Raw genomic sequence first — 452680 nt, forward strand, 5'->3', positions numbered from 1 at the left:
CCGAGGCAAAGCCCAGCGTCAGCGCGTAGCACCAGAAGGCGCTGCTGCGAAACAGCACGAAGGCGCCGTCGACAATTGGCTGGAAGACTGCGCCGCTTTCACGCTGCGTGTTGGTTTCGTGGAGTGTCGCCAGCACGATGAGCAGCACCGGCAGCGCGACCACGACGACGGCGACAAAGCTGGCGTGCCAGCCGAAGCTTTCATCCAGCAGCCCGCCCGCCAGTGGTGACACCATCGGCCCCACAACCATACCCATGGTCACGTAGCCGATCATGCTGGCCGAGCGGCCGCGGCTGTAGCAGTCGCGAATGATGGCGCGCCCGATAGCCAAGCCAGCCGCACCGCCGAGCCCCTGGAAGAAGCGCGCGGCGATCAGCGTCTCGATTGTCGGCGCCAGCGCAGCGAACACCGATCCGACGATGAAGAGGGACAGCCCCGCGATGAGCAGCGGCCTGCGACCGAACCGGTCCGACAGCGGGCCGAAGACGATCTGCGAGATCGCCATGGCGATGAGGTAGAAGGTCAGCGAGAGCTGGACCATCGCGTAGGACGTATCGAACGCCTTCTGCATTCCCGGCATCGAGGGCATGCAGATGTTGAGCGCGATGGGTCCGAGCGCGGAAATGATGATGAGCACGATCAGCGGCGGAGCCAGCACCGGAGTCTCGGCGGGCTCTGTGGTGGACGTGATCGTCTGGCTCATGTGGATTCTTTCGGCGGGCGGGGTGTCGGCGGGTCGCGAGCTATATGGTGCGCGCCGCGCGTCTCAGCCATGCCGGCAGTGCAGGGCAGGGTTCCGGCCTGCCTGCCCGGCCAGCCGCAGGCCCGTCAATGGGGCCTCGCGGCAAGCCTGGATCGTCTCGGGGTCGGAAGCCCGTCAGCGGCTGGCGGACGCGATGCCGAGGTTGGTCTCGGAAGCGGGCGTTCCTGCCGGCTGGGCGAAAACGCGGCGCACGAAGTCGTGGATCGCCACAGAGCGCTGACGGCGGCCCTCGGCCACCAGCCGGTTCAGCTGGGTCACGTCGAGGCGGCTCACGTCGATATCATTCAGGTTGGTCATGTCGGTCTCCAGTCGGCCGGGAGGGATTTGATGCCGGCCGATGCTGGAGAAGCTAGGTACTATGCTGCACTGCCACAAACGCTTTGTTTTCATCCGTCAGTTGAGTTAAAATCATCTGATACGTTCCGGACAACTCATGGCTGCCATGCAAATTTTGAAGGTCTGCAATTTACCGTTTGTAAATGTAGTGCCTATGCATCTGGAAATATTGGGGAAATAGCGAAGAATGAAGCGTGACCTTCCGCCCCTTGCGTGGTTGCGTGCCTTCGAGGCCACCGGGCGTCATTTGAGTTTCACGAAGGCGGCGGAGGAATTGAACGTCACGCCATCGGCCTTGTCGCACCAGGTCCGGCAGCTTGAAGACATGCTTGGACAGAAGCTGTTCGTGCGTTTGAACCGGGCGATTGAGCTGACCGAGGCGGGGCAGCGCTGCCATCCGGGCCTGCGGTCCGGCTTCAACCTGCTGGCCGACGCGATGGCCCAGTTGCGCCCCGCCGTGCCGCCCAACCGGCTCGTGGTCGGCACCGGCCCGGCGTTTGCCGCCAAGTGGCTCGCGCCGCGTCTTTATAGATTCGTGGACGCCCATCCAGACCTCGACCTGCGCATTGCCGCGAGCCTTGCCGTCACTTCGCTCGGTGAACAGGGCCTGGACGTGGCGATCCGCTTCGGGCGCGGGAACTATCAGGACGTCACGGTCGAGAAGCTGCTGGACGAGGCCATCGCCCCGATGTGTTCACCGGCCTTCCTCGAACAGCATCCGATGGAAAGCCCGGCTGACCTTGAGAAAGTGCAGCTTCTGCACGACGATTCCATGCGCCCCTTTCCCGGTCTTCCCGGCTGGGAGGACTGGGCGCGCGCTGCAGGGGTGCCGAACCTGAACGTGGACCGGGGGCTTCGCTTCAACCACGCCGACCACGGGCTCGATGCGGCGATGGAAGGGGCGGGGATCGTTATGGGCCGGCGGACGCTGTCCGTGCGCGACCTCAATGCCGGACGGCTCGTCATGCCGTTCGACATCTCCGTGCCGGTGAGAAACGCCGCGTTCTGGCTGATCTATCCGACCGACGAGCAGGGCAATATGACTGCCAAGGTCAGCAGCTTCCGCGACTGGATCCACGAGGAGATTGCAGCCGAGCCGCTGCCGTTCTGAGTCGAACGAGCCGCTGGAGCGTGTGAGGCCTCAGCCGCCGGTGACGCTCATGTGGCGGCCGACGCTCGGCTGGTTCGTCGTGCGGTCGATGATAAAGTCGTGGCCCTTGGGCTTGCGCGAGATGGCTTCCTCGATCGCCTGGTAGAGCGGCTCGTTGCTCTCGCTGGCGCGCAGCGGCGCGCGCAGGTCGGCGGCGTCTTCCTGGCCCAGGCACATGTAAAGAGTGCCGGTGCAGGTGAGGCGCACGCGGTTGCAGCTTTCGCAGAAATTGTGGGTCATCGGCGTGATGAAGCCGAGACGGCCACCGGTCTCGGCGATGCGCACGTAGCGCGCCGGGCCGCCGGTCTTGTAGGGAATGTCTTCCAGCGTCCAGCGCTGGGAGAGATCAGCGCGAACCTGCGATAGCGGAAGGTACTGGTCGGTGCGGTCGCCGTCGATTTCGCCAAGCGGCATGGTCTCGATCAGCGTCAGGTCCATGTCGCGCTCGTGGCAGAACCGGATGAGCGTGTCGAACTCGTCCTCATTGACGCCCTTCAGCGCCACGGCATTGAGCTTGAGCTTGAGGCCTGCCGCCAGCGCGGCGTCGATGCCGTCCATCACCTTGCTGAAATTGCCCCAGCGCGTGATCGCCTTGAACTTGTCCTCGTCCAGCGTGTCGAGCGAGACGTTGACGCGCTTCACGCCGCACGCGGCCAGCTCCTTGGCGAAGCGGGCAAGCTGCGAGCCGTTGGTCGTGACGGTCAACTCTTCCAGCTGTCCGGACTCAAGGTGCCGGCCAAGCGACTGGAACAGCCACATGATGTTCCGGCGCACCAGCGGTTCGCCGCCGGTGATGCGCAGCTTGCGCACCCCGAGATCCACGAAGCCGGTGCACATCCGGTCGAGTTCTTCCAGCGTCAGCAGGTCCTTCTTGGGAAGAAACGTCATGTTCTCCGACATGCAGTAGACGCAGCGGAAGTCGCAGCGGTCCGTCACCGAGACGCGCAGGTAGGTGATCGCCCGCTGGAAGGGGTCGACAAGCTGGCGCGTGGCAGCATTGGGCTCTTGTGGCACGTTGATGTTCATGGCGCGTCCCCGAGTGTTCAGCGCCCGCGCGGCTCTCCATGAGCCGGGGCGGCCGATCTTGTTTCTTTGTGACGATATCTAGCAGCCCGCGTGGCTTCGGCAAAATGCCCTCGCGAAAGGCGGGCGATCTCTCTTCCTTCATATAGGCGAATCGAACCGCGATATCGCGGGGGCGGTTCACGACAAACAACAAAGTTCCGCCGACGGGCCATATCGGGCAATATTATTACCAACTCCACCGGTCAACTTTGATCGACCGGGCTTAATCGCGCGACATTCTGTCCCGGAACCGCGTAGATATAATTTAATGTCAAAAAGCGGTGTCTCAGCGAACGAATATTGCGAAATGATATTCGAGGTCAGTTGCGCACAGTGTATACGCTGTGCATGATGATGGCGGGAGGAGTCCAAATTTGATGCAAGCGCAGCACCAAGCTGCCCAAACGCTGAGCGAACCCGTCCAACTTAGTGACGAGGAACTCGGTCGTGGGCACCTGTACCGGCTGATTGGCCGGTTGCTCGCACGTGCGCCTTCCACCAAGGAACTCGGCAACGCATCGCTCCTGCAGGGCGACAACAGCGAGATCGGCCGCGCCATTGCCACGCTGGCCGCAGCCGCAGCCAAGGCGGACGCCGCCGCTGTTGCCCGGGAATATCAGGACCTCTTCATCGGCGTCGGCCGCGGGGAACTTGTCCCCTACGCATCCTATTACCTGACCGGCTTCCTGCACGAGAAGCCGCTGGCGCGCCTGCGCGACGACCTCGCGGGTCTCGGCATCGCGCGCGCCGACAACATCAAGGAACCCGAGGACCACGCCGGCGCGATCCTTGAGGTCATGTCCGGCCTCATCCTCGGCACGTTTTCGACCCCAGCTTCGCTGGACCAGCAGAAGGCCTTCTTCGAGGCCCATCTCGCGCCGTGGGTCGGACATTTCTTCAAGGACCTGGAAGCGGCGCGCAATGCCGACTTCTACGCACATGTCGGGCGGCTCGGCCGCGCGATGGTCGAGGTCGAGGACGCCGCGTTCTCGATGGTTTGACGAATTTCGCGCCCCTGTCAGGGCGCTGACGAAACAGGCCGCAAGGCTTGGGAGGAGGGCCCGGTAAAGGGCCAACAGGAGATGGAGCCCAACGAGGCTCCGGGGAACAGGGCCGGCAGGCCCCAAGAAAAAGGCCGAATGGCCGGTGGAGACAGGTCTTCGAAGAGCCCGCAACAGGGCCACACGGACCTGAAGAGGAGTAGCGCCGACGAGCCGGCAGGGAATTTCCCGCAGCGGCCAGACGGCAGATGATTGAACAGCTGGCCTGCGCCTTGAACGCTGGCGGGCTCCGAACATTGGAGAGAGGAAATGGCAGGCAAGAAAGAAGACGCCAAGACCGATCGCCGCAGCTTCCTGAAGCTGGCGGGTCTCGGTTCGGTCGCCGGCGGCGCCGCCCTGGTGACCGGGGCCGGCGAGGCCGAAGCGGCAGCGCTCGACACGCCCGGAAACGGCTATCGCGAAAGCGAGCACGTCAAGGCGTTCTATCAGTCGGCGCGGTTCTGACGATCCGCGCGGGGGCAACCTCGCCGCGGACCTTGGGGACACTCTTTGAGGAGATCGAAACATGTTGAGGAAGAAGACGGAAGGCGCGGCCAGAAGCGCGCGTCTCGCCCAGATCCTCTCCGACACGGCTGGGGCCACAATGGACCGACGCACGTTCCTGCGTCGTTCGGGTCTCACGGTCGGCGGGCTTGCTGCGGCATCCGCCATCAGCGGCACCATGGTGCAGCAGGCGCAGGCAGCCGAGGGCAGCGGCCCGGTTGAACTGAAGAAATCCGTTTGCACCCACTGCTCGGTGGGCTGCACGGTCATTGCCGAGGTGCAGGGCGGTGTGTGGACGGGCCAGGAGCCCGGCTACGACAGCCCCTTCAATCTGGGCTCGCACTGCGCCAAGGGCGCGTCGGTGCGTGAACATGCCCACGGCGAGCGTCGCCTCAAGTACCCCACAAAGCTCGTCGGCGGAAAGTGGACGCGCATCAGCTGGGAAGACGCGATCAACGAGATCGGCGACCAGATGCTCTCCATCCGCGAAGAGTCCGGTCCCGATTCGGTGTACTGGCTGGGTTCGGCGAAGCACTCCAACGAGCAGGCCTACCTGTTCCGCAAGTTCGCCGCCTTCTGGGGCACCAACAACGTCGATCACCAGGCGCGTATCTGTCACTCGACCACGGTCGCGGGTGTTGCAAACACCTGGGGCTACGGCGCGATGACGAACTCCTACAACGACATCCACAACTCGCGTGCGATGTTCCTCATCGGCGGCAACCCCGCCGAGGCGCACCCGGTGTCGCTGCTCCACCTGATGAAGGCCAAGGAGCAGAACGACAGCCAGCTCATCGTCTGCGACCCGCGCTTCACGCGCACCGCCGCACACGCCAGCGAGTATGTCCGCTTTCGTCCCGGTACGGACGTGGCGCTCGTTTGGGGCATTCTCTGGCACGTCTTCGACAACGGCTGGGAAGACAAGGAATTCATCCGGACCCGTGTCTACGGCATGGAAGACGTGAAGGCCGAAGTCGCCCGCTGGACGCCTGAGGAAACCGAACGTGTGACCGGCGTTCCCGGCGCGCAGCTTCGCCGCGTTGCCCGCACGCTCGCCAACAACCGACCCTTCACCATCATCTGGTGCATGGGCGGCACGCAGCACACGACCGGCAACAACAACACCCGCGCCTATTGCGCGCTGGGCCTTGCGCTCGGCACGATCGGCACCTCGGGTGGTGGCGCCAACATCTTCCGTGGCCACGACAACGTGCAGGGCGCAACCGACCTCGGCGTGCTCTGCCACACCCTGCCGGGCTACTACGGCCTCGCCGCCGGCTCGTGGAAGCACTGGGCCCGCGTCTGGGATGTTGACTACAACTACGTCGTCGATCGCTTTGCCAAGACCACCGACAAGGAAGGCAAGGAAAAGTCGATGATGAACATCGCCGGCATGCCGGTGAGCCGCTGGTTCGACGGTGTTCTGGAAGAAGGCGACAACCTGGAGCAGCAGGATTCGGTTCGCGCGATGGTGTTCTGGGGCCATGCCCCGAACTCCCAGAGCCGCCAGCAGGATGCGAAGAAGGCGATGGAGAAGCTCGATCTTCTCGTCGTCATCGATCCGTATCCCACGGTCACGGCCATCCTGCATGACCGCACCGACGGCGTGTACCTTCTGCCGGCCGCGACGCAGTTCGAGACCTACGGCTCGGTCACCGCGTCCAACCGGTCGATCCAGTGGCGTGAGAAGGTTGTGGAGCCGCTGTTTGAGTCGCTTCCCGACCAGACCATCATCTACAAGTTCGCTGCCAAGCTCGGCTTCGCCGACGAGATGTTCAAGAACATCGCGATCGAGAACGACGAGCCCAGCGTCGAGGACACGCTGCGCGAGATCAACCGCGGCATGTGGACCATCGGCTACACCGGCCAGTCGCCGGAACGCCTCAAGCTCCACATGGAAAACCAGCACACCTTCGACAAGACGACCCTGCGCGCCAACGGCGGTCCCGCCGACGGCGAGTACTACGGCCTTCCCTGGCCGTGCTGGGGCACCCCGGAGATGGCGCACACCGGTTCGCCGAACCTGTATGACCTCTCCAAGCCGGTTGCCGAGGGCGGCATGGGCTTCCGTGCCCGCTTCGGCGTCGAGCGCGAGGTGGACGGCGTCAAGCACAACCTGCTTGCCGAAGGCGTCTACCCAGTGGGTTCGGAGATCGAGGACGGTTATCCGGAGTTCAACTACGGCATTCTCCAGAAGCTCGGCTGGGACGGCGATCTCACCGACGAGGAGCGTGGCGTCATCGAACAGATCGGTGGCGACAAGCCGGAGGGTGTGAACTGGAAGGTCGACCTGTCGGGCGGCATCCAGCGCGTCGCCATCAAGCACGGTTGCGCGCCCTACGGTAACGCGAAGGCCCGCACGATCGTGTGGAACTTCCCCGATCCGGTTCCGGTCCACCGCGAGCCGCTCTACACCACGCGGCGCGACTTGGTGGTCGACTACCCGACCTACGCCGACAAGCGCATGAACCGCCTGCCGGTCCTCTACGAGTCGATCCAGAAGAACGACTACTCGAAGGACTTCCCGATCATCCTCACGTCCGGCCGACTGGTCGAATACGAGGGTGGCGGCGACGAGACACGTTCCAACCCGTGGCTCGCCGAGCTTCAGCAGGACATGTTCGTGGAAGTGAACCCGTTCGACGCCAACTCCGCCGGTCTTCGTGACGGCGAGATGGTCTGGGTGCACACGCCGGAAGGCGCCAAGGTCAAGGTTATGGCCATGGTCACCGAACGTGTCGGCCGGGGCGTTGCCTTCATGCCGTTCCACTTCGGCGGCTGGTACCAGGGCGAGGACCGCCGGTCCAAATACCCGGACGGTGCCGACCCCTACGTGCTGGGCGAAGCGGCAAACACCGCATGGACCTACGGCTATGACTCCGTGACCCAGATGCAGGAGACCAAGTGCTCCGTGTGTCGGATCGAAAAAGCGTAAAGCGCGAGAGGAGACTGACAAATGGCTAGAATGAAGTTCCTCTGTGACGCAGAACGTTGCATCGAGTGCAACGCCTGCGTCACCGCGTGCAAGAACGAGCACGAGATCCCGTGGGGCATCAACCGCCGCCGTGTCGTGACCATCAACGACGGCAAGGAAGGCGAGCGCTCCATCTCGGTGGCCTGCATGCACTGCTCAGATGCACCGTGCATGGCCGTGTGCCCGGTCGACTGCTTCTACCAGACCGACGAGGGCGTGGTTCTGCACTCCAAGGACCTGTGCATTGGTTGCGGCTACTGCTTCTACGCGTGCCCCTTTGGCGCGCCGCAGTATCCGCAGGTCGGCAACTTCGGCTCGCGCGGCAAGATGGACAAGTGCACCTTCTGCGCCGGCGGCCCGGAAGACGACAACTCCAATGCCGAGTTCCAGAAGTACGGCCGCAACCGCCTCGCCGAGGGCAAGCTTCCGCTGTGCGCGGAAATGTGCTCGACCAAGGCGCTGCTCGCCGGTGACGGTGACGTCGTCTCGAACATCTACCGCGAGCGTGTTGTCTCCCGCGGGTTCGGGTCCGGCGCCTGGGGCTGGGGCAAGGCCTATCCCGGCGGCGGTTCGTAAGCCGGGGACGCCGCAGCAAGATCAGCAAGGGCGGCCGGACGGCCGCCCTTCGCATATCGGCGAGGTTCGCCGGGGTTTATCTTTTTAATTCAACCATTTGCGTTATCGCATAACGCGTTTGTGGAATTGCCGATCCGTGCCTGTTTCGGCTATGCTTGGCCAACAGGTAACCGGTTCAGGGGCGAGGATTGCATGACAAGACCGATTGTCCGCAAAGCGGGACTTGCGCTGGTGGCAGCATCGCTGGCGCTCACGCTCCAGGCCTGCCGGGAGAACGAGCAGGAACGACCGCTCAGTTTTGAAAAGGGCGTCTATTCCGGCGAGCCCGATCAGAAGCTCAGCGCTGAGCAGACCGATGAACTGCGTCGCCGTGCCTCGCAGATTCAGCAGTTCTAGAAAGTCCGTCGACACCCGCAGGGGCCACGTCAACAGCGCCGCGCAAGCCGGTCGCAGGAATGAAAAGAGGGAGAGGGTCATGCATCGCACGCGCATATTCGGGCTGGCCGGGCTATTCGCCATGCTGGCGCTCGTCGTCGCCGTCACCATGTCCGGCGGCCAGGCATTTGCCCAGAGCGGTGGCGGGCTCGACCCCGAACTGCGCCAGCAGCTTGAAGGCGGCGCGGTCCCGGGCAATGCCCAGGGCACCAACGACATCTCCGAGCAGTGGCGAGATATCCGCCGCGGCGTGCAGGGCACCGTCTCCATCCCCGACAAGAAGGCCGGTGTGCTGGTCCAGTCGGAAGGTGAGAACTGGCGCAACGTGCGCAACGGACCGGTCTCGACCTACTCGGTCTGGGTCATCGCGGGCATGATCATCCTGCTCGCGGTCTTCTTCCTCATTCGCGGGCGCATCCGCATCGACGCCGGCAAGGCCGGGGTAACGATCAACCGCTTCGGCTTCATCGAGCGTTTCGGCCACTGGCTGCTGGCGGTGTCCTTCATCGTGCTGGCGCTGACGGGGCTGAACCTGCTATATGGCCGCTACTGGCTGCTGCCTGTCATCGGGCCGGATGCCTTCGGCGCGATCACGCTTGGCGGCAAGTACCTGCACAATTACCTCGCCTTTGCCTTCATGCTTGGTCTGGCGATGGTCACTGTCATGTGGATCGTCCACAACCTTCCTTCGCGCCATGACCTGATATGGCTCGCCAAGGGTGGCGGCATGTTCTCCAAGAAGTCCCACCCGCCTGCGAAGAAGTTCAATGCCGGGCAGAAGATCATCTTCTGGTCGGTGGTGCTGGGCGGGCTCTCGCTCTCGCTGTCAGGCTGGGCGCTGCTCTTCCCGTTCGAATATCCGATGTTCGCCAAGACCTTCGCGATCTTCAACATCTTTGGGACCGAGCTTCCCACCTCGCTGACGCCCATCGAGGAGCAGCAGCTTGCGCAGCTCTGGCACACCATCGTCGCGGTGGTCATGGTCGCCATAATTCTCGCCCATATCTATATCGGTACGATCGGTATGGAGGGGGCTTTCGACGCCATGGGGTCCGGCGATGTCGACCTCAACTGGGCGAAGGAGCACCACAGCATCTGGGTCGAGGAGAAGATGGAAGGCGATGGCGAGCATCCCGAGACACGGCCGGCTCCGGCCGAATAACCAGCGCAATCGCGGCGGGCGTCATCCGCGCCCGCTGCCACCCGGCGCAGCCGTTCCGCGCCAGCGCGTGTAAACGTCCATGATGCTCCCCCGCGCATTGCCCGGACTTGTGGCCTCCGCCGTGCTGGCGGTGCTTGCCGCCGTGCCCGCCTCGGCGGCGACGGACGGCGATTCCGCGTCGCTCTTTCCGCGCGCGCTTGAAGGCCACGGTGGCCCGGTGCGCTCCGTCGCGCTATCGCCGCAGGTCGACCGGGCTCTGACGTCATCCTTCGACTATTCCGCGATCCTCTGGGCTCTCGATGATGGCGAGGGCCGCGAACTGACGCGGCTGGAAGGCCACGAGGCCGCCGTCAACGATGCCCTCTTCGTGCCCGGCAGCGAGCGCGCCGTGACCGTCAGCGACGATGGCAGCCTCGCCATCTGGGATCTCTCCACCTCTGAAATGCTGAAGCGGTTCGAAGGTCCCGGCGACAAGGTGCTGGCAGCCGACGTGTCCGATGACGGGCGCTTTGCCGCGTCTGCCGGGTGGGATGGCACCGCGCGCCTTTACGACATTGCAGCGCTCACCGAGACGGCGGTCCTCGAAGGCCATCGCGGCAACGTCAACGACGTGGATTTCTCACCCGATTCCAGGACGCTCTATTCCGCCTCCTACGACGGCACGATCCGCGCTTGGGACGTGGAGACCGGCAGCTTCATCCGCCAGATCTACGGCCACGGCTGGGGCCTCAACATCGTGCGTGCGCTGCCGGACGGCGCGAACCTGCTCTACGGCTCGCTGGACGGGTCGGCCGGCATCATCGAGATCGAAAGCGGTCGCACGGTCGTCGACCTCGCGGTCCACCAGGGCCCGATCCTGTCGGCGGACATTTCCAGCCAGTCCGGCCTCGCGCTTATCGGCGGTGCGGACGGCACCGTGCGGGTGTACCGGACCGCAGACTGGATCCTGCTGCACACCTTCGAAAACCCGAACGGCCCCATCTGGGGTGCCGCACTGTCGCCGGACGGGACGGCTGCGATCCTCGCGGGCCTCGATGATTCAGCCTTTCTGTGGCAGATCACCCCGCGCAAGGCATTCGAGCCGCCGCTTGGCGATTATCCGCGCCGTTTTCAGGTCCAGAACGATGCCGACCCCGGCGAACTCCAGTTCGCGCGCAAGTGCTCGGTCTGCCATACTCTGACGCGCGATGGCGGCAACCGCGCCGGGCCGACGCTCTACGGTGTCTTCGGCCGCAAGGCTGGTACGCTGGAGGGTTACGTCTATTCCGACGCGCTGAAGCACAGCAGCATCGTGTGGACGGAGGAAACCATCGCGCAGCTGTTCGATGACGGTCCCGATGTGGTCACCCCTGGCTCCAAGATGCCGGTGCAGCGCCTCAAGACCGTCGAAGACCGTGACGCACTTATCGCGTTCCTGAAACGCGCAACCAAACCCGAGGCGCCCGCGCCGGGTCAGTGACCCGGCACCGCCCGACACAAAGAGGAAACGGCAGGAATGAAAGCCTTCGTCACCAGCATGGTCGCACTCGTCGTGATCAGTTTCGCCGCATGGGGCGTGCTGACGTCTCTCGACTACTCCGCGCAGGATGCCTATCGCAGCGGTCACGGTACCGTTCGCCTCTGACCCGATCGTGCGTGCCGTCTTGAGCATTCATCCGCGCGCGATCGTGTGCCTGTCGCTCGCGCTGTGCGTCCTCGCTATTCCGGCCTACGCGCAAAGTCCGGTCGAGGACGCAGCGCAATCCGTCGTCTCGGTTCTGCCGCTCTGGCAGGGTCGCGCGCCGGACCAGGAAGCACCCGAAGGCACCGGCATCGTCATCGGCGACGGGCAATGGATCGTCACCGCCGCGCATGTGCTCGGCAACGCAAAACGCGTCTTCGTGCGCGATGCCGATGGCATGGTGCTGGAAGCCTCGCCCGGCCCTGTGAGCGACGCGACAGACATCGCCCTGCTGCGTATCGAGGAACCGCGCAAGCCTGCCGAGTGGGCGGACGGTGATCTCGCCCCGGGAGACAAGGTCTGCGCTGTCGGCAACGCCTTCGGCCTTGACCACACGCTGACCTGCGGCGTCGTTTCGGCGATTAACCGCTCTGACGTCGGCTTCAATGCCATCGAGGATTTCGTCCAGACCGATGCCGCCGTGAACCCCGGCATGTCCGGTGGCGCGCTGGTTGACGGGGAGGGCAGGCTCGTCGGCCTGCTGTCGGCCATCTTCGCCAAGGATTCCGACGCCAATATCGGCGTCAACTTCGCCGTCTCCGCAAGCCTCGCCCGCGCCGTCACTTCCGGGCTGATGGAGCAGGGCACATTCCAGCCTGTCGCCATCGGGGCTGCCTACCGCCCGGTTCCGGGCTTCGGCGAGACAGGGCCGACCGGCGCGCTGGTCGTTTCCGTAGCGGCAGACAGTGCCGCTGCCCTTGCCGGGCTGGAGGAGGGCGATACCATCTTGCGTGCAGGCGCCCGCCGGGTGCACGGTCCCGGTGACATGCGCGCTGCACTGGCGCTTCTTGCTGCCGGCGAGACGCTGGCGCTGGACGTGCTGCGCGGCGACACCCGCAAGACCCTTCAAATCACGCCGCAATGAGCGGCGTCCACCACGGGAAACAGTTTCATGGATGAAGACAAGGCAAACATGGCCATTCGCAAGTTCCTCAAGCAGGTCGGCGTGACCTCGCAGCGCGAGATCGAGGAACTGCTGCGCAACAGCGACGGAAAGCCGGTGACGGTGAAGATGGTGCTGACGGCGGAAGGCACGGACCTGCACCACGAAGTCGAGCAGACGATCGCCGGGTGAGCGACTACCCGACATATGCGCCGCCATCTGCGGCCGAGCCTGCCGCCGAGACGGTTGAGCAGGCGCCGTCTCCGCTTGGCGAGCCGGAGTTTCCACCGCTTCTGACCGGTCACGAGATCGGTGCGGACGAGGATGCCTTTGTGCGCGCAACCGAAGGCGCGCGCGCTGGGCGCCTGGAAGCCGGTGATTTCCTCTGGAAGCGCACGCGCGATGCCTTCGACACGGCCATCGTGCTGGAACCGGACGTACCGCGTGCGCGCGCGGCCGAATTCGCCTTCGTCGCGCAGGTCGCCTTTGCCGACAGCTTCGGCGCGATCAGCCCGCCCGAAGTCGCGCTGACATTCGGGTGGCCGAACGCGCTGCGGCTCAATGGCGGGCGGATCGGCCACCTGCGGCTGGCCATTTCGCCGGAGGACGACGCGGACGGCGCGCCGCTGTGGATGGTGGCGGGGCTGAGCCTCGTGGTGCGTCACGAGCGCTACGATGTCGAACCGGGCAACATGCCCGACATCACCACCTTCGAGGAGGAGGGCTGCGGCGACGTCGACACGATTGAACTCATCTCGTCCTTCGCTCGCCATCTTCTCGTTTGGATTCACACCTGGAGCGAGGACGGCTTTGCCGCCGTCCACGAGACCTATCTCTTCCGCGCCGACGGCCACAAGGAAGACACCGAACTTGAAAGCGGCGGCCAGTCCGCATCCGGCACCTTCATGGGTCTGGACGAGAATGGCGGCGCGCTGATAAAGCGCGCGGACGGCTCGATGGTAGCGCTGCCAGCGCTGCCCGGCCTGCTCGCCGAACCCGGTATCGGAACCCGGTCGTGAAGCTTCTGCGCACGATCCGCTTCGACCAGTCCGACGACCACGTGTTTGAAACGGCGGCGGCCTCCGACGAATGGGCGGTTTCAGGCGCGTTCGAGTTCGCCGAACTGCCGCCCGACGAGATCAAGGGCAAGACCAAGCAGGCCTTCGCCAACGGCTTCATGTCGCTGGAGAGCTTCGGGCGGTCGACATTCGTGAGCGTCGCCACGATCGAGACCGACCAGCTCGCCCGGCTGACAGACGAACTCGCCGATCATTTCTGCAGGCACTACGGCGCGCCCGATATTGAAGCCGCGCGTCCCGTCGCAACCGAGGAAATCGCCTTCGCGACAAGTCTCGTCGCGGAAGTGCCGATCAACACCGTTTTCACCGTGCGCCGCACGCTGGACGATGACAACGCGATCCGCGAGGAATTCCGCACCGTCACGCCGCCTGCCGCGCCGGTCCACAGCAAGATCTGGGATGTCGTCGATGACAACGACACTTGAGCACCGCACCGTTGGACGCGACTTCTGGCGCTCCGCCGGAATTCACCTGCTGGACCGCGACGACAACGGCCGTCTGACTGTGACGGCAGACTTCCTGAGGGCCTATTTCACCCGGCCGGAAATTCACCCGGTCGAGGAATCCTGCGCCGCCGAGAACGCCCTGTTCGAAGCCCTGATGGAAGACCCGTTACGCGCCGTGGGCGATGCCGAGATTGCGGCAATCGCCGACGAGGACGCGCGCGAGAACTACCGCATCGTTGTCGATTTCCGCGACCATCTCGCCAGCAACAAGACGCTCGAAGCCGCCTATCTCGCGATCTTCACGTCAGCCGACGCACCACGCGTGCCGCCGGTCTTCGTCGACCAGATGGTGCACGTGATCCTCGCCAACATCCTCGCCGATGTGCGCGATCCGATGCGCCTGCGCGCGGCTGAACTGTTCTTCCGCGAGCAGAATGTCAGCCTCGACGATGGCCGCGTGATGCTGGCGGACGAGGAAATCGTCGAGATGTACGCCAAGACCGGCGGCATGGGCGGGCTCGGTCAGTTGCTGGTGGAATCCAACACCACCCGCAATGTCAGTCTCGACGTGATCGACGACGACAATTCCGGGATCTACTGGGAACGCTCCGACAGGTTCGACACGGTCGTCGACTTCCGCTTCACGCAGCCGGCCCTGGATGCCTTTGCCCGCGTGCTGGAGGCCTGGGTCGGGCACTTCTTCGGCGTGCGCACCCGCATCCAGCCGATGCAGTCCATCAAGGACGAGCGCTGGTCGTGGCACGTCGGGCTGGACGCCGAGGCGACCCGCATTCTCAACGGCCTCTACAATGGCGAGGACGTGGCGACCGCCGACCTCGACCAGGTCATTGCGCTGTTCCGCATGGAGTTTGCCGACGCCAAGGTGTTGAGCGCGTCCATGCAGGGCAAGCCGGTCTATCTCGGCCTGGCGATGACACGCGGCAACCGACTGCGCATGAAGCCGCAGAACCTGCTGACCAACCTGCCGCTGGCGAGCACATCATGAACGAGACAACCGAAGCCGGATTTGCTGATTCCGTTTGGGCGAAGGTCATCGCCCTCGTGCTGATCCTGGCCTGCGCCGCGATCATCGCGTGGCAGCACCGCGAGGCGTTCTTGCCATCGGCGCAGGATGCTGCGTCGGCCAATCCGCAGCTTGATGCCTGCATTGCCGAGCGCACGGGCCAGGTCGACAAGATGCGCGCCGATGGCGTGATCGATGACCGGCAGGCGGACAGCTTCCGCACCCGCGCGATCCAGTTCTGCCAGCAGCAGTTTCCGCCGCAGAACTGACCCCTCAGGAGTCCTTCAGGAAGTCTTCCAGCGACAGCTCGTCGTCCGCGATGCCTTCATCGCGCGCCTTGAGGTAGTCGTCGGTGGTGACGAGCCGTGGACGTGTGCCGCTGCGGAACGGATCGTCTGCACGCTCCGCCATCGCCTGGACCCGGCAATCCTCGCACATCTCGATGACGTTCTCGGAGCCTTCCTCGGCGAACATCGAATGCTTGCCGGCAAGCTGCGCGGAGATGCGCCGGATCGTTTTGGCGGAGCCGAACGGCTTGCCGCAGCGCACGCAGCAGAATGGCTCTTCCTCGTTGAGGACCACCTGTTCCAGCGCCGTGTTGGTGAAGTTGTAGCGCGGGTCCAGCGTGATGACCTTTTCCGGGCACGCCTTCGAACACAGCCCGCACTGCACGCAAGACTGCTCCTGGAAGCGAACCTGCGGTTTGTCGGGATTGTCGAACAGCGCGTTGGCCGGGCAGACAGATACGCAGGCGAGGCACAGCGTGCAGCCTTCGGTATCAATCTGGATACGCCCATACGGTGCCGCCTGGGGCAGGGCGATCAGCTCCGGCTTCTGGGGCGCCGTTTCGCGCAGTGCGCCGATGGTCGCGCGCGCGACTTCACGCTTGTTGCCAAGCGCGGCAAAGCTCTGCGGCTTAATGGCGGCATGGGCGGATTTTGCGAAAAGCTTCGCGTCCACCACATCCGGGTCGGCATCGTCGATGATCTCGATGCGGCCGGTGCCATGGCCGAGCCCGGCCAGCATCGCATCCGCGACCGCACGCTGCGGCAAGAGGCCGGCATGGTCGTCGGGCCGGTTCGGGTCAGCGAGAACGATGACGCGCGCGGCACCCGCCGCAAATGCTGCCAGCACCAGGTCATGCCCGATGGTACCTGACGAATAGACCGCCAGCGGCAGCACGTTGGCAGGCAGCCCGCGCCCGAAACGCGCCAGCGCGGAGATCATTTCCGCACCGTGGGTCTCGTCGTGGAAGAGCACGGCGGGCGCGCGGCCCCCGGCCTTCGCGTATGTGCCGACAAGCGTGCGCAGCCGCGCGATGGTGTCGGTGCGCGGCGGGAAGTCGTAGCTCGCAGCGCCCGTGGGACAGACCGCGCTGCAATTGCCGCAGCCCGCGCAGATGCCGTTATCGAATGCGACGATATCGCCTGCATCGGTGATGGCGCCGGCCGGGCAGACGTCGATGCAATTGTTGCAGCCGACCTGTCCGGAGCGGCCGTGGGCGCAGATGTCCGGGTCGTAGTCGACATAGATCGGCTTTTCGAACTCGCCGACATACTCGACGATTTCGAACAGCGCATCGGCGATGGCGACGGGGTTGTTCGGATCGACGCGGAAATAGCCGCTGCGCTTCTCCGCACCGGTGAAGAGCGGCGTGCCGCCCGACAAGTCGAGAATGAGGTCGCACTGGGCGCTCGCCCCGTCGCGCGCCATCAGGAACTGGGCCTGCGCGCGCGAGGAGGGCATCATCGGCGCGTAGCCGTCGACGATCACCTCGAACTGGCCGAGTGACCCGGCAGCGCGGTTGATGCGCCCGGTATAGATCGGCACTTCGCCGGTCGCCGGAGGAACGATCCCGCGCGGGTCGCTCAACAACACGCTGGGCGAAAGCCGGTGCGACATCTTCAGCGCCGCATCCAGCGCCACCTGTCCCGCACCGTAGACGAGGCAAACGCCGCCCGAGGAGATCGAGCGTTCGCGCGCCGGCGTCACCTCGACCGTGGCCGTTGCGAGCAGGGCGGCCATCTTTGCGTTGAGGTCGGCCCGGTCGCTGCGCGCCTGCGGCTTCATCCAGCCGGCGGCCTCGCGGATATTGGTGAAGTTGAGTGGTGTGGTTGAGCCAAGCTCCTCGGCAAATTCGCGAAACAGCGGGGCTTCCTGCGTGCAGGCAACCAGCACCGGAGCCTCGTCGCCAAGCGCTGCCTGGAAACGCTCGATCTCGGTGCGGCACAGGTTGGAATGCACGCTGCCCGGTTCGCAGCCCAGCGCATCGGCCAGCGCGGTCGCGTCGATCTCCATCGTGCGCTCGCAGTTGCACACGAGAACCTTCCGCCCGTCACGCTCCAGGTATGGTTTCAAGCCGCCGCTCCTCCATGTGCCGGGACCCTGTCTCAGGCCCTCTTTCGGTCTGGCGATCAAATACTATAATCATTCTAAAAATCATACGGCTTGCTGTACATCACACAAGCCCGCATCGTGCATTGCGCCGCTTTGGCGCACGCGCGCAGGGAGATGAAACAGACGTGTCGAATACGCCCGACGAGAGCGAACGGACCGCCGCAGACGATGCGCAACACGAATACGGGGCAGACCTGCCAGTAACTGTGTCGCAGCGGGTGTCGGTCGTCGTCGAACGGCGGCCTTCGGAAAACCGCTGGATCGACGAGACGTGGATGCCCGTCGGCATCGTGCCGGCGGCCGAGGACCGCGACACCTGGCGGCTGCTGCGCGAGGCAGACGGCGTCGAGACCTATCTGGCCGCGACGCTGACACTGTCCCTGCATCGCTCGGAAGTCGAGGCTTACAAGCTGAACCTGAGCAACGACGTGCCGACGGTGCTGATCGTGATGACGCCGTCCGAATCCGGCGACATGCCCTATGACGTGGTGCTTGCCACCTGCGCGGCCTACGAGGCGGAAGGCTACCTCATGGGTGGCGACGAGCTGGTCGAACCGGTGCCGATGCCGCCGGCCTTCATTGCGTGGGTGAAGGAATTTGCCGATGCGCGCTATGCACCCGCCGCGTTCGTGAAGCGCCACCGCGACAAGGCGCCCGCGCTCGTGGACCACAAGTTCGGCAAGGACCCGATCTTCGCGCGCACCGGGCGCTATGAAGCTGGCGAGGATGACGGCGATGGCCTCTGAAGACAATTTCCTGTCGCGCTGGTCGCGCCTGAAACGCGCGCCAGAACCGCTGCCCGAAGAGGTCGAGCCGGAGGCGGAAGCCGCCAGCGAGCCTGAAGAGGTTCCGCTGGACGAAGAGGCGAGCGAGATTGCCACACTCCACACCGATGATCCCGGCGCAATCGCCGATCACGGGGAGGCCGCGCCCGCTGCACCACATCCCGCCGAGCTGATCGACATCGATTCGCTCGACAACGCGTCCGACTTCAGCGCCTTCGTGAAGAAGGGCGTTCCCGCCGCCTTGCAGCGACAGGCGCTGCGCAAGCTGTGGACGCTCGATCCTGTCTACGGCCAGCTTGATGGCCTTAACGACTACGAGAACATGGTGGAGTGCTTTGGCATCGCCGACCTCGCGCCCGGCGGCAGCAGCTGGCAGGTCGGCCGCGGCTTCATGACCGACGAGGATTTCGCCCAGATCAATGAACGCGGCGGCTATGGCGCGCGTGAAGAGGAAGACGAGGACGCCGAGGATGCGGAGACCGGCGAAGAGGACGAAGACGCCGAAGAGGAGCTGATCGCAGCCGAGGACGGCGCGGAGGTCGAGGCGGACGACGAAGTGGACGGTGAAGACGGGGAGGGCGAAGGCGACGAAGACGGCGATGACGCCCGCCACGTCGCGCAGGCCGACGAATCGTCGGAATTCGACGTCGACGATGACGAGGATATCGTCTGACGAGCCAGCCCCCGCCTGCCTGCTCGCCTTAGTTCAGCGGTGTGTCCGGATCGGCGCCGGCACCGGCAAGATTCGGATCGGCGAGGTGCTGGCGCAGCATCTCCGAGTACTGCTTCACCATGTGCTCCACGAAGGGTTCGTGCTCGTCCACGCTGAGAACGATATTGGCGACATAGGCGCTGTAGCGCGCCGATGCGAACAGCATCGCGAGGTGCAGTTCGGTCGCCTTGTATTTCTCGTTTTCCTTGTTGGCGACGTCGATGAAGCGGTCCGCCACCTTCAGGAAGGCGGTCTCGTCCAGGTGCCCCTCCTTGCGCATCGCGCGCCGTTCGTTTCGTGACATGGTCTTCCCGCCCCTGTTGCCCGGTTGAACATCGATCTGTTGCCGGTGGCCCGGCCCGTGCTAGCTAACCCGCCAGTGACACAGGATCAATTGGCGCGAGACAGCATGACACAGACAGGGGCCTGGCCCACCGAAATCCGCGTATCGGCCGACAAGAAGCGGCTGGTCATCGCATTCGACAACGGCGAGCGCCACGAACTCGAAGCCGAGTACCTGCGCGTTCTCTCACCGAGCGCCGAGGTACAGGGCCATTCCGCCGCCCAGAAACAGACAGTGCCGGGCAAGCGCAATGTCGGGATCATGAAGGTCGAGCCGGTCGGCAACTACGCCGTGCGCATCACCTTCGACGACATGCACGATACCGGGATCTATTCGTGGGATTATTTCCGCAAGCTCGGAACGCGCCACGAGGAGCTGTGGCAGCAATATCTCGACGAGCTTGAGGAGAAGGGGCTGAGCCGCGAGCCGGCCCGGATGCACTGAGCATCGATCGCGGGCAACTCTGTCCGCCGTTTCCAGGTAAATCAGGCCCAGAAAAGCCGAAGGCCGGGTCGCTCCCCCAAGCGACCCGGCCCCGCCAGCTAAGTTGCCTCGAAGGCCTTAGCGGGTAACGATCACGCGAGCACCGACGCGCACGCGGTTGTAGAGGTCCTTCACATCCGGGTTCGTCATGCGGATGCAACCGGAAGAGACTTCGCGACCGATGGTCCAGGGCTCGTTGGAACCGTGGATGCGGTACAGGGTCGAGCCAATGTACATGGCGCGCGCACCAAGCGGGTTGCCCGGGCCACCCGGCATGTAGGCCGGAAGGTTCGGAACGCGCTTGCGCATGGCGGCAGGCGGCGTCCAGCCCGGCCACTCGGCCTTGCGGCTGATGCGGTGCGAACCGTGCCACTGGAAGCCCGGACGGCCGACGCCAACGCCGTAGCGCATGGCCTTTCCATCGCCAAGCACCAGGTACAGGCGCTTTTCGCTGGTCTTCACGATGATGGTACCCTTGGAGTACTTCGTGTCGAAGGGAACGACCTTGGAGCGCACCGGCGAATAACCGCCGCTGCCGCTGCCGTAGGCCTGGCCCGTCATCGGGTCGATATTGGCATAGGACGTAGACGGAACGGCCACCACCGCCGCCGTCACAAGGCCCAGAAGGGCAAGCAGGAAACGTTTCATGTCTAGCCTCGGTTCATTGGTCGGCCAGCCCCGCAGGACCAAAAACCGATCCACCCTGACCCGCCAGTTCAGGCGAGCCTCGATCTGAAGTCCGGGCCACACCAGAAGACTGGCTGCAGCCGCGAATGCTCTGATTCTGATCCCGACCCGCCCCGTCCGACCGGATTATCCGCATCCTCGACAGGGCATCGGTTCATGCCTTCAATCAACGCGCCGCGTCATCCGCAGCATGTCGAATTTCATCAGGCGTGGCGGCAGTGTTTCCGCAGCGGCGTCTCGAAATCAAGTCGCTGGAGGTGCCGTTTCGGCAATTCGCCGTGCTCGCGCACCCTTTACCGAAGTGGTGTGGCAATCAGGACACGGATCGCGCGGCGGGCACGCATGGCACGCTGCGCTGAAGGCAGCCGCCGAATGGAATCACTCGCCATCGCCGGCTGGCAGGGGAGGCCAGGCGATTCGACGTCAGATGAAACTGTCTTGGAGGATGGTGGGCGGTACTGGATTCGAACCAGTGACCCCTGCGATGTGAACACAGTGCTCTACCAACTGAGCTAACCGCCCGGGAAGGTCGCCGTATTAAGGTTGGGAGCGTGGTGAAGTCAAGCGTTTGCGCTTCCGCCCGCACCGTTATCCAGCAGGGCGACCACGGCGTCTTCCAGTTCGTCGAAATGCGCAATCAGCCGATCCGCACCAAGCTCGGCAGCCGGGCGGGTGGAATAGCCGAAGGAAACCGCGACGCTCGGGATGCCGGCAGCCTTTGCCGCGCCGATATCGGCGTCGCTGTCGCCGATCATCACTGCGGCCCCGCACTTTGCCGCCTGGATGGTGCCGGTCAGGTGCTGCGGGTTGGGCTTGGAAGCCGGGAAGGTGTCGCCGCCCGCGATGGCTGCAAACCGGTCCGCAAGCCCGAGATCGCCGAGCAGCCGGCGCGCCAGCGCCTCGTACTTGTTGGTGCATACCGCCAGGACGATGCCGCGCGCGGACAGCGCGTCCATAGCGGCAACAGCGCCGGGGAAGGGCACGCTGTCGACGGCGATGTTGGCGGTGTAGTGCTCCAGGAACGCGCCGTGCATCCGGTCGATGCGCTCGCGGTCGGGCGTCACGCCCCGGTCGGCGAGCGCATGTTCGATCATCCGACGCGCCCCGTGGCCGACACCGCGCCGCGCGTCTTCCTGCGACACGCGCGCCAGCCCTTCCTTCTCCAGCGCCACGTTCAGCGAGGCGGCAAGATCGGGCAGGGTATCGACAAGCGTGCCGTCGAGATCGAACACGGCGACGGGACTCAAGGTCGTGGACAAATCGGGCTCTCTTTCGGATTGCGCGGACCGGGCATATACGATGCCGCCGGGCTTTGATACACGAAGCCGCGGCCCGGCGGGCAGACTCGTTTGGCCGCACGCAGCCATAAAGGCAGACAGATAACAAGCGGAATGCGCGGCGAGATACTGGGCATCAACCACGCGACCGGCACAGGCGCACTGCGCGCCGAAGACGGCCGGCGCTACCGCTTTGCCTTGAGCGACTGGCAGGAAGACGATCTCCCGGTGAAGGGCCAGCGCGTCGACTTCGAACTGGAAGGCGACAGCGCCGTCGATATCTACGCCGTCAGCGAAAGCCGCCTGAAGGAACGCGCATCGACCTTTGCACACGGTTTCATCGCGTGGTTTCGCCAACACCCCGAAGCGATCTGCGCGCTGGCGCTGATGGCCGCCACCGTTCTGCCGGTCTACGGCTTCCTCGGCGTGCAGGAGCCGCTGTTGGCGGCGCCGCGCGTCGTCGACCGGCTGGAACTGGGCCTTGGGCGCATCCGGATGCTGGTGTCCGACATTCCCGAGGCCGCGACGGCGGCTGCCGGGTTGCGGGCATTCCTGAACGTCGTCTACCTGCTGTGGATCGTTCCGATTCTCTCGCTGGCGCTTCTGTATCGCTCGCTTTCGGAATTGCCCCGGCGCGCCTTCGCATTCTGGACAGGCGTGGCGGCCATTTTCGTTCCGGCGCTCGTGCCGCTGCTGATCGCGGTGCCGACGACCTTCTTCGTGCTGTCGCGGATGCCGTCCGACATGCGGGCGACGGTGGCGGGAACCGTGTTCGATGCCGTGAGCCTCGGCCCGTTCCGCGACATCGCCATCGGCGGCCTCGTCATCATGATCATCGGATTGGTGCTGGCGGTCTGGGGCATGCAGCCCGAACCCAAGCGCCGCCGCGCACCGCGCATGCGCAACCGCGACGACATGGCGCGTGCGCCCGTTCCGCCACCGCCGCTGCGCACGCCGCGGGTGCGTGACGACGACCGGGTCGAGGTGCCGTCGCCGCCGACCGCCGCGCCGGTCGCCAAGCCGCGCGTCCCCGCGCCGCCCAAGCCGCCCGCGCCGCCGCGCCCGCAAATCGAGGGCGAACAGCCGGTCGCCCCGCTGAAATCCTCCCCCAAGGTGCCGCCGCCGGTCCAGAAGTTCGCGCCGCCCCAGCGCAAGCAGCCCGTGCCGCCGCCGGCCCCGCCGGTGGACGAGGCGGATGATCCGCTGCCGCGCGTGCTGACCCGTGGCCGTCTGCCCGATGCTGCCGACGAGATGGACGCGCGCTCCGGTCCGGGCGTGCCGGCCGATGTGTCCGCGCGCGGCTGGGAGGTCGAGGCGACGGGGTCGTTCGATGCCGAGATGCCGCCGGCGCCCGCCGAAGGGCTTCGCGGCTCCCACGCTGACGACGACGAAGACCGGCCGCCGCCCCCGCCTGCTGCCCCGCAATCGCAGCCAGAACCGGAACCGCAGCCAGAGCCAGAGCCGGTCGCCGCCCCCGAGCCGCCGCGCCCGGAGGAGAGCGCATTGCTGCGCAAGGTTCGCGAACGCCGCGAGCGCGAACGCGCCGAACGCGAGGCTCAGGAGGCCGCAGGCCTGCCGCCCGAACCGCAGCCGACACGGCCCGCACCGCGCCCCTACGTCACGCCGCAGGTGGAACCCTCCCGCGTGGAAACCAAAAGCCCGACGCGGCAACCGGCACCGCGCCCTTATGTTGCGCCGCACATCGAGCAGGCACCGGTGGACGAGCCGCCGCGCCCGCGCAGCCCCGTCCCGCCACAGGAGCCGATTGCCGCAGAGCCGCCGGAACCGCTGGCCGAATTGCCCCCGCCGGAGCCGCAGGCACCGCCGGCACCTGAACCGGAGCCAGAGCCGGAGCCGGCCCCGGAGCCGCCGCCGCGCCAGCAGTTCGAGCTGGACCGTGGCCCGGATGCTGTCCTCAAGCTCTACGAGAAACTGCGCGCCGAACGTCTCGCCCGCGAAGAAAGCCGCCGCACCGACGACGACTGAGTCAGAGCTGCTCTGCGTATCGGTAAACCTTTCGCGGCTGGCGCCCTATATGGCCGCGTGATAATCGGTTTGACCAAGCGGGGGTGCTGCTAGGCGCCCGCCAGAACACGCGATCGGGAGGCGGCAAATGAAGCTCAAGGACAACACCCTTTTGAAGACCCAGGCCCTCATCAACGGCAAATGGGTCGGTGGCGAGGACCTCGAAGTCACGAATCCGGCGACGGGCGATGTGCTCGGCAAGGTGCCGGTCTTCGGCGAAAAGGAAGCGAACGAGGCCGTCGAGGCCGCCAAGGCCGCGTTCCCCGGCTGGTCGAAGAAGCTCGCCAAGGAACGCTCCAAGATCATGCGCGACTGGTTCAACCTGATCATGGAGAACGCCGACGACATCGCCATGATCATGACCAGCGAGCAGGGCAAGCCGCTGGCCGAGGCCAAGGGCGAGGTCGCCTACGCGGCATCATTCATCGAGTTCTACGCCGAGGAGGCCAAGCGCGTTTACGGCGAGACCATCCCGACCCACAAGGCCGATGCGCGCATCATCGTGCAGCGCCAGCCCGTCGGCGTTGTCTCCGCCATCACGCCGTGGAATTTCCCCGCCGCGATGATCACCCGCAAGGTGGCACCGGCGCTTGCGGTGGGTTGCACCGCCGTCATCAAGCCCGCCGGCGAAACGCCCCTGACCGCGCTGGCGCTCGGCGAACTCGCCATCCGTGCGGGCTTCCCGGAAGGCTGCATCAACATCATCACCGGCAAGTCCAGCGAGATCGGCAAGGTGCTGACCGGACACGAGGCCATCAAGGCGTTCTCGTTCACCGGCTCCACCGAGATCGGCAAGCTGCTGATGCGCCAGTGCGCCGACACCGTGAAGAAGGTCGGGCTTGAGCTTGGCGGCAACGCGCCCTTCATCGTGTTTGACGACGCCGACATCGAAAAGGCCGTCGAAGGCGCGATGATCTCCAAGTTCCGCAACGCCGGGCAGACCTGCGTCTGCGCCAACCGCATCTACGTGCAGGCCGGCGTCTATGACGAGTTTTCCGAGAAGCTGGCCAAGGCCGTGAACGGCCTGAAGGTCGGCGACGGTACGGGCGAGGGCGTCACCACCGGACCGCTCATCAACGAGGCCGCCGTCGAGAAGGTCGAGGAGCACATCGCCGATGCCAAGTCCAAGGGCGCGAGCGTCGTCACAGGCGGTGACCGCCACCAACTCGGCGGCACCTTCTTCCAGCCGACGGTGCTGCGCGACGTGACCAAGGACATGGTCGTCAGCCGCGACGAGACGTTCGGCCCGGTTGCGCCGCTGTTCAAGTTCGAGACCGAGGACGAAGCCATCCAGCGCGCCAACGACACCGAGTTCGGCCTCGCGGCCTATTTCTACAGCCGCGACGTGGGCCGCTGCTTCCGTGTCGGCGAGGCGCTGGAATACGGCATGATCGGCATCAACGAGGGCCTGATCTCCACCGAGGTCGCGCCCTTCGGCGGCGTCAAGGAATCGGGCATCGGCCGTGAAGGCTCCTCACACGGCATCGACGAGTATACCGAGCTGAAATACATGCTGATGGGTGGCCTGTAGAACATTGGCTGATCTCGACGCATTCAAGAAAGAGGTCGGCACACGTGCGGCCGGCCTCGTCACCTCCGGCATGAAGGTGGGGCTTGGAACCGGCTCCACGGCAGCGCATTTCGTGCGTGCGCTTGGCGAGCGGGTCCGCTCCGAAGGCCTCGAAATCGTCGGTGTGCCGACATCGCGGGCAACTGGCGATCTCGCCCGTGAATGCGGTATCGCGCTGACCACGCTGGACGAAACCCCGCGCCTCGACCTCACCATCGACGGGGCCGACGAGATCGACGCGGCCATGCGCCTCATCAAGGGCGGCGGCGGCGCGCACCTGCGCGAGAAGATCGTTGCAGCCGCCTCCGACCGCATGATCGTGATCGCCGACGAGACCAAGGTCGTCGAGACGCTCGGCAAGTTCCCGCTGCCGCTGGAAGTCCTCGACTTCGGCCTGACCGCGACGCTGCATCACGTTGAAGAAGCCGCCCGCGCCCATGGCTGCGGCGGTGCCATCGAGCAGCGCAAGAGGCCTGACGGCGGCACGTTCGTCACCGACGAAGGCAACGCGGTGCTGGACTGTCATTTCCGCCAGATCCCCGATCCCGAAGGCCTCGCCGCTGCGCTTAACACGGTGCCGGGTCTGGTCGAGCACGGGCTGTTCATCGGCATGGCGTCGGGCGCACTCATCGCCGGGTCCGGCGGCATCACGACCATGGGCGATCTATGAGCGAATACGACTACGATCTCTTCGTCATCGGCGGCGGTTCCGGTGGTGTGCGTGCAGCCCGCATCGCCTCCCAGCATGGCGCGCGCGTCGCGATCACCGAAGGCTTCCGCTACGGCGGCACCTGCGTGATCCGCGGCTGCGTCCCGAAAAAGCTGATGGTCTATGCGAGCCGATTTCCGGAAGAGTTCAAGGAATCCGCAGGCTTCGGCTGGAACCTCGGCGAGGCGAGCTTCGATTGGAAGCGCCTGATCGACAACAAGGACACGGAAATCGCGCGGCTGGAAAACGCCTACCAAGCGAACCTGAAGCGCGCCGGCGTCGACATCTATTCAAGCTTTGCGCACTTTGTTGATCCGCACACGGTCAAGCTGATCGAGGAAGACCGCACCTTCACCGCCCGCTACATCCTCATCGCGACCGGTGGATATCCCAACATCGACCAGACGCTGGAAGGCCGCGAGCACCTCATAACGTCCAACGATATCTTCCATCTCGATGAGATGCCCAAGCGCATCTGCATTGCGGGCGGTGGCTATATCGGCATGGAGTTCGCCTCGATCTTCAACGGGTTGGGCGCCGAGACAACGCTGATCTATCGCGGCCCGGAACCGCTGCGCGGCTTCGACGACGAAGTCCGCGCCCACGTGCGCCAGGAGATGATCGACAACGGCGTCAACTTCGTCTTCGGCGAGGTCTTCACGAAGATCGAGAAGACCGAGAACGGCCTTGTCGGCACCACGACGACCGGCCGGAAAATCGAGGCCGACCAGATCCTCTTCGCCATCGGCCGCTCGCCGCTGACCGACGGCCTCAATCTCGGTGCGGCGGGCGTGCAGGTCGGTGAACGAGGCGAGATCCCCGTCGACAGCGAGTCGCGCACGAGTGTCGGGCACATCTATGCCGTCGGCGACGTGACGGACCGGGTCGCGCTGACGCCGGTTGCCATTCGCGAGGGGCATGCCTTTGCAGACAGCGTCTTCGGCGAGATGAAAACCGTGGTTGACCACGAGAACATCGCCACCGCCGTCTTCACCACGCCGGAGATCGGCACCGTCGGGCTGACCGAGGAGCAGGCCGTCCAGCGCCTCGACGAGACCGTCGTCTATGCCGCCAATTTCAAACCGATGAAGGCAACCATCGGTGGCAGCAATGGCCGCATGCTGATGAAGCTGATCGTCGATGGGAGTTCCGACCGGGTTGTCGGCGCGCATATCGTCGGCCCGGATGCCGCCGAGATGGCGCAGCTCATCGGCGTGCTGATCAATTGCGGTGCGACGAAGGCGCATTTCGATACCACGATCCCGCTGCACCCCTCAGCGGCGGAAGAACTGGTCACGATGCGCGAGCCGACACGGCGTCACAAGAAGAGCTGATCGGCGCTCGCGGCACCCCTAGAAGTCCACCGTTTCGGCGATCAGGTGGTCGACCACGGCCTTCAGCGCGTCCTCATCATTCGCGCCCTGCTTGCGGGCATCCTCGTAGACCGCGATCTGGCGATCCGCGCTGGTGCCCTTGCTGGCGATAAGCCGGGCATGTTCAAGCGTGCCGAGGCAGTTGAAGTGCTCGGCATCCTCGCGCACCAGTTCAAGGATCTCTTCCAGCAGTTCGGAATAGTTCACTTGCTCGCCGCGCCCGAAATCGATCAGGCTGCCGCGCGCGCCGCTGCGCTGGGCAAGCCAGCGGTTCTCATCAATCAGGAAGCGCGTGTAGCTGCGCCACTTCTGGTTGGAGCGCCGCAGCCGCCACAGCATCCGCGCAAGGCAGCGGAACATGGCGGCAATGGCGATGGCGTCATCGAGCCGCGTGCAGATGTCGGTGACGCGCATCTCCAGCGTCGGGAAGCGGTGCGAGGGCCGCAGGTCCCACCAGACCTTCGTCGCGTCCTCCAGCACGCCCGCGCGCACCAGCACGTCGATGGTGCGCTCGTATTCCCCCGGTGAGGCAAACTCTTCCGGCAGCCCGGTTCGCGGCATCTCCTTGAAGACGCTGAGGCGGTAGCTGTTCAGCCCCGTCAGGTGGCCCTGCCAGAAGGGCGAGGAGGTCGACAGCGCCAGCAGGTGCGGCAGGAAGTAGGACAGCTGGTTGAAGAGGTCGATGCGAACCGCCTCGTCCTCGATGGCGACATGCACATGCATGCCGCAGATCAGCATGCGCCGCACGACGACCCGCATGTCGCGGGCCAGGTCGTTGTAGCGCTCCTTGTCGGTGTGCTGCTGTTCCTGCCAGTGCGCGAAGGGGTGCGTGGAGGCGGCAATCGGGGCGAGGCCTTCCTCGCCGCTGATCTCCGAAATCGTGCTGCGCAGGTGCGCCAGTTCCTCGCGCGCCTGCGCCGTCGTCTTGCAGACCGAGGTGCTGACTTCGATCTGGCAGCGCAGGAACTCCGGGCTGACCTGCTTCTCCAGCCGCTTCTCGCACTTCTCCATCACCGACTTGGGCGGGTCTGTCGCGAGGTTGCGGGTTTCCTTGTCGACGAGGAGATACTCCTCCTCGACGCCGATCGTGAATGACGGTTCGTTGGGCGCGCTCATGGGCAACAGGTTGGCACGGGAGTTTGCGCAGCGGCAATCGCTGACTTTCGCCTCAAGAGGAGGAAACCTGTTCTTCGGCGTCGTGCACGAGGGGCGACAGTTCCACTGCCAGCGGCGTCGTGCGCGGCGTCGCGACGAACGGCTCGCGGTTCTGCTCCTTGGCCGGTGCGCGCTGGAAGATGCGGTAGAGCGCGTAACCTGCCAGCACGGCGTGAACGCCCGCCGTCCAGCCGAACAGGGCAAGCGGCCCGGCAATGCCGATGAAGAACGCGGCCGCCAGCGGCCCGATGATGGCGCCCGTCGTGTAGATCAGCAGCAGGCCGGTGGAGAGCTCCACCAGTTGTTCGGGCTTGGCGTGGTCGTTGCCCTGTGCGCCGGCGATGGCATAGATCGGCATGGCCGACGCGCCGAAGGTCGCCGCGAGCGCCATGAGAATCCAGTATGAGTTAAGGCCGAGCAGGGGGGCCGCCATCAGGGCGGCACCGGAAATCGCCGCCACCACGCTCGCCCCGATCATTACGAAGCGCCGGTCGACCCGGTCCGAGTAGCGCCCCAAGGGAAACAGGGCGAGAACCGCGCCGATGATGGTGGCGGAGACGAAATCAGCCACGCCCGCAGGGCCAAGCCCCATCGTCTTCACCGTGATCGGCACCATCGACCAGAAGGCGCCGTTGGCAAATCCGACGAACAGCGCGCCGACGAAGGCCATGGGCGAGATCTTGAACAGCCACAGCGGTCGCAATTGCGGTGACTCGGGGATCGTCGGTGCGCTGGTGCGCGTCAGCGCGACCGGCACGGCGGCGATGGAAATGAGGATCGCCGTCAGCGCGAAGAGTTCGAAGCCGTTCACGTCATACAGCCGCATGAACTGCTGGCCGAACGCCATCGCGCCGTAGTTGATGATGTTGTAGAGGGCCAGCACCGTGCCGCGGATCTCGTTGGTCGCGCGTTCGTTGAGCCAACTCTCGATGATGGCGTAGATCGCGGCGAACGAAAAACCCGTCAGCACGCGCAGCACGATCCATGCGACCGGCTCCGGGAACATCGCCTGGGCCAGCGGCATGGCGGTCGCCAGTGCCGCGCAGGCGGCATAGACGCGGATGTGCCCGACCATGCGGATCAGCACCGGCACCGCGAAGCACCCGGCCAGCATCCCGGCGAAATAGGCCGAGCCGAGCAGGCCGATTGCACCATCGGAAAAGCCGTCGATCTGCGCGCGCTGGGGCAGCAGGCCGAACAGCAGTCCGGAGCCCGCAAGCATCAGGAATGCGGAAAACATCAGCGCCCCGGACGCCACGAAGAACACACGCATTGGAGCCTGTCCTGTGCTACCGGCGGACCGGTCGAATTCGATGCTTCCGCGCTACGCGTCTCAGATGAGTCGTGCAAGCCCTTCGCCGAGACCGTAGGCGACGAGCGCGGCACCCATGCCGATGCCGAAGGTCTCCAGGCCCGAACGCCACCACGGCGTCAATGACCAGTGCGCCTTCAACGATCCCACGGCGAAGAATGTAGCCGCTGTCATGATCGCGGCAATGGCCGCCTGATTTGCGACGGGCAGCAGGAAGGGAATGAGCGGCACTAGCCCGCAGGCAACGAAGGCCGCGAAGGTTGCGAGAGCCGCGCGGGTCGGGGAGCGCAGCAGGGAAGACAGGCCGTGTTCCTCGACCATCATCACGTCGAGCCAGTGCGACCGGTTCTCCATCACCAGTTCCACCATGCGCACCAGCCCGCGCCCCCGGTAGCCCTTCATGCGGTAGATCTCGATGAGCTCGCGCCGTTCGCCGCGCGGATCGTCGGCAAGGTGGCGCTTCTCCATTTCGCGCAGGCGAACGTAGTCGTCGATCTCGGCGCGCGTGCCGGTGTAGTTGGCCGCTGCCATCGAGAACCCGTCGGCCAGAAGGTTGGCCGATCCCATGATGAGCACGACCCGCCACGAAAGGTCCGCCCCGACCGCGCCCGCCACGATGGCGAAGGTGGTGACGGCACCGTCGATGCCGCCATAGACCCAGTCGCGCAGGTAGCTGACGCGCGGCCCCTCGGTCAGCCGTTCGCGGATGGCTTCGGCTTCATGCGTGTGCTCGGCTTCCACCCGGTCATCCCCGCTGGCATTGACGGTAGCCTGTTCAGGCCATTGCGTGTATAAACCCGGCTCTTCCGATCAAGCCGCAAGTCTCGACACCGTGCCGGATGCCGGGGCCAGACGGTTTGATGCGGCGCAAGTCTTTGCCGCCGCGTACCGAATTCACTGGTGTGAACCGTATTGGATCGAAGGTGTAGAGTCATGGCTGCGAAGTGGTCTCCGGAAAGCTGGCGCGACAAGCCGATCGTGCAGGTCCCCGAATATCTTGATGAAGATGCGCTGACGCGCGTCGAGGGTGAGCTGAAGCGCTTTCCCCCGCTTGTTTTTGCAGGCGAGGCACGCAGGCTGAAGCGCGACCTCGGACGCGTTGCAAAAGGCGAGGCATTCCTTCTTCAGGGCGGTGATTGCGCCGAAAGCTTCGCCGAGCATCACCCGGACATGATCCGCGACCTGTTTCGCGTTTTCCTGCAGATGTCGGTCGTCCTCACCTATGGCGCATCCCAGCCGGTGGTGAAGGTCGGGCGCATTGCCGGCCAGTTCGCAAAGCCGCGCTCCGCGCCGACCGAGACGCAGGGCGACCAGGAGCTGCCGAGCTATCGCGGCGACATCATCAACGGACCGGAGTTCACGCCCGAAGCGCGTATCCCGGACCCCGAGCGCATGCTCAAGGCCTACCGCCAGTCGGCCGCGACGCTGAACCTGCTGCGCGCCTTTGCCCAGGGCGGATATGCGAACCTGGAGCACGTCCACCAGTGGACGCTCGGCTTCCTGAAGGACAGCCCGCAGAGCCACCGCTACCAGGCGCTGGCCGACCGCATCGGCGAATGCCTTGCCTTCATGCGCGCCTGCGGCATCACGTCCGAGAGTGCCCACCAGCTTCGCTCGACCGATTTCTACACGAGTCACGAGGCGCTGCTGCTTGGCTACGAGCAGGCGATGACCCGCGTCGATTCAACGTCGGGCGAGTGGTACGACACGTCCGGCCACTTCCTGTGGATCGGCGACCGCACGCGCCAGCCCGACCATGCGCATGTCGAATACATGCGCGGCATCAAGAACCCGATCGGTCTGAAGTGCGGCCCCTCGCTCGACGGCGACGGGCTGATGAAGCTGATCGACGTCCTGAACCCCGAAGACGAGGCCGGTCGCCTGACGCTGATCTGCCGCTACGGTTCGGACAAGATCGGCGATCATCTCTCCAGTCTCATCCGTCGCGTGCAGGCCGAAGGCCGCACGGTGGTGTGGTCCTGTGACCCGATGCACGGCAACACGGTGAAGGCGGCATCCGGCTTCAAGACGCGGCCCTTCGACCGCATCCTGAGCGAGGTGCACACCTTCTTCGAGATCCACCGTGCCGAGGGCAGCCATCCGGGAGGCGTGCATTTCGAGATGACCGGTACCGACGTCACCGAATGCACCGGCGGTGCAGTGGCGATCACGGACGCCGACCTGTCCGACCGTTATCACACCTTCTGCGACCCGCGCCTCAACGGCACGCAGGCGCTGGAGCTTGCTTTCCTGATCGCCGAGGAGCTGTCGCGCGTGCGCAAGGGTGGTGAGCGGGTGCAGGCCGTCAGCGGATTGTAAGCAATCGCGCAACACTGCGTATCAAGTCAGCGCGTCGGCGGAACCCTGTTTCGCCGGCGCGTTTGCGTTAGATCACCGGTCACAAGCGTAAACACCGGGAGGCATCCATGCGCAAGATCCAGGTTCAGGGCATCCACCACATCACGCTCAACGGTGCAGACCGCCAGACGTCCATCGATTTCTGGGAGGGCGTGCTTGGCATGCCCTTCATCTTCGACCAGCCCAATCTCGACGACCCGGAGGAAGGCCACCTCTATTTCGATCCGGGCGACGGCAAGCTGCTGACGATCTTCACCAACGAGAGCCGCAAGCCGGACCCGCGCCGCGTGCCGATGGATATCGGCTCGCTGCACCACATCGCCTTCAACGTCAGCCAGGCAACCTTCAAGCAGGCCGCCCAGCGGCTGGAGGAGCGCGGCGTGCAGAATTCCGGTCCCGTCGATCGCGGGTTCATGGACTCGATCTACTTCACCGATCCGCTCGGCCTGCTGTGCGAACTGGCGTCCTACCGCTTCGAGCCGCCGCGCGGCTGCAGCCATGCCGACGTGATGATCGAGGCGCACCGCATCCGCGTGGCCAGCGGCGACTACAACATTCAGGAAGTCCACTTGTCGGATGCCATTGAATTGCTGGTCGAACGCACGCAACAATCGCTGTCGGACGACCGCACCCCGAAGAATCCTTACAAGGCTCGATGAACACGAAAGTCGGAACCGCTGAAGATCGGATCACCGGTCACTGTGCCTGTGGCGCGGTGCGCTTCACCGCCCACGGGCCGTTCCGTCCGTTCGTCGGCTGTCATTGCGAAAGCTGCCGCCGCCAGTCCGGCCATTTCATCATGGCCACGCGCTGCGCGGCGGATGCGCTGGAGATTTCCGGTGAGGAAAACCTCTCAGGCTGGCGCGCGAGCGAACAGTCCACGCGGCGCTTCTGCAAGACCTGCGGCGCGCACATGTTCTGGGTGCCCGATGACGGGTCGACGGTCTCGATCTTCGCTGGTTGCGTCGACCACCCGTCGATCATCCCGGCTGGCTGGCACATCCATGCCAGCGAGAAGGCCGACTATTACGACCTGAACGACGGTCTCGCCGTCTATCCACTGGGGTCCGGCCTGCCGTAAATCGCTTGGCGCGCTGGTGCGTGTGGCGCAACATATGCGGCCTGATCGCGGAAATTGTTCGCACTGGAGCAACACACCGTCACAAGGCCCCTCTCTCGTTGCGGGCCGCGCGAAGGCGCATATTTCCTGAAACAGGCGACACCCGCCGACAAGGAGATTTCAGATCATGTCCGCGTCCCCCATGCCCACCATGTTCGTGTCCCACGGTGCCCCGGATATCGTCATCCGGGACATGGCGGCGCGCGACTTCCTCAAGGCGTATGCCGGCAAGATCGAAAAGCCGAAGGCGATCCTCGTTGTCTCTGCGCATTTCGAAACGCACGGCGTCGCCATCGTCACCGACCCGAAGCCGGGCATGACCTACGATTTCGGCGGATTCGATCCGCGCCTTCGCGAGATCGTCTATGGCGCGCCGGGCGAACCCGACATCGCCGAGCGTGCGGCCGGTCTGCTGGAGGCCGCCGGCTTCAACGTCGACCGCATCGCATCGCGCGGCTTCGACCACGGCGTCTGGACGCCACTGGCGCTGCTGTTTCCCGATGCCGACATTCCCGTCGTGCAGATGTCGGTTTCACCGGATCGCGATGCCGGCTGGCACTTCGCGCTCGGTCAGGCCATCGAGCCGTTGCGGGACGAGGGCGTGCTGATCCTCGGCTCCGGTGCGATCACACATAATCTCGCGGCGTTCTTTGCCGGCGGCTTCACGGCGCAGTCCGAGCCGGAACACTGGGTGCGCGCCTTCGCCGACTGGCTGGCCGAACGCATCGCGGAAGGCGACACCAAGGCGCTGGTGCGCTACCGCGAAGAGGCACCGTTTGCCCGCGAGAACCACCCCACCGAAGAGCACCTGTTGCCGCTCTTCGTGGCGCTTGGCGCAGGCGGGGCAGGGGTTGCCGGCAAGCGCCTCCACGAAAGCGTGGACCACGGCGTCATCGCCATGGATGCCTACGCATTCGCCTGATTGTGAACCTTTGCCGGAAAACCGGTTTCGTTTCGCCGCGCCCCGAGCTAAATCTCGGCCATGACCGAGATTGACGATACCTTCCGGCTCGCCATCGCGCAGGCCAACCCGACTGTCGGCGCAGTCGGCAAGAACCTCGCCAAGGCCCGCCAGATGCGCGAGGAGGCCGCCCGCATGGGCGCCGACCTCATCGCGTTTCCCGAGCTCTTCATCGCCGGCTACCCGCCCGAGGACCTCGTCCTCAAGCCGGCCTTCCAGGCTGCCTGCATGGCCGCCGTCGAGGAATTCTCCAGGGAAACCGACGATGGCGGCCCGGCGGTGCTGATCGGCACGCCTTGGCGCGAGAAGGAAGCCCTCTTCAACAGCTACTGCATGCTGGACGAGGGGCGCATCACCGCGATCCGCCACAAGGTCGAACTGCCGAACTACGGCGTCTTCGACGAAAAGCGCGTCTTCCAGGTCGGCCCCATGCCGGGACCTCTCAATTTCCGCGGGCTTCGGCTGGGCGTGCCCATCTGCGAGGACATCTGGGAAGAGGAAGTCTGCGAGACGCTGGCCGAGACCGGTGCGGAATTCCTGATCTCGCCCAACGGCTCGCCCTACTGGACCGGCAAGCATGATGTTCGCGTCAACGTCGCCGTCTCGCGGGTCGTCGAAAGCGAATTGCCTCTCGTTTACGTCAACCAATATGGCGGGCAGGACGAACTTGTCTTCGACGGCGCGTCCTTCGGCCTCCATGCCGATCGCAGCCGTGCTTTCCAGATGGCGGCCTTCACGGAGGAAGTCGCGCTGACGGTCTGGTCGCGCGAGAGCGGCGAATGGCGCTGCACGGAAGGTCCGTCCGTCACCTTGGCCGATACGGAAGAGCTGACATGGCTCGCCTGCGTGCACGGGCTTCGCGACTACGTCGGCAAGATTGGCTTCCCCGGCGTGGTGCTGGGCCTGTCGGGCGGCATCGATTCCGCCATCTGCGCGGCCATGGCCGTCGATGCGCTGGGGGCCGACAAGGTCCACTGCGTGATGATGCCCTATCGCTACACGTCCGAGGAAAGCCTCAAGGACGCGGCGGGCTGCGCCAAGGCGCTCGGCGTGCCCTATGATATCGTGCCGATTGCCGAGCCGGTGGAAGGCTTCAACGCTGCGCTGAAGGACCTGTTTTCGGGCCGCGAGGCGGACGTGACGGAGGAGAACATCCAGTCGCGCGCCCGCGGCACGCTGCTGATGGCGATCTCCAACAAGTTCGGGCCGATGGTGGTGACGACCGGCAACAAGTCGGAAGTCTCGGTCGGCTACGCCACGCTCTACGGCGACATGAACGGCGGCTTCAACCCGATCAAGGACCTCTACAAGACCGAGGTCTTCAAGCTCGCCGCGTGGCGCAACGAGAACCGCCCGCAAGGCTGCCTTGGTCCGGACGGCGTCATCATCCCGCCCAACATCATCACCAAGCCGCCGACGGCGGAACTGCGCGAGAACCAGAAGGACCAGGATTCGCTGCCCGAGTACGACGTGCTGGACGCGATCCTGACGCGCCTGATCGAGGACGAGTGCGCGGTTCACGACATCGTCGCCGATGGCTTCGACGAGGCGACGGTTAAGAAGGTCGAGCGCCTGCTCTACATCGCCGAGTACAAGCGCCGGCAGGCGGCACCCGGCGTGAAGATCACCCGCCGCAGCTTCGGCAAGGACCGCCGCTACCCGATCATCAATGCCTTCCGCGACCCCGGTGACCCCATCCCAGACTTCCCGGAAGAAACCGAACGCCTCTACAGGTTCGAGGAATAGGCCAGTCATGTCGCGCCGCGAGCCGAGCCTTGAGGGTGTTCACTGGGTTCCGCGCAGCGAAGAACCGCCGTTCGAGCCGGATGCAGGTGCTTCGATCCGCGACGAGTACGACCTGGCAATTGTCGGCGCGGGCTACTCGGGCCTTTCCATCGCCTTCAACGCCGCGCTGCACGGCCTGTCGGTGCTGGTGCTGGAGGCGGGCAAGGTCGGCTGGGGTGCGTCGGGCCGCAACGGCGGGTTCGTGGTGCCGCATTTCGTCGGCCCGCTCAGCGCCGATACGGCTGCCGGTCTTGTCGGTGAAACACGCGGCGAGCGGCTGGCGCAGACCGTCGCCGATGGCCCCGACTATGTTTTCGGGCTGATCCGCGAACACCAGATCCGCTGCCATGCCGAGCAGAACGGCTGGATACAGCCCGGTCACTCGCAACGCTCGCTGGCCATCGTGCGCGCCAACTACGAGGCCTGGCGCAAGCGCGGGCGCGACGTCGAATGGCTGGATGCGGAAGAACTGAAGGTGCGCACCGGCGCGTCGAACTATCTGGGCGGCTGGTATGGCCCCACTGGCGGCACCGTGAACCCGTATGCACTGGCGCAGGGTCTGGCGCGCGTTGCCCGCGCTCGCGGCGTCGATATCCGAGAAGGCGCGGAAGTCTTCGCCATGCGCGGCGACGACACGGCGCGCGTGCTGGTGACCGAAGATGCCGAATTCCGCGCCCGGCAGGTCGTGTTCGCAACCAACGGCTACACGCCCGGCGGCGTGATGGAGGGCCTGTCTCGCACGGTCATCCCGATCCGGCTCTACCACTATTTCACCCGGCCCCTGACGCGCGATGAATTGGCGATCACGCTGCCGCAGCGCATCCCGATCACCGACATTCGCAAGTCCGGCGGCTTCGTGCGGCTGGATGCGGAAAACCGCGTCATCGCAGGCGGGCTGGTCTTCGGGTACGGCGACAACCGGCCATATGGCGAGCGTCACGCGCGGCTGAGGCTGTCGCAGATTTTCCCGCATCTGCGCGACGTCGCTTTCGAAAGCTACTGGGAGGGCAGTTGCTCGGTGAGCGACGACGGCCTGCCGGTCATCCAGCGGGCGGCTGGCAATGTCTACACGCTGGCGGGCTTCATGACGCGCGGGGTCGCCATGTCCCAGACGCTGGGGCGCGACCTCGGCGAATTCCTTGCGGGAAAACGCAGCGAAGCCGACATGCCGTTGCCGATTACGGAGCTTCGTCCTGTTCCGCTTCAGCCTTTGAAAACACTTATCGGGCGGTATGCCTTTCCCGCATTCAAGTTGCGCGACAGGCTGGGACTTTCGTAACGTAAGCCGCGTTGCGCCGTCCATGAGGTTCATTGCCATGTCATCCGTGTCTGCCCGCGTCCGGGCCGCGATCGCTGTCCTCCCTGCGCTGTTCCTGTCCGCCTGCGACGACCCCGTGGATACGACGGTGCTGGCCGAATACCTGCGCTCCAAGGTTCCGACCGAGCGGGCGCGCGCGGCAGGCCACCAGTTCTACTCCTGCGACCTGGATGAGGATCGGGGTGTCTGCGAGGACTGCGCCGTGACGATCCACGACCGCGAGTCCGGCGGACTCAACGGTTACGCAACGCACTGGTACCACGACATGAAGAAGGATGCGGACGGCTGGAAGCGAAGCTCGACCGGCGAGCGCGCCCACATCAAGCTGCAGAGCGAGGAGGCGACTGCGGATGCGGTTGCGACCATGCTCGACGACGCCAAGGACTGGTGCGGCCTGCGCGGCGAGAGTGAATTTCACGTCCTGAAGCAGGAGTAGGCGGGTTCAGGCCGCCTGCTGCCGGATCGAAGAGACCAGCGCCCGGAACAGGTTCATGTTGGGCTTGGAGAAGGGCAGCATTTCCGGGTGCCACTGCACGCCGATGGTGAAATCATGGTCCGGTGCCTCGATGGCCTGTACTATCTCGTATTCGTCGTGCGCGACGATGCGCAGGCCTTCGCCGGGCTTGTTCACAGCTTGGTGGTGCAGGGCGTTCACCTGGCACGGATTGCACTTCATGATGTCGGCGAGCCGGCTGTCTTCCACGAAAGTGATGCGCTTGCGCGGCATGAGCATCCGCCCCTTGGGCGCTTCCTTGTTTATCTCGACGATATCGCGCCACAGCGTGCCGCCGCGCACGAGATTGATCATCTGCGCGCCGCGACACACGCCGAGAACGGGGATGTTCTGCTCGAACGCGTGAACGAGCATTTCGCGCTCCAGCGCGTCACGCTCAGGGTCGTAGCGCACGTTGGGGTCGAGTTCGGTCCCGTCGAGCTGGAAGGAGATGTCGTCACCGCCGCCGACCACCAGCCCGTCGATGGCACCCATGTCGTAGTCGTCGCCGGGCGTCACCTTCATGGCCTTGCCGCCCGCCCGCCAGATGGCCAGCCGGTGCAGCAACCAGACCCAGTAACTGCGGCCTCGCGAAAGGGTCACGGCGATCGTCGGTCGTTTGCTCATGCGGTCAGTATTCGGCTTTCGGGAAACGGGATCAGGTCAGGCGGTGGCGAGCGTCTGGCGCTTGACGCGGATCGCGCCCATCAGCGCGTTGTTGTCGGCGGCGAGCCGCTCGACACTCAACCAGCGGTTCCAGTCCGGCGCAACATTCCAGCCCGGTTCCGAAATGCGGCAGTCGGGCAGGCGATAGTGGAAGGCGGGCCGTCCGCTTACCGTCTTCAGCGAACTCTTGGCCTTGATCGCGTTCGGGTCGAGATGGGCGAAGATCGGCAGCATGTCGAGGTCGTGGTTCCGGTTGGGTTGGATGCGAACGTAGTCGGCGATGAGCGTACTCGTATCGGGATTGTACGCCGGATCAAGGATGAGTGCCTGATACTCCGGCGTATAGGGCCGCGCCCAAGACATCATCTCGCGCGTCCAGTCCGGGTGAATGTCCTCCCGCAGCTTGGCGTTCAGCGCGCAGAAGGCCCGCATGATCGACAGCAGGTAGCTCGCTTGCAGGGATGCGGCCTGCGGGTTGAGATGCAGCCCGAAGGCATAGGCGAGATTGTCACCGGTGCCTTTCGCGCCCGCGTCCCGAAGCGCCTCGATGGCCTGGTCGATTTCCCCGATCCGGTCCATCGGGATCGGATCGGTCACAAGCTCCTGCGGCACCAGTGCCTGTGACAGCTTGCCGAGGATGTCGCGGCCCGTCTGCAGGATGGCCGGTTCCGACTGCGGGTTGTCGGAGTGCACGAAGCGGGTGTCCAGCTCGATGCGGATGTTGCCGATGGGCGTGTCGAGGATGTTCATCCGGTGCGGCGTCACCTCCTCGATTCGCCCGCCGAGCGCACGCTGGATGACCTGCGCGGCCTCGCGGCTCGTCAGGTCTGCGAACTCGATCTCGATGCCGACACTGCGGGTCTCGCCACTGGCGGTGGTCAGCGTATCGGGCTGTTCGTACTCGGTCATTGTTGCAACCTGCGGAAGCGAGGGCATGGGGTCAGTTCAACCACCATATGGAGGCATTGAGCACGCTGGCGAACATTACCCACGCCAGGTAGGGCACGAAGAGCAGGCCCGCGACCCGGTCGATGCGCCAGAACAGGACCATCGTCCCGGCGACGGCGACGAGCAGCAGCGCGATCTCGACCAGCGCCGCGCCGGGCTTCTGCATGCCGAAGAAGATGAACGACCACGCGAGGTTCAGCGCCAGCTGCGCAGCATAGGCAAACAGCGCCGGACCGCGGTTCGGGTGGTTGGTGCGCCACACGCGCCACGCCGCGAACGCCATGAGGATGTAGAGCGCGGTCCACACCGGACCGAATATCCAGTCCGGCGGGTTGAACGGCGGCTTGGACAGCGTCGGGTACCACGTGGCAACGCTGCCCGCGGTCACGCTGCCGCCAATGGCACCGACGCCGAGCGAGACCAGCAGGAAGGCGGCCAGTGTGAGATAGGTTTTCAGCGTGGTGCTCATGTCGTTTCCTGAACTTCCTCGAGGCGCAGCGCCGCCAGTATCGCAGCACCGCACATGGCCGCAAACAGGCCGAGCACGACAGTCTCGCCGAACATGTGCGCGATGACGCCGAAGACGCTGCCGACCAGCAGCAACGCGCCGATGGCCGAGTTGGATACGGCGGTGTAGGCAGCGCGTGTTTCCTGCGTCGCCATGTCCACCAGGTGCGTCGAACGCCCAAGCCGCACGCCCTGATACGCGATCATCAGTGCAAACAGCAGGGCCGGCGCGACATAGGGTTGCGCCAGCACGGCGGGCGAAAACACGCCAAGCACGGTTGCCAGCGCCAGCACGGCGGCACCAGCCGTTGCCGAGAGCGCCAGCACCTTGCGGCTGGAGCGGTCCGAAATCCTTCCCCATACATAGCCGCTGACGACTGCTGCCAGCGAGGAGGCGATGACGAAGGGGCCAAGCTGGCCGAGTGCGTTGTCGTTGTCCTGTCCGCTTGCGGTGACGAGGAATGGTGGCGCGAGCGCGGTGGCGATGAGCAGCCCGCGCGCGGTCACGAACCACGCAAGCTGCGGCTCGCGCCACAGCAGCGAGACCTGCGCAAGGGCGACCGAGGCCGCGTTGCCGCCGCCAGCCGTCGCGCCGGGCTCCTCGCGCAGGGTGGAGAATATCAGCGCGGCCGCGATCCAGCAGGCCGAAGCAATGGCCAGCGCGATGCAAATTGCCGGAACGCTCAACGGTATCAGCCCGGTCGCCAGCAGCACGCCGAACGCGAAGACGATGGCTGCTGCGATGGAGCCTGCCGTGCCGGTCGCCGTGCCGCGCGTCGACTTCGACACCGTCTTGCCGAGAACATCCTTGTAGCTGACCGAGCAGGCCGAGCGCGCCAGCGCGAAGACGGCGAGCAGCGCGACGATGACACCACCTGCCGTGGCCCCGTCCAGCAGCAGCGCGGACGCCGCCATGCCGGCAACGGAGATGCCCTGAACGAGACTGCCGCCCGCCCAGACCCACTTGCGCCGGGGCAGGGCGCGGATGCCGCCCGCGATGAACAGCTGCGGCAGCAGCGCACCGGCCTCGCGGATCGGCACCAGCAGCCCGACCATGTAGGCGGGCGCGCCCAGCGTGCCGAGCAGCCAGGACAGAACGAGCTTCGGGTCGACCAGTCCGTCACTGGTCTTGGTCGCGCCGAGGCTCGCGATATGGGTCAGGAAGTTTCGGGGCTGGTGGTTGCAGGCGGCGTCGGGAATGTCGCGGCACACCCGGCCATCATCTTCCCCGGTGAGCATCTCGTAGACGTATTGCCGGGTGTCGGAGGCAGTCATGGCGGGTCTCTGGCGATTTCACGAACGGCAAAACGGTGACGTTCACGTCATAGCCCGCAGCGCGAAGCTTGAACGCATCGACCATCGTATTGGTTCAGTGGAAAGGCACGCGCGCAAGAACGGGCTTACGCCGCCACGGCGCGGTGCGTCAGGCGGCTTGCGTGACGCCCGAATTGCCAAGCTCCGCCAGGCCGCGATTGAGCGCTGCCACGCAGTCCGCATCGAAGGCGGTGCCGCTGTCGCGTTCGAGGATATCCAGCGCCTTGCCCACGGGAAGGGCCGCGCGATAGGGCCGGTGTGCCGTCAGCGCGTCAAAGACGTCGGCAACCGTCAGGATGCGCATCTCGAGCGTGATCTCGTCGGCGTGACGCCCGTCCGGGTAGCCCTTGCCGTCGAGCCGCTCGTGGTGGGCACCGGCAACCGGCGCGAGGTCGGAAAAGATCGTGATGTGGGAGAGGATGTCGCGACTGTGAGCCGGGTGCGCGCGGACCGCCAGCCATTCCTCGTCGGTCAGCTTGCCGGGCTTGTCGAGAATCTGGTTCGAGACGGCGAGCTTGCCCACGTCATGCAGCAGGGCAGCGCGGCGCAGCCAGCGGCGATGATCCTTGGAGAAGCGCATCTGGGCGGCGATCATGTCGGCATAGTCGGTGACGCGATTGCTGTGGCCGGCCGTGTAGGGGCTCTTGGCGTCGACCACGTCGGCAAACCCACCAGCAATGTCGTCAAGATAGTCGTCGTCGGCCTCGATCGAGGACACGGCCGGGTCGAGCCTGGCGAGGTGCGCATCAATGTCGGCGTCCGAAAGCGGCGCCCAGAAGTCTTCCCGCTCGCTGAGCTTCAGGAAGATCGACACAAGATTTGGGTCAAACCACGTTCCCGAACGTGCCTTCGCCTCGGCAATGGCTCCCTCGCGCCCGCGCTGGGTGTGGAAGATGTCGATCACCTGCGAGAGCAGCGCGATACGCGCGCCGAGGTGAATCTGGTTCTTCTCCAGGCCAACGGGTTGGCCGCCGCCATTCCAGTGCTCGTCGAGGCCGCGGATCGCGTTCTGCACGTCATCGTCGAACCGCAACCGGCAGGCAATGTCGGCCCCGCGGTCACACCGCGTTTCCAGCATTTCGCGTATCAGCGTGTCGCCCTTGCTGGCGAGATTGACCAGCGCCCGGAACCGCTCTGTGAAACTTGCGCCCGCACCCGTCTTGCTGACGATGAAGCGCAGGGCCGCACCCATGCCGGTTTCGAGCGACTTGAAGTCCTGCTTGAAGGAGATGTCGTCGGTCAGGAACAACTCGCAGATGCGCGCAGAGGTGCTGGAACAGCCGAGATCCTTGAGCAGCAGCGTGTAGTAGAGATTTTCGAGGTCTTTCGGCGACAGGCCCGCGGCCATGCCGATATTCACGCCGATCCAGCAGCACCGCTTCAGATAGCCGTGCGGCTGGTCCTCGGTCAGTTCCAGCGCATGGCTCAAGCCGGCAATCAGCTCCGACAGCTTCATGGTGCGCCCTTCGGACATGGACGCGTGGTAGGACAGGTTCTGTGTCATGGTCAAACTCGAAAGCAAACGTTAAGTCACGCTACGCAATTTCCCTTAAGGAGGACTTGCCGGGTGCGCCGCCTTCATCGCTCGGCGTTAAGCAATGGTGAACGGGCGGCTGGGAAGATTCCCGACCGTCTGTTCAACGCGGGCGAACTGGCCTAGATGCCAGCGATGTTTCGTTTTCTCGCCGACAACGCCCGCTGGCTCGCCGCCGGCTTCCTGCTGACCTTGATGTCCGGTTTCGGGCAGACCTATTTCATCTCGCTGTTCTCCGGCGAGATACGCGGCGAACTGGGCCTTAGCCACGGCGGGTTCGGCACACTGTACGGGGCCGCCACCCTTTTGAGCGCAGTGACGATCGTGTGGGTCGGGCGGCTCGCGGACCTGCCCAACGCAGCTCTTGTCGGTGTCATCGTCTCGCTCATGATGGCGCTCGCCGCCGTGACCATGTCGTTTGCGACCGTGCCCATCGCGCTGTTCTTCGCGATCTACGGCCTGCGCCTGTTCGGGCAGGGGATGATGACCCACGTCTCGCAGACGCTGATGGGGCGCTGGTTCGTGGCAACGCGCGGACGCGCCATCGCCATCTCGGGCTTCGGCTTCCCGGTCTCGGAGGCGACCTTTCCGGTCACGGTCGTGCTTCTGCTCACCGTTCTGGGCTGGCGCGAGGTCTGGCTGATCGCGGCCTGCGTGCTGGTCTTCGTCTCCGCTCCGGTGCTGTGGTGGCTGCTGCGCGCCGACCGCACGCCCACGGCACGAAGCACGGCGTCAGGTGAGGCGGAAGCGCCCGTCCAGCGTCAGTGGACGCGCGGCGAGGTGTTGCGCGACCCGGTGTTCTTCTTCCTGCTGCCGGCCTTTCTCGCGCCGTCCTTCATCGGCACAGGCGTGTTCTTTCACCAGGTGCACCTGACCGAGGAGAAGGGCTGGGAGCTTGCGTGGTTTGCCAGCTTCTTTCCGGTCTACGCGGCTTCGCAGGTCGGGACTTCGCTTGTCACGGGATTCCTCGTCGACCGCTGGTCGGCCCGCCACGTGCTGCCCTTCGTTCTGGTGCCGCAGGGCATCGGCGCGGCGCTGCTCGGTTCGACCGGTGACCCGATGGTCGTGCCGCTGACCATGGCAACGTTCGGCATGACGGCGGGCATGATGTCGACCGTCTCCGGCTCGCTGTGGCCCGAGATCTACGGCGTGCTGCATCTCGGTGCTATCCGCGCCATGGCGATCTCCGCGATGGTGCTATCGACGGCGGCAGCCCCTTTCGTGCTCGGCTTGCTGATCGACGCGGGCGTGTCCTTCGACAGCCAGCTGTTCGGCATGGCCACCTACATGTTCTGCGCAAGCGTGCTGCTCGTCCCCGTGGCGCGCATGCTGCTCGCGCGCGACACGAGCGAGCCGGCACCGGTCACCTGACAGGCGATATCTCTCAGGTAAGGTGCACCGCGGCGATGTTCACCGGAGCATCGCCCGTCACCACCGTGCGGTGGCCCTTGCCGCTGAGGTCATCGAGCAGGATTGCATCGCCCGCACCGACGTCACGGATCTCGCCGCTCTCGACTTCGAAAGTACAAGTTCCCGACAGGATGATGAGCCACTGTCGAACGGGCGTCGGGTGCCATTCACCAATCCAGCCGATAGGTAATTGCAGGAACAGTGTCTTTGCCGCACCTTGCGCCTCGGAGGTAAAGAGCGGTTCCGCCGGGGGCGCATAGCGTGTTTCGACCACTTCGGTTGCAGTATCGTCAAAGCAGGTCCGCCCGGACCTGTCGTTGCAGATACGGATATAGCTGACGTCCGGCATGGCTTGGCTCTTCTCTGGCAGGTTTTGCAAAGCCTAGAACCGCGCAACACCGCTGGCAATCGCAGCTTTTCCCATTGCCGCCACGATTGTCCGCAACACATTGGCTCAAACCTTGCGTGGCCGCGCCGCGCGACTCGCATGAAAGGCTTTTCGCCAAATGGCTCAGTCACTTCGCCACGGGATCGACGAACTGTCGTGGACGACGCGCGCAACGCTCGCCGTGCTCGCGCTCGCATCCGGCGTCTATACCTATCTCGGCGTCCGCGACCTGCTCGACGGCACCGCGACGCTCACCTTCCTCGGTGCGATCATCTATTCCGCAGCCGTCTCGGTGGCCATCTACGCGTTCTGGTCCTACCTGATCCGCTTCCTGCCGCATGTCCGTGAAGGCCATATCCGCATCAAGCTCTACGGCGCGATGGCGCTCGGTGCGGTGATGATCATCGCCATGTCCTCGTGGCTGAACGCCGCCGCGCTCGCCGGTTCCGCCGCGCTGGAGCAGCATCTGGCCGAAGCAACCGAATCCTATTCCCGCAGTCTCGACCAGGCCCACAACAACGCGCTTGCCGCACAGTCCATCCTGCCCGACATCCAGCTTGCCTCCGACCGGTTTGCCCGCCTTGCCGACCAGGAGCGCAATTCCGGCGCGCTGACCGGCACATCCGGTTCCGGTACGGTCGTCCAGCTTCTGGGGCAGATGTCGGCGCAGCTGACCGCGCTGGCGCAGCAGGTGTCCGGCGACCGCGAGGAAGTCGCCACGCTCTACAGCCAGGGCGAGAAGCATCTCTCCGCCATGCGCCGCCTCGTGTCGGGTCACGGCCCGGTCGCGCCGCGCGGCGATGCCTTTGCCGATGAGGCCGTCGCGCTGTCGGGTGTCATCGCCTCCATGCAGCAGACGTCCATCGCGCCCGCCGTGCGCCGCGCCGCCGATGGCCTTGAGCGCGCCTTCATCGCGCCCGCCGCCGATGGCGGGACGGAAGACCTGCGCACCCGCCAGGACCTCGTTGTCGGCAATGTCGCCAACGCCATTTCGGAAGAAGCCCGCGCGCTGGCCCGCGCGGCGGACGAAATTCTCGCCCGTCCCAAGGCCGAGCCGGAGCGTTTCGTGCCGCTGTCCAAGCCCGAGGCGGTCCTGCGCTACGCGACCGACTTCCTGCCGAGTTGGGCAGGGGCCATCTCCATCGACCTGATGCCCGCCGTGCTGGTGGTGATCCTGTCCATCGTGCAGCTCTCCATCCGCAACACCGAGGACCCGGAAATCCCGGAAAACCGGATGACGGCGTCCGACATGATGGTGGCGCTGAAGCTCTACGAGCGGATGCGTGACCAGGTGGAGGAAGATGCGACACCGGCTTACACGCGCCGCACGGCGCGCGACGACGACCGGCCATTGCCGGTGTCACGCGACGACGACTCGGTGAACCCGCCGCCAGCGCCGAAGACGGCGAGCGATCCGGTGAACATCACGCCGCTGACCTCCAAGACAGGCCGCGGCGACAACGCCTGATCCGTCAGGGCGCGACCGCGCGGCGCCGCGCGGTCGTCATACCGATGGCGAAGGCGGCATTGCCGATGACGAGCACGGCGATGCAGATGGCAAGAAGCGCGGTGTACTTGTGCACGCCGCCGAACAGCGCCACGGCCCATGCCGCCTTCGCTTCCACGTAGAAATACATCGCGGCCCCGCCGATGGCGGGGAAGAACGCGGTCAGGTACGACCACACCGGAATGTCGCGCCGCCCGCCAAGCACCGAGAAGAACACGACCGGTGCAAGGAACATCGAAGCGGTACCGGACACGGCAACTGCCGCGTACAGGTCCTTCACGTCCGCCAGCAGAACCCCAACGCCGCCTAGCATGAACAGCGCCATGGCGATGCGCCCGTTGGTGACGGTCTGCGGTGCAATCTTCATGTCGCGAACGGTCAGCCGTGCCGCAGAGGATAGCGCGCTGTCGAGGGTCGACAGGGCAGAGACGACGAGCGCCGCGTTGAGGCAGAGCAGGATGGCCGGGTGAAACATCCGCCCCCACACCGCCTGCATGCTGTCGCCATCTGCCGCCAGAAGTCCGGCCTGGATGCCGAACAGCCCGAACCCGAAGATGCACAGCGCCGAAATCCAGAACGCGTGCAGGAAGCTGGCGCGCGTCGTCGCACGGTCGGCGAGGAAGCCGCGGTCGGTCATCACCGGGTCATGGGCCGGATACGAGAAGACCTGAAGTCCGGCAACGACGAGCAGGACCCACCCCGGCACCGGCCCGGCCACGCCGCCTGCCGTCAGGACCGCGCCCGCCGAGAAGCTCTCGTGCATGAAGAGCGCCACCAGCGCGACGGCAAAGACGATGAGGAAGACGATCATCTGCAGCACGTCGGTGCGCACCGAGGCGCGCAGGCCGCCCATCATGGAATAGGCGAGGCCGACCAGTGCAAGGCCGACGATCGCGTAGTTCTCCGCGCCCGGAATGGCCGGAAACAGTCCCGCAAAGATGGCGCCGACGACGAGCAGGTTGGCGAAGACCTCCGACAGCAGCCGCAGGGCAATGACGAAGTTGAAGCAGGCTTCGCCCGTGCGCCCGAACCGCTCGCGCAGGAAGTCCTGTATCGATGCCGAGCCGGCCCGGAAGCGAATGCGGTCGACGATCACCCAGCCGGTGAGGAAGCTCGCGTAGTAGGCGGTGTAGGCCAGCACCCCGGCGATGCCGTAGTAGAAACCGAGGATCGCGGCGTTCAGCAGGGAGCGGGCGAAGATCCAAGTTGTCACCTGGCTCAGCACCAGCGGCCACAGGCCCGGCGCGCGCCCTTGCGAGTCGGTGCCCTCGAAGAACCCGTCGGCGGCGCGCGTGCGCCCGGCAATCGCGAAGCTCGCGGCGATGATTGCGGCGGTGAGGCCCAGCAGCAGGTAGGCCTGCATCGTGTCGGTCATGGATACGTGGTCCCGGTTGGCAGGGCAGGCGGACGCAAGCCAAGCCGAATCCGGCCAGCGACACGTCCGCGAAGGTCAGGCATCGAAATCCGACGCACACCACACGTGCCAATCAAGTTTGCGTGCACGAAACTTGCAATGGGAGCAGGTGCCATTGTTTCGCCGCGCATGCGAACCAATCTGGCACAGGTAGGCCGCCGGACGATGCGGCGAACAACGGGAGATGTACCAGCATGGCGCGTTCGAGCGCACAGGTCTTGGACGAGGAACCGCGCCCCGCGCCGCAGCGCGACTGGTTTGCCATGTCCATGCTGGTCTTCGTCCTGGTGGCGACCGTCAGCCTGCTTGGCCTCGACATCTACGAAACGCTGGGGCTCGACCGGCAGGCGAACGAGATCTCGCGCCGCACCGGCCCCGTCGTCACCCGTCCGCCCGAGCAGGGCGACCAGGTGCGCCCCTATCTGGAGCGTGGTCGCCCGGTCGCGCCCGGCCGCACGGCGGCGCCCGGCGAACAGGGTCCGACAATCTCCGAAGCAGCCCCCATGACCTTCACCCGCGATGGCGAACGCCTCGTTGGCGAGGGCACGATCACACTCGGCACGACCGACGCATTCGACAGGGCGCTGGCGCAACTGCCTGAGGACGTGAAGCCCGGCTCGCTGGAGCTCAAGCTGCACTCGCCCGGCGGCGTGGTGCCGGAGGCGGTCGCGCTGGCGCGGCGCATCCGCGAAGAGGGCATCTCCACGCGCGTGGAGGCCGACGGCTACTGCGCGTCCTCCTGCCCGATCCTGTTTGCAGCCGGCGTCAAGCGCACGGCCAACAAGGATGGCTGGATCGGCGTGCACCGCGTCTACGTGGACGGCGGACTGTTCGGCAATCTCGATGACGGCGTCGGCGAGGCGCAGCGCATTGCCGCCGAAGTCCAGGACCTCATGGTCAATTTCGGCGTCGACCCCATGGTGTGGACCCACGCCATGCGCACGCCGAAGGAAAGCCTCTACTTCTTCACGCCGGCTGAACTTCGCGACCTGAAGCTGGCGACCAAGGTCGAATAGTCTTCTTGCATCTCAAGGGAGGGTTTCTCATGCGTTTTGTCCTGGCAATCGCAGTGCTTCTGGTTGCCCCGTTGGCCGCCGGCCAGCCGGCATCGGCACAGTCAAGCGGCTACATCGTCAAGGAAAGCTCGCTGAGCGTCGCCAAGGCCGTCGAGAAGATCGAGGCGGCAATCGAGGTCGCGCCCCCCACGCTCATGGCGAAGATCGACCACGGCGAAAATGCCCGCAAGGCCGGCATGGAAATCGGTGAGTCGGTGCTGCTGATCTTCGGCGCGCCGAAGGTCGGCACCCCGATCATGGACGCCAACCCGCTCGCCGGGCTGGACCTGCCGGTGAAGATCCTGGTCTGGAACCGTGAGGACCGAACCATGATCGGCTACCTGGACCCGATGGAACTCGGCAGGCGGCACGGCGTGAGCGATGCCGCCAGCGAGCAGCTGACCATGATGACCAAGGTGCTCGACAGGATTGCGTCTGCCGGCGTCGAGTGATCGCGCAGCGCGATCGGCACGGAGTTGCGAATTCCCGGCTGAGGCTTCTGCCGCTATCATGCGATCTGCGAAAGGGCAGGGCATGAGCTGGTATTTCGGAACGCCGCACCAACAATTGCTGCAGCAGCGCGTCGATGAACTGGCCGACTGGTATCGCACGGTGCCAGGCGCGGTGAACGGCGGCCGGATGCTCGGCGTCGACGATGTCGAGGCATTGGGTTGGGACACCATTTTCGACCGGCTCGAAAAGGACGGTGTCATCACCTTTCGCGTGATCCCGGTCGAACAGATCCCTGCCGTGGAGCAGACACTGTCGGAGCGTGGCTATCGCATCGACTGGTGGAACGTTTTCACGGGAACGGCATCGTCAATCCTGTCGCGTACGGCAGACGAGACGATGCGAACCCTGCCCGAGGACTATACGGTCGTGTCCGGCGATGACCTCACCAGCGACGTGGTGCAGGAGATGCAGGCCTGCATGGACCGCAACGGCGTGCGCCCGTTTTCAGGCCGGATCATCGCAGGGCTGAGCGAGGAGTCTGTCAGTCTCGCCGTGCGCGATGCCGACGGCACGATTGTCGCAACCGCCTGTGGCCACTTCCCCTACAATTCCGCAAGCGGCAACCACCGCACAGCATGGGCGGGGTTGGTCGCCGTGGATGATGCGCAGCGCGGCAAGCGGCTGGGCATCACCGTCAACGCGGAGATCGTCCGCCGATGCGTCACGGAACTCGGCGCGGAAAAGGTCCAGGAATTCGTCAACGCCTCCAACACCGTCTCGCGCCGCATGGTGGAGCGCTGCGGGCTGGCGCTCGATGCGTCCTGCATGTCCGGCATGGCCACGCGCGGCGGAGAGCGCTTCACGCGCTAGGCAGGGCGCGTTTCGCAATTGGCGGTTTCCATCTGTCAGGCCCGCCATGTATAGCGGGCGGCGAAAGGGAGCCGCATGTCCACCACCGTCCGCTTCGCACCGTCGCCCACCGGCAAGATCCATATCGGCAATGCCCGAACCGCGCTTCTCAACTGGCTTTACGCCAAGGCGACGGGCGGGCGCTTCATCCTGCGCTTCGACGACACGGATACCGAACGCTCGCGCGAGGAATATGTCGAGGCCATCCGTGCCGACCTCGAATGGCTCGGCATCGAGCCGGACATGGAAGTGCGCCAGTCGGACCGGCTGGAGATGTACGACGCCGCAGCCGAACGCCTGAAGGCCGAGGGCAAGCTCTACCCGGCTTACGAGACGGCGGATGAACTGGAAAAGAAGCGCAAGCGCCAGCGCGCGCGCCGCCTGCCGCCGCTCTATGACCGCGCAGCGCTGGACCTTGGCGACGACGAACGCGCCGCACTGGAGGCCGAAGGGCGCAAGCCGCACTGGCGTTTCCTGCTGGAGCGCGCGCAGGTGCGCTGGGAAGACGGCGTGCGCGGCGAGCAGATGATCGACACCGCCGCCATGTCCGATCCCGTGCTGATCCGCGCCGACGGGTCGTACCTCTACACGCTGACCAGCATTGTCGATGACATCGACCTTGGCGTGACCCACGTCATTCGCGGCGAGGACCACGTCGCCAATACCGGCATCCAGTACGAGATTTTCCGCGCGCTGGGCGCGGAGCCGCCGACCTTCGCCCACCACAACCTGTTGGTGGATGCCGACGGCAACGCCCTGTCGAAGCGACTTGGATCACTCTCCATCGAAGGCTTGCGGGAAGCGGGCTTCGAGCCGCAGGCGGTTGCGGCACTCGCACTGCTGATCGGCACGTCACTGCCGGTGGAGCCGGTGCGCGACCTTGCCGCGCTGGCGGGATCGTTCGACCTCTCGGTCATCTCCCGTAGCCCCGCGCGGTTCGACCCGGCTGAACTCGATGGCCTGAACGCGCGCCTGCTGCACGAGATGACGTTCGACGACATTGCCCCGCGCTTGCAGGCGGCGGGCATTGACACGGACGAAGCCCTTTGGGCAGCCGTTTCCTCGAACCTGTCGCGCTTTGAGGATATCGCCACCTGGCAGCAGATCGTCGCTGACGGCACGCCGCCCCTGGATGAGGGGCTGGAGCTGTCCGAGGACGATCGCGCCTACCTTGCGCAGGCCGCCGACGCGCTGCCGCCGGAGCCGTGGGACGGCGAGACGTGGAAGGCCTGGACTCAGGACCTGAAGGTGCAGACGGGGCGCAAGGGCAGGGGGCTGTTCCTGCCGCTGCGCGTGGCGCTGACGGGCCGGGCGAGCGGGCCGGAAATGGCGGCCCTGCTGCCGCTTATCGGGAGTAGTAGTACTGCGGCCCGACTACGCGAACGCGCCTGTTAGCGGTCGCGCTGGACTGGACCGCGTTCTCCGCGCTGGAAAGCTGCGGCGTGCTCTCGATGCCGACGGGAACCGAAGGGTTCTCGATGTCGCTGACCGCGTAGCGGCTCGGCTTCTGGCGCGGCATGGGCGGCGTATCGAATTCGGTGATTTGCTTGTCTTCCGACACGAGGCCCGGTGAGAACGTCATCCGGGCGCGGGACGCTTCGCCCGTTGCGCCTGCAACTTCTTCCGTCCGGCAGCTGCAATCGTCCACCACCTCGTTGCGGTAGCGGAAGGCGTTTTCCATCTCGGTGAGCGCAACACCCTGCGGGGTGCGGGCATTTTCCGGTGTCTCGCCCGGATTGCGATACACGAACAGGCCGACTTCCGCCCCCGGGCACAGCCGGCGGCAGGTCTGCTCGTCATTGTCAAAATAGCTCGGGATCGTCGAGAAGCTGATCGGGAAATAGTAGCCGTCGCACTTGCGTACGCACAGCGTCCGGTATCCGCCGCCGCGCGGAGCCATCGGCTCGTCCACGTAGGACTGCGGGCCGAGGAAGAACGAAAACACGTTGCGACGGTTGGAATTGGCGTAGCGCGCATATTGAGCACCGCAGCCATTCGCGGCCAGAGCGCGGATCACGCGATCCCGCTGGCCGCGGCTGGCGGTCGGCCGTCCACGACCGTTGCCTGCCTGCGCGGCGAGGTTGCGATAGGCGTCGTTGGCGCTGCGGTATTCCGCTTCAAGCTGGCGGCATGCGCGCGGCTTTTGCGGCTGGAAGATCAGGAACCCGCGCTCGAAGCACCCGGCGCGCGAGGCGCGCGATTCGGCCTGCCGCGCGGCGCGGCGGGCGCGCTCAAGCTGGGCTGCGCTGACATTGCTGCGGCTCGGTTGCGTGCCTTGCATGCGCGCAAGCTCGCTCTCTAGCTGGCGGCAGACTTCGCTGGACTGCGCCAGGGCGGGCTGGATCACGAAGACGACCAATGCCGCGCACGTCGCGACGATACCGGCAGCACGCAAGGCGGCACGGGCCATCGCGGCCCGGACAGTGCCAGCCGTCGCATGGATTATGCGTGGCGCAAGAAACAAGATTGCCGCTTTCTCCAGTTGCGTCGCCGAGGTGGCGACGCGGGGGCTTGTCGCAAGGTGCCGAATATCGCGAAAGCCTAGGTATGGTTTATGAACATTCCGTGGCCGGTTCAACTGCCCGGCGAGCCCGTGCGGGATTACGCGCGCATCATGGCCACCATGTGTCTGAACCCTTGCTGAACACGCTCGCCGAGCCTTGAATAGCACGTATGTTGCTGCCATTTACATTACCAGCCATCCTCTTGCCGGAGTTGCTCCATGAACCGCCTTGCCACCATCCTCGTGAGCGTTCTTGCTCTCGCCTGCCTGACAGGCGGTGCGAACGCGCAGGAACCTGACCTCATTTTCAAGAAATCGACCGTGTTCAAGCTGCTGACCCCGGATCACAAGCTTGCGACCTACGGGCTGGACGACCCGCTGATCGAGGGCGTCGCCTGCCACTTCACGGTTCCCGAGAAGGGCGGCCTGTCCGGCATGTTCGGCGTTGCGGAGGAATTGTCCAACGCGTCCATCGCCTGTCGCCAGGTCGGGCCGGTGGTCTTCAAGGAGAAGATGGACCAGGGCGACGAGATGTTCCGCAAGCGCCGTTCGATCTTCTTCAAGAAGATGCGAATCGTGCGCGGCTGCGACACCAAGCGCAACGTGCTGGTCTATCTCGCCTACACCGACAAGCTGATCGAGGGCAGCCCGCAAAATTCGACCTCAACGGTGCCAATCATGCCCTGGGGCGACCAGATGCCGCCGAAATGTTCGGAATTCTTCGACGATTAAGGCGAAATCGATCGCTCGGCTCGACGCGCTTCCATTAACAGGTGTTGCGCCGGATAAAGAAATGGCGGCGGTTCCGGTGATGGAGCCGCCGCCGAAGCGATTGGTTGGTTAGGTCGCCGTCGGGGCGCCCCGGGACCGCGGAATTTCGCGGGGAACAGGGCAGCGCCGAAGTCCCGATCTTTATGCCGTCTCCCGACTTTATTTGCAATCGTAGCCGGTGGTTAAGGTTAAATCCGGTGGCTGTCGCAGCCATCGGGAATGATACATATATTCATATTCGAATATAGTAATGTATCTTTGGGCTCAGGTTCACGTTTCCTGAAAGGAGCTCAGCCATGATCCGCATGACAGATTCAACCTGGTCGCCCTACGCGGCCGGCATCGTTATCGGGCTGTTGCAGATACCGGCCTTCGTGCTGGTCGATACCGCGCTCGGTGCGTCCTCCTCCTTCGTCACGGCCGCTGCCTGGCTCGCGTCCGTGTTCGATCCGGCAGCCAGCCAGATCGACTACTTCGCCAAGCACATGACCTCCGACAAGTACTACTGGCAGTCGGCGCTGGTGATCGGCATGGCGCTGGGCGCGTTTGTTTCCGCGCGCATGGCCGGCGTCACGCGCCCGTCCTTTGCCCGCGCCTGGACCGAGCTGACCGGCATCCGTTCGCTCGGCGGTCGCATCGTCATGGGCTTCGTCGGCGGCTTCGTGCTGCTGATGGGCGCGCGTATCGCGGGCGGGTGCACCTCCGGCCACGGTGTGTCCGGCATGGCGCAGCTTGCCGTCGGCTCGACTGTGGCGGTCGCCGCCATGTTCGCCGGTGGCGCGCTCACCGCGCTTGCCTTCAAGCGCAACTGACCTGAACCCACGCACGGGAGAAATTCGAAATGACCTTGTTCATGCTTGTCGTTCTCGGCCTGGTGATGGGCCTTGTCTTCGGAATCGCGCTGGAAAAGTCCCGCGTCATGGAGCCGGGCGTCCTCGTGCGCCAGTTCCAGTTCACCAACTTCATCATGCTGAAGATGTTCTTCGCAGCGGTTGCGACCGGTCTGGTCGTTCTCGTCGTGCTGACCGGTCTCGGCGTCGCCGAGCTGCACCCCAAGGCTGCGGTTATGGGCAGCACCATCGTCGGCGGGCTGCTGCTGGGTGCCGGCATCGTCATCGCCGGGGCCTGCCCGGGCACGGCGCTGGCGCAGATCGGCGCCGGCTACAAGGATGCCTGGGCAACCGTCGCCGGCGGCATCCTCGGCGCCATGGTCTACGGCTACAACATCGACGCCATCGAGGGCGCGCTGAAGATCGCGGACTTCGGAAAGATCACCTTCGACCAGGTCCTCGGCATGCCGTTCTGGCTGCTTGCGCTGGTGGTGGCCGCTGCCCTCGGCGGGGCCATGGTGGCGCTGGAGAAGTGGCGTCCATGGCGCTCAGAAATGGCCGGTCTTCCCGGCGCGGAAAAGATCACCGGGCCTGAAGGCCACGGCGCCCGCGCCATCCCGGCCGAATAAGGCACCTCACACCGGGCACCGTTGCCCCGCATCCCTCCCTCGGCGGGGCACACCGCACCCCGGCGCAACCCGCGCCGGGGTGTTTTCACATTCGCCCTTGGGCTACACACGGACTGGACTGAAATCCGCCCGGACCTGCCATGCCCGCAACCCCCGCAATCGTCTTCGATGTCGGCAACGTGCTGCTCGACTGGCAGCCGGAGCGCATCTACCACAAGACCTTTCCCGATGAGGCCGAGCGTGCCCGCTTCATGGCAGACGTGGTGCCGCTCTCCTGGCACGAGAAGCAGGATGCGGGCCGCACGCTTGCGGACGGAATCGCAGAACGCGTCGCGCTGTTTCCGCAGCACGAAGAGCCGATCCGCGATTTCTACCGACGCTGGCTCGACACCATCGTCGGCGAGATCCCCGGCACGGTGAAGGTGCTGGAGGACCTCATCGAGCAGGGTTACCCGGTCCACGCCATCACCAATTTCTCCGCCGAGCTCTGGCCGCTGACGGTCGAGGCATATCCCTTTCTCGGCTGGTTCGGGGTGACGGTGGTGTCGGGGCAGGAGCGGGTGCTGAAGCCCGATCCGGCAATCTTCAACCTGCTGCTGGATCGCACCGGGCTTGCCGCTAGCGACTGCATCTTCATCGACGACCGGTCGGACAATTGCGAAGCCGCGCGCGCGCTCGGTTTCCGGGCAATCGAGTTCACCCGCCCAGAGACCCTGAGCATGGACTTGGTGCGCGAAGGCGTGCGATTGCCCATCGAATTGGCCTGAGCGCCAATCCGCGCTTGATTTTTTAACTCCTCTCTGCGCAATCTCCGGCCCATGACGGCGACACGCAACATTTGCATTTGCGGGATCATTATCGGCTAGCGACACGCTGGCCCGGCCGTTTTCGTCTGCACGACAACTTCAGGAAACGAACGCTGGGCCAGCCGGCGGCGCTTGCGCGTTCTTGAAGGAAACGACGTGGACCTGAAATTCTACAATACCCTGACCCGCTCGAAGGAAACCTTCGAGCCGATCGACCCGGCAAACGTGCGCATGTATGTCTGCGGGCCGACGGTCTACGACTATGCCCATATCGGCAACGCGCGCCCCGCCATCGTCTTCGATGTGCTGTTCCGTCTGCTGCGCCACGTCTATGGCGAGAACCACGTCACATATGCGCGCAACATCACCGACGTGGATGACAAGATCATCGACCGCGCCGCCCGCGACGGCGTTTCCATCGACGAACTGACCAAGACCACCGCCAGCCAGTACCACGCAGACGTGGCAGCGCTCGGCTGCCTGCCGCCGACGCACGAACCGCGCGCCACAAAGCATATCGGCGACATGGTCGCGATGATCGGTCAGCTCATCGAGCGCGGCCATGCCTATGCAGCCGATGGCCACGTGCTGTTCGACACCGCCTCCATGCCGGACTACGGCAAGCTGGCGAAACGCTCGCTGGACGAGATGGTCGCCGGTGCCCGCGTCGAGGTCGCCAGCTACAAGAAAAACCCGACAGATTTCGTGCTTTGGAAGCCCTCCGACGAGGGCCAGCCGGGCTGGGGCAGCCCGTGGGGCCGGGGCCGTCCGGGCTGGCACATCGAGTGCTCGGCCATGTCGGCGGCGCTGCTGGGCGAGACGTTCGACATCCACGGCGGCGGCATCGATCTCGCCTTTCCCCACCATGAGAACGAAGTCGCCCAGTCGCGCTGCGCCCACGGCACGGCGGTGATGGCGAACGTGTGGATGCACAACGGCTTCCTGCAGGTGGAAGGGCAGAAGATGTCCAAGTCGCTGGGCAACTTCGTCACCATCAACGAGCTTCTCCGCACCAAGACGTTCGGCGGGCGCGAATGGCCCGGCGAAGTGCTGCGGTTGGCCATGCTGATGACCCACTACCGCCAGCCCATCGATTTCTCGATCAAGCGTCTGGAAGAGGCGGAAGCCAAGATCGCGCGCTGGCGCAACCTATTCGCCGAAGCAGGCGAGGGTGGCGATGCCGCCGACGCGCAGGCAGTGACCGAAGCACTTGCCGATGATCTCAACACGTGGGACGCGATCGGCGAACTCGACCGGTTCGCCAGCTCCCGCAACGGTTCGGCGCTGAAAGCCGGTGTCGAACTGCTGGGCCTAGAAGGCGCGCTCGCCGCGCAGTCTGCCGCCGATATTGATGTGGACGTCGATGCCTTCATCGCCGCCCGTCTTGCCGCGCGTGCCGAAAAGAACTGGGCCGAGGCCGACCGCATCCGCGATGAACTGCTGGAGCAGGGCATCCAGTTGAAGGACGGCAAGGACCCGGCGACCGGCGAGCCGGTGACGACATGGGAAGTGGTGCGATGAGCGCAAGTTTCACCCTGCGCCGGTATGTCGAAGCCGACCTCGACGCGGTGCTGCGCGTGTTTCGCGACAGTGTCGGCACGCTTGCCGCGGAGCATTACGACGCGGACCAGCGCGCGGCCTGGCAATCGGCGGCAGACGATGGCGCAGCCTTCGGCGCGCGGTTTGACGGCCTGTCGATGCTGGTTGCCGAACGGGACGGCGAGATCGTCGGCTTTGCCGGCCGCGCCGGCAACCTGATCGACTTTCTCTTCGTCGCGCCGCAGGCCGCACGTACCGGCATCGCCTCCGCGCTCTACGCAGCCCTTGAGGCCGAGGCGCTCGACGCGGGCGAGGACATGCTCACCACGGAAGCAAGCCACGCCGCGCGCTCGTTCTTCGAGGGTCAGGGCTTCACGTTCGTGCGCGAAAACCGGCGCGAGCGAAACGGCGTGGTGCTGACAAACAACACGATGACCAAGCCTCTCGCGCAGAAGGTGCCGGCATGAGCGATGATCTGAACAAGGGGCCGTTCACCGGCGGCTGCCAGTGCGGCGCGATCCGCTACCGGGTCGAAGGTCCGCTGACCCACGCCCATGTCTGCCATTGCCGCATGTGCCAGAAGGCGGCAGGCAATTACTTCATGCCGCTCGCCAATGCGCAGAAGGCGGACTTCTCGTTGACGCGCGGCACACTCTCGGTGTTCTCCTCGTCGCGCGATGTCGAGCGCGGCTTCTGCGCGAAGTGCGGCACGCCGCTGACCTTCGACACGGTCTCCGCGCCGCACCTCAACCTCGTGCTCGGCTCGCTGGACGATCCTGCGAGCGTCAAGCCGCAGATGCAGTACGGCACGGAATCGAAGATGCCGTGGCTCGCCGGTCTCGACACGCTCCCGGCCGAGGCGACCGAGGACAGCCCCGACCAGGACGGCGTCCCGCTGGAGGTCATCCAGCAGTCGAACAGCCAGCACCCCGACCACGACACGGACAACTGGCCGCCGGAGGACCGGACATGAGCGAACACGTCAGCGGCGGATGCCAGTGCGGCGCGGTGCGCTACCGCGCAACCTCCCTTGGCCGTGCGTCCATCTGTCATTGCCGCATGTGCCAGAAGGCGTTCGGCGCGTTCTACGGCCCGCTGGTGACGGCGCATGCGCTCGAATGGACCCGTGGCGCGCCGAAGTGGTTCCGCAGTTCCAATAAGGGTGCGCCGTGGCTTCTGCGAGGCCTGTGGCACGCCCCTGTCATTCGACTACGGCGGCGAGATGGAGGTTTCCATCGGTTCGCTCGATGACCCGACGCTTGCCGCCCCGGCCATACAGGTCAACGCCGAGCCGCGGCTGCCTTTCGTCGATGGCCTTGCCGACCTGCCGCACCGCAAGAGCGAGGACGAGCCGAAGATCGCCGAGTTCATGGCCGGCATCATCAGCTACCAGCACCCCGACCACGACACGAACGAATGGCCGCCGAAGGACGGGCGGCCGGAGGACGAGCTATGACGCGAGACCGCATCTACCTGTTCGACACGACGCTGCGCGACGGCGCGCAGACGCCGGGCATCGACTTCTCGCTGGAAGACAAGCTTCAGATCATCGCCATGCTGGAACGGCTCGGCGTGGACTACATCGAGGGCGGCTACCCAGGCGCGAACCCGCTAGACACGGCGCTGTTCTCCAAGAAGCGCACGGCGAAGGCGAAGCTGACCGCCTTTGGAATGACCAAGCGCGCGGGCCGCTCGCTCTCCAATGATCCCGGTCTTGCCGCGACGCTGGAGGCGGAAGCCGACGCGGTCTGCCTCGTCGCCAAGTCGTGGGACTTCCATGTCCGCGTGGCGCTGGGGACGACCAACGAGGAAAACCTCGTTTCCATCACCCAGTCGGTCGAGGCCGTCGTCGCGAAGGGCCGCGAGGCGATGATCGACTGCGAGCATTTCTTCGATGGCTACAAGGCCAATCCGGATTACGCCATCGCCTGCGCCAAGGCGGCCTACGACGCCGGTGCGCGCTGGGTCGTGCTGTGCGACACCAATGGCGGCACGCTGCCCGGCGAAGTGCGGGAGATCGTGACGGCGGTCGCGCAGCACGTCCCCGGCGACCACCTCGGCATTCACACCCACGACGACACCGGCCACGCCATCGCCAATTCGCTGGCGGCGGTGGAGGCCGGCGTGCGGCAGGTGCAGGGCACGCTGAACGGCATCGGCGAGCGCTGCGGCAACGCCAACCTCGTCTCGCTCATCCCCACGCTGATGTTGAAGGATGCCTATGCCGCGCGCTTCGAGACAGGCGTGAGCGAGAAACAACTCGCGCAGGTTTCCAACGTCAGCCACACCTTCGACGAGTTGCTCAACCGCGCGCCCAATCGGCAGGCGCCATATGTCGGCCAGAGCGCGTTCGCGACCAAGGCCGGCATTCATGCGTCTGCCATCGCGAAAGACCCGACGACATACGAGCATGTCGATCCGTCCGCAGTTGGCAACGCCCGCCGCCTGCTGGTGTCGGACCAGGCCGGCAAGTCGAACCTGCTGGTCGAACTGGACCGGCTCGGCATCCAGGTCGCCAAGGACGATCCGCGCCTGGCCTCGCTTCTGGAAACCGTGAAGGAGCGCGAGGCGGAGGGCTGGGCCTATGAAGCCGCCGACGCGTCGTTTGCACTGCTTGCGCGCCGCAGGCTCGGCCAGCTTCCCCGCTTCTTCGACGTGCAGTCTTTCCGGGTCATGGTCGAGCGCCGCCACAACGCGGTGGGCGAACTCATCACCGTGTCGGAAGCGGTCGTGAAGGTGGACGTGGACGGCGAACTGTTGATGTCGGTGGGCGAGGGCAACGGCCCGGTCAATGCCCTCGACATGGCGCTGCGCAAGGACCTTGGACGCTACCAGCGCTTCATCGAGGACCTCGAACTCACGGACTACAAGGTGCGCATCCTCGATGGCGGTACGGGTGCGACGACCCGGGTTCTCATCGAGAGCCGCGACAGCGACGGCACGCGCTGGACGACCGTCGGCGTGTCATCGAACATCGTCGACGCCTCGTTCCAGGCGCTGATCGATTCCGTCACCTACAAGCTGCTGCGCGATGGCGCGGCCCCGGCGGAAGAAGCCGCCGCCTGAGGCCGGGCCTGCGGTTGCTCACATCTTCTGCGGCACGATCCCGTTCGTCTCGCGGTCGGCGATCCGGTCGAGTTCGGCGTGGATCAGCGGCAGGATGTCGTCAGCCGTCGTTGCCACGAGATAGTGCGCCATCAGCCCGGGGCGGATGAAGGACTGCTCCTGCATGTGGTCCAGCAGGCGCAGCAGCGGGTCCCAGAACCCGTCGATGTTGGCGATGACGACCGGCTTGGTGTGCTGTCCGAGCTGGCCCCAGGTCAGCATCTCGATCAGTTCTTCCAGCGTGCCGATGCCGCCGGGCAGCGCGACGAACGCGTCGGCGTTTTCGAACATCAGGCGCTTTCTTTCGTGCATGTCGCTGGTGACGACGAGGTCCTGCACCTCGCGCAGCATCCGCTCGCGCGACTTGAGAAACTCCGGGATGATGCCGAGTACCTTGCCGCCATCGTCCAGCACCGCCTTGGCGACGATTCCCATCAGCCCAAGCCCGCCACCGCCATAGACGAGGCGGATGTCGTTGTCCGCCAGCATGGCACCGAATCGCTTCGCGGCATCGGCATAGGCAGCGTTTTCACCTGCTCCGGACCCGCAATAGACGCAAATACTGCTGATATCGCTCATAAAAAAGTCGGTTTCCCTCTCCATTACGCCACGGAATGCGTGACACGGCCCTGACCACCAAGTAGGACTTGAGCAGGGGTTTTGCCGCGATGTGACCATCAGCGACCTGTTTGCGCAACGCATTGCGCGGCAATCGTGGCCAGCGAAAGGTGAACGGACATGAACTCATCCCAACTGCGGGGCCTGTTTGGACTTCTCGGCGTCGTCGCGGTGATCGTCGCCGGCATTCTTCTGTACCAGCAGAAATCTGCCGGAACGAACGGTGACGAAGCCCAGCAGGCTGCAGTGCCCGCACAGGGTGACGCGTCCGGTTCAGGCGACGGCGCAAGCGCCGATGCCGGGTCTTCATCCGATGCCGCCGATGCACCATCCGGTGACACCGCCGAAGCCGCAAAGCCCGCGATGGCACCCGAACTCGACATCGTGCGCGTCGATCCCGACGGCAGCATGGTGGTGGCCGGCCGCGCAGGCCCCGGCGAGGAAATCGACGTTATCGTCGATGACGAGGTCGTCGAGACGCTGACCGCCGACGTGGCCGGCGAATTTGCAACCGTCCTGCCCGGTCCGCTCGATGCGGGCACCCACTCGCTGACGCTTCGTTCACGCACCGAAGGCAGCACGGTCGCCACCGCCGGCAAGGAAGAAGTCGCCATCGAGATCACCGGCGACGGCCAGCCGCCGCTCGTGGTGGTGCAGTCCGACGACGCGCCGCCGCAGGTGCTGCAGACGCCCGGTGGCGAAGAACAGCAGCTTGCCGCCGCTGGCGAGGCAACCGGCGAGGACAGCTCCGGTGATGCCGCCGAACCGGCTGCGTCCGCTGATGCCGGCGCTGATGCGGCCACCGACCCCGCCGCGACGGACACCGCGACCGGCGACACGGCCACCGGCGATACGTCAACCAGCGACACGGCGACCAGTGGCACCGCCGATCAGCAGCTCGCCGATGCTGGTGAGGCGACCGGCGAGGATCGCTCCGACGATGCGAGTGCTCCCGAAGCTTCCGGCGACGCCGCGTCAGGTTCCGACGCTGCCGCGCCTTCCGAAGAACAGCAGGTCGCATCAGCCGACGAGCCTGCCGATGCTGCGTCGGGTGATGCCAACGCCGGTGCCAGCGCAGATGCTGCCGCCAATGCGCAGGGTTCCGATGCCGCCGATCAGCAGCTTGCCGAGGCAGGCGAGGCGACCGGCGAAGACCGCGCCGCCGATGACGCGAACGCTGCACCCGCAACGGCGCAGGACGAGCCAAAGGTCTATATCCGCGCCTTCGAGGTTGCGCCCGCCGACGCCGATGGCGTCAACGAACTCGCGCTGGTGGGTGAAGCACCCCCCGACTCGGTGCTGCGCATCTACGTGGACGACGAGCACGCGGGCGATGCCCGTGCCGACGAGAACGGCCGCTGGGCGTTGAATGTGCGCCGTCCGCTGCCGCCCGGCCGCCACGCCGTGCGTGCCGACATGCTCGGCGAGGCCGATGCCACTGTCGTGGCGCGCGCACAGGTCCGCTTCGACCGCGTCGAACTGGTCGCCAGCGACGATACGCCGAAGGCGCCCGCGCTTCAGCCCGGCGGCGGCGCAGACGATCAAGCCGCGTCTGGTGATGCCCCGCAGTCCGGATCCGATGGCACCATGGACATGGCCGCAGCCGATGCCGGCGACAACGCCGCAGCAGGCGAAGGCGATGCCGCTCAGACCGCAGCACCGTCGGTTCCCGCAGGCGATGAAGCGCAGAGCCAGGACTCGCAGACGATGGCGCTGTCGTCCGGCGGCAATGGCGACACGTCGAGCGCCACGCGGGACGACAATACTGCTGCCGCACAGGGGGATGGCTCGGCCTCCGGGTCCGATGGCAACGCAGCCTCCGGCACCATGACGGCACCGCCCCCGGCACCGATTGCAGAGGGCACCGAGAACCTCGCGTCAGACGAAGCGATGCCCGGCACGACCCAGTCCGGTGATACCCAGTCCGGTGACGCGATGGCGAATGCCGATGCAGGCCGCGATTCAGCCGGGACTGCCGCCAGCGGTGATGCCAGCGGCACGATGGCCTCCGGCACGGAGCCCGCGACAGGCGACGCTGCTGCCGGCACCGATACGCAGGTGGCAGCAGCCGACAGCGGTGCAGACACCGACACGGCGCGGGTTGCCGTTGGCGATGCGCCCGGCTCCGGCACCGCAGACGTTCAGGCCGACGGCGTGCGCACGCGCGTTGCCATCGAGCGCGGCGATGCCCTGTGGCGGATCGCGCGGCGTGTCTACGGCCGTGGCGTCGAGTACACGCTGATCTTCGAGGCCAATCGCGGCCAGATCGATGATCCCGATCTCATCTTCCCCGGACAGGTCTTCACCATCCCGGTCATGGAAGACGAAAAGAACTGACCTATCTGGTCAGGTCGAGACCCGCAGTCCGGGCCGCGGTCGCTTGATGCGAGCCGCGGCCCGACGCTTTTGTCCCCCTGCTTGTCAGCCCCGATGAAGAACCGACTGTGAAACCCACCGATACCGAGCGTCAGTTTGACGGCAGCGGCAACGCGCTGCAGACCATCGTCCACCTGTGGCCGTACATCTGGCCGCAGAACCGCGCTGACCTGAAGAAGCGTGTGGCGCTGGCGCTTGTCCTGCTCGTCGTCTCCAAGATCCTGACCGTGCTGGTCCCCTATGCCTACAAGTGGGCGGTGGATGCGCTTGAGTCCGGCAACGCCGCGGTGCCGGATGCCAACTGGATTCCCGGCCTGTCGGTGCCGATCTTCTTCGTCATCGCGTATGGCGTCGGCCGCTTCTCGGCGTTCGGCTTCCAGCAGATACGCGATGCGGTGTTTGCCCGCGTCGGCCAGCACGCGGTTCGCACGCTCGGCTACAAAACCTTCGAGCACCTGCACCGGTTGTCGCTGCGCTACCACCTGGAGCGGCGCACCGGCGGGCTGAGCCGTGTCATCGAGCGCGGCGTGAAGGGCATCGAGGTGATTGTGCGCTTCACCTTGCTGCAGACCATCCCGACCTTCATCGAGTTCGCCCTCGTCGCCGTCATCATCGCGTTCCAGTTCGGCCCGCTCTACCTGCTGACGCTGGTGGTGATGATGGCCGCCTACCTCGTCTTCACCGTCAAGGCGACGGAGTGGCGGATCGCCATTCGCCGCGCCATGAACGACTCCGACACCGAGGCGAACTCCAAGGCGGTTGACAGCCTGCTGAACTACGAGACGGTGAAATACTTCAACAACGAAGCGATGGAGTCCCGCCGCTTCGACAAGTCGATGCAGCGCTACGAGACCGCCGCCATTAAGACCTACGTCTCGCTCGCCTTCCTCAACGCCGGCCAGATGCTGATCTTCTCGGTTGGCATGCTGATCTGCATGTGGATGTCCGCGCGCGAGGTGATGGCCGGCACCCAGACGCTCGGCGATTTCGTGATGATCAACGCGTTGCTGATCCAGCTCTATATCCCGCTGAACTTCATCGGCACGGTCTATCGCGAGATTAAGCAGGCGCTGGTCGACATCGAGCAGATGTTCCGCATTCTCGAGCAGAACCCTGAAGTCGCCGACAGGCCCGGCGCAAAGCCGCTGGTCGTCGAGAACGGCACCATCCGCTTCGAGGACGTTCGGTTTGCCTACAACCCGTCGCGGCAGATCCTGAAGGGCATCTCGTTCGAGGTGCCGGCCGGCAACACGGTCGCCATCGTCGGGCCGTCGGGCGCGGGCAAGTCGACAATCTCGCGCATCCTGTTCCGCTTCTACGACATCAACGGCGGGTCGGTGACGATCGACGGGCAGGACATCCGCGACGTGACGCAGGAGAGCCTGCGCCGCGCCATCGGCATGGTTCCGCAGGATACCGTCCTGTTCAACGACACCGTACGCTACAACATTCGCTACGGGCGCACCGACGCGAGCGACGAGCAGATCGAGGAAGCCGCGCGGCTGGCGCAGATCGACCACTTCATCGAGACATTGCCGGAAGGCTACGACACGATGGTTGGCGAGCGCGGGCTGAAGCTGTCGGGCGGCGAGAAGCAGCGCGTCGCAATCGCCCGCACGATCCTCAAGGCCCCGCCGATCCTGATGCTGGACGAGGCGACCTCCGCGCTCGACAGCCACACGGAAAAGGAAATCCAGGCCGCACTCGACCATGTCGCCGAAGGCCGCACGACCATCGTCATCGCGCACCGCCTCTCGACAGTCATCACCGCCGACGAGATCATCGTCCTGGAGAAGGGCGAGATCGTCGAACGCGGGACGCATGCCGACCTGATCGAGCGCGACGGCGTCTATGCCGGCATGTGGCGGCGCCAGCGCGAGGCGGACGAGGCGGCGGAGCGCCTGCGGCAGACCATGGAAGAGGACGCCGAAGGCTATCTCGCGCGGGATCGCATGGCAGCCCGCGACACACAGTGACGCGGCGCCTCCTATCGACATTTGCCCCCTGCTGGGCTTAATTCACGCCCCACGGCCAACCCCGCGAGTCTCAGGCAAGCATGTCTCTTCTCGATACCGTTCGCAGAACCATCGTTCCCGTCCACCGTGAAGGCTGGCGCTTCGTCGCCATCTTCGTCGTCATCGCATTCGTGGTGGGAATGCTGTGGGACCCGCTGTTCTGGATCGGCATGATCCTGGCCGCGTGGTGCGCCTATTTCTTCCGTGATCCAGCCCGCGTCACGCCGCTGGGCGAGGGGATCGTCGTCAGCCCAGCGGACGGTCGCGTCTCCTCCATCCGCGAGATCAAGCCGCCGAAGGAACTGAACCTCGGTGAAGAGCCGATGACGCGTATCTCGGTCTTCATGAACGTCTTCGATGTCCACGTGAACCGTGCGCCGGTCACCGGCAAGATCACCCGCATCGTCTACAAGCCAGGTGCCTTCGTGAACGCCGAACTCGACAAGGCCAGCGAAGACAACGAGCGCAACGGCTTCGTCATCGACACGGTGGCGGGCGGTCGCATCGGCATGGTGCAGATCGCGGGGCTTGTCGCTCGGCGTATTGTCACCTTTGTTGCCGAGCAGGAGCCAATCACCGTGGGCGACCGGGTGGGCCTCATCCGCTTCGGCAGCCGGGTGGATGTATTCCTGCCGCGCGGCACCCGTCCGCGTGTCGCCGTCGGCCAGCGCGCCGTGGCGGGCGAAACAGTCATGGCCTACCTGAACGAGACAGGCCCGGCGCACCCGGTCCGCATCAGTTGACGCTTTTCTAAGCCATGATGCGTATACTGCGCGCCCATGACATTCCTGTTTCCGCCTTTCGAACCTGATCGCAAGAACGGTCGCCGTCGGTTTTCCCGCCTGCGCCGCATTCCCGTCCGGCTGCTCGTGCCGAACATGGTCACGCTGCTGGCGCTCTGCGCCGGGCTCACCGCCATGCGGCTCGCCATCGAGCACCGCTTCGAACTCGCCATTGCCGCGATCGCATTCGCAGCCGTCCTCGACATGCTGGATGGACGAATCGCGCGCCTGCTGAAGTCCACGTCGCGCTTCGGTGCGGAGCTGGATTCGCTCGCCGACTTCGTCAATTTCGGCGTCGCGCCGGGCATTATTCTCTACGTGTTCGCGCTGGATGAACTGAAGTCGCTCGGCTGGATCGCGGTGCTGATCCTCGCGCTTGCAACCGTGCTGCGCCTTGCCCGCTTCAATGTATCGCTCGATGCGCCCAACAAGCCCGCATGGGCGCAGGGTTTCTTCGTCGGCGTGCCCGCGCCGGCCGGCGCCATGGTCGCGCTGCTGCCGATCTATCTCGAACTGATCGGCATTCCCCATTTCGACGGCACGGCTGTCACCTCGTGCTTCTATATCATGGGCGTGGCGTTCCTGATGGTCTCGCGCCTGCCGACCTTCTCGCTCAAGAAGACTGGCGAGCGCGTGCGCCGCGACCTCGTCCTGCCGATCATGCTTGCGGTCGTGCTGTTCTTCGCGCTGCTGTTTTCATATCCGTGGACGACGCTCGCCGTCGCCTCCGCGATCTACCTCGCGACCATCCCCATGGCGATCATCCGCTACCGCACGCTCGCGCGGCAGCATGGCGATCCGGGCAACGACCCAATCGACGAGACGCCCGCGCCCCCGCCTGAGCGCGAACCGATCGAGCTTGCCGAGGGCAAGCCCGATGAAAAGACCCCAGACTAGGCACGTCCGTGCGACTGGCCGTCTGGAACATCGAGTGGGCAGCGGCACGGTCACGTAGGCTCAAAGTTATCCGCGACACGCTTGCGGAGGCCGTTCCCGAAATCATCTGCCTTTGCGAGGGGCACGCGTCGGACTGGAACGCCGAAGGTCATCTGATCGAGGCGGCGGCCGACTACGGCTATCCGGTGAAGGCAGACCGCCGGAAGGTCATGCTCTGGTCCCGCAATCCTTGGCAATCCGTGGATGCGCGCGGTTCTGATGACCTGCCGCCGGGCAGGTTTGTCTCCGGCATCAGCGATACCACCATCGGCCCGATCCGCGTACTCGGACTTTGTGTGCCGTGGAGCCATGCTCATGTGTCCACCGGCACGCGCGACCGAAAACCGTGGAGCGATCACCTGGCTTATCTTTCGGGCCTTGAAGAGGTGCTCGCCTTTCTTGACGAAGATTTGCCAACCGTCCTGCTCGGCGACTTCAACCAGCGCATACCTGCCGAAAGAACGCCGGTTGCAGCACGGGCCGCGCTCAACGATGCGATTGCACCGCGCTTCGAAATCGTGACAGGGGGCAGCATAGACGGGCTGGCTGACCAGCCGGTCTGTCATATCGCGACGGATGCGAAGCTGCACTGCGATGCAGTGACCGGCTTGTCCCGCCATGCCGGCGGCAAGCGCCTGAGCGACCACGACGGTCTCGTCGCGGAGCTCAGCGCTGCCGGAGCCTGAGGCGTCCCGCTACTCGGCGGCGGCGGGAAGCTTGTCGTTGCCGCGGTCGCGGTCGTTGGCGGGGTTGCCCGGCGAACCGGCCTTCTCGGCCCGGCTGCCGCTCATGTCGGCACGGCGCTCGCCGAACCCGAACCACTGTCGCACGAACCCGACGAGACCTCTGATCTGCTGGCCGAACACGGTCGGTGCGGCGAGCATGGTCGGGATCACGATCAGCGTCAGCAGGGTCGAGAACCCGAGGCCGAAGATGATCGCCGTGGACAACTGAACCCACCAGGTGGACGTGATGCCGCCGACTTCCACTTCACGCGCGAAGAAGTTGACCGTGACCTGCGTCGCCATCGGAATCAGGCCCATCATGGTCGTGAAGGTCGTCAGGAAGATCGGCCGCAGGCGCTGTGCCGCTGTCTGCAAGATGGCATCGATCGGGTTGACGCCCAGTTCGCGGTGCATCCGGTTGTAGGTGTCCATCAAGACGATGGCGTTGTTCACGACGATGCCGGCAAGCGCGACGACGCCGGTGCCCGTCATGATGACAGAGAACCGCTGCCCGGTGACCAGCATGCCGATCAGCACGCCCGTGACGCCGAGGATGACGGTCATCAGCGTCAGGATCGTCTGGTAGAAACTGTTGAACTGCGTCACCAGGATCACGAACATCAGGAAGACGGCAGCCATCGCCGCCTTTCCGAGGAACGCCATGGATTCTTTCTGGTCCTCGTCGGCACCGCGGAAGCGGAACGCAACGCCGTTCTGCCACTCCTGGCCCTTCAGCCAAGCATCGACCTCATCGACCTTTTCCTGTGCGACGAGCCCTTCCTGAACATTGGCCTTCACCTGCATGGAGAAGGCGCCGTTCTGGCGGGTGATGGTCGTGACCTTCGGCTGCGCCTCGCGCGTCACGAAGTTCGACAGCGGCACGAGACCGCGCTCGGTCTGCACGCGCAGTCCGTCCATCTGCTCGAGCGAGCGCTCGTCCTCGGGCAGCCGCACGCGAATGTCGATTTCGTCGTCGCTGTCGTCCGGGCGGTAGGTGCCGACAAGCACGCCGTCGGTGACCAACTGGATGATGACGCCGATGGCCGTGATGTCCGCACCGAAACGCGCGGCCTGTTCTCGGTCAACGTTCAGGCGCCACTCGATGCCGGGCAGGGGACGGGAATCCTCGATGTCCCGTAGCCCTTCCATGCCGGTCTTGAAGTGGTCGGAGATGCGCGCCGTGGCCGCCAAAACCTTGTCGTAGCTCTGGGCGGTGACTTCCAGCCGGATATCCTTGCCGGTCGGCGGGCCGCCTTCGATCTTGCGGATTTCCACGCGCATGCCCGGCATGTCGGCGGTGCGGGCGCGAATGTCATCGAAGATCTCGCTGGCCATGCGGCGGCAGCAATAATCGTTGAGCTCGATGGTGACCTGACCGACGGAATCGACCGGCTTGTCCTCGGACTCGCCAAGCTTTGGCTGCCCGGCGGGCGCGGTGCCCGCAACGGTGATGGCGTGCTTGACGCCAGGCACCTGGACGACCTCGTTCTCGACGCGCACGACGATGTCGCGCATTTCCTGCGGCGACAGGTTGCCGCGTGCCGACACCATCACGACGGCGCGTTCCGGCTCTTCTTCCACGAAGAACTCGACACCGTTGTTGTACTGCCCGAACAGGTAGAAGACGGCGACAGTCGTGCCGAGCGCGAGCACGATCACCAGCGCCGGCCACCGGATTATATGGGCGAGCGAGCGCACGTAGACACCGGTAATGCCGGGAACCTTGGCGTAGTTGGTCTGCGAATTGCCGGCCAGCAGCTTGGCACGCTTCTGCGCTTCCAGGTCGGCTTCGCTCGGTCCGTGATCGGGGCGGCCGATCAGCCGCCTGTAGGTGTTGTGCGACGCCATGATGGCACCGGCCATCAGCCCGCCGGTGACCGGCAGGAAGACCATGGCCGTCACGATGGAGGCGGCCAGGACCACGATCACCATGAGGGGCAGGTAGCTCATGAACTCGCCGGCAACGCCCGGCCACAGCAGCATCGGGATGAAGGCGGCAAGCGTCGTGGCGGTGGACGAGAAGACCGGCCAGAACATGCGCTGGGCGGCGCGGATATAGGCCTCGCGGGGGTCTACGCCTTCCGCCATTTTCCGCTCGGCATATTCCACGATGACGATCGCGCCGTCGACGAGCATGCCGGTCGTCAGCACCAGCCCGAACAGCACCATGATGTTCACGGTCATGCCGGCGAGGTTGATGATGAGGAAGCCGAGCAGGAACGAGGTCGGGATCGCGAAGCCGACGAGGAGCGCCGAACGCGCGCCCAGCGCGGCGACGACGACGATCATCACCAGGCAGATGGCCGTGATGATCGACGACTGCAGCGAGCTGAGAACCTCGAAGATGTGGCTGGATTCATCCAGCGCGAAATCGACGTTGATGGCGTCCGGCCATTCCGCCGTCGCCTCCTTCACCATGTCGCGCACGGCGGCGTTGTTCTCGACGATGTTGGTGCCGAGGCGCTTCTTCACCTCCAGCGAGATCGAGGGCTTGCCGTCGAAGCGTGAATAGGTGGAGGCATCCTTGAAGGTGCGGCGGATCTCGGCCACGTCGCCAAGCGTTACCAGCGCGTCGCCGTTCTGGCTGATCGGGATCGAATAGATGTCGCTGGTCGTCTCGAACAGCCCCGGCACCTTCACGTTGAAGCTGCCCTGTCCGGTCTCGATGGAGCCGGCGGCGACCATGCGGTTGTTGTTGGTGACGGCGTTGTAGAGCTGCTGCTGGGAGATGTTGTAGCTCTCCAGCTTGGTCTGATCGACGATCACCTCGACAAGCTCGTCGCGCTGGCCCGAGAGGGTCGCTTCCAGCACCGTCGAAATGCTCTCGATCCGGTCCTGCAGGTTCTTGGCGTACTGGTAGAGCGTACGCTCCGGCACGTTGCCCGACAGGTTCACGACGATGGTGGGGATCAACGAGAAGTTCGTCTCGATGACCTGCGGTTCTTCCGCATCGGCGGGAAGTTCCGCCTGCGCCTGGTCCACCTTCTCGCGAACGTCGAGAAGAGCCTGGTCCTTGTCGAAGGAAATGTCGAATTCCAGCACGATGCCGGCATGGCCTTCACTGGCGATGCCGGTGATTTCCTTCAGGCCGTCCAGCCCGCGTAGTTCCGTTTCCATCGGCCGGATCAGCAGGCGCTCGGCGTCTTCCGGCGAGATGCCCTGCTGGGCGATGGAGACATAGAACACCGGAACGTCGATGTCCGGGTTGGCTTCCTTCGGGATCGTGACGTAGCTGAGGATGCCGCCGATCAGCATCGCGATCATCACCGTCACCACGGCGCGCGGATGCGACAGGATGGTGCCGATCGGCCCCATCTTCGGCTTGGCGTTGACGTCCTGACTGTCGTCGTCAGGGTCGAGAATTTCGTCGTTGAAGGACATTACTCACCGGCCTCCGCCGTCACGATGACAGGCTCCACCTTGGCGCCGTCCACCACGTATTCCTGGCCCTGGACAATCAGGTCGATGTTGTCGGGCAGGCCGCCGACCCACACGCCGCCTTCTTCGTCGGCAAGGATCGTCGCGGAATGAAACTTGACCACCTGGTCATCGCCCACCGTGCGCACGCCGATATCGCCGCTGTCGCGTAGCACCAGCGCCGAACCCGGAAGCAGGTGCGCCTTCTGGGTTGGGAGGGGGACTTCGATTTCCGCCGTCACGCCGTCGCGCAGGCCGCCCTGGCCGTTGTCGAGCGTGACCTCGATGCGGAAGGTGCGTGTGGCGGGATCGGAGGCCGCCGAGATGTATGTCAGCTTGCCATTGAACTCGCCGCCCGTGACGGGGCGAACGGTTGCGTCGATGCCAAGGCGCACGCCGGCAAGCTCGCGTTCGGAAACCTGTGCGAAGGCCAGCATCGGGTCGATGCTGACGATCCCGGCACACACGTCACCGGCACGCAGCAGCGAGCCGCGACGAACCTCCAGCGTCTCCACGATGCCGTCGATCGGGGCATGGATCGCGGTGCGCGCCATGTCCCACTTCACGGCTTCCACGGAGGCGAGCGCCGCGTCGCGCTGGGCCTTCAGCGTGCGAACCCGCGTCTTTGGCGTGTAGCCCTTCTTCGCAAGCTCCAATGCGCCGGAATAGTCTTCTTCGGCCTGCACGAGCTGGGCTTCGGCCTGCGCCAGCTGGGCTTCGCGCGTGCGCGTGTCGAGCCGGCACAGCAGGTCGCCGCGTGAGACGTCCTGGCCCTTGGAAACGGCCAGTTCCTCAATGGTGCCCTCGGTTTCTGCGCGCACATCGACACGGTCCTCCGCCTGCGTGCGCCCGCGCAGCAGGAGCGAGGACTGGCGCTCGCGCGCCTCCATCTTGCGAACGGATACGCGTTGCAACGTGTCGCCGGTGTCGGTTTCGGCCTGCTCGGCGATGGAGGGCTTGGTGTCTTCCTGGCCGCCCACGACAATGCTGCCGGAGTAGATCCAGGCACCGAGACCGATGACGATGGCAAGCGCCAGAAGGTAGGATTTGTTCATGGACCCGGGTCCCTATTCCGCTGCCAGCTGCGTGCTGGCGCGCCCCAGCGCGACGAGTTCATCGCGGGTGGCTTTCAGGTAATCGTGCTTGGCACGGTGCATGTGCGTGGCCATCTTCAGGACCCACTTGCTCGACGGGTGGTCACACTCGTCCCGCTTCGTGGCGAAATCCTGAGCGAGCGCGTCGATCTCGGCGATGCGCGTGTCGATGACCTCGGCCAGCCGGTCCTGCGGCAGGTGCTCGGCGCACAGCGCGAGAAGCAGGAATTCCGACTTCATCTTGTCGGGCGCAACCGGCTGCATGAGCTGATGCACCAGCGCCTCGCGGCCTTTGTCGGTGATGGCGTAGACGTTGCGGGAGGGGCGGCTTTCCTGGACCTCGACGCGGCGCGTCACCAGTCCTTCGGATTCCAGCCGGTCAAGCGCGGGGTAGATCGCACCGAAGCTGGCATCGACGAAATGGCTGAAATTACCTTCCGTGGAGGCCTTGCGGATGTCGTATCCGGAAGCCTCTCCGAAGGAGAGAAACGCCAGGCAAAGCGTACTTACATTCATGGATCGGCTGTCTTTCGCCCGTTCAATGTGTCCGGGCACCGCGCGGCTGCAGGACTGGCGGCCGGATGCCCTCCGGCCCACACCGGACCGGTCGTTGCGGCGCACCATGCCGCTACGATAACCGCGCATATAGCTATCCGATATATGCTGGTCAAGCATATGACAAAATGTCATATCCACCACCTGTCGCCCACCGGCACGTTTCGGGCTAGAATTTAGCGATGCTGCGTCGCAAAACGAGCGGAAAGGGTGAAAGATTGATGCGAATTCTGCCGCGAATCTTTCTGAATGATCCTTTATTCCGACTCTTAACTGTAAATTGCGGCATCGGCACAGTCGTTGCCGCAATGATCGTGACCCTGCTGCTTGTCGCCGATGTGCACGGGATCGGTTCGCTTGTGTTGAATACCCAGTCACCCGTGGTGGCTGTTGCGTTGCTCTTCGGCGGCTTCTTCATCACTTTCACCAGCGCGGACATGGGCTGGGCGATCATGCGGCTCGGCACGGTCGAGCGAGAGGCCGGTGGTGGTGGACACGCTGCAAGGGCAGGGCTGGTGCCATTGCCGGTGACAGTTCCGGTTCAGGCGCGACGGCAGCGCTGAGCGCTCGGGATAGGTCGGGACACGCGAAAAGCGCCCTGAAACGCGAAAAGCCCGGCTCGGTCGCCGGGCTTTCCTGGAATTCTCGGTGCGCGTGAGCGCCGTTCGGGCTTACTCCGACATTGACTTCAGGTAGGCGATGACGTCGTTGCGGTCCGATTCCTTCTTCAGCTTCAGCGACATCTTGGACTTGCCGTCGACGAAATCCTTCGGATCGTAGAGGTAGGCGAACAGGTGCTCTTCCGTCCAGGCGCCGAGTTCCTCGCCCTTCGTCTTGATATCGTCGCCGTACTTGTAATCCTCGACGCTGGCAATCTGGCGCCCGACAATGCCGTTGAGCTGCGGGCCGACCTTGTTCTTCGCACCCTCGCCAACTTCGTGGCAGGCCTTGCACTTGCGGAAAACCTTCTCGCCCTTGGCGGCATCACCCTCGGCATAGGTGCCCATGTCGGCGGCGTGGGCGAACGAGGTGGCCGCGAACAGGGCGGCGGCGGCAATCATGGTGCGTTTCATGGCTGTTTCCTCTGACGTCACGATTTTTCGTTGGGGGATTTTAGGGCGTTGCACACCCTGTGAAACAATGAGGCAGATCGTCACGCCCGCATGTCAGGCCTTGTCGTCGCGGGCGCAGAACACTTCATAGAGCACGCCGATCATCTTGGCGGCTTCTGGGCTTGCGAGCCGGTAATAGACCGATTTTCCGTCGCGCCGGGTTGCGACGAGACCTTCCGAACGCAGCCGTGCAAGCTGCTGGGAAACCGTGGGCTGGCGCAGCGACAGGAACGATTCCATCTCGCCGACAGATTTCTCGCCCTGGCTGAGGAAGCACAGGATCATCAGCCGGGTCTCATGGCTCAGCGTTCGCAGGAAGTCGGCAGCGCGCGCGGCGTTGTCGAACAGGACGTCGAAGTCGTCTTCGCTCAGCTGTTTTGTCGCGGTTGTGTTCGCGTTCTGGAGTTCAGTCATCCGGTTCTTTGTCCCAGTCGTCTTGTAGGCGGAAAGGAAGGCTCAGGTGTTTTCGGGTGTCTCGGACGTTGTGGGCTTTAGCTTGACCATCAACCGGCCCAGCAGGCCCCAGAAGAAATCTTCTCCGGGATAGCCCCGGATTCGGCCGATTTCGCGGCCCTCGTGCATCAGAACGAAGGTCGGCGTGAAGCGGCCGGGATTGATGCCGGCCAGGTCGTCCGGTAGCGGCTTGTGAATGTCGACGCGGCGCAGCGGTGCCAGCTTGCCCTCGGGCGACTTGGGGTAGATCGGCCCGATGACCCGGTGCCATTCGGCGCACCACTCGCACCGGTCCTGCTCGAACATGACGAGTTCCGTCTTGCCGGTCGCGGCAAGCGTCGAGCTGAGCGCAACGGCAACGAGTGCCAGTGCAGCAAGGATGTTGACGGCGAGTGCCCGCATGGTGTCCAGCGTGTTCCCTTGGATGTGCGATCAGACAGGCTGATCGCAAGCGCGAGTGGGGCGACTTTGCCGCACCCGGCATATTCGGGTTGACCTCATAGCATACTGAAATACGAATATGTAGTGCCGGATCGCATGATGCCAATCACGGCCAATTGACTTTCACCGGGCAAGCACGCGGTGACATTGAGAGCGCGCCACACGCGCCGGGCCGATGCCGGCCAGATAGGGAGTATTGCATGTTCGACGTCACCCTGACCGGGGCTTTTCTCGCCGGCCTGTTGTCCTTCGTCTCGCCCTGCGTGCTGCCGCTCGTTCCGCCATACCTGTGCTTCCTCGCCGGCGTCAGCCTCGATGAGTTGACCAGCGCCGACACGCTGAGCGCCGCGCGTAGCCGCGTCATCAAGTCGTCGCTCGCCTTCGTGCTTGGCTTCACCGCCGTCTTCGTGGCGCTCGGCGCGAGCGCATCGCTCATCGGGCAATGGGTCAGCGCCAACCTCGAACTCCTCGGCTACGTGGCCGGCGTCATCATCATCCTGATGGGCCTGCACTTCCTCGGCGTCTTCCGCATCGCGTTCCTGTACCGCGAGGCGCGCGTCCACGTGGAGCGCAAGCCGACAGGCGTTGTCGGGGCCTTCTTCGTCGGCGTCGCCTTTGCGTTCGGGTGGACGCCCTGCGTCGGTCCGGTGCTGGCGGCCATTCTCTTCGTCGCTGGCGCGGAGGACACCGTCGCGCGCGGGGCATTGCTGCTCGCTGTCTACGCACTCGGCATCGGCATCCCGTTCATGGTCGCGGCGCTGTTTGCCGGTCCGTTCCTGCGCCTGATGCAGCGCTTCAAGCGCCACATGGGCACGGTGGAAAAGATCATGGGTGCGCTGCTGGTCATCACCGGCATCCTGTTTCTCACCGGCCAAATGTCGGAATTCTCCTACTGGCTGCTGGAAACCTTCCCCTCGCTCGGCAAGGTCGAGGGGCTTGTCGGCGGACCGGGCGGCGACTGATCCGGCGTCCCGCCGAAAGATGTATTCAAATGTTCGAATATTGGAATTGATCTATTCGATTCCCGTTGGTAGGGTCTGCACGAATGGCATGGCAGGGCTTGCCATCCGGCGGCCGATGGATCGAGAATCCGGGCCGTTTGGACGTTTTGCCTGATATGCTATCGACAGCCCCGCCCGGACACGGGAAGAAGGGCTGGATAAACCCGGAGGGAACCAGGAAATGAAATCAATTCGTTCGGGCATCGCCCGTGGCGCGGCGCTTGCGGCAGGACTGGCATTCCTGTCGGTTCCCGCTCTCGCCAATGAATTCGTGAAATACGAAGTGACGGACGGCGAGATCGCCAAGTCCCTCACCGGTCAGGCCGGCGACCCGGAAGCGGGCAAGGCCGCGATGATCAACCGCCGAGGCGGCAACTGCCTGGCCTGCCACGAAGTTTCTGCGCTGTCCGACCAGCCGTTTCACGGTGAAGTCGGCCCGTCGCTCGATGGCGCCGGAAGCCGCTGGAGCGAGGGCGAGCTGCGCCTGATCGTGGCCAATTCCAAGGCTGTCTTCGAAGACACGATCATGCCGGCCTTCCATCGCACCGAAGGCCTCAACCGGGTTGCCGAGAAATTCCAGGGCAAGACCATCCTCTCGGCTCAGGAAGTCGAGGATGTCGTCGCCTATCTTATGACGCTGAAGGACGAGTAACCGGCGCTTGAGCTTGCGCAAGCAGCGCCCGGAACTTCGAAAAGGGAAAACGCAATGACTGCAATGATCACGCGCCGCACGGCCCTTGCCCTTGGCGGGGCAGCCATCGTGACCGGCATCGTCGGCCTTCCGGCCACGCCGGCATGGTCGGCCGAAACCGACGACCGCATCAATGAATTCGCCGGCGGCACCGCGCCGCAGGAGGGCCGCGTCTCCATCGACGCCCCGGAAATCGCCGAGAACGGCAACACCGTTCCCGTCGGGATTTCGGTGGAAAGCCCGATGACCTCCGAAGACTACGTGGAATCGGTGCTGATCCTCGCCGACGGCAACCCGCGCCCTGGCGTGGCGACGTTCCACTTCTCGCCGATGAGCGGCGAAGCCACCGCCCAGACCCGCATGCGCCTTGCGAAGACGCAGGACGTTGTCGCGCTCGCCAAGATGAGCGACGGCTCCGTCTACATGTCGCGGCGCACCGTGAAGGTCACGATCGGTGGTTGCGGCGGCTGATCAGCCGTTTCGCGAACTGATCGATCCCGCTTCACAGATTTTCTGGAGAGACCAAAATGGCCAATGCAAAGCCCCGCGTGAAAGTGCCGAAATCGGCCGACGCCGGTGAAGTCATCACCATCAAGACCCTGATCAGCCACAAGATGGAATCGGGTCAGCGCAAGGACAAGGACGGCAACGTCATTCCGCGTTCGATCATCAACAAGTTCACCTGCGAATTTAACGGCAACATGGTGTTCGGTTGCGATCTGGAACCGGCAATTTCGGCCAACCCCTTCTTCGAGTTCACGGCGAAGGTCGAGGAGTCCGGCACGTTCAAGTTCACCTGGAACGATGACGACGGCTCCGTCTACGAGACCTCGAACGAGATCGAGGTCGGCTGAGCCGCTGCGTGAGGCAACAATATAAAAGGCGCGGCGGCATCGCCGACCGCGTCACGGAGGGAACCTGACGATGAAGAAACTGACTTACGCAGCCGCAGGATTGGCGATCGCCGGGCTGGTGACCGCCGGTGCTGTTTCGGTCTCAGCAGATGACGAGCCGAAGCTGATCATCGAGGGTCAGGAAATGACCACGGTCGTGGCCGTTCCGGAGGATCATCCGCTTTCGCCGGAGATCAAGTCGGGCTGGGAGTACCGGTCCAAGGAAACCCAGGTGCTCGAAACCGACGACTTCCAGAACCCGGCCATGCTGACCGCTGAAGTGGGGCAGGACCTGTGGGCCTCGGTTGACGGCAGCGAAGGCAAGTCCTGCGAGAGCTGCCACGGCGACGCATCCGAGAGCATGAAGGGCGTTCGCGCCAACATGCCCAAGTGGAACGAGGCGGCGAACAAGCCGCTGACGCTGGAAGAAACCATCAACGACTGCCGCACCGAGCGTATGGGCGCGGAAGCCTGGAAGTGGGAATCCCAGCAGATGCTGGGCATGACGTCCTACGTGGGGCTTCAGTCCCGCGGCATGCCGATGCAGGTGCAGACCGACGGTCCGATGGCCTCATGGGTGGAGAAGGGCAAGGACCTCTACTACACCCGCGTCGGCCAGCTCGACCTGTCCTGTGCCAACTGCCACGAGAACAACTACGGCAACTACATCCGCGCCGACCGTCTCAGCCAGGGCATGATCAACGGCTTCCCGACTTACCGCCTGAAGTGGAGCGGTGTCGGTTCGATCCACCGCCGCTTCAAGGGCTGCATGGACCAGGTTCGTGCCACCCCCTACAAGCGCGGCTCTGACGAATTCGTCGCTCTCGAGGTGTATCTTGCCTCGCGCGGCGCAGGGCTCTCCATCGAAAGCCCGGCTGTCCGCAACTGACGAGCGGCTCGCAAGATTGTCCGGCGGCGGCGCGACTGCCGCCGGAATTTTGAACAAGACCAAGCAAGCCCGAACCTCGAACGGATCAGGCAGCCTTCGCGCTGCAACGGGGAAGGTGCGCGCTTTTTTCGCCCCGGCACGCCCGGCCCCTGGCACGCCCGGCCCACTGACACGAAAACCCGTTCGGAAAGTTTGAACCGTGAGCATTTTCTCCAGACGCGAATTCCTGCAGGTGGCGCTGGCCACCACCGCGATCGTCGGTGGCGGGTCACTCAGCATGAGCCGGCTGGCAGCCCAGCAGAGCCTGACCGAGGCAGACCTCCTCGGCTTCGAGCCGCTCGGCAACGTTTCCTTGATCCACATCACTGACTGCCACGCGCAGATCAAGCCGATCTATTTCCGCGAGCCGTCGATCAATCTCGGCGTCGGCGAAGCGGCCGGCCTGCCGCCGCACATCACCGGCGAGGCCTTCCTCAAGGCCTACGACATCGCGCCCGGCAGCTCGCACGCCTACGCGCTGACCAGCGTCGACTTCGTCGATCTGGCGCGCGAATACGGCAAGGTCGGCGGCATGGACCGCGTCGCGACGGTGGTGAAGTCCATCCGCGAGGAGCGCGGCGCCGACAACACGCTGCTGCTGGACGGCGGCGACACCTGGCACGGCAGCTACACGGCGCTGGAAACCAGGGGCGCGGACATGGTCGAGATCATGCAGGCGCTGCAGCCTGACGCCATGACCGGCCACTGGGAATTCACCCTCGGTCAGGACCGTGTCACAGAGTTGGTCGACCAGCTTGGCTTCGCGTTCCTCGGCGGCAACGTGCGCGACACCGAGTGGGACGAGCCGGCATTCGAATCCACCGCGTGGTTCGAGCGCGGCGGCGTGAAGATCGCCGTCATCGGCCAGGCCTTCCCCTACACGCCCATCGCCAACCCGCGCTGGATGATGCCGGACTGGTCCTTCGGCGTGCGCGAGGAAGACGTGCAGGCCAACGTCGATGCCGCTCGCGAGGAAGGGGCCGAACTCGTCGTCTTCCTGTCGCACAACGGTTTCGACGTGGACCGCAAGCTGGCCTCCCGCGTAAAGGGCATCGACGTCATCCTCACCGGCCACACCCACGACGCGCTGCCCGAGCCCGTTGTCGTCGAAAAGACGCTGCTGATCGCGTCCGGCTCCAACTCCAAGTTCATCTCGCGCATCGATCTCGACATCCGCGATGGCGAGATGAAGGGCTGGCGCCACAAGCTGATCCCGATCTTCTCCGACGTCATCACGCCGGATGCGGAGATGTCGGCGCTCATCGACAAGGTACGCGCGCCCTACGAGGAGAAGCTGAACACCGTCGTCGGCAAGACGGATTCGCTGCTCTACCGCCGTGGCAACTTCAACGGCACCTTCGATGACCTGATCTGCGCCGCCATGCTCGAGGAACGCGAGGCCGATATCGCGCTGTCGCCGGGGTTCCGCTGGGGCACGTCGCTGCTGCCGGGGCAGGACATCACCACCGACGACATCTTCAACGCCACCGGCATGACCTATCCGGCGACGTACAGGCTGCCGATGACGGGCCAGTTCCTGCACGAGATCCTGGAGGACGTGGCCGACAACCTGTTCAACCCCGACCCCTACTACCAACAGGGCGGCGACATGGTTCGCGTCGGCGGCATGGGCTACACGATCGACCCCACCAAGACCATCGGCAACCGCATCTCCGACATGACGCTGCTCGCCACCGGCGAGCCGATCGACCCGTCGCGCGAATACAACGTCGCGGGCTGGGCGAGCGTCAACGAGGGCACCGAGGGCCCGCCGATCTGGGATGTCGTCACCGACTGGGTCTCCAAGCAGGACACCGTGAAACTACCGGAAAATCGAGCCGTGAAGGTCGTCGGCATCTGACGGCTGGACGCACGCTGCATTTCGAGGAGTGCATGAGATGAGCAAGAAAACTGATGGAACGACGAGCGAGCTGGTGATGCCCGCGCGCCGCGCGTTTCTGAAGGCGGGCGCTGCGGCAGGCGGCGTCGCCGCAGCCGGTGCGCTGGGCGGCCATGCCTTCGCCGCAGGCGATCCCGAGAACCAGGCGCCGAATGTCGCCGACTGGTCGAAATATCTCGGCGAGGGCGTGGATGCGCGGCCCTACGGCATGCCGTCGGAGTTTGAATCCCACGTCGTGCGCCGCAACGTGGAATGGCTTACGGCTTCTCCGGAATCCTCGGTGAACTTCACCCCGCTGCATGAACTCGACGGCATCATCACGCCCAACGGGTTGTGCTTCGAGCGCCACCACGGCGGCATCGCGGAAGTGGACCCGGCCGACTACCAGCTGATGATCAACGGACTGGTCGACAAGCCGCTGATCCTCACCATGCAGGATCTCATGCGCCTGCCGCGCGAGAACAAGATCTACTTCCTGGAATGCGCCGCCAACTCCGGCATGGAGTGGCGCGGGGCCCAGCTCAATGGCTGCCAGTTCACCCACGGCATGGTCCATTGCGTGATGTACACAGGTGTGCCACTGCGCATCATCCTGGAAGAAGCCGGCATCAAGACCAACGCCAAGTGGATCATGCCCGAAGGCGGCGATGCGGCTGCCATGAACCGCTCCATCCCGATGGAAAAGGCGCTCGACGACTGCCTGATCGCCTTCAAGATGAACGGCGAAGCGCTGCGGCCCGAGCAGGGCTATCCCGCCCGCCTCGTGGTGCCGGGCTGGGAAGGCAACATGTGGGTCAAGTGGATCCGCCGCATCGAGGTTGGCGACGAGCCGTGGCATGCACGCGAGGAAACCTCGAAATACACGGACCTGCTGGAAAACGGCAAGGCGCGCCGCTTCACCTGGGAGATGGACTGCAAGTCTGTCGTCACGAATCCCAGCCCGCAGGCACCGCTTCAGGTGAAGGGCCACAACATCCTGACCGGCCTTGCGTGGTCGGGCCGTGGCACGGTCGACCGCGTCGATATCACGCTGGACGGCGGCAAGAACTGGCGCACCGCGCGCATCGACGGCCCAGTGCTGCCCAAGTCCCTGACGCGCTTCTATTACGAGTTCGAGTGGAACGGCGAAGACCTGCTGCTGCAGTCACGCGCCATCGATTCCACCGGCTATATCCAGCCGACCAAGGACCAGCTTCGCGCGGTCCGTGGCGAGAACTCGATCTACCACAACAACGGCATTCAGACCTGGCACGTCCAGGCGAGCGGCGAGGTTGAAAATGTTGAAGTCTCCTAAGTTCACCGCGCTTGCAGCTCTGGCGCTTGCCGGATCGGTCTCGCTCACCGCAGCGCTTGCCGAGGGCAAGTACGGCGTCGGCCGTGAAGCGACCGCCGAAGAGGTCGCCGGCTGGGATATCGACGTGCGACCCGATGGCGAGGGCCTGCCGGAAGGCGAGGGATCGGTTTCGTTCGGCGAGGAAGTCTTCATCGAGCGCTGCGCGGCCTGCCACGGCGACTTCGCCGAGGGCATCGACCGTTGGCCGGTGCTGGCGGGCGGGCGCGGCACGCTCGCCTCGCAGGACCCGGTGAAGACCGTCGGCTCCTACTGGCCGTATCTCTCCACCGTCTACGACTACATCTATCGCGCCATGCCCTTTGGCGATGCGCAGTCGCTGACACCGGACGAGACCTACGCGGTCACCGCCTACATCCTCTACATGAACGACATCGTGTCGGACGAGGAGTTCGTCCTGTCCAAGGCCAACTTCACCGACATTCACCTGCCCAACGAAGGCAACTTCATTGAGGACAATCGGCCCGACACGCCGACGCTCGCACAGGGCGAGCCCTGCATGAGCGACTGCAAGGAAAGCGTCGAGATCACCGGTCGCGCGCGCGTTCTGGACGTGACGCCCGACACGCCCGACGACAATGAAGGCGGCGGCGGTATCGACTGAGCGGCCGGACCGCCCCATTTAGACCAGAAGGGCCCGCGGCCAATCGCGGGTTCTGAGGGGACAAGGAGCCGCGTTGAAGCTCCGCCCCGCCGAGGGAACGCACACGCATGGGTTTGACGCGGATCGGCGCGCGCATACGCGCCAGTTGGGAGAGGCTGCCTGCTGTCGGCCTTGCCGTTGCGGCAGCGCTTGTCGCCCTGCCGGTTCTGGCCAGCGATGACGAGGCCCATGTCCGCGGTCGCGAACTCTTCGTGAAATGCGAGCGCTGCCACGAACTCAATCCTGAGCACGGCAACCGCATCGGCCCCAACCTGTTCGATGTCGTTGGCCGCAAGGCAGGCGCGCTGGACGATTTCCGCTACTCCCGGGGCATGAAGGCTGCCGCCGAGGACGGCCTCGTCTGGACAGTGGAAAACATCGACAGGTTTCTTCAAAGCCCGCGCTCGGTCGTGCGGCGCACGTCCATGAGCTTTCGCGGGCTGGATGACGCAGGCGAGCGCGCCGACATCATCGCGTTCCTGCAAACCATCACGCCGGAAGATTTCGCGAGCCTGCCTGCGACCAGCGACCCCGCGGGCGCCGAGATGGGTGCGTCGGCAATCGCGCTCGAAGGCGACATCGATTACGGCGAGTATCTCTCCACCGAATGCGTGACCTGCCACCAGACGAGCGGGGCCGATGACGGCATCCCGGCAATCGTCGGGTGGCCGAAGGAGGAGTTCATCCGCGCGCTGTTTGAATACAAGACGAACGTGCGCGACCACGACGTCATGAAGCTCGTGACCAGCAGCCTCGGCGATGAAGAGATCGCGGCCCTGGCTGCCTATTTCGGCCAAGTGGGGCAATGACCCCGACACCAAGGGAGGAACAAGGCCATGACGGGAATTTCGAGGCGCAGGTTTGCGCAGTTCACGCTGGGGACCGCAGCATTCACGCTGGCCGTGCCGCATGTACTGCGCGCGCAGGGCAAGCCGAAGGTCGTCATCATCGGCGGCGGTGCGGGCGGTGCCACGGCGGCGCGCTACATCGCGAAGGATTCTGAGGGCGCGATCGACGTCACGCTGATCGAGAACTCGAAGATGTTCACGACCTGCTTCTTCTCCAACCTCTATATCGGCGGCATGCGCACGTTTGAGTCGATCACGCATTCCTACGAGAAGCTCGCCTCCGACTACGGCATCACAGTCGTCCACCAGATGGCAAATTCCGTGGACCGCGACGCGAAGGAAGTGACGCTCGCCGACGGTAGCAAGGTCCCCTACGACCGGCTCATCGTGTCGCCGGGCATCGACCTGATCTACGACAGCGTCGAGGGATATTCGGAAGAAGGCGCGCAGATCGCTCCGCACGCGTGGAAGGCCGGTGAGCAGACGAAGATCCTGAAGGAGAAGCTCGACGCGGTGGAGAACGGCCAGCAGATCGTCATGCTCGCGCCGCCCAACCCGTATCGCTGCCCGCCCGGACCCTATGAGCGCGTGTCGATGATGGCGCATGTGCTGAAGGAAAAGGGCCATACGGATTCCCGCATCATCGTCCTCGACCCGAAAGAGAAATTCTCCAAGCAGGCGCTCTTCCAGGAAGGCTGGGCAAAATACTATCCCGGCATGGTCGAGTGGCTCGGCCCGGACGTGCATGGCGGCATCAAGGGCGTGGACGTGAATGCAGGCGCGGTGGAAACCGACTTCGACACCTTCTCCGGTGCGCTGCTCAACGTCATTCCGGCGCAAAAGGCAGGCTTCATCGCAACCGATGCCGGCCTTGCCAACGACAGCGGCTTCTGCCCCATCGACCCGTACTCGATGCGCTCGGCCATGGACGAGAATGTCTATGTCATCGGTGACGCCTCGATTGCCGGCGACATGCCGAAATCCGGCTTCTCTGCCAACAGCCAGGCCAAGGTCGCGGCCATGGCGGTGCGTGCCGACCTGACCGACTCCAAGATGTTCCCGGCCCGCTACGCCAACACGTGCTGGAGCCTGATCGAGAACGAGGATGCCGTGAAGGTCGGCGCCCAGTACCAAGCAACCGACGAGAAGATCGCCTCGACCTCAACCTTTGTCAGCCAGACCGGCGAGAGCGAGGAAGTGCGCGAGAAGACCGCCGAGGAGGCTGTCGGCTGGTATGCCGGCATCACCGCCGACATGTTCGGCACCTCGTCCTGACCAGCTTCAACGCCTGAACCGGTTCTCTCCGGGGCAGGACACCTCAGCCACCCGCCGCATTCGTGCGGCGGGTTTTTTGTTGGTTGAGTTTCAGTCGACGCCGATGCCGGCCATCCCGACGAGCCGGTCGATGGGGGCGTAATCGTCGCTCAGGACGCGTGCGTCGGAGGCGGCTGCCCGCCGGTCGATCTCGGCGGAATCGAGCGGATGCCATGTGCCGTTGGCACCCATCGTCGGCTCCGTGTCCGTCTTGCGGGCAACGAACAGGAAGGACCGGCGCGAGTCCGGGTAGATCGGCGAACCGTCGAGCCACATGTCGGTGCGTGTGAACGCCGTCTTCAGCGTCTTCTTCATGGCGTAGAGCGCCTCTGGGCGCGAGGACGGCGCGACAAAGTGCAGGATGTAGATGCCGTCGGGCTTCAGGCGCGAGGCAACGAGCGCGGCAAATTCCTTCGTCACCAGGTGCGGCGGCACGGCGACATCGGTGAAGGCATCTCCGACGATAACGTCGAAGCTTTCCGCAGGCTCGTCCTTGAGCGCGATGCGTGCGTCGCGATGGATGACGCGGGTTGTCGCAGGATCGAACCAGAACTCGCGTTCCGCCATCGCCGTCACTTCCGGGTCGATCTCGGCAACCGTGGTGTCGATGCCGCGCGCCGCCCATGCGCGCGGCAGCGAGAACGCGCCGCCGCCGATGAAGAAGGCGGAGAAGTCCTCCCCCTTTTCAGCGCGCGCGATGGCATCGCTCATGTAGGGGTAGGGCCACAGCAGGCTCTCGGGGTTGTCGCGCGAGGACATGGAGTGGGCGAGGTGGTCCAGCACCATCAGTTGCGCGCGTTCGCCGGCCTGCGCGGAAATGTCTATGGAGCGGATGCAGAAGTACCGGCTCTCCACGTCGCAGAACTTCGCAGCGCCCCGCAGGCCGTATCCCGCCGCGCCGAGCGCCAGCACGACAGCGAGGCTTGCGATGCCCGCCTTACGGCCTGCCTGTGCGCCGATGACCAGCGCCAGCAGCGCGTAAAGCCCGGCGCAGGCAATCAGCGTCTTGGTGCTGCCGAGCCACGAGATGAAGAGATAACCCGCCGACAGCGTGCCGACGATGGAGCCGATTGCGCCCGCCGCGAACAGCCCGCCCAACGCGCGCCCGCGTGTTTCCGGGTTGGCTTCCACGAAGGCGGCCGCCACCAGCGGCGAGGGGATGCCCGCAGCCACCGACGGGATGAAGAAGGCCGATAGCGTCAGCGCCGTGATGCCGGTCACCGCCGTGTCGAGCCGTGTCAGCACGAAGCCCGAGATGCCCGGCAGGATCGCGATTGCAGCAAGCGTGCTGGCGGATGCACCGAGCAGGATCGCTGCGAGGAAGATGCGCTTGGAGCCCTTGAGCCGGTCGGTTGCCCAGCCGCCGATCCAGTGGCCGAGCGACAGCCCCGCCAGCACCACGGCAATGACCGAGGTCCACGTGTAGAGCGACATGCCGACATAGGGTGCGAGCATTCGCCCTGCGACGATCTCGACGATGAGGGATGCAGCCGAGGTCAGGAAGACCGTGGCGGTCCCCTCGAAGCGTCCAAGAGCTGGCTCCGTGCTGGCAGACATCCCCCCGATGCCGCCGTCAGTTCGCTTGCGTGCGGATATAGGCGATCAGGTCCGCGATCTGGTTTTCATCCAGCTCGACCCCTTCCATCGGCCCGTGCGGCTGGCGCAGGAACGCGCGCAGGCGATTGTCGTCAAATCCCTCCTGCAACGTCAGCGCCGAGAAGGGCGGCACATCGGCAGACGCAACGCTCTCCTGGTCGGCGGAGACAACGTGGCATGCCGCGCACCAGGTCTCGGCAACCACCGCGCCGCGCTTGGGGTCGATCTTGCCCTGCGCATTGGCGGCAAGTACGGACGCCAGAAGTAACCCGGCAGCAGTCATGCAGGTGGTGGTGAAAATGGATTTCATGTGGCGCATCGTCTGACCTCGTCTTCCGGTTTCAGTGATCCCATACTAGGGCGTCGGTTGGAAGCGCGGTTTGATCTGTCCCGGTGCCGGTTCGGCTCAGGCAGCTGTTGCGGGCAGGCCGATCCGCCCGATGCCCGGCAGCTTCAGGGCAGGGCGCAGCACGTCGAACCCGGCCACGAGGCCGAACAGGTTCACCTCGAACCCGGCACGCCCGGCAAGCACGGAAACCAGCCCGCCTGCCGAGAGGCGATAGCCACCGGCGGTGCGCCCGATCATCCTGCCATCGACCGGAAAGTCCTTGCCGATCGCCGTCGGCGGCAGCTGCGCCTTCAGATCCGGCACGGCCGCCAGCACATGGGAAACGAAGGTGTTGGAGTTCGGCCCCGGCCAGACGCGGTACGTGCCACGGTGGCGGAACGGGTAGTTCTCGATTGCCGCAACCAGCTTCGGCACTGCGCGACGCGCGCGCTCGCCCGTCACCCGCTGGATCAGTTCCGGTTCGTTGGAGTACCAGCGAGCATCCGGCGCGTAGGCGTTCACCCGCACCGGGTTGCCCCAGCCGACCACCTCGTAGCGGTCGAAGGTGCGCTGCCCCTCGGGCTTCACCAGCAGCCATGTATGAACCGCAAGGATGCCCTTGTAGCGCCCGGCGCGTGCACCGTAGACACGGATTTCGGCACCTTCGCCGATGTCCGCGCCGATCTGCCCGCTGCTGCTCCAGTCGGCATCGCGATAGCTGAGCGGCTTTGTGTCTGAAAACCAGATGGCCGCAGAGACCGCGACGGGGATCAGGTAGAACACCAGCAGCCAGACGCCGGCGAAGGCGAAGAGATGACGAAGTTTCATGCGCAGCTCTTTTCCCGCCACAGCGTGGCGTCACTCAGGCTTTCCCAGCCGAAGGCCTTCTTGCCGGGACCACCGGCCTGCAACGTGGCGAGCCGCATCAGCCCCTCGTTGACCGTGGGGCGATGCCCCTCGGGCACCCACCACATGACGAGATGCGGCTTGCCATATGGCTCGAACCATGCGGCGCGCCGCGAATAGAACCGCTCGTGCACCGTCTTCCAGACGAAGTTTTCCAGCGACGGCGCGTCTTCCCAAACCGACATGTTGATGATGACGCGCGGGTTGTGGCTCACCTGCGTGGCTGTCGCGTTGCCGCTGTCGTCGGTGTAGCGCCACACGAAGCCCGGCATCCGCTCGGCCACGGCATTCATCTTGTCGAGTGCATCCATGAACACGTGCAGGCGCGGGTCGTCCGGATCATGTTTCAGCCGGCCGATATTCAACTGGGCGAGATGCATTCGAAGGCGGCGCTCCGCGAGTCAGGATTTCGAGGGCATTAGAGGTAGACATTGCGACGCCAGCAAGGCTGCCCATCGACGCAATTGCGGTTATGGTGGCCGGTGTCACACGGGCCATATGGCGCTGGCGTATCGCGATACCTAGATTGTGTGTGCGCCTGATTTCAAAGGCACAGGCCCGGCGACACGCCGGGTGCGGCAAATACGAGCGAGGGGCCAGACCGACCATGACTAACACCACCACAACGGCGCTCGATTCGCCGATGCAGTATCTCGACCGCGCCATGACCATGCTGCGCGACGTCGGCATCATCCCCGAGCCCGACAGCGCCGAGCAGCCCATCGTGCCGCTGCTGAACCAGATTTCCGATCTCGACGAGACCCGCGTCGTTGCCATCGCGCGCACGCTGACCCAGGCGTCGTTCTTCAACGAGGTCGTGCGCGAGCAGATCGCCGCCATGAACATTGGCCAGCGCTATGAGACGATCACCGAGGCTTTTGACTCCATCCGGGAGGATGCCAAGGGCATGGTCGACCAGCTCGCCGACGGCAAGATTTCCACTTGGGAGCGCTTCGGCAACGTGTGGATGAAGGCGACCCGCGGCGACATCGCCGACCGCTTCGACGAAATTCGCGGGACTTATCTGCAGGTGGCCTCCGACACCAAGGACCAGATCCGCCGCGAGCAGATCATCCTCGATGCCTACCGTGATTTCCGCGGCGCGCTGAAGCATGCCGAGGTGCTGGCGCTGGAGGTGCTGAAGACGGCGGAAGCCGAACTCCAGAAGCGCAAGGACGCGCTGACCAGTGCAGCCGAAGCCGTGGCCAATGCGGGCGACGCGGAAGCTGCCGACCGGGCGCGCCTCGAACTCGCCCGCGACGAGCGGATGCGCGAGATGCAGGACGAGGAGAAGCGATACCAGATCGCCAAGGACCTCTCCGACAACCTGACGATCAGCTACAACACGTCCGAGGTCATCATGGCCCGTCTGATGCAGACGACCTCCGCCAAGGAGCGGGTCTATGCGCAGGCCGTGTCCTTCTTCTCCACCAACGAGACGGTGCTGACCGCGCTCAAGGCGTCCTTCACCGGCATGTTCGGCCTGCACGAGGCGACAAAGACGCTGGATGCCATGAAGGAAGGCATGTCCAAGTCGCTGGAGAGCCTCGCGGAAGTCGGCGACCAGGTTCAGGAAGCGGCGATCCGCTCCGGCTACGGCCCCACGATACAGGCAGCTTCAGTGAAGATGCTGGTGGACTCGGTCGTGAACTTCCAGGAGCGCTCGCAGGAGATCATCGCCGAGATGCGCACGCTGGCGACCCGCAATTCCGAGGAAATCCGCGACGCGGTGGAGGACGGCAAGCGCCGCCTCGCCAAGCTCGCCGCCGATGGCAACGCACTCATCCTGAACCAGCCCGTCTGAGCAGGGCGACAGACACATGGCATCAACGGCTGCGGCTTCGGCCCCGCTCGACGACATCATGCTTGCGATGGATGTGGTGGACACGCTGCGCCACCGCAGGCACCTCGTCGCGCGCGAACTCTCCGAGGATGCGCGCGAGGCGGAACTGATCGACCGGCTGCGCGAGATCTATCGCGGGCAGGGGATCGAGGTCACCGACGACATTCTCCATGAAGGCGTGAAGGCGCTGAAGGAGAACCGCTTCGCCTACACGCCCCCGCAGCCGGGGCTGGGTGTCTCGCTGGCGCGGCTCTACGTCAATCGCGCCCGCTATGCGCGCATCGCGCTCATCGTCGTTCTGTGCGTGGTCTTCACGTGGGCTGGCTGGTTCTTCGGCTACCACCTGCCGCGCCAGAACGCGGCCGAAGCCATCCGCATCGAAATGAGCGAGACGCTGCCCAACCAGGTCATCGCGCTGGGTGAGGAAATCGCCAAGCTCGCCGAGACGCCGGACGCGCGCGAAAAGGCTGCGTCCTTCATGGCGGCAGCCGAACGCGCGCTCAGCGCGCAGGACCGTGACGCCGCCCGCGCCGCTGTCGGCGAACTGGCGCTGATCCGCGACGAACTGGCGCGCGAATACACCATCTCCATCGTCTCGCGCCCCGGCGAACTGTCGGGCGTGTGGCGCATCCCCGATGCCAACCCGGATGCGCAGAACTTCTACATCATCGTGGAAGCCCTCGACACGGCCGGAAACCCGGTCAGCGTCGGTATCCGCAATGAGGAAAACGGCGCCATCCAGCGCGTGACGAAGTGGGGCGTGCGCGTCTCCGAGAAGATTTTCGCCGGCGTGCGCGCCGACAAGCAGGACGACGGCATCATCCAGAACGCGCTGGTGGCGACGAAGCCGCTCGGCCACCTCGAACCCGAATACGCCATCCCCGTGATGGGCGGCACCATCACGGACTGGTAGGCCCATGCTTTCTGGAAGCGACGCGCTCAAATCCATCGACAACGCCATCGCCGGCATCCGCGCCGACGAGCAGGCCATGGCAAGCCGTGTCCGCGAGACGACGGATACGATTGCCAGGCTGCGCGCGCAGCAGGCGGCGGGTTTCGCGCGGCTGGCTGAACTGCGCCTCGATTCCATCCGGCAGGGTGAGTTCGGCGAGCGGTTGACCCAGGCCGAACGCCGCGCCGCCACGCTGATCGCCGGCCACACCAGCGATCTCGACGCCATCGAGGAGCGAATCGCGGCGGGCGAGGCCGAGCGCCAGCGCCTGACGGGTCAACGCGAGGCGGCAGCGAGCGCCGCCGAAGAGGCGGAATCCGCCTACGACTCAGAGCTTGCGACCTTCCAGCAGGCATTCCGCAAGACCAAGGCCTACAAGGACGCGCTGGCCGAGACCGAGGCCGCCGAGGCCGTACTTCTTGAGGCCGAGCGCAAGGCGCAGATCGCCGCCGATGACCGCACCGAGAAGGGCGAGCCCTACGAAGCCGACCCGCTGTTCATGTATCTGTGGGAGCGCAAGTTCGGCACACGCGACTACAAGACCGGTGCGCTGACCCGGATGCTCGACCGCTGGGTGGCGGGCATCGTCGGCTACATGGATGCCGCCGCCAATTACCGGATGCTGCTGGAAATCCCCAAGCGCCTGAACGAGCACGTCAACGCCCTGCGCAAGCGCCTCGACGAGACGCGCGATGCGCTGAAGCAGGCGGAAGAGACCGCCCGCGAGAAATCGGAAATGGCGGCCGTCGAAAAGGCGATGGACGAAGCCCACGAGAAGCTGAAGCTGATGGACGAGGCGATTGCGGCCGAAAGCGCGCGGCGCAGTGCGCTGGAAGCCGAGCGCGCCAAGCTGGTGCGCGGCGATGACGGTCCGTATCGCGAGGCAGTCGAGCTTCTCGGCTTCGAACTCTCCCGTAAGGACCTGCAGGCGCTGCTGCGCGAGGCGGCGCTGACGGCCACGCCGGAAGACGATCAGGTGGTGCAGGAGATCGAGGAAACCCGGCAGGATGCCAACGAGCTTGAGCGCGACCTCGACCGCCAGCGCGCCGGCCTTGCCGAACTGGACCAGCGCCGCGAGGAACTGGAAGCCCTGCGCCAGCGCTACGTCTCCAGCAGCTACGACGATGCCGGCTCCTATTTCGAGAACGACAACATGCTGCGCGACCTGCTCATCGGCATCGCGCAAGGGGTGCTCAGCAGCCGTGGCGTGTGGCGGCAGATCGAGCGCGCCCACAAGCGCACCCGCAAGGCCGATACCGATTTTGGCTGGCGGCAGTTTCCCTCACCGCGCTCCGGCGGGCCGATCCTGCGCCGTCCATCCGGTGGCGGGGTGTTCGGTGGCGGCTCGCGGCGCGGCGGCTTCGGCGGCGGGCGCGGCGGCGGCGGCTTCCGCACTGGCGGCGGGTTTTAGGCCCGTTGAGCAACCTGCGATGCCAGCACGCACGATGCTGATGAAGGGGTGTGCCGAGAAATTCATTGTCGCAGATGTCATTTTCTGCACGTTTTGACTGTCCTGACAATTGCTTCGCCGAAAGTCTCAAGGGCAGTCCCGATGAATGATGGAAAACCCGCCGGGACGATCAGTCTTAAGGACTGCACACTGGTCCGCAAAGCCAACATGCGGAACATTTACATTCTACCGTCCCGACCGGGCGTTGTCTTGAAGACGATTCGGCCGGAACGCGTGGATGGGAAGGGAAATCTCCCGGAATACGGGCGCATCAAGAATCTTCGGGGCTTCGGTGCGTATCATGTCTTCATTCGGGAAATTGAGGAATACATCCGTCTCAGGCGGATAACCTATGGCAACCGGTCGGCGCGACTTCCGATACCCGACATTTACGAGCTGACGGACACTGAAGAGGGACTTGGGCTGGTCGTTGAGAAGATGACGGATGGCAATGGCAAGTTGGCTCCCACGCTTGCGGAAATTATCGTATCGAAAAATCTCTCCCCAAAACACGAGCGGGCACTCGAGGCATTCGGCACCAAATGCAAGGCCCTGCACGTGGTGTTCGGCGATGTTCATTTGAATAATCTCGTCTATACCGAGACAAGAACAGGCGAGCCGGAGCTGGTTTGCATCGACGGTTTCGGGGAGAAGTCCTTGGTCCCGATCCACAGATGGTCGAAGACGGTGAATGCAAGAAAAATCGATCGCACGATTAGGCGCATGCAAAGGCTGATGGTGCCTGGGCAACTGAAATTGCGAACTCGGGAAAAGAGTTAGGCAGCCGGAACAGGCAATCATACCCTTCTCATGACGCGACTGACGCGGGCGCTTGAGTGAGATCGTGCATATGCCGAAGTGGTGGCTCTGGCCTTAACGCCAATCGCCCTTTTCCCGCCCCGGTTCAGACGGTACACATTCTGCCATGAAGCCTGATCCGAATCGTCATCTTCTCAGCCGCCGGACCATTCTCGCGGGCGCATCGTCGCTTGCTGGCGCCACCGCCCTGCAGGCACCGTTCGTGTCGCGGGCGCGGGCCGCAGACCCGGTGAAAATCGGTCTGCTGCACCCCACGAGCGGTTTCTACGCCAATGCCGGCAAGCAGTGCCGCGCGGGCGCGGAGCTTGCCATCGCAGACGTCAACGCGGCCGGCGGGATCGCTAGCCTCGACGGCGCCCTGGTGGAAGCGGTCAATGCCGATGTGGAGTCGGTGCCTGAAAGCGCCATGGAGCCGGTCGGCGACCTGGATGATGCCGGTGTGCTCGGCATCGTCGGTGCCTATGCAAGCGGGCTGGCACTTGCCGCCAGCGAGGCCGCAGCAGAGCGCAACCTTGCCTTCTGCGTCGATGTCGGCGTCTCCGACCAGTTGGTGCGGCGCGGGCTGAGCAATGTCTTCCGCCTCGGTCCGGGATACACCCAGGCCTCGCTGTCGCTGGCCGACCGCATCGTCGACCTCGGCAACGAGGGCAAGCGGGTGATGATCGTCCATGCCGATGCGCCCTATGGACGTGGCGTCGCGCTGCGCATGAAGGACGTGTTCGAGCAGGTCGGCATCGAGGTGATCGAGCAGGTGCCGACGACCGTCGGCATCGAGGACTTCCGCCCCATCGTGCGCCGTATCGAAGCCGCCGATCCGGACGTGCTGGTGCCGGCTGTCTTCTTCGAGGATTACGCGAACCTCGTGCGCGCGGTGAAGGGTGGCAAGACGGCGCCCCGTCTCATCGCGTCACTGTTCGGCGGCGCGGCATCGAGCCCGGTGTTCCTTGCCGAAAACGGCGACATTGCCGAGGGCATCGCGGATTCCTGCCACTGGTATGATCCCGGCAGCCCGCTCCAGCAAAAGCGCATCGAGGCGGTTCGCGCGCTCGACCTGCCATACGGGCACGAGGTCTTCATGGCCTACAACGCCACGCGCCTGCTGATCGACGCCATCGACAATGCAGGCTCGCACAGCCGCGAAGCGGTCATCGCCGCGCTGTCCCTGTCACGCTTTGCCGAGCACGGCATGCCCTACGGGCCGACGCAGTTCCAGGACGGCCAGAACATGGGCGCGGCTCCGGCCTTCACGCAGGTTCAGGACGGCGAGATCAAGCTGGTCGGCCCGAAGCAGTTTGCCGAAGCCGACCTCGAGCTTCAGCGCCCCGGCGACCCGCCGCCGCCGATTGCAGCTGATGGCGAACCGGTCGACGGGTCGCCCAGCGACACCGGCGCGGCTGCTGCCGAAGCGGCCCCGGCGGACGCGGCTCCCGCCGACTGATCGCTTCAGTCCTCGCTGACCCCGAACTCCGCCAGCACCTCGGCCTCGGTCTTGCGCGGCGCATCGTCGGCGAAGGCGTACCTGTCCGGCTGGTGATCCACGAAGATGTGCTGCGCCAGCGTGATGCCGGCGCTGTCGTCCATGGAGTCCACCGAGACGATCAGCATGGCGTCGTGGTTGTCGGCAAGCCGGTAGAACAGGCTCGTGCCGCAGGTCGCGCAGAAGCCGCGCTCGGCCCAGTCGCTTGAACGGTACCAGCGCAGGCCCGTATCGTTGAGCCATGTCACGTCATCGCCGCTGGCATGGACGCACATGAACGGCCCGCCCGACCACCTCCGGCACATGCTGCAATGGCAGGTGGTGTAGTGCTCGTCGGCCACGCTCACCTCGTAGTGCACGTTGCCGCACAGGCATTGGCCGCGCTTGCGCTCGCTCATCCCGGTTGTCTCCTCGCCGCTCGGGTCTACTCTACGCCGTAGCGCTGTTTCAGGGCCTTGGTGCGGGCCTCGGTCATGTCGAGCGCGCACGACATCGCGGCGTTGCCCGCGCCGGACCCGCCGTACCACTCGTAGGGCACGGCGCTGAAGCAGTCGTTCTCCTTGAACTGGACCCAGCCGCGCTGGGCATCCAGCAGAACCTTCTTCCACGTCTCGCGCTCTTCGGCGGGGACGTAGTCGCTGGCCTCGATGGACGACTGGACCAGCCCCCAGATGCGGTTCAGTTCCGAGTCGGCACGCTTGTATTCCTTCTCGAGGCAGGCCCCCATCTCGACGGTCGTGGTGGCATCCTCGCAGGTTGCCATCGCCGGCGTGGCGGTGAATCCCGCGCACAGCGCCAGCGCGTAAGTGATTCCGGCAATTGCGGTTTTCCCCTTTCGCGCAACAAGGTTCTGAATCGGCATGTGAAGTCCTTCATCCTGTTCCAGATGTGGGCGGTCTGGCCGTGCGGCAGCTTCCCATGCGGCAATGTTCTGCTCAAGAAGCCTTCTTCTGTCATGTGCGTCCGGCTAGAGGTTTTTGAACGCTTTCCAACAGGCCGATCGCGTATAAACATGGCCCCGAACGGGGAACACGCCTTGAGTCACTTGCGGAGAAGAACACATGCCCGCTGATCGCGCCGCCTGCCAGGCCTTCATGAAGCTTCACATTGAGGACGGGCTGTTCGTAATGCCCAACCCGTGGGACATCGGCACCGCGCGCATCCTCACAACCATGGGGTTTCGCGCGCTGGCGAGCGCAAGCTGGGCGCTGGCCTTCACGCAAGGGGTGCGCGACGGGGAGATGCTGGTCAGCCGCGAAAGCGCCATCGGCCATGCGGCACTGATCCGCGATGCGTCCGGGTTGCCGGTCAACGGCGACTTCGAGAACGGCTTTGGCCATGAACCCGGCAGCGTGCGCGAGACGGTGCTGGATGCCATCGACGCGGGGCTGGCCGGTTGCTCCATCGAGGACTCAACCGGCGACAGCCGCGAGCCCCTCTACGACGAGGGCCTCGCGCTGGAGCGCATCACGGCTGCCCGCACCGCGATCCAGGAGACCGGCGTGCCATTCGTTCTGACGGCGCGCTGCGAGGCGTATCTCACGGGGATGGAAAACCCGTTCCCCTTCGTGCTCGACCGCCTGCAGAAATACGTGAATGCCGGTGCCGACGTGATCTACGCGCCGGGCATCACCGATGCGCACGAGATCGCCACGCTGGTGCGCGAGGGCGGGGCTGCGGTCAATGTGCTCGGCGGCATCGGCAAATTTCCGCTCAGCCTTGTTGAGCTTGAATCCATGGGCGTGAAGCGCGTCAGCCTCGGTCCGCAATTGATGCGCGCCGCACTCGGCGGCTTCCTGCGTGCCGCCGACGAACTGGTCAACAAGGGTACCTTCGACTTCACCCGCACGAACGCGACCGGCGACCGGATCGACATCTATCTCGCATCGCGCGAGGACGACAGCGAGGACACGAGCGAATGACCCGACCAATTCCCGACCTGCCGCGCCCGCGCCCGCCAAGGACACCGCTGGAGGGGCGATATTGCCGCCTTGAACAGGTCACGCCGGGCCATTTCGCCGACCTCTGGCACGCCTATGGCAAGGACACCGAGGGCCGCATCTGGGACTATCTCCCCTACGGCCCGTTCGAAAGCCGGGATGATTTCTTCGCCTTCGCGCAAGCGACCTATCTCGGCGACGACCCGCTGTTTCATGCCATCATCGACGCGCGCACCGGCAAGGCGGTCGGCGTGGCGAGCCTCATGCGCATCACGCCAGAATTCGGCGTGATCGAGGTCGGCCACATCAACTACGGCCCGCCGCTGCAGAAGACGCCCGCCGGGACCGAGGCGCAATACTTGCTGATGCGCCGCGCCTTCGAGGAGTTGGGATATCGGCGCTACGAGTGGAAATGCGACAATGCCAATGCCGGCTCGAAGGCTGCCGCGAAGCGCTACGGCTTCACCTTCGAGGGCATCTTCCGCAAGCACCTCGTCGTGAAGTGCCGCAACCGCGACACGGCGTGGTTCTCCATCACCGACGATGAATGGCCGGCGATAAGGGCTGCCTTCGAAAGCTGGCTGGAGCCGGGTAATTTCGACGAAGCCGGTCGCCAGAAAATCAAACTCGGTGCCGACGGCACGCGGTTGCACCAGCAGCACCAGCAGCAACAATAAGCGGGAGGGGAGATGCGCATGGCGGGAAGGCTCAAGGGCAAGGTCGCGGTCGTCACGGCGGCAGGGCAGGGGATCGGACGCGCCATCGCGGAAAGCTTCGTCGCCGAGGGTGCAACGGTCTGGGCGACCGATCTCGACGTCTCCAAGCTGGACGGCATCAAGCGCGCCGAGCGCCGCAAGCTCGACGTCATGAAGACCAAGGCGGTGGATGCCTTTGCCGAAAAGGTCGGCGGGATCGACGTGCTGGTGAACGTCGCAGGCTTCGTCCATCACGGCTCGGTGCTGGAGTGCAGCGACGAGGACTGGGATTTCTCGTTCGACCTCAACGTGAAGTCCATGCACCGGATGATCCGCGCGTTCCTGCCCGGCATGGTGGCGCGCGGCGGTGGGGCGATCGTCAACATGTCGTCGGGCGCATCCTCGCTGAAGGGCACGCCGAAACGGCATGTCTACGGCGCGACGAAGGCCGCCGTGATCGGCCTCACGAAGGCGGTCGCCGCCGACTTCATCAAGGACAAGATCCGCTGCAATGCGATCTGCCCCGGCACGGTGCGCTCACCGAGCTGGGACGCACGCGTGCAGAAACTTGGCAAGGAGATGGGCGGCTACGAAAAGGCGCTGGAATGGTTCCTGTCCCGCCAGCCCTCCGGCCGCATCGCTGAAGCCGAAGAAGTGGCCGCGATGGCCGTCTACCTTGCCAGCGACGAGTCCGCCTTCGTGACCGGCGCGGAATTCAAGATCGACGGCGGGTGGACGCTCTGAGCCAATTCGGAAACAGTGGGTCATGAGTGCAAGACCGAAAAGCCTGGCTCAGAAGCGGGCAGGGCGCAGTGCGGGGGTAGTGACATGCAGGTCCTGATATTCGGTGCAGCCGGGATGATCGGCCGCAAGCTGACGGATCGTCTCGTCGAGGACGGCTCGCTCGCCGGGCGCAAAATCGAGAAGCTTTGGCTGCATGACGTGGTCGAGCCGCCCATGCCGCAGACGACCGATATCGAGATCGATGCGCGCTCCGGCGACATCTGCGAGCCTGGTGCGGTGGAGCGCCTCGTCGCCAAGAAGCCGGACGTGATCTATCACCTCGCGGCCATCGTCTCCGGCGAGGCGGAAACGGATTTCGAGAAGGGCTACCGCGTCAATCTCGACGCGACACGCAAGCTGTTCGAGGCGATCCGTGGCATCGAGAACTATCGCCCGCGCGTCATCTTCACCTCGTCGCTCGCCGTCTTCGGCGCGCCGTTTCCAAGCGTCATCCCCGACGAGTTTCACCTCACGCCGCTGACCTCCTACGGCGTGCAGAAGGCCTGCGGCGAGATGCTGCTGGCGGACTACTCGCGGCGCGGCATCCTTGACGGGATTGGCATCCGGCTGCCGACGATCTCCGTGCGGCCCGGCAAGCCCAACAAGGCTGCGTCGAGCTTCTTCTCAGGCATCATCCGCGAGCCGCTGGCCGGACAGGAGGCAATCCTGCCGGTCTCCGAGGACGTGGTGCACTGGGTCGCCAGTCCGCGCGCGGCCGTCGGCTATCTCGTCCATGCGGCTGGCGTTCCCGGCGAGAAGATCGGCCCGCGCCGCAACATGACGATGCCGGGGCTGGGGCTGAGCGTGGCGGAGATGATCGCCGCCCTGCGCGACGTGGCCGGCGACAAGGTCGCCGCGCGCATCCGTGAGGAACGCGACCCGTTCATCGAGGGGATCGTGGTCGGATGGCCGACGCGGTTCGATGCCGCGCGGGCGCGCGAGCTGGGCTTTGTCGGCGACAAGGACTTCCAGTCAGTCATCCGCGCCCATATCGAGGATGAGCTGGGCGGCGAGGTCGCCTGACCTCAGTTCCCGGTGCGGATCAGGAACAGCGGCCGCGAGCCGCCGGGATCGCGAATCCAGACCGGACCTTCACGTTGTGAAAAGGTTAGGCGCTGCTGGCCGGCGGAGTCGTGGACGCTGAGGTAGCGCTCGCCGATCTGCCATCCGGCGAGATCGAGAACCGTGATGTTGTCCATGCAGCCGTCCTGCATTTCCAGCGCGGGGAGGTCGGCGTCCCCGGTGTCGTCCGACATGCGGACCGTGCAAAGCTGGTCGCTGCCATCCGCGTCGCGCGCGAAGACCCAGGTGCCCGCGATGCCGAGACCACCGGTGCCGGTCGCAACGACCTCTGCCGGAGCGGTGGACGGTGCCGTGGCGGAGATGTCCTCGCTGTCGGGATCGAGCGCCAGGTAGGCGATGCCCCCCTGCGGGAAGCGTCCGACGCGAATGCCGTCACCGATCTCCTGGAATTCCACGACCTGCTCGCCAGCGCCGTTGAGGAACAGCAGCGGGGCGCGGTCGACGCCGCCGACCCATCCGGTCAGCTCAGCAAGGCTCGTGTAGCGCGACTGGCAGTCGGCTTCGGCGTTGATGGTGCCGGGCGCGGGAACCGGGTTTCCGTCCGCGTCGGTGCCGGGCTGGGCACCGGCTGCCGGCGGCTCCAGTGTCAGGGCGCACACCACGACGCCGTCGGCACCGGCCAGCGTATAGCGTGCTGCATCGGCGCGGCTTGGCCCCGCGAATGTGAGGGTGGTGGCTGCTGCCAGTACGAGGGCGGCGCAGGTCTTGAATGGCTCACGCATGATCGCTCCGTGGGCTTTGTCTGTTTGACAGCGGATCTGCTGTCCGCTTTGGCGCGCGCATTGAAACATATGCGAAGCGCGCCGTCGCGGCCAAATCGCTCGCCGCGCACTCCTCCATTTGGTCGATAACCTTGACTAAAATGCGACCCGGAGGTCAGCCGCGGATCGGCGTTTCCGCAACCGGCGTGATCGGGATGCCGGTGCGCTTCCAGTTCCGCAGGTTGTCCACCACCAGTTGGCCCATGGCCTTGCGGGTGTGTTCCGAGGCCGAGCCGACATGCGGCAGCAGCGCCAGCCGGTCCATGTTGATCAGCGCCTGCGGCACCTTCGGCTCTTCCTCGAAGACATCCAGCCCGGCGGAGCGGATCGTTCCGTTTTCGAGCGCCTCGATCAGCGCATGTTCGTCGATGACCGTGCCGCGCCCGATATTGACCACGATGCCGTCCGGCCCCAGTGCCTTCAGCACCTCGGCATTGACCGCGTGGTGGGTGCTGTCGCCGCCGGGCACCACGGCCACGAGCGTGTCGACGGCCTCGGCAAGTCCCGTCAGGCTGTCGTGATACTCGTAGGAGACGTCAGTGGCGCGGCTGCGATTGTGATAGGCGATGGGAAGCCCGAAGCCTTCCGCGCGCCGCGCGATGGCCTTGCCGATGCGCCCCAGCCCGAAGATGCCGAGCTTGCGCCCGCGCAGAGTCGTGGTGGTCAGCGGGTAGGCGCGCTCGGTCCACTTGCCGGCGCGCAGGTGCCGCTCGGCCGCGCCCAGTTCGCGCGCCGCCATCAGCAGCAGCGCCATCGCCGTGTCGGCGACTTCCTCGGTCAGCACGTCCGGCGTGTTGGTGACGTAGATGCCGTGCTCGCCGGCCCATGCCGCGTCCACCGTGTCGTAGCCGACACCGAAGCTCGATATGATCCGCAGGCTCGGGAAACGAGACATCATCGCCCCGTCGACGGGCGCGTGGGCACCGGTCGCGATGGCCATGATATCGGGCGCGACCTTCTCCAGAAGCGCCTCGCGGTCATCGGCCTCCCACAGCCGGTGCACCGTGAATTCCTCTTCGAGCTGCTCGATGACGTGAGCCATCATGCGCCCGGGCATCAGCAGGTGCGGTCTTCCCATTCCCGTCTCCTTCTTCGGGCGTCGCGCCCTTCTCAGGACTTCGGAACCGGTTTCACGGTCACGTCGCCCTTCACCTTGCGTTCGCGCCACAGCAGGTAGAGCCCGCTGGCGATCACCACGGACGCGCCAAGCAGCGTCCACGCCGTCGGCACGTCGCCGAACAGAATGAAACCGAGGCCGATCATCCAGATCAACTCCGTGTAGATGAACGGCGAGAGGATCGCGGCGGGCGCATAGCGGTGCGCGGTGATCATGAACTGGTGTCCGGCCCAGCCGATGACGCCGAGCAGCGCCAGCAGGAAGGCGAGCATCCATGTCTCCGGCTGCTGCCAGTAGCCCCACACGAAGGGAAGGTAGGCGAGCGTGCCGGTGAGTGCTGCGTAGAACTGAGCGGTCGAGGATTTCTCCGTCGGCGCGAGGATGCGTGTCGTGATGCCGTAGCAGGCGTAACTGAGCATCGCGAGAACCGAGTAGACCACCTGCCAGGGCAGGCCGCCAAGGCCGGGCCGCATGACGATGAGCACGCCCAGAAAGCCGACGCAGATCGCCGCCAGCCGGCGCGGGCCGACCCACTCGCCGAGCACCGGTCCGGAGAGCAGCGCCACGACGAAGGGCGTCGCGAAGAAGATCGACATCGTCTCCGAGAGCTGGAGGTGCCGCACGGCGATGAAGTTGAATGTCGTCGCGCCCAGCATGAACAGCGCGCGCAGGAACTGCATCCCGCGCCGGTTGGTGTGCCATAGCTGGTCTGCGTAATTGCTCGGACGGGTGGAGCCAACCACCAGCACGAGGTGGCTCAGGTAGCGGCAGAAAATGATCTGCACGGCGGCGAAATAGGCCGACAGGTACTTCGCGGTCGCATCGAGGCAGGCGAAGCAGAGCAGCGCCACCATCATCATGCCGATGGCGCGCAGCCGCTCCCGGCGCTCCGCATCGGTGCTGGCTTCGATGGAGGCGCGTTCGCTGGCCATCTAGTAGGTCGCCCGTCCGCCGGAAATGTCGAACACGCCGCCGGTCGTGAAGCTGTTCTCGCTGGAGGCGAGGAATGCGACGAGGTTGGCGATCTCCTCGACCTTCACGAAGCGATTGCGCGGGATCTTGGCCAGCATGTAGTCGATGTGCTCCTGCGTCATCTGGTCGAAAATGGCGGTCTTTGCCGCAGCCGGTGTGATGCAGTTCACCGCGATGTCGTAGCTGGCGAGTTCCTTGCCGAGCGACTTGGTCAGCGCGATCACGCCGGCCTTGGAGGCGGAATAGGCGACCGCGTTCGGGTTGCCTTCCTTGCCCGCGATGGAGGCGATATTGACGATCCGCCCATAGCCGCGTTCACGCATCACGCGGGCGACCGCTCGGCAGACGAGGAACGTGCCGGTGAGGTTGGTCGCCAGGACTCGGTTCCACTCCTCCACGGGGTAGTCGTGGGTGCCGGTGTTCAGCCCGGCGATGCCGGCATTGTTGACGACGATGTCGATGCCGCCGAGTGCTTCGCGGGTCTTCAGCACCGCCTCGTTGACGGAAGCCTCGTCGGTCACGTCGACGGTGATGGCGCTCGCACCGATCTCGCCCGCCGTCTGTTCGGCGAGCGTTGCATCCACGTCCCAGATGGCCACGTCAGCCCCGCTGGCGATGAACATCTCGCAGATGGCGCGGCCGATGCCCTGTGCGCCGCCGGTGACGATGGCCTTGCGGCCCTGAAGATCATATGCGTTCGGCATTCATGTCCTCTCTTTGAAATTCACTAGCCTGCGTGTGACTGAAGTGCCAGCGCGGCAAACGCGCGGGGCATCAGCGCCAGACGCGGGACCTGGGTTGTTTCAGCTCGGAAAGCGGCCGCGCAGTTCCGCAACCTCGTCGGCGGTCAGCGGGCGGGTGCGCAGCCCCTGGAGCATGAGGAACAGCTTGGCGGTTTCTTCAAGTTCCTCGGTCGCAAAAAGTGCCGCATCGATGTCGCGCCCGGCGACGATGGGGCCGTGATTGGCCAGCAGCACCGCGTGATGGTTTCCGGCAAGCTTCTCCACCGCTTTGGCGAGCGCCTTGTCGCCGGGGGGATAGTAGTCGACGAGCGGCAGTTTTCCGACCCGCATGATGTAGTAGGCCGTCAGCGCCGGCAGCACGTCGGAATGGTTGATGTCCTTCATGCAGGACACCGCGACCGAATGCGTCGAGTGCAGGTGCACGACAGCACCTGCGTCATCGCGCGTGTCGTACATGGTGGAATGCAGGAAGGCTTCCTTGGTTGCCGGATCACCGGAAATATGACGCGCGTGTATATCTGTCAGCGACAGTGATGCCGGGTCGAGCCGACCCAGCGAAACGCCGGTCGGCGTCATCAGCAGGCGGTCGTCGGAGAGACGGATCGAGAGGTTGCCCGCCGCGCCGAATGTCAGCCCGCGCGAATGGATGGAAAGCCCGGTCTGGCAGATGCGCTCGCGCGCTTCGCTCAGTTCGCGTGCGTGGGAGGGAACAACATGGCTCATTGCAGCAAACCCCACGCCTTGAGGAAGAAATCACGCGCGCCGAAATTACCTGATTTCAGCGCCAGCGCCACGTCCCGCCCGCCCGATGAGCGCGTCCACGGCACACCGGGATCGATCTCCGGCCCGATGGCGAGACCGGGGACATTGAGCGACTGGACCACGGCGCCGGATGTTTCGCCACCGGCGACCAGCAGCCGCGTGAAGCCCGCATCGGCCAGCATGGCGCCGAGCTTGGCAAACAGCGCTTCCACGGCTTCCCCCGCTTCCGCGCGGCCATGACGTTCCTGCACTTCGGCGATGATCTTCGGGTTGGCGCTCGAATAGATCAGGACCGGGCGGTTGGAATCCTGCTTCAGCGCCCAGTCGCGCAGGTCCTCGGCGCGCACGTTCCCCGCGATCAGCGCATTGGCGTCGATCTCGCGGGCGGGAACGCCCGCTTCCAGCGCAGCGCCGATCTGCGCGCGCGTTGCCTCCGAGCAGCTGCCAGACAGGATGGCGCGGCGCCCGCGCGGCGCATCGAGCTTGGACGAGGGCTTGGCCGGGTGAAGCAGCCCCGCACGGATGAAATTGGCCGGCAGCCCCATCGCCACGCCGGACCCGCCGGTGATCAGCGGCATGCCGTCGGCAGCCTGTCCGATGTCGAGCAGGTGTCGGTCGCTGAGCGCATCGACGATGACCTGCAGGTGGCCTGCTGCTGCGGCCTCCATCAGCGCCTTGCGAATGACGACCGGTCCGGCATCGATCGAAGTGTATGACACCAGCCCGACGCTGCCCTCGCTCTGGCGTTGCAGCACGCGCACGAGGTTTGAATCGCGCATCGGCGTCAGCGGGTGGTTGCGCATCGGGCTTTCCGCAAGCGGCGTGTCGCCGACGAACAGATGCCCCTGGTAGACGGACCGCCCGTTCGCCGGGAAGGCGGGGCAGGCGAGCGTCATCGAGGTCTGCAGGAATGCAAGGAGCGCTTCCGTCACCGGGCCGATATTGCCGTTGTCGGTGGAATCGAAGGTCGAGCAGTACTTGAAGAATAGCTGGTGCGCGCCGGCTTCGCGCAGCACGTCGGCGCTCGCAAGGCTCTGGGTCACGGCCTGCTGCGGCGGAGCGGTGCGCGACTTGAGCGCAACGACCACCGCGTCGTGCTGGCTCAGGACGTGGACATCCTCCGCGCGCGGCACGCCGATCACCTGGATGGTGCGCATGCCGCCGCGCGACAGCATCAGCGCAAGGTCCGTTGCGCCCGTTAGATCGTCTGCGATTGCCCCAAGAAGCATTCCGTCCCCGCCCGGTCTGCCTGTCCCGGCTCATCGCCGGCCCCCTGTTTCGTATAGACCCGAAACCGCCGAACACAATGGATTTTCCGCCTGCCGGGTAATTTCCCGCACCAACGTATACATTAAACAGCTTTTGCGGCATAATCCCTCCAAAGACAGCGGAGGTGTCATGAAACGCGGCGGTTTCAGGATTGCGGTCTTCGATGGGGACGGGATCGGGCCGGAGGTCATGGCCCCGACACTCGAGGTGCTTCGCGCAGCGGTGGCTGCCGCCGGTGCACCTGCCCTGGAACTCGAGCACTTGCCGGGCGGCGCCGGCAGCTATGCCCGCACCGGTATTGCGCTGCCTGATACGGCGCTCGCCGCCGCCAAGGCGGCCGATGCCATCCTCCTCGGCGCGATGGGCGACCCGGCCGTGCGCTATCCCGACGGCACCGAGATCGCGCCGCAGATCGACCTGCGCTTCGAACTGGAACTCTACGCGAGCGTGCGCCCGGTCAAGCCGATCGCCGGGCTGGGCACGCCGCTGTCGGACCCGCGCGCGCTGGATATCGACTTCGTGCTGGTGCGCGAATCGACGGAGGGGCTTTTTGCTGCGCGGGGCAGGGGCGTCATCACCGCAGATGCGACGGAAGCCCATGACACCATGGTCATATCGCGCGCCGGCACCCGCCGCCTGACGCGCTTCGGGCTGGACCTTGCGGCCCGCCGCAAGGCGCAGGGCCATCCCGGCAAGCTGACCCTCATCGACAAGGCCAACATCTTCACCTCGATGGCCTTCATGCGCTCGGTCTTCAACGACCATGCTGCCGAGCGGCGCGATATCGTGTCGGAGCGCATGTACGTCGATGCCGCCGCCCTCAATCTCGTCAAGAACCCGTGGAACTTCGACGTGATGATCACCGAGAACATGTATGGTGATATCCTGTCGGACCTTGGTGCCGCGCTGATGGGCGGGCTTGGCTGTGCACCGTCTGCCGACATTGGCGACAACTACGCCGTGTTCCAGCCATGCCACGGAACCGCACCGGACATTCGCGGCCTCGGAAGGGCCAATCCCGTCGCCATGATGCTGTCTGGCGCTATGATGCTGGAGTGGCTCGGCGAGCGGCACGGGGAGGCGTCGGCAAGCGAGGCGGGCGCGTTGGTTCGGCGCGGCATTGATGCAGCGTTCGGTTCCGGGGCGCTCCGCCCGTTCGAGATGGGGGGTGATGCGGGAACGGGCCGCATCGCGTCCGAAGTGCTCGAAGCCATTCAGGCGAGAAAAGCTGCTTAGCACGCGCTCTGGTTGCGACAGGTTGCAGTGGCAGCCATATAGGTCCGACCGCCTCAACCAGGCCAACAAAAATGAACCAGATGGACAGCACAGCTAACAGGCCAGCCAATCCCGACGCCGGGCAGCGTCAGGAACGCGCCTATCACGAGCTCAAGCGCCGCATCATGTACGGCGAACTGGCGCCTGGCGTGCGGATGCTGGAAAACGACGTCGCCGTACTTCTCGACATGAGCCGCACACCCGTGCGCGAAGCGATGATCCGCCTCGCCGACGAGGGGCTGATCGAGGTGCGCCCGCGCCGCGGCATGGAAGTGCTCGGCATCACCGTGGATGATCTGGAAGAGATCTACGCCGTCCGCCTGCCGCTGGAGGCTGCCGCCGTGGAGCTTGCGGCCACGCGCGGACTGGAACCGGAGGAACGCACCTGCCTGGAAGAGGCGCAGGCGCTGATGGACCAGGCGCTGTCAGCCGGTGACACGCGCACATGGAGCGAAGCCGACGACGCATTCCACGGCGGGTTGGTGAAGGCCTCGCGCAACCGGCGGCTGGCAACGATCCTCGACACCTTGCAGGTCCAGCTTCATCGCGGCCGCAGGGCAACGACGGTGATGCGCGAGAAGCCGCAACAGTCCAACCAGGAGCATCACGGCATTCTTGCAGCCATCATTGCCCGCGACCCCGAGCGGGCGCGCAGCCTGCACGAGGCGCATTTGCGGCGCACGAGCGGGCTGCTGGTCGACCTGCTGCGCAGCCGGGGAATGACCTCGATCTGACGGTCTAGCCCAATTGGTGGATCAGATCGCCTCGATGGTCTTGCGCAGGATGTCGACGATCAGGTCGATGTCTTCCTTCTCCGCCACGAAGGCCGGCGCGACGATGCCGCTGTCGCCGGTGAACTTCACGTGGCAGCCGTTCCAGAAAAGCTGCTTCTGCATTTCCTGCCCGCGAAGGCCCGGCTTTCCGGCTTCCGGGTGCAGTTCCACGCCCGCCATCAGCCCGTAGCCGCGCAGGTCCTTCACGAGATCGAGGTCCTTCAGCGACCAGATCGCGTCGAGGAAGTAGTCGCTCAAGGAGGCGGCGCGCTCGAACAGTCCTTCGCGCTCGTAGAGGTCGAGCGTGGCAAGGCCCGCCGCGCAGGCCACCGGGTGGCCGGAATACGTGTAGCCGTGGAAGAACTCGATGGCGTTGTCCGGCGCGGCATCGGTCACCGTCTCGTAGATTTCGTCCTTCACCGCGACCGCGCCCATCGGGATCGCGCCATTGGTCAGCGCCTTGGCCATGGTGATGATGTCGGGCTGAACGTTGAAGGCATCGGCGGCAAACGGCGCGCCAAGGCGGCCGAACCCGGTAATGACTTCATCGAACACCAGCAGGATGCCGTTGGCATCGCAGATCTGGCGCAGACGTTCCAGGTAGCCCTTCGGCGGCACCAGCGTGCCGGTGGAGCCTGCCACCGGCTCCACGAAGACGGCGGCAATCGTCGAGCCGCCATACATGTCGCAGAAGCGCTGCAGGTCGTCGGCAAGCTCCGCGCCCTTGGACGGCTGGCCGCGCTCGAACGTGCATTCATCACTCCACGTGTGCCGCATGGCGACGCAGTTCGGCATCGTGACGGGGAAGGTCTCGCGGTTCTTGACCATGCCGGCCAGCGACACGCCGCCCATGTTGACGCCGTGATAGGCCCGCTCGCGCGACACGAAGCGGATGCGTTGAGCATCACCGCGCGCGCGGTGATAGGCCATGGCGATCTTCAGCGCCGTGTCGATCGATTCAGACCCCGAGTTGGTGAAGAACACATGGTTCATCGGCTCGGGCAGGATGTTGGCAAGCTTGGCGGCCAGCGCGAACGAGCCGGGATGACCCATCTGGAAGCCCGGCGAATAATCGTTCTGCATCAACTGCGCGTGGACGGCCTCGGCGATCTCCGTGCGGCCATGGCCGGCGGCCACGTTGAACAGGCCCGAGGACCCGTCGATGATCTTCCCGCCGTTCTGGTCCCACAGGTACATGCCCTCGCTCTTCACCACGATGCGCGGCTTGGCCTTGAAGTCACGGTTGCCGGTAAACGGCATCCAGTGCTGTTCGAGCGAGTTGGTGGAGAATTTCTGCAGCGGCGCGGCGAGCGTGTTCATGGGCGGCCATCCAGTCTTGCGAGATGTCTGTCCCGGCCCGCTGTCGGGCTGGGCGGCTTGGGGCGAAGCCTAGCGCCGAACAGCAGCCTTTGCGATGAAATTCCACCGCGACATACCGGCCACCCCTTGAACAGATACTACAAATATGTTTGTAAGGTTGCATGATCGATACAGAAGCCGTTTCCGCGCTCTCCGCGCTCGCACACGAGGACCGTCTGCGCGCCTTCCGCCTGCTGGTGAAGGCCGGGCCGGACGGCATGGCATCGGGCGAGATTGCCGAGGCGCTCGACATCGCGCCGACGCGCATGTCCTTCCATCTGGCGGGGCTTGAGCGGGCTGACCTGCTGTCCACGCGGCGCGACGGGCGGCGCATCATCTACACCGTGAGCTTCGACCACATGCGTGCGGTGCTCGAATTTCTCACCCAGGATTGCTGCAACGGCCAGCCGGAAATCTGCGGCGGCCTCGGCAGCGTGACGGACACACTTCAAACGCGGGGGTGCTGACGATGTCCCAACAAAAGACGTCTGAAGACAAGAAGAACGTGCTGTTTCTTTGTACGGGCAACTCGGCCCGCTCCATCATCGCCGAGGCGATCCTCGCGCGTGAGGGGCTCGGCCGCTTCAATTCCTACTCCGCTGGTTCCCAGCCCAAGGACGCGCCGCATCCCTTCGCGCTCGATCTGCTGAAGAAGTCCGGTCACGACGTGTCCGGCCTGCGCTCCAAGAGCTGGGACGAGTTCGCCGGCGAGGATGCACCGGAGCTCGATTTCGTCTTCACGGTCTGTGACAACGCTGCCGGCGAGACATGCCCCTATTGGCCTGGCCAGCCGATGACCGCGCACTGGGGCGTGCCGGACCCGGCGGCAGCCGAAGGCACCGAGGCCGAGAAACGTCTCGCCTTCGCCGAAACCTACCGGATGATGTTCAACCGCATCTCCATCTTCCTCAACCTGCCCATGTCCAGCATCGACGCGATGACGCTGAAGCGGCAACTGGAAACCATTGGCGCGATGGACGATGGCGTCGTTGCCCAAAACGAAAGCGGGAGCGCCGCCTGATGAGCGACACGATTGCAGACGCCCCGCAGGGCGGCATTTCATTCTTCGAGCGCAACCTGACCATGTGGGTGGCGCTGTGCATCGCCATTGGCGTGGCGCTTGGCCAGTTCCTGCCGGGCCTGTTCGAAGTTCTGGCCGGTCTCGAGGTCGCCAAGGTGAACCTCGTCGTCGCCGTGCTGATCTGGGCGATGGTCTACCCGATGATGATCGCGGTGGACCTTTCCAGCCTGCACGAAGTGCGCCGCCAGCCGCGCGGCCTGCTCGTGACGCTGGTGGTCAACTGGCTGGTGAAGCCCTTCACCATGGCTTTCCTGGGTGTGATCTTCTTCAAGGGCCTGTTTGCCCAGTGGATCCCGCCGGCAGATGCCGACAGCTACATTGCGGGCCTGATCCTGCTCGGTGCCGCGCCGTGCACGGCGATGGTCTTTGTGTGGTCGCAACTCACCCGCGGCGATGCCAACTACACGCTGGTGCAGGTCAGCGTGAACGACCTCATCATGGTGTTTGCCTATGCACCCATCGTCGCCGTGCTGCTCGGCGTGACCGATATCGCGGTGCCGTGGGAAACCCTGATCCTGTCCGTCCTGCTCTATGTCGTGGTGCCGCTGATCGCTGGCATCTTCACGCGAAACCGCCTGATGGCGCGCGGCGGCAAGGAGGCTGTCGACAGCTTCACCGCAATGCTGAAGCCGTGGTCGATCGTCGGGCTGCTTGCCACCGTCATCCTGCTGTTCGGCTTCCAGGGACAGGTAATCCTCGGCCAGCCTCTGGTGATCCTGCTTATCGCCATACCGTTGATCGTGCAGTCCTACGGGATCTTCGCGGTGGGCTACGCGGCGGCCTGGGGGCTGAAGGTTCCCTTCAAGGTGGCGGCACCTTGCGCACTCATCGGAACCTCGAACTTCTTCGAACTGGCCGTGGCCGTTGCCATCAGCCTCTTCGGGTTGAATTCCGGTGCCGCGCTGGCCACCGTGGTCGGCGTTCTGGTGGAAGTGCCGGTCATGCTGTCACTGGTCGCCTTCGCCAACCGCACCCAGCACTGGTTCGCCCGCTAGCGGCGTTCCGGGTCTCGAAAGGTCGATCCATTGCGCCCTGTCATCTGGCACAACCCGGACTGCGGCACCTCGCGCAACGTGCTGCATATCCTGCGCGAGTCGGGCGAGGAACCCGACGTTGTGCTGTACCGCGAGACGCCGCCGCCGCGTGCGGAGATCGCCCGCGTGGTCGCGGCGTCTGGAATGGCGCTGAGGGATGCCATGCGACGCAAGGGCACGCCGTTCGAAGAACTTGGCCTCGACGACGCAGCGCTTGGCGACGAGGACCTGCTCGATGCCATCGAGAAACATCCGATCCTGCTCAACCGGCCCTTCGTGCAGACGGAGCAGGGCGTCGCCCTGTGCCGTCCGGCTGAGCGGGTGTTCGATCTCGTGACCAGAGACATTCCGGCGAACCTGACGCGCACCGATGGCAGTCCTCTGGTCATCGACCGCGAAATTGCCTCCGGCGAAACCGGCCTTGCCGAAGCGCTCGCCGCCGAGTTGCTCCCGACCGGCGACCTTGCCGACACCGGCACGCGGTTCTTCGCCTACGCCACGCCGGATGGCATCCATGTCGGCTATGGCGGGTTCGAAGGCCATGGGCGCGGTGCGCTGATCCGGTCCGTCGTGATTGACAAGGCGCGGCGCGGGCAGGGGCTGGGCAAACTCGCTGTGGCGATGCTGTTGCGCAGGGCCTTCGATGCCGGTGCCCGAACCGCCTGGCTTCTGACGGAAACCGCGGCGGATTCGTTCGCGTCTTGCGGCTTCACGCCCGCCGCGCGCGATGAGGCACCGGCTGCCATCAGCGAGACCCGGCAGTTTGTCGACCTATGCCCGCAGTCGGCAACACTCATGCGCAAGATCATATCGCTGTAGCGGCCAAACCGGCTATGGGTCAGACCCATGCGCCAGCCGAAACTGCTCACGACGATACGGGACTATTCTGGACGACTGTTCCTCGCCGACCTCGCGGCGGGGACCACGGTCGCCATGGTCGCGCTGCCGCTGAGCCTTGCCATCGCGATCGCCTCGGGCGCCGATCCGGGCAAGGGGCTGGTGACGGCAATCGTCGCCGGATTCCTCATCTCGCTGCTCGGCGGAAGTCGGGTGCAGATCGGCGGACCGACCGGCGCATTCATCGTCGTCGTCTTCGGCATCATCGCCGAGCACGGCTATGACGGGCTTGTTCTGACGACCCTGATGGCTGGTTTCATTCTGCTGGTCGCCGGCTTCGTCCGGGCCGGCCGCCTGATCGCCTACGTGCCGGAGGCCGTTGTCAACGGCTTCACCATCGGCATCGCCATCGTCATCGCGACCAGCCAGCTGCCGGATTTCTTCGGGCTTTCGGTCGAGCGCGTACCGGCGGACTTCCTGGAAAAGATCCCGGTCCTGTGGGGTGCGCGCGAAAGCCTGAGCGTCCCGGCATTGGCCATCTCCTTCGTCACGCTGGTGCTGATTGTCATGCTGCGCCGGCTCGCGCCGCGCTTTCCGGGCCTGATACTGGCGGTCGGATTCGGCTCCGCCGTGGTCGCGCTCGCAAGCCTGCCGGTCGACACGCTGTTCTCACGCTTCGGCGAACTGCCCAACCACCTGCCGTGGCCGCAGTTGCCGGATGTCACCTTCACGCGGATCGTCGAACTGCTGCCGTCGGCCTTCGTCGTGGCGTTTCTCGCAGGCGTTGAATCACTTCTCTCTGCGATGGTCGCCGACCGGATGATCGAGGGGCACCATCGCCCCAACGCCGAACTGCTGGCACAGGGCGCGGCCAATATCGGCTCGGCACTGTTCGCCGGATTGCCCGCGACCGGGGCCATCGCGCGCACCGCGACCAACGTGCGGGCAGGGGGCCGGACACCCGTCGCCGGCATCATCCACGCGCTGGTCATCGCGCTGGTGATGATCGTGGCGGCACCCCTCGCGGGGTATCTCGCCATGCCTGCGCTGGCGGCGCTGCTGCTCATCACCGCGTGGAACATGAGCGAGCCGCACAAGTGGGGCGAATACGCGCGCGGGGCCCTGGGCGACAAGGTGCTGCTGGTGCTGACCCTCGTCCTCACCGTGGTGGTCGACCTGACGGTCGCCATCGGGATCGGTGTGGCGCTCGGCCTTGCGTTGCGGCTTGCCAGGACGCAGCCGGAGGAAAGCGACTGGACGCCACCGGAGAGATAGGCTTTCGTGTCGCCGCTCTCACAAGGGACCACGCCCACAACATGTACCGCGACCCGCACAAGTGGAAGGAAATGGCCGTCAAGCGGATGCCGCCTCCCGGCTGGTTCGCGCTGGCGCTCATCGCCGTCGTGCTGTGCTGGAAGCTGCTGCCGCAGGCAAACGTGTTGCCGGACTGGCTGCGCGCAATCGGCTTTTTCGAGGTGTGTCTTGGCCTTGCGCTGATGGCCGACGTGGTCATCCGCTTCTTTCGCGCCCGCACGCCGGTCCACCCGTTCCAGACCGCGAAGGTGCTGGTGACGGAGGGGATGCTGCGCTTTTCCCGAAACCCGATCTATCTCGGCTTCGCGCTCATTCTCTTCGGCGTCGCGCTCTGGCTCGGCACGTTGCCCGGCCTGCTCGCAGTGCCTGCCTTCATGTGGGCGGTGACGAGCTTTGTCATACTTGATGAAGAAGCCATGCTGGAGCGCGAATTCGGGGACGCCTACCGCGACTACAAGTCCCGCGTCCGCCGCTGGATCTAGCGCGCCGTCGCGCCCATCACGAAGGTCGGCACGGGGATCGGCTGCGGCCGCCCGACGTGCCGGTGTTCCAGCATCGCGAGCAGGTCGGCATCGCTCTGGCCATCGGGCAATTCCTCCGACCAGACCCGGAACGAGTTCATCCTGTAGTTGCCGAACGAGGTCATCATCGCGACATCGGCTGCATCGGCTCCGCGAACCATGAGAACGCGCCCGATGCGCGGCGTGTTGTAGCGCGCGTCGAACGTGTGCCACTGGCCGCCGATATAGACCTCGAACCAGGCGCAGAAATCGTCGAACCCAGTGTCCGGAACGCCGATGTCGCCGAGATAGCCGCTGGCGTAGCGCGCGGGAATGTTCATCGCGCGGCACAGCGCCACCGAGAGGTGCGCGAAGTCACGGCAGACGCCGGTCTTCTCGCCGAGCACGTCGGTCGCGGTCTTGGTCGTGCGCGCGAACTTGTAGCCGAACGTCGTGTTGTTGTGCACGAAGTCGCAAATGGCCATGACGCGGGCGCAGCCATTCGTCAGGTGACCGAACTGCTGCCACGCGAAATTGATCAGTTCGTCTGAATCGCAGTACCGGCTGGCGACGAGGTAGCGCAGGGTTTCAGGCGGCAGGTCCTCGACTGCGTGCTGAACCGCGTTCCAGGGAACGTGGTCCGGTTCGCCATCGACTTCGGCGACGCAGTCCGACCACACAGTGGTGACGCCCGGCTGGGCCACGATGCGCGAAATCTTGTTGCCATACAGGTCGATATATTGCTCGACGGTCTGGTCGCGCGAGGTGCGCACGTTGTCGGACCCGATGATCCGCCCGGCGAACTCGGTGTGGGTGGACATCGCCAGCAACATGGGAATGGCGGCCTCGCAGGAGATCTCGATTTCGTAGCCGATCCTGATATGCAAGGAAGTACCTTCTGGGCTGAGGTGCAGGGTGCCGTTGGTCTGGCCCGTGCAACATGAAACGGGGGCGGGGAGACGCGGCTCGGACAACGCGCGCAGCGCCGCTTCGTTCCCGCTTGCCGAGCTCTGATCGCAAGGAAAGCGGGGCTTTCAGGCAACCATACCCGATTGCGGCCGCTCTGGCGATGAACACGGTCCGGTAAGCACTTTTCGCTCTCTTCGGGCCGGGTCGAGCGCACAAGGCTTATACTGGCACGCGACGTCCGCATTGTTGAGGAATAGACAAATGACGAGTGAAGACGACCAGCCGGGTTCGGCACCGTGTTTTGCACACGAACTGGAACAATCCGCCGACGGCTCGTTCCACATTGTCGATCCGCAGCAGCGCGCCGACGTCATGCGTTGGCGCAAGGGCGAGCGAAAGCGGCTGCTCGATCAGCGGCTTGAAGGCACCGCCGAACACCGCCGGGAGCTTGCCGGTCGCATTGCGGAGAACCTGGAAGCCGAGTTCGGCGATGTCTCGGGCAAAACCATCAGCTTCTACTGGCCGTTGAAGGGCGAACCGGACTTGCGCCCGCTCATGGCGCACGTCATCGCGTCCGGCGGCGCATGCGCGCTGCCTGTCGTCGTGGAGCGGAACACGCCGTTGCACTTCCATTCCTGGGCGCCCGGTGAATCATTGGAAAAAGGCTTTTGGAACATTCCGGTGCCCAGGGACGTTCATGAGGTCCAGCCGGATATCGTTCTCGCGCCTGTCGTGGGATTCGATGCCGGCTGTTTTCGGCTGGGCTACGGTGGTGGCTATTTCGACCGGACGCTGGCATCGCTCACCGAGCGGCCGCGCGTGGTCGGCGTGGGTTACGCCGCTGCCCGGATCGAAACCATCTATCCCTTGCCGCACGACATCGCACTGGATGTCGTCGTCACGGAAAACGGCATCAACCGCCCAGCAAAATCCGACTGAAAAGTCGCTTCAGGATTGGCACACCGCCATGAAACTTCGCATCCGTCATTTCACCGAATACACCTACACCGGTCCGGTCGAATTCGGCACGCACCGCCTGATGTTGCGCCCGCGCGACGGGCACGACCTGCGCGTCATCGAATCGTATCTGACGCTGTCGCCCCCCGCAAAGCTCGCCTGGCACTTCGACACCTTCGGCAACTCGGTCGCTGTTGCCCAGTTCGAGCAGGAAGCCGACAAGCTGACGATCCAGTCCGACCTGCTGATCCACCGCTACCCGCAGGACGCGATCCTGTTCGGCGACCGCGACCCGATCGTGCTGCCCGTCGCCTATTCGCCCGATGACGTGGCCGACCTTGCGCCCTTCATGGGGCTAGGCAACCCCATCGAACGCGAACAACTGGAAGGCTGGCTGAACGAGCATTTCGCCGACAGGCCCAAGGAAGCCGTCGGCTTCATGCAGGCGCTGAGCCGCGCCATCAACCAGAACTTCGAATATTCGCGCCGCGACGAACTGGGCACGCAGACGGTTGCCCAGACCATCGAAAACGGTGGCGGGACTTGCCGCGACTACGCGTTCTTCTTCATGGAGGCGGTGCGCAACTTCGGCTTCGCCGCGCGCTTCGTCACAGGCTACCTCTACGACGAGGCGAGCGACGAAGGCCTCGAAGGTGGCGGTGCGACCCACGCCTGGGCCGATGTGTTCCTGCCCGAGATCGGCTGGGTGGAATTCGATCCCACCAACCGCATCACCGGCGGTGCCGCGCTGATCCGAGTCGCCACCACGCGCACCCCCGAGCAGGCTTCCCCCATCACCGGGACCTTCCACAGCAAGACGGAAAGCTTCTCCGACATGCACGTGGCAGTCACCGTCAGCCGCGTTGACGATGACTAAGGGTGCGGCGCAGCAAAAAAGTGCCTGTTCAAGAGGCGTTTAGCGCGTTGACGTGATGTGACCGGCATTGCAATCTTCGCCCACAACAAAAAACGTGGGAGGGAAGATCCATGAAGTTTGCATCCATCATCAGCGCCGCTGCGCTTGCCGTCTCGCTCGGCGTCGGTTCGGCGTCCGCCGCCGACGTCACCATGCGCATTTCGCTGCAATTGCCGCTGAAGAGCCACCTCGGCCAGAACCTCGCTCTGTTCGAGAAGGAAGTCGAAGACAAGTCCAACGGCGCAATCGACGTCGAGATCTACGACTCAGCCCAGCTCTACAAGGACAAGGAAGTGCCCGCCGCCGTCGGCTCCGGTGCCATCGAGGCCGGTGTCGCGTCGCTGACCCGTTATGTCGGCGACATCCCGGCGGTCGACGTCTTCTACATGCCGTTCCTCTTCAACACCGAGGAGAAGGTGCGCGCGGCCGTGTCGCCGGGTTCGCCCGTTCGCAGTCCCATCGACGAGGCCATCAAGGACACCGGCGCGACCGTGCTGTGGTGGCAGGCCTATGGCGGCGCCGTGCTGCTTTCCAATGGCGGCCCGCTGAAGTCGCCGGAAGACATGAAGGGCAAGAAGGCCCGCGTGTTCGGCAAGACGCTGGGTGACTTCGTCACCGCGACCGGCGGCGCGCCGACGCTCATTTCCGGCTCCGAACAGTATCTCGCCTACCAGCGCGGCACCGTCGACATCGGCATGACCGGCGTCTCGGGCGTGAAGTCCCGCAAGCTCTGGGAAGTCATGGACACCATCACCGTGACCAACCACGCCGACATCGAGTTCATCGTCGTCGTCAACACCGACTGGTGGAACGGCCTTGCCGAGGAACACCAGAAGGTCATCAGCGAGGCGGCTGTCGTTGCCGAGAACAACGTGCGCGACCGCATGACCGAGATCGAGCAGGAAGCCTATGCCGCCGCCAAGGAAAACGGCATGACGGTGTACGAGCCGAGCGAAGAAGAAATCGCCGCCTGGAAGGAAGCCGCTGCTCCGGTCTACGACGGCTACAAGGAATCCGCCGGCGAACTCGGCACCAAGATCCTCGACGCCGCCAACAGCATGTAATCGGCGCGTACCCGGGGGGCGGAGCGTGTTCGAGGCCTTTCTGGCCGCATGGCTTGGAACCGTCGCGGCGCAAGCCGCGCCGGGACCCAACCTTGTGGCCGTCGCAGCCGCTGGTCTGGGGCAGGGCAGGCGTGCCGCCCTGTTCGTTGTCCTCGGCGTGGCATCCGGCGTGCTCGTCTGGGTCACGGCGGTCGCCTTCGGCCTCGGCGCGCTCATTTCCGCGTTCCCCGGTCTACTCGTCGCCATGAAACTGCTCGGCGGCGGGTACCTGCTGTTTCTCTCCATCAAGGCCCTGCGCGCTGCCGTTCGCGGCGGGCAGGGCACGTTGAAGGCCCAATCCGGCCAAATGTCGGATATCGGTGCATGGCGCCGCGGCGCGCTGGTCGTGCTGACCAACCCAAAGGCTGCGCTGATGTGGGCAGCCGTCGCCGCATTCCTGTTCGGTCATGGGCTTGATCCGCTGCAGGTGCTGGCTTTCGCACCGGTCGGTTCGCTGTCGGCGCTTGCGGTCTACGGTGCCTATGCGCTGCTGTTTTCATCCGGGCTGGCGACGCGGGCCTATGCGCGGGCGGCCCGCTGGTTCGAAGCGCTGTTCGGTGCCGTATTCGGGGCGCTCGGCGCAACGCTTCTCGCCGACGGAGTCAGGAGCTTGCGCACGTGATTGCCTTCAGCCGATTTTCCCTGGCTCTTGCATGGGGCGCCGCCGCGCTGTTCACGCTGGCCGGCGTGATGCTGACCTACGAGGTTGTGGCCCGCTACTTCTTCACCAAGCCGACGATCTGGGCTGCCGAACTTTCACAGCTCTGCCTCATCTGGGGCTCGCTCATCGCGATGGGTTGGGCGCTGTCGAACCGCCGGCACATCCGCGTGACGGCAATCACCTCGCTGCTCGGCCACGGTCCTCAGCGCGCGCTGGAACTCTTCGCCATGGTCGCGGTCGCGCTGTTCTCGGCCATCGTCGTATGGAAGGGCTTCGACATCTTCTACGACAGCTTCGAGCGCGGCCGCACGACCGGCAGCCTGCTCAACCTGCCGTCCTGGGTGGCGGAACTGTCCGTCCCCTTCGGCTTTGCGGTGCTTTTCGTCCAGTCGCTCGTCGAGTCCGTCCGTTTGCTGCGCGGTGACTTCATTCCAGCCGACAAGGTGCCAAACGAGTGACCATCGCGCTGATCCTGATCGTCCTGTTCACGCTGCTGCTGGCCGGCATCCCCGTGGCGTTCGCGCTCGGCGGCCTTGGCCTCGGCATGCTGATCTTTGGCGGCTTCTCGCCGCTCATGGCCCCGCAGGCGCTGCTGTCGACACTCGACGGGTTCATCCTGCTCGCCGTGCCGCTGTTCCTGTTGATGTCCAACATCCTGCTGAAGGGCGGGGTGGGGCGCGACCTCTACGAGGCCGTGCAGGCATGGGTCGGCCACTGGCCCGGCGGGCTCGCGGTTGCAACCATCATTTCCTGCGGCATCTTCGCGGCGATCTCCGGCAGCTCTGTCGCGACGGCGGCCACCATCGGTACCGTGGCGATCCCCGAAATGATCTCGCGCGGCTATGAAAAGCGCTTCGTCTACGGGTTGCTGGCAGCCGGCGGCACGCTCGGCATTCTCATCCCGCCGTCGATCCCGATGATCGTCTACGGCTTCGTGACCGAGGAATCGGTGATCGCGCTGTTCCTCGCCGGGATTGGTCCGGGGCTGATGCTGGTCGCGTTCTTCATCGTGTTCTCGATGATCCACGCTCGCTTCATCGGCGGGCAGGAGGCGATCCCCAAGGCGACCTGGGACCATCGCTGGAAGGCCTCGCGCCGCGCGCTCGCACCCTTCGCGCTGTCAGCGCTCATCATCGCCGGTCTGTATGGCGGCGCATTCACCCCGACGGAGGCCGCTGCCATCGGCTTTGCCGCAGCCCTCATCATCACCGGGCTGATCCTGCGCACGCTGACATGGGAAGGCTTCAAGGAAGCCGCCTTCGAGGCGATGGCGACGACGGTCGCGATCCTGCTCATCGTGGCGGGTGCCAAGATCTTCGGCAAGGCCATCGCGCTCTACCGCATCCCGCAGGAAGTCTCGATGTTCATCGGCCAGAACATCGACACCCCGCTGCTCTTCATCATCGTGGTCGCGATCGTGCTGCTCATCATGGGCCTCGTCTTCGAGGCGCTGTCGATGGTGCTCATCATGACGCCGGTGCTGTTGCCGGCAGCCCTGCTGATGGGCTTCGACCCGATCTGGTTCGGGGTGTTCATGGTCATCATGGTTGAGTGCGCGCTCATCACCCCGCCGGTGGGCCTGAACCTCTATGTCATCCAGTCGGTGGCGCGAACGACGCTCGGCAACGTGTCCCGTGGCGTCTTGCCATTCCTGGGGCTGATGCTGTTTACCGTGGTCGTCCTCTACGTGTGGCCCGATCTCGCGCTCTACATCCCGTTCAAGTGGTGACCCCGACATGACCTCCCAGCCAGACAAGCTTCGCGCGCTCCTCAACAAGGGCGAACTGCTGACGATGCCCTGCTGCTTCGATGCCCTGTCGGCGCTGCTGATCGAGCAGGAAGGCTTCCCGCTGACCTTCATGTCGGGTTTCGCGGCATCGGCCTCGCGCATCGGCGCACCGGATACGGGGCTCATGTCCTACGGCGAAGTTGTCGAGCAGGCGCGCAACATCTGTGACGCGATTTCCATCCCCGTCATCGGCGACGGCGACACCGGCTATGGCAATGCGATGAACGTTCGGCGCACGGTGGAGGGCTTCGCACGTGCCGGCTGCGCTTCGGTGATGATCGAGGACCAGCTTGCGCCCAAGCGCTGCGGCCACACCAAGGGCAAGGAAGTCGTCGGGCGCGATGAAGCCTTCGACCGCATCCGCGCTGCCGTCGACGCGCGCAACGAGGGCACCGACATCCTCATCCTCGCGCGTACCGACGCGCGCCACGAGCACGGACTGGGCGAGGCAATCGAACGCGCGCAGACCTTCAAGGAAATCGGCGCCGACATCATCTTCATCGAGGCCCCGAAGAGCGTCGAGGAAATGCGCACCATCTGCGCGGAAGTGCCGGCCTGGCACATGGCCAATATCGTGGAAGGCGGCGAGACGCCGGACCTTTCCCCGGCAGAGTTGCAGGATATCGGCTTCGCCATTGCGGCCTATCCGCTCTCGCTCATGGCAGCCGCGATGCAGGCCATGACCGGTGTGCTCGGCGCGCTGCGCGACGGTGACCGCCAGTTGCGCCAGTCCGCGCTGATGGACTTCGGCGAATTGCGCCGCCGCGTCGGGTTCGAGGATTACTACGAGCAGTCGGCCCGCTACCGCAGCTCCGCGCGAGACTAAGCGAAGACCACATACCCAAAAATTATTTCAATGTTGCCGGCTGACATGCCTCGCACGCTTCAGTCTGCAGGCGTCCAGTTGCGTCAATTTGGGCATCGAAACAGACGGTTGCAGGTGGCGGTTGCAAGCCGATCCGCGATAAACCGCGAATGCGGCAATCCGAAAAAGCCGTTCATGAGCGGATAAATAAAAATAGCATTCAATACATAAAAAAGACGTATACAAATGGCGGTTTCTAGAAAAATAACTGATCTGTTGAATAACAGGGAAATAGATATTATAGACAAGTGCGGCCTGATTGTTTGAGCACGCTCTTCCCGTTGGCCATTTCGAAAGATTCCCTGTTATTCGCTGTTACAGGAATATTTCAGAACCATGCTGGCGTAGCGGAGTAAATTTACCTCGCCGAGAATGTTAGCATCGGTCCACTAGCAATCCAATCGGCGAATTGGTTGACGCGCAGGAGGTACGGCAAAATGAGCAGTCGTGGTTCAGGGCGAGCACCGAACGGTGACACCGACGCTGTCGGTTATGGCAAGCCCCCAAAGCACGCCCAGTTTCGCAAGGGTCAGTCAGGCAATCCGAAGGGGCGGCCGCGGAAACGACGCACGCCGCTCGAGCCGTTGGCCAATTCCCTTCAAGAAGCGATCTTGCGAGAAGCCAGCCGTATTGTCGGGGAGCGAGTTGACGGTGAATGGCAGTATCGGACGGTTACTCAGTCGGTTGTGCGAGCTGTAGCTGACGCTGCAGCTCAGGGTGATGGCAAGTCTCAAAAACTGTTCTTGGAGATGGTTGCGAGTGCAGAAGCGGTTCAGCAGCAATCCAAGCAAGCCATGTTTGAAGAGGCTGTGAAATACAAACAGGAATGGGAAGCGGAAATCCGACGCCGAGAGCGCGCAGGCATCAAACTGCCAAACATCGATCCCCATCCGGACGATATTGAGTTAGATTATTTGAACGGGAGGGTCTCGATCAAAGGTCAGGCGATGAACTAACAATGAGTAATTCGACGCCTTCTTTTGAATTGGTTGATACGAATTTCACGTTGTGACGATTGAACGCTTGAATGATCAATTCAAGCGTGCGGATGCCGGTATTCGACGTATCACCGGAAGCTTCAATTCTCCGGATTGTCACCACGCCGAGGCCGGCTTCGTCGGCTAGGTCGCTTTGAGTCCATCCCAGCAGCGCTCGTGCCGCCTTCATCTGCCTCGGCGAGATCAAACGTCCGTATCCCTTGACGATATCAAAAATATCATAAATGGTATTAATGATATCTTTTTCGTTGATGGAGGCGTCCCATGCATATCAAACCGTCCCTGGCTCATTATGAGCGCTTACGTGAGCTTCTCATCGAAGCTCACCCCGAGCTTGACGCCCTGACGTTGGAAAACACGCTCGAAGGTTTGACGAGCCTTCACGAGGTTCTCGAAGCGGTCGTGCGTCAAGCCCTTGATGATGAAGCGATTTGCGATGCATTGAAAGGCCGCATCTCTGACGCGCAAGACCGCCTCTCACGCATCCAAGCGCGCGCTCGCAAGAAGCGCGAAGCGGTCCGCAATGCCATGCTTGAGGCGGATATCTCGTCAATCAACGCGGCCGACTTCACTGCATCCCTTCGAGCGGGCTCCAAATCTCTTGTGGTGAAAGATGAAGCCGCAATCCCTGGAGAGTTTTTCGATCCACAAGCGCCCAAGCTCAATAGGGGTCGGCTCTCGAGCGAGCTGAAACGAGGCGGGACGGTGGCAGGCGCCACGCTCTCGAATGGCGAGCCGTCTTTGAGCGTGAGGGTCCGCTAACATGTTTACTGACAAGCAGCTGAGACAATTGAACCGACGGCCGCCCAAAGCCGCTATTCGAACACGCAAGGTGCGCGGCAAGGACCTTGCCTATCTTGAAGGCCACTACGCGATTAGCCTAGCCAACAAGATATTTGGCTCCGGCTCCTGGTCCAGAGAGACGATCGAAGCAAATTGTATTCGTTCATCAAACGGGACGCAGGAACCTTTTGCAGTCTATTCGGTACGTGTCCGCGTCATCGTTTCCAGCGGAATTGTGGTCCGTGATGGCTATGGCATTGGCGAGGGGCGAGGAGGAACCCTCGCTGAAGCACATGAAATTGCTCTGAAGGGTGCTGAGACAGATGCCACGAAGCGAGCGCTTGCAACCTTCGGCAGGGCCTTCGGCTTGGATCTGAGGGCAGACGATGCGTCCCACCGATCGATTGTAGACAAGCCCGGCGATAATCCACGCAACACGAGCGCGACCCGGCTGACAACTAAAGTGGCCACCACGCATACAGTCAACTCACAGTCCCAGCAGCCTCGGCAGCCCACCAAACTTCAGCGTATTCGATCGAAGTCACACCTGCATTATGTGCGCGCTCAACCATGCCTTGTGTGCGGTGCGAGCCCAAGCGACCCGCATCATCTCAATTTTGCGCAACCACGGGCGATGGGTATGAAGGCTGGAGACAATTTCACCGTTCCGCTGTGCCGGACGCACCACAGTGAATTGCACAATTCAGGAGGCGAGCGGCAGTGGTGGGAAACCCGAAACCTGGACCCGCTGGTTGAGGCGAAACGGTTATGGCATGAAAGCCAGCGCGCCGATCGGATGGTTTGACATTGAGCAAGAAGCGTTATCGAGCGATGAAGGTCGATGCGTACCTGTGTTTGCGGTTTGCCTTGATCCTGAGCATCGTGAGCCTGGTAAATTCATGCGCGGAAAGCTAGTCATCGGGCGGTTTGGCTGTTTTGCCGATGGTCTAAGAAAGTCCTAAGTGGAGCAGATATGTCGAGCTCGACAACAGAGCCAGACCTGCAAAGCCAAGGGGAGGAACCAGTAGGTTCTTTCTCGCGGCCCAAGCTCTGCATATTCGTGCATGTGCATTACCTTGATGTTTGGGACTACATAGCATCGACAATCTCGGACAATGTGCAGACGCCCTTCGACCTTGTGGTGACAACCACTCAGGCTGCTGCGCAAGTCACGCCACCCAGATCAGACAATTTGCAGAACTTCGCGGTCCATGAGGTTGAAAACAGAGGGCGAGATATATTGCCTTTCTTAGAGGCTCTCGAGATGTCCCAGCCCTTCGACATTGGACTGAAGCTGCACACCAAGAAATCCACCCACCGCCAAGATGGCGCGGAGTGGGGCAGGGCGATGATAGGATCGCTTGTGGGTAAGCGTGAAACCGTGGATGAAGTGATGCGAGCGATGCAGGCAAATCCACATGTGGGAATGATTCCTGCCGAAGGAATGATGCTTCGTCTGGGCTATCGCGTCGGTGCGAACAAGCCCTTGATGCGTGAAATCTTGAATGCCTTGTCTATCAAATTACCCGCCGGTGCAATCCGTGAGGGGTGGATGGCAGCAGGCTCAATGTTCTGGTTTCGCCCGCAGGCCATTTCAGGACTGCTAACGCCCGAGACGCAAGAGATGTTTCCTCCCGAGCAGGCACAGCTCGACGGCACTGCCGCGCACGCCTACGAGCGCCTTTTTACGCTTGTCGGCGCGAAGCGGGGATACACCGCATTCCCGATTGACCGGCTGGAAGAGTTTCGTGATAAGAGCGATCAGAGCCTGATCGATGTGCGTTTGGAGAAGACCGCAGTGGGGGGTAGTCCGTTTGTGGCCGAGCCGGTCCCGGCAGCCGCATTCCTGGCAAAATGGGTGCCGGCAATCACGGAGTTCTACTACGGTTTGCCCAAGCCGATCCGCAGATACAGCGACCTATGGCTGAAGGCCCGGTAAGGTCTGGTACTACACGTGAAATACTTAGCGGTTGTGGACCCGATGTTGCTGATGCACTAGCAATCAGAATCGTATGAAGAACCTTGCCCGAAAAAAAAGGCAGTTCAGGACATGATTGCAAACCATTTGCAGGCACTTGTCCGGGAAGTTTTATAACTTGGCCACGAATCAGAAACGCAGGAATTTAATTGGCTGCCGGCGAGAAAAAGGAACAAGGCAAACCTGAAGGGAGCGTAACTAAGCGCCCGGAGGGTCAAGCTCGTCCCGTCGCGAAACCAGAAGCGCAGAAACGAACCTGTCTGCTTGTCCTCGGTATGCACAGATCGGGAACGAGTGCGTTGACCCGTGTCCTCAGCTTGATGGGCGCAGTTTTGCCAGAGAATCTTCTTGGCGCCGACTCGAGCAACGCTACTGGCCATTGGGAGCCGCAGAAGCTGGTTTCCCTGCACGACCGGATGCTGAATGAAGCCGGCAGTTCCTGGGACGACTGGCGCGATCTCGATCTCGAAAGCAGCCTCTCGCGAGAGAGCCTCGACGGCTTCAAGGCCGAAATCCGTCGGACCATAGAGGAAGAGTATGGCGACGCCTCGCTCTTCGTAATCAAGGATCCGCGCATCTGCCGCTTTCCCGGGCTCTATTTCGAGATCCTCGCGGCGATGGGGGTTGCGGTCCACCCCATCCTGATGTTGCGCAACCCGCTCGCCGTCGCCGCATCGCTGAGCGCCCGCAACGAGATCAAGGGCGCCCAGGGCTGGCTCTACTGGCTGCGCCACGTGCTCGACGCCGAAGCCGCGAGCCGGACGCACAGGCGAAGCGTCGTCTTTTACGAGAACTTGCTCGACTATTGGCGTGCGGCCCTTGGCCCCCTGATAACCGCGTCGGATATCGCCTGGCCGGTCGGGGCGGAGGCGGCCATGGACGAGATTGACGCCTTTCTCTCCAAGGAACATCGCCATCACCTGTTCACTTCCGAGGAGATCAGCAGCATTCCCTCAGGCGGTCAATGGATGCACCGCGTCTGGCGCGCCTTCGAAACTATTAGATCGGATCCCGCGAAGGCGACGGCTGAACTCGACGCAGTCAACCTTCAGTTCACCCAGGCGGTGGATCTATTCTCCGAGGCGCTTGCTGCGGAAAGGGCGGAACGGGAAAGAGCCCAGGCGGAACGGGCGGAAATTGCAGCGGGGCGGGACGAGGCTCAAGCAGAGGTCGAGCGGGTGAAGGGGGAATGCGCCGACAAAATTCACTCTCTTCAAAGCCGTCACGAAGAGAAGCTCTCGGCCGAAATAATGTCTCATTCCGAAAATGTACGTTCTTTGCACCATGCCTACCGATCATCGACGAGTTGGCGAATTACCTTGCCTCTAAGAGCGATCAGGCGCTCCGGCCGGAAAGCATTTCGGTTGGAAATTCCAATCCATACGCTTTCAATGCTCACCCGAGCTCCGTTGAAATTGGTTGACCTTGCAAACGCGGTCATTCAACGGATTCGATTGCTTGGCTTCCGCCGCGCGGTCGTAGTAGCCAAGACAGTTCTTGTGAGGGAAGGAGTCCGCGGCTTTTTAAGTCGTCTAATCAGACTTCAGGATGAAGGTCTTAACGGCAGATTTTTGCGCCCGGGACCCTCGGATTTGCTTGATGAACGCCGGAGATTTCTAGGTTTGGAAAACCTATTCAACCGGCCCCACGCAAAACCCAGTGTCGCACGCGTCGTTATACTCAGCGAAACACAGCTGCCTCAGTGTCATCACTACAGAGTGCGCCAAAAAATTGATGCATTGCGATCTTTCGGGGTCGAGGCTGTATCTTGTGAACCAGGAGATCTTTATAATAGTATCAATGCGATACAGTATGCCTCGGCAGTGATTGCATATCGGCTACCGAATCATGAACTATTTCAACTGCATCTCGACGAAGCACGCAGATTAGGTATTCCCTTTGGGTATGATGTCGATGATCCCGTCTTCGATGAAAAGACGTTGGGAGCGAACGCTAGCTTGGCGCAACTGGACTCTTTCATCCGCGACGGTCAACTGCGAGATGCTGTGAACTTTCGACAAGCGATCCGCGCCTGTGATTTTTGCATTGGTAGCACACCGGCATTGGTCGATCTGTTGATAGATACCGTAGGATTAAAGCACGATAAGGTCTTTCTCTGGCGAAATGGCGTGGACGCCGCGACGCTCAAGAAAGGCAGAAAGCTAATCGAACGGCGAAACGACAATGGCAAAAAAATCGTTATCGGTTACTTTTCAGGATCCTTGGCTCACAATGCCGATTTTGACGTACTGCGTCCCTCACTATTCGCGTTGATGCAAGCCAACCCCTCGGTGCATTTGCTAGTAGGTGGCTACCTTGGGGAAATTGGAGAATTTCAATTTATTGGCGACCGCGTCGAACAATATCCCTATCTCGACTACAACCACTATCTTGAGCGCGTTGCGAAATGCGATCTAGTGCTCATTCCTCTTCGCGATGATATTTTCAATAGAAACAAGAGCGTCGTTCGGTTCTTGGATGCCGCAGCAGTGGGCAAGCCAGTGGCGGCATCGGCCGTGGGGGATTTTGTTGATATTATTCGCGAAGGCGAGACCGGCTTTTTGGTAAATAATGATCAATGGAGCGAAAGACTTGGAGTTCTGCTGTCCGACCGGAAACTGCTTAGAGAAGTAGGCAAACACGCGAGAGATTACGTTGAAACAAATTTCTCGGCTGATCTAATGTGTGGCAACCTTGATGCAACCTTGCTCAGGCATTTCGGAGCGGTTAATTGCGCCTCCTGATTGTGAACGTCCATTTCGAGCCTTTTTCCTTCGGGGGCGCTACGATAGTTGCAGAGGAGATGGCGCGCCGTCTTTGCCAGGACTACGATTTCATGGTTTTTGCCGCGTCACTTAGGCTGGGACATTTGCCTTGCAACAGTGTGGTTCGCCACACCACCAGCTTTGGTGTGGAAACATTCAACATCGGAGTAAGTTCTGATTATACCTATCAGCGTAAGTACCGGAATGATGAGCTAAAGAGCGAGTTCGATCGCGTTGTTGAATACTGCCAACCAGATATAGTTCACGTTCATTGCATTCAGTACATTGGAGCCGCCTTTTTCGACCTCTTGAGTTCGCGATCAATTCCATTTGTGGTAACCGTCCATGATCACTGGTGGAATTGCGATCGTCAGTTCATGGTTGATGTATCCGGCCAATATTGTGGACAGAAGGCGATTGATCTCGATGTGTGCGTCTCGCGCTGTATGGGCGAACGCGCAGTGATGAAACGCCGCCTAGACTATCTGTACAATCAGATCCACAAGGCGGCGCTTATTCTGACGCCGAGCGAGTTTATGCGTCGTTTCCTTCAGGACAATGGGTTTGACCACGCCAAGCTCGTTGTCAACAAGAATGGCGTGCTCCCACCAACACAGTTTGGTGGAAAACGAAAGTCAGAACACGAGCCGTTTGTCTTCGGTTATGTAGGCGGCCCTGGCCATCTAAAGGGCTGGAACCAAATCGTGGAAGCCTCCCGCGAGTTGGATGAGGACCTAGCCGATCTATTCCTAATCCGTGCGGTCGATGCAGGTTCACTTGTAGGCGCAAGTTGGAAGAACGAATTCCTGGCGTCGTCAAAAGGGGCGCCCATCGAAGTGGTTCAGCCCTACAGCCAGAGGACGATTGACGAGACTTTTGCTGGTTTCGATGCGCTGCTCATGCCCTCGAACTGTCGGGAGTCGTTCGGCTTGACGGCAAGAGAGGCCTCAATTCGTGATATCTGGGTCATTGCCAGCGACGCTGGAGGGCTGGCGGAGGATATCGTTGATGGAGAAAACGGCCAGATCCTGTCGTTCCCCCCATCGTCTGCCGATCTGGCGCAAGCGATGGCCGAAGCGATCAGAAGAGCCCCGTATTGTGAAATGCCCCACAAGGAACGGATCGTAACGCTGGACGATCAAGCTGCCGAACTGGCGGGATTGTTGCGCAAGGTGATCCAGGGGGCTGCTTGACATGGGATCCATCGATCCTCGACCAGGATATCCGATAGTTTCGCGTTTTGCTGCTATCGCTCTGTTTTTCGGGACGCTTCTTGTCTTCTTTGTGCCACCGATCCAGCCACCTGATGAAGATTCGCATTTCACGAAGACCATGACGTTATGGCTGGGAGGAAAAACTGACAAAACTCTCGTGCCGAAGAGCCTTCTTGCTTGGGTCGACTCGCATCGGTACCTCAACGGAAACGCGATGGAGCGCTACTCCTACAAAGTTTGGTATGAAGACTCACACCTCAATCGCATCGTAACGGAGCCGCGAGTTCACCATAAGTATAGCGGCCAGAACATTTCCCCTCTGATGTACGCACCGTCATTGACCGGAGTGGCGGTCGGTCGTCTTCTCTATCTCGGCAGCCCCTTGTTCAATTATCCGGCCGCACTTTATTTCGGGCGTTTGGGAAACCTGTTATTCTACGTTGGCGGCGTCTGCCTTGTGCTTCTTCTTACGCCAGCCTTTCGCGTCTCCATAGCTTTTCTTGCGCTCACTCCGGTGAGCCTTCATGTGGCCGCGGCGGTGCATTATGACGCTTTGACACTGGTGCCGGGCCTTCTACTATTGGCGGTCTTTTTGCGACGCACCTACGCGCCTTCTGGCGACGACCGTTTTTGGGTCTCGATTATATGCCTTTGCCTCTTGTTGTTGGCGAACGGTAAGGTGGTCTATCTGCCTCTCGCGCTCCCGGTTGTTCTTCTGTTGAACTGGAGGAGGGTCGGAGCGACCGCGCGTTGTGTGGCTTGTATGGCCCTGTCGGTCATCGTTGGTGCCCTGCTGAATCCGCAATTCCATTCGGTTGGCGGGGCAGAAGGCGATGTTGTGAAGGAACAGGTTCTTTACGCGGCATCCCACCCGCTCGCCTTCGCTCAAACGATCATAAGCAGTCTGGAAAGATTCGGCGATTTTTACGCTGTGTCCGCTTTCGGTGTGCTTGGTTCGCTCGATACTAATTTCAGCTTGCCAATCGTTGTCCTGATAACAGTTTCCACCATTGCGATCTTTTTGGTTGAAGCGGTTTGCAACAGGTATCACACACCGTTGACCATGAGGGCTGCCTTCGTCGCGGCTTCCGTTCTCAGTGTAGTTGGTTTTATGGGCGCGACGTACGCGATCTGGACATCTCGATCGGTAGGGGTGGGGGGCTCGTATGTGGATGGTGTGCAGGGGCGATATTTCCTACCAATCTTGCCCTTCATCCTCATCGCCTTGATGCCGCGTTTCGGCCGGCCGCGTTTTGCGCCAAAGATCGCTCCAGGGGTCTTTTTCATTGCAACAATTTTCCTGACGCAGACGATACTTGTCGTGTTTTTGCGTTTCTGGATATAGCCGCATTATTCAACTCGGTTTGGATGGAATTCTGCGCGAAACTGCTGCTGTTTCATTATTGGCGAGGCCGACGGGTAAGAACCCCGGAACTTTTTCAGGAGTTGACTTATGGTTAACCAACAGGGATGGGCGGATCGCAGTCGTAGTTCCCAGTTTTAGGGTTCGAAAACACATCCTTGATGTACTTTCAGAAATGCCCGCTATCGTATCCCGTATCTATGTGGTTGACGATGCTTGTCCGCTTGAAACCGGAAAGTTCGTCGAAGAAAAATGCAGCGATGATCGCGTCCGCGTAATTTACCATGAGAAGAATCAGGGCGTCGGAGGTGCGGTGCTGACCGGCTATCTCACTGCGATTGAGGAGGGCATGCAGGTTATCGTCAAGATCGATGGCGATGGTCAGATGGATCCCTTGCTAATTCCGCAGTTTGTCAATCCCATCCTGGCCGGAGAGGCTGATTATACCAAGGGAAACCGGTTTTTCGAACTCGAACGCGTCAGCTCAATGCCGCGGGTGAGGCTGTTCGGCAACGCAATGTTATCATTCATGACTAAGCTTTCGTCAGGGTATTGGGACATATTCGATCCTGCCAATGGCTACACGGCGATCCATGCGAAAGTCGCCCAACAGCTCCCTTTTTTAAAAATTAGTCGTCGATACTTCTTTGAGACGGATTTGCTGTTTAGAATAAACACGCTGCGTGCGGTTGTTTTTGATATTCCAATGACGGCTCTCTACAAAGATGAAGAGAGCAACTTGAAAGTATCCCACATCGTTGGGGAGTTCATGTTCAAGCACTTACGGAACATGTTCAAGAGAATATTGTACAGTTACTACCTGCGAGATTTTTCGGTTGCCTCGATCCAATTGCCGTTGGGTATCGCGATGTTCGTGTTCGGTGTGATCTTCGGGACGTACAAATGGATACAGTCTGCCAACGCCGACGTGCCAACACCCGCCGGAACCGTCATGCTAGCCGCAATGCCATTGATCATGGGGTTACAGCTTTTGCTTGCCTTTCTATCGCACGACGTCAGTGCCGTTCCAAGGCGACCAATTCATAAAACCCTCCATGGCAGGGCATAACGTTTGAAGGAAGTGGCTTCCCAATTTGCGATCTATGTCATGATCGGAGTCATCAGTGCGCTGCTCGACATTGCTGTGATGCAGATACTCTTGCTGGCTGGGATCAATTATCTGGTGGCCACGACCATCGCCTTTGCGCTAAGCGTTATTGTCAATTTTTCTCTCCATTCAAAGTATACCTTCTCGTTAGGCATAGCCTACAGACATCTTTGGAAGTACTTGATTCTCGTGGTTCTCAATTATCTCGTCACGGTTTTGATCGTGGCGACGTTTGAACACACGCTGGCATCTCCAATGATAGGCAAATTAATTTCACTGCCGGTAATAGCTGTAATCGGGTTCACGGTTTCTCGATTCTGGGTATTCAGGCAGCGGTAGCTTGAAAAAGGCTTGTGACGGATCAGAAAGGCGATTGTTTTGAAACAGTGAAATAATTTTCTGAGCAAATCATCGAATCTATATCGGCCACCTTGCTCGTACAGCACAGCACCTCTCAATGGACGTTCTCGAAGTTACGCGGCTTCACGCGGGTGAATTTGATTTGTGCTATTGGTCAAATGATGTGCGGTTAAAAGAGGAAGCAGATAAGCAATATCCTTGTCAGGATCAGCTGATTGACGAAGAAACTGAGGATTAAGACCGCTGTCAGCCCGACCAGAAGCTTCGGCGTGACCACGAGGTTTTCCCATAGTTTGCGCGGGGGCTGCATTTGTAGTCTGTCCCAGAAGCGCACCGTGAATCGCCAAGATTCAGCTTGATACGAGACTGTCTATATCGCGCCACCCGTATTCCATTTCCGAATGAACGGCGTTAGTGGGGGGGGGCGTGCGAATGCGCCTTTCCGGCTCGTATCCGAAGCAATGACATTGAGGTGGTTTGAATATGTGTATCTCGAACCGGCAGAGAGTGATGGTGACCGGGGGCGCTGGCTTTCTCGGATCGCACCTGTGCGAGAGGCTGCTTGCCGCCGGCTGCGATGTCCTGTGCGTCGATAAATTTTACAGCGGCAACAAGGACAACATCGCTCATCGGCTGAACAACCCGTATTTCGAATTGATCCGCCATGACGTGACCTTCCCGCTCTATGTGGAGGTCGGCCAGATCTACAATCTGGCGTGCCCGGCGTCTCCGATCCATTACCAGTGCGATCCTGTCCAGACCACCAAGACGAGCGTGCATGGTGCAATCAACATGCTGGGCCTGGCGAAACGGGTGAAGGCGCGGGTGCTGCAGGCGTCCACGTCCGAGATCTACGGCGATCCGGCCGTTCAGCCGCAGCCGGAAAGCTACGTCAGCACGGCCGGTGTCCGCGCCTGCTACGACGAGGGAAAGCGTTGCCCGGAAACCCTGTTTTTCGATTACCGCCGCCAGCACGGTCTGGAGATCAAGGCGCGTGCGCATCTTCAACACCTACGGCCCGCGCATGCATCCCAATGACGGACGCGTCGTGTCCACCTTCATCGTTCAGGTGCTGCGCGGCGAGGACATCACCTTGTTCGGCGACGGCAGCCAGACGCGCGCCTTCTGCTATGTCGACGACCTGATCGACGGGATGATGCGGATGATGAATACCGGCAGCGACGTCACCGGGCCGGTCAATCTCGGCAATCCGGGCGAGTTCACCATGCGCCAGCTGGCCGATCTCGTCATCGAGATGACGGGTTCGAAGTCGAAGATCGTCAACATGCCGCTGCCGCAGGACGATCCCAAACAACGCCGCCCCGACATAGCGCTTGCAAAGTCTATGCTCGATTGGGAGCCGGCTGTCGCGCTCCGCGACGGTCTCGTGAAGACGATCGACCATTTCGACCGGCTCTTGAAAAATGATATGCAAAAGGCTTAGGGCGGAAAGGCATTTATGAAAGCGTTCTCAAAGCAGGGAGCGAACCGTTGGGCACTTGCCCTGCCTATGATCCGCCGCGAGGTTATCGGGCGTTACCGCGGTTCGCTGCTCGGCATCTTGTGGTCGCTGCTCACGCCGTTGCTGATGCTCGCTGTCTACACCTTCGTGTTCGGGACAATTTTCAAGGCGCGATGGGCCGGGGCCAGCGAAGACGCGTCTGTCGCGGAGTTCGCGGTCATCCTGTTTTCAGGACTGATCAGTTTTCAGCTTTTCGCGGAGGTGATCGGGCGTGCGCCGGGGCTCATTCTGTCGAACCAGAACTACGTCAAGAAGGTCGTCTTCCCGCTTGAAGTGCTGATCCCCGTCGCTCTGGGCTCGGCGCTGTTCCACGCTGCGGTCAGCTACGCCATCCTGCTTGTTTTCATTCAGAAGATCCACGGAATTCCCTGGACTGCGCTGCTGCTGCCGCTCGTCATCGCACCATTCTGCTTGCTGATACTCGGTCTTTCCTGGTTCCTCGCATCCATCGGCACCTTCGTTCGCGACATCGGTCAATTCGTGGGCACCGTCGTCACGGCGTTGTTGTTCCTGTCGCCGGTGTTCTACCCGATTTCCGCGTTGCCTGCCTGGCTGCAGCCCTGGTTGATGATGAATCCTGCAGCCCTGCCTGTGACGCTGTCCCGCGAGGTGCTGATTTTCGGAAAGCCGCCTGACTTCTCGGCGCTCGGGCTGTACACCCTAATAGCAGCTGCCATCGCCGGGCTCGGTTACCTGTGGTTCCAGAAGACACGCAAGGGGTTTGCCGATGTCCTCTGATATCGCCATCAGCGTGCGCGGCGTCTCGAAGCATTATCTGATGTTCGAGCGTCCCGAAGACCGTCTCAAACAGATGGTCGTGCCGCGGTTGCAACGCGCGATGGGAATAGAGCTGAAGCGCTATTTTCAGGATTTTGCCGCGCTTCAGAATATTTCATTCGAAATAAAGCGCGGTGAGACGGTCGGCATCATCGGGCGCAATGGTTGCGGCAAGTCAACACTCCTGCAAATCGTCTGCGGAACATTGCAGCCGACGTCTGGAACGGTTGAGGTAAACGGGCGCATTGCAGCGCTTCTGGAACTGGGCGCCGGCTTCAACCCGGAATTCACCGGCCGGGAGAATGTATACATGAACGCGGCGATCCTCGGCATGTCACGCGAGGAAACCGACGAGCGTTTCGACGACATCGCCCGCTTTGCAGACATTGGCATATTCATCGATCAGCCAGTGAAGACTTTCTCCTCTGGCATGTATGTGCGTCTGGCTTTCGCTGTCGCGATCAATGTCGATCCGGATATACTTGTAGTCGACGAAGCTCTGGCTGTGGGGGACGAGGCGTTTCAGCGCAAGTGCTTCGCGCGCATCGAGGACATAAGGGCGAATGGCGGCACCATTCTCTTCGTCTCCCATGGTGCGCAGACCATCTTACAGCTGTGCGACCATGCGATACTGCTGGACCGTGGCGAAAAGATCCTTGAAGGCCGACCGAAAACGGTGGTCAATCAGTATCAGCGCTTCATCAACCTGTCGGATGAGGAAGCCGGTTCTATCCGCGATGAAATCAAGGCAATGGACGGCTGGGCGTCGGCTCCCCCTGCGAATAATGCCGAGGTGGCCGGCGAAGGGGATGCGGGGACCAACGCAACTGCCTTGCCCGGGCCCACCGAAACGGATGGCCGGATGCAGGTGAACGACGGCAGCTGGTATGATCCCAACCTGAAATCCGACAGCCGTGTGGAATACGAAAGCAAGGGCGCGCGCATACGTGATGTTCAGATCACCACTACCGATGGGAGGCGGGTGAATGTATTGTGCTCAGGCGGCGCTTATCAGGTGAGCTATGTCGTCGAATTCGAGGAGACCACAACTAACTGCCTTTTCGGGATGCAAGTCAAGGCGCTAACCGGTATGCAATTGGCGGGCGCAAACAACGCTACGGCCACAACGGTGCCCCGCCCTGACATGAGCCGCGGCGATCAGGTCGCAGTTACCTTTCGCTTTGCATGCCGATTCCTTCCTGGAACTTACGCCATGGATGTTGGCGTTATGGGCACGAGAGGTGGTGAAACCGATTTCGTACATCGTCTGCTCGACGTTCTTATGTTCCGTGTCCAGCCAATGGAAGACACACTAGCAGTGGGGATATTTGATATTGAACCGCATCTTTTACTGCGCCGAGTGGGCGCTGATTATAAATGATAGATATTGTTTTCGGCTAAGCAAAAACAATTGTGAGTGCGATGACCAATATTAACAGTCCCTATTACGACCAGTGTTGGGTGACACGCGCGGTTGAAAGAGGTGACCACAGAGAAGTGGTCGGTGGTATGTGGGAGGAAATTGGATCGCTCCAGCTCAATCTGTTAGTTAGCCACGGCCTCAAGCCTGATGAATATCTTTTGGATATCGGCTGTGGCAGTCTTCGCGGAGGTGTCCATATCGTACGCTTCCTTGAACCGGAACATTATTTCGGAACTGATCTCAACAGTTGTTTGCTTGATGCTGGTTATCGGAGAGAGCTTCTTCCGCTTGGGCTTGACAAGAAACTGCCGAGAACCAGCCTCATTGTTGACGACGCGTTCTCGTTTGAAAGATTCGGTGTCCGCTTCGATCGGGCACTAGCCTTTTCAGTATTTACGCATTTACCGCTCAATTCTATCCGCGTCTGTCTTGAGCGTCTAGCTGAGGTGATGGTGCCGGGCGGCATCTTCCACGCTACCTTCTTCGAGCTGCCGGTTGGAACTCCTTCCAGCGCTACGGTCGAGCACGCCCCGGCTGGGATCGTAACACACGGAGATCTGGATCCGTATCACTACAAATTGGCCGACTTGCGCTATGCGGCAAATGGTTTGCCGTGGAAAGTCGAGTATGTTGGCTCAATCAATCACCCACGCGGTCAACGGCTCGTCAACTTCGTCCGTCTGACCACAGTTGCGGAAGAGAATCCAGGTTCAGATATCTGATGCTAAGGTCATCATCAACGGCAGATTCGTGTGGTTCGCGCCAACAAAGTTTCTTATGAAGACGCCGCCGCAATCGGAGGTCGCACCAGTGCGCAAATCTAGCCAAATAGCCACCCTATGCGCCTCTGCATATCTGGGGAATTTTGCGAGCCGCTGATTACCGGGTGAAGAGTAAATGCACATAGCCACAGATATATATATTGTTCAAAGGTGCGCAGCAATATGACAAAGCCCCGAAAATGGTTTTATGAATAGATATTTTGATAAAATTTTCACAGCTACCGTTTGAAATTTCGTCAAACTGCGCATACCCGCACACTGGTGATTGCCTTTCGAGCAACGTTGCTGACCCATTCTTCGGCGTTCAGGCTTCCAGCATTAAACGGTCTGCCTAGCCAGCGTCTGGATTTATGTCTGTAACGAAGATTAGAAATGGTGGTCCATGGGCAGTAGAGCCCGATATTTATATATATCAGGCTTTATTATATATTAGTAGCAAATGCTCGATTAAGTATTCAAAATATAACGTATAATTAATCGGTATACTAACTAGGCGATTATATTGCAGGTCACTAAACTGAGCGGATGATGAAGTATGGATAGAGATATTCGCGACGTATGCTTGGTGTCGCTGGCTGACAGAAGATTTATGCCACACGTATCAGTGTTGATCGCGTCGCTGGCACAATCGGAGAGCAAATATCCGTTCTTTCTTCTGCAATCATTTTTAGCGACAGGAGAGCAGAAAATACTTAGGGATTTTGGTGCAAGCCTGGATATTGAAGTCGAAATCCTGACCGCTGATCGAAACAGCCTGAATCGATTTCAACAGTGCGGTGATTGGCCAGAATGCAATTGGATGAAATTTTTCATTCCGGAATTGATTCCCGAGCGCTTCGAGCGAGTCATCTTCCTCGATAGCGATATCGTCGTGACGAAGAGTTTAGCGGGATTGGCTGAACTGGATCTCGGCGGCGCCGCGGTAGGTGCTGTCCCTGATAAGCAGAACGACAACCCACGCCGCAAAGCAAGGCTGGGCATGCCCGTTGATGCAACTTATTTCAACATGGGGGTCTGCCTAATCGATCTAGCGCAGTGGCGGCAGCTTGATTTTGGGCAGACGGCTGCTCGTTTTGCCGCAGATCAACCGGAAAAAATTAGCTTCATTGATCAGTGCGCAATCAACGCAACAGGTTGGCAACATGTAGTGCCAATTCCAGGAACTTGGAACCAAATGGTCAACTATATTGCGTGCGGATCGGAATTGCCCCACGTCATTCACTATTGCGGATTTAAGCCATGGGACGACGTTAAAGTGCCAGCACGCGAATTTTATTTGGCGCGTAGGAAAGATACTCCTTTTCCGATCGATAATTGGAAATTGGCCGACGTTGAGATGCCTTGGCTCAGACGCAGGGATGCGATCCTGAACCGAATAGACAGTGTGTTGAGGCCTGATGTGATTCCAACCAAAAAAAGGCCAGTTCAGCGTTTCAATAGAAAACGCTACCAAGAATTTTGGAAGGCATTTGAGTGCGATTTACCCCACTCACGTAAGTCAGATGTGGAATAGTACCATGGCGGGGCGCGTTCTCTTGACCGGTGGTTCGGGGCAACTGGGGCAAAGCATATTAAAATTGGCTTCACCTAGCGCGCAGTGTTCGTGGGTTGCTCCAACTCGGTATGAGCTTGATCTGTCGGACGAGAACTCAGTGAGGCGGCTACTGGAAGGCGAGTCTTGGAGCGCAGTTGTGAACTGCGCGGCCTACACAGCAGTGGATGCTGCAGAAAGTGATGCGGTAGCGGCTCGTGCGGTCAATTCCAACGGGCCAAAATACTTAGCGGAGGCGTGCGAGGTCGCAGGGATCCCAATACTGCATGTCTCGACGGACTATGTCTTCGATGGCAGAAAATCCGCCCCCTATGTGGAAAGCGATGTTGCCAACCCGCTGTCCGTTTATGGCCGAACAAAGCTCGACGGCGAAGAGCTGTTGGCAAAAGCTGCAACCCGCCATCTCATATTGAGAACCGCCTGGGTCCATAGTCCCTATGGGTCAAACTTCGTTCGGACCATGATGCGGTTAGCAAGGGATCGCCAGTCTGTTCGTGTTGTGGCCGATCAGGTCGGGTCGCCCACATATGCGCCACATCTTGCTGAGGCGATTGTCCAGATCACACGCAGAGTTATTAGTAATCCTCAAAACGTCGCTTGGGGAATCTACAATGCGGCGGGAACGGGTGAAACGTCTTGGGCCGGTTTTGCAAAAGAGGTATTCAGACACGCGAAATGCCACGATCTTCCAGTTGCAAATGTGGTTCGTATTACCTCTAACGACTATCCGACCGCGGCCCCCAGACCAGCCAATTCACGATTGGATTGCTCAGCGCTTAAATCTGCATTCGGTCTGCAACTGCCGAGCTGGAAGCAGGGTGTCAAGGAATGTATATCTTCGATCGCGAGATCATCTCTTTAACGTACTATCCTGTGCTATCGGCGAGAGCGATAAGGTACTTTCCGTAGTCGCAATTACCGAGCGAAATTCCCGCATCTCGCACATTGTGGGGGTCTATAAAACCTTGCCGCAGAGCGACTTCTTCAAGACAGGCAATGCGAAGGCCTTGGCGCTGTTCGAGAATTCGGACGAACTCTGCGGATTCCATGAGCGATTGCGGTGTACCGGTATCGAACCAGGCAAAGCCGCGTCCGAGCCGTTCAACGTTCAGCGATGAGTTCTGGAGATAGACGCGATTGAGGTCGGTGATTTCCAACTCGCCTCGCGGCGATTTCTCAAGCGTTGCGGCAATTTCTGATGCTTGGCCGTCGTAGAAGTAGAGCCCAGTCACGGCCCAATTCGATTTGGGCGACCTCGGCTTCTCCTCGATTTCGGTCGCATATCCCTCGGAATTGAAAGAGACGACACCGTAACGTTCTGGATCATTCACCTGATATGCGAAGACGGTTGCCCCAGTCTGGCGAGCAGCCACTTTTTGCAGCCCTTCTGGAAGTCCGTGGCCGAAATAGAGATTGTCGCCCAAAATGAGGGCTGAAGGTTCACCAGCGACGAATTCGGCCCCTATGACATAGGCTTGCGCCAGACCGCCCGGTTCCGGCTGAACCGCATAGTTCAGTCGGATACCCCATTGGGAACCGGAGCCCAGCAGTCGCTCGAATTGATCGCGGTCCTCTGGTGTCGTGATAATCAAAATGTCCCTGATGCCGGCGATCATCAGCACGCTCAGGGGATAGTAGATCATCGGCTTGTCGTAGACCGGCAGCAGCTGCTTGGAGATTGCAAGGGTCATGGGATAAAGCCTCGTACCCTTGCCGCCGGCTAGAATGATTCCTTTCATCTGAAGTCTCCGTGAAGCCCCAGCCGAGCCCCCGCATAGACGCCCTCACGAAGCGGGCGCCACCATGCTTCGTTCTCGAGATACCATAGGACGGTCTTCTCGATGCCCGCCTCGAAATCTTCTTCTGCGCGCCAGCCAAGCTCCGACTGTATTTTCCCGGCATCAATCGCGTAGCGCCAATCATGGCCGGGACGGTCTTCAACAAAGTCGATGAGGCTAGCGTGGGGCGCGCCGATTGAATGGTGGCGATCCATTATCCGGCAGATCGTTTCAACGACCTCGAGATTGGATCTCTCGCTATCGCCGCCGATATTGTATGTCTCGCCGGGTGTCCCCGCTTCCAGCACGCGCACAAGCGCGCGAACGTGATCGCCGACATGCAGCCAGTCGCGAACATTTGATCCGTCGCCATAGACCGGCAACGGCCGACCATCTCGCGCATTCAAGATCATGAGCGGAATAAGTTTTTCTGGAAATTGATAGGGACCGTAGTTGTTCGAACAGTTCGATATCAAAACCGGAACCCCGAATGTACGGTGCCAGGCAGAGGCCAGATGATCCGATGCGGCCTTACTCGCAGAGTAGGGCGAGGAGGGGTCATATGGCGTGTCTTCCCGAAATTTCCCCTGAGCGCCAAGCGAGCCGTAAACCTCATCAGTAGAGACGTGTAGGAAACGGAAATCGTCACGACGATCGGAGCTTAAGTTCTCGATGTGGCGTCGGGAGGCTTCAAGCATAGAATGCGTGCCGAGCACGTTTGTGCGCACGAAGGAATCGGACCTGTCGATTGAGCGATCGACGTGGCTCTCTGCGGCAAGATGCATGATCGCGTCTGGTTCAAAGTTGTTTAATGCCGCTTCAACCGCCTCCTGGTCACAAATATCGATCTTCTCGTGGGCGTAATTATCGGCTGCCTCGAGTTCTTTGAGCGAGTCCGGGTGAGCGGCATAGGTCATCGAGTCTAGATTGAGAACCGAAAGGCCTTTATCCACTATCAGGTGACGGCAAAGGTTGGATCCAATGAAGCCGGAGCCCCCTGTCACAAGAATTCGCATCGCCAGTTGCAAGCCTATAGACCGCGTCTCGCCCTCAAAAATAGGGTCGAAGATCGCTCAGTTTAGGTAGATGACGGTCCTTGTCCGACATCGCGTAATCAAGACCAACTTCCGGCCATTTGATTGCCAGTTCAGGGTCGTCGAAAGCGACCCCAAGATCAGATTGTGGGTGATAGAACTCGGTCACCTTGTAGAGCACCTCTGTGTCCGGCACGAGCGTGCAGAAACCGTGGGCAAATCCCTCAGGTACCCAGAGCTGTCGACCATTTTCAGCTGACAACTCAACGCAAACATGTTGACCAAACGTGGATGACTGTGTGCGCATATCGACTGCAACATCTACCACCAGGCCGCTCACGACGCGTACCAGCTTACCCTGAGCGTGAGGTGGCGACTGAAAGTGAAGGCCGCGGATTGTGCCAGCCTGATGCGACACTGAATGATTATCTTGCACAAATACCGCATCTATCCCGTGCCGAGCAAACTCCCTTGCACTATAGACCTCGGAAAAGTGCCCCCTCGTGTCAACGTGCCGGGCTGGCTCAATCAATTTCAAATCGGGGATTTCCAACGACGTTACGATCATGTGATGGATTTCTGAAAATGGGTGGGCAATCGGCTGGTTATTGGTTCATCCTTATCAGACTGGCCGGGCATTGCGGGAAGGTTAGCGCCACGTCCGTCTACTGGATCCAACGAAGTTACATCAACAGGGAGAAGGCTGTTGCCACGGCCTCGAATTAGCTGGCGGTCGGGTTTCTCGCCACGATGGGTTTGGTCTGGAGCTCTTGTCGCACTCTTCGTCGCGCTCATAGCATCAAACGTGTTCACCTTTAACTACTTTTGGCAGAGGGAGTTGGACGCAGCGTACAACGAGTATCAGCGCCGTCGACTGCAAATCGAGGGGATGCGAGTCCGGGATGTGGATATCGTTTTTGCTGGCGACTCGATAATCGAAGAAGGGTATTGGCAGCACTGGTTTCCAGAGAAAGACATTCTGAATGTTGGCGCTCCGCGAACAACGACATATAATTTATATTATAGACGAAATCATATAACACGCGTTCATCCAGATAAAATTTTTATCATGGTCGGAATAAATGACCTTCTAATTTCAAAGGTCTTTTTAGAGATAGAACAGCTGGTTCGAATGTATGAATTATTATTGTTAGATCTAGAGGATGAGGCGCCCCATGCGAAGATTTATGTGAATTCTATAATTCCGACGGCGGAGTTTTGGGAAAGGGACTTTAACTTGAATGTGATCGCACCGATTAATGAACGCATCGAGGAAATGTGTTTGGCGGTGGGCTGTAAATTTATTGATTTGACCACTGAGCTTGTGGCCAGCGATGGATTTCTTGATCATCGTTTCACTGATGATGGATTGCACTTAAATGCGCTCGGTTATCAGAAATGGTTAGAAAAAATTTCTCCGATGGTTTTGGAATAGAATAAACCGTAAATCTGCGATTTTAGACGGAAGAATATATTGCAGAACGTGTCATCTTTTGCCCTTCGATGGGCATTCATTCTGCGGTTTTTCACCCAGCGACTGCACATGTTATGTTGGCTTGGAATGGCGCTCGCATTTGTCATGTTCCTATCGACGACTGGGGTTGGGATTATCGCAGCGTCATTGCTAACCTTGATGTTATTGCGGGGGGACTTTCAAAAATTACGTTGGCATTGGCATTCTCCATTGGTGATGCCCATCATGGTCTTGTTTTTGCTTTTTATGGTGAGCATGCTTTGGAGCAATGCTCCGCTAGAGGACGTCAAGGATCATTGGTCCAAGTATCTCAAGCTCATCTGTTTGCCAGCATTGATATTGGCTCTTGCTCGCGGGCGATGCCCGGAGGCCGCACTGTACGCTGCATTTGTTGGGCTCACCATACTGCTGGCGCTGTCGGTGGCTCATTTCATTTGGCCGGGTTTGTCGTTCTGGCCTGACGATGCACACGTGCCAGGCGTGCCTATCCGAACCTACACTCTCATGAACCTCGGGTCGGTGATCTTGGCGCATGGACTGCTCCTTTTCGCGTGGCGCGAGGCCAAGTTCGGTTGCAAGAAAAAGGCTGCCTTGGCTGTTGTCGTGGCTCTGGTCGCGTTGGCCCACCTATTGTTCGTCGTGCCTTCCCGGACCGGGGTTGTCGTGCTCATTGCGTCGCTTGGGCTCTTGTGCGTTCAGATCGGCGGGGCAAAGCACATTGTGGTCGGGATTGGCGCCGCTGTCATAATGTCCATCCTCGTTTACAGTGGTGTCCCAAAGGTTCGTGAGCGCTTTGACGCAATCCAGTCGGAGCTTGCAACCAGTCTCGAATCCGGAGCTGCGACCAGCTCAGGGATACGTTGGGAAATGTGGCGCTCAGGAATCAAAATGGTCGCAAACGCGCCTATCATCGGGCATGGAATTGGTTCCTTACCGCAGCTCTATCGATCGGCAGCGGCCGAGAGTGAGCATGGGCAACTGTTGCCAACGGAAGACCCTCACAGTCAGCCTCTGTCGATGGCAATCCCGTTCGGGGCTGTCGGGGTGGTGATCTTGCTGACCGTGTGGGGCGGCCAGATTTACTATTTCTGCCAATCTGGCAGTATTTCGGCATTTCTCGGACAAGCCGTCGTTGTGCAAAATATTGTTGCTGGCTTGTTTAACAGTTCAATCACCGCCTTCGATCTTGGCTGGTTTTACGTCACGTTGGTTGGGATTTTAGCCGCTGCTGTCTGGCGGGATCGGAGACGCATCACCCAGTCTAAGCATTGGAGATAGTTTGCCAGGCTATCAGGGTCAGTGCGGTTGCCTATTGGACAAGAACGGCGTGTTGGCATGCGACACCGTGAGCTCGCACGTCGGCCTCGCCTAAGCCGACTCCAGCGATCGTCAAGATTGCTTCGAGCGCTTCGTCCAGAGCTGGTGCAAGGCCGGTTAAAGCAGTTCTCAAGGATGTCTCGATGTGGTCAGGGGAAGATAGGCTCAATCCGGCAATGTCAACTTCCAGCTGAAGATCGTTGATGAGGCTCTTCATCAGAGACTGAACGGCTCCCTGAGTTGATACTTTTTTGATAGTGCCCTGACGCATGTCAGTCGCATTGAACCGCAAAATCTCAGCACGACTTTCGCCCACTTCAATGTCGGCACGGCCCTGGACTTCGATGAGTGGGGCCTTGATCAACGACACACTCTTGGTGGCAAGGTTTGACCCAAAGTTTGCGAGTTTGTCGGTGTCTATTTCTGCGATTGCCAACGACGCGATACCCGGGCGAACCGATATCTCAAGCCCATTCCCCACTGGAACGCCCGGCGTACAATAGATGCGTTTTAAATTGGCCTCCGCGAATGCCAACTCGGCGTATATCGGGAGTCGGAAAAATGGCTGTGGGAGGGTCCCGGCGCCGTCGATTTCAAGGTCGAGCAAAAAGCGCGTTTGGGCAGTGCGGATCGAGCCTCCCTCTCCGGTTGAACTGATAAATTGGGCAGGTTCGCCAATTGCTAGATACAGCTTTGCACTGGCGATCCCGGCAATGTTGGAGCCGAGGTCGATCTCCACTTGTTTGCTGCCAGTCGCGGCGCGAACGGACGCTGCCAAAAAATCTGCGACAGAAGCTTTAGCTGCAAGAGCTGAGGCACCATCGGCAATATTGAACGTGCCGTACCGACCGATGTCGATGACATCTTCAAGCATGAATGTCTGCTCAGTTGCTCCATTGCCGGTCGCAATTTTCTTGAGAGCAGATTGGCCACGGATGGAGACCGTGTGGGCCGCAAGTGCTGATGCCCATTGTGCCATGGATATGTTCGTTGCCAAGAGCTCGTCATAGGATGCTGCGGTCAGATCTAAGTCAGTTGCAAGTTGATCTAGCGAGCCAAATAGCGAGACGTCAGCTTTCGCGAGGGCTCGATAGTCCATGACGTTCAAGCCAATGTTGGCACCGATCAATCCTCCAAGCACAGCATTGACGATGCCGTCATTGAGTGACGCAAGGCGAGAACCAATCGACACAACGCCAAAGTTGGCGGCGACGGCCGTACCCACCACACCAATCCTCGCTTCAGATAGGAGTGATCGTCCAAAATAGAGCTTGCCAGTCTCATTCAACGAGACGCGAACCGCGTTGGCCGGCGTTTTCCCGGATACAAACCGATCTTCAGGTGCAATCGTGAGATCTGCCTCGTAACGACCAACCTCCACGTTCATCGCGCTTGGCGCACCTTCTTGCAGCAGCGTCTCGGTGTCGCGTTTCCCAACAGTTAGGACAACATCCCCCTTGCCATTGGCATTCAGCATCGCGCGCGCAATGGCCTCAGCATCTGCCGTGCGTCCCGCAGCTGCAATGGCAGTCAGGTCTGCGAGACTTTGAAATCTTCGTCTCTCCGAATAGAGCGATCCGACGTCAACGGAAATAGCAGCCAAAGCGAGCGCAACGGGCATAAAGACCGCGGCAACTATGGCGATATTGCCTTCCTGACATCCTGAAAATCGCTTCAGCTTAGAGATTGGTGCGGCATTGTGTTTGGGCATCGCTCACACGCCACCCAGTCGGATTGTCGAGGTTCTCGTAATCGTCTTTTCGGGCGTCGGAAGCGGCACATAGAGATCCCAGATCGGTAGGTCTTTTGCGCTGTAGCTTACCGAGACGTCGAACTGGGAATTATCTTCGATGCTCGGAGCCACCGACAATCCGACGAGTTCGGGGCGCAAGAGGATGTACTTTGAGACATTGCGGGAAACGAATGCCTCGGCGAGCTGCCGGCGTTCGTCATTGGAAATGCCTGCGATGCTTGCTCTGGCTGCGTCTGCTGCCAATTGTTGAACAGAATGCACAGCCCCAAAGTAAATTCCGTAGGCCAGCATGCCGACCATAATCAAAATAAAAACGGGGCTCACAATGGCGAACTCGACTGCTGCTGTACCCTTTTCGGAGCTGTAGAGTTGCCTCAGCGATCGCTGGGGATAAATTGACATAGCCGCACTCCCGAACAGTTCTGGTTCTCTGGAACGTTGGGATTAAAGGGCTGCGATCATTGGTCAGTTGCAAACAAGCGAAGATGAGATTCGCGGTTGTGTGTATGAGACACAAGCTTGGTTTGAATTGCCCTCGAGCGCCAATCGCTTGGAAATCAGTCGTTTACCATCCCTTAGACTTCGGTGCGGGTAGTCAGTCCAACAGGAAGTAGGGCCAGGAATTCAAGATTATGAGCAAGCCGAGTGCCACGGCGAACCACCTACGCGACCTTCGCCGCAGCTGTCTGTGACGCTCATACAGGATCTGCTTGTCTGACGGAGCTAGCGTATTCGCGGCGATTTTATGGAGCGTTTTTGACGGATGACGTAGGTTCATAATTTGTGACTAGCCTCATCCGTCGCTGGTAGGCAAAATTGGTTGGGTAGGCAGTCCAGTGGTTTCAAACAATCGTAGTTATGGCAATAGTTCTTCTGTTTCTTGCGTACTTTGCAGCAATTGGCCTGATCGTAAATTTTATGGGCATGGTTGGACTGCTACCAGGCCAGTTCGATTTTAAATTGATTGGTTCGCTGCTTGGGTTGTTCCTGCTGTGCTGCGGAGCAAGCTTTGCCTTGATGAAGTGCCTGAAAAAGGAGTCAGGCGGCATTCGACCTGATGCCCACATCCGCTGGTGGGCCCGCTGATCCCCAACCTTTGCGCTCAACGATCATTCTGTGACTTTGGCAGGTTGCCGTCCGTCTGTGGTCCAGTCGAGCAAATTCCTGAACGAGGCTGCTCTGCGTTATGCGCTGTCCTCGCTGTCCGGCTTCTTGGATTGACAGACGAGTTGTTCGATCAAAATTTTGAGCGACCTTACCTGATCGGGACAGTTGATCATTCGGTCCAATGCACCTGCAAGGAGCGCGTCAATGAGGACCAAATTTGTGTTCAAAAACGCCAATTCGCGATTCGCCCGCCGGAATTCGTCGTCCCATAGGATCATGGCCTCCCGCCGAACGGTGACGTATTCGGCGCTTGCAGGAATGTTTTGAGCAATGTCATGAACGGTGTCTTCTGACAGGCCCAGATAGTGGATGATGTGTTTGATTTCCAACGGTTTAGAGCGAGAGAATTTCTAATTGACCAAAATGGCTAGTCCCTAGCGTAACATCTGCGCAGACATTGCCGAAGGTCAAATGAAGATACGATCGTGGCCGCGAGCACACGTTTTGTGTTCTTACAATAACATTGTAGCGAAGCTTGGGTGCCACCTGGGTGAACGGCGCATAGGCTGATGAGGGCGAAAGGGCCGCGCCTCGTACATGGCGCAACCCTCTGCGCCTGCTCATCAACTCGCCGGCGTCAGGTCGCAGACGATGGCCGTCGCCGGCTTGTCCCCGCGATTGAAAAACCAGTGCACGGTGTTCTCGTCTTCGAGAATGCCTTCACCGTCGCCGGGTGCATCCGTCGTCTCGCCGTCGGGCCGGCCCTCGACCCATTCCCCGTCGATGACCTTCACCAGACCCGGGCGCACCTTGTGGTCGTGCTTGGCGATCTGCCCGCCCGGGTCGATGGTGATGGCGCGAAGCTGCATGAAGTAGCCTTCCAGTCCGGTCGTCGCCTTCAGGGTGCCTTCTTCCAGCACGCCGAGTTTTTCGACCGCCAGCCCCTTGTGCTCGATGGGGGCTTCTGCCGGCGTTGCCGCGTTGCCGGTGGCGGATGCAAAGCCGATGGCAAGGCCAGCCGCGAGGCAGGCGGGGGCGAGAAGCACGCGTGCGTTCAATGCGTGGGCGAGCGTCGAATTCTTGGCGGTCATGGCGAACATCCTTCTTCCGGTTGCCGATACCGTCACGCTAGGGCTAGGCTTCCGGCACCGGCAAACGACCTTTTTTCAACCGCGCTTGAGGAGAGTTCATGTCCCGCCGCCTGCCGCCTTTCGCAGCCGTGCGCGCGTTCGAAGCCGCCGCTCGCCTCGGCAGTTTCAAGGCTGCCGCTGCCGAACTGTGCGTGACCCAGTCTGCGGTCAGCCACCAGGTGAAGTCGCTGGAAGCGTTTGCCGGGCGCACGCTGTTCGACCGCACGCCTGCGGGCATCGTGCTGACCGCTGATGGCGAAAGCTACTTCGAGGAAGTCGGCATCCTGCTCGACCGTTTCGAGGCGAGCACCCAGTCGCTGCTGCGCGGCGAGGCGAAGGGCCGGCTGCGGGTCCGCTCCACGCCGGGCTTTGCCCATCGCTGGCTGGTGCCGCGCCTGTCGCGCTTTGCCGCCGCCCATCCCGATATCGAGCTCGATCTTTCAACCGACATGCCACCGACGGATTTCGCCGCCGCCGATTGCGACGTGCTGGTCCACTGGAAGGACAGCCCGCTCGCAGGCGCCGTGGTGGAGCCGTTCTTCGCCTCGATCCGCTTTGCGGTGGCCAGCCCCGCGCTTGTCGCTGGCCGCATGCCGGCAAGCGTTGCGGACTTTGAGATCTTCACCTTGCTGCACGACACCCACGCCGATGCCTGGGACGACTACATGGCCAGCGCCGGCGGCGTGGACTTCGACATCTCGCGCGGCCCCCGGTTCGACCACTGCGACCTGACCCTTGCTGCCGTCGAGGCCGGGCAGGGGATCTCGCTTGCCTACGAGTTGCTGGCTGAAGACATGCTGCGCGATGGCCGCATCGTGCGCGTGCTGGATCACGAAGTCGGCCCCTACCTGATGCACTCTGTCGCCTATGCACCGGCATCGGCCAATTGCGCGCGCGTCACCGCGTTCCGCGACTGGATATTTGCCGAAGCCGGCGCGCAGGAACGCAACGTCGGTGAAGGCCCGCCAACCACGCGACTTCGGCAGGTCTGACGCAGCGTCGACTTGCCCTCACATGAAAAGTCGGAAACGGGAACGCCACTGCCGGTTTTGGGGTGGCTCGCGCTTGCAATCGCGGTTTCGATTGACCCTGTTCGGCAAACCGGGTCTTGCTGCGCCAAACGCCAGCCAAGCGGTTGAAAACAAGAGGGAACGCAAAGCGGATGACCAAGCCCAATATCCTGATCCTGATGGTCGACCAGCTCAACGGAACCCTGTTCCCCGATGGCCCGGCGGAGTGGCTTCACGCACCCAACCTGCGCAAGCTTGCCGAGCGCTCCGTGCGCTTCCGCAATTCCTACACGGCGTCCCCGCTCTGCGCGCCGGGGCGGGCATCGTTCATGTCCGGGCAATTGCCCTCGCGAACCCGCGTCTATGACAACGCGGCGGAGTTCGCCTCCGACATGCCGACCTACGCCCACCACCTGCGCCGCGCCGGCTACCAGACATGCCTGTCCGGCAAGATGCACTTCGTCGGCCCAGACCAGCTTCACGGCTTCGAGGAGCGGCTGACGACCGACATCTACCCGGCCGATTTCGGCTGGACGCCGGACTACCGCAAGCCGGGCGAGCGCATCGACTGGTGGTACCATAACCTCGGCTCGGTCACCGGCGCGGGCGTCGCCGAGATTTCCAACCAGATGGAGTACGACGACGAGGTCGCCTACAACGCGGTGCGCAAGGTCTACGATCTCGCGCGCGGCCACGATCCGCGCCCGTGGTGCCTGACGGCGAGCTTCACGCACCCGCACGACCCCTACGTGGCGCGCAAGAAGTACTGGGACCTCTACGAGGATTGCGAGCACCTGCTGCCCGAGGTGCCAGCCTTCAAGTACGAAGAGCATGACGCGCATTCAAAGCGCATCTTCGATGCCAACGACTGGCGCAACTTCGACATTACCGAGGAAGACATTCGCCGCTCGCGGCGCGCCTACTTCGCCAACATCTCTTACCTCGACGACAAGATTGGCGAGATCCTCGACGCGCTGGAGGCAACCCGGCAGGAAGCCGTCATCCTGTTCGTGTCTGACCACGGTGACATGCTCGGCGAGCGCGGGTTGTGGTTCAAGATGAGCTTCTTCGAGGACTCGTCCCGCGTGCCGCTGATGATCTGCGCGTCCGGCCTTGAGCCGCGCCGGATCGACGATCCGGTCTCCACCATCGACGTGACGCCGACGCTGTGTGACTTCGCTGGTGTCGCCATGGACGACGTGGCCCCGTGGACCGAGGGGCAAACGCTGCTGCCGCTTGCCGGCGGCACGCCGCGCTCCGCCCCGGTCGCGATGGAATATGCAGCCGAAGCTTCTTACGCGCCGCTGGTTGCGTTGCGCGATGCCCGTTTCAAATACACGCGCTGCGCGCTCGACCCCGAACAGCTGTTCGACCTCGACAACGATCCGCACGAACTGACGAACCTTGCCGGGGATCCGGCCCACGCGGACAAGCTCGCTGAGATGCGCGCGATTGCCGACGCGCGCTGGGACCTCGATGCTTTCGATGCACAGGTGCGCGAGAGCCAGGCGCGGCGCTGGGTGGTATACGAGGCGCTGCGCAACGGGGCATACTTCCCGTGGGACTACCAGCCGCTGCAAAAGGCGTCGGAGCGCTTCATGCGCAACCACATGGATTTGAACATCGTCGAGGAGAGCCAGCGCTTTCCCCGCGGCGAGTAGGGGGCAAGATGGCAGGCGACGATACCTTCGATGCGGGCATGAAGGTCCGGCGCAAGATACTGGGCGACGACCACGTGGACCGTGCCGAAGCGCGCACCGACCGCCTGAACCGCGAATTCCAGACGCTCATCACGCGCTATGCCTGGGGTGAAATCTGGGCGCGTCCCGGCATGGACCACGAAACCCGCCGCGTGCTGGTGATCGGCACCATGATGGCGCTCGGCAAGTGGGACGAGTTCCGCATGCACGTCGCCGCCGCCCTGCGCGACGGCTTTTCCATCGACACGATTGTCGAGATGATGCTGCAGCAGGCGATCTATTGCGGCGTTCCGGTCACCAACACCGCCTACACGCATCTCTACGAGGTGCTGGACATGCTGGAAGGCGAGGGGATTTCGTTCGCACGCGGAGAGCGGTGACTCTTACGTCAGCGGAACCGTGATGGCGTCGATCACCGGTTTGGTTTCCGGCCGTACGCCGCGCCACCAGTGGAAGGCTTCCGCCGCCTGCTCGACGAGCATGCCCACACCGTCTGCGATCTCTGTCGCGCCGCTGTCGCGCGCCAGCGCAAGGAATGGCGTCAGGCCCTTGCCGTACATCATGTCGTAGGCGAGGCAGCCTTGCGCGAATGCACTCGCCGGGACGGGCGGCACCTCACCGTGCAGGCTGGATGATGTGGCGTTGATGACGATGTCGAAATCGCCTTTCGGAAAGCTGTCATAACCGCATGCGGAGACCTTGCCGAAGGGCGAGAAGGCGTCGGCAAGTTCATGTGCCTTCTGGGCAGTGCGGTTTGCGATCAGGAGTTCAGCCGTCGCGGCATTGATGATCGGCAGGATCGCGCCGCGCGCCGCCCCGCCGGCACCCAACATCAGCACGCGCGCGCCGCGCACCACGCGGCCGAGATTGGCTTCGATGTCGCGCACGATGCCCACACCGTCGAAATTCTCTGCGTGCAGCTTTCCACCCACGACCTTCACGCAGTTGGTCGCACCGGCGAGCTCTGCGTCGCGCCCGTGCACCTCGGCAAGTTCGAGACCTTCCAGTTTCAGCGGAACGGTCAGGTTGAAGCCCAGCCCGGCGCGCGCGCGAAACGCGTCGACGGCAGCGGCCAGTTCGCCGGGCTGCACCTCGATGGCCTCGTAGGAAATGTCCTGCGCAGTCTGGTCCGCAAATGCCATGTGGATCTGCGGTGACTTGGAATGCGAGACCGGGTTGCCGAAAAGAGCGTAGCGATCGGTCATGCCACCCCCGGTCAGTTGCTCTTCTTGGCGGCGTCTTTCGCCTTGGCCATCGCCTCGGCCTGTGCTGCGCCGACCTTGGCGATTTCGCCCTTCACCTGCGCCAGCGTATCGGCAAAGGACACGAAATCCATCAGCGGCATGACGACCCTGTGCGTCACCGTGCGCTGCACTTCGCCCGATGCCGGGTCAAACGCATTGACGTAGAGGTTCATGCGCACCGTGCCCGCATGGATGAACGCGCCGTGGACGCCGTCGATCGCGATGTCCTGCACGTGCTCGGAAACCGTCGGCGTCCGGTTGGTGCTAGCGGAGTTCTCCGCAGGTTTCTTCGCCATGAATTTCCTCGCCCCCAATGCCGCGATTACCGGCGCGAATCTTGCGGGCAAATCTTAGGGCAATGCCGCGCCCGATCACAATAATGGATGGTGGAATGGGTGCCGTCGCAAGGCGATGCCGGGCGTGCGGAGGTGGTCAGCCAACGTCGCGCCACGGCTTTGGCGTCGCCTTCATAGACTTCCATCGCTCGCGCACGGCTTTCCATTCATGCTCGGCCATGGCGCTGTGCCAGCCGGAGATGAAACCGGCTGCGGCGCGGGTCTCCGCATCGGCAAGGGCAGGCAATGTCTGGGCGAGTGCCGCATCGTTGAGATAGCCGAAAACGGTCTGGAGTCGCTTCAGTTGCTTCAGGTAGGCCTTCGCGGCACCGGGCCCCAAGAGTGCGCCAAAGAATTCGAATGCGTAGCGCAGCTCTTTCAGCTTCTTGCGCACCTCGTGCCGTGCCTCGATGTCGAGCGTGTCGATTTTCCTGGCGCGCTTCGTCACCTTCTTCCACGCCTTGTCGAGCGCGGGGGCGGCGAGTGTTTCGGCGGTCTGCCGCCTTGCGCGCTTTGCGGTCGCGACGGTGAACGGCAGCAGGGCAAGGTCGATGCGGAACGCCTGCCACGCCGGTTGCGCCAGTGTTTCGCGCGCCTGCGCCCTGCGATCTGCGGCGAGGTCGGCGATTGCGCACGTCAGTTGCTCCACATTGGGCGCGCCGTGCATGTGCGGGGTGACCGGCGCGATGATGTCGGCAGCGAGCACGTCGGCATCGCGAACCGGCCCGACGATCCGCCCCATTTCCCGAAGTGAAGCCTTGAGATGCTCGGGTTCCGGCAAGTCGACGGATTTGGAGAACACCGCGATGGCAGCGCGCAGTCGGCGCAGGCCGACCCGCAGCTGGTGTGCGTATTCCGGCTTGTCCGAATGCAGGAAACCGGACCAGTTGGCGTGGACCTGTCCGATGGCATCCGCCGCGATTGTCGCGAAAGCCTGCGCCGGGCTCATGTCGGCTTCAAGTGCCGGTTTCGATGCCTTGACCGGCCCGCGTTCGAGGCTCTCCCCGCGCACCAGCGCATAGCCCGTATGGGCCTTGCTGCGGGCGGAGGGTTCAAAGTCGATATCAGCAAGCAGCTGCTTGCAGATGTCGGCCATCGCCGCCGGGCTGCCGGACTTCAACTCGAACTCGGCCTCGCAGATGGGCGCGGTCCCGCCGTCCCATTCCAGCATGCCGGAATCCAGCGCAACCTCGACGCAGGTGTCACCGCTGATGCAGTCCACGATGGTGCGCTGGATGCGGATCCCGAAGGTCGGGCGAAGCTCCGCCTTGCCGATCAGCTCGAAGACCATCGCCCGCACGCTCTCGTCGGGGATCAGGTCCGGGCGAACGTCGGCACCGTGCAGGCGGTGCTCGACTTCCACCGGGTTCGACACGCCGCCAACGACCGCCGTTCCCGCTTTCACGGTCTGCAGCCAGCGCCCGGAACTGCGACGCACACGCAGCGAGACCCCGGCCTTGAAGAGCGCATGATCCGGCGTGTCGTAATAGGTGGATTGCAGGGCGCGTCGCCGTGGCCGGTTGTCCGCAAGACCAAGCGTCTGGGCGGCGCGCGCAATCGCGCGCAGGGCGTCCTCGTCCACCTGCAGCTTGAGTTCAAGTTCGCGGGTTTCGATGTCGTCGGGGGCCAGCAATCGGTTCCTCGCGCGCGTCGGGTCGGCGGCGCACACTAGCCTTCGCCACGTGCCGCAGGCAATCAGCCGAGAAGTGTTGCGACCCGCTGCAGGGCGAGAAGATACCCCTGCGTCCCGCAGCCGACGATGACGCCGTCGGCGCGGCCTGAAATGAACGAGTGGTGCCGGAAGTCCTCGCGCTGGTGAACGTTGGAAATGTGCACCTCCATCACCGGTCCCTCGAACGCGTTGAGCGCATCGAGAATGGCAACGGATGTATGCGTGTAGGCACCCGCATTGATGATGATGGCCTGCGCCTTGCCGCGCGCGGCTTGAATCCACGTTACCAGTTCGCCTTCGGAGTTCGACTGGTCGAACGTGATGGTCAGGCCAAGCTCGGCACCGGCCTCGCGGCAGGAGGTTTCCACGTCAGCAAGTGTCTCGTGGCCGTAGATATCCGGCTCGCGCTGGCCGAGCAGGTTGAGGTTCGGACCGTTGAGTATGGCGACGGTGTGGCTCACGGGGCAGGCGTCCTGTGCTGGCATTCGGTCGAATTGCGCGCACTATATCGCTCAAGCCGTGAACAATGCGCAAATCGCGCAGCCGGGTGTGGGCTAGAGGTAGGCCTCCGCCGTCATCTCGTCCTTCAGCTTCGCGGCACGCTCGCGAATGGCGCGGCGGTCGGCATCGGATTTGCGGTCGAGGTTCTTGTACATCATCGTCATGCGGCGGTTGTTCTGCAGCTTCGACCGGTTGCGCGACAGGAAATCCCAGAACAGCGTCGTGAAGGGGCAGGCGTCCTCGCCGGTCGCTTCCTTCGGCTTGTAGCGGCAGTCCTTGCAGTAGTCGCCCATGCGGTTGATGTAGTTGCCGGACGCGGCGTAGGGCTTGGTCGCCATCACGCCACCATCGCCGAACTGGCTCATGCCCAGCACGTTGGGCAGCGACACCCAGTCGATGGCGTCCGCATACATCGACATGTGCCAGCGATGAACGTCATAGGGCCGCACGCCAACCAGCAGCGAGAACAGGCCCAGTACCATCAGCCGCTGGATGTGGTGGGCGTAGGCGTGGTCGTTCAACTGGCCGACGGCATCCGCCACGCAGGCCATGTCCGTCTCGCCTGTCCACATGAAGGCCGGCATGTCGCGATCGGCGTCGAGGTGGTTCTTGTTGGCGTAGTCGGGCATGCGCGTCCAGTAGATGCCGCGCACGTATTCCCGCCAGCCCATGATCTGCCGCACGAAACCTTCCACCGCGTTGATCGGCGCGTAGCCGTCCTCGTAGGCCGAAACGGCGGCCTCCACGATCTCGTCGGGATCGATCAGGTGCAGGTTCATCACGCAGGACAGCCGCGAGTGGTAGAGATACGGGTGCCCCTTGGCCATCGCGTCCTGGTAGGTGCCGAAATCTGCGAGCCGGTATTCGATGAAATCGCGAAGCGCCTCAAGCGCCTGTTTGCGGGTGACGGGATAGTCGAAGCCCTCCAGCGAACCGGGACTGTCGGTAAACCGGTCCTCGACCATCTCGATGACGGCCTCGGTGATCTCGTCGGCGCGAAATGATCGCGGCGCCTTGATCTCTGGCGGGCCCTTCTTGCCGAAGCTTTCGCGGTTGTCCTCGTCGAAGTTCCAGTCGCCGCCGACGGGGTTGTCGCCATCCATCAAGATGCCGTGCGCCTGCCGCTGACTGCGGTAGAAGCGCTCCAGTACGAGGCTCTTCCGGTCGCTCGCCCACTCGCGAAACGTCTCCAGCGAGCACATGAAGTGGTCGTCCTCAACGATCCTCAACTCAAGGTCTGCGTCCTTGGCGGCCTTGCGCAGGATTTCTTCCACCCGGTGCTCGCCGGGCTGCGTCGCGACCAGTTCCTCCGGGTGCAGCTTGTTGATCCAGCGCGGGATCTCCTCGCCGAACGAGCCGCGATCGTTGTCGTCATCAAGGTCGGCGTAGTGGACGGTGAATCCCTTGTCGCGCAGGTGGTCGCGGAAGTGCCGCATGGCGGAGAAGAACAGCACCAGCCTGATCTTGTGCTGCGGCACGTAGGTCGCTTCCTGCTCCACCTCCATCATCAGCACCGCATCCTTGTCGGCGTCGAAATCCTTGAACGCCTGAAGGCGGTCGGAGAGTTGATCGCCGAAGACGATGTGCAGGTTGCGGACGGACTTGGACATGGAAGATGCGTTCCGGGAGGCTGGTCAAAAGGGAATGGTGCTGCCGTCATAAGCGAGGAAGCTGCCGGATTGTTCCGGCCCGGCCTTGTCGATCACGCCGAGCAGGTTGGCGGCGGCTTCCTCAGCCGAGTGCGTGAAGCGCCCGCCCGCGTGTGGCCGCGTCAACGCGCTTTCGATGGTGCCGGGATGCAGCGCGAGGCAGACGGACTGCGGGAGCTTGCGCCCGATCTCGATGGCCGCACAGCGCACGATCTGGTTCAGGGCTGCCTTGGCGGCGCGGTACCCGTACCAGCCGCCCAGCCCGTTATCGCCGATGGAGCCGACACGCGCGCTCAACGTGGCGAAGGCGCACTTGCCCTCGCGCGCCAGCAGCGGTGAGAGATGCTTGAACAGCAGCGCCGGGCCCGTGGCGTTGACGGCGAAGTTCTCGGCGAATGCTCCAGGTGTGATGTCCTTCAGCGCTTTCTCCGGCCGATCGAAAGACGTGTCGAGAATCCCGGTGCAATCCACAATGAGCGAGAACGGGTCGCTGTCCGAGAGCGTCTTCGCGGCGGCCTCGATCGAGGTTTCGTCGGTGAGGTCGAAGCCGGGATGCGTCTTGCGTGACAGCGCGTCCACGCGCGCGCAGGCGCTGTCCGTCTCAAGCGCGGCGTGAATGGCGCCGCCGATGCCGCCGCTCGCGCCGATCACCAGCGCGCGGAAATTGTCGGGGAAGGATTTCAACATGGTTCTGCCGTGCGGGTGTGAGGTGGTTGTACGGCGCGCTCGCGTGACCGGATTGCAAGGGCGGCCGTCGCGTGACAACTGCGCCGGTTGCCGCTAGGCAATGCAGAACAAGTCACACGCTCACAACTCCGGTTCCCCGCGATGAAACTCGTTGCCTATGTCGAGGAAGGACACGAACTCGACATCCGCCCCGCACGCCCCAAGCGTGCCTGGCTCGACAAGTATGCTGACGGCCATGCCTATGGCTGCCTGCCGATGGTGATTGCCAACCAGTGCGGTTGGGAAATCTGCGCGCCGACGAGCTTCACGGTAATCTGGAACGGCGGCGACAATCGCCGCTGTCTGGCCGTGCTGCCGGACGAGCCGGGACACGAGCGGCTGCTCAGCCATTTTGGTGCGGGCATCTTCTCCTATTCGTTCCCCGCAATCTTCCGGGTCGAGGAGGGCTATGACCTTGTGATCCAGGGCCCTCCCAACAATCCTGTGCACGGTGCAACGCCGCTTTCCGGCATTGTCGAGGCCGACTGGGCCCTGACGGCAGCGGCCATCCACTGGCAGATCACCGAGCCGAACACCGCGATCCGCTTCCGCAAGGGTGATGCGCTGGCCCAGATATTCCCCATCAAACGCGGTGACGTGGAGAAGTTCGATCCGGAAATGCGATCCATCTCCGATGACCCCGAGGTCGCCGCCTACATGGCGCAGTGGTACGCCACGCGCCGGAAATTCAACGAGGGACTGCGCGATCCGAGTTCTCCGGAAAGCCAGAAGAAGTGGCCGGGGCACTATCGGCGCGGCGATGACATTTATGCCCAGAGCGCGGCCCCGGCAGACCATCGCAAGAAACTGCGCATCAAGCCGTTTGCGGACCTGCGCAACAGTGAGGATTCCGAGTAACAGTATGGAATTGCCTACCGGGGCGGCATTGACACCACTGCGGTGCACCAATAGTCAAAATGACAGGCAGAATTGTTGCCGATGGGGGAGCATCATGAAGAAGACTTACACCAAGCCGGCGCTGGTCAAGCACGCATCGCTGGGCCGCATCACGGCCGCAGTAACTGTCGAGAGCTACGTTTAGTTGGTGGCGCTTTTACCTCACTGGCAGAGAATTACCGTTGAGGCACTTAAGCTGAGTTGACCGCAATGTCGGCTGCGTCTAGCGGTGGTAGTCAGCTGGCCGCGCGATTCACGCGCCAGGCCAAGCAGACAGGGATGAACAGCATGAAAACCTACACCAAGCCGACCGTCACCCGCGTTGCGGCGCTCGATCGCATCACATCTGGAACGACCAAGGTCTTGATGTCCTAGGTTGCAGTCTCGGCTGGAAGAATGCGAACGGAGGTTATCTTGAAGAAGAGCTATATCAAGCCCGTGCTTTCCAAGCAGGGCACGCTGCATCAGATCACGTCAACGACCACCAAGGTGGTGATGTAGCGGCGGTTCGGCCGCATTTTGTGTGAACTCCGCGTCAAAGCGCGCGGCATTCGCAAAGATTGGATTGACCGTCATCAATGCGACGGCTAATCAAAGTTCCGCAGCGTCGAAAAGCGCATGATTGCCATGCGTGACTCGGGTTGTCGTCATCGGGGAATGTCATGAAAAAGACCTACACCAAGCCGAGCCTGACGAAGCAGGCATCGCTTGCGCGCGTGACCAGCGGCGTCACGAAAGTTGCCTGGATTCCGTAACCGGATGCATAGACTTGGGTCCTGGACCCGGGTCCTGATGGCCGATCAGGTTGCGACTTAAGGTTCACCATGAAAAAGACCTACACGAAGCCTTGCTTGACCAAGCAAGCGACGCTCGCCCGTGTAACCGCTCTCACCACCAAGGTGCTGATGCCGGGCTAGTCGTTTTGCGACGAGCTTCTTTCCATCCGTCTCAGCTTGGCAATCATCCGATAGCGATTTGCGATGCGCGTCCACTTGCGCCGCAGTGGCCAGAGACGGTTGATTCGGACGCGCGCATCGCTCGAATCCATTTCGAGTGAAAATGGCGAGACCTTTGGCGGCACGCCCGTTGCGTCGCCAATGCGCACCACCCCGGCGCCCGCGCGCGCGTCATTGATACCTTCCACTTCCAGAGTTCCGTAGTGCGAGAGCATGGCGCAGCGAAGCTGCAGCTGCGCGAAACTCATGCGCGGCGACAGGGTCAGGTCTGCGATTGTGGAGCGTGCGTGGGTGACCAGCGCGGGGTCCTGGGGAACGGCCTCGATATCTCCCGATAGAAACGCCTGCAAGGGTCCTCGGGCCAGTGAGCGGGCAGCCCGGCAGCATGCCGCGATCATCCCCTCGTAGTCGTCATCCACGCCGAGGCCAAGTGGTGCCTGGGCGATGATGTCTCCGGCATCGAGTTCCGGCACCATCAGATGCAGCGTCATCGCGCCATCGGTCAGAAGTGTGTCGTCGGCCACCATGGAGCCAACCGGCGTTGGTCCCCGATATCGCGGCAGCGGTGCGGGATGCAGGTTGAACGCCCGGCGCGGGTACAGGTCCAGCATCCCGGCGGGAACAACATGCGGGAAGTAGCAGGAGATCAGCACATCGGCGTTCAGCGCCCGAGCGTGCGCCAGCGCCTCTGGCCAGGCCGAGAGTCGCGGCACTTCGCGCACGTCAAAGCCGTGGCTCTTGGCAAGCGCGGCGACGGAATGGCGGGGCGCAAACCTTCCCAGGCGGCGGTCGCTGCCGCCACTTCCTCCGAGTGGCCTCGTCGGCCGCCAGAACACTGCGACCTCGTTGCCGGCATCGATCCACCCCGCAATCGCGGACGCGGCGATAGGGCCAACCATGCCGACGAAAAGTGCCTTCATTGCGCTTCGTTCGCGGGTTGCTTGTCGAGGATCAGGCGATAGGCCTGCCGCCGCCACGAGGCGCGGCCACGGCGCGGACCCTGTGCTTCCAGCACCGTGCCGGCGGTGACCAGCAGTCGGGCGGGCAGGTCGCCGCGCACCGGCGGCACCGCGTCCCCCAACTGCTTCAGCAGTTCATCGGCAAAGATCGCGTGTGCCAGAGCAAGGCCAGTGCGCACCGGCGTGTTCGCCCCGCAACGCCCGGTCAGGTCCACGAGTGCGTCCGCGTCCACCCCGGCGCGCGCGACCATCAGCATGTCGGTCACGTAGCGCATCCGGTCGAACAGGTGCGAGGCCGCGCCGTGCAGCGCCGCCATGACCAGTCGTGAGGCATTTGTGACGCCGACCGGACCACCCGCATAGTCGGCATAGGTCATCGACATGGACTTGCGCAGCTTCGGCGCGTGGACGAGGTCGGTGTGCACTTCCACCAGGTCCACCGTGCCGTGCATGCCCTTGCGCCAGAACTGCCGCTCCGTGTAGGCGACACGCTTCTCGGTCGGGTTCACCGGCTTGAAACCCATGGCGGTCACGGCATCGCCAACCGCGAGCGCGCTCTCTGCATCGGCGAGAATGTCCACATCGGAGAAGGCGCGGTGCTGCAATCCGCCATAGGCCACGTTCGCAAGGTCCGGTCCCTTGACGATCACAGCGTCAAAACCGTTCTCCGCGATCATGCCGTCGACCTGCTTCGCCAAAGCCTCCAGCGACATGTTGCGCACGATCTGCGCCATGTAGGCGTTCTGAAGGGCATCCACCATCCGCGTGATGGCCTCGGCTGCGCCGTCGCCGCTGACGAGGTGTTCGGGCCGCTCGCGCGCCACCCGCTTCACGTGCGGGGCAAGCGCCATGATGACGCCGTGCTCGGCGGCCTGTGCCGCGAGTTCGTCGATATGGGCTGCGCGTACCGGAAGAGAGAATGGCGCAGGCGCAACTGTCTCGTTCACCGTCTCGGGGGCGGCGTAGCGGGCAATCCAGCGCGGGACGAGCCGTCCGTTCATTGGGCGGCCACCGCGCGTTCGGAAAGTGCCCGTTCAAGCGTCTCGGCCAGTGTCGTCAGGTCAGTGCCGACGCGCAGCTCAAATGTCGGCGTATCGCGCACCATCTGGGAGTAGAGCATAAACTGCGACTGGTTCCACGGTTTCACGCCGGTCGGGCTGTTGGAGACATTGTCCCGTACGATGCGGATCAGCGCATCCGAGCGCGAGATCGCCTCGAGGCTGTGACCCGCGCCGGTGCGCTGTCCGAGAAGGACGATGGCCGCGAGCGGCCGCGGCGGGCGTTTCACCACCTCGAACTTGTCGGTGAAGTTGTCGGTGTGGACCGCCTGTTCCCCCTCGTGGTTCCAGGTTTCCGGCAGATCGCCGATCCACGGCAGAAGGGCAGCGGTGTCGCGGTGGATCTTCATTTCGTTCGGCACGCCCCACGCGCGCCAGCCGCTCTCGAGCGGCATCACGACGCTGGCATCGTCCGCGTAGAAGGCAAAGCCCGACTGCACGAGGACCAGCGTCGTGGTCGTCTTGCCGAAGCCGGAGGGCGCGCAGATGAGAATATTGGACCGGCCATCCGGCAGGCCGAGGCAGGCACCGTGCACGAGCCGCTGCCCCTGCGTGGCAAGTGTTGCCTCGATCACCGCGGAAAGCGGCGTAAACCGAAAACGCTCGAATGCGCCGGGGCGCACCTGCATGTCCGCGGTGCGCGCCTCGAAGTCGATCTCAACGTGGCCGAGACCGACGACATCCAGCAGCCATGTGCGCTCGTCTTCGTGGATATGCGCGGCACCGCCTTCCATCAGGTCGCCGGACCACGTACGCGGTACCTCGCGCGACGGAGCGGGATGGTCGGTGACCTCGATGCTCAGCGTGAAGGCGTCTCGCCCGTCATCCTCGCAGACGAACCAACGGTAGCCTTGCGCGAGATTGGCGATCCAGCCGGCATCGGTTGAGAACGCACGCAGGCACGCACCGTGCATGTCGATGAAGATCGATTGCGTGTCAGCCAAGATCGGCAACTCCCGGTGCGCTGTTGTCTGACGGTATCTGGCGCGTTCCGTCATAGGTGAAGAGCGGCATCATGGTTGGGGAAGGCGGGTTGAGCAGGATGTCGCCGTCCACGCTCACCCAGCAATGTGCCGAAGTCTTGTCGGTCTTGAGCGAGGCCGGCTCCACCGCGAAATGCAGGATCGGGCGGTGTCCGGCAAGCGACAGGTAGTGAAACGCCAGAAGGCCTTCGCGCAGGCAGCGCCGTCCGCGCATGCGCCATGGACGCGCGGTTGTGTGCTGGACCGCGTCCGTTATCTCGCGCGCACCAAGACCGGTATAAGCGCGCGCCTCTTTCGGTGGGGTCGCCATCCGCAGCAGCGTGCCGATTTCCGCGCGCGAGAACGAAGGCAGCAGCCGGGCCGCCAGCCACAGGTTGGCCTGAAATGGAATGGCTGTCGGGGGGAAGGGTGTCATCCGCCGCGAACGAGCAGGTCCTCGTCTTCGAGCTGCGAGATCAGGTCGGACAGGTCGGCGATCACGCTGTCTGTGTCGACGTCGTATTCTTCCGAGATCGCACCGGCAGCGTCGGCGACCGTGCGCTTGCCGTCGAGCCGCGACAGGAAGAGGTAGGCCGTTTCGTTGACGGTGTAGAGTTCGCCGGTTTCCAGCTTCAGCAGGACGCCGCCTTCGGATTCGCCCAACCCCTGGAGAGACGCCTGGTCGGTCAGGCTGTAGACGGTGCTGGAGAGGTCGTTGTTGTCGGCCATGGATACTCGCTACGTCGCTACGTTACGCAAATTCGGCGGCCACACTATGTGCAGTCGCTGCGCCGTTCAACGACGCATTTCCGCTGCGGCGACTACCAAGCTGCCGTCGCCTGCATGGCGATCGGGCCGCCGCTGCGTGCCGTCCACAGGTCGAGATCGTCGCCACTGTCCCGGGCGTGCAGAACCATGTCGTCCGTGTCGTAGAGCGGCGACAGGCTGCGGAAGCTGAACCTGCGAGCAGCGGCACCTCGCGTGTCGGTTGCCAACAGCGCCAGCAGGGTTGCCTGCAAGGGGCCGTGGACCACCAGCCCCGGATAGCCTTCGACCCGTCGCGCATAGTCCACGTCATAGTGGAAGCGGTGGCCGTTGAAGGTCAGTGCCGAATAGCGGAACAGCAGCACGGGGGATGGCTCCACCGCGCGTGTCGTTTCACCTTGCGGGGCCGCATCCGGCTCGCGCGCAGCAGCGCCACCTTCACCACTGGCGGCTTCACGGTAGACGATGTCCTGCCGCTCGGTGATGGCTGGCGCGCTGTCGACCGTGTAGCTGTGGGCAACCGTCACGAAACACAGCGTGCCGCTGCGCCCGTGCTTGATCTGCACGTCCTCGACACGGGAGACGCGCCGAACCTTGTCGCCGATGCAAAGGGTGCGGTGCTGCGTGACCTCGCCGCCCGCCCACATGCGCCGTGGCAGCGGCACCGGTGGCAGGAACCCGCCACGCGCAGGGTGCCCATCCTCGCCGAGGCCCGCGGTGGGGGCAGCCGGCAGGCACAGGCACCATTGCAGCATGGGCGGGGCGTCGGTCCCCTCGCTCGGGCGGTCGAATGTCGCGTTGAACCGCTCGACGAGTGCGGGCGTCACCATGTCCTCTGCCTGCTGCTCGCGGCCGATCCAGCGGCGCAGGTGATCGATGTCGATGTCGCTCTTGGCCGGATTTGTTTCCACGCTTCCCTCCAGGCTCGTCCCGTGTTCACTTACCTGCCCGCGGCGCGCCTTGGCAAATGACGCTGCGACAAGAAGACCATCAAGACCGGGAGTTACCGCGATGAACCTTCACGCCCTGCTGATGAAGCGCGCCGAAAACGACAACCCCATTCGCGTCGGGCTGATCGGCGCCGGCAAGTTCGGCACCATGTTCCTGTCGCAGGTGCGCCGGCTGCCGGGAATTCACCTCGTCGGCATCGCTGACCTATCGCCGGAAAGTGCCCGCTCCAACCTGAGTTTCGTCGGATGGAGCGACGAGCAGTTCGCGGCCGCCAGCCTCGACGATGCGGCGAAGAATGGCGCAACCCACGTCGGCGACGACTGGCGCGCGCTCGTTGCGCATCCGGCGGTGGAGATCATCATCGAGTGCACCGGGTCGCCCACGGCGGCCATCGAGCACGCGCTGGAAGCCTTCCGCAACAACAAGCACGTCATCAACGTCACGGTGGAGGCGGACGCCTTCTGCGGCTACGCGCTGGCGAAGAAGGCCGAAGAGGCCGGCGTCATCTATTCCATGGCCTATGGCGACCAGCCGGCGCTGACGTGCGACCTCGTGGACTGGGCGCGTACCTGCGGCTTCAACGTCACCGCGGCTGGTCGCGGCCACAAGTGGCTGCCGGAGTTCCGCAAGTCGACGCCCGAAACGGTCTGGAACCACTGGGGCATCACCGCCGACATGGCCAAGCGCGGTCGCCTCAACCCGAAGATGTTCAATTCTTTCCTGGATGGCTCCAAGCCGGCCATCGAATGCGCGGCCATGGCCAATGCCTGCGACCTGCAGGTGCCATCAGGCGGCCTGCAATACCCGCCCGGCGGGGCGGAGGACCTTGCCAACGTCATGCGGCCAAAGTCGGAAGGTGGTGCGCTGGAGCATCGCGGCATGGTCGAGGTCGCCTCCAGCCTGACCCGTGAGGGCAAGCCGGTGCCCTATGACGTGCGCCAGGGCGTCTTTGTCGTCTTCGAGGGCGATACCGACTACCTGCGCAACTGCTTCCAGGAATACACCGTGCGCACCGATGATTCAGGCCGCTATTCCTCGCTCTACAAGCGCTGGCACCTGATCGGGCTGGAGCTGCCGGTCTCGGTCGCCGCCGTCGGCCTGCGCGGCGAGCCGACCGGCGTGGCGCGCACCTTCAACGGTGACGTGGCGGCGATTGCCAAGCGCGATCTTGCCGAAGGCGAAGTGCTGGACGGGGAGGGGGGTTACACCGTCACCGGCGGCCTGCGGCCTGCCAAGGCATCGCTGGAAGCAGGATACCTGCCGCTTGGCCTTGCCCACGACGTGAAGCTGAAGCGCGCGATACCCGACGGCCAGCCGATCCGGTTCGCCGATGTCGAGATCGACGAGACGACGACCGCCTACAAGCTCAGGAAATGGATGGAAGGCGTCGTCTGACGCATGCCATCGAAGTCGCTCATTCCGCTGCGTCGAGGTCTTCCACGTCCGGTGACAGGTCCTGCTCGGCCTCGTCGATGGGCTGGCGGGTGAAGCCCTTCACCCCTTCGCTGGTGACGTGGAAATCGCGCCGGATCTGGATCGGGCTGGTCACGTAGGCGGTGATGAGTTCGCTCAGCGAGCGCAGCGCGTGGGAATGGATGCGCTCGTAGCCGTGGGAGGCATCCACGCCGAAGGTGATGAGCGCCGTGCGCACGTCCGCGCCGGCTTCCAGCGCGCTGGCGGAATCCGAACGGTAATACTTGAAGACATCCTTCTGGAACCGGATGTCGTTTTCCTTGCAGAGGTCCACCAGCTTTTTCGTCAGGTGGTAGTCGAATGGGCCGGTCTGGTCAGCCATGGCGACCGTGACGCCGAACTCGTCGGAGTTCTGGCCCGGCGCGCTGGTGCCGTTGTCCACCGCGACCATCGAGGCGACGTCCGGCGTCAGGATCGAGGCCGCGCCGATGCCGACTTCCTCCGCGATCGTGAACAGGAAATGGATGTCGGACGGGGTCTTCACCTTGTCGTCCTGCATTGCCTTCAGCGCCGCCAGCATGACCGCGACACCGGCCTTGTTGTCGAGGTGGCGGGAGATGATGAAGCCGTTGTCGATCATCTCGGTCTGCGGATCGATGGAGACGATGTCGCCGATCTCGATGCCGAGCCGCTCGATGTCTGCCTTGTCGCGCGATAGGGCGTCGATGCGCACCTCGACATTCTCCCAGCTCACCGGAAGGGTGTCGATCTCTTCGTTGAACGTGTGGCCCGACGCCTTTAGCGGCAGGATGGTGCCGCGATAGGCACCGTTCTCGGTGAAGATCGTGACGCGGGCGCTTTCGGCAAAGCGCGACGACCACGTGCCGATTGGAACGACGGACAGGCGGCCATTGTCCTTCAGGCACTTTACCTGCGCGCCAAGCGTGTCGAGATGCGAGACGATGGCACGTGCGCCCTTGCGCCGCGAACCCTGGCGCACGGCGCGGATGGCGCCGCGCCGGGTCAGTTCCGGCTCCAGGCCGAGGCGCTGCAATTCCTTGGTGACGAAACGGACGATCGTGTCGGTGTAGCCGGTTGGGCTGGGGATTTTCAGCAGCCGCTCAAGAATATCGATCAGGTAGTCATGGTCGATGGAGAGGCGTGTCATGCAGTCGTCCTTGGTGTCTTGTCCTTGATTGCGTGTCGAACGCTTGCCGGCATTGATAGCGGGAAAAGCAGGTCGATGAAACGCTCGGCTGTGGGTTGTGGTTCATGGTTGGCGAGGCCGGGGCGCTCGTTGGCCTCGATGAAGGCGTAGTCCGGCAAGTGCGGCGACTTCACCATCAGGTCGATGCCGGTCACGGGAATGTCGATGGCGCGCGCGGCCTTCACAGCCGCATCGATCAGCACCGGGTGAACCTCCGCTGTCACGTCGTGGATGGTGCCGCCGGTGTGCAGGTTCGCGGTCTTGCGCACGAGAAGCTCTTCCGCGTCCGGCAACACGTCGTCGAGGCTGTATCCGTTCAGCGCGGCGGTGCGCTCGGTCTCCCCGTCGATGGGGATCGAGGATTCGCCATCCGTTGCGGCCGCCCGCCGGCGGCTCAGCGACGTGATGAGCTCGCGGATCGTTCGCTTGCCGTCGCCCATGATGCCCGGGGGCTTGCGGATGGCGCAGGCAACGACGCGGTAGTTGATGACGATCAGCCGTAGGTCGAGACCCTCGACCATCTGCTCCACCAGCACTTCGTTGGAAACCTCGCGCGCCTGTTTCACGGCGTTGCGTACTTCCTCCAGCGTCGTCAGGCCGACGGAGATGCCGCGCCCCTGTTCCCCGCGCGAAGGCTTCACGACGACCGCGCCGTGCTCCTCGATGAAGGCGGAAATCTCGCTGTCGTCGCGCTCGGCGGCAATCTGCTCGGGCACCACCACGCCTGCCTGCGACACCGTGCGCCGCGTGACTGACTTGTCGTCGCAGATCGACATGGCGACGGCTGTCGTCAGTTCCGACAGGCTCTCGCGGCAGCGGATGGTCGAACCGCCATGTGTCAGCCGCAGGAAGCCTGCTTCGGCGTCCAGCACCTCGACATGAATACCCCGGCGGCGCGCTTCCTTGGCAATGATGCGTGCATACGGGTTCAGGCCCGTATCTGATTCCGGCCCGGTAAACAGCTTCTCGTTGATCGGGTTCTTGCGCTTGACGGAGAAGAACGGCACGCGCTTGAAGCCGAGTTTCTCGTAGAGGCTGATCGCGCTGGAATTGTCGTGCAGGACCGACAGGTCAAGGAAGGACGAACCGCGCGTTGCCTGGAATTCCGCCAACCGGCGCACCAGTGCCTCGCCGATGCCAGGATGGCGCGCCTGCGGGTCGACGGCCAGGCACCACAGCGATGAGCCGCGTTCGGGATCGTTGAACGCGTGGTGGTGGTCCACACCGGTCACGGTGCCGAGGATCGCGCCGGTCTGTTCGTCTTCGGCAACGAAATAGGTCAGCGCGCGCGCATCGCGCTTGGCCCAGAAGAAGTCCGGCGGGATTTCGACCATCGCGCGCGAGGCATAGAGGTAGTTGATGGCCAGCGCGTCTTCCTGCGAGGTCAGCCGGCGGATGAAGAAGCCCTTCGGGCGGCGTTTGGTGGCGCGGTAGTCGGACAGGTCCAGCCGGTAGGTGTGGGACGGGTCTAGGAAGATTTCCTGCGGCGCTTCCGCCAGCACCACGTGCGGATCGCGCACATAGACGGCGATGTCGCGCCGGTCCGCCTTCTCGTCGCGCAGCGCACCGGCAATCCCGGCATTGGTCTCGTAGGTCTGCGAGAAAACCAGACGGCCCCAGCCGCAGTCGAGCGAGTAGTTCTCGCGCATGGCGGGCTGCTGGTCGCCGCCGCTCGCGGGCTTCTTGATCGGCGGCTTGAGGCCCTGTTCACGCATCCGCTTGAGGCGGTGCCCGTGGTCGCGGTGCCGCGCTTCGCGGGCAGGCTTGCCCTCTGCCTTGGGGTCTTTCGCCGACGGATCTTTGGGATCGGACATGGCGAACCTCAAATGTCGTGGGTCTGAAGCCACATTTCCATGAGCGCGGCCTGCCAGAGTTCCGAACCGCGCAGCGGCGTGATGTGCTCGGTCGGGGCGGCAAAGAGCTGGTCGAGCCATTCAGGGCGGAACAGGCCGCGCTCGCGAGCCTTCTGGGTCGTCAGCACGTCACGCACCGTATCAAGAAACTCGCCCTGGATGTATTTGAGCTGGGGAACGGGGAAGTAGCCCTTCGTGCGGTCGATCACCTCGTGCGGGATGACGTGGCGCGCGGCATCCTTCAGCACGCCCTTGCCATCGCTGTGCAGCTTCACCTCCGGCGGGATCGTCGCCGCCAATTCCACCAGCTCGTGGTCGAGGAACGGCACGCGGGCCTCAAGGCCCCAGGCCATGGTCATGTTGTCGACGCGCTTGACCGGGTCATCCACCAGCATGACCTCTGAATCCAGCCGCAGCGCCCGGTCCACCGGGGTCGCCGCATTGGGCCGCATCAGGTGCTCGCGCACCAGTTCGAGGCTCGCATCCTCGTTCGCCATCCACTGCGGGGAGAGCTGCTGCGCCAGCTTCTCGTGGGTGCGATCGAAGAAGACGCGCGAATAGTCCGACACCACGTCGTCGGAAGAGAGCAGCGGCGGGTACCAGTGATAGCCGCCGAACACCTCGTCGGCGCCCTGGCCGGACTGCACCACCTTGATGTGCTTCGACACTTCGCGAGACAGCAGGAAGAAGCCGATATTGTCGTAGGACACCATCGGCTCCGACTGAGCGCGGATCGCATCCGGCAGGTGGGTCATGATTTCCTCGGCCGGCACGAAGATTTTCGTGTGGTCGGTCTCGAAGCGCTTGGCGATCAGGTCGGAATAGACGAACTCGTCGCCCTTCTCGCCGTGCGCTTCCTCAAAGCCGATGGAGAAGGTCTTCAGGTCGTGCTGGCCTTCCTCGGCGAGCAGCCCGACGATGAGGCTGGAATCGACCCCGCCCGAAAGCAACACGCCGACCGGAACGTCGGCCACCATGCGGCGGCGCACGGCGACCCGCAGGGATTCCAGCACCCGCTCGGCCCAGTCCTCGTTGGAGAGGTTGGCATCTTCCGCGCGCCGTTCGTAGGGCGGCTGCCAGTACTTGCGCTCGCGCGTCGAACCGTCCGCCTCGTAGCGGCGGATCGTTGCGGGCGGCAGCTTGCGCACGCCTTCAAGGATCGTGCGCGGTGGCGGAACGACGGCGTGGAAGCTCATGTAGTTGTGCAGTGCCGCGCGGTCGATGTTCGTGTTCACGTCACCGGCCGCCAGGATCGAGGGCAGGGTGGACGCAAACCGCAGACGCTGGCCCTGTTCGGAAAGGTAGAGCGGCTTGATGCCGAACCGGTCGCGCGCCATCGTCACCGCGCCGCTGTCGCGCTCGTGGATCGCGAAGGCGAACATGCCGTGGAAGTGGGAGACGCAGTCCTCGCCCCATTTGTGGAACGCCTTGAGGATCACCTCCGTGTCGCCCGTCGAGAAGAACCGGTAGCCGTAGCCTTCCAGTTCGGCGCGCAGCTCCGGGTGATTGTAGATGCAGCCGTTGAACACGATGGTCAGACCGAGGTCGGCATCAACCATCGGCTGCGCGGCATTCTCGCTCAGGTCGATGATCTTCAGACGGCGATGCCCGAAGGCGACCCGCCCACGCGCAACGACGCCGTTGCCGTCCGGCCCGCGCGGGGCAAGGCACTCGGTCATGGCCGCGACGGCGCCGACATCGGCCTGGCTGCCGTCGAAACGGATTTCACCCGCGATTCCACACATGAATTTTCAAAAATCCCTGGATTTGCAATGTCAGACACGTGCCCCAGCGGCACATGAAAAAGAAAAGGCGCGAATTCGCGCCTGCCACCTCGTCAACCTATGGCAGTGGTCGCCTGAATTCAAACGCACGCGGGCGCGGATCGATCCCTGAAACGCGCAACGAACCTACGCGAATGTTCATTCAACAAATGTGTTGACTGATAGATTCGGACGCTTTAATTCAACACATATGTTGAATGAAGGAAGCCCGATGAATCAGATTTTTCATGCTCTGAGCGATGGCACCCGCCGCGCGATGCTGCGCGAACTTGCCGAGGGCGAGCGCACGGTCGGTGAGCTGGCAGCGCCGCACCCCATGTCGCTGGCTGCCGCCTCCCGGCACATCAAGGTGCTGGAAGGGGCGGGCCTCATCCGCCGCGAGGTTCGCTGGCGCACCCATGTCTGCCACCTGGAGGCAAAGCCGCTGGCCGCCGCCCATCAGGAAATCGGTTTCTACGAACGCTTCTGGACGAGCCGGCTGGACAAGCTGGAGCAACTGCTGCGCGAGGACGACGCTCGCGAGGCAGCAAAGGACGAGAGTGCGGGGCAAGGCCCCGAGAAACAGGAAGGAGAATAGACATGAACGCCGTACAGGAATTCGACGCCTATGCCCGCCTCGAAGACGACAGCACGCTGGTCATTCAGCGTTGGCTGCCGGGACCGGCGGAGCGGATCTGGAACTATCTCACCGACAGCGATCTGCGTGCCAAGTGGCTCGCCGCCGGCGACATGGACATGGCAGGCGGATCGGAGTTCGAATTCGTCTGGCGCAACGACGACCTCAGCGATGAAGACGACAAGCGCCCGGAAGGGTTCGGCGCCGATCACCGCATGACCAGCCGCGTCATATCAGCGGAGCCGCCGCGCCGTCTCGTCATCGGCTGGGGCAAGGGTGACGTCACCTTCGAGCTGGAACCTCGCGGGGAGCGCGTCCTTCTGACTCTGACCCACCGCGGCCTGAGCGCGGACATGTCGCGCACCATGATCGGGGCAGGGTGGCATACCCATCTCGACATACTCGTCGACATTGCCGATGGCGCGCGACATCCCTCGTTCTGGTCGGAATGGAAGAAGCGGCGCACAGAATACGAGACCCGTTTCGCAGGCTAGCCACTACGATATCCGCCTTCGCCGCTCGCGCGGCGGGGGCGGCTCATGTATGTCAGCATCCGTGCAAAACGTACGAACAGGCTGACCGTCGTGCCGCCATCCCACAGAATCGTTCTGAACCTTCACGATGCAGGACTGGCCATCGATACGAACAGCGACGCATGGGCGGACTGGCTGCGATGGGCTTATCAGCACTTCCTCGTCGAGAAGGCGTTGCGAGACACATTCCACCTGCGGATCGTGGAGGACGGGAACCTCGCCCCGCCGCCTGACCTGCCTCTCACCTGGGAAGGCGTGTTGCAGGAGGGGTGGCCCGCGCGCATCTTCGAAACGGAAACGACCTGGACGGTTGAGATCGCGGGCCGCGGTTTCGCGCACATCGATCGTGCGGCCAGACGAGCTGAAATACACGCCCGGCCCGGCGAACGCGACACGTTCGTCTTTACCCCGCTGACCGTCATCCTCGATGTCTGCCTGAGCGGGAGCGGTCAGCAGATGATCCACGCGGCCTGCCTCAAGCAGCAGGATGCCGACGCCGCGTTCCTTGTGTGCGCACCGTCGGGAACCGGCAAGACGACAAGTGCACTGGCGCTGGCGCGCGAGGGTTTCCCGCTGATGTCGGATGATGCGGCGATCCTTGCACCTGACGCCGCAGCCCCGCGGGTCTGGGCCATCCCCCACGAGTTCAAGGTCCACCGCAAGACGCTCGCCATGTTGCCCTGGCTCGGCCCGTTGCCAGGCGACTGGAACGCGGACGATGAGCAGGCCGTGCGTGTCGATCACCTTGAGGGCAGGGCACCGGTCGCGCGCTGCCGGCCTGTTCCCCTTCGCGCGATCTTCTTCCTCGTGCGCGGCGACAATGCGCAGGCGCGCACCGCACCGATGAACCGGCAGGACGCACTCATCGAGATCGCTCGCGACAACGTCGCCATTTCGCCCTCGGGCGTCCCGCCCTGGCAGGCAAGCCAGTTCGAGATTTTCGGCCGAATCGTGCGCGATGTGCCGGTTTTTCGTCTCGAAATTGGCTCCGATCTCACGTCGCTGGGTGTTGCAGTCGCGCAAACACTTGCGGAAAAGCGAACCTGACCCCATTCGGGTCATGGACACTTACCGTTGCGTCCAATAGGTTCCCGGCCAATCGCAGATGCCGCATCGAGGCAACGTGGAATCAGTCAACAGGCGGACTTGAGCATGAAGAACGCGAATGTCACCGCAACGATGGCCCGTCGGAAGGCCTATGTGAAGCCTTCCGCTTCCCTGAACTCCAAGCTGACCAAGACCGTCGCGATCAAGACCACCGTCGTCGTTCACGCAACGGGTGGTGGCGGCTAAGGCCAGTCGCGAGGAAACACGTCTGGAAACAATTGGGGTAAGACATGGCCAAGTCGAACGTGACCGAGAAGCGGGCAGCGCCGAAGACCTATGTGAAGCCTTCCGCCTCCCTGAACTCCAGGCTGACCAAGACCGTCGCGATCAAGACGACCGTCGTCGTTCACGCCTTGGGATAGGTCCTCGAAGAGGGGTTGGCACGGCCAACGCCACTGCATCGATAACCGACAATGTCCGATAGCGACCGCAAGCTGACGTGGATGCGCAGCCTCGACTATGACGTCGAGATCCGCCCCGCGCCGATGCAGCGCGACTGGATGGACGAGACATCCGAACGCCTGGCCTATGTCTGCCCGGCGCTGAACATCGCCAACACCCATTGCTGGGAAATGCTCAACCCTGTCGAGTTCCGCGCAATGTGGAACGGTGAACCGGGTACCGACGGGCTGACCTTCTTTCATGATGAGGCTGATGGGCCGCTCCCCGTCTTCAGCGGGTTCGGCCACGGGGTGCTGACATTCCGGCTGGGTGGGTTCTTCGGCACGCCGAAAGGTTTCGACCTGTCGCTCAACGGCCCGGTCAACCGCCCGAAGGACGCGATCCAGCCCCTGTCGGCCATCGTCGAGACCGACTGGTCGCACTTCACCTTCACCTATAGCTGGAAATTCACGCGCGCGGGAACAGTGGTGCATTTCGAAAAGGGCGAGCCGTTCTGCTCGTTCTTCCCCATTCCGCGCGGCATGCTGGAAACCTTCGAGCCGCAATTGCTCGAGCCCGAGGACGACGCAGAGCGCTGGGCCACCAACGAAAAACTGCGGGAGGAACGCAAGGCGTTCAACGATGCGGTGCAGAACGATCCCGACAGTCCGGAGCGCAAGCAGCGCTGGCACCGCAACTATATCGGGTCGGCAAGTCGCGATCTTCAGCCGCCCCACCGCAACCGGGTGAAGCTGAAGCCCTTCAAGTGAAAGACCGCGACCTGCGTTGTCGTAGGTGGGTGCCTGCGGGTCAGGCCGCTTCGCGCTGCGAGTCCTCGCCGCTTGCGACGACCAGTTCGTGCAGGCAGCGCACGGCATCGTCCAACTCGTCCTTGCGCACGATGAACTGCACGTCGACGCTGCGCGTGATCTGGTGCGCGGCGACGATGTCGATGCCGGCGCTCTCCAGGCGGTCGAGACCGCGCGAGAGAACCCGCTGGCCGCTCAGGTCGCGGCCGATCACCGATGCAATCGCCAGCGCCCGCACGTTGATCTCGGCCTGCGGGTAGGTCTTGCGCAGGTCGTTCTCGACGCGGCGAATGGTTTTCAGCGGCGCATCGACATAGTGCGTGATGGTGTTGGCGTTCGACACCTTCGAGACGATGGACGCATTGTGGCGCGTCAGCGCTTCGAGGATCGTCGCGTCATAGCCCTTCACGCCGACCATGTCCTGTTCCATCAGTTCCAGCGCATAGACGTCGAGACCGGCAACGATCTCGCAGCCCGGTTCGTCGGCGGGGGCTTCGTCGATCAGCGTGCCGGGATCTTCCGGCTCGAATGCGTTGGTGACGCGCAGCGGAACGCCGGCCTGCCGCAGCATCTTGGCGGCGGACGGGTGGATCGCCTCCATGCCCATGTTGGAGAGCTGGTCGGCAACGTCGTAGCTGGTGTGGCCGAGCTTGCGCACGTTCTCCACCCGCTTCGGATCGGCGGAAGAGAGGTGAAACTCCTTGTGGATGATCGCCTCGCGCGCCTTCGTCAGCGCGGCCAGGCGGCTGAAGGTTACCTCCGAGTAGCCCCGGTCGAATTCCTTCATCAGCCCTTCCGCGCACTGCGCGTAGCCGGTGACGATCGGCATCTCGCGCGTCAGGTCGATACCCTTCATCGAGCTGCGGATGCGCTCGTCGAGCGACATCTCGGATTCGTCGCGCCAGCCCGACAGGTCCACGAAACGCGCGGAGATCCCGTTGCGCTGGAGCAGGACCGAGGTGACGAAGGCGGAGTGCGCCTCGCCAAGACCTGACAGCAGCTCGCGGATGATCGCCATGTGCTGCGACAGGCGGAAATGGCCATAGGAACAGATCCGCTGCAGATCGATCAGACAGTTGCGCGCGCCCTCGATGCGTTCGCGCACGAAATCATCGGCAGACGACCGGTCGCCGGGATGTTCGAGCACGGCCGCGTGGGCTTCGCGCATGGCCTCGGCAACGGCGCTGAGATGGTCCGACCAGCCGTGCCCGCTCTCGGCATTGGCAAAGGCGGCATAGACGCCCGGTTCACCGGACTTCTTGTGTTCCAGAAGCTTGTCGGTGATGCCGCCGAACGCGGAGACGATGAAAACCCGGTTGTAGAGTTCGTCACCGTTACGGCCGCCCTTGAAGAGCGTCTCGACGAGTTCGCCGACGCGCGACATGGACGTCCCGCCGATTTTCTCGACGGTGTGGCGGTGCGTGGTGTCGTTGACAGATTCAAGCATCTGCGGGCGCATAACTTCCGTCCTCCTGGTGGACTTCGGTACCGGTCACGGGCGGGTTGAAGCAGCAGGCCATCACGAGGTCTTCCTCGGCGCGCAGCGTGTGCTTGTCATGCAGGTTGAGCGCGTACATGACGCCGGGCTTGATCTGGTGCGTCTCGCCGGTGGCAAGGTCCGTGATCGATCCCTTGCCGGCCATGCAGTAGACGCTCTCGAAATGGTTCTTGTAGTGGAACGTGTGCTCCGAGCCCGCTTCCAGTGTGGTGATGTGGAAGGAAAAACCCATCCCGTCGTTTGCCAGCAGCATCCGGACCGAGGTCCAGCGCGCATCGGAAACGGCGCGGTCTGAATTCTTCAACTCGTTGAAATCGCGTACAATCATTGGGAATTACTCCGCTGCAATGGGGGTTGCGGTGCAGGCTTCGGCGGCGGCTTCAAGCGTCGCCAGGCCAGCCTTGAACTGCGCCATCGGCGTGGTCAGCGGTGCCAGCACCTTGACCACTTCATCGTGGGCGCCGGAGGTCTCGATGACGAGGCCGTTGCGGAATGCTTCCGCGCAGATGTGACCGGCAAGCTCGCCGGAGCCGACATCGACGCCCTGCATCATGCCGCGTCCCTTGCGGCGCGCCCCGGGCATCGTTTTCACGATCCGGTCCAGCGCCTCGGTCAGCACCTTGGATTTCTCGGCGATCTCGCGCGTGAACTTGTCGTCGGCCCAGAACTTCTCCAGCGCGACCAGCGCGGTGACGAAGCCGTGGGTGTTGCCGCGGAACGTGCCGTTGTGTTCGGCCGGCGTCCAGATGTCGTCCTCCGGGCGCAGCAGAAGGCAGGCAAACGGCAGGCCCATGCCCGACAGCGACTTGGCAAGCGTCACCATGTCCGGCTCGATGCCCATTTCGTCGAAGCTGAAGAACGAACCCGAACGGCCCAGGCCAGCTTGGATGTCATCGATGATGAGCTTGATGCCGTGCTTCTTGGCGAGCGCCGCGATGCCGCGCGTCCATTCGGCGCTGGCGGCATTCAGCCCGCCTTCGCCCTGCACGAGCTCGACGATGAAGGCCGCCGGCATGTCGACGCCGGAAGAGGGGTTCTCCAGCATCATGCCGATCTGCTTGACGGTGTCGACGTCCTGACCGAACGCGCCTTCATAGGGCATCCGCGTCACGTCGTTGAGCGACACGCCCCCGGCGCCCGCGCGCTTGGCGGAGTTGCTGGTCAGCGCCAGCGCGCCGAGCGTCATGCCGTGGAAGCCGTTGGTGAAGGCAATCACGTTGGTGCGGCCGGTGACCTTGCGGGCAAGCTTGATCGCCGCTTCCACCGCGTTGGTGCCGGTCGGGCCGGTCATCATGACCTTGTGGTCCATGCCGCGCGGCTTGAGCACGATGCGCTCGAAAGCCTCGAGGAAGGCGGCCTTGGGCTCGGTATACATGTCGAGGCCGTGCGCGATGCCATCATTGGAAATGTGCTCGATCAGCGCGGCCTTCATGTCCGGGTCATTGTGGCCGTAGTTGAGCGACGAGCAGCCGCTCAGGAAGTCGGTGTACTCGCGGCCCTCGGCGTCGAACAGTGTGGAACCCTGCGCCTTGGTGAAGACCGTGTCGAAGGAGCGGCAGTAGCTGCGCACCGCACTCTCGCGACGTTCGAAGATAGCTTTCGTCTCGGCTGTCGGAACAGTCGACATGACAATACCTCTCGATGGTGGGGTGATCCGAAGAAACGTGCGCGAAAGCCTCAGGCGGCTGCGCTCATCGCCTCGGCAAAGGAAATCGTGACCATGTGCTCGGTGGCGCTGCGGCCCTCGAAATGCTCGTCACGCTTGAAATGCGCTTCGCTGTCGAGGTCTGCGCCCTCGCGTTCGGCAAAGCGGCTGAACAGGGCCCACGAGGCCTCGTTCGACTTGGTGATGGTGGTCTTCAGCTGCTGGACATCTGAACACGCGTCGCGCGTGAGCAGTTCACGCAGCATGCGGCCGCCAAGCCCCTGGCCGCGCGCGGCTTCGGAAACCGCAACCTGCCAGACGAACAGCGTGTCCGGCTCGTCCGGCACGATGTAGGCCGAAATCCAGCCGACAACATCGCCATCGCACTCGGCCAGAACGCAGGTCTCTCCGAAATGGTCGCACTGGATCAGGTTGCAATACATGGAGTTCACGTCCAGCGGACGGCATTCCTTGATCAGCGACCAGACTGCGGAGCCGTCTGAGTCGTTCGGCTTGCGAAGGGTGATCGGTTTGGGTCTCGGGTTCATTCGTGTGGAATTATCAAGCACGGGCAAAAACCATTTTTGTTTCGTTAGGCTATCTAATTATCAATCTGAGCGCGCACGTCAAGGGCCTTGGGACATCAGCTTTCGATTGGCATAACCCCGTTAATAAAGCCCTTTGACGAGAAATTCCTTATAAACATTGCCATTGTGGCGATAATGCTATAGTTAGTTAGGCAAACGAAACAACGTTGCGGCGGCATCGCAGCCGTCATTGCGGCGGCATCGCAGCCGTCATTGAGAATTTTTTTTCTGCCGCGCCACGATCCAAGGCCATGGCGCGCCCGGATCGGACGGCGGCGGCGGACAAGAGACAAGGACCGGTTGAATGGAACTCGATCGAACCGACCAGAGCCTCGTTGCCATCCGGCGCATCCTGCGTTCCACCGAACTGTACGGGCGCGAGATCGCTAAGCGCGCGGGCGTGACGCCCGTCCAGATCAGGGTGTTGCAGATCGTCGCCGAGAATGGCAGCGCGACGCCGAAGGAAATCTCCAAGCGGATGGGCGTCTCCCAGCCGACGATGACCTCGCTCATCGACAGGCTGGCGAGCAAGTCGCTGGTGGAGCGCCATCAGTCCGAGGTTGATCGTCGCCAGACCGATATCGTGCTGACCGACGATGGCCAAGCCGCCGTCGACCAGGCCCCCGACGCGCTCCAGCAGCGCTACGTGCAGCAGTTCGAGTCGCTCGATGACTGGGAGCAGGCGATGATCGTCGCCACCCTCGAACGCGTTGCATCCATGCTCGATGCAACGAGTATCGATGCATCACCCGTGCTGGATATTGGCGAACTGGGCAAGTAGCCCCAGCCGCTTTATCCCGCCCACATCTGCGCAAGCATTCACGCATCGCCGCCTGCCGTAAGGGCGGTGTTGCCATGCCTGCGCTGGCGACCCTGACTGATCCGACTCGGTCGCCGCCATACGCGAAAGCGCCGGAAAACGTCGGATTCACCTGCCTAAAATATGGACTTCGGTGCGCAAATTTCGGGTTTTAGGCCCGAAATAGGCGTTCTTCCTGCTTGCTGCGCGTGCGAAAGGCAATGCTGCGGTTGCGAAGAAATTGCGCAACTCTATGATGAAGGACAACACCGGAAAACGGACCCCAAGGAGGATCTCGGCATCGTTTGTGAGCCAAACGAAGAGGATTTCAGCACATGATCGCCTCGCTCCTGCGGATCGCTCCTTTCTCGATTCTTCTTGCTGCCGTTGCTCTCCTGATGCTCGGCATGGGCCTGCAGAACACGCTCCTGGGCGTGCGTGCGGGCCTCGAAGCCTTCTCCAACATCGAAGTCGGCTTCCTGATGGCTGCCTATTTCGTCGGGTTTCTCGCCGGCTCGACTCTCGTTCCGTTTTTCGTCTCCACGGTTGGCCATATCCGGACCTTTTCGGCGCTTGCTTCGCTCGCATCCAGCGCGGTGCTGCTGCACCTCGTGATCGTCGATCCGATCTTCTGGAGCGTTTTCCGCTTCATCACCGGGTTCTGCATCGCCGGCCTCTACCTCGTCGTTGAAAGCTGGCTGAACGGGAGCGCGGAGAAGGAATATCGAGGCGTGCTGCTGTCGTCGTACTTCTTCGTCAATCTCGGCGCGATCGCATTCGGCCAGTTGCTCTTGCAGGCCGAAGACCCGCGCGGGTTCGAACTCTTCGTCTACGCCTCGGTGCTGATGTCGCTTGCGGTCCTGCCGGTTGGGCTGGCGCGGACCAAGGCCCCGGCACCGACACGCCGGGCCAGCCTGAATTTCGCGATGCTGGCGCGCGTGTCGCCCTACGCGCTGGTTGGCACGGCGATGGCGGGGCTCTCCAACGGTGCGTTCTGGGGGCTTGCCCCGCTCTACGGCGTGAAGGTGGGGGCCGACCCCGACCAGATTTCAGTGGCCATGATGGTCACCATCCTTGGCGGCGCGGCGCTGCAATTGCCGCTTGGCAGGCTGTCGGACGTCATTGACCGGCGCATTGTCATATCCGCGGCCAATGTCGTTCTCGGCCTGCTGGCGGGCATCATCGCGCTCGGACTGTTCGGCAACCAGGCCACCGCGCTGGTGCTCGCCTTCGTGTTTGGCGGGCTGCTGCTGACGCAATATGCCCTGTGCATCGCCCACGCGAACGACTTCGTCGCTGACGGCAACTTCGTGCAGCTTGCCAGTGCCTTGCTGCTGGTGTTCGGCGGCTGCGCGGCCATCGGGCCGATTGCAGGCTCTGTCGTGATGACCGTGTTCGGCGCCAGCGCGTTGTTCTGGCTAATCGCTGCCGCCGCCTTCGCCAGCACCGCCTTCGCCCTGTGGCGGATGACCCGCAGGCAGGCGGTCGACATGCCGGGCGCCAACGAATTCACCCCCGCTGCGGCGGGTCTCTCCGGCGGCATCCTTGCGCCGAACGAGGCCGCCCGGGAAGGCGCCGGGACCAACGCGCCGATCGAACCGCTCGAAACACCATCACCGATGTCCAAGCAGGGAGCAGAACCATCTACCGGATAGGCAAGGAGACATTCTTGAACGACGCCGGCCCATCATCATCACATCCGCGCTGCGATCAGATCGCAGTCATCGGGGCCGGGGCATGGGGCACGGCCCTGGCAGCGGCAGCCGCGCGCGCCGGACGGAACGTCAGGCTGTACGCCCGCCGCCGGCAAACCGCCGACGAAATCAACACAACCCGCCGCAATGACGCGTATCTCGGCCCGTTGGCATTGCCCGACGAGATCACGGCCGTCACCGCGATGGACGACGCCGTGCGCGGTGCGGACGCTGTCCTGCTGGTGGTGCCGTCCTCGGCCATACGCGAGACAGCGCGCGATCTCGAAAATTGCGTCCCGCGAAACGTGCCGGTCGTCATCTGCGCCAAGGGCGTGGAGCCGGGCAGCGGGTTGCTGCTGTGTGATGTCGTGGCCGAGGAAATGCCCGACCAGACCATCGCCGTGCTGTCAGGGCCGACATTCGCCGACGAGGTCGCAGCCGACATGCCGACCTCTGTCTGCATCGCGTCATCCCCCGTTCCCGGTGAGCCGGTCGGCGAGGGCACTGCCGCGCAACTTGCGCTGGCGCTCAGCGCAGGCTCGTTCCGGGCCTACGTCTCGGACGATCCGGTCGGCGTGGAAATCGGCGGCGCGATGAAGAACGTCATTGCCATCGCCTGCGGAATTTCGCGCGGCGCCGGCTTCCGATCCAACATGACAGCCGCCCTTATCACGCGTGGCCTTGCGGAGATGACCATGCTGGCGACCGCGCTGGGCGGGCGCGCGGAAACCGTCGCGGGCCTCTCCGGACTGGGTGACCTGACGCTGACTTGCTCCAGCGAACAGTCGCGCAACCTGCGCTTTGGCCTGCAGCTTGGCGCCGGCACGAGCCGCCAAGAAGCCTTTGGCGGCGCGCCGGTGATCGTTGAAGGTGTGCGCAACGCGGTCTCGGTCACCGACCTTGCGCGCAAGCATGGCCTGTCGCTGCCGATCTGCGAGGCCGTGCGCGCGATTGTCCACGATCATGCCGACATCGGCACGACGCTCGGCGACCTGTGGGCGCAGCCGCTCGAGTTCGAATCCAACGCGCACGACACCACGTTCCGCCATCCCGACGCGAATATGGCACGCGAGCGCATCGAAGAGCTGATCGGATGAACCGCGCGGATCCGGGAGAGCCGGACAATACAAAGGTCTTTACCCTCGCGACCGATCTCGACGGCACGTTCATCGGCGGCACGCGCGCGGAGCGCGATGAACTCTACGACTGGATCGACGCGCACCGGGACGCCGTCGAACTGATCTTCGTCACCGGGCGCGATCTGCCCTTCATCGCCGCGGCGTGTGCCGATGCCGAGATGCCGTGGCCCGACTACGTCATCGGTGATGTCGGCACGACCATTGCGACCTGCGACGCGCAACGTTCACGCATCGTCCCCGATACGGTGCTCGAGGAACGGATCGAGGCACTGTGGGGGGAGGGGATCGCCCCGATTTCCGCAGCACTGGATGCCGCGCCCGGCCTGACGCCGCAGGACGGGCCGTTCCGCTACCGGATGAGCTACCACTACGACCCGAATGCCTTCGATCCCACGATCCGCACGATCATCGAGGGGGCGGGCTTCGATTGCCTGATCTCGGATGACAGGTTCCTCGACGTGCTGCCGAAAGGCATCAGCAAGGGGCCTTCGTTGATGCGGCTGCTGGGCCGGCTTGGCACGGACCACGCACAGGTGCTCGTCGCCGGCGACACGCTCAACGATCTTTCGCTGTTCGAGACCGGGCTGAGCGGGGTTGCCGTCGGCAATGCCGAACCCGCCCTGATGGCGCGCATCGAGACATTCGACAATGTCCATTTCGCCGACGCGCACGGCGCGGCCGGCGTGCTGGAGGCAATCCACGCGCTCGGCTTTCACGAGACTGCGGCCAAGGCCGCCAAGACCAAGAAGGAGATGATGGCGTGAGTACCAAAAAATCCGATCTGGTGATTGTCTACCACCGGCAACCCTATGAGGAAGTTGAGGAAAACGGCGTCATCGTCCGGCGTGAGAACAAGAGCCCGAATGGCATCGTCCCGACGCTGAAAAGCTTCTTCGGGCATGTCGACCAGGGTTCGTGGATCGCGTGGAAGGAGGCGGAAGACCCGGCAAGGCCGGACTTCGAACGGGTTGTCGAAATCTCCGACAACTACGGCGACTACCGTGTCGCGCGCTTGCCGCTGTCCGCCGACCAGGTGCGCAGCTTCTACCACGTCACCTCGAAAGAGGCGCTGTGGCCCGTGCTGCATGCCTTCCGCGAACGCTACAACTACGATCCCGTGGACTGGCCGACCTTTCGCGAGGTGAACTTCGCCTTCGCGCAGGCCGCCGCCCAGGAGGCGAGCGACGACGCCACTGTCTGGGTCCACGACTACAACCTGTGGCTCGTCCCGCAATACCTGCGCCAGATGAAGCCGAACGTGAAGATCGGCTTCTTCCATCACACGCCGTTTCCCGGACCCGATCTTTTCAACGTGCTGCCGTGGCGCAAGGAGATCATCGGCTCGCTGCTGAAATGCGATGTCGTCGGCTTCCACATCCCGCGCTTTGCGCAGAACTTCGCAGCCGTCTGCGAAAGCCTCTACGACATCGAGTCGGTGGAACGGTCGCGCCTGGAACTCGACGATATCCGGCTGCGCCCGGCGCTGTCGGAACTCAAGACGCCCGACGCGCTGGTCTACGAGGGGCGGCGGGTGCGCATCGTGGCAACGCCGGTGGGTATCGACGTCAACTTCGTCGAGGAGTGCATCAACGCCGCGCAGACCGCCGACCTCGAAAAGCGCATCGAGACCGAGCTGACGGGCAAGCGGCTGCTGCTCTCGGTCTCGCGCACCGACTACACCAAAGGCGGCGCGGAACTGCTGTATGCCTATGAGCGGCTGCTTGAGCGGCGGCCGGAACTGCACGGCGAAATCCGGTTGATGTTCGTGTCCGTCGCCGCCAACAACGGCATGGCCGTCTACGAGCAGGTGCAGCAGGAGCTGGAAACCATTGCGGGGCGCATCAATGCGCGCTTTGCCAAGTTCGACTGGCAGCCGGTGCAACTGCTCTCCAACCCGATCCCCTTCAAGCAATTGGCCGCGTTCTACCGCAAGGCGGACATCTGCTGGATAACGCCGCTGGCCGATGGGCTGAATCTCGTCGCCAAGGAATTCGTCGCCGCCCGCACGGACGGGGACGGCGTGCTGGTGCTGTCGGAGTTCGCCGGTGTCGCGACGGAACTGCCGCACGCTGTCCTGTGCAACCCGTTCTCCAACGGGTCCATGGATCACACCATCGACCAGGCGCTCGACATGGAGGAGAACGAGCGCCGCGAGCGGATGATCGCCATGCGCAACGTCACCAGCGGCCACACCATCGCCAACTGGGCGGAGGACCTGCGCGCCGCGATTGCGTGAGCATTGCGCCTCGGCGCCTGTTTCCCGATTAAGGAAATCTCGCGGACCGTACCGATTGCAAAGGTTGCGCTCGGTGCACGGTCATGTTTCCGCCTGCTCGCCTGTATCGGCCATATGGCCTCTAGTACGCTTCCTGCACTGCATCCCGGGCCATCAGGGCCGAAAACAACAGAATGCAGATGAGGGAGAAAACCATGAAGCTCGCAAAATATTGCGCGTCTTTCGCGCTTGCCGCGATCGTTTTCGGAGGGCTGCCGGCGGCGGCTGCCGATATCACGCTCCGCTTCGCCAGTGTCGCCAACGAGTCCAGCACCTGGGCGCCCGCGCAGGAAACATTCAAGCGCGAATTCGAGGCGCGGACCGACGGGCGGGTCGAGGTTCAGATTTTCAACAACAACACGCTGGGTTCCAACCGCGAGGCGCTCGAACTCGCCAAGAACGGCGCGGTCGACTTCGTGTTGTCGGGCACCGGCCATGCCACGCGCTACGCCCCTTTGCTGAACTCGGTGATCTTTCCGTACATGTGGAAGGACCGCGAAACGATGTTCAAGGTTCTCGACGGTGAGATTGGCGACCAGCTTTCCGACAGCATGAACGCCAACAACATGTCGATCATCGCCTATTGGGACAACGGTTTCCGCCATGTGTCGAACAACAAGGGGCCTATCAACAAACCGGAAGACATCAAGGGTCTGAAGCTGCGGACTCTGCCGTCCAGCGTCCACGTGACCTTCTTCAAGGCGCTGGGTGCTGTTCCGACGCCGATGGGCTTTTCCGAGCTGGTTCCCGCGCTCCAGCAGGGCGTCATCGACGGACAGGAAAACCCGCCCGGCGTGGTCTATCCCTATCGTCTGTTCGAAGCGCAGAAATACTACTCGCTGACCGGTCACGTGAACGAGCCGATGCTCATCGTGATGAGCAATGCGGCCCGCGACAAGCTCAGCGAAGAAGACCTCAAGGCCATGGAAGAAGCCATCGCCATTGCCACCGAGGAAGAACGCCGGCTGAATGACGAGAAGAACTCCGAACTGCTTGAGCTGCTTCGCAAGGAGATGGAAGTCAACGAGGTGCCGGACGAGACCATCGAGCAGTTCCGCACCGTGGCCAAGGGCATCTATGACGAAGCCATTGCCGATCTCGGCGAAGGCGGTCAGGAACTGATTGATGCGCTGAACGAGGCCAACAAGTAGTCTCCTCCCGAGACGGGCGTCGGTTCGACGGACGGGCCGGCGCCCAATTTTCCAGTTTGATTCCCGCTATCCAGCCTCCGCATCGCGAGCCATTGGCCATGCACGTCATCCTGAAGGTCGTCGAGTGGGCCGTCATCGCCTTGATGGCCGTCATCGCGCTGCTGGTCATCACCGAGGTGCTGGTCCGCGATCTGTTCGACCTGTCGATCGGGATTCACGAGGAACTCACCCGGTACCTGATGATCTGGGTCGCGATGCTTGGCAGTGTCCTGCTGACTCATGAGAACTCCCACGTCCGCATCTCGATGTTGCCGGACATGCTCACCGGGCGCAGTGCGCTGATCGTCGAGTGCCTCGCCGACCTGGTGATCATTTTCTTCCTCGCTGCATTCTTCTATGCCAGCGCCCTCAACCTCCCAAGCATCATCGGGCAGGACACCGTGACGCTCGGCGTTGGGATGGTCTGGTTCCACGCCGCCTTGCCGGTCGGCGGCGCGCTGATGCTGTTGATTGCCGCCATTCAGTTTGCCTCGCGTCTCCGGCGCCTGGCCGCAGGGGACTGACGCCCGTGTTTCTGTCGCTCACAACCTTCTTCGGCTCGCTTGCGCTCGGTGTGCCCGTCGCGTTTGCGCTCGGCGCCGTGTCGATCGGATACCTGCTGCTCACCGGCTCCGCGTCGCTGAACGTTGTCGCCACCATCATCTTCGGCGGCATGGACTCGTTCCCGCTGCTCGCGATTCCCTTCTTCGTGATGGCCGGTGACCTCGCGACGCGCGCCGAGATCCTGCCCAAGCTGATCGATTTCGCCCGTGCCCTTTTCGGGCCGGTGCGTGGCGGCCTGGCGCACGTCAACGTGGCCTCCAGCATGTTCTTCGGGGGCGTCACGGGTGTCGCCGTTGCCGACACGGCCGCCGTGGGCGGAACGATGATCCCGGCCATGATCCGCGACGGCTATCCGCGCGGCTTTGCCGGTGCCATCACGGCGGCGTCTTCCGTCATGGGCGCGGTCATTCCGCCCAGCGTCGCGATGCTTCTCATCATCTACATCATGGGTGGCGGGCTGTCGGTCACCCGGCTGTTTCTCGCCGGAGCCGTTCCCGGCCTGCTCATCGGCGTGGGCATGATGATCTATGTTGCCGCGACCGCGCGCAGGCGAAACTTCCCGCGCGGCGGCGAGCACTGGTCGCTGGCAGATATCTGGCGCACCGCCATTCCCGCCCTGCCGGGTCTTGGCCTTCCGGTCATCGTGCTGGGCGGCATTCTCGGTGGTTTCTTCACCCCGACCGAGGCTGGTGCCATCGCCGTCGTCTACGCGGTGATCCTCGGCTTCAGCTACGGCACGCTGGATCTCCGCGCGATCATCTCCACCCTGCTGTCCTCGGCAAAGACCAGCGCGATGGTCTACCTCCTGCTGGGCGTCGCCAAGCTGGTTGCGTGGATTCTCGTCCTCAACCTCGTGCCGCAGAAAATAGGCATGGCCATCGAGCCGCTCATCGGGTCGAAGGAAGTGTTCCTGCTGGCGGTGATCGCGGTGTTCCTGATCATCGGCTTCGTCATGGAAGGCGTCGCCTCCATGATCATGCTGGTGCCCATCGTCGCCCCCATGGCCAAGCTCTTCGGGGTCGACGGCTACCATCTGGCGCTGGTTGTGGTGATGACGGTGCAGATCGCGCTGATCACGCCGCCGGTCTCGATCGGTCTCTACCTGGTGTGTCCGCTGGCGGGCTGCACGGTGCGCGAGGTCTCGCTCGAGGTGCTGCCCTTCATAGGGGTGATCCTGGCGGTCATCCTGCTGGTCGTGTTCTTCCCGCAGGTGGCGATGTTCCTGCCTAGAATGCTCGGCTACTGATCCGCCTTCGCGGCAATCACCGAGATTTCCAGCAGCACGCCTTCCTCGATCGCGACGATGCCCGGGCACACGCGCGCCGGAGCGATTTCCGGCGGGAAGACCTCGCGCCACGCGCGGTTCATCTCCGCCTTCTTCGACATGTCGCACAGGAAGCACGTCACCAGCAGAACGTGATCGGGTGAGGAACCCAGTTCGTCGAGGATGCCGGCGAGCTTGGCAAATAGCTGCCGCGCTTGCCCGTACATGTCGAGCGAGGCGTCATCGGGGGTGATGCCCCCGATATACAGGACGCCTTTGTGCTCGGTGGCCTGATGGATGTTTCCACGCGCGATGTGACGGCTGACGGGCATGGATGGTCCTTCAGGCGAGGATGAGGCCGCCGGAGACGTCCAGCACCGCGCCGGTCATGTAGCCGGAACTCTCCGCCGCCAGGAACAGGATCGCCGCGACGATGTCCTCGTCGGTGCCCAGACGGCCGATCGGAATGGCGTCGGCGAGGTTGGCGGACATCTTGCCCGTCTCGACGAGGTGGCTGACGCGGTGCCCGTCCACCGGGCCGGGGCACAGCGTGTTCACGGCAATGCCCTTGCGTGCGTATTCGTGCGCCAGGTGACGCGAGATGCCGATCACCGCGGCCTTCGCCGAAGTGTACGAACATCCCAGCAGGGGGCTGACGTGGCGTCCCGCGTTGGAGGAGATGTTGACGATGCGGCCTTTGCCGGTCTCCAGCATCTGCGGGATCACCGACTTGCAGCAGATGAAGGTGCCGCGCACGTTCGAGGCGAACACGTCGTCCCATTCCTCCACGGGCGTTTCGTGCGTCACGCGGAAGCTCTTGCCGTAGCTGCCGGCACCGTTGACCAGCACGTCGACCGGCCCGAAAGCTTCCGTCAGTTTCGCAAGTGCGGCCTCGACCTCCTGCTCGCTGCCGATATCGGCGATCAGCGCGATGGCCTTGCCGCCGTCTGCGGTGATCGCGTCTGCTGTCGCCTCGGCGCGGTCCGCGTTTCGGTCACACACGCCGACGCGGGCGCCTTGCGCGGCGAATGCCTTTGCTGCGGCCGCCGTGATGCCCTGGCCCGCACCGGTCACGAGGACCGTCTTGCCGGTGAAGTTGTAGTCGGGGAATTGCGCTTTGGTCATTGGACGGAAATCCGGTCGGGGATGGCACCGGTCGGCGTGACGCCGTCGGGCAGGGGAAGGGGATCGTTGGCGCTGTCGAGATTCTCCACCGTGATGAAGACGAGGTCGGTGTCGCCGACATTCTCAAGGTCGTGGATCATGCGCTCGCCCTTGGCATAGCTCATGTGGGCGGTGTCGCCCGGCGCGTAGTCGCGGGCCACGGGAGCCGCGCCGTCGATGCGCGACTGCGCGCGGCCATTCGTGAGGCACGTCCAGAAATAGTCGAGGACGTGGCAGTGGTAGCCGATGCGCTGGCCGGGCTTCAGGTGCATGTACCAGACGCGGTTTCGTTCGCTCTGCGACACCAGCACCGAACCCACGCAGGGGTTCGATCCGGCAGCTTCGAATTCTTCGGGAAATTCCGGCTGTTGTGTCATGGCAAGCGGCCTCCCGTCCGCAGACCTCTTCAGAGGTTCAGGTTGTGCATGTTGTCTTCAAAGTTGAAGAACGCCTTGCGCCAGCGGGTGACCGTGATGCGTTCCGGCAGCCCGTTCCGGGTGAACGGGTCGCCTGCCACGAAGTCTTCCGCCTCGGCGCGGGTCTCCACATCGACGATGTAGATGGTCCCGAGCATCGTCTCGCCGTCATCGGAGAGCTTTGCGCCCGCGCCAAGCAGCTTTTCGGTGTTGGCCTTCAGGAAGGCGATATGGTCCGGGCGTACGCGCATCCGCAGGTCGGTGCTGTCGGCCTTGTCCCATGTCTCGATGACGTAAGGCACCGGCGTCTCCCTACGGAACGATCTTCATCTGGCGAAGCGCCTCGAAATGCCCGAGGAACATCTCCTCGGAATCGATGAACTCCATGAAACCGTACTTTCGGCACTTCGTCGTGTCGGACATCACGTCCCAGTCATTGGAGAACGCATAGTTGGTGAAGTTCCAGTTGGCGAGGCGCTCGACCGGGTTGGGCTTCAGTCCGTTCTCGCGAACGATGTCGTCCCAGACGTGGTCCTTGTCCTTCATGAATTCCACCATGTCGGTCGTCTCGACTCCAGCGGCTTCCATGCCGAAATAGTCCGCAAAGACCGGCCACAGGTTCTCGTACCGGAAGAAGTCGCCGTTGGTAATGTTGAATGCCTCGTTGGCGCAGGCCGGCGTTGTCGACATCCACACCATGGCGCGGGCCAGCAAGTCGGAGTCCGTTGCCTGGTAGATCGAGGTGAAGGCGCCGGGCTTGCCGGGATAGAAGAGCGGCATGTCGTGGCGCTTCAGGATCGCGGCATAGACGCAGAGCATAGAGATCAGGTTCAGCGGGTTGCCCAGCGCATAACCGCAGATGACGTGGGGGCGGGCCGCCGACCAGCTCCAGTCCTGCCCCTCCTGCAGCGCCGTCAGGTCGTCCTGCTGGTCGTAGTAGAAGTGCGGCACCTCGATGCGCGGGTCGCTCTCCTTGGCGGGCGTCTTGAAGGGGCCGAGATACTGGCCGTAGTACTTCGTGCCCTGCAGCAGGCAGATGTGCTCCAGGTTCTTCGCCGCATTGGCAATGACCGGCAGCGCGTTGCGCGCCATCTTCGCGTTGGGTTCGCGGGTCTTGGCGAAATCCGGGTTGTCCCAGTAGGCCGTGTAGAAGACGTGGGTGACCTCGCTCAGGTTGCCGAGGCCCTCTTTGCAGCTCTGCGGGTCCATCAGGTCGACGGAGACGAACCGGGCGTCGGTGTCGAAATACGGCGCGTTGCGCGAGACGCCGATGACATCCCACTCCGGGTCCTTTTCGAGGTGCGAGATCAGCGCCCTGCCGGAAACCCCGGTGCCGCCGATGACGAGTGCAGTCTTCTTGGACATGTCTGTTCTTCCGCTTCTGGAGGAAAGGTCGCGCCGGGCCTAGCCGCGCGCGCGGATTGCATCGAGAAGGTGGGCCGGCTGCACCAGTTCAGGCGGCGCGACGACAACGTTCTCGTGGAGCAGGAACGTCTCGCGCGCACTGGAAAGGCCGGCGAGCGCGGCATTTGCCTGCGATTGCTCGAACGCGCCTGCGGCTGAACGCATGGCCTGTGCGTCCGGATACCACGCCTCGACGAGAGCATCGAACACGGCTTCGGCCTCGAACAGGTCGAGCGCGCCGTCGACGCCGGAATTGAGCTGCTTGCCCTGTTCATCGACGCAGACACGCACGGTCGGCGTCGCAAATCCCTGTTGCAGCGTATCGTGGTCGAGTGCCTGCATGTCGGCGACGAACTGCGCGCGCGAGCGACCATCGGGCCGCTTCAGGCCGAGCATCATCTTGTAGGCGAACCCGGCGCTGTCATCCGCAGGCCCCGCCCATTCCTCGCTGACCATCAGATGGTCGCGACGGGCGAGATATTCGCGCGCGTCGTTGGACCCTTCGCGCCCGATCTGCGAGGCATAGGATGTCTGGACGGCTTCGCGGTCGTCGAACCAGAGCTGCGCCACGCCGTCGGCCTGCGGCTCGCCATCCTCGATGGAGAACGACAGCACGTAGCCGCGCAGGTTGGGGAAGACTGCGGCAATCGGCGCGTGGACATGAAGCCAGCGATGTTCGAATTCACGGCGGGTCATGTCGGACCTGCGCTTGAGCACGGTCACGAGTTTGATCATTGGTGCGCTTCCCAGCATTCTTCTTGGGTCCGGTGCGTTCGCCCGGACGGTGTTGCCGGCAATGGTAATATGATCGCCGAGACCGCAAGAAGATTGGATCTGGACCCAACATGGTGAGGTTTACGCAACAATGGCGGCTGGTCGATGCAGAACGATGACCTGAAAATCTACATTTCGGTCGTCGAGGGGGGCAGCTTTGCCGCCGCCGCGCGTCAGCTCGGCCTGACACGCTCCGCGGTCTCCCGCCGGATCGACGGCCTGGAGCGGCGGCTCGGCGTGCGCCTGCTCGACCGCACCACCAAGCACCTGAACCTGACCGATGCTGGCGACGTCTACTACCGGCGCGGCGTGAAGATCCTGTCGGACATACAGGAAGCCGAAACCGCTGCCAGCCAGTACGGCGCGGAGCCGCGCGGAACGCTGAAGATCACCTGCGCGGTGATGATCGGCCTCTACAACGTGCTGCCGCACATCGCCGAGTTCATGGAAGCCAATCCCGACTTGTCGGTTTCGGTCGACCTGTCGGACGCGCAGGACGACCCGAACCTCGAAATCCATGATGTCGCCATCGCGTGGGGCAGGCTCCCGGATTCAGCCCTTCTGGCCAGCAAGATCGGCGAGACACGACAGATCATCTGCGCGTCTCCCGCCTATATCGAGAAGCATGGCGCGCCCGAAAAACCCAGCGACTTGCTGAACCACGACTGCATCGTGATCCGCGGCTTCGGCGCGGTCTACAACGACTGGTTCTTTGAATCCGAGCGCGGGGTAGACGTGGTGAAGGTCACCGGTCCGCTGGTGGTCAACAGCGGCAACGCGGCATACCAGGCGCTGCTCGCTGGCTGCGGCATCGGTCGACTGACCGATCTGCGCGGTCGTATCGAGGTGCGCGACGGCAGCCTCGTCGAACTGCTGCAGGACCATGCCCTGAAGGATGCCGTTCCGATCTACGCGCTGTATCGCGGCGGGCGTGCCGTGCCGCCGAAGGTGCGCGCTTTCGTGGACTTCCTGAAGGCGAAGCTGTCGAGCAATTCCCAGTCGTAGGAACGCGACGGTAGCGCGCTGTCGCCTTCGTTGCCGGGCTCGTGTCAGTCCCGCAGAACCAGCACGGTCTTGCCGTGTCCGGTCCCGCTCTCGGAGAAGCGTTGCGCGCTGGCGAAGTCAGCGAACGGAAATGTCTTCTGGACGACCGGCGCGATCCGCTCCTCCGCGACAAGGCTGACCAACGCCGCAAGGGCTGCAGGGTCCGGCTGAACCGTCGGCTTCGCCACCGTGACGTCGAACCTCGCACTCAAGTCTTCGAACGGCTCGGCGCTGAGGCAGACCATGGTGCCGCGCGGTTTCAGCACGGCGTAGCTGCGGCGATGGACGTCGCCACCCACGGCATCGAACACGATGTCGACATCGGACACCTCGTCCTCGAACGCGGTCGTGTCGTATGGAACGACGAGGCTCGCGCCGAGCGAGCGGACGAAGTCGGCGTTGCGCGAGGAGCCGGTCGCGATCACCTCGGCGCCCCGCTCACGCGCGATCTGCACGGCCATCGAGCCAACACCGCCCGATGCGCCATGCACCAGCACGCGCGTGCCCTCCGTCATCGCCGGGGCCGCGTCGAGCAGCAGCCAGGCGGTCAGCCCGGCAAGCGGCAGGGACGCGGCGTCGACGAGGGACACGCCGTCCGGGACAGGCACGGCTAGCTCGGCAGGCAGCACGATCTGCTCCGCCCATGTTCCGATACCGCGCGCGGCAAGAAAGCACACCCGCGTGCCGACGAGACCGGGATCGACCTTCGCGCCGACAGCTGAAATGACGCCCGCGCCATCGCGTCCGGTTCCGGCCGGAAACGTGGTCTCCATCACGCCAGCCATCATCCCGGAGCGGATCTTCCAGTCGATCGGGTTGACGCTCGCCGCGTACACGTCAACGAGGACCTCATCCGGTCCCGGCGTGGGCACGGCAACGCGGTCAGCGGTCAGGACGTCCGCATCGCCGAAAGCGTGGTACCGGATTGCGGTGATTTCGGGCATCTGGGTCTGCCTTTCGGGACGTCGGGTGTGGTGAGCGGTGCCGCCGCTCAGGCGGACTGGCCGGCGAGGAGATGCGAAACCAGCGCCTCGACCGCGATGGTGTAGCCTTCCGGACCGAGGCCGACGACGCAGCCCATCACGGCGGCCGCAAGCGGTGCGTGGTGCCGAAAGGCTTCCCGCTTGAAGACGTTGCTTACGTGCACCTGGATCGCCGGGGTTCCGACCGCAGACAATGCGTCGAGGATCGCGATGGAGGTGTATGACAGGCTCCCCGCGTTGATGACGATGCCGCTCGCAGCCGTGCGCGCTTCCTGGATCCAGTCGACCAGTTCGCCCTCGTGGTTGGACTGCCGGAAATCGATCTCGGCACCAAGCTCGGTGCCCTTGGCGCGGCACAGGTCGGCGATATCCGACAGGGTCAGCGAGCCATAGGTGCCCGTGTCGTCGAGGCCGTAGAGATTGGTGTTGGGACCGCTGAGAACGAAGAGGCGAAGCGGCTGGTTGGACGGCATCGAGACAAGCTTTCGGTTGGAGCGTTCAGGCTCAGGCGACGTGTTCGGCGGGGCGTGTTGCCACCATGGAGGGACGGGTTTCGAAGGCGGAAAACCAGTTGGCGGCCGCCGGCCGGCCGTCCCGCCAGCGAAGTTCCGGGAACCGGAAATCGAGATAGCCAAGCGCGCAGCCGATTGTGATCGTGCCGATGGTCGGGCGCTCCGGCAGGTCGCCGACGATGGCCTCGATCCGGTCCAGCGCGCCGGTCACCTTGGCGAGCTGGGCGTCGGCCCAGCCGCTCCACTGCGCTGCTTGCGGGCGCATCACGCGCTCGTAGCGGGTCGCGATCGCGGCATCGAGAAGGCCGTCGGCCATCGCCTGCTGGGTCAGTGTTTCCCAGCGGGCTTCGCCGTCAGGGAACAGCCCCGTCTCCGGCTTCAGCGCGGCCAGGTATTCGCAGATGACGCGACTGTCATAGAGGGTGCTGCCATCGTCGAGGATCAGGGCGGGGATCTTTCCGAGCGGATTGTGGGCCGCCAGGTCCTCGCCGCGTTCCACCGGGCTTGCGAGAACGAATTCGGTTTCGATGGATCCGGCCAGTCCCGCCTCGTGGGCGACGACCATGACCTTGCGGACGAACGGGGAGGTGGGCGCGTGCAGCAGCTTCATGGCGTCTGGTCCAACGCACCAACCGCGCGAAGCCCGGCACGGGCCACGTCCACGTCCTGCTCGCCGGTGCCGGAACCGACACCGATACCGCCGACGCACACCCCGTCGAAGATGATCGGCAATCCGCCTTCAAGATTGGTGAGGCGCTGGCCGCCGGCGAGCGACAGCTTGACCTCGTCCGCAGGGTTGAGCCGCGACGTCGGCTGGCTGTGGGACGCTGCAGTGATGGCCTTGGACAGGGACGTTTCGCGCGAGAGTAGCCGCGCGCCGTCCATCCGGACGTACGCGAGCAGGTTTCCGCCGTCGTCCACGATTGTGATATTCTGCGGGACGCCGAGTTCCTCGGCCCGCGCGACCGCGCCGGCCAGCATCTTGAGCGCGCCAGCGTGAGTCAGTTTCAGGAAAGGCCGCGTGACAGACATCGTGTTCACTCGTCTCCGGGGACGCCGTAGGAGGGCGCGGAGGACGGGTCGAGTGCGCGGGTCACGTAGGCGTCCGCTTCGTCTTTCCAGCGCGTCCACAGGGCGTCCAGTTCGGCCATGACGTCGCCGTCGGACCAGTCAATGCGCAGGTCGGTGACCGGCCAGGAGACCTTGTCGACGACAAGCAGGCCAACGGAATGGACCGGGCCTTCCTCGCCGCCTGCATCTTCGGCGGCTTGCATCGCAGCCACCAGCCTGTCACCCAGGTGGGCATCCGGCATCGACAGGAAACGCTCCACCATCGCCTCGGGAACGTCCGGCGACGACAGCAGGTTGCCTGCCGCGACCACGTCCGGGCGCTGTTCGATGCGGTGCGTTCCCAGCGTCTTGCCGCCGGAATGATGTGCTGACGTACCGTCGGCGCCCAGCACGACCACCTGGCGATAATCGAAATGGTTGGCCTCCGAGGCGAGCAGGTCGAGCACGTCGACAGGCGTCAGCCCGGCAGCCAGCAGGTCGAGCCCCTTCGGGCCCAGCGACGGGTCGGTGATGTTCTGCGTGGCGACGACACCGACACCGGCCCTTGCGTGGGCACAGCGCGCGGCGACTGCGGGAGACGATGACGACACGGCGATGCCGAGCATGCCGGTTCGCGTGCAGCGGCCTGAGATCGAGAAAGTCACGGCGCTCTCCTGCTCACGTGGCGTCCGGGATGACAGCGGTGACCTCGATTTCCACGACCCATTCGGGCCGCGCGAGGGCATCGATCACCAGCCCCGTCGAACACGGAAAAACGCCCTGCAGCCACTTGCCCATCTCCAGGTAGACGGCTTCGCGATAGCGGATGTCGGTGAGGTACACGACGATGCGGCAGATGTGGCCAAGCTCGCTGCCGGCTTCCTCAAGCAGCATCTTGATGTTCTCCATCGCCTTCGCGGTCTGCTTGCCCGCGTCTCCCACGTGGAGGCACTCGCGGGTTTCCAGGTCCTGCGCGACCTGTCCGCGCAGGAAGACCATCGTGCCGCGGGCGACGACGCCCTGGGACAAGTCATTGGAGAGGTTCTGCTCCGGGTAGGTGTCCTTGGTGTTGAAGGGCCGGAGGCGGTGATGGGTTGGCATCGATTGGGTCTCTTTCAAGGGAACTGTCTGGCTCATTCCAGCGGCCTGAATTGCGGGCCGCCGCGCCTGGCCAATGGCCTCAGGCGGTTTCAAGCTGGCGGTAGTCGCCGCCGGAATAGATCAGCGGCTTGTCACCGCGCATTTCCGCGGCAAGAACCTCGCCGGCGATGATGCTGTGCGAGCCGAACTCGAAGATGCTGGCAAGCTTGCAGTCGAAGGCGCAAAGCGCCCCGTCGAGCAGGGCCGAGCCCGTGACGAGCGTGCTCCAGTGACCTGCCGCGAAACGGTCCTCCCGCAGTTCGGGGATCAGGCCGGCGAAGCTGTCCGCAACGCGCTGCTGCCCGTCGGCCAGGATATTGGCGGCAAAGACGCCATTGGCCTTCACGATGGGCAGTAACCGGCTCTCCCGGTGCAGGCAGAACAGGATGGACGGCGGTTCGAGCGACAGCGAACACAGCGAAGACACCGTCACGCCCAACGGGCCTTCGTCGCCGTCGGTTGTCACAACCGTCACGCCGGACGCGGTGCGGCGCATGGCCTGGCGGAAGACGTCCGGATCGAGCGCGCTCATCCCTTCGCTCCCGTCACCCGGTCCGAGAGACCGGCGACCTTGCGCACGAATTCCAGCGGCCCTTCGAAATCGAAGGAGTTGTAGACGGCGTTCAGGTGGTTGAAGTGCGGGGCCTGCGCGAACTGGACGAAGGTCAGCCGGTGCCCGGCATAGTCCGAGTTCAGCAGGTCGCGCGCAAACGCCAGCAGCTTGCGGCGGTCATCGGCCTGCCACTGGTTGTTGAGCGAGTAGAACTTGTCGAGCCACGGCTTTGTCTCGTCGCCTTCGAAGGATGCCGCATTCGGCGTGACGCAGATCTGTCCGCCGCACAGCTCGCGGGCGATGTGCATCATCGCGGGCAAGTTGGCGCAGGCGTGAACGCGCCCGGCATAGAGCAGTGACTGGTTGGGCATCAGCAGCCCGCCGGGGCTTTTCTCCGCTGTGGCGATGGCAGCGGTCAGGTGCGCGTTGATGCCTTCGCGGTAGCAGACAAGATCGGCGAGCTTCTCGCGAACCGCCTGCAGCTTGTCGAGGCCGGTCTGTTTCGCGTTCCACAGCGCCGCGCCGATCATCATGTCGGCGACGTAGAGGAGGCGATGCACGTAGGGGAATGCCGAGTAGCGGTGCAGTGTCGCCCGCACGAACTGTGCTGCCTTTGTGTGGCGGTAGAAGAACACGTTCTCCCACGGGATCAGCACGTTGTCGAAGATCACGAGGGACTCGATCTCGTCGAACTTGTTGGCGAGCGGGTAGTCCTTCGGGTTGGTGCGCCCGGCAAACGAGGAGCGGCAGATCTGCTTCACGCCGGGCGAGCCCATATCGACGATTCCGCCGACGGCATAGTCGGACAGCGTCTCGTTGGTCCATGCGCCGACTGTGGGTTTGAGGAACGCCTGGTCGGCATAGGCGGCGGCCGTCTCGTACTTGGCGCCGCGAATGACGATGCCCGCGTCCGTCTCCTTCACGACATGAACCATCATGTCGGGGTCCTGCTCCTGCGGCGGCAGCGAACGATCGCCCTTCGGATCGGTGTTGGCGGAGATGTGGAAGATGTCCTTCTCGAGGATCGTCTGGACGTGCCGGTCGACGTTCTGCGCAAATTTCGGATCGAACTCGGCCAGCACGTCGCGCCCGTCGATCAGCGACCAGACCTCGCCGATGGTCTCGTCGCCGACCCGCGTGACGACGCCGCCGATATCGTTAAGGACGAGGTCGATGGCCTCGACCTTGTCGTCCCAGTCCTGCGTTTCGCGCGGGGGTTTGTAGAAGATCGTGTTGCGCTCGTTGCCGTCGACATAGGTCAGGCGGTCCTGGTACTCGGCCTCATGGGCCATGTCGTACATGCGGGCCCTGACATCGACGATCGGCTTGAACGCGGCGTGCTTCGTGACGTCCTTGACGCGCTCTCCATCGATCCAGACTTCGCGTCCATCCTGAAGTCCTTCGCGATACTCACTGCCTGTACGGATCATGTGCCTACCTCTTGTTTGTGGGCCCATATTGCGCCGCGGCAATGGATCGGTAAAATACTTTCATGCGTTTTTTTGAATCGAGAAATCCGATGCAAGTGTCGCTACGCTCTCTCCGTTACGTCGTTGCTGCCGCCGATTTCGGCAATCTCACAGAGGCCGGCAAGAACCTGCACATATCTCAGTCATCCATCTCGTCTGCGATCTCGCGGTTCGAGGCGGAGTGCGGCGTGCAGATCTTCGTGCGCCACCATGCAAAGGGGGTCTCGACGACGGTTGCCGGCACGCGCGTGATCAATGAGGCGCGGATGCTGCTGAAGCACGCGCGCGACTTCGCCGCCAATGCGCGCGCCATGGCCGACGAGGTGCGGGGCGAGGTTGCTGTCGGCTGCTTCTGGACCATTGCGACCCACTTCATGCCGGCGCTGCTGTCGACCTTTGCCAAGAGCCATCCAGGCATCAATGTCAGCCTGGACGAGGGCGATCAGCAGTGGATTCTGGACGCGATCATTTCCGGTCAGACGGAATTGGCCCTGTCATATGATTTCGCCCGGCCAGAGGAAATTCACGCCGAGCCGCTCGCCGTGCTCCCGCCCAATGCCGTGTTGCCGCTGGACCACCCTCTGGCCGAGCGGGACTCCGTCAGCCTTGCAGACCTCCGCGACGAGCCGTTCATCCTGCTCGACCTGCCGCATTCGCGGGAATATTTCCTGCGCCTGTTCCAGACCGCGGGTATTACCCCGAAGATCGCCTACCGATCGCGGGCCTATGAACTGACGCGCGGTCTCGTGGGGCATGGCTGCGGCTACACAATCCAGAACATCCTGCCGCGCACCCAGACCACGCACGATGGCGGGCAGGTCGCGGTGCTGCCGATCAGCGACGACCTCGAGCCCGTCCGCGTTGTGAGTTTTCGTCTCAAGCGGCAGACCCCGCGACCGGCGGTTTCGGCCTTCGAAAGCCATCTCAAGGCCTGTTTCTCAGCCGGTGGCGTGTTCGAGCCGGGCACGCTGACGCCGCATTCCGCGATACGTTGAGCCGACCCTAAGCACCAGAAAACATGCACGTTATCAACGGTTTGATCGCGCCCACGCCGCAGGCCTGAGTGGCGCTGTAAGGGGCTGAATCGAAAAACGCGATCTTGAGAGGCGGTTAAAACTATTTTTCCTGTGAAGGGTGCCGTGCAAAATTTTGTTGCATGAGCAATCTTTCAGCATTTTGTGTCCCTTCGGCTGGCCCCGGCCCGGAAAACTCGTTTGTCCGCAAGGGCCGGAAGCTGCGTGTTCCGGTGGGAGGGGCGGGCCGATGAGTGGCGATGCGCTGGTCTTCTACAGCCCTGTCGACGACGCGAACGATTGGCGCGAGGCCCTGTCTGCGGAACTGCCCGACCTCGACATCCGGGTCGATCCCGATGTCGGTGATCCTGCTGACATTCGTTACGCCCTGGTCTGGCTGCCGCCCAAGGGGTTCTTTCACCGCTTTCCCAACCTGAAACTGGTCACGAACCTCGGTGCCGGCGTGGATGCGCTCGTGCGCCGCGACGACCTCGTTCCGGTCCAGTTTTCCCGCCTGTCCGACACCGGGATGATCTCCATGATGACGAGTTACATCGTCTACACGGTGACCCGGTACGCGCGGGACATGCACATCTTCGAGCGGGCGAAGCGCCGGGGGGAGTGGGAATACGTCCACCCGCGGCCGCTGTCCTCGATTTCCGTCGGCGTACTGGGTCTTGGCGAGCTTGGGTCCCCGGCCGCCGCCATGTTGGCGAAGATGGGCTACGACGTGTCGGGCTGGTCCCGCAGCGAGAAGTCCATCGAGGGCGTGCGGTCGCTGACCGGGCGCGCGGGGCTGGAGACAATCCTCGCCGAGAGCGAAATCCTCGTCAGCCTCCTGCCGCACACGCTGGATCTGGACGGCGTTCTGGGCGCGGACGAACTCGCGCTCATGCCCCACGGGGCCAAGTTCATCAATGCCTCGCGTGCCGCCATCGTCGATGAAGCGGCCCTGATCGCGGCGCTCAATAGCGGCGCAATCGCGGAAGCGACGCTCGACGTGTTCAGCGTCGAGCCGCTGCCCTCCGATCATCCCTACTGGCAGCTCGAAAACGTGTTCATCACGCCGCACATGGCCAGCGTCACCGTACCGGCTCTGGCCGCGCGGGACGTGGCCGAGAGTATCCGGCGGGTGCGTGCCGGCAAGCCGCCGCTGCACGAGATCGATCCGGCCCGTGGCTATTGACGGCAACCGGAAACCGAAGCCCGGCGCATGTGCGCCGGCGTTGAGAAGGAGATGGAACCGATGAAGCGAATTGCATTTGCTCTGAGCGCGCTCACCATGATGGTGACGACAGCGTCTGCCGAAGGACCTCTCGTGGTCAGCACCTGGGGTGGCAACTGGAAGGAAGGCGTCCAGATCGTCGGTGACGAATTCACCAAGCGCACCGGCGTCGAGGTCGAGTACATCACCGGCGGGACGCTCGATCGCCTTGCCAAGGCAAAAGTCGCCCGCGACAACCCCGAGGCCGACCTGATCAACACAACTGGCCAGGTCGGCTATCTCTATCATTCCGACGGACTGATGGAGAAACTCGACTACTCCAAGATTCCGAATTCCGAGAAGCTCTATCCGATTGCCAAGCGCTCGGACTACACCGTGTCCGACTATGTCTACGTCTATACGCCGGCTTTTCGTACCGACGAGATGCCCGACGGATTCAGCATCGAGTCATGGGAATCCCTGTGGGACGAGTCCATGGAAGGAAAGCTCGGACTGCCGGATTTCGACCCGAGCCACATCATCATTGCCGCCACGCGCCTCGCCGGCGTGAAGGTTGAGGATTGGGAGCAGGTTCAGGAAAAGCTCCTCGAACTCAAGCCCAATATCCGCGCCTTCTACCAGTCCGATGCCACGAGCCAGAACCTCATGCGCACGGGCGAAACGCCGGTGCAGGTCCTGCTGAACATCAACGCCTATCACCTGGAGAAGCTGGGTCTGCCGGCTGAAATCCAGGTGCCGAAGGAAGGTGCCGTCGTCGGTTTCGACGTGTGGGGCATTTCGGCTGGTTCGAAGAACAAGGAGCTTGCCGAGCAGTTCCTCAACATCGCGCTCGAGCCGGAAATGCTCGCCAAGCTTTGCAACTTCCACAAGTGCTCCCCGATGAGCCCGGACGCAAAGCTCGACCCGGAGATCGCTGCGCTGCCCGGCATCTTCACCAGCGCCGAGCAGATCGAGAGCGAAGCGATCGTGGTCGAGGATGAAACCTACGCCAAGCTGCTTCCGGTCTGGAAGGTGTGGTTCACTGAAAACATGATGAACTGACCTGCGACCCGGGAAAGGCACGCCGCTGCCTTTCCCGGACCAGCCGGACCACGTGGGGGAAGGGGCTAGAGCCTCGCCATCGCTGAACGTCTCAAGCCCCGTCACGACCTGCAAAACCAATGCTGGTGCCAGCCGTCAACCACGCGATCGAGTTAGCCTGAGGCATGACAACGACACGCCCCTTCTTCGTGACCTTCCTGGCGCCGGCCATGCTGACGGCGGTCATACTGGTCGCGGCGCTGTTTGAGATCCTGCAGTACAGCGTGCGGGAGTTCATTCCAGGCTCGCTGGATGTCGGCGGGTTCACGCTCCAGAATTTCGTGCGCATCAACAAGCCGATCTACTGGGGCGCGCTTCTCAACACATTCTACATCAGCCTGAGCACGGCACTGGCATCGCTCCTGCTCAGCTATCCGGTCGCCTATGCGCTGGTGCGCTCCGAGCGCGACTGGGTGCGTTCGATCCTGATTGCGCTCTCCATCACGCCGCTCTTCACGGGCGAGATTGTCCGCACCTATTCCTGGATGCTGATGCTGGGCACCGATGGGTTCCTGAACAGCATGCTGCAGGGCCTCTCCATCCTCGATGAGCCGTTGCAGATGATGTACACGCGCCTCGGCGTGGTGGTGGCGCTGGTCCAGTTCTCCATGCCGGTGATGATCATCCTGCTGGCCACGGCAATCGCGCATGTCGACCGCGACGTCGAAAAGGCCGCGGCCAATCTCGGTGCCGGACCGCTGACCGTCTTCTGGAAGGTCACGCTGCCGCTCACCAGCCCCGGCATCCTGTCAGGCATCGTCGTGGTGTTTGCCTGGACAATGAGCGCGTTTTCAACGCCCCAGTTCATCGGCGGCGGGAAGATCCTGATGATCTCCAATCTCACCTACCTGCAGGGCTTCTCGATCCTCAATCTTCCGTTCGCGGCGACACTCAGCCTGATCGCCCTTGTCTCGGCTCTCGGCAGCCTCGCGCTGGTCACGACCGTGACCAAGAGGCTCGAGCAGCGCATTTCAGTGAATTGAGGTTTCGATGCGATCCGTGACCTTCTGGAGCCTTGTCATCGCGATCCTCGTCTACATGACGATGCCGACGATCGTGGTGCTGATGACCTCCGTCAATCCGACGCAGATCCTGGCCTTCCCGCCGGAAGGTGTGTCGTTGCGCTGGTACGAGAAGGTGCTGACCTACCGGGACTTCCAGAAGGCATTCAAGAATGGGCTGATCGTCACCGGTTGCGCCTCGACGCTCGCGGTCATCGTCGGTTCGGCGTTCGCATGGTTGATCCGCAACTATGCGTTCCGGGGCCGGGGCCTGCTGGAAGCCGTGCTCTGGTCACCCCTCATCATCCCGCACTTCACGCTTGGCTTCGGGTTCCTGCTGCTTGGCGGCGCGCTCGGCCTGCAGCAGGGCTACACCATGATTGTTCTGGCGCACATGGTCCTCATCATGCCGTTTGTGACGCGTGCGGTTTACGTCAGCCTCAGCAACATCGATCCCAATCTGTCACGCGCGGCAGCGACGCTTGGCGCATCGCCCTTCAAGGTGCTGACTCAGGTCGAGTTGCCGCTGGTTCTGCCTGGGATGGCAGGCGGGTGGCTGATTGCCGCGGTGCTGTCGTTCACCGAGTTCACGGCATCGCTCTACGTGACGGGGAGCCGAACGCAGACCTTGCCTGTCGCTATGTACAACTACATCCGCGAATACGCGGACCCCAGCATCTCCGCGATTTCGTCGATGCTCATCATCGCGACGACGCTGATCATGTTCTTTGCCGACCGGGTGTTCGGCCTGCGCCGCGTGCTGGCAATCGACAATCACTGAACCGGACTGCGCTTTGCTCACCGGGACGGTGAAAGCGCAATTCGTGATGAGCCATGAGAGGGCATCTTGAGAGTGGAAAAGTCAGTAGCCACCCCCGGCGACGCCAAGCACGCAGTTCAACTGCGCAACGTGCGCAAGGAATTCGGCTCCACCATCGGCGTCAACGACCTGACGCTCGACATCCGTCAGGGCGAGTTCCTGACGCTGCTCGGGCCGTCAGGCTGCGGGAAGTCGACACTGCTCGGCATGATCGCCGGGTTCATCACCCCGACGGCCGGCAGAATCGTCGTGGACGGCACCGACCTGACCCACGTCGAACCTTACAAGCGCGACATCGGGCTGGTGTTCCAGAACTACGCCCTGTTCCCGCACGTCAACGTCTTCGACAACGTCGCCTTCGGCCTGAAGATGCGAAAGCTCCCCAAGGCCGAGATCGAGGAGCGAACCCGGCGCGGCATCGCGATGATGAAGCTCGAGGGGCTGGAAAAGCGCCGCGTCCGCCAGTTGTCCGGCGGGCAGCAGCAGCGCGTGGCGGTGGCGCGCGCCGTGGTGATCCAGCCGAAGGTACTGTTGCTCGACGAACCCCTGTCTGCCCTCGACAAGAATCTGCGCGCCCAGATGCAGGTCGAACTCTCCGAGTTGCACAGGAGCACCGGCCTGACGACGATCTTCGTCACCCACGACCAGGGCGAGGCGCTCAGCCTCTCGGACCGCATCGTGGTGATGAACAAGGGGGAGGTGCAGCAGGTCGCCGCGCCGATCGAGTTGTACAAGACGCCTGCAAACGGCTTCGTCGCGTCCTTCATCGGCGAGATCAACGCCCTGCCGGACGCCCGCTACAGCGTCGACGGGGACACCGCCACGCTGGCGATACAGGGTGTCGGCGAGTTGAAGGCACCCCGCCGGCCGGAATGGTCATTTGCCAACGGCACCACGGTGCGCTCGTTCCTGCGCCCGGAACAGGTGGTGCCGGTGGAGTTCGGGTCGACGGGGCCCAACCACTTCGAAGGTGTTGTCGAGGCTCACATCTACCAGGGCGCACAGACGATCACGCGCGTGATGATTGAGGGTATCGGCCTCATTCAGACCCGCGTGAACGGGGCCGACATCATTGCAAGGCAGCCGGTCGGGGAACGAATGGTGCTTCGCTTCGAGGCCGACGACGCGATCCTGCTGCCGACCGGCTTCGTCTGATCCGTCGGACTGACCTATCCCTTCAGGAATTCGTCGCGGATGGGCGTGAAGACCTCAATGACTTCGCCGGCCTCGATGCCGTTCGCGGCATGCTCGACACTGCCGGATGGCAGCATTCAGGCCTACTCGGCGGGCACCTGCCGCGCCGCTTCGGCCCGGGCGGCAGCCTTCCGGCGTTCTTCCGCCGTGCGCCTGCGCGTGAAGACGCGCATGACGAAGACGTAGAACACCGGCACGAAGAACACCGCGAGCACTGTGGCGGAGATCATCCCGCCGAGCACGCTGGTGCCGATGGCGTTCTGGCTGGCCGCGCTGGCCCCGCTGGCAATCGCCAGTGGCAGCACGCCGAAGGAAAATGCCAGCGACGTCATGATGATCGGCCGGAAGCGGATCTGGGCTGCCGTCATCGTTGCCTTGAGCAGCGAGTGACCCTCCGCGCGCAGATCCTTTGCGAACTCGACGATCAGGATCGCGTTCTTCGCCGACAGGCCGATGATCGCGATCAGGCCGACCTTGAAATACACGTCGTTGGGCATGTCGCGCAGCATCACGGCCAGCACCGTGCCGATGGCGCCGAGCGGCACCACGAGCATGACAGACAGTGGAATTGTCCAGCTTTCATAGAGCGCCGACAGCAGCAGGAAGACGAACAGGATCGACAGGCCGATCAGCAGCGGGGCCTGGGTGCCCGACTGGATTTCCTGCAGCGATTGGCCGGTCCACTCGTAGCCAAAGCCGGACGGCAGTTGCGACATCAGACGCTCCATCTCGGCGATGGCATCGCCCGACGAGTAGCCTGGCGAAGCCTGGCCGCTGATGCGCACGGAGGGGTAGCCGTTGTAGCCGACGATCTGCAGAGGCCCTCGCAGCCAGTCGATCTCGGCGAAGGCGGAGATCGGCACCAGCCCGCCGTGGACGTTTTCCACCCGCAGGTCCATCAGGTCCTCGATCTGCATGCGGTCGCCGTCCTTGGCCATGACCATGACGCGCTGCATGCGCCCCGCATTGGGGAAGTCGTTGATGTAGCGTGAGCCGAGATTGGCCGAGATCGTCGAGTTGATCTGGCTGAACTGGACGCCAAACGTGTTGGCCTTCTCGCGGTCGATGATGAGCTGGGCCTGCGCCGCGTCGGGCAGGCCCTCGACCCGCAGCCCGGAGACGATGGGGCTCTGGTTGGCAAGCTCCAGCAGCCGCTGGCGGGCATCGGACAGGGCAGCCTGTCCCATGCCGTTGCGGTCCTGCAGGCGGAAGGTGAAGCCGCTCGACGTGCCAAGCCCGCGGATCGGCGGCGGCGACAGCGAGAAGGACCGCGCGTCCGTGATCTTCTGGAAGATCTGGCCGTTCAGCCGGCCGGCGATTGCCTGCGCGGAATCCTCCGGCCCGCGTTCGCTCCAGTCCTTCAGCGTGACGAAGGCGAGGCCGGCATTCTGGCCGACGCCCGAGAAGCTGAAGCCGAGTATGGAGACGATGGCGTTGACCGCATCTTCCTGCTGGACGATGCCCTCGATGGTCTGCATGACGCTCAGCGTGCGGTTGGCGCTCGCCTCCGCCGGGGCCTGCACGTCGACGATGAGGTAGCCCTGGTCCTCGTTCGGCAGGAAGGAGGAAGGCAGGCCGATATAGAGCCAGCCGAGCGCACCCACCACCAGCAGGTAGACGAGCATGAACACGCCGGATCGCCGCGCCGTGCGCCCGACAATCGAGCGGTAGCCCTTCGTGGTGGAGTCGAACTTGCGGTTGAACCAGCCGAAGAAGCCGCCCTTGGAATGGTGGTCCTTGGAGACGGGTTTCAGGAAGGTCGCGCACATGGCGGGCGTCAGCGAGAGCGCCAAAAAGCCCGAGAACAGGATCGAGGCGACCATCGTCAGGCTGAACTGCTGGTAGATGACGCCCACCGCACCGGGGAAGAACGCCATCGGCACGAACACGGCGGTGAGCACCAGCGTGATGCCGACGATGGCACCGGTGATCTGCTTCATCGCCTTGCGCGTCGCTTCCTTTGGCGAAAGGCCCTCCGTCACCATGATGCGCTCGACGTTCTCGATGACCACGATGGCATCGTCCACGAGAATGCCGATGGCCAGCACCATGGCGAACATGGTCAGGACGTTGATGGAAAACCCGGCAAGAAACAGCATTGCGCAGGTGCCGAGAAGCGCGATGGGAACGACCAGCGTCGGGATGATCGTGTAGCGGATGTTCTGCAGGAACAGGAACATCACCAGGAACACCAGCCCGACCGCTTCCAGCAGCGTGTGCAGCACCTTCTCGATGGACGATTCCACGAACGGGGAGGTGTCATACGGCACCTGGTAGGAGATGCCTTCGGGGAAGAATGCCGAAAGCTCCTTCATCAGGTCGCGCACCGCAGCAGAGGTGGAGATGGCATTGCCGGCCGGTGAAAGCTGGATGCCGACCGCCGCTGTCGGCTGTCCGTTCAGACGGCTGGAGAGGTTGTAGCTTTCCGCCCCGACTTCCATGCGCGCGATGTCACCGAGGCGCACCGTCGAGCCATCGGGGTTCGCGCGCAGGACGATGTCCTCGAATTCCTCGACGGACTTGAGCTGACCGCGCACGACGAGGGTGGCTGCAATCTGCTGGTCCGGCGTCAGCGGTTGCCCGCCGATCTGGCCGGCGGCGACCTGCGCGTTCTGGGCGCGCACGGCGGCAATCACGTCGTCGGGCGTCAGGTTCAGCCCGATCATCTTGTCCGGGTCGAGCCAGATGCGCAGGGCGCGCTGGCTGGCGAAGAGCTGCGCGCTGCCGACACCCTCGATGCGGCGGATTTCGCCCAGCACGTTGCGGGTCATGTAGTCGCCCAGTCCCACCGGATCGATGGTTCCGTCATCGGAGATGAGCGAGACGACCATGAGGAATCCGCTGCTCGCCTGGTTCACCTGGATGCCCTGGCTGCGCACCGTCTCCGGCAGGCGCGGTTCCACCCGGCGGATACGGTTCTGCACGTCCACGGAGGCCTGGTTGAGCGAGGTGCCGGGGCTGAAGGTCGCATTGATGGAGACGCGGCCGGTCGTGTCCGAGGTGGACTCGAAATACATCAGCCCTTCGACGCCGTTCAGCTCTTCCTCGATGGGGCGGGTGACCCCCTGATAGAGGTCCTCGGGCGAGGCGCCGGGATAGTTGGTCTGGATGGTGACCTGCGGCGGCGCGACGCTCGGATATTGCGAGATCGGCAGGAACGGCAGCGTGATGATGCCGGCGAGCATGATGAAGATCGCCACCACCCACGCAAAGATCGGGCGCTCGATGAAAAAGCTTGGCATGGGGAGGCCCTATCCGGCGTTGGCGGTCTTGGAGGAGAGGCCCGAGGTGGCGCTTGTGTCCGGCGCCTTCCATTCGACGGGTTTGACCTGCTGGCCGGCCCCGATGCGCTGAAACCCTTCCACGACCACGCGGTCGCCAGCTTCAAGGCCTGTCTCGATGACCCAGCGGCTCGTCATGGCGCGCCCCGTGGTCACGGTGCGCCGCTCGAGCTTTTCCTCGCCATTGACGATGAAGACGAAGGCCTTGCCGCCGCTGTCGCGCTGCACCGCCTGTTGCGGCACCGAAATCGCGTTGTTCTCGACACCCTGTTCGATCACGACGCGCACATACATGCCCGGCAGCAGGTCGCCATCCGGGTTGGGGAACTCGCCGCGCAGCGTGACCTGGCCGGTCGTGGGGTCGACGGTTGCCTCCGAGAACAGCAGCCGGCCGGTGTGCTCGTAGGGGGTTCCGTCATCGCGAACCAGCCCGACAGGGGCTTCGTCCACGGCGTTGGCCAGATCGCCGTTGCTCGTATAACGCCGCTTCAGCTCCAGCAATTCGGTCGCCGACTGGGTGAAGTCGGCGTAAACCGGGTCGAGCTGCTGGATGGTTGCAAGGCTCTCGCTGTTGGTGGGGCCGACAAGCGCGCCCTCGGTGATCAGTGCGCGGCCGATGCGGCCCGAAATCGGGGCCTTCACCTCGGAATATTCTAGATCGAGCTGGGCCGCGCGCAGGTTGGCGCGCGCCGAGGCGACGTCGGCGTCGGCCTGCGCCAGCATCGACACCGCGTTGTCGTATTGCTGCTGGGAAACCACCTTGCGCTGGCGCAGTTCTTCCTGCCGCCCGGCCTGCTGGCGCGCTTCGGTCTGGGCCGCTTCGGCGCGCTGCAGCGTGGCCTGCGCGCTTTCCACCTGCACCTGGAACTGCGCCGGGTCGATCCGGTAGAGCACGTCTCCCTGCTCGACCTGGCTACCCTGCGTGAACACGCGCTCCTGCACGATGCCGGCCACGCGCGGGCGCACTTCGGCGATGCGGGTCGCGGAAATGCGGCCCGGCAGGTTGTTGATGATCGGCAGGTTCTCGGCGCGCACCGTGACGATGCTGACCGACGGGGGCGGCGCCTGTGGTGCCTGCTGCGCCTGTCCGCTCTGCTCCTGTTCGCATGCGCCGAGCAGCAGCGAGAAACCGGCGATCACGACGAGCCGCGAGGCTCTGTGGCCGAGAGTGAAAATCGATTGCGACAATGGTGCTCTCCTTCGAGCAAGTCCTTGGACGCCGCGCTTTCTTTCGCGTCGGCGCGTCAACCGGATCAGTCGGGGTCTGTCTGTGGGTCCTGTCCGATCAGCCATTCGATGTCGCTGATGAGGCGACGCCGCTCGTCCTTGGTCCAGGTGTGCAGGTCGAAATAATCGAGTGTCTTGAGGCCTTCCGCAGCAAGGAAGGCGAGGAGGGCGCCGCGTGGCGACGTCGCCGTGCGACGAATCTCGTCGATGCGGGCGCTGTAGGATTCGCGGATCGGCTGGCGCAGGTCGGCTTCCTGGGCAAGCGCCGCGCACAGGCTGATCGCGACGGCCCGGTCCTCGTCCGCCACGCCGGCGGCAACCGTCGAGACACGGGCCTGGATCGCGCAGTCCGGACCGTCGCCGATCTTTTCGCGCATGGCGCGGAAGACGGACTCTTCCTCGCACACGCGCCGCGCGATCACGGCGCGGATGAGTTCGTGCTTGGTCTTGTAGTCGTAGAGTACGCTGGCCTTGCTGATGCCGGCCTCGGTGGCCACGGCATCAAGCGTCAGACGCGCGGCACCATCGCGCGTCACCACGCGCTGTGCGGCGTCCAGAACGGCGTCCCGGTCTATCGTGCGGGTGCGGCCCATGCCGTCATCCTTAGATTTCCAACCGGTTGGTTATATTGCAGCGCAAAAATACCCGTCAATGCCGCTGCCATGCCGGCACCGCAGGGCTGCGCCCGAGATTCTGCAATTGCGGCGCAACGATCGATCGTCCGGAAAACCGGCTGCCGGCTTCTTCCGCCTGTCGGATGATGAAGCGTCCGGCAGGCGAGGGCGCTTGTCACGCAAGCCGGGATTTGCATCTGTGACGCCGGTTGCAGGAGAAGGACAGCTGGCGAAATGACTGAATCGCAAACCGTGTTGGCGGCACTGGAAGACGGCCTGCTGACGCTGACGCTCAACCGTCCCGAGAAGCTCAATGCCTTCAACGAGGAGATGCACCTGGCGCTGCGTGCGCAGGTCGAGCGCGCGCACGCAGATGATGTCGTCCGCGCGGTTCTGCTGACAGGGGCCGGGCGCGCATTCTGCGCCGGTCAGGATCTCGGCGACCGTGACCCGCGAAAGGGCGGTCCGAGGCCCGACCTCTCCAACACGCTCGGCACCTTCTACCATCCGACACTCCGCCTGATCCGCCAGCTTGAAAAGCCGGTGGTCTGCGCGGTGAATGGCGTCGCCGCCGGTTCCGGCGCCAACGTGGCGCTCGCCTGCGACATCGTTATCGCCGCGAAGTCGGCCAGGTTCATCCAGTCGTTCGGCAGGCTCGGCCTCGTACCGGATGCGGGTGGTACGTGGTGGCTGGCGCGCGCGCTTGGCGAGCCGCGCGCTAAGGCGCTTGCCATGACCGCCGAACCGCTGATGGCCGAGACGGCTGCCGAATGGGGCCTGATCTGGAAGGCGGTTGAGGACGACGCGCTGATGGGCGAGGCGACGGAACTGGCTGCGAAGCTTGCTGCAGGCCCGACGCTGGGCCTCGGCCTCACCAAGACGCTGATTCAGGCCGCCGCGACCAACGATCTTGAAGCGCATCTGGAGACGGAGCGCGCCGTGCAGCAACGGGCCGGCTTCTCGGATGATTACGCCGAAGGCGTGACTGCGTTTCTTGAAAAGCGGTCGCCGGTGTTCAGGGGCAAATAGCCCGCCACTTCTGCCGAGCGTCGCATCGGGTGCAGCAATCATTGTGCTGCACGTCGGTTAGGGGAGGCAGAGCCGGAGCCCGTCTTTCGCTTGCGTCTGCGTTGACACAGGGATGCCGGGGCGGCTTGACGGTTCCGCACAGTGGAATTATTGCCCCGCGACCGGGGTCGCTCTGCGCGCCAAATCAAGCGCTTTGTACGCTCTATTCGGCTTGAACTGCGGGCGTTGTCGGACCATCAGGTTGCGAAACGACCGAACAACGATTTTCCGCACAGCGGAAGGGATATCCTGTTGTTTTCTTGACTTGCCTTTTGTCGCGCTGCTTTGGTGAGGCATGGCGCATGACGCGGAGAGAAACCTCTCCACGGCGTCCAAAAAGACAATCGCCACATGGGAGGTTCGGAAATATGAAACGTTTCACGATTGCTGCGGCCATCGCAGCGAGCGCGCTCGCATTCGCCATTCCGGCGAAGGCCGAGACGATGACGATGCTCACCAGCTGGGACGAGAGCTACAACGCCGTTCCGGTTTTCGCGCAGGAATTCGCCAAGCGCCTCACCGAGGAATCGAACGGTGAAATCACCGTCGAGCTGCGCGGTCCCGAGACCGTGCCGCCGTTCGAGCAGCTTCAGCCTGTCTCTGCCGGCCTGTTCAACATGCTGTTCACCCACGGTGCCTATCACCTTGGTGAAACGGCCATGGCATTCGGCATGGATGCCGTCACCGACGACCCGGCCGCGCGCCGCGACAGCGGCATCTTTGATGTCATTGATGCGCACTACCAGAAGCGCAACCTGAAGCTGATCGGCGTGTTCTCCGCAGCCTCCGGCTACCACATCCTGCTGAAGCAGCCGATTGGCGAGGACGGTGGTCTCGAAGGCCGCAAGATCCGCGCGTCCGGCACCTACCATGATCTCGTCAACGAGCTCGGTGGTTCGGTGGTGACCCTGCCGGCCAGCGAAATCTACTCCTCGCTCGAGCGCGGCGTCGTTGATGGTGCGGCCTGGCCGGTGTTCGGTGCCATGGACTACAAGTGGTTCGAAGTCGCCGATCACATGACGCGGCCCACCTTCGGCGTTACCAATCTCTCGCTGTTCATGAACCTCGACACCTGGAACGGCCTGTCGGAAGAGCAGCAGACGATGGTGACCGACATCGCCAAGGAACTGGAAGTCGAGGGCCGCAAGCACTTCGAAGGCCTGTGGGCCAAGGAAGACAAGGCCATGCAGGACGCCGGACTTGCCATCACCGAATTCGGCCCCGAGGTCGGCGACCGCATCGAAGGCATCTTTGCTGCCGGCGTGTGGAAGCAGGTGGAAGCCAAGGCCGGTGAAGACGGCAAGGCCTTCCATGACCTGGCGCTCGAAAAGAACCTCACCGCCGAGTGAGCGCAGCGTCTCCCATGCGTTGGCTGTTGAAGGCGCACGATGCGCTGACGGATGCGAGTTGTTGGGGGGCGACCCTTGCGGTCGCCTACCTGACGCTCGTCACCGCGTGGGAGGTATTCGGCCGATACGCACTTCAGGCGCCCAGCGACTGGGCGCCTGACACCGCCTCGGTTTCCTTCGCCATGATCACCTTTCTTGCCGCGCCGACGGTGACGCGCAACCTGGACCATGCGCGCATGAGCTTCGTCGTCGACAGTCTCCCCGCGCATGTGGGCGTATGGACCGGCAGGCTGGTCTACCTGGTCGCCGCGGCGACCTGTCTCCTGTGCGCCTGGTACGGAGCCCACGAGGCCGCGCGGCAGGTTTCGCGCGGGGTCAAGATGATCGCGGTGACACCGATCCCGAAATGGGTCGTCACCATCGTCATCGCCTACAGCCTTGCCAGCATGGCGGCCTACTTCCTGCGGCATCTCGCGGCAACGTTCACACGCCCGACTGCGCCTGCCGACACCACACAAACCGACAGTGTGCAAACCAACAGTGTGCCGCAGTGACCTGGTGGATCTTCCTCTCCGGCTCATTTGCCATGCTGCTCGTGCTGTTCGCCACGGGCCTGCCGATTTTCCTGTCGTTCCTGGTGCTCAATCTGGCGGCGCTGTACATGCTCAGCGGCAGCTTCGCGGGCGTGCTGCTCATCATCAACTCGATGTTCGACACCGGCACCAGTTTCTCGCTGGCCGCCATACCGCTGTTCATCCTGCTCGGTGAAATCCTGTTCCGGTCCGGCGCGGTCAACATCCTGTTCAACGCCGTCGATGCGCTGATCGGCAACATCCGCGCCCGCCTCTATGCAGTGGCGATTGTCCTTTCGACGATCTTCGGCGCGCTGTCTGGTTCGGCCATGGCGGTTGCCGCCATGATGGGATCGTCTCTGCTGCCGGAAATGCGCGCGCGCGGTTACGACCGCAATCTGTCGATTGGCGCGCTGCTGGCCGGGTCCAGCTTGGCGCCGATCATTCCGCCAAGCGTGATGGCGGTCGTGCTCGGTATCCTGTCGAAGGTTTCCATCGCCGAACTGCTGATCGCCGGCATCCTGCCCGGTCTGCTGCTGGCGGTTGCCTTTTTCATCTACCTGGTCATCCGCGGGCGCATCAATCCGGCGCTGGCGCCCCTCAGCAAGCGAGCCGACCTGCCGGGCCGTGAGCGCACCGTGATGGTAGCGCGCGCCCTGCCGTTCCTGCTCATCATCGCATCCATTCTCGGGTTCATCCTGGCGGGCATCGCCACCCCGACGGAGGCAGCGGCCGTCGGTTGCGTCACGGCCGTCATCATCTGCTCGCTGTTCGCCGATTTTAGCTTCAGCAAGCTGGTCTCCTGCCTGCGCTCAACCGCCAGCATCACCACGGTCATCACCATCATCATGGTGTCGTCGGTCTCGTTCAGCCAGGTGCTGAACATGAGCGGGGCGACCTTCAAGCTGGTCGCCGCCGTCACCGCACTCGACCTGCCACCCGCCGTCATGTTCGTGATGCTGCAGATCCTGCCGTTCGTGCTGTGCATGTTCATCGACCAGATCGCGCTTATGATCATGCTGGTCCCGCTCTATGCGCCCATCGTGCTGGCACTCGGCTTCGATCCGGTGTGGTTCTGGACCCTGTTCCTCATCAACATGTCCGTCGGCGGCATCACCCCACCCTTCGGCTACACACTGTTCGCGCTGCACGGCGTGACCAAGGACGTGCCGCTGCAGGCCATTTTCCGCTCGGTGCTGCCGTTCATCGGCATCTTCGCCCTGATGATCGCGCTGCTGGCATTGTTCCCCGACATCATTCTCTTCCTGCCTTCATTCCTGTGAGAGGACGACGCATCATGGATCTCGGCATTTCCGGTCTGAACGCACTTCTCCTCGGCAGCACGCAGGGGCTTGGCCTGTCCTGTGCGAAATCGCTGGCTGAAGCCGGCGTGCGCGTCGTCATCAACGGACGCGATGCCGAAAAGGCGAAGAAGGCGGCGGCCGATCTGGGCGGCGAGGCCCATGCGGTTGCTGGCGACGTCTCCGACCCTGCAGAGCGTCGCCGTATCGTTGAGGAAGCGCGAAAGCTTGCCGGGCCGATTTCCATTTTGGTGACCAATGCCGGCGGCCCCCCGCCCGGGCCGCTTGAAGAGCACAGCCACGAGGTCTGGCGAAAGGCGCTGGAGGGCAACATGCTCGCGGCAATCGATTTTGCGGGCTTGGTCCTGCCCGACATGCGCGCTGCAGGCTTTGGCCGCATCGTCAACGTCACCTCGTTCACCGTTCGCGAGCCGTATCCCAACATGGGCCTTGCGACCGGTGTGCGCGCCGGGCTGACCGGTGCCATGGCGAGCCTTGCGCGCGAGGTCGCGCGAGAGGGCATCACCGTGAACAACATCCTGCCGGGCCTGATGGACACCGGCGCGCTGCAACGCGTCTACGACGCGCAGGCTGCGCGCGAGGACATCACCCCGGAAGCCGCGAAGGCGCGCATGGCCGAAAGCGTTCCAATGGGGCGCCTCGGCGAGGCGGAAGACTTCGGTCCCGTCTGCGGTTTCCTGTGCTCGCGGCTCGCGGGCTACGTCACCGGCCAGAACATCACCGTTGATGGCGGCCTCGTGCGCGCCCTGATCTGACCACCACGAATACGAAAGAGGTTTCCCCATGAGGGACATGAACGCGCCGGACCTGACCATCGGTGTGATCGGCGCCGGTGCGATGGGCACCGGTATCGCGCAGGTTGCCGCGACCGGCGGCATCACGGTTCGCATGTTCGACACGCGCGACGGCGCGGCGGCAGCGTCCTGTGAAAGCATCGCCAAGCGCCTGGCGAAACGGGCAGGCGAGGGGAAGATGCCGCAAGAGGAGGCTGACGCGGCAAGTGCGCGGCTTCAACCCGCAGCAACCTTGCAGGACATGGCCGATTGCGCTGTCGTGGTCGAGGCGATCGTCGAGGACCTGGATATCAAGCAGGCGCTGTTCGCCGACCTTGAATCCATCGTCGCCGAGGACGCCATTCTCGCCTCCAACACGTCTTCCCTGCCGATCGGTGCCATCGCCGCGACGCTCGACAAGCAGGACCGCATCGCGGGTCTCCATTTCTTCAACCCCGTTCCGGTCATGAAGCTGGTCGAGGTCATTCGCGGACCGCAGACCACTGACGCGGTGATGGATGCGCTGGTTGCGCTGGGCAAGCGGCTCGGGCGCACGCCGGTGGTGGTGAAGGACGCGCCGGGCTTCCTCGTGAATTTTGGCGGTCGTGCCTACACGACAGAAGCGCTGGCCATCCTGCACGAAAACGTCGCCACGCCTGCACAGATCGACGCTGTGATGCGCGACGGGTTCGGCTTCCGCATGGGGCCCTTCGAACTGATGGACCTGACCGGGATGGACGTGAACTTCCCCGTCACGCGCTTCGTCCACGAAAGCTCGTTCGGCGACCCGCGCCTGCGGTCCACGCCGCTGCATCGCTACATGGTGGAAACCGGTCAGCTCGGCCGCAAAAGCGGGCAGGGCTTCTTCGCCTATGGCGAGGGCGCACAGGTGCCGAGCGCCGATACTACCAGCGATGCCGCACCGGCGGCAGCCGTCTTCGTGCATGGCGATGCGCCGGAGCTTGGTGCACTGGCCACCGAGTGCGGCGCCAACCTGCTTGACGCCGATGACGGCAAGGCCCCGATCCTTGCCGCACCTGTCGGCGAGGACTCGACCGCGTATGCCGCGCGCAACGGCATCGACCATCGCCGGCTGGTGTGTATCGACATGGTTCCCGACACGAGCAGGCGCGTCACACTGATGACCGCGCCGGGCGCAGACGAGGGTGTTCGTGCGTCGGTCGTATCCCTGCTGGCGACGCAGCGCGCGGTGACGGCCATCGCCGATTCACCCGGCTTCATCGGCCAGCGAATTTCCGCCATGGTTGCCAACCTCGGCTGCGAGATGGCCCAGATCGGCCTGGCGTCCCCGAGCGATATCGACCTCGCCATGCGGTTGGGGTTGAACTACCCGAAGGGTCCGCTGGAGCTTGCGGATGCGCTGGGTGCCGACGTGGTCCACACCATCCTGACGCAGGCGCAGGCGCTGAGCGGCGATGATCGCTACCGGCCCAGCCAGTGGCTGCGCCGCCGGGCCACCCTCGGGCTTCCCGCACAACAGATGTGATCAGTCCGTATGCAGGGCCGGTCCGAGCAGTTTCGCAACACCCTTGAGCGCATCGGCCAGTGTCGTGCGCATGGTCTGTTCCGAAATCGAGCCGGTCGCAACGGGTATGGTGAGGGCTGCATATTCGCCCTGGCTGTGGATCGGGACGGACACACCGCCGATCCCCGGGTTCCACATGTTGCGCACGATGGCGACACCGTCGCGCAGGCAGTCCTTCACCGCCGAGTTGAAGGTTTCCGGGTCCTGGCCGGTGCGCGTCATCTCCGCGCGAACCCGCGTCGACAGCATGCGCCGCTCGGTTTCCGGCAGCGCGGCAACCAGTGCGATACCGGCTGCAGAAACGGGGATGCGAAGTCGCCCGCCGGTGGCCAGACGCACGGCAACGAGGTTGCTTCCCTCGAACACCGCCACGAACGTGATGTGCAGCTTGTCGCGGATGGCGAGCGCCGCCGTTTCGCCCGTGGTCCGGCTGAGCTGTTCCAGGTGCGGGCGCGCCTGTTCGAGCAGCCGCATCCCGGCAAGGACAGGGTAGCCAAGCGTCAGGTTTTTCGGCGTCAGTTCGTATGCGCGATTGGAGCGGCTGAGCCGCACGTAGCCCATCACGACAAGCGTGTGCGTCAGCCGGCTGACGGTCGATGGCGCAAGCCCCGTCATCTCGGCAAGGTCGCCATTCGTCAGCGGTTTCTGCGCCCTGGAAAGGGATTCCAGCACGGCCAGCCCCCGCGCCAGCGCCTCGACGAATTGCCTGTCCTTGTCGCTCATGCCGCCGTCAAAACTATCCGCTGTGCGGAATGCCATTCCGCAGTTTCCGATTGCAGCATGCCCATTTTTTCCCGAAAGTCATCTGCAAAAAGGCGCGGACAGCAATTGCTGCCAGCAGGTCAAACCTGCGCCGCCATTGGATGGAACATCTCGCAAGGAGGTCGCGCCCATGCTCACGGGTGACATGTTGCGCCGCTCGGCAGAGCGCTTTCCGCAGAAACCGGCAATCCTTTGGGAAGGCCAGTCACTCAGCTACAGCGAGCTCGACCAGTCAGCCAACAAGCTGGCGAACGCGCTGATTGCCAGGAAGCTCACCAAGGGTGCCAAGGTCGGCATCATCAGCCGCAACCGCACCGAGTACGGCATCGCCTTCTTCGGCGTTGCGCGCTCCGGCGCTGTGCTGGTCAATGTCTCCGTGCTGTATGCGCCCGAGGAACTGGCCTACGTCCTTGCCAAGGCGGATATCGAACTGCTGTTCTACGAAGACATCTTCGCCGAGAAGGTCGAGGCCGTTCGCGAAAAACTTCCGAAGCTGAACGAGACCATCCGTATCGGCGGCGAGGGCGAGGACGCGTTCCGCAGCTTCTACGCCGATGCGTCCGACGAGCTTCCCGACGTCGGCATCGTCGAGGATGACCCCTTCTGCATGACCTATACCGGCGGCACGACGGGCCGCCCGAAGGGCGTGCTGTGCAGCCATCGCAACCGAATGATCACTGCGCACACGGTGATGGTGGAAGAAGCCATCGACGAGCGCGACGTGGTCGGCATCGTGACGCCCATGTTCCACGTCGCGGCGCTGAACATCATGTTCCAGCCGGCGATCCTGGCGGGCGCGACAACCACGCTTCTCAGCAAGTGGGATACGGGCGAATTCGCCGCCATGGCCAAGAAGACGGGCATGACGGCAGCCTTCATGGTGCCGACGCAGGTTTCCATGGTGGTGGCCGACCCCGGCTTCGACGCGGCCAATTTCGCGACCTGGCGGAAACTCTCGTTCGCCGGTGCACCGATGCCCGACTGGGTGCAGGTGGAGATGCTCAAGGTGCTGCCGGACGTGAAGATGACGCAGATTTACGGGCAGTCCGAAATGGGCGTGCTCACCTCGCTGCGCCACTGGAACCTGCCGGAGAAGCTCGGCTCCATCGGGCGCCAGGCCTACAATGTCGACGTCGCGATCATCGACCAGGACGGCAATCACGTCGAGGTCGGCGAAATCGGCGAGATCGTCTCGCGCGGCGAGAACGTCATGCTGGAATATTATAACGAGCCGGAGCAGACGGAGGCCTTCTGGAAGCATGGCTGGGCCCATACCGGCGACGTCGGCACCATCGACGCGGATGGCTTCATCACGCTCGTTGATCGCTCCAAGGACATGATCATTTCCGGGGGCGAGAACATCTATCCCAAGGAAATCGAGAACGCGATCTACGACCACCCGGCTGTCGCAGAATGCGCGGTCTTCGGCATCCCCGATGACAAGTGGGGCGAAGTGCCGGCCGCCTACGTGATGCTGAAAGCCGACCAGTCCCTCAGTGAAGAGGAGCTTGTCGAGCACTGTGCCGAGCGGCTCGCCCGCTTCAAGCGGCCACAACTGGTGAAGTTCGTCGAGACATTCCCGAAGACTCCCATCGGAAAAATCCAGAAGAACATCCTGCGTGAGCCCTTCTGGAACGACAGAGAGAAGAAGATATGACCGACCGCTATGCCAAGTACCAGCGACTGAAGTTCGACTGGCCGGAAGAGCGCATCCTGCGCATCACCATGGAAAATCCCGGTCGGCTCAATTCCGCTGACCGGATCATGCACGGTGAGCTCGTCGAGATCTGGCGCGACATCGACAGTGATCCCAACGTGAGCGCAGCCATCATCCGCGGCGCGGGCGAGGCGTTCTCTGCCGGTGGTGACCTCGACCTCGTCAAGGAGATGACCGAGGACTTCGACACGTTGACCCGCGTGTGGAAGGAAGCCCGCGACCTCGTGTACAACCTGGTCAACTGCTCCAAGCCGCTGGTCTCCGCGATGGAAGGCCCGGCAGTCGGCGCTGGCCTCGTCGCCGGTCTGCTGGCAGACATCTCCATCGCATCGCGCAGCGCCCGTATCATCGACGGCCATACCCGCCTCGGTGTTGCAGCGGGCGACCACGCGGCGATTGTCTGGCCGCTGCTGTGCGGTCTGGCGAAGTCCAAGTACTACCTGATGCTGTGCGAGCCGGTGAGCGGCGAAGAGGCGGAGCGCATCGGTCTCGTGTCGCTGTGCACCGAGCCGGAAGACCTGCACGACAAGGCGCTGGAAGTCGCGCGCAAGCTGGCGGCCGGTTCACCCACCGCCCTGCGCTGGACGAAGTACGCGCTCAACAACTGGCTGCGTATGGCCGGCCCGACCTTCGACACCTCGCTGGCGCTCGAATTCATGGGCTTCAAGGGTCCCGACGTTCAGGAGGGCCTCGCCTCGCTGCGCGAAAAGCGCAAGCCGAACTTCACCCCCAACTGCCCGCTGTGAGGTCATCCATGCAAGAGGCCTACATCTGTGCCGGCGTCCGCACGCCGATTGGTCGATACGGCGGCGCGCTGTCCTCGGTGCGCACCGACGACCTGGCGACTGTCCCGCTGCGTGCGCTCATGGAGCGCCACGGATCGGTCGACTGGGACGCCGTCGATGACGTGATCCTTGGCTGCGCCAATCAGGCGGGCGAGGACAACCGCAACGTGGGCCGCATGGCGGCGCTGTTGGCCGGCCTGCCGGAGAGCGTGCCAGGTGTCACCGTCAACCGGTTGTGCGGTTCGGGTCTCGATGCGGTCGGCATGGCTGCGCGCGCCATCCGTGCCGGTGAGGCCGACCTGATGATCGCGGGCGGAGTTGAATCCATGTCGCGCGCGCCGTTCGTCATGCCGAAGGCCGAGACGGGCTTCTCGCGCAATGCCGAGATCTTCGACACCACCATCGGCTGGCGCTTCGTCAACCCGGTGATGAAGAAGCAGCACGGCATCGATTCCATGCCCGAGACGGCGGAGAACGTTGCCGCAGACCACAAGGTCGCGCGTGAGGACCAAGACGCTTTTGCGCTGCGCAGCCAGCAGCGTGCGCTCAAGGCGCAAGAATCCGGTCGGTTCGCCCGCGAGATTGTTCCCGTCACCATTCCCCAGCGCAAGGGTGATGCAATCGAGGTGTCCACCGATGAGCATCCGCGTGACACGACGCTTGAAAAGCTCGCCAGCCTGAAGACACCGTTCCGCGCCGAAGGCAGCGTGACGGCGGGCAATGCGTCGGGCGTCAATGATGGCGCGGCCGCGCTCATCATCGCGTCGGAGGACGCCGCCAAGAAACACGGCCTCGTGCCGGTTGCCCGCATCCTCGGCATGGCGGCTGCCGGCGTGCCGGCCCGCGTCATGGGCATCGGCCCGGTGCCGGCCAGCCGGAAGCTTCTCGACCGCCTCGGCCTGACGATCTCGGACATGGACATCATCGAGCTGAACGAGGCCTTCGCCGCGCAGGCACTCGCCGTGCTGCGCGAACTGGGCCTGCCGGACGACGCCGATCACGTGAACCCCAATGGCGGCGCCATCGCGCTTGGCCATCCGCTCGGCATGTCGGGCGCGCGACTTGCGCTGACCGCGACGCAGGAACTGGCGGAACGCAAGGTCAAGCGGGCACTGTGCACCATGTGCGTCGGTGTCGGGCAGGGCGTTGCACTTGCACTGGAGCATGTCGGATGAGCGAGATCGTTCTGCTTGAAAGGCCCGAGCCGGGCATCGCAATCGTCAGGCTCAACCGCCCGGACGTGCGCAACGCGCTCAACCTCGCCATCCGCAAGGACATGGCCAAGGTCTTCCGCTCCTTCGCCGACGATCCGGACTTGCGCTGCGTGGTCCTGACCGGCAACGAGGAATCCTTCGCTGCCGGTGCCGACATCCAGGACATGTCGGAGCTCGACGCCGTCGCCATGTACCAGCGCCACACGGAACGGCTGTGGCAAGCCGTGGGCGACTGTCCCGTCCCGGTCATCGCCGCCGTCAGCGGCTTCGCGCTGGGTGGCGGGCTGGAACTCGCAATGCATGCCGACATCATCGTTGCAGGTCGTGGCGCACGCCTCGGCCAGCCCGAGGTGAAGGTCGGCATCATGCCGGGCGCCGGCGGGACCCAGCGCCTGACGCGCGCGGTCGGCAAGTTCCGCGCCATGCTGCTCTGCCTGACCGGCAAGATCATCGACGGCGAGGAAGCCTATTCGATGGGGCTGGTCAGCGAACTGGTCGATGACGACCAGGTCATGTCGCGGGCGACCGAGCTTGCCGGCCAGATCGCCAAGCTTCCGCCGATTGCGGTTGCACAGATCAAGGAAGTCATCCTTGCGGGTCCCGATGCGCCGCTCTCGACTGCGCTGGCACTGGAGCGCAAGGCCGTGCAACTGCTTTTCGCCACCCGCGACAAGCAGGAGGGCATGAGCGCCTTCCTCGACAAGCGCAAGCCGCAGTTCACCGGTTCCTGAGCCACTGAAGCTCCGGCCACGCGCGTTCGCCCAAGGCCGGGTCGGCACAGAAGCGCGATCCGCGTGAAGCCGGACTTGCACACGAAGCCGTTCGCCAAAACGGCTTCGTGACCTTTTGCACGCCTCGCAATGCGTGCCTGTTTCCCGTTCCCTGACAAGGCCTAGTCGAGAGGTCACAACACGGACAGTCCGAGTGATCGGTCTGTCCGCCGTCTTCGGCTGCCAGCGGCACCGAAGGCAAGGCAGGGGCGTGTAACCTCTGCAGTTTTCCTTGCTGCCAGACTCCCTTCAAACAGGGCGACGTCGCGATGCCCCCTCATGCCGCTGCGCAATTTGTTCGCTTTGAGTGCCGGGAATTTCCGCAAAAGGGCCCGAAATTAAACGTGGACAGCGCGCACAAAAATGCAAAACTGCACAGATATCCCCAAGCCTGCAGGGATCGTGCAGGCATTCGGAACGCGTCATGGGAATGGCCGGCATCCCTCAGGTCAGACCCTCGGCACAACGATTTCGGCACCAACAAGGAGACGACAATGAAGAGCTGGACCAAATTCATGGCGGTTTCTCTCGCCGCCGTTGGCATGGCGACCGCAGCCTCGGCCGACGAGCTCACCGTCTACACCGCACTCGAGGAAGAAGAAATCGCCGCCTATGTCGAGGCCGCCCAGAAGGCGATGCCCGACACCGAGATCAATGTGCTGCGCCTGTCCACCGGCAAGCTGGGTGCGCGTCTTCTCGCGGAAGCCGGCAACCCGCAGGCCGACGTGATCTGGGGCTGGGCGGTCAGTGCCATGATGGACCCGCAGATTCTCGCGATGCTGGAATCCTATGAAGCCAAGGGCGTCGATGTTCTGCCCGACACGTTCCGCAGTGCAGAGGGCAAGTGGTTCGCGCCGATCGGCTACATGGGAGCGTTCTGCGTGAACACCGCGCGCCTGGAGGAAAAGGGCCTGCCCATGCCCAAGAGCTGGAAGGACCTCGAAAACCCGGCCTTCAAGGGCGAGTTGCTGATGCCGGACCCGAATTCCTCCGGCACGGGCTATCTCCACGTGAATGCCGTCCTGCAGAGCATGGGCGAGGAAGCCGGCTGGGCGCAGCTTGAGGCCATCGACCCGAACATGGCGCAGTACACGTCGTCCGGCTCCAAGCCCTGCAAGTCCGCGCGCGTGGGCGAATACACGGTGGGCATCTCGCTGGCCTTCACCGCGATGCAGTCCATCGAGGAAGGCTACCCGCTCGCCATGGTCTTCCCCGAAGGCGGGGTCGGCTATGAACTCGAAGCCTCCGGCCTGATGGCAAGCTCCGACAACAAGGAAGCCGCGAAGGCCTTCCTCGACTGGACCATGTCGGAGGAGGCGATCGGCCTCTACCAGAAATACAAGGCGCTCATCACCGTGCCGGGCGTCGATGCTTCGAAGGCTGCCGAGGCTGCCGGCCTGCCGGCTGACATCTCGACCGTTCTGGCGGACATCGACTTCGTCAAGGCTGCCAAGGACCAGTCAGCCGTCAAGGAAACCTGGAAGGAAAAGCTGGGCCGCTAAGAGCAACCCTTGGGCGGCACGCGTTGCCGCCCATCTGCTGCCGCCCATTTGCTGCCACCACGCGGGGTCTCCTTCGGGGGACCCCGTCCAGCCGTGGAAGACGAGATTCCATGTACCTGACGGTTGAGAATGCCAGGAAAACTTTCGGCAACTTCACAGCGCTCAACGACGTCTCGATCGAGATCGAACGCGGTGAATTCGTCTGCTTGCTGGGGCCATCCGGGTGCGGGAAGACCACGCTCCTGCGATTGATCGCGGGGCTGTCGGACCTCGATGGGGGCGAGATCATGCTGGAAGGCGCACCGCTCTCCGGCATGCCGGCCCGCAAGCGCGGCTTCGGCATCGTCTTCCAGTCCTACTCGCTGTTTCCCAACATGACCGTGGCCGAAAACATCGGCTATGGCCTCAAGATCCGCGGGATCAGCACGCCCGACATCGCGCGGCGCGTGAGCGAACTGCTGGAACTCGTCAAGCTGCCGCAGGTCGCTGACAATTTTCCGGGCCAGCTTTCTGGCGGCCAGCAGCAGCGGATCGCATTGGCGCGCGCCATTGCGGTCGACCCGCGCGTGTTGCTGCTGGACGAGCCGCTCTCTGCGCTCGACGCCAAGGTCCGCGCGGAACTGCGCAGCGAAATCCGCCATGTGCAGCGCACGCTCGGGATCCCCACGCTGATGGTCACCCACGACCAGGAGGAAGCACTCGCGCTGGCCGACAAGATCATCTGCATGAACCACGGCGTCGTGATGCAGTCCGGCACGCCGGAAGACCTGTATCAGCGCCCGGCGACGCGCTTCGTCGCCGAGTTCATGGGGATCAGCAATATCATCCCGACCGATGCGATCCGGCGCGAATACCCGGACCTGCTGGATGCGCGCCCGGCAAGCGACGATGACAGCCATGTCGCCTGCATCCGCCCCGAACAGATTGACCTGACCCCGGCACCGGACGGTCGTTCCACCGTGCGCAGCATCAGCTTTCTCGGCAACCTGCGCCGCTTGGAGGTCGACAGTCCCATCGGTCCGCTGGTCATCGAGACCCACGGCGCCAATCCGTGCCGCGAGGGCGACCGGGTTGATCTGAGCATCCCGCCGCAGGCCTGCATCTGGGTCACGAACGACGTGGCCGACAAGCCCGCGGCAGCTGCGGCATGAGCCTGGCGGATACGACGGCGGCACCGCGGCGCCGGCGCGTGGATGCAGATCGGCTGCTCACGCTGGTCTGCGTCGGCGTGCCGCTGCTCGGGCTCGTCATCTTTTTCCTCTACCCGATGCTGATCGTCTTCCTGCGCTCTGTGACGGTCGGGGATGGCTACGGCCTTGAGAACTACACGCGTGTTCTGGGGTCGGTCGGGTTCTGGCGCGCGACCGGGAACTCTCTGGTCATGGGCGGCGCGACGACCGCCCTCAGCATCTTTCTCGGGTTCATCATCGCGCACGGGCTGTATCGCTGCGCATTTCGCGGCAAATGGCTGATCCGCAGCATCATCGTGCTGCCGCTTCTGGCGCCCTCGCTGGTACAGGGGCTGGGGCTGATATTCCTGCTTGGCCGCAATGGTGTCATCAGCCGCGCGCTGGGCATCGAGATTGAAATCTACGGCTTCTGGGGCCTGCTGATCGCCAACACGCTGTATGCCCTGCCGCAGGCGGTGATGATCATCGGCGCGGCGCTGGTCCTGCTGGACGCGCGCGTCTACGAGGCAGCCGACGTCATGGGGGCTTCACCCTCGCGACAGTTCCGCGACCTGACGATCCCAACCTCGCGCTTCGGCATCCTCAACGCCGCCTTCGTCTGCTTCACCATCACGATTACCGACTTCGGCAATGCGGCGGTGATCGGCGGGGACTATTCCGTGCTGGCGACGGAGATCTATTCGCAGGTCGTCGGGCAGCGCAATTTCAACATGGGCGCCGTGGTTGGGATCATGCTGCTGCTGCCTACTGTCATCTCCTATGCCATCGAGCGGCAGGCGATGAAACGCCAGCCCGTCGGGCAGGACACCGGCCAGCAGCCATATCGACCGGCCTTTTCACCGCTCCGCGACCTGTTGATGGCAGCACTGTCTGCGATCATTTGCGCCGGGATCGTGCTGGTGATCGGCATCGTCGTCTATGCCAGCTTCGTGACGCTCTGGCCCTACAACATGACGCTGTCGCCCAAGCACTACGACATCACCCTGGCGGGCGGGTACTCCTCGCTCTGGATGACCATCGTCATCTCGCTGATGGCGGCGACCGGGGGGACGCTGGCGGTTTTCCTGCTTGGATTGGGGCTGCGCCGGCTGCCAAAGGGCGTGGCCCAGCCGATCCAGATGCTGGCGGCCATACCCGCAGCGGTGCCCGGAATGGTGCTGGGCCTTGCCTATATCCTGACGTTCAATTCGACCGCGACGCCGCTCTACCTGCTGTACGGGACGGCGGCGCTCATCGCGATCGTGAATTTCTACCACTACCACACGCAGAGCTTCCTCACCGTGATGACCGGTTTTCGGCAATTTCCCCGCGCGCTCGAGGAAGCCGCCGGCAGCCTGGGTGCGGGGCTGGCGCGCACGGCTGTCGACATCGTCGCCCCCTTCATCGCGCCGATGCTGATTTCGGTCTTCTTCTTCCTCTTCATGCGCTCGATGGTGACGTTGTCTGCGGTCGTGTTCCTCACCACTCCGGACCTAAGCGTCGCGGCCGTCACCATCATGCGGCTGGACGACGCCGGACTGACCTCGCAGGCGGCAGCTTTTTCGACTTGCGTCATGGCCGTGGTCTGCGTTGCGCTTCTCGGCATGAAGGGCATGCTCGCCTGGATGGGCCAACGCCAGGGCACGAAGGGGAACGTGTGATGTGGGCGAAGGAACGTCACCAGCGCATCGTTTCCCTGCTGGCCGCAAGGCACCAGGTCAGCGCCAACGAACTGGCGGACATGCTGGGTGTCTCGCGGGAGACCGTTCGTCGTGACCTGCTGGACCTTGAGAAGGTGGGGCAGGTCAACCGCGTGCATGGCGGTGCCGTGCTGCCCGAGCCGATCTCCGAGGAACCGTTTCTCGAGCGCAAGAAGGAACAGGTCCGCGCCAAGTCCGAGATTGCGCGCAAGGCGGCAAGCCTGGTTCAGCCCGGCTTTTCCATCATGGTGGATGCCGGGACGACCACTGCCATCTTTGCGCGGGAACTGGCGAAACTGTCGGACGTCTCGGTGATCACCAATTCGCTGGAGATCGCGACCACGCTACAGAGCGCCGGCAAGGATGTGTTGCTGCTCGGTGGCACGATGGCCCCGGAAGTGCCTGCCACGTGGGGCGAACTCACGCTCTCCGAGATCCGCCGCTTTCGGGTCGACCTCTGCTTTTCCTCGCCGGTGGCCGTTCATCCAACGAGAGGCGTCTTCTTTCACGATCTGCAGGAAGCCGAGATCGCGATAGCCATGGCCAACCAATCAGGCGAGAACGTGCTGCTGGCCGATCATACCAAGCTTGGCGAAACCAGCCGGGTCCAGTCGTGGAGCGCCGATGAAATCAGCGCACTCGTCACCAGCCAGGCAGCAACGGCGGCGCAACTGGAGCCGTTCCGCGAACGCGGTGTGACCGTCGTGAATTGAGCGCGGCGAAGTGCGCTTTAAACGCGCTTTATCGCTGCCGTCTTTGCGGGTCGGTCCTCCTGGGAGGCCGTGTCCCGGTTTGCTTCGCCCTCGCTGATACCGCGCAGCTGCGTCACGAGTCCGTTGCGGATGCTGTGCACCGAGCCAAGCGTTGCAAGCACCTCGTCGGGTGCCTTGCGCTGCAACTGGGAAATGTGCAGCGGGCGACCCACGAGGTAGCCCTGGATTTCATCGCATCCCAGCTGCGCGAGCTTGGTCAGTTCTTCCGCCTGCTCGACACCTTCGGCGACGATCCGCATGTCCGTCGCACGCCCGAGCCGGATGATCGTGTCGACGATGGCGCGGGCATTTTTCGACGTGTTCATGTCCTGCACGAACGTGCGGTCGATCTTGATGCAGTCGAACGGGAAGCGGCTCAGGTAACCCAGTGAGGAGTAGCCTGTGCCGAAGTCGTCCAGCGCGACGCGGCAACCGAGCTTCTTGATCGCACGCAGCGTGCGCAGGGCGCGCTCGTCGTCGTCGATCAGCAGGTTTTCGGTGATCTCGATTTCCAGCTGCTCCGGCGGCAGGCCCGTTTCCTGCAGGATCGCTTTGATGGTCTCCAGCAGGCTCTTCTCGCGGAACTGCACCGGGCTCACGTTTACGCTCACATGCGCTGAACCCAGGTGCTGCTTTGCAATCCGGCAGGCTCTTTCCAGGACCCATTTTCCGATGGACACGATCCGGCCCGACTGCTCCGCAGAGCGGATGAAGTCGCCGGGGGGCACGAGGCCCTTTTCGGGGTGGTTCCAGCGGATGAGGGCTTCGTAGCTGATGATCTCGCCGGTCGAGGTCGCCATGCGTGGCTGGAAATGCAGGTCGAACTGGTTCTCGACAAGGGCAACGGCCAGCTCCGCATCCAGGTGCCGGCGCTGCCGGTCTTCCTCGTCCATGCCCGGTTCGTAGACGCAATAGGTGTTCCGGCCTTTCGCCTTGGCCTTGTAGAGAGCGGCATCGGCGCGCGACAGCAACTGTCCAGAGTCCATGCAGTCCGTCGAGCAGAGCGCGATGCCGACACTCGCGCCGGTATGCAGGATGAGCCCCTTCGTGCCGAGGATCGGCTGCGCCAGTGTCACCGTGAGCCTGTGTGCAAAATCCACGACCTGGTTTGTGAATTCCGCACGTTCCAGGAGGATCGCGAATTCATCGCCGCCGAGACGCGCCACGATGCCGCGATCACCGACATAGGTCTTGAGCCGCTGCCCGGTCGTGCGGATGACGAGATCGCCGGCTGCGTGGCCGTGCAGGTCGTTGATGTCCTTGAAGTGGTCGAGGTCGATCAGCAGCACCGCCAGCCGGGAATCTTCCGCGCGGGTATTCTTCACCCGCTCCTCGACATAGTGCGAGAACACGGCCCGGTTCGGCAGGCCCGACAACGGGTCGTGCTGCGCGAGGTGCCGGATTTTTTCCTCGGCAATCTTGCGCTCGCGCAGGTCGGCGATGGCGGCAACGCGCGTCGCCAGACCGCGATAGACCACCTCGCGCGACCGCACCTCCACCGGAATGGCCGTGCCGTCTGCGTGAAGGATCTGGATTTCGTAGGGATTGCTGTCGGAATTCGCGAAGTGCGTGTCGAAGACCTCGCGGCTGTCGGCGTGCACCAGGTCACTCACGCGCAGGTCCTGCATTTCCGAAAGCTGCCGCCCGACCAGCTCTTCCAGCGCCGCGTTGCCGTCGATGATCTGACCGTCGACCGCAATCAGGATGCCCTCGAACGTCGCGTTGGCCAGCGCCGACAGCCGTTCGGCTTCCTCTTCCGCCCGCTGCTTGTCCGCGATGGCGCTCTTGGCCGTTTCCTCGTCCTCGATCGTATCCATCAGCGAGTTGAAGAGGCGGCCGAGACGCTCCGCATCGTCGCCCTCGTCGATGTCCAGGCGAAGCGACAGGTCGGCGCGGCCCTCGACGAGCTTGCCGAAGGCATCTTCGACGTGGCCGATGCCGATCCGCGTCCCGTGTTCGGTCTCGTTGAGGCCGATTTCCTCGCTCTGCTTGGTCACCCGCAGGCGCACCAGCCGGGCGATCATCGCGAATGCCAGCAGCCCGACGCCGAAGGCCCACACGAAGTTGAGGCCGACCCCGAGGGCCTGCACCTGGAACTGCGCCCAGCGATCACCCAGCGGCAGAGCGGAAGCCGGTGCCAGCAGCGCCAGCCCGAGTGTGCCGACAATGCCAGCAAAGCCGTGCACGCCGATGGCGCCGACGGCATCGTCGATCCGGAAGCGGCGCTCAAGCAACGCAACACCCCAGACGGCGACGGTGCCACCGGCCGCGCCGATCAGCATCGCGCCCTGGACGGTCAGGACGGCTGCGCCGGCCGTCACGGCAACGAGACCGCCGAGCAGTCCGGTGATGGATTTCTCGGGCAGCAGGATCCGGTCGTGCCACCACCCCAGCGCATGGCCTGCGGCCGTACCCGTCGCCGCAGCAAGCACCGTATTGGCGATGATGCCGGCGATGGCCGGGGAGGCCTCCAGCGTCGATCCGCCGTTGAATCCGATCCAGCCGACGAACAGTAGCACCGCGCCGCCCGTGGCCAGAACGGGGCTGTGACCATGAATACGGATCGGCCGGCCATTCTCGTCGAACCGACCCTTGCGCGCGCCGATCAGCAGGCAGGCGGCCAGCGCCACCCACGCGCCCGTGCCGTGAACGACGGTCGAGCCGGCGAAATCGACAAACCCCATATTGGCGAGGAATGCACCTTCGTTGGCAACCAGCGCCGTGCCCCAGGCCCAGTGTACGAAGACGGGGTAGACGAAGCCCGCGATGACGATGGAACCGAGCAGGTAGGCCGTCAGGGGCATTCGTTCGGCGACGGCACCCGACACGATGGTCGCGGCCGTGCCGCAGAACATCACCTGGAACGTGAAGAACGCGAGCCCCCAGGAATCGAGGCTGGACAGGAAGAGCAGCGAGGAATCGAGGCCGACCCAGAACCCGTTTGAAGCGCCAAAGGCGAACATGAAGCCGACGCTGGCAAACAGCATCACCGAGAAGGTGAAATCCAGCATGTTCTTCTGGGCGACGTTGATGGTGTTCTTGGAGCGCACCATGCCGGCTTCAAGCAGCATGAAGCCGACCTGCATCAGCAGCACGAGGCTGGCCGCAACCAGAACCCAGACCATGTCGAGGTTGGCAGTCGTATGCGACAGCGCGGAACTGTTGGCCTGAATGAGGTCGCCCAGCGACTGGTTTGCAGTGTCCGCCGCAGCCGGTTCGGCTGTTGCACTGAATGCCGCCGCCACAGCAATCAAATGAATTGCGCTCTGAAATGCCATAACAAGAAGCCCCCGCTTTACCCTGCGAGAGAAACTTATGACAAAACCCGTAAATGCACCGTCAACTTGGCAGCAAGTGAATTAAAACTGCAAAGCGCCTCGTATTTAGGCAATTGACCGAAGAATTCGCAAATCGGACCCCGTGAAAGCACTTGGTTATCATGCTGGGACTGTACAGGAGCCGCCCGCAGGCCGTCGTGTCAGACAGACCCGGAAAGTTCCGGACTGGCAGTCGGCTGGCAAAACGGCAATCTTCGCCGCATTCCAACCGGCGCGCATGACTCTGAAGAAGCTCATGGAGCCTCCGATCCAGGCATCATGGGATGAGCAGATGGCGCGGTTCACCGGGGCTTGGATCCGGCCCCTTGGATCGGCATGGCGATACCCTCCTTGAAACGCCAGCGTGATTGGATCAGGCTGGCATCAGGCATCGCCCAACGGCCCGACGCATCCCCGTGGCCGTGCTTGGCGACGGCGGCACGATGATGGGAATTTCGGCATTCTGGACAGCAGCGCGCCATCGCATCTCCTGCATCACCGTGGTCTGCAACAATCGCTCCTACTTCAACGACGAAGTCCATCTGGAGAAGGTCGCCATCATCGCGCGCGGCAGACCGGTGGAACAAGTTGGTCGGGCACGCGATGACTGAGCTCTATATCGACTTCGCAGCCATGGCCAAGGGCATGACGGATGTTTCCTGATGCGATGTCAGGCGAACCGACGGCGGACAGATCAGCAATCAGCGTAGCTGCTCAGGACTCAACGAACTGTTGCCGAGCGACTGCTTCCGCCGCCCGGGTCAGCGCAATGCAACTTGTTTAATGTGATTCAGATCCGCTGATAATTTTGATCCGGACGGGGGGTTGCTTCCACTATAATGAGAGCAACGGAAACTCGACTGTTCGTGAATCCGGGCAAAACACGTTTCTGCTACATCACGCCCAAAAGACGGAGAATGATGACAACAACGAAGATGGTCACAATAAGTCCAAGAATTCCACGCATTATATGAATACCTTTTCAGCTGGTAGCGAACACGTTTCGCGACATATCTCTCCAGACTTCACCATCTGCAATCAACGTAGATCGCTGCCGACGACGATTGCAAAGATCAGGCAACACGCATCGCCTCGTCCAGATGCCAGTGCCAATGCCTCAGCGCGCGCATTCGTTCCACCTGTCGTTGACGAAATTGATCAAAGGGCATCGGGGTAGATCTGCTGCACGATAGCGTGCCGTGGATTGGCTGGTCTCGATCCTCGATACGGGCAGGTTTCGCTCCGCCGGAACTGGATCATTGCCCGGCATCCTGAGACGATGCACATGGCACTGCAAAAGCAGCACGCGAAAACCGACCCTGTCACCGGCGGCCGGAACAGGGCTGGGAATTGTGCTGTCAGACGAACCAAAATGGTCTCATATCGGCCGATCAGGCACCTTCGCTCGGGCAACAGAAAGCTGCTTTCAGACACCGCAGCGCGACTGAGCTTCAAGTGGCGTCACATCCGCCGAAACCGGCTAAGGGCCGTGCGAGCCGGTACCAATCTGCGGCACGGAACTCAGCGCGTTCGGCTGTCGTCGCGGCCTGCGATTGCGTCCTCGGGAGACAATCCTCATTCATTCCAGATGAATTCCTGCGGCTTCAGTTCGCGCGTCAAGGCCCAGTAGTCCACGAGCTTCCAGGGTGAATTGGCGACAACACGGCCTTGCCGGTTCTTGTACCAGTTCCCGGCGCCTGGATGCGTCCACACCATCTTCTCGTGCAGCGCATCCACGCGAGCGTTGTAGTCGTCGTGGACGTGCTTGCGGACTTCGAGGGAAGCATGATCGCCTTCGATGAGTTCTCGGAAGGCCTGGAGAATGTAGCGGGTCTGGCATTCCGCGTGGAAGAACAGGCTCCCGCCATGGGCGAGGTTGGTATTCGGCCCGTACATCACGAAGAAATTCGGAAAGCCCGGCACGCTCATGCCCATGTAGGCGCGGGCATTGTCCTCACCCCAGATGTCCCGGAGTTCGATGCCGTCGCGCCCGGTGACGTCCATCGGCCACAGCAGACGGCGCGCCTGAAAGCCGGTTGCGAGTATGAGGACGTCGGCTTCACGCTTGTGGCCATGCTGGTCGACCACACCGTCGGCTTCAAGGCGCGAGACACCACCCGAGATCAGTTCGACATTTTCCCGTCGCAGCATGGTGTACCAGCCATTGTCGCGAAGCATCCGCTTGCCGTAGGGCGGGTAGTCGGGAATGACCTTTTCCATCAGGTCCGGCCGATCGCCGATCTGCGAGCGGATATAGTCGAGGATCGTCTCCCGCATCTTCTGGTTCTCGGCGTTGAGCGAGATTTCCGAACGCGCCCAGTCCGGATCCTTCTGCAGCGAGGCGTAAAGATTGTCGCTGGAGGCCCAGAACAGCAGGTGCCGGTACCAGCGGTCGAAGGATGGAATGTTGGCCAGCGCCCACTTCATTCCGGGGCTGACTTCGCGGGAATAGTTGGCGTTGCGCATCGCCCAGTGCGGTGTGCGCTGGTAGATGTCGAGTTGTTCCACCTCCGCGGCGATGGTGGGCCCCACCTGCATGGCGCTGGCGCCGGTCCCGACCATCGCGACCTTGCGTCCCGCAAGCTCGACGCCATCGGGCCATGCCGCCGTATGGAAGACTTCGCCCGCAAACGTGTCGAGACCCTCGATATCCGGCATTGACGGGCGGTTCAACTGGCCGACTGCAGTGACGAGAACGTTGGCCTCCACCGTGCGGTGGTGACCGTTACTCTCGACGATGTCGATGATCCACCGGGCGCGATTTTCATCGAACCGCGCATCCTCGACTTGCACGCCGAAAACGATGTCCTCGCGGATGCCGAACCTGTCGACGCAATCTTCAAGATAGCGCCAGAGCTGGGAGCGCTTGGCGAAATGGTGGTCCCAGTCGCTCTTGGGTGCGAAGGAAAACGAGTAGTAGTGACTTGGAATGTCGACGCCGCAACCCGGATATCGGTTCTCAAACCACGTCCCGCCAACTGTCTCGTTCTTCTCGTAGATCGTGAAGGGGATGCCGAGCTGCTTCAGCTTGATACCCATGCAGATGCCGGACAGGCCCGCGCCGACAATGGCGACGCGGAACCTTGCCAGCGTTTCCGGCCTGGGCGGCTTTCGCCAGTGCACGTCACGCAAGTCGTTTGTTTCCGCATCGAACTCTTCGAGAAACATCTGCGCGTAGTTGTCGGGCAACCGCTGCCCGATGGCCGGGCTCATGATGTCACGAAACCGGAGCGTATCCGGATGCGGGATTGCCGCATGTGTGCCGGACGCACAGTCTGCCAGAGCCTGCTCCACGCCTGCACGGATGCGGGCTGCCAACTCGTTGGGGATGTTCTGCTGGAAACTCCAGGCGCCTTCGACATGCTTCTCGCATGCTTCCAGGAGCGTGAAGTTCCCGGTCAGCTGCGCGTGGACCATGGCGAGTGGGACCGGGTCAGCGTCCTGAAGCGCGTTGCGCAGAACGTCCATGTCGGCCGTTGCGGTGCGGCATGCGCACGCGATCCTGTCTTGGGCTTGCACCGGTTTCGCGGCTGTCGTCGCGGTCATGAGCGGCCTCGTGCAGTCTTTGGATGTCTGGTGAAGCGCAGCGCGTTCAGCGCGCCGTGTCCGGCAACGGCGGCGCAATGACGGCGGCAAGGGTCAGCGCGCTTTGATCGGACAGAAGCGGTCCGTCGGTTTCAGACTCGCGCTTGATGGTCTGCCATTCCTCATCGGCCTTGAAGGCGGCCCATGCGTTGTCGCGGCTGGCTTCGTCTGCGTGGGCGGTCAGGTAATAGAGCTTCCCGTCACCATCCGGCGCCTCGAACAACCCGAGCAGCGCGATGCCGTGCCGCGCGAGGATGCGTGCCGTGTGATCGACGAAGCGCTGCTTCATCCGTTCGAAACAGCCTTCGTTCGCCGTGTAGACGCGCCACTCGTAGATCATCGCAACCATTGCCTCTCGCCTCGTCAGAAACGCGCAGTCTAAAAGGGGAGAGCGGGAGCAGTAGGTGGGATGGCAAGATGCTGGCTATCAGTGCTACTGATGCCTGACCAAGATCAGCCAAGGACGAAACGACGATGGACCTCAGGAAGATGAGTTACTTCATGTGGGTCTTCGAAGAGGGCAGCTTCAACAAGGCTTCGGTCAAGGCCGGTGTTGGTCAGCCTGCGCTCAGCATGCAGATCCGTCAGTTCGAGGAGGAACTCGGCGTTCGCCTGTTCGAACGCGGGCCACGCGGCGTGAAGCCGACACCTGCGGCAACGCAACTCTACCAGCATGGGCGTTCGATCACCCGCGATCTTGCGCTCGCCAGGCAGGCCATGGCCGAAATCGCTGATTCCGAGACCGTTTCCGGTCGCGTGCGGGTCGGCCTCCCGCCCTCACTGAACCGGGGTTTGCTTTCAGATGTGCTGCTGGCCTTCATGGAGCGCTATCCGCAGGTCGAGATATCCATCGCCGAGGCCTATACCGGGACGTTGACCGAATGGGCGGCAGGCGGACACGTCGACTTTTCGCTCGGTGCGCGGCCAAGCGAAGCTGGCGGGATGATCCAGCGGCTCGTCTACCAGGACAAAGTCGTCCTGGTCTCGGGCCAGCCCATCAACGGACCGACAGGCACACCTTGCGATCTGCGCAATGTCGCCGATCTCAAGCTGATCCTGCCGTTCATCAAGCAGAGTTTTTCGGGAAAGGTGCGCGACCTTGTCGCCGAGGGTGAGATAAATGCGTCCAACATCATCGAGATTGACGGCTGGGTCGGCGGATTCGAACTGGCGCGCGATTCCGGCTGGGGTCTGCTTACGCCCTATGTCAGCGTATGCACCCTCGCGAAGCAGCAGGGCCTGTTCATCTATCCCATCAGCCGGCCGGTCATCGATTTCGATTTCTTCCTCGTCTATGACCAGCGCCGCCCGATCACGCTGGCCGGACGGCGGTTCATCTCCATGCTTGAAAGCCGCTTGCAGGACGTGAGCGAGTCATGGCGGCGCTTCACCGAGCGGAAGTAGCGACAGCTCCATCAGCTATGCGTCTGGCTGATAGCATCTATCACCCCCAACACCCTTGTTCACCGACCTCCGACCGATACCGTGCATCGGGCTGGGCCATTTCCGGCCTCGCGGGGGAAGAACAAGGCTATTCATGGGTTTCACGTCCGACATCAAGACAGTCAGCGGGGTCGATATCGGCCTCTACCGCGGCGGGGAGGGCACGCCGGCGCTTTTTCTCCATGGTGCCAACGGTGTTGCCGGCTGGTCGCCGCTGTTCGAGAAACTTGCCGTGCATCACGACCTGCTCGTACCCGAACATCCCTGGTTCGGACGCTCGCAATGCCCGGAACATATCGGGTCGGTCGCGGATCTGGCGCTCTTCTATCTCGACCTGCTGGACGAGCTGCACCTGCGCGACGTGCACCTCATCGGCACGTCGCTTGGCGGTTGGATTGCCGCGGAGCTGGCCGTTCGAAACACGTCCCGCCTGTCGCGCGTCACGCTGGTTGCTCCGGCAGGAGTCCTTCCCGCGGGCGCTCCGGTGCGTGACCTTTTCAGTTGGTCGCGCGAGGAACTGACGCGCAAGCTCTTTGCCAATCAGGGGATCGCCGAAAAGCTGCTGTCGGTGGAGCCGAGCCACGCGCAGGCTGACACAGACCTGAAGAACCGCGTTGCAACGTGCCGTTACGCCATGGGTCCGCGCTTCGCCAATCCCGGCCTGAAGGACTGGCTCCATCGCATTGATGTTCCGCTCGATATCGTGTGGGGCAAGGAAGACGGGATCGTGCCGGCATCGGCGGCGAACATCTGGAAAGACGCCGTGCCTGGCGCGCGTGTCAGCTTCATCGAGAATTGCGGGCATCTGCCTCATGCCGAAAAGGCGGAGGAAACGGCCAGGCTGCTGACCGCCGGATAAACGAACGCGCCAAGCCGCAAAGAAACGGCGGGCGAAAAGACAACAATCAAACGACTGGGAGAGACACCATGTTTCGTAGAATGTTTGCCGCAGCCGCGCTTGCCGCGACGCTGACGGGGACCGCGATGGCGGCCGACGTGACCTTCAACCTTGGCCACGTGACCGCGACCAACAATCCGTATCACATGGGCGCGACCATGTTTAAGGAGGCGGTCGAGGAGAAGACCGACGGGGCCGTCGAGATCAAGATCTTTCCGGCGCGCCAGCTCGGGGACGACAAGCAGCTTCTGGAGGGCGTGCGTCTCGGCACAATCGACGCTGCACTCGTCTCAGCCTCCACGTTTTCCGCCTACACGCCGTTGCTCGATGCGCTGCAGCTGCCATTTCTCGTGACCAGCTACGAGGACTGGGCAAAGGTTCTCACCTCCGATGCCATGGCCGAATTGCTGGAGGGTGTTGCCGATATCGGTGTCGTCCCCCTCGGGCTCTATGAAGGTGGCCTGCGCCACTTCGCCAATGTCGGCGAGCCGGTGACCAAGGTGTCCCAGCTGCAAGGGCTGAAGGTCCGCGTCGTGCCCGCTCCGCTTCACCTCGATATCTGGGAAGCGATCGGCGTCAACGCCACGCCAATGGCGTTCGGCGAAATCTACACCTCGCTCCAGACTGGTGTTCTGGACGCGGTCGAGATGAACGCGACCTCCATCTATTCGGAGAAGTTCTACGAAGTGGCCAACAGCTTCACGCCGACGAGCCAGTACTTCTTCTCAGCCGTCGTCGTCATCAATCCGGCGCGCTGGGAACAGCTCAGCGACGACCAGAAGCAGGCCTTGCGCGACGCTGTCTCCGAAACCACCGGCGAGCAGGTGATGGCTACGGCAAAGCTTGATGACGAGGCCCTCGCCAAGCTCCGGGAACTCGGCGTGAAGATTGGCGAATTCGAGGAACAGGATGAACTGGAGAAGCTTGTTCAGCCTGTCTATGACGAGTACATCGGCAAGGACCCGCGCATCGGAACGTTCGTCGAGAAGGTTCGCAAGATGGTCGGCAAGACCGGGTCGGGCAACTGATCAGGCCGCTGGTACGGCCGCTGCCTATCCGGAAAATCCTGCGGCCCATGAATTGGTGAGGGGCGAGATCCGCCACGGCGGGATCGTCCCTCCGCTTTGAGCACTGGCGGCACATGCATCCCGACGACGAAACGCCATCACCTACGCCGCCCTCGGGGATTTCGCGCGCCATGTCAGGCGTGCTGGACGCCTATCGGCGTGTCATGTGGCTCCTCGCGATCACCTCGATAGCGGCGATCCTTCTTGCCGTCGGTGCGCAGGTCGTCGCGCGCTACGTGTTCGGCGCGTCGTTCCGGTGGTCCGACGAACTCAGCCGCTACATGCTGGTCTGGATCACGTTCATTTTTGCAGGCATCGCACTTGAACGCGGCGAAATGATCGCGCTCGACCTCCTGGATCGGATCAATACGAGAGCGTTGCGCATCGCGATCACGCTTGCCACGTCCATCCCGGTGCTCGCCGCACTCTCGGCAATTGTCTACTACGGCTACCGCTACGCGGCGCTCAATGCCTCGCAGAGCTCCCCGACGCTCGGCATCTCCATGTTCACGGTCTATCTGGCGATCCCCATCGGGCTGACCCTGCTGGCGCTCCACGTCCTCGCCATCGCACTGCGCGATATCGCGCGGCAATTTGCGCGCGGTTGAAGAGGCATGTTCGCGTTCTTCAGTGCTTTCGCAACGTTTCTCGTGCTCGGCGTGCCGGTGGTGTTCGTACTGCTGCTGGCAGCGCTCGTCCCGGTCGTGCTAGCCGGGAACACCCATCTTCTGCTTGCCTTCCCGCAGCGCATGTTCGCCGGCGTCGACCAGTTCGTGCTGCTGACGATCCCGCTTTTCCTGTTTGCCGGCAACATCATGAACGCCGGCGCGATCACCGAGAAGCTGATCCGCTTCTGCCAACTGCTGGTGGGGTGGCTGCGCGGGGGACTTGCCCTCGTCAATGTGCTGGCAAGCCTGCTGTTCGGCGGCATCAGCGGTGCCGCCGCCGCCGATGCGGTCGCGATTGGCAAGATCCTGATTCCGGGCATGAAGAAGGAAGGCTACGACGAGGACTTCGCCGCAGCCCTGACCGGCGTGAGTTCGGTAATCGGCTCGATCATCCCGCCGAGCATCAGCATGATCATTGTCGGTGTGCTAGGCGGCATGTCGATTGCCGACCTGTTCGTGGCCGGGATTGTCCCCGGCGTGATGCTTGGTGTCGGCCTCATGGGCTACTCGCTGATCGTCGCGCACCGTCGCGGGTACCCGAAGGCGGACAGTGTCGACATGTCCCAGGCATGGTCCATCGTGCGCGATGCCCTCCCGGTCCTGCTTCTGCCGCTTATCATTCTCGGGGGCATCCTCGGCGGCGTCTTCACGCCGACAGAGGCAGCCGCCGTCGCGTCGTTCTACGCGCTGGCCATTGCCGCGTTCTTCTACAGGACATTGAAGTGGGAGGCCGTGACGAGGGCTCTCTACGACACCTGCATGACTACATCGGCCATCATGCTGGTCGTCGCCATGGCCAACATCGTTTCGTGGGTCTTCACGCTGGCCTCCGTACCCCAGCAGGCTGTCGATTTCATCTTCTCGCTCACCGACAACAGGATCGCGATCCTGTTGCTGATCAACGTATTTTTGCTTTTCATCGGTGCCATCCTGGAACCCATAGGCGCGTTGATCCTGACAATGCCGATCCTGCTGGAAGTCGGGAAGGCGCTGGGGATGGACCCACTTCATCTCGGTGTCATGGTCGTGCTCAACTTGGTGATCGGGTTGGCCACCCCGCCGGTCGGCATCTGCCTGTTCATCGTCAGCACCATCAGCAAGGTGCCATTTCTGGCGGTGGCGCGTGCAGCTCTGCCGATGCTTGCCATCTGCATCGTCGTATTGCTGTTGATCACGCTGGTGCCGGAACTTTCGACCACGCTTCCCGGCTGGCTGAACTAGTTGCCGAGAACTGCGCAAGCTGTCGCAAGTATGCTGTCAGACGAACCAAAAAAGTCTTCGATCAACCCGCAAGCCGACCTGGCTCAGGCAGCGAAGAGCTGCTGCCACTCGGTCAGTGCCGCGGCTCGGTTCAGCTTGAGATTGTGCCAGCGCCAGTGGGCCATTGAACGCATCCGCTCGACCCGTCCCTGACGGATCTGAGCGGCGGCTATCGGACCGAACCGGTTCCATCAGTAGCGCACCGTTTCGTGGCTGATGTCGATGCCGCGATCGTGCAGCAGGTCTTCCACGTAGCGCAGTGACAACGCGAACCGGACATACATCATCACCGCCAGGCGAATGATCTCAGGGCTCGTCTTGAAGTGGCGAAACGGGTTCGATTAACGCATCAGGCAACGCTAGGCGAGGGCCGCTCGCGCCTCAACCGGTTTTCCTCTGAAAATGCCCAAATCCGCTCAGGCAACAACGAACTGCTGGCGACAGCTTCCGCCACTCGGTTCAGTTCAATGCGACTGATCGAATGAAGCTCGGATCCGACGTTGCATATGGTGCGAATGAGTCGGTGCCATCATGAAAATGAAAGCGACGGTAACCCAATTATTCGTCAGCCCAGGCGAACAACCCGCCAAGGCAAACACGTTGTAACGCACCGGCTAGGCGAGCTTGGGCCGAGCCTTCTTATGATGGCCCGTTGCCTTCTCGTAGGCGCCCGCCATGGAAAAGATCGACACCTCGTCATGCGCCGAGGCAACTGCCTGCAATCCGACGGGTAGCCCCGCAGCGGTGAAGCCAACGGGAATGGATGCACCCGGCTGGCCGGTCAGGTTGAACGGATAGGTGAACGTCGCCCAGGAAACAATGTTCTTGTCCGCGTAGCCGGGCGGCGTATCCAGCCCGGCCTCGAAGGCTGCGACCGGCAGTGTCGGCGTCAGCAGCAGGTCGTAGTCTTCGAAGAACACGCGCATCTTCTCGCGGAACTCGTAGCGGGCGAAAACGCTCGCGTAGTAGGTATCCATCTCCTGACCGATGGCCTTCTTGAGGACCTCCAGCACGGCGGGGTCGAGCAGGTCCGGATGCTCTTCGATGATGCCACGCAGTTTGGTGCCGACACCGGCGTAGAATTCTGCGGTCCACAGGTCGATGGGGTCGTCCATGATATGTTCGACCAGTTCGACGTCCAGTCCCAGGCCGGCAATCCGCTTGACCGCCTGATCGGTCAGCGCCGCCACTTCCGGGTCGACGCGCCCGTAACCAAGCGTCGGGCTCCAGGCGACCTTGATCTTGCGATAGGTCCGCGTCGCGTTGACGAAATCGGGCTGCGCGCCCTTCACCGTGAAGGGGTCGCGCTTGTCGTATCCGGCAATGACGGAGAGTGCGATGGCCGCATCCTCCACGGTGCGCGCCAGTGGTCCGACATGGGCAAGCGTCGGCGTCGCCGAAGTCGGGTAGACGGCGACACGACCGAAATGCGCCTTGATGCCGAACAGTCCGCACAGGGCGGCGGGAATGCGCACCGAGCCGCCGCCATCGGTCCCGATGGCATAGGGTACGAGGCCGGCGGCCACCATCGCAGCCGCGCCGCAACTGGATCCGCCTGGCGTCATGGCCGTGTTCCAGGGGTTGCGGGTGATGCCGGTCAACGGGCTGTCACCAACAGCCTTGCAGCCGAATTCGCTGGTCGTCGATTTGCCCAATATCACCGCACCGGCCGCGCGCAGCCGCTCGACGGAGGGTGCATCCACCTGCGCCGGTGCATCGGACACCGCGCGCGAGCCAAAGCGCTGCGGCATGCCCTTCACTGCGATCAGGTCCTTGATCGAGGTCGGGATGCCGTCCAACTCGCTGAGGCGCTCGCCGCGCATCAGGCGATCTTCCGCTGCGGCGGCCTGTGCGCGCGCGCCATCGAAGTCGACATGGGCGAACATGTTGAGTTCCGGCTCGAGCTTCTCGCAGCGCGCGATCACGTCATCGAGCAACTCGGTCGGTGAAAAATCCTTGTGCGACAACCCGTTGCCTAGCTCACGGATCGTCTTGAAAGCGAATTCAGTAGACATCTCGACCTCGATACAGAAGCGATCCGGTCGCGCCGGCTTCGGGCAGGCGCGACCGGACAGCCGGAATGCTATTCGTCCAGCACGGCCACCGCGCGCACCGGCGAGCCAGACCCGTCCTTGAACTTGATCGGAAGGCCAATGAATTCGAATTCGCCCTTGCCGATCAGGCTCTCCAGGTTCACCAGCCACTCGAAGTGGGAAATCCCGAGATCGCGGCACAGGCGATGCTGGGCGAAGATATTGTCGGACGGCTTGTCAGTGGACGGCCCCTCGACGCCGTGCATCCGCGAACCGCGATCATACAGCCACTGCGTCGCCTCGACGGTCAGCCCCGGATTGCCCCAGACGATCTGCTTGCGGTCGCCCCAGTTGCGCTCGTGGAAACCGGTGCACAGCAGGACGATGTGTCCGTCGACCTTGACGCCGGCCTTGTCCTCCGCCGCCTGCATGTGCTCGGCGGTGATGTCCTCAAGGTCGCCGATCTCGCGCAGGTCGAAGCAAACCGCCTTGCCCATGAACATGTCGAGCGGCATCTCGTTGATCGGCGCGCCCTTGGGATTGACGTGCAGGAACGCGTCGACGTGGGTGCCGACATGGTCGAGCATGCCGATGAAGTTCGTCTGGAAGGTCATCGGGTCACCTTCCACACCGAGACCAAAGCTGAGCGTCGTTTCGTGGGTGAGGGCAGGCAGGTAGACCGGGCTCTGGAACAGCTTGTGCGCCGGCATGTTGTCTTCGATGGTGAGGCTCAAATCTACGATTTTACGGGCCACGGGATTACCTCCATTGATGGTCATCGGTATGGGACCGCTGCTCAGATCATCTGAGCCGGCAGCCAGGTTGCGAGTTGGGGGAATGCCGCGATGAGGGCGACGAGAAGCAGCAGGATGATCCAGTAGGGGATCGAGCCGATGAAGATGCGCGCAAGTGTGGCTTCAGGGTCCGATACGCATCCCTTGACGGTGTAGACGCACAGGCCCAGTGGCGGCGTCAGCAGGCCGGCCTCGATGGCCACGATGCCGATGATGGCGAAGGCCAGTGGCTCGTAGCCGACGGTCAGGGCAAGCGGGGCGAAGATCGGCACCGTCAACAGGATGATCGACACGGAGTCGATGAACATCCCGAGCACGAACCAGACGCAGACCATGATCGCCAGGATCAGCATCGGGGAGTCGCCGATGGACAGGAACAGCGTCTGTATGAAGTCGGTGATGCCGCCGAGCGCAAGAAGCCGGGAATACATCTGCGCGGTGAGCAGCAGGAACAGGAGCGGCGCGGAAATACGTCCGGTTTCCAGGATCGCATCTCCCAGCCCGCGCAGCGGAACCCGCTTCAGGATAGCGAGCGCGAGCGCGAGCAGCGCGCCGATGCCGGCCGCCTCGGTCGGCGTGAAAAACCCGAACCAGATCCCGCCGAGTACGCAGAAGATGAGAAGTGCGACGCCGAGACCGCCAATGAGCTGGCTGCGCCGCTCTTCCGGCGTTTCCTCGGACGTCGCTTCCGGGTCGTAGGGCCCGCCGAAGAGGGCCGGCTTCAGCGTTGCGTAGCCGACGAGAAACAGGAAGAACATCGTTGCCAGCAGGATGCCGGGAATGACGCCCGCCACGAACAACTGGCCGATCGACTGCTCCGAGATGACGCCCCAAACGATCAGCAGGACACTCGGCGGGATCAGCATCCCGAGCGAGGCGCTGCCGGCGATCGAGCCGAGCGCGACGCTGCGGTCGTACCGGTGGCGCAGCATCTCGGGATAGGCGATGCGGGAGAACGCTGCCGCGGAGGCAATCGACACGCCGGTGACGGCTCCGAAGATTGCGTTGCCCGTGACGGTCGCCAGCGCAAGGCGCCCGGGTAGCCTGCGCAAGCCGCGGTTGACCAGTTTGTATAGGTCGGACGCCGCACCGGAGCGCGAAATGAATTCGCCCATCAGTACGAATAGCGGAATCACGGCGAACACGTAGTCGCGGATCGCCTCGTAGGTTGTGTTGGCGAGCAAGGAGCCGGCGATGTCGATGCTGCCGGTTAGATAGGCCAGCCCGAAGAAACTGGTGAGGCCGAGTGCCAGAACCACGGGCACGCTGCACATGACCAGCAGGATGAGGATGACGATGATGCCGAGCGCGAATTCAGGACCAGCCATGGTGTGATCTCACTCCGCCGCTGCGGTTTGTTGCGCTGCCTGGGCGATGTCGTAGGGGGTCTCGCCGCGTACGATCGCGCGGTAGGCAAGCGTCAGATAATTGATGATGGCGAGGACGGAACAGGCGACAATCACCACGCGCACTGGCCAAGTCGGCACCTGGAATGAGGCGTGGCCTTCAAACTCGCCGGTGGCGATGGCCCGCATCATCGGCGTGTAGGAGGCCCAGGCGATCAGGCCGAAGAAAAGCACGCCAAGCATCGAGACTACCGTTTCGAGTGCGATACGTGGCTTTGTCGGAAGTCGTGCGACCAGCAGGTCGGAACGCAGCATCGCGCCAATGCCGACCGCGTAGCTGAGTTGAAGATAGGCAATGATGACAATGCCGTTTGCAACAACTTCGGCGACGCCGATGATTGGCCAGTTGAACAATCCGCGCGCCACCACATCGCAGGTAATGAGGAGCGCCACGGCGATCAGCAATCCTGCTGCGATGTATTTCAGCAGCCTGCTGACAAGATCCACGGCAGAGTCGAGATAATCGAACATGGTTCCAGGTTGCCACTGTTAATCTGGACGGGAGCAGGGGCGGAGAGTTGGCGCGCGGCCTGTTGGGCCGCGCGCCAGTCGTGCGGGTGGTGGCGCTATTTGATCTCGTAGCGGTACGGCCACTCGTGGCCCATTTCCTCGATCTTGTTCATGTAGAACTGAAGGACCTTGGTGCCGGGCAGGCCGCGTGAATCAGCGTCCTTTGCCATGCGGTCCGGGAAATCCTTCAGCGCTTCGGCCCAGTCCTTCTTGGCCGTATCGGAGATTTCCTTCACTTCGACATTCAGCGCACGAAGCTTCTCGAGGCCCTCGGCATCGTTCCGCGCGCAGACTTCCGCCGTGACGCCGGACCATTCCTTGCCCATCTCGACGAGAATTTCCTTCACGTCCTCGGGCAGCTTCTCCCACGTGCCCATGTTGATGGTGACGGCGTTGAAGAACTGGGCGCCGAAGTCGGTCTTGGTGTAGTGCGGGGCGACTTCGTTCAGCTTGAAGGCCGACCACCAAGGCGATGCCGAAAGGTAACCTTCATAAACGCCGGACTGGATGGACTGGTAAGCCTCGTTGAGGTTGGAGGCGACAGGTGTCGCGCCCGCAATCCAGTCGAGATTGATGCCCGCACCGGCGATCTTGTGGCCTTCCAGTTCCTTGAACTCGGACCAGGCGAAGTTCGTGCCGAGGCCGTAGTTTGCAAGGCACGCACCGCCGAGCCACTTCTGGTTGTGCTCGGTCTCGAACACCTCGTACAGCTCGGGAAATTCGTCATAGGTCGCCAGAACCGCTTCGGTCACCTTCACGGCGTCGGGTGAGTTGAACGGAAGAAACAGCGTGAAGTTCTGGATGAAACCGTTGGACGGCTCGAAGATCAGGCTGATGAAGCCGATATCGAGAAGACCATCGCGGGTCGCCTCAAGAACTTCGGTCACTTTCGCGACCTGGCCAGCGTGCAGTTCCTGAATGTTGACCGTGTGGTCGGTCCGCTCTTCGATGCGCTTCTTCAATTCGGGAGCGAACCAGTTGTGCGCGGTCTCCGTATAGGCCAGGAGCCCAATGGGATGACCTGATCCCATCCGTAGATTTATTGTTTCAGCGGATGACAATGCAGTACTGCCAAGAAGAGCGGCAGCGACACATGCGGCCGATAAGGTAAATTTCTCCATTTCAACACCTCTGGTTGTTTATTATTACAAATCCACAGATCAGCGAATTGAGCCGCGGTTGTTTTTTTCTTTGAATTGAGCGTTCCAAAAGGCGTGACAATTGACAATTGTGAAAATTGGGATGCGAAATATAAATCCTGTTTATGGCTCGCTCACAGGCTTATCATTGGCCAGCCCCAGTGGAGGCAAAACACGTTGGAACTCAGGGATTTACGGACGCTTATCGGAATTTCGGAGACCGGCAGCCTGTCCGCCGCAGCGCGCAAACTTCACCTGACTCAGCCGGCGTTGAGCGCATCGCTGAGGCGTCTGGAGGAGGAATTGGGGGTTCAACTCGTGCGCCGGCATTCGCGTGGCGCGGTGCTGACGGAGGAGGGCAGATACGTTCTGCAGAAAGCCTATGGCATCGTGCAGGACGTGGCCGAGGTGGTGTCCGTCGTCCATAGTCTCGCAGAGGAGCCGGTCGGCACAGTCAATCTTGGCTTGCCCACCACGGTTGCCGGAGGGCTGATCCCGGAACTGTTGCCGCTTCTCAGGCAGCGTTTCCCGCGCATCAAGCTGCACATCATCGAGGCGATGAGCGGCGTGCTCGTGGAGCTACTGCAGCTTGGCCGGCTCGACATGGCCGTAATGTTCGACATCCAGCCGATGGCAGGCCTGCGCAGCGAACCCATTCTGAAGGAACGACTGTACTTCCTCGTTCCAAGCGATCACCACTTGGCGCAGCGGGAATCCGTGCGGTTCGAGGAGGTCGCCCGTGTTGGCCTTGTCCTGCCAAGCGTCGAGAACTCGATCCGCAAGCTTATCGAGACGACCTGCCAGGCGGAGGGCCTGAGCCTAAACGTGCTCGCCGACGTGGATTCCCTGCCTGGCCTGATCAACCTGGTGAAAGGCGGTTACTGCACCATCCTGCCGATCTACCTCGTGACCGATCACATCAAGTCCGGCGTCATTTCAGCAATCGAGATCACTCGGCCCGAGCTCGCGTGGACCATCCACTTGGCGACCCGCAACGATGCCATCAGGCCGCGCGCCAGCCTCACGACAGGCCGGATTCTCGTCGAGGCCTGCAAGAAGCTCGTGGAATCCGGGGACTGGCCGGGATACATCGAAAATCGCGGGTAGGGGCAGATCAGCGGCTTTGTGCCAGGAGCAGATCAGCGGAATGTTCAGGATCATCTAAATGATGTTTCCCAGCCAGAAGCTCGCTACCGGCGGTTGGGATAGGGGTAGCAGATACACTGGTCAGGGAAAGGGAGTGGCTGTACTGTCAGTTCATCCCAAATTCCAGTTACAACCACGAAGCTGGATTTCAGTGCCTCATTCAGGCCGGGCCAATCGCAAGTCCTCTCGACGCCAGCCCGTTTTTGCATTTGCACTTTTGGCATTTGCACTTGGGATGATGCATCGGTAAGTTGCGGACAACTCACAGAGCAGCAGAATCGCATGACAAAGATCGACAAGAGCGAAATCACGCGGCGCAAGCTCCTGCAACGCGTCGCAGTGGGTGGGGCTTTTGCTTTCATCCCTGTCCTGCCGGAAAAGTGGGTCAAGCCGGCGATCGACATGATCGTGGTTCCGGCCCATGCGCAGGCGGTTTCCGGTCCCAGCCCCAGCGCAAGCACGGGCGCCGTTCCCCCGACACCGTCCGCCTCGCCTGGCGCTATTCCGCCGTCTCCCTCTTCGTCCTCGACCGTTTCCCCGGACTGATACCCGGATCTGAGGCATCGGGGCGTGGCGGTTTCGTTGGCCAACTGCGCGTGACAGGCCGAGCTTGATGCGCGCGCAAGCCGACACTCCAGGTATCTTCGTGCAGATCGCGTCCTATCGCGATCCACAGCTTGTGCCCACGCTGCGCGATTGCGTTGCCAAGGCTGCACATGCGGACAAACTGACTTTCGGCATCTGCTGGCAGCGGGACGAGAGCGAAAGCCTTGAGGAATTCGCCGGCGATCCGCGCGTTCGCGTGGTCGAACTGGACTATCGCGACTCCAGGGGAACGTGCTGGGCGCGCCATCAGATCCAGCAGCTTTACGCCGGCGAGACCTACACCCTGCAGATCGACTCCCACCATCGCTTCGTCGAAGGTTGGGACACGCTACTGGTGTCAATGATGGGACAGACCGGCAGCGCAAAGCCGGTCATCAGTTGCTATGCGCCGGGCTTCGATCCGTTTGATCCCGCCGAGCCATTTGCAGAAACGCCCTGGGAACTGGGCTTCGACCGGTTCACGCCGGAAGGGGTTCTGTTCATGCGCCCGCGCGAGATGGAAGGCTGGAAAGCGCTCACTCGACCAATTCCGGGCCGCTATTTTTCCGGTCATTTCGCCTTCGCGCCAGGATCGTTCTGCCGCGACGTCCCGTACGATCCAAACCTCTACTTTCACGGCGAAGAGATCACCATCGCGGTGCGCGCATTCACACACGGTTATGACCTGTTCTGTCCGCATCGTGTGGTGCTCTGGCACGAGTACACGCGCAAGTACCGGACCAAGCACTGGGATGATCACGTTCCCGAAAAGGGTGCCGAAATCCCATGGACGGTCCGCAACGACCACAGCCTGCTGCGGAACCGGATTCTTCTGGGAATGGAGGAGGGGGACGTCGACTTCGGGCCTTATGGCTTCGGTACCGAGCGAACCCTGCGCGACTACGAAGACTATGCCGGCATCAATTTCCGCCTGCGTCTCGTACAGCCCTACACCTACGAGAACCGGCCGCCGCCGAACCCGGAGATCTATACATCAGACGAGGAATGGCAATCGCGCGCCACCAAGGAATTCTGGACGCGGATCCGGTTCGAGAATGGCTTCCCCGACCCCGATCCGGATGTCGATTTCTGGTATGTTGGCGTCCACGACGCGGACGGCAATGAAATGCACCGCGCCGACATTCCAGCCAAAGAGCTTGGCCGGATTCTGGCGCAGGACCGCGCCGAGTTCATTCACCAGTACCGCGCCTATCGCAAGGCCGAGAACTGGACGGTCTGGCCGCACAGCAAGGACCGAGGCTGGCTTGAGAAATTCACGGGGCGGCTGACTGGCTGACGATAACGTTGCTGCCGTCGAGTGCTGCTTTCGATTGAGGGATCAGCGCGCGGATCGCCTTCGCTCCATCGTCTGCCGAAGTGTGATTGAGCGAATAGGCGGCGACAGTTCGGGTGAGGTTGGTTATGGCCTCGAAGCCGTGGTCCGGCAGTTGACGGGCGTTCGCCACCGACCCCATCAGGCGCACCACCGCCGCCGCCTTGCTAATGGGTTGCAGGCCCTGCGGCTCACTTGGCGCATATGACGCGAAGACGATGGCGCAAGGTGCGGGAACCGGGTCGGGCAGAGCGGTGCGAGGCGACAGCACGAGTGCCTCGTCGGAGCGAAGAAGCCTGCCGGTGCGCGCCGCATCCTGAATGATGCCGGAGAGAACCCGGTCAGCATCCGGCTTGAGGCAGATCGGGCGGGGAAACGCCAACACGTGGCACGGATCGGAGATGCCGATCAACTCGTCGCTCACGCAGGCATATCCTAGATTGTCCAGCCTTGCGCAAAGGGTCGATTTGCCCGCACCGGATGTGCCCGGCAGCAGGATGGTACTGTGCGAACCGCAAACCGCAGCGGCATGAAGAAGCGGTATCGCGGTGCAATGGCTGGCAAAGGCGTGGATGACTTCCGCCAGCACCAGCCGCGCCGCGTCCGCACTGCATGTTGCGGTGAAAACCGGCGAACCTTCCCGCCACAATGCGAATTGATCCGCCCCGTCACCCACCAGTTCGAGCCGCAGGCACGGATCTCGGGCTGCGACCGTGGGGAAGCGGCTGAAGATCACATGTGCAAGCGCGGTGGCCGGTTCGTCCCTCAGGGCAATGTCGACGACGAGACCGGCAAGGCCGACACGTATCGTCGAGGTCATGAAAGTTTGATGGACTCGTTGCGCTGCAAGGCATCCAGCGCGTCCATCACATCCCGTGAGATGTCCGGCACCTCAGGGAAGGCCTCCGCCATCAGGTGCTGGATTTCAGCGACGGTGGTTTCACCATTGCAAAGGCCCCAGATGAGCGCGGCGGTCGCATTGAGGCACAATGCTTCGGACCGCTCAGGGTGATACAGAACGACTTCGTCATCGAGTTCCTGAGTCAGGAACCCGTCGATGCGGACCGGCTTGTCGCTTCCCTGCATGCGCTTCGTGCCCCTCAATTCCCGGCCAGTATCTGAACCCATCAAGGCCTTTCCAGTTGCACGGTGGCTACCATGATGCAACCACTACGCCCTCCGGAAAAGGCGTGGCAATGCGACGATGAGTGCGGCAGATGTAACCTGTGTGACCGCAGCGATCGATATCGGTCGGGTGCTTCTGCCGGCGGATTTTGCGCGACCGTTCTCGTTTTATGGCGAGCACCTCGACGCGCTGCTTTCGCTGGATGTACCCCTCGTCGTTTATGGTGATCCCGACATGCCCGTGCCGGCCTCGCCTGCCGCACGGCAGGTCGTCCCGACCGACCACATCTCGCTGGAGCGCTTCCGCCACTTCAACCTCGTCCAGTCAATCCGTTCCAATCCCGCATGGCGGGACGGCGCTCCATGGCTTGCGGCGAGCCCGCAGGCCGGGCTCGCGCATTACAACCCGCTCGTCATGTCGAAGCTCGACTGGTTGGCCCGGGTTGCATCGGAAAACCCGTTCGGCACAAATAACTTCGTGTGGATTGACGCGGGCATCACCCACACCGTTCCGCTGGAATTGATCCGCGCAGCATTGGCAGGCACGGCGCTGAAAAAGCATCTCACGCGGTTTCTTGTGCTGACCTACCCTTACGCCGCGAACCACGAGGTCCACGGTTTCGATCATGGTGAAATGGCCAGGCTTTCCGGGGTATCCCGCATCGAATGGGTAGCGCGCGGTGGCTTTTTCGGTGGCGATGCCGGCTACATTCGCGAGGCGGCCCGGCTCTACGATGCAATGCTGGAGCACACCCTGTCTGCGGGCCTGATGGGGACAGAGGAGAATGTGCTGACCATTCTCGCGCACCTGCATCCCGGTCTCTTCGAGCGTTATTGCCTCGAGTCGGACGGGCTCGTTAAGCCGTTCTTTGCGGATATGGCCTCCGGGGGAGGCACGAGATGAGCACTACCGACCGCAATGTCGACGCTGCGCTGCGCGAACTTGGCCGGCGTTGGGCGTCATGCGTCGTTCTCACAATCGGCCGAAGCGATGGCATCGCCCACCGCACCATGGGTTACGCGCAACTGTTCGGCTGGCCCTCCGTTGATGTCGCCGAACCGCAGAGTGGAGACGCCGGCAAGGTCTGGCGCCTGCACGCGCCTGGTCCGGTGGGTGTGCTGCACATCGAAACCAGTGGCAAAGACTGGGCTGTGCTGTCGGTGCTCGATCTCGACGCGATCAGCCCGGCGATTATCCGCGTTCGCCGCGAAGGATTGGGCGAAGCGAACCTTTACCGCGCGGTCCGTCACCTGCAGCGCGCCGGTTATGCGATCGAATGGTTCTACGACGAACTCGTTGCGATCCGCGACGAAGCGCATGGCGGCATCGGCGACAGTGCGCTGCCTGTCGCGGGCGTGCAGGACAGTACAGACGGCGACCCACGCGCCGCGGTTTATGTCATCAGCTACAATTCACCAGAGCAGTTTCGGTGCTGGCTGGAGTCCGCAACCGCCGCCGCGCCGGGCTTTCTCGCCGCCGGGCAGCGTTACCTGCTCGACAACTCAACCGATGAGGCCACGCGTCCCGCATATGACGAATTCGCCGGTCGGCATGGCTTCACCGTGCTTCGCAACGGCAACCTTGGCATCACCGGAGGTCGTGTGTGGTGCGCGAGCCATTTCGATGCACTTGCGGATCTGGACGGACTTTACTGGTTCGAAGATGACATGTTGTTTGGCGCACCGGGTGACCCACCCTGTCGCAACGGGTTTTCCGCCCACGTTGCGAACCTGCCCGCCGTCATACCAACAATCGTGCGCCGCGAAGATCTCGATTTCCTCAAGCTGTCCTTCACGGAAGTCTTCGGCGACCATCATCTCAACTGGGCATGGTATCACCTGGGACCGGAGGCGCGCGAAACCGGCTTTCCCTGCGGGACGTTCCGCACGCAGGTTTCACATACCAGCGTGGAATCTGAAGTGTCCTACCTCGTCGGCAACGTCCACTTCAGCAACTGGCCCATGTACCTGTCGCGTCGTGGCAATCGCCGCATGTTCCTGGATGCCCCGCTTGGCGACCTCACCGAAGGCGGCTGCATGGCTCGCGGTTTTACCCTCCAGCATACCGGGGAATTGCGCGGCGGCGTTCTATTTGCGTCTCCGATCAACCATTGCCGCCGGCACAGCTATACCCAGGCGGATCGGCGCGAGTCCTGAGATAAGTGCAAGTGGCTGAGTACCGGCGGGGCCGGCAACGGCAGGCGAGGGCGGCTTGCGCCTCAATCGATTGTCTCCAGCAAATGTGCTGTCAGACGAACCAAAAAAGTCTCAGACCGACCGGCGAGGCCGCCTCGCTCAGGCAGCGAAGAGCTGCTGCCACTCGGCCAATGCCGCGGCTCGGTTCAGCTTGAAATTGTCCCTGCTGTAGAGGTGGCGTTCCTGATTGAAGTGATTGTGGACTGAGGAGTGAACGGCGGCAAATTTCTGCAAACTTCGCATCCGCCGGAACCGCGTCATGGCTCGTTCGCGTCTTCGGAAGGGCAGGTGCGAATTCTCTGCCCGATTGTTCAGGTGCTGGCCGGTGACTTGTCGATCGCCGTTGCCGAGGTCGCGCATCGCGGCGCCGTAAGACCGGAGCTTGTCGGTCACGAGCGCTTCTGGACTGCCATGTCGCTTCAGCAATTTCCTGAGGAATTTCAACGCAGCCTTGCGGTCTCGACGCTTCGAGACGAATGCTTCCAGGACCTCGCCCTCATGATCGACGGCACGCCACAGATACCGCGTCTCGCCGTTGATCTTCACGAAGACCTCGTCGAGGTGCCAGCGCCAGTGGGTGATTGAGCGCATTCGACAATGCAGCCGAGCGCGATGAAGTAGATGGCATCAAAATATGACGGATCAATCTCTTCAGTTCACAGCAATTCGCCTAGCGCAACCTATCGGTGAGCTGTTTGTGGGGCCTCAGCAGGTCAATCGTCGACGACACCGTTCCCCTGTTATGCACCTTCCGACGCCCTGTTATTGCGGTTTGATTGCCCTGTTCCGGCGAAAAAAATCCCCTGTTCCGGGCATTAACAGGAAAGTGGTCGGGCTCCCGCGTAACCGACTGAAAAATCGAGGGTTCTCTGGCGGAGTGTGATCGTCTCCTGCTGCCCGCACCCTGCTTGTGCAGGCAAAGTCTTGGAAATTCCCTGTTAATGCGAAACTCACCCATTCATCAGCCAGCCTGAGACCGGCGGGAATGACCGCCCGCATTCGGCCCGAAGAAGGCGCCGAAGACCGATGCCGGAATAGTGTGCTGTCAGACGAACCAAAAAAGTCTCAGATCGATCGGCGAGGCCGCCTGGCTCAGGCAGCAAGGAGTTGCTGCCACTCGGCCAATGCCGCGGCTCGATTCAGCTTGAATTTTTGCCTGCTGTAGAGGTGGCGTTCCTGGTTGAAGTGGTTGTGGATCGATGAGTGGACAGCGGCGAATTTCTGCAGACTTCGCATTCGCCGGAACCGGGTCATCGCCCGCTCTCGTCGTCGGAATGGCAAGTGTGAATTCTCAGCCCTGTTGTTCAGGTGCCGGCCGGTCTGCTGCCGGTCGGCATTGCCCAGATCGCGCATCGCGGCTCCGTAAGACCGGAGCCTGTCGGTGACGATGTTCTCGGCGGGCCCATGTCGCTTCAGCAATTTCCTCAGGAATTTCAATGCCGCCCTGCGATCCCGGCGCTTCGATACGAAGGCCTCCAGGACCTCGCCCTCGTGATCGACGGCCCGCCACAGGTACCGTGTCTCGCCGTTAATCTTCACAAAGACCTCGTCGAGGTGCCAGCGCCAGTGGATCAACGAACGCATCCGCTCGACCCGCCGCTGCCGGATCTCGGCCGCGAACATTGGCCCGAACCGGTTCCACCAGTAGCGCACCGTCTCGTGGCTGATCTCGATGCCGCGCTCGTGCAGGAGATCCTCCACGTTCCTCAGCGAAAGCGGGAACCGGATGTACATCATCACCGCCAGGCGGATGATCTCAGGTGAGGTCTTGAAGTAGCGAAACGGGTTCGATGTGTGCATGCGGCGAGGCTAGGGGAGGAGCGTTTTCAGCTCAATCGGTTTTCCTCTGACAGTGCCCACAGCACGCTTTCCAGCGAGGCAGTTGCCGAGCCGTCGCCGCAAGAGAAGCAGACAGTGAAGTTGCTGCTGGAACATCTGCGCAACAGTTACAGCTATTGGCAGGAGGGGGCGCCAAATGGCTGAGCAGACCACCCCCATCGCCGAGACCAATCGCTTTATCGTTCTCGATAAGTATGTTCGCGCCTGGGAACCGGCGGACAGCTATCAGTCTGAAGCCGAGCTTGAGCGCGAGCTGATCCAGGACCTCCGCAATCAGGGCTATGAGTATGTTCCTGACCTGAAATCAACCGATTCCATGCTGGCCAATGTGCGTGTGCAGCTGCAGACGCTCAATGATGTTCAGTTTACCGATAAGGAGTGGGCGCGCTTCGTCGAAACTTATTTGGACAAGCCCAGCGACAGCGCGACGGAGAAAGCCCGCAAGCTCAACGACGACTACATCTTTGACTTCGTCTTCGATGATGGCCGTATCCAGAACATCTATCTGGTCGATAAGGCCAATGTCTGCCGCAACAAGGTTCAGGTCATCAAGCAGTTCGAGCAGGCCGGAACGCATGCCAACCGCTATGATGTGACGATCCTAGTGAACGGTCTGCCGCTGGTGCAGGTCGAGCTGAAAAAGCGCGGTGTCGCTATCCGCGAAGCATTCAACCAGATCCACCGTTATAGCAAAGAGAGCTTCAACTCGGACAGTTCGCTCTTCAAATACCTCCAGATCTTCGTGATCTCCAACGGCACCGACACCCGCTACTTCGCCAACACGACCAAGCGCGACAAGAACAGCTTCGACTTCACTATGAACTGGGCGCAGGCCGATAACAGCCTGATCCGGGACCTGAAGGATTTTACGGCGACTTTCTTCGAGAAGCGCACCCTCTTGAAGGTGTTGCTGGACTATTCCGTCTTCGACGTCAGCGACACGCTTCTGGTGATGCGCCCCTATCAGATTGCCGCAACTGAACGCATTTTGCGCAAGATCAGAAGCTCGTTCGTAGGCAAGACGCTAAGCAAGCCGGAAAGCGGCGGATATATTTGGCACACGACGGGCTCAGGCAAGACACTGACCAGCTTCAAGGCGGCCCGCCTCGCAACTGAGCTTGATTTCATCGACAAGGTCTTTTTTGTGGTCGACCGCAAGGACCTCGATTACCAGACGATGAAGGAATATCAGCGCTTTTCGCCTGACAGCGTCAACGGTTCCGACAGCACGGCAGGGCTGAAGCGGAACCTCTCCATGGACGATAACAAGATTATCGTCACGACCATCCAGAAACTGAACAATCTGATGAAGAGCGAAGGTGACTTGCCGGTCTATACCCAGCGCGTCGTCTTCATTTTCGACGAGTGCCATCGTAGTCAGTTTGGCGAGGCGCAGAAGAACCTCAAACGCAAATTCAAATCCTTCTGCCAGTTTGGCTTCACGGGCACGCCGATCTTTCCGGAAAATGCTTCGGGTGCGGAGACGACCGCCAGCGTGTTCGGGAGCGAACTTCATTCCTATGTGATCACCGACGCCATCCGTGACGAGAAGGTGTTGAAATTCAAGGTCGATTACAACGATGTGCGCCCGCAGTTCAAAGCGATCGAAACTGAACAGGACGAGAAGAAGCTGACCGCTGCCGAAAACCGGCAAGCGCTTCAGCACCCCCAACGAATCGCCGAGATTTCCCAGTACATTCTCGATAATTTCCGCCGCAAGACGCATCGTCTCTATGGAGACAATAAGGGCTTCAACGCCATGTTCGCGGTGAGCAGCGTTGATGCAGCCAAGCTCTATTATGAAAAGCTGAATGCGCTGCAGAACGGTAGCGTCAAGCCGTTGAAGATCGCGACCATCTTTTCATTCGCGGCCAACGAAGAACAGGATGCAATTGGCGACATTCCTGACGAGAGTTTTGAGGTTTCGGCGCTGAACAGCAGCGCCAAGGAATTCCTGAACGCGGCCATCGCGGACTACAACGCCTATTTCCGAACGAATTTCAGCGTCGATAGCAAAGGCTTCCAGAACTATTATCGGGATCTGGCCAAGCGGGTGAAGTCCAAGGAAGTGGATCTGCTCATTGTGGTGGGCATGTTCTTGACTGGCTTTGATGCGCCGACGCTCAACACGCTGTTCGTGGACAAGAACCTGCGCTTTCACGGCCTCATTCAGGCCTATTCCCGTACCAACCGCATTTATGATGCAACCAAGTCATTCGGAAACATCGTCACCTTCCGTGACCTTGAAGAGGCAACCGTCAAAGCGATTACGCTGTTCGGTAACGCAAACACCAAGAACGTCGTCCTCGAAAAGAGCTACTCGGAATACATGGAGGGCTTCACGGACCACGCGACCGGAGAAGCAAGACGCGGCTTCATGGATGTTGTGAAGGAGCTTGAAGAGCGTTTCCCGGACCCCTCGGCGATTGCAAAAGAGGCTGACAAGAAGGCGTTTGCAAAGCTGTTCGGAGAGTATCTGCGTGTTGAGAATATTCTTCAGAACTACGATGAATTCGCCAACCTCAGAGAGCTTCAGGAGATCGATCAGAGTGATGCCGAAGCGGTGAGAGCGTTCAAGGAGCGGCATCATTTGAGTGATGATGACGTTGACGAGCTCAAGAGCATCGAGATGCCTGCTGACCGAAAGGTCCAGGACTACCGTTCGACCTACAATGACATCCGGGATTGGCTCCGCCGTGAAAAAGCGAGCGCCGAGCAGGTCGAGTCAATGATCAACTGGGATGATGTCGTCTTTGAGGTCGACCTTTTGAAGTCCCAGGAAATCAATCTGGATTACATCCTAGGGCTAATTTTCGAGCACAACAAAAAAACGAAAAGCAAGTCTGACCTTGTCGACGAAGTTCGCCGCGTCATTCGCGCCAGTATCGGCAACCGTGCAAAGGAAAGCCTCATCGTCGATTTCATAAATCAGACAAATCTTGACGAACTTGGTGACAAAGCCGGGGTGATCGAAGCGTTCTTTGAATTTGCACAAGCGGAACAAAGCCGAGAAGCGGAAGAACTGATAACCGATGAAAAATTGAACGCGGATGCCGCCAAGCGCTACATCGCGACGTCGATTAAGCGCGAATATGCGAGCGAAAACGGAACGGAGTTGAACTCGATCCTTCCAAAAATGAGCCCGCTCAATCCACAATACCTGACCAAAAAAAGAGATGTGTTCCAACGCATCTCTGCGTTCGTAGAAAAGTTCAAGGGCGTTGGCGGGAGAATTTAGGCGTGATGACGATCGATGGTCGCGAACCACAGCATACCAGCTACGATTTTCGATCCGCGTCGCGCCCGCATGCCGATCGTCCGCCGCAAAGGTAAAGTTCTAGCGACCTAAAAAGAGTAGCATTTTCAGAACTTTGTAGAAGTGTACCTATTGAGCGCAGGCAACAGCCCTGGAGAATATCGGCCCCGAGAGACCGTTTTCGGGCCACATGGCGGCGGGGTCGGTGCGCAGCCCCTCCCGCATAACCCTCCAAAACAACGGAATAATCCGGCCGCAGCCGGATCGGGAGAACGCTTTCGCGAGGGCAAGTGGCGGATGGGACGGGATTCTATGTTGATCATTCCGCAGGTGCCACTCTCATCACCGCACCTCCCACCAATCCGGCCACTTCACCTTCCACGGCGTCCGGGTGGATTGTCGCACGATCTGCTGCTCTTCGTTGGAGAGGCGACGCTCGCCCAGGCGGGCAAGTGCGGCTTCGACCAGCCAGGGTTCGATGACCACGCGGGCTGTGTCGCGGAAGCGATCGAGCCGGCGCGTCATGCGCAGGGTTTCAAGTTCGGAGCCAACGGCACCGCCTAACCCGATCGACCTGATCTCGATAACGACGTCCTCCGGACCATCGCCGCGCCTGCGGGCGCGGGCATCCTCGATTGCCTTGAGGGCAGCGCGCGCCGAGGCGTTGTCGCCTTCCAGACCCTTCCTCGCAATCTGCAACAGGAAGGCTTCTGCGGCGGAGACGCGCCGTTCGACGCCGTCCTCCCGGATAGTAACCGTCTGGCCGAGCACGGACTCGTAGGGCAGCGTCTTGTGGCTTCCCTTTGGACGGCCGCGCGGATTGCCGCTCTTGCCCTTCTGGAAGCGAGTCGACAAGGGCGGATTGCGATAGCCGGTCCCGGACCTGGTTGAGTGGTCCTGGTCGCTCATCGGTCATGCCCCCTTGGCCAGCGGATGGAATCCGCATCCCGCGTTGCCGTCCTGACCCTGCGGACTTCTTCGGAGCTCAGCTTCTCGACACCGTGCCGGCGAGAGAGCGCGGTCTGCACCGCCCATGCCTCGATCAGCATCCGCTCCGGAGAGCCGGGCGGGTTGGGTCGGTCCGTGTCGGCTGTGATCACGCCCAGTATCCGAAGCGCTTCGTCCGCGGTTCGCGGCGACTTGCACTCGGTCATGATCCTGACATTGGCGGTCGGCTTCTTGCCCGGCCGGTTGTCGCGTGCCTGTTCCTGCTTCTCGATCATCTTCAGGATCTGACGCTGCGCCAGACGGCTTCCGGACAAGGCACTCTGATAGGTCTTCCACTGCAGAGCCTCTTCGACAGTGAGGTCGCGCGGCACCCCGTCATGGGTGACGGTCAGGGTCTTGTCGAGCACGATGTCGAAGGCGGACTTCTGCCGGGCCGGTGCCTGCTTGCGCGGCCGCCCGTTGGGATTGCCGCTCTGGCCCTTGCGGAAGCGGGAATGGAGCGGCGGTGTGCCGCCACCCCCGCTCATGACCGTACTCCGGTCTCGAGTTCGGGTTCCTGACCCGTCAGGGCCGACCAGCGTGCGATCGCTACATCGACATAGGCCGGATCGATATCGAGGCCGCGGAAGCAGCGTCCGGCGCGCTCGCAGGCGATGAGCGTCGTTCCCGAGCCTGAGAAGATGTCGAGGACGAGATCCTTGCGCCGGGTCACGTCCTGTATGGCGTCGGCAACCATCGCGACGGGTTTGACGGTCGGATGCAGGGCCAGATCCTGGTGCCGGCTGCCGGCCAGCGAGTTGACCGATGGATAGTCCCATACATTTGTCCGGTTGCGGCCGTGGCGTCCGAGTTCGACGGTGTTGAGATGCTGGCCGCTGCCGACCCGGTAGACGAAGACGAGCTCATGCTTGGAACGGTAGAGCGATCCCATGCCCGCGTTGGACTTGTTCCAGACGCACAGGTTGAGCAGATCGCCGTAAATGCCTGATCCGACTCCGCTCACATCATTCATGTGCCGCCAGTCCATGCAGACGAAGTGGACCGCGCCATCGCGCGAGATCGCAATGCAGGCGCCAAGCGTCTCGGTGAGGAACGTGCGGAAGTCCGCTTCGCTCATCTCGCCTGATGCCATGGCGAACTCCCGGTGGCGGCCCCTGGCGTTGACGAAGCCGTTGATCGGGACGTTGTAGGGCGGGTCGAGGAAGGCCGCGTCGATCCTTGCTCCATCTCCGATGACGGTCTTGAGGAAGGTTGTATCCCTTCCGTCACCACAGCCGATGCGATGATCGCCGAGGATCCAGATATCGCCAGGCTTCGTGCGGGGCTCGGCGGGCACTTCGGGAATGACCTCGTCGTCCGGGTCATCCGGCCCCTTGAGGATGACGTCGATCTCACCGGTCGAGAAGCCGGTGAGCGAGAGGTCGAACTCGATGTCGAGGCCGGAGAGATCGCCAAGTTCCAGCCTGAGCAGTTCGAGATCCCAGCCGGCACCGAGAGCGATCTTGTTGTCGGCAATGCGCAGCGCGCGGACCTGAGCATCGCTCAGTCCTGTCAGGGTGACGGTCGGCACTTCGTCGAGACCGAGCATCTTCGCGGCAAGCAGTCGACCATGACCGGCGATCACGCCGCCATCGGGGTCGGTGAGTATCGGATTGGTGAAGCCGAAGGACCGGATCGAGGCGGCGATCTGGTCGATCTGCTTCTTGGGATGCGTGCGTGCATTGCGCGGATCGGGCTTCAACTCGCCCAAGGGTCGGTAGGTGATGGCAAGCGGCGTGGTCCGGGGGGAGACCGCGGTCATGGTGTGTTCTCCTGTGTCAACGGAACAATGCAGGAACACTACCAGATTTGCCGTCAGGTCAACAGCTGAATGGCAACATCTTGTGGTTGGACGCAATACAGTGGGGATAAGTCTGGACTTCGCCCCGGATCGGAGCATTGCTGGTGGCCGAGCCCGGTCCACGGGCCTGTCCCGGTAGCGGCGGATGATCGCCGCAAACAACCGGAGACAAGACATGACCAGCACGAAGACAGATCGCACCAAGAGCAAGGGCACGAGGACGGGCAAGCCGGCGAAACCCCGCGCGACCCGCCGCGCGTCGGGCGCCACCAGCGCAACGGGCAAGTCCGGGACGGGTGAACCCCGCGTCACGCGGCTGGAGACGATCCTCTCGCTGCTGACGCGACCCGAAGGGGCCAGCATCGCCGAACTGGTGGAGGCGACCGGATGGCAGGCACATTCGGTCCGCGGCGCCATCGCCGGATCGCTGAAGAAGAAGGGGCATGCGGTCTCCTCGCAGAAGGTTGACGGCGTCCGCCGTTACACCGTCGAAGGCGAAGGGGGAGCAAAGTGATGGCGAATGCCATCTCCGGCGCGACTGCGAACCGGCCCACCCGGCACATGGCCCACGTTCTGCCATCCGATCTCGACACACTCGACCTGGAGGGCCTGCGGGCCCTCTGGCAGGCGCGGTTCGGCCGGCCGCCGAAGCTGCGCTCGGTGGAACTGCTTCGGCTGATGCTGGCCTGGCGTCTTCAGGCGCCCGTCTATGGCGGGCTCGATCGGGAGACGGTGCGGATGCTGAAGCGAACCGGTCCCGTCATGGCCGAGGGGATGGAGCTTGGCACCGGTGCCCGCCTGCGGCGGCAATGGCAGGGCCGGGAGGTCGAGGTCATCGTCGAGGATGGCGGGTTCCGCTGGGACGGCAAGCTCTATCCGAGCCTGTCGGCTGCCGCCGCCGCGATCACCGGCACCCGCTGGAACGGCCCGCGCTTCTTCGGATTGCGCAAGGGTGCGTCATGACCCGACCGCTGAAGCATTGTGCGCTCTATACCCGCAAGAGTTCGGAGGAGGGGCTTGATCAGGCCTTCAACAGTCTCGATGCCCAGCGTGAGGCCTGTGCGGCCTACGTGAAGAGCCAGGCCGGCGAGGGCTGGAGAGCTCTTGCCACGCACTATGGCGACGGCGGCATCTCCGGCGGCACGATGGAACGTCCAGCATTGCAGCGGCTCCTCAGCGACATCGAGGCTGGCCGGGTGGATGTAGTCGTCGTCTATAAGATCGACCGGTTGACACGTTCGCTCGCCGACTTCGCCCGGATGGTGGAACTGTTCGAGCGCCACCAAGTCAGCTTCGTGTCCGTCACTCAGTCCTTTAACACCACCTCCAGCATGGGGCGCCTGACCCTCAACGTGCTGCTGTCCTTTGCGCAGTTCGAACGCGAGGTCACGGGCGAGCGCATCCGCGACAAGATCGCGGCATCGAAGAAGAAGGGCATGTGGATGGGAGGCCGGGTGCCGCTTGGCTACGACCCCCCGTCTGCGAATGCGATCCGCGCGCTCGTCGTGAACGAGGCGGAGGCAGGGATCGTGCGAGGAATATTCAGGTCCTACCTAGAGCTCGGATCCGTGCCTGAAGTTCTGAAGCGGCTCGACCGGGAGGGCATCCGCTCCAAGGTGCATCGGACTGCCTCGGGCACGGTCTCCGGCGGACAGACCTTCAGCCGGGGCGCCCTGTTCCACCTGCTGAAGAACCGCACCTATCTGGGCGAGATCGTTCATGGCTCGGAGGTCCATCCCGGCCTGCACGAGCCGATCATCGATCTGGGCCTATTCGAGGCGGTACAGGCGAAGCTGCAGGCCAACACCCGCCGCGGGGCGGGAAGCGGGGGCAGCGTTGCTCCCTGCATGCTCACGGGGCGGATATTCGACCATGGCGGCCGGCCCCTGACCCCGAGCTTTGCCTATGGCCGCAAGAAGAAGCTCTACCGATACTACGTCACGGCGCGATCCGCCTGCAGTGGTGACGAGGGCGCCGGCGATCAGACGCCCACGCGCATCCCGGCGAGTGCGATCGAGGCCCGCGTCGAACAGGTAATCGCACGCGTAGCGGGCAATCTTGCCGACGGCAGTGGACTTGCCGCGCTTGAGCGGCTCGAGGTGCACGGTGACCGGCTTCGGCTCTTCCTCAGTCCGGCATCGTCCATCGATGCGGTGAACCTCGCCGACGGCGAACGCCTGATCCCCGATGCGCCCAACGCCTCCCGCGCGGTGATCGAAGTCCCGGCACAGATCCGAACGCGAGGGGGCCGGTCGAGCGTGGCAGGCGGGGAGGTGGCAACAAAGCCTGATCCCGTTCTGATCAATGCACTGCGCTGCGCCCATGCGATGATCGGGAAGGACCATGCCGGGATGCCGGTCCTGGAAGCTGCACCGGACACACCTTATCGCCGCAAGCTGGTTCGGCTCGCCTTCCTCGCACCGCCGATCCAATCCGCGATTCTCAACGGACGCCAGCTCGCCGGCCTGACCCTGACGAGGCTCATGGACAGCCCGATCCCGGCGGCCTGGGACGAGCAGATCGCGCTGTTCACAGGTGCCTCGATCTGAGCCACGAATCGGTTCGGCAGATTTCCTTTCCGGAACATCAGTGTGACTGGATCAGATCGGCATCCGCTATCTCGTTCAGTGGACTATCAATGACGCGAATGTTGGTTCGCCCTGCATCACATCTCACCACCAACAAGTGACCATCGATGACGTCTCGGCGGTCGACAACCTCTGCCCCCTGACCAAGCTCAACGGTTTGATGGGCTGGGATGCGCAGGTAATATAGGCCGGGCGCGTCGGCATGGATTTCGACTGATCCGTCAGCGTGCAAGACGTTGACGGTTCGAGCGTTGAATTCATCCATCCGCGCGGCTGCTTCAGAAGTCGTCATGTATTCCAGCCATGGGAAGCCCTGTTCGACCTCGCCTAGCCAGTTTTCCAACTCCGTGAACAATCCAGGCAAGCCGGCAGCGTTGGTTGTCTTCCAAAGACGCTCGTCGGCGTTTCGGTAATAGCCACTGGATCCGCCCTCGTTTGGAATGTCGTAGATGTCGTCGGGGTGGACAAAGTGCGTCCAGCTTCCGGTCGCAGCCAGTTGCGAGAGCATCATCAGGCGTAGACGCGGTTCGAGAACGTATCCGAACGTGTTGCGGGGAAGGCAATTGAGGCTCGGCTCCCACGGTTCGGGGCCAAATTCACGATACTCCCCGAGGTCCGGATCGCCGATCAAGTTGAGACCGCAGATATCGGTGATCTCTGGAAAGGCCGACGCGAGAACGCGCACGCGCTCGGCCTCGTACCAGTTGTTTGCGGGCACCCACGAGGACGGCAATGGCGCCGGCACACTGGAATCCCACAAGTCACGAGCGAGGCCCAGCTTGTAGCGCAGTGTCGGCAGATCGGGCCATCCATCAGCCGTCAGTGGCACATGGTTGTAGCCGTGAAAGCCGTATTCATCGTCAGGCTCGTTGTGACGAACGCGAGAGAACCGATCTTCGAGAACTTCACGTCCGGAAGCGGAAAGATCCGCTTTTTCAGCATGCTCCGGCCGATTGGCGTCGTCGTGATAGTTCATCACCACGTACCACGTGTATCGCAGCCTATATCGGCGCTTCAGCGCCATCATGTCCGTGTGCCACGCGTCGAAGAAGAACTCGTTCCAGGACTGCCCCGGGGTTTCGCGGCAGACGGGCTGGAGGACTGCGTCGGAAAGCGAAGTCGGGAAATCATCGACATGCACCATCCCGATGCCCGAAATGGCGCAAACGCTTGACGGTGATGCCGACAGGACAGATTGAACCAGCATGCCGCGCAGCACGCGGCTGAACATCACGTTCGTATTCCAGACAATAACGCGGCCGTCGCCAAAACCATGCTGCCAGGCAATGGGCCGTCGCCAGCCGTCGCTTGCCAGTATCGTTGCACCTTCGGGCAGCTGTTCGGCATCGACTTCGAGCCGACTGTGATCGACTTGCCAATCGCGTTGCGTGAGTTCGAGGCCGCCTAAACCGGGGAAAATCTCCGCGTCGAACGAAAGGCCCTCCGTCATGTGCGTACCCGGTCCGCGTCCCGACCCGGGTATGCCCAGAACGTCTGCCAGCGGCTCACACCAGCACCTGTAGGCGACGACTAGACCGCCACCGCCAAACACATGCTCTCGCAGTCGTTCCAGCCTCTCGAAGTCGACTTCCCAAATCCGTTCCGTGGCGATGACCAACGTTTGAAAGCCAGAGAGGGATGGCCATCCCCCTGTCAGTGCCAGATCAAGAACCGCAAAAGCGAACTTGCTCGCCTGTAAGCCCATGCAGAGATTGTCCACGACCGGTGAGGCGTCGTCGTCATCGCCGTGACAAAGTACCAAAACCTGCTGCAGCTTAGTGATGCTCTCTGGTGGACCATACCAAAGCTCTTTCAGCGGTTGGGAGGGGTTGGGTGACATCGCTGGCCAGAACAGTGTTTCGATGAAAATCTCTTGGGCCGCCCGAAGAGGGCTTGATCGGCAGCTCCAACCTTTGCACTCATAGCGCGCAGAATGCCAACCCTGCCGCGCACCGCGGTCGCCAGGAGGCACGTTTTGCGCGAGCAGGAACCAGACCGCCGGGTTGTCGGGGAAGAAGGGACGCAACCCTTGCGCGTGCTACTTTGCCCGGACAAGCCGGACTGGTCGTTCGACAATATCGCCAACAACATCATTCGCCATGCCGGCCCGCATAACGTCAGCAAGCTCTATATGGCGGACGTCCTGGGGAAGGGCAGCGAACGTCTGTTCTTTGAAACGATTTTTCTCAATCGCATAGACATCTGCCATGTGTTCTGGCGCGAAGACCTGTTTCACATGCTGAACCCCTTCACGATCGCAACCGCAGCTTGGCAGTTGGGTCTTGAATACGAGACCCTTGTCAGGGGCCTTAACGGCTGCGCCTTCACAAGCTCAATCTACGATCACCTGTTCATCTCACCCGACGATCTGCGAGAACGGCAGGCGAGCTTTGCGATGATGGACGCCTACACGGTCTGTTCAGAGAAGCTGGAAGCCATTTACGCTGCTCAACCCAGCATCCCCGCACCCGACGCAGTCATTCCAGACGGCGTCGACATCGACCACTTTTCACCGCGTCCGGATGGCGCGCGTGGTCATGCTCCCTATTCGATCGGGTGGGTCGGAAACAGTGCTTGGGGAAAGCAATCGCAAGGCTATGACGTAAAGGGCTATCACCGGCTGTTCGATCCCATGATCAAGGAATTGGAGAGCCGAGGACTGGAGGTATCGCGAAAGATCGCAGATCCGGAAATCCAGCATATCCCGTTCGCTGCCATGCCAAATTTCTATCGCGACCTAGACGTCTTCGTTTGTACGTCAGCTATGGAGGGCACGCCCAATCCCGTACTTGAGGCCATGGCGTGCGGCGTTCCAGTCGTGTCGACGGACGTTGGGATCGTTCCCCAAGCGTTTGGAGATCTACAGAAACGGTTCATGCTGAAAAATGCCGAACCTGGCTCGTTGGCTGACGCGGTCAGTGAACTCGTCTCCAACACGAGCCTTCGTGATGCGATCAGCGTCGAGAACCGGTCAAGGATGGCGGACTGGACCTGGGAGGCGCGTGGTCTGGAATGGTGGCCCTTCTTCCAGTCCGCTTTGCGAACTGCAACCGCGACTCGAAATGCGACGCGACGAGAGAGCTACCTGCTGTCGCAAGCGGCGATTCTCTGACCAATCCCGGATCCGTTCGCACACCCGACTGTCCGCAATTGTCGTTTCGTTAATGAAAAGCTAATTTGACCTTGCGGAATTTACAAATATTGTAGCGGTCAGTACCGGTCTGCGCCTTACTGGATCCTTCGTTTGGTCGCAGCCGCTGGACAGTTCCTGCAAGGAGTAGCGTCAATGATTTCGGATACCAGACTCTCGCAATTGAAGGCGATCCTTGCCGAAGAAGGTTGCGGCCTGTTCTTTCTTGCCGGACTCGATATGGGCAAGACCCCTCCGATTGTAACGGTTCATGCTGCCAACGGCACGATCGGTACTGAGCAGATCGACTATATCCAGCGGCGAATTCACGAGTTCGATACGGCGCTTGAACTGGAGATCCGTACTCACTCTCCAAGCGACCTCTACGCTCCCGATAGCCTTGAGGGGTTTGCAAGTCTTTTCACCCACGAACACGTGGTCGCTGATCCAACTGGCGCATTTACCCGGGCGCCCCGCCTCCTCGAAATGGCCGCGAAGTTGCGTAGTGCGTTCGGTGAGCAGATCGACCGCATCCTATGGCGCACCGGCGACGCTGCACTGGTAGTCGTCGCAGCTGCGCAGGCAACGTGCATTTCTATCTCTGGCAAACAGATCGCGACGGATCGCTTTGAGGCCGAATTGAAGGCTTTTGTTGGCCAGACGGCGATCGGTGATCTGGCCAAAGTCGTTCGGTCGGTTCGCGTGGTGGCGGGAGTTGTTCCAGGTAGCTACGTGCCGGTCGATGCCAGCTCTGTTGTACGACTTAGTTCAACGCCCGCGAAGACCAAGGCAGCCGGTGCTTTGACGCGCGCAGCTGGCGCTGCGGCAATCATCGGCCTCGGAACGGTTGCAGCTGCAGCCACCGACGGGTCGGTCAATGCAGCGCCGGACGCGCACTACCAGTCGCCCGGGATCACCGCCCTGTCAGATCTTACGACTCTGGGTGAGAACTCGCTGGGTGTTCGCAACCATTTCCGGGCAGTTGGCGGATTGCGCCTCTATCTCGGTGAGAGTGGCGTCATTCTCGCTTCGGCGGCCAGCACGCTCGGCGCAGGATTTGAATCCGGAGTCGGTCGCCGCCCGCCGCAGCGACTTCTCGACGTATCGTGAGATGTCGATACAGCCTGTTTGTGTCGTTAGGGCAACGCCCGGAAGAATTGTAAGCGGGTTGCGCGGATAACGTGTGAATAATGGCCGCCGGCGCTTGAGAATCGCCGGGCTAGCCTTGAAACATCTAGGTCAACGCCAGCCACCGGTTGCAAAAGTGGCAGCGAACAGGGGCATTTCGTGGGTGAAAGCGGGGGCTTTCTTCGCGAGCGACAAATGGGGTGGCGAAGATGGTGAAGCCGTTTTACGGGGCGGTGCCCGTTGTCGGAAGCGCAGTGGTGCTGGCCGCACTCCTTGCGAGTGCACCGGTTTCTGCGGCTGACAAGCTGACCGCTTACGCCGACAGCACCTATGACACAGTTGTCTATGGCGGTGTCGACTTCAGCCGAGCGAACTCTCAGCAAAACGGGTTCGGAGCCGATGCTGGTTTCGTCACCGCGGTCCACGGCGACATTTCGGTTTCCGGTTGGACAGTCTCCGCCAATATCGGCGCCTCGCAGTCGAATGATGTCGGAACGGACACGGACAGCGTTTATGGCTCAGCGCTCGTCGGCTACCAGTGGCATTCGCCGCAATATTACTTCGCGCTGAACGCCGGTGTGCACGCAGTCGACAATGACGAGAGCCCGTCGGGTGGCTCTACGGACGGCAGCGAAGTCGGGGCGGTATTTCAATATGGCTTCGAGACCAAGGGCGGCATGTACTTCGTGCAGTCCTACGGTTCGTTCTCGACCGCATACGATCAGGTCTACGCCCACGCCAAGGTTGGCGTTCGCGGATCGCACTTCACCTATGGCGCGGAGCTAACGGTATTCGACGAACAGGATAGCGATTCTACCATCCGCTACGGTGCGTTCATCGGTGAAATCCCGCTGGGGAACTTCAGAGTGGGCGTTGCGGCCGGGTACCAGCAGGAACAGGATCCAGCCAGCGACGATGGCTTCTATGCCACCGTTCAGTTCTCGGTTCCGCTATCCCTCCGGTAAATTGATCAAACCTCATCAAGCAGTCTAAGGCGCGTTCGTCGCATCTGATCCGGTCGTAGATAATGCCAGAAATACAGCCAAGCGGCCTGACCCTGGCGAAGCTCATGGACAGCCCGATTCCGGCGTCCTGGGATGAGCAGATGGCGCTGTTCACAGGAACCTCGATCTAAGCCAGGAACCGGCTTCGTCGACGCCGGCGAAACGATCATTTGGCAAAGAACCATGGAACCAGCCTTCCCCTGCTATCGCGACTGAATTGCCCTGATATCGCCATTGAGTTCCCCTGTTATGGCGAAACGGACTCCCTGTTATCGACAATAACAGGAAAGTGGACCGACAAGCGCCTAACCCACTGAAAATCTGATGTTTCTCGGAGCGTCTCTCCTGGTCACTGTGCCGGATTGCCCTGTTTTGGCGCGAACTTGCAGAAAATTCCCTGTTATCAGCGAAAGTCATCCAACCATCAGCCAGCCTGAGACCGGCGGGAATGACCGCCCGCATTCGGCCCGAAGAGATCGCGGAAGACGGATGCCGGAATAGGGAATGAACGCAAAAACCCGCCCTGTTACCGGCAGTTGGCGCAGGGGTCGGCAAGCTGAGACTGTTCGGGAGGGGTGGCTGGCTGGGGAACCTGGATTCGAACCAGGACCGACGGAGTCAGAGTCCGCTGTTCTACCGTTAAACTATTCCCCAATCGGCAGCGCGAAACGGGCTTATATAGCCGTCGTTTCGCCCGTGCAACCCGTTGCCCCGGTTTTGATTGCCTGTTCGGCGGATGCCTTGCGAGACGGCTTCCGTTTCCCGGCAATCGGGCCCCGGGCAGGTCGACTTACACGATTGCCGAAGTGGGAAGCAGGCGGGGATTTTCGCTCAGGCGTCCTGCATTTCGCTTTCCTGCGCAACGAGCCACTTGCGCACGCTGTTGAACTTGTTCTGGAGGTGATCCTTCAGGATCTGCGCCAGCGCCTCGCCGTTGCGGCTCTGGAGCGCCGACATGATCTCCTCGTGCTCGATCACCGCCTGCTTCCAGCGTGCGTCCGACATGTTGGCCATGAAGCGCGCACGGCGCATGCGCTGCGCCAGCGAGGAATACTGCGTGCTGAGCGTGCGGTTGCCGGCGGCATCGAGGATCAGTTCGTGGATGCGCTGGTTCAGCTCGAAATATTCCGGCAGCTTGCGCGCCTCGTAGTTGGCGACCATCTGGCGGTGCACGTCCTGGATATGCGCGATCTGTGCGTCGGTGATGTTCTGGCAGGCGAGTTCGCCGGCCAGCGCCTCAAGCGCGCCCATGACCGGGAACACGTCTTCAAGGTCGGCGACCGTGAGGCGGGCAACCGTTGCGCCGCGGTTCGGCGTCAGCTGCACCAGGCCATCGGAGGCCAGCACCTTGAGCGCCTCGCGCAGCGGCGTGCGCGACACGCCGAAGCGTTCGCACAGTTCGCGCTCTGGGATTTTCTCGCCGGGCGCCAGCACGCCTTCCACAACGAGGGCGCGCACACGCTCCACCAGTTCGTCGTGCAGCGTGCGCCGCTCGATGGGCCGGGCCTGATCGACGAGGCTCATGGGCTTCACTCTCCCTCAAGTGCGCGCGCCAGCACGCAGGCCACGTGTTCCGCCTGACGATTGGCACCGTCGGCGATCTGGTGGCGGCAGGACGTGCCGTCGGCGACGATCAGCGTATCGCCATCGGCTTCGCGGATTTTCGGCAGCAGCGACAATTCCCCCATCGCGCGCGAGACGTCGGCGGTTTCGGACTGGTAGCCGAACGCGCCTGCCATACCACAGCATGACGTGGCGATCATTTCCACTTTCAGACCGGGAATGCGCCCCAGCAGCCTCTGCACCGGGCCAACGGCGTTGAACGCTTTCTGGTGGCAATGACCGTGCAGCAGGGCATGCGCCTGCGGTAGCGCCTTGAGCGGCAGCTTGATCGAGTTGTCGCGAAGCTTGGCGTCGAGATATTCCTCGATCATCACGAACTGGTCCGACCAGGCAGCGTCCCATTTGTCCCGAAGAAGGGCGGGGGCCTCGTCTCGGAAGGTCATGATGCAGGACGGCTCCAGTCCGACGATGGGCGTGCCGCGCTCCAGCGCCGGACGCAGGGCCTCTACGGTGCGCTCCATCTCCGCGCGGGCCTGGTCCGCGAAGCCTGCCGACAGGAACGTGCGCCCGCAGCAGACCGGGCGACCGCCCGGTGCCGGGGCGTGGGCGATCTTCAATCCCGCGGCGTCCAGAACCTTCAGCGCGGCGCGCAGGTTGTCCGGCTCGAAATAGCGATTGAACGTGTCGGCGAACAGCACGACGTCGGCGCTCGCGAGATCGCTGGCGGAAGAGGGCGTCTCAAACACGTCCGAGCGCCACTGCGGCAGCGTGCGGGATTCAGCCAGTCCGATGGTCTTGTCGGACAGCTTGCGCAACGCCGGCACCTTGTCGCGCAGGTTCGCGAGCCACGGCATCTTGCTGGCGAGGCGCGCATAGCGCGGCAGGTAGCCGACGAGCGTGTCGCGCGGGCCGGGGCGCTTGAGGGCTGCGCGTGCTGCCTGCACCTCGATCTTCATCTTCGCCATGTCGACGCCTGTCGGGCATTCGCGGCGGCAGGCCTTGCACGAGACGCAGAGTTTCATGGTCTCGGCCATCTCGTCACTGGCGAACGCGCCGTCCCCAAGCTGGCCGGAAAGCGCCAGCCGCAGCGTGTTGGCGCGGCCGCGCGTGAGGTGTTTCTCGTCGCGCGTCACCCGGTAGGAGGGGCACATGACGCCGTCCGCGATCTTCCGGCAGGCGCCGTTGTTGTTGCACATCTCCACCGCGCCCTGGAAACCGCCGGACGCGCCGTTCCACGCAGACCAGTCGAACACGGTCTCACGGTCCTTCGGATCGTAGTCCTCGTGGTAGCGGAAGTAGCTGCGGTCATCCATTTTCGGCGGGCGTACGACACGGCCGGGATTGAGCGTCCCGGCGGGGTCCATGCGGTCCTTCACCCACTCGAAGTTCTCCACCATCCGGTCGCCGAACATGGTGCGGTGGAATTCCGAGCGCACGATGCCGTCGCCGTGCTCGCCCGAATGCGAGCCCTTGTAGGCGCGCACCAGTTCGAACGCTTCCTCGGCGATGGCGCGCATCGCCTTCACGTCGGTGTCGAGCTTGAGGTTGAGGACCGGGCGCACGTGCAGCGTGCCGACGGAGGCGTGCGCGTACCACGTGCCGGTGGTGTCGTACTTGCGGAAGATGGCCGTCAGCTTGTCGGTGTACTCGGCGAGGTCCGGCAGGCGCACCGCGCAATCTTCCACGAAGGAGATCGGCTTTCGCGCCTCCTTCATCGACATCATGATGTTGAGGCCCTGCTTGCGCACGTCGATGATCTGCGCCTGCAGCGTCGGGTCTGTCGCCTCCACGACGCCGCCTTCCTTCTTGCCCGGATCGCCCCAGCGAAAACCGAGATCGGCCATCAGGTCACCAAGCGCCTTCAAGCGGCGCAGGTTCTCGTCCATGTCCGGTTCGGCGAATTCCACGATCAGCAGAGCGGCCGGTTCGCCGCGCACGAACTGTTCGAGAACGGGCTGGAACATCGGGATGTCTCGGGCGAGCGCGATCATGGTGGAATCGACCAGTTCGACCTGCGTCGGGTCGAGCGCGACCAGGTGCTGCGCGCTGTCCATCGCCTCGTAGAAGGTCGGGAAATGGCAGATGCCTAGCACCTTCGGCCCAAGCGTCGGCGACAGACGCACCGTGATGCGCTCGCTTAAGCCCAGCGTGCCTTCCGAGCCGACGAGCAGGTGGGCGAGGTTGTTGGTTGCGCCGTTCGGCGTCAGCGCGTCGATGTTGTAGCCGCCAACGCGGCGGATGATGTCGGGAAACTTGTCGCGGATCTCGTCGGCCTCGCGCGCGCCCATGCCGAGCAGGTCGGCAAACAGCTTGGCGCGCGGATCATTCACCCCGGCAAGGTCGTGCGGCACCGGGCCGAAGCGCATCTTCTCGCCGCTGGCGAGCATGGCCTCCACGGCTTCCACGTTGTCGCGCATGGTGCCGTAGCGGATCGAGCGCGAGCCGCAGGAATTGTTCGCCGTCATGCCGCCGATGGTCGCGCGCGATGCCGTGGACACGTCGACCGGGAACCAGACGTTCTCGCCCTTCAGCTTCGCATTCAGATGGTCGAGCACCAGCCCCGGCTCGACCGTCGCGGTCATTGCGTCGAGGTCCACGTCGACCAAGTTGTTCAGGTGCTTGGAGAAGTCGACGACGATGGAGGAGTTCACCGTCTGCCCGCACTGGGAGGTGCCGCCCCCGCGCGCCGTGACGCTGACACCCTGTTCGGCGGCGAGGGAAAGCGTGGCCTCCACGTCCGCGAAGGTCTTGGGGATCACGACCCCCAGCGGCATGACCTGGTAGACCGAGGCATCGGTCGCATAGCGCCCGCGATCAAAGGAACCGGTGAGGACATCGCCCTCCACGGCACGTTCCAGACGGCGCTTCGTGGCCGCGTCGAGCTGCGCGTTCGCTCGCCCCATTGACATGCCTCCCGATCCATTATTTTGTATTCAAAATTCAATATCCACCTTGAGCGGCGGTTTCAAGACCGGCGAAATCGAGGGGACGAGGCGCTCAAGGCAGGCAAAGACCTGATCTCAAGCGCAACAGGGGAGCGAGACGCATGGCACCTCCGACCACGGGCACGGGGCGGCATTTCCTGCAGATTCCTGGACCGACGAATGTCCCTGACCGCGTTTTGCGGGCGATGGACTTTCCGACCATGGACCATCGCGGGCCGCAGTTTTCGGAAGTCGGCTCCAAGTCGCTCGAGGGCATGCGCTCGATCTTCAAGACAAAGGGGCAGGTCGTCATCTACCCGGCATCGGGAACCGGTGCATGGGAAGCGGCCATGGTCAACACGCTGTCGCCCGGCGACCGCGTCCTGATGTACGAGACCGGCCACTTCGCCACCCTGTGGAAGAAGCTCGCCGAAAACCTCGGCCTCAAGCCGGAGTTCATCGAGGGCGACTGGCGCCACGGTGCTGACCCGCAGGCCATCGAGGACCATCTTCGCAAGGATACCGGCGGCGAGATCAAGGCCGTCTGCGTCGTCCACAACGAGACATCCACCGGCTGCGTCACGCAGATCCCGGAAATCCGCGCGGCTATCGATTCCGCCGGCCACGGCGCACTGTTGCTGGTCGACACGATTTCATCGCTCGCATCCCTCGACTACCGCCACGACGAGTGGGGTGTCGACGTCACGGTGTCCGGCTCCCAGAAGGGCCTGATGCTGCCGCCGGGCCTGTCCTTCAATGCCATCTCCGAAAAGGCGGTCAAGGCGTCCAAGAGCGCCGGGCTGACCAAGGCCTACTGGTCGTGGGAAGAGATGAAGGGGCCGAACGAGACCGGCTATTTCCCCTACACGCCCGCCACCAACCTGCTCTACGGGCTGGTCGAGGCCGTCGAGATGCTCCACGAGGAGGGGCTCGACAACGTGTTCGCCCGTCACCAGCGCCATGGCGAGGCCGCGCGTGCTGCGGTGAAGGGCTGGGGCCTTGAAGTGCTCTGCGCCGAGCCGCGTCACTATTCCGGCGTGCTGACGGCCGTGATGATGCCGAGCGGAGTCAGCGCCGACAACTTCCGCAAGGTGGCGCTTGAGAACTTCAACATTTCATTCGGCAACGGCTTGTCTAAGATCGCTGACAAGGTTTTCAGGATCGGTCACCTGGGTGATTTCAACGACCTGATGCTGATGGGCACGCTTTGTGGCGTCGAGATGGGGCTGGAGAAGGCTGGCGTCCCGCACCAGAGTGGCGGTGCGCAGGCAGCCATGGACTATCTTGCGGGGCGGGCCGGGACGGCAGCCACGCGGGCGGCATGACGGCGGCAACAAGCTGTCAGCCAAGACAAGAAGACGACAATCAATTTTCCGATAATCGGGAGGAAACCAGATGAAACTCAAGACACTCTTCGCAGGCGTTGCGGTCTCCGCACTGCTCGCCACCGGCGCATCCGCCGCCGACATGGTGATGAAGTTCGGCCACGTCGGTGCGCCGGGCTCGCTGTTTGAATCCAGCGCCAATGCCTTTGCCGCGTGCGTCAACGACAAGCTGTCGGGCAAGGTGGAAGTGCAGACCTTCGGTTCCTCGCAGCTCGGCAAGGACCAGGAACTGCTGCAGAAGCTGAAGCTCGGCCAGGTCGACTTCTCGCTGCCGTCTTCCGTCATGTCCTCGGTGGGCGATGTCTTCGGCGTCTTCGAGATGCCCTACATCATCCAGGACCGCGAGCACATGAAGCGCGTCCAGGCGGAGCTTGGCGACAAATTCAACGAAGCCGCGGCCGCCAAGGGCTACAAGATCATCGGCTACTTCGAGAACGGCTTCCGCCACATCACCAACAACACCCGCGCCATCAACAAGCCCGAGGACCTCGCCGGCATCAAGCTGCGCACCCCGAAGGGCGCATGGCGCGTGAAGATGTTCCAGCTCTACGGCGCCAACCCGACGCCGATGGCCTTCTCGGAAGTTTTCACCGCGTTGCAGACGGGCGTCATCGACGGCCAGGAAAACCCCTACGCACAGATCGCGTCGGCGAAGTTCCAGGAGGTCCAGAAGTACCTGTCGATCACCGGCCACGTGTACACCCCGGCCTACGTGCTGGTTTCCAAGTCGCACTTCGAAAAGCTGCCCGAGGACGTACAGGCGGGTCTTGAGGAATGCGGTTCCGAAACACAGGCCAAGGTCTACGAGATGGCGGCACAGCTTGAGACCGACCTGCTGAAGGTCATCAAGGATGCCGGCGTCGAGGTGAACGAGGCCGACAAGGCAGCCTTCGTGGAAGCTTCCAAGCCGATCTACGACGAGTTCGGCAGCACGGTTGAAGGCGGCCAGCAGCTCATCGACGACGTGCTGGCGCTCGCCAAGCAGTCCTGACCTCCTGATTGCGAACGGCGTTCGGGCATCCGCCCGGACGCCGACCAGCCTGCCAATGCAAGGCGCGCGAGCCAGCGCGCCAAATCGGGCAGGGTGCGCCTTTTCACGGGATTTCCTTGAATGATTGCCAAGACGCGCAACACGCTCGAGTGGTTGCTGGAGTGGTTCTTGATCGTCCTGATGGTGACCCTGACGATTGTCGTGGTCGTCTCGGTGATCTGGCGTCTCGCCGGCCAGTCCTTCTCCTGGTACGACGAGGTGGCCTCCATCCAGCTGTCGTGGATAACGTATTACGGCGCGGCGCTGGCGGCGCTGAAGCGCAAGCACATCGGCTTTGACTCGGTGCTGCTGTCGCTCCCGCCAAACCTGCGCGCGGCCGGCATCATCTTCGCGGAAGGCACCGTCATCGCGTTCTTCGCCATCATGGCCTGGGCCGGCATGCAGGTGCTGCAGGTCCTGGCCGGCGACACGCTCATCTCGCTCACCTGGATGCCCATCCAGGTCACACAGTCGGTCATTCCGATCGGCGCCGTCCTCTTCATCATCTGCGAACTGCTCAGCCTCCCGGAATACTGGAAGCTGACCATGTCCGGCATCTCCATGGAGCATGCCGAGATCGAGGAAGAGGTCGAATCCGAAATGCAGAAAGCAGGGAACGCGTAACGTCATGTTGATGCTTGGGCTTTTCGCGGTTCTCGTCTTTCTCATCTGCCTCAATGTGCCGATCGCGGTCGCGCTCGCGGTTGCCGGCATTGTTGGCCTGCTGGTCACCGAAGGCACCAACAGCCTCGTCACGGTCGCGCTCGACATGTACGACGGCTCCACCAAGTTCTCGCTGATCGCGATCCCGATGTTCGTGCTGGCAGGCGCCATCATGAATGCCGGCGGCATCACCGACAGGCTGATCAACTTCGTCAGCGCGATTATCGGCTTCGTGCGCGGCGGCCTCGCCATGGTGAACATCGGCGTGTCGCTGTTCTTTGCCGAGATTTCCGGCTCCGCCGTCGCCGACGTGGCCGCACTCGGGTCCATCCTCATCCCGCAGATGAAGAAGCGCGGTTATTCCGGCCCGCTGTCGGCGGCCGTCACGTCGTCCTCGGCCTCGCTCGCCATCATCATCCCGCCCTCGATCCCGATGATCCTCTACGCGACCTCGGCCAACACCTCCGTCGAGCAACTGTTCGTTGCCGGCGTCGTGCCGGGCCTGCTGGGCGCGGCTGGCCTGATGGGCGTCGCCTACTGGTTCGCCCGCAAGTACGACCTGCCGGTCGAGGAAGCCTTCAAGATCAAGCGGCTGAAGGAAACGTTCATCGAGGCGCTGCCGGCCTTCACGCTCCCGGTCATCATTCTCGGCGGCATTTTCGGCGGTTTCGTTACGGCGACGGAAGCAGCCGGCCTTGCCGTGCTGGCGGCGCTCGCGGTCGGCCTGTGGTACCGCCAGATCGACATCCGTCACCTCAAGCGCGCTATGCTGGATGGCGGCATGCAGACCGCTGTCGTCATGGTGCTGGTCGCAGCCTCCGTCCTGATGGGCGGCTTCCTGACCCGCGCGCAGGTGCCTCAGGAAATCGCCCAGAGCATCCTCGATTTCACCGACAGCAAGTGGGTGATCCTGCTCATCCTCAACGTGTTCTTCCTGATCATCGGGTTCTTCCTGCATTCGGCGGCCGCGATCATCCTCGTGGTGCCGATCGTCATCCCGCTGATCAACGCGGCCGGCATCGACCCCGTGCATTTCGGACTGGTGGTGACGCTGAACCTCGCCATCGGACAGCAGACGCCGCCGGTTGCCAGCGTGCTGATCACGGCCTGTGCCGTGGCGCGCGCAAACATCTGGGACGTGACCAAGGTCAACGTCTACTTCGTGGCCGTTCTGCTCGCGGTTCTGCTGCTGTGCACCTACGTGCCGCAGGTCCCGCTGTTCCTCGTCGATTACTTCTACAGGTAGGCCAGAGTGACCTGCCCGAACCAAGGGAGACAGGACGATGAAAGACAAGCTCAACATACTTCTGATGGGGGCGTCTTACGGCTCTCTCCTCGGTGCCAAGCTCCTCATGGCAGGGCACAAGGTCACATTCGTCTGTCTGCCGGCTGAAGCCGATCTCATCAATTCTGACGGCATCCGCGTGAACCTGCCCGTGCGCGGGCGCGAAAAGCCTGTCGCCATCCATTCCAAGAAGTTGCCGGGGGCGTGCGATGCGGCGGCCCCCGGTGACGTCGACCCCGCCGGGTACGATCTTGTGGGCCTTGCCATGCAGGAGCCGCAATATGGCAGCCCCGGCGTCGTCGACCTGCTCGACAAGGTCGCCAAGGCGCGCGTGCCCTGCATGTCGATCATGAACATGCCGCCGCTGCCGTACCTGAAGCGCATTCCCGGTCTCGATACCTCCCAGCTCGGCGATTGTTTCACCGCGCCGGAGGCCTGGCAGAACTTCGAACCCGGTCTCGTCACGCTGTGCAGCCCGGACCCGCAGGCTTTCCGCCCGCCGGACCAGCCCGCCAACGTGCTGCAGGTCGGCTTGCCGACGAACTTCAAGGTCGCCCGCTTCAAGGACGATGCGCACACGGCGATCCTCCAGAAGCTTCAGGACGATATCCTCGCCGCGCGCTACGAGGTGGACGGTCAGATGACCGAGCTTCCGGTCAAGCTCAAGCTCCACGACTCGCTCTACGTGCCGTTCGCCAAGTGGTCGATGCTGCTCACCGGCAACTACCGCTGCGTGCGCCCGGAGGGGGCCGTCTCGATCTTCGACGCGGTGCACGGCGACCTCGACAAGTCCCGCAAGATCTACCTGTGGGTCGATGAACTGGTGCAGAAGCTTGGCGCTTCGCCGGCCGACAAGGTACCGTTCGAGAAATATGCCAACGCGGCATTGAGCCTGCTCAACCCGTCGTCGGCTGCGCGCGCGCTCAACAATGGCGCGAAGAACATCGAGCGGGTCGACCGTCTGGTGCAGAAGATTGCAGCGCAGAACGGCATGTCCCTCGACGCCGTGGACGAGGTCGTCGCCACCGTCGACAAGCGGTTGGAAGAAAACCGCGCCAAGGGCTAGGCCCCGCGGAACAAGAGAGAGGCAAATCGGACATGGCCCTGACACTCGACAAGGCCCGCGAGATCATCGACGCAGCCCTCAAGGGCGCCCGCGAACGCAACCTCAAGCCGGTGACCGTCGCGGTGCTGGATGCGGGCGGTTCGCTCAAGGCCATGGCGCGGGAGGATGAAACATCACCCATGCGCCCGGACATCGCCTTCGGCAAGGCGAACGGCGCAATCGCATTGGGTCTTGGCTCGCGCGCCCTTTTCAACCGGGCGCAGGAGCAACCCTATTTCATTCAGGCGATGAACGCGCTGGCCGACGGGAAGCTCGTGCCGGTGCCCGGCGGCGTGCTGATCCGCGAGAACGGCGCGATCATCGGCGCCGTCGGCATCACCGGCGACACCTCCGACAATGACGAGGCCTGCGCCATTGCCGCCATCGAGGCGGCTGGCTTCAACGCCGACGGCGGTTGATCGGCCTCGCGTCCTTCAATGCTCTCAAGGGTAGCGGCGCGTCAGCCACTCGATGACGCAGGCCGGCTTGTCGCGATTTTCGATCTCGACGATCACCGCCCATTCCAGGTGCACGCCGGGTTCGAGATCGCTCGCCGACACAAGCGTAAAGCGTCCGCGAACCCGCTCGCCCGCGCGCACCGGGTGCGTGAAGCGAACCTTGTTCAGCCCGTAATTCACGCCCATGCCCTCGGGCGGCAGTTCCACAACCGACTCGAACAGCAGCGCCAGCAGCGACACGGTCAGGAAGCCGTGGGCGATGGTGCTGCCGAAGGGAGATTCGGCCTTCGCGCGCTCCACATCGACGTGAATCCATTGCGGGTCACCGGTCGCATCGGCGAAGTGGTCGATCCGATCCTGGTCGATGGTGACCCAGTCGCTGACCGCCACCTCCTGCCCCACGAGCGCGTGAAAGTCCTCGATTCTGGCGATGGTCGCGGTCTTCAAGGAGTGTCTCCCGTCTGCGCAATCGCGCAGCCTTCGCTGCTGAAAATGCGGGCTTGCAGCAATCTGTTGAATTGTTAGGCTTGTTTCAACAGCAATATCGGGCGCTCGCGCCTTCGGACCGGCAACGCGCGTATCATCCGCTTGACGTTGCCTCTGCCGCGAAGCGGCGCCCGCGGCAGGACTTGGGTCGTGGACGGACCAGACGCAAAGGCACCGGGGGAGCCTGGTGCGTCGGCTCAGGGCCGACGAAAGCGCCGCGGCAAGCGCGGCGGACGCGCGTGGCGTCGCCGCAGGCGTCAGGATACATCCAAAGTCGCCTCCCAGGATCAATCCGGCAACCAGTCCCAAAGCCAGCCCAATGGGCAGGCCCCTGCGCAGCACAAGGCTGACGCACAGGGGGGCGGGCACGTGCGCGACGAAAAGCGCGCTGCCAACGGCCATACCCCTGCATCCGAGGTCCGCAATTCCGACGGACAGGCTGCCGAAGCGCGCAAGAACGATGGCGGCAAGCCGAACGGTCGGCGCGGCGGCAATCGGGGCCAGCGTGGCGAGGCACAGCGCAAGCCGGAGCAGGGCGGCAACCGTCATCGCCCCGGCGGCGGGCGCAGTCGCGCGTCCGGTCAGGCGAAATTCAACGGCGACACGGTCTATGCCGCGCTCGATCTGGGCACCAACAATTGCCGCCTTCTGGTGGCGCGCCCGACGCGTGAATCCTTCCGCGTGGTCGATGCCTTCTCCCGCGTCGTGCGGCTGGGGCAGGGGCTGGCGCTGACCAACCAGCTCGCGCCCGAAGCCATGGACCGTGCGGTCGATGCGCTGGGGGCCTGCCGCGACAAGCTGGTGATGAACGGCGTCAACCGGCATCGGCTCATCGCGACTGAAGCCTGCCGCCGCGCCGAGAACGGGCAGGAATTTCTCGACCGCGTCCAGAAGGAGACCGGCCTGACGCTGGAAGTCGTCTCCCGCGAGACCGAGGCGCACCTTGCCGTGGCGGGCTGCGCGTCGCTGATCGACCCGGTCGCCAGCGGCGTTGTCGTCTTCGATATCGGCGGCGGCTCGACCGAACTGGTGGTCCTGGACTTCGAACGCCTGAAGAAGAACGCCCAGCGCAGCGGCGAGAGCCTGCGCGAGGCCGCCGTCGGCTGGACGTCGCTCCCCGTCGGCGTTGTCGGCGTGGCGGACAAGCACGGCGGTGTCGACGTGCCGCCGGACCTGTTCGACAAGATGGTCGCGGAAGTGGCCGAAATGCTCGACGATTTCCCGGCCCTGAGCGCGCTCGACAAGCACCAGCGCGGGCGCGTCCACCTGCTCGGCACGTCCGGCACGGTGACGACCATCGCCGGCGTCCACCTCGGCCTGAAGCGCTATGACCGCCGCCGCGTCGATGGCACCTGGATGGGCCCGCAGTCGGTGCAGAGCGTCAACAACCGCCTGATGTCCATGAGCTACGACGAGCGCGCGGCCAATGCATGCATCGGTCGCGACCGTGCCGACCTCGTGCTGGCAGGCTGTGCGATCTTCGAGGCGATCCGCCTGCGCTGGCCGTGGGCGCGCGTGCGCGTCGCCGACCGGGGCTTGCGCGAAGGCATCCTGACCTCTCTCATGGCCGAAGACGGCGCGTGGCAGGCACGCCAGGTCGCAAATTCGCGGAGCGAGCAGTGAGCAAGACACCGGGCAGCGGCAGTCGCGGGTTGAAGACGCGGGTGAAAACCGCCCGCAAGCGCTCGAACTCGTCCACCCGCTGGCTCCAGCGCCAGCTGAACGACCCTTACGTGGAAAAGGCCCGCGCCGCGGGCTATCGCTCGCGCGCCGCCTTCAAGCTGACCGAGATCGACGAGAAGACACCGCTGCTGACACCGGGCCTGCGCGTGCTGGACCTTGGCGCGGCGCCGGGAGGCTGGACGCAGGTTGCCGCCCAGAAGCTCGGCGAGACTGGCAAGATCGTCAGCGTCGACATCCTGGAGATGGATGCCATTCCCGGTGCGGAAATCCTGCAGCTCGACTTTCTCGACAACGATGCGCCGGACAAGATCCGCGATGCGCTCGGCGGCCCCGCAGACCTCGTCATTTCCGACATGGCCGCGCCGACCACAGGCCATCGCCAGACCGACCACCTGCGCACCATGGCGCTGTTTGAGGCGGCCTATGATTTCGCGCTGGAAGTGCTGTCGCCCGGCGGGGCGTTTCTCTCCAAGGTCTTTCGCGGCGGCACCGAGCAGACGCTGCTGGCCGACATGAAGCGAAATTTCGAGACGGTGAAACACGTCAAGCCGCCCGCCAGCCGCCCCGAATCGGTCGAGCTCTACGTGCTCGCGCAGGGCTTTCGCGGCTCCGCGCAGGACGATTGATCCCCGTGACGGCCCTTGAATCGGTGAAAACCGCCTTCCGCACCGCTGCATTGCGCACACGATGGCTTTCGCCTGTCGCAAACGGGTGATAAGAAGCGCGGCCACGACGGATGAGCGTAGTCTTCCGCCGCTTTCTGTAGTCCGAAAGGTCGTGGCCTCCGGCCGCACACCGCCCCCGGAACCCGCAAACGGGTACCGGCGGACCCAGAGTGGTATCGAAGTGCGCACCTGCATGCGGAGCCGGCAATGAGTTCACAAATCGACATTTCCAACGGGATCCTCGGCGAACTGGCGCTGACCTTTGACGACGTGCTCCTCAAGCCCGGACGGTCCGAGTTCATGCCCGGTCAGGTGGACACCTCGACCCAGCTCACCAAGTCGATCCGCCTTGGCATACCCATCATGTCGTCCGCCATGGACACGGTCACCGAGGCCCACATGGCCATCGCCATGGCGCAGTCCGGCGGCATGGGCGTGGTTCACCGGAATCTGTCGCCCGAAGAACAGGCTGAAGCCGTTCGGCAGGTGAAGAAGTTTGAATCCGGCATGGTCGTCAACCCGGTGACCATCTCCCCGGAGCAGTCGCTCTCCGAAGCGCTTGCCATGATGAAGCACAACGGAATTTCCGGCATCCCGGTTGTGGAACTGGACGATAGCGGCGAACAGCGCCGCCTCGTCGGCATCCTCACCAACCGCGACGTGCGCTTTGCCAACGATCCCGACCAGCCGGTGCGGGAACTGATGACCAAGGACCTGATCACCGTGCGCGAAACGGTCGATTCAGACGAGGCCAAGCGGTTGCTGCACTCCCACCGCATCGAAAAGCTCCTGGTGGTCGACGATGACTATCGCTGCATCGGCCTCATCACGGTCAAGGATATCGAGAAGGCGCAGCTCAACCCGAACGCCTGCAAGGACGAGCAGGGCCGCCTGCGCGTCGCCGCCGCAACCACTGTCGGCGAAGAAGGCTACGAGCGCGCCGAACGGCTCATCGATGTCGGTTGCGACGTCATCGTCGTCGACACCGCGCATGGTCATTCGGTCCGCGTGCTGGAGCAGGTCGGCCGCATCAAGAAGCTGTCCAACTCGGTGCAGGTGATTGCCGGCAACGTGGCGACCGGCGAGGGCTCCAAGGCGCTGATCGATGCGGGCGCGGATGCCGTGAAGGTCGGCATCGGGCCGGGTTCGATCTGCACCACCCGTATCGTCGCCGGCGTTGGCGTGCCGCAGCTCACCGCGATCCTCGATGCGGTCGAAGCAGCCGGCAAGCAGGACATTCCAGTCATTGCCGATGGCGGCATCAAGTTTTCCGGCGACCTCGCCAAGGCGATCGCCGCAGGCGCCAACTGCGCCATGATCGGCTCGCTGCTGGCCGGAACGGACGAAAGCCCCGGCGACGTCTACCTGCACCAGGGCCGCTCCTACAAATCGTATCGCGGCATGGGCTCGGTCGATGCGATGGCGCGCGGCTCCGCCGACCGCTACTTCCAGGCCGAAGTCCGCGACAAGCTCAAGCTCGTGCCCGAAGGCATCGAGGGGCAGGTGCCCTACAAGGGGCCGGTCGGTGGTGTGATCCACCAGCTTGTCGGCGGCTTGCGCGCCGCGATGGGCTATGTCGGCGCAGGCGATATCAATGAACTGCACGAAAAGGCGCAGTTCGTGCGCATCTCGTCGGCCTCTCTGCGCGAAAGCCACGCTCACGACGTGACGATCACGCGCGAGAGCCCGAACTACCCCTCGAACGTTTAAGGCCGCCATGCGCGACGGTGGACGGATAGCGGCTGCGGCCGAGGTGCTGGACGACATTGCCACCCGCCACCGCCCCGCGACCGAGGCGTTGAAGGACTGGGGCACATCGCACCGCTTCGCAGGGTCCGGCGACCGTGCGGCCATCGGCAACCTCGTGTTCGATGCGCTGCGCCGCAAGCAGTCGCTTGCGTGGATCATGGAAGCCGAGACCGGCCACGCGCTGGCGCTCGGGGCCTATGGCTGCATGTGGGATGTCGGGCTGGACCGGCTCGAAGTCACGCTTGCATCCGACCGCCACAGCGACGGCCCGCTGAAGGACGCAGAGAAGACTGCCATCCGGCGCGGGCTGGAAAACGAAGCACTGCTCGATGCGCCCGCTCATGTGCGCGGCGACTATCCCGAATGGCTGGAGGCGAGCTTTGAGGCTGCGTTCGGCGATGCGCGGATTGCCGAGGGCGTCGCGTTGTCAGAGCGTGCGCCGGTCGACCTGCGCGTCAACACGCTGAAGACGGACCGCGCCAAGGCGGCCAAGATGCTCTCGCGCTTTGCGCCGGAGCAGACGAAATGGTCGCCTGTCGCACTGCGTATCTCCGCAGGCGAGGGGCCGGTGCGCTCTCCCAATATCCAGACCGATGCCGCCTACCAGCGCGGCCGGGTCGAGGTGCAGGACGAGGCATCGCAGATCGCCGCGATCCTCGCGCTCGATCCCGCCCACCGCCAGATCGGCGACCTGTGCGCAGGTGGTGGCGGCAAGACGCTGGCGCTCGCCGCGCTGAGCGCCAACAAGGGCCAGATCTACGCCTACGATGCCGACGCCAACCGGCTCGCGCCGATCCACGCGCGGCTCCAGCGCGCGGGGGTTCGCAACACGCAGGTGCTGCAAAGCAATGCCAAGGCGCTGGCAGGACTCGAAGGCAGGCTCGATCTCGCCTTCGTGGATGCGCCCTGCACTGGAACCGGCGTCTGGCGCAGGCGCCCGGACGCCAAGTGGCGCTTGAGCGAAAAGTCGCTGGCCGACCGGCTGGAGGAACAGGTCGCGGTACTCGATATGGCGGCGTCGACTGTGCGGCCCGGCGGCACGCTGGTCTACGCAACGTGTTCGATCCTGCCGCAGGAAAACCAGCAGCAGGTCACAGCCTTCGTGCAGCGCAACCCGGATTTTTCAGTCTGCGATCCCGCCGAGATCATCACGGCGCGGCTCGGGCAGGAGGCGGGGTCGGCACTCATTGAGGCAGCGCGCGTTGCGCCCGAAGGCCTCACGCTGACGCCTGCGACCAACGCGACGGACGGCTTCTTCGTCGCCGTCCTCAAGCGTGCATCCTGACGCTAGAATATTTCGTGGGAGATCTCTGAATGCTGAAAGTCTATTTCGGACCGCAGACCATCGCCGTTGCCACGCTGATCGCCCTCGAAGAGGCCGGTGCCGACTATGAGCCGGTGTGCCTCGACATGAAGAACAGGCAGCAGCAGTCCGAGGACTATCTCCAGGTTAACCCGAAAGGCCGCGTGCCGGCCCTCGTGACCGATGACGGCATCCTGACCGAGACGCCCGCGGTGCTGACCTATATCGCGCAGACCCACCCCGATGCCGGGCTGTGCCCCTTCGAAGATGCGTGGGCCTTCGCGCAGGTGCAGTCCTTCAACGCTTATCTCGCCTCCACGGTGCACGTCGCCCATGCCCACAATCGTCGTGGCCATCGCTGGACCGACAACAAGGCCGCCCAGAAGGCGATGAGCGCCTACGTGCCCAAGAGCATGGCCGAGTGCTTTAAGCTGATCGAGAACGAGTTGTTCCAGGCGCCGTGGGTGATGGGCAAGATCTTCACCATCTGTGATCCTTATCTCTTCGCGATCTCGTCATGGCTGGAAGGTGACGGCGTTGATCCCGCGCGTTTTCCGCTGGTGATGGAACATCGCAGCCGCATGCACGAGCGCGGCTCGGTGAAACGCGTCATGGCGCTCCAGAACGGCTGAGCCGCCGCGCAACATTTCCCTCGCATTTGGCGAAAAGATGCGCCTTTTGGCAGGCGAACGATTGATGCGTGCTGTCAAATGATCTTGCGCAATGGGAATTGAGGCGCATAACCAACGCCATGGATTTTTTGAACGCCGATCTGTTTTCCGTCGGCAAGCTCGTCGGGCACCTGTCCTACGTCCTGCTTGTGCTGTCGATGATGATGCGCTCCATGCTGTGGCTGCGCATCATCGCCGTGTCCGCTGGTCTCACGTCGGGCGCATACGGCTATTTCTGGCTGCTCGACCCGGTCACCGTCTTCTGGGAAGCGGTCTTCGTCACCGTCAACCTCGTCCAGCTTGCCATCATCGCGTGGGAAAACCGCAAGCGGGCGCTGAGCGAAGAAGAGCAGATCGTCGTCAACACGCTGCTGCCCAGCGCCGACACCCGCGCGGTTAGACGCCTGCTGAAGCGTGGCATCATGCGCGAGTTCAAGCCGGAAACGGTCATCGTCGAACAGGGCAAGGTGGTGCCGGAACTGATCGTCATCACGCGCGGAACGGTGCAGATCGAGAAGGACGGTCGGATCGTGGGCGTGTGCGGCGAGGGCGATCTCATCGGCGAGATGAGCTACCTGAGCGGCGAGACGGCCTCGGCCACCGTGCTGGTGACCAACCCGGTGCATGCCATGGCTTTCGACCATCGCCGCCTGAAGGACTTTCTGTTGCGCAATATCGACATTCGCCATGCGGTTGAGGCAAGCTTCAATCGCAACCTGCTGACCAAGCTGGTTCGTACCAACCATGCCATGACCGGCAAGAAGGAAATTCCCCAGGATGCACCGGTTCAGTCCGCTGACATGCCTTGACCGATTGAGGCACTAGGCATGACGATAACGGTCCGCCGTTATGTCAAACGTCTTGAGCACCTCTACAAGCGCATGAAGCTGCGCTTCGTACCCGTTGAGCGCGAATACGCGGGCGCGTCCAACAAGGACATTTTCGAGACAATCTACCGGGACGCCCGTTGGGACCGCAGTGCCGACGGGCGGCCGAATTCCGGGCCGGGTTCGCACTACGCCGATCTCGTCGATCCCTATGTCGAGGCGATCAGGGACTTCGTCGCGACGCTCGACACCGCACCCGACATGCTGGATCTCGGCTGCGGCGATTTTCGCGTCGGCTCGCGCATTGCACCGGTGGCGGCCAGCTACACTGCCTGCGACATCGTCGCCAGCGTTGTCGCCTCCAACAGCGAGCACTACAACATCCCAAATGTCGAGTTTCGCACGCTCGATCTAGCTGCCGATCCGCTGCCACCCGCCGACATCGTCTTCGTGCGTCAGGTGCTGCAGCATATCTCGAACGCGAATATTGCCAGCTTTCTTGAAAAGGTCAGCGCAGGTCAGTATCGCTACCTGATCGATACCGAAAGCCTCCCGCGCGGCATTCCCTTCAAGCCCAACATCGACAAGCCGAGCGGCGAACGCATCCGCCTCAACTTCGGCAGTGGAATCGATCTCGCGCTGCCCCCCTTCAATCTGCCGCACAAGAGCGCGCGCGTGCTCTGCGACGTGCCCGACGGGCGCTTCGCATCCATTCGCACGACGCTTTATGAGCTTCGGTGATTGAAGACTCGCTCATGATTCCGTAAAGGGCCGCATGGAAACAGCCAGCGACCTTCATCCCGATCGCATCCTGGTCATCGATTTCGGTAGCCAGGTCACACAACTTATCGCCCGCCGCGTTCGCGAGGCCGGCGTCTATTGCGAGATTGTCCCGTTCCAATCCGCCGCCGAGGCGCTCGAGACATTCGAGCCGAAAGGCGTGATCCTGTCGGGCGGGCCAGCCTCCACCAGTGACGAGGGCAGCCCCCGCGCACCGCAGGCGGTGTTCGAGCTTGGTGTGCCGGTCATGGGCATCTGTTATGGCCAGATGACGATGTGCGTGCAGCTTGGCGGCGACGCGCAAGGCTCCGACCACCGCGAGTTCGGACGCGCCACCATCGAGGTGAAGGAAAGCTGCCCGCTGTTCGACGGCGTCTGGGCGCCCGGCGAGAACCACGAAGTCTGGATGAGCCACGGTGACCGCGTCATCGCGATGCCACAGGGCTTCCGCGTCTTCGCGCAGTCGGAAGGCGCGCCCTATGCCGCGTTCGGTGACCCGGACCGCAATTTTTACGGTTTCATGTTCCACCCCGAAGTTGTGCACACACCCGATGGGGCAAAGCTGCTGGCGAACTTCGTGCACAAGGTCTGCGGCTGCGGCGGCGACTGGACGATGGCCGCCTTCCGCGCCGAAGCGGTTGCCCGCATCCGCGAGCAGGTCGGCGACGGCAATGTCATCTGCGGCCTGTCGGGCGGCGTCGACTCCGCCGTGGCTGCCGTGCTGATCCACGAGGCCATCGGCGACCAGCTGACCTGCATCTTCGTCGACCACGGCCTGATGCGGATGAACGAGGCGGAGGAAGTCGTCTCGCTCTTCCGCGGCACATACAACATCCCGCTCGTCCACGTGGACGCGTCCGAGATGTTCATCACCGCGCTGGAAGGCGAGAGCGACCCGGAGAAGAAGCGCAAGACAATCGGCAAGCTCTTCATCGACGTATTCGAGGAAGAGGCCGGCAAGGTCGGCGGGGCAGGGTTCCTCGCACAGGGGACGCTCTACCCGGACGTGATCGAATCCGTCTCCTTCACCGGCGGGCCTTCGGTCACCATCAAGAGCCACCACAATGTCGGTGGGCTACCCGAGCGCATGAACATGAAGCTCGTCGAACCCTTGCGCGAACTCTTCAAGGACGAAGTGCGCGCGCTTGGCCGCGAGCTGGGGCTGCCGGAAGCTTTCGTTGGCCGTCACCCGTTCCCCGGACCGGGCCTCGCCATTCGCTGCCCCGGCGGCATCTCCCGCGAGAAGCTGGAGATCCTGCGCAAGGCGGACGCCATCTATCTCGACGAGATTCGTAAGGCCGGCCTCTACGACGCGATCTGGCAGGCCTTCGCCGTACTCACCGACACCAAGACCGTCGGCGTCATGGGAGACGGGCGGACCTACGAGTTTGTGCTGGCACTGCGCGCGGTGACCTCGGTCGATGGCATGACGGCGGACTTCTACCACTTCGACATGAACTTCCTGGGCCGCACCGCCACGCGCATCATCAACGAGGTGAAGGGCGTGAACCGGGTGACATACGATGTGACGTCGAAGCCGCCCGGCACCATCGAGTGGGAGTGACCGGCGCTTATTTAACGCTGGAAACAGCCGGAATCATCACTTGAAGTGATCGAAAATTCCCTAGCGATTTGAGTAATTTAGTTAGATACTCGGAATCGATTCCACACCGATTTGAATCGCTTTCCCAATCCGCTGAATCTATTTGCGAAGCGCTTGAATCAGAACGCCATCGCGTTGACTCGGAATGCGAACGACACGAGCCAAATCCGCGTCGGCCCGTTGATTTGCCGCTAGGTCAGAAAAAATCAGGTTTGGGCGCTTTCCAGCCAAATATGCAGCACGTTGATGACCAGCGAAACCTGCAGAAATTTCCGCGCATTCCGTATGGTTAATCAAACGTTGCGGCTTTCTGGATACAGTGTTCCCGCGCACCGGAGTCTATGCTGTCCCATTCCGAGTGACCGGGCAGGGGCTACCGACACATGGCATCACGTTTTCTGAAATCGTTTCTCCTGGGCGCGACGGCGCTTGCAACCGCCAGCGTGGCGCAGGCCGAACCCTTCGAGACTTGGGACCACGGCTGGGACGGCTTCTATGCCGGCATCTTCGGCGGTGGCGCGTTTGGCGACTCGCGGCAGGACAACACCGCTGGGCCGACCACCGGCGATTACGATATCGACGGCGGCTTCGTCGGTATCTTCACCGGCCACAACTGGCAGCGCGGACGGGTCGTCTACGGCATTGAGCGCGACTTCGCCTTCGGTGACATTTCCGGCCAGACGACAAACAACTGCGTCGACCTCTGCTTCACGGACGTGAACTGGGTTTCCACCATCCGCGGCCGCATCGGTTACGACATGGGCCGCTTCATGCCTTACCTCACCGCCGGCGTGGGCTTCGGCGAAGTGGATGTGGGCACGAAGCTCGCCGGTGCCGATCCGCCCCTCAGCAATGACGATATCAATGTCGGTCTGGCTGTCGGTGCCGGTATCGAGGCGAAGGTCACGCGCCGCATCAATGCCCGCGTCGAGTACATGTGGGTCGATCTGGGCGATACCTACTATCACATCCCGGCACAGGGGCAGGCCGGCATCGTTGACGCCGACATTCACATGGTCCGCGCGGCGCTGTCCTACCAGTTCGGTGATCTCGGCGCGGCAGGTGGGTCCGCCAGCGAACCCGGCATGACGCTCGACGGCTGGCAGGGTGCCTATGCCGGTGTCATCGGCGGTGGTGTCTGGGGCACCTCGCGACAGGACAACTCATTCCCCGCCACGACCGGTGACTACGACATCGACGGCGGCATGATCGGTGTCGTCGGCGGCATAAACTGGCAGCGCAGCCGCTTCATCTACGGCTTCGAGGCCGATATCTCCTTTGCGGATGTCTCCGGCCAGACAAACAACGGCTGTGGCGCCCTGCAGTGCTTTACTGACGTGAACTGGATCGCGACCGCGCGCAGCCGCATCGGCTACGACATGGGCCGCGTGATGCCGTATCTGACGGCGGGCGTCGCCTTTGGCGAGGTCGAGGTTGGCACCCGCGTCCCGATCACCGTTCCGCTCAACGATTCCGACGTGAAGTCGGGCGCCGTGTTCGGTGCCGGTGCGGACATCAAGCTGACGGACCGCATTGTCCTGAAGGGCGAGTACCTCTACACGAACCTCGGCGACACGATCTATTTCATCCCCGATCAGGGGCAGATTGGTACGGTTCCGGTCGAGGACCTGCACATGTTGCGGGCGGCTCTGCTCGGTCGGTTCTAGTTTCGGCACGCGCCCCTGCGCGAGCCGGGGGCCGTCGCCTGAGAGTGCCATGCTTGAATTCGCTTATGCCGGAAACATCCTGGTCGTGACGCCGGTGCTGTACCTGCTCTGGTTTCGCGAGGACGGTCCGGCACGCATCTACGGCAAGCACATCGAGATATCCCATGGCATGAACGTGCTCATCGCGAGCATGTGGAGCGCGATTGTCCTGCTCTCCATCGCCGGGCTGAGATGGGAGAAGGAACTGGTCGGACTGCTCATCTTCCAGTGCATCTACAAGGTCATCTTCCTCGGCGTCTACGTCGCGCCGCGCGCACTCGCCGGCGACTGGGACAAGGTCCCCAAGCGCCTTTCGGTCCTGTTCATCCTCGGGCTGATCTTCTTCCTGCTGGTCATCTGGCAGCAGTTGGTCATGCGCTAGCAGCCGACGCACCTCTTCAAGCAACCGTGTTCGCAGCGCGCCTGTCGCGGCGAGACCCGTGCCCTAGCTCTCCTTGTGACGCAGTCACGCGAAGGGAGCCCCCATGCCTGTCACGAACAAGCCCGCACGAAGCATCGCAATCGCCTCGCTCGCCATCGGCATCGGGCTTGCGGCACCGACTAACGCGATGCAGAGCGTCAATTACGGGCAGGGCTGGGATGCACTCACCTTCCGCTCCATTCCGAAGACGGACTACGCGCTGACCGGTGACACGCTGCGCGTGAACGCCGATCACAGTTCCTCCGTCATCTACAAGGCGGTGCCCACCGGCGCGCGCGATGCCCGCTCGGCAAGCTGGTCCTGGACGGTGGATCAGTCCGTGCCGCCCACCGACCTCGCCCGCAAGGGCGGAGATGACCGCAATCTCGCAATCTACTTCGTCTTCACCGACCAGGAGACTGCGGCCCGCCTTGGCGATACGCCCAACGTGCGCCGCTTGCTGTCTCGCTCGTCCAGCCGGATGCTGATCTACGTGCATGGCGGCTCGCACCCGCGCGGATCGCTTGTGCCGAGCCCCTATTTCAACGGGCGCGGTACAACCATCATCCAGCGTCAGGCAGGCACCGGCTCGCACACCGAGAAGGTTGATCTGGCGGCGGACTATGCCAAGGCCTTCGGAGGCCAGCCTGGCGTGCTGGTGGGGGTGGCGATATCCGCGGACTCAGACGATTCCGGCGTGCGCTCGGCATCCGTCCTCTCGCCGATCACGCTCATCTGAGCATGAAAAAGCCGCCTCGCGGGCGGCTTTTCCTGATCGATCAAATTGTCTGGTTCGCGCCTAGCGAACGATCCGCACGATGGTGCCGGCCTTCTTGTACTGGCTGACCAGGCGGAAGAACTGCTTGGCGTTCGACGGGTGGAGGCGGATACAGCCGTGGCTGGCCGGGCGGCCGAGACGGCCGATTGCGCCTGTCGCGTGCACCGCGTAGCCGCCATGGAAGAACACCGAGTGCGGCATCGGGGCCATGTTGTATTTGCGCGAATGCCACAGCGTGTGCATCCGGTACGGGCGCCATTCACCGGTCGGCGTGCCGTATCCGCGCGCGCCGCTGGAAACCTTCCAGACATGCTTCTCGACACCCTCGACGTAAACGCGCATGCGCTGGTCAGAGAGATCGATGATGGCGACGACCTCATCGAAGGGCTGACGTTCGCCGGACCACGCGAATGTGACGCTGGTCAGCGCGACGTCGTTGTCCGTTTCGACCGTCGGCGGAACCTGCTTGAAGCTGATCGGGTTGCGGCTGAAGAACTTCTTGTCGGTGTGGCGCAGCGCGATGTCCGTGACCGGCAGGTTGGATTCGATCGACCCGCGCAGGATGCGCACGCTGTCCTTCACCGCGCCGCCAGCGTTGGGGCCGAAGCTTGCCAGCTCGATGGGCGCTGCCGCCGGGGCAGGGCCTGCGACGGAGACGGAGGGGTTTTCCGTCTCGATGCCGGGCAGGAACGATGCGGCGATGGACGAGGCCTGCGCGCTGGTCACGGCGAAAGCCGCCAGTGAAACCGTGCCGCCCAATGCGGCCATGCGAAGAAACTTGCTGAAATCCACGACGTCGATCCCCCAAACCGGTTCAAACACGCATCACGTTGCATCGCACTATGCCAAAGCAGCGGTTATCGCGATGTTTCCGTAACGCAACACCAATGCGCTTTCTGGCCTACATGCAGGGATTTAAGACTTCCTGACCCACCGGCAGAGATAACAAGCGCGTGATCGCCTCAAGCGGGCAAGTCGCCCAGCGTGGTTTCCGAAAGGTTGAAGGGGCAGCTAGTGCTCGCCCATGCGGGCGCAGGCAATGCACAGGTGGGCTGCCGGATCGACGCTCAGGCGCTTGTCGGAAATTTCCTCGCCGCAACTGTCGCACTCGCCGTATTCACCTTCGTCGAGCCGTTCCAGCGCGGCATCGATTCGGCGCAGTTCCAGCGCGCGACGCCGCTCCTGTTCCTGGCTCATGGCCTGCCGCTGCATGGCGTCCATCCGGCTCAGCCGGCCGACCGACTGCTGGTCGAGGGCCACCGGCGCGTTGTCCCCGGCTGCCATGCGCGAGAGCGATAGCAGCTCCGCGCGGCGCGATTCCAGAGCTTTCCGGGCGTTTTGCTCGTCCTTTGCCACGTCGTGTCCTTCTCATTGCACCGCAGGAAAGCTATACGGCTGAAACCGCACGCGCAAAGCGTGCGCGAAGCACGAAAAGGGGCATCCCATGGCGCTGCTGATCGCAGGTCTCGTCATCTTTCTCGCCATTCACAGCGTCCAGATCGCGGGCTTCAAGGAGCCGATGGCCGCCCGCCTCGGCGTGAATGGCTACAAGGTGGTCCATTCCATCGTCTCGCTGGTCGGGCTGGTCCTGATCGTGATCGGCTATGGGCAGGCACGCGCCGCCGGCGCGCCGCAGATCTATGACCCGCCGCTGTGGATGCGCCATGTCACGCTACTGCTGATGATGATCGCGTCGGTGCTGTTCGTTGCCTCCTTCATCCCCAGCCGCATCAAGGCCTACGCCAAGCACCCGATGCTCGCCTCGCTCAAGGTCTGGGCGCTGGCGCACCTGCTGGCCAATGGCGATCTCGCCTCGCTGCTGCTGTTCGGCTCGCTGCTGGCCTGGGCCGTGGTCGACCGGATTTCCCTCAAGCGCCGCCCGGTGGATGTGATCGCCCACGAAAAGGCGATTGGTGCTGCGCCCGCCAGCGACGTCCTCGTCATGGTGCTGGGCGCGACGCTCTACGTGGCCATCGCGTTCTGGCTGCACCCGTGGCTCATCGGCGTGGAGGTGATGTAACCGATGTCTGCTCAAAAGCCCGCCCGCCGCGTCACCGTTCCGGAACTTCGCGCCCGCAAGGGCGGTGAGCCGATCGTCAGCCTCACGGCTTACGACGTCGCCACCGCGCGCATCGCCGACCCTCATTGCGACATGCTGCTGGTCGGCGATTCCATCGGCATGGTGCTGTACGGCATGGACAGCACACTGGCCGTGACGCTGGAGATGATGGCAGCCCACGGGGGAGCCGTCGTTCGCGGCTCGTCCCACGCGCTGGTCGCCATCGACATGCCGTTCGGTACCTACGAGCAAAGCCCCGAGCAGGCGTTTGAATCCGCCGCCTGGCTGATGGCGCAGACAGGCGCGCAAGCCGTGAAGCTCGAAGGCGGTGTCGCCATGGCGCAGACCATCAACTTCCTGATCCGCCGCGGCATTCCGGTGATCGGCCATGTCGGTCTCACGCCGCAGGCGGTCAACGTCATGGGCGGCTTCAAGGTGCAGGGCAAGGAGCGCGCCGGATGGCCCGCGATCGAGGCTGACGCGGAAGCGGTATCGGATGCCGGCGCGTTTTCCATCGTCGTGGAAGGCGTTGCCGAGCCGCTCGCACGCCGCATCACACAGCAGGTTGGCGTGCCGACCATCGGCATTGGCGCGTCAGCTGGCTGCGATGGCCAGATTCTCGTCACCGAGGACATGCTGGGCCTCAACCCGCGCGTGCCGAAATTTGTCCGCCGCTTCGGCGAACTGGAGCAGGCGATGGATGCGGCATTCGCCGAGTACGCGCGCACCGTCAAGGAGCGTTCCTTCCCGGCCGAGGAAGAAACCTACCCCGCCAGCGACGACTAGTGCCGTGGAGCAGGGATGCTGCGCCATTGTGATGCCCCAATCCCACGGTTAACCCTGCGCTGCGATGGTGCGGGTTTCACCGTTTGCGCACCGGGGGCGCACGCGGTATCACCACAAGCGAATCCGTTCGCGTCACGATGGGGAAAGCGGCAGATTATTTGCCGCTGCGCGAACAGCGTCAGGGTACCGATTACATGACCGATTTTTTCCGCGAGGTTGACGAGGAACTGCGCCGCGAGCGCATGAACGATGTATGGAAGCGCTTCGGCCCCATCATCATGGGCGTCGCCGTCCTCATCGTCCTTGCCACCGCCGGCTATCGTTTCTGGGAATGGTACCAGGCACGCACCGCCGGCGCGGCCGGTGAGGCTTATGTCTCCGCTGTGCGCGACAACGACGACAACCCGCAGCAGATGGAAGCTGCCCTCGAGGAACTCGCCGAAGGCGGCACCGGGTTCGAGGACCTTGCCCGTATGCGCATCGCCGCTGCCCGCGGTCAGGCTGGCGACGTCGACGGTGCCGTTGCGGCCTACGACGACATCGCAGCCGATTCCGGTGTCGACGACCGCGTCCGTGAACTGGCCCGCATCCGCGCAGCCAACCTGCTGATCGATACGGCCTCCCTTGCCGACATGAACGCGCGTATTGGCGGGCTGACGGGCGAAGACGCGCCGATGCGCCATTCCGCCCGCGAGATTCTCGGCCTGACCGCCTATCGCAACGGCGACTATGCCGAGGCCGCCGAGCAGTTCGATGCCATCATCGCCGATAGCGGCGCGCCGCAGGATATGCGCAGCCGCGTCGAACTGATGCAATCGCTTTTGGCAGCGCGCCTCGCCGCTGCCGGAGAAGGGAGTGGCCAGTGACCCACTTGTTCAAAAGCCGCCGCCCGCTCTACGCCGCGCTCGCAGCGCTCGCCGTCTTCGTGCCGGCGCTGGCCGGTTGCTCGCCGCCGCGCGAGATGCCGACCTTCGGCTCGCTGATCGAACCGTTCCAGCGCCCCGAACCCAAGGTTCCCGGTGAGCGCCGTGACGCGCTGCCTGTCGCCGGCGATGGCGGCCAGACGGTGACCGGCGAAGCCGTGTCGCTTGCCTCTGCCCAGTTGCAGCCCGAATGGCCCAACCCGGGCGGCCCGGCCACCAACGCCCCCGGCCACCTGTCCATCGGCTCGGGCGCCTATGCGTTCGCGGTGCCGGTCGGCGAAGGCTCCGCCCGCCGTTCGCGCCTCGTTGCACCGCCCATCGTTCACCAGAGCTACGCCGTGGTGATGGATGCACGCGGGAATGTCAGCGCCGTCTCGCTCTCGGGCGGCGGCAAGGCATGGGCCATCGCGACCAAGCCGGAAAACGAGCGCGGCCGTGGCGCCAGCGGTGCCGGCCTTGCGGCTGAGTCCGGCCGCGTGTTCGTCGCGACCGCCTACAACACCGTGCGGGCGCTGGACATCCGCACCGGCGCGCAAATCTGGGAAGCGAAACTGTCCGCGCCGGCCCGTTCCGCGCCGACGGTCGCGGACGGCGTGATCTATATCGTCTCCGCAACCAACGTGGTGCATGCGCTGAACGCCGCAGACGGCACGGAAGCATGGAACTACAACGGCATTCCGGAGACGGCGAGCATCATGTCGCCGTCGAGTGCTGCGGTGTCCGGCGGTATCGTCGTGGTGCCCTACAGCTCCGGCGAGGTCATCGCCTTCAAGGCTAGCGACGGCACGCCTGTCTGGTCCGACCAGCTCACCGGCCAGAGCCGCTTTTCTGCCGTTTCCGGCATTCGTGACGTCGCGGCCCGCCCTGTCATCGTCGGCAGCACGGTCTACGCCATCGGCGTCGGTGGGCGTCTCGCCGCCATCTCGCTGAAGAGCGGCGAACGGCTGTGGGGTGCGAACGTCGCCAGTTCGACCACGCCGGCCGTTTCCGGTAACGCGATCTTCGTCGCGACCCTCGACAACAAGCTCGTCGCCGTGGATCGCGAGGACGGTTCGTTCCTGTGGTCCGTCGGCCTGCCGTCCGGCACCAACTGGGTCGGCCCGCTTCTGGCCGGCAACACGTTGTGGCTCGGCTCTGCGGACGGTCGCGTGCTGCGGGTCAACCCGACCAACGGCTCGACGGTTTCGGAAACGAAGCTCGGCAAGGGCGTGCTGATCCCGCCGATTGGTGCTGCTGGCCGCGTGCTCGTCCTCGACGACTCCGGCCGTCTCAACGTTTACAACTGACGCGCAACACCGCGTCGGGGGGCCCGGTGAATGCCGCTCAGGATTGCAATCGTCGGACGCCCGAACGTCGGCAAGTCCACCCTGTTCAACCGGCTCGTCGGCAAGCGTCTCGCGCTTGTCGATGATACGCCGGGTGTGACGCGCGACCGCCGCGAGGGGGAAGCGCGCATCGGCGATCTGCGCTTCACGGTGCTCGACACCGCGGGGCTTGAGGAAAGCGCGCCCGAAACCCTCGAAGGCCGCATGACGGGCCAGACCCAGGCGGCCATCGAACTCGCCGACGTGACGCTGTTCGTCATTGACGCGCGCACCGGCATCACCCCCATCGATGAGCATTTCGCCAACTTGCTGCGCAAGCGCGGCGGCGACGTCATCCTCGTTGCCAACAAGTGCGAAGGCCGCGCCGCGGAAGCCGGCATCTACGAGTCCTTCTCGCTTGGCCTTGGCGACCCGGTTCCGGTGTCTGCCGAGCACGGCGAGGGCATGGCTGACCTCTACGAGGCGCTGCTGCCCTATGACGAGGCGCTGAAGGCCGAGGAAGATGCTGCCGCGTGCGCCATCGAGGCCGAGGTCGGCGAGAGCGAGGGCGAGCGCCCGCCGGGGCCGATCCGGGTCGCCATCATCGGACGCCCCAACGCGGGCAAGTCCACGCTCATCAACAAGATGATCGGCGAGGAACGCCTGCTGACCGGTCCGGAAGCCGGCATCACTCGCGATTCCATCGCTGTCCATTTCACCTGGAAGGATCACGCGTTCCGGCTGTTCGACACGGCCGGCATGCGTCGCCGCGCCCGCGTGACGGGCAAGCTGGAGCGGCTCTCCGTCGCTGACACGCTGCGCGCCGTCCGCTTTGCGGAAGTCGTGGTTGTCATGGTCGACGCCACGATGCCCTTCGAGAAGCAGGACCTCCACATTGCCGACCTTGCCGAGCGCGAAGGCCGCGCCGTGCTGATCGCGCTCGCCAAGTGGGACCTCGTCAAGGACAAGAAGGAAGCGACCCTGCGCCTGCGCGAGATGTCCGACCGCCTGCTGCCGCAGCTTCGAGGATGTCCGCTGGTGCCGGTGTCCGGTCTCACCGGCTCGGGTATCGGGTCCCTGGCCCGCGCCATCGTGGAAGTGCACGAGCGCTGGAACATCCGAATCTCGACCGCCAAGCTCAATCGCTGGTGGGCCGAGGCGACCGCAGCCCATCCCCCGCCCGCCGTGGCCGGGCGCCGGCTCAAGCTGCGCTACGTCACGCAGGTGAAGAGCAGGCCGCCGACCTTTGTCGCGTTCTGCTCGCGCCCGGAAGCTGTGCCCAATGCGTGGCGGCGCTACGCGGTGAACAGCCTGAAGGAAACATTCGGGCTAGTCGGCACCACGGTGCGCTTCATCGTGCGCAAGTCCGACAACCCCTACGCCTGACCCTGAGCCGATGCGTTTCGCCTTCTTCATCACCGACCTTGCAGGCGGCGGTGCGGAACGCGTGACGGTCAATCTGGCGGACGCGCTCCACGCGCGCGGCCACGATGTCACCATCACCACGGTGCGGGCGCGCTACGCCTACCAGGCCGCAGACGGCATCGCGATTTCACCACTGGTGCAAAAGCGCGAACCGCTCGCCAACCTTCTCTGGCGGATCTACCCGCTGGGTGGACGGCTGAAGCGCCGGCTCGCGGAGCTGGAGCGGGAAGGGCCGATTGACCTGATGGTTTCCGCCCTTCCGTTCGCCGATGCCATTGCCAGCAGGGTTCGGCATCCGCGCCTCGTGTTTCACCTGCACGGCCCCATGTCGCCGGGGCTCGAAACGGCCGCTGCGACCTCTCGCTTCAAGCATTGGCGAAAGCGGAGGCGGCTGCACCGGGTCTATGGCGATGCGCCCGTGCTGAGCGTCGCAGACGGTGTCGCCAGCGACCTTGCCGAAAAGTGCGGGGTCCGTTTGGGATCGGTGCACCCGATCGCGAACGCCATCGATGCGGAACGCGTCCGCGCACTTGCCACCGAGCCGGAGCCGCGCCTGCCTGTCGAGCCGTTCCTCGTTCATGTGGGCCGCATGGTCTCTCTCAAGCGGCATGACCTGCTGCTGGAAGGTTTTCGCCGCGCGGACGTCGCGCACAAGCTGGTGTTGATCGGCGAGGTCACGTCCAAGGTGCAGCGCATGATTGCCGACATGGGCCTGTCGGGCAGGGTGCTGACACCCGGATTTCGCGCCAACCCGTTTCCGTGGATCAAGGCTGCTGACGGCCTGTTGCTCACCTCGGACTATGAAGGCATGCCCATGGTGCTGCTTGAAGCGCTGGCATGCGGCACCCCCGTCATCTCAACCGATTGCCCGGCGGGCGGCCCGCGCCAGGTCATGCGCGGCGACCTGGAGCGGTTCCTGTTCCCCGTCGGGGATGCCTCAGCGCTCAGCGACCGCATTCGCCTGCTGGTGTCCGACCCGCCTGAAATCAGCCCCGATGCCTTGCATGGGTTCCGCACCGAAGATGCCGTGGCGACCCTGGAGAGCATCGCTTCACGCGACACGCTTTGAGGCCCGATTGACCCCTCAGGCTTGATCTTGGCCGGCTGCCGGACGATGGTTTCCCATACGTCAGATTGAGCAGTGCGGGTGTCGTGCGGTTTCTATTCATTCTCCCGGATTTTCAGGGCGGCGGCGCCGAGCGCATGACGATTTCGCTCGTCGCCGGACTGCGTGCAGCAGGGCACGACGCGCGCATCATCGTGCTGCGGGACCTTGCCGACCACGATGTGCCGAACACCATTCCCGTCTCGATCCTCGTCGGGCCCGATCAGAAGTTCGGCACGTCTTTCCGCCGTCGACTGCGCGATACGTGGAAGCTGCGATCGCTGGTGCGGCGGATGGAACGCGACGGACGGTTCGACCTCGTCGTCTCGGCCTTGCCGCATGCGGACGGCCTGCTGCGGCGGATCAAGCATCCCCGCACGCTGTTCCACATACACGGCCCGTTCCACCACGAGCTCTTTGCCTTGCGGGAGATTTCCAGACGCAAGTCGAACAGATGGCTGCGGCGCTACAAGGCGATCTATGACGGTGCCAACATCCTCACCGTTGCGCCGGGGCTGGCCAATGAACTGCGGGAGAATTGCACCTTCCGCGTCGCCAATGATTATCCCCAGCCAAACGCCGTCGAACCGGAGATCATTCGCGCCCTGAGCGCGGAGCCGGAACCCGATCTGCCGACGCGACCCTTCCTGCTGCACGTGGCGCGGCCCGCGCCGCTCAAACGCCATGACCTGATGATCGAGGCATTCGAGAGGTCCGTGATCGATGCCGACCTCGTGCTGCTCGGCAAGCTCGATGATCGCGTCCTGCAACTGGTGTCGTCGTCATCGCGTGCGACCCGAATTCACACACCGGGCTTTCGCGCCAACCCCTATCCGTGGATGCGCGCTGCGCGTGTCGTGGTCGTCACGTCGGATTTTGAAGGATTGCCGATGGTGCTGCTGGAGGCGCTGGCCTGCGGCACCCCGGTCGTGTCGTCGGATTGTCCCGGACGCGGCTCACGGCAGGTCATGCGCGGCAATCTCGCGCCGTTCCTGTTTCCGCTCGGGGATGCCGATGCACTGGCAGACTGCCTGCGGCGAGTGATGGCGAACCCGCCAAAGATCGAAGACGCGGCGCTCGACGGCTTCCGAATGCGAGATGCCGTCGCCTCGCTTGAACGCGTGGCCGCGCTGCCAAAACTGTGACGGTTCAATTCGCCTCGACGGGCTCCGGCCGCGACAGCCAGGTGTCGCGCGGCACATCGTAGATCAGCCCGTGATGCTCAAGCTCCGGCGCGAACAGCGGCATGATCTGCGGCACGATGTCGGCGGGTGACTTCAGCGTTTCCGGGTCTTCACCGGGCATGGCCTGCGCGCGCATGGCGGTGCGCGTCGCGCCCGGGTTCACCAGGTTGATCTTCAGCGGCACGTTGACCGCCTCCATCGCGTAGGTGAGGGCCATCTGCTCAAGCGCGATCTTGGTAATCGAGTAGGCGCCCCAATAGGGCCGCGGAGCATAGGTCGCGCCTGTCGTCATGAAGACGGCGCGCCCGGCATCGGAGGCGCGGAGCAGGGGGTCGAGCGTGCGGATCAGCCGCCAGTTGGCCGTGAGGTTCGTCGTGACGACCTCATCCCACTGCTTCGGCTTGATGTGCGAGAGCGGCGTCAGCGGACCCAGTACGCCAGCATTGGCGAACAGGATGTCCAGCTTTTTCCAGCGGTCGAAGATCGCGCCGCCCAGGCGGTCGATGGCGTCCATGTCGGCGAGATCGAATGGCACCAGCGTCGCCTGTCCGCCTTCCGCCTTGATGGCGTCGTCGAGTTCTTCCAGCGCGCCGACGGTGCGTGCAACGGCGATGACATGCGCGCCGGCGCGGGCAAGGCCCACGCTGACGGCGTAGCCGATGCCACGGCTCGCACCGGTGACGAGCGCGACGCGTCCGGACAGGTCAGGCAACTCGATCATGCCGTCTCCGACAGCAGCGAGAGCTGGCGCACGGTTTCGCGCGCGCTTTCCTTGTCGGTCAGGCGGGTCGGGTATTCGCCGGTGAAGCAGGCATCGCAGTACTGCGGCAAATCATTCTGGCGCGCGGCCTCGCCCACCGCCCGGTACAGCCCGTCGATGGACAGGAAGGCCAGCGAGTCCACCTTGATGTACTGAGCCATGTCGGCAATCGACATGCGCGAGGCGATCAGCTTGGACTTCTCAGGCGTATCAACGCCGTAGAAACAGGGATTGGTGGTCGGGGGGCTGGCGATGCGCATATGCACTTCCTTCGCGCCCGCATCGCGCATCATCTGCACGATCTTCAGCGAGGTCGTGCCGCGTACGATGGAATCATCCACCAGCACCACGCGCTTGCCCTCGATCATCTTGCGGTTGGCGTTGTGCTTGAGCTTCACGCCCATGTTGCGCACGGCATCCGTCGGCTCGATGAACGTCCGGCCCACATAGTGGTTTCGGATGATGCCGAGTTCGAAGGGAATGCCGGATTCCTGAGAGAAGCCGATGGCTGCCGGCGTGCCGGAATCGGGAACCGGCACCACCAGATCGGCATCGACCGGCATTTCGCGGGCGAGTTCCTGCCCGATCCGCTTGCGCACCTCGTAGACGTTGCGGCCTTCGACGGTGGAATCGGGACGGGCGAAATAGACGTATTCGAAGATGCAGAAGCGCGAGGGCTGCGGCGTGAACGGGTAGAGCGAGCGGATCTCGTCTTCCGTGATGACGATGAGTTCGCCCGGCTCGATATCCCGGATGTGGTGCGCGCCGATGATGTCGAGCGCGCAGGTCTCCGACGTCAGGATCGGCGCGCCGTCGAGTTCACCCAGGACCAGCGGGCGCACGCCGAGCGGGTCGCGCACGCCGATCAGCTTCTTCTCCGACATGGCGACGATGGCGAAGGCGCCTTCAAGCTGGCGCAGCGCGCCGGTCAGGCGTTCGACGATCGGGCCGATATCTTCCATCGCGATCAGGTGCAGCAGCGTCTCGGTGTCGGACGTCGACTGGAAGATCGCGCCTTGCCGCTGCAGCGAGCGCTGAAGGCTGCGGGCATTGGTGATGTTGCCGTTGTGGGCGACGGCAAACCCGCCGCCGTGAAACTCGGCGAACAGCGGCTGCACGTTGCGCAGCACCGGCGCGCCGGTCGTCGAGTAGCGCGAATGGCCGATTGCGCGGTCGCCCTTGAGGCGCTCGATCACTGCCGGCTTGGTGAAGTTGTCGCCAACAAGGCCGATGTGGCGCTCGTTGTGAAACTGGACGCCGTCATAGGTAACAATGCCCGCTGCTTCCTGCCCGCGATGCTGGAGCGCGTGCAGGCCGAGGGTCGCCAGCGCACCGGCATCCTCGTGTCCGAAAATGCCGAAGACGCCGCACTCTTCGTGCAGATGGTCATCGTCGTCGAACGGATGAGTTGTGAGGGTCTTGGTCAGGGCCTTGTCCTCGCAGTCAACATATGTCGCAGGTCAACGTCAGTGGGGTGCGGCCCGGTGGGCCGCATGTGCCGCTAGTTGCTGTTGTTCGTCGCCGGGTCGCTCTCGATCAGGCCGTCGATGGTTGCATCGTCGCCTTCCGGTGCCGGTTCGCCGGGGGTCTCGTCGCCCTCGAATTCCTTGCGGACGCGGTCGAGAATCGCGCTCTCCGGGTCTTCCGGGAGCAGATTCATGAGCTTTTCGCCCGTTGTCTCGATGAGTTCCAGCGAACGTGCCTGGGTGATCCAGTCTGGCCGCTTCTCCTCGGGCACGAACCAGTCGAAAAATAGGTAGCCGACGACGACAAGCAAGAGGCCGCGTGCAATCCCGAAGAAGAAGCCGAGCGTGCGGTCCACCGCGCCGACCCGGCTGTCGAGGATGAAGTCAGAAATCCGCGACGTGATGTAGCTGACAATGATCAGAACGATGATGAAGGTCGCGCCGATCAGGATGATGTCGGCCAGCTGGTCCGGATCGATCTGCTCGCGAACGAGGCCCTTGAAGCGGGAATAGGCGAAGACCGTGGCGATCACCGCCGCCGCCCACGAGGCGATGGAGAGAATCTCGCGTGTCAGCCCGCGAACCATGGCCAGCAGGCCAGAGATCACCGCGACCACGATGAGAATGATGTCGAGTCCGGAAATAATCATGGAAGGCCTTGCCTGTCGTTGCAAATGCCGCGTCGGCAGCCGCCCGGCGCCTGTTTGCAGCCCGAATAAACCAAATCGCCGAGCGTTGCGAGTCCGATGACGCACGTGCCGCCGATCATGCGGCGTTTATGTGTCTTCGCCTTCGCGCTTCGGCGCGTTTGCCGCGATGGCCGCGACCAGCGTCGACAGCGAATCGACCCGCCGCGTCCGCAATCCTTCACCGTCCTGTCCGCCCGTGCCGGCACCCGGCGCAATCGCCTGCGTGAAACCGAGCTTGGCGGCCTCCTTCAGCCGGGTCGCCTCGTGCCCGACGGGGCGGATGGCACCCGACAGGCTGATCTCACCGAAGTAGACCGCATCCGGCTGGAGCGCGCTGCGCGCCATGGACGAAACCAATGCAGCAGCAACGGCAAGATCGGCAGCCGGTTCCACGATCCGCAACCCGCCCGCCACGTTGAGATACACGTCCTGCGCGCCGAGCTTCAAGCCGCAATGGGCATCGAGCACGGCCAATATCATCGACAGCCGGTTGGAATCCCACCCCACAACGGCGCGGCGCGGCGTAGCGAGCGTGGAAGGGGCCACCAGCGCCTGTATCTCCACGAGGATCGGCCGCGTGCCTTCCATCCCGGCAAACACGGCTGCACCCGGCGCCCACGCATCGCGTTCGCCGAGGAACAACGCGGAGGGGTTGGGAACTTCGCGCAGGCCCATGTCGCTCATCTCGAAGACGCCGATCTCGTCGGTCGGGCCGAAGCGGTTCTTCACCGCGCGCAGCAGCCGGAACTGGTGCGCCCCGTCGCCTTCGAAATAGAGCACTGCGTCCACCATGTGCTCCACCACGCGGGGACCTGCGATCTGCCCGTCCTTGGTGACGTGGCCGACGAGCACGACCGCCGAGCCGGAGCGCTTGGCGTGACGGATGAGCATCTGCGCGCTGGCGCGCACCTGCGAGACGGTGCCGGGCGCCGATTCGATGGAATCGGTCCACAGCGTCTGGATGGAATCGATGACGACGAGGTCCGCCGGCGTGCCGGTCTCCAGCGTCGCAAGAATGTTCTCCACGTTGGTCTCTGCCGCGAGCCCCACGTTCGACCTGGCAAGGCCGAGACGCGTCGCGCGCAGCCGCACCTGGTCGATCGCCTCTTCGCCCGAGACGTAGACGACCTTGCGGCCGGCATTGGCGAGCCCGGCGGCTGCCTGCAGCAGCAGCGTCGACTTGCCGATTCCCGGATCACCACCAACGAGGAGGGCAGAGCCGCGCACCAGCCCGCCGCCACAGACCCGGTCGAGTTCAAGTACCTGGCTGGAGACGCGCGGCGGCTGGTCTTCCTCACCCGACAGCGCCGACAGCGCGACGGGCCTTCCGGGGCGCGCCTTGCGCTGCGAGCCGGAAACAGGCGCGGAGGCTGCGTCTTCTTCCACGAGCGTGTTCCACTCGCCGCAATTGTCACACCGCCCGCTCCAGCGCACATGCTGTGCACCGCAGTTCTGGCAGACGAATTTCGTGCTGTTGCGCGCCAAGTCAGGAGGCCTCCATGTAGCGGCGGTGATAGCGCGCGCCGAGCGAGGTGAGAACCTCGTAGACGTTGGTGCGGAAATGTTGTGCCGTCTCGCTCAAGGGGATCGCCCCGCCGATGACGGTGACCGGCGTGCCGCGCGATACATCGGCGATGTCCGTCACGTCCACGGTCAGCAGGTCCATGTTGACCCGGCCAGCGAGAGGCGCGCGCTGACCGTCGATCTGCACCGCGTAGGCGCTTTCGCCGTCGCCGGCACTGGCAACCCGGTGAAATCCGTCCGCATAGCCAAGGCCGATGGTGGCGATTCTGGTGTCACGCTGCGCCGTCCATGTGGCGCCGTATCCAACGATATCGCCCGCGGCAACATCGCGGACAGACAGCACCGGCGCAACCAGTTCAACGACCGGCCGGAACGGGTTGTCATGGCCATTGATCGGCTCGCCGCCGTAGAGCGCGATGCCGGGCCGCGAGAGATCATAGTCCCCGCCAATGCCGAGCCACGCGACCGACGCCGAGTTGCACAGGGACGCGGGCATACCGGGAAACAGCAAGCGCACGTCTTCAAAGGTCGCGATCTGCCGGGCGTTGACCGCATGGCCCGGCTCGTCCGCACAGGCCATGTGCGTCATCACCAGTGAAAGGTCGAGGCCGCCTTGCGCGGCGACAGCCTGCGCATCCTGGAGCGAAAGCCCGAAGCGGTTCATGCCGGTGTCGACATGCAGTGCGGCAAGTCCGCCGCCCGCCTCGCGCCACTCGGCAACCTCTTCAAGTGTGCCGAGAACCGGGCGCAGGTCGCACTTGATGAAGGCGCCCGCCGTGCCCGGCAGCAGCCCGTTCAGCACGTAGATGGGAATGTCGGGGCCGCAGGCGGTGCGGACGCGGCGCGCCTCGCCAATCGTCGCGGCAAAAAAGGTGCGCGCGCCTGCATGCAGCAGTGCAGGGACGGCGCGCTCGATCCCCGTGCCATAGGCGTTGCCCTTGACCACGGCTGCGCACGCGGCCGTGCCCGACAGCCGGTCGGCGGTGCGCCAGTTTTCGCCAAGCGCGTCAAGGTCGACGTGAAGCTGCGCGCAGGCTTCGCCCGCGTGGCCGTGCCACTGGGGCCTGGAGGGGGAAGAGGTTTCGCCCGCGCTCATTCGAACCGGTCGGGAAGGCCGCCATGCGCGTAGTTGGAAAAGCGCGTGAATTCGCCGTCGAACTGCAGGTTCACGGTGCCGGTGGGGCCGTGACGCTGCTTGCCGACGATCAGCTCGGCGATGCCGTGAACCGCTTCCATCTCGTTTTCCCAGGTCAGGAAGTCTTCCGTCCCTTCCTTGGGCTTGCGGTTCTTGAGGTAGTACTCCTCGCGGTAGACGAAGAGCACCACGTCGGCGTCCTGCTCGATGGAGCCGGATTCTCGAAGGTCGGCGAGCTGCGGACGCTTGTCGTCGCGCGCTTCCACCTGGCGCGAAAGCTGTGACAGCGCGAGGATCGGCACGTCCAGTTCCTTCGCCAGCGCCTTTAGGCCGGTGGTGATCTCGGTGATTTCCTGCACGCGGCTGTCGCCGGCGCGCTTGGATCCCTGCAGCAGTTGCAGGTAGTCGACCACGATCATGTCAAGGCCGCGTTGGCGCTTCAGACGCCGTGCTCGGGCGGCAAGCTGCGCAATCGTCAGGCCGCCAGTGGCATCGATGTAGAGCGGGATCTGCTCAAGCTCGCGGGCGGCATCCACCAACCGCTGGAACTCGTCCTGCCCGATCTTGCCGCGACGGATGCGGTCCGAACCGATGCTGGAGCGCTCCGAAAGAATACGGGTCGCCAGCTGTTCGGCCGACATTTCCAGCGAGAAGAAGCCGACGATCGCGCCGTTGACCGTCTTTTCGCGCCCGTCCTGCTGGATCTCGGTCTTGTGCGCCTGCGCCATCGCATAGGCGATATTGGTGGCAAGCGCCGTCTTGCCCATGGCCGGACGCCCGGCAAGGATCACCAGGTCGGAGGGCTGCATGCCGCCGAGCATCTCGTCGACATCGCGGAGGCCGGTTGCGACGCCCGAAACGTGCCCGTCGCGCTTGTAGGCGTTGTTGGCCATGTCGACCGCGCCGCGCACGGCCTGTGCAAAGCCGACGAAGCCGGAGCCGTACTTGTCGGATTCGGCGAGTTCGTAGAGGCGCTGCTCGGCAACCTCGATCTGCTTGGCCGGCGGCTGGTCGGCGGCGGCCTCGAAGGCCATGTTGACGAGGTCTTCGCCGACGCCGATCAACTCGCGGCGTGTCGCGAGGTCGCGCACCACACGGCCATAGTCGGCGGCGTTAATGACGGTGGTCGCGGCAGCCGCAAGGCGGGTCAGGTACTGCGGCACGGTCAGGTCGCCGACCGGCGGATCGCCATCGAGGAATGTCTTGAGCGTCACCGGGGTCGCGGTCTTGCCCGCGCGCACCACCTGGCTCAGCACGTCGAAGATGCGTGCATGCACACCGTCGTGGAAATGGCCCGGCTCGAGGAAATCGGAGACGCGGTAGTACGCCTCGTTGTTCACGAGAATCGCGCCCAGCAGCGCCTGCTCGGCCTCCAGGTTGTGGGGAACCTGCCGGTATTCCTGGACCTTCGAGTCGAGTGCCTTGATCGGTGTGACGGACATGGTCTGCCTGGTTTGCTGAAACGCCCGGTGTGGGGCGATTCGTATGAACGAAATTTCTAGGGCGAACGCTGGCGCGCGTTACTTCGCGCGCGCTCTTGCCGGGCTTGGTCTAGCGGGACGGCGATTTCTTTTCTCCGTTGACAATCACGGTATCGGGCAAGCGCTGCGACTCTTCCCCGCTATTTCCCGTGCTGTTGATAAACACAGCCGTGTGGCGGGAATTCGCTTGCCTGTGTATGGCGATTCGCGGAGGTGGCACCACGAATCAAAAAGGCGGCGGCGCCAGTGCGCCACCGCCTCGTTTTGCTGGACGCGGGAAAAGCGTCAGGCGTTGGCCTGATCGTCGTCCTGGGAACCCTCGTCGGAGTCTTCGTCGGTCTCGATGTCGAGCGACTCGTCGAGTTCGGCAGCAAGGCCGGCATCCTCGAAGAACTCTTCCGCCGTGACTTCGTCTTCTTCGCGCTCGCTGGCGACGACGTCTTCACCGGCGGCCTGGCGCTCGGCTTCGTCCTCGGAGCGGGCAACGTTGACGTTGACGGTGGTCTCGACCTCGGCATGCAGGCGCACGCCGACCTTGGCAATGCCGATGCCCTTGATCGGGTCGTTCAGCATGACCTGCGACTTGCCAACGGAGAAGCCGGCCTCGTCCAGTGCAACCGACACGTCGCGTGCGGTGACCGAACCGTAGAGCTGGCCGCTGGAACCGGCCGAACGGATGAGCACGACGGTCTGGCCTTCGAGCTTCTCGGCGACCTTTTCCGCTTCCTGGCGCTGTTCCAGGTTGCGGGCTTCAAGCTGCGCGCGCTCGCGCTCGAAGCGCTCCATGTTGTCCTTGGTGGCGCGCAGGGCCTTGCCCTGGGTCAGGAGGAAGTTGCGGGCGTAGCCGTCTTTCACCTTCACCGTGTCGCCCATCTGGCCGAGGCGGGGAATGCGCTCCAGAAGAATGATTTCCATTGTCTTGGTCCTTTTGAGTGGTTCTTGCGATCGTGAATGTCAGTCGTTGGGGTTTGCCGGCGGGGCGGCGGAAAACCGCGCCCGCAGGCCGAAAAGCGCGTCGGCGACGCCCAGCAGCGCCACGACGATGAAAGCGAAAGGCAGCAGCAGCATGAGTGCGGCGAGCCCAGACAGGATCAGACCCTGCATCGACGAGTTGCGCGTCAGGCCGTAGACGGTCGCGAAGCCGAGCACGATGAAAGCGGTGGTCAGCGCGCCGACCGCAGCCTTTGAATAGAGGCCCACCGTGTCCCCCAGCAGGGCAGCGGCAATGGACAGCGCGAAGGCGGCGACGGCGACCGGGCCGAACTGCATCGACCCCAGGCCAAGGCGTTCGCGCTGGCTGCGGCCGGACAGGGCGGTGAGGCGGATGGCAAGGGTCAGGTTGAGAAGCGTGGTCGCCGTCCAGATCGCCGCGGACGCCGGGATGAGCATCCGCGACAAGAGGTTGATGAGCAGGTCGAGGTCGACGCCTTCGGGCGCTGCACGGCCGCCGAGGAAGCCCTCGCGGATCGTCAGGTCGATATTGGTCAGGAAGGTCTCGACATCGCCGCCCAGCATGTAGGCGGTGAACATGGCGAATGCGGCTCCGAGCGCCGCCGTCCACAGCACCAGCCGTCCAGCGGGGTACCACTCGCGCGGGCTGTTCGGGTCGGTTTCATCGACGGGGCGCGCCAGCATGGCCAGCCGGGCGAGCCAGATCGTCGGCGCGCACACGGTCAGCGCGAAGATGCCCGCATAGGTGAAGCTGGCACCAAGCGCGACGCTGAGGGTGGCAACGCCACTGGCGATCAGGGCGGCCGGAAGGCCCCAGCCGAAGCCGGCGATGAAGATGGGAAGGGGGGCAAGGTAGAACAGAACCAGCGCCAGCATGCTGCCCGTCGTCAGCGACAGGAAGAGCAGGGCGGCGGCAAGGCCCGCGCCAATGGCTGCTATGAGGGAGCTGTTCATCATCGTTTCGCTGTCCCGTTGCTCCGGCTTGGGGCCGGCAACGGTTAGGAACGGATCAGGCCTGTGCCGCCCGCCCCAACCATTCGAATGTATGCTTCGCGTTTACCGGAAGCGCGGTGCGCGGCCCTTGATAAGGTCGCGCACCGGATTTTCGTTCGCTCGTGGATCAATCGACCACGTAAGGCAGCAGGCCGAGGAAACGGGCCCGCTTGATCGCCTTGGCCAGCTCGCGCTGCTTCTTGGCGGAAACCGCGGTTATGCGGCTCGGAACGATCTTGCCGCGCTCGGACATGTAGCGGAGCAGCAGCTTGGGATCCTTGTAGTCGATCTTCGGCGCATTATCGCCCGAGAACGGGCAGGTCTTGCGGCGGCGATAGAACGGCCGGCGAACCGGCATCTGTGCGATGTTGGGTGCGCTCATGGATCAGTCCTCCGACTTTTCGGATTTGTTGTCGTCACGGCGCGGGCGATCACCGCCACGGTCGCCGCGATCACCACGATCGCCGCGGTCACCGCCGCGGCCACCGCGGTCGCCACGATCACCACGGTCTCGGTCGCCGCCACGTCCGCCACGGCGGTCGTCACGGTCACGGCGCGTCAGGATCGCGGACGGCTGGTCGGTGTGCTCTTCGACGCGGATCGTCATGAAGCGCAGGATGTCTTCGTTGAGACCCATCTGGCGCTCCATCTCGGCGACGGCGGCCGGCGGCGCGTCGAGGTCGATGAGCTGGTAGTGCGCCTTGCGGTTCTTCTTGATGCGGTAGGAGACGGGACGCAGGCCCCAATATTCCTTCTTGCCGACGGTACCACCGTTTTCGGTGATGATGCCGGACATCTGTTCGGTCAGGTTTTCGACCTGCTGGGCCGAAACGTCCTGACGTGCCAGAAAGACATGCTCGTAAAGCGGCATGGGATCGCCTTTCTTCTAATGCCAGTGCGAAGGCTGGCGCGGAGCCTCGTTCGAAAGCCTCTTTACGTCCATGTGGGACGGGCATGAAAGGCGTTCGCGTTTGGTCTCGAAGAGCGGGAACACGGGAAGTCGAAGGCGAACCTTCTGTTGCATTTCACCGATCACGGCGATCTGCAGCCTTCCGTTCAGCCCCCGGCCGGGCCTTCGCGGGAAGCGCGCTTTATACGCAAATGGCGGCAAACATCAACACTTGATTGCACTTGCCAAACTTGACATCGCCGCGCCGAAAGGTTCTAGACGCGCCCCAAGTTTGCACAAGCAGGAAATATGAAATGTCGATCTGCTTTACTTTTCCCGGACAGGGCAGCCAGAAGGTTGGCATGGGCCGCGACCTTGCCGATGCGTTCCCGGCGGCGCGCGAAGTCTTCGAGGAAGTCGATGACGCGCTGGGCTCCAGCCTCACCACCATCATGTGGGAAGGCCCGGAAGAAACGCTGACGCTTACCGAAAACACGCAGCCCGCGCTGCTCGCCGTCTCCATGGCCGCCATCCGCGCCATGGACGCCGAAGGCTTCGGCGTCGCCGAGACCGCGTCCTACGTCGCCGGTCACTCGGTCGGTGAATACGTGGCGCTGACGGCTGCCGGCACCTTCTCGCTGACCGATGCCGCCCGCCTCGTGCGGGTGCGCGGGCAGGCCATGCAGCGTGCCACGCCGGTGGGCGAGGGCGGCATGGCCGCGATCCTCGGGCTGGAGTTCGATGTCGTGGCGCAGATTGCCGCCGACGCTGCGGAAAACCAGATATGTCAGGCGGCCAATGACAATTCCATCGGCCAGGTGGTCGTCTCCGGCAACATGACTGCCGTCGAGCGTGCCGTGAACCTGGCCAAGGAGCGCGGTGCACAGCGCGCGATCATCCTGCCGGTGAGCGCGCCGTTCCATTCCGACCTGATGGCGCCTGCAGCCGAGGAAATGGCAGCCGCGCTCGCCAATGTTCAGATCAATCCGCCGGTCGTTCCGCTGATTGCGAACGTCACCGCATCGCCGATCTCCGACCCGACCGAAATCCGCACCCGGCTCGTGGAGCAGGTGACGGGCAATGTGCGCTGGCGCGAATCCGTCCTGTGGATGGCTGCGAACGGAGTCGACACGCTTTATGAAATCGGTGCAGGAAAGGTCCTGACCGGCCTCGTACGCCGCATCGACCGCTCGCTGACCGCGCGCGCCATCAACACCCCCGACGACGTCAACGCGCTGAAGGCCTGAGGCCTCAAGCACACCTGACGGGAAGGACACGCAATGACTGCCAATCCCTTCGACCTGACCGGCAAGACGGCGCTGGTGACCGGCGCCAGCGGTGGCATCGGCGGCGCGATTGCGAGCGCCTTGCACGCGCAGGGTGCGACCGTTGCCATCACCGGCACGCGCGAGGACGCGCTGAACGAACTGGCCGGCAAGCTCGGCGACCGCGTTCACCCGCTGGTCTGCAACCTCTCCGACGCCGAGCAGGTGGAAGGCCTGGTCGAGCGTGCCGAAGGCGCGATGGAGCAGGTCGACATCCTCGTCAACAATGCCGGCATCACGCGGGACAATCTGTTTCTTCGCATGAAGGATGCCGAGTGGGATGACGTCATCCAGGTCAACCTGACGGCGACCTTCCGCCTGACACGCGCCGCCGTGGCCAAGATGATGCGCCGCCGGGCCGGCCGCATCATCAACATCACGTCCGTCGTGGGCACCATCGGCAACCCGGGGCAGGGCAACTATTGCGCTGCCAAGGCGGGAATCGTCGGCATGTCCAAGTCGCTCGCCTACGAGGTCGCCAGCCGCAACATCACCGTCAACTGCATCGCGCCGGGCTTCATCGCGACCGCGATGACCGACGTGCTCACCGACAAGCAGCGTGAAGGCATTCTTTCGCGCGTCCCGGCCAACCGGCTGGGAACGCCTGAGGAAATCGCCAGCGCCGCGATTTATCTCGCCAGCGACGCCGCTGCCTACGTGACGGGACAGACCCTTCACGTAAATGGCGGCATGGCGATGGTCTAAAGGCTTCTCAAGCCGTCGGTTGTGGGTTAAACGACCCCCCACCGAATGCCGGTAAATGGCGGAATCGCCTATTCTGGCAATGTGAAATAAAGTGTGTTACGAGCGTCCAACTCGCTAGGGATCGACTAGGGATTTCCGGCTCTGGCGCTTTGAATTGGGGGCGGAATTCCGGCGTTTCGGCGAAGCTGAAAGCGGGACTCATCTCCCCCTGTCTCCGGCGGTTCTAGCGGGCTGTTGGGGTGTGTATTGGAAATAGAACGCAGTTCTGCGCACGCAGTATCGAGGAGACGTTATGAGCAGCATTGCTGATCGCGTGAAGAAGATCGTCGTTGAGCATCTTGGTGTCGAGCCCGAGAAGGTCACGGAAAACGCCAGCTTTATCGACGACTTGGGTGCCGACAGCCTCGATACGGTCGAGCTGGTCATGGCGTTCGAGGAAGAATTCGGCTGTGAAATCCCCGACGATGCGGCCGAGACGATCCTGACCGTGGGCGACGCGGTCAAGTTCCTCGAGAAGAACGCGGCCTGACTTTTTCGGTCATTGTCCGTCGAAGCAATCGAAGCCGCGACTGGTAACAGTCGCGGCAGCATTGGATATTGAGGCATGCTCCGTCGCGTTGTCGTAACTGGATTGGGCGCGGTCACGCCGCTTGGCGGCAATATTGACCTGACCTGGAAGCGTTTGCTGGCCGGCGAGAATAGTGCCAAGCGCGTGACCGAGTTCGAGGTCGATGACATCGCGTGCAAGATCGCCTGTCCTGTCCGCTTCGGCGACGGGTCCGGCGACACGTTCAATCCTGACGCCTATATGGAGCCGAAGGAGCAGCGCAAGGTCGACCGCTTCATCGTCTATGCCATTGCGGCCGCCCAGCAGGCGATCGAGGATTCCGGCTGGGAACCCAAGACCTACGAAGAGCAGATAGCCTCTGGCGTGATGGTCGGGTCGGGTATCGGTGGCCTGATGGGCATCGAGAACTGCGCCAAGATCCTGGAAGAGAAGGGGCCGCGCAGGCTGTCCCCGTTCTTCATCCCAAGCTGCCTCATCAACCTCGCCTCCGGGCACATCTCCATCCGCCACGGCCTCAAGGGGCCGAACCACGCGGTGGTGACGGCCTGCTCCACCGGTGCGCACGCCATCGGCGATGCGTCTCGCCTTATTGCCTATGGCGATGCGGACGTGATGGTCGCCGGCGGTGCGGAAGGTGCGGTCTGCCGGCTGGCGCTCGCGGGCTTTGCCGCCTGCCGTGCGCTGTCCACGAATTTCAACGACGAGCCGCAGAAGGGCTCGCGCCCCTATGACCGCGACCGTGACGGCTTCGTCATGGGCGAGGGCGCCGGCGTCGTCGTTCTGGAAGAATACGAGCACGCCAAGGCGCGCGGCGCGAAGATCTACGGCGAAGTGATCGGCTACGGCATGTCCGGCGACGCCTATCACATCACCGCCCCGTCCCAGGACGGCGACGGTGCCTATCGCTGCATGAAGTCCGCCCTTGGCCGCGCGGGTATCGAAGCCTCTGACATCGACTACATCAACGCCCACGGAACCTCGACGCCGCTCGGCGACGAGATCGAACTGGGCGCGGTGGAGCGTCTTGTCGGTGATGCGGCCTCGAACCTGTCCATGTCATCGACCAAGTCGGCAATCGGCCACCTTCTGGGTGCCGCCGGTGCGGTGGAAGCCATCTTCTCGCTGCTCGCCATGCGCGACCAGGTTGCTCCGCCCACGCTCAATCTCGACAATCCATCCGTCGAGACCAAGATCGACCTCGTGCCTCACACTGCGCGCAAGCGCGAAATCAACACGATCCTCACCAACTCGTTCGGATTCGGTGGCACGAACGCCTCGCTCATCATGCGACGCGTCGAAGCCTGACCCATCAGTCGGCGCGGTGGCGCTGGACAGGTGTGAAGTCCGCTCTTTTGCCACATTGGAGCGGCTAGTGTCTGGGCCCCGAACGGCTGGCGCGCAAGCGCGCGGAAGCCGATGGAACGAGTTGGCGATGCGCACCCGATCCGCGCGAGTCTTGAAGGAAATCGGCACGTGAGTGAGAACGACAATCCCCGGGACGAAACCAGCACCGAACACGAGGAGCCGGCCCCGATGCCGACGCGCAGCCGCCGTGTGAAGCCGCCGAAGGCGAAGCGCAAGGCGCGCCGCAATCCGTTCATCGTGCTGATGTCGGGCTTCTTCTCGCTGCTGTTCCTGGGCGTGATCGTCGGCGGCGCCACGCTCTATCTCGGCAAGATCTGGTTCGACCGGGAAGGCCCGCTGACGGAAGCGAAAACGGTCGTTATCCAGCGCGGTCGCGGCGTGCAGCAGATCGCCCAGCAGCTCAAGCATGAAGGCGTCATCGACAAGGGCGGTTTCATCGACGATGGCCTGATCTTCGCCGGCGGCGTGTTTCTCCACAAGGCGCAGGGCGAGTTGAAGGCCGGCGAGTATGCCTTCGAGCCGGGGGCTTCCATGTACGATGTCATGGAGAAGCTGCGCTCGGGCAAGTCGATTCTCCATGGCCTCACCGTGGCCGAGGGTCTGACCAGCAAGCAGATCGTCGCGCTGGTCAATTCCCACGATATGCTGTCTGGCGACGAGGTGCAGGAGATCCCCGACGAGGGCATGCTGCTTCCCGAAACCTACAAGTTCACTCGTGGCACGCCGCGCGCCCAGATCGTTCGCCAGATGCGCGCCGATCTCGACAAGGCGCTGGCCGATGCCTGGGAAAACCGCGATCCGGAACTGCCGCTGAACAGCCCGGAAGAGATGCTGACGCTGGCCTCCATCGTGGAGAAGGAAACCGCGGTTGCCGCCGAGCGTCCGCAGGTTGCATCGGTCTTCGTCAATCGCCTGCGCAAAGGCATGAAGCTGCAGTCGGACCCGACCATCATCTACGGTTTGTATGGCGGCGATGCATGGGGCGTGTCGCGCACCATCACCCGCTCCGAGCTGAACGCGCCGAATCCGTATAGCACCTACCAGATTGATCGCCTGCCGCCGGGCCCCATCGCCAATGTGGGTGTCGATGCGCTCAAGGCGGTCTCGCAGCCGGCGGAGACGGACTACCTGTACTTTGTCGCCGACGGCACGGGCGGGCACGCCTTCGCCAAGACGCTCGACGAGCACAATCGCAATGTTGCCAAGTGGCGCGAAATCGAGAAGACGCGCGGCCAGCAGCAGGGTGCCTCGGCAGCAGACGGCGCAACAACGCAGTAGCTACCAGGCCTGGGGGGGGGCAACGATGTCGACCAGCGTGGGCAACCTAGCGAGCATGACCGGCTTTGCCGCCGTGTCGGGCAGCGGTGCGGACCACGACTGGGAATGGACGTTGCGCTCTGTCAACGGCAAGGGCCTCGACCTGCGCTTCCGCTTACCTGCCGGTTTTGAACGTATCGAGCCGGCACTGCGCACGCTCGCCGGCAAGGCGTTTGCGCGCGGGTCGATGACCGTGTCGGTCACCATCCGCAAGCAGGGCGGTGACGAGCAGGGCCTCGTCGTCAATCGCGCCGCTCTCGACACCGTCCAGCAACTTGCCCAGGAACTGGCGCGCCAGACCGGCGCCACGCCCGCAACCGTTGATGGCTATCTCTCCGTACGCGGCATTTTCGAGACCGAGAATGCCGGAGCCGACACGCCGGATGCAGGCCTCTATAAGACATTGGAAAATGGCTTTCCCGCAGCACTTGACGCACTCGCCACCGCACGCGCGAGCGAAGGCGCGGCCATCGGCGCGGTGCTGGCCGAGCAGATGGACACGGTCGCCGACCTGACGGCGCAGGCCGATGCATTGCCCGCCCGCAGGCCCGAAGCGGTCGCAGCACGCCTCAAGGGGCTTGTCTCCGATCTTCTGAACGCCTCGCCGCAGCTCGACCCGGAGCGCCTGCACCAGGAAGCGGTTCTGATGGCGGCAAAGGCCGATATCCGCGAGGAGCTCGACAGGTTGAACGCCCACGTGGAAGCCGCCCGCGTGTTGCTCGCCAAGGGCGGGCCGGTAGGCCGCGATCTCAATTTTCTCGCGCAGGAATTCAACCGCGAGGCCAACACGCTCTGCTCGAAGTCGAGCGACACGGAGCTGACGCGCATCGGCCTGAAGCTGAAGAGCGTGATCGACCAGTTCCGCGAGCAAGTCCAGAATATCGAATAGGCGACGAAGCATGGCGCAGGACGCAACAGCGACACGGCGCGGGATCATGTTGGTCCTGTCATCGCCCTCCGGCGCGGGCAAGACGACGATATCGCGCGCGGTTCTCGACCAGGAGCGCGCCAACGGCCTGGACCTCTCCATTTCCGCGACCACGCGCGCCAAGCGCCCCAGCGAGATGGAAGGCGTGCACTACCACTTCATGTCCGAAAAGCAGTTCCTCAAGAAGCGCGATGCCGGCGAGTTCCTCGAATCGGCCGAAGTGCACGGTAACCACTACGCGACCCCGCGCGAGGAAGTCGAACAGGCCTTATCCGCCGGCAAGGACGTGCTCTTCGACATCGACTGGCAGGGTGCCAAGCAGATCCGCAAGGCCGCGCCCGGCGATGTCGTCAGCGTCTTCATCCTGCCGCCGGACGTGAAGTCGCTTCGCGAGCGGCTGGAACGGCGCGCGGAAGATGACGAGGCGACCATCAAGCGCCGCCTTGCCAACGCACGCGTCGAGATCGGCCACTGGCAGGAATACGACCACGTGGTCGTCAATCGCGATCTGGGGGAGAGCGTGAAGACGGTTCTGGCGATCCTGCACGCCGCCCGCTCCACCACCAAGCGCCAGACCGGGCTGGTGGACGGCGTGGCGCGCCTTAGCGCCGATCTGGAAGCCCTCGAATAGGCTTTTACGCGCTGGCCTGCTGTGCTCGTGCGAGCGCGGCGAACCCGGCGATATCGACGGTTTCGGCGCGCGCCGTCTCGGCGATGCCGACCTCATCCAGCACGGCCTTGGGGTCCGCAAACAGCGGCTTGAGGCTTTGGCGCAGCATCTTGCGGCGCTGGCCGAAGGCTGCGCGCGTCACCGTCTCCAGTGCCTTGAGGTCGCAAGGGTGTTGGACCTCTTTCGGCACGAGCTGCACGACCGACGAGATCACCTTCGGCGGCGGTGAAAAGGCCTGCGGCGGCACGTCGAACACGATGCGCGCATGGGTCCGCCATCCGGTCAGAACGCCGAGCCGGCCATAGGCATCGTCGCCCGGCTGCGCGACGATCCGTTCGCCCACTTCGCGCTGGAACATCAGCACCATCCGGTCGAACCACGCGGGCCACGGCTCGCTGCCGAGCCAGTTGGTCAGCAGCGGCGTGGCGACATTGTAGGGCAGGTTGGCGCAGATGCGCTTCGGCCCGTCGCGGCCCGCCATCAGTTCGCGGTGGTCGAATTGAAGCGCGTCGCCCTCGATCACCGTCAGCCGGCCGTCACTGGCCTGTGCGACCTGCGCCAGCGCCTCGAGGCAGCGCGCATCCTTCTCGATGGCCGTCACGCTCGCGGCACCTTCCAGCAGCAGCGCGCGTGTCAGACCGCCGGGACCGGGGCCGACTTCGAGGATGTGCACACCCTCCAGCGGTCCGGCGGCGCGCGCGATCTTGCGGGTAAGATTGAGGTCGAGCAGGAAGTTCTGCCCAAGCGCCTTGGTCGCACGCAGGCCGTGTTCAGCGATCACGTCGCGCAGTGGCGGCAGCGCGTCCAGCGCCTGCATGCTCATGCGCTCGCGCCCGCAGGTATTCGCTGGTTTGTAGCCAACCTTGCTGCCATCTTCAGCGCTTCGGCAAGGCTCGCGACATTCGCCTTGCCGGTCCCGGCAATGTCGAACGCGGTGCCGTGGTCGGGCGAAGTGCGCACGAAGGGCAACCCGAGCGTGACGTTGACGCCGGTGTCGAAGGCGATGGTCTTGATCGGGATCAGCGCCTGGTCGTGATACATGCAGACCGCCGCGTCGTAACCGCTGCGCGCGCGGGCGTGGAACATGGTGTCGGCGGGCAGGGGGCCGCGCACGTCGAAGCCCTTGGCCTGCAATTGCGCGATGGCCGGCGCGACCGTCTCCACGTCTTCGCGCCCGATCGTGCCGCCTTCGCCCGCGTGCGGGTTCAGTCCGGCGACTGCAATGCGCGGCGCATCCACCCCAAAGCGGGACCTCAGATCACGGACGACGATCTCCACCGTCTCGACGATGAGGTCTGTGCTCAGGGCGTCCGGAACGGCGTTCAAAGGAATGTGGACGGTCACCGGCACGACCCGCAGGTCTGCGCCCGCCAGCATCATCACCGGATGCACGGCATGGCCCAGATGGTCGCTCGCCAGCGCGCCGAGATACTCGGTGTGACCGGGATAGCGGAAACCCGCCGCATAGAGCGTTTCCTTGCAGATCGGGTTGGTGACGACACCGGACAGTTCGCCTGCGAGCGTTAGCCGCACGGCTGCCTCGATGGAGCCCGTGACGAGGCCCGCCTGCGCCGTATCCGTTTTTCCTGCAATGCTCGGACCTGACGGAGAAGCAAGCTCCAGGACCGGGAAAGACGTCTGGAAGAGGGACGCGGCCGCAGAAAGCGAACCCGCTTCCACGCGGACCAGTTCGAGCTCGCCGAGCCGGCACGCACGCGCGCGTTCCGCCACGATCTCACCGCCACCGATCAGCACAAACGGGGGGAGGCCCAGTTCCTCGCGGCGCAGGAATGCCATGGCCGCAAGCTCCGGCCCGATACCGGCCGGCTCGCCAATGGTCAGTGCAAGCGGGAGAGAGCCGTCACCGGCAGTCATGGCCGGCCTCGAGGATCATTTGCGGACGATCAGCGCGCTCTGCTTGAGGTCGATCAGCAGCCGGCGGGCAAGGACCTGGCCACGATCGTTCATCAACTCGCTCTGGGCTTCCTTGCGGGCTGCGGTGTCGTCCTTGATCTCGCGGCGCGAGCACACGGCATACATTTCCAGCGCGTTCTTGGTGCGGCGCGGCTCGGTCATCTGGTTGTCGCCGGTCGCCTTGAGCCGCTCCTGATCTTCCGGGTCGAAGACGGTCAGCACCTTGCGGCCAAACCGGTCCCAGACTACGCCTTCGAACTGCTGGGTGAGCTGGTGTGTGGAATCGCAATTCTGGAACTGGCTGCGCACCGTCTGCGCCGTCTTCATGCGCTGGGCAAGCTGAGACTGGGAGACGTCCTTGGGCAGAATGACGATGATTTTCTGCAGCTCGTACTGCGTCGTCAGCTCTTCGGCGGGCGTGTCGCTGTCGCCCATCGCGTTGAGCACGTCCTGCTCGCGGATGCGCACCTCTTCGCGGAAGCGCTGGCGCACGACGTCGGCCCACACGAGATCGGCTTCCAGCCGCTGGCGCAGCGTTGCGGGATTGACGCCGGACTTCTTGAACGCGGTGGTGAGCTGGCTTGACGACATTTTCAGCCGCTGGGCAATGCTGCCATAGGCACTCTCGATGGCGCTGTCCTGCGCCTTCAGGCCGAGGCGCTTGGCTTCCTGGAACTTGAGCTTCTCTTCGATCAGTTCTTCCAGGGCTGCAGAGTTCATCGCCTTCTGGCTGCCCTTGCGCGAGACGACCGAGAGGAACTTCGCGCGCGCGGACACGTCGTAGGACGTGATCGGTTCGTCGTTCACAAGCGCGACGACGCGGGTCTGCGCCGATGCGGTCGCCGGAAGGGCGACGTTGATGGCGAGCATGATGGCTGCAGCGAACACAAGTCCGAAGGTCGCGCGCACCCGGATCGCGGTGTTGGTGTAAGGCGTCATTCTCATCCCGCTGATTGTCATTGTTGCGGCGTCACGCCGCTGTGTGCGGCATGCAGTATGCGCCGATATCGGCGCCAATGTGACGCCAGTGCGCGCTGCGATCAATTGCCGGGCAGGTTGGTCGACAGTTGCGAGCCGCCCAGGTGGCGCAGCGAGAAGCGGAACATGATGCGCTCGTCCGCCTCGACCTCGTCGGTCGAGAAGTTGATGTTCTCGTAGACGATGGAGGCCGAGTAGCAAAGGTCTTCGTATTTCAGACCCACCGAATGCGAGAGCACGCGGGCATCGGCAATATCGTAGCGGACCGAGCCGAAGGCCGACCAGTATTCGTGCAGCTTCAGCGACGCAGTACCGGCGATTTCCTCACGGTCGTCGGAATAGCCGAGCGTGGGCTGGGCATCGATCGCGGAATAGGTGACCGAGCCGCTGAAACGCGATGTCGTCACAGCAGCCTGCAGGTCGGCGCGCTTCAGGGAGAAGTCGTCCTCGTCGAATCGGCCCTTGGCGGCGAGGCGGAAGATCGGGTTCGGCGAGAAGTAGATTGCGCCGACATAATCCGAACGATCCGACTCAAGTCCGGAGTCGGTGGGGAACGGGTTGTCCCCGCCCAGGTGGAAGCTCTGGCCGATGACGGTGTCCACCGTGTAGCCGTTGTTGAACTTCGTCTTCATCTTGACGCCGACATTGGCGCGGCTGCCGCCCTCGATCCGGTCGTAGCCGGAGAACTTGTTCCACGCGAAAAGGTTGGTGTCGTCAAAGACGAAGCTTTGCGCATCCTCGTTGACGATTTCGTTGCCGGACTGATTGTTGGCATCGGGCCGCGCCACGACCTGCACGATCGGCTCGAACACGCTGTAACCGGCAGTGTGCGTTGCCAGCAGCGGGTAGCGCCACTCCATGCCGGCCGACACCATGCCGCGGGCGATGGAGCGGTCGTCGACATCCGTGAACTGGTTCACCAGGCCGTCCGGATCATCGACGCTGCCGTAGAACAGGTCGGCGCGGGCAGACAGGAAGGGCGTCAGCAGGTGGCCGCCGAGATTGTGCGTTGCCCGCCAGTCGGCTTCAGACGACAGGCGCGTGAAGGTGCCCGGCGCGCCGCGCAGGAAGCAATCATTGTCGTTGATCGTCGCGGGATTGTTCTCGTCGCAGCTTGCATTCAGCGGCATGTAGTCGGCTTCGTCGCGCGTCAGGCTGGTGAGGTTGGAATTCACCCGCAGCGTGCCGCCTGCGATGCTCTGACCGTGGACGTAGTTGTAATCGATGACCGGGTGCACGACCGGCAGTTCGTCCTGGTAGTCGCGCTCGTTCAGCACCGTGTAGTGCACCGCGCGCGCCTTGAAGTGGTTGCGTGTCGAAAGCCCGGTCAGGAACAACTGCGAACGACCGCGCGAGAAGGTGTCGAGGCGGTAATCGCCGATGAAGGTTCGATCCGAAACCAGGATGCCGTCGAAGCCCCAGTCCCAGAACTCGTTGATGTTGAAGCGACCCCAGGCCTCGATATAGCCGCGCTCGCGCTCGTTGCCGGGAGCCTCGAACTCGTCCGGATCAAGCTGGCTGATGCCGGCGCCGCGAAGCTGGACCGTGCCGTTGGCGACGCGGTGGCGGTAGTGCCCCTTCAGCATCAGGCCCTGGTTCGTGAACCCGACCGGCGTGATCGTCAGGTCCTTGTTGGGCGCCAGGACCCAGTAATACGGCGTGCCGACGCCCAGGCCGCGGCGGCTGGAGAACTCGAGTTCCGGGGCGAGGAAGCCGGACTGGCGCTTGTTCTCGGGTGCGGCGTGGAAGAAGTAGGGAACATAGGCCACCGGAACGCCGAGAAACTCGAAGCGGGCGTTCTCGTAATAGACCATCTGCTCCTTGCGGTCGTAGATGATCCGGGCAGCCTTGATCTGCCACGTCAGCGGCTTGCGCGGGTTTTCCTCGCAGGCCGGGCAGGCCGTGAAGCTGCCCTCGTTGAATATGTACTGGTCATCGCGCTGCTCCGCGCTTGCCGCGCCGAAGCGGGAATCGTCGGGGGCAACGACCTGCAGCGACTGAACGAAGCCGTCGCGCAGGTTCTCGTTCAGGTCGAAGGATTCCGCGAAAATGACATTGCCGCTCGGCTCGGTGATGCGCACGTTGCCAACGGCTTTCAGGCGGGCCGAATTCTGGTCGTAGATGACCTGGTCGGCGATCACCACGTAGCCCGTGTAGTAGATCTGGACGTTGCCGACGGCGGTGACGATCTGGTTGTCGTAGTCGTAGATCAGCTCATCGGCTTCGAGCAGCATGCGCTCGTTCGGGTCGGGATTGAATTCGCCGAAGGGGGTGGAGACCACGTTGGCCGGTGCGCCGCTGGCATCCTGCGTCGCCTGCGCCTGCGCGGGGGCACGATTCGACAGCGCCGGCGCGACGAGAACCGTCAGCGCCGTCAGACACGCGAAAACGCTCGCAGCAACCAGCCGGCCGCCGCGCGCGCGCGTCAACACTGCCTCACAAGACCCCATCGCGTTCGTTCGCAGTCCCGCTATTTTCCCCACCGTGTGCGGCATGGCCGCCCTTTGATCTCCGCCGGATCGGAACGTGGAAATGACCACGCGAACCGGTCGGAAAGGGGCCGCCCCACCGCTTCGGGAACTAACCGTCTTCCTGGAAGAGAAGAACCGTCGTCCCCAAAAAGCACGCCACCAGTGGTGGCGCCCAAGCAGCAACCGACGCGTTGAGCACGCCGGCGACTCCCAAATCCCCCGTAACCTTGGCCCCAACATAAAGCAGAAAGCCGGCCCCGATACCACCCAGAATCATGTTGGATATGTTGCCAAATCGAAACAGTCTCAATGAAACGCTAGCGGCGATAACCGCCATGGCCAGATAGAGCAACGGTCTGGCCAGAAGTGACTGGTATTGCAGGCGGAACGCATCCGCGTTGAGGCCCGCGCGCTCCCAGATTTCGATCTGCTGTCTCAGCGCCCAGAACGACACGAATTGCGGGTTCCCGAGCGACTGGCCGATCTGTTCCGCGCTGAGGTTTGTCGGCAAATAACCGGTCTCCGAAAAGATCGGTTTTTCCTCCGGCACGTAGGTCCACATGTTGGTCAGATCCCAGCGCCCCGGCGTGAGCGTTGCACTCTCCGCCTCGATGCGTCGCTGGAACTGCCCGGTCGGCCCGTAAACGAAGGCGGTCACGCCCGACAGCTCCTGCCCGACATTCTGGCTGAGCCTGGAATACATGACGCTGGAACCGCCATCGGCCGCGCCACCCTGGCGGATCCACCGGTGATGCTCGACGCCGGCCTCGGTGCGCAGGTTCTCGTCGATCACCGTGCTGTGCAGTGCAAGCAGGTTGGCGGCCAGCGGGTTCAGCACGAGCGTCGATGCAAGCCCGAAGGCCAGCGTGATGAGCAGCACGGGACCAGTGAATTGCCACACCGACATGCCTGTCGAGCGTGCAACCGTGAGTTCGTGGCTGCGCCCAAGCGACAGGAACGTCATCATCGTGGCGATCAGCAGCGCGAACGGCATCACCTGCTCGGCCAGCCAGGGAAGCCGCAGCGCCGACAGCGCAAACACGATCCCGATCCCGGCATCGGAATTGGACGCACGCCGCAGGTTTTCAACGGATTCAACGGCAAAGATGATGCCGCAGACGACCGACAGCACCAGGCAGACGTTGAACGCGAACCGGGCGGAGATGTACCGCCACAGCTTTCCCGACATCATCATTTAGCTTGCAAACCCGGACTGGCGCATCAGCGAGCGAAGGGCCGGACGCATGGTGTCGGCGAGCCACCGCAACCCCGTGCGCCGCGCAATCGCTTCACGCGGGATGAGGTTCCAGTAATGCAGGGCGATGGCTTCAAGCCCGCGCGTGTAACCGAAGGCAATCGCCAGGGCCAGCGCGATGGCTGAAAGCGGCAGGGCATACATCAGGAACACCGGCCACACAGCCTGCCGCGCAAGGTTGGCCACGGCGAAACCCAGTATGCGCAAGCCGACGATCCAGACCACGGCGATCAGCACCAGCGAAGTCCGGCTTTCGCGGGACGTGCGAGCGAACCCGACCATGGCCAGCGCGATGGCTGCAAAGGCGATCGGATAAAGCATGGAGGACACCCGCTCGTGCAGTTCGGAGCGGAAGCGCCCTTCGTTCTCCTGATAGTAGGCTTCGCTGGTGTCGGGGAACAGCAGTTCCAGCGTGCTGCGCTCACGCGAATGGTAGATCGCAACATCGCGCGCATCGGCGAAGTGATTGAGATCGTACACGTATCTGTCAAAGCCGACCATCGTGATCGATTCAGGCGTCTGGCCCGCGCGCTGCAGGCTGCCGCGCTCCATCACCAGGTACGAGCCGCCGTTCTCCTCGATGATGCGTCCGCGTTCGGCGAGGTATGTGGAGATGTTCGCAGGGTCGCTCATGTCATGGACCATCAGTCCGTTCAGCGTACCGTCCGGCCCGCGGGACTGGATGTGCAGCGTCATCGCGTTGAGTCGCGTAAACTGGCCTTCCTGCGCCATCGAGGCGATGACGTCCGCCTTCACCTGCGTCATCACCGCGCGGAACTGCTTTGCCGCAATCGGTTGCAGGTACAGACTGATGGCCGCCGTTGCGATCATCACGATGAATGCCACCGTCATGACCGGTGCGACGAGTTGCATGCGCGGCGCGCCGGCGGCGGTCACGACCACCAGTTCGGAATCGCTGTTCAGCCGGTTCAGCACATGGATGATGGCGATCACCATCGCCACCGGCCCGATGACGGAGATCAACGCGGGCAGCGCCAGCGTCGTCACCTGCACGAACAGCCAGAACGTCTGCCCCTGCGACATGACGAGTCGCACCTGCGTCAGCGCCTGGCTGAACCACAGCAGCACCACCAGCGTTGTCAGCGTCAGCAAGAGCGCGAACACGATCTGGCGGAAAATGTATCGACCGATCAAAGACATGACGACGCGTTACACTCTTGTCCGATTCAGGTTGCGCGCACCTTAGCGCCATCGGCGCGGCGTGTCGTCATCTGAAGCCTTGCGCAGCGCACCCGTTGATTGCCTGCCATTGGGGCATATTTCCGGCGGTACGCGTTTCAATCGGGGGTGCGCGCCCCCAGACGGCGCGATAGCATCGGCGCCCGGCGAAAGGCAGCGCCGCCGCGCAACATATTCATCCGATACGTGAAAACGGGAAGCACATGGCTCAACTACCGAAGATCTCCTTCAAACCTTATTCCGAAATTGATTCCGGCTGCGCCGTCATCATCGCCGAGGAAAAGCTCTCCTTCGGCAAGCAGTCCGGCGAGATTGCCGACGCGGCTGGATTGACGCGCGCGGCAGACGCGGCCGACTTCTGCGGCGCGTCCGGCTCGCTGAACCTTTACCCATCCGACAAGGACCAGCCGGACCGGATCCTCGTCATCGCGCGCAACTCAAAGGCCGAAACCATCGGCGACGAGCAGGACGCGATCCTTTCGCTCGGTGGCCGCATCTGGTCGGCGCTGGGCAAGTCGAAGCTGGCGGTCACGGTCGTCGCCGACGCACCGGCAGCCGACCTGTCGCCGGAATCAGCCGCTGACCTTGCCGCCGGCATGATGCTGCGCGCCTACAAGTTCGACCGCTACCAGTCCGAGCCGGAGGAAAACGGCGACGACAAGCCCAAGAAGAACGACAAGCCGATTTCCGTCACCATCCAGTGCGCGGACCCGGCGGCCGCCAAGAAGGCGTTCAAGGCAGCCGAAGGCATCGCCCGCGGCGTCATGCTGGCCCGCGACCTGGTGAACGAGCCCGCCAATGTGCTCGGCCCCATCGAGTTTGCCGAAAAGGCCGCGCAGCTTGAATCGCTCGGCGTGGAAGTCGAAATTCTCACGCCCAAGGAAATGACCAAGCTCGGGATGCGCGCGCTTCTGGGCGTCGGGCAGGGCAGTGCCAAGAACCGCGAAGCACGCCTCGCGGTCATGCGCTGGCGCGGAACCAAGTCCAAGAACGCACAGCCGGTCGCCTTCGTCGGCAAGGGCGTCGTTTTCGATACCGGCGGCATCTCCATCAAGCCGTCGGGCAGCATGGAAGACATGAAGGGCGACATGGCCGGGGCCGCCTGCGTGACGGGCCTGATGCACGCGCTGGCTGCCCGCAAGGCCAAGGTCGACGTGATCGGCGTCATCGGGCTGGTGGAAAACATGCCGGACGGCAATGCCCAGCGCCCCGGCGATATCGTCAAGGCGATGTCCGGCACCACCATCGAGATCATCAACACCGATGCCGAGGGCCGGCTCGTGCTGGCCGATGCGCTCTACTACACGATTGACCGCTTCAAGCCGCAGTTCGTCGTCAACCTCGCCACGCTGACCGGCGCGATCCTGGTTGCGCTCGGCACCGCTCGTGCCGGCATGTTCTGCAACGACGACGACCTCGCCAGCCAGATCTACGATGCTGGCGAGGCGACGGGCGAGCGCGTCTGGCGGATGCCGCTGGGCGAGGCCTACGACAAGCTCATCAAGTCGAAGTTTGCCGACATCAAGAACACCGGCGGCCGCTATGCCGGCTCGATCACCGCGGCGCAGTTTCTCAAGCGCTTCGTGGGCGAAACGCCGTGGGCGCATCTGGACATTGCCGGAACCGGCATGTCCTCGCCCTCGACCGACGTGTCCGACACCTGGGCGTCGGGCTACGGCGTGCGCCTGCTCGACCGTCTCGTGGCCGATCACTACGAAGACTGATTACAGGAAACACAAGCGGCGGCGGGGTTACTCCGCTGCCGCTTTTGCCTTCGTCTCGTCGATGATCTCGACATGGCCGGCACTCCACGCACCGGGCCAGACTTCCGCCTTGCCGGAGCGCAATTCGCGGATCGTGTCGAAGGGAATGTCGCGAGCGATCACGAACGGATCGTCGCCATTCGCACCATCCGTCATCTCCGTCTCCACGTGCACGCCGAAACTGCCGATCTCGGTCTCGCACGGCAGGTACACCGCGCAGGCCGAGTAGTTGTGCTCGTTCTGGGTCGTGCCGCGCGAAGCGCCCACGCAGCCTGTCACCGCGACCGCGCACATCAGCTCGATGGCGCGCGCCTTGGCGCAGCCGAAGACGCGCGAATAGCCGGTCGGCAGGTAGGTCATCGAGGGCACCAGCAGCAGGTCGATGCCGTGGCGCGCAAGCGCCACCGACAGCGCCGGCATCTCGACATCGAGACACACGACGACGGCGCAGCGTAACCCCTTCCACTCGAAGATCCGCAGGCAGCGACCGGGCGTGATTTCCCAAGCCTCTTCGTCCATCTCGGCGGGGGTCAGCGCAAGCTTGTCGTGACAGAGCCGGGTGCCGTCAGGCATCAGCGTCCATGCCCGGTTGACGATCTGGCCAGCCTCGCCGTGCCACGGCATGGAGCCAGCAACAATCGTGATGCCGTGGCTGCGCGCGCTCGCCGCCAGCGCATCGATGGCGTCCGGCGCATGGTCGGCGAGGAACGCCATCTCCTGCGTGGGCTTCAGCCCGTCCGGCTTGAAGGCGAGCCAGCTCTCCGAGACATATTCCGGCATCAGCAGCAGGCTTGCGCTCTCGGAAGCCGCCTGTGCGACGCGGGCGTCAACCAGTGCGACCCAGTCGGCAACGCTTTCGATATCCATGTCGAGATTGGTTGCCCACAGGGCGATGGATCGGTTCAGGCTGGCCATTCGTGTCTCTCTCGCGTTACGTCGTCAGGCATCGCCGCCATTCACCAGCAATATGGCATTCGCGACCATCTCGCCCAGCGCAGGCAGCAAAGTCTCGTCCTTCACAGCATTCACGCCTTGCACGAAGATCACGCAGAGCAGGGCGGAGTTGTCCGGCAGCAGTGCGATCAGCGCATCGTGGCGCTTCCATGCCGAGCGCGGGTCGCCGGTCTCCACGCACCACCCGGCCTTGGAAAAGATGTGCGAGGTCTCCGGCAGGTATTGCGCAATGCCCCCGCCGGCGAAGGCGCGCATCTGGCTGATGGGTTCCGCCGCGATGTGTTCCGGCGCGGTGGGTCGTTTCACCAGCGCCCGCATCTCCTTGACCACGCTTGCAGAAAAGCTGTTGGCGAAGACGCTCTCATGGATCAGCCGCGCGGCCCCCATCGGCGTCAGCACGTTGTGGCCCAGCGCTTCGAGGAACTGCCCGTGGCGTCCGTAGCGGTCCTCGTCCGATGCCTTCTGGACGATCTGGCAGTGTTCCCATTCGGGCCAGTTGAGGCTTGCCAGCCGCCGGGTCATTTCCTGGTGCGCCTCGATTGCCGCGCGCAGTTCGTCGCCTTCCAGAAGCGTGTCGCCGGTCATGCCGGTCAGGCAGTCGATGACGTAGTTCGTCGCCGCGTTTGAGGACGTCCCGAGCATGTCACGAAGGGATCGGCGCAGTTCCGAGTGGTCCTCCAGCGTGCCGGCTTCCAGCCGTTCCAGCGCCGCCAGCCCCCATCCGAGCTTGGTGACGCTCGCCGGATAGAACGGCTGCCCGCCATTGTGCGCGGCAATCTCCGCCTCGTCCTCGCCCGGCATGTAGCGCCCGATGACGATGCCGAGATCGTCCTCGGCAAGCCCTGCGCTCTCCATGGCGGGGCCTGCGCGCTCCAGAACGCGGGCCAGTTTGCCGGCCATTTCGAAGGAGGGGTGGAAAACGATCTGTTTCATGGTGCCGATTGGACCTTGGCAGTTGCGCAGTTCGCCAAACCTTCGCACCTTGTGCGGCAATGAGCGAGAATCCCGAAATTCTTTTCTATCATCTCGAACGCCAGCCGCTGGAACAGGCCTTGCCGATGCTTGTCGAAAAGTCGCTGGAACGCGGCTGGCGCGCGCTGGTGCGCTCGGGATCGGAAGAACGGCTTGATTCCATCGATACGGCCCTGTGGAGCTACCGCGAGGACAGCTTCCTGCCGCATGGGCGCGACAGCGAGAGCGATGCCGCCACCCAGCCGGTCGTCCTGACGACGCAGACCGCCAACCCGAACGGTGCCAACGTGCTGTTCCTGACCGACCGCGCACCCAGCGATGCGCTTGCCGGCTACGAACGCGTGGTGACCATGTTCGACGGACGCGACGACGAGGCCGTCGCAGAGGCGCGGGCCTTCTGGAAGCAGGCCAAGGATGCCGGCCACAAGCTGACCTATTGGCAGCAGGATGGCGGCGGACGCTGGGAGAAGAAGGCCGAGGCCTGAAACCGACTCCTGCTCAAGGGCTTGGCCGCTCAGGCGGATTCGGTTTGTTGGGCTTCTTCCAGCTCAGTTGAAAGCTCGAGCCATTCTTCCTCGGTCTTCACCAGGGAGCGTTCGGCCTCCGTGCGCAACTTGGCAAGTTCCGCCCCGCGCTTGGGGTTTCGCTCGAACAGGCCAGGTGATGCCAATGCCTTGTCGAGCTTTTCGATTCCCGTGCGAAGCTGCGCCATGCGCGCATCCTTGGCCTTGAGGCGGTCGCGCAGCGGCTGCAGCGCCATGCGCCTGTCGGCGAGGTCGCGGCGCTTGTCGGCCTTCGGATCGTTGTCGTTCTTCGCCTGGCCCTTGCCGCCGCGCCGCGACATGCCAGCGCTTTCCAGCACCAGCTTGCGGTAGTCGTCCATGTCGCCGTCAAAGGCGGCAACCCCGCCATTGGCGACCAGCCAGAGCCGGTCGACGCAGGTTTCCAGCAGGTGCTTGTCGTGGCTGATGAGGATGACCGCGCCGGAATACTCGTTGACGGCGCGCACCAGCGCCTCGCGGGCATCCACGTCGAGGTGGTTGGTCGGCTCGTCGAGAATCAGCAGGTGCGGCTTGTCCTGCGTAACAAGGCCAAGCAGCAGGCGCGCCTTCTCGCCGCCGGAGAGGTCACGGGCCGGCGTCTCCGCCTTCTGCCCCGGAAAGCCAAGCGCACCGGCGCGGGCGCGCACCTTCGCTTCCGTCTGGCCCGGCATCCTGTCGCGCAGCAGCTGGTAGGCGTTCTTGGCTGGGTCGATCTCATCCAGCTGATGCTGGGCGAAATAGCCGAATGTCAGCTTGTCCGAGCGCTTCATGCGCCCGTCCATCACGTCGAGGCGGCCGGACACGAGTTTCGCCAGCGTGCTCTTGCCGTTGCCGTTGGAGCCGAGCAGCCCGATGCGGTCGTCCGGGTCGATCCGAAGGTCGAGCCCACGCAGAACCGGCTTCTCGTCATAGCCGACCGCAACCTTTTCGAGTGCCACGATGGGCGCTGCGAGCGGTTTCTCCGGTCCCGTCAGCACGATGGGGCTGACGGCTTCATCCACGATGGCCGCGATGGGCTGGAGTTTCGACAATGCCTTGAGGCGGGACTGGGCCTGGCGCGCCTTGGTCGCCTTGGCGCGGAAGCGCTCCACGAAGGCTTCCATGTGGCGGCGTTGGTCGTCCTGCTTCTTTTTCAGCTTCATCTGCAAGGCCTGCGCCTCGGCGCGCTGGCGCTCGAACTGGTCGTAGCCGCCGCGATAGGCGGTCAGCTTGCCGCGTTCCAGATGCACGATCGTGTCGACGGACGTGTTCAGCAGGTCGCGGTCATGGCTGACGATCAGGATCGTGTGCGGGTACTTCGCCAGATACGTCTGCAACCAGAGCGTCCCTTCCAGATCGAGATAGTTGGTTGGCTCGTCGAGCAGCAGCACGTCTGGCTCGGCAAACAGGATCGCGGCGAGCGCGACGCGCATCCGCCACCCGCCGGAAAACGACTCCAGGGGGCGTTGCTGGGCCGCTTCGTCGAACCCAAGGCCACTCAGGATGCGGGCAGCGCGTGCCGGGGCGGCGTGGGCATCGATGTCGGCAAGGCGCGTCTGCACCTCGGCGATGCGCATGGGATCGGTCGCCGTTTCGGCTTCTTCCATCAGGTCGCGGCGCTCGGTATCGGCGTCGAGCACGAAGTCGATCAGCGCCTGCGGGCCGTCGGGGGCTTCCTGCGCAACCGTGCCGATCCGCGCCCCGCGCGGCAGCATGACGCCACCCGATTCCGGGGGCAGGTGACCAAGCAGGATCGCCAGCAATGTCGATTTGCCCGCACCGTTGCGCCCGACGAGGCCCGCGCGCGATCCATCCGGCAAGGCGATGGTCGCCTTGTCGAGCAGCACACGCGCGCCGATGCGATAGGTCAGGTCGTTGATGTGAAGCATGAAGCCGCCAATGTCAGGATTAAGCGCGAGAACCTATGGCGTGCGGCGCGCGGCTTCAACACGCAATTGATGCATATCCTTGTCACCCGGCGCACCTGAACCGATATCTGGGAGCAGGGCGGGGCAACTCTTGCCACGGAGAAGCACCATGCGAATGCAGAAATCATTGAAGTCGGCCTTTGGCGCGGCGGTTCTTGCCGCCGGGATGGCGGTGGTCGGCGCGCCGGCCCACGCGGAATTCGGGTCCGATGCCCGCCAGACGGCATTCGGCCCCTTCGTGCGCGTCAATGCCGGCATCGTCGCGCCCGCCAAGTGCGCGCGCATCACCGGCAAGCGCAATGGTGCGCCCGGCGGCGTCGCCGTCAGCCGCAATGCCAAGCCGGTCACCGTGATCGTGGCCATGGCCGGTGGTCGCTGCGGGAAGCGCAACCTGAACTACTCGTTCCAGACGACGCAGAACGGCAAGGATTTCATCCAGATCTTTTTCGTCTCCACCAGCGGCAAGTTGCTAAAGAAGGAAAAGGTGCCGGTCGAGTTTTATTGATCCCGCACATGCGTCCCATGCGTTGCCAACCCGAATGCGCGCGCGCACTATCCGCCGCAAAACCGGGAGGTAGAGAATGGGAATTGTACTGCACGATCTGGCCGGCGACGGAGACCGCCGCTTTTCACCCTATTGCTGGCGCATCCGCATGGCGCTCGCCCATAAGGGACTGGACTACGACACCGCTCCGGTGACGTTTTCCGATATTCCCGGCATCGGCGGCGGCGACCACAAGACGGTGCCGGTGCTGGAAGACGACGGCACCTTCATCTCAGAGAGCTTCGACATCGCCTGCTACCTCGAGGAGCAGTACGAAAGCCGCGGCACGCTGTTTGGCGGGGAGGGCGGCAAGGCAGCCTGCCGATTCATCGAATCCTGGGCCAATGCCACGCTGACGCCGATCATCGCGCGGGCCTGCGTGAAGGACATCCACGATCTCATCGAGGAAAAGGACAAGCCCTATTTCCGCGAGACCCGCGAAAAGCGACTTGGCGGCGGTCTGGAGGATCTCCAGTCGCAGCGCGACGCCCATATCGAGAACCTGCACCAGGCGCTGATGCCGCTGCACGTCATGCTCGGCAAGCAGGACTGGATCGGCGGCATCCAGCCGCTCTACCACGACTACATCGTCTTCGGGACGCTGCAATGGCCGCGCGTCACCAGCAAGGTGCCGCTCCTGAAGGAAGACAGCCGCGTCGCCGAATGGTTCGAGCGGATGCTCAACCTCTACGACCGGCTTGGCGCGAAGATGCCCGCCCGCGCGGCCTGATCTCGCATCGCCAGACGCCAGATACGCAAAGGGCGGCCCGCAGGCCGCCCTTTTTCGTTTCAGATTGTCGATCGCGTTCAGGCGAGGTCAAAGCGATCCGCTTCCATCACCTTGGTCCAGGCTGCGACGAAGTCCTTGACCATCCGCTGGCCGGCATCGGCCTGGCCGTAGACCTCGGCCAGTGCGCGAAGCTGCGAGTTCGAGCCGAAGACCAGGTCGACGCGGGTGCCCGACCATTTCGTCTCGCCGCTCTTGCGGTCGCGGCCCTCGAAGACCTGCGCATCTTCAGTGGTCGGCTTCCACTCGGTGCCCATGTCCAGCAGGTTGACGAAGAAGTCGTTCGTCAGCGCGCCGGGGCGGTCGGTGAAGACGCCGAGGCTGGAGCCGTCATAATTGGCGCCCATGGCCCGCATGCCGCCGACCAGAACGGTCATTTCCGGCGCGGTCAGCGTCAGCAGTTGCGCCTTGTCGAGCAGGAGCTCTTCCGCCGAGATGGTGAACGTCGTGCGCTGGTAGTTGCGGAAGCCATCGGCCTCCGGCTCCATCACCTCGAAGCTCTCCACGTCGGTCTGTTCCTGGCTCGCGTCCATGCGGCCCGGCGTGAACGGCACCTCGACCGCGTGTCCGGCCTGCTTGGCTGCCATCTCGACGCCGACATTGCCCGCCAGCACGATCAGGTCGGCGAGCGAGATTTTCTTGTTCCCGCTCTGCGCGCCGTTAAAGTCGCTCTGGATGCCTTCCAGCACACCCAGCACATGGGCGAGCTTCTCCGGCTTGTTGACGGCCCAGTTCTTCTGCGGCTCGAGGCGAACGCGCGCACCGTTGGCGCCGCCGCGCTTGTCCGACCCGCGGAAGGTCGAGGCCGACGCCCATGCGGTGAGAACGAGGTCGGCGACCGAAAGCCCGGACTGGGCGATCTTGCCCTTTAGGGACGCCACGTCGGAGGCATCGACCAGCTCGTGGTCGACCGCCGGGATCGGGTCCTGCCAGATCAGGTCTTCAGCCGGAACTTCCGGGCCGATGTAGCGGGACTTCGGACCCATGTCGCGGTGGGTCAGCTTGAACCACGCACGGGCGAAGGCGTCGGCGAACTGCTCCGGGTTCTCGTGGAAGCGCCTGGAGATCGGCCCGTAGATGGGGTCGAGCTTCATGGCCATGTCCGCCGTCGACATCATGATCGGGACCTTCTTGCCCGAACCGTCGACTTCCGGTGCCATGTCCTGCTCTTCAAGGTTGATCGGACGCCAGATCCATGCGCCTGCCGGGCTCTTGGTCTTCTCCCACTCGTATTTGAAGAGCACGTCGAAATAGCCCATGTCCCAGCGGATCGGGTTCGGGGTCCACGCGCCTTCAAGGCCGGACGTGATGGTGTCGACGCCCTTGCCGCTCTTCCACTGCGACAGCCAGCCGAAGCCCTGGTCCTCGATAAGACCGGCTTCCGGCTCGACGCCGACCTGATCGACCGGGCCTGCGCCATGGGTCTTGCCGAAGGTGTGGCCGCCGGCCGTCAGGGCGACGGTTTCCTCGTCATCCATCGCCATGCGGGCGAAGGTCTCGCGGATGTCCTTGGCCGATTCCAGCGGGTCCGGGTTGCCGTCGGGGCCTTCCGGGTTGACGTAGATCAGCCCCATCTGCACGGCCGCCAGCGGGTTTTCCAGCTCGCGGTCGTTCTTGTAGCGGGCGAGTTCATGGTCGCTGGTGGCGAGCCATTCGTCTTCCGAACCCCAGTAGACGTCTTCTTCCGGCTCGTAGACGTCCGCGCGGCCACCCGCGAAGCCGAATGTCTTGAAGCCCATGGATTCCAGCGCGCAGTTGCCCGCAAGGATCATCAGGTCGGCCCAGGAAATCTGGTTTCCGTACTTCTGCTTGATCGGCCACAACAGGCGGCGAGCCTTGTCGAGGTTGCCGTTGTCGGGCCAGGAGTTCAGCGGGGCGAAGCGCTGCTGGCCGGTGCCGCCGCCGCCACGACCGTCCGCCGTGCGATAGGTGCCGGCGCTGTGCCAGGCCATGCGGATGAACAGGCCGCCGTAATGGCCGTAGTCCGCCGGCCACCACTCCTGCGAATCCGTCATCAGCGCGTAGAGGTCTTCCTTCAGCGCCTTGTAGTCGAGCTTCTTGAATTCCTCGGCATAGTCGAAGCTCTTGCCCAGCGGGTCCGTCAGTTCGGAATTCTGGTGCAGGATCTTGATATTGAGCTGGTTCGGCCACCAGTGCCGGTTCGAGCGCATGCTGACATTCGTCGCGCCATGCACGACGGGGCAGCCGCCCGCCTGTTCGACTTTCTTGTCCATTTTCCTCTCCTGTCGGGTCTGGGTCGCATCTTGTTCCGGGAGGCTGCCTGCAAACGCGGCGCGTTCCCCCGTGCTTGTCGGCATCGTCTAACGGCCTCCCAAGAAGACGGCATGACGCCGGATCGGCGCAACGTGACGAAAGGGCGCAATAAAGTCCAATTGCAAAATTGGCTTGTCGTGATAGGAAAATCCTATGATGAGCCTGAAGCAGCTTCGCTATCTCGATGCCGTCGCCCACGAGGGCCATTTCGGCCGCGCTGCCGCGCGCGCCGGGGTGTCACAGCCCGCTCTGTCCGTGCAGATTCGCGAAATGGAAGCCCGCCTCGGCGTGCAATTGATCGAGCGCCATCCAGGCGGCGGGCGGCTGACGGACGCAGGCCGGGAGATTGCAGCCCGTGCCGCCCGCATCCTCACCGATATTCGCGAGATCGAGGATTTCGCCCGTTCACGCGGCGAGGGGTTCGCAGGACCCTTGCGGTTGGGGATCATTCCATCTGTCGCCCCGTTCCTGCTGCCGCGCCTTCTTCCGCGCATCACCATTGCCTTCCCGAAGCTGGAACTGGTGCTGCGCGAAACGATCACCGACAACCTGACGCGCGAACTGCTGGAAGGTGACCTCGACCTGATGATCGCGAGCCTGCCGCTCTCCCATCCGCAGATCGAGCATCGCGTCGCCTACAACGAGGCGTTCCTGCTCGTCGCCGCTGGCGATGACACGCCACAGGACGCGCCACTGCCGCTCCACGCACTCACCGGCGAACGCGTGCTGCTGCTGGAAGACGGGCACTGCTTGCGTGACCAGGTGCTGCAGGCCTGCGGCACATCACTTGAACCGGAACGGCGTGCCGGGGGCGGCGCGACGAGCCTCTCGACGCTGGTGGAGCTCGTCGCCAACGGGCAGGGGGTGACGCTGGTGCCGGAACTCTACGGGTCGAACGTCTGCGCCGGTGAAAGCCGCGTCCGCGTCACGCGCTTTGCCGATCCCCAACCTGAGCGGCGCGTTGCGCTCGCATGGCGGCGCACCCACCCGCTTGCCGCGCGCTTTGAGGAAATGCGTGATCTCGTCAGTGCCTGCATCACCGATTGATTTGGGCTGTGCCTTGCAGCCGTCATGCGGCGCGCGTATAAGCCGCCGCAAATCCAGACAATCAATTGAAACAAAGGACCACCCGACCATGGCGCTGGAACGCACCTTTTCGATCATCAAACCCGACGCGACCAACCGCAACCTGACCGGTGCGATCAACAAGATGATCGAGGACGCAGGCCTTCGCATCATCGCGCAGAAGCGCATCCAGATGACGCAGGCGCAGGCCGAGACCTTCTACGCCGTCCACTCCGAGCGCCCGTTCTTCGGCGAGCTCGTCGAGTTCATGACGTCCGCTCCGGTCGTCGTGCAGGTGCTGGAAGGCGAGGGCGCCATCGCCAAGTACCGTGAAGTCATGGGTGCGACCAACCCGGAGAACGCCGACGCCGGCACCATCCGCAAGGAACACGCCCTGTCGGTCGGCGAGAACTCGGTCCACGGCTCCGATGCCGCCGAGACCGCCGCGCAGGAAATCGCGCAGTTCTTCGCTGGCAACGAGATCGTCGGCTAATATCCAAATCTCGATCAGACGTGAAAAAGCCGGCCCGTGAGGGCCGGCTTTTTTGTTTCTGCGGTGCGCGTCAGGCGACGCGCGGTATCAGGATCAATCGACCGCGGTCGCACCCTGCGTGATCGCGCCGAAAGCCGGCGAGTCGAACGAGGTGCCGTTCGACAGTGCTTCCTGGAGCGTCGCACCACCGCTGCGGATGCGCAGGCCGACCATCACGGTGTGATCGTCGATCTTGTCGGAGCCGCCGCCGAAGTCTTCGTCGTAGATCATCGCGCGGTAGCCGACGAAGCCGGACATCAGGTTGCCGGATTCAAACGTCTTGAGCTGGTGCTCCAGCTCGGCGCCGAATGCGACCACGTCCAGATCGTCGGGCGAAGCGCCATCGAAGTCCTGCTCACCCCACGCGCCAAGGATTTCACCCTGGAGCTTGGTGCGGCCGCCGTTGAAGAAGTGCGCGGCGGCTGCGCGGGCGAAGAAGGCATCGCCAAGAACCTCGTCACGCGTTTCGTCGAACACGTCGAGGTAACCGGCCTGGCCCGTCAGGATCCAGTTGCCCGTGCGGTATTGGATTTCGGGACCTGCGACCCAGTAGGTCGCGGAATCCGGCGACACGTCATTGTAGCCGCGTCCGATACCGCCGAAGACACCGGCGCGCGTCATACCGTTGAAGTCACGGCCAACGTGGGCAATGCCTTGGATCGAACCGGCATAGGTGTCGTCGCTTGCGTCAGCGAATGCACTTTCGGCGTCGACGTCGAACTGGACGTAATAGTCGTTCGGCGCGAACCAGCCGACTTTGCCGCCGCCGCCGATGAGGCCGTACGAATCGTCTTCCGCAATGCCAAGCGCGTCGCCGCCGCGCCACGTCCAGCCGCCATAGACGTCAAGCTCGTAGAACATCTGCTTGCCGGGCACCGGCTCATAGACCACCGGCTGCGGCGGATCATACGGTCCCGGCATGTCGGCTGCGAAAGCAGAACCCGCAGTCAGCGCCGCGAAAGACGTGACGGCCAGGCGTTTGAGATTGCTGTTCATGTATCGCCCCCTTATCCGGCACCGTCTGGACTGACTTGAAACGTGACGGTGCCCCCGGTTTCGGGTCTTCGGAACGTCAAAGCAGGGAAAGGGGATATGTTCCGGGCAGGGGTCGAGATTGTGATCTTCGTGACAACTGCGCAACGTTGGTGACGTTCTGGAGCCCGACATCAGCGAAAAAGATGCGTTACCATCAGAACTTTGCATGTTGAGCGCAGTTTCCGTTGCGCAAGCGTGGTGGCGCTTGCCGGCGTTCGGGACTACTCTGCACCCATGAACAAGCAGCCAGAAATCACCCGCTTCAAGTCTACCTGTCCCCATGATTGCCCGTCGACCTGCGCGCTCGATGTCGAGGTCGTCGACGGCGCGATGATCGGCCGGGTGCGCGGCCACAACGGCCAGAGCTACACCGCCGGCGTCATCTGCGCGAAGGTCGCGCGCTATGCCGAGCGCAATCACCATCCCGACAGGCTGCTGAAGCCCCTCCAGCGCGTCGGCGAGAAAGGCAGCGGCGAATTTCGCGAGATTTCGTGGGATGCGGCGATGGACGAGATCGCCAATGCGTTCATCAAGGCCGAGGCGCGCCACGGCACCGAGGCCGTCTGGCCGTACCACTATGCCGGGACCATGGGCCTCGTACAGCGCGACGGCATCCACCGTGTCCGCAACCTCAAGGGCTATTCCGGCCAGTTCGACACCATCTGCGTGAACCCGGCTTGGACCGGCTTCATCGCCGCAACCGGCAAGCTTGCCGGTCCCGATCCGCGCGAGATGGCAAAGTCCGATTGCGTCATCATCTGGGGGACGAATGCCGTTTCCACCCAGGTCAACGTGATGACCCACGCCACCAAGGCGCGAAAGGAACGCGGCGCCAAGATCGTGGTGATCGACGTCTACATGAACGACACCATGAAGCAGGCCGACCTCGCACTGTGCCTGAAGCCCGGCACCGACGGAGCGCTTGCCTGTGCGGTGATGCACTGCCTGTTCCGCGACGGCCACGCCGATCGCGACTATCTCGCGCAATATTCCAATTGCCCGCAGCGGCTGGAAGAGCACCTGAAGTCACGCGGCCCCGAGTGGGCCTCGGCCATCACCGGGCTGCCGGTCGAAAAGATCGAGGAATTTGCGGCCTGGCTTGGCGCGCGCAAGCGCAGCTTCTTCCGGCTCGGCTACGGCTTCACCCGCACCCGCAACGGCACTGTGGCAATGCTGTCCGCCGTGTCCATCCCGACCGTCATGGGTGCGTGGCCGCTGGAAGGTGGTGGCGCGTTCCACTCCAACGGCGCGATCTTCAACATCAATGCAGACATCGTCACCGCAGCCGACAGGCGCGACCCGTCCATCCGCATGCTCGACCAGAGTCGCATCGGCCAGATCCTGACGGGCGAGGGCGACGCGCTGTATGGCGGGCCGCCGGTGACGGCAATGATCATCCAGAACACCAACCCGGTCTCCGTCGCACCGGAACAGACACTCGTGAAGCAGGGCTTTGCGCGAGATGACCTGTTCACCTGCGTCCACGAGCAGTTCATGACCGAAACCGCGAAGATGGCCGATATCGTCATCCCCGCGACCATGTTCACCGAGCATGACGACGTCTATCGAGGCGGCGGGCACCAGCACATCTCGCTCGGACCGAAGCTGATCGACGCGCCCGGCGAATGCCGCGAGAACCACGTCGTCAATTCCGAGCTGCTGAAGCGGCTTGGCGTCGAAGACCGCGCCAACGACATGAGCGCGCGCGAACTTGTCGATGCGCTGCTGCGCAAGTCCGGCCGCGGCAACTGGGACGAAATCGCGGAAGCCGGCTGGATCGACTGCCAGCCCGATTTCGAGACGTCCCACTATATCGGCGGGTTCGGCAACGCGGACGGCAAGTTCCACTTTGCGCCCGACTGGACCAGCGTGAAGGCCAGCAACAACGGGGCGATGGGGCCGCATGCTGAATTGCCGGAACTGCCCGACCACTGGGACGTGACAGAAAACGCGGACACCGCGCACCCCTTCCGGCTGGTGACGGCGCCCGCGCGCTCGTTCCTCAACTCGTCCTTCAACGAGACGGCAGGGTCAAAGGCAAGGGAAGGCCGGCCCGAGGTTCTGGTGCGCGCCGACGATGCGGCGCGGCTCAACCTTGTCGATGGCGAAGCCGCCATCATCGGCAACGAGCGCGGGCAGGTGAAGCTGCACGTGAAGATTTTCGACGGGCTGTGTCCCGGCGTTGTCGTCAGTGAAGGTCTGTGGCCCAATGATGCGTTCGAGGATGGTGCCGGTATCAACACACTGACGCGGGCCGACCCGGTCGCGCCCTATGGCGGCGCGGCATTCCACGACAATCGCGTGTGGCTGCGGGCCGATCCGGCGCGCCGGCGGGAACAGGACAACGACGCGCTGCGCCAGGAGGTCGAGGCATGAGCAAGCGAGTTCTGGCAGGCGTCGCGGTTGCGGCGGTCCTGCTGACGGGCGTCGGTACGCAGGTAGCCGTCGCTGACGACAAGAACGCTGCCCGCATCATCATGCTCGACAACTGCGTGGAAGGTTCACCGCGCGGCGGCAACCTGTTCTCCGAGATCGCCAATGCCTGCCGCTGCGCGTCCGACAAGACCGTCGCCGACCTGTCGCCTGAGCAGATCGCGTCGGTGATCGCCAATGGCAAGCTGCGCGGCCCCGGGGGTGCGTGTCTGGAACGGTCACATGAAGGCCTGCAAGGCGGACTGAGCAGCCTCAGGCGTCGGCCTGCTCGCGCGTGATGAGGGTCGGCGACATCAGCGATCCTTCACCGTCCGCCTCCACTTCGTGGAAGACGATCCGCTCGCCGGACACTCGCGCCTTGCCGGTCACGTAGAGCGCCAGCGCATGGGGATAGAGCCGGTGCTCGGCGGCCAGCACCCGCTTTCCAAGCGTCTCGGCCGTGTCGCCGGGAAGCACCGGGACGGCGGCCTGCGCGATGATCGGGCCGGTATCCATCTCCGGCCGCACCACGTGCACGGTGCAGCCCGCCAGCCGAACTCCGGCATCCAGCGCGCGCTGGTGCGTGTCCAGCCCCTTGAACATCGGCAGCAGCGAGGGATGGATGTTGATCATCCGGTCGAGCCAGGTCGCGATGAACCCGTCTGTCAGGATGCGCATGAAGCCCGCAAGGCACAGAAGCTCGATGTCGCGGGCTTCCAGCAGCGCCTGAACCTCGGCCTCGAAGGCTTCGCGCGTCTCGAACGCCTTGTGATCGACGACCGCCGTCTCGATGTCGGCGGCCTGCGCGCGTTCCAGTCCGGCGGCGCCGGGACGGTTGGAAATGACGAGGTCGATGCGGGCGGGAAAGTCCGGGGCCATCGCAGCGGCGATGAGGGCGCTCATGTTGCTGCCCCGCCCGGAAATCAGGATCGCTGTGCGCTTTCGCGTCATGCCGAGGCCTTCAGCCCGAGCGTGCCCTTGTAGCGCACCCTGGCGGCCCCGCCGTCATTGTCCACCAGCGAGCCGAGCACGTAGGCGTCCTCGCCTGCGGTGCGCAGCGCCGCTGCGACATCCTCGGCATCGCTGCCGGGTACGACCGCGACCATGCCGACGCCGCAGTTGAACGTGCGCAACATCTCTTCCATGCCGACATTGCCGGCTTCCGCCAGCCAGCCGAAAACCGGCTTGGGATTGATCCGCTCCAGCTCGATTTCTGCATCGCAGCCCTTGGGCAGCACGCGTGGCAGGTTCTCGGTCAGCCCGCCGCCGGTGATGTGCGCCAGCGCCTTGATCGGCGCATGGGCCTTCAGCGCGGCGAGAAGCGGCTTCACGTAGATATGGGTCGGTGTCAGCAGCACGCGCCCGAGCGGCTCGTCGCCGCCGAATGGTGATGCGGCATCCCACTTGAGACCTTCGCGCTCCACGATGCGGCGCACCAGCGAAAAGCCGTTGGAATGCACGCCCGAGGAGCCGATGGCGACCAGCTTGTCACCGGTCCCGACATTGGACGCGGGAAGCAGCTTGCCGCGCTCCACTGCGCCGACTGAAAAGCCAGCGAGATCGTAGTCGCCCTTGGCATAGAGACCCGGCATTTCGGCCGTTTCGCCGCCGATCAGCGCGCAGCCGGCGCGCTTGCATCCTTCCGCGATGCCCGCGACAACCGCCTTCGCAACGTCCAGTTCCAGCGCGGCGGTGGCGTAATAATCAAGGAAGAGTAGCGGTTCCGCGCCCTGCACGATGAGGTCGTTGACGCACATGGCGACGAGGTCGATGCCAACCGTGTCGTGGATGCCGGTTTCGATCGCGATCTTTACCTTTGTGCCGACACCGTCATTGGCCGCGACCAGCAGCGGGTCCTCGTAGCCGGCGGCCTTGAGGTCGAAGATGCCGCCGAACCCGCCGATGTCGCTGTCTGCGCCGGGCCGCGCAGTGGCGCGCACCAGCGGCTTGATGGACTCGACCAGTGCGTTGCCCTTGTCCACATCGACACCGGCTTGCGCATAGCTCAGGGATTCGCGTTCGTTCTCGCTCATGTCGTCTTCCAGCGTCCTTCCGGGTCCCACCGCGATTTTGGCCGGCATCTGAACAGAATGGCGCCCAAACGCAAGGCGCCAACATGCTTTCCACAGTGTTAACGCCTTGTCAGGGCCGCGCGGCGAGAATGCATGATGAATGACGCGATCCGGGGACTTTGAGGGATGCGAGCGCTGAACCGTTTTCAAGCTGCCGCTTCGGCAGCGATACTCCTTGCGCTGTGCGTTGGCCGCGCCGATGAAGCGCGCGCGCAATCCCGCGATGCCTTCACCGTCTCCGATATCCGCATCGAGCAGAGCGCCGAAAACGCCGTCGCCGCCAAGCAGCAGGCGATGGATGCCGCCTACACGATCGGCCTGAAGCGCCTTTTCGCGCGGCTTGCGCGATCGAAGGACCTTGGCAAGCTGCCCGTTCCAAGCCGTCCGCGCGCCGAAGCGCTGATGGCCTCCTTCGGCGTGCAGTCGGAAGTGGCGCACGGAACGCGATATTCGCTGACTGCCTCGCTGCGCTTCGATGAAGCGGCGATCCGCAACGTGTTTGCGGCATCCGGTGTCCAGATCCATGCCCGGCGCGGCCCGAACATCCTCATTATTCCGGTGCTGGCAGGCGAGGGCGGTGTCGCGGCCTACGCGGAAGCCGGCGCATGGAACGAGGCACTTGCGGCTGTCGTGCGCGACGCGTGGCTCGTCGACTTGTCGCTGGCTGAAGGCACGCGCCGTGACCGGGTCGAATCCGTCGACCGTCTCGTGGAGCTTGACCGGATTTCGCTTGGCTACCTGCGGGTGCGCTACGACACGCAAGGTGCCGTCGTCGCGCAGTTCACCGCAGCCACGGGCGAGGAACCGGCCAGCCTGCGCATCGGCGGCGACAGCGGCGCGGGCTGGTTCGAACGCACCATTCCGCTTGCCGACGACATCACCGACAAGATGGCCTATGCGGCGGAAAAGGTGCCGGAGATCCTCGACGATACCTGGAAGGACGGCCAGTCGAGCGGGCCGATGGGCGGCGTGCGCATCAACGGCATTCCCATGTCAGGGACCACGGTCGCACCGCAACCTTTTGTGCAGGTCGCACTGCCGGCGACGGCAGCGTCCCAGTTGCGGCTTGAACCTGTCTCCGCGTCGAGCGGAACGCAGGCGAAGCAACAAACGGCAACGCAGGTCGCCGTTGCACCTGTCGCGTCGGGCCTGCCGGATGGTGATGGCTCGCTGGTGCTGGAGTTCGGCGGCGATTTCGAGGTTGGCCCTCTTGGCGCGACGCTTGCCCGGTTGCGCCCGGTCACGGCCTTCCAGTTCGCGGACGGAGACAGCGTTCATCACGTGAAGGTCTGGTACGTGCGTTCGCCGGGCGCGCTTTTTGCAGCTCTTGGGCAAGAGGGGCTGTCGGTGACGCGAAATCTCGCCTCCAACAACTGGCGACTGTCGCGGCGCTGACGAATTGCGTAGCTTGTCTGCCCGCAGTGGCAGGCCTCACACCATGACGATACCCAACTTCATCACGATCCTGCGCCTCGCAGCCGTGCCCCTCGTGGTCTACGCCACGATTCAGGGCTGGTATCTGTTCAGCTTCATCGTTTTCGTCTGCGCGGCCATTTCCGATGCGCTCGACGGCTACATCGCCAAGCGCTTCGACCAGTCGAGCGAACTGGGCGCCTATCTCGATCCGGTCGCCGACAAGGCGCTGTTCGTGTCGCTCTTCGTGACGCTGGCCGCGCAGGAGCTGGTTCCGGTGTGGCTGGCGGTTCTCGTCGTCAGCCGCGACGCATTCATCGTGACGGGAATCGGCGTGGCAGCGCTGATGGACCGGCCCATGCCCATCGACCCGCTGCACATCTCCCGCGCCAACACCGCGGCGCAGGGCGCGCTCATCGCCCTGGTGCTGGCATCGGTCGCGTTCCCTGTTCAGGTCGGTCAATTGTTGGTAATGGGAACCGCCGCCGTCACGATACTCACGGTCGGCTCGGCGCTGGGCTATCTCGCGGCCTGGATGCGCCACCTGAGCGACTGACCATTGGACAGACGGAGTGACAGGCAGCCGATGACATTCAGCCAACAGATGAAATTCTGGCTCCTGGCGCTGGTCGCCTTGCTGGCGATGCTCTGGCTGTTTTCCGGCATTCTGCTGCCGTTCGTGGCCGGCATGGCGCTGGCCTACCTGCTGGACCCGCTGGCGGACCGGCTGGAAAAATACATGCCGCGCTTCGTCGCTTCGCTTCTCATCCTCGTGGTCTTCACCTTGCTGTTCGTGTCAACGCTGCTGGCGCTGGTCCCGGTGCTGGCGAGCCAGTTCGACGGCTTCATCATGCGCTTTCCCGAATACGCGCAGCGCATGCGGGAGCTTGTCGATCAGTGGTCGAGCACCAGTTGGATCGGCCGCTTCCTTCAGGACAGCACGCAGGAGCTGGAAGGCAATATCGGCTCGGTCCTGCAGAATGTCGGCGCATGGGTGGGCACGTTCCTGAAGTCGCTGCTTACCGGCGGCATGGCGGTCATCAACACCATCGCGCTTTTCGTGGTCACGCCCGTCGTCGCGTTCTACATGCTCGTCGACTGGGACCGCATGATCGAAAAGGTCGACGGCCTGCTGCCGCGCGACCACAAGAAGGAAATCCGCCGCATCATGAGCGATGTGGACGACGCCATGGCCGGGTTCATTCGCGGCCAGACCTTCGTCTGCATGATCCTCGGCGCGTTCTACGCCATCGGCCTGACGCTGATCGGCCTCAACTTCGGGCTGCTCATCGGCCTTGGCGCCGGCCTCATCAGCTTCATTCCCTATGTCGGCTCGCTCAGCGGCTTCATCGTCGCTGTCGGCGTGGCGCTGGTGCAGTTCTGGCCGGACTGGCCGTGGATTGCTGCAACCGCCGGCATCTTCATGGCTGGCCAGGCCATCGAGGGCAACATCCTCCAGCCGAAACTAGTGGGTGAGCATGTCGGTCTGCACCCGGTCTGGCTGATGTTCGCGCTGTTCGCCTTCGGCTATCTGTTCGGCTTCGTCGGCATGTTGCTGGCCGTGCCGATGGCCGCAGCGCTCGGCGTGGTAGCCCGGTTCGCGGTGGAGAAATACCGCGAGAGCACGCTCTATCGCGGCACCGACGACAAGGCCCCGGACAACCTGAACGGCTGATCCATGGCAGGCGAACCCGACCGGCAACTGGCTCTCGAGCTTCCGTTCCGGCCCGCCATGGGCCGCGAGGATTTCATCGTCAGCGAAAGCAATGCCGCAGCCGTCGATGCGATCGACAAGCTGGAAACGGCCGATCCGCCTTTACTGGTGGTCGTCGGACCGGAAGGCAGCGGCAAGACGCATCTCGGCGCGATCTTCCAGGAGCAGGCGGGTGCGGTGCGCGCTGATGCGTCTGAACTATCCGAGGCCGTGATGGAGCAGATGCTCTCCGCCGGTGCCGGGTTGGTCGAGGGCATGCCGCCAGAAGCGGGAAAGCCCTTCGCGGAGGACACGTTCTTCCACCTCATCAACGCGGCCATCAACAAGCGGTTGGCCTTGCTCATCACCGCGCGCAATGACCCGCCCGCATGGTCGCTGAAGACTGACGACGTGCGCACACGGCTTCGGCTTGCCCGCGTCGTGACGCTCGCCATGCCCGACGATGCGCTGTTCTCAGCACTTTTGCTGAAGCTGATGGCCGACCGCCAGATCACGGTTGCGGCCAATGCACTGCGCTATGCGATCCCCCGGCTCGAACGCTCTCATGCCGCTGCCGAGGCCTTCGTGAAGGCCGTGGATACCGCCAGCATGGAGAAGCGCCGCACGGTGACGCTCGGTGTGGTGCGCGAGGTCATTGCCGGAATGAACGGCGACTGATTGCTGGCTTTGCCGGGCGCGAAGACACCAAACTGTCACCATCCCGGTCTAAGAGCTTGTATCGGAGCAGTGCGGATTTCATCGGCATGGCGGGAAGCCGCGCGAATTTTCGCAGAATTCTGCTAAGATGCCGCAGCGTTCACACCACACGGAAAAATATGGACAAGTCAGCCGCCGAACCCCAGCCAACGGAAGCAGCAATCGCCCAGCCCAATCCTGTGCGCCGCGCGGTATCCAAGGCCGCAGAACCGCAAAAGGACTGGTTCGACGATCCCAAGCGCTTCGTGAACCGGGAATTGTCATGGCTGGCGTTCAACCGCCGCGTTCTGGAGGAATCGGCCAACACCGATCATCCGCTGCTTGAGCGGCTCCGCTTCCTGTCGATCTCCGCCAACAACCTCAACGAGTTCTTCATGGTGCGCGTCGCCGGTCTCGTGGAGCAGGAGCGGGCCGGCATCAACACCCGCAGTCTCGACGGGCTGACGCCGAGCGAACAGCTGGACTCCGTCGGCCTTGCGGTGGATTCGCTCGTCGCCGGGCAGCAGGACCAGTGGAACGCCTTGCGCGGGCTTCTGGCGGAGGAGCGTATCGTCATCGTCGAGGGTGAAAACCTGAGCGATGCGGAGCGGACCTGGCTCGATAACTACTTTCTCGCGCACGTCTTCCCGGTGCTGACGCCGCTGGCGGTGGACCCGGCTCACCCATTCCCGTTCATTCCCAATCTGGGCTTCTCGCTGGTGCTGGAACTGGCCCGGAAGGGCGGCAGCATGACCGCGCTCATTCGCGTGCCGCTGCAGGTGCCGCGCTTCATCGCCCTGCCGCAGGCTGAGCCTGGCACCTATCGCTTCATCAGCCTGGAAAACACCATTGGGCTGCACATCGAGCGACTGTTCCCCGGCTATGACGTGCGCGGACGCGGCGCGTTCCGGATCATTCGCGACTCCGACATCGAGATCGAGGAAGAGGCCGAAGATCTCGTGCGCGAGTTCGAGACCATGCTCAAGCGCCGGCGCCGTGGCTCGGTGACGCGCCTGGAGATCGAGGCGTCGACGCCGGAAAACCTGCAGGCCACTGTCGCCGAGGCGCTGCATGTCAGCCGTGACGAGACTGTCACCATCGACGGGATGCTGTCGATGCACGAGCTTGATCAGCTCGTGGACGTGGATCGCCCGGACCTGAAATTCGTGCCCTACACGCCGCGCTTTCCCGAGCGCATCCGCGAGTTCGGCGGGGACTGCTTTGCCGCGATCAAGGCCAAGGACCTCATCATCCACCACCCGTATGAATCGTTCGACGTGGTGGTGCAGTACCTGAACCAGGCCGCCCGCGACCCGGACGTTCTGGCCATCAAGCAGACGCTCTACCGCACGTCCAAGAACTCCCCCGTCGTGCGCGCGCTCATCGAGGCGGCAGAGGCCGGCAAGTCCGTCACGGCACTTGTCGAACTTAAGGCCCGTTTCGACGAGGAGGCCAACATCCGCTGGGCGCGCGACCTTGAGCGCGCCGGCGTGCAGGTCGTCTTCGGTTTCGTGGAACTGAAGACCCACGCCAAGCTGTCCATGGTGGTGCGCCGCGAGCAGGGGCAACTGACGACCTATTGCCATATCGGCACCGGCAACTATCACCCGATCACCGCGAAGATTTACACCGACCTGTCGTTCTTCACCGCCGACCCGGCGATTGCCCGCGATGTGGCGCGCATCTTCAACTACATCACCGGTTATGCCGAGCCCAAGGACCTCGAGCAGATGGGCATGTCGCCGCTGACGATGAAGAAGAAGCTGCTGGAGCATGTCGACAACGAGGTCGCCAATGCCCGCGCCGGGAAGCCTGCCGCGATCTGGGCCAAGTGCAACTCGCTGGTGGACCCGGAGATTATCGATGCCTTCTACCGCGCCTCGATGGAAGGGGTGAAGATCGACCTCGTGATCCGCGGTATCTGCTGCCTGCGCCCCGGCGTGCCGGGGCTGTCGGAGAACATCCGCGTGAAGTCGATCATCGGACGGTTCCTGGAACACTCCCGGATCTACTGTTTTGCCAACGGAGAGGAAATGCCCTCGCTCAAGGCCGTGATCTACATCGGATCGGCCGATTTGATGCCCAGAAACCTCGATCGGCGCGTCGAAGCGATGGTTCCCATCTACAATCCGACGGTTCACGAACAGGTGCTGGACCAGATCATGGTTGCCAACATGCTGGACAACCAGCAAAGCTACCGCCTGAATGCCGACGGCGATTCAGAACGCATCGTTTTCGGGGAGGGCGAGGATCCGTTCAACGCCCACAAATATTTCATGACGAACCCGAGTCTTTCAGGACGTGGCCGCTCGCTCAAGAAACATTCTCCACGCAGTCTCGCAAAATCCGTCCGCTTCTAGCCCACGGGATTTGTTGTCGAACGGCTCTCCGGGCCGTTTGCCGTGGAACAAGCCGATCGCCGTTGTCGATATCGGCTCGAACTCCGTGCGCCTCGTCGTCTACGAGGGGCTGACGCGCTGCCCCACGCCCATCTTCAATGAAAAGGCGCTTTGCGGGCTTGGCACCAATCTCGCCTCGACCGGCCGGCTGAACGAGGATGGCGTCAAGCTGGCGCTGACCGCACTGCGCCGCTTCCGCGCGCTGTGCGACCAGATGCGCGTCGACAGCCTGAACGTGATCGCGACGGCGGCCGCCCGCGAGGCCGAGAACGGCTCGGGCTTCGTGCGCGAGGCGGAAACCATCTGCCGCGCCCCGGTGCGCATACTCACCGGCGAGGACGAGGCGCTGCTGGCAGCCTACGGCGTCGTCTCCGGTCTCTACGAGCCAGATGGCCTCGTCGGCGACCTTGGCGGCGGCAGCCTGGAGCTCGTCGATGTCCACGGTGATCAGGTCGGCGACGGCGCAACGCTGCCGCTCGGCGTCCTGCGGCTTCGCGACGTGACCGGCGAAAAACCGGACAAGGCCGAGGAGATGGTCGCCAAGTCCATCGCTGTCTGTCCCGTAGCGCCCAGTGGCAAGGACCGGCCGTTCTACGCCATCGGCGGCAGCTTCCGCTCCATCGCCAAGCTGCACATGGCCTCCAAGCAGTACCCGCTGCTCGTCATGCACAACTACGAGATCGAGATCGATGAGGCCCGCGACTTCATCAAGGAGGTGAAGCGCGGCAAGCTGGATTCCATGCAGAAACAGGCCGGTATTTCCGACGCACGTTTCAACCTGATGCCGTATGGCGCTGCCGTGATGGAAGGTGTGCTCGACGTCATCAGCCCGAGCAAGCTGGTCATGTCGGCGCTCGGCGTGCGCGAGGGGCTGCTCTATTCGCTGCTGCCCCAGAGCGAGCGCGAGATCGATCCGCTGATCGCCTCCGCCGAGGAACTGGCCTACCTTCGGTCACGCTCGCCCGCCCACGCCAGCGAACTGGTGCGCTGGACGGACGGGCTGTTTGCCTCCCTCGACCTCGATGAAAACGAAAGCGAGCGGCGCATCCGCCATGCCGCAACGCTGCTGACGGACATTGGCTGGCGCGCCCACCCGGACTATCGCGGCGAGCAGAGCGTCAACGTCATCGCCAACGCAGCCTTCATCGGCGTCGACCACGAAGGCCGCATCTTCATGGCGCTGACGGTGAGCCATCGCCACAACGGGGTGAACAATCCCGGCCTGCCCGACCGGCTGCTGGCGCTGGTACGCCCCAAGCTGCAGGAGCGGGCGCGCATTCTGGGCGGCGCGATGCGCGTCGCCTACCTCATCACCGCCAGCATGGCCGGTGTGCTGGACGAGACACCGCTGGCGAAGGAAGCCGACAAGCTGGTGCTACGTTTGCCCGCCTCGCGGGCGGACCTCGCCGGCAACCGGCTGGAAACCCGCCTCAAGCAGCTGTCCAAGGTGCTGTCACTGGACCCGGAAATCGTCATCGAAAGCTGATTCTGCCTGTTGGCCAGAATCCTCTGCCCGCGATGCGTCAGTCCCGGATGCGTTCGATGATCTGCAGCTTGGAGCCGTCCACGGCCAGCGCGATCTCGCCGCGCTTCACGCGCAGCGCCGCATCGCCGTAGATTTCCCGCCGCCAGCCCGAAAGGGCCGCTACGTCTGCATTGTCGTCGCTGGCAATGGCGTCGATATCGTCCGAGGTCGCGATCATCCGCGAGGCAACGCCCTTGTCCTCGCTGACCTGCTTGAGCAGGACCTTCAGCAGATCGACCACAGCGGGGTGCGCCTGCGCTCGGCGCTCCGCCTTCGGCATCTTCGGCAGGGCCTTGTCGTCCATCGCCTTCACCGAACGCACGATATCGAGGATCGCTTCGCCGTTCTTGGACCGCTCGAATCCGCGGGGCAGGGCGCGGATATGGGCCAGCGCCTCCGGCGTGTCGGGCTGCTGAACGCAGACCTCGTAGATCACGTCGTCCTTGATGATGCGTCCGCGCGGCACGTTGCGGCTCTGCGCCTCGCGCTCGCGCCATGCGGCCAGTTGCTTCATCGCTTCAAGCTCGCGCGGCTTGCGCGCGCGCATCTTCAGCCGCTTCCACGCGTCCTCCGGCTCCATCCGGTAGGTGTCCTCGGAGGTGAGGATCTTCATCTCCTCGGCAATCCACTGCGTGCGCTCGTTCTCTTCCAGCATCCCGGCGAGCTGCTGGTACGGCTCGATCAGGTGGATCACGTCGGCGGCCGCGTAGCGCATCTGCTTGTCGGTCAGCGGCCTGCGGCTCCAGTCTGTGAAGCGGTGGGACTTGTCGATCTCCACGCCCTTCACCTTCTTCACCAGCTGATTGTAGCTGACCGATTCGCCAAAGCCGCAGACGGCAGCCGCCACCTGCGTGTCGAAGACCGGGTGCGGCAGCGAGCCGTTCATGTTGTAGAAAATCTCGATGTCCTGCCGCGCGGCGTGGAACACCTTCACCACGCGCTCGTCATCCATAAGCGTGAAGAACGGCGCAAGGTCGATTCCCTCGGCCAACGGGTCGACAAGGAATTCGTTCCCGTCGGGGTCCGCCATCTGGATGAGGCAGAGCTTTGCCCAGAAGGTCGTGTCGCGCAGGAATTCGGTGTCGACCGTCACGAAGGGGTGGGCGGCGAGCTTTTCACAAGCGTCTTTGAGCTTGTCGGTGTCTTTGATCAGTTTCATGGCAGAGCGGTATAGACCGCAATGGCGCGGTCTGTCGCCCCGTTTTCAGGCAAAAAACCATCCAGCCTTGGACTATCGCGCGATTTTTGGTTACCCGCAGTGCGCAGGCAGGGTGCGGGACCATTCCAGCTGCCGGGCCTCGCCTTGACAACTCACCCGTTTCTCGTGCTTGTCCGCCCCAAATCCTTCAAAGCGTTCCGGAAAGACACCATGCACCGTTATCGCAGCCATACCTGCGCCGAACTGCGCGCGTCCGACGTCGGCGAGACCGTCCGCCTCAGCGGATGGGTCCACCGCGTGCGCGACCACGGCGGCCTCCTGTTCATCGACCTGCGCGACCATTACGGCCTGACGCAGATCGTCGCCGACCCGGATTCGCCCGCCTTCGCGCAGGCTGAGAAGGTGCGCGCCGAGTGGGTGATCCGCATCGACGGCAAGGTTGTGAAGCGTTCCCCGGAAACCGTGAACTCCGGCTTGCCGACCGGCGAGGTCGAGGTCTTCATCCAGGAATTGGAAATCCTGTCGGCGGCCGCCGAGCTTCCGATGCCGGTCTTCGGCGACCAGGAATACCCGGAAGAGACGCGTCTCAAGTACCGCTTCCTCGACCTGCGCCGCGAGCGCATCCACAACAACATCATGCTGCGCAACAAGATCATCTGGCGCATTCGCCAGCTGATGCGCGACCAGGGTTTCTTCGAGTTCCAGACGCCAATCCTCACGGCCTCCAGCCCCGAGGGCGCGCGCGACTTCCTCGTGCCCTCGCGCATGCATCCGGGCAAGTTCTACGCGCTGCCGCAGGCCCCGCAGCAGTTCAAGCAGCTCATCATGATGTCGGGCTTCGACCGCTACTTCCAGATCGCGCCGTGCTTCCGCGACGAGGACGCGCGCGCCGACCGCTCGCCCGGCGAGTTCTACCAGCTCGATATCGAGATGAGCTTCGTCGAGCAGGAAGACGTGTTCCAGGCCGTCGAGCCGGTACTGCGCGACCTGTTCAAGGAGTTCGCGGAGGGCAAGCGCGTCACCGAAACCTTCCCGCGCATTCCCTATGCCGAGGCCATGCGCAAATACGGCTCCGACAAGCCTGACCTGCGCAACCCCATCGAGATGGAAGCCGTCACCGAGCATTTCGCAGGCTCCGGCTTCAAGATCTTCGCCGGCATGATCGAATCCGACCCGAAGGTCGAGGTCTGGGCGATTCCCGCGCCGGGCGGCGGCTCCCGAGCCTTCTGCGACCGGATGAACTCCTGGGCGCAGTCCGAGGGCCAGCCGGGCCTTGGCTACATCTTCTGGCGCGAGGGCGAGGACGGCGGCGCCGGACCGCTGGCCAAGAACATCGGCGAGGACCGCACCAACGCGATCCGCGACCAGCTTGGCCTGAAAGCAGGCGATGCCTGCTTCTTCGTGGCCGGCCGGCCCGACAAGTTTGCAACCTTCGCAGGCATGGCGCGCACCCGCGTCGGCACCGAGCTTGAGCTGGTTGATACCGACCAGTTCGCCTTCTGCTGGATCGTCGATTTCCCGATGTTCGAGTGGGACGAGGAAAACAAGAAGGTCGATTTCTCCCACAACCCGTTCTCCATGCCGCAGGGCGGGCTGGACGCGCTCGAAAACAGGGACCCGTTGGAAATCAACGCCTTCCAGTACGACATCGTGTGCAACGGAATCGAACTGTCGTCGGGCGCAATCCGGAACCACCTGCCGGAAATCATGGAAAAGGCCTTTGCGATTGCCGGTTACGACAAGGCCGTTCTGGAAGAGAAGTTCGGCGGCATGCTGAACGCGCTGAAATTCGGCGCGCCGCCCCACGGCGGCATCGCGCCGGGCGTCGACCGCATCGTCATGCTGCTGGCGGGCGAGGAGAACCTGCGCGAGGTCACCCTGTTCCCGATGAACCAGCGCGCCGAGGACCTGATGATGGGCGCGCCGTCCACGGTCAGCTCCGCGCAGCTCCGCGAACTCAACATCCGCCTGATGCCGGTCGAGAAGGACTGAGCGCCGGCAATCCGCGCCAAGGGGTGACGTGACATGGACAACCGACCGGCTGCAGGGCTGGCGGGATTCATTCACCGCCACTGGGTGTTGTTGCTGGTGCTGGTGCTGTTGATTGCCATCGCGGGGCGCGTCTTCGGCGCGTCCGACGTTCATCTGCGCGACCAGTCGCGCACGATGAGTTACACCATCGACATGGTGGAAAACGGCAACTGGCTGCTGCCCGCGGACCCGGCAGGCCTGCCGACCACCAAGCCATTGCTCATCAACGTGATGCAGGTGCCGTTCGTCGCGGTGTTCGGGCCAAGGCCCTGGGCCTTCAAGCTGCCTTCGCTGATCGCGCTGCTGCTCACGGTCTGGCTGCTGGCACATGTTTCCCGAACGACCTTTGCCCGCTTTGCCGATGAAACCATGACCTTCGGGCTAGGCCAGCGCACCTGGGCGCTGGCGCTGACGATCGCCTTCTATGTGCTGAGCGCCATGCAGCTTCGCCTGTCATGGCTTGCCCGGCCCGACATGCTGCTCGTCTTCTTCATGACGCTTGGGTGGTGGGCCGCCGTGCGCAGCCTCGACCTGCAGCAAAGGGCAGGATGGTGGGTGCCAACGTTCTGGCTGGCAATTGTCGGCGCGGCGGTGACCAAGGGCCCGTTGGCGCTGCTCGTGCTGGCCTATCCTGTGCTGTCGGTGATCGTCATCCAGCGGGACTGGCGCGCGCTGTCGGTATTGCGTGCGCATCTCTATCTCGTGCCGGTGCTCGTGGCCTCGCTCGCCTGGCCGATCCTGCTCTGGTTCTTCCACCGCGAGCACCTCGTATACATCCTGCTGTCGCGCGAGGTTGGTTCACGTTTCGGCGGCGGTTGGTACGAAGGTCTCAAGACGAGTTGGGAAGTCTTGGGATACGTGGTCTCGCGCTCGCTGCCCTACACGATCTTCCTCTTCCCGTTTCTGTATTTCTTTCCCTGGCGTCGGTTCCGCGCCCACCCCTTGGCGCCGATGATGATCTACAGCGCGATGATCATCGCGCTTCTGGCCGTCATGTCATTGCGCCGTGGTGACCAGTTCGGCCCGCTCTATCCGGCCATTGCCGTGCTACTCGGCTGGGTGTGCGTCTACGCGCGGCCCCGTGATTTCTGGCTCAAGGTCTACGCCGCCAGCCTGCCGATTACGGCACTTGGACTGGCCTCCTACTACGCATTCCTCAGCGAAGAGGTTGAGGCAGGCTGGGGTGACAACGCGGTTGCCTTCACGCGTGATGTGCGCGCCGCAACAGCAGGGGAGAAGATTGCATTCTGCCCCTACGATACGCTGGGCGTTCCGATCGAGCCGCTGACGGGAACGAACGAACGCGGCCTGCTGAAATCGCGCGCCGGACCCGAAGGGGCGTGGGTCGTGACACAGGACCCGCCGGCAGGGGTTGAGCCGGATGTTCGCTCCGGCCCGATCTGGTATCACCGGTTCGCGCTCTACCGTGCAGGGCCCAACGAGGCAATCTGCCGTAACTCTTACGGATTTTGATCTCTCCTCGTTTCCTTTCGCTGCGGCGGGGGTTAGTTTGCGGCAATCAATAAGCCGGGGAGGTTGAAGGCGTGACAAGTCGGATTTCTGAGGAATTGCGCACCGGGGCGCTCGTCTATCACCGCGAGCCGAAGCCCGGGAAGCTTGAGATTCGCGCAACCAAGCCGCTCGGCAACCAGCGCGACCTTGCGCTTGCCTATTCGCCGGGCGTGGCCGCTGCCTGTCTCGCGATTGCCGAGGATCCGGCGTGCGCGGCCGAGTACACGACGCGTGCCAACATGGTCGGCGTCGTGACCAACGGCACCGCTGTGCTGGGCCTGGGGGCCATCGGGCCGCTGGCGGCCAAGCCGGTGATGGAGGGCAAGGCCGTCCTCTTCAAGAAATTCGCCGACATCGACGTCTTCGACATCGAGATCGACGCCCTCGACGTGGACCGCATGGTCGACGTCATTTCCGCGCTGGAGCCGACCTTCGGTGGCATCAACCTTGAGGACATCAAGGCCCCGGAATGCTTCGAGGTCGAAGACCGGCTGCGCGAGAAGATGAACATTCCCGTCTTCCATGACGACCAGCATGGCACCGCCATCATCGTTGCGGCGGCCATCGTCAACGGGCTGCATTTCGCCGGCAAGACGCTCGAAGACGCCAAGATTGTCACCTCTGGTGCCGGTGCCGCGGCGCTCGCCTGCCTGTCGCTGCTCGTCTCCATGGGCGCCAAGCGCGAGAACATCTGGGTCAGCGATATCGAAGGTGTCGTCTACGAGGGTCGCGAAGCGCAGATGGACCGCTGGAAGGCGGTCTACGCCCAGAAGACCGACAAACGCACGCTGATCGAGATTCTCGATGGCGCCGACGTGTTCCTCGGCCTGTCGGCCGGTGGCATCATGACGCCGGGTCACCTGGCCAAGATGGCCGAGAAGCCGCTCATCATGGCGCTCGCCAATCCCGAGCCGGAGATCATGCCGGACCTCGCCAAGGCAACGCGCCCGGACGCGATGATCTGCACCGGTCGCAGCGATTTTCCCAATCAGGTCAACAATGTGCTGTGCTTCCCCTTCATCTTCCGCGGGGCGCTGGACGTTGGCGCAACCAGCATCAACGAGGAAATGAAGCGCGCCGCCGTCGAGGCGATTGCCTCCCTCGCGCAGGAGCCGCCATCCGACGTTGCCGCCGTCGCCTATGGTGGGGAAACCGGTACCTTCGGACCCGAGTTCCTGATACCCAATCCCTTCGACCCGCGTCTCATCCTGCGGATTGCGCCGGCTGTGGCGCGCGCGGCCATGGAGTCGGGCGTCGCTACGCGCCCCATCGAGGATTTCGAAGCCTACGAAGAGCGTCTCGACCGCTTCGTCTTCCGCTCCGGCTTCATCATGAAGCCCATGTTCTCCACCGCGAAGACCGCGCTCAAGCGCGTCGTCTATGCGGATGGTGAGGATGAACGCGCGCTGCGTGCCGCTCAGGTTTCGATCGAGGAGAAACTCGCCGAACCGATCCTCATCGGTCGCCCGCAGGTGGTTGAATCAAGGTTGGAACGGTTCGGGCTATCTATCCGACCTGGCAAGGATTTCGAGCTCATCAACCCGGAAGACGACCCGCGCTACCGCGACTACGTCGACACATTCCTGGAGAAGACTTGCCGTGGCGGCGTGACGCCGGATGCCGCGCGTACCATCGTGCGCACCAACACCACGGCCATCGCAGCGATTGCGGTTGCCCGTGGCGATGCGGACGCCATGCTGTGCGGCCTGGAAGGCCGGTTCGACCGCCATCTGCTGACGATCCGCGATGTGATCGGCACGGCCGAAGGCGTGCGCGAATTTTCCGCCATGAGCCTGCTGATCCTCTCGAAGGGGGCGTACTTCCTCGCCGACACGTTCATCTCGCCGGATCCGAATGCCGAGGAAATCGCGGAAATGACGCAGCTTTGCGCCCGGCAGGTGCGTCGCTTCGGCATCACGCCGAAGGTCGCCCTGCTGTCGCATTCGAATTTCGGCAGCTCCAACACGGCGAGCGCCGTGAAGATGCGTGAAGCGCTCTCGATTTTGCAGAACCGCGATCCAGAGCTCGAGGTCGAAGGCGAGATGCACGGCGATACGGCGCTTTCGGAGACCCTGCGCATGCGCATCTTCCCGCATTCGCGCCTGACGGGCAGTGCGAACCTGCTCGTCATGCCGACGCTGGATGCCGCCAACATCGCCTACGAACTCATCAAGACGATGGCGGATGCGCTCCCCGTTGGACCGATCCTCGTCGGCGGGGCCAAGCCTGCGCATATCCTCACGCCGTCGGTGACGGCGCGCGGAGTCGTCAACATGACGGCAGTGGCAGCGGTTGAGGCGCAGCAGGCGTCAACGTCGCTGTAGAGCCGCAGGCACGTCAGCCTGACAGGCAGGTGGTTCGCGCTCAGTCGCGGACCACCTTCTGTTCCTTTTCCAGCTCGTGCCACTTGCCCTCGTTCTTGTCGATGTACTGGTAGTAGCGGTTGGAGAAATTGCCCTGATCGCAGGTGATCCGGCCGAGCACCCGCTCGTGCGGCCGGTTCTTCAGCACTTCCCGGAAATTGTTTGGGCCGGTGATGGAGAACACCTTGTTTCGCTTCGGCGACCGGATATTGGCGAGAATGCGCTCCGCGATCTCTTTCAGCACGGCGCTCCCCGGCTGCGCGGCGAAGAAGAAGTTGCTGACCATCTGGTCGCGGTCCTCGACGTAGAGTTCCTCGTGGCCGGGACGACGGATCCTGTCCAGCGGCCACATCAGGTTGCCGTCGATGTCGATATAGACCCCGCCGAACTTGTGAACGGTCAGCACCCGCCAGATGTCCGCCTGTGCCGCGCCGATCGTCAGCCGTGAATAGGCTTCGAGGTATTCTGGCGGATACTCGGTCCGCATCATCTCCGTGCGGTCGTCGGTGATGAGAAAGCGGAACTCGTAGGTCGGCGCCATCAGCCGGTTGCAGAGATAGTTCGCGTAGACGGGCAAGGTGACGCGATTGGTGAAGTTCGTTTGCCAGATGATCCGAACGATCCCGTCATCCGGCGCGGCCCGGCGCGGCGCGTTGCGCGCCGGGATCGTGTAGCGTTTGTTCGGGCACAGCGGATGGATGACGTAGTAGAGCGTCTTGAAGATGTTGCCGCTGAACTTGATGACACGGCTGGTGAGGAAGCGCAGGGCTGACATGCGAAAATCCGAATGGGAAAGAGTAGAACCCCTGCCGGAGAAGCCGGGCTATTGCAAGAGCGACAGCGCAACCGCGAGGATTAGTGCGGTCACCACCCCGTTCAGGCCCATGCCGATACCGGCAAACGTCCCCGCCAGCGGATTGACGAGGAAGGCGCGGGCCGTGCCGATGCCATGTGCGGCGACGCCGGCTGCAAACCCGCGCGCGGCCCAGTCGTGAACCCCGGCGCGGTCCATGAGCGGCGTCACGACGATTGCGCCGATAATTCCCGTCAGGATCACGAGGATGGCCGTCACTGCGGGCAACCCGCCGAGACGCTCCGAGATGCCCATGGCAATCGGCGTCGTGACGGATTTTGGTGCGATGGATGCGATCAGCGTCATGTCGGCACCCAGAAGCCATGCGACGGCGACGGCGCTTGATACCGCCGTCATTGATCCAATCAGCAAGGCTGCCGCCATCGGCACCAGGTTCTTTCGCACCTGCGCGAAGTTCTGCATCAGCGGCACTGCCAGCGCCACCGTTGCCGGTCCGAGCATGAAGTGGACGAATTGCGCCCCTTCGAAATAGACGGGGAAGGGGGTGTCACTCACGAAAAGCAGGCTGACCAGCAGGATGACGGCGACCAGAACCGGGTTGGCAAGCGGATTGCGATTGAGCGCCACAGACAGCCGGTCCGCGGCGGCGTAGGCGGCAAGGGTCGCGGTCAGCCACAGCAGCGGACTGGTGGAGAGATAGACCCACAGATCGAGCGCGCTCATGGCATCGCCTCGTTGTCGCGCTCGCCTGTCTCGCCATCACCGATGAGCCGCCGGACCCAGATGAACGTGAAAGCGGTGACCACCAGCGTCAGCGACGTCGAGATCACCAGCGCGCCAACGATCGGCAGCCACTGGGATGCGACCAGTTCGGCGTGCTGCATGACCCCGACCCCGGCGGGCACGAACAGAAGCGAAAGGTTGCGCAGGATGCCGTGCGCGACATCGGCAACCTTGCCGGCAAGAGACGGCAGGAGTTTCAGGCAGACAGCAAACAGCACCAGCCCAAGCACGGGACCAGGAACGGCCAACGCGAAGAAGTGCGAGATAGCCTCTCCGAAAAGCTGGAAGGCCAGCAGGATGAGCAGCGCTTCGATCATGGATATTCCATCGGCATTGAACCGTCAGCAGGGTGTGTGCGTAACCCTACTGTCAGGCTCAACGGGCACGCAACGGACATCGCCATGCGCAGATCACCTTCACGCCTCGCACTCTGTGGCCTCGCGCTCTGTGGCCTCACGTCCTGCCTCGCGATCGCCTTGGCCGGCGCGCCCCGCGCCGCGCTTGCAGATGAGATGAGCGGCAAGTCGGGCATGTCCCAACGCACCGTGTCGGCCTTCAATCTGACGACGCTGGAGGGCGAACCGCTCCCGCTCTCGCGCCACGACGGCAAGGTCATTCTGCTGGTGAACACGGCATCCAGGTGCGGGTTCACCCACCAGTTTGCCGGGCTTCAGGAGCTTTACGAGCGGTTTGCGGAGCAGGGCCTTCTGGTCATCGGCGTGCCGTCAAACGACTTCAACCAGGAGCTTGGCAAGGCCGAGGACATCCGCAAGGTCTGTTCCGGCAGCTATGGCGTCTCGTTTCCAATGACAGCCAAGGCCAGCGTGAAGGGTACAGACGCAACGCCGCTCTACCGCTGGCTGCGCGATGAACTGGGCAGCGAGAACGCGCCGCGCTGGAACTTCCACAAGTACCTGATTGGCCGCGACGGGCGCCCGCACAAAGCCTATCCCTCTCACGTGCGGCCGACCGCCGGTGAGGTTGTCGCCGAAATCGAGCGCCTGCTTGCGCAGCCGGGCGCCTGACGTCAGGCCGTCAGCGACATGATCCCGCGCCACAGCAGGTGCGCGGAGACAGCTGTGATCAGCACCCGGAACACGATGCGGAACTGCGCCTCCGGAATGCGGTTGAGGAGCTTGGTGCCGACGAACGTGCCGGCAAAGCCGGTTGCGACCATGGCCGCAATCAGCCCCAGCCACGGCGCAAAGGCAAAGCCGAGGATGCCGAAGGCGATCACCTTCAGCACGTGCTGGATCACCATCGCGGTGGAATGCGTCGCGATGAACTTGTGCCGGTCGTTGGGAAAGACGTTGGAATAGATCGCCAGCACGAACGGTCCCGTTGCGCCGAAGAACATCGTCAGGAAGGTGGAGATCGCACCGCCCGCGCCGATCAGCCAGCGCGCGCCGGAGGCGTCGAATTTCGGCTTCGGTCCCCACACCATGTAGAGGATGAACAGCGCGAGCGCGACGCGCAGGATGCCGTCATCCAGCGTCACGACCAGCCGCCCGCCAATGGCCGCTCCGATGATGCTGCCGACCAGAAAGGGCAGCAGGTAGCCCCACTGCACGCTGTCGCGCAGCAGGATGGCGCGTCCGGTGTTGGAGCCAAGCTGCACCACGCCGTGAACGGGAATGAGGGCGGCAATCGGCATCAGCGAGGCCATGATCGACAGCAGCAGCACCCCGCCGCCGAAGCCGGTCGCTGCCATGATCATGGAGGTGAAGAAACTCGACACGATCATGATCGCCGAGGACAGGGCCGGCAGGTCCGGCGGCAGGAATTCGGGCATGGATTTCAGGTCTCGCTGGTCACGTCGCGCGGCAATCTATCCCGAAACCGGGACGAACCCGGAATCGAAAACGCCGGCCCCCTTTCGGGCACCGGCGACCTGTTTTCTCGAGGCTCCCCGTCAAGACGCCGCGGCCATGAACCGAGCCGCGGCGCAAGTTGGCGGGAGGCGACTGTCAAACCCGCTTATGAACAGCCGCTGGTGGAGCCGCAGGTATCGCACTTCAGGCACGTGCCGTTGCGAACCATGGTGAAGTTGCCGCATTCGCCGCAGGCCTCGCCCTCGTAGCCCTTCATCCGGGCTTCCGCCGCGCGCTGCGCGGTGTCGGCGACCGGGGCAGGGGCCGGCTCGGGGATCGGTGCCGGCGTCGGTTCGATCATGACCTCCGGTTCCACCGCGGTGGCCAGCGCCTGGGCGCGGGCCTGCAGGGCACCAACGGGGCCGCCGGTGGACTTCGGCATGATCTGGTTGGCGCTGTGTACCACTGTCAGCTTCTCGGCGGGCTTGCCACGCACGAGGCCGGTGGAGACGAAGTGCGCCGCAGACGGGCCACTGTCATCCTCGCCGTCGACGCCCTCACCGATGGTGGTGGAGGAGATGTCGGCCGGCTTCACATGCGCCAGGTCGTGGCGGTCGAGATAGGAGACCGCCAGCTCGCGGAAGATGTAGTCGAGGATCGAGGTGGCGTTCTTGATCCGGTCATTGCCCTGGACCATGCCGGCGGGCTCGAACCGGGTGAAGGTGAACGCCTCGACGTACTCCTCCAGCGGCACGCCGTACTGCAGGCCGAGCGAGATGGCGATGGCGAAGTTGTTCATCATCGCCCGGAAGGCGGCGCCTTCCTTGTGCATGTCGAGGAAGATCTCGCCAAGCCGCCCGTCGGCGAATTCGCCCGTGTGCAGGTAGACCTTGTGCCCGCCGACGATTGCCTTCTGGGTGTAGCCCTTGCGGCGGTTCGGAAGCTTCTCGCGCTCCAGCGGCACGGTCTTTTCCACGATCCGCTCGACGATCTTCTCCGCAACTGCCGCGGCCCGCTGTGTGGGGGCTGAAGCCGTGATCGCCTCGACCGCATCTTCCGCGTCTTCCTCGTCGTCGGCCAGCAGCTGCGAGTTCAGCGGCTGGGACAGCTTGGAGCCGTCGCGATAGAGCGCGTTCGCCTTCAGCGCCAGGCGCCAGGACAGCATGTAGGCTTCCTTGCAGTCCTCGACCGTGGCGTCGTTCGGCATGTTGATCGTCTTGGAGATCGCACCCGAGATGAACGGCTGGGCCGCTGCCATCATGTGGATGTGGCTGCTCACCGACAGGTAGCGCTTGCCGATGCGGCCGCACGGGTTGGCGCAGTCGAAGACAGAAAGGTGCTCGTCCTTCAGGTGCGGTGCACCTTCCAGCGTCATCGCCCCGCAGCAGTAGGTGTTGGCCTGTTCGACTTCTTTCCTCGTGAACCCGAGCTCGAGCAGCAGGTCGAACTGCGGATCCACGAGGCGGTCCGCCGCAATCTTCAGGACCGAAGTGCAGAATTCCTCGCCAAGCGTCCACTTGTTGAACGCGAACTTGATGTCGAACGCGGTCGCAAGACCCTTTTCGATGGAGTCGAGCTGTTCGGCACCGAACCCCTTGGCGGCAAGCGTCTTGTGGTTGACGCCGGGAGAATCCTTCAGCGTGCCGTTGCCGACCGCGTAGGTGACGATGTCGTCGATCTGCTCCTGCTCGTAGCCGAGCGTGCGCAGGGCTTCGGGAACGGCGCGGTTGATGATCTTGAAGTAACCGCCGCCGGCGAGCTTCTTGAACTTCACCAGGGCGAAGTCCGGTTCGATGCCCGTCGTGTCGCAATCCATCACGAGGCCGATGGTGCCGGTCGGCGCGATGACCGAGACCTGCGCGTTGCGGTAGCCGTTGGCCTTGCCGAGTTCGAGCGCGTCGTCCCATGCCTTGCCGGCAGCCGCGACGATGTCGTCCTGCGGACAGGACGCCTTGTCGAGAGCGACCGGGTCGGTGCTGATCAGCTCGTATCCGCCCGTCTCGCCGTGCGCGGCGCGGCGATGGTTGCGGATGACGCGCAGCATGTGCTTCGCGTTCGGCTCGTATTCCGGGAAGGCACCCAGTTCACCGGCCATTTCGGCGCTGGTCTTGTAGCAGATGCCGGTCATCAGGGCGCTGATGGCACCGCAGATCGCGCGGCCCTCATCGCTGTCGTAGGAGATGCCCGAGGTCATCAGCAGGCCGCCGATATTGGCGTAGCCCAGACCCAGCGTGCGGTACTTGTAGGACAGCTCGGCGATCTGCGGCGAGGGGAACTGCGCCATCAGCACCGAGATTTCGAGCACGACCGTCCACAGCCGCGTGGCGTGGCTGAAGGCTTCCACGTCGAAGCGCTTCTGCGCGTCGCGGAACTGCAGAAGGTTCAGCGAGGCGAGGTTGCAGGCCGTGTCGTCCAGGAACATGTATTCCGAGCACGGGTTGGAGGCGCGGATTTCGCCGGCCGCCGGGCAGGTGTGCCAGTCGTTGATGGTGGTGTGGTACTGGATGCCGGGATCAGCGGACGCCCATGCCGCGTGGCCGACCTGCTCCCACAAATCCTTGGCATCGACCGTGTCGTGCACCTTTCCGTCGATGCGACGGATCAGATCCCACGTGCCGCCATCCTCGACCGCCTTCAGGAACTCGTCCGTCACGCGCACCGAGTTGTTGGAATTCTGGCCCGAAACCGTGAGGTAGGCGTCGGAATCCCAGTCGGTGTTGTAGGTCGAGAAGGTGATGTCCGTGTAGCCCTGCTTGGCGAACTGGATGACGCGGCGGATGTAGTTTTCCGGCACCATCGCCTTCTTGGCGGCACGCACTTCGCGTTTCAGGGCAGGGTTGCGGTTCGGCTCGAAGCAGTCCGCGTTGTCGGCACCGGATGCGCAGTTCACGCAGGCCTTCATGATGGCCGACAGGTGCTTCTGGCAGATCTTGGAGCCGGTCACGAGGGCGGCGACCTTCTGCTCCTCCTTCACCTTCCAGTTGATGTAATCCTCAATATCGGGATGGTCGATGTCGACGACGACCATCTTGGCCGCGCGGCGCGTGGTGCCGCCCGACTTGATGGCGCCCGCTGCACGGTCGCCGATCTTCAGGAAGCTCATCAGCCCCGACGACTTGCCGCCGCCGGAAAGCTTTTCGCCTTCGCCGCGCAGCCGGGAGAAGTTGGAGCCGGTGCCCGACCCGTACTTGAAGAGACGCGCTTCGCGGACCCACAGGTCCATGATGCCGTTCTCGTTGACGAGATCGTCTTCCACCGACTGGATGAAGCAGGCATGCGGCTGCGGGTGCTCGTAGGCACCGGTCGAGCGCGTCAGCTCACCCGTCTCGTGGTCCACATAGAAGTGACCCTGGCTCGGGCCGTCGATGCCATAGGCCCAGTGCAGGCCGGTGTTGAACCACTGCGGGCTGTTGGGCGCGCACTTCTGGGTGGCGAGCATGTAGGCCAGTTCGTCGAAGAAGGCGCGCGCGTCTTCCTCGGCGTCGAAGTAGCCACCCTTCCAGCCCCAGTAGGTCCAGGTGCCTGCGAGGCGCTCGAAGACCTGGCGGCTGTCGATCTCGGAAACGAAGCGGTCTTCCGCTGCGAGCTTCTTCAGTGCCTTTTCATCCGGCACCGAGCGCCACAGCCAGGACGGGACCGCGTTCTCTTCCACGCGCTTCAGCTTGGCGGGAACGCCAGCCTTGCGGAAATACTTCTGGGCGATGATGTCGCTTGCAACCTGCGACCACGAGGCCGGCACGACGATGTCGTCCAGCTTGAACACGATCGAGCCATCCGGATTGCGGATTTCGCTCGAAGTTGTCCGGAATTCGATACCTTCAAAGGGTGATTTGCCCGCCTCGGTGTAACGCCGCTCAATCCGCATCTAATTCTCCAATACCCGGCCGCCGCCGGCGCAATAAATTGCCATGCCAGGGCATGACCCCGACTCGCCATCTCAACTCTGTTTTAAGCCCCCGATTGCGCACCCGGATATTGCCGGTCCACGCTTTCGTGCGGATATGCCCGGTATCCCCGGATCTTTCCGCTGCCGACCGGATAACGCGGTCAAGGCACTTGCCGGACCGGGCGCAAAATGCCTGCGCCTTGCCCTGCTACGCATCGCCATTTTCGAAGAACCGGACCCCGTCCGGCACTGCACCGCGTCACCTCGGTGACGTCCAGATACGGTATGACGACTCGTCTTCACCCGTCAAGCAATAGTGTGTCCGGGTTACCGAACCCCTAAATCTTGTGGCTCATGCGTGAATGACGGGGAAAGTGCGGATCTGCGACTTGCTCGCATGCCGGCAGAATTCGCGCATGCCGCAGGCTGACACGATTCGCTGCGGTCGCGAAGGCGATGGCGAACTTGAGTCGGATTTTACCGTTTCGCTTGCCGGGTACTTAAAGCCGGCTTGCTAGCCTGTGGCGCAATGAGGCTCGTGAAAGCCTCAACAAAAACAGGAATGATGAGGCCGTTCCCCCCATGCCCCACCATGATGCTTTCGGGCTCCATGTGTCCGATCTCGACGTCGCCGTTGTGGAAAACAGCAGGGCGATGCAAGCCACCCTGCGCTCCATGATGTCCGCCATGGGCGTGCGCCGCGTGCGCACCTATGACACGGGCACCGAAGCCCTGACCGCGATGCTGGCCGACCCGCCATCGGTGGTGCTGACGGCCTGGCAGATGCAGCCGATGGATGGCGGACGCTTCGTCCGCACCATGCGGGACCCGGAATTCCCCACGCTCTGCTACGTGCCGATCATCGTGGCGACCGCGCACACCACCCTGAGCGTGATCGACGCTGCCTTTTCCGCCGGCTGCAACGCGCTGCTTGCCAAGCCGCTCAGCCCCAAGGTTCTCGAAAGCCGGTTGGACTGGCTGGTGCGCGATCCCACGCGCATGGAGAACGACAACGGCCGAATCATCGTCCGCGGTATGAGCCAGACGCTCGAGAACCGTGTCCGCAACAGTGCGCTTGCGCGCTCCATCCAGCGCACCGATGCGCTCGCCGCGGTCATGCGTGAAGAAGAAACAGCTTCGACGCCGGCGCCTGAAACAAAGCCCGCCGCACCGCCTCAGCCCTCTGCAAAGGAGGCAAACGAGCGCGCTGCTGCAAAGGCTGCGGCCAAGAAGCCTGCCAATGCGCAACCGGCCCCGAAAAAGCGTTCGCGCCGTTGGCATGGATGGGACATGGGCACCCCGAAGGGGTCGACAGCCGCCTAGCAGATTGTGCATAGTCCGCCGCGAACGCGCCGGTGCATGACCGGCCCGAACGATCAAGCGGAAACACGCCGGACATGAAGACCTTTCTCCTGCAACTGTTCACCTGGTGGCACGGTCAGACCATGGGCACGCGCCTCTTCACATGGCTGCGCGGCAGCTATGTCGGCGAGGACGAGTTCGGCAACAAGTACTACCGCAATGACGGGATCCCGCCCCACGGCGAGCGCCGCTGGGTGGTCTATGCCGGCGAGGCCGAGGCGAGCGCCGTTCCCCCGTCCTGGCACGGCTGGCTGCATCACACCGTCGATGTCCCGCCCACCGAGGAAGACTACACGGTCCGCGAGTGGGAACGCCCGCATCTGCCCAACATGACCGGCACGGCGGCCGCCTATCGCCCGGCAGGCTCCACGCTGCGCGCCAATGCGCGCCCCTCGGCGACCGGCGACTACGAGGCGTGGACGCCCTAAGGCGCGTCCACCGGCCTGCAGCGGCTTCTCGCGATGGCTCAATCAGAACAGACCTGGTCCGCCAAGGGCTATGATCGCAACGCCCGGTTCGTGTCCGAACTGGGCGCTGGCGTTTTTGGCTGGCTCGACCCCAAACCCGGCGAGCGTATTCTTGATCTGGGCTGCGGCGACGGCGCGCTGACACAGCAACTCGTGGATGCCGGTGCGACCGTGACCGGTGTCGATGCCAGCGCCGACTTCGTCGACGCTGCAAAGGCGCGCGGTCTCGACGTCCAGCAGGGCGATGGCCATGCGCTCGGCTTTTCGCGCGAGTTCGATGCCGTCTTCTCCAATGCAGCGCTTCACTGGATGACGCAGCCGCGCGACGTGATCGCCGGCATTGCCCGCGCGCTTAAGCCCGGCGGGCGTTTCGTGGCCGAGTTCGGCGGGCACGGGAACGTCGCGGCGATCGTCACGGCCATGCGGGCGCTGGCACGAATCCACAGAGGCGATGCCTCGCTCGCCCATCCGTGGTTTTTCCCGACGCCCGCTGAATATCAGACGATGCTGGAGGAGGGTGGCTTTAGCGTGCGCGAGATCGCGCTCATCCCGCGCCCCACGCCGCTGCCGACCGGCATCGCCGGCTGGCTGGAAACCTTCCGAAAGCCGTTCTTCGACCAGTTCGATGATGCCACCCGCGTAAAGGTGCTCGGCGAGCTGGAAGACCTGCTCGCGCCGAGCCTGCGCGACACGGCGGGTCAGTGGACGGCGGACTACGTCCGGCTGCGTGTTCACGCAGTGCTGGACGCCTGAATGGACCGGAAGGCCACACAGCCCCAAAATCTCGCCATCCTTGCGCCCGAGCGTTGCACTTGCGCGGCTTAGCGGGCAAAACGCGATTCTGGTTCCACCGCTCGGCGGGCGTGGGACCGCGTGAGGAGGTCTGTCGATGCGTCTGAGCACGGCTTTTCGAAATCTGGTGCTGGGTCTTATGGTGCTGGCGGGTGTGCTTGCATTTGGCGCCCCGGCGCACGCGCAGCGCATCAACAACCCGATTGCCGAGTTCACCGGCCTCGACAAGATCACCGGCCGCATCATCAAGTTCGACGTGCTGATCGATGAGACGGTGCAGTTCGGCGCGCTCCAGGTCACGCCGCGCGTCTGCTACTCGCGCCCGACGACCGAAGCCCCGAAGACCACGTCATTCGTGGAAGTGGATGAAGTGACGCTGGACGCCAAGATCAAGCGCATCTTTACAGGCTGGATGTTTGCCGCAAGCCCGGGCCTCAACGCCGTCGAGCACGCCGTCTATGACGTCTGGCTGACGAACTGCAAGCAGTCCTCGGAAGAACTCGGGATCGCCAACCAGTAGAAGTCCGCCGGCACCTGCAGCGCGGCATCCAGCATCTCGTGATATTTTGCGCGCGGCACTTCTATCGCGCCGAAGCGGTTGAGATGGTCGGTCACGAACTGCGTGTCGAGCAGGGTGAAGCCGCCTGCCTTCAGCCGTGCCACGAGGAAGGCCAGCGCGATCTTGCTGGCGTCGCGCTCGCGGTGGAACATGCTCTCGCCGAAGAACGCACCCCCCAGGCGCACGCCATACAGCCCGCCGATCAGTCGGTCTTCGCGCCAGACCTCGACCGTGTGGCACTGGCCGGCCTTGAACAGCTCGCCGTAGAGGCGGCGGATTTCCGGGTTGATCCAGGTCTTGGAACGGCCTGCCGCCGGTTCCGCGCAGCCCTCGATCACCGCATCGAAATCGTTGTCGATCTTCACCTCGAAATCGCCTTTGCGGATGGTGCGCGCAAGGCTGCGGGACATGTGGAAGCTGTCGAGGGGAAGGATCCCGCGCCGGTGCGGTTCGATCCAGTGAAGCTGTGGATCGTCCTCGCTCTCGGCCATCGGGAAGATGCCGCAGGCATAGGCCTTCAGCAGCACCGTGGGCGTGATTTCAAATGCGACGTCGGATGCACCGCTCAAGGCTTGCACTCCGCTTCACCGCCGGGGCTGGGCGTGGCTCAGTCGTCCGAGGTTCCGGCGAGGTATGATTCGAGCCAGTGGATATCATAGCGCCCGTCGACGATATCGGCATTGTTCACCAGCTCCGAAAACAGCGGGATGGTGGTCTGGATGCCGTCGATCACGAATTCCGACAGGGCGCGCCGCAGGCGCATCAGGCACTCGTTGCGGTTCTTGCCGTGGACGATCAACTTGCCGATCAGCGAGTCGTAGTAGGGCGGGATCGAATAGCCCTGGTAGACGCCGGAATCGACGCGGATGCCGAGGCCTCCGGGCGGGTGGTAGTAGTTGATGCGGCCGGGCGAGGGCGCAAAGGTGCGCGGGTTTTCCGCGTTGATGCGGCATTCGATGGCGTGGCCGTGGAAGGAGATGTCTTCCTGCTTCACCGAAAGCGACGCGCCTGCCGCGACCCGAAGCTGCTCGTGCACGAGGTCGATGCCGGTAATCATCTCGGTCACCGGATGTTCCACCTGCAGGCGGGTATTCATCTCGATGAAGTAGAACTCGCCGTCCTCGTACAGGAACTCGATCGTGCCCGCGCCGCGATACCCCAGATCGGCCATCGCGGTTGCCACGGTGTCACCGATGCGCTTGCGGTCGGCGGCATTGAGGCCGGGTGAGGGGGCTTCTTCCCACACCTTCTGGTGGCGGCGCTGCAGGGAGCAGTCGCGTTCGCCAAGGTGGATCGCGTTGCCGCGCCCGTCACCGAAGACCTGCACTTCGATATGGCGCGGCTTGCCGAGATACTTCTCCATGTAGAGGCTGTCGTCGCCAAAGGCCGCACTGGCCTCCGCGCGCGCCGTCTGCATGGCGTTGAGGAGTTCGTCTTCGCTGAGCGCGACCTTCATGCCGCGCCCGCCGCCACCGGCAGCGGCCTTCACCAGCACCGGATAGCCGATCTCCGCGGCGCAGGCATAGGCCTGCTTCTCGCTCTCGATGGCACCGTCGGAACCCGGCACAACCGGTACGCCGAGCGCCGAGACCGTCTGCTTGGCGGCGATCTTGTCGCCCATGACGCGGATGTGCTGCGCGGTCGGGCCGATGAAGGTGATGTCATGCGCGTCGAGAATTTCGGCGAAGCGGGCATTCTCCGACAGGAAGCCGTAGCCTGGGTGCACGGCGTCGGCCCCGGTGATCTCACAGGCCGCCAGAAGCGAGGGAATGTTCAGGTAGCTGTCGCGGGCCGCCGGCGGGCCGATGCACACGCTCTCGTCGGCGAGGCGCACATGCATGGCGTTGCTGTCGGCGGTGGAATGAACGGCGACGGTCGCGATGCCGAGTTCCTTGCAGGCCCGCAGGATGCGCAGGGCGATCTCGCCGCGGTTGGCAATGAGGACCTTTTCGAACATTCAGGCAGTCATCCGTCTCTTGGCGCGCGCAATCTGCGGCGCGGACGCTCAGGAGATCACGAGAAGCGGCTCGCCGTATTCCACCGGCTGGCCGTCCTCGACGAAAATTTCACTGACCGTGCCGGACTTGGTGGCAACGATCGGGTTCATGGTCTTCATCGCTTCCACGATCAAGATCGTCTGGCCTTCGCGCACCGTGGAGCCAACGTCGACGAACGGGTCGGCGCCGGGTTCCGGCGCGCGGTAGGCGGTGCCCACCATCGGCGAGGTCACGGTGCCCGCAGCGGGCTTGTCGCTGGCCTTGGCTGCCGGTTCGCCGGGCGCCGCCGCGGCAGGCGCGGGCGCTGCAACCGGAGCCGGCGCAGCCGCTGCGACCGGGGCCGTCACCGAAATCTGCCGCGCGACGCGAATGCGCACGTCCTTCTGTTCGACTTCGATTTCGGTCAGGTCGGTTTCGGTCAGGAGCGCCGCGAGCTCGCGGATCATATCCTTGTCGATTTTCTGATCGTCTTTCGACATGAAGAATTCCCTGTGCACGCCGCTTGAACCCCGGCGGCCGTGTCTGTGAATGCCTTGGCGTCCCCCGACGCGAAAACGGCATTCCCGCACCCGCGATATAGCGGATGCAGCACGGCTATAACAACCGGAGTGGATTAGCCTGTGGAAGGAACCGGCGCAAGCGCGCAGGTCTATCACCCGCGCCGGTCGCTGGAAGTGGCGGTTTCTAGCAGACCTGGCAGCCGTTTTCGCGAACGTTGGCGATCTGCTTCTTCAGTTCCGTCAAGGGCGCAAGGCCGACAAGAACCTCATCGCCGATGACGTAGGCCGGCGTGCCGTTGATGCCGAGGTCGTCAGCCAGCGAATGGGTGCCGCGCAGCGTCTCGATTGCCGCCGGGTCGGCCATGTCGGCTTCCAGCTTGGCCATGTCCGCGCCGAGGTCCTGCGCGATCTGCAGTGCCGTGGCCTTGTTCGCACGCCCCTGATGCATCAGCAGCTTGTCATGGAAGGGCATGTAGAGGTTCTGCTTTTCCATGGCGATGCCGACCAGGGCTGCGTCATAGGATTCTTCGCTGAGAACCGGGAATTCCTTGAACACGACCTTCACGTTCGGGTCCGATTCGATCAGCTCCTGGATGTCGCCGAGCGCGCGCTGGCAGTAGGGGCAGTTGTAGTCGAAGAACTCGACGATGGTGACGTCGCCTTCCGGGTTGCCGGCCACGTGGTCGGCCGCGGACGAGAAGATCAGGTCCTTGCGCTCGGAGATCATGCCCTTGCGGCGGTCGTTCTCGGCTTCAGAGCGCTTCTGCTCCAACGCAACCGAAACCTCTTCGAGAATTTCCGGGTTGTCGATCAGCGTCTCGCGCACGAGGCTGCGAACCTCGTCGCGCTGGGTGTCGTTGAGCGCGATAATCTGCTCGCTCGGTGCGCCGGTGTCCATGTCGTCGGCGTTCAGGTTTGCAGCGGCGAGATAGCCGCCGACGCCGAAAACGGCCGCTATGGCGGCGCCGGTCACGATTCCCTTGATATCCATGTCTGTCGAATGCCTTTCAATGTCGGCGCATGCCGCGCCGCGTCAATCTGGTTGTCTGGTGTTCTCAGCGTTCCGGCGGGCGAAACTGGAGAATGTCTTCCGCGCGCAGCCACACCGGTGAGCCGGTCTTGGCTCCCTGCTTTGCACGCGATGCGAACTGCTTGGCCTGGTCGAACTCGCCGTTGGCCATGGAGGCTTCGGCTGAGGCGAGGTTGGCCTCGGGAATGCGGCCTAGCTTGCCGTAGGCGCGCGCGAGGTAGGTCTGGGCATCGGCGTGGTCGCGCTGCGCCTGCGTCACGCGGGCAAGCTCCTGCACGGCGTTGTTGGCAAGGCTGGCATCGCCGGTGACGACATAGGCCGCGCCAAGCGCCACGCGCAGCGAGGTGTCGTTCGGCGCAAGCTGGACGGCGCGCTGCAGCGGCCTGATGGCCTCGCGCGGCTTGCCGGACGCGGTGAGAATCTCGCCCTTCATCTCGTGGAAATAGGGATAGTCGGGCATTGCGCTCAGCAGCTGGTCGATGCCGCGAACCGCGCCGCGATAATCGGAGCTGCGCATCTGCACGATGGTGCGGGCATAGAGCGCGGCGAGGCTGTCGTCACTGCGCGGGTAGCGCCGCTTCACCGTGTTGGGGTGATCCATGTAGGCGGAAACCTTCGCCCGCATCAGGTCGTGGCGAAGTTGCAGGTACTGCGAATCCTTGGCGTTCCAGTACGGGCTGTTGCGCGCAGAGTCCGATAGCGAGGCAATGCGGTCACGCGGCATCGGGTGGCTCTGCGCATAGGGGTCGACATAGCGGGAGGTGAAGATCTGCTGGTCGGCGAAGCGCTCGAAGGTCTTCACCATGCCCTGCGCGGACTGACCCGTCGCGTTGAGGAAGTTCAGGGCCGCGCGGTCGGCGGCCTGTTCCTCGCCGCGCTGATAGGAAAGAAGCGTGCGCTGCAAGGCGTGCTGGCCGCCGGTCATGATCGCGCCGGCCGCTTCGCCGCTGCCCGCGGCAACTGCAGCACCCGCCAGGATCATCTGCAGGATCGTGATCGCGGCGGCAGCGCGCATCTCGTTGCGCAGGCGGGCGAGGTGCCCGCCGTGGATATGGCCGATCTCGTGCGCCAGAACGCCGATGATCTCGTTCGGGGTTTCCGACTGCTGGAGTGCGCCGACATTCACGAAGATGCGCCGCCCGTCGATGACGAAGGCGTTGAACTGCTTGGAGGGCACCAGGTAGATCGTCAGATTGCTGCCGCCCATGCCGGCCGCGCGCAGGATCGGCGCGGTGTACTCGCGCAGCAGCGACTCGATCTCCGCATCGCGCACGAAGCGGATGCCGCCTTGCGCGCTGGCAGGGGCAGGGAGGCTGGCTGCGAACATCGCCACGGCCAGCATCACGGCGGTGAAGCGGCGGGCGAATGCGCGCATTGCTGCGGCAGTCGCGCCTGCGGCTGGAAGATGTGGCCGTTGGGTCATCGCTTGTGTCGACAAGGGTTCCGTCCCGGTTAGACGATGCGAAACTAGGAATGCGCGCGGTCCCGGTCAAACGGCAATCCATCACACTTGTGCGATGGCGGCTGCGGCATGACGTCCGCTTGTCGCAGTGTTTGACTTCGCAGCTTCGCTGTGGTGCCTGCGCGAGAATTGTCATCGGGCAGGATTTTGTCGCCAACGTGGCGGCGTGCTGCCATTTTTCGAGCCTTGGGAAGTGCCATGAACGCCTCAAATCCCGGTCCCGGCGTCTCGCAACGCGGCGATGTCGATCCTTTCATCGCGATGGACATCCTGCGTGAGGCCTATCGCCGCGAGGCTGCCGGTGCCGATATCTGCCACATGGAAGTCGGCCAGCCGGCTGCGCGCGCACCACGCGCGGTGCTGGAGGCCGCCGAACGCGCGTTGCGCGATGGCCCGCTTGGCTACACCGAGGCGACCGGCCTGCCGCAGCTTCGCGAGCGCATCGCCGAGCACTATCGCAAGGTGCACGGCGTGGAGATCGCGCCAGAGCGCGTTATCGTTACGCCCGGCTCATCGGGCGGGTTCACGCTCGCGTTTCTTTCGCTGTTTGAAGCCGGCGACAAGCTGGCGCTGGCATCGCCCGGATACCCGGCTTACCGCAATATTCTCAAGGCGTTGAACATCGAGGCCGCCTGGCTGGAAACCCGCGAGGAAGACCGCTGGGCACCGACCGCGAACGATATCGCCGAACTTCACCAGAGCGCTGGAATCAAGGGCCTGCTGCTGGCAAGTCCCGGCAACCCCACGGGCACGGTGATCGAGCCCGACAGGCTGGCCAGCATCTGCCGCACGGCGCGTGAACGCGGCATCCGGCTCATTTCCGATGAAATCTACCATGGCCTGACATACGGCGCGCAGGCCGACACTGCGCTGATCCACGACGCGGACGCGATCGTGGTGAACTCGTTCTCCAAGTACTACTGCATGACGGGCTGGCGCATCGGCTGGATGATCGTGCCGCAGGACCTCGTGCGCACCATGGAGCGGCTGGCGCAGAACCTGTTCATCTGCCCGCCGGCCATTTCACAGCTCGCAGCGGTTGCCGCCTTCGATGCGACCGACGAACTGGAGGCGAACAAGGCGGTCTATTCGCGCAACAGGGAGATGCTGGTCGAGCGCCTGCCGCAGATCGGTATCTCGCGCTTCCTGCCCGTGGACGGCGCGTTCTACCTCTATGCCGACATCGGCGATTTCACCAATGATTCCATGGATTTCGCCAACCGTCTCCTGGCCGAAGCCGGGATTGCCGCAACGCCGGGGCTGGACTTCGACCCGTTCAACGGTGACCGGTTCCTGCGGCTGTCCTTCGCGGGCTCCAACGAGACCGTCGAGAAGGCCATTCACAAGCTTGACGGCTTCCTGAAAAACCAGCGCTGAAATGAAACGGGCCGGCGTGAAGCCGGCCCGGATTGATTTCTTATTCTGAACCGCCGCGCAGTGCGCGTTGCCACCAGCCCTTGCGCACGGGCTGCGAAGGCTCGTCCTCGGCTGGTTGATCGACTGCCGGTTCAGCCTCGCTCGCAGGCTCTTCCGCGTGGCCGTTGGGGGCGTCTGCCGCCACCGGCTCTTCAGCGGCCTGTGCTGCGACGGGTTCTTCTTCGCTTTCAGGAGCAGGCGAGGGCGCGTCGTCAATGGCCGGCTCTTCAGACACGGCCTCGGCAGACACGGTTTCCTCTTCCACCGCCTTCTTGGAGCGGCGCGAACGACGCTTCGGCTTGGGTGCCTCTTCCTCGGCTGCGGGAGCAGTACCATCGCTCTCAGTGGCCTCGGCAGCTTCGACGGCCGCCTCGCCATCGCTGGCAGGGGTCGCGTCCTCGGCGTCCTTCTTGCGGCCCCGGCCGCGTCCACGGCGCGAAGGCTTCTTCTTCTCTTCGCCGTCGGCTGCGGCAGCCTGTTCGTTGTCGCTCGGCTGGGCGGCGTCGTCGACCTCGTCCGGCGTCTCGCCATCGCTCACGGCAGAGCCGCTATCGTGCTGGCTGTTCTGATCGCTCTGCGCGTCCCCATCCTGGGCCTGCGCATCGGCGTTCTCGTTGTTATCGGCATTCTGGCCGCGACGGCGGCGACCGCCACGACGGCCACGACGCCTGCGGCGGCGGCCGCCTTCGCGCTCCTCGCCATTGTCGTCGCTGTCGTCGCTCGCCTGGGAGGCGTTGTCGGACTCGTTTTCGTCGTCGTCTTCATCGTCGGACTCGTCCGCGTTTGACGCCGAAACCTCTTCATTCTGCGCGTTGTCGTCCTCACCACCGCGACGCCGCCTGCGGCGACGACGCCTGCGGCCCGAACCATCGCTCGACTGGTTGGTGTCCTCGTCCTCGCTCTCGGCCTCCGCGATGGGCGCGCCGTCAGTGGTGACGACACGCGCCTCGGCACGGCTTTCCTGGCGGGACGGTGCGTGGCGCTCCATCGTCATCAGAGTGTTGACGAGGCTGTCGTCGCCCAGCACCGAAATGCGAACGCCAAAGCGCTGTTCCAGTTCGAACAGGTGATCGCGCTTCTGGTTGAGGATGTAGAGAGCCGCTTCTGCCCGCGTCGTGACATTGAGGTCGGCGGCGCGCTTGCGCAACTCGTCCTCTATGGCGCGCAGCGCGTGCAGCGCAACAGAGGCGGTGGAGCGAACGATGCCGCTGCCGGCGCAATGGGCGCACTGCTCGAAGCTGCCTTCCATGATGCCGGAGCGGATGCGCTGGCGCGACATCTCCATCAGGCCGAAATGGCTGATCCGCCCGACCTGGATGCGGGCACGATCGGACTTGAGGCACTCCTTGAGCTTGCGCTCGACGGAGCGGTTGTTGCGCTTCTCCTCCATGTCGATGAAGTCGATGACGATCAGCCCGGCTAGGTCGCGCAGGCGAAGCTGGCGCGAGATTTCCGCCGCCGCTTCCATGTTCGTCTTCAGCGCGGTGTCCTCGATGGAATGCTCGCGCGTCGCCTTGCCCGAGTTCACGTCGATGGCGACGAGGGCTTCCGTCTGGTTGATGACGATGTAGCCGCCCGACTTCAGCGTCACTTCGGCGCTGAACATCGCGTCGAGCTGGTTCTCCACCTGATTGCGGATGAAGATCGGCTCATCTTCCTTGTATAGCTGAACATTCTTGGCATGGCTCGGCATGAGCATGCGCATGAAGTCCTTGGCCTCGCGGTAAGCCGCTTCGCCGGACACCTGGATCTGGTCGATGTCCTTGTTGTAGAGGTCGCGGATGGCGCGCTTCACGAGGTTGCCTTCCTCGTAGACAAGCGTCGGCGCCATGGATTCAAGCGTCAGCTCGCGCACGTTCTCCCACATCCGCATCAGGTATTCGAAGTCGCGGCGGATTTCCGGCTTGGTGCGGCTGGCACCTGCGGTGCGCAGGATGACGCCCATGCCCTGCGGCACTTCCAGTTCGCGGGCGACTTCCTTCAGCCGCTTGCGGTCGGATGCCGAGGTGATCTTGCGGGAGATGCCACCGCCGCGCGCGGTGTTGGGCATCAGCACCGAGTAGCGTCCGGCCAACGACAGGTACGTGGTCAGCGCTGCGCCCTTGTTGCCGCGCTCTTCCTTGACGACCTGAACCAGCAGCACCTGCTTGCGCTTGATGACTTCCTGGATCTTGTAGCTGCGCCTGCGACGCGGGGCACGGCGCGGAAGTTCCTCCAGCGCGTCCTCGCTGCCGACGGATTCGACATTGTCGTCTTCGGAGACTTCGACGATCTCGGCCGGGCGGTCGTCGCCGTCCTCGCCATCGTTGTCGGAATCGCCTTCGCCGTCGTAGGCATCTTCGCTGAGGCTGTCGTCGGACGCGGCCGCCGCGGCGCTCGCATCGTCGTCGCTGTCACCATTGCCGTCGTCGTCTTCTCGGGCGTGGTCTTCGCTCTCCTCGTCGATCAGCGCCTGCCGGTCGGCAAAGGGGATCTGGTAGTAGTCCGGATGGATTTCGCTGAAGGCGAGGAACCCGTGACGGTTGCCGCCGTAATCGACGAAGGCAGCCTGAAGGGACGGTTCGACCCGCGTTACGCGGGCGAGGTAGATGTTGCCGCGAAGCTGCTTCTTGCTGGCGGCTTCGAAATCGAATTCCTCGATCCGGTTGCCGCGCGTGACCACGACCCGGGTTTCCTCCGGATGCGTGGCGTCGATGAGCATCTTGTTTGCCATGTGAATCGCTCGGTTGAGCCGCTGGTCGCGATGGCGGTCGCCCATGCGTCGGGGTTACCCGGCGGGGGCCGCAGGTCGGACATGCGGATTGTGCTGAAAGGAGTGCAGCGTTCGGGGCCACGGCTTTCGCCGCGCCGCGCTGCCATACGATAAGCGCGCTCTCCCGCAGTACCGGCAAGACTTTGCTCCGGACTGCGGTTGATCTGTGATGTTGGGCGCGCGCCGAACATTTGGAGTTGTTCACCCGGTTGGCGACAGGACCGTGCAAACCGGCACGACTGTCGGAAATTCGTTCCGGTGCGCACGATTGAAGTGCGGCACCGCATCGTGGGGTGAGATTACGTCGCTTCGGACACTCGACCTTGCGGCCCTCACGAGCCATGTCGAGCCGGTTCGAACGGACCCCGCACCCGGAAAATCCGGCTGACGCGGGAATGGGCGTGCCTTGGCAACGACCCTGCGTCTGCTGCCCGTGCTGCTATCATTCCAGAACCTGTTAGGATCGGGAGCCGGTGGCGGTTCGGACGCTTGTCGACCGAAATCCGACGGCAACCATCAGGCTGCGAAGAACACGCACAGGTCAGGCGACGCGAAACAACAATCGATTCGAATTCAGCGTTGTCGCTACGCGACGGAAACTTACCCAGACTGCCTATATCAAGGCTGCACGCATATTTTGCAAGCAAATTGATTGAGCAGCCGCAGCGTCAACCAGAGCAGTCAAATCAGGCAATTTGTTGCATTCGTGCATCGCGAATGAAGAAATTTCGCTCGATCCCCGTTGGAAAGCCAAGGTTAACGATATCCAACTTTAATGGCCACAGGCATTCGGCTAGCCTTCAACAGGCCTTTCGTTGGCACGACGAAGACGGCGTTGCAGGCTGAAGCTGGCAACTGACGGGGCAGAGTTTATGCTGAAATTCGGGACGGGGACGCGGCTTATCCTGGCTGGTTTGCTGGCAATCGCCGCAAACACGGTCGGTTTTGCCGGTTTCCCGGTGCAGGCCCAGGAACGCGCCGCACTGCCGGTCGCCCGCGAGGCGCGCCTGGCCGGTGACGAGGAGCGCACCCGATTCGTCATGGACGTCGACCGCATGGTCGCGTTCCGCATTTTCGCACTGCCCGATCCCTACCGTGTCGTGATCGATCTGCCCGAGCTCGACTTTGCCGGTGCCGATGGCATCGAAAACGAGGGCAGGGGCCTCGTCAGCGCCTATCGCTATGGCAAGTTCGCGCCCGGCAAGTCGCGAATCGTGCTCGACGCGAATGGTCCCTTCAAGATCGACAAGTCCTTCGTGCTGGAGCCTGTCGACACGCAGCCGGCTCGCCTCGTCATTGATCTGGTGCCCGCGAGCCACCGCGATTTCATTCGCGACATTGCGCTCGCCCCCGCGCCCGAAGCCGACAAGTCGGTCCCGGCTGACATTGCCAAGGCGACCGAGACGCCGCTGATGCCGGTGCCGCCCGGTGGCGCTGCCGGCCGCAAGCCGCTGATCGTGGTCGATGCCGGCCACGGTGGCGTCGATCCCGGTGCCAAGGGCAAGAGCGGCACGCTCGAAAAGGACATCGTGCTCGCGGTTGCGAAGAAATTCGCCGAATCGCTGGAGCTGACCGGCCGCTACCGCGTGACGATGACCCGCGAGGACGATACGTTCGTTCGTCTAGGCGACCGCGTCCAGATTGCCCGCGAGGCTGAAGCCTCGCTGCTGATTTCGATCCACGCCGATGCGATCCGCTATGCCGGAATCAGTGGCGCAACGGTCTACACCCGGTCCGACAAGGCCTCTGACCGCGCGTCCCAGATGCTGGCTGACCGCGAAAACCGCGCCGATCTCATCGCCGGTGTCGACCTGTCGGAGGAGAGCGACGAGGTCGCCGGTATTCTGTTCGACCTTGCACGGCGCGAAACGCGCCATTTCTCGACTCTGTTCGGGAAGGGGCTCGTCGACCAGTTCCGCGGCAAGGTGAAGCTGATCAAGAATCCGCTGCGCTCCGCGCGGTTCCACGTGCTTGGCGCGCCGGATGTTCCCTCCGTTCTGGTGGAAATCGGCTACCTGACCAACGAGCGCGACGAGAAGGTGATGAAGTCCGACGAGTGGCGCGAAAAGGTCGTCGGCGCGATGGTTGAATCGGTGAACAACTATTTCGGGCGCGGCGTTGCTCAGAAAGTTAATTGACGCGCAGTGCGTCCGCGGGTCAAACCCACGCACATGTCCTGTCGTCCCTGCCACGAAACCGGCCCGATTTGCGGGCATGCTCGGCAGCATCGACGGCAATTCCTGCAGACGGCATCGACATGCCGGAGGCGAATGGCGCAATCCGGATCGCGCCGATCGGTTTCCGGGCATGGCGGTCTCGTCCGCGTGTAACAAGACGGCAAACGGCTGATGCTTTTTCGCTTTTTCGGATATCTGTTCGCGCTTGGCGTGGTGGTGTTCATCATCGCGGCCGGCGGCGTCGGATACGTGATCTGGAAGGTCTCTGCGGACCTCCCCGAGTACGCGGCGCTGCAGGAGTACGAGCCGCCCGTCATGACGCGCGTGCACGCCTCGAGCGGCGAACTGCTGGCGGAATATGCGACCCAACGCCGCCTCTACCTGCCGATCCAGGCCATTCCCGACCGGGTCATCCAGGCGTTCCTGTCGGCTGAAGACAAGAATTTCTATTCCCATATCGGCATCGACTTTACCGGTATCGCGCGCGCCGTCGTCACCAATATCCAGAACTTGCGCGCCGGGCGCCGGCTTGTCGGCGCTTCGACCATCACCCAGCAGGTCGCCAAGAACTTCCTGCTCACCAACGACCGCACCTTCGAGCGCAAGCTCAAGGAAGCGCTGCTCGCGTTGCGCATCGAACAGGCATTCACCAAGGACCAGATCCTCGAACTCTACCTCAACGAGATCTTCCTCGGCCTCGGGGCCTATGGCGTCGCCGGTGCCTCGCTCCAGTACTACGGCAAGTCCGTGCACGAGCTGACCATCGACGAGGCTGCCTATTTCGCAGCGCTCCCCAAGGGCCCCAACAACTACCACCCGTTCCGTCACACCGAGCGCGCCATCGAGCGCCGCAACTGGGTGATCGACAACATGGTGGACAATGGCTACGTGAACTACGGGGAGGGCGAGGAAGCAAAGAAGCGCGACCTCAACGTCACGCCGCGCGCCAGCGGCGCGCAGATCGTGGCGTCCGCCTATTTCGCCGAGGAAGTGCGCCGCGAGATCCTTGAGCGCTACGGTAGCGACAAGCTCTACGAGGGCGGCCTGTCGGTCCGCACGACCGTCGACCCCAAGCTGCAGTACGAGGCGCGCACCGCGCTGGTGGCGGGCTTGCGCAGCTACGATCGCCGCCGTGGTTATCGCGGCCCGGTCGCGACCGTCGACCTGACCAAGGACTGGGGCGCGGCCGTCGCCGATATCGACGCGCTCGACGACATCGAGCCGTGGCGCATGGCCGTCGTCATCAATATCTCCGACGATGAGGCGACCATCGGCCTGCGTCCGGAAATCCTGCCTACCCAGCGCGTCTCCACCAAGCGCGAGGTCGGTCGCATTCCGCTCGAGGAAGTGAAGTGGGCCAAGTGGACCAATGGAGAGCGCAAGGGCCGCGCCATCCGCACCGTCGGCGATGTCCTGTCTCCCGGCGACGTGATATACGTGAACACGCTGAACGAGGACGAGGGCACCTACACGCTTGAGCAGGTGCCGGAGATTTCCGGCGCCATCGTCGCCATCGACCCGTGGACGGGCCGCGTGCTGGCGCTTGTCGGCGGGTTCTCCTACGACCAGAGCGAGTTCAACCGGGCGACGCAGGCGATGCGCCAGCCGGGTTCGTCGTTCAAGCCGTTCGTCTACGCAACGGCGCTCGACAACGGCTATTCGCCGGCCTCGGTCGTCATGGATGCGCCCATCGAGTTCCGCATCGGCGGCAAGACATGGCGTCCGCAGAACTATTCCGGCAAGTACTACGGCCCTTCGACGCTGCGCACCGGCATCGAGAAGTCTCGCAACGTGATGACCGTGCGCCTTGCGCAGGACCTCGGCATGCCGCTCATCACCGAGTACGCGCGCAATTTCGGCATCTATGACGATATGCTCCCCGTTCTCGCCATGGCGTTGGGCGCAGGCGAGACCACCGTGCTGCGACTGACGGGCGCCTACGCGATCCTCGCCAATGGCGGGCGCAAGGTGACGCCGACCCTGATCGACCGCATCCAGGACCGCCAGGGCAAGACCATCTTCAAGCACGAAGAGCGCCAGTGCCCGGACTGCCGCGCGACCGAATGGCGCGAGCAGGAAGAGCCGGAGATCGTCGACAACCGCCAGCAGGTTCTCGACCCCTATACGGCCTACCAGGTCACCTCCATGATGGAAGGCGTCGTCCAGCGCGGCACGGCCACCAAGGTCAAGGTTCTGGAGCGCCCGATCGCCGGCAAGACCGGCACCACGAACGACGAGAAGGACGCCTGGTTCGTCGGTTACGCGCCGGACCTCGTCGTCGGTGTCTTCGTCGGCTTCGACACGCCCAAGCCAATGGGCCGCGGCATGACGGGTGGCCAGTTGGCTGCGCCGATCTTCATCGACTTCATGAAGGAAGCGCTCAAGGGTGAGCCGCCGGTTCCGTTCCGCGTACCGCCGGGCATCAACTTCATGCCGATCGACCGCCAGTCCGGCCTGCGCACGGCTGCCGGCAATGGCGGCGCGATCATGGAAGCGTTCAAGCCGGGGCAGGAGCCGCCGTCGAACTATTCCATCATCGGCTATGCGGATGAGTACGGGAATCCGATCGGCAATTCCGATGCCGGACGCGCGGTCACGCAGGGCACTGGCGGCCTATACTAGCGGTCGCCGCAGCCCGCGCTCGATCCCGCCTGCCGGACCATCCACGATGACGGTTTACGCAAAGCCCGGCCTCGGCTAGGGTCCGCGCCCGGCTGCGCGAGTTCTTCGCTGAAAGCCTGTCAATCCAAGGAGACACGCCAGACATGCGTGCGGAATTTCAGTCCATGGTGGACGAGATACGCGAGTCGGTCACGCTCCTGAGGAGGCATCTTTGACTGGGATGCCGCCCTCAAGCGTCTCGAAGACCTGAACGCGCAGGCCGAAGATCCCGATCTGTGGAACGACTCCGAAGCGGCGCAAGCGACCATGCGCGAGCGCCAGCAACTCGTCGACCATATCGACAGCATTAAGAGGTTTCAGCAGGAGCTGGACGATGCGGTGACGCTCATCGAGCTTGGCGAAGAGGCTGAGGACGATGATACCGTCAACGAAGGCGGTGCCGCGCTCAAGAACCTGCTCAACACCGCGCAGAAGCGCCAGGTGGAGACGCTGCTGTCCGGCGAGGCCGACAGCAACGACACCTATCTTGAAGTCCACGCCGGTGCCGGTGGCACGGAAAGCCAGGACTGGGCCGAGATGCTCATGCGCATGTACCAGCGCTGGGCCGAGCAGAGCGGCTACAAGGTCGAGGTGATCGGCGTGGCCTACGGCGAAGAAGCGGGTATCAAGGCCGGTACGCTGCTCATCAAGGGCCACAACGCCTACGGCTGGGCGAAGACAGAATCGGGCGTGCACCGGCTGGTGCGCATCTCGCCTTATGATTCCAACGCCCGCCGCCACACGAGTTTCGCGTCAGTCTGGGTCTACCCGGTGGTCGATGACACCATCGAGATCGACATCGCCGAAAGCGATGTGCGCATCGACACCTTCCGTGCGTCGGGTGCCGGCGGCCAGCACGTCAACACGACCGACAGTGCGGTGCGCATCACGCATATACCGACCAACATCGTCGTGCAGTGCCAGAACGAGCGCTCGCAGCACAAGAACCGCGCGACCGCGTGGGCGATGCTCAAGGCCCGTCTGTACGAAGCGGAGTTGAAGAAGCGGGAAGAGGAGGCGATGGCCTCCGCGGCATCCAAGACCGAAATCGGCTGGGGCCACCAGATCCGCTCATACGTCCTCCAGCCCTACCAGTTGGTCAAGGACATGCGCACGGGCGTGGAAAGCACCAACCCGCAAGGCGTGCTGGATGGCGACCTGAACGAGTTCATGGAAGCTGCACTCGCCGCGCGTGCCTACGGGACGGAAAAGCAGGTCGAGGATATCGACTAGGAATCGAGGCGGCGCCCGGCCCGGATGTATGTCAGCGGGTTGCGGGCGTTGCCGTTCCGGCGCACTTCGAAATGCAGGTGCGGTCCGGTGCTGCGCCCGGTGCTGCCCACCTTGCCGATGGGGTCGCCGGGGGCGACGGTGTCACCAAGTTTCACGTCGATCTTGCTCAGGTGCGCGTAGCGCGTGACCAAGCCTTCGCCGTGGTCGATCTCCACAACCTTGCCATAACCGCCGAGCCGTCCGGCGCGCACGATCTTGCCTGCGCCCGATGCAGCGACCTGCTCACCACGGCGGGCGCGGAAATCGAGGCCCTGGTGCATGGCGGGCTTGCCGAGGAACGGGTCGACGCGCGGACCGAAGCCGCTGCTGATGGAGGCGTTCGCGCCAACCGGGCGACGCACCGGCAGGCGATTGACGATGTGGCCGATGTCGCTGAGGCGCGCGAGCGTCAGTTCGACACCTTCAATGCGGGTCTCGAAGGCATAGATGGCAGCACTCGTTCCACTCAGAAGCGGGACCATCGGGCCACCCTGGCCGGTGCTGTCGTGGCCGCGTCCGGGAACCGTGATGCCGAGCGCGCGCGGCACGGAGGCCAGGCGCGAGTGGCGGCCCTCGACTTCCTTTTCCATGCGGTCGAGCACTCCGAACTGGCGGATGGCGAGGGCATCCAGGCGCGCGTTGAGGATTTCGATGCGCTTCAGCGCGGGTTCTTTTTCATCGCGCAAAGCGGTTGCCAGTTCCGCGCGCACATCGCGCACGAAACCGTACAGCGGATGCATCCGGTTGGCATTGGCGGTGTCCAGCACCTGCGGCTTGCCTGGATTGAGCGGTGCAACCTTGGACGGCACGAGATCGTCGGCGGCGAGCTTGAAGATGATGCCGGATTCTTCCAGGTCGTCGGCGGTTGCCGTCAGCCTGTCGTGGCGCGCGATCAGCGAGTAGAGCCGTGCGTCGATCTCGTTGACGGCTGCGCTCACCGGGCTGGAGGCAAGCGTGTCGTCGATCCGAAGACGCAGTCCCGCGACCTGCGGGTTCTCGACCGGTGCGCTCAGCGTATCGACGCGCGCGGTGATCCGCCGTGTCGTCGTGGAAGCGTTCTCGACGGTACCGGACTTGACCGACACGACCTTGACGTTCGCCGGGATCACATCGTCCTGCAAACCGAGATTGGCGACGGCAAAAACGGACCCGAGCGCTGCGGCGGTTGCGAACACCGCCCATGCCATGACGGCGCTGCCGCGCCTTGGCTCCCGTGGCTTCGGATTTCCGGTGGTCCTGCTTGGGCGTGTGTCTTTCGTCACGATTGCTCGAACGCTCACTCACATTGAACTTGAACGGTTCGATTATGGATCGGTTAGGGTTAATTTTTGGGAAAAGAGCGGCGGTTTCTGCACCGGCCACCCGCGCGACCTGCGCGTACTGGAGGGATCGCCCGTCACACCCGGCGCATTGGGATTGTGCTAACCACTCCGGCGAATCGTGCGGCTTCAAACGCACGCCGTGCACGATTTGCAGACGGTTCGACCCTATATCTGCTCGCATCAGACGTTTTCGCCTGGGAGCCACTCGTGACCGACCGCCGCTACTACGCCATCTACAACGAGAACGCGGGCCGCAGCCGCGCAGATGCGTTGGCGCGGTTCCGCAAGTTCTTTCCCTCTCGCGGCCTGCAGGCGCAATTTTCCACCGCCGATGGCTGCAACTGGGATGATGTGCGCAAGGACATCGCCGAAGGGCAGGACGTGCGCTTCGTGGTCGCAGGTGGCGACGGCACGCTGCGCCTCGTCATGGAGCGGCTGTGGGAGCGCGACCTGCTCGACAAGGTGACGATGGCCTTCGTGCCGCTTGGCAGCGCCAACATCGCAGCTCTCTGCCTCGGCCTACCGCGTGCCTTGCCGCGCGCGCTGGAGCTTGCGATTTCCGGCACGCCGCGCGCGGTCGATATAGGCCTCATCAACAACCGCCACGTCTTCTTCATTGCCGCGATCTTCGGCGCCGTGTCGGAAGTCACGGTGAATGCCCGCCGCTCGCTGAAGCAGCGCTTCGGGGGGCTGGCCTACCTGCTCAGCATCGACCGGCTGCTGCGCAACGATTATCGCGGCAGCGAATTCCAGCTGTCCTACGATGACGGGGCAGGCGACCGGCAGGAGATTTCCAGCCACTCGATGATCGTCTGCAACCAGTTGAGCTTCGGGAGGCTGAAGCCGGCCCGCGCCGTGCTGGCCGACGACAAGCATCTCGACTTCTTCACCCTGCACAACACGCGGTTCTGGGGCCTCGTACCGGCGCTGTGGGATTACTTTCGTGGCAAGGCGGACAGCCGCGTCCTGCGCCACCGCCCGTTCGAGCGCGCGGTCTGCAAGTTGCAGGGCTTCAAGGGCAGCGTTCATCTCGACGGAGACAAGTGTGTCGAGATCGGTGACACGGTGGACTTCCGCGTGATGCCGCACATGGCGCGCATCGTCTGCTAGGCGTCACGGACGCCTCTCGATCCCTCGCGAAGATCTGTCCTGGCCGCGCCTAGCTGGCGGGGGAAGCGGCAATGCGCTCTCCCGCCGTTTCGGCTTCCGGCTCCAGGTAATCGGCATCGAGGTCGATGTCGTTCCAGCGCACATCATCCTTGAACAAGCCGAAGATGTCGCCCGTCGTGAAGCGCTTGGGACCGTCCACCACCTCGAACAGCGATTGCCCGTGGCTGGCAGTGATGGTCTGCTTGTCGAAGCCCATCAGCTCAAACAGCGTCGGCGAGATCTGGAAGTGGTCGGTGTTGGCATGGTTGCGTGCCGCAGCCTCGCGAAGGCGAGCTTCCAGGGCGGCATCCTGCGTGATCGCCATCATCGGCACGAAGGCCTCGCGCGGGTCCGGGTCCTCGACGGTGCAGTGGGTCAGCCGGCCGGTCTGGAAGTTCTGGGCGTGGTCGGAGGTGTAGAGCACCAGCGTGTCGTCAAGCTTCGCATCGGCGAGCAGCTCGGCGAAGAAGCGGTCGACGTTCCAGGCCACGTTGTTGCGGTAGGAATTGACCAGCGTCTGCGTCGTGCTCTTGGCAAGACTGCTGTCGACGGGCGTGAACTTGGCTTCCGTCGCGGGATAGCCGTGATCGTAGGGGAAGTGCGCGCCGTTCTTGTTGGCGTAGATGAAGACCGGTTCGCCGCCGGCAATCTCTTCTTCCACCACCTTCAGCAGCTTGAAATCGAGGTCGGGGATCGCACCTTCGCCGAGCATCACGACGCGGTCGATATCGCCGGTCTCCGCCACGGTCATGAAGTTCTGGAGCCGCGAGGCGTTCTTGTTCACCTGCGCCTGCGCGTCGATGAAGACGGTCCGGTAGCCGGCAGCCTTGGCGTATTTCCAGATCGAGGCGTTGGTGCGCAGCGATCCCGTCACGTCTTCGCGCTTCGCGCCAAGGCGGATGAGGGCGTTCGAATAATGGCTGCAATTGCCGCCAGACGCCGCAGGGCCGAAATCGATGAAGCGGTCGGCATTCGCCGCCATTTGCGGCGTGTAGGGGTTGCCCGGACGCCAGTCGATATAGTCGCCGCGCACGCTCTCATCGACCAGCAGCACGATATTGCGAATCGCGGGCTTGCCCGTGGGCATCGGCGCTTCGGCCTTGTGGTCGACGCCCTCCTGCCCGGCGAGCTTGCCCAGCGTCACGGCGCTGACGGCCAGCGGCGCGAAGTGCTGCGGCATGGCCTGCGAACCGCCGCCTTCCTTCAGGAAGACGATGCCGCCGACAACGAGGATCGGCATGGCGGGGGCCCAGCACAGGAGCTGAGTCGCACGGCGGAAGAAGGTGCGGCGCGGGGCAGGCCACAGCACAATGGCCGCCATGGAAAACACGAAGATGACCAGCGGCCAGCCGGCGGCCTGCAGGTACTGCTCTGCGGCGCGGCCAGCCTCGTGGCGTGCCTGGATCAGCGACACCACGTCGAAGGGGCCGATCTCCGATCCGCTGACCTGGTAGTAGAACTGCGAGGCGGCGGCCGAAACGGACAGCAGCAGCGCCCAGAACCAGCGTACTATGCGGTTTGGCTGCATCGCGGCCAGCAGCAGGCACACCATCGATGCGGCCCATATCGCCAGGAAGATCACCAGGTGCACAGGGCGGCCCTGTTCGATCAGCAGGTGAACGCGCGGCAGGAAGCCGATGGTGGTGGCGAACACGGCGACGGCGAGGGCAAACAGCGCGAACGGCCAGCGCACGCGCCACCAGGGGCTGCCCTCCGGCAGGTTGCGGTCACGGTACTGATTGTTGTCGAAAGAATTCATGTCTGTCCCCAAAGCGCCGTCAGCGTCTTGTGTTAACGATTACATGCCGTCGAGATGCCAGTTGCACGACAAAACAAATCCAACTCGGCCCTCAACGCAAGGAATTGGCGCGTTTAGCTTCTGGTAAGCTTAACGATGCAGGCCCGATTGCTGAGCGAGCCGCGGCAAACAGGCCCCAGATGAGGGCTGCGAGAAGGTAGAAGTGCCGCCAGTGGTCGGTGTCGATCACGAAGCCTTCCATGCAAAGCACGCTGAACGTCGCGAAGGCGGCAATCGCGTAATGCTGGTAGGGCGAGCGGCGCAGCGCGGTCATCAGGCCTGCGGCCAGCGTTGTGGCGACGAAGCCCAGATAGGCAAAACCGCCGAGCCAGCCGTAGGACGCGAAGGCGTTGACGTAGACGTTGTGCGGCTCTTCGCGGAAATAGTCGCGAAACTGCAGCGGGCCGAAGCCGTTGGGCCGGCTGGTGAGTTCGGGGATGGCGACGGTCAACTTGCCGAAGCGGCCCATCGCGCCGCCGTCATAGTTCTGGACGAGCTTGGCGCGCACTTCGAACAGCTCGGCGACCTTCGGCACGCTCAAAAGCGCGCCCAGCACCAGCGCCGCGGCCACGATGGCCCCGACCGCCGACAGCAGGATGCGAACGCGCGCGCCTTGGCTCGGGCTGGTGACGAACAGCAGCCAGCCGAATAGCGCAAACGAGACAAGCGTGTGCCCCCAGGCGCCGCGCGAGAAGGACAGCAGGATCGCGATGAGGATCGGCGCGAGCAGGCCGGCGCAGAAGATCACTTTCGGCAGCGACCCGCGCAGGATGCCGTGTGCCAGCAGGAGCGCCGGCATGACGAGGAACGGCGCCATCACGTTCGGGTCCTTGAAGGTCCCGCGTGCACGCGCGTTCTGGCTGAAGAGATCGCCGAGGCCCGCCACGTCGAAATAGCCGAGGATCCCCGCCACCGCCGTCAGCAGGGCCGCCGCGATATAGGCCGTGGCGACAACGTTCATCCTGCGCGGGTCTTCCGCCACGACGAGTGCGGCGATGATCGTCGTCAGCCCCAGATAAGCCGAAACCGCGACGAATTTCTGCGCCTCGAATTCCGGCTCCGTCGTGCTGAGCGAGATCAGACCGCCGAGGTTGAAAACCGTCAGGAAGATCAGCGGCACGAGGATCGCGCGTGGCACCGCCATGCCGCGCACCGCGACAACCAGTGTCAGGACGAGGAACGCGAACTCGTACGGGGAGGGCTCGATGAAAGCCAGGGCCCCGCAGGCAATCGTGACCCACAGCACCAGGGGCAAAACGCGGCCTGCGAGAAATCGCAGGCCGCGCATCACATCGGGTTGCTCGTGGGCAATCGCGGTCAATAGGCGCTCCGCGTATCCATCAGCGAGACCGGCGTCATGGCGAGGATGTAGATGTCGAACCAGATCGACCAGTTCTCGATGTAGTAGAGGTCGTGCTCGACGCGCCGCTGGATCTTCTCCTGCGTGTCCGTCTCGCCGCGCCAGCCATTGACCTGCGCCCAGCCGGTGATACCGGGCTTCACCTTGTGGCGGGCGAAATAGCCGTCGACCACGTCATCGTAGAGGCGCTCGGCCGCCTTCGCCTGCACCGCATGCGGGCGCGGGCCGACGAGCGAAAGCTCGCCGCGCAGCACGTTGAACAGCTGCGGCAGCTCATCGAGGCTCGTCTTGCGGATGAACTTGCCGACGCGGGTGACGCGCGGATCGTCCTTGGTCACCAGCTTCACCGCGTTGGCATCGCAGCGGTCGGTGTACATGGAGCGGAACTTGTAGACCTCGATCAGCTCGTTGTTGAAGCCGTAGCGCTTCTGCTTGAAGAACACCGGCCCCTTGCTTTCAAGCTTCACCGCAGCCGCGACGGCCAGCATGACGGGGGATGCGGCGATCAGGATCAGCGCGGCGACGACCCGGTCGAACACGTTCTTGACGGCAGCGTCCCAGTCCGCGAGTGGCTTGTCGAAGACGTCGAGCATCGGCACCGTGCCGACATACGAATACGAGCGTGGGCGGAAACGAAGAGCATTTGTGTGCGCCGACAGGCGGATATCGACCGGCAGCACCCACAGCTTCTTGAGAATATCCAGCACGCGGCTTTCCGCCGTCAGCGGCAGCGTCACGATGAGGATGTCGATGGCCGCGTGGCGGCAGAACTCGACCAGTTCATCCACCGTGCCGAGCTTGGGGTAACCGGCGACCTTGGCGGGCGAACGATCGTCGTTGCGGTCATCGAAAATGCCGCAAATCTCGATGTCGCTCTCCTTGGATGTCTCCAGCGCCTCGATCAGCTGCGCGCCGCGCTCGCCGCCACCCACGATGATGGCGCGGCGGTCCAGCCCGTGCTGGTCCGAGATGTGGCGCACGACCGGCACCAGCAGCGCGCGGATGCCGATGAGCGCGCCAAGGCCCATGCCGAACCACAGCATGACCCAGCCGCGCGAATAGTCGTCACCGATCTTGAATACGAAGGCGATGGCCGTGAGCAGCGCGAAGGTGGAAATCCAGACAATCACGATCCGCGCGGTGCTGCTCATGAAGGCGCGGAACGCGGGAATGGAGTAGATGCGCACGAGTTGCAGCGAAACGGCAGCAATTGCCGTGCCGACGCTTACCGCCGTCAGGTAGGTCGTGACCGCGACATCGGCGCTGTGCAGGTAGAACGCGAAGGACAGCGCGGCCGTCACGAGGATTGCGAAGATCTCGATGGCGCGAACCGCGCCGATGAGCAGGATCGGCGAGAAGCGCTTGCTGGACGCCGCTTCCGCTATGCGCTGCACGACGGGGCTGAGTTCGACCTTGTCGCGCAGCCGGCGGCGGGACCCGGCGGAACCGGTATCGGCGACCGATGACATGAGGATTTGCCGGGAGATATTGTCGCTGTCGCTCATGGTCCTGCCATTTCACGGTTTCATCTGACCGCGTTGAATTCCGTTTTGAACGGATGAGGCTTAGCAGGATCGGCTCAACAAGCGTTTAACCGACGCGTTGAACGTAGCGTTAATTCAGGCCCTTGCAGCCCCTTCGCGGTAGCCCGACAGGATGGATTCGGTCATGGCGTGGACGGTGAAATGCTCCGCGATGCGGGTCTTCAGGGCATCCGCGTCGGCCTGCGCCTTGGCCGAGCACTTGAAGCACCGCGCAATGGCTTCGGCGAGGGCTTCCGGGTCGTCAGCCGGCACCAGCCGGTCCGTCAGGTCCGCGAAGATCTCCGTCATGCCGCCGACATTGGTCGCGATCAGCGGGCGGGCCAGCGCCGCAGCTTCCAGCGCCACGTAGGGCAGGGATTCCTTGCGCGACGACATGACGACGTTGCGCCCGCGCGCAAAGGCGCGCTTGGCGGGTTCGGCGGGCACGAAGCGGATCTGCTCACCCAGCGGCGCGGCTTGCGCGCGCAGGGCTGCCTCATCCGGCCCGCTGCCGACCAGCGTGAGCGTGGGGCTGACACCGCGATCGGCGAGCCGCAGGAAGGAATCGACGAGCACGTCGAGACCCTTCGCCTCGCGCAGTTCGCCAAGATGCAGGAAGTCGGTCGCGTCCTCGTCAAGCGGGATCGGCTCGAAATCGCTGTCGCGCACGCCGTTATGCACCACCTTGGCAAGGCAGGGCGGCTCGCCGCATCGGTCCCGGAACACGTCCAGCCCGTAAGCGCTTTCAAACAGCAGCACGCCGGTGCGCTGCGCGAGCCAGCCTTCAAGGCCCATGTAGACGCGGTTCTGCATCGAGCCGGGCTTGTAGTTGAGGCTGCCGCCGTGGGGCGTGTAGGCGCTCGTCGCCGTGCCGGTGCGCGACGGCAACGGCCACATGCGCGCATACATGCCGCCCTTCGCGCCGTGTCCGTGGACCACATCCGGTTGAATTTCGCGCATGACCGCGCGCACCCGCATGGCGGCAGACAGGTCGCCGAGGCCCGGCATGCGGGAAATCGGGAAGCGCGTGATGCCGAGTTTCAGCTTCGGCTTGAGCGCATCCAGCATGTCTTCGCCCAGTTGGCCGCCGGTTGTGGAATCGCAGACGATGCCGACTTCATGGCCGAGGTCCGCCTGCTCGCCGGCAAGGTCGACCACGTGGCGGAACAGGCCGCCAACAGGCGCGCGAAAGCAATGGACGATGCGCAGCGTCCCGGGCAGGTCGTTCGTCATGCTCAGAACCAGCGCTCTTTCACTTCGACGGTGTCACCGGGGAGGATCGGAAAATTGAGCGGCACGAATTCGCTCATCAGCACCCCGTCGATGTTGCGGGTGAGGATGACGAAGTCCTTTTTGGCGCGGGGCGAGAACCCGCCGGCCACGGCAACCGCCGTCTCCACGGTGAGATTTGAGACGTAGGCGAACTGGCCGGCCTCGTTGACTTCACCGAGCACGAAGAAGGGGCGGTAGCGTTCCACCTCCACCGAGACGTTGGGATCGCGCAGGTAGCGCGCCGCCAGCCGGCTGGTGATCTCGCCCTCGATCTGTTTTGCCGTGCGGCCACGGGCACGCACGCTGCCCACGAGCGGCATCGCCATCGCGCCGCTGTCGTCCACCGTGTAGCTGTTGGTGAGGTTTTCCTGGCCGAAGACGATGACACGAAGCCTGTCACCGGCATCCAGCCGGTACGGCTCGCTGAAAGCCTGCACAAACCTGTGGTCGACAGCCGGCTTGGCCGTGCAACCGGCAACGGCAAAAACCGCTGCAAGTAACGCCAGACGCAACAACACTCGACCGGATACGATACGCATGAAAAAATCCCCGGACACCCGAACTCATTGCCAATTTCTAAGCGATCGTGGTTAAGAAAAGCTGACCCGGGCGCAGGGTTAACGCGTTCGAAACCATAATCGGGCTTTTCTCACTGTCGAATGTACACGTGAGAGGTTCGGCGACATGGATGTGAACACACAGCCCCCGGCGGCAGGCAGCCGGCCCGGCGGCGAGGTGACCGTTCACGGGATTTTCGGCGCGTTGGGACGGCGCAAGTCGTGGGTCATCCTGCCCACGCTGCTGGCGTTCTGCGCGGCAGTCGCGTTCGTTCTCGTCACGCCGCCGGCCTACCGGGCGGATACGACCATCATCGTCGAGCCGCAGGAAACCTCGTTCACCCGGCCGCAATCCTCCGGCCAGAACCAGCAGCCCTCCGTCGACAGGGAAGCGGTAGCGAGCCAGGTGCAGGTCGTGCGCTCCATCGACGTCGCCAACATCGTCATCGACCAACTCAACCTGGATGAGCGCGCCGAGTTCAACCCCGCGCTGCGCCCCGCCGGCATCATGTCCATCATCAGCTCGATCCTTGGCGGCGGCAGCAACAAGGATGACGAGCGCAAGGCGGTGCTGCGCGAGTATTTCAAGCACCTGTCGGTCTACGCGGTGAACGACACCCGCGTCATTTCCGTCATGTTCTGGTCGCGCGACGATGAACTCGCAGCCGACGCCGCCAACGCGGTCGCGCAGGCCTATCTCACGGTGCAGCGCGAAAGCACCGCGCAGGCAACCACCGACGCCCGCAGTTGGCTCGAAACCCAGATCACAGACCTGCGCACCCGTGTTGAAGGGGCCGAGCGGGCCGTTGAAACTTACCGCGCCGAAAAGGGACTTTTCGCGTCAGGCGACAGCCGCGACGAGTCGACGCCGGCCATGTCGCTGCAGGGACGCCAGCTTTCGGAACTGTCCACGCAGTTGACGCAGGCGCGCGCCCAGCGCTCCGACGCGCAGGCACGTGCACGCATGATCCGTCAGCTGATGGACAACGGACAGGCGGTCCAGGCGCGTGAAGTATCAGGTTCGGTGCTGATCCAGCGCCTGCAGGAAGAGCGCGTCCGCCGTGCCTCCCAGATCGCGGAACTGTCGTCCACGCTGCTGCCCGCGCATCCGCGCATGAAGGAACTGAACGCTCAGCTTCGCAATCTCGACCGCCAGATCGAGGTTGAAGTCGAGAAGATCGTCGCGGGCCTCGAGAACGATGCCGCGGTCGCGGCAGCCCGCGAGATGCAGATCGAATCCAGCATCGAGGGACTGAAATCCGACGTCGCCGTCGACAATGCCAGCGAAGTGGAATTGCGCGCGCTGGAGCGTGAAGCCAAGGCGCAGCGTGAACTGCTGGCCGCCTACCTGACACGCTACCGCGAGGCGGCAGCGCGGTCCGACAACGAATTCGCGCCAGCCTATGCCCGCATCATTTCACGCGCCACCGTGCCTCTGAAGCCGTATTTCCCCTCAAAGACCGGCATCCCGCTGCTGGCGACCATCGCCGCCTTCGTCGTGTCCGCCGGCCTCGTCATCACGCTGGAACTGGCCTCGGCCTATTCCATGGCGCCTGCTGCGCGCAACGAGGACTACTATTACGCCGAAATAACGCGCCGCGAACCGGTTGTCGCTGACGCTGCTCCCGCGCCGCGCACCACCTCGCCGTCTGTGGATGCCGTGCCTTCCTTCGATGAGGTCGAGCCGCCCGCGCCACAGGTGCAGCCGGAACCGGTTTCGGAGGCTCCCGTTGCCGTCGCAGTTGCGACCCCGGTTGCCGCACCGCGCGAAGAGCCGGTCAACGCGAGCGAACCCGACGACGCCATCGCCGACGAACCGAAGGTCGAGCCAGAGAGCCAGCCGGAACCCGAAGCCAAGAAGGGCAGGGGGCCGATTGCCGCCGCCATGCGCCGTGCCGCCTCGCTTCTGACGGCTGGCGCTGCGACTGATGGCGAGACGCAGGAACCGATGCGCAAGGAACCTGTTGTGACTGTGCCGTCCGCCGCCATCGAGACTGCGGCTGCCGTTGCCGTGCCGCAGGCTGACGCCGAAGACGCAGATGCCGAGGCCGCGCTGGCCGCTGAGCAGGTTGAGAAAGCCAAAGTGGTCGAAGCGCAGGTCGCCGAGGCGCAAGGCGCCGCCGAACCCGAGCAGCCGGCAACGCAAGACGACGCCGAAACCGAGCGCGCATCCGAAATCGCCATCAGCGTTCTGCGCGACGACGTGAACATGGATGATGTGGACGTGGAGGCCGTGGAGGCTGCCGCAGAGCCGCAACCGGGCCTGCGCGCCACCATCATGGTCATCACCTCGATTGGCGACCAGTCGGTGCCTTTCGCAACCGCCTTGATCCATGCGCGCCAGACCGCGGCGAAGGGCCAGCGGGTCATCGTCATCGATACGAGCGAGGGCAATCCATCCGGCGCAGACAAGCTTCGCCGGGCAAGCGGTCCCGGCTATTACGACGTGATCGAAGGCCGTGCCGACCTGGCCGACGTGATGTTCCGCGATCCCGCCAGTTCTCTTCACGTGATCGGCGCAGGCAGTTCCGAAGCCGCGCCGGACATCGAGGGGCACACCGCCCGCATGACGCTGGATGCGCTCGCCAAGGCCTATGACCTGGTGGTCGTTGCCGCACCCGCCGTCTATTCCGCAACGCTGGTGCCGTTTGCCGACGAGGTGGCTGTCGTCAGTCCGCCGTCCGTTCCCGGTGAACTGGCAGAGGAATTCGCGCAGATGCTGGCCGACGTGACGGACGCAACCGTCGACATCGTCGAGCCGGAACCCGAACGCGGCGAAGCGACCAGCGATTTCGAGGACAGCGTCGCCTGATCAGGCAGCCTGGCCGGACGCGAACCGCGTCTGCATCCGCTGTATGGCCTGTGTCAGCTTCGGCGAGCGCTTGATGACGTTCTTCAGACCCAGAATGCCGCGCTGAAGCGGGCCGGCAAGGACCTGTCCGCGTACGGTGAACGCCTGGACACTGTCGAACAGCGGTTCGTCGTCGTGGCACCAGCGGCGCTTGTACTCGCCTGCGCCGACGCCGAAGTCGATCGCGTCTAGACCGCGCTCGATATAGTGCTCCAGCAACTTGGAAATGAGGATTTCACCGGGCGATGAATGCGCAAAGCGCGCGGCATCGACCGAGATGAACATGCCCGCCGCGCGGCCATTGCCAACGGCGCAGCCGAAGGTCGCGGCGATCTCGTCGCCGGCGCGCAGCGTGAAGATTTCGATACCGTTGTCCCCGTCGGACGGATCCGTCAGGGCGGCCTGCGACAGGAAGTCGATCACGTCCTGGCGCGAAAACAGCAGCCGGTCGGGGCGATAGATATCAAGCTGGTGCTTGTGGCTGCGCAGCGCGGCAAGGGCCTGCGCGCAGTCCTCCGGGTTGAGAGCGCGCACGAGGCGAACCTCGCCGTGCTCGTTTTCCAGCTTGCGCAGTTTCTTGCGCATCTTCTTGCGCGAAAACCGGCCGCGAAGCCGTTGCAGCAGCGCTTCGCTGTCATCCTGCAGTCGAACCGTGTGGCACGGGCTGGCAGACGACGTCGTGCGCAGAGCAATGAGCGGATTGACGAATCCGTTGAAGCGTTCCGGCTGGTTGTGCAGGACGGCGACATCGGCGCCCGAGGCACGACCGGCGGCATCCATCAGGGCGCGCCAGTCCTTCGGCTTGAGCAGATCGGCGGCGCTGCGCGAATGAACGCCCATGGCGTAATTGGCATGCTTGCCGCCGAGCCAGCCGAGGCTCGGCATCGCGAAACAGTTGCAAAGGCCCAGTGGCCACACGAAAGCGGCATCGCCGGCTTCAGTGCGCGCACTGACGATGCGAAGCTGAATGCCTTCGTGCTTGCCCAGCAGCGTGTACCAGGCCTTGAGGAACCGCGGGTGCTGATAGGGCGTCATGGCGGGATCGGCTGCGGACAGCTCGTCCCAGACGGCGGCGGCACTTTCGAAGCTGTCATGCACGCTGAGCGCCCAAGTGCCCGCGCTGGTCTTCACCTGCACGGTGACGGGAAAGCGGTTCGACGCCTTTGCCTCATCGGCAACGCGCGCGCAGTCGTCCGCAGGACACGCGCCGAATTGTTCCGATTGCTGCATTTGCCACATCACGAAGACTTAAGACCCCCTGTTGCGACCGGAATTCAGCCGCATGTATCTGGTTTACCCAATGGAAATCACGAATGGGTTATCAGCTAGATCAAATGCGGCGCTTTCGTACCAACATGATTAAGAGCGGCCTTACGGCCCTCGCAGCCACGGGGATGCCCGGCCTCCTGTCGTCAATGACGGCGGGGCGCGGCGTCATCTTCACGCTGCATCATGTCGTGCATCCCTCCGGCGATGCATTCCAGCCGAACCGGCTTCTGGAGATTTCACCGGACTTCCTGCGCAAGGCGATCCTGCGCATCCGGGCGCGCGGCTACGATATCGTTCACCTGGGGGAGGTCGCCGAGCGGCTGAAGGACCCGAAATCCGGGCGCTTCTGCGTGCTGACCTTCGACGACGGTTACCGCGACAACCTCGAGATTGCATACCCGGTCCTGAAGGAACTGGACTGCCCGTTCACGGTCTACGTGGCGACCTCGATGCCGGACGGGACGGCGGAGCTTTGGTGGCGTGTGCTGGAGATCGTCGTTGCCAGCCGGGCGCACCTGGAGTTGAAGCTGAACGGCACGCCGATGGGCTTTCCCTGCGAAACCCCCGACGAAAAGTACAAGACCTACGAGGCGATCTACTGGTGGCTGCGCTCGCAGTCGCAGGACGACCAGCGCTCGTTCATCCGCGATCTAGCCATGCTCCACGATATCGACATGGCCAGCATGGTGCGGCGCATGGCGATGAGCTGGGACGAAGTGTCCGTGCTGGCGCGCGACAGCCTCTGCACCATTGGCGCGCACACGGTGAAACATTTCGCGCTGGCTCGCATCGACGCCGACCGCGCCCGCGCCGAGATGCTCAATTCCGCAGATATCCTCGAAAGCTATTTGCCCGAGCGCCCCAAGCACTTCGCATACCCCTATGGCGATCCGGGGTCTGCGTCCCAGCGCGAGTTCGAGATAGCCCGTGAATGCGGGTTCGAGACGGCCGTCACCACGCGGCCCGGCGTGCTGTTTACCGAGCACCTCGACCACATGTACGCGCTGCCGCGCATCTCGCTGAACGGTGAATTCCAGGCGAAACGCTATCTCGACGGGTTTCTGTCCGGCGTGCCGTCGCTCGCCTTCAACAAGGGCCGCAAGCTCAACATCGCCTGAAGCGACTCAGCGGCGCGCCATCCAGCCCAGTATCCAGCGCGTCGGCGGCAACCACGAAACACCTGCAATCGCGTAGAAGGTCGTCTGCAGCCAGATCGGCTTGTCGACCATCCACGTTGCGACCAGCGCCATGATGAGCAGGCAATAGACCGTCAGGTAGACGACGATTCCCAGCACGCCGATCAGCGTGCGCAACTGCGGTCGTGCGGGTTTGGCCTGATCGTCCATCTCACTCGCTCCATGTGCTGGCTGCGGCAAAGGCGCGCTCGGCGCGATCCGGCTCTTGCCTGTGTTCGGTCATGGCCGTAGTTACCCGCCCATCCTCAGGATTCAAGATACCGGGGTCGAAAATGACCGTGCAGACGCAAGATGCGAACGTGATGCCCGCAGCCGTCCAGGCCGACATTCCGCCGCGCGCGGTGACCTGGGTGCGCATCTGGCTGCTCGCGCTGGCCGTCGCGGTTGTTGCAATGGTCATGGTCGGCGGCGCCACGCGGCTGACGGATTCGGGCCTCTCCATAACCGAATGGAAGCCGGTGACCGGCGCGATCCCTCCGCTGAGCGAGGCGCATTGGCTGGAGGAATTCGAGAAGTACCGCCAGATCCCGGAATACCAACAGATCAACAAAGGCATGAGCCTGTCGGAATTCAAGTCGATCTACTGGTGGGAGTGGGGCCATCGCTTTCTTGGCCGCCTCGTCGGCGTGCTGTTCCTCGTGCCCTTCGTGATCTTCCTCCTGCGCGGCTGGCTGACGCGCCGCATGGTAGCGCTGACGTTTGGCGCATTCGTGCTTGGCGGCATTCAGGGCGCGATCGGCTGGTGGATGGTCTCCAGCGGCCTGTCGGTGCGCACGGACGTCAGCCAGTACCGTCTCGCAGCCCATCTCGGCATGGCGGTCCTCATCTTCGGTTATCTCCTGTGGCTGTCATTGCAGGTCGCCCCGTCGCGATTGCCCGTGGCTGAGTACGGCAGCGTGAGCTGGCTCGGCAAGTGGCTCGCGCCGATCATCTTCCTGCAGATATTGCTCGGCGCACTCGTCGCGGGGCTGGATGCGGGCTTGACCTATCCGACGTGGCCGCTGATGGACGGGCGTTTCGTGCCCAACGGGCTCGGAACCATGTCGCCGTTCTGGCTGAACTTCTTCGAAAACGTCACCACCGTGCAGTTCAACCACCGCATGTTCGCCTACCTGGTGACGGCGCTCATGGTGGCCTACGCGGTGATTTGCTGGCGCAACGCGGAGAACGCCGAGACACGCAACCGCGCATCGCTGATGCTGGCGGTAACTTTCGTGCAGGTGCTGCTCGGCATCTCGGCACTGCTCTACGGCGTGCCGCTCGACATCGCGCTCGCCCACCAGCTTGTCGCCATCATCCTGTTCGGTATCGCGGTGGTGCACGCCGACGCGCTGCACAAGGCGAGGCAGTGGCAGCCGGCCCCATCGCAATCGTGACGCAGGATTCGTCGGCCAAGTTCGATCAGTCCCGGGCCGGGGAATACGCGCAGCAAAGCCGCATCGGTCTGGCCGGATACGACGCCTGCCACGAACTGGCGGCCTGCATGCTGTCCGCCGCCCTCGGAGAAGGACGGAATGCGCAGGTGCTGGTGGTTGGCGCGGGTGGTACTGCGGGCGAGATCATCTGCGCCTCACGGCTCGAGCCGAACTGGTCGTTCGTCGCAGTCGACCCGTCCGCGCCCATGCTGGACCTCGCATCGGAAACCCTGCATCAGGCTGGCTTGCTGGACCGGGTGGAGACCGTTTCCGGGTCTGTTTCAGACATCGATCCATCCCGACCGTTCGACGCGGCGATCATGATCGGCGTCCTGCACCACGTGCCGGGCGACAAAGCCAAGCGCGATCTGCTCGGGGAGGTCGCGCGGCGATTGAAGCCGGGCGCGCCTTTCGTGGTGGCTGGCAACTACAGGCCTTACGCGTCACAGCCGCTGTTGATGGCGGCCTGGGCGAACCGCTGGAAGATGCACGGCGCGGACCCCGACGAAGTGCAGGCAAAGATGAGCAAGATCCTGCAGGGCGCGGAACCGCCTCAATCGGAAGATGCTGTCTTCGCTTTGCTGGAGGATGCGGGCTTTGAAACGCCGGTCCGGTTCTTTGCCAGCCTGTTCTGGGGCGCATGGCTTGCGCGGCGCGCGCAGACGGGCAGCTGAGGCAACCGCACTTGCCAAAACAAAAAAGGGCGGCCCGAGAGCCGCCCTTTTGCGTGTTTAGTGAGACCGTTTCGATCAGATGCGGTCGAGTGCCTGTTCGAGGTCGGCGATGATGTCGTCCAGGTCCTCGATACCGACCGAAAGCCGCACGACTTCAGGCCCTGCGCCTGCCGTCGTCTTCTGCTCGTCGGAGAGCTGGCGGTGCGTGGTCGAGGCCGGGTGAATGATGAGGCTGCGCGTGTCGCCGATATTGGCGAGGTGCGAGAACATCTCGACATTCGACACCAGCGCGACGCCCGCGTCGTAGCCGCCCTTCAGGCCGAACGTGAAGACTGCGCCAGCGCCTTTCGGGCAGTACTTGGACGCGGCATCCTTGAACTTGTCGCCGTCCAGCCCCGCATAGGAGACCCATTCCACCTTGTCGTGGCCCTTGAGGTATTTCGCGACGGCGAGCGCATTGTCGGAGTGCTTCTGCATGCGCAGAGGCAGCGTCTCGATGCCGGTCAGGATCATGAAGGCGTTGAACGGGGAGAGCGCCGGGCCCAGATCGCGCAAGCCCAGCACGCGGCAGGCAATCGCGAAGGCGAAGTTCCCGAACGTCTCGTGCAGCACCATGCCGGAATAAGACGCGCACGGCTGAGACAGGGACGGGTATTTGCCGTCTTCCGACCAGTCGAAGGTGCCGCCGTCGACGATGAGGCCGCCGATGGAGTTGCCGTGGCCGCCGAGGAACTTGGTTGCCGAATGCACGATGATGTCCGCGCCATGCTCGAACGGCTTGCACAGGTACGGCGTTGCCATGGTGTTGTCGACGATGAGCGGCACCTTGGCTTCCTTGGCGATCTCGGCGATGGCCGCGATGTCTGTGATCGCGCCGCCGGGATTTGCGATTGATTCGACGAAGATCGCCTTGGTCTTGTCGCTCACGGCATTCTTGAACGTCGAGATGTCGTTGATATCGGCCCACTTCACGTTCCAGCCGAACTTCTTGTAGGCCTCGCCGAACTGGTTGATCGATCCGCCGTAGAGCTGCCGGGCGGCGATGAATTCGTCACCTGGCTCCAGCAGCGTGTGAAACACGAGATGCTCGGCTGCATGGCCCGAGGCCACAGCCAGCGCCGCCGTGCCGCCTTCCAGCGTCGCGACGCGCTCTTCCAGCACCGCGCAGGTCGGGTTGCCGATGCGCGTGTAGATGTTGCCGAAAGCCTGCAGGCCGAAGAGCGATGCGGCGTGGTCGACGTCGTCGAACACGAAGGACGTCGTCTGGTAGATCGGCGTGGCGCGCGCACCCGTGGACGGGTCGGGCTGGGCGCCGGCGTGGATTGCCAGGGTCGAGAAACCCGGCGCGTTGTTGTCGCTCATGACTTGCTCCCTATCAGCCGCCGCTGCCGTTGGGGCAGGGCGCAGAACTCATATGGCAGTGCGCAATCGCGGCGCAATGCCCCTGCAATGCACATAGACTCAGCGCATGTGATGCGAAATTACAAATCGGCGCGGCACTATTTGCGCTCAAGGGTCCGGTGCTGGAACCCGCGCGCGGCAAGTTTGGGCCGCTTGGCCGAGATGGTGCGCGAGTTGACGCCGACCCAGCCGATCTCGCCGGAAAGGCGACCATACTCGATCTTGGGACAGCGGTTCTGGATGACGCGAATGCCGGCCGCTTCTGCCTTGGCGGCGGCCTCGTCGTTGCGCACGCCAAGCTGCAGCCAGATCACCTTCGGCAACGGTTCGAGGGCGAGCGACTCGTCGATCACCCCAGCCGCGGCGTCGGAATTGCGGAACACGTCGACCATGTCGATCGGCGCTGGAACGTCGGCAAGCGAGGCGTAGACCGTCTGCCCGAGGATTTCTTGGCCCGCGAGGCCCGGATTGATCGGGAAGACCTTGTAGCCCTTGTCGATCAGGTATTTCAGGACAAAGTAGCTCGGCCGGATGTTCTTGGCGCTCGCGCCGACCATCGCGATCGTGCGAACGTCGTCGAGGATCTGGCGCACGTAGGCGTCATTGTAGGAATCGTGGTTCATGCGGGCTCAGCGATCCTGCCATTCCGGCTTGCGCTTCTCGATGAAGGCGGTGAAGCCTTCAACCGAGTCTTCCATCAACAGGTTGTCGACCATGGTCTGCATGGCAAGCTCGTAGGCGTCGTCGAGCGGCATCTGAACCTGCTCGTAGAACACTTTTTTGCCAAGGCTGGCGACGGCGGAGGATTTTTCCGCGACTGTGTGCGCCATCGACAGCGTCATGCCCGCCAGTTGCTCGTGCGGCGCGACGTGATTGACGAGACCGGCGGACTTCGCTTCCTCCGCGCTCATCATCCGGCCCGTCAGCAGGAGTTCCATCGCGAGCTTGCGGTCGACATTGCGCGACAGCGCAACGGACGGCGTGGAGCAGAAGAACCCGACATCGATGCCGTTGACGCCGAAGCGCGCCCGCTCGCTGGCAACCGCCATGTCGCAGGTCGCCACCAGTTGGCACCCGGCCGCCGTCGCGATGCCCTGGACCTCGGCGATCACCGGCACGCGGCATTTGCGCACCGCGCCCATCAGCCGCGTGCATTGCTGGAAGAGATCGGTGAAGAACGCCTTGCCCTTGTCCGCATCGTTGCGGTGGGCCTGCATCTCCTTGAGGTCGTGCCCGGCGCAGAACCCGTTGCCCTCGGCGCGGATGACGGCGCAGCGTACCTCGCTCTCGCGCTCGATCCGGTCGAGCTGCGTTTGAAGCGCGTCCATCGTCTCGACGCTCAGCGTGTTGCGCGATTGCGGGCGATTGAGCGTGAGGATGCGCACGGCGCCGTCGTTGCGAACCGCGACGGGTGCGCTGTCGTCCTGCCGGGCGTTCTCTGAATGGCTCTCGTGCATGCTCATGGGTGGAACCGGACCGCTTTCCGTGTCAAATCCGGTCCCGACCATAACCAAGGCAAGAGCGTTTCGCCATGAGCAACGAACTGAAGATGACCGTGGAAGAGCTGGAAACTTTCATCGACACGGAGTTTCCGCAGGTCCACCACGGCGGACGCAGCTTTGCCATCGAGGGCATTCGCCCCATGGGCGCGACGGTGCGCCTGTTCTACCACGACCGGCACCTGCGCCCTGGCGGCACGATCTCCGGCCCGGCAATGATGAGCATAGCGGACTACGCCATGTACATCGCGATACTCGCGCAGCTCGGGCCCGTCGCGCTCGCGGTGACGACGAACTTCTCCATCAACTTCCTTCGCAAGCCTGAGCAGAAGGACCTGATGGCCGACTGCACGCTGCTGAAACTCGGCAAGCGGCTGGCGGTCGCCGAGGTTTCCATGCGTTCCGAAGGCAGCGATGACGTGGTTGCCCACGTGGTGGGGACCTATTCGATCCCGCCAAGGGGTTGAGGTAAAATAACACCGCAAATTCAAGTGTTTGATTTATTTGAAGTTTTCAAAGGTAGCGGCGGTTTTAATCGGTTGACGCCGATCCTGCGCGTCTGTAGATAACCGGCTTCGAATTGCGCGCCGCGCGCGTCTCACGTTCGTTTGCGCGGTGCATCCCGAGTAAGAAAGAGCAAATCCATGAAAACGACCATTTCGGTGAAGCCCGCCGAAGTCGAGAAGAAGTGGGTGCTGATCGACGGTGAGAACCTCGTCGTGGGTCGCCTGGCGTCGCTGATCGCCAAGCGTCTGCGCGGCAAGCACCTCCCGACCTTCACCCCGCACGTCGACTGCGGCGACAACATCATCGTCATCAATGCCGACAAGGTGGCTTTCACCGGCAACAAGCTGCTGAAGAAGGTCTACTACCGTCACACCGGTCATCCCGGCGGCATCAAGGAAGCCCGCGCCAGCGACATCATCACTGGCCGCTTCCCCGAGCGCATCCTCGAAAAGGCCGTCGAGCGCATGATGCCGGGTGGCCCGCTCTCGCGCCGCCAGATGAAGAACCTGAAAATCTATGCAGGCACCGAGCACCCGCACGAGGCGCAGCAGCCCGTGACGCTCGACGTCGCCTCCATGAACTCCAAGAACGTGAGGCAGGCATGACCGAGGAATCCATCAACTCGCTCGAAGAGCTGGGTGGCGCGATGGGCGAGACGCCCGTCGTGGAATCGGCCCCGGTGCACGAACAGAAGCTTGACGCCCAGGGCCGCGCCTACGCGACCGGCAAGCGCAAGGACGCCATCGCCCGCGTCTGGATCAAGCCGGGCGGCGGCCGCATCATCATCAACGGCAAGCCGTATGACGAGTATTTCGGCCGTCCGGTGCTGCGCATGCTGCTCCAGCAGCCGCTGGAAGTCGCACAGCGCACCGGCCAGTACGACATCAACTGCACGGTCACCGGTGGCGGCCTGTCCGGCCAGGCCGGCGCGGTGCGGCACGGTGTGTCGAAGGCGCTCACCTATTTCGAGCCGGAGCTTCGCGGCGTCCTCAAGAAGGGCGGCTTCCTGACCCGCGACCCGCGCGTCGTCGAGCGCAAGAAGTACGGCCGCGCCAAGGCCCGCCGCAGCTTCCAGTTCTCCAAGCGCTAATCTTTCGCGCTTCACGCCAGATCGGATCAGGGCCGCGGAATTTCCGTGGCCCTTTTCTTTGCCGGCAACACTGCTTTCCGCCCGTTATGCCGGCTGTTCGGTCAGATGCCCGGTGAATTCACCACCCTGCGACCCTAGATGCCCAAGATATGGGCGCGCCTGCGGTTGAGGCTTTTCATCGCCACTGGCTATGATTTGCCTCGCGCGCCTCGCGCACGACGAAAGGGAGCAGGTTCGATGCATCTTGGAATTCTCACCGGCGGGGGCGATGTCCCCGGTCTCAATCCGGCGATCAAGGCCGTCGTCGAGCAGGCCCACGCGCGCGGATGGCGCGTGACCGGCTTCCGGCGCGGCTGGGCCGGCCCGGTGAATTCCGACCCGGCGAACCTTGAGGCGACCGCCAAGGCCCGCATCGAACTGACGCCGGACAACGTGCGCGGCATCGACCGCACCGGCGGCACCATGCTGCACACCTCGCGCACCAACCCATCGCGCATTGCGGGCAAGGACCTGCCGGACTTCCTGTCTCACAGGGCAGGGGCCAACCCGGACGATAAGGTCGACATCACCGATCACGTCCTGTCGGTGCTGGATGCCCTCAAGATCGACGTGCTTGTCGCCATCGGCGGCGACGACACGCTGTCCTATGCATCGCGCCTGCACCAGGAAGGCGCGAAGACCATGTGCATTCCCAAGACCATGGACAACGATGTCTTCGGCACCGAGTACTGCATAGGCTTCTCGACCTGCGTCACGCGCTCGGTGGAACTGATCGGCCAGTTGCGCACCCCAGTCGGCAGCCACGAGCGGTTTCTCGTGGTCGAGATGTTCGGGCGCAACTGCGGCCTGACCTCGCTGATGGCGGGCTATCTCGCCGACACCGACCGCACCCTGATTGCCGAAGTTCCGTTCAGCCTCGACCGTCTGTCGGACCTGATGCTTGAGGATCGCAAGGCGAGCCTCTCCAACTACGCCATTGCTGTCGTATCGGAAGGCGCGAGTGTCACCGGCGAGGATATCCTCGAAAGCGGTTCGGCGGACGCCTACGGCCATCGCAAGCTGGGCGGCATCGGCCAGCGCGTGGGCGAGGGGCTGAAGGAGCGCACCGGCGTGAACGTCATGGTGCAGAACCTAGGCTACCTGCTGCGCGCCGGCGCGCCCGATGCGCTGGACCGGCTGATCCCCAAGAACTACGGCATCCAGACGGTGCGCCTCATCGAGGAGGGCAAGACCGGGCTGATGGTCGCCATCGAGAAGGGCTGCTACACGACGAAGCCGGCGGATATTTCCATGCAGGGCGAGCGCCGCGTCGACGTGGAGCGCATGTACGACGTGGACGCCTACCGTCCACGCACGCCGGACCTGCTGGGCACGCCGATCTATCTCGGCTAGGGATCGGCCAAAGCCCGAGCCTTTCGCCCGGCGCAATCCAACCCCACGTTACTAGCCCTGTCGCAGCGCGCGCGGATTTGCTATGCCCGCCGCCTGCAAGGAGACATTCACATGGTCGATGCCATTCTCAAGGTCGGTGTACTTGGCGCATCCGGATATACCGGAGCGGACGCCGTGCGCCTTGCCATGACCCACCCCAACATGGAACTCGCGGCGCTGACCGCGAACACCCATGCGGGCAAGCCCATGTCGGCGGTCTATCCGCATCTGGGCTACTCCGGCTTGCCGGACCTTACCACCGTGGAGGACACGGACTGGTCGCAGGTCGATGTCGTGTTCTGCGGCCTGCCGCACGGCACCACGCAGGACATCACCCGCGACGTGCTGAAAGCGCACCCGCACGTCAAGTTCATCGACATGTCGGCGGACTTCCGGCTGCGCGACCCGGCCGTCTACGAGGAATGGTACGGCCGCCCGCACACCGCCATGGACATGCAGGGCGAGGCCGTCTACGGCCTGACCGAGCACAACCGCGAGGCCGTTTCGGCTGCGCGGCTCGTTGCCTGTCCCGGTTGCTACCCGACCGCCGTGCTGCTGGGCCTGTTGCCCGTGGCGCGCGCCGGGCTGATCTCCATGTCCGACATCGTCATCGACGCGAAATCCGGCGTGTCCGGTGCTGGCCGCAGCCTGAAGGAAAACACCCTGTTCTGCGAGGCAGGCGAGGGGCTTTCGCCCTATGGCGTGACGAAGCATCGCCACATGCCCGAGATCGAGCAGGAACTCACTGCTGCCAGCGGCACGGAAACCATTGTCTCCTTCACGCCGCACCTTGCGCCCATGAGCCGTGGCGAACTGGTGACGATGTACGTGAAGCTGGAAGGCGGCAACAAGGCCGCCGACCTCAAGGCCGCGTTCAAGAAGGCCTATGACGATGAGCCCTTCGTCCACGTTCTGGACGGGGCGGTCGCGCCGTCGACGCAGATGATCCGTGGCTCCAATCACTGCCTCATCAACGTGTTCGACGACCGCGCGTCGGGCCGCGCGATTATCATTTCCACGCTCGACAACCTCGTGAAGGGGTCGGCGGGGCAGGCGATCCAAAACATGAATGTGATGTTCGGTCTCGACGAGACGACCGGCCTGCAACAGCTGGCACTGTTCCCCTGATCGGGCAAATGGAGAGAACGGAATGAGCCTGCCGGTAAAGTTCGATCATTGCGTCGTCCACGTCTCCGACTGGGAGACCTGCAACGCGTTCTACGAAAAGGTGCTCGGCGCGGAAGTCGTGGATGTGCCAAAGGGCAAGTGGGCCTACCGCTTCGCCAATGCGCAGCTGAACCTGCACGGGCCGGACGGGATCGGCCACCCGCGTGCCGGTGTGCCGGTCATGCCGGGCAACTCCGACCTGTGCTTCGAGTGGGAAGGCCCGATCAGCGGCGCGGTTGCGCATCTTGAAACGTGCGACGTCAAGATCGAACTCGGTCCCGTCCGCCGTTTCGGCTCGAAGGGCGAGGGCACCAGCGTCTATTTCCGCGATCCCGACGGCTCGCTGCTGGAATTCATTTCCTACGAACTCGACGAAGGCTGATCCTGGCTGGCCCGCGGGCCGGTCCGATCGCTCTTAGGCCTGCACCTTCACATAGGCGCCCGGCGCGTCCTCGATGGGCTTGAGCTTGCCGCCACCGGGCTCGCGCGCATCCACCGTCTTGTCGTTGTGGCCTTCGATCCACTTCTGCCAGTAGGGCCACCACGAGCCTTCGGTCTCCTTGGCCTTGGTGAGCCAGGTCTCGTAGTCGGTGCCGTCGGTCCACGGCTTCTTGCCGGTCCAGAACTGGTACTTCTTCTTGGCCGGCGGATTGACGACGCCCGCGATGTGGCCTGATCCGGCCAGCACGTAGTCCACCGGCCCGCCGAAGCACTTGGACCCCTCGTAGACCGATTTCGCCGGGGCGATGTGGTCTTCTCGCGTCGCCAGGTTGAAGATCGGCGTCTTCACCTTCGACATGTCGATCTTCACGCCTTCGATTTCCATCTCTCCCTTGGAGAGCCGATTCTCGAGGTAGCAACTGCGCAGGTAGAACGAGTGGTTCGCCGCCGGCATCCGCGTGGAATCGGAGTTCCAGTAGAGCAGGTCGAAGGGGAAGGGCTTGCGGCCCTTCAGGTAGTTGCTGACGACATACGGCCAGATGAGATCGTTGGCGCGGAGCATGTTGAAGGCGGTCGCCATGCGGCTGCCGGCGAGGTAGCCGGTGCGCTGCATCTCTTCCTCCACCGCCGCAACCTGTTCCTCGTCGACGAAGACCTTCAGGTCGCCGGCATAGGTGAAGTCGACCTGCGTCGTGAGCAGCGTCGCGGTCTCGATGCGCTTGTCGCCCATCTTGGCCATGTATCCGAGCGTGATCGCGAGCAACGTGCCGCCGACGCAGTAGCCGACCGCGTTGACCTTCTTCTCGCCGGTGGCCTCCTTGATGACGTCCAGCGCCGTCAGCGGGCCTTCCTTGATGTAGTCGGCGAAGGATTTCTTCGCGAGTTCGGTATCCGGGTTCACCCACGAGATGACGAAGACCGTGTGTCCTTCCTCGACCGCCCAGCGGATGAAGGATTTGTCCGAGTTGAGATCGAGAATGTAGAACTTGTTGATCCACGGCGGCACGATCAGCAGCGGGCGCTTCAGCACCTTTTTGGTCGTCGGCGTGTACTGGATCAGCTGCATCAGGTCGTTCTGGAAGACGACCTTGCCCGGCGTCATGGCGAGGTTGACGCCAACCCCGAACTCTCCCGGGTCGGATTGGCGCAGCTTCAGCTCGCCGTGGCCGCGCTCGATGTCCTCGGCCAGCATCCGCATGCCGTTGACGAGGTTCTCGCCGTTGTGCTCAAGCGTCTCGCGCATGATTTCCGGGTTGGTGAACACGAAGTTCGAGGGTGCCAGCGCGGCCGACAGCTGCTTGATGTAGAACTGCGCCTTGTGGCGGGTGTGCTCGTCCAGCCCCTCTGTGGCTTCGACGATGTTCTCCGCCCAGCGCGAGGTCATCAGGTAGGCCTGCTTGATGAAGTCGAACAGCGGGTGGTTCTGCCACTCAGGGTCCTTGAAGCGGCGGTCACCGGCTTCCGGCTCGACGGTGGGCTTCACAACCTCACCGGAGAAGCGGCGCAGCGTGTTGGTCCACAGCGTCATGTACTGGCTGGTGAGCGCGGACTGCGCCTCGACCATCTTCGCCGGGTTGGTGCTCCATTTCTCTGCGATCTGCGCGAGCGTCTTCAATGCCTGGGCGGTTTCCGCCGCCATCAGCATCTTTGCCTCGCCGCGCTCGCGCGGGCCCAGCATGGCGGCGACGGCCTTGCCGGTTTCCTCCGTCAGCAGCGCGAGATTCTGCGCCAGTGCTTCGGGATCCTTGATCTGGTAGGGAACGGTCGGTGTCGGGTCGGTATCCATGCGGTCCGTCGGCGTCCTTGAGCGTTTCCATGTTGCGTTGCGCAACGTATTCTTGATCTTGTTCTTCTTTTCTTCTGCCACAATGCGGGCGTAGGGCCAACTCGGCGTAAATACCGAGTGTGACACTGGAGTGATGTATGTGTGAAGGCGTGGGACCCCGTGCAACGGCAGTTCGGCGCAATATTTCGCTCCTCGCAGCAGCAACCGCCTGCCTCGTGCTGGCGGGTTGCGCCGGTGCCCGCGACATACCCCCGCTGCGCCCGGACCTGCCGAGCGATCTGCGCCAGTCGCCGCCGGGGTCGGCGCCGGACTTCCGAAAGCCTCCACCGCGGCCCGACGCCCCGGTGAAGACGCAGGAAGAAAAGGAAGCTGCGCTGGAAGAGCTTGAAACCTTGCGTGAAACGCACGAAAACAGCACCCGAAGGGCGATCACAGGCCGCTGATCTGGACAGCGCCGCCACGGAGCAGACCATGCAGGAATTTCACCGCATCAAGCGGTTGCCGCCATACGTGTTCGAAGAGGTCAACCGGCTGAAGGCAGGCGCGCGCGCCCGCGGCGCCGACATCATCGATCTCGGCATGGGCAACCCGGATCTGCCGACCCCGCGCCACATCGAGGAAAAGGTCATCGAGACCATCGGCAAGCCGCGCACCAACCGGTATTCGGCCTCGCGCGGCATTCCCGGTCTTCGCCGCGCGCAAGCCGCCTATTACGAGCGCCGCTTCGGCGTGAAGCTCAACCCGGATACACAGGTCGTCGCGACTCTCGGCTCCAAGGAAGGCTTCGCTAACATGGCGCAGGCGATCACCGCGCCGGGCGATGTGGTGCTGTGCCCCAACCCGAGCTACCCGATCCACGCCTTCGGCTTCCTGATGGCGGGCGGAACGATTCGCTCGGTTCCCGCCGAGCCGGGGCCGGAATTCTTCGCCGCCGCCGAGCGCGCGGTGCGCCATTCGATCCCGAAGCCGATCGCGATGATCCTGTGCTACCCGGCGAACCCGACGGCTGCCGTCGCCGATCTCGAATTCTACCGGGACGCGGTCGCCTTCGCGAAGAAGCACGACATCATCCTGCTGTCGGATCTCGCCTATTCGGAAATCTATTTCGACGGCAACCCGCCGCCCTCCGTTCTGCAAGTGCCGGGCGCGATGGACGTGACGGTCGAGTTCACCTCGCTGTCGAAGACCTACTCCATGCCGGGCTACCGCATCGGCTTTGCGGTCGGCAACGAACGGCTGATCGCCGCGCTGGCGCGGGTGAAGTCCTACCTCGACTACGGCGCATTCACGCCCGTTCAGGTCGGTGCCGCCGCTGCCTTGAACGGTCCCGACGACTGCATCGCGGAAGCCCGCCAGATCTACCAGGAGCGTCGTGACGCGCTGGTGGAGAGCTTCGGCCGCGCCGGCTGGGATGTCCCGCCGCCGGCTGCCAGCATGTTTGCCTGGGCACCGGTCCCGGAGGCCTTCCGTGACCTCGGCTCGCTTGAATTCACCAAGCTGCTGCTCGAAAAGGCGGACGTTGCCGTGTCGCCCGGCATCGGCTTTGGCGAGCATGGCGATGGCTATGTGCGCATCGCGCTTGTGGAGAACGAGCAGCGCATTCGCCAGGCAGCGCGAAATCTGCGGCGTTTCCTTGCCTCCGCACCGGAAACGATGCACAACGTCATCGCGCTAAAGGGGGCCGCTTCCTGACGGCGCGCAGGGGCCATATTCCGGCCCCGCATTCGAACGGCCCCATCCAAGTTCACCTCCGGCATATGGTCGGCCTGGGGCTGGCGTTGTCATTCGCTGGCCGGCAGCAAGAATTTCGGGAGTAACCACGCATGACGCGTCCGCTGCGCATCGGGATCGCGGGGCTGGGAACCGTCGGCGCGTCCGTGGCACGGATCGTTGCCGCCAAGGCCGAGGCCCTGGCGCTGCGCGCCGGTCGTGAGATCGAGATCTCCGGCGTCAGCGCGCGCGACCGCTCGCGCGACCGTGGCGTGGACCTGTCCGGCGCGACGTGGTTCGACGATCCGGTGGACCTCGCCAAGAGCGACGAGATCGACGTCTTCGTCGAGCTGATCGGCGGGTCCAACGGTCCGGCACGCGCTTCGGTGGAAGCCGCTCTCGATGCCGGCAAGCAGGTCGTCACCGCCAACAAGGCGCTGCTGGCCGAATCCGGTCTCGCGCTTGCCCGAATGGCGGAAGCAGCCGGCGTCTCCATCGGATTTGAAGCGGCGGTCGCCGGCGGTATCCCTGTCATCAAGACCGTGCGCGAAGCCGCCAGCGCCAATGACGTATCGCGCGTCTTCGGCATCCTCAACGGCACATGCAACTACATCCTGACGCGCATGGAAGACGAGGGGCTCGACTTTGAAGCCTGTCTCGCCGATGCGCAGCGCCTCGGCTATGCCGAAGCCGACCCCACCGCCGATATCGACGGCCACGACTCAGCGCACAAGCTGGCGCTTCTCGCCACGATTGCCTTTGGCAGCGAAGTGGAAATCGGCTCGGTCTACCTGGAAGGCATTTCGTCGATCTCCCAGCCCGACCTGAAGGCTGCCGACGAACTCGGCTACCGCATCAAGCTGCTCGGCGTCGCGCGCCGCACCCAGCAGGGCATCGAACTGCGCGTCACCCCGACCATGATCCCCAAGACCGCGCCGATGGCGCGTGTGTCCGGCGTACTGAACGCCGTCGGCATCAATGGCGATGCCTTTGGCGAGATCACCATGGTCGGTGCGGGCGCGGGTGGCGATGCGACGGCCTCTGCCGTCATTTCCGATATCGTGGACGTGGCCTGCGGACGCCATTCGCCTGTCTTCGCCATTCCGGCGGACAAGCTGGCACCTGCCAATTCCTCCACGATCCGCATGCATGCCGGGCCGTATTACGTGCGGCTCGACGTTCACGACCGGCCCGGTGCATTCGCCGGTATCGCCACCCGGATGGCGGAGGCCGGCATCTCGCTGGAGAGCATCGTCCAGCACGGACGCGGCGAAAGCGCCTCGCAGACGCCGCTGCCGGTCATCATCATCACGCACGACACGATGGAACAGCACATCCGCGAAGCGTTGTCGCGCATCGAGGCGGACGGCCATATTGAGGGCCAGCCGCAAATGATCCGAATCGAGAGAGCCTGACGGGCGCTGCCCGGCACCCAAGCAGGAAGAGGGACCGAAAACCCATGTCGACCCAAGATGAGACCCTGAGCGCGGTCATCGACCGCATCCTTACGCTGGAAATCGTCCGCGTGACCGAACGCGCCGCCGTCGCAGCCGCCCGCCAGCGCGGGCGCGGCGACGAGCGCGCCGCCGACCAAGCCGCCGTGGATGCCATGCGCCGCGAGCTGAACCGCCTGCCGATCGACGGCACCGTCGTCATCGGCGAGGGCGAGCGTGACGAGGCCCCGATGCTGTTCATCGGCGAGAAGGTCGGTCTTGGCACAGGCCCGAAGGTCGACATCGCGCTCGATCCGCTGGAAGGCACGACGATCTGCGCCAAGGACCTGCCGAACTCGCTTGCCGTGATTGCCATCGCCGAGGCCGGCAGCCTGCTGAACGCGCCCGACGTCTACATGGACAAGATCGCGGTCGGACCGGGCTACGAGCCGGGCATCGTCGATATCGACGCGTCGCCCAAGGCCAATATCGAGAAGCTCGCCAAGGCCAAGGGTGTTCCCGCCAACGAGATCACGGCCTGCGTGCTGGACCGTCCGCGCCATGCCAAGATCATCGAGGAAATCCGCGGCATGGGCGCCAGCATCCGCCTCATCGGTGACGGCGACATTGCCGGCGTGATCCACACCACCAACTTCGACGAGACCGGCATCGACATCTACATGGGTGTCGGCGGTGCGCCGGAAGGCGTCCTCGCGGCAGCAGCCCTGCGTTGCATCGGTGGCCAGATGCAGGCCCGCCTGATCCTCGACACCGACGAGAAGAAGGAACGCGCCACCCGCATGGGCATCAAGGACCACGACCGCGTCTACTCAATGGAAGACATGGCCAAGGGTGACGTGCTGTTCGCAGCGACCGGCGTGACCGACGGCAACCTTCTCGACGGCGTTCGCTTCGGCAAGTCGATTATCCACACCGAAACGCTGGTGATGCGGTCGGCCACGCAGACCGTTCGCACGATCCGCGCCGAACACCGCCACTTCGCCAAGTTCCATTGATCGAGGCGGGCCCGGCGATGGCAGGCCCGCTTGAAAGAAACGCGCTGCTCGGCGTGACGGCGTCGGCCTGTGGCCGGCGCTGGGTTGACCGGCTGCCCGAAGGCGCGCTGCGCCTCGTCCACGGGCTTGCCGAGCGGCTGGATATCCCGGAGATCGTCGCCCGCGTGCTGCTGGCGCGCGGCGTCGACCCGGACGATGCGGAAGCCTTTCTCGAACCGCGCCTGCGCGACACCATGCCCGACCCGCGCAGCCTGACGGACTGTCAGGCGGCCGCCGCCCGCATCGTGCAGGCGATTACGACCGGCGAGCGCGTCGGCATCTTCGGCGATTATGACGTGGACGGCGCGACGTCGAGCGCGCTGCTCCACCGTTTCCTGAGCCATTTCGGCCTGCGCGCCGATATCCACATTCCCGACCGCATCTTCGAAGGCTACGGGCCGAATGACGCGGCTTTCGAGAAATTCGCGGCAGACGGCTGCGCGCTGGTGGTCACGGTCGACTGCGGCACACTGAGCCACGACACGATCGCCCATGCGCGCGCCATGGGCCTCGACGTGGTGGTGATCGACCATCACCAGGCGGGCGAGACCTTGCCGGATGCCAATGCGCTGGTGAACCCCAACCGCGCCGACGACATTTCCGGCCAGGGGCATCTTGCAGCCGTCGGTGTCGTCTTCCTCGTCGTCGTGGAGGCCGCGCGGCAACTGCGCGAAGCCGGTCGCACCGACTTGCCGAACCTGATGGGCTGGCTCGATCTCGTCGCGCTCGGCACCGTTGCGGACGTGGTGCCGCTCACTGGCCTCAACCGCGCCTTCGTCGCACAGGGGCTGAAGATCCTGCACCGGCGCGAAAGCCCGGGCCTGCGCGCGCTGTGCGATGCCTCGCGGATGCGCGACGCGCCAACGCCCTACCATCTCGGCTTCCTGCTCGGGCCGCGCATCAACGCCGGCGGTCGAATCGGCGATGCCGGTCTCGGTGCGCGGCTACTCACAACGCTGGACGATACCGAGGCCGGACGCATCGCCGCACTGCTCGACCAGTTGAATGGCGAGCGGCAAGCGATGGAGAAAGAAGCGCTGGAAGATGCGATGGGGCAGGCGGAGGGGCTCGCCGCGGCAGACGCCGCCGTCATCCTCGTGTCCAGCGACGACTGGCACCCGGGCATCGTCGGGCTGATCGCCGCGCGCCTGAAGGAGAAGTTCCGCAAGCCCGCCATCGCCGTAACGTTCTCCGGCGGCGGCGCAGGGGCAGGCTCGGCCCGCTCACTCATCGGCGTGGACATCGGTCGCGCGATCCGTGGCGCGGTCGATGCAGGCCACCTGGTGAAGGGCGGCGGCCACGCCATGGCCGCTGGCCTCACGGTGGAGCGCGAGCGCCTCGCGCATCTCGGCGACCATCTGAACGGCCTGCTGGCGGAAGCCGTGGCGCAGGCCAGCGCGCGCGATGACATGAAGATCGACGGCGCACTGACCGCCGGTGCCGCAACAATCGAACTCGTCACGGCGCTGGAGCGGGCAGGGCCGTACGGCACCGGCCACGCAGAGCCGACGGTCGTCCTGCCGTCGCACCGGCTGACATTCGTGGAGGAGACCGCGCAGGGGCACGTGCGCCTCGCGCTGGCCTCTGCCGGTGGCGACAAGATCCAGGGCATCGCGTTTCGAGCCGGCGATGCCCCGCTGGGCGATTTCCTGAAAGCCAGGCGCGGCAGCAACATTCACGCCGCCGGCTCGCTGCGCATCAATCGCTGGGGCGGCTCCCAGTCGGTCCAGTTGCAGCTGCGCGATGCCGCCGACCCGGCCTGACGGGGCAGGTTTTCAGGCGGCCATGGTCGCCTTGTCGATGGCGTTGCCGAGCTTCTCGACCAACTCATCGATCTGCGCATCCTCGATGATGAATGGCGGCGCGAGCAGCACGTGGTCACCCTTGCGCCCGTCGATGGTGCCGCCCATCGGGTAGCAGATCAGCCCGTTCTCGAAGGCGGTCGCCTTGATCGTCTTGTTGATGCCGCGTGCCGGATCGAACGGGGCCTTCGTCTCCCGGTCCTCGACCAGCTCAAGCCCTTGGAACAGCCCGCGCCCGCGAATGTCGCCGACATGCGGGTGCTGGCCGAAGCGTTCCGTCAACGCGGCGCGCAGCTTCTCGCCGCGCTCCATCACGCCGGCGGCCACTCCATCGTCGATCAGCCTATCAAGCACGGCCTTTGCGCCCGCGCAGGCCGCCGGATGGCCCATGTAGGTGTGTCCGTGCTGGAAGAAGCCGCTGCCGTTCTCGATCGTCTCATAGATCGACTGGCTGCACAGCATCGCGCCGACGGGCTGGTAGCCCGCACCAAGCCCCTTGGCGATGGCCATGATGTCTGGTGCTACACCGTCCTGCTCGCAGGCAAAGAGCGTGCCGGTGCGGCCCATGCCGCACATCACCTCGTCGAGGATCAGCAGCACGCCGTGGGCATCGCAGATTTCGCGGATGCGCCGGAAATATCCTTCCACGGCGGGGACCGCCCCTGCTGTCGCGCCGACGACAGGCTCGGCGATGAAGGCGAGCACTTTGTCCGGTCCGATCTTGCGGATCTGCGCGTCCAGCTCGTTGGCCGCGCGCAATCCGTAATCCGCGTCGCTCTCGCTGTCATGCTTCTCGCGGTAGGCGTAGCACGGAGAGATGTGGGTGGTTTCGATCATCATCGGCGCGAAGGGTTCGCGCCGCCACATGTTGCCACCGGCGGCCAGCGCGCCGAGCGTGTTGCCGTGGTAGCTCTGGCGACGCGCGATGATGTGCGTGCGGCTCGCCTGGCCCGCCTCGATGGCATACTGGCGCGCCAGCTTGATGGCCGCTTCCATCGCCTCCGAACCCCCTGACAGGAGGTAGACGCGCTCGATGCCATCGGGCGCATGCGCGATCAGCTTGTCGGCCAGCCCTTCGGCGGCATCGGAGGTGAAGAAGCCGGTATGCGCGAAGGCCAGCTTGTCCATCTGCGCCTTGATGGCTTCCGTCACCTTGGGGTCGGAATGCCCGAGGCAGGAAACCGCCGCCCCGCCGGAGCCATCCAGGTAGCGCTTGCCGTTTGTGTCGACGATGTAGCAGCCGTCGCCGCGCTCGGCCGTCGGCAGCTTTGACTTGGTGTGGCGTCCGAAAATGTGTCCGGTCATGGCGCTCGTCCCCGCAAGGTCGCCTGCGTGCGTGGTTGCAGGCTTTTCCTCGCAAGGTTAGGCGATCTGACGCGTTCGTCCAGCGACATTGGCGTGCAGGGCGTGCGACCAGTTTGCAATTTTATCGAAAGGCCCGGTCTGTTAGAACGCAGCCCTTGGCTGGCATAGGCCCCGTAGCTCAGCAGGATAGAGCATCAGATTCCTAATCTGAGGGTCACAGGTTCAAATCCTGTCGGGGTCACCAGCAATTCCAACAATTTTTTTGGATTGCGTTCTGCGAAATCAATGCACATGTCCGGCTAATGTCCGGCAGTCTCCGCGTCATTTGTGGAGCCGATTTGCGGCCAGTGCCTCGATGGTAGCAAGTGCGATTTTGAGGTCGTCGGCTCGCAACTGGGACAGTTTGCCTACTGCGCTAGCTAACGTGTCATCAGCGTCAGCTTCCCGCCCAATGTCCGACAGATCGTTAAACAACTCGCTCGTTGGCATATCGAGCGCTGCGGCGATCCGTTCCAGCGTTTCAACTGATGGCCAATTCTCACCGCGTTCGATGAGGCTGATAGCATCGACGGATCGATTGATCCGCGCCGCTAGCTCCTCTTGGGAATTAGAGCGCGCTTTTCTTAGGGTGCGGATGCGATGGCCGAGTGCCTTCTTGATGTCCATGACCCGGATCATCTGTCCGAGCGGAGCCAGAGAAAACCGATCCAAAATCCGAATTAACGGCTATACTAAGACTTTTGATACGGGTAACGTTCACTTGTAACGACTTTGAGCCCGAGTGTCCTAAGATTGAACCCGGGTGCAATCAGGTGTTCGGGAGATATGCAGATGCACGGGGCAGACGATTACCAAACGGAAGAAAAAGCGATCCGCCAGCGAGGGCGGCGTTGGTTCGCAATCGCCCTGATCTTTTGTCTCGCGATCTACAACCTCCCTGCATTCGTAGGATTGTGGTTCGAAGGCGATCACACCGGAAAGACACAACTAGTTGCAGTTGGAGCTGCCCAAGCGGCCTACGACCCGAAGGGCGCTAGCGAAGCAACTGGCGAGACAATCGAGGCGCTCAACGCAGGCGACCGGGAGTACGTCAAATTTGCTGCCATCGCGACCAATGCGATGCACTGGTGCGGCTTCTCCGGGCACACCGTGCCAAGCGATACCGTCCAAGCGATTGGCGTGAACAGGTTCGACTTCAAGCTTCAGGTCCGCGCACTGCACTCGGAATTCGTCAAGACCATCGAGCAGATCTACGACTGGGAGACGTTCTGCGGAACGGACATCTTCATGCTGTTCGGCCCGGATGGACATTATTTTGTTGAAGGTGGCAGGTTCGCGGGTCGTGACCCGTGGGTTTTTCCGCTCACGCTCAAACCGGGAATGTCGGAAGCCAAACTCAAAGCAGAAGTTGAACTGACGGTTGCCTACTACGGGGCTGCTCGCTGCGGAACCGAACTCGACTACGACAAGGAACAGGCATTCAAGGAGAAGCACGGTCTCGATCGGGAATGGTATGCCGCCCTTGATCAGGCCATTCCTCTGACGAACGAGGCATTTGCTCAACTGGGACCCGAGAGCGAGATGCAATGCGAGGCGTTCCTGAAAAACTACGACCATCTCGTCGCAGTCGGGCAGTAGGTAGCGACCCTTTTGCGGCCTAACCCATATCGATCCCAAAGCCATTTCCTGCAAGCCGCTGCGGAGGCCGCTGAAGCCAACTGGGCTGATCGCTACTACAACGGCTTCTCAAGCTCCGAACGGGCGCTGTCGAACGCCCCACAGCGCGTGGAGCGGTATCGAAAGGGCAACAACCCGACCGTCTGCTGCATAACGGGGTTTTCGCGGCCACACGACATCAGGGGCAATGGGTACATCTACACCCATCTCGAGGACTATCGCGATCCGTTGAACTGGTATCCCTTGTCCAAGCATGCCCATCGGCTCTTGCACCGAAGGTTTTTAGAGCCTGACGCTTGGCTTCGCTTTGCGGAAAAGCACCATCGGGAAGGGGCGTGGTTCACGATGCTTACGATGGACGTCCGCAAGATGTATCAGCCCTTCAAAGAGATATATCCGACTGGTTTGCCCCCACTGAGTTGATCGATGGGACCTACGCAGAAATTTTGCGTAGATGCGCGTACCGAAAGCCGAATAAACGCAATGAAATCAAAGCACGTTGCATCGCAATGCGTATTCGGAACGTGATTGAGCCTTTAAAGCGCGTTGCCTAAGCCATTTTCCTGTGAAAAACTGACGTAACGAAAAAACAGGATGGGTGGGAACGTGAAGCAATTGGCGATGGCAGTCGTTATTGCGCTGCCGATATTCGGTCATTCAGATATCCCCGAAATGAATCAAATCAGCGCTACTCAGTTTGAACATGGTGGCGGCTGTCGGAAGAATTCTCCTCCCGGTCGTTGCTGTCACGCTGGCTCAAAGCCGTATCATTGCCACTGAACTTGCGAAGATCGATGGCGGGTCAACGCTCGATATCGATCTGCCATCCCTGAGGCACATCAAGAATATGCATCAACTAGTTCGTTTCGCGATCGCAATTCTCGCGCTGGTGTTGGTCATGCCATCGACATCACTGAGCGCTGGCGAAGCCACCATTGTGGACGGTGATACGCTCGTTATGGATGACACAACGATCAGGCTGCACGGCATCGACACGCCAGAACATTCTCAAACTTGCGCTTCGGTCGATGGGGGAGAATGGCAATGCGGAAAACTCGCTACTCAGAAGCTGATAGCGCTCACGGAAGGGCAGACAGTAGTCTGTGATCACCGCGGTTTAGATGAGCACGGCAGAGTGATAGCAGTCTGCTCAGTCGGTGAAATTGAGTTGAACGCCGAGCTTGTCCGTTCTGGCTACGCTTGGGCCTTTCGAAAGTACTCTGGTGATTACGTTGGTCTCGAGGCTGAGGCAAAATCAGCAGCGATTGGGATTTGGCAGGCCCCGACGCAAACTGCGGCAGCGTTTCGAAAAGATCGCTGGGCAGTTGAAAAACAGGTATCGCCGGAGGGTTGTCCAATCAAAGGCAACATCTCGGGAAATGGCCGGATCTATCACACGCCTTGGTCTCGCGACTATCACCGCACACGGATCTCCGAAGAGCGCGGTGAACGGTGGTTCTGCAGTGAAGAGGAAGCGTTGAAAGCGGGATGGCGCGCCCCGCGATGGGGAAGCTAACCCAACACGATAAGAGGGAGGGTGGCTAGGTCTCTCACTTGGTCCATGGCATGTGAACAACCTTGCAAAATTAGCGGCATACGACGACTGTACGCACGTGCGGCTTGGTTGCTGGTTGAGACTACAGCGTCATCGTCATCTCCGTTACGTGCGCTTCAGCGATCAGAGCCCTCGTCAAGTCCGGAATGCTAGGGCTCCGATCTGATGCTAACTCTCTGAGAAATCAAATTGTTTGACCCATGGAGAATGCATTTGTCAGAGATTGAGTGGACAGACACGACTTGGAACCCAGTCGCAGGGTGTACAGCGGCATCTAGCGGATGCACGAACTGTTACGCCATGCATATGGCTCTTCGGTTGGAAGCTATGGGAATGGAGAAGTATCAAGGGCTTGCCCGGCGCTCAGGTAAAAGAACCGTTTGGACAGGCGCGATCAATCTGGATGAAGAGTCTCTGGCGGCGCCGCTGCAATGGCGAAAACCCAGAAAAATTTTCGTTAATTCAATGAGTGATCTATTTCACGAGAAAGTGCCATTTACATTTGTCAAAAGAGTTTGGCAAACGATGGAAAAAACACCGCATCATCAGTATCAGATTTTAACAAAGCGACCTGAGCGCATGCTTGACTTTGTGAGAAACCATGTCGACGTGGTGCTTCCAAATGTTTGGCTGGGGACTAGTGTGGAGGGTAAAGAAACAGTTGCAAGAATTGATATCATTTCGGCCACCCCCGCAGTTATCCGCTTTGTTTCCTTCGAGCCGTTAATCGCGCCAGTCGGAGAGGTGGATCTAAGCAACATTCATTGGGCGATAGTTGGAGGCGAAAGTGGACCGCAGGCGCGGCCTATCAAAGAGCACTGGATTGAAGAAATACATTCGTTGTGCGTACGTCATGGAACGGCATTTTTCTTTAAGCAGTGGGGTACGTGGGGGAAAGATAACAAAAAACGCTCGAAGAAAGCTAATGGAAGGCTATTTCGAGGCAAGATATGGGAAGAAATGCCTATAACTTCAGTGTCTCCATAGGATTAATAGGGCCACTATCCGGATGGTAACAAAGCAATATGACTGGAAGAACGGTGCTATAATTGGTCCTCATTCCAAGATCAAGCTTGAAATTATCAGAGAGTATATTTACGAATACGTTCAAGTCAGGTGCAGTCTCCCTCAGCAAGAGAAGTTTCGGCTGTCCTTTGTGGATGGATTTAGCGGAGCTGGCTCATATGAATGCGGTACGCTTGGTTCTCCGCTAGTGACACTGCAAGCGCTTAAAGCAGTAAGCGCAGAGGTAAATCTAAGGCGAAAAATCGAAGGTTTTAGGCCGATTTCCTTCGAATTCTATATGTATTTCAACGATGGATGCCCTGATGCAATACACGCCCTAAAAAGCCGTGTTGAAGCGTTTTTGCGCGAGCACAAAGAGGAAAAGGGCGGCGCACAGTTCTGGGTGAAATACTGCGAAGGAGACTTCGGTAGAAATCTTCCAATGATTGCCCAATTGATTTCGGCTTCAAAGGTTCGAAACACCCTCTTTAACCTCGATCAATATGGTCACGCAAGTGTGTCTGAACAGCATCTGCGAACGGCCCTCTCGCTGACGCGATCCTCCGAAGTGTTCTTAACATTCTCAATTGCGTCGTTTTTGGCCTTCATTAGCCCTACGAGAAGGCAAAATAAGCGGATATTCGATGGTCGGATCTCAGATATCTCACTGCACAAACACAAGAAAGAATGGCTGGCGGCAGTAGAGCTGGTCGTTTTTGAGGAATTTCAAGCCCTAGCGAACTTTGTAAGTCCGTTCTCGATCAACAACCAAAATGGGTGGGAGTACTGGCTTGTGCATTTCGCGAATTCGTTCCGGGCGAGGCAGGTTTATAACGATATTCTTCATCGAAAAAAGAACTCCCAAGCCCATGTAGGTAGGTCGGGTTTGCAGATGTTGAGGTATAATTCTGTCGAGGATGCTACGCTGTACCTGTTCGATGCAAATTCACGACGGGGCGCGAGGGACGAGTTGTTGGTTGACATACCTAAATTTCTCAAAGATTGCACTCCGGAGGCCTCACTGTCGGTCGCGAGTTTTTTTGATCGAACATACAATCAAACGCCTGCCCACTCGGATGACTTTAACAGCGCTCTACTGAAGTCACCGGAAATAGAAGTTGTGACCGCAACGGGCGGGAGAAGGCGGAAACCGCAAATGATCCGGCGGACAGACACAATACGTCTGACACCACAAAGGTCTTTTCACTTCGGCTGATCCGAGGCGCCGAGAAACCGAACAATTGGAGGAAGCCGTGGATTGGAAAAAACTTATGTCCTCGACCCGCCGTAAGGACATGGGCGGCAAAAGAGGACAGCCGCTGAACGCAGGTGGTGATCGAACGGAAATTGAACGTGACTATGATCGAGTTCTTTTTAGCACCCCCGTTCGTCGATTAGCAGACAAAACCCAAGTATTCCCATTGGAGAAAAACGACAGCGTTAGAACGCGTCTTACGCATTCCCATGAGGTATCAAATATAGCGCGTAGTATAGGTGTCGCGCTCGCGCATCGGTCAGGGTCGAAATTTAATTCGAGTGATTATCATCGTGATCTACCATCAATTCTCGCGGCGGTAGGACTGGCGCATGATATAGGCAACCCACCATTCGGTCATCAAGGTGAGTTTGCAATTGGGGATTGGTTCAAGAAAAACGAAAAAGAAGTATTTGGGTTTCTCAATGAAAAGAAATCGGGCATTGAGCGCAAAGTAAAGAAACGGATGCGTCTCGATTTTCAGCGGTTCGAGGGTAATGCGCAAGCGCTTCGTGTTCTTACAAAACTGCAGATAATGAATGATAATTTTGGGCTCAATCTTACGTGCGGCTCGCTGGCAGCTCTTATGAAGTATCCGGTGACTTCGGATAAGCAGGACAGTTCAAATATAGCAACTAAGAAATTTGGGTGCTTCCATTCAGAAATAGATGTGGTGGAAGACGTTTGGCAGGAAACTGGGCTCGAAGAGGGGCTTCGTCATCCTTTGACGTTCTTGATGGAGGCAAGCGATGATATTGCATACTCTGTTTTGGACGTAGAAGACGCGGTTAAGAAGGGGCTTGTTTCCTACAGAGATTTGATCAGCTATTTGGAGACTGGCGCGGATGGGGAACGTGAAACCGATGCTGCAATTGTCGATGTTTGTGAGCGGTCAGACTTGCAGCATAAAATGCATAAGGATGCGAGGCTATCGCCGAACGAAGTGAACGATCTTTCAACCCAGATGTTTCGCGTGTTTGCTATTGGAACGATGATTACTGCAGTCATCGAGGCCTTCTTAGCGAAGCAATCAGATATTGAGAGCGGCACTTTGAATGATGATCTTCTTTCAGTCTCGGATGCAGCGTTGCTTTGCAAGAAACTGAAAGAGTTTGCGTTCATAAATGCCTACAAGCATCGAAGTATCCTCGAGCTAGAACTGGTGGGGCACAAGGTGATCCACTCAATCATGGACATGCTTTGGCCGGCCATCGTTGGGCGTGGTGACCCTCAGGTGGATGTCAAAGGGCATGTCGGAACCCCCTTTGAAAAGTATGCCTACGGACGCATTTCGGAGAATTACCGGCGAGTTTTCGAAAGTCCGAACGAGAACCTGCCGCTGGGGTATCGCCGCTGTCAATTGCTCGCAGACATGATCTCTGGCATGACAGATGGCTTCGCAGTAAGCTTTGAACGGGAACTGAGAGAGCTTCGCTGCTGAGGAGAGAAATGAAACCGGCACTGCACCATGAAGCCGCGACGAAGCGTATACGGCGCTTCTTTGATGAGCCGATGGCTGAACGTAGTGCTGTTGCGAGGTTTATTGACGAAGTATCTGATTGTGCAGACGTTTTTGTCTTTGGTGGAGCGCTAAGGGACATCTCCCTTTTTGGTTCGCCGGGCTTTTCGAGCGATGTAGATACCGTGGTGCAGGTCCACGATGCGGAAGCCCTAGTTGGCCTCATGGGCCGTTACCAAGCAGTGCGGAATAGGTTTGGTGGGCACCGTGTTCGTTTCGGACGTTGGAACTTCGATGTGTGGGAGGTCTCGCGAACTTGGGCCTTTGCTGAGGGTGTCGTCGAAGCTCACAGCCCATTATCCCTTCTTGAAACGACGTTCTTCAATTGGGATGCAATTCTTTACGATTGGCGCTCTGGTTCGCTTCATCACGGCGAAAATTATTTTCCCGATCTTTCTAACAAGTATTTGGAACTCGTGCTGCAGGATAACCCGAACGCTGTTGGAGCATTAGTTCGCTCACTCCGTACAATTTGCTCGTCTGATGAAATTCAGACCGGGCCAAGGCTTTCTGCATTCGTTGTAGGGGGGCTTGAGGACATCTCCAATGAGGAGATCTTATCCCACGAAGCATCTAGCTTCTTACGCAGGAGGCTGTCCCAACCGTTGCTGGCAGGCATGAGAGCCAGAGCTTTGGAGTGGGACCAGAGCAGTCCATTTCAGTGGCTGCCTAAGCGGCAGTTATCTCTATTTGATAACTTCGTCAGCTAGCATGCTTTTGGAGAAAGCGTTTCTCGATGGCGATCTGCTTGTACATCTTGAGCTCTAGGTTGCCGAATGTGAGCAGCTCATAAGAGTTTGAACTAGCAGTCAAAACTGACCACAGTTGCAAGCTCAGTCGCATCGAATTCGTCGGCCTCTGGACTTATTTCACGCGCGGCGAAAGTTCGGAATGGCGGGCCACTCTGCAGCATTTCGGCTGGTCAATGACCGGCCAGATTGGACCGCATGTTGCCCGAGTTTGGCCGATAGGAAGTCTCGGTCTTGCTTCCCAATGGGTCCGGGTCGTGCGGGACACTTAATGCAGATTTCCGATCGTCTCACATGAATGGGTATTGCATATTGAGACACAATTCCCAGTTCTTCCTTGAGCCTATCGAGACGGAGTGGGGATATGATCGTTGGTTATGCGCGAACATCAACTGTTGAGCAGCGTGCGGGCTATGAAGCTCAAAAGCGAGATTTAGAGGCCGCTGGTGCAAAGCGGATCTTTTCGGAACAGGTCTCATCAATCGCTGAGAGGATACAACTTGAGGCAGCGTTGGACTTCGTTCGTGAAGGCGATACGCTTTTGATCACCAAGTTGGACCGTCTAGCCCGATCGACCATCGGATTTTTAAAATTGATGGATCGTCTGGAGAAGAACGGTGTTGGTTTGCGAATTCTCGACTTCGGCGGCAGCCAAGTAGATACACAATCACCTAGTGGAAGGCTGATGCTGACTATGTTCGCCGCTATGGGGGAGTGGGAACGCAGCTTGATGTTGGAACGTCAGCGAGAAGGGATTGCCAAAGCGAAATTGGAAGGAAAGTACAAGGGGCGGAAGCCTACTGCTCGTGCGAGATCGTCCGAGGTCTGTCAACTGAAGTCAGAAGGCATGAGCGCTACCAAGATCGCTGAGAGGCTGTCGATTGGCCGAGCCAGTGTGTACAGGATACTCGCGGATAATCAGATTTAAATGCTCTCCATTCCCAATCTCGCTCAGACGGTGTGATCGGCGTAGTTCGCTTGGAGGTATGATTGTTAGTTGACGCAACGGTTCGATGCATCGAAACTTTGCAATAGTGGCAAATGGGGTTGGGGATTGCACATGCGAACAGTTGCGTTTTTGTTTTTTTTGACAGTTTTTGTTCCGACGGAACTCCGAGCACAGTGGGTATACCAGAAGCAAGAAAGCGCGTTTGGAAGTGATAGCGTCCATCTTGCGTTAGCCGCCGGTAGAGGGGGATATGCGCTGGGTATCCGATGCACTGGTGGCGATAGTCAGATTATCTACATAACCCCGGAGAAAATGGGTGACGACGCCGTCAGTCTGATCAACAGTTCTGGGGCAAAGCTCCTACTTCGGGTTGACGAGGAAGCCGTGGTCGAATTGGATCCCGTTGCAAGCCTATCCGATGGCGAAGCCCTATACGCAGCTGATTTATCTATCGAGGTCGCCCAATCGATTATCGATGCGCGAAAGCGTGTCGCAGTGGCCGTCAGTTGGTTGTCTAACAATTTCCATGAGAACAGTTTCACTGTCCGGGGTTCAACCAAAGCAGTTGGAAAAATCCTAGAAAACTGCCAGTGAGGTATCAGTCTCGTACTGAATTCGTGGCTACATCGAGTGTTGCGAACCCGGTCGGCTAGATATCTTCAACGTCAACTGGGGCAGAGTATCTTCTGTTCCGTGAACAGCGCTTTACGGTCTGAAGTGCCTGCCGCACGACTGTTCTGATGCGACGTCCTCCAAGCTCGATTTCCGCACTTACAGCCGCAGAGATAATCAATTCCGCATGTGCTCGCCAACTCACCAGATTATGGCTGTTCAGTTGCCGGTGAATTGTCTCTCGAAGTAGCGGGACATCCACCGATCCATTTCGTGCATCGGTTTCGGCCGCGAGACAAATGCTCTCGTAGAATTTGCGATGGTTTCTTGCCGTTAGGTCGATCCAGCACTTTCGATGCCCGGCTTGAGAAATGGCACGAAGCCGGTATCCGAGGTAGTCAAATCCTTTAGCAGCAGTAGTCTGTCGATAAACTAGGAGGAAGGATCCAGCGGCGTGGTTCCAGAGGAACCTTTGCAGGAAATTGTGCAACGTACCGGCGTCACTTGCTGATGTAGATAGAGACAGATAGTTGTCCGCATAGCAGCACGCTATCGCTTCCGACCAGCCGATCTTTACGGCTGAACCAAGAAGGTATCTTTCCACTGAAGGTGACGCGGCCGATCCCTGCGGCAAACCGCTTTCGAGCCTTCCTCCACGGGCGTAGTTTCCATTACTGGTACCACTGTTATTGTTATTGGGAGGACGTCGATAACCGAGTTGCGGTATCTGTCTCCGATTTCTCAATCGCTGTCGGTTTCTCGGCCGATCAGTGATGATTTCGCGCGTGACTTTTCGTGGTAATGGCAAAAGATCTGGTAACGTTTGGCTGTCGAAAGTTGGGTAGCAATCTTTGATATCTGCCACGACGATATGGTCGAAGCCGCATTCGATGAGGTTGGCTACATGGCTGATGGCATAGGTTCTGCCTTTACCTTTCACGTCGCATCGGGTCGTTGGGTTTTGATCAGTGGCCTCCAGTGCGCGCGCGAAAAGATACTGCAGGGCACGATTACGTAGATCGTAACTGTAGATGAGGCGGTAGCCCCCGTTCGACTTGTGTTTCACGTGGTAGCGAACGACTTCGTTGGTACCAAGCCAAGGGCTGATTTCGCTGGCTATCTGATTAATCCGATCTTCGCTCAACTCCATTGAAATTTTTTTGCTCGCTTTATGGATGGCCGCCACCCGCGCAGCATGCGAGTGAAGGTACAGTCTTACAGACTGGCGCGCTTTCTCGATCGACCCGCTGGCGCTGTATTGGCGAATTCGGCGCACGAGTTTTTGTTCGCGCTTTTGAGCCGATTTGAGAGTGATCATTTTTGCACCGGGGTTCACGCTAAGGAGAGCTCAGTAAGTCTGCTCTTGATGGAGTAGCCATTTTGAAATGGACCGCTCGCGATAGAAGACCTTCCTGCCGATCTTGATCCGGTTGGGCCCGGTGCGCATGCGTGCCCAACGGCTCAGTGTCCGTTGTGATATGCCTAGTCGGGCAGCCAATTCTCGAGCAGTGATCAGCTCACTCGCATCGAACTTGTCCGTCATGAGATGCCATCCAGCGTCTGTGGTGAACGTTGACTGACAAGCTACGGGTGCGACGGACTGCTCAGATACGAATTAAACCCAGCTATTTAATTGCGCACTCGTTGTCGTTGCCTGTCTTGCCATGCGCGTCTGCCGGTGATGTCTCTTGGGTAATTCCCCCCATTGATCCGTACCGCGTAAATTTCTTCCACCACCCTTCGCAGTCGCGGAGTGTCCCGTACTCCGCTGTCTGGCAATTCCTCATCGCTGAAGTCAGTACGTAAAGGGTTCGGGTTGGGGTGCTGATCGTTTTCCAATTTCCAAAGCCGTTGTGCGGAGCGCAGGAAATTATCTGGGTTGCTTTCGTCAAAAAGTTCGAGCTGCTTCATCGCTCTGTGAAATGCCGATCGAAATGACAACGGCTTTGAGTTGGGAGCAGCAGGGCGTTCAAATGGATGTACGCCGTCATGGATGAGCATTTGCCGGATTACCTCATCAAGGACCCTCTGAAGGGGGTCGTGCCTGTTTTGAAGTCTCCGGCGCTTGGTTTCCTCGTAGTAGTCAAAGCACGCTGCTATCGCCCACTCGGGGGGGCTGTTAGGTGAGTATCCGATAGCGAGCGCGACGTCAGAAATGTCGTACTCGTTGTGCTCCTCATAGCGCCTCTGTGCCGAACGCAATCGCGCTACCACTTCATCTTCTCTTGGTGGCCGTCCCGGTCGTCGGGTCATTTCGATGTCAATTTCTTTGATACGACTTCTGTGGCTGATCGAAGCGGATCGTCGAAGAGATGCGCATACCTCGCTGTAGTCGATGGTTGGGTATGCCCTAGAAGACGACCTATAACGGTGAGTGAATGGTTCTCTGATGCTAGGATCGACGCGAACGAGTGCCGGAGATCATGGAGCCGCACGTCGTTTATGTCGGCATCTTTGCGAACTGCGGACCAAGTTCGTTTGATGTCCTGTAGCGGTCTCTTGCCATCACGACTAAAGATGAATTTGCATTTGCTCGTGCTCTTGAGGTCCTCCAACAAAGCGACTGCGGCTGCTGAAAGCGGCACTCTATGTGGGCGCTTCTGCTTTGTGTGAGAACTCGGCTTGGTCCACGTCTCCTCGTCAAAATCGATCTGGTCCCATGTGGCGCTTAGCGCCTCACCCTTCCGACACCCTGTCAGCAACAAGAAACGAATAACCGCGCATGAGATTTGCTCCCGATGAGCTTGGAGGGCGTCCAATAGACGATCGATTTCTCTGGGCGATAGGTAGCGTTCCCGAGGCTCTTCAGGATTTAGCGCTACACCTATTGCGGGATTTGCCTCTACCCACTCCCAGCGAATTGCGAGGTTAAATGCTCTGCGCAAGGAGGCGATAATTCGGTTCGCTCGCACCGGATACTTAGTGGTGATGTTGCGATGCAATTTGTCGATATCGGAGTGACTAATTTGGGAGAGGCGCCGCGTGCCTAATTTCGGGAGAACCCAAGTGTCCCACATAGAGATCTCGTCGGCCTGAGAGCGCTTGGCTTTTGCGAGCAGCGCTTCGTCTCTGTAGCGCTCCCACAATTGATCCACCGTACGCGCGTCTCGTAGTGCCTTTTTTTCCTCTGCTGGATCGACACCGGCATCGGCCATACGACGCCATTCTGCAGCCTGCTTCCGAGCCGCTGCGACTGACCAAGCTGGATAGTGCCCGATGGTCCGTCGGCGTTCCCTTCCATTCACATGATAGTTTAGGATGAAGCTCTTTTTTCCGGTCGCTGTGATGCGAATTCCAAACCCAGTCACTTGAGTGTCGTAGACGATCTGCTGATTGCGTTGCGGATGGGGTTCTAGATCTCGAACTTGTTTGTCAGAAAGCGGCTTCCGCTGTGAGAGCTGAGTCATTTGTGTCCGTCAGGTGTCCGGCAATTCTGGGGTACTAATGACTATAGCTGTCTGTTGGTGGCGCGCAACGTCCTGATACCGCATTATCACAAATGGCTGAAATGAATGCATAATTTCTGAAAGTCACGATATTGAAGGATGTTATGCAAAATTAGTGGATCAAGTTTCCTAATCTGAGGGTCACAGGTTCGAATCCTGTCGGGGTCACCAGTCGTTTGATGTTTGTATCGCGGGGCGGAGCACCTCTCAGACAAGCCGCTCCATGCACGGCGAGCATCCGTAGTTCTGGAGATGTTTCCGCTAGAAATGCGCCGCCGTGGCGAAGCCGGATGCAATGCCGATTTCCCTGAATGACAGGTCGATCTGCCGCAGCATTAAAGCGAGATCGATCAACTGAACCTGTTGCTGGTCCATTGGGTCTCAGGTTGGCAACCGGCGTGTCAGCCCCGGCAGCATCTCGAATTCTGGCGCTTTGCGCATCGCGCGCCGCGCATTGCGCCCACCGCTACGTCTGTCGCTGATGGCAATTGTTCCCTCAGGCATTGGCCTGAGGGAACTGTCGCAGATCGGTGCGGAATGCTTCTGCAAAAGGCGACAGGAAACGACCGATTGCGACGAGGGCCACCGAGGTTCCGCGTTCAGGCAGTCCACCCGCGAGAGTGGTGTCTTGCCGCCCATCATGCCGCATCTGGAAGTCAATTCGAATTTATAACTTGACTAAAAAAGTCAAGATTGTGTTTAACACCGCTGTCAGTTGAGCCGTACCGCTTCGGCGGGAGCCAGGGTAAGAGGCAGCGCAAAGATGAGAAACACGATCTTCACAGCGGCAATGTTTGCGCTCGCCGTCATGGCAGGCGGCACGGCCTTTGCCGAGACTGAACGCTACGCGCACGGCTTCTCGCCACTCGGATCACTTGCCTATGGCGAGGGCTTCTCGCATTTCGCCTATGTCAATCCGCAGGCTCCAATGGGCGGGACGCTGCGGGTCGGGCGCACCGCGCGTTTCGACAGCACCAACACATTGCATTATCCCGGCGCGACACCGACGGACCTGAGGCTGATCTACGAAAGCCTCGTGGAACGCGCCGCCGACGAGCCGGCCTCCTTCTACGGCCTGCTCGCCGAGGGCATCCGCGTTGCCGAAGACCTGTCCTCGGTGACATTTCGCATCAACGCGGATGCGCGCTGGCATGACGGCGAGCCGGTGACTGCGGGCGACGTGGTCTTCACCTTCGAGACGTTGAAGGCGCAGGGCGCGCCGTTCTACCGGCAGGCGTTTCGAAGCATCTCTGCGACCGCGGAAAACGACCACACGGTCCGGTTCGACAATGCACGGCCCGGCGACCGTGATTTCGTGAAGACCGTTGGCGCGTTCCCGGTCCATCCCGAACATCTGTGGTCGGGCGAGGCGGGCACGGACGTAAGTTCGCAGACGCCGGTGGGCAGCGGTCCGTACCGCGTTGCAAGCCTCGAGATCGGCAAGCAACTGGTCCTCGAGCGCGTTGTCGATCAATGGGCGCGCGATATGCCGGTGAACCGGGGCCGGTGGAACTTCGAGCGGATCGAGGTCCGCTACTATCTCGACGACTCGGTTGCGCTGCAGGCCTTCATGAAGGGCGATCTCGACGTCCGCGAAGAAACCAGCGCGCGCAACTGGAGCAGTGCCTATGCGAATGCGGCGGTCGAGAATGGCGACATCAAGCTATCCAGCTTCGATGCGGTCGGTTCGGGCCGTATCCAGAACCTTGTATTCAACCTGCGCCGCCAGGCATTTCAGGATCGCCGGGTGCGGCAGGCGCTGGCCATCGCGTTTGATGCCGAATGGGTTCGCGACAACCTGTTCTCGGGCCTCTACCAGGTGCCGGTGAGCCTCTATGGCGACAGCGAACTGTCAGCTAAAGGCGCGGCGGATGTGACCGTTCGCGACCTGCTCACGCCGCACCGCGCGAACCTGCCGGACGGAATCTTCGGCGCGGATATCCTCCAGCCCGCGACATTCGCAGACCGGCGCGCCCGCAACGCGGAGGCTGACAGGCTTCTGCGCGAGGCGGGATTCATCGTGCGCGATGGCCGCCGCATCGATCCTTCGACCGGCAAGCCGTTCCAGATCGAGGTGGTGACCCCGAACCCGCAGGCCGGGCGCGTGCTGTCGCCCTATGCCGAGGCGCTGGAGAGGATCGGGATCGAGTTGATCGTGCGCTCGCTTGAGCCTGTCACCGCACAGCGGCGGATGCTCGACCACGACTACGACATGACGGTTTTGGGATGGACGCCGTCGCCCATGCCGGGGCGCGCGGAAAACCTTCTCTGGCACAGTGCGCTGGCAGATCAGCCGGGCAGCTACGCACTGGCCGGCACGAAGGACCCGGCGCTGGACGCGGCAATCGAGGCGATGGGAAATGCGCGTTCGATGGACGCACTGTTGCCGGCGGCACGCGCCTTCGACCGGGTTATGCGGGCCCAGCAGTATGTTGTCCCGCTCTGGCGCGAGCAGGCAACGTGGATTGCGCATGTCCGCGCGCTCGCTTACCCCGACGCCAGTGTCGAGCCTTCGGTTCTCGATCGCTGGTGGTTCGAGGACCGGCGGACGAACTGAAGGCCACGAGCCGGTCACGTTTCACCGGCAGTGACGAGAGGCTAGGGTTGGGGACGGCGCGAACGAAAATGAGGAGCAGGGCGGGATGACGATCGTGAAGACATGTCTGGGCACGGTGCTGGCGGCATCGCTGGCCATTTCGGCGAGCATTGTCGGCGCGCAGGCTCAGGAGGCCGGGCGCATCGGCATCGAGTTGAACCAGTCGCAGCAGAACGAGGACGCCTGCCGCCTGAGCTTCCTGATGACCAACGAGACGGGCACCGACCTTGAAGCGCTGACCATGCAGGTCGTGATCTTTGGCACCGACGAACGTATCCGGCAGGTGGTTTCGCTGTCGGCCGGCGCGATGCCCGACAAGAAGCTGCGGGTGCGCCAGTTCGACCTGCCGCAGACCCAGTGCGGCGAGATCGGCCGCATCCTCCTGAACGAGTATTCCGCCTGCAAGGGCGCCGGGGCAGACATCAACCCGGCGAGCTGCCTTGCGGCAACCGAAGTGTCGAGCCGCACCGAAATCGAGCTGGTTCTCTAGCCACCACAAGAAAGTTTGAGACATGGACGTCACCCTTCAGGCCAACTCCGACACCGCATTTTCGGGCCTGACCGACATGATCGCCCTCGGCGGTCCGGTCGTCGCAATCCTGCTCGTGCTCAGCGTTGTCCTGGTCGCGCTCATCCTCGTGAAGCTCTGGCAGTTCCACGCCATGCGCGTCGGCCGCAACGGCGCAGCCCGCCGCGCGCTGGATGCCTGGCTCCGCAATGGCGACAAGGGCGCGGTCGCGAATCTTGCCGGTGATGAGAACCCCGCGAGCCGCATCCTCGTCCATGCGGTGACGGGAGCGGAGAACGTGCGCAACGGCCTCACCGACAGCGTCGGCGACCCGGCCACGGGCTTGCGCGAAGACCTTGAACGCATCGGTGCGGCTATCGTGCAGGACATGCGCCGCTACCTGCGCGTGCTGGAAACGCTGGTGCAGGTCGCGCCGCTGCTTGGTCTGTTCGGCACGGTCGTCGGCATGATCGAGGCGTTCCGGCAGCTTCAGGAGTCCGGCGCGCGCGTCGACCCGTCCGACCTTGCCGGCGGCATCTGGATCGCACTGCTGACCACGGCTGCGGGCCTGCTGGTCGCGATGCCCGCGAACATCGTCCTGAACTGGTTCGAAAGCCGGATCGCGCGTCAGCAGCTTGCGATGGAAGACATGGCGATTTCGGTGTTGAACAGGCGCATCGCACAGACGCCGGATGCTGACGCCAAGTCGGCAAGAATCGCGGCATAGGGCCAGACGACCATGCGGTTCGCCGCCACCACCCCGCGCAAGCGCCTTGTGAACATCACGCCGCTGATCGACGTGATCTTCCTGCTCGTCCTGTTCTTCCTGCTGGCGTCGGTTTTCGCGCGCAACGGGGAGATCGACATTTCCGCGCGCGTGCCCGGCAATGCTGTCCAGTCGGACCTGCAGACCGTGCTCGTGCGGGTGGGGGAAGGCGGCGCGCTGGATATCAACGGCCGCCCGGTGGAGCGCGAGGCGCTTTTCGAGGCAATTGGTGAGGCAAGCGAAACGCGCGTTGTCCTGCTCGCCCGGCCCGGTTCGACCATGCAGGATTTCGTCACCATGCTCGACCGCATCCAGCAGGCCGGCTTCCCGGTCGTGACGGGGAGCGCCCAATGATGCGCTTCGCCAAGTCAAACACTGCGCGGTCGATGTCCGACAGTTCCACCATTCCGCTGATCAATGTCGTCTTCCTAATGCTGATCTTCCTGCTGGTGGCCGGTACGCTGCGGCAGTTCGACAATGAAGGGCTGATCCCGCCCCACGTTGCGCGCGAGGCCGTCGCGGGACTGGACCAGTCGCGCATCGTGCAGATCCGTGAAGGGGGCGTGCTGGTTTATGACGGTGCGACGCTCAGTGCCGATACCATCGCCGAACGGCTGAAAGCGGGCGCAGAAGACGCGGGTGACTATGCCCGCCAACGCATGGTCTGGGTGCTGACCGACCGGGCGCTCGATGCGTCTGAAGGCATGGCCGCGATCAAGGCGCTGCAGAACGCTAGCGTGCGCAACATGCGCCTCATCGTGTCCCTCGACGCGGAGGCGCAGTGATGTCCCTGGGGCGCATCTGGATCGTGGCGCTGGTGCTGTCGGGTGTGGCGCACGCCGCGGCGTTCTTCCCGTGGAGCGGTATGAAGCCGCCGATGGAGGACAGCATGGCCGGCGGCGCGATCACGCTGCTCGACGACCTGCCATCGGTCGTGCAGGTGCAGGGCATTGCCGACGCCGAAGAAACGAACGAAACCGAATTGCAGCCGGTCCAGGCCAGCGAAGCCGTCCCGGTGGATACGCCGGTCGAGGTTGCAGAGGCTGAACCCTCTGCGCAAATGCCAGTCGAGCCGCCATCGAGTGAGCCAACCGAATCTCAGCAGGCTGAACCCGTCGAGACGGACGCGGTGGAAACTGCAGACGCCAAACCAGTCCAGCAGGCCGAAGCCGAACCCACGCAGGTTGCCGAGGCAGACGTCGTCGCCAGCGCCGAGGCGCTTCCAGCCGAGGCAGCCCCCGCAACCGATATGGCGACGTCGCCGAGCGAAACCGACGAGCCTTTGACACCCGCGTTGACGCCGCCCCCTGCGGTCTTTGTTGCGCCGGATGCACAGGCGGTCGCCCCGGTGCAGGCTGAATCAGTGACGCCTGAGGAAACGGTGAGGGCCTCCAACATCGCGCCGATGCCGCGCAAGCGGCCGGAAGCGCCGGAATGGTGGAAGAAGGCCCGGGAAGAAGAAGCCCGCATCGCGCGCGCGCAGGCCGAGAAGCGCGAACGCGAGCGCGCCGAACTGGCCCGCCAACAACGGGCCCAGCGCGGCAACACGGCGGCGGACAGGTCGAGCGTTGCGAGCGGGCGGGCATCGAACAATCGCGGGCGGACCGGCAATGATGGCCGTCGCCAAACCGCAGGACGGTTCAACAGTTCCAACTATGCGGGCCGGGTGATGGCACATCTGCGCCGCCACCAGCGCTATCCGGCAGCGGCGCGCCGCGCGCGCGCGCAGGGCCGCGCCACGGTCCGCTTCACGATCAATTCCAGCGGTTCGGTAATTGGTGTGAATCTTGCGCGCTCGTCGGGTCACTCACTTCTCGACAGCGAGGCTGTGGCGATGGTGCGGCGCGCATCGCGGTTTCCGCCCATTCCCTCGGGCGCGGGACGCAACTCGATGAGCTTCACCGCGCCCATCAGCTTCCGCCTGCGCTAAAGCCCGCAACTGGCGAAAAAGCGCCATGCGTTGCGAAATCGTCATTCGATTGTGAGGAAATGGCGGTGACGGAGGGATTCGAACCCTCGATACGAGTTTCCCCGTATAACGATTTAGCAAACCGCCGCCTTCAGCCACTCGGCCACGTCACCGCTTCTCGCCGTTCCCGGCGAGGTGCGGACAATGCAAAGTTTCGCACTGCAAATCAAGCCGGGCAGGGCGGTCGATCGCGGAGTTTTCCAGAGCGCCCGTCACACGTCGAAGAAGGCCGTCTCCCGCTCGCCCTGCAGCACCATGTCGAAGTGGTAGCGCCGCTCGTCCGTCTGCGGATCGACACAGGCGATGAGGCTGTCTCGCGCGGCCTGCGAGGGCAGGATCTTCAGCACCGGGTCTTCGGCATTGGCCTCTGTCTCGTCGGAGAAATAGAGCCGCGTATGTAGGTGCAGGTTGATGCCGCGCGCGAAGATCAGCAGCGTGATATGCGGTGCCTGCATGCGCCCGTCGGGCAGTGCGAAGCCGCCTGGCTTCACCGTCTCGAATCGGTAGAGGCCGCTTTTCAGGTCGCAGGCTGCGCGCGCGAACCCCGCCTGGCTATCGTCGAAATTGCCGGACGAATCCGCCTGCCAGAGTTCCAGCACCGCATCGCGCACCGGCTCGCCGTCGCCATCGTAGATGGTGCCTTCAAGGGCGATGGTGTCGCCTGCAAGCGCCGTGATCCACGGCTTCTCCTGCGTGCGCATGGAAAGCCCGGCAACCGAAGGCAGCATGCCGATATGAACGTAGGGGCCGGCGGTCTGTGACGGGGTTTCCTTGAGCAATGGTCCGGCCATGTCAGTTCCCCTCGCGCTTGTTTTCAAAGAAGGTCGAACGCTGGCCGCGCAGCACGATGTCGAAGCGATAGGCGAGCGCGTCGAAATCGACCTGGTTTTCGAGGTCAAGCCGGGCGACGAGCATGTCGATGGCTGCCGGGTCCTTGATGGTCTGCACGATGGGGCAGAGCGGGATCAGCGGGTCGCCCTCGAAATAGAGCTGCGTGACGAGGCGCTGGGCGAAGGCATGTCCGAACAGGGACAGGTGGATGTGCGCCGGACGCCATTCGCAGCCATTGTTGCGCCAGGGATAGGGGCCGGGTCGGATGGTGCGGAACCAGTAGCGGCCCTCGTCATCGGTCACCGTGCGCCCGCAGCCGCCGAAATTCGGGTCGAGCGGTGCGACGTAGCTGTCGATGACGTGGCGATAGCGCCCGCCGGCATTGGCCTGCCACGCCTCGATGAGGACGCCCGGCTGTGGCTTTCCGTTCTGGTCCAGCACCTGCCCGTGGACGAAAATGCGCTCGCCGATGGGTTCGCCTTCGGTGATGTAGTTGCGGATGAGGTCGTTGTCGGCCTCCTCGAGCATCTCGTGGCCGAAGACCGGGCCTGTCAGTTCGCCTTCTCCGGGTGGCAGGCTGATAAAATTGCGGCGCGGGCTGCGCAGAACGGTCGACTTGTAGGCGGCATCGTGCTGCTGCGGGTGCCATGCGCGGTCGCGCTGGTAAAGAGGCGGGCGGGCCATCATCGGGCTCCTGATCCGGTTTTGGCGGCATATTCGGGGAATCGGTCCCCCACGGCAAGCAGATGGGTCAAACAGCGGCTGCACCGCTTTGCCGTCCGTGCTAATCGGGCGGCATGAGCATGTTTCGCAAAATCGCGCGCGCCTGCGGTTACGACGCGTTCCGGCTGGAGCGGCAGGCGCGGATCGAGACACATCTTGCCGCGTTGCTGCCCATGCTGCAGGTCGATGTGGTGGTCGACGCGGGTGCGAATGCCGGCCAGTTCGGGCAGAAGCTGCGCGCGCTCGGATACAAGGGCGACATTGTCTCCTACGAACCACTGTCGGCGGTTTTTCCGGAGCTGCAGGAAGCGGCGGCAACCGACATGCGCTGGCACACCCGCAACAAGGCGCTGGGCACGCAGGCGGGCACGGCAACGATCCGCCAGAGCCCCGACAGCACGTGGTCTTCGCTGAAGGGATTCTCCGATTACGGCAAGCGCCGCTTTACCGAGCAGGACCGCGATGCCGTTGCCGAGCAAATCGAGGTCGCGCGGCTCGACGCGGATCTTCCGGAACTGCTGGGCGATGATCCGCGCCGCGTCTACTTGAAGATGGATACGCAGGGCTTCGACCTCGAGGTCTTCGAGGGCGCGCGCGGGCTGATGCACGAGGTTGTCGGCCTGCAGGCGGAGGTTGCCTTCCAGAACATCTATGACGGGGTGCCGGGTTACCGCCAGACGCTGGAAACCTTCGAGGAAGCGGGCTTTGCCGTCACCGGCATGTTCCCGGTGAAGCGGGACCGCAAGTCGCTGCGCATGATCGAGATGGATTGCGTCATGCGGCGCATAGACCTGGACTGACGCGCGATGCGGATTGCGTTCCATGCGCCGCTCAAATCTCCGAACCATCCCGTCCCCTCCGGCGACCGGCAGATGGCCCGGCAGATCGTCAAGGCGCTGGAAAGCGGCGGCCACGAGGTGCGTCTCGCCAGCGAATTGCGCGCTTACGGCCGCGAGCCGGACGATGACGCGCTTGCCGCGTTGAAACGCGAAGCCGCGGGTGAGACCGCCCGCCTGCTTGCCGATTACACGCGACCCGAAGCGTGGCGGCCCGAAGCCTGGCTCACCTATCACAACTACTACCGCGCACCGGACCTGATCGGCCCGGAAGTCGCGCAGGGGCTTGCCATTCCCTATTTCGGGATCGAGTCCTCCTTCGCCCGCAAGCGGCGAGCGGACGGCTGGGGCAGCTGGTCGGCAGCCTCGGAGTTCGGCATCAAGCGAGCGCAGGTCAATTTCTGGATGACCCGGGACGATGCGCAGGGGCTGGCTGAAATGAATGAGCGGCTCGTGCAGCTGCCGCCGTTCATCGAGGCGGACGACCTGCTCGCCATTGAGCAGAAACGCGAAGAGGGTGCGCCGCTGCGGCTCGTCACCGTGGCCATGATGCGCGCCCGCGCCAAGCTCGACAGCTACCGGTTCCTGGCATCGGCGCTCGAAGCATGCGGCGACATCGACTGGATGTTGGACATCGTTGGCGGCGGCCCGGAGCGGAAATCCGTCGAGGCGCTGTTCCAGCCGTTTGGCGACAAGGTCCGCTTCCATGGCGAGTTGGAGCGTGGTGGTGTGGCGGAGGTACTTTCCCGATCCGACGCCTTGCTCTGGCCGGGGTTCAGCGAGGCTTACGGGCTGGTCTACCTGGAGGCGCAGGCTGCCGGGCTACCGGTGTTGGCGCTGGACCGTGGGCCGCAGCGCGAGGTCATCCGAGACGGCGAGACCGGAATGCTGACCGCGCACGAGCCGCAAGCATATGCCGCGGCGATCCGTGTGCTGGCCGATGATGCGGACAGGCGCCGGGAAATGGGCAAGGCGGGGCGGAAGTTCGTGGCGCGCGAGCGATCCATCGAGACGGCGCGGTCCGTGTTCTCGGGCGTCTTCAAACCGTCGGTCCCATCGCCTCAGCCAATTTCAGCCTTTCCGAAAAGCGCCGACGTGTTGGACCGGTTCGCGTCAGCGGGCCGAAAGGTCCGCCTGTGGCTGCGCGACGATGATGCGGTGGCTCCGACGCCTGCGCTCGACCGGTTCATCGAGACCTTCGCGGGCATGGGCCTGCGCACGGTCCTCGCGGTTATCCCGCAATACGCGACGCAGGCGCTGGCAGAGCGGCTGTCACGGGAAGCGCTGGTCGATGTCGCGACGCACGGTCTTGCCCACATCAACCACGCGCCCGCCGGTACCAAGAGCAGCGAATTCGGTGCGTCGCGCGATATCGATGCTGTCGGCGACGACATCTCGGTCGGCAAGGCACGGATGGCGGACCTGTTCGCTGATCCGCTGCCGCTGTTCGTGCCGCCGTGGAACCGCATGGACACGCGGTTTCACGCCGATCTGAAAAACGCGGGCTACGTGGCGCTCTCCACCTTCGGCGTGAAGGGCGAAAACGTCGGCGATGGATTGATCGCGCTCTCGACGCATCTCGACATTATGGACTGGGCGACGCGGACAGGTCGCAGCGCCGCTGACCTCGACGCAGAACTGGCAGACTGGCTCGAAGACCGTTTTCAGTCTGGGAGCGAGGTTCCGCTCGGCGTCCTGACGCACCACCTCGTGCATGACGAAACCTCGTGGAGTGTCTGCGCTGGCTTGGCCGAGTTGTTCGCCAACCACGATGCGGTGGAGTGGATCGACCCGCGCGCGGCGCTGGCTGCCGCTCAGTAGAGCCGCACGAGCTCGACCGGCTCGGCAACGCCGGGAACCTGCTCCGAAATGCGCTCGACCTCGCGCGCTGCGACATATCCTTGCCGAATGGCCGACTCGTAGCACCCAGCGGTCGCGATGGCGCGCGAACCCAATGCCTTGTTGTGCTTCTCCAGCTTGGCGGAGAGGTTGACCGGCGCGCCGATGACGGTGAACTCCAGCCGCTCGTCGCTGCCGACTGCGCCGAAGATGACCGGGCCGGAGGCAACCGCGAGATTGATGCTTGCCGGGTCGAGGCTGCCGCCACCAATTTCCTTTGACCGGTCGTCGAGCGCCGCGACGATCTCGTCGACCGCGCGCATGGCATCGGCGCATTCGTGTCCCGTCGGGCCTGCCGCGCCGAAGGTCGCCATGATCCCGTCGCCGAGGAACTTGTCGATGGTGCCGCCGTTGCGCTGGATAACCGGGACCAGCCGCTCCTGGTAGGCCGCGAGTGCGCAGATGACGGCATCCGGCGACATGCGTTCGGCAAGGCGCGTGAACCCGCGAATGTCGACGTTGAGGATCGCCGCGTTCCGCTCCACACCCTGTCCGGGCGCGATGGTTTCACCCGTATCGCGGATGCGCCCGGCAACGCCGGGATCGAAGAAGCGGGAGAGGTCGCGTGCGGCCGTTTCCTCACGCACGGCGCTGACGAGCAGCGCCCGGCCACGCCGCACGGCCAGCGCAAGGATCAGCGTGACCGACAGGATCACGATGGTCTTGTCGAGTTCTGCGCCGATCAGGATCGAGTTGGTCGTCAGGTAGGTCACGTAGTCGCGCGTTACCATCATCTCGCCGGCCTCCGCCATCACCGCGTAGGCGACCAGCGCGGCCCACCCGGCCATGGCGGCGAGACCCGCCGCGACGACGAAGCGCGCCTCGAACCGCAGCGCGCGCAGGGCGATGAAGATGAAGATGTAAAGCAGCGTCGGGGCCTTGAGATAGAACGACGGCGGCTGCTGGTACTGGATGTGGAAGCTCCAGATCATCGCCATCAGCAGGGCGATGTCGAGGAACGTCATGGCGTAGACGACCGCATCCGGCAGGCGGTAACGCATGGCGAGCAGCAGCCCGCCGACCGTGAAGACACCGTAGGCGGCCAGCACGAACGGCACCGGCATGAACGTTCCGGCGGAAACCTGGCTCGGGGAAATGGCGTAGAGCGCGCCGAAGAACGCGACAACGGCCAGCTGGAGCAGGCGGACGAGGATTTCGCTCTCGTTGTCGTGGCGTGTGATCTGTCCTCGCACGCGCGCCGGCAGTTCGCCGCGCGTCGCCGGTGGCAACAGGCGGGGCAGGCGGGCGGAGATGCCGCCGCGTTTCGGCTCTGTCGGGGTCAGTTCGGTCATGGCGCGATCATATCGGCGCGTCGTTGCGCGCGCGCCAGACAATTGAATGTCACGCGCCTTCAGCGCTGCGTGAGAAGGCCGGCGATCAGCCGCGGCCCGAGAGTTCGGCCTGCGCGGAATACAGTTCCTGCGTGGTGCGCGCGAGGCGGTCGGCGAGCACGCGCATGACGCCGACGGAGACGGCCGGGAAATCGGACAGCAGGCGGATGAAGCGGTCCTTGGTGATCTTCAGCACGTCGAGATCGCCGGCGGCCCGCACGGTCGCGGTGCGGGGAACATCGCAGAGAATGGCGATCTCGCCGACGATGTCATTGCGGCCAAGCTGGGCGACAACCTGTTCCTCATCACCCATCTCGATCACCACGTCGGCAGTGCCGTTGATGATGACAAATGCAGCATCGCCGGCGTCTCCCTGGCGCATGATGTTCTGGCCGGGCGCGTAGCGCAGCCGCTCGGAGGCCAGGGCCAGCAGCTTCAGCTTGGTGGTATCGATCTGCGAAAACAGGGGCACTCGGCGCAGAAGATCGACTTCATCCGATATGGCTGACATTCAGTGCTCCCTTCGCGATCCCTTTTAGGATCATTTTCGCGTTTCCGTGGCCACCACCTTGCTCCCGACATGTCCCAATTGAAAGGACATGGCGACCTTGCGGGACCTCTTCAACCTCAAGACAGGGCCTTGGCGAAGTGCCCGCCGGCCTTTCGAAGCGCTTTCGGCTCGCCGTCCTCGACCAGAACGCCGTCCTTGAAGACCAGCACGCGGTCGAACAGTTCGGCATGCTCCGGCTGGCTGACGAGGCAGATCATTCCGTAGGCGCGCGGTCCCTCCGGCGCTGAATCGTCGATCAGCTTTTTCAGCAATTTCAGTTGGGCGCGCGGATCGAGGCTGCCGAGCGCCCGGTTGAGCAGCAGCAGGTCCGGCTTCTTCAGCAGGGCGCGCGCAATGTTGATGCGTTGGCGCTGCACCTGGGTCAGCCGCTTGCCGCCGGTTCCGATGTCGAAATACAGCCCGGCGCGGCGGATCGTGTCGTCCAGCCCCATGCCTTCGAGAATTTCCAGCACGAGAGCACGAACGCGTTCGGGCGCTTCGGCGACGCCACTGGCAATGCGCCCGAAGATCACGTTGTCCTCGACCGATGCCGCGTGATTGTAGCTTTCCGGGTCATAGAAGGCGATCGCGCCCTCGAGCTCCTCGGGGTAGTTCTCCTGGAATGCCTTGCGCGCCTCGACGATGGAAGCCTTCAGCTCGTCGGTGACGAGACCGAAGCGGTGGCGCGGCTCGGCATAGGAGAACGGCAGCTTCAGGAACATGGCGCGGATATCTTCCGGCGCCTTGTCCAGCGATGTCTCGGAATGGCGCGACAGGGCCGTCTGGTAGCTGCTCATCTCTTCGGGGCGGAAGAACGCGAACTGGTCGAAGAGGGGGTCGTCCGGCGACAGTTCGGCGAACAGCTCCGACATGGTCTGCGCGATCTCGATGCCCATGGCGTAGAGCTTCGCGTCGAGGCCGGTGTCCTTCAGGATGCGCGCCACGTAAGGATGCTTGAAGGCGGAGGCGTCGGCGAATTCTCGGCCGATGGGTCTGCCGAAGAACAGGTTCTCGCCGATGGTCGCTTCCGCATTGTACTGCCCGGGGTCGAATGGCTCGACGCTGTTCGACAGGCCGCTTTCGGCGAGACGCTCACGCATCGTGCGGCGCGCTTCCAGGATCGAGTTCGCGAGTTCGGGAAACTCTTCCGGCTCCACGATGGCCAGCAGGCCAAGGTCGTGGACGTCATTGTCGAGGCCGACAAAGCGCAGCAGTTCCAGCAAGTGCTGCGTCATGGCCTCCGGCGTCTCCACACCGATGGCCTCGTAGTCGATCCACACGTCGCTGATTTCGAGCGGGGTATTGCCGGACAGGCGGGTTTCCACCTTGGCAAGCTCGCGCAGGCGACCGGCTTCCTCGTCGGTATCGTCGGATGGGCGAAGCGGCGCATGCAGCAGCGTGTAGACGATCGTGTCTTCCAGGCTTGCCTGCGGCAGGAACGTGTCCGCGCTGGCGTAGCCGATCCGCCTGCCGGTGCGCGATTCAGACAGGTTGTAAAGCTGGCGGCCGCCCATCTGGATCGAGCCAGACGTTGGCGGCACGAGCCGCGCGAGCGCCTCGATGAATGTCTCCGCGCCCGAGTTGACGCCGCCGACAACCGCCACCCGCTCCGACATGTCGCCGGAATAGTTCGCGCGCTCGATCAGCTTCGCACCGGAATCATCGGTGATGGCGAGGTTGGAAACATCAATCGTGCCGCTCAGCGGTTCGGCCTTCTCGATGTCGGGCTTCTGGAGGAGGGAGCCCACCATGCCGTCGACCGCGAACTGCTCGGAGACCTGCGCGTATTTGACCTGTACATCGACACGCTGCTGGTCCCAGTCGATGAGTTCCTTCACCGGGGAAGGCAGGTCCTTGTAGGCGGCGATGACGGCCACGAGCTGGCCGATGTCCAGCGTGCCGCGGATCGCGAGGTAACCACCGATGGAGTAGAACAGGAACGGCGTGAACTGGGCGAGGAAGTTGTTGAGAAACTTGATGAAAAACTTCTTCTGGTAGAACTCGTAGCGGATCAGGAAGATCCGGCCCAGCCGGTTCGTGATCTCCGCGCGCTCCCAGTTCGAGGTGTCATTGGTGCGCACCGCAGCCACGCCCTCGACGATTTCCCCGACGCGCCCCGACAGCTGGCGGGCGGTCAGCTGCCGCTCCTTGGCCAGCTTGATGAGCATGCGGCGCAGCCGGGGAATGAAGATCGACTGCACGATGACGATGCCGGCGGCTAGGCCGCCCAGCCAGAGATTCTGGACAATGATGAAGACCAGCGCCGTTATCGCCTGTCCGCCCAGGAACACGGGCAGCACGAAGGCATCACCGATGAATCCGCCCAGCGGCTCCACCTCGTCCTTCACCATGGTGGAGACTTCGGACGCCTTCATCTTGCGGAACTGCGGGATTGGGAATCGCAGCACGCGGTCGACCAGCTCGTAGCGCATCCGGCGCAGCATCCGCTCGCCGAGCCGACCCTTGTAGGTGTTGATGTAGAACTTGAAGAGGCCGTTGACGCACACGAGCGCCAGGAACATCGCGCACAGCAGCGCCAGCGCGCCCATGCGCGTCAGTTCCACCCCGTCATGCAGGACGATGTCGGTGAAGGGGAGGTTGAACGACAGGTAGTTCTGCGTGGCGTCCGGGGTTTCGAAGCCGCGCCCCTGAATAGGGCCGTTGATGATCCGCTTTGGCAGGTCCAGCGCGAGGAAATAAGTCGGCATGGAAATCAGCACGATGGCCAGAATCCAGACCTGCTGAGCCTTCGTGTGGCGCCAGATATAGCGCGCCAGCGATGGCTCCATCGCATCGGGAACGAGTGGGTGGTCGGTCATAGTGTCTGCCATGCCCCCCGGCGGCGAGACGTCACGTTATCAGATGACACTTCAGACCATGCAACGTGCGATGGCAAACGGCAATCCTTTGCGCCGCAATATTCGGGTCAGTGCATGTTCTTGAGAAGCGAAGCCGTCTTCGCTGCGCCGTCCAGCGACATGGAAATCGCGCGGTGGCGCAGCTGCGCGGCGCGCGTGATTGCCTCGGCAAGGGACGATGCCGTGACGTCGACCTCGGGCAGGTGAACGGCCCGCTCCAGCCGTGAAAGGGCCTGCGCGCGGAAAGTCTGCTCGGTTTCGCCGTCGGTCGCGAACGGTACGAGCACGCAGGGCGTGTCTGCCACCAGGATATCGGCGACCGTATTGTAGCCGGCTTGTGAAACCGACACTTCGCTCGCTGCCAGCATGCCCGGAAGATCGTCGACGAAGGATACGACCTTCACGTTGGCGGGTGAGGCGGCGAGAAGCGCAGCGCGCTCGTTTTCCGGCAGGTTCGGGCCTGTCGATAGCACGAACTCGTGAGCCGCCATGCGCGGGTCGCTGGCCGCGGCGCTTGCTGCCTGCAGCAGCTTGCCGCCGACGACACCGCCTCCGGCAGAAACCACGACGCGTTTGTCGCGCGCGGATGGTGGCGAAACCGGCGGTGCGACCATGCCGGTGTGATGCACAGGTATGGAAATCTCGTCAGCCAGCGGAAACGTGTCGGCGAGACTGGCGATTCTGGGGTCGCCGTGGACGAGCACGCCGTCATAGAGCGCGTTCAGTAGGTCGCGTGCTTCGGCATCGCGGCCCGGCTTGCGGTTCTGCTGCAGAATATCTCGCACCGAACATAAAAGCTTCGCGCCGTTCTCCCGCAAGGTTTCGAGAAACGGGCGCAACTCGTGGCGCATCTGCCGCCGCCCGAACGGGTAGGCCTCGGTGATGGCGATATCCGGCCTCAGGCTTTCGGCCAGTTCGAGCAATTGCGCGCGGCGGCCCTGCATGTAGGCCTCGTCGGCAGGGTTGCCGTCGGCGTCTACCAGCCCCGCGAAATCCGTTCCGGACGTGCGCAGCGGCGGAAGCTGGACGACGTCGTATGGCAGGTTCTCCAGTACCTTCACCGGCAATCCGCCGGTGACCAGCGTCAGCTCCAGCCCGCTGGCATGGATCGCGTCGCACACGCGCCGCGCGCGGTATACATGGCCGATGCCGAGCAGGTGCTGCACGTAGAACAGGACGCGGGTCACGCGCCGGCGTCCCTGCCGAGTGCGGCGTCGAACAGGCCGATCAGTTCGGCGGCCGTCTTGTCGTGGTCGAAGCGGGCCCGCACGCGCTTTTCACCGGCTTCAGCGAGGCGCTCGCGATAGGCAGGGTCGCGGGCGAGGCGTTCGAGCGCGGCGCGCAGGCAATCCACGTCCTCCGGCGGGCAGAGGATGCCGGTCTCGCCGTCCACGATGAGTTCGCCAACGCCGGAAATGTCGGTCGACAGGCAGGCCAGCCGCTGGGTCTGCGCTTCCATCAGCACATTGGGCAAGCCGTCGCGGTCACCGTCAGCCGCGATCCGGCAGGGCAAAGCGAACACATCGGCTGCGCGGTAAGCCGCAAGCACCTCGTCCTGCGGCTTGGCGCCATGCCAAGAGATGTTTCCCGCGATGCCGAGCTGCTCGGCCTGCGCCTTCAGTTCGTCGAGTTTCTCGCCACCGCCGATATGGTCCAGCGACCAAGCAATGTCGTTGGACAACGCCACGAGCGCGGACAGAAGCAGATCGAAGCCCTTCTTTTCGACCGCGCGGCCCACGGCGAGGATCTTCAGCGCGTTGGCCTCCGCGCGTTGGCGTGTCGGAGGCGAGGGAAACCGCTCGAGGTCGATGCCGTGATAGCTGAGGTGGACGGATTCGGGCTTTGCGGCCAGCGATTGCAGGTGGGCATGGCCAGATGCCGTGCAGGTCACGGTCCAGCGCGCCTGCGCCAGCTTGTCCGACAGGTCCCAATCGTCCGAAGTCCAGATATCCTTGGCGTGCGCCGAGCAGGACCACGGAAGGCCGGAAACGAGGCTCGCGTACCGCGTCGCGCTGGCTGGCGTGTGAATGAAATGCGCGTGCAGCCAGTCGGCCTTCGGCGCGATCTCGGCTGCCATGACGCAGCCCTGGCCGAAGCGGCGCACACGGTTGCGCGTCGGGTCGCGCAACACGTCACGCAGGAATGCGCCGAACGCCCCCCAGAAGCGGGGCTTCACTAGGCCTGCCAGCACAGCCTTGAAGACCCGGCCCGGCTCGTCATGCAGGTATTCCGGCAGGTAGGTGACCGGCGCGGTGATCTGCTTATGGACCGGGTGGACGGCCTTGTCGGTCGGGCGGCGCAGCGACACGAGCTGCAGCGGGAAACCCGCCTCCTGCAGCGCGAGGATTTCCTGCGCGATGAAGGTTTCCGACAGGCGCGGATAGCCCTTCACGACGATGGCGAGCGTCTTGCGGCGATCAGGTGCCAATTTGGATGTCCTGAGAGGTTGGTCGGGTCAGCTTGAAGCGCCGACAACGGTCAGGCTGCGCCGTGAGTGCCTGTCGAAATGCTGCTCCACGAAGTCGCAGATGGCGTCGAGGCCGTCGAGTTCAAGCGGATGCTCGGCCTGCGACGGGCGGTTGCGCTGCGGCAGGCGGCGCAGGGCCTCGGCCAAGCGCTGCGGATCGGAGGATTCTTCGGGCAGCAGCATGTCGACGATGCCAAGATCGGCGGCGCGCCGGGCGCGAATTTCCTGTTCGCGGCGCGGCTTCGTGCGCGGCACGATGAGGGCCGGCCGGTCATAGGACAGGATCTCGCAGAACGTGTTGTAGCCGCACATGCTGACGATGCCCTTGGCATTGGCGACCAGTGTTTCGGCGCGGTTGTCGAAGTCGATGATCGTCACGCCGTCGAGGCTTTCAGCGCGGGAATAGAGCGCTTCCTTGTCCACCGCCTTCATGAAGGGGCCAAGCAGCAGCAGGAGAGGGTGGTCGAACGGACCGTGGGCTTCCAGCGCGCTGAGAACGTCATTCATCAGCGGCGCACCGTCACCACCGCCACCTGCGGTCACAAGGATATAGTTCTTCGGCACGTTCTGCGGGTGGTGCGTCGGCGCGGACTTGCCCGTACGGTCGAGATACCCGGTGTAGCTGATGCGCTGGGTCAGGGCCTCTGGCACGTCGAGGCCGGTCAGCGGGTTCCAGAAATCACGCGGCCCGTAGACCCAGACATGGTCATAGGTCTCGGTGACCTTGCGCACCATGTCGGCGCGCTCCCATTCCTCGCGGAGTTCCTCGGGGCCGTCCATCACCTCGCGCAGGCCGGCGATCAGCATGGTGCCGCGTTCGCCGAGCAGTTCGAGCGTCGATTCAAGCTCGCCGCGCAGGCCCATCGGCTCCTTGTCCACGATCATGATGTCGGGATCGAAAGCGGCAGCCGTGTGATGAATGACCGCGCGGCGCATTTCCAGCGTGTCCGCGAGGTCGATGTGCTGGTCGAGAGAGGTGTAGTCGCCGTTGTGGAGCTTGATGACGCTCGGCACCTTCACGAAGTCCACGCGGGCGCGGAAATCGAAGGCACCGGCAATCGGCGAGCCGGAAATGATGAGCACCATGATGCCGCTGAAACGCTCCACCAGCGCATGTGCGATGGAGCGGCAGCGCCGCAGGTGGCCGAGCCCGAACGTGTCGTGGCTGTACATCAGAACGCGGGCGTGACCTCTGCGTGTCATGACATGTCCTTCTCGCTTCGGTCACGACGCGCGATTTGCGCGTTGCGCGGACATCGCCTTGTCCTCGCAAGGCCGGTCACGCACGATTTTGCAGCACGATGAAAAACCTAGCACGTCACCGGCTGCCTGTCGCTGATGCGAAATGAGACTATCAGACAACCCGCGCCTCTTCGCATACGTTATTTTCGTCCGCCAGCTATTTGTACGGGTCCGCCGCATCGCGCAATCCATCGCCCAGGAAATTGTAGGCGAGGATGACGAGGATCACCGGCACCACCGGCAGGATGAGCCATGGATAGAGCGCGACCACGTTGATGTTCTGCGCTTCCGTCAGCAGCACGCCCCAGGACGTGATGGGCGGGCGCAGGCCAAGACCGAGGAACGACAACGCCGTCTCGCCGAGGATCATGGTCGGGATCGAGATCGTCGCGGTTGCAATCAGGTGGCTGATGAAGCCCGGCACAAGGTGGCGCGAGATGATGCGCTTGGGGCTTGCGCCCATGAGCTGTGCGGCCAGCACGTAGTCTTCCTCGCGCAGTGCCAGCAGTTTCGAACGCACCGCGCGTGCAAGCCCCGTCCAGTCCAGCAGGCCGAGGATCACGGTAATCGCGAAATAAACGACCAGCGGATTCCACGTCACAGGCATGATGGCCGCTAGCGCCAGCCACAGCGGGATGGAGGGGATCGACTGGATCACCTCGATGATGCGCTGGACCACCATGTCCACCCAGCCGCCGTAATAGCCGGCAAGCCCGCCGATGACGATGCCGAGCGTGAAGCTGATGGCAACGCCGAGCAGGCCGATGGAAAGCGAGATGCGCGCGCCGTAGATGATGCGCGAAAGCATGTCGCGCCCGAGCCTGTCAGTACCCAGCAGGAAGGCGGTTTCGCCCTCAGGTGCGCAAAAAAGGTGCGTGTCCATGGGAATGAAGCCCCACATCTCGTAAGGCTCCGCCTCGCAGAAGAAACGCAGCTGTAGCGGGCGGTCTTCGAGCAGCGTGTATTCGCGCTTCAGGTTGACCATGTTGAGTTCATAGGACGTGTCGTAGACGAACGGCCCGATGAACGATCCGTCATGGAACAGGTGCACACCTTGCGGCGGATGGTAGATGCGCTTGATGTGGCGCGAGTCGAGATTGTAGGGCGCGAGAAATTCTGCGAACACCGCAATCAGATACATCGCCACCAGAAACCACCCGCACCACACGGCGATGCGGTGGCGCTTGAACTTCCACCACATCAGTTTCCACTGCGAGGCGAGGTAGATCCGCTCCTGCGCGGGCGTCAGCTGCTCGATTGTGCGTGCGTCAAACGGGGCATCGTTGACGTAGTGCGGCAGGTCGCGGTCGCCGGGCGGGGTGAGCTGTCCGGTCGTCATTTCGTGCTGCCTCCCGCAAGACGGATACGCGGGTCGAGAATTGCCAGCGCGATATCGGATATCAGCACGCCGATCACGGTCAGCAGTGCCAGGAACATCAGGAACGAGCCGGCCAGATACATGTCCTGGCTCTGCAGGGCGTTGATGAGCAGCGGCCCGGTTGTCTCGAGCGACAGGACGATGGCGACGATCTCGGCGCCCGAGATGATCGCCGGCAGGATCGAGCCGATGTCGGAGATGAAGAAGTTAAGTGCCATGCGCAGCGGGTACTTCATCAGCGCCTTGAACGGGTGAAGCCCCTTGGCGCGCGCGGTCGTGACGTATTGCTTCTGGAGTTCATCCAGGAGGTTGGCGCGCAGCCTGCGTATCATGCCCGCGGTGCCCGCCGTCCCGATGACGATGACCGGGATGATGAGGTGCTCGCCGATCGAGCGCGCTTTCGCCCAGCTCATCGGTTCATCGAGATACTCCGGCGCCATCAGGTGGCCGATGGACGTGCCGAACCACAGGTTGGCGAAATACATCATCAGCAGCGCGAGCAGGAAGTTGGGCGTCGCAAGCCCCAGCAGGCCGACGAATGTCAGCCCGTAGTCGCCCCAGCTATACTGATGGGTTGCCGAGTATATGCCGATGGGGAAGGCGACGATCCACGTGAAGATGATGGTCACGAAGGAGACCAGTATCGTCAGGTACAGCCTGTCGCCGACCACATCCTTGACCGGGAGTTCATAGGCGAAGGAATAGCCGAAATCGCCCACGAACCAGCCGCCGAGCCACTGGAAGTACCGCTCGATGGGCGGCTTGTCGAACCCGTATTCCTCGCGCAGGAAGTTCAGCCGTTCCTCGTCGACCTTCTCGCCCTGGGCCTGCAGTTCCGCCACGTAGGTTTCGAAATAGTCGCCGGGCGGCAGTTCGATGATCGTGAAGATCAACGCGCTCGTGATGAGCAGCGTCGGGATCATGATCAGGATGCGTCGGAATATGTAGGCCAGCATGGGTCAGGCAGTCTCAGGACGGGTTGGACGGGTTCGAATCCAGCCAGAAGGTATCCGGCTGGTAGACCCCGAAATACGAGCCCGGATCGTAGGTATACAGACCCTTGTCCGGCACGTTGTGCATGCGGTTGGAGACGACGATCGGCTGGAACGTGCCATTGACGATACCGATCGAGTAGACCTGTTCGGCGTGGATCGAGAGGATCTCGTGCCACACGGTCCGGCGCTCGGCATCGCTGGAGGCCTGCAGCCACTCGTCATACAGTTCCACGAGACGCTTGGCCTCGGGCAGTTCCGGCTCGGTGCCGCTTTCCCCCTGCGATTCCTTGTAAAGCCCCCATGCCGGCCATTGCAGCTGCTGCTGCGTGGTGGGCGCAAACTCGCTGGGGCTGAAATCGGCTGTCGGCAGGGCGTTGTCGTATCCGGGCCACACGGAAATCATCGTCTGGCCGGCGAAGACACGGCGGCGGAAGATGTCACGCTGCGAGGAGCGGGGATAGAGCTTGATGCCGGCAGCCATCCACGTGTCGTGGATCAGCTGCAGGACGTCGGCTTCCTCGGTGCTTTCACCGGCGGACGCCACGATGATCTCGGCGCGCTGGCCATCCGGCAACAAGCGAACACCGTCCCAGTCGCGCTTGTCCAGGCCCATTTCGTCGAGCAGGGCATTGGCCTCGTCGAGGTCGAATTCGGTATAGGCCTTCGCGTATTCCGGCCGGTAGAGCTTGCTTTCCTCCAGCACGGTGTTGGCGCTGACGCGGGCGAGGCCGTAATAGATCGCCTCGTTGATCTCGTCGCGGTTGATGGCGAGAGACAGCGCACGGCGGAAGCGCACGTCACGGAAGACGTCGCGCCAGGCCGGGTCTTCGTAGTTCAGGTTGGGATAGAGCGCGATCTTTGCGCCGTTGCCGGTCGCCCATAGCTTCACCGAGTAGCTCTGCTGCTCTTCCGAGGCCTTCAGGAACGTGTAGTCGTCAAACCGGATGTAGCGCGCCTGCAGGTCGGTTTCGCCGGTGCCGGTCTTGGCCGGGATCAGGCTGGAGGAGCCCATGGAAATCGCAACGCTGTCCATGTAGGGCAACTGACGGCCGTGCTGGTCGACCCGGTGGAAGTAGGGATTGCGCTCGAAGACGAAGCGCTCTGCCGGCGGCTCGGTGGAATTGTACCAGGGCATCAGCGTCGGCAGTGCCGGGTTTTCCGGGCGGTAGCTGCGGGCCATGCGCCGATGCAGCGAGTCCCAGTCCTTGACGCTTTCCGCCTCGATCATCTCGGCGAGCTTCTCGGGCGTCTGGTAGCGCTCGTGGAATAGCTTGAGGTAATGCGCCGGCATATAGATCTCGAGCGGGCGCGGTCCTGCGAGTGCTGCCATGAAGACCGGGTTCGGCTTCTCCCACGTATAGCGAACCGTGGTTTCGTCGACGACCTCGAAGGTCGGATCGTTTCCGTTGGGACGCATTTCCGGCGGGAAGCCGCCCGACGAGAGGTCCTCGTTCAGCGCGACATCCTCATACCAGTAGCGAAAATCCTCGGCGGTGAACGGATGCCCGTCAGACCACTTGTGCCCCTCGCGCAGATGGAAGGTGAAGACCCGGTCTTCCTCGATCTCGACGGCTTCGAGAATGTCAGGCTCCAGTTCGAATTCCGGTGTGAAGCCGACCAGCCGCGCATAGCTGAAGATCGTCATCATCCGGATGTCTTTCTGATCCTTCATCAGCATCCGCCAGATGCCGCCATAGGTGCCGGGCTGGCGATCGCCGGAGAGGTCGACAACCATCGGGTTGGCGGGCAGGCGCTCGGCCAGCGGCGGCAGTTCGCCTTTCTCGACCCTCTCGGTGAGCAAGGGGGCTTCCTTGATCGACAGGTCCTGCGACAGGGCAGGCGACGTAAGCGAGGCAGCGAGTGTCAGTGCCGCGCAGATGCCGGGCAGACGCTTGCCGGACAGACGGTAAATCTTCGAGAAAGCAGACATCACACCACCTCCGAGGGTTGCGTGCCGCTCTTCACGAGCACGCTGTGACCGGGTTCCACTTCAACAAAAGCCATCATTTCACCTTCGCCTGTCTCCATGTTGCCCGGCCGGAACTTGGCGTCCCAGTTGGCCGGGTCGGAGCCGGGGCGGGTGCGCATCGTCTCGAAGTCCAGCTGCCGGTCAAGGTCCGGATAGGGCACGGCATCCAGCAGCGCGCGCGTGTAGGGGTGGCGCGGGTTGCGGAACAGGGTCGAACGCTGAGCGATCTCCACCAGCCGGCCCTTCCACATGACGGCGATGCGATCCGCCATGTAGTCGATGACCGCAAGATTGTGCGAAATGAACAGATAAGTTAGATCAAGATCGGCCTGCAAATCCTTCAGAAGATTGAGGATTTGTGCCTGCACGCTGACGTCGAGGGCCGACACCGGCTCATCACAGATGATCAGGCTCGGGTTGAGTGCAAGTGCGCGCGCAATGCCGATGCGCTGGCGCTGGCCGCCGGAGAAGGAATGCGGGTAGCGGCTCAGGTATCTTGGGTCGAGGCCAACCTGCTGCATCAGTTGCGTGATTCGTTCCAGCTGCTGCGAGCGGTTGCCGATACCGTGGATTACCAGCGGCTCGCGCAGGATCTCAAGCACCGTCATGCGCGGATTGAGGGAGCCGAACGGGTCTTGGAAGATCATCTGGATCTTGGACCGCGTCTCCTTCAGGTCGCTGCCATCGAGCGCGGTCAGCTCGACGTTCGTGCCGGGCTCGGGGCGGAAGATCACCTTGCCGGAGTCAGGCGTCAGCGCACGGGTGATGATCTTGCTGACCGTGGTCTTGCCGCAGCCGGACTCGCCAACCAGCCCAAGGCATTCGCCGCGCCCCACCTTGAAGCTGACATTGTCAACGGCGCGCGTCGATTCCGTCTGCCCGGAGGAGAAGAAGCTGCCCTTCTTGATCTGGAAGGACTTGATGATGCTGGCGACTTCGAGAATCGCATCCGCTTCCGGGTCGGGCTTGGTTTTCGGCGTCCGGTCCTGCTCCGCTTCGGGCTTCTTGCGGGTGGCCGCACCGGCGGCTGACCGCAGCGAGACGAGCCGCTCGCCGGGCTGCATGTCGAAATGGGGGACGGCGGCCAGCAGGGCCTTGAGATAGGGGTGCTGCGGGTTGGTGAAGATGTCTTCCACCGGCCCGGCTTCCATGATCTCGCCGTGATAGATGACGACGACCTCGTCCGCGACGTTCGCAACCACGCCCAGATCGTGCGTGATCAGCAACATCGCCATGCCGAGTTCGGCCTGCAGGTCCTTGAGCAGCGCCAGAACCTGCGCCTGCACCGTCACGTCGAGTGCGGTCGAGGGTTCATCGGCAATCAGCAGCGCCGGGTTGCAGATCAGCGCCATGGCGATCATCGCGCGCTGGCGTAGGCCGCCCGACAATTCGAACGCATACATGTCGTAGGCGCGGTGCGGGTCCGGGAAACCGACCCGGCCGAGCATCTTCTCGGTTTCCTCGCGCGCCTTCGCGCCGCGCGCCTTGGTGTGCAGCGTCAGCGCTTCCTCGATCTGGTTGCCGATCGTGTGGACCGGGGAGAGCGAAGTCATCGGTTCCTGGAAGATGATCGAGATTCGCCCGCCGCGTATCCGCCGCATGGATTCGCTGAACTGGGGCAGGGTGGCGATATCCACCACCTGGCCGCCCTTTGCAGGGTCGGCGAAATTGATCGAGCCGCCCGTGACCGCGCCGTTGCGCGGGAGGATGCCCATGATCGCCTGCGAGATGACGGACTTGCCGGAGCCGGATTCGCCAACGAGCGCGACGACGGTGCCGGGCCGAATGCGGAAGCTTGCGCCCTTGACGACCTCAAGCGGTTCGCCCTGAAGGTCGAACGACACGCGCAGGTTCTCGACCGTCAGCAGGTTGCCTGTGGTGTTCGCGGCAGAATGCGCGGCTTTGCCGGCCGCGGGCGCGGGCTTCACGTCAGTGTTCAAGGTGATGGCTTCCGGTCTGTTGTCGTCAGGCTCTTCTCGGCGGATTGGGCATCGCGATGGAGACGCCGCCGGACTGACCGGCGTTCGCGTATCCGTCTTGGCCGTACGGTCGGGAAGGCAAACAAGACAAAACCGGTCCCCCAACCGCTGCACTGTCTAGTTAACGTAGGAGGATGTGACAGCGAAGCGCACGCAATGGCAACCCCCTTGCCCGATTCCTCAACGGCTGTGAGTCGGACGCGGTATTTGAGCCACACCGTTTGGCCGCCGGTGGCTGTTCGGATCAGCCCGAAATTGCCGTATATATATATAATGAGTGTCGGCACTCTCGTGCGCATTTGAAATGAGTGTCTCGGCAAGGCACGTGAGCGGCCGGGCGACTCGCTGGGTCCAGGTGAATGGAATCGACCAACCGATTCCGTGTCGCGAGTCGGGGTTTTGGGCGAGTCGACGGAGCGGGACGCAAGGCCGAAGTCGCGCTCAAGCCTCGCGGACTGCACGTCAAATGGCCCCGTGAGCGCATTAAAGTAACGGTTTGGTAGGGTTTGGAGGCCTGTGACCCCTGCAATCGTGTTCCAAAAGACACACCCATTTGAAAAGGCCTGCCGGAAGGGGTTGCAGCCCCATTTGCCTGTTGAACGGGCAGGGAGCATCGGTATGTTGGCTTCAGCGACACCGGGGGACCGGAAATGTCGTGAACGTCTGGAACGGGGCGGTTCTCTCGGGGGCGAACTCTACCAGACTAATTCACGGGGAATTGGGGAAACCCTTCCTTTCACAGGTGAGGCGGCAAGCCGCCAAGCCCGAAAGAGAAGAAACCTGGTCCCTTATTCGTTTTTGACTGGAGGTCAGGATGAACAAGTTCAAGACCCTTCTCCTTGGTACCGCTGCGGCAACGATCGCGGCGACCGGGGCTGCCCAGGCCGCTGACGCACCGATGCGTGAGCCGGTCTACCGTTGCGATGCACGTGGCTTCATCGAGCTGCCGGGCACCGACGTTTGCTTCAAGGTCGGCGGCTTCGCCCGTTTGATCGTTTGGGGCGCCAACGAAGATGCCGGCTCGCAGGAAACTGTTGCCGGTGGTGACGACTTCGGCATGTATGGCCAGGGCCGTCTCAACTTCGACGCTCGTCGTTCGACCGACCACGGCACCGTCCGTGCGTTCATCGAAGTCCAGGCGACCGACAACAACTCGAACACCGGCGGCGCCCTTCAGCTCCGTCACGCGTTCGCTCAGCTCGGCAACTGGGTCTTTGGTAAGACCTGGTCGACCTACCTGCACGGCGCTTCGGATCCCAACGGCACGGACCTTTCGTTCCTGGCCCACACGATCCGCATCAACCAGATCCGCTACACCCAGTCCGTTGGTAACGGCCTGACCGTGTCTGTGGCTCTCGAAGACTCCGCTTACGAAGATCTGACCGGTAGCGGCACCGCTGGCGCGCAGGGCGAGAACAACGTCCCGAACGTCGTTGCGAACATCAACTACGCCCAGGGCGGTTGGGACGCGCAGCTCTCCGGTGCAGTGCTCTTCAACGAGTTCGGCGCTGGTGTCGACAACACGGGCTACGGCATCATGTTCGCCCTGGCTGGTGAGATCACCGACTCCGTCAACGTTTTCGGTAAGATCAACTACACCGACGACGCACCAGGCTACCAGTTCGACTGGGTGAGCCTTGCTCGCCGCCAGGATGGCCCGGGTCAGGAAGTGTTCGCATTCATGGGTGGTCTGTCCTTCGAGGCGACCGACGACGTGACCGTTCAGCTCGTTGGTGGCTGGGCTGACGTTGACTCCCCGGTTGCGGCTCAGGACGGTGAGCAGATGGTTGCTGGTGCCTTGGCCCAGTGGCGCGTTGCTTCCGGCTTCGACATCATCGGTGAAGTCTTCTACCGTGGTACGGACTTCGACCTGCCGATTGCCGACACCGACGAAGTGGTTGGCGTTCTGCAGTTCCGCGCTGGCATCTAATCAGATTGCCATCAGGAATTTGGGCCTCGGCGGGCAACCGCCGGGGCCTTTTCTTTTGTCAGGCTTCCGGATTCCGGAGAGATCGCTCCGCCTTTCCACAGTCCGGGTGTTGCCGCGCAGCGCAGCGGCGGTTTAGCTAGACGTTGCGGCAATGAAGTGCTGCGGCAAGATCACGTGATGTGCCGCACAGCTTGATTGCCAATATCCGTTTCTGTCCCGGCGGCGTGGACGCGAACGGATGTCTTCGACGTTCAGGGGGAGGGGCTTTGCGATGTGCCGGCCTTGGCTTTGGTTCTGGGGAATCGTGCCATTGGCGCTGATCGCGCTGCTCGCGCTCTACATCAAGCCCGTCCCGATCCAGACCGACCTTTCCAATCGCAGCTCCATCGTCCTTTCCAGCGTCGGCCACGAATGGGCCGACGCCTCAGCCGATGGCCGCGACATCACCTTGAACGGTACCGCGCCGAGTGAGGATGCGCAGGCGGCTGCCCGCGAAATGGTGGCGGAAATCTGGGGTGTGCGCTCCGTCACGGATCAATCGAGCCTGCTGGCGCTGGCGGATCCATTCATCCTGACGATCACGCGAGACGATGATGCAATCATCCTCGCCGGAAATGTGCCCTCGCAAAAGGAGGGCGAAGCGCTCGCGCAAGTGGCGTCGGATGCCTTGCCGCAAGTGCGCGTCGATACGTCAAATCTTACCGCTGCGCGTGGTGTTCCCGATCTCGACGCATGGCAGGCCATGGCGCGGAACGGCATCGGGCATGTCTCGCTGCTTCGCTGGGGAACGGCCGGCCTGACGGGGTTGGACTACACGATCGAAGGCGAGGCCCGGTCACCGGCGGCCTATGAAGACCTCTTCGATAGCCTCAAGACCCTGCCAGATGGTGTGCGTCTCGCCGGCAACGAACTGCTGCCGCCTATCGAGTCGCCGCATCTCTGGTCGGCTTCCTACGACGGGTCGACGCTGACGCTCGATGGGCTCGCGCCCGATTTTGATGCGCGTGACCGCATGCGGACGTTCGCGCGCAACCGCTTGCCGGGCGCGGAGGTCGCCAGCAACGTGCAAATCGCGCGCGGCGGACTGGCGAGTGAACAATGGCTCGCTGCGGTCGATTTCGTGTTTCTGCAATTCTCTCGGCTTGATAATCCCGAAGCGCGACTTTCCGGCGGTGATCTGACGCTCAGCGGCAGCGCGGCATCGATCGAGAATTACGAGTCGGTTCTCGCCGCCTTGTCCAGGAATCTCCCCGCGGGCGTCAGCGTGTCGCGCGCCGACATCAGTCCACCGCCATCCGATGCCTTTTCGTGGATCGCCCGCATGGGTCCGGATGGATTGACCGTGGAGGGCTACGTCCCGGACAGTCAAACGTTCGACGCCATCTCGGAAGTTGCCCGCGCTGCAGCCGACTCGGTGCCGGTGCGTGTCGACATGCGCGTCGCCGATGCGCCGGATGGTGCAACGCCGCAGCTTTGGCTCGCCGGAGCCACCTATGTGCTCAACGCGGTGAGGCATTTCGGCGATGGCGAGGGGATCATGGTACCCGGCCGGATTGCCATTGACGGGACGGCGCGCACGTCCGAATCCTTCGACCGCTTGTCCGGCCAAGTGGCTGACGTCCCGGATGGATTCACGCTGGCGCGCCGCGAATTCCTGCCCCCTGAAGCTGAGTCGTTCACATGGAGTGCGAAAATCGCTGCGAATGCCGTGATTCTCGACGGCTTCGCGCCGAGCGCGGACTCGCGCAACCGGCTGGTTGGCGTCTTCACCGATGCGCGCCCGGGGCTAGAGGTGCAATCGACTGTCGGCGTTGCGCGCGGGCCGGTGTCCGAAGAGCAATACGACGGGACGATCAATCTCGCCGCGTCCATTCTCACCCTGTTGAACCAGGGGCAGGCGGCGCTCGATGAGAGTATCTTCTCGGTGCGCGGTGTTGCCCGCGATGTCGACGCGTTCGCAGCCGCCAATGCGCTCGTCAATCGCCTGCCCGACGGCGTCGAGCTCGGCAGTGTCGAGATATTGCCCGCGGCCATCGGTGTGCTGACCTGGACGGCGACCCATGATGGCGGGCGGCTGGTGCTGGACGGTTTCATTCCCGACGAGACGTCTCGCGACAGGATTCTCACCCAGATCTCGGACGCAAAGGCGGATGCTGAAGTCACCGACCGGATGCAGATTGCGACCGGTGGCGAGGAAGCGGTCGTCTGGGAGGATGCAACACGCTTCGCGCTGACGCAGCTGTTGCGCCTGACGCGCGGGCAGGCGCGGCTGGCGGGAACCGAATTGTCGATCCAGGGTGAGGCGGAAGATTTCGACACCTACGATGTGGTGACCGGTGAGTTGACGGCATCGCTGCCCACAGGTTTGCAGCTTGGCCAGGTGACGATCCTGCCTCCATCCGTTTCTCCCTACGTCTGGGGCGCGGAACGCGGGGCAAAGACACTCGCGCTCACCGGCAACGTGCCGAGTGAAGAAGTGCGCCGCGAGATCACCGCGTTTGCGCGCGAACGCTTCAGCGGCCTGACCGTCGAAGACGAGATGCGCGCGGCATCCGGTGCGCCCGGCGGCATGGTGCAGGCGGTTGGCGTGGGGTTTGCCGCGCTCGGCAAGCTGACGTCCGGCACGGTCAAGCTGACCGACCGGTCGGTCTCGCTGGAAGGCGTCGCCGCCTTCAGCGAGTTGAAGGACGAGGCGGCGACGCTCGTCACGGACAAGCTGCCAGCCGGGTACACCGGCACGACGCGTGTCGAGGTGACCAACCCGGATGTCGGCGGTCAGGACGCCAGCGAGGGCGAGCCGGACACGGCATCCACTTGCCAGACGCACCTGGATGCGGCCATGGAAGGCAACTCCGTGCGCTTTGAGGTCGGCAGCACGGATGTGAGCGCGAGCAGCTTCGAACTGCTCGATCAGGTCGCGGCAATCATCCAGGCGTGCAGCGGTCTGGCGATCGAAGTCGGGGGCCACACCGATTCCGACGGACCGGACGACTTCAATCTCACGCTCAGCCAGCAGCGCGCCCAGTCGGTCGTCAAATACCTGATCGGCAAGGGTGTTTCGGAAGCACGGCTGCGCGCCAGGGGATACGGCGAGGAGCGGCCTGTCGCATCCAATGAAAACGAAGCGGGGAAGGCGCGCAACCGGCGCATCGCCTTCACCATCATCGGGTAGGGGACGCGAGAATGCTGTACCTCATAAGCCAGCTTTGGCTGTTCATCATCGCGGCGCTGCTCCTCGGCGTCATCACCGGATGGATGACGTCGCGCTCCTCGTGAGTGCGCAAACAGGGGCTGACACATGGACACGCTCATCTTCCAGTCGGTGCTGTTGCTGCTGGCCGCCTTCATTGGCGGCTGCATGCTTGGTTGCTGGATGAAGCGGGTCTTCAGCGAACAGGAAGCGGGCGTCTCGCGGCCCGTTCCAGACCGTGTTCGCGCGTCCCCGACCACGCATTACGGGGACGATCCCGTCGACGGCCCGGCCGCGTACGATGACATCGAGGAGCCGAACGCCTCCGATAGTTTCGGGGCGGCGGGCACCGGTTCGCAGGCTGAAACCCGCCGCGAGGATGATGCATCTGAAGAACCGAAGTCAGGCGAACCGGACGTTCCCGGCGTGAAGCCGGCGGGCCTGAGCGAGCCGGATGCCGGCGGCGCCGACGACCTGAAGCGCATCAGCGGCGTCGGCAAGAAGCTGGAAGAAAAGCTGAACGAGATCGGCATCTTCCAATTTCGCCAGATCGCCGCCTGGAACCGCGAGGAGATCGACTGGGTCAACGCCCATATCGGTTTC

The 452680-nt window shown here is 63.2% G+C and carries 420 protein-coding genes, 4 tRNA genes and 2 pseudogenes (2 of these 426 only partly in view); 253 read left to right on the plus strand and 173 right to left on the minus strand.

What is annotated here, in order from left to right:
* Both ACKTEK_RS03790 and ACKTEK_RS03795 read right to left on the minus strand, forming a co-directional pair.
* Nucleotides 1-703, minus strand: partial view of a multidrug effflux MFS transporter gene (locus ACKTEK_RS03790; protein ID WP_409163909.1) — the 5' portion only. Its footprint begins 515 nt before the window's first position; the window shows 703 of its 1218 coding nt (coding positions 1-703); the start codon lies at nt 701-703; the stop codon falls past the left edge of the window.
* A 174-nt stretch (nt 704-877) separates the two neighbouring features.
* Nucleotides 878-1060, minus strand: coding sequence for a hypothetical protein (locus ACKTEK_RS03795; RefSeq protein WP_409163910.1), 183 nt, complete (start codon nt 1058-1060; stop codon nt 878-880).
* A 30-nt stretch (nt 1061-1090) separates the two neighbouring features.
* On the opposite strand from ACKTEK_RS03795, the gene ACKTEK_RS03800 reads away from it, so the two are divergent.
* Nucleotides 1091-1297 (plus strand): hypothetical protein, encoded by a 207-nt coding sequence (locus ACKTEK_RS03800; protein WP_409163911.1) that lies wholly within the window; start codon nt 1091-1093, stop codon nt 1295-1297.
* Complete coding sequence (gcvA, locus tag ACKTEK_RS03805) at nt 1287-2210, plus strand: transcriptional regulator GcvA (protein ID WP_409163912.1); 924 nt, start codon at nt 1287-1289, stop codon at nt 2208-2210. Before ACKTEK_RS03800 ends, gcvA begins: the two co-directional genes overlap by 11 nt.
* 30 nt (nt 2211-2240) lie before the next feature.
* Here the strand turns inward: gcvA and moaA are convergent, their stop codons facing one another.
* Nucleotides 2241-3275, minus strand: a complete 1035-nt coding sequence (gene moaA, locus ACKTEK_RS03810; RefSeq protein ID WP_409163913.1) for a GTP 3',8-cyclase MoaA — start codon at nt 3273-3275, stop codon at nt 2241-2243.
* 416 nt (nt 3276-3691) lie between these two features.
* On the opposite strand from moaA, the gene ACKTEK_RS03815 reads away from it, so the two are divergent.
* The 14 genes from ACKTEK_RS03815 to ACKTEK_RS03880 all read left to right on the plus strand — a co-directional run bounded on the left by ACKTEK_RS03815 (nt 3692) and on the right by ACKTEK_RS03880 (nt 15426).
* Entirely contained in the window at nt 3692-4315 is a 624-nt protein-coding gene (locus ACKTEK_RS03815) for a molecular chaperone (RefSeq protein ID WP_409163914.1), read from the plus strand.
* 309 nt (nt 4316-4624) lie between these two features.
* Nucleotides 4625-4819, plus strand: a complete 195-nt coding sequence (locus tag ACKTEK_RS03820) for a twin-arginine translocation signal domain-containing protein (protein WP_409163915.1) — start codon at nt 4625-4627, stop codon at nt 4817-4819.
* Nucleotides 4820-4880: 61 nt separating this feature from the next.
* Complete coding sequence (locus tag ACKTEK_RS03825) at nt 4881-7793, plus strand: formate dehydrogenase subunit alpha (protein WP_409163916.1); 2913 nt, start codon at nt 4881-4883, stop codon at nt 7791-7793.
* Nucleotides 7794-7814: 21 nt separating this feature from the next.
* Nucleotides 7815-8408, plus strand: coding sequence for a formate dehydrogenase FDH3 subunit beta (gene fdh3B, locus ACKTEK_RS03830; RefSeq protein ID WP_409163917.1), 594 nt, complete (start codon nt 7815-7817; stop codon nt 8406-8408).
* A 192-nt stretch (nt 8409-8600) separates the two neighbouring features.
* Nucleotides 8601-8804, plus strand: coding sequence for a hypothetical protein (locus ACKTEK_RS03835; RefSeq protein ID WP_409163918.1), 204 nt, complete (start codon nt 8601-8603; stop codon nt 8802-8804).
* Between the two features lie 79 nt (nt 8805-8883).
* A complete protein-coding gene (locus tag ACKTEK_RS03840) occupies nt 8884-10005 on the plus strand; it encodes a formate dehydrogenase subunit gamma (protein ID WP_409163919.1) in 1122 nt (373 codons plus the stop codon).
* Nucleotides 10006-10084: 79 nt separating this feature from the next.
* Nucleotides 10085-11464: a c-type cytochrome gene (locus ACKTEK_RS03845; protein ID WP_409163920.1), complete on the plus strand. Its 1380-nt coding sequence runs from the start codon at nt 10085-10087 to the stop codon at nt 11462-11464.
* 36 nt (nt 11465-11500) lie between these two features.
* A complete protein-coding gene (locus ACKTEK_RS03850) occupies nt 11501-11629 on the plus strand; it encodes a hypothetical protein (RefSeq protein WP_409163921.1) in 129 nt (42 codons plus the stop codon).
* A 19-nt stretch (nt 11630-11648) separates the two neighbouring features.
* Complete coding sequence (locus ACKTEK_RS03855) at nt 11649-12590, plus strand: S1C family serine protease (protein WP_409163922.1); 942 nt, start codon at nt 11649-11651, stop codon at nt 12588-12590.
* Nucleotides 12591-12617: 27 nt separating this feature from the next.
* Nucleotides 12618-12800: a DUF6494 family protein gene (locus ACKTEK_RS03860; RefSeq protein ID WP_409163923.1), complete on the plus strand. Its 183-nt coding sequence runs from the start codon at nt 12618-12620 to the stop codon at nt 12798-12800.
* Nucleotides 12797-13627: a biotin/lipoate--protein ligase family protein gene (locus ACKTEK_RS03865; RefSeq protein WP_409163924.1), complete on the plus strand. Its 831-nt coding sequence runs from the start codon at nt 12797-12799 to the stop codon at nt 13625-13627. The genes ACKTEK_RS03860 and ACKTEK_RS03865 overlap by 4 nt, the downstream gene beginning before the upstream one ends.
* The gene (locus ACKTEK_RS03870) at nt 13624-14112 is read left to right on the plus strand and encodes a DUF6505 family protein (RefSeq protein WP_409163925.1); all 489 of its coding nucleotides are present in this window, start codon (nt 13624-13626) and stop codon (nt 14110-14112) included. The genes ACKTEK_RS03865 and ACKTEK_RS03870 overlap by 4 nt, the downstream gene beginning before the upstream one ends.
* Nucleotides 14096-15139, plus strand: coding sequence for a DUF6352 family protein (locus tag ACKTEK_RS03875; protein ID WP_409163926.1), 1044 nt, complete (start codon nt 14096-14098; stop codon nt 15137-15139). The genes ACKTEK_RS03870 and ACKTEK_RS03875 overlap by 17 nt, the downstream gene beginning before the upstream one ends.
* Nucleotides 15136-15426: a hypothetical protein gene (locus ACKTEK_RS03880; protein WP_409163927.1), complete on the plus strand. Its 291-nt coding sequence runs from the start codon at nt 15136-15138 to the stop codon at nt 15424-15426. Before ACKTEK_RS03875 ends, ACKTEK_RS03880 begins: the two co-directional genes overlap by 4 nt.
* Nucleotides 15427-15430: 4 nt before the next feature.
* Here ACKTEK_RS03880 and ACKTEK_RS03885 read toward each other — a convergent pair whose 3' ends face one another.
* The gene (locus ACKTEK_RS03885; RefSeq protein WP_409163928.1) at nt 15431-17515 is read right to left on the minus strand and encodes a 4Fe-4S binding protein; all 2085 of its coding nucleotides are present in this window, start codon (nt 17513-17515) and stop codon (nt 15431-15433) included.
* 164 nt (nt 17516-17679) lie between these two features.
* Between ACKTEK_RS03885 and ACKTEK_RS03890 the strand changes: the two genes are divergently transcribed.
* Both ACKTEK_RS03890 and ACKTEK_RS03895 read left to right on the plus strand, forming a co-directional pair.
* Nucleotides 17680-18300 carry a DUF3305 domain-containing protein gene (locus ACKTEK_RS03890; protein WP_409163929.1) on the plus strand — a complete coding sequence of 207 codons (621 nt, stop codon included), beginning with the start codon at nt 17680-17682 and terminating at the stop codon, nt 18298-18300.
* Nucleotides 18290-19012, plus strand: coding sequence for a DUF3306 domain-containing protein (locus ACKTEK_RS03895; protein ID WP_409163930.1), 723 nt, complete (start codon nt 18290-18292; stop codon nt 19010-19012). Before ACKTEK_RS03890 ends, ACKTEK_RS03895 begins: the two co-directional genes overlap by 11 nt.
* Before the next feature lie 28 nt (nt 19013-19040).
* Here the strand turns inward: ACKTEK_RS03895 and ACKTEK_RS03900 are convergent, their stop codons facing one another.
* Nucleotides 19041-19355 carry a DUF3144 domain-containing protein gene (locus ACKTEK_RS03900; protein WP_409163931.1) on the minus strand — a complete coding sequence of 105 codons (315 nt, stop codon included), beginning with the start codon at nt 19353-19355 and terminating at the stop codon, nt 19041-19043.
* Nucleotides 19356-19460: 105 nt separating this feature from the next.
* Here ACKTEK_RS03900 and ACKTEK_RS03905 point away from each other — a divergent pair, with 105 nt between their 5' ends.
* Nucleotides 19461-19838: a gamma-butyrobetaine hydroxylase-like domain-containing protein gene (locus tag ACKTEK_RS03905; RefSeq protein ID WP_409163932.1), complete on the plus strand. Its 378-nt coding sequence runs from the start codon at nt 19461-19463 to the stop codon at nt 19836-19838.
* Between the two features lie 117 nt (nt 19839-19955).
* Here the strand turns inward: ACKTEK_RS03905 and ACKTEK_RS03910 are convergent, their stop codons facing one another.
* The 3 genes from ACKTEK_RS03910 to ACKTEK_RS03920 form a co-directional block, all read right to left on the minus strand.
* A complete protein-coding gene (locus ACKTEK_RS03910; RefSeq protein WP_409163933.1) occupies nt 19956-20525 on the minus strand; it encodes a L,D-transpeptidase in 570 nt (189 codons plus the stop codon).
* Between the two features lie 485 nt (nt 20526-21010).
* Nucleotides 21011-21086: transfer RNA gene (locus ACKTEK_RS03915), tRNA-Val, on the minus strand.
* A gap of 38 nt (nt 21087-21124) precedes the next feature.
* Entirely contained in the window at nt 21125-21823 is a 699-nt protein-coding gene (locus ACKTEK_RS03920; RefSeq protein ID WP_409163934.1) for an HAD family hydrolase, read from the minus strand.
* 132 nt (nt 21824-21955) lie between these two features.
* Between ACKTEK_RS03920 and ACKTEK_RS03925 the strand changes: the two genes are divergently transcribed.
* From ACKTEK_RS03925 to gor, 4 genes are all read left to right on the plus strand, one after another.
* Nucleotides 21956-23827, plus strand: a complete 1872-nt coding sequence (locus tag ACKTEK_RS03925) for a hypothetical protein (protein ID WP_409163935.1) — start codon at nt 21956-21958, stop codon at nt 23825-23827.
* A 127-nt stretch (nt 23828-23954) separates the two neighbouring features.
* Nucleotides 23955-25397, plus strand: coding sequence for an NAD-dependent succinate-semialdehyde dehydrogenase (locus ACKTEK_RS03930; protein WP_409163936.1), 1443 nt, complete (start codon nt 23955-23957; stop codon nt 25395-25397).
* A gap of 4 nt (nt 25398-25401) precedes the next feature.
* The gene (gene rpiA / locus ACKTEK_RS03935) at nt 25402-26106 is read left to right on the plus strand and encodes a ribose-5-phosphate isomerase RpiA (protein ID WP_409163937.1); all 705 of its coding nucleotides are present in this window, start codon (nt 25402-25404) and stop codon (nt 26104-26106) included.
* Nucleotides 26103-27479: a glutathione-disulfide reductase gene (gene gor / locus ACKTEK_RS03940; protein ID WP_409163938.1), complete on the plus strand. Its 1377-nt coding sequence runs from the start codon at nt 26103-26105 to the stop codon at nt 27477-27479. The genes rpiA and gor overlap by 4 nt, the downstream gene beginning before the upstream one ends.
* Before the next feature lie 18 nt (nt 27480-27497).
* Here gor and ACKTEK_RS03945 read toward each other — a convergent pair whose 3' ends face one another.
* The 3 genes from ACKTEK_RS03945 to ACKTEK_RS03955 are packed head-to-tail and all read right to left on the minus strand — an operon-like array spanning nt 27498 to nt 30726.
* Nucleotides 27498-28634 (minus strand): carboxylate-amine ligase, encoded by a 1137-nt coding sequence (locus ACKTEK_RS03945; protein ID WP_409163939.1) that lies wholly within the window; start codon nt 28632-28634, stop codon nt 27498-27500.
* A 52-nt stretch (nt 28635-28686) separates the two neighbouring features.
* Nucleotides 28687-29946 carry an MFS transporter gene (locus tag ACKTEK_RS03950; RefSeq protein WP_409163940.1) on the minus strand — a complete coding sequence of 420 codons (1260 nt, stop codon included), beginning with the start codon at nt 29944-29946 and terminating at the stop codon, nt 28687-28689.
* Between the two features lie 60 nt (nt 29947-30006).
* On the minus strand, nt 30007-30726 hold the full coding sequence (locus tag ACKTEK_RS03955; RefSeq protein ID WP_409163941.1) for a VIT1/CCC1 transporter family protein: 720 nt from the start codon (nt 30724-30726) through the stop codon (nt 30007-30009).
* Nucleotides 30727-30918: 192 nt separating this feature from the next.
* On the opposite strand from ACKTEK_RS03955, the gene ACKTEK_RS03960 reads away from it, so the two are divergent.
* The 7 genes from ACKTEK_RS03960 to ACKTEK_RS03990 all read left to right on the plus strand — a co-directional run bounded on the left by ACKTEK_RS03960 (nt 30919) and on the right by ACKTEK_RS03990 (nt 37963).
* Nucleotides 30919-32304: a class II 3-deoxy-7-phosphoheptulonate synthase gene (locus ACKTEK_RS03960; RefSeq protein WP_409163942.1), complete on the plus strand. Its 1386-nt coding sequence runs from the start codon at nt 30919-30921 to the stop codon at nt 32302-32304.
* Nucleotides 32305-32411: 107 nt separating this feature from the next.
* Nucleotides 32412-33002 carry a VOC family protein gene (locus tag ACKTEK_RS03965; protein WP_409163943.1) on the plus strand — a complete coding sequence of 197 codons (591 nt, stop codon included), beginning with the start codon at nt 32412-32414 and terminating at the stop codon, nt 33000-33002.
* Entirely contained in the window at nt 32999-33424 is a 426-nt protein-coding gene (locus ACKTEK_RS03970) for a GFA family protein (RefSeq protein WP_409163944.1), read from the plus strand. The genes ACKTEK_RS03965 and ACKTEK_RS03970 overlap by 4 nt, the downstream gene beginning before the upstream one ends.
* Nucleotides 33425-33590: 166 nt before the next feature.
* Complete coding sequence (locus ACKTEK_RS03975) at nt 33591-34385, plus strand: DODA-type extradiol aromatic ring-opening family dioxygenase (RefSeq protein ID WP_409163945.1); 795 nt, start codon at nt 33591-33593, stop codon at nt 34383-34385.
* Between the two features lie 60 nt (nt 34386-34445).
* Entirely contained in the window at nt 34446-36170 is a 1725-nt protein-coding gene (locus ACKTEK_RS03980; protein WP_409163946.1) for an NAD+ synthase, read from the plus strand.
* A 7-nt stretch (nt 36171-36177) separates the two neighbouring features.
* Nucleotides 36178-37488, plus strand: coding sequence for an NAD(P)/FAD-dependent oxidoreductase (locus ACKTEK_RS03985; protein ID WP_409163947.1), 1311 nt, complete (start codon nt 36178-36180; stop codon nt 37486-37488).
* Between the two features lie 37 nt (nt 37489-37525).
* On the plus strand, nt 37526-37963 hold the full coding sequence (locus ACKTEK_RS03990) for a hypothetical protein (RefSeq protein ID WP_409163948.1): 438 nt from the start codon (nt 37526-37528) through the stop codon (nt 37961-37963).
* A 6-nt stretch (nt 37964-37969) separates the two neighbouring features.
* Here ACKTEK_RS03990 and ACKTEK_RS03995 read toward each other — a convergent pair whose 3' ends face one another.
* The 5 genes from ACKTEK_RS03995 to ACKTEK_RS04015 form a co-directional block, all read right to left on the minus strand.
* Nucleotides 37970-38647, minus strand: coding sequence for a gamma-glutamyl-gamma-aminobutyrate hydrolase family protein (locus tag ACKTEK_RS03995; RefSeq protein WP_409163949.1), 678 nt, complete (start codon nt 38645-38647; stop codon nt 37970-37972).
* A 36-nt stretch (nt 38648-38683) separates the two neighbouring features.
* Nucleotides 38684-39595 (minus strand): amidoligase family protein, encoded by a 912-nt coding sequence (locus ACKTEK_RS04000; RefSeq protein WP_409163950.1) that lies wholly within the window; start codon nt 39593-39595, stop codon nt 38684-38686.
* A gap of 31 nt (nt 39596-39626) precedes the next feature.
* Nucleotides 39627-40103 carry a TspO/MBR family protein gene (locus tag ACKTEK_RS04005; protein WP_409163951.1) on the minus strand — a complete coding sequence of 159 codons (477 nt, stop codon included), beginning with the start codon at nt 40101-40103 and terminating at the stop codon, nt 39627-39629.
* On the minus strand, nt 40100-41416 hold the full coding sequence (locus ACKTEK_RS04010) for an MFS transporter (RefSeq protein WP_409163952.1): 1317 nt from the start codon (nt 41414-41416) through the stop codon (nt 40100-40102). The genes ACKTEK_RS04005 and ACKTEK_RS04010 overlap by 4 nt, the downstream gene beginning before the upstream one ends.
* Nucleotides 41417-41564: 148 nt before the next feature.
* On the minus strand, nt 41565-42959 hold the full coding sequence (locus tag ACKTEK_RS04015; RefSeq protein WP_409163953.1) for an HD domain-containing phosphohydrolase: 1395 nt from the start codon (nt 42957-42959) through the stop codon (nt 41565-41567).
* Nucleotides 42960-43124: 165 nt separating this feature from the next.
* Here ACKTEK_RS04015 and ACKTEK_RS04020 point away from each other — a divergent pair, with 165 nt between their 5' ends.
* The gene (locus ACKTEK_RS04020; protein ID WP_409163954.1) at nt 43125-44360 is read left to right on the plus strand and encodes an MFS transporter; all 1236 of its coding nucleotides are present in this window, start codon (nt 43125-43127) and stop codon (nt 44358-44360) included.
* 13 nt (nt 44361-44373) lie between these two features.
* Here the strand turns inward: ACKTEK_RS04020 and ACKTEK_RS04025 are convergent, their stop codons facing one another.
* Nucleotides 44374-44748 carry a cupin domain-containing protein gene (locus ACKTEK_RS04025; protein ID WP_409163955.1) on the minus strand — a complete coding sequence of 125 codons (375 nt, stop codon included), beginning with the start codon at nt 44746-44748 and terminating at the stop codon, nt 44374-44376.
* Nucleotides 44749-44905: 157 nt separating this feature from the next.
* On the opposite strand from ACKTEK_RS04025, the gene ACKTEK_RS04030 reads away from it, so the two are divergent.
* Nucleotides 44906-46255, plus strand: a complete 1350-nt coding sequence (locus ACKTEK_RS04030) for a hypothetical protein (RefSeq protein WP_409163956.1) — start codon at nt 44906-44908, stop codon at nt 46253-46255.
* Nucleotides 46256-46259: 4 nt separating this feature from the next.
* Here ACKTEK_RS04030 and ACKTEK_RS04035 read toward each other — a convergent pair whose 3' ends face one another.
* The gene (locus ACKTEK_RS04035) at nt 46260-47669 is read right to left on the minus strand and encodes a sodium:solute symporter family transporter (protein WP_409163957.1); all 1410 of its coding nucleotides are present in this window, start codon (nt 47667-47669) and stop codon (nt 46260-46262) included.
* A gap of 233 nt (nt 47670-47902) precedes the next feature.
* Here ACKTEK_RS04035 and ACKTEK_RS04040 point away from each other — a divergent pair, with 233 nt between their 5' ends.
* From ACKTEK_RS04040 to gltX, 4 genes are all read left to right on the plus strand, one after another.
* Entirely contained in the window at nt 47903-48724 is an 822-nt protein-coding gene (locus tag ACKTEK_RS04040; RefSeq protein WP_409163958.1) for a hypothetical protein, read from the plus strand.
* 29 nt (nt 48725-48753) lie between these two features.
* Nucleotides 48754-49215 carry a DUF302 domain-containing protein gene (locus ACKTEK_RS04045; protein WP_409163959.1) on the plus strand — a complete coding sequence of 154 codons (462 nt, stop codon included), beginning with the start codon at nt 48754-48756 and terminating at the stop codon, nt 49213-49215.
* 82 nt (nt 49216-49297) lie between these two features.
* On the plus strand, nt 49298-50086 hold the full coding sequence (locus tag ACKTEK_RS04050) for a GNAT family N-acetyltransferase (protein WP_409163960.1): 789 nt from the start codon (nt 49298-49300) through the stop codon (nt 50084-50086).
* 75 nt (nt 50087-50161) lie between these two features.
* Nucleotides 50162-51520: a glutamate--tRNA ligase gene (gene gltX / locus ACKTEK_RS04055; RefSeq protein WP_409163961.1), complete on the plus strand. Its 1359-nt coding sequence runs from the start codon at nt 50162-50164 to the stop codon at nt 51518-51520.
* Here the strand turns inward: gltX and ACKTEK_RS04060 are convergent.
* Nucleotides 51471-52535, minus strand: a complete 1065-nt coding sequence (locus ACKTEK_RS04060; protein ID WP_409163962.1) for a DUF2865 domain-containing protein — start codon at nt 52533-52535, stop codon at nt 51471-51473. The genes gltX and ACKTEK_RS04060 overlap by 50 nt on opposite strands.
* Nucleotides 52536-52847: 312 nt before the next feature.
* Here ACKTEK_RS04060 and ACKTEK_RS04065 point away from each other — a divergent pair, with 312 nt between their 5' ends.
* From ACKTEK_RS04065 to cimA, 9 genes are all read left to right on the plus strand, one after another.
* On the plus strand, nt 52848-53360 hold the full coding sequence (locus ACKTEK_RS04065) for a CreA family protein (RefSeq protein WP_409163963.1): 513 nt from the start codon (nt 52848-52850) through the stop codon (nt 53358-53360).
* 335 nt (nt 53361-53695) lie between these two features.
* Nucleotides 53696-54211, plus strand: coding sequence for a YeeE/YedE thiosulfate transporter family protein (locus ACKTEK_RS04070; protein ID WP_409163964.1), 516 nt, complete (start codon nt 53696-53698; stop codon nt 54209-54211).
* 29 nt (nt 54212-54240) lie between these two features.
* Nucleotides 54241-54858 (plus strand): YeeE/YedE thiosulfate transporter family protein, encoded by a 618-nt coding sequence (locus tag ACKTEK_RS04075; RefSeq protein ID WP_409163965.1) that lies wholly within the window; start codon nt 54241-54243, stop codon nt 54856-54858.
* Between the two features lie 140 nt (nt 54859-54998).
* Complete coding sequence (locus ACKTEK_RS04080; RefSeq protein WP_409163966.1) at nt 54999-55625, plus strand: HAD family hydrolase; 627 nt, start codon at nt 54999-55001, stop codon at nt 55623-55625.
* A 195-nt stretch (nt 55626-55820) separates the two neighbouring features.
* Entirely contained in the window at nt 55821-57185 is a 1365-nt protein-coding gene (cysS, locus tag ACKTEK_RS04085) for a cysteine--tRNA ligase (protein WP_409163967.1), read from the plus strand.
* Complete coding sequence (locus tag ACKTEK_RS04090) at nt 57182-57670, plus strand: GNAT family N-acetyltransferase (RefSeq protein ID WP_409163968.1); 489 nt, start codon at nt 57182-57184, stop codon at nt 57668-57670. The genes cysS and ACKTEK_RS04090 overlap by 4 nt, the downstream gene beginning before the upstream one ends.
* Nucleotides 57667-58176: a GFA family protein gene (locus ACKTEK_RS04095; protein WP_409163969.1), complete on the plus strand. Its 510-nt coding sequence runs from the start codon at nt 57667-57669 to the stop codon at nt 58174-58176. Before ACKTEK_RS04090 ends, ACKTEK_RS04095 begins: the two co-directional genes overlap by 4 nt.
* Nucleotides 58177-58365: 189 nt before the next feature.
* Nucleotides 58366-58659 (plus strand): GFA family protein, encoded by a 294-nt coding sequence (locus ACKTEK_RS04100; RefSeq protein WP_409163970.1) that lies wholly within the window; start codon nt 58366-58368, stop codon nt 58657-58659.
* The gene (gene cimA / locus ACKTEK_RS04105) at nt 58656-60269 is read left to right on the plus strand and encodes a citramalate synthase (protein ID WP_409163971.1); all 1614 of its coding nucleotides are present in this window, start codon (nt 58656-58658) and stop codon (nt 60267-60269) included. Before ACKTEK_RS04100 ends, cimA begins: the two co-directional genes overlap by 4 nt.
* An 18-nt stretch (nt 60270-60287) precedes the next feature.
* Here cimA and ACKTEK_RS04110 read toward each other — a convergent pair whose 3' ends face one another.
* Nucleotides 60288-60887 carry a TIGR00730 family Rossman fold protein gene (locus ACKTEK_RS04110; protein ID WP_409163972.1) on the minus strand — a complete coding sequence of 200 codons (600 nt, stop codon included), beginning with the start codon at nt 60885-60887 and terminating at the stop codon, nt 60288-60290.
* 159 nt (nt 60888-61046) lie between these two features.
* On the opposite strand from ACKTEK_RS04110, the gene ACKTEK_RS04115 reads away from it, so the two are divergent.
* From ACKTEK_RS04115 to ACKTEK_RS04135, 5 genes and pseudogenes are all read left to right on the plus strand, one after another.
* On the plus strand, nt 61047-63263 hold the full coding sequence (locus ACKTEK_RS04115) for a LysM peptidoglycan-binding domain-containing protein (protein ID WP_409163973.1): 2217 nt from the start codon (nt 61047-61049) through the stop codon (nt 63261-63263).
* 107 nt (nt 63264-63370) lie between these two features.
* Nucleotides 63371-65278, plus strand: a complete 1908-nt coding sequence (locus tag ACKTEK_RS04120; protein ID WP_409163974.1) for an ABCB family ABC transporter ATP-binding protein/permease — start codon at nt 63371-63373, stop codon at nt 65276-65278.
* 59 nt (nt 65279-65337) lie between these two features.
* Nucleotides 65338-66060, plus strand: a pseudogene (locus ACKTEK_RS04125) (phosphatidylserine decarboxylase); the annotation flags it as partial.
* 36 nt (nt 66061-66096) lie between these two features.
* Nucleotides 66097-66996 carry a CDP-alcohol phosphatidyltransferase family protein gene (locus ACKTEK_RS04130; RefSeq protein ID WP_409163975.1) on the plus strand — a complete coding sequence of 300 codons (900 nt, stop codon included), beginning with the start codon at nt 66097-66099 and terminating at the stop codon, nt 66994-66996.
* Between the two features lie 8 nt (nt 66997-67004).
* Nucleotides 67005-67721, plus strand: a complete 717-nt coding sequence (locus ACKTEK_RS04135; protein ID WP_409163976.1) for an endonuclease/exonuclease/phosphatase family protein — start codon at nt 67005-67007, stop codon at nt 67719-67721.
* Between the two features lie 9 nt (nt 67722-67730).
* Here the strand turns inward: ACKTEK_RS04135 and ACKTEK_RS04140 are convergent, their stop codons facing one another.
* The 3 genes from ACKTEK_RS04140 to ACKTEK_RS04150 are packed head-to-tail and all read right to left on the minus strand — an operon-like array spanning nt 67731 to nt 72787.
* Nucleotides 67731-71141, minus strand: coding sequence for an efflux RND transporter permease subunit (locus ACKTEK_RS04140; RefSeq protein ID WP_409163977.1), 3411 nt, complete (start codon nt 71139-71141; stop codon nt 67731-67733).
* A complete protein-coding gene (locus tag ACKTEK_RS04145; RefSeq protein WP_409163978.1) occupies nt 71141-72232 on the minus strand; it encodes an efflux RND transporter periplasmic adaptor subunit in 1092 nt (363 codons plus the stop codon). The genes ACKTEK_RS04140 and ACKTEK_RS04145 overlap by 1 nt, the downstream gene beginning before the upstream one ends.
* A 12-nt stretch (nt 72233-72244) precedes the next feature.
* Nucleotides 72245-72787 carry a helix-turn-helix transcriptional regulator gene (locus ACKTEK_RS04150; RefSeq protein ID WP_409163979.1) on the minus strand — a complete coding sequence of 181 codons (543 nt, stop codon included), beginning with the start codon at nt 72785-72787 and terminating at the stop codon, nt 72245-72247.
* 221 nt (nt 72788-73008) lie between these two features.
* On the opposite strand from ACKTEK_RS04150, the gene ACKTEK_RS04155 reads away from it, so the two are divergent.
* Nucleotides 73009-73389 carry a hypothetical protein gene (locus ACKTEK_RS04155; RefSeq protein ID WP_409163980.1) on the plus strand — a complete coding sequence of 127 codons (381 nt, stop codon included), beginning with the start codon at nt 73009-73011 and terminating at the stop codon, nt 73387-73389.
* Nucleotides 73390-73497: 108 nt separating this feature from the next.
* Here the strand turns inward: ACKTEK_RS04155 and ACKTEK_RS04160 are convergent, their stop codons facing one another.
* The 3 genes from ACKTEK_RS04160 to ACKTEK_RS04170 all read right to left on the minus strand — a co-directional run bounded on the left by ACKTEK_RS04160 (nt 73498) and on the right by ACKTEK_RS04170 (nt 74793).
* Nucleotides 73498-73899: a c-type cytochrome gene (locus tag ACKTEK_RS04160; protein WP_409163981.1), complete on the minus strand. Its 402-nt coding sequence runs from the start codon at nt 73897-73899 to the stop codon at nt 73498-73500.
* Nucleotides 73900-73992: 93 nt separating this feature from the next.
* Nucleotides 73993-74352: a metalloregulator ArsR/SmtB family transcription factor gene (locus tag ACKTEK_RS04165; RefSeq protein WP_409163982.1), complete on the minus strand. Its 360-nt coding sequence runs from the start codon at nt 74350-74352 to the stop codon at nt 73993-73995.
* A gap of 42 nt (nt 74353-74394) precedes the next feature.
* Complete coding sequence (locus ACKTEK_RS04170; protein WP_409163983.1) at nt 74395-74793, minus strand: thioredoxin; 399 nt, start codon at nt 74791-74793, stop codon at nt 74395-74397.
* A 239-nt stretch (nt 74794-75032) separates the two neighbouring features.
* Here ACKTEK_RS04170 and ACKTEK_RS04175 point away from each other — a divergent pair, with 239 nt between their 5' ends.
* The 10 genes from ACKTEK_RS04175 (at nt 75033) to ACKTEK_RS04220 (ending at nt 84362) form a co-directional block, all read left to right on the plus strand.
* A complete protein-coding gene (locus ACKTEK_RS04175) occupies nt 75033-75794 on the plus strand; it encodes a cytochrome c biogenesis CcdA family protein (protein ID WP_409163984.1) in 762 nt (253 codons plus the stop codon).
* Between the two features lie 220 nt (nt 75795-76014).
* Nucleotides 76015-76485, plus strand: a complete 471-nt coding sequence (gene soxX / locus ACKTEK_RS04180) for a sulfur oxidation c-type cytochrome SoxX (protein WP_409163985.1) — start codon at nt 76015-76017, stop codon at nt 76483-76485.
* Between the two features lie 54 nt (nt 76486-76539).
* Nucleotides 76540-76995, plus strand: coding sequence for a thiosulfate oxidation carrier protein SoxY (soxY, locus tag ACKTEK_RS04185; RefSeq protein ID WP_409163986.1), 456 nt, complete (start codon nt 76540-76542; stop codon nt 76993-76995).
* Between the two features lie 56 nt (nt 76996-77051).
* Nucleotides 77052-77378 carry a thiosulfate oxidation carrier complex protein SoxZ gene (gene soxZ / locus ACKTEK_RS04190; protein ID WP_409163987.1) on the plus strand — a complete coding sequence of 109 codons (327 nt, stop codon included), beginning with the start codon at nt 77052-77054 and terminating at the stop codon, nt 77376-77378.
* Nucleotides 77379-77448: 70 nt separating this feature from the next.
* Complete coding sequence (gene soxA / locus ACKTEK_RS04195) at nt 77449-78306, plus strand: sulfur oxidation c-type cytochrome SoxA (protein WP_409163988.1); 858 nt, start codon at nt 77449-77451, stop codon at nt 78304-78306.
* A 205-nt stretch (nt 78307-78511) separates the two neighbouring features.
* Nucleotides 78512-80206 carry a thiosulfohydrolase SoxB gene (gene soxB / locus ACKTEK_RS04200; RefSeq protein WP_409164880.1) on the plus strand — a complete coding sequence of 565 codons (1695 nt, stop codon included), beginning with the start codon at nt 78512-78514 and terminating at the stop codon, nt 80204-80206.
* 37 nt (nt 80207-80243) lie between these two features.
* Nucleotides 80244-81539: a sulfite dehydrogenase gene (gene soxC, locus ACKTEK_RS04205; RefSeq protein WP_409163989.1), complete on the plus strand. Its 1296-nt coding sequence runs from the start codon at nt 80244-80246 to the stop codon at nt 81537-81539.
* Nucleotides 81523-82200 carry a c-type cytochrome gene (locus ACKTEK_RS04210; RefSeq protein WP_409163990.1) on the plus strand — a complete coding sequence of 226 codons (678 nt, stop codon included), beginning with the start codon at nt 81523-81525 and terminating at the stop codon, nt 82198-82200. The genes soxC and ACKTEK_RS04210 overlap by 17 nt, the downstream gene beginning before the upstream one ends.
* 107 nt (nt 82201-82307) lie before the next feature.
* Nucleotides 82308-83048, plus strand: a complete 741-nt coding sequence (locus ACKTEK_RS04215) for a cytochrome C (RefSeq protein WP_409163991.1) — start codon at nt 82308-82310, stop codon at nt 83046-83048.
* Nucleotides 83049-83075: 27 nt separating this feature from the next.
* Nucleotides 83076-84362, plus strand: coding sequence for an FCSD flavin-binding domain-containing protein (locus ACKTEK_RS04220; protein WP_409163992.1), 1287 nt, complete (start codon nt 83076-83078; stop codon nt 84360-84362).
* 90 nt (nt 84363-84452) lie between these two features.
* Here ACKTEK_RS04220 and ACKTEK_RS04225 read toward each other — a convergent pair whose 3' ends face one another.
* The 4 genes from ACKTEK_RS04225 to ACKTEK_RS04240 form a co-directional block, all read right to left on the minus strand.
* Entirely contained in the window at nt 84453-85958 is a 1506-nt protein-coding gene (locus ACKTEK_RS04225; protein ID WP_409163993.1) for a fused MFS/spermidine synthase, read from the minus strand.
* A gap of 16 nt (nt 85959-85974) precedes the next feature.
* Nucleotides 85975-86307: a c-type cytochrome gene (locus ACKTEK_RS04230; protein WP_409163994.1), complete on the minus strand. Its 333-nt coding sequence runs from the start codon at nt 86305-86307 to the stop codon at nt 85975-85977.
* Between the two features lie 96 nt (nt 86308-86403).
* Complete coding sequence (locus ACKTEK_RS04235; protein ID WP_409163995.1) at nt 86404-87153, minus strand: DUF3750 domain-containing protein; 750 nt, start codon at nt 87151-87153, stop codon at nt 86404-86406.
* Nucleotides 87150-87611, minus strand: a complete 462-nt coding sequence (locus ACKTEK_RS04240; protein ID WP_409163996.1) for a DUF3291 domain-containing protein — start codon at nt 87609-87611, stop codon at nt 87150-87152. The genes ACKTEK_RS04235 and ACKTEK_RS04240 overlap by 4 nt, the downstream gene beginning before the upstream one ends.
* A gap of 227 nt (nt 87612-87838) precedes the next feature.
* On the opposite strand from ACKTEK_RS04240, the gene ACKTEK_RS04245 reads away from it, so the two are divergent.
* The 5 genes from ACKTEK_RS04245 to ACKTEK_RS04265 all read left to right on the plus strand — a co-directional run bounded on the left by ACKTEK_RS04245 (nt 87839) and on the right by ACKTEK_RS04265 (nt 93733).
* Nucleotides 87839-89035 (plus strand): cell surface protein, encoded by a 1197-nt coding sequence (locus ACKTEK_RS04245; protein WP_409163997.1) that lies wholly within the window; start codon nt 87839-87841, stop codon nt 89033-89035.
* A gap of 16 nt (nt 89036-89051) precedes the next feature.
* Complete coding sequence (locus ACKTEK_RS04250) at nt 89052-89987, plus strand: DUF6384 family protein (protein ID WP_409163998.1); 936 nt, start codon at nt 89052-89054, stop codon at nt 89985-89987.
* A gap of 4 nt (nt 89988-89991) precedes the next feature.
* Entirely contained in the window at nt 89992-91437 is a 1446-nt protein-coding gene (locus tag ACKTEK_RS04255) for a hypothetical protein (RefSeq protein WP_409163999.1), read from the plus strand.
* A 141-nt stretch (nt 91438-91578) separates the two neighbouring features.
* Nucleotides 91579-92256, plus strand: coding sequence for a YrbL family protein (locus ACKTEK_RS04260; protein ID WP_409164000.1), 678 nt, complete (start codon nt 91579-91581; stop codon nt 92254-92256).
* Nucleotides 92257-92401: 145 nt separating this feature from the next.
* Nucleotides 92402-93733, plus strand: a complete 1332-nt coding sequence (locus tag ACKTEK_RS04265) for an ABC transporter substrate-binding protein (RefSeq protein ID WP_409164001.1) — start codon at nt 92402-92404, stop codon at nt 93731-93733.
* 5 nt (nt 93734-93738) lie between these two features.
* Here ACKTEK_RS04265 and ACKTEK_RS04270 read toward each other — a convergent pair whose 3' ends face one another.
* Both ACKTEK_RS04270 and ACKTEK_RS04275 read right to left on the minus strand, forming a co-directional pair.
* Nucleotides 93739-94170 carry a GFA family protein gene (locus tag ACKTEK_RS04270; protein WP_409164002.1) on the minus strand — a complete coding sequence of 144 codons (432 nt, stop codon included), beginning with the start codon at nt 94168-94170 and terminating at the stop codon, nt 93739-93741.
* Nucleotides 94171-94196: 26 nt separating this feature from the next.
* Entirely contained in the window at nt 94197-94634 is a 438-nt protein-coding gene (locus ACKTEK_RS04275) for a lysozyme inhibitor LprI family protein (RefSeq protein ID WP_409164003.1), read from the minus strand.
* Between the two features lie 199 nt (nt 94635-94833).
* Between ACKTEK_RS04275 and ACKTEK_RS04280 the strand changes: the two genes are divergently transcribed.
* The 4 genes from ACKTEK_RS04280 (at nt 94834) to denD (ending at nt 98213) form a co-directional block, all read left to right on the plus strand.
* Entirely contained in the window at nt 94834-95694 is an 861-nt protein-coding gene (locus ACKTEK_RS04280; RefSeq protein ID WP_409164004.1) for an isocitrate lyase/phosphoenolpyruvate mutase family protein, read from the plus strand.
* The gene (locus tag ACKTEK_RS04285) at nt 95691-96389 is read left to right on the plus strand and encodes a GNAT family N-acetyltransferase (protein ID WP_409164005.1); all 699 of its coding nucleotides are present in this window, start codon (nt 95691-95693) and stop codon (nt 96387-96389) included. The genes ACKTEK_RS04280 and ACKTEK_RS04285 overlap by 4 nt, the downstream gene beginning before the upstream one ends.
* An 18-nt stretch (nt 96390-96407) precedes the next feature.
* A complete protein-coding gene (locus ACKTEK_RS04290) occupies nt 96408-97151 on the plus strand; it encodes an SDR family oxidoreductase (RefSeq protein ID WP_409164006.1) in 744 nt (247 codons plus the stop codon).
* Between the two features lie 84 nt (nt 97152-97235).
* Nucleotides 97236-98213: a D-erythronate dehydrogenase gene (denD, locus tag ACKTEK_RS04295; RefSeq protein ID WP_409164007.1), complete on the plus strand. Its 978-nt coding sequence runs from the start codon at nt 97236-97238 to the stop codon at nt 98211-98213.
* Nucleotides 98214-98215: 2 nt separating this feature from the next.
* On the opposite strand, the gene ACKTEK_RS04300 is transcribed toward denD, so the two are convergent.
* The 6 genes from ACKTEK_RS04300 to otnK all read right to left on the minus strand — a co-directional run bounded on the left by ACKTEK_RS04300 (nt 98216) and on the right by otnK (nt 103857).
* Nucleotides 98216-98995, minus strand: coding sequence for an AprI/Inh family metalloprotease inhibitor (locus ACKTEK_RS04300; protein ID WP_409164008.1), 780 nt, complete (start codon nt 98993-98995; stop codon nt 98216-98218).
* A 154-nt stretch (nt 98996-99149) separates the two neighbouring features.
* The gene (locus tag ACKTEK_RS04305; RefSeq protein ID WP_409164009.1) at nt 99150-100112 is read right to left on the minus strand and encodes a 2-hydroxyacid dehydrogenase; all 963 of its coding nucleotides are present in this window, start codon (nt 100110-100112) and stop codon (nt 99150-99152) included.
* 32 nt (nt 100113-100144) lie between these two features.
* Nucleotides 100145-101083: a DMT family transporter gene (locus ACKTEK_RS04310; RefSeq protein WP_409164010.1), complete on the minus strand. Its 939-nt coding sequence runs from the start codon at nt 101081-101083 to the stop codon at nt 100145-100147.
* A complete protein-coding gene (locus tag ACKTEK_RS04315; RefSeq protein ID WP_409164011.1) occupies nt 101084-101827 on the minus strand; it encodes an SDR family oxidoreductase in 744 nt (247 codons plus the stop codon). It abuts the gene before it with no gap.
* A 99-nt stretch (nt 101828-101926) separates the two neighbouring features.
* Entirely contained in the window at nt 101927-102589 is a 663-nt protein-coding gene (gene otnC / locus ACKTEK_RS04320) for a 3-oxo-tetronate 4-phosphate decarboxylase (RefSeq protein WP_409164012.1), read from the minus strand.
* Nucleotides 102586-103857 carry a 3-oxo-tetronate kinase gene (gene otnK, locus ACKTEK_RS04325; RefSeq protein WP_409164013.1) on the minus strand — a complete coding sequence of 424 codons (1272 nt, stop codon included), beginning with the start codon at nt 103855-103857 and terminating at the stop codon, nt 102586-102588. The genes otnC and otnK overlap by 4 nt, the downstream gene beginning before the upstream one ends.
* A gap of 169 nt (nt 103858-104026) precedes the next feature.
* Here otnK and ACKTEK_RS04330 point away from each other — a divergent pair, with 169 nt between their 5' ends.
* Both ACKTEK_RS04330 and ACKTEK_RS04335 read left to right on the plus strand, forming a co-directional pair.
* Entirely contained in the window at nt 104027-105133 is a 1107-nt protein-coding gene (locus ACKTEK_RS04330) for an isocitrate/isopropylmalate dehydrogenase family protein (protein WP_409164014.1), read from the plus strand.
* A gap of 80 nt (nt 105134-105213) precedes the next feature.
* Nucleotides 105214-105906, plus strand: a complete 693-nt coding sequence (locus tag ACKTEK_RS04335) for a GntR family transcriptional regulator (protein WP_409164015.1) — start codon at nt 105214-105216, stop codon at nt 105904-105906.
* Nucleotides 105907-105927: 21 nt separating this feature from the next.
* On the opposite strand, the gene ACKTEK_RS04340 is transcribed toward ACKTEK_RS04335, so the two are convergent.
* The gene (locus ACKTEK_RS04340; protein WP_409164016.1) at nt 105928-107265 is read right to left on the minus strand and encodes an aspartate aminotransferase family protein; all 1338 of its coding nucleotides are present in this window, start codon (nt 107263-107265) and stop codon (nt 105928-105930) included.
* Between the two features lie 161 nt (nt 107266-107426).
* Between ACKTEK_RS04340 and ACKTEK_RS04345 the strand changes: the two genes are divergently transcribed.
* The 6 genes from ACKTEK_RS04345 to ACKTEK_RS04370 are packed head-to-tail and all read left to right on the plus strand — an operon-like array spanning nt 107427 to nt 112052.
* A complete protein-coding gene (locus ACKTEK_RS04345; RefSeq protein WP_409164017.1) occupies nt 107427-107771 on the plus strand; it encodes an ArsR/SmtB family transcription factor in 345 nt (114 codons plus the stop codon).
* A 2-nt stretch (nt 107772-107773) separates the two neighbouring features.
* Complete coding sequence (locus ACKTEK_RS04350) at nt 107774-108325, plus strand: arsenate reductase ArsC (protein ID WP_409164018.1); 552 nt, start codon at nt 107774-107776, stop codon at nt 108323-108325.
* The gene (arsB, locus tag ACKTEK_RS04355; protein ID WP_409164019.1) at nt 108325-109380 is read left to right on the plus strand and encodes an ACR3 family arsenite efflux transporter; all 1056 of its coding nucleotides are present in this window, start codon (nt 108325-108327) and stop codon (nt 109378-109380) included. The genes ACKTEK_RS04350 and arsB overlap by 1 nt, the downstream gene beginning before the upstream one ends.
* Before the next feature lie 30 nt (nt 109381-109410).
* Nucleotides 109411-110238 carry an arsenic resistance N-acetyltransferase ArsN2 gene (gene arsN2, locus ACKTEK_RS04360; protein WP_409164020.1) on the plus strand — a complete coding sequence of 276 codons (828 nt, stop codon included), beginning with the start codon at nt 109411-109413 and terminating at the stop codon, nt 110236-110238.
* 27 nt (nt 110239-110265) lie between these two features.
* Nucleotides 110266-111531 (plus strand): SulP family inorganic anion transporter, encoded by a 1266-nt coding sequence (locus ACKTEK_RS04365; protein WP_409164021.1) that lies wholly within the window; start codon nt 110266-110268, stop codon nt 111529-111531.
* A gap of 41 nt (nt 111532-111572) precedes the next feature.
* Nucleotides 111573-112052 carry a methyltransferase family protein gene (locus tag ACKTEK_RS04370; RefSeq protein ID WP_409164022.1) on the plus strand — a complete coding sequence of 160 codons (480 nt, stop codon included), beginning with the start codon at nt 111573-111575 and terminating at the stop codon, nt 112050-112052.
* Here the strand turns inward: ACKTEK_RS04370 and ACKTEK_RS04375 are convergent.
* Nucleotides 112049-112957: a transglutaminase-like domain-containing protein gene (locus tag ACKTEK_RS04375; RefSeq protein WP_409164023.1), complete on the minus strand. Its 909-nt coding sequence runs from the start codon at nt 112955-112957 to the stop codon at nt 112049-112051. The two genes, ACKTEK_RS04370 and ACKTEK_RS04375, sit on opposite strands and share 4 nt — an antisense overlap.
* A 283-nt stretch (nt 112958-113240) precedes the next feature.
* Between ACKTEK_RS04375 and ACKTEK_RS04380 the strand changes: the two genes are divergently transcribed.
* From ACKTEK_RS04380 to ACKTEK_RS04415, 8 genes are all read left to right on the plus strand, one after another.
* The gene (locus tag ACKTEK_RS04380) at nt 113241-113918 is read left to right on the plus strand and encodes a 5-formyltetrahydrofolate cyclo-ligase (protein WP_409164024.1); all 678 of its coding nucleotides are present in this window, start codon (nt 113241-113243) and stop codon (nt 113916-113918) included.
* 28 nt (nt 113919-113946) lie between these two features.
* Nucleotides 113947-114813 carry a transglutaminase N-terminal domain-containing protein gene (locus ACKTEK_RS04385; RefSeq protein WP_409164025.1) on the plus strand — a complete coding sequence of 289 codons (867 nt, stop codon included), beginning with the start codon at nt 113947-113949 and terminating at the stop codon, nt 114811-114813.
* A 110-nt stretch (nt 114814-114923) separates the two neighbouring features.
* A complete protein-coding gene (gene dctP / locus ACKTEK_RS04390; RefSeq protein ID WP_409164026.1) occupies nt 114924-115916 on the plus strand; it encodes a TRAP transporter substrate-binding protein DctP in 993 nt (330 codons plus the stop codon).
* Nucleotides 115917-115941: 25 nt separating this feature from the next.
* Entirely contained in the window at nt 115942-116577 is a 636-nt protein-coding gene (locus tag ACKTEK_RS04395; protein ID WP_409164027.1) for a LysE family translocator, read from the plus strand.
* Entirely contained in the window at nt 116574-117074 is a 501-nt protein-coding gene (locus ACKTEK_RS04400; protein WP_409164028.1) for a TRAP transporter small permease, read from the plus strand. Before ACKTEK_RS04395 ends, ACKTEK_RS04400 begins: the two co-directional genes overlap by 4 nt.
* A complete protein-coding gene (locus ACKTEK_RS04405; RefSeq protein WP_409164029.1) occupies nt 117071-118345 on the plus strand; it encodes a TRAP transporter large permease in 1275 nt (424 codons plus the stop codon). The genes ACKTEK_RS04400 and ACKTEK_RS04405 overlap by 4 nt, the downstream gene beginning before the upstream one ends.
* Nucleotides 118346-118352: 7 nt before the next feature.
* Nucleotides 118353-119231, plus strand: a complete 879-nt coding sequence (locus ACKTEK_RS04410; protein ID WP_409164030.1) for an oxaloacetate decarboxylase — start codon at nt 118353-118355, stop codon at nt 119229-119231.
* A 476-nt stretch (nt 119232-119707) separates the two neighbouring features.
* On the plus strand, nt 119708-120226 hold the full coding sequence (locus ACKTEK_RS04415; protein WP_409164031.1) for a DUF5681 domain-containing protein: 519 nt from the start codon (nt 119708-119710) through the stop codon (nt 120224-120226).
* Here the strand turns inward: ACKTEK_RS04415 and ACKTEK_RS04420 are convergent.
* Nucleotides 120204-120437: a helix-turn-helix transcriptional regulator gene (locus ACKTEK_RS04420; RefSeq protein ID WP_409164032.1), complete on the minus strand. Its 234-nt coding sequence runs from the start codon at nt 120435-120437 to the stop codon at nt 120204-120206. The two genes, ACKTEK_RS04415 and ACKTEK_RS04420, sit on opposite strands and share 23 nt — an antisense overlap.
* A 95-nt stretch (nt 120438-120532) precedes the next feature.
* On the opposite strand from ACKTEK_RS04420, the gene ACKTEK_RS04425 reads away from it, so the two are divergent.
* The 14 genes and pseudogenes from ACKTEK_RS04425 (at nt 120533) to rfbD (ending at nt 136757) form a co-directional block, all read left to right on the plus strand.
* Nucleotides 120533-121030 carry a siphovirus Gp157 family protein gene (locus tag ACKTEK_RS04425; protein WP_409164033.1) on the plus strand — a complete coding sequence of 166 codons (498 nt, stop codon included), beginning with the start codon at nt 120533-120535 and terminating at the stop codon, nt 121028-121030.
* A 1-nt stretch (nt 121031) separates the two neighbouring features.
* A complete protein-coding gene (locus tag ACKTEK_RS04430; protein WP_409164034.1) occupies nt 121032-121856 on the plus strand; it encodes a Rad52/Rad22 family DNA repair protein in 825 nt (274 codons plus the stop codon).
* A 168-nt stretch (nt 121857-122024) separates the two neighbouring features.
* Nucleotides 122025-122990 (plus strand): rhamnan synthesis F family protein, encoded by a 966-nt coding sequence (locus ACKTEK_RS04435; RefSeq protein WP_409164035.1) that lies wholly within the window; start codon nt 122025-122027, stop codon nt 122988-122990.
* Between the two features lie 188 nt (nt 122991-123178).
* The gene (locus ACKTEK_RS04440) at nt 123179-125773 is read left to right on the plus strand and encodes a glycosyltransferase (RefSeq protein WP_409164036.1); all 2595 of its coding nucleotides are present in this window, start codon (nt 123179-123181) and stop codon (nt 125771-125773) included.
* On the plus strand, nt 125761-126987 hold the full coding sequence (locus ACKTEK_RS04445) for a glycosyltransferase (protein WP_409164037.1): 1227 nt from the start codon (nt 125761-125763) through the stop codon (nt 126985-126987). Before ACKTEK_RS04440 ends, ACKTEK_RS04445 begins: the two co-directional genes overlap by 13 nt.
* Nucleotide 126988: 1 nt before the next feature.
* Complete coding sequence (locus ACKTEK_RS04450; protein WP_409164038.1) at nt 126989-128353, plus strand: DUF2142 domain-containing protein; 1365 nt, start codon at nt 126989-126991, stop codon at nt 128351-128353.
* A 19-nt stretch (nt 128354-128372) separates the two neighbouring features.
* Nucleotides 128373-129440 (plus strand): glycosyltransferase, encoded by a 1068-nt coding sequence (locus ACKTEK_RS04455; RefSeq protein WP_409164039.1) that lies wholly within the window; start codon nt 128373-128375, stop codon nt 129438-129440.
* A 39-nt stretch (nt 129441-129479) separates the two neighbouring features.
* The gene (locus ACKTEK_RS04460) at nt 129480-129818 is read left to right on the plus strand and encodes a GtrA family protein (protein ID WP_409164040.1); all 339 of its coding nucleotides are present in this window, start codon (nt 129480-129482) and stop codon (nt 129816-129818) included.
* 504 nt (nt 129819-130322) lie between these two features.
* Nucleotides 130323-131283: pseudogene (locus tag ACKTEK_RS04465) on the plus strand (UDP-glucuronic acid decarboxylase family protein).
* A gap of 15 nt (nt 131284-131298) precedes the next feature.
* Entirely contained in the window at nt 131299-132099 is an 801-nt protein-coding gene (locus tag ACKTEK_RS04470) for an ABC transporter permease (protein WP_409164041.1), read from the plus strand.
* On the plus strand, nt 132089-133519 hold the full coding sequence (locus ACKTEK_RS04475) for an ABC transporter ATP-binding protein (protein ID WP_409164042.1): 1431 nt from the start codon (nt 132089-132091) through the stop codon (nt 133517-133519). Before ACKTEK_RS04470 ends, ACKTEK_RS04475 begins: the two co-directional genes overlap by 11 nt.
* Nucleotides 133520-133560: 41 nt before the next feature.
* Nucleotides 133561-134283 (plus strand): class I SAM-dependent methyltransferase, encoded by a 723-nt coding sequence (locus tag ACKTEK_RS04480; RefSeq protein ID WP_409164881.1) that lies wholly within the window; start codon nt 133561-133563, stop codon nt 134281-134283.
* Nucleotides 134284-134878: 595 nt separating this feature from the next.
* Nucleotides 134879-135856 (plus strand): glycosyltransferase family 8 protein, encoded by a 978-nt coding sequence (locus ACKTEK_RS04485; protein WP_409164043.1) that lies wholly within the window; start codon nt 134879-134881, stop codon nt 135854-135856.
* A 4-nt stretch (nt 135857-135860) separates the two neighbouring features.
* A complete protein-coding gene (rfbD, locus tag ACKTEK_RS04490; protein WP_409164044.1) occupies nt 135861-136757 on the plus strand; it encodes a dTDP-4-dehydrorhamnose reductase in 897 nt (298 codons plus the stop codon).
* 4 nt (nt 136758-136761) lie between these two features.
* Here rfbD and rfbA read toward each other — a convergent pair whose 3' ends face one another.
* From rfbA to rfbC, 3 genes are read right to left on the minus strand one after another with little or no spacing between them, the layout of a single operon-like run.
* Nucleotides 136762-137634: a glucose-1-phosphate thymidylyltransferase RfbA gene (gene rfbA / locus ACKTEK_RS04495; RefSeq protein ID WP_409164045.1), complete on the minus strand. Its 873-nt coding sequence runs from the start codon at nt 137632-137634 to the stop codon at nt 136762-136764.
* Nucleotides 137631-138689 carry a dTDP-glucose 4,6-dehydratase gene (gene rfbB, locus ACKTEK_RS04500; RefSeq protein WP_409164882.1) on the minus strand — a complete coding sequence of 353 codons (1059 nt, stop codon included), beginning with the start codon at nt 138687-138689 and terminating at the stop codon, nt 137631-137633. The genes rfbA and rfbB overlap by 4 nt, the downstream gene beginning before the upstream one ends.
* A 34-nt stretch (nt 138690-138723) precedes the next feature.
* Nucleotides 138724-139275: a dTDP-4-dehydrorhamnose 3,5-epimerase gene (rfbC, locus tag ACKTEK_RS04505; RefSeq protein ID WP_409164046.1), complete on the minus strand. Its 552-nt coding sequence runs from the start codon at nt 139273-139275 to the stop codon at nt 138724-138726.
* A 270-nt stretch (nt 139276-139545) separates the two neighbouring features.
* On the opposite strand from rfbC, the gene ACKTEK_RS04510 reads away from it, so the two are divergent.
* On the plus strand, nt 139546-140142 hold the full coding sequence (locus ACKTEK_RS04510) for a GDSL-type esterase/lipase family protein (RefSeq protein WP_409164047.1): 597 nt from the start codon (nt 139546-139548) through the stop codon (nt 140140-140142).
* 48 nt (nt 140143-140190) lie between these two features.
* A complete protein-coding gene (locus ACKTEK_RS04515) occupies nt 140191-141459 on the plus strand; it encodes an O-antigen ligase family protein (protein ID WP_409164883.1) in 1269 nt (422 codons plus the stop codon).
* Between the two features lie 31 nt (nt 141460-141490).
* Here ACKTEK_RS04515 and ACKTEK_RS04520 read toward each other — a convergent pair whose 3' ends face one another.
* Entirely contained in the window at nt 141491-143209 is a 1719-nt protein-coding gene (locus tag ACKTEK_RS04520) for a pilus assembly protein TadG-related protein (protein ID WP_409164048.1), read from the minus strand.
* 3 nt (nt 143210-143212) lie between these two features.
* Entirely contained in the window at nt 143213-143653 is a 441-nt protein-coding gene (locus ACKTEK_RS04525; RefSeq protein ID WP_409164049.1) for a TadE/TadG family type IV pilus assembly protein, read from the minus strand.
* Nucleotides 143654-144109: 456 nt separating this feature from the next.
* Here ACKTEK_RS04525 and ACKTEK_RS04530 point away from each other — a divergent pair, with 456 nt between their 5' ends.
* Entirely contained in the window at nt 144110-144337 is a 228-nt protein-coding gene (locus ACKTEK_RS04530; protein WP_409164050.1) for a hypothetical protein, read from the plus strand.
* Nucleotides 144338-144435: 98 nt separating this feature from the next.
* Here the strand turns inward: ACKTEK_RS04530 and ACKTEK_RS04535 are convergent, their stop codons facing one another.
* A complete protein-coding gene (locus ACKTEK_RS04535) occupies nt 144436-144747 on the minus strand; it encodes a hypothetical protein (RefSeq protein ID WP_409164051.1) in 312 nt (103 codons plus the stop codon).
* Nucleotides 144748-144981: 234 nt separating this feature from the next.
* Nucleotides 144982-145449, minus strand: coding sequence for a cupin domain-containing protein (locus tag ACKTEK_RS04540; protein WP_409164052.1), 468 nt, complete (start codon nt 145447-145449; stop codon nt 144982-144984).
* Nucleotides 145450-145547: 98 nt separating this feature from the next.
* Here ACKTEK_RS04540 and ACKTEK_RS04545 point away from each other — a divergent pair, with 98 nt between their 5' ends.
* From ACKTEK_RS04545 to ACKTEK_RS04555, 3 genes are all read left to right on the plus strand, one after another.
* Nucleotides 145548-146480, plus strand: a complete 933-nt coding sequence (locus ACKTEK_RS04545) for a LysR substrate-binding domain-containing protein (protein ID WP_409164053.1) — start codon at nt 145548-145550, stop codon at nt 146478-146480.
* 170 nt (nt 146481-146650) lie between these two features.
* Complete coding sequence (gene betC / locus ACKTEK_RS04550) at nt 146651-148159, plus strand: choline-sulfatase (protein ID WP_409164054.1); 1509 nt, start codon at nt 146651-146653, stop codon at nt 148157-148159.
* Nucleotides 148160-148167: 8 nt separating this feature from the next.
* A complete protein-coding gene (locus ACKTEK_RS04555) occupies nt 148168-148578 on the plus strand; it encodes a carboxymuconolactone decarboxylase family protein (RefSeq protein WP_409164055.1) in 411 nt (136 codons plus the stop codon).
* Between the two features lie 3 nt (nt 148579-148581).
* Here the strand turns inward: ACKTEK_RS04555 and aroE are convergent, their stop codons facing one another.
* From aroE to ACKTEK_RS04585, 6 genes are all read right to left on the minus strand, one after another.
* Nucleotides 148582-149403: a shikimate dehydrogenase gene (gene aroE / locus ACKTEK_RS04560; protein WP_409164056.1), complete on the minus strand. Its 822-nt coding sequence runs from the start codon at nt 149401-149403 to the stop codon at nt 148582-148584.
* Nucleotides 149404-149414: 11 nt separating this feature from the next.
* Nucleotides 149415-149738, minus strand: coding sequence for a hypothetical protein (locus tag ACKTEK_RS04565; RefSeq protein ID WP_409164057.1), 324 nt, complete (start codon nt 149736-149738; stop codon nt 149415-149417).
* Between the two features lie 136 nt (nt 149739-149874).
* The gene (locus tag ACKTEK_RS04570) at nt 149875-151410 is read right to left on the minus strand and encodes a CHAD domain-containing protein (RefSeq protein WP_409164058.1); all 1536 of its coding nucleotides are present in this window, start codon (nt 151408-151410) and stop codon (nt 149875-149877) included.
* A gap of 62 nt (nt 151411-151472) precedes the next feature.
* Nucleotides 151473-151934, minus strand: a complete 462-nt coding sequence (gene aroQ, locus ACKTEK_RS04575; protein ID WP_409164059.1) for a type II 3-dehydroquinate dehydratase — start codon at nt 151932-151934, stop codon at nt 151473-151475.
* Nucleotides 151935-152003: 69 nt separating this feature from the next.
* Nucleotides 152004-153560: a cryptochrome/photolyase family protein gene (locus ACKTEK_RS04580; protein ID WP_409164060.1), complete on the minus strand. Its 1557-nt coding sequence runs from the start codon at nt 153558-153560 to the stop codon at nt 152004-152006.
* Between the two features lie 24 nt (nt 153561-153584).
* Complete coding sequence (locus tag ACKTEK_RS04585; RefSeq protein ID WP_409164061.1) at nt 153585-154286, minus strand: SDR family oxidoreductase; 702 nt, start codon at nt 154284-154286, stop codon at nt 153585-153587.
* A 141-nt stretch (nt 154287-154427) separates the two neighbouring features.
* On the opposite strand from ACKTEK_RS04585, the gene ACKTEK_RS04590 reads away from it, so the two are divergent.
* Nucleotides 154428-155183 (plus strand): DUF6065 family protein, encoded by a 756-nt coding sequence (locus ACKTEK_RS04590; protein WP_409164062.1) that lies wholly within the window; start codon nt 154428-154430, stop codon nt 155181-155183.
* Between the two features lie 952 nt (nt 155184-156135).
* On the opposite strand, the gene ACKTEK_RS04595 is transcribed toward ACKTEK_RS04590, so the two are convergent.
* From ACKTEK_RS04595 to ACKTEK_RS04620, 6 genes are all read right to left on the minus strand, one after another.
* Nucleotides 156136-157098 (minus strand): methionyl-tRNA formyltransferase, encoded by a 963-nt coding sequence (locus ACKTEK_RS04595; RefSeq protein WP_409164063.1) that lies wholly within the window; start codon nt 157096-157098, stop codon nt 156136-156138.
* The gene (locus ACKTEK_RS04600) at nt 157095-158138 is read right to left on the minus strand and encodes a nucleotidyltransferase family protein (protein ID WP_409164064.1); all 1044 of its coding nucleotides are present in this window, start codon (nt 158136-158138) and stop codon (nt 157095-157097) included. Before ACKTEK_RS04600 ends, ACKTEK_RS04595 begins: the two co-directional genes overlap by 4 nt.
* Entirely contained in the window at nt 158135-159139 is a 1005-nt protein-coding gene (locus ACKTEK_RS04605) for a hypothetical protein (protein WP_409164065.1), read from the minus strand. Before ACKTEK_RS04605 ends, ACKTEK_RS04600 begins: the two co-directional genes overlap by 4 nt.
* A complete protein-coding gene (locus ACKTEK_RS04610) occupies nt 159132-159593 on the minus strand; it encodes a lasso peptide biosynthesis B2 protein (protein ID WP_409164066.1) in 462 nt (153 codons plus the stop codon). The genes ACKTEK_RS04605 and ACKTEK_RS04610 overlap by 8 nt, the downstream gene beginning before the upstream one ends.
* Nucleotides 159590-159886: a PqqD family protein gene (locus ACKTEK_RS04615; RefSeq protein WP_409164067.1), complete on the minus strand. Its 297-nt coding sequence runs from the start codon at nt 159884-159886 to the stop codon at nt 159590-159592. Before ACKTEK_RS04615 ends, ACKTEK_RS04610 begins: the two co-directional genes overlap by 4 nt.
* Before the next feature lie 92 nt (nt 159887-159978).
* Nucleotides 159979-160752, minus strand: a complete 774-nt coding sequence (locus ACKTEK_RS04620) for a MaoC family dehydratase N-terminal domain-containing protein (RefSeq protein ID WP_409164884.1) — start codon at nt 160750-160752, stop codon at nt 159979-159981.
* A gap of 181 nt (nt 160753-160933) precedes the next feature.
* Here ACKTEK_RS04620 and ACKTEK_RS04625 point away from each other — a divergent pair, with 181 nt between their 5' ends.
* On the plus strand, nt 160934-162268 hold the full coding sequence (locus ACKTEK_RS04625; protein ID WP_409164068.1) for an NAD(P)H-dependent oxidoreductase: 1335 nt from the start codon (nt 160934-160936) through the stop codon (nt 162266-162268).
* 19 nt (nt 162269-162287) lie between these two features.
* Here the strand turns inward: ACKTEK_RS04625 and ACKTEK_RS04630 are convergent, their stop codons facing one another.
* From ACKTEK_RS04630 to ACKTEK_RS04640, 3 genes are all read right to left on the minus strand, one after another.
* Nucleotides 162288-163454: an osmoprotectant NAGGN system M42 family peptidase gene (locus ACKTEK_RS04630; protein WP_409164069.1), complete on the minus strand. Its 1167-nt coding sequence runs from the start codon at nt 163452-163454 to the stop codon at nt 162288-162290.
* Nucleotides 163451-165208, minus strand: a complete 1758-nt coding sequence (gene ngg, locus ACKTEK_RS04635; RefSeq protein WP_409164885.1) for an N-acetylglutaminylglutamine synthetase — start codon at nt 165206-165208, stop codon at nt 163451-163453. Before ngg ends, ACKTEK_RS04630 begins: the two co-directional genes overlap by 4 nt.
* A 107-nt stretch (nt 165209-165315) precedes the next feature.
* A complete protein-coding gene (locus ACKTEK_RS04640; protein WP_409164070.1) occupies nt 165316-167091 on the minus strand; it encodes an N-acetylglutaminylglutamine amidotransferase in 1776 nt (591 codons plus the stop codon).
* A 250-nt stretch (nt 167092-167341) separates the two neighbouring features.
* On the opposite strand from ACKTEK_RS04640, the gene ACKTEK_RS04645 reads away from it, so the two are divergent.
* The 6 genes from ACKTEK_RS04645 (at nt 167342) to ACKTEK_RS04670 (ending at nt 170537) form a co-directional block, all read left to right on the plus strand.
* Nucleotides 167342-167707, plus strand: coding sequence for an ArsR/SmtB family transcription factor (locus ACKTEK_RS04645; RefSeq protein ID WP_409164071.1), 366 nt, complete (start codon nt 167342-167344; stop codon nt 167705-167707).
* Between the two features lie 2 nt (nt 167708-167709).
* Nucleotides 167710-168240 (plus strand): SRPBCC family protein, encoded by a 531-nt coding sequence (locus ACKTEK_RS04650; protein ID WP_409164072.1) that lies wholly within the window; start codon nt 167710-167712, stop codon nt 168238-168240.
* 45 nt (nt 168241-168285) lie between these two features.
* Nucleotides 168286-169326 carry a hypothetical protein gene (locus ACKTEK_RS04655; RefSeq protein ID WP_409164073.1) on the plus strand — a complete coding sequence of 347 codons (1041 nt, stop codon included), beginning with the start codon at nt 168286-168288 and terminating at the stop codon, nt 169324-169326.
* A 105-nt stretch (nt 169327-169431) separates the two neighbouring features.
* On the plus strand, nt 169432-169572 hold the full coding sequence (locus ACKTEK_RS04660) for a hypothetical protein (RefSeq protein ID WP_409164074.1): 141 nt from the start codon (nt 169432-169434) through the stop codon (nt 169570-169572).
* 44 nt (nt 169573-169616) lie between these two features.
* Entirely contained in the window at nt 169617-169748 is a 132-nt protein-coding gene (locus tag ACKTEK_RS04665; protein ID WP_409164075.1) for a hypothetical protein, read from the plus strand.
* Nucleotides 169749-169799: 51 nt separating this feature from the next.
* A complete protein-coding gene (locus tag ACKTEK_RS04670; protein WP_409164076.1) occupies nt 169800-170537 on the plus strand; it encodes a DUF6065 family protein in 738 nt (245 codons plus the stop codon).
* Nucleotides 170538-170577: 40 nt separating this feature from the next.
* Here ACKTEK_RS04670 and ACKTEK_RS04675 read toward each other — a convergent pair whose 3' ends face one another.
* The 4 genes from ACKTEK_RS04675 to ectA are packed head-to-tail and all read right to left on the minus strand — an operon-like array spanning nt 170578 to nt 174267.
* Nucleotides 170578-172035 carry an aspartate kinase gene (locus ACKTEK_RS04675; protein ID WP_409164077.1) on the minus strand — a complete coding sequence of 486 codons (1458 nt, stop codon included), beginning with the start codon at nt 172033-172035 and terminating at the stop codon, nt 170578-170580.
* Nucleotides 172016-172402, minus strand: a complete 387-nt coding sequence (locus ACKTEK_RS04680) for an ectoine synthase (RefSeq protein WP_409164078.1) — start codon at nt 172400-172402, stop codon at nt 172016-172018. The genes ACKTEK_RS04675 and ACKTEK_RS04680 overlap by 20 nt, the downstream gene beginning before the upstream one ends.
* Nucleotides 172403-172408: 6 nt before the next feature.
* A complete protein-coding gene (gene ectB / locus ACKTEK_RS04685) occupies nt 172409-173701 on the minus strand; it encodes a diaminobutyrate--2-oxoglutarate transaminase (protein ID WP_409164079.1) in 1293 nt (430 codons plus the stop codon).
* Nucleotides 173702-173751: 50 nt separating this feature from the next.
* Nucleotides 173752-174267 (minus strand): diaminobutyrate acetyltransferase, encoded by a 516-nt coding sequence (gene ectA / locus ACKTEK_RS04690; RefSeq protein ID WP_409164080.1) that lies wholly within the window; start codon nt 174265-174267, stop codon nt 173752-173754.
* 343 nt (nt 174268-174610) lie between these two features.
* Between ectA and ACKTEK_RS04695 the strand changes: the two genes are divergently transcribed.
* From ACKTEK_RS04695 to ACKTEK_RS04730, 8 genes are all read left to right on the plus strand, one after another.
* Complete coding sequence (locus ACKTEK_RS04695; RefSeq protein ID WP_409164081.1) at nt 174611-175087, plus strand: MarR family winged helix-turn-helix transcriptional regulator; 477 nt, start codon at nt 174611-174613, stop codon at nt 175085-175087.
* 353 nt (nt 175088-175440) lie between these two features.
* Entirely contained in the window at nt 175441-176760 is a 1320-nt protein-coding gene (locus ACKTEK_RS04700; RefSeq protein WP_409164082.1) for an MFS transporter, read from the plus strand.
* A gap of 14 nt (nt 176761-176774) precedes the next feature.
* Entirely contained in the window at nt 176775-177896 is a 1122-nt protein-coding gene (locus ACKTEK_RS04705) for an NAD(P)H-dependent glycerol-3-phosphate dehydrogenase (RefSeq protein ID WP_409164083.1), read from the plus strand.
* Nucleotides 177893-178702 (plus strand): HAD family hydrolase, encoded by an 810-nt coding sequence (locus ACKTEK_RS04710; RefSeq protein WP_409164084.1) that lies wholly within the window; start codon nt 177893-177895, stop codon nt 178700-178702. Before ACKTEK_RS04705 ends, ACKTEK_RS04710 begins: the two co-directional genes overlap by 4 nt.
* Nucleotides 178699-180174, plus strand: a complete 1476-nt coding sequence (ggpS, locus tag ACKTEK_RS04715; protein ID WP_409164085.1) for a glucosylglycerol-phosphate synthase — start codon at nt 178699-178701, stop codon at nt 180172-180174. The genes ACKTEK_RS04710 and ggpS overlap by 4 nt, the downstream gene beginning before the upstream one ends.
* A gap of 194 nt (nt 180175-180368) precedes the next feature.
* Nucleotides 180369-181364, plus strand: coding sequence for a TRAP transporter substrate-binding protein (locus ACKTEK_RS04720; RefSeq protein WP_409164086.1), 996 nt, complete (start codon nt 180369-180371; stop codon nt 181362-181364).
* 98 nt (nt 181365-181462) lie between these two features.
* Nucleotides 181463-181927: a TRAP transporter small permease gene (locus tag ACKTEK_RS04725; protein WP_409164087.1), complete on the plus strand. Its 465-nt coding sequence runs from the start codon at nt 181463-181465 to the stop codon at nt 181925-181927.
* 5 nt (nt 181928-181932) lie between these two features.
* Nucleotides 181933-183213 carry a TRAP transporter large permease gene (locus tag ACKTEK_RS04730; RefSeq protein ID WP_409164088.1) on the plus strand — a complete coding sequence of 427 codons (1281 nt, stop codon included), beginning with the start codon at nt 181933-181935 and terminating at the stop codon, nt 183211-183213.
* Here the strand turns inward: ACKTEK_RS04730 and ACKTEK_RS04735 are convergent.
* From ACKTEK_RS04735 to ACKTEK_RS04760, 6 genes are read right to left on the minus strand one after another with little or no spacing between them, the layout of a single operon-like run.
* Nucleotides 183207-183563, minus strand: coding sequence for a RidA family protein (locus ACKTEK_RS04735; RefSeq protein WP_409164089.1), 357 nt, complete (start codon nt 183561-183563; stop codon nt 183207-183209). The genes ACKTEK_RS04730 and ACKTEK_RS04735 overlap by 7 nt on opposite strands.
* 10 nt (nt 183564-183573) lie before the next feature.
* Entirely contained in the window at nt 183574-184356 is a 783-nt protein-coding gene (locus tag ACKTEK_RS04740; protein ID WP_409164090.1) for an SDR family NAD(P)-dependent oxidoreductase, read from the minus strand.
* Entirely contained in the window at nt 184353-184772 is a 420-nt protein-coding gene (locus ACKTEK_RS04745) for a cupin domain-containing protein (RefSeq protein WP_409164091.1), read from the minus strand. The genes ACKTEK_RS04740 and ACKTEK_RS04745 overlap by 4 nt, the downstream gene beginning before the upstream one ends.
* A gap of 29 nt (nt 184773-184801) precedes the next feature.
* Entirely contained in the window at nt 184802-185113 is a 312-nt protein-coding gene (locus ACKTEK_RS04750) for a YciI family protein (RefSeq protein WP_409164092.1), read from the minus strand.
* 10 nt (nt 185114-185123) lie between these two features.
* Nucleotides 185124-186176 (minus strand): SDR family oxidoreductase, encoded by a 1053-nt coding sequence (locus ACKTEK_RS04755; protein ID WP_409164093.1) that lies wholly within the window; start codon nt 186174-186176, stop codon nt 185124-185126.
* A 39-nt stretch (nt 186177-186215) separates the two neighbouring features.
* Nucleotides 186216-186950 carry an EthD family reductase gene (locus ACKTEK_RS04760; RefSeq protein ID WP_409164094.1) on the minus strand — a complete coding sequence of 245 codons (735 nt, stop codon included), beginning with the start codon at nt 186948-186950 and terminating at the stop codon, nt 186216-186218.
* A 144-nt stretch (nt 186951-187094) separates the two neighbouring features.
* On the opposite strand from ACKTEK_RS04760, the gene ACKTEK_RS04765 reads away from it, so the two are divergent.
* On the plus strand, nt 187095-187994 hold the full coding sequence (locus ACKTEK_RS04765; RefSeq protein WP_409164095.1) for a LysR family transcriptional regulator: 900 nt from the start codon (nt 187095-187097) through the stop codon (nt 187992-187994).
* Nucleotides 187995-188038: 44 nt separating this feature from the next.
* On the opposite strand, the gene ACKTEK_RS04770 is transcribed toward ACKTEK_RS04765, so the two are convergent.
* From ACKTEK_RS04770 to ACKTEK_RS04805, 8 genes are all read right to left on the minus strand, one after another.
* Entirely contained in the window at nt 188039-188977 is a 939-nt protein-coding gene (locus ACKTEK_RS04770; protein WP_409164096.1) for an NADP-dependent oxidoreductase, read from the minus strand.
* A 47-nt stretch (nt 188978-189024) separates the two neighbouring features.
* Complete coding sequence (locus ACKTEK_RS04775; RefSeq protein WP_409164097.1) at nt 189025-189489, minus strand: type II 3-dehydroquinate dehydratase; 465 nt, start codon at nt 189487-189489, stop codon at nt 189025-189027.
* A gap of 31 nt (nt 189490-189520) precedes the next feature.
* Nucleotides 189521-190138 carry a glutathione S-transferase gene (locus ACKTEK_RS04780; RefSeq protein ID WP_409164098.1) on the minus strand — a complete coding sequence of 206 codons (618 nt, stop codon included), beginning with the start codon at nt 190136-190138 and terminating at the stop codon, nt 189521-189523.
* On the minus strand, nt 190135-190560 hold the full coding sequence (locus ACKTEK_RS04785) for a GlcG/HbpS family heme-binding protein (protein ID WP_409164099.1): 426 nt from the start codon (nt 190558-190560) through the stop codon (nt 190135-190137). Before ACKTEK_RS04785 ends, ACKTEK_RS04780 begins: the two co-directional genes overlap by 4 nt.
* Nucleotides 190561-190565: 5 nt before the next feature.
* Nucleotides 190566-191243, minus strand: a complete 678-nt coding sequence (locus tag ACKTEK_RS04790; protein WP_409164100.1) for a DUF1028 domain-containing protein — start codon at nt 191241-191243, stop codon at nt 190566-190568.
* 13 nt (nt 191244-191256) lie between these two features.
* Nucleotides 191257-191679 (minus strand): RidA family protein, encoded by a 423-nt coding sequence (locus ACKTEK_RS04795; protein WP_409164101.1) that lies wholly within the window; start codon nt 191677-191679, stop codon nt 191257-191259.
* Nucleotides 191680-191758: 79 nt separating this feature from the next.
* Nucleotides 191759-192250, minus strand: coding sequence for a flavin reductase family protein (locus ACKTEK_RS04800; RefSeq protein ID WP_409164102.1), 492 nt, complete (start codon nt 192248-192250; stop codon nt 191759-191761).
* Complete coding sequence (locus ACKTEK_RS04805; protein ID WP_409164103.1) at nt 192247-193701, minus strand: 4-hydroxyphenylacetate 3-hydroxylase family protein; 1455 nt, start codon at nt 193699-193701, stop codon at nt 192247-192249. Before ACKTEK_RS04805 ends, ACKTEK_RS04800 begins: the two co-directional genes overlap by 4 nt.
* 89 nt (nt 193702-193790) lie before the next feature.
* On the opposite strand from ACKTEK_RS04805, the gene ACKTEK_RS04810 reads away from it, so the two are divergent.
* The 6 genes from ACKTEK_RS04810 to ACKTEK_RS04835 all read left to right on the plus strand — a co-directional run bounded on the left by ACKTEK_RS04810 (nt 193791) and on the right by ACKTEK_RS04835 (nt 200034).
* Complete coding sequence (locus ACKTEK_RS04810) at nt 193791-194735, plus strand: LysR family transcriptional regulator (RefSeq protein ID WP_409164104.1); 945 nt, start codon at nt 193791-193793, stop codon at nt 194733-194735.
* 268 nt (nt 194736-195003) lie between these two features.
* The gene (locus ACKTEK_RS04815; RefSeq protein ID WP_409164105.1) at nt 195004-195939 is read left to right on the plus strand and encodes a 2-hydroxyacid dehydrogenase; all 936 of its coding nucleotides are present in this window, start codon (nt 195004-195006) and stop codon (nt 195937-195939) included.
* A gap of 60 nt (nt 195940-195999) precedes the next feature.
* Complete coding sequence (locus ACKTEK_RS04820; protein WP_409164106.1) at nt 196000-197019, plus strand: ABC transporter substrate-binding protein; 1020 nt, start codon at nt 196000-196002, stop codon at nt 197017-197019.
* A 164-nt stretch (nt 197020-197183) separates the two neighbouring features.
* The gene (locus tag ACKTEK_RS04825; protein WP_409164107.1) at nt 197184-198041 is read left to right on the plus strand and encodes an ABC transporter permease; all 858 of its coding nucleotides are present in this window, start codon (nt 197184-197186) and stop codon (nt 198039-198041) included.
* A gap of 7 nt (nt 198042-198048) precedes the next feature.
* Nucleotides 198049-198840, plus strand: coding sequence for an ABC transporter permease (locus tag ACKTEK_RS04830; RefSeq protein ID WP_409164108.1), 792 nt, complete (start codon nt 198049-198051; stop codon nt 198838-198840).
* Between the two features lie 72 nt (nt 198841-198912).
* Complete coding sequence (locus ACKTEK_RS04835; RefSeq protein WP_409164109.1) at nt 198913-200034, plus strand: ABC transporter ATP-binding protein; 1122 nt, start codon at nt 198913-198915, stop codon at nt 200032-200034.
* Between the two features lie 122 nt (nt 200035-200156).
* On the opposite strand, the gene ACKTEK_RS04840 is transcribed toward ACKTEK_RS04835, so the two are convergent.
* The 3 genes from ACKTEK_RS04840 to ACKTEK_RS04850 all read right to left on the minus strand — a co-directional run bounded on the left by ACKTEK_RS04840 (nt 200157) and on the right by ACKTEK_RS04850 (nt 205174).
* Nucleotides 200157-203315, minus strand: coding sequence for a multidrug efflux RND transporter permease subunit (locus ACKTEK_RS04840; protein ID WP_409164110.1), 3159 nt, complete (start codon nt 203313-203315; stop codon nt 200157-200159).
* A gap of 9 nt (nt 203316-203324) precedes the next feature.
* Nucleotides 203325-204542: an efflux RND transporter periplasmic adaptor subunit gene (locus tag ACKTEK_RS04845; RefSeq protein ID WP_409164111.1), complete on the minus strand. Its 1218-nt coding sequence runs from the start codon at nt 204540-204542 to the stop codon at nt 203325-203327.
* A gap of 65 nt (nt 204543-204607) precedes the next feature.
* Nucleotides 204608-205174 carry a TetR/AcrR family transcriptional regulator gene (locus ACKTEK_RS04850; RefSeq protein WP_409164112.1) on the minus strand — a complete coding sequence of 189 codons (567 nt, stop codon included), beginning with the start codon at nt 205172-205174 and terminating at the stop codon, nt 204608-204610.
* A gap of 255 nt (nt 205175-205429) precedes the next feature.
* On the opposite strand from ACKTEK_RS04850, the gene paaG reads away from it, so the two are divergent.
* From paaG to ACKTEK_RS04880, 6 genes are all read left to right on the plus strand, one after another.
* Nucleotides 205430-206224 (plus strand): 2-(1,2-epoxy-1,2-dihydrophenyl)acetyl-CoA isomerase PaaG, encoded by a 795-nt coding sequence (paaG, locus tag ACKTEK_RS04855; RefSeq protein ID WP_409164113.1) that lies wholly within the window; start codon nt 205430-205432, stop codon nt 206222-206224.
* Between the two features lie 407 nt (nt 206225-206631).
* Nucleotides 206632-207612, plus strand: a complete 981-nt coding sequence (dctP, locus tag ACKTEK_RS04860; RefSeq protein WP_409164114.1) for a TRAP transporter substrate-binding protein DctP — start codon at nt 206632-206634, stop codon at nt 207610-207612.
* A 14-nt stretch (nt 207613-207626) separates the two neighbouring features.
* On the plus strand, nt 207627-208166 hold the full coding sequence (locus tag ACKTEK_RS04865) for a TRAP transporter small permease (RefSeq protein WP_409164115.1): 540 nt from the start codon (nt 207627-207629) through the stop codon (nt 208164-208166).
* On the plus strand, nt 208163-209467 hold the full coding sequence (locus tag ACKTEK_RS04870; RefSeq protein WP_409164116.1) for a TRAP transporter large permease subunit: 1305 nt from the start codon (nt 208163-208165) through the stop codon (nt 209465-209467). Before ACKTEK_RS04865 ends, ACKTEK_RS04870 begins: the two co-directional genes overlap by 4 nt.
* Nucleotides 209468-209481: 14 nt before the next feature.
* Nucleotides 209482-210261 carry an SDR family oxidoreductase gene (locus ACKTEK_RS04875; protein ID WP_409164117.1) on the plus strand — a complete coding sequence of 260 codons (780 nt, stop codon included), beginning with the start codon at nt 209482-209484 and terminating at the stop codon, nt 210259-210261.
* A 28-nt stretch (nt 210262-210289) separates the two neighbouring features.
* Nucleotides 210290-211786, plus strand: a complete 1497-nt coding sequence (locus tag ACKTEK_RS04880) for a 3-hydroxyacyl-CoA dehydrogenase (RefSeq protein WP_409164118.1) — start codon at nt 210290-210292, stop codon at nt 211784-211786.
* On the opposite strand, the gene ACKTEK_RS04885 is transcribed toward ACKTEK_RS04880, so the two are convergent.
* Complete coding sequence (locus ACKTEK_RS04885; protein ID WP_409164119.1) at nt 211787-212584, minus strand: IclR family transcriptional regulator; 798 nt, start codon at nt 212582-212584, stop codon at nt 211787-211789.
* 133 nt (nt 212585-212717) lie between these two features.
* Here ACKTEK_RS04885 and ACKTEK_RS04890 point away from each other — a divergent pair, with 133 nt between their 5' ends.
* The 8 genes from ACKTEK_RS04890 to ACKTEK_RS04925 all read left to right on the plus strand — a co-directional run bounded on the left by ACKTEK_RS04890 (nt 212718) and on the right by ACKTEK_RS04925 (nt 222157).
* A complete protein-coding gene (locus ACKTEK_RS04890) occupies nt 212718-214244 on the plus strand; it encodes a class I adenylate-forming enzyme family protein (RefSeq protein WP_409164120.1) in 1527 nt (508 codons plus the stop codon).
* Complete coding sequence (locus ACKTEK_RS04895; RefSeq protein WP_409164121.1) at nt 214241-215050, plus strand: enoyl-CoA hydratase/isomerase family protein; 810 nt, start codon at nt 214241-214243, stop codon at nt 215048-215050. Before ACKTEK_RS04890 ends, ACKTEK_RS04895 begins: the two co-directional genes overlap by 4 nt.
* Before the next feature lie 8 nt (nt 215051-215058).
* Nucleotides 215059-216264 carry a 3-oxoadipyl-CoA thiolase gene (pcaF, locus tag ACKTEK_RS04900; protein ID WP_409164122.1) on the plus strand — a complete coding sequence of 402 codons (1206 nt, stop codon included), beginning with the start codon at nt 215059-215061 and terminating at the stop codon, nt 216262-216264.
* Entirely contained in the window at nt 216261-217034 is a 774-nt protein-coding gene (locus ACKTEK_RS04905) for an enoyl-CoA hydratase (protein WP_409164123.1), read from the plus strand. Before pcaF ends, ACKTEK_RS04905 begins: the two co-directional genes overlap by 4 nt.
* A gap of 533 nt (nt 217035-217567) precedes the next feature.
* Entirely contained in the window at nt 217568-218575 is a 1008-nt protein-coding gene (locus tag ACKTEK_RS04910; RefSeq protein ID WP_409164124.1) for an ABC transporter substrate-binding protein, read from the plus strand.
* Nucleotides 218576-218685: 110 nt separating this feature from the next.
* Entirely contained in the window at nt 218686-219726 is a 1041-nt protein-coding gene (locus ACKTEK_RS04915; protein WP_409164125.1) for an ABC transporter ATP-binding protein, read from the plus strand.
* A complete protein-coding gene (locus ACKTEK_RS04920; RefSeq protein ID WP_409164126.1) occupies nt 219723-221405 on the plus strand; it encodes an ABC transporter permease subunit in 1683 nt (560 codons plus the stop codon). Before ACKTEK_RS04915 ends, ACKTEK_RS04920 begins: the two co-directional genes overlap by 4 nt.
* A complete protein-coding gene (locus ACKTEK_RS04925; protein ID WP_409164127.1) occupies nt 221405-222157 on the plus strand; it encodes a DeoR/GlpR family DNA-binding transcription regulator in 753 nt (250 codons plus the stop codon). The genes ACKTEK_RS04920 and ACKTEK_RS04925 overlap by 1 nt, the downstream gene beginning before the upstream one ends.
* A 17-nt stretch (nt 222158-222174) precedes the next feature.
* Here ACKTEK_RS04925 and amt read toward each other — a convergent pair whose 3' ends face one another.
* Nucleotides 222175-225474 carry an ammonium transporter gene (amt, locus tag ACKTEK_RS04930; RefSeq protein ID WP_409164128.1) on the minus strand — a complete coding sequence of 1100 codons (3300 nt, stop codon included), beginning with the start codon at nt 225472-225474 and terminating at the stop codon, nt 222175-222177.
* A gap of 455 nt (nt 225475-225929) precedes the next feature.
* Between amt and ACKTEK_RS04935 the strand changes: the two genes are divergently transcribed.
* Nucleotides 225930-226124: a thiamine pyrophosphate-dependent enzyme gene (locus tag ACKTEK_RS04935; RefSeq protein WP_409164129.1), complete on the plus strand. Its 195-nt coding sequence runs from the start codon at nt 225930-225932 to the stop codon at nt 226122-226124.
* Between the two features lie 964 nt (nt 226125-227088).
* Here the strand turns inward: ACKTEK_RS04935 and ACKTEK_RS04940 are convergent.
* Entirely contained in the window at nt 227089-228981 is a 1893-nt protein-coding gene (locus ACKTEK_RS04940) for a flavin-containing monooxygenase (RefSeq protein ID WP_409164130.1), read from the minus strand.
* Nucleotides 228982-229105: 124 nt separating this feature from the next.
* The gene (locus ACKTEK_RS04945; protein WP_409164131.1) at nt 229106-229447 is read right to left on the minus strand and encodes an NIPSNAP family protein; all 342 of its coding nucleotides are present in this window, start codon (nt 229445-229447) and stop codon (nt 229106-229108) included.
* 125 nt (nt 229448-229572) lie between these two features.
* Here ACKTEK_RS04945 and ACKTEK_RS04950 point away from each other — a divergent pair, with 125 nt between their 5' ends.
* The 5 genes from ACKTEK_RS04950 (at nt 229573) to ACKTEK_RS04970 (ending at nt 234395) form a co-directional block, all read left to right on the plus strand.
* Nucleotides 229573-230502, plus strand: a complete 930-nt coding sequence (locus ACKTEK_RS04950; protein WP_409164132.1) for a LysR family transcriptional regulator — start codon at nt 229573-229575, stop codon at nt 230500-230502.
* A 133-nt stretch (nt 230503-230635) separates the two neighbouring features.
* Nucleotides 230636-231400, plus strand: coding sequence for an alpha/beta fold hydrolase (locus tag ACKTEK_RS04955; RefSeq protein WP_409164133.1), 765 nt, complete (start codon nt 230636-230638; stop codon nt 231398-231400).
* A 68-nt stretch (nt 231401-231468) separates the two neighbouring features.
* Nucleotides 231469-232467 carry a TRAP transporter substrate-binding protein gene (locus ACKTEK_RS04960; protein WP_409164134.1) on the plus strand — a complete coding sequence of 333 codons (999 nt, stop codon included), beginning with the start codon at nt 231469-231471 and terminating at the stop codon, nt 232465-232467.
* A gap of 170 nt (nt 232468-232637) precedes the next feature.
* On the plus strand, nt 232638-233114 hold the full coding sequence (locus tag ACKTEK_RS04965) for a TRAP transporter small permease (protein WP_409164135.1): 477 nt from the start codon (nt 232638-232640) through the stop codon (nt 233112-233114).
* Nucleotides 233115-233120: 6 nt separating this feature from the next.
* Nucleotides 233121-234395, plus strand: coding sequence for a TRAP transporter large permease (locus tag ACKTEK_RS04970; protein ID WP_409164136.1), 1275 nt, complete (start codon nt 233121-233123; stop codon nt 234393-234395).
* Nucleotides 234396-235048: 653 nt separating this feature from the next.
* On the opposite strand, the gene ACKTEK_RS04975 is transcribed toward ACKTEK_RS04970, so the two are convergent.
* From ACKTEK_RS04975 to ACKTEK_RS04995, 5 genes are all read right to left on the minus strand, one after another.
* Nucleotides 235049-236449 carry an amidase gene (locus ACKTEK_RS04975; protein WP_409164137.1) on the minus strand — a complete coding sequence of 467 codons (1401 nt, stop codon included), beginning with the start codon at nt 236447-236449 and terminating at the stop codon, nt 235049-235051.
* Between the two features lie 68 nt (nt 236450-236517).
* Nucleotides 236518-237222, minus strand: a complete 705-nt coding sequence (locus tag ACKTEK_RS04980; protein ID WP_409164138.1) for a cyclase family protein — start codon at nt 237220-237222, stop codon at nt 236518-236520.
* 41 nt (nt 237223-237263) lie between these two features.
* Complete coding sequence (locus tag ACKTEK_RS04985) at nt 237264-238589, minus strand: TRAP transporter large permease (RefSeq protein ID WP_409164139.1); 1326 nt, start codon at nt 238587-238589, stop codon at nt 237264-237266.
* Nucleotides 238590-238598: 9 nt separating this feature from the next.
* On the minus strand, nt 238599-239138 hold the full coding sequence (locus ACKTEK_RS04990) for a TRAP transporter small permease (RefSeq protein ID WP_409164140.1): 540 nt from the start codon (nt 239136-239138) through the stop codon (nt 238599-238601).
* Nucleotides 239139-239233: 95 nt separating this feature from the next.
* Nucleotides 239234-240298: a C4-dicarboxylate TRAP transporter substrate-binding protein gene (locus ACKTEK_RS04995; protein WP_409164141.1), complete on the minus strand. Its 1065-nt coding sequence runs from the start codon at nt 240296-240298 to the stop codon at nt 239234-239236.
* Nucleotides 240299-240391: 93 nt separating this feature from the next.
* Between ACKTEK_RS04995 and ACKTEK_RS05000 the strand changes: the two genes are divergently transcribed.
* The 3 genes from ACKTEK_RS05000 to ACKTEK_RS05010 all read left to right on the plus strand — a co-directional run bounded on the left by ACKTEK_RS05000 (nt 240392) and on the right by ACKTEK_RS05010 (nt 243344).
* Nucleotides 240392-241423, plus strand: a complete 1032-nt coding sequence (locus ACKTEK_RS05000) for a LysR family transcriptional regulator (RefSeq protein WP_409164142.1) — start codon at nt 240392-240394, stop codon at nt 241421-241423.
* 321 nt (nt 241424-241744) lie between these two features.
* Complete coding sequence (locus ACKTEK_RS05005; RefSeq protein WP_409164143.1) at nt 241745-242008, plus strand: hypothetical protein; 264 nt, start codon at nt 241745-241747, stop codon at nt 242006-242008.
* 67 nt (nt 242009-242075) lie between these two features.
* Nucleotides 242076-243344, plus strand: coding sequence for a GlcNAc-transferase family protein (locus ACKTEK_RS05010; RefSeq protein WP_409164144.1), 1269 nt, complete (start codon nt 242076-242078; stop codon nt 243342-243344).
* Here the strand turns inward: ACKTEK_RS05010 and ACKTEK_RS05015 are convergent.
* Together ACKTEK_RS05015 and ACKTEK_RS05020 are read right to left on the minus strand one after the other, a co-directional pair.
* Entirely contained in the window at nt 243322-244200 is an 879-nt protein-coding gene (locus ACKTEK_RS05015) for a hypothetical protein (protein WP_409164145.1), read from the minus strand. The two genes, ACKTEK_RS05010 and ACKTEK_RS05015, sit on opposite strands and share 23 nt — an antisense overlap.
* Nucleotides 244197-244466 (minus strand): PqqD family protein, encoded by a 270-nt coding sequence (locus ACKTEK_RS05020; protein ID WP_409164146.1) that lies wholly within the window; start codon nt 244464-244466, stop codon nt 244197-244199. Before ACKTEK_RS05020 ends, ACKTEK_RS05015 begins: the two co-directional genes overlap by 4 nt.
* Nucleotides 244467-244608: 142 nt before the next feature.
* Between ACKTEK_RS05020 and ACKTEK_RS05025 the strand changes: the two genes are divergently transcribed.
* Both ACKTEK_RS05025 and ACKTEK_RS05030 read left to right on the plus strand, forming a co-directional pair.
* Complete coding sequence (locus ACKTEK_RS05025) at nt 244609-245409, plus strand: hypothetical protein (RefSeq protein WP_409164147.1); 801 nt, start codon at nt 244609-244611, stop codon at nt 245407-245409.
* Complete coding sequence (locus ACKTEK_RS05030) at nt 245406-246662, plus strand: hypothetical protein (RefSeq protein WP_409164148.1); 1257 nt, start codon at nt 245406-245408, stop codon at nt 246660-246662. The genes ACKTEK_RS05025 and ACKTEK_RS05030 overlap by 4 nt, the downstream gene beginning before the upstream one ends.
* Nucleotides 246663-246800: 138 nt before the next feature.
* On the opposite strand, the gene ACKTEK_RS05035 is transcribed toward ACKTEK_RS05030, so the two are convergent.
* Together ACKTEK_RS05035 and ACKTEK_RS05040 are read right to left on the minus strand one after the other, a co-directional pair.
* Nucleotides 246801-247292 carry an IS6 family transposase gene (locus tag ACKTEK_RS05035; RefSeq protein ID WP_409164149.1) on the minus strand — a complete coding sequence of 164 codons (492 nt, stop codon included), beginning with the start codon at nt 247290-247292 and terminating at the stop codon, nt 246801-246803.
* A gap of 501 nt (nt 247293-247793) precedes the next feature.
* Nucleotides 247794-248501, minus strand: coding sequence for an IS6 family transposase (locus ACKTEK_RS05040; RefSeq protein ID WP_409164150.1), 708 nt, complete (start codon nt 248499-248501; stop codon nt 247794-247796).
* 175 nt (nt 248502-248676) lie between these two features.
* Here ACKTEK_RS05040 and ACKTEK_RS05045 point away from each other — a divergent pair, with 175 nt between their 5' ends.
* Nucleotides 248677-251778: a type I restriction endonuclease subunit R gene (locus ACKTEK_RS05045; protein WP_409164151.1), complete on the plus strand. Its 3102-nt coding sequence runs from the start codon at nt 248677-248679 to the stop codon at nt 251776-251778.
* A 360-nt stretch (nt 251779-252138) separates the two neighbouring features.
* Here the strand turns inward: ACKTEK_RS05045 and ACKTEK_RS05050 are convergent, their stop codons facing one another.
* From ACKTEK_RS05050 to ACKTEK_RS05060, 3 genes are read right to left on the minus strand one after another with little or no spacing between them, the layout of a single operon-like run.
* Nucleotides 252139-252705, minus strand: coding sequence for a DUF5681 domain-containing protein (locus ACKTEK_RS05050; RefSeq protein WP_409164152.1), 567 nt, complete (start codon nt 252703-252705; stop codon nt 252139-252141).
* Nucleotides 252702-253271: a DUF5681 domain-containing protein gene (locus ACKTEK_RS05055; RefSeq protein ID WP_409164153.1), complete on the minus strand. Its 570-nt coding sequence runs from the start codon at nt 253269-253271 to the stop codon at nt 252702-252704. Before ACKTEK_RS05055 ends, ACKTEK_RS05050 begins: the two co-directional genes overlap by 4 nt.
* The gene (locus ACKTEK_RS05060) at nt 253268-254545 is read right to left on the minus strand and encodes a site-specific DNA-methyltransferase (RefSeq protein ID WP_409164154.1); all 1278 of its coding nucleotides are present in this window, start codon (nt 254543-254545) and stop codon (nt 253268-253270) included. The genes ACKTEK_RS05055 and ACKTEK_RS05060 overlap by 4 nt, the downstream gene beginning before the upstream one ends.
* Before the next feature lie 214 nt (nt 254546-254759).
* Between ACKTEK_RS05060 and ACKTEK_RS05065 the strand changes: the two genes are divergently transcribed.
* The 3 genes from ACKTEK_RS05065 to ACKTEK_RS05075 are packed head-to-tail and all read left to right on the plus strand — an operon-like array spanning nt 254760 to nt 257133.
* Nucleotides 254760-255098 (plus strand): DUF3489 domain-containing protein, encoded by a 339-nt coding sequence (locus tag ACKTEK_RS05065; protein ID WP_409164155.1) that lies wholly within the window; start codon nt 254760-254762, stop codon nt 255096-255098.
* Complete coding sequence (locus ACKTEK_RS05070; RefSeq protein ID WP_409164156.1) at nt 255098-255547, plus strand: DUF2924 domain-containing protein; 450 nt, start codon at nt 255098-255100, stop codon at nt 255545-255547. The genes ACKTEK_RS05065 and ACKTEK_RS05070 overlap by 1 nt, the downstream gene beginning before the upstream one ends.
* Nucleotides 255544-257133, plus strand: a complete 1590-nt coding sequence (locus ACKTEK_RS05075) for a recombinase family protein (RefSeq protein WP_409164157.1) — start codon at nt 255544-255546, stop codon at nt 257131-257133. Before ACKTEK_RS05070 ends, ACKTEK_RS05075 begins: the two co-directional genes overlap by 4 nt.
* A gap of 37 nt (nt 257134-257170) precedes the next feature.
* Here the strand turns inward: ACKTEK_RS05075 and ACKTEK_RS05080 are convergent, their stop codons facing one another.
* On the minus strand, nt 257171-259198 hold the full coding sequence (locus ACKTEK_RS05080; RefSeq protein WP_409164158.1) for a DUF2194 domain-containing protein: 2028 nt from the start codon (nt 259196-259198) through the stop codon (nt 257171-257173).
* Between ACKTEK_RS05080 and ACKTEK_RS05085 the strand changes: the two genes are divergently transcribed.
* From ACKTEK_RS05085 to bcsS, 3 genes are all read left to right on the plus strand, one after another.
* Nucleotides 259148-260284, plus strand: a complete 1137-nt coding sequence (locus ACKTEK_RS05085) for a glycosyltransferase family 4 protein (protein WP_409164159.1) — start codon at nt 259148-259150, stop codon at nt 260282-260284. The genes ACKTEK_RS05080 and ACKTEK_RS05085 overlap by 51 nt on opposite strands.
* A 174-nt stretch (nt 260285-260458) precedes the next feature.
* A complete protein-coding gene (locus tag ACKTEK_RS05090; RefSeq protein WP_409164160.1) occupies nt 260459-261412 on the plus strand; it encodes a hypothetical protein in 954 nt (317 codons plus the stop codon).
* 227 nt (nt 261413-261639) lie between these two features.
* Complete coding sequence (gene bcsS, locus ACKTEK_RS05095; protein ID WP_409164886.1) at nt 261640-262395, plus strand: cellulose biosynthesis protein BcsS; 756 nt, start codon at nt 261640-261642, stop codon at nt 262393-262395.
* Between the two features lie 619 nt (nt 262396-263014).
* Here bcsS and ACKTEK_RS05100 read toward each other — a convergent pair.
* The 3 genes from ACKTEK_RS05100 to ACKTEK_RS05110 all read right to left on the minus strand — a co-directional run bounded on the left by ACKTEK_RS05100 (nt 263015) and on the right by ACKTEK_RS05110 (nt 266900).
* Nucleotides 263015-263088 (minus strand) — tRNA-Gln (locus tag ACKTEK_RS05100).
* 177 nt (nt 263089-263265) lie between these two features.
* On the minus strand, nt 263266-263958 hold the full coding sequence (locus tag ACKTEK_RS05105; RefSeq protein WP_409164161.1) for a GntR family transcriptional regulator: 693 nt from the start codon (nt 263956-263958) through the stop codon (nt 263266-263268).
* Between the two features lie 5 nt (nt 263959-263963).
* Entirely contained in the window at nt 263964-266900 is a 2937-nt protein-coding gene (locus ACKTEK_RS05110; protein ID WP_409164162.1) for an FAD-binding and (Fe-S)-binding domain-containing protein, read from the minus strand.
* Between the two features lie 143 nt (nt 266901-267043).
* On the opposite strand from ACKTEK_RS05110, the gene ACKTEK_RS05115 reads away from it, so the two are divergent.
* The 6 genes from ACKTEK_RS05115 (at nt 267044) to ACKTEK_RS05140 (ending at nt 272808) form a co-directional block, all read left to right on the plus strand.
* Complete coding sequence (locus tag ACKTEK_RS05115) at nt 267044-268246, plus strand: pyridoxal-phosphate-dependent aminotransferase family protein (RefSeq protein WP_409164163.1); 1203 nt, start codon at nt 267044-267046, stop codon at nt 268244-268246.
* A gap of 70 nt (nt 268247-268316) precedes the next feature.
* Nucleotides 268317-269297 (plus strand): TRAP transporter substrate-binding protein, encoded by a 981-nt coding sequence (locus tag ACKTEK_RS05120; RefSeq protein WP_409164164.1) that lies wholly within the window; start codon nt 268317-268319, stop codon nt 269295-269297.
* A 120-nt stretch (nt 269298-269417) separates the two neighbouring features.
* On the plus strand, nt 269418-269960 hold the full coding sequence (locus ACKTEK_RS05125) for a TRAP transporter small permease (RefSeq protein WP_409164165.1): 543 nt from the start codon (nt 269418-269420) through the stop codon (nt 269958-269960).
* A gap of 4 nt (nt 269961-269964) precedes the next feature.
* Nucleotides 269965-271245, plus strand: coding sequence for a TRAP transporter large permease (locus ACKTEK_RS05130; protein WP_409164166.1), 1281 nt, complete (start codon nt 269965-269967; stop codon nt 271243-271245).
* 37 nt (nt 271246-271282) lie between these two features.
* On the plus strand, nt 271283-272350 hold the full coding sequence (locus ACKTEK_RS05135; protein ID WP_409164167.1) for a ketopantoate reductase family protein: 1068 nt from the start codon (nt 271283-271285) through the stop codon (nt 272348-272350).
* 32 nt (nt 272351-272382) lie between these two features.
* Entirely contained in the window at nt 272383-272808 is a 426-nt protein-coding gene (locus ACKTEK_RS05140; RefSeq protein WP_409164168.1) for a GlcG/HbpS family heme-binding protein, read from the plus strand.
* Between the two features lie 24 nt (nt 272809-272832).
* Here ACKTEK_RS05140 and ACKTEK_RS05145 read toward each other — a convergent pair whose 3' ends face one another.
* Entirely contained in the window at nt 272833-273294 is a 462-nt protein-coding gene (locus tag ACKTEK_RS05145; RefSeq protein WP_409164887.1) for a MaoC family dehydratase, read from the minus strand.
* 408 nt (nt 273295-273702) lie between these two features.
* On the opposite strand from ACKTEK_RS05145, the gene ACKTEK_RS05150 reads away from it, so the two are divergent.
* The 11 genes from ACKTEK_RS05150 (at nt 273703) to ACKTEK_RS05200 (ending at nt 285480) form a co-directional block, all read left to right on the plus strand.
* Nucleotides 273703-274956 (plus strand): Ppx/GppA phosphatase family protein, encoded by a 1254-nt coding sequence (locus ACKTEK_RS05150; RefSeq protein WP_409164169.1) that lies wholly within the window; start codon nt 273703-273705, stop codon nt 274954-274956.
* On the plus strand, nt 274953-275642 hold the full coding sequence (locus ACKTEK_RS05155; RefSeq protein WP_409164170.1) for an RlmE family RNA methyltransferase: 690 nt from the start codon (nt 274953-274955) through the stop codon (nt 275640-275642). Before ACKTEK_RS05150 ends, ACKTEK_RS05155 begins: the two co-directional genes overlap by 4 nt.
* Nucleotides 275643-275888: 246 nt before the next feature.
* A complete protein-coding gene (guaB, locus tag ACKTEK_RS05160; RefSeq protein WP_409164171.1) occupies nt 275889-277391 on the plus strand; it encodes an IMP dehydrogenase in 1503 nt (500 codons plus the stop codon).
* A 7-nt stretch (nt 277392-277398) separates the two neighbouring features.
* Nucleotides 277399-278715, plus strand: a complete 1317-nt coding sequence (locus tag ACKTEK_RS05165; RefSeq protein WP_409164172.1) for an RsmB/NOP family class I SAM-dependent RNA methyltransferase — start codon at nt 277399-277401, stop codon at nt 278713-278715.
* Nucleotides 278716-278744: 29 nt separating this feature from the next.
* Entirely contained in the window at nt 278745-279365 is a 621-nt protein-coding gene (locus ACKTEK_RS05170) for a glutathione S-transferase family protein (RefSeq protein WP_409164173.1), read from the plus strand.
* A gap of 119 nt (nt 279366-279484) precedes the next feature.
* On the plus strand, nt 279485-280213 hold the full coding sequence (locus ACKTEK_RS05175; protein ID WP_409164174.1) for a cyclic nucleotide-binding domain-containing protein: 729 nt from the start codon (nt 279485-279487) through the stop codon (nt 280211-280213).
* An 18-nt stretch (nt 280214-280231) separates the two neighbouring features.
* On the plus strand, nt 280232-280972 hold the full coding sequence (locus ACKTEK_RS05180; protein WP_409164175.1) for a class I SAM-dependent methyltransferase: 741 nt from the start codon (nt 280232-280234) through the stop codon (nt 280970-280972).
* 34 nt (nt 280973-281006) lie between these two features.
* Nucleotides 281007-282575 carry a glutamine-hydrolyzing GMP synthase gene (gene guaA, locus ACKTEK_RS05185; protein WP_409164176.1) on the plus strand — a complete coding sequence of 523 codons (1569 nt, stop codon included), beginning with the start codon at nt 281007-281009 and terminating at the stop codon, nt 282573-282575.
* A gap of 422 nt (nt 282576-282997) precedes the next feature.
* On the plus strand, nt 282998-284281 hold the full coding sequence (locus ACKTEK_RS05190) for an outer membrane protein (protein ID WP_409164177.1): 1284 nt from the start codon (nt 282998-283000) through the stop codon (nt 284279-284281).
* A gap of 49 nt (nt 284282-284330) precedes the next feature.
* A complete protein-coding gene (locus tag ACKTEK_RS05195; RefSeq protein WP_409164178.1) occupies nt 284331-284702 on the plus strand; it encodes a hypothetical protein in 372 nt (123 codons plus the stop codon).
* Nucleotides 284703-284805: 103 nt separating this feature from the next.
* Nucleotides 284806-285480 carry a DUF3047 domain-containing protein gene (locus tag ACKTEK_RS05200; protein ID WP_409164179.1) on the plus strand — a complete coding sequence of 225 codons (675 nt, stop codon included), beginning with the start codon at nt 284806-284808 and terminating at the stop codon, nt 285478-285480.
* Nucleotides 285481-285540: 60 nt separating this feature from the next.
* On the opposite strand, the gene ACKTEK_RS05205 is transcribed toward ACKTEK_RS05200, so the two are convergent.
* Nucleotides 285541-286311, minus strand: a complete 771-nt coding sequence (locus ACKTEK_RS05205) for a L,D-transpeptidase (RefSeq protein WP_409164180.1) — start codon at nt 286309-286311, stop codon at nt 285541-285543.
* A gap of 219 nt (nt 286312-286530) precedes the next feature.
* Nucleotides 286531-286875 carry a TraR/DksA family transcriptional regulator gene (locus ACKTEK_RS05210; protein ID WP_409164181.1) on the minus strand — a complete coding sequence of 115 codons (345 nt, stop codon included), beginning with the start codon at nt 286873-286875 and terminating at the stop codon, nt 286531-286533.
* A gap of 88 nt (nt 286876-286963) precedes the next feature.
* Here ACKTEK_RS05210 and ACKTEK_RS05215 point away from each other — a divergent pair, with 88 nt between their 5' ends.
* The 7 genes from ACKTEK_RS05215 to ACKTEK_RS05245 all read left to right on the plus strand — a co-directional run bounded on the left by ACKTEK_RS05215 (nt 286964) and on the right by ACKTEK_RS05245 (nt 294266).
* Nucleotides 286964-287539, plus strand: coding sequence for an NnrU family protein (locus ACKTEK_RS05215; protein WP_409164182.1), 576 nt, complete (start codon nt 286964-286966; stop codon nt 287537-287539).
* Between the two features lie 3 nt (nt 287540-287542).
* A complete protein-coding gene (gene panB, locus ACKTEK_RS05220; protein ID WP_409164183.1) occupies nt 287543-288364 on the plus strand; it encodes a 3-methyl-2-oxobutanoate hydroxymethyltransferase in 822 nt (273 codons plus the stop codon).
* A gap of 194 nt (nt 288365-288558) precedes the next feature.
* Entirely contained in the window at nt 288559-289230 is a 672-nt protein-coding gene (locus tag ACKTEK_RS05225) for a tetratricopeptide repeat protein (protein ID WP_409164184.1), read from the plus strand.
* Complete coding sequence (locus tag ACKTEK_RS05230) at nt 289227-290573, plus strand: PQQ-binding-like beta-propeller repeat protein (protein WP_409164185.1); 1347 nt, start codon at nt 289227-289229, stop codon at nt 290571-290573. The genes ACKTEK_RS05225 and ACKTEK_RS05230 overlap by 4 nt, the downstream gene beginning before the upstream one ends.
* A gap of 30 nt (nt 290574-290603) precedes the next feature.
* On the plus strand, nt 290604-291977 hold the full coding sequence (gene der, locus ACKTEK_RS05235; RefSeq protein WP_409164186.1) for a ribosome biogenesis GTPase Der: 1374 nt from the start codon (nt 290604-290606) through the stop codon (nt 291975-291977).
* A 10-nt stretch (nt 291978-291987) separates the two neighbouring features.
* Nucleotides 291988-293085, plus strand: coding sequence for a glycosyltransferase (locus ACKTEK_RS05240; RefSeq protein WP_409164187.1), 1098 nt, complete (start codon nt 291988-291990; stop codon nt 293083-293085).
* Between the two features lie 83 nt (nt 293086-293168).
* Complete coding sequence (locus tag ACKTEK_RS05245; RefSeq protein WP_409164188.1) at nt 293169-294266, plus strand: glycosyltransferase; 1098 nt, start codon at nt 293169-293171, stop codon at nt 294264-294266.
* A gap of 4 nt (nt 294267-294270) precedes the next feature.
* On the opposite strand, the gene ACKTEK_RS05250 is transcribed toward ACKTEK_RS05245, so the two are convergent.
* The 10 genes from ACKTEK_RS05250 to rpsF all read right to left on the minus strand — a co-directional run bounded on the left by ACKTEK_RS05250 (nt 294271) and on the right by rpsF (nt 304175).
* Nucleotides 294271-295026: an SDR family NAD(P)-dependent oxidoreductase gene (locus ACKTEK_RS05250; RefSeq protein WP_409164189.1), complete on the minus strand. Its 756-nt coding sequence runs from the start codon at nt 295024-295026 to the stop codon at nt 294271-294273.
* Complete coding sequence (gene purF / locus ACKTEK_RS05255) at nt 295023-296492, minus strand: amidophosphoribosyltransferase (protein WP_409164888.1); 1470 nt, start codon at nt 296490-296492, stop codon at nt 295023-295025. The genes ACKTEK_RS05250 and purF overlap by 4 nt, the downstream gene beginning before the upstream one ends.
* A 74-nt stretch (nt 296493-296566) precedes the next feature.
* On the minus strand, nt 296567-297181 hold the full coding sequence (locus ACKTEK_RS05260; RefSeq protein ID WP_409164190.1) for a CvpA family protein: 615 nt from the start codon (nt 297179-297181) through the stop codon (nt 296567-296569).
* A 126-nt stretch (nt 297182-297307) separates the two neighbouring features.
* On the minus strand, nt 297308-298705 hold the full coding sequence (gene radA / locus ACKTEK_RS05265) for a DNA repair protein RadA (RefSeq protein ID WP_409164191.1): 1398 nt from the start codon (nt 298703-298705) through the stop codon (nt 297308-297310).
* Nucleotide 298706: 1 nt separating this feature from the next.
* On the minus strand, nt 298707-299840 hold the full coding sequence (alr, locus tag ACKTEK_RS05270) for an alanine racemase (protein ID WP_409164192.1): 1134 nt from the start codon (nt 299838-299840) through the stop codon (nt 298707-298709).
* The gene (locus tag ACKTEK_RS05275; protein ID WP_409164193.1) at nt 299837-301321 is read right to left on the minus strand and encodes a replicative DNA helicase; all 1485 of its coding nucleotides are present in this window, start codon (nt 301319-301321) and stop codon (nt 299837-299839) included. Before ACKTEK_RS05275 ends, alr begins: the two co-directional genes overlap by 4 nt.
* Nucleotides 301322-301645: 324 nt before the next feature.
* Nucleotides 301646-302275, minus strand: coding sequence for a 50S ribosomal protein L9 (gene rplI / locus ACKTEK_RS05280; protein ID WP_409164194.1), 630 nt, complete (start codon nt 302273-302275; stop codon nt 301646-301648).
* A gap of 39 nt (nt 302276-302314) precedes the next feature.
* Nucleotides 302315-303268, minus strand: a complete 954-nt coding sequence (locus ACKTEK_RS05285; protein WP_409164195.1) for a hypothetical protein — start codon at nt 303266-303268, stop codon at nt 302315-302317.
* A gap of 163 nt (nt 303269-303431) precedes the next feature.
* The gene (gene rpsR, locus ACKTEK_RS05290; RefSeq protein ID WP_409164196.1) at nt 303432-303686 is read right to left on the minus strand and encodes a 30S ribosomal protein S18; all 255 of its coding nucleotides are present in this window, start codon (nt 303684-303686) and stop codon (nt 303432-303434) included.
* A gap of 3 nt (nt 303687-303689) precedes the next feature.
* A complete protein-coding gene (rpsF, locus tag ACKTEK_RS05295) occupies nt 303690-304175 on the minus strand; it encodes a 30S ribosomal protein S6 (RefSeq protein ID WP_409164197.1) in 486 nt (161 codons plus the stop codon).
* A 332-nt stretch (nt 304176-304507) separates the two neighbouring features.
* On the opposite strand from rpsF, the gene fabD reads away from it, so the two are divergent.
* The 7 genes from fabD (at nt 304508) to gmk (ending at nt 311032) form a co-directional block, all read left to right on the plus strand.
* Complete coding sequence (fabD, locus tag ACKTEK_RS05300; RefSeq protein WP_409164198.1) at nt 304508-305440, plus strand: ACP S-malonyltransferase; 933 nt, start codon at nt 304508-304510, stop codon at nt 305438-305440.
* A 33-nt stretch (nt 305441-305473) separates the two neighbouring features.
* Nucleotides 305474-306223 (plus strand): 3-oxoacyl-[acyl-carrier-protein] reductase, encoded by a 750-nt coding sequence (gene fabG, locus ACKTEK_RS05305; protein ID WP_409164199.1) that lies wholly within the window; start codon nt 305474-305476, stop codon nt 306221-306223.
* A gap of 292 nt (nt 306224-306515) precedes the next feature.
* Nucleotides 306516-306752, plus strand: coding sequence for an acyl carrier protein (locus ACKTEK_RS05310; protein ID WP_409164200.1), 237 nt, complete (start codon nt 306516-306518; stop codon nt 306750-306752).
* Nucleotides 306753-306827: 75 nt separating this feature from the next.
* Entirely contained in the window at nt 306828-308096 is a 1269-nt protein-coding gene (fabF, locus tag ACKTEK_RS05315; RefSeq protein ID WP_409164201.1) for a beta-ketoacyl-ACP synthase II, read from the plus strand.
* 168 nt (nt 308097-308264) lie between these two features.
* The gene (gene mltG, locus ACKTEK_RS05320) at nt 308265-309434 is read left to right on the plus strand and encodes an endolytic transglycosylase MltG (protein WP_409164202.1); all 1170 of its coding nucleotides are present in this window, start codon (nt 308265-308267) and stop codon (nt 309432-309434) included.
* 25 nt (nt 309435-309459) lie between these two features.
* Nucleotides 309460-310362, plus strand: a complete 903-nt coding sequence (locus tag ACKTEK_RS05325; RefSeq protein ID WP_409164203.1) for a YicC/YloC family endoribonuclease — start codon at nt 309460-309462, stop codon at nt 310360-310362.
* A gap of 10 nt (nt 310363-310372) precedes the next feature.
* Nucleotides 310373-311032 carry a guanylate kinase gene (gmk, locus tag ACKTEK_RS05330; protein WP_409164204.1) on the plus strand — a complete coding sequence of 220 codons (660 nt, stop codon included), beginning with the start codon at nt 310373-310375 and terminating at the stop codon, nt 311030-311032.
* Between the two features lie 4 nt (nt 311033-311036).
* Here gmk and rsmA read toward each other — a convergent pair whose 3' ends face one another.
* From rsmA to lptF, 6 genes are all read right to left on the minus strand, one after another.
* Nucleotides 311037-311888 (minus strand): 16S rRNA (adenine(1518)-N(6)/adenine(1519)-N(6))-dimethyltransferase RsmA, encoded by an 852-nt coding sequence (rsmA, locus tag ACKTEK_RS05335; protein WP_409164889.1) that lies wholly within the window; start codon nt 311886-311888, stop codon nt 311037-311039.
* Between the two features lie 2 nt (nt 311889-311890).
* Complete coding sequence (pdxA, locus tag ACKTEK_RS05340; RefSeq protein WP_409164205.1) at nt 311891-312946, minus strand: 4-hydroxythreonine-4-phosphate dehydrogenase PdxA; 1056 nt, start codon at nt 312944-312946, stop codon at nt 311891-311893.
* Between the two features lie 15 nt (nt 312947-312961).
* Nucleotides 312962-313924 carry a SurA N-terminal domain-containing protein gene (locus ACKTEK_RS05345; protein WP_409164206.1) on the minus strand — a complete coding sequence of 321 codons (963 nt, stop codon included), beginning with the start codon at nt 313922-313924 and terminating at the stop codon, nt 312962-312964.
* A 101-nt stretch (nt 313925-314025) separates the two neighbouring features.
* Nucleotides 314026-316392, minus strand: a complete 2367-nt coding sequence (locus tag ACKTEK_RS05350) for an LPS-assembly protein LptD (protein WP_409164207.1) — start codon at nt 316390-316392, stop codon at nt 314026-314028.
* A 151-nt stretch (nt 316393-316543) separates the two neighbouring features.
* The gene (gene lptG / locus ACKTEK_RS05355; protein WP_409164208.1) at nt 316544-317623 is read right to left on the minus strand and encodes an LPS export ABC transporter permease LptG; all 1080 of its coding nucleotides are present in this window, start codon (nt 317621-317623) and stop codon (nt 316544-316546) included.
* Nucleotides 317624-317629: 6 nt separating this feature from the next.
* Nucleotides 317630-318850 carry an LPS export ABC transporter permease LptF gene (gene lptF, locus ACKTEK_RS05360; protein WP_409164209.1) on the minus strand — a complete coding sequence of 407 codons (1221 nt, stop codon included), beginning with the start codon at nt 318848-318850 and terminating at the stop codon, nt 317630-317632.
* A 242-nt stretch (nt 318851-319092) separates the two neighbouring features.
* Between lptF and ACKTEK_RS05365 the strand changes: the two genes are divergently transcribed.
* The gene (locus ACKTEK_RS05365; protein WP_409164210.1) at nt 319093-320613 is read left to right on the plus strand and encodes a leucyl aminopeptidase; all 1521 of its coding nucleotides are present in this window, start codon (nt 319093-319095) and stop codon (nt 320611-320613) included.
* Between the two features lie 27 nt (nt 320614-320640).
* On the opposite strand, the gene ACKTEK_RS05370 is transcribed toward ACKTEK_RS05365, so the two are convergent.
* Together ACKTEK_RS05370 and ACKTEK_RS05375 are read right to left on the minus strand one after the other, a co-directional pair.
* Nucleotides 320641-321567 carry a nitrilase-related carbon-nitrogen hydrolase gene (locus tag ACKTEK_RS05370; protein ID WP_409164211.1) on the minus strand — a complete coding sequence of 309 codons (927 nt, stop codon included), beginning with the start codon at nt 321565-321567 and terminating at the stop codon, nt 320641-320643.
* A gap of 24 nt (nt 321568-321591) precedes the next feature.
* Entirely contained in the window at nt 321592-322539 is a 948-nt protein-coding gene (locus tag ACKTEK_RS05375) for a hypothetical protein (RefSeq protein WP_409164212.1), read from the minus strand.
* A 59-nt stretch (nt 322540-322598) separates the two neighbouring features.
* Here ACKTEK_RS05375 and ACKTEK_RS05380 point away from each other — a divergent pair, with 59 nt between their 5' ends.
* On the plus strand, nt 322599-323063 hold the full coding sequence (locus ACKTEK_RS05380; RefSeq protein WP_409164213.1) for a DNA polymerase III subunit chi: 465 nt from the start codon (nt 322599-322601) through the stop codon (nt 323061-323063).
* 29 nt (nt 323064-323092) lie between these two features.
* On the opposite strand, the gene ACKTEK_RS05385 is transcribed toward ACKTEK_RS05380, so the two are convergent.
* Nucleotides 323093-324988 (minus strand): ABC-F family ATP-binding cassette domain-containing protein, encoded by a 1896-nt coding sequence (locus ACKTEK_RS05385; protein WP_409164214.1) that lies wholly within the window; start codon nt 324986-324988, stop codon nt 323093-323095.
* Nucleotides 324989-325142: 154 nt separating this feature from the next.
* On the opposite strand from ACKTEK_RS05385, the gene ACKTEK_RS05390 reads away from it, so the two are divergent.
* Entirely contained in the window at nt 325143-325532 is a 390-nt protein-coding gene (locus tag ACKTEK_RS05390) for a hypothetical protein (protein ID WP_409164215.1), read from the plus strand.
* Between the two features lie 76 nt (nt 325533-325608).
* Nucleotides 325609-326301 (plus strand): glutathione S-transferase family protein, encoded by a 693-nt coding sequence (locus ACKTEK_RS05395; protein WP_409164216.1) that lies wholly within the window; start codon nt 325609-325611, stop codon nt 326299-326301.
* A 77-nt stretch (nt 326302-326378) separates the two neighbouring features.
* Here the strand turns inward: ACKTEK_RS05395 and katG are convergent, their stop codons facing one another.
* On the minus strand, nt 326379-328592 hold the full coding sequence (gene katG, locus ACKTEK_RS05400) for a catalase/peroxidase HPI (RefSeq protein WP_409164217.1): 2214 nt from the start codon (nt 328590-328592) through the stop codon (nt 326379-326381).
* 196 nt (nt 328593-328788) lie between these two features.
* Here katG and ACKTEK_RS05405 point away from each other — a divergent pair, with 196 nt between their 5' ends.
* Complete coding sequence (locus ACKTEK_RS05405; RefSeq protein ID WP_409164218.1) at nt 328789-329679, plus strand: LysR substrate-binding domain-containing protein; 891 nt, start codon at nt 328789-328791, stop codon at nt 329677-329679.
* Nucleotides 329680-329767: 88 nt separating this feature from the next.
* Complete coding sequence (gene ndk / locus ACKTEK_RS05410; RefSeq protein WP_409164219.1) at nt 329768-330190, plus strand: nucleoside-diphosphate kinase; 423 nt, start codon at nt 329768-329770, stop codon at nt 330188-330190.
* A 93-nt stretch (nt 330191-330283) separates the two neighbouring features.
* On the opposite strand, the gene ACKTEK_RS05415 is transcribed toward ndk, so the two are convergent.
* Nucleotides 330284-331225: a hypothetical protein gene (locus tag ACKTEK_RS05415; RefSeq protein WP_409164220.1), complete on the minus strand. Its 942-nt coding sequence runs from the start codon at nt 331223-331225 to the stop codon at nt 330284-330286.
* 273 nt (nt 331226-331498) lie between these two features.
* On the opposite strand from ACKTEK_RS05415, the gene ACKTEK_RS05420 reads away from it, so the two are divergent.
* Nucleotides 331499-333640, plus strand: a complete 2142-nt coding sequence (locus ACKTEK_RS05420) for a molybdopterin-dependent oxidoreductase (RefSeq protein WP_409164221.1) — start codon at nt 331499-331501, stop codon at nt 333638-333640.
* Nucleotides 333637-333975, plus strand: coding sequence for a hypothetical protein (locus tag ACKTEK_RS05425; protein ID WP_409164222.1), 339 nt, complete (start codon nt 333637-333639; stop codon nt 333973-333975). Before ACKTEK_RS05420 ends, ACKTEK_RS05425 begins: the two co-directional genes overlap by 4 nt.
* Here the strand turns inward: ACKTEK_RS05425 and purN are convergent.
* Nucleotides 333950-334627, minus strand: a complete 678-nt coding sequence (gene purN, locus ACKTEK_RS05430) for a phosphoribosylglycinamide formyltransferase (protein ID WP_409164223.1) — start codon at nt 334625-334627, stop codon at nt 333950-333952. The two genes, ACKTEK_RS05425 and purN, sit on opposite strands and share 26 nt — an antisense overlap.
* A complete protein-coding gene (gene purM / locus ACKTEK_RS05435) occupies nt 334624-335709 on the minus strand; it encodes a phosphoribosylformylglycinamidine cyclo-ligase (protein WP_409164224.1) in 1086 nt (361 codons plus the stop codon). Before purM ends, purN begins: the two co-directional genes overlap by 4 nt.
* A gap of 165 nt (nt 335710-335874) precedes the next feature.
* Here purM and ACKTEK_RS05440 point away from each other — a divergent pair, with 165 nt between their 5' ends.
* From ACKTEK_RS05440 to ACKTEK_RS05465, 6 genes are all read left to right on the plus strand, one after another.
* The gene (locus tag ACKTEK_RS05440) at nt 335875-337143 is read left to right on the plus strand and encodes a DUF2066 domain-containing protein (RefSeq protein ID WP_409164225.1); all 1269 of its coding nucleotides are present in this window, start codon (nt 335875-335877) and stop codon (nt 337141-337143) included.
* 43 nt (nt 337144-337186) lie between these two features.
* Nucleotides 337187-337717, plus strand: a complete 531-nt coding sequence (locus ACKTEK_RS05445) for a CDP-alcohol phosphatidyltransferase family protein (RefSeq protein WP_409164226.1) — start codon at nt 337187-337189, stop codon at nt 337715-337717.
* Between the two features lie 30 nt (nt 337718-337747).
* Complete coding sequence (locus ACKTEK_RS05450; RefSeq protein WP_409164227.1) at nt 337748-338836, plus strand: AI-2E family transporter; 1089 nt, start codon at nt 337748-337750, stop codon at nt 338834-338836.
* 3 nt (nt 338837-338839) lie between these two features.
* A complete protein-coding gene (locus ACKTEK_RS05455) occupies nt 338840-339532 on the plus strand; it encodes a chromosomal replication initiator DnaA (protein WP_409164228.1) in 693 nt (230 codons plus the stop codon).
* A gap of 158 nt (nt 339533-339690) precedes the next feature.
* On the plus strand, nt 339691-341910 hold the full coding sequence (locus tag ACKTEK_RS05460) for an RNA degradosome polyphosphate kinase (protein WP_409164229.1): 2220 nt from the start codon (nt 339691-339693) through the stop codon (nt 341908-341910).
* 13 nt (nt 341911-341923) lie between these two features.
* A complete protein-coding gene (locus ACKTEK_RS05465; protein ID WP_409164230.1) occupies nt 341924-343435 on the plus strand; it encodes a Ppx/GppA family phosphatase in 1512 nt (503 codons plus the stop codon).
* Between the two features lie 37 nt (nt 343436-343472).
* On the opposite strand, the gene rnd is transcribed toward ACKTEK_RS05465, so the two are convergent.
* Nucleotides 343473-344633 carry a ribonuclease D gene (gene rnd, locus ACKTEK_RS05470; protein WP_409164231.1) on the minus strand — a complete coding sequence of 387 codons (1161 nt, stop codon included), beginning with the start codon at nt 344631-344633 and terminating at the stop codon, nt 343473-343475.
* Between the two features lie 210 nt (nt 344634-344843).
* Here rnd and aspS point away from each other — a divergent pair, with 210 nt between their 5' ends.
* The 3 genes from aspS to ACKTEK_RS05485 all read left to right on the plus strand — a co-directional run bounded on the left by aspS (nt 344844) and on the right by ACKTEK_RS05485 (nt 350500).
* Nucleotides 344844-346625, plus strand: coding sequence for an aspartate--tRNA ligase (gene aspS / locus ACKTEK_RS05475; RefSeq protein WP_409164232.1), 1782 nt, complete (start codon nt 344844-344846; stop codon nt 346623-346625).
* 33 nt (nt 346626-346658) lie between these two features.
* A complete protein-coding gene (locus ACKTEK_RS05480) occupies nt 346659-348137 on the plus strand; it encodes an ArnT family glycosyltransferase (RefSeq protein ID WP_409164233.1) in 1479 nt (492 codons plus the stop codon).
* 71 nt (nt 348138-348208) lie between these two features.
* Complete coding sequence (locus tag ACKTEK_RS05485) at nt 348209-350500, plus strand: NADP-dependent malic enzyme (RefSeq protein ID WP_409164234.1); 2292 nt, start codon at nt 348209-348211, stop codon at nt 350498-350500.
* Between the two features lie 40 nt (nt 350501-350540).
* Here ACKTEK_RS05485 and ACKTEK_RS05490 read toward each other — a convergent pair whose 3' ends face one another.
* The 3 genes from ACKTEK_RS05490 to ACKTEK_RS05500 are packed head-to-tail and all read right to left on the minus strand — an operon-like array spanning nt 350541 to nt 352453.
* Nucleotides 350541-351314 (minus strand): glycosyltransferase family 32 protein, encoded by a 774-nt coding sequence (locus ACKTEK_RS05490; protein WP_409164235.1) that lies wholly within the window; start codon nt 351312-351314, stop codon nt 350541-350543.
* A gap of 48 nt (nt 351315-351362) precedes the next feature.
* Nucleotides 351363-352076: an LrgB family protein gene (locus ACKTEK_RS05495; protein WP_409164236.1), complete on the minus strand. Its 714-nt coding sequence runs from the start codon at nt 352074-352076 to the stop codon at nt 351363-351365.
* Nucleotides 352073-352453 carry a CidA/LrgA family protein gene (locus ACKTEK_RS05500; protein ID WP_409164237.1) on the minus strand — a complete coding sequence of 127 codons (381 nt, stop codon included), beginning with the start codon at nt 352451-352453 and terminating at the stop codon, nt 352073-352075. The genes ACKTEK_RS05495 and ACKTEK_RS05500 overlap by 4 nt, the downstream gene beginning before the upstream one ends.
* A 213-nt stretch (nt 352454-352666) precedes the next feature.
* On the opposite strand from ACKTEK_RS05500, the gene ACKTEK_RS05505 reads away from it, so the two are divergent.
* Nucleotides 352667-353161, plus strand: coding sequence for a glutathione peroxidase (locus tag ACKTEK_RS05505; protein ID WP_409164238.1), 495 nt, complete (start codon nt 352667-352669; stop codon nt 353159-353161).
* A 2-nt stretch (nt 353162-353163) separates the two neighbouring features.
* Here ACKTEK_RS05505 and ACKTEK_RS05510 read toward each other — a convergent pair whose 3' ends face one another.
* Both ACKTEK_RS05510 and ACKTEK_RS05515 read right to left on the minus strand, forming a co-directional pair.
* Nucleotides 353164-353928: a sulfite exporter TauE/SafE family protein gene (locus tag ACKTEK_RS05510; protein WP_409164239.1), complete on the minus strand. Its 765-nt coding sequence runs from the start codon at nt 353926-353928 to the stop codon at nt 353164-353166.
* A gap of 185 nt (nt 353929-354113) precedes the next feature.
* Nucleotides 354114-357812, minus strand: coding sequence for a vitamin B12-dependent ribonucleotide reductase (locus ACKTEK_RS05515; protein WP_409164240.1), 3699 nt, complete (start codon nt 357810-357812; stop codon nt 354114-354116).
* A 603-nt stretch (nt 357813-358415) separates the two neighbouring features.
* Here ACKTEK_RS05515 and ACKTEK_RS05520 point away from each other — a divergent pair.
* The 4 genes from ACKTEK_RS05520 to ACKTEK_RS05535 all read left to right on the plus strand — a co-directional run bounded on the left by ACKTEK_RS05520 (nt 358416) and on the right by ACKTEK_RS05535 (nt 360974).
* Nucleotides 358416-359156, plus strand: a complete 741-nt coding sequence (locus ACKTEK_RS05520) for a PleD family two-component system response regulator (RefSeq protein WP_409164241.1) — start codon at nt 358416-358418, stop codon at nt 359154-359156.
* A gap of 74 nt (nt 359157-359230) precedes the next feature.
* Nucleotides 359231-359623: an NADH:ubiquinone oxidoreductase subunit NDUFA12 gene (locus ACKTEK_RS05525; RefSeq protein WP_409164242.1), complete on the plus strand. Its 393-nt coding sequence runs from the start codon at nt 359231-359233 to the stop codon at nt 359621-359623.
* Nucleotides 359624-359656: 33 nt separating this feature from the next.
* Entirely contained in the window at nt 359657-360415 is a 759-nt protein-coding gene (locus tag ACKTEK_RS05530; RefSeq protein ID WP_409164243.1) for a class I SAM-dependent methyltransferase, read from the plus strand.
* Between the two features lie 178 nt (nt 360416-360593).
* Nucleotides 360594-360974, plus strand: coding sequence for a DUF2155 domain-containing protein (locus ACKTEK_RS05535; RefSeq protein WP_409164890.1), 381 nt, complete (start codon nt 360594-360596; stop codon nt 360972-360974).
* Here ACKTEK_RS05535 and aat read toward each other — a convergent pair.
* The 5 genes from aat to ACKTEK_RS05560 all read right to left on the minus strand — a co-directional run bounded on the left by aat (nt 360911) and on the right by ACKTEK_RS05560 (nt 365915).
* Nucleotides 360911-361582 (minus strand): leucyl/phenylalanyl-tRNA--protein transferase, encoded by a 672-nt coding sequence (aat, locus tag ACKTEK_RS05540; protein WP_409164244.1) that lies wholly within the window; start codon nt 361580-361582, stop codon nt 360911-360913. The two genes, ACKTEK_RS05535 and aat, sit on opposite strands and share 64 nt — an antisense overlap.
* A gap of 38 nt (nt 361583-361620) precedes the next feature.
* A complete protein-coding gene (accC, locus tag ACKTEK_RS05545) occupies nt 361621-362970 on the minus strand; it encodes an acetyl-CoA carboxylase biotin carboxylase subunit (protein WP_409164245.1) in 1350 nt (449 codons plus the stop codon).
* A 48-nt stretch (nt 362971-363018) separates the two neighbouring features.
* The gene (gene accB / locus ACKTEK_RS05550; RefSeq protein WP_409164246.1) at nt 363019-363489 is read right to left on the minus strand and encodes an acetyl-CoA carboxylase biotin carboxyl carrier protein; all 471 of its coding nucleotides are present in this window, start codon (nt 363487-363489) and stop codon (nt 363019-363021) included.
* 205 nt (nt 363490-363694) lie between these two features.
* Entirely contained in the window at nt 363695-364501 is an 807-nt protein-coding gene (locus ACKTEK_RS05555; protein WP_409164247.1) for a DsbA family protein, read from the minus strand.
* Between the two features lie 64 nt (nt 364502-364565).
* Nucleotides 364566-365915: a M48 family metalloprotease gene (locus tag ACKTEK_RS05560; protein ID WP_409164248.1), complete on the minus strand. Its 1350-nt coding sequence runs from the start codon at nt 365913-365915 to the stop codon at nt 364566-364568.
* 285 nt (nt 365916-366200) lie between these two features.
* Here ACKTEK_RS05560 and ACKTEK_RS05565 point away from each other — a divergent pair, with 285 nt between their 5' ends.
* Nucleotides 366201-367379 carry a pyridoxal phosphate-dependent aminotransferase gene (locus ACKTEK_RS05565; protein WP_409164249.1) on the plus strand — a complete coding sequence of 393 codons (1179 nt, stop codon included), beginning with the start codon at nt 366201-366203 and terminating at the stop codon, nt 367377-367379.
* A 40-nt stretch (nt 367380-367419) separates the two neighbouring features.
* On the opposite strand, the gene ACKTEK_RS05570 is transcribed toward ACKTEK_RS05565, so the two are convergent.
* Nucleotides 367420-370131, minus strand: a complete 2712-nt coding sequence (locus tag ACKTEK_RS05570; RefSeq protein ID WP_409164250.1) for an Rne/Rng family ribonuclease — start codon at nt 370129-370131, stop codon at nt 367420-367422.
* 911 nt (nt 370132-371042) lie between these two features.
* On the opposite strand from ACKTEK_RS05570, the gene ACKTEK_RS05575 reads away from it, so the two are divergent.
* From ACKTEK_RS05575 to prfB, 3 genes are all read left to right on the plus strand, one after another.
* Nucleotides 371043-372308, plus strand: a complete 1266-nt coding sequence (locus ACKTEK_RS05575; protein ID WP_409164251.1) for an N-acetylmuramoyl-L-alanine amidase — start codon at nt 371043-371045, stop codon at nt 372306-372308.
* A 210-nt stretch (nt 372309-372518) separates the two neighbouring features.
* Nucleotides 372519-374969 (plus strand): penicillin-binding protein 1A, encoded by a 2451-nt coding sequence (locus ACKTEK_RS05580; protein WP_409164252.1) that lies wholly within the window; start codon nt 372519-372521, stop codon nt 374967-374969.
* Nucleotides 374970-375112: 143 nt separating this feature from the next.
* Nucleotides 375113-376241 (plus strand): peptide chain release factor 2 gene (prfB, locus tag ACKTEK_RS05585; RefSeq protein WP_409164253.1). Its coding sequence is split into 2 segments (ribosomal slippage): nt 375113-375181 and nt 375183-376241, totalling 1128 coding nucleotides; the frame shifts between segments, so codons are not numbered across the junction.
* Here prfB and ACKTEK_RS05590 read toward each other — a convergent pair.
* Nucleotides 376238-377467 (minus strand): M23 family metallopeptidase, encoded by a 1230-nt coding sequence (locus ACKTEK_RS05590; RefSeq protein ID WP_409164254.1) that lies wholly within the window; start codon nt 377465-377467, stop codon nt 376238-376240. The genes prfB and ACKTEK_RS05590 overlap by 4 nt on opposite strands.
* Nucleotides 377468-377809: 342 nt before the next feature.
* Here ACKTEK_RS05590 and ACKTEK_RS05595 point away from each other — a divergent pair, with 342 nt between their 5' ends.
* Nucleotides 377810-378712 carry a diacylglycerol/lipid kinase family protein gene (locus ACKTEK_RS05595; protein WP_409164255.1) on the plus strand — a complete coding sequence of 301 codons (903 nt, stop codon included), beginning with the start codon at nt 377810-377812 and terminating at the stop codon, nt 378710-378712.
* A 49-nt stretch (nt 378713-378761) separates the two neighbouring features.
* On the opposite strand, the gene ACKTEK_RS05600 is transcribed toward ACKTEK_RS05595, so the two are convergent.
* From ACKTEK_RS05600 to ACKTEK_RS05620, 5 genes are all read right to left on the minus strand, one after another.
* On the minus strand, nt 378762-380510 hold the full coding sequence (locus tag ACKTEK_RS05600) for a sulfatase-like hydrolase/transferase (RefSeq protein WP_409164256.1): 1749 nt from the start codon (nt 380508-380510) through the stop codon (nt 378762-378764).
* A gap of 91 nt (nt 380511-380601) precedes the next feature.
* Nucleotides 380602-381870, minus strand: coding sequence for an O-antigen ligase family protein (locus ACKTEK_RS05605; RefSeq protein ID WP_409164257.1), 1269 nt, complete (start codon nt 381868-381870; stop codon nt 380602-380604).
* Nucleotides 381867-383414, minus strand: coding sequence for an undecaprenyl-phosphate glucose phosphotransferase (locus tag ACKTEK_RS05610; RefSeq protein WP_409164258.1), 1548 nt, complete (start codon nt 383412-383414; stop codon nt 381867-381869). The genes ACKTEK_RS05605 and ACKTEK_RS05610 overlap by 4 nt, the downstream gene beginning before the upstream one ends.
* 114 nt (nt 383415-383528) lie before the next feature.
* On the minus strand, nt 383529-384665 hold the full coding sequence (locus ACKTEK_RS05615) for a glycosyltransferase family 4 protein (RefSeq protein WP_409164259.1): 1137 nt from the start codon (nt 384663-384665) through the stop codon (nt 383529-383531).
* Nucleotides 384666-384667: 2 nt separating this feature from the next.
* Nucleotides 384668-385243 carry a polysaccharide biosynthesis/export family protein gene (locus ACKTEK_RS05620; RefSeq protein ID WP_409164260.1) on the minus strand — a complete coding sequence of 192 codons (576 nt, stop codon included), beginning with the start codon at nt 385241-385243 and terminating at the stop codon, nt 384668-384670.
* Nucleotides 385244-385388: 145 nt separating this feature from the next.
* Here ACKTEK_RS05620 and ACKTEK_RS05625 point away from each other — a divergent pair, with 145 nt between their 5' ends.
* The gene (locus ACKTEK_RS05625; RefSeq protein WP_409164261.1) at nt 385389-388073 is read left to right on the plus strand and encodes a Wzz/FepE/Etk N-terminal domain-containing protein; all 2685 of its coding nucleotides are present in this window, start codon (nt 385389-385391) and stop codon (nt 388071-388073) included.
* On the opposite strand, the gene ACKTEK_RS05630 is transcribed toward ACKTEK_RS05625, so the two are convergent.
* Nucleotides 388074-389342, minus strand: coding sequence for a GNAT family N-acetyltransferase (locus tag ACKTEK_RS05630; protein ID WP_409164262.1), 1269 nt, complete (start codon nt 389340-389342; stop codon nt 388074-388076).
* A 164-nt stretch (nt 389343-389506) separates the two neighbouring features.
* Between ACKTEK_RS05630 and ACKTEK_RS05635 the strand changes: the two genes are divergently transcribed.
* Entirely contained in the window at nt 389507-390499 is a 993-nt protein-coding gene (locus ACKTEK_RS05635) for a polysaccharide deacetylase family protein (protein WP_409164263.1), read from the plus strand.
* A 6-nt stretch (nt 390500-390505) separates the two neighbouring features.
* Here the strand turns inward: ACKTEK_RS05635 and ACKTEK_RS05640 are convergent, their stop codons facing one another.
* Nucleotides 390506-390727 carry a DUF2842 domain-containing protein gene (locus ACKTEK_RS05640; protein WP_409164264.1) on the minus strand — a complete coding sequence of 74 codons (222 nt, stop codon included), beginning with the start codon at nt 390725-390727 and terminating at the stop codon, nt 390506-390508.
* A 122-nt stretch (nt 390728-390849) separates the two neighbouring features.
* Between ACKTEK_RS05640 and ACKTEK_RS05645 the strand changes: the two genes are divergently transcribed.
* On the plus strand, nt 390850-391953 hold the full coding sequence (locus ACKTEK_RS05645) for a COX15/CtaA family protein (RefSeq protein ID WP_409164265.1): 1104 nt from the start codon (nt 390850-390852) through the stop codon (nt 391951-391953).
* Nucleotides 391950-392666 carry a class I SAM-dependent methyltransferase gene (locus tag ACKTEK_RS05650; RefSeq protein ID WP_409164891.1) on the plus strand — a complete coding sequence of 239 codons (717 nt, stop codon included), beginning with the start codon at nt 391950-391952 and terminating at the stop codon, nt 392664-392666. Before ACKTEK_RS05645 ends, ACKTEK_RS05650 begins: the two co-directional genes overlap by 4 nt.
* A gap of 75 nt (nt 392667-392741) precedes the next feature.
* Here ACKTEK_RS05650 and ACKTEK_RS05655 read toward each other — a convergent pair whose 3' ends face one another.
* From ACKTEK_RS05655 to ACKTEK_RS05665, 3 genes are all read right to left on the minus strand, one after another.
* Nucleotides 392742-394028, minus strand: coding sequence for an O-acetylhomoserine aminocarboxypropyltransferase (locus ACKTEK_RS05655; RefSeq protein ID WP_409164266.1), 1287 nt, complete (start codon nt 394026-394028; stop codon nt 392742-392744).
* Between the two features lie 137 nt (nt 394029-394165).
* The gene (locus tag ACKTEK_RS05660; protein WP_409164267.1) at nt 394166-394690 is read right to left on the minus strand and encodes a CoA-binding protein; all 525 of its coding nucleotides are present in this window, start codon (nt 394688-394690) and stop codon (nt 394166-394168) included.
* 6 nt (nt 394691-394696) lie between these two features.
* Entirely contained in the window at nt 394697-395530 is an 834-nt protein-coding gene (locus ACKTEK_RS05665) for an enoyl-CoA hydratase (protein WP_409164268.1), read from the minus strand.
* A 68-nt stretch (nt 395531-395598) separates the two neighbouring features.
* On the opposite strand from ACKTEK_RS05665, the gene ACKTEK_RS05670 reads away from it, so the two are divergent.
* The 6 genes from ACKTEK_RS05670 (at nt 395599) to ACKTEK_RS05695 (ending at nt 400143) form a co-directional block, all read left to right on the plus strand.
* Nucleotides 395599-396033 (plus strand): PaaI family thioesterase, encoded by a 435-nt coding sequence (locus ACKTEK_RS05670; RefSeq protein ID WP_409164269.1) that lies wholly within the window; start codon nt 395599-395601, stop codon nt 396031-396033.
* Nucleotides 396034-396210: 177 nt separating this feature from the next.
* Nucleotides 396211-396678: a 50S ribosomal protein L13 gene (gene rplM / locus ACKTEK_RS05675; protein WP_409164270.1), complete on the plus strand. Its 468-nt coding sequence runs from the start codon at nt 396211-396213 to the stop codon at nt 396676-396678.
* Complete coding sequence (rpsI, locus tag ACKTEK_RS05680; protein WP_409164271.1) at nt 396675-397163, plus strand: 30S ribosomal protein S9; 489 nt, start codon at nt 396675-396677, stop codon at nt 397161-397163. The genes rplM and rpsI overlap by 4 nt, the downstream gene beginning before the upstream one ends.
* A 237-nt stretch (nt 397164-397400) precedes the next feature.
* Complete coding sequence (locus ACKTEK_RS05685) at nt 397401-398555, plus strand: 6-phosphofructokinase (protein ID WP_409164272.1); 1155 nt, start codon at nt 397401-397403, stop codon at nt 398553-398555.
* Nucleotides 398556-398666: 111 nt separating this feature from the next.
* Entirely contained in the window at nt 398667-399722 is a 1056-nt protein-coding gene (gene argC, locus ACKTEK_RS05690) for an N-acetyl-gamma-glutamyl-phosphate reductase (RefSeq protein ID WP_409164273.1), read from the plus strand.
* Nucleotides 399723-399744: 22 nt separating this feature from the next.
* Nucleotides 399745-400143 carry a VOC family protein gene (locus tag ACKTEK_RS05695; RefSeq protein WP_409164274.1) on the plus strand — a complete coding sequence of 133 codons (399 nt, stop codon included), beginning with the start codon at nt 399745-399747 and terminating at the stop codon, nt 400141-400143.
* 33 nt (nt 400144-400176) lie between these two features.
* On the opposite strand, the gene ACKTEK_RS05700 is transcribed toward ACKTEK_RS05695, so the two are convergent.
* Nucleotides 400177-401988, minus strand: coding sequence for a PHA/PHB synthase family protein (locus ACKTEK_RS05700; protein WP_409164275.1), 1812 nt, complete (start codon nt 401986-401988; stop codon nt 400177-400179).
* Between the two features lie 471 nt (nt 401989-402459).
* Between ACKTEK_RS05700 and ACKTEK_RS05705 the strand changes: the two genes are divergently transcribed.
* The 4 genes from ACKTEK_RS05705 (at nt 402460) to recJ (ending at nt 407949) form a co-directional block, all read left to right on the plus strand.
* Nucleotides 402460-403680 (plus strand): LL-diaminopimelate aminotransferase, encoded by a 1221-nt coding sequence (locus ACKTEK_RS05705; RefSeq protein WP_409164276.1) that lies wholly within the window; start codon nt 402460-402462, stop codon nt 403678-403680.
* A 131-nt stretch (nt 403681-403811) separates the two neighbouring features.
* The gene (locus ACKTEK_RS05710; RefSeq protein WP_409164277.1) at nt 403812-405113 is read left to right on the plus strand and encodes a homoserine dehydrogenase; all 1302 of its coding nucleotides are present in this window, start codon (nt 403812-403814) and stop codon (nt 405111-405113) included.
* A gap of 44 nt (nt 405114-405157) precedes the next feature.
* Nucleotides 405158-406147, plus strand: coding sequence for a class II fructose-bisphosphatase (gene glpX / locus ACKTEK_RS05715; RefSeq protein ID WP_409164278.1), 990 nt, complete (start codon nt 405158-405160; stop codon nt 406145-406147).
* A gap of 17 nt (nt 406148-406164) precedes the next feature.
* Nucleotides 406165-407949 carry a single-stranded-DNA-specific exonuclease RecJ gene (gene recJ, locus ACKTEK_RS05720; protein WP_409164279.1) on the plus strand — a complete coding sequence of 595 codons (1785 nt, stop codon included), beginning with the start codon at nt 406165-406167 and terminating at the stop codon, nt 407947-407949.
* 12 nt (nt 407950-407961) lie between these two features.
* On the opposite strand, the gene ACKTEK_RS05725 is transcribed toward recJ, so the two are convergent.
* Nucleotides 407962-409293 carry an aspartate aminotransferase family protein gene (locus ACKTEK_RS05725; RefSeq protein ID WP_409164280.1) on the minus strand — a complete coding sequence of 444 codons (1332 nt, stop codon included), beginning with the start codon at nt 409291-409293 and terminating at the stop codon, nt 407962-407964.
* A 167-nt stretch (nt 409294-409460) separates the two neighbouring features.
* On the opposite strand from ACKTEK_RS05725, the gene ACKTEK_RS05730 reads away from it, so the two are divergent.
* Nucleotides 409461-409537 (plus strand) — tRNA-Arg (locus ACKTEK_RS05730).
* A 77-nt stretch (nt 409538-409614) separates the two neighbouring features.
* On the opposite strand, the gene ACKTEK_RS05735 is transcribed toward ACKTEK_RS05730, so the two are convergent.
* Entirely contained in the window at nt 409615-409959 is a 345-nt protein-coding gene (locus tag ACKTEK_RS05735; protein ID WP_409164281.1) for a helix-turn-helix domain-containing protein, read from the minus strand.
* 165 nt (nt 409960-410124) lie between these two features.
* Here ACKTEK_RS05735 and ACKTEK_RS05740 point away from each other — a divergent pair, with 165 nt between their 5' ends.
* From ACKTEK_RS05740 to ACKTEK_RS05775, 8 genes are all read left to right on the plus strand, one after another.
* A complete protein-coding gene (locus tag ACKTEK_RS05740) occupies nt 410125-410931 on the plus strand; it encodes a hypothetical protein (RefSeq protein WP_409164282.1) in 807 nt (268 codons plus the stop codon).
* A gap of 742 nt (nt 410932-411673) precedes the next feature.
* Entirely contained in the window at nt 411674-412486 is an 813-nt protein-coding gene (locus ACKTEK_RS05745) for a thermonuclease family protein (protein ID WP_409164892.1), read from the plus strand.
* 246 nt (nt 412487-412732) lie between these two features.
* The gene (locus ACKTEK_RS05750; RefSeq protein WP_409164893.1) at nt 412733-413512 is read left to right on the plus strand and encodes a phage Gp37/Gp68 family protein; all 780 of its coding nucleotides are present in this window, start codon (nt 412733-412735) and stop codon (nt 413510-413512) included.
* A gap of 22 nt (nt 413513-413534) precedes the next feature.
* Nucleotides 413535-414746, plus strand: a complete 1212-nt coding sequence (locus tag ACKTEK_RS05755; protein ID WP_409164283.1) for a three-Cys-motif partner protein TcmP — start codon at nt 413535-413537, stop codon at nt 414744-414746.
* A 37-nt stretch (nt 414747-414783) separates the two neighbouring features.
* Nucleotides 414784-416226 (plus strand): dGTP triphosphohydrolase, encoded by a 1443-nt coding sequence (dgt, locus tag ACKTEK_RS05760; RefSeq protein ID WP_409164284.1) that lies wholly within the window; start codon nt 414784-414786, stop codon nt 416224-416226.
* 8 nt (nt 416227-416234) lie between these two features.
* Entirely contained in the window at nt 416235-417014 is a 780-nt protein-coding gene (locus ACKTEK_RS05765) for a hypothetical protein (RefSeq protein WP_409164285.1), read from the plus strand.
* Between the two features lie 403 nt (nt 417015-417417).
* A complete protein-coding gene (locus tag ACKTEK_RS05770; protein ID WP_409164286.1) occupies nt 417418-417981 on the plus strand; it encodes a recombinase family protein in 564 nt (187 codons plus the stop codon).
* Nucleotides 417982-418050: 69 nt separating this feature from the next.
* Nucleotides 418051-418596: a hypothetical protein gene (locus tag ACKTEK_RS05775; protein ID WP_409164287.1), complete on the plus strand. Its 546-nt coding sequence runs from the start codon at nt 418051-418053 to the stop codon at nt 418594-418596.
* A 55-nt stretch (nt 418597-418651) separates the two neighbouring features.
* Here the strand turns inward: ACKTEK_RS05775 and ACKTEK_RS05780 are convergent, their stop codons facing one another.
* The 4 genes from ACKTEK_RS05780 to ACKTEK_RS05795 all read right to left on the minus strand — a co-directional run bounded on the left by ACKTEK_RS05780 (nt 418652) and on the right by ACKTEK_RS05795 (nt 422021).
* The gene (locus ACKTEK_RS05780; RefSeq protein WP_409164288.1) at nt 418652-419932 is read right to left on the minus strand and encodes a hypothetical protein; all 1281 of its coding nucleotides are present in this window, start codon (nt 419930-419932) and stop codon (nt 418652-418654) included.
* A gap of 30 nt (nt 419933-419962) precedes the next feature.
* Nucleotides 419963-420157, minus strand: coding sequence for a helix-turn-helix transcriptional regulator (locus ACKTEK_RS05785; RefSeq protein ID WP_409164289.1), 195 nt, complete (start codon nt 420155-420157; stop codon nt 419963-419965).
* An 86-nt stretch (nt 420158-420243) separates the two neighbouring features.
* Nucleotides 420244-420525, minus strand: a complete 282-nt coding sequence (locus tag ACKTEK_RS05790) for a hypothetical protein (protein WP_409164290.1) — start codon at nt 420523-420525, stop codon at nt 420244-420246.
* Between the two features lie 338 nt (nt 420526-420863).
* A complete protein-coding gene (locus ACKTEK_RS05795) occupies nt 420864-422021 on the minus strand; it encodes a tyrosine-type recombinase/integrase (protein ID WP_409164291.1) in 1158 nt (385 codons plus the stop codon).
* Nucleotides 422022-422823: 802 nt separating this feature from the next.
* Here ACKTEK_RS05795 and ACKTEK_RS05800 point away from each other — a divergent pair.
* From ACKTEK_RS05800 to ACKTEK_RS05825, 6 genes are all read left to right on the plus strand, one after another.
* Complete coding sequence (locus tag ACKTEK_RS05800; RefSeq protein WP_409164292.1) at nt 422824-424617, plus strand: extracellular solute-binding protein; 1794 nt, start codon at nt 422824-422826, stop codon at nt 424615-424617.
* A gap of 85 nt (nt 424618-424702) precedes the next feature.
* Nucleotides 424703-425146, plus strand: coding sequence for a hypothetical protein (locus ACKTEK_RS05805; RefSeq protein WP_409164293.1), 444 nt, complete (start codon nt 424703-424705; stop codon nt 425144-425146).
* Between the two features lie 22 nt (nt 425147-425168).
* Entirely contained in the window at nt 425169-425891 is a 723-nt protein-coding gene (locus ACKTEK_RS05810) for a MotA/TolQ/ExbB proton channel family protein (protein ID WP_409164294.1), read from the plus strand.
* Nucleotides 425892-425903: 12 nt separating this feature from the next.
* Entirely contained in the window at nt 425904-426284 is a 381-nt protein-coding gene (locus tag ACKTEK_RS05815; protein WP_409164295.1) for an ExbD/TolR family protein, read from the plus strand.
* Between the two features lie 32 nt (nt 426285-426316).
* A complete protein-coding gene (locus ACKTEK_RS05820) occupies nt 426317-426715 on the plus strand; it encodes an ExbD/TolR family protein (RefSeq protein WP_409164296.1) in 399 nt (132 codons plus the stop codon).
* Nucleotides 426716-426738: 23 nt separating this feature from the next.
* The gene (locus ACKTEK_RS05825; RefSeq protein WP_409164297.1) at nt 426739-427860 is read left to right on the plus strand and encodes a TonB family protein; all 1122 of its coding nucleotides are present in this window, start codon (nt 426739-426741) and stop codon (nt 427858-427860) included.
* Between the two features lie 60 nt (nt 427861-427920).
* Here the strand turns inward: ACKTEK_RS05825 and ACKTEK_RS05830 are convergent.
* The 3 genes from ACKTEK_RS05830 to pcaH form a co-directional block, all read right to left on the minus strand.
* Nucleotides 427921-428012, minus strand: a tRNA-Ser gene (locus ACKTEK_RS05830).
* A gap of 99 nt (nt 428013-428111) precedes the next feature.
* Entirely contained in the window at nt 428112-428690 is a 579-nt protein-coding gene (gene pcaG / locus ACKTEK_RS05835) for a protocatechuate 3,4-dioxygenase subunit alpha (RefSeq protein WP_409164298.1), read from the minus strand.
* A gap of 1 nt (nt 428691) precedes the next feature.
* Nucleotides 428692-429414, minus strand: coding sequence for a protocatechuate 3,4-dioxygenase subunit beta (gene pcaH, locus ACKTEK_RS05840; protein ID WP_409164299.1), 723 nt, complete (start codon nt 429412-429414; stop codon nt 428692-428694).
* A gap of 119 nt (nt 429415-429533) precedes the next feature.
* On the opposite strand from pcaH, the gene ACKTEK_RS05845 reads away from it, so the two are divergent.
* Nucleotides 429534-430253, plus strand: coding sequence for an FkbM family methyltransferase (locus ACKTEK_RS05845; protein WP_409164300.1), 720 nt, complete (start codon nt 429534-429536; stop codon nt 430251-430253).
* 6 nt (nt 430254-430259) lie between these two features.
* A complete protein-coding gene (locus ACKTEK_RS05850; RefSeq protein ID WP_409164301.1) occupies nt 430260-432110 on the plus strand; it encodes a glycosyltransferase in 1851 nt (616 codons plus the stop codon).
* Here ACKTEK_RS05850 and ACKTEK_RS05855 read toward each other — a convergent pair.
* The 10 genes from ACKTEK_RS05855 to ACKTEK_RS05900 all read right to left on the minus strand — a co-directional run bounded on the left by ACKTEK_RS05855 (nt 432104) and on the right by ACKTEK_RS05900 (nt 446906).
* Nucleotides 432104-433480, minus strand: coding sequence for an adenylate/guanylate cyclase domain-containing protein (locus tag ACKTEK_RS05855; protein WP_409164302.1), 1377 nt, complete (start codon nt 433478-433480; stop codon nt 432104-432106). The two genes, ACKTEK_RS05850 and ACKTEK_RS05855, sit on opposite strands and share 7 nt — an antisense overlap.
* Nucleotides 433481-433565: 85 nt before the next feature.
* Nucleotides 433566-434030, minus strand: coding sequence for a cyclic nucleotide-binding domain-containing protein (locus ACKTEK_RS05860; protein ID WP_409164303.1), 465 nt, complete (start codon nt 434028-434030; stop codon nt 433566-433568).
* A 116-nt stretch (nt 434031-434146) separates the two neighbouring features.
* Nucleotides 434147-436858 (minus strand): ABC transporter transmembrane domain-containing protein, encoded by a 2712-nt coding sequence (locus ACKTEK_RS05865; protein ID WP_409164894.1) that lies wholly within the window; start codon nt 436856-436858, stop codon nt 434147-434149.
* A 137-nt stretch (nt 436859-436995) separates the two neighbouring features.
* Nucleotides 436996-438114 carry a glycosyltransferase family protein gene (locus ACKTEK_RS05870; protein WP_409164304.1) on the minus strand — a complete coding sequence of 373 codons (1119 nt, stop codon included), beginning with the start codon at nt 438112-438114 and terminating at the stop codon, nt 436996-436998.
* Nucleotides 438111-439355: a glycosyltransferase family 4 protein gene (locus ACKTEK_RS05875; RefSeq protein WP_409164305.1), complete on the minus strand. Its 1245-nt coding sequence runs from the start codon at nt 439353-439355 to the stop codon at nt 438111-438113. The genes ACKTEK_RS05870 and ACKTEK_RS05875 overlap by 4 nt, the downstream gene beginning before the upstream one ends.
* 27 nt (nt 439356-439382) lie before the next feature.
* Nucleotides 439383-440597: a glycosyltransferase family protein gene (locus ACKTEK_RS05880; RefSeq protein WP_409164306.1), complete on the minus strand. Its 1215-nt coding sequence runs from the start codon at nt 440595-440597 to the stop codon at nt 439383-439385.
* 196 nt (nt 440598-440793) lie between these two features.
* Nucleotides 440794-441975 carry an ABC transporter permease gene (locus ACKTEK_RS05885; RefSeq protein WP_409164307.1) on the minus strand — a complete coding sequence of 394 codons (1182 nt, stop codon included), beginning with the start codon at nt 441973-441975 and terminating at the stop codon, nt 440794-440796.
* Entirely contained in the window at nt 441972-442970 is a 999-nt protein-coding gene (locus ACKTEK_RS05890) for an ABC transporter permease (protein WP_409164308.1), read from the minus strand. Before ACKTEK_RS05890 ends, ACKTEK_RS05885 begins: the two co-directional genes overlap by 4 nt.
* 13 nt (nt 442971-442983) lie before the next feature.
* Nucleotides 442984-444939: an ABC transporter substrate-binding protein gene (locus ACKTEK_RS05895; protein WP_409164309.1), complete on the minus strand. Its 1956-nt coding sequence runs from the start codon at nt 444937-444939 to the stop codon at nt 442984-442986.
* Complete coding sequence (locus ACKTEK_RS05900) at nt 444939-446906, minus strand: dipeptide ABC transporter ATP-binding protein (RefSeq protein ID WP_409164895.1); 1968 nt, start codon at nt 446904-446906, stop codon at nt 444939-444941. The genes ACKTEK_RS05895 and ACKTEK_RS05900 overlap by 1 nt, the downstream gene beginning before the upstream one ends.
* An 865-nt stretch (nt 446907-447771) precedes the next feature.
* Here ACKTEK_RS05900 and ACKTEK_RS05905 point away from each other — a divergent pair.
* The 3 genes from ACKTEK_RS05905 to ACKTEK_RS05915 all read left to right on the plus strand — a co-directional run.
* A complete protein-coding gene (locus ACKTEK_RS05905) occupies nt 447772-448887 on the plus strand; it encodes a porin (protein ID WP_409164310.1) in 1116 nt (371 codons plus the stop codon).
* Between the two features lie 310 nt (nt 448888-449197).
* Entirely contained in the window at nt 449198-452059 is a 2862-nt protein-coding gene (locus ACKTEK_RS05910; RefSeq protein WP_409164311.1) for an OmpA family protein, read from the plus strand.
* A gap of 126 nt (nt 452060-452185) precedes the next feature.
* A protein-coding gene (locus ACKTEK_RS05915; protein ID WP_409164312.1) for a hypothetical protein crosses the window boundary here: on the plus strand, nt 452186-452680 show its 5' portion. 75 nt of this gene lie beyond the right edge of the window; only the first 495 of its 570 coding nucleotides appear in the window; it begins with the start codon at nt 452186-452188; its stop codon lies beyond the right edge, outside the window.

Origin of the sequence: Tepidamorphus sp. 3E244, assembly GCF_046159835.1 — a bacterium.
GTDB lineage: Bacteria > Pseudomonadota > Alphaproteobacteria > Rhizobiales > Tepidamorphaceae > JACKJK01.

What these genes read in the sequence shown, in the direction of transcription:
- ACKTEK_RS03795 (WP_409163910.1), bottom strand. Translation starts at nt 1,060, where the DNA reads ATGACCAACCTGAATGATATCGACGTGAGCCGCCTCGACGTGACCCAG.
- ACKTEK_RS03800 (WP_409163911.1), top strand. Translation starts at nt 1,091, where the DNA reads ATGCCGGCCGATGCTGGAGAAGCTAGGTACTATGCTGCACTGCCACAA.
- gcvA (WP_409163912.1), top strand. Translation starts at nt 1,287, where the DNA reads ATGAAGCGTGACCTTCCGCCCCTTGCGTGGTTGCGTGCCTTCGAGGCC.
- moaA (WP_409163913.1), bottom strand. Translation starts at nt 3,275, where the DNA reads ATGAACATCAACGTGCCACAAGAGCCCAATGCTGCCACGCGCCAGCTT.
- ACKTEK_RS03815 (WP_409163914.1), top strand. Translation starts at nt 3,692, where the DNA reads ATGCAAGCGCAGCACCAAGCTGCCCAAACGCTGAGCGAACCCGTCCAA.
- ACKTEK_RS03820 (WP_409163915.1), top strand. Translation starts at nt 4,625, where the DNA reads ATGGCAGGCAAGAAAGAAGACGCCAAGACCGATCGCCGCAGCTTCCTG.
- ACKTEK_RS03825 (WP_409163916.1), top strand. Translation starts at nt 4,881, where the DNA reads ATGTTGAGGAAGAAGACGGAAGGCGCGGCCAGAAGCGCGCGTCTCGCC.
- fdh3B (WP_409163917.1), top strand. Translation starts at nt 7,815, where the DNA reads ATGGCTAGAATGAAGTTCCTCTGTGACGCAGAACGTTGCATCGAGTGC.
- ACKTEK_RS03835 (WP_409163918.1), top strand. Translation starts at nt 8,601, where the DNA reads ATGACAAGACCGATTGTCCGCAAAGCGGGACTTGCGCTGGTGGCAGCA.
- ACKTEK_RS03840 (WP_409163919.1), top strand. Translation starts at nt 8,884, where the DNA reads ATGCATCGCACGCGCATATTCGGGCTGGCCGGGCTATTCGCCATGCTG.
- ACKTEK_RS03845 (WP_409163920.1), top strand. Translation starts at nt 10,085, where the DNA reads ATGATGCTCCCCCGCGCATTGCCCGGACTTGTGGCCTCCGCCGTGCTG.
- ACKTEK_RS03850 (WP_409163921.1), top strand. Translation starts at nt 11,501, where the DNA reads ATGAAAGCCTTCGTCACCAGCATGGTCGCACTCGTCGTGATCAGTTTC.
- ACKTEK_RS03860 (WP_409163923.1), top strand. Translation starts at nt 12,618, where the DNA reads ATGGATGAAGACAAGGCAAACATGGCCATTCGCAAGTTCCTCAAGCAG.
- ACKTEK_RS03875 (WP_409163926.1), top strand. Translation starts at nt 14,096, where the DNA reads ATGACAACGACACTTGAGCACCGCACCGTTGGACGCGACTTCTGGCGC.
- ACKTEK_RS03880 (WP_409163927.1), top strand. Translation starts at nt 15,136, where the DNA reads ATGAACGAGACAACCGAAGCCGGATTTGCTGATTCCGTTTGGGCGAAG.
- ACKTEK_RS03895 (WP_409163930.1), top strand. Translation starts at nt 18,290, where the DNA reads ATGGCCTCTGAAGACAATTTCCTGTCGCGCTGGTCGCGCCTGAAACGC.
- ACKTEK_RS03900 (WP_409163931.1), bottom strand. Translation starts at nt 19,355, where the DNA reads ATGTCACGAAACGAACGGCGCGCGATGCGCAAGGAGGGGCACCTGGAC.
- ACKTEK_RS03905 (WP_409163932.1), top strand. Translation starts at nt 19,461, where the DNA reads ATGACACAGACAGGGGCCTGGCCCACCGAAATCCGCGTATCGGCCGAC.
- ACKTEK_RS03910 (WP_409163933.1), bottom strand. Translation starts at nt 20,525, where the DNA reads ATGAAACGTTTCCTGCTTGCCCTTCTGGGCCTTGTGACGGCGGCGGTG.
- ACKTEK_RS03925 (WP_409163935.1), top strand. Translation starts at nt 21,956, where the DNA reads ATGCGCGGCGAGATACTGGGCATCAACCACGCGACCGGCACAGGCGCA.
- ACKTEK_RS03930 (WP_409163936.1), top strand. Translation starts at nt 23,955, where the DNA reads ATGAAGCTCAAGGACAACACCCTTTTGAAGACCCAGGCCCTCATCAAC.
- gor (WP_409163938.1), top strand. Translation starts at nt 26,103, where the DNA reads ATGAGCGAATACGACTACGATCTCTTCGTCATCGGCGGCGGTTCCGGT.
- ACKTEK_RS03945 (WP_409163939.1), bottom strand. Translation starts at nt 28,634, where the DNA reads ATGAGCGCGCCCAACGAACCGTCATTCACGATCGGCGTCGAGGAGGAG.
- ACKTEK_RS03950 (WP_409163940.1), bottom strand. Translation starts at nt 29,946, where the DNA reads ATGCGTGTGTTCTTCGTGGCGTCCGGGGCGCTGATGTTTTCCGCATTC.
- ACKTEK_RS03960 (WP_409163942.1), top strand. Translation starts at nt 30,919, where the DNA reads ATGGCTGCGAAGTGGTCTCCGGAAAGCTGGCGCGACAAGCCGATCGTG.
- ACKTEK_RS03965 (WP_409163943.1), top strand. Translation starts at nt 32,412, where the DNA reads ATGCGCAAGATCCAGGTTCAGGGCATCCACCACATCACGCTCAACGGT.
- ACKTEK_RS03970 (WP_409163944.1), top strand. Translation starts at nt 32,999, where the DNA reads ATGAACACGAAAGTCGGAACCGCTGAAGATCGGATCACCGGTCACTGT.
- ACKTEK_RS03975 (WP_409163945.1), top strand. Translation starts at nt 33,591, where the DNA reads ATGTCCGCGTCCCCCATGCCCACCATGTTCGTGTCCCACGGTGCCCCG.
- ACKTEK_RS03980 (WP_409163946.1), top strand. Translation starts at nt 34,446, where the DNA reads ATGACCGAGATTGACGATACCTTCCGGCTCGCCATCGCGCAGGCCAAC.
- ACKTEK_RS03985 (WP_409163947.1), top strand. Translation starts at nt 36,178, where the DNA reads ATGTCGCGCCGCGAGCCGAGCCTTGAGGGTGTTCACTGGGTTCCGCGC.
- ACKTEK_RS03990 (WP_409163948.1), top strand. Translation starts at nt 37,526, where the DNA reads ATGTCATCCGTGTCTGCCCGCGTCCGGGCCGCGATCGCTGTCCTCCCT.
- ACKTEK_RS03995 (WP_409163949.1), bottom strand. Translation starts at nt 38,647, where the DNA reads ATGAGCAAACGACCGACGATCGCCGTGACCCTTTCGCGAGGCCGCAGT.
- ACKTEK_RS04000 (WP_409163950.1), bottom strand. Translation starts at nt 39,595, where the DNA reads ATGACCGAGTACGAACAGCCCGATACGCTGACCACCGCCAGTGGCGAG.
- ACKTEK_RS04005 (WP_409163951.1), bottom strand. Translation starts at nt 40,103, where the DNA reads ATGAGCACCACGCTGAAAACCTATCTCACACTGGCCGCCTTCCTGCTG.
- ACKTEK_RS04010 (WP_409163952.1), bottom strand. Translation starts at nt 41,416, where the DNA reads ATGACTGCCTCCGACACCCGGCAATACGTCTACGAGATGCTCACCGGG.
- ACKTEK_RS04015 (WP_409163953.1), bottom strand. Translation starts at nt 42,959, where the DNA reads ATGACACAGAACCTGTCCTACCACGCGTCCATGTCCGAAGGGCGCACC.
- ACKTEK_RS04020 (WP_409163954.1), top strand. Translation starts at nt 43,125, where the DNA reads ATGTTTCGTTTTCTCGCCGACAACGCCCGCTGGCTCGCCGCCGGCTTC.
- ACKTEK_RS04025 (WP_409163955.1), bottom strand. Translation starts at nt 44,748, where the DNA reads ATGCCGGACGTCAGCTATATCCGTATCTGCAACGACAGGTCCGGGCGG.
- ACKTEK_RS04030 (WP_409163956.1), top strand. Translation starts at nt 44,906, where the DNA reads ATGGCTCAGTCACTTCGCCACGGGATCGACGAACTGTCGTGGACGACG.
- ACKTEK_RS04035 (WP_409163957.1), bottom strand. Translation starts at nt 47,669, where the DNA reads ATGACCGACACGATGCAGGCCTACCTGCTGCTGGGCCTCACCGCCGCA.
- ACKTEK_RS04040 (WP_409163958.1), top strand. Translation starts at nt 47,903, where the DNA reads ATGGCGCGTTCGAGCGCACAGGTCTTGGACGAGGAACCGCGCCCCGCG.
- ACKTEK_RS04045 (WP_409163959.1), top strand. Translation starts at nt 48,754, where the DNA reads ATGCGTTTTGTCCTGGCAATCGCAGTGCTTCTGGTTGCCCCGTTGGCC.
- ACKTEK_RS04050 (WP_409163960.1), top strand. Translation starts at nt 49,298, where the DNA reads ATGAGCTGGTATTTCGGAACGCCGCACCAACAATTGCTGCAGCAGCGC.
- gltX (WP_409163961.1), top strand. Translation starts at nt 50,162, where the DNA reads ATGTCCACCACCGTCCGCTTCGCACCGTCGCCCACCGGCAAGATCCAT.
- ACKTEK_RS04060 (WP_409163962.1), bottom strand. Translation starts at nt 52,535, where the DNA reads ATGGCCCGTGCCGCCTTGCGTGCTGCCGGTATCGTCGCGACGTGCGCG.
- ACKTEK_RS04065 (WP_409163963.1), top strand. Translation starts at nt 52,848, where the DNA reads ATGAACCGCCTTGCCACCATCCTCGTGAGCGTTCTTGCTCTCGCCTGC.
- ACKTEK_RS04070 (WP_409163964.1), top strand. Translation starts at nt 53,696, where the DNA reads ATGATCCGCATGACAGATTCAACCTGGTCGCCCTACGCGGCCGGCATC.
- ACKTEK_RS04075 (WP_409163965.1), top strand. Translation starts at nt 54,241, where the DNA reads ATGACCTTGTTCATGCTTGTCGTTCTCGGCCTGGTGATGGGCCTTGTC.
- ACKTEK_RS04080 (WP_409163966.1), top strand. Translation starts at nt 54,999, where the DNA reads ATGCCCGCAACCCCCGCAATCGTCTTCGATGTCGGCAACGTGCTGCTC.
- ACKTEK_RS04090 (WP_409163968.1), top strand. Translation starts at nt 57,182, where the DNA reads ATGAGCGCAAGTTTCACCCTGCGCCGGTATGTCGAAGCCGACCTCGAC.
- ACKTEK_RS04095 (WP_409163969.1), top strand. Translation starts at nt 57,667, where the DNA reads ATGAGCGATGATCTGAACAAGGGGCCGTTCACCGGCGGCTGCCAGTGC.
- cimA (WP_409163971.1), top strand. Translation starts at nt 58,656, where the DNA reads ATGACGCGAGACCGCATCTACCTGTTCGACACGACGCTGCGCGACGGC.
- ACKTEK_RS04110 (WP_409163972.1), bottom strand. Translation starts at nt 60,887, where the DNA reads ATGAGCGATATCAGCAGTATTTGCGTCTATTGCGGGTCCGGAGCAGGT.
- ACKTEK_RS04115 (WP_409163973.1), top strand. Translation starts at nt 61,047, where the DNA reads ATGAACTCATCCCAACTGCGGGGCCTGTTTGGACTTCTCGGCGTCGTC.
- ACKTEK_RS04130 (WP_409163975.1), top strand. Translation starts at nt 66,097, where the DNA reads ATGACATTCCTGTTTCCGCCTTTCGAACCTGATCGCAAGAACGGTCGC.
- ACKTEK_RS04140 (WP_409163977.1), bottom strand. Translation starts at nt 71,141, where the DNA reads ATGTCCTTCAACGACGAAATTCTCGACCCTGACGACGACAGTCAGGAC.
- ACKTEK_RS04145 (WP_409163978.1), bottom strand. Translation starts at nt 72,232, where the DNA reads ATGAACAAATCCTACCTTCTGGCGCTTGCCATCGTCATCGGTCTCGGT.
- ACKTEK_RS04150 (WP_409163979.1), bottom strand. Translation starts at nt 72,787, where the DNA reads ATGAATGTAAGTACGCTTTGCCTGGCGTTTCTCTCCTTCGGAGAGGCT.
- ACKTEK_RS04155 (WP_409163980.1), top strand. Translation starts at nt 73,009, where the DNA reads ATGCTGCGTCGCAAAACGAGCGGAAAGGGTGAAAGATTGATGCGAATT.
- ACKTEK_RS04160 (WP_409163981.1), bottom strand. Translation starts at nt 73,899, where the DNA reads ATGAAACGCACCATGATTGCCGCCGCCGCCCTGTTCGCGGCCACCTCG.
- ACKTEK_RS04165 (WP_409163982.1), bottom strand. Translation starts at nt 74,352, where the DNA reads ATGACTGAACTCCAGAACGCGAACACAACCGCGACAAAACAGCTGAGC.
- ACKTEK_RS04170 (WP_409163983.1), bottom strand. Translation starts at nt 74,793, where the DNA reads ATGCGGGCACTCGCCGTCAACATCCTTGCTGCACTGGCACTCGTTGCC.
- ACKTEK_RS04175 (WP_409163984.1), top strand. Translation starts at nt 75,033, where the DNA reads ATGTTCGACGTCACCCTGACCGGGGCTTTTCTCGCCGGCCTGTTGTCC.
- soxX (WP_409163985.1), top strand. Translation starts at nt 76,015, where the DNA reads ATGAAATCAATTCGTTCGGGCATCGCCCGTGGCGCGGCGCTTGCGGCA.
- soxY (WP_409163986.1), top strand. Translation starts at nt 76,540, where the DNA reads ATGACTGCAATGATCACGCGCCGCACGGCCCTTGCCCTTGGCGGGGCA.
- soxZ (WP_409163987.1), top strand. Translation starts at nt 77,052, where the DNA reads ATGGCCAATGCAAAGCCCCGCGTGAAAGTGCCGAAATCGGCCGACGCC.
- soxA (WP_409163988.1), top strand. Translation starts at nt 77,449, where the DNA reads ATGAAGAAACTGACTTACGCAGCCGCAGGATTGGCGATCGCCGGGCTG.
- soxC (WP_409163989.1), top strand. Translation starts at nt 80,244, where the DNA reads ATGAGCAAGAAAACTGATGGAACGACGAGCGAGCTGGTGATGCCCGCG.
- ACKTEK_RS04210 (WP_409163990.1), top strand. Translation starts at nt 81,523, where the DNA reads ATGTTGAAGTCTCCTAAGTTCACCGCGCTTGCAGCTCTGGCGCTTGCC.
- ACKTEK_RS04215 (WP_409163991.1), top strand. Translation starts at nt 82,308, where the DNA reads ATGGGTTTGACGCGGATCGGCGCGCGCATACGCGCCAGTTGGGAGAGG.
- ACKTEK_RS04220 (WP_409163992.1), top strand. Translation starts at nt 83,076, where the DNA reads ATGACGGGAATTTCGAGGCGCAGGTTTGCGCAGTTCACGCTGGGGACC.
- ACKTEK_RS04225 (WP_409163993.1), bottom strand. Translation starts at nt 85,958, where the DNA reads ATGTCTGCCAGCACGGAGCCAGCTCTTGGACGCTTCGAGGGGACCGCC.
- ACKTEK_RS04230 (WP_409163994.1), bottom strand. Translation starts at nt 86,307, where the DNA reads ATGAAATCCATTTTCACCACCACCTGCATGACTGCTGCCGGGTTACTT.
- ACKTEK_RS04235 (WP_409163995.1), bottom strand. Translation starts at nt 87,153, where the DNA reads ATGAAACTTCGTCATCTCTTCGCCTTCGCCGGCGTCTGGCTGCTGGTG.
- ACKTEK_RS04240 (WP_409163996.1), bottom strand. Translation starts at nt 87,611, where the DNA reads ATGCATCTCGCCCAGTTGAATATCGGCCGGCTGAAACATGATCCGGAC.
- ACKTEK_RS04245 (WP_409163997.1), top strand. Translation starts at nt 87,839, where the DNA reads ATGACTAACACCACCACAACGGCGCTCGATTCGCCGATGCAGTATCTC.
- ACKTEK_RS04250 (WP_409163998.1), top strand. Translation starts at nt 89,052, where the DNA reads ATGGCATCAACGGCTGCGGCTTCGGCCCCGCTCGACGACATCATGCTT.
- ACKTEK_RS04255 (WP_409163999.1), top strand. Translation starts at nt 89,992, where the DNA reads ATGCTTTCTGGAAGCGACGCGCTCAAATCCATCGACAACGCCATCGCC.
- ACKTEK_RS04260 (WP_409164000.1), top strand. Translation starts at nt 91,579, where the DNA reads ATGAATGATGGAAAACCCGCCGGGACGATCAGTCTTAAGGACTGCACA.
- ACKTEK_RS04265 (WP_409164001.1), top strand. Translation starts at nt 92,402, where the DNA reads ATGAAGCCTGATCCGAATCGTCATCTTCTCAGCCGCCGGACCATTCTC.
- ACKTEK_RS04270 (WP_409164002.1), bottom strand. Translation starts at nt 94,170, where the DNA reads ATGAGCGAGCGCAAGCGCGGCCAATGCCTGTGCGGCAACGTGCACTAC.
- ACKTEK_RS04275 (WP_409164003.1), bottom strand. Translation starts at nt 94,634, where the DNA reads ATGCCGATTCAGAACCTTGTTGCGCGAAAGGGGAAAACCGCAATTGCC.
- ACKTEK_RS04280 (WP_409164004.1), top strand. Translation starts at nt 94,834, where the DNA reads ATGCCCGCTGATCGCGCCGCCTGCCAGGCCTTCATGAAGCTTCACATT.
- ACKTEK_RS04285 (WP_409164005.1), top strand. Translation starts at nt 95,691, where the DNA reads ATGACCCGACCAATTCCCGACCTGCCGCGCCCGCGCCCGCCAAGGACA.
- ACKTEK_RS04290 (WP_409164006.1), top strand. Translation starts at nt 96,408, where the DNA reads ATGGCGGGAAGGCTCAAGGGCAAGGTCGCGGTCGTCACGGCGGCAGGG.
- denD (WP_409164007.1), top strand. Translation starts at nt 97,236, where the DNA reads ATGCAGGTCCTGATATTCGGTGCAGCCGGGATGATCGGCCGCAAGCTG.
- ACKTEK_RS04300 (WP_409164008.1), bottom strand. Translation starts at nt 98,995, where the DNA reads ATGCGTGAGCCATTCAAGACCTGCGCCGCCCTCGTACTGGCAGCAGCC.
- ACKTEK_RS04305 (WP_409164009.1), bottom strand. Translation starts at nt 100,112, where the DNA reads ATGGGAAGACCGCACCTGCTGATGCCCGGGCGCATGATGGCTCACGTC.
- ACKTEK_RS04310 (WP_409164010.1), bottom strand. Translation starts at nt 101,083, where the DNA reads ATGGCCAGCGAACGCGCCTCCATCGAAGCCAGCACCGATGCGGAGCGC.
- ACKTEK_RS04315 (WP_409164011.1), bottom strand. Translation starts at nt 101,827, where the DNA reads ATGCCGAACGCATATGATCTTCAGGGCCGCAAGGCCATCGTCACCGGC.
- otnC (WP_409164012.1), bottom strand. Translation starts at nt 102,589, where the DNA reads ATGAGCCATGTTGTTCCCTCCCACGCACGCGAACTGAGCGAAGCGCGC.
- otnK (WP_409164013.1), bottom strand. Translation starts at nt 103,857, where the DNA reads ATGCTTCTTGGGGCAATCGCAGACGATCTAACGGGCGCAACGGACCTT.
- ACKTEK_RS04330 (WP_409164014.1), top strand. Translation starts at nt 104,027, where the DNA reads ATGAAACGCGGCGGTTTCAGGATTGCGGTCTTCGATGGGGACGGGATC.
- ACKTEK_RS04335 (WP_409164015.1), top strand. Translation starts at nt 105,214, where the DNA reads ATGGACAGCACAGCTAACAGGCCAGCCAATCCCGACGCCGGGCAGCGT.
- ACKTEK_RS04340 (WP_409164016.1), bottom strand. Translation starts at nt 107,265, where the DNA reads ATGAACACGCTCGCCGCGCCGCTGCAGAAATTCTCCACCAACTCGCTC.
- ACKTEK_RS04345 (WP_409164017.1), top strand. Translation starts at nt 107,427, where the DNA reads ATGATCGATACAGAAGCCGTTTCCGCGCTCTCCGCGCTCGCACACGAG.
- ACKTEK_RS04350 (WP_409164018.1), top strand. Translation starts at nt 107,774, where the DNA reads ATGTCCCAACAAAAGACGTCTGAAGACAAGAAGAACGTGCTGTTTCTT.
- arsB (WP_409164019.1), top strand. Translation starts at nt 108,325, where the DNA reads ATGAGCGACACGATTGCAGACGCCCCGCAGGGCGGCATTTCATTCTTC.
- ACKTEK_RS04365 (WP_409164021.1), top strand. Translation starts at nt 110,266, where the DNA reads ATGCGCCAGCCGAAACTGCTCACGACGATACGGGACTATTCTGGACGA.
- ACKTEK_RS04370 (WP_409164022.1), top strand. Translation starts at nt 111,573, where the DNA reads ATGTACCGCGACCCGCACAAGTGGAAGGAAATGGCCGTCAAGCGGATG.
- ACKTEK_RS04380 (WP_409164024.1), top strand. Translation starts at nt 113,241, where the DNA reads ATGACGAGTGAAGACGACCAGCCGGGTTCGGCACCGTGTTTTGCACAC.
- ACKTEK_RS04385 (WP_409164025.1), top strand. Translation starts at nt 113,947, where the DNA reads ATGAAACTTCGCATCCGTCATTTCACCGAATACACCTACACCGGTCCG.
- dctP (WP_409164026.1), top strand. Translation starts at nt 114,924, where the DNA reads ATGAAGTTTGCATCCATCATCAGCGCCGCTGCGCTTGCCGTCTCGCTC.
- ACKTEK_RS04410 (WP_409164030.1), top strand. Translation starts at nt 118,353, where the DNA reads ATGACCTCCCAGCCAGACAAGCTTCGCGCGCTCCTCAACAAGGGCGAA.
- ACKTEK_RS04415 (WP_409164031.1), top strand. Translation starts at nt 119,708, where the DNA reads ATGAGCAGTCGTGGTTCAGGGCGAGCACCGAACGGTGACACCGACGCT.
- ACKTEK_RS04420 (WP_409164032.1), bottom strand. Translation starts at nt 120,437, where the DNA reads ATGAAGGCGGCACGAGCGCTGCTGGGATGGACTCAAAGCGACCTAGCC.
- ACKTEK_RS04425 (WP_409164033.1), top strand. Translation starts at nt 120,533, where the DNA reads ATGCATATCAAACCGTCCCTGGCTCATTATGAGCGCTTACGTGAGCTT.
- ACKTEK_RS04430 (WP_409164034.1), top strand. Translation starts at nt 121,032, where the DNA reads ATGTTTACTGACAAGCAGCTGAGACAATTGAACCGACGGCCGCCCAAA.
- ACKTEK_RS04435 (WP_409164035.1), top strand. Translation starts at nt 122,025, where the DNA reads ATGTCGAGCTCGACAACAGAGCCAGACCTGCAAAGCCAAGGGGAGGAA.
- ACKTEK_RS04450 (WP_409164038.1), top strand. Translation starts at nt 126,989, where the DNA reads ATGGGATCCATCGATCCTCGACCAGGATATCCGATAGTTTCGCGTTTT.
- ACKTEK_RS04460 (WP_409164040.1), top strand. Translation starts at nt 129,480, where the DNA reads ATGATCGGAGTCATCAGTGCGCTGCTCGACATTGCTGTGATGCAGATA.
- ACKTEK_RS04470 (WP_409164041.1), top strand. Translation starts at nt 131,299, where the DNA reads ATGAAAGCGTTCTCAAAGCAGGGAGCGAACCGTTGGGCACTTGCCCTG.
- ACKTEK_RS04475 (WP_409164042.1), top strand. Translation starts at nt 132,089, where the DNA reads ATGTCCTCTGATATCGCCATCAGCGTGCGCGGCGTCTCGAAGCATTAT.
- ACKTEK_RS04480 (WP_409164881.1), top strand. Translation starts at nt 133,561, where the DNA reads ATGACCAATATTAACAGTCCCTATTACGACCAGTGTTGGGTGACACGC.
- ACKTEK_RS04485 (WP_409164043.1), top strand. Translation starts at nt 134,879, where the DNA reads ATGGATAGAGATATTCGCGACGTATGCTTGGTGTCGCTGGCTGACAGA.
- rfbD (WP_409164044.1), top strand. Translation starts at nt 135,861, where the DNA reads ATGGCGGGGCGCGTTCTCTTGACCGGTGGTTCGGGGCAACTGGGGCAA.
- rfbA (WP_409164045.1), bottom strand. Translation starts at nt 137,634, where the DNA reads ATGAAAGGAATCATTCTAGCCGGCGGCAAGGGTACGAGGCTTTATCCC.
- rfbB (WP_409164882.1), bottom strand. Translation starts at nt 138,689, where the DNA reads ATGCGAATTCTTGTGACAGGGGGCTCCGGCTTCATTGGATCCAACCTT.
- rfbC (WP_409164046.1), bottom strand. Translation starts at nt 139,275, where the DNA reads ATGATCGTAACGTCGTTGGAAATCCCCGATTTGAAATTGATTGAGCCA.
- ACKTEK_RS04520 (WP_409164048.1), bottom strand. Translation starts at nt 143,209, where the DNA reads ATGCCCAAACACAATGCCGCACCAATCTCTAAGCTGAAGCGATTTTCA.
- ACKTEK_RS04525 (WP_409164049.1), bottom strand. Translation starts at nt 143,653, where the DNA reads ATGTCAATTTATCCCCAGCGATCGCTGAGGCAACTCTACAGCTCCGAA.
- ACKTEK_RS04530 (WP_409164050.1), top strand. Translation starts at nt 144,110, where the DNA reads ATGGCAATAGTTCTTCTGTTTCTTGCGTACTTTGCAGCAATTGGCCTG.
- ACKTEK_RS04540 (WP_409164052.1), bottom strand. Translation starts at nt 145,449, where the DNA reads ATGACCGCCAAGAATTCGACGCTCGCCCACGCATTGAACGCACGCGTG.
- ACKTEK_RS04545 (WP_409164053.1), top strand. Translation starts at nt 145,548, where the DNA reads ATGTCCCGCCGCCTGCCGCCTTTCGCAGCCGTGCGCGCGTTCGAAGCC.
- betC (WP_409164054.1), top strand. Translation starts at nt 146,651, where the DNA reads ATGACCAAGCCCAATATCCTGATCCTGATGGTCGACCAGCTCAACGGA.
- ACKTEK_RS04555 (WP_409164055.1), top strand. Translation starts at nt 148,168, where the DNA reads ATGGCAGGCGACGATACCTTCGATGCGGGCATGAAGGTCCGGCGCAAG.
- aroE (WP_409164056.1), bottom strand. Translation starts at nt 149,403, where the DNA reads ATGACCGATCGCTACGCTCTTTTCGGCAACCCGGTCTCGCATTCCAAG.
- ACKTEK_RS04565 (WP_409164057.1), bottom strand. Translation starts at nt 149,738, where the DNA reads ATGGCGAAGAAACCTGCGGAGAACTCCGCTAGCACCAACCGGACGCCG.
- aroQ (WP_409164059.1), bottom strand. Translation starts at nt 151,934, where the DNA reads ATGCCAGCACAGGACGCCTGCCCCGTGAGCCACACCGTCGCCATACTC.
- ACKTEK_RS04580 (WP_409164060.1), bottom strand. Translation starts at nt 153,560, where the DNA reads ATGTCCAAGTCCGTCCGCAACCTGCACATCGTCTTCGGCGATCAACTC.
- ACKTEK_RS04585 (WP_409164061.1), bottom strand. Translation starts at nt 154,286, where the DNA reads ATGTTGAAATCCTTCCCCGACAATTTCCGCGCGCTGGTGATCGGCGCG.
- ACKTEK_RS04590 (WP_409164062.1), top strand. Translation starts at nt 154,428, where the DNA reads ATGAAACTCGTTGCCTATGTCGAGGAAGGACACGAACTCGACATCCGC.
- ACKTEK_RS04595 (WP_409164063.1), bottom strand. Translation starts at nt 157,098, where the DNA reads ATGAAGGCACTTTTCGTCGGCATGGTTGGCCCTATCGCCGCGTCCGCG.
- ACKTEK_RS04600 (WP_409164064.1), bottom strand. Translation starts at nt 158,138, where the DNA reads ATGAACGGACGGCTCGTCCCGCGCTGGATTGCCCGCTACGCCGCCCCC.
- ACKTEK_RS04610 (WP_409164066.1), bottom strand. Translation starts at nt 159,593, where the DNA reads ATGACACCCTTCCCCCCGACAGCCATTCCATTTCAGGCCAACCTGTGG.
- ACKTEK_RS04615 (WP_409164067.1), bottom strand. Translation starts at nt 159,886, where the DNA reads ATGGCCGACAACAACGACCTCTCCAGCACCGTCTACAGCCTGACCGAC.
- ACKTEK_RS04620 (WP_409164884.1), bottom strand. Translation starts at nt 160,752, where the DNA reads ATGGTGACGCCCGCACTCGTCGAGCGGTTCAACGCGACATTCGACCGC.
- ACKTEK_RS04625 (WP_409164068.1), top strand. Translation starts at nt 160,934, where the DNA reads ATGAACCTTCACGCCCTGCTGATGAAGCGCGCCGAAAACGACAACCCC.
- ACKTEK_RS04630 (WP_409164069.1), bottom strand. Translation starts at nt 163,454, where the DNA reads ATGACACGCCTCTCCATCGACCATGACTACCTGATCGATATTCTTGAG.
- ngg (WP_409164885.1), bottom strand. Translation starts at nt 165,208, where the DNA reads ATGCGTGAACAGGGCCTCAAGCCGCCGATCAAGAAGCCCGCGAGCGGC.
- ACKTEK_RS04640 (WP_409164070.1), bottom strand. Translation starts at nt 167,091, where the DNA reads ATGTGTGGAATCGCGGGTGAAATCCGTTTCGACGGCAGCCAGGCCGAT.
- ACKTEK_RS04645 (WP_409164071.1), top strand. Translation starts at nt 167,342, where the DNA reads ATGAATCAGATTTTTCATGCTCTGAGCGATGGCACCCGCCGCGCGATG.
- ACKTEK_RS04650 (WP_409164072.1), top strand. Translation starts at nt 167,710, where the DNA reads ATGAACGCCGTACAGGAATTCGACGCCTATGCCCGCCTCGAAGACGAC.
- ACKTEK_RS04655 (WP_409164073.1), top strand. Translation starts at nt 168,286, where the DNA reads ATGTATGTCAGCATCCGTGCAAAACGTACGAACAGGCTGACCGTCGTG.
- ACKTEK_RS04660 (WP_409164074.1), top strand. Translation starts at nt 169,432, where the DNA reads ATGAAGAACGCGAATGTCACCGCAACGATGGCCCGTCGGAAGGCCTAT.
- ACKTEK_RS04665 (WP_409164075.1), top strand. Translation starts at nt 169,617, where the DNA reads ATGGCCAAGTCGAACGTGACCGAGAAGCGGGCAGCGCCGAAGACCTAT.
- ACKTEK_RS04670 (WP_409164076.1), top strand. Translation starts at nt 169,800, where the DNA reads ATGTCCGATAGCGACCGCAAGCTGACGTGGATGCGCAGCCTCGACTAT.
- ACKTEK_RS04675 (WP_409164077.1), bottom strand. Translation starts at nt 172,035, where the DNA reads ATGCGCCCGCAGATGCTTGAATCTGTCAACGACACCACGCACCGCCAC.
- ACKTEK_RS04680 (WP_409164078.1), bottom strand. Translation starts at nt 172,402, where the DNA reads ATGATTGTACGCGATTTCAACGAGTTGAAGAATTCAGACCGCGCCGTT.
- ectB (WP_409164079.1), bottom strand. Translation starts at nt 173,701, where the DNA reads ATGTCGACTGTTCCGACAGCCGAGACGAAAGCTATCTTCGAACGTCGC.
- ectA (WP_409164080.1), bottom strand. Translation starts at nt 174,267, where the DNA reads ATGAACCCGAGACCCAAACCGATCACCCTTCGCAAGCCGAACGACTCA.
- ACKTEK_RS04695 (WP_409164081.1), top strand. Translation starts at nt 174,611, where the DNA reads ATGGAACTCGATCGAACCGACCAGAGCCTCGTTGCCATCCGGCGCATC.
- ACKTEK_RS04700 (WP_409164082.1), top strand. Translation starts at nt 175,441, where the DNA reads ATGATCGCCTCGCTCCTGCGGATCGCTCCTTTCTCGATTCTTCTTGCT.
- ACKTEK_RS04710 (WP_409164084.1), top strand. Translation starts at nt 177,893, where the DNA reads ATGAACCGCGCGGATCCGGGAGAGCCGGACAATACAAAGGTCTTTACC.
- ACKTEK_RS04720 (WP_409164086.1), top strand. Translation starts at nt 180,369, where the DNA reads ATGAAGCTCGCAAAATATTGCGCGTCTTTCGCGCTTGCCGCGATCGTT.
- ACKTEK_RS04725 (WP_409164087.1), top strand. Translation starts at nt 181,463, where the DNA reads ATGCACGTCATCCTGAAGGTCGTCGAGTGGGCCGTCATCGCCTTGATG.
- ACKTEK_RS04735 (WP_409164089.1), bottom strand. Translation starts at nt 183,563, where the DNA reads ATGCCCGTCAGCCGTCACATCGCGCGTGGAAACATCCATCAGGCCACC.
- ACKTEK_RS04740 (WP_409164090.1), bottom strand. Translation starts at nt 184,356, where the DNA reads ATGACCAAAGCGCAATTCCCCGACTACAACTTCACCGGCAAGACGGTC.
- ACKTEK_RS04745 (WP_409164091.1), bottom strand. Translation starts at nt 184,772, where the DNA reads ATGACACAACAGCCGGAATTTCCCGAAGAATTCGAAGCTGCCGGATCG.
- ACKTEK_RS04755 (WP_409164093.1), bottom strand. Translation starts at nt 186,176, where the DNA reads ATGTCCAAGAAGACTGCACTCGTCATCGGCGGCACCGGGGTTTCCGGC.
- ACKTEK_RS04760 (WP_409164094.1), bottom strand. Translation starts at nt 186,950, where the DNA reads ATGATCAAACTCGTGACCGTGCTCAAGCGCAGGTCCGACATGACCCGC.
- ACKTEK_RS04765 (WP_409164095.1), top strand. Translation starts at nt 187,095, where the DNA reads ATGCAGAACGATGACCTGAAAATCTACATTTCGGTCGTCGAGGGGGGC.
- ACKTEK_RS04770 (WP_409164096.1), bottom strand. Translation starts at nt 188,977, where the DNA reads ATGCCCGAAATCACCGCAATCCGGTACCACGCTTTCGGCGATGCGGAC.
- ACKTEK_RS04775 (WP_409164097.1), bottom strand. Translation starts at nt 189,489, where the DNA reads ATGCCGTCCAACCAGCCGCTTCGCCTCTTCGTTCTCAGCGGTCCCAAC.
- ACKTEK_RS04780 (WP_409164098.1), bottom strand. Translation starts at nt 190,138, where the DNA reads ATGAAGCTGCTGCACGCGCCCACCTCCCCGTTCGTCCGCAAGGTCATG.
- ACKTEK_RS04785 (WP_409164099.1), bottom strand. Translation starts at nt 190,560, where the DNA reads ATGTCTGTCACGCGGCCTTTCCTGAAACTGACTCACGCTGGCGCGCTC.
- ACKTEK_RS04795 (WP_409164101.1), bottom strand. Translation starts at nt 191,679, where the DNA reads ATGCCAACCCATCACCGCCTCCGGCCCTTCAACACCAAGGACACCTAC.
- ACKTEK_RS04800 (WP_409164102.1), bottom strand. Translation starts at nt 192,250, where the DNA reads ATGAGCGCGCTCGATCCGGACGTCTTCCGCCAGGCCATGCGCCGCACC.
- ACKTEK_RS04805 (WP_409164103.1), bottom strand. Translation starts at nt 193,701, where the DNA reads ATGATCCGTACAGGCAGTGAGTATCGCGAAGGACTTCAGGATGGACGC.
- ACKTEK_RS04810 (WP_409164104.1), top strand. Translation starts at nt 193,791, where the DNA reads ATGCAAGTGTCGCTACGCTCTCTCCGTTACGTCGTTGCTGCCGCCGAT.
- ACKTEK_RS04815 (WP_409164105.1), top strand. Translation starts at nt 195,004, where the DNA reads ATGAGTGGCGATGCGCTGGTCTTCTACAGCCCTGTCGACGACGCGAAC.
- ACKTEK_RS04820 (WP_409164106.1), top strand. Translation starts at nt 196,000, where the DNA reads ATGAAGCGAATTGCATTTGCTCTGAGCGCGCTCACCATGATGGTGACG.
- ACKTEK_RS04825 (WP_409164107.1), top strand. Translation starts at nt 197,184, where the DNA reads ATGACAACGACACGCCCCTTCTTCGTGACCTTCCTGGCGCCGGCCATG.
- ACKTEK_RS04830 (WP_409164108.1), top strand. Translation starts at nt 198,049, where the DNA reads ATGCGATCCGTGACCTTCTGGAGCCTTGTCATCGCGATCCTCGTCTAC.
- ACKTEK_RS04840 (WP_409164110.1), bottom strand. Translation starts at nt 203,315, where the DNA reads ATGCCAAGCTTTTTCATCGAGCGCCCGATCTTTGCGTGGGTGGTGGCG.
- ACKTEK_RS04850 (WP_409164112.1), bottom strand. Translation starts at nt 205,174, where the DNA reads ATGGGCCGCACCCGCACGATAGACCGGGACGCCGTTCTGGACGCCGCA.
- paaG (WP_409164113.1), top strand. Translation starts at nt 205,430, where the DNA reads ATGACTGAATCGCAAACCGTGTTGGCGGCACTGGAAGACGGCCTGCTG.
- dctP (WP_409164114.1), top strand. Translation starts at nt 206,632, where the DNA reads ATGAAACGTTTCACGATTGCTGCGGCCATCGCAGCGAGCGCGCTCGCA.
- ACKTEK_RS04865 (WP_409164115.1), top strand. Translation starts at nt 207,627, where the DNA reads ATGCGTTGGCTGTTGAAGGCGCACGATGCGCTGACGGATGCGAGTTGT.
- ACKTEK_RS04875 (WP_409164117.1), top strand. Translation starts at nt 209,482, where the DNA reads ATGGATCTCGGCATTTCCGGTCTGAACGCACTTCTCCTCGGCAGCACG.
- ACKTEK_RS04880 (WP_409164118.1), top strand. Translation starts at nt 210,290, where the DNA reads ATGAGGGACATGAACGCGCCGGACCTGACCATCGGTGTGATCGGCGCC.
- ACKTEK_RS04885 (WP_409164119.1), bottom strand. Translation starts at nt 212,584, where the DNA reads ATGGCATTCCGCACAGCGGATAGTTTTGACGGCGGCATGAGCGACAAG.
- ACKTEK_RS04890 (WP_409164120.1), top strand. Translation starts at nt 212,718, where the DNA reads ATGCTCACGGGTGACATGTTGCGCCGCTCGGCAGAGCGCTTTCCGCAG.
- ACKTEK_RS04895 (WP_409164121.1), top strand. Translation starts at nt 214,241, where the DNA reads ATGACCGACCGCTATGCCAAGTACCAGCGACTGAAGTTCGACTGGCCG.
- pcaF (WP_409164122.1), top strand. Translation starts at nt 215,059, where the DNA reads ATGCAAGAGGCCTACATCTGTGCCGGCGTCCGCACGCCGATTGGTCGA.
- ACKTEK_RS04905 (WP_409164123.1), top strand. Translation starts at nt 216,261, where the DNA reads ATGAGCGAGATCGTTCTGCTTGAAAGGCCCGAGCCGGGCATCGCAATC.
- ACKTEK_RS04910 (WP_409164124.1), top strand. Translation starts at nt 217,568, where the DNA reads ATGAAGAGCTGGACCAAATTCATGGCGGTTTCTCTCGCCGCCGTTGGC.
- ACKTEK_RS04915 (WP_409164125.1), top strand. Translation starts at nt 218,686, where the DNA reads ATGTACCTGACGGTTGAGAATGCCAGGAAAACTTTCGGCAACTTCACA.
- ACKTEK_RS04920 (WP_409164126.1), top strand. Translation starts at nt 219,723, where the DNA reads ATGAGCCTGGCGGATACGACGGCGGCACCGCGGCGCCGGCGCGTGGAT.
- ACKTEK_RS04925 (WP_409164127.1), top strand. Translation starts at nt 221,405, where the DNA reads ATGTGGGCGAAGGAACGTCACCAGCGCATCGTTTCCCTGCTGGCCGCA.
- amt (WP_409164128.1), bottom strand. Translation starts at nt 225,474, where the DNA reads ATGGCATTTCAGAGCGCAATTCATTTGATTGCTGTGGCGGCGGCATTC.
- ACKTEK_RS04940 (WP_409164130.1), bottom strand. Translation starts at nt 228,981, where the DNA reads ATGGACGTTCTGCGCAACGCGCTTCAGGACGCTGACCCGGTCCCACTC.
- ACKTEK_RS04945 (WP_409164131.1), bottom strand. Translation starts at nt 229,447, where the DNA reads ATGGTTGCGATGATCTACGAGTGGCGCGTCTACACGGCGAACGAAGGC.
- ACKTEK_RS04950 (WP_409164132.1), top strand. Translation starts at nt 229,573, where the DNA reads ATGGACCTCAGGAAGATGAGTTACTTCATGTGGGTCTTCGAAGAGGGC.
- ACKTEK_RS04955 (WP_409164133.1), top strand. Translation starts at nt 230,636, where the DNA reads ATGGGTTTCACGTCCGACATCAAGACAGTCAGCGGGGTCGATATCGGC.
- ACKTEK_RS04960 (WP_409164134.1), top strand. Translation starts at nt 231,469, where the DNA reads ATGTTTCGTAGAATGTTTGCCGCAGCCGCGCTTGCCGCGACGCTGACG.
- ACKTEK_RS04965 (WP_409164135.1), top strand. Translation starts at nt 232,638, where the DNA reads ATGTCAGGCGTGCTGGACGCCTATCGGCGTGTCATGTGGCTCCTCGCG.
- ACKTEK_RS04970 (WP_409164136.1), top strand. Translation starts at nt 233,121, where the DNA reads ATGTTCGCGTTCTTCAGTGCTTTCGCAACGTTTCTCGTGCTCGGCGTG.
- ACKTEK_RS04975 (WP_409164137.1), bottom strand. Translation starts at nt 236,449, where the DNA reads ATGTCTACTGAATTCGCTTTCAAGACGATCCGTGAGCTAGGCAACGGG.
- ACKTEK_RS04985 (WP_409164139.1), bottom strand. Translation starts at nt 238,589, where the DNA reads ATGGCTGGTCCTGAATTCGCGCTCGGCATCATCGTCATCCTCATCCTG.
- ACKTEK_RS04990 (WP_409164140.1), bottom strand. Translation starts at nt 239,138, where the DNA reads ATGTTCGATTATCTCGACTCTGCCGTGGATCTTGTCAGCAGGCTGCTG.
- ACKTEK_RS04995 (WP_409164141.1), bottom strand. Translation starts at nt 240,298, where the DNA reads ATGGAGAAATTTACCTTATCGGCCGCATGTGTCGCTGCCGCTCTTCTT.
- ACKTEK_RS05005 (WP_409164143.1), top strand. Translation starts at nt 241,745, where the DNA reads ATGACAAAGATCGACAAGAGCGAAATCACGCGGCGCAAGCTCCTGCAA.
- ACKTEK_RS05010 (WP_409164144.1), top strand. Translation starts at nt 242,076, where the DNA reads ATGCGCGCGCAAGCCGACACTCCAGGTATCTTCGTGCAGATCGCGTCC.
- ACKTEK_RS05015 (WP_409164145.1), bottom strand. Translation starts at nt 244,200, where the DNA reads ATGACCTCGACGATACGTGTCGGCCTTGCCGGTCTCGTCGTCGACATT.
- ACKTEK_RS05020 (WP_409164146.1), bottom strand. Translation starts at nt 244,466, where the DNA reads ATGCAGGGAAGCGACAAGCCGGTCCGCATCGACGGGTTCCTGACTCAG.
- ACKTEK_RS05030 (WP_409164148.1), top strand. Translation starts at nt 245,406, where the DNA reads ATGAGCACTACCGACCGCAATGTCGACGCTGCGCTGCGCGAACTTGGC.
- ACKTEK_RS05035 (WP_409164149.1), bottom strand. Translation starts at nt 247,292, where the DNA reads ATGCGCTCAATCACCCACTGGCGCTGGCACCTCGACGAGGTCTTCGTG.
- ACKTEK_RS05040 (WP_409164150.1), bottom strand. Translation starts at nt 248,501, where the DNA reads ATGCACACATCGAACCCGTTTCGCTACTTCAAGACCTCACCTGAGATC.
- ACKTEK_RS05045 (WP_409164151.1), top strand. Translation starts at nt 248,677, where the DNA reads ATGGCTGAGCAGACCACCCCCATCGCCGAGACCAATCGCTTTATCGTT.
- ACKTEK_RS05050 (WP_409164152.1), bottom strand. Translation starts at nt 252,705, where the DNA reads ATGAGCGACCAGGACCACTCAACCAGGTCCGGGACCGGCTATCGCAAT.
- ACKTEK_RS05055 (WP_409164153.1), bottom strand. Translation starts at nt 253,271, where the DNA reads ATGAGCGGGGGTGGCGGCACACCGCCGCTCCATTCCCGCTTCCGCAAG.
- ACKTEK_RS05060 (WP_409164154.1), bottom strand. Translation starts at nt 254,545, where the DNA reads ATGACCGCGGTCTCCCCCCGGACCACGCCGCTTGCCATCACCTACCGA.
- ACKTEK_RS05065 (WP_409164155.1), top strand. Translation starts at nt 254,760, where the DNA reads ATGACCAGCACGAAGACAGATCGCACCAAGAGCAAGGGCACGAGGACG.
- ACKTEK_RS05070 (WP_409164156.1), top strand. Translation starts at nt 255,098, where the DNA reads ATGGCGAATGCCATCTCCGGCGCGACTGCGAACCGGCCCACCCGGCAC.
- ACKTEK_RS05075 (WP_409164157.1), top strand. Translation starts at nt 255,544, where the DNA reads ATGACCCGACCGCTGAAGCATTGTGCGCTCTATACCCGCAAGAGTTCG.
- ACKTEK_RS05090 (WP_409164160.1), top strand. Translation starts at nt 260,459, where the DNA reads ATGATTTCGGATACCAGACTCTCGCAATTGAAGGCGATCCTTGCCGAA.
- bcsS (WP_409164886.1), top strand. Translation starts at nt 261,640, where the DNA reads ATGGTGAAGCCGTTTTACGGGGCGGTGCCCGTTGTCGGAAGCGCAGTG.
- ACKTEK_RS05105 (WP_409164161.1), bottom strand. Translation starts at nt 263,958, where the DNA reads ATGAGCCTCGTCGATCAGGCCCGGCCCATCGAGCGGCGCACGCTGCAC.
- ACKTEK_RS05110 (WP_409164162.1), bottom strand. Translation starts at nt 266,900, where the DNA reads ATGGGGCGAGCGAACGCGCAGCTCGACGCGGCCACGAAGCGCCGTCTG.
- ACKTEK_RS05115 (WP_409164163.1), top strand. Translation starts at nt 267,044, where the DNA reads ATGGCACCTCCGACCACGGGCACGGGGCGGCATTTCCTGCAGATTCCT.
- ACKTEK_RS05120 (WP_409164164.1), top strand. Translation starts at nt 268,317, where the DNA reads ATGAAACTCAAGACACTCTTCGCAGGCGTTGCGGTCTCCGCACTGCTC.
- ACKTEK_RS05125 (WP_409164165.1), top strand. Translation starts at nt 269,418, where the DNA reads ATGATTGCCAAGACGCGCAACACGCTCGAGTGGTTGCTGGAGTGGTTC.
- ACKTEK_RS05130 (WP_409164166.1), top strand. Translation starts at nt 269,965, where the DNA reads ATGTTGATGCTTGGGCTTTTCGCGGTTCTCGTCTTTCTCATCTGCCTC.
- ACKTEK_RS05135 (WP_409164167.1), top strand. Translation starts at nt 271,283, where the DNA reads ATGAAAGACAAGCTCAACATACTTCTGATGGGGGCGTCTTACGGCTCT.
- ACKTEK_RS05140 (WP_409164168.1), top strand. Translation starts at nt 272,383, where the DNA reads ATGGCCCTGACACTCGACAAGGCCCGCGAGATCATCGACGCAGCCCTC.
- guaB (WP_409164171.1), top strand. Translation starts at nt 275,889, where the DNA reads ATGAGTTCACAAATCGACATTTCCAACGGGATCCTCGGCGAACTGGCG.
- ACKTEK_RS05165 (WP_409164172.1), top strand. Translation starts at nt 277,399, where the DNA reads ATGCGCGACGGTGGACGGATAGCGGCTGCGGCCGAGGTGCTGGACGAC.
- ACKTEK_RS05170 (WP_409164173.1), top strand. Translation starts at nt 278,745, where the DNA reads ATGCTGAAAGTCTATTTCGGACCGCAGACCATCGCCGTTGCCACGCTG.
- ACKTEK_RS05175 (WP_409164174.1), top strand. Translation starts at nt 279,485, where the DNA reads ATGGATTTTTTGAACGCCGATCTGTTTTCCGTCGGCAAGCTCGTCGGG.
- ACKTEK_RS05180 (WP_409164175.1), top strand. Translation starts at nt 280,232, where the DNA reads ATGACGATAACGGTCCGCCGTTATGTCAAACGTCTTGAGCACCTCTAC.
- guaA (WP_409164176.1), top strand. Translation starts at nt 281,007, where the DNA reads ATGGAAACAGCCAGCGACCTTCATCCCGATCGCATCCTGGTCATCGAT.
- ACKTEK_RS05190 (WP_409164177.1), top strand. Translation starts at nt 282,998, where the DNA reads ATGGCATCACGTTTTCTGAAATCGTTTCTCCTGGGCGCGACGGCGCTT.
- ACKTEK_RS05195 (WP_409164178.1), top strand. Translation starts at nt 284,331, where the DNA reads ATGCTTGAATTCGCTTATGCCGGAAACATCCTGGTCGTGACGCCGGTG.
- ACKTEK_RS05200 (WP_409164179.1), top strand. Translation starts at nt 284,806, where the DNA reads ATGCCTGTCACGAACAAGCCCGCACGAAGCATCGCAATCGCCTCGCTC.
- ACKTEK_RS05215 (WP_409164182.1), top strand. Translation starts at nt 286,964, where the DNA reads ATGGCGCTGCTGATCGCAGGTCTCGTCATCTTTCTCGCCATTCACAGC.
- panB (WP_409164183.1), top strand. Translation starts at nt 287,543, where the DNA reads ATGTCTGCTCAAAAGCCCGCCCGCCGCGTCACCGTTCCGGAACTTCGC.
- ACKTEK_RS05225 (WP_409164184.1), top strand. Translation starts at nt 288,559, where the DNA reads ATGACCGATTTTTTCCGCGAGGTTGACGAGGAACTGCGCCGCGAGCGC.
- der (WP_409164186.1), top strand. Translation starts at nt 290,604, where the DNA reads ATGCCGCTCAGGATTGCAATCGTCGGACGCCCGAACGTCGGCAAGTCC.
- ACKTEK_RS05240 (WP_409164187.1), top strand. Translation starts at nt 291,988, where the DNA reads ATGCGTTTCGCCTTCTTCATCACCGACCTTGCAGGCGGCGGTGCGGAA.
- ACKTEK_RS05250 (WP_409164189.1), bottom strand. Translation starts at nt 295,026, where the DNA reads ATGATCGAGTTGCCTGACCTGTCCGGACGCGTCGCGCTCGTCACCGGT.
- ACKTEK_RS05260 (WP_409164190.1), bottom strand. Translation starts at nt 297,181, where the DNA reads ATGATTATTTCCGGACTCGACATCATTCTCATCGTGGTCGCGGTGATC.
- alr (WP_409164192.1), bottom strand. Translation starts at nt 299,840, where the DNA reads ATGAGCGCGGGCGAAACCTCTTCCCCCTCCAGGCCCCAGTGGCACGGC.
- ACKTEK_RS05275 (WP_409164193.1), bottom strand. Translation starts at nt 301,321, where the DNA reads ATGTCCGTCACACCGATCAAGGCACTCGACTCGAAGGTCCAGGAATAC.
- rplI (WP_409164194.1), bottom strand. Translation starts at nt 302,275, where the DNA reads ATGGAAATCATTCTTCTGGAGCGCATTCCCCGCCTCGGCCAGATGGGC.
- ACKTEK_RS05285 (WP_409164195.1), bottom strand. Translation starts at nt 303,268, where the DNA reads ATGATGAACAGCTCCCTCATAGCAGCCATTGGCGCGGGCCTTGCCGCC.
- rpsR (WP_409164196.1), bottom strand. Translation starts at nt 303,686, where the DNA reads ATGAGCGCACCCAACATCGCACAGATGCCGGTTCGCCGGCCGTTCTAT.
- rpsF (WP_409164197.1), bottom strand. Translation starts at nt 304,175, where the DNA reads ATGCCGCTTTACGAGCATGTCTTTCTGGCACGTCAGGACGTTTCGGCC.
- fabD (WP_409164198.1), top strand. Translation starts at nt 304,508, where the DNA reads ATGTCGATCTGCTTTACTTTTCCCGGACAGGGCAGCCAGAAGGTTGGC.
- fabG (WP_409164199.1), top strand. Translation starts at nt 305,474, where the DNA reads ATGACTGCCAATCCCTTCGACCTGACCGGCAAGACGGCGCTGGTGACC.
- ACKTEK_RS05310 (WP_409164200.1), top strand. Translation starts at nt 306,516, where the DNA reads ATGAGCAGCATTGCTGATCGCGTGAAGAAGATCGTCGTTGAGCATCTT.
- fabF (WP_409164201.1), top strand. Translation starts at nt 306,828, where the DNA reads ATGCTCCGTCGCGTTGTCGTAACTGGATTGGGCGCGGTCACGCCGCTT.
- ACKTEK_RS05325 (WP_409164203.1), top strand. Translation starts at nt 309,460, where the DNA reads ATGTCGACCAGCGTGGGCAACCTAGCGAGCATGACCGGCTTTGCCGCC.
- gmk (WP_409164204.1), top strand. Translation starts at nt 310,373, where the DNA reads ATGGCGCAGGACGCAACAGCGACACGGCGCGGGATCATGTTGGTCCTG.
- rsmA (WP_409164889.1), bottom strand. Translation starts at nt 311,888, where the DNA reads ATGCAGGCGCTGGACGCGCTGCCGCCACTGCGCGACGTGATCGCTGAA.
- pdxA (WP_409164205.1), bottom strand. Translation starts at nt 312,946, where the DNA reads ATGACTGCCGGTGACGGCTCTCTCCCGCTTGCACTGACCATTGGCGAG.
- ACKTEK_RS05345 (WP_409164206.1), bottom strand. Translation starts at nt 313,924, where the DNA reads ATGACGCCTTACACCAACACCGCGATCCGGGTGCGCGCGACCTTCGGA.
- lptG (WP_409164208.1), bottom strand. Translation starts at nt 317,623, where the DNA reads ATGTCGGGAAAGCTGTGGCGGTACATCTCCGCCCGGTTCGCGTTCAAC.
- lptF (WP_409164209.1), bottom strand. Translation starts at nt 318,850, where the DNA reads ATGTCTTTGATCGGTCGATACATTTTCCGCCAGATCGTGTTCGCGCTC.
- ACKTEK_RS05365 (WP_409164210.1), top strand. Translation starts at nt 319,093, where the DNA reads ATGGCTCAACTACCGAAGATCTCCTTCAAACCTTATTCCGAAATTGAT.
- ACKTEK_RS05370 (WP_409164211.1), bottom strand. Translation starts at nt 321,567, where the DNA reads ATGGCCAGCCTGAACCGATCCATCGCCCTGTGGGCAACCAATCTCGAC.
- ACKTEK_RS05375 (WP_409164212.1), bottom strand. Translation starts at nt 322,539, where the DNA reads ATGAAACAGATCGTTTTCCACCCCTCCTTCGAAATGGCCGGCAAACTG.
- ACKTEK_RS05380 (WP_409164213.1), top strand. Translation starts at nt 322,599, where the DNA reads ATGAGCGAGAATCCCGAAATTCTTTTCTATCATCTCGAACGCCAGCCG.
- ACKTEK_RS05385 (WP_409164214.1), bottom strand. Translation starts at nt 324,988, where the DNA reads ATGCTTCACATCAACGACCTGACCTATCGCATCGGCGCGCGTGTGCTG.
- ACKTEK_RS05390 (WP_409164215.1), top strand. Translation starts at nt 325,143, where the DNA reads ATGCAGAAATCATTGAAGTCGGCCTTTGGCGCGGCGGTTCTTGCCGCC.
- ACKTEK_RS05395 (WP_409164216.1), top strand. Translation starts at nt 325,609, where the DNA reads ATGGGAATTGTACTGCACGATCTGGCCGGCGACGGAGACCGCCGCTTT.
- katG (WP_409164217.1), bottom strand. Translation starts at nt 328,592, where the DNA reads ATGGACAAGAAAGTCGAACAGGCGGGCGGCTGCCCCGTCGTGCATGGC.
- ACKTEK_RS05405 (WP_409164218.1), top strand. Translation starts at nt 328,789, where the DNA reads ATGAGCCTGAAGCAGCTTCGCTATCTCGATGCCGTCGCCCACGAGGGC.
- ndk (WP_409164219.1), top strand. Translation starts at nt 329,768, where the DNA reads ATGGCGCTGGAACGCACCTTTTCGATCATCAAACCCGACGCGACCAAC.
- ACKTEK_RS05415 (WP_409164220.1), bottom strand. Translation starts at nt 331,225, where the DNA reads ATGAACAGCAATCTCAAACGCCTGGCCGTCACGTCTTTCGCGGCGCTG.
- ACKTEK_RS05420 (WP_409164221.1), top strand. Translation starts at nt 331,499, where the DNA reads ATGAACAAGCAGCCAGAAATCACCCGCTTCAAGTCTACCTGTCCCCAT.
- ACKTEK_RS05425 (WP_409164222.1), top strand. Translation starts at nt 333,637, where the DNA reads ATGAGCAAGCGAGTTCTGGCAGGCGTCGCGGTTGCGGCGGTCCTGCTG.
- purN (WP_409164223.1), bottom strand. Translation starts at nt 334,627, where the DNA reads ATGACGCGAAAGCGCACAGCGATCCTGATTTCCGGGCGGGGCAGCAAC.
- purM (WP_409164224.1), bottom strand. Translation starts at nt 335,709, where the DNA reads ATGAGCGAGAACGAACGCGAATCCCTGAGCTATGCGCAAGCCGGTGTC.
- ACKTEK_RS05440 (WP_409164225.1), top strand. Translation starts at nt 335,875, where the DNA reads ATGCGAGCGCTGAACCGTTTTCAAGCTGCCGCTTCGGCAGCGATACTC.
- ACKTEK_RS05445 (WP_409164226.1), top strand. Translation starts at nt 337,187, where the DNA reads ATGACGATACCCAACTTCATCACGATCCTGCGCCTCGCAGCCGTGCCC.
- ACKTEK_RS05450 (WP_409164227.1), top strand. Translation starts at nt 337,748, where the DNA reads ATGACATTCAGCCAACAGATGAAATTCTGGCTCCTGGCGCTGGTCGCC.
- ACKTEK_RS05455 (WP_409164228.1), top strand. Translation starts at nt 338,840, where the DNA reads ATGGCAGGCGAACCCGACCGGCAACTGGCTCTCGAGCTTCCGTTCCGG.
- ACKTEK_RS05460 (WP_409164229.1), top strand. Translation starts at nt 339,691, where the DNA reads ATGGACAAGTCAGCCGCCGAACCCCAGCCAACGGAAGCAGCAATCGCC.
- rnd (WP_409164231.1), bottom strand. Translation starts at nt 344,633, where the DNA reads ATGAAACTGATCAAAGACACCGACAAGCTCAAAGACGCTTGTGAAAAG.
- aspS (WP_409164232.1), top strand. Translation starts at nt 344,844, where the DNA reads ATGCACCGTTATCGCAGCCATACCTGCGCCGAACTGCGCGCGTCCGAC.
- ACKTEK_RS05480 (WP_409164233.1), top strand. Translation starts at nt 346,659, where the DNA reads ATGGACAACCGACCGGCTGCAGGGCTGGCGGGATTCATTCACCGCCAC.
- ACKTEK_RS05490 (WP_409164235.1), bottom strand. Translation starts at nt 351,314, where the DNA reads ATGTCAGCCCTGCGCTTCCTCACCAGCCGTGTCATCAAGTTCAGCGGC.
- ACKTEK_RS05495 (WP_409164236.1), bottom strand. Translation starts at nt 352,076, where the DNA reads ATGAGCGCGCTCGATCTGTGGGTCTATCTCTCCACCAGTCCGCTGCTG.
- ACKTEK_RS05500 (WP_409164237.1), bottom strand. Translation starts at nt 352,453, where the DNA reads ATGATCGAAGCGCTGCTCATCCTGCTGGCCTTCCAGCTTTTCGGAGAG.
- ACKTEK_RS05505 (WP_409164238.1), top strand. Translation starts at nt 352,667, where the DNA reads ATGTCCCAACGCACCGTGTCGGCCTTCAATCTGACGACGCTGGAGGGC.
- ACKTEK_RS05510 (WP_409164239.1), bottom strand. Translation starts at nt 353,928, where the DNA reads ATGCCCGAATTCCTGCCGCCGGACCTGCCGGCCCTGTCCTCGGCGATC.
- ACKTEK_RS05515 (WP_409164240.1), bottom strand. Translation starts at nt 357,812, where the DNA reads ATGCGGATTGAGCGGCGTTACACCGAGGCGGGCAAATCACCCTTTGAA.
- ACKTEK_RS05520 (WP_409164241.1), top strand. Translation starts at nt 358,416, where the DNA reads ATGCCCCACCATGATGCTTTCGGGCTCCATGTGTCCGATCTCGACGTC.
- ACKTEK_RS05525 (WP_409164242.1), top strand. Translation starts at nt 359,231, where the DNA reads ATGAAGACCTTTCTCCTGCAACTGTTCACCTGGTGGCACGGTCAGACC.
- ACKTEK_RS05530 (WP_409164243.1), top strand. Translation starts at nt 359,657, where the DNA reads ATGGCTCAATCAGAACAGACCTGGTCCGCCAAGGGCTATGATCGCAAC.
- ACKTEK_RS05535 (WP_409164890.1), top strand. Translation starts at nt 360,594, where the DNA reads ATGGTGCTGGCGGGTGTGCTTGCATTTGGCGCCCCGGCGCACGCGCAG.
- accC (WP_409164245.1), bottom strand. Translation starts at nt 362,970, where the DNA reads ATGTTCGAAAAGGTCCTCATTGCCAACCGCGGCGAGATCGCCCTGCGC.
- accB (WP_409164246.1), bottom strand. Translation starts at nt 363,489, where the DNA reads ATGTCGAAAGACGATCAGAAAATCGACAAGGATATGATCCGCGAGCTC.
- ACKTEK_RS05555 (WP_409164247.1), bottom strand. Translation starts at nt 364,501, where the DNA reads ATGGATATCAAGGGAATCGTGACCGGCGCCGCCATAGCGGCCGTTTTC.
- ACKTEK_RS05560 (WP_409164248.1), bottom strand. Translation starts at nt 365,915, where the DNA reads ATGCGCGCATTCGCCCGCCGCTTCACCGCCGTGATGCTGGCCGTGGCG.
- ACKTEK_RS05565 (WP_409164249.1), top strand. Translation starts at nt 366,201, where the DNA reads ATGAACGCCTCAAATCCCGGTCCCGGCGTCTCGCAACGCGGCGATGTC.
- ACKTEK_RS05570 (WP_409164250.1), bottom strand. Translation starts at nt 370,131, where the DNA reads ATGGCAAACAAGATGCTCATCGACGCCACGCATCCGGAGGAAACCCGG.
- ACKTEK_RS05575 (WP_409164251.1), top strand. Translation starts at nt 371,043, where the DNA reads ATGCTGAAATTCGGGACGGGGACGCGGCTTATCCTGGCTGGTTTGCTG.
- ACKTEK_RS05580 (WP_409164252.1), top strand. Translation starts at nt 372,519, where the DNA reads ATGCTTTTTCGCTTTTTCGGATATCTGTTCGCGCTTGGCGTGGTGGTG.
- ACKTEK_RS05590 (WP_409164254.1), bottom strand. Translation starts at nt 377,467, where the DNA reads ATGGCATGGGCGGTGTTCGCAACCGCCGCAGCGCTCGGGTCCGTTTTT.
- ACKTEK_RS05600 (WP_409164256.1), bottom strand. Translation starts at nt 380,510, where the DNA reads ATGAATTCTTTCGACAACAATCAGTACCGTGACCGCAACCTGCCGGAG.
- ACKTEK_RS05610 (WP_409164258.1), bottom strand. Translation starts at nt 383,414, where the DNA reads ATGAGCGACAGCGACAATATCTCCCGGCAAATCCTCATGTCATCGGTC.
- ACKTEK_RS05615 (WP_409164259.1), bottom strand. Translation starts at nt 384,665, where the DNA reads ATGACGAACGACCTGCCCGGGACGCTGCGCATCGTCCATTGCTTTCGC.
- ACKTEK_RS05620 (WP_409164260.1), bottom strand. Translation starts at nt 385,243, where the DNA reads ATGCGTATCGTATCCGGTCGAGTGTTGTTGCGTCTGGCGTTACTTGCA.
- ACKTEK_RS05625 (WP_409164261.1), top strand. Translation starts at nt 385,389, where the DNA reads ATGGATGTGAACACACAGCCCCCGGCGGCAGGCAGCCGGCCCGGCGGC.
- ACKTEK_RS05630 (WP_409164262.1), bottom strand. Translation starts at nt 389,342, where the DNA reads ATGCAGCAATCGGAACAATTCGGCGCGTGTCCTGCGGACGACTGCGCG.
- ACKTEK_RS05635 (WP_409164263.1), top strand. Translation starts at nt 389,507, where the DNA reads ATGCCCGGCCTCCTGTCGTCAATGACGGCGGGGCGCGGCGTCATCTTC.
- ACKTEK_RS05640 (WP_409164264.1), bottom strand. Translation starts at nt 390,727, where the DNA reads ATGGACGATCAGGCCAAACCCGCACGACCGCAGTTGCGCACGCTGATC.
- ACKTEK_RS05645 (WP_409164265.1), top strand. Translation starts at nt 390,850, where the DNA reads ATGACCGTGCAGACGCAAGATGCGAACGTGATGCCCGCAGCCGTCCAG.
- ACKTEK_RS05655 (WP_409164266.1), bottom strand. Translation starts at nt 394,028, where the DNA reads ATGAGCGACAACAACGCGCCGGGTTTCTCGACCCTGGCAATCCACGCC.
- ACKTEK_RS05660 (WP_409164267.1), bottom strand. Translation starts at nt 394,690, where the DNA reads ATGAACCACGATTCCTACAATGACGCCTACGTGCGCCAGATCCTCGAC.
- ACKTEK_RS05665 (WP_409164268.1), bottom strand. Translation starts at nt 395,530, where the DNA reads ATGAGCATGCACGAGAGCCATTCAGAGAACGCCCGGCAGGACGACAGC.
- ACKTEK_RS05670 (WP_409164269.1), top strand. Translation starts at nt 395,599, where the DNA reads ATGAGCAACGAACTGAAGATGACCGTGGAAGAGCTGGAAACTTTCATC.
- rplM (WP_409164270.1), top strand. Translation starts at nt 396,211, where the DNA reads ATGAAAACGACCATTTCGGTGAAGCCCGCCGAAGTCGAGAAGAAGTGG.
- rpsI (WP_409164271.1), top strand. Translation starts at nt 396,675, where the DNA reads ATGACCGAGGAATCCATCAACTCGCTCGAAGAGCTGGGTGGCGCGATG.
- ACKTEK_RS05685 (WP_409164272.1), top strand. Translation starts at nt 397,401, where the DNA reads ATGCATCTTGGAATTCTCACCGGCGGGGGCGATGTCCCCGGTCTCAAT.
- argC (WP_409164273.1), top strand. Translation starts at nt 398,667, where the DNA reads ATGGTCGATGCCATTCTCAAGGTCGGTGTACTTGGCGCATCCGGATAT.
- ACKTEK_RS05695 (WP_409164274.1), top strand. Translation starts at nt 399,745, where the DNA reads ATGAGCCTGCCGGTAAAGTTCGATCATTGCGTCGTCCACGTCTCCGAC.
- ACKTEK_RS05700 (WP_409164275.1), bottom strand. Translation starts at nt 401,988, where the DNA reads ATGGATACCGACCCGACACCGACCGTTCCCTACCAGATCAAGGATCCC.
- ACKTEK_RS05705 (WP_409164276.1), top strand. Translation starts at nt 402,460, where the DNA reads ATGCAGGAATTTCACCGCATCAAGCGGTTGCCGCCATACGTGTTCGAA.
- ACKTEK_RS05710 (WP_409164277.1), top strand. Translation starts at nt 403,812, where the DNA reads ATGACGCGTCCGCTGCGCATCGGGATCGCGGGGCTGGGAACCGTCGGC.
- glpX (WP_409164278.1), top strand. Translation starts at nt 405,158, where the DNA reads ATGTCGACCCAAGATGAGACCCTGAGCGCGGTCATCGACCGCATCCTT.
- recJ (WP_409164279.1), top strand. Translation starts at nt 406,165, where the DNA reads ATGGCAGGCCCGCTTGAAAGAAACGCGCTGCTCGGCGTGACGGCGTCG.
- ACKTEK_RS05725 (WP_409164280.1), bottom strand. Translation starts at nt 409,293, where the DNA reads ATGACCGGACACATTTTCGGACGCCACACCAAGTCAAAGCTGCCGACG.
- ACKTEK_RS05735 (WP_409164281.1), bottom strand. Translation starts at nt 409,959, where the DNA reads ATGGACATCAAGAAGGCACTCGGCCATCGCATCCGCACCCTAAGAAAA.
- ACKTEK_RS05740 (WP_409164282.1), top strand. Translation starts at nt 410,125, where the DNA reads ATGCACGGGGCAGACGATTACCAAACGGAAGAAAAAGCGATCCGCCAG.
- ACKTEK_RS05745 (WP_409164892.1), top strand. Translation starts at nt 411,674, where the DNA reads ATGGTGGCGGCTGTCGGAAGAATTCTCCTCCCGGTCGTTGCTGTCACG.
- ACKTEK_RS05750 (WP_409164893.1), top strand. Translation starts at nt 412,733, where the DNA reads ATGCATTTGTCAGAGATTGAGTGGACAGACACGACTTGGAACCCAGTC.
- ACKTEK_RS05755 (WP_409164283.1), top strand. Translation starts at nt 413,535, where the DNA reads ATGGTAACAAAGCAATATGACTGGAAGAACGGTGCTATAATTGGTCCT.
- ACKTEK_RS05765 (WP_409164285.1), top strand. Translation starts at nt 416,235, where the DNA reads ATGAAACCGGCACTGCACCATGAAGCCGCGACGAAGCGTATACGGCGC.
- ACKTEK_RS05770 (WP_409164286.1), top strand. Translation starts at nt 417,418, where the DNA reads ATGATCGTTGGTTATGCGCGAACATCAACTGTTGAGCAGCGTGCGGGC.
- ACKTEK_RS05780 (WP_409164288.1), bottom strand. Translation starts at nt 419,932, where the DNA reads ATGATCACTCTCAAATCGGCTCAAAAGCGCGAACAAAAACTCGTGCGC.
- ACKTEK_RS05785 (WP_409164289.1), bottom strand. Translation starts at nt 420,157, where the DNA reads ATGACGGACAAGTTCGATGCGAGTGAGCTGATCACTGCTCGAGAATTG.
- ACKTEK_RS05790 (WP_409164290.1), bottom strand. Translation starts at nt 420,525, where the DNA reads ATGAAGCAGCTCGAACTTTTTGACGAAAGCAACCCAGATAATTTCCTG.
- ACKTEK_RS05795 (WP_409164291.1), bottom strand. Translation starts at nt 422,021, where the DNA reads ATGACTCAGCTCTCACAGCGGAAGCCGCTTTCTGACAAACAAGTTCGA.
- ACKTEK_RS05800 (WP_409164292.1), top strand. Translation starts at nt 422,824, where the DNA reads ATGAGAAACACGATCTTCACAGCGGCAATGTTTGCGCTCGCCGTCATG.
- ACKTEK_RS05805 (WP_409164293.1), top strand. Translation starts at nt 424,703, where the DNA reads ATGACGATCGTGAAGACATGTCTGGGCACGGTGCTGGCGGCATCGCTG.
- ACKTEK_RS05810 (WP_409164294.1), top strand. Translation starts at nt 425,169, where the DNA reads ATGGACGTCACCCTTCAGGCCAACTCCGACACCGCATTTTCGGGCCTG.
- ACKTEK_RS05815 (WP_409164295.1), top strand. Translation starts at nt 425,904, where the DNA reads ATGCGGTTCGCCGCCACCACCCCGCGCAAGCGCCTTGTGAACATCACG.
- ACKTEK_RS05820 (WP_409164296.1), top strand. Translation starts at nt 426,317, where the DNA reads ATGTCCGACAGTTCCACCATTCCGCTGATCAATGTCGTCTTCCTAATG.
- pcaG (WP_409164298.1), bottom strand. Translation starts at nt 428,690, where the DNA reads ATGGCCGGACCATTGCTCAAGGAAACCCCGTCACAGACCGCCGGCCCC.
- pcaH (WP_409164299.1), bottom strand. Translation starts at nt 429,414, where the DNA reads ATGGCCCGCCCGCCTCTTTACCAGCGCGACCGCGCATGGCACCCGCAG.
- ACKTEK_RS05845 (WP_409164300.1), top strand. Translation starts at nt 429,534, where the DNA reads ATGTTTCGCAAAATCGCGCGCGCCTGCGGTTACGACGCGTTCCGGCTG.
- ACKTEK_RS05850 (WP_409164301.1), top strand. Translation starts at nt 430,260, where the DNA reads ATGCGGATTGCGTTCCATGCGCCGCTCAAATCTCCGAACCATCCCGTC.
- ACKTEK_RS05855 (WP_409164302.1), bottom strand. Translation starts at nt 433,480, where the DNA reads ATGACCGAACTGACCCCGACAGAGCCGAAACGCGGCGGCATCTCCGCC.
- ACKTEK_RS05860 (WP_409164303.1), bottom strand. Translation starts at nt 434,030, where the DNA reads ATGTCAGCCATATCGGATGAAGTCGATCTTCTGCGCCGAGTGCCCCTG.
- ACKTEK_RS05865 (WP_409164894.1), bottom strand. Translation starts at nt 436,858, where the DNA reads ATGGAGCCATCGCTGGCGCGCTATATCTGGCGCCACACGAAGGCTCAG.
- ACKTEK_RS05880 (WP_409164306.1), bottom strand. Translation starts at nt 440,597, where the DNA reads ATGACACGCAGAGGTCACGCCCGCGTTCTGATGTACAGCCACGACACG.
- ACKTEK_RS05885 (WP_409164307.1), bottom strand. Translation starts at nt 441,975, where the DNA reads ATGACGACCGGACAGCTCACCCCGCCCGGCGACCGCGACCTGCCGCAC.
- ACKTEK_RS05890 (WP_409164308.1), bottom strand. Translation starts at nt 442,970, where the DNA reads ATGCTGGCCTACATATTCCGACGCATCCTGATCATGATCCCGACGCTG.
- ACKTEK_RS05895 (WP_409164309.1), bottom strand. Translation starts at nt 444,939, where the DNA reads ATGTCTGCTTTCTCGAAGATTTACCGTCTGTCCGGCAAGCGTCTGCCC.
- ACKTEK_RS05905 (WP_409164310.1), top strand. Translation starts at nt 447,772, where the DNA reads ATGAACAAGTTCAAGACCCTTCTCCTTGGTACCGCTGCGGCAACGATC.